The organism is Streptomyces bluensis, assembly GCF_014650715.1.
Classification (GTDB): domain Bacteria; phylum Actinomycetota; class Actinomycetes; order Streptomycetales; family Streptomycetaceae; genus Streptomyces; species Streptomyces bluensis.
The window spans coordinates 1-452,376 of the sequence record NZ_BMVM01000001.1 but is presented as its reverse complement, the minus strand read 5'-3'; the positions used below and the strand labels follow the sequence as shown (position 1 = coordinate 452,376).

The following is a 452,376-nucleotide window of genomic DNA, read 5'->3' as shown; positions in this document are numbered from 1 at the left end:
GTCGTCCGCGCAGTTGATCGCCATCAGCGCGGCCGGCAGGTTGTCGGCCGGGACGTCCTCCGCGTTGACGAGTCCACCGTCTCCGGTTTCGCTGGGGCGCGGCCCGTCCGGTGCCGCGATACCGCCGCCCGCGAGCTGCATGAGAGCCTGCGGGTCGCCGTCCTGGATCAGCGCGGTGAGGGCCTGGGTGAGCACGGGCCACATCTGTTCGGTGTACAGCGCCTGCCCGATGGCGCCCGCGAGGTCCTGGCCGGTGAACTTGTGGCCGAAGGCCGTCATGGGGCGTTCGTCGAGCGTGTCGACCAGTTCGACGACCTGCTCCCTGGCCGAGCGCCGGTCCTGGCCGAACGGGCACGTCCACTGCTTCGTGCAGGCGTCGAGGTAGCCCTCCAGCGCGGTCTGCTGGCCCTCGGCGCCCACCATGCCCTGCTCGGCGAGGGGTTCCGTGAGCGTGTCCACGCCGTCGAACGCCATCCGCCCGACCTTGTCGGGGAACTGGGCCGCGTACACGGCGCCCAACCGGGTTCCGTAGGAGAAACCGAGGTAGTTGAGCTTCTTGTCGCCGAGCGCCGCGCGCATGACGTCCATGTCCTTGGCGGCGTTGACCGTGCCGATGTGCGGCAGCACAGGTCCGGAGTGCCTGGTGCACGTGTCGGCGGCCCGCTTCAACTGCCTGAGCGCGGCACCCGGGTTGTTCGCCTGGTCCGACTCGTTCGCCGCCTCGATGGCCTTGTCGGCGCCCTCGCCGCAGCTGACGGGTGAGGAGCGGCCGACGCCGCGCGGGTCGAAGGTCACCACGTCGTAGGCGTTCGTGAGACCCATGAAGTCCTTGCCGCCGTAGGCGAGTGCGGGAACGCCCGCGCCACCGGGCCCACCGAAGTTCAGCAGGACGGAACCGCGTTTCTCCCTGCCCGTGGCCTGGTAACGCGCCATCGCCAGTTCGAGCGTCCCGGCCCCGGGCCGCTCGTAGTCCAGCGGAACGGTCACCTTCCCGCACCGCAGGTCCTTCGGCATCTCCATGCCCTCGCACGTGGACCATGTGATCCGCTGCTTGTAGAAACGGGACAGGTCGGGCTTGTCGGCCTTCACCGACGCCACCGACGCGACCGACGGAAGGCAGGCCCCGTGCAGGACCAGTGCCACGGCCGCGGCTCCGGTAGCGCAGCATCTGTGCGTCAAACGCATGCATGCCTCCAGGGACGCCCGGCCGTGGGCCGGGGGATACCCCCTCGATCACGATAAGCGGGCACGTCCCGCCGCGCCTCTGGGCGAGCGGGACCGCCGAACGTGCCGTACCCTGCCGCCTCCCGCCGCATTACCTTCGGACGCATGGCTGACGAAGAGTTCACCCATCCAAGCCTCGCCGCGATCTACGACCCGCTCGATCCCGACCGCAGCGACCTGGACGCCTACGTCGGCCTCGCCGAGCGGTTCGGTGCCCGACGGGTGCTGGACATCGGCTGCGGTACGGGCGTGTTCGCACTGCGGCTGGCCCAGCGCGGTATCGAGGTCGTCGGTGTGGACCCCGCGCGGGCGTCCGTCGACGTCGCCCGGGCCAAACCGGGCGCCGACCGGGTGCGCTGGATCTGTGGCGACGCCACGGCCCTCCCGCCGCTGCGGGTCGACCTCGTCACGATGACGGCCAACGTCGCCCAGCAGATCGTCGACCCGAACGCCTGGCGGCAGACGCTTCTGGGCGCCTTCGCGGCACTCCGGCCGGGCGGGCGGCTGGTGTTCGAGACCCGCGATCCGGCCGGACGGGCCTGGGAGACCTGGAATCGCGAGACGTCCCACGGCGTCACGGAGATCCCGGGCGTCGGTGCCGTCGAGACCTGGGTGGACCTGACCGACGTCACCGGACCGCTCGTGACCTTCCGCTGGACGTACGTCTTCGCCGCGGACGGCCAGGTGCTGACCTCCGAGTCCACACTGAGCTTCCGCGAGCGGGAAGAAGTCGAAGCGGACCTCAGCGCCTACGGCTACCTCGTGGAAGAGGTGCGCGACGCGCCCGACCGCCCGGGGAAGGAGTTCGTCTTCGTCGCACTCCGGCCCGAAGAGACGGCTGCCGCGAGCAGCCGCCCGTGACAGCAACCTCCTACCGCGCACTGGACAGTTGAGGGCCGCTTCCACACCCTCGAAAGGCAGGGCACACATCCGTCCGCACCACGGACCCGTCCCTCAACGGAAGGTGTCACCGGTGAAGTTCAGCTACGCCATGCTCCCCGACTACCCCCTCCAGGAATCGCTCGCCTCGATCAGACTCGCCGACGAACTCGGCTTCCACGCCTGCTACGCCGCCGACGAGACCTGGCACAAGGACCTGTGGCTGCTGTTCGCCGCGGCCGCCGGCCAGACCAGCCGGATCAGGCTGGGACCCAGCGTCTCCCCGGTCACGCTGCGGGAGCCCACTCTGATCGCCCAGGCGCTGGCCACGCTCGACGAACTGTCCGGCGGGCGCGCGGAGGGCGTGCTGTCCAGCGGGAACTTCGGGCTCCTGGCCCAGTACGGGATCGACTGGGCCCGCACGCGCCCGCTGTCCCGGGTCAAGGAGGCGCTCCATGTGGTGCGCACCCTGCTCGACGAGGGAGCCATCTCCTACGACGGGGAGTTCTTCTCCTACCAGGGGCTGTTCACCTTCGCCCGGCCGGTCCAGGAACGCCTCCCGCTGAAACTGGGGGCGATGCGCGGCCCCAAGTCCTTCGAGGCGGCAGGGGAGTTGTCGGACGGCTGCCACCACGCACTGAGCTACACCCGCGAGGCGTACGACTACGCGGTGCGGCACATCCGGGCCGGAGCCGAGCGGGCGGGCAAGGACTGGCGATCGCTCGACATCGGTGCCTGGGTCGTCTTCGCCACGGGACCCGACTCCGCGGCCGCCAAGGACGCCGCCCGCAGCATGGTCGGCATCTACGCCTCCTCGATGCCCGAGGAACAACTGCGCCGCAACGGAGTGGACCCCGGCGAACTCAAACCGGTCATCGACGCCATCGCCGCCGGCGACCTCGCGCGCGGGATCGAGCTGACCACCCCTGAGATCGCCGAACGCCTCTCCATCGCCGGCACCCCCGAGGAGTGCCGGGACAAGATCCAGCGGGAGATCGCTCCGACCGGCGTCAACCACATGATCTGCGCCCTCACCGACCGCACCCTCGTCAAGGCCTTCACGGGCCGTGACCTCGCGGAGGTGGCCGATGTGAACACCCAGCTCCGCCTCATCCACGACACGGTCATGCCCGCCTTCAGCTGACGTCCCGCGACGGCGGGATCCAGCGGCGCGAACGGGTTTACGGCCGCCGCCCGCTCGTCACGGGCGGCGCCGTCGTCCCGCGCGCCTTGAGTGCCGGCGTCACGAGGACGGTTTCCGACGGGCGGTCCGGGGCGGTGATGCGGTCGAGGAGACACTGGGCGGCGCGGCGGCCGACGTCGTGGCTGGCGTTGTCCACGGTCGTGAGCCACAGGTGCCGCAGGCGTGAGAGGTACGTGTTGTCGTACCCGACGAGGGACAGGTCGCGCGGCACCTGGAGACCGAGTTCCTCGGCGGCCGACAGGGCGCCGACACCGGCGATGTCGTTGAAGGCGAAGACGGCCGTGGGGCGCCCGGCGGCGCCGAGGAGGCGGACCATGGCACGGTAGCCCCCCTCCTCGGTCAGGTCGCCCTGCTCCACGATCGCCGTGTCCGCCAGCCCGTGCTCGCGCATGACCGCCTCGAAGCCGCGGCGGCGCAGCTCGCCCACCACGCCCTGTCCGGCGATGTGGGCGACGCGCTGGTGGCCGAGGCCGATGAGGTGCTCGGTGGCCAGGCGCGCGCCGTGCTCGTCGTCGCCCGCGACGATGTCCATGCGCGGCAGGACGGGCTCGCGGGCGCCCGCGACCACGGTGGGGATCTGCCCGGCCGCCGTGCGCAGTGCCGGGGAGGGCGGGAGCGTACCGACGGCGATGAGGCCGTCGACCCGGAGTTCGGTGAAGGTGTGGGTGAGGTCCTCGCCGAGACGCCGGTTGAGGCGGCCGTCGGCGAGAAGCATGTGCAGACCGCTGTCGTGGAGGCGGGAGCCCAGGCCGTCGAGCAGTTCGACGAACCAGGGGTTGCGCATGTCGTTCAGCAGCACGCCCACCGTGCGGGTGCGGCGCTCGCTGAGGCTGCGCGCCGCGGCGTTCGGGCGGTAGCCGAGCTCCTCGACCGCGGCGAGGACGGCCTGACGCTTCTCGGGGCGCACCTGGTCGGAGCCGCGCAGCACGAGGGAGACCAGGGACTTCGACACGCCGGCCCGTTCGGCGACGTCGCGGATCGTCGGAGGTCTCATGGTGTGGACCGTTCCATAAGGTGAGAGGGGTTGTCAAAGGGCTTGACAGGTGCTGTTACTGAGCTCAGGGTGAGGTGGAAACGTTCTGGACCGGTCCAAAGAGGGGCAGTCATGGTGAGTACGCTCGGCGTCGCCGTCGTGGGGTTCGGCTGGATGGGGCGGGTGCACACCCAGGCGTACGCGCGGGTCCCGCACCACTTCCCGCACCTGGCTGTGCGGCCCGAGCTGGTGACCGTCGCCGAGGAGGTGCCGGGCCGGGCCGAGGAGGCCGCCGCGCAGTTCGGCTTCACCACGACGGCCCGCGACTGGCGCGAGGTGGCCGCCGACCCCCGCGTCCAGGCGGTCAGCATCACCGCCCCGAACTTCCTGCACCGCGAGATCGGCGTCGCGATGGCCGAGGCCGGCAAGCACATCTGGATCGAGAAGCCGGTCGGCCTCACCGCCGAGGACGCCCGCGCGGTGGCCGACGCCGTGTCCAAGGCCGGGGTCCAGGGCACCGTCGGCTTCAACTACCGCAACGCGCCCGCCGTCGCCGCCGCCCGCGAGCTCATCGCCTCCGGTGAGATCGGTGCCGTGACCCACGTGCGCATCCGCCTGTTCAGCGACTACGCGGCCCACCCCGAGGGCGCCCTGACCTGGCGGTACGAGCGGGAGCGCGGCGGCAGCGGAGTGCTGGGCGACCTGGCCTCGCACGGCGCGGACCTGGCCCGCTTCCTGCTGGGGGACATCACCGCGCTGACCGCCGACACCGCCGTCTTCATCCCCGAACGGGCCCGCCCCACCGGTGCCACCGCCGGCCACACCCGCGCCACGGGCGGCGAGCTGGGCCCGGTCGAGAACGAGGACTACGTGAACTGCCTGCTCCGCTTCGCCTCGGGCGCCCGAGGCGTCCTGGAGGCCTGCCGGGTCTCCGTCGGCGAGCAGAACAACTACGGCTTCGAGGTGCACGGCACCAAGGGCGCCGTCTTCTGGGACTTCCGCCGCATGGGCGAGCTCGGCGTCAGCCGCGGCACGGCCTACCAGGACCAGGCCGTCACCACGCTCTATGTCGGCCCGGGCCACGGCGAGTACGCCGCCTTCCAGCCCGGCTCGGCGAACAGCATGGGCTACGACGACCTCAAGGTCATCGAGGCGCACAACTTCCTGCGCTCCATCACCGAGGGCACACCGCACGGCGCGACCCTGGAGGACGCCGTGCACAGTGCGACGGCCCTGGACGCGATGAGCCGGTCGGTGGCGTCGGGGGCCTGGGTGAATCTCTGACCAGGGCGCCTGAGCCCCGCCTCAGCCCCGCACCAGCAACTGGAACTCGAAGGAGTACCGCGAGGCCCGGTAGATGTGGGTGCCGTACTCGACCGCGCGGCCGGTGGCGTCGTACGCCGTGCGCTGCATGGTGAGGAGTGCGGCGCCCTCCGGCTCGCCCAGGGCTTCGGCCTCCTCGGCGGTGGCGCGGCGGGCGCCCACGGACTGGCGGGCACTGTGCAGGGTGATGCCGGCGGCCCGCATCGTCCGGTAGAGGCCGGTGGCCTCCAGCGTCGCCGTGTCCAGGGTCAGCAGCCCCTCGGGCACATAGTTCGACAGGCGCGCCACCGGCTCGCCGTGCGCGCGACGGAGCCGCTGCACATGGTGCACCGCGGTGCCCTCGGCGATGCCCAGGGCAGCCGCGACCTCGGCGCAGGCGGGCTCGACCTCGTTGCCGAGCACCCGGGTCGTGGGGCTCTGGCCGGCCGCCTCCAGGTCGTCGTACAGGCTGCTGAGCTCCAGCGGGCGCTTGACCTGGCTGTGGACCACCTGCGTGCCCACGCCCCGGCGGCGTACGAGGAGGCCCTTGTCCACGAGGGACTGGATGGCCTGGCGCACCGTCGGGCGGGACAGGCCGAGCCGCCCGGCAAGCTCGATCTCGTTCCCGAGCAGGCTGCCGGGGCCCAGCTCGCCGTGCTCGATCGCGGACTCCAGCTGCCGGGCGAGCTGGTAGTACAGCGGCACGGGGCTGCTGCGGTCGACGGTGAGGTCGAGCTTCGCGGGAGCGGTACTGGTCACGGGCTGAGCGTATCCGTCCGTCCGGATGACAGGAATGCTTGTCATTGTGTTGTCGTGACAAAAGGCGGCCAGTGCGGGAGTTCCACCGGGTTTGTTTCGCCCCCGCCGCCCCTACCCGTCCCGTCCCTGGGGGGCCGCACCCCCGGACCCCCGCTTGTCGGCCTGAACGGCCTCGTCCTCAAACGCCGGAGGGGCTGGTGTTTCGGCCCCGGGCTGAGCGACCCCGGGGAAGTGCACCCGGACTTCCCCGGACCCGCTTCGCTCAGGAGTTGCTGGGGAAGCCCAGGTTGATGCCGCCGTCGGCCGGGTCGGGCCAGCGGGTGGTGATCACCTTGCCCTGGGTGTAGAACGCGACGCCGTCGTTGCCGTAGATGTGCAGGTCGCCGAAGAGCGAGTCCTTCCAGCCACCGAAGGAGTGGTAGCCCACGGGCACCGGAATCGGCACGTTGACACCGACCATGCCCGCCTGGACCTCCAGCTGGAAGCGCCGGGCGGCGCCGCCGTCACGGGTGAAGATCGCGGTGCCGTTGCCCCAGCGGGAGTCGTTGATCAGCTTGATGGCGTCCTCGTACGTCTCGGCGCGCACCACGCACAGCACGGGACCGAAGATCTCGTCCTGGTACGCGTCCGCCGTGACCGGCACCTTGTCCAGCAGGGAGACGCCCAGGAAGAAGCCCTCAGCGCATTCAGGGTGGTCCTCGACCGTGTAACCGGTGCCGTCCACCACGACCTCGGCGCCCTGCTCGGCGGCGCTCGCCACGTACGACGCCACCTTGTCGCGGTGCTCGCGGGTGATCAGCGGGCCCATCTCGGAGGCGGGGTCGTCGCCGGGCCCGATCCGCAGGTTCCTCGCCCGCTCGGCGATCCTGCCGACGAGCTCGTCGCCCGTGTCGCCGACCGCGACCACGACGGACACCGCCATGCAGCGCTCGCCCGCCGAGCCGTACGCGGCGTTGATCGCCTGGTCGGCGGCGAAGTCCAGGTCCGCGTCGGGGAGGACCAGCATGTGGTTCTTGGCGCCGCCCAGCGCCTGCACACGCTTGTCGTTCTCGACGGCCTTGAGCTGGATGTACTTGGCGATCGGCGTCGAGCCCACGAAGGAGACCGCGGCGACGTCCGGGTGCTCCAGCAGGCGGTCCACCGCCACCTTGTCACCCTGGACGATGTTGAACACGCCGTCCGGCAGACCGGCCTGAGCGAGCAGCTCCGCCAGGCGGTACGAGGCGGACGGGTCCTTCTCGCTCGGCTTGAGGACGAAGGTGTTGCCGCAGGCGATCGCGAGCGGGAACATCCACATCGGCACCATGGCGGGGAAGTTGAACGGCGTGATGCCCGCGACCACGCCGAGCGGCTGCCGGATCGAGGCGACGTCCACCCGGGTCGACACCTGCGTCGACAGCTCGCCCTTCAGCTGGGCGCTGATCCCGCAGGCCAGCTCCACGATCTCCATGCCGCGCGCGACCTCGCCGAGCGCGTCGGAGTGGACCTTGCCGTGCTCGGCGCTGATCAGCCCGGCGATCTCGTCGCGGTGCGCGTCGAGCAGCTCGCGGAACTTGAACAGGATCGCCGTGCGCTTGGCGAGCGAGGACTGGCCCCAGCTCTCGAAGGCGGACTTCGCGGCTCCGACGGCGGCGTCGACCTCGTCGACCGTGGCGAGCGCGAGCTGCTTCTCCTGGGCGCCGGTGGCCGGGTTGTAGACCGGGCTGAAACGCCCGGAGATGCCCTCGACGGGCTTGCCGCCGATCCAGTGGTTGATGGTCTTCATGCTGCGAGGGGCCTTTCCTGAGGGCTTTCCTGAGAGGGAGCAGGGGAGCGGGTGGCGGACGGCTCAGAGGTGGCGGCGCCGGCCGGCGGCGTGGCGGTCGTACCGCTCCCGCGCGGCCACGGCGGCCTCACGGGAGGCGACCTCGGCCACCGGTACGTCCCACCATGCCTCGGCCGGGGGAGCGGTGGGCGTCGGGTCGGTCTCGACGTACACGCACGTCGGCCGGTCCGAGGCACGCGCCGCGGCCAGGGCGTCACGAAGTTCGGCGACGGTCTTGGCGCGGATCACGTCCATGCCGAGGCTGGCGGCGTTGGCGGCGAGATCCACCGGCAGCGGCGCCCCCGTGAAGGTGCCGTCCGCGGCACGGTAGCGGTAGGCGGTGCCGAAGCGCTCACCGCCGGTCTCCTCGGACAGGCCGCCGATGGAGGCGTACCCGTGGTTCTGGATCAGCAGCAGATTGACCGGCAGGCCCTCCTGGACGGCCGTGACGATCTCCGTCGGCATCATCAGGTACGTACCGTCGCCGACCAGCGACCACACCGCGGTGCCGTGCGCGGCCTGCTGGACCCCGATGCCGGCCGGGATCTCGTAGCCCATGCAGGAGTAGCCGTACTCCAGGTGGTACTGGCGCGGGGAGCGGGCCCGCCACAGCTTGTGCAGGTCGCCGGGGAGCGAGCCGGCCGCGTTGATCACCACGTCGTCGTCGCCCACGACCGAGTCCAGGGCGCCCAGCACCTGCGTCTGGGTGGGCACGGCGTGCGCGTCGTCCGCGCGGTAGGCCGCGTCCACGACCTGCTCCCAGCGCTCCTTGCCCGCGCGGTACTCGGCCTCGTACGCCGCGCCGACCCGGTGCCCGGCGAGCTCGTCCGTGAGCGCCCCCAGGCCCGCCCGTGCGTCCGCGACCAGGGTGCGGGCGGCCAGTTTGTGGGCGTCGAAGGCGGTGATGTTGAGGTTGACGAACCGGACGTCCGGGTTCTGGAACAGGGTGTTGGAGGCGGTGGTGAAGTCGGAGTAGCGGGTTCCGACGCCGATGACCAGGTCCGCGGCGCGTGCGATGTCGTCGCAGACGGCGGTGCCGGTGTGGCCGATGCCGCCGAGGTCCGCCGGGTGGTCGTACCGCAGGGAGCCCTTGCCCGCCTGGGTGGAGGCGACCGGGATGCCGGTGGCGTCCGCGAAGCCCTTGAGTGCTTCCTCGGCCTCGCTGTGGTGAACGCCGCCGCCGGCGACGATCAGCGGCCGTTCGGCCGCACGGATGGCGCGTACGGCCTCGGCGAGCTCCAGCGGGTCGGGCGCGGGACGGCGTACGTGCCAGACGCGCTCGGCGAAGAACTCCTCCGGCCAGTCGAAGGCCTCCGCCTGCACGTCCTGCGGCAGGGCGAGAGTGACCGCGCCGGTCTCCGCCGGGTCGGTGAGGACCCGCATCGCGTTCAGCGCGGAGGGGATGAGCATCTCCGGGCGCGTGATCCGGTCGAAGTAGCGGGAGACCGGGCGCAGCGTGTCGTTGACCGACACATCGGCCTCCACCGGGTGCTCCAGCTGCTGGAGCAGCGGGTCGGCGGGGCGCGTCGCGAAGTAGTCGCCGGGCAGGAGCAGCACCGGCAGGCGGTTGACCGTGGCCAGGGCGGCGCCGGTGACCAGGTTGGTGGCGCCGGGGCCGATGGACGTGGTGACCGCCTGCGCGGAGAGCCGGTTCAGCTGGCGGGCGTAACCCACGGCGGCGTGCACCATGGCCTGCTCGTTGCGGCCCTGGTGGAACGGCATGGTGTCCTCGCCGGCCTCCAGCAGCGCCTGGCCGAGACCGGCGACGTTGCCGTGGCCGAAGATCCCCCACGTACCGGCGATCAGCCGTTGCCGTACGCCGTCGCGCTCGGTGTACTGCGCGGACAGGAACTGCACCAGTGCCTGGGCGACGGTCAGGCGGACCCTCGAAGGGCGTGACTGATTCGGCTGGCTCATCGGGACCTCACTGCTACGGGTTCTCTCGCGGGGGCCGCGGGAAACTTCACTGGGCGGGGGCGGTGTAGAGGGGCAGGCGCGGGTCGACCGGCTGCTCGGGCCATGTGCCGCGGATCCAGGTGTGGTCCGGGTGGTCGCAGATCAGCCAGGCGCGGTCGGGGTCCGGGCCCGCCATGACGTTGAGGTAGTACATGTGGTGGCCGGGCACGGCCATGGAGGGTCCGTGCCAGCCGTCCGGGATGAGGACGACGTCGCCGTCGCGCACCTCGGCCAGCACGTCCGTGCCCGCGCCGTGTCCGGAGGGGGAGACCCGCTGGTAGCCGAGGCCGGGGACGCCCTCGTGGTCGGCGAACTCGAAGTAGTAGATCTCCTCCAGCTCCGACTCCTCGCCGGGCCGGTGCTCGTCGTGCTTGTGCGGCGGGAAGGACGACCAGTTCCCGCCGGGCGTGATCACCTCGACGGCGATGAGCTTGTCGCATTCAAACACGTCGGCCGCGCCGAAGTTGTTGACCTGGCGCGAGCAGGAGCCGGTGCCCCGCAACTCGACCGGGACGGAGGACGCCGGGCCGTAGCGGGCGGGCAGCCGGCGCTCGCAGCGGGCGCCGGTCAGGGCGAAGCGCCCGCCGTCGCGGGAGGCGATCGAGGCCTGCGCGTCGCGCGGCACGTACGCGAAGTCGCTGACCCCGTTGAAGACGCTCTCGCGTCCGCGCAGCCGGAATGTCTCGTCGTCGACGGCGACCGTGCAGGAGCCCGCGAGCGGCAGCACGATCCACTCGCTGTCACCGCTGTCGAAGCTGTGCCAGCCGCCCGGCGGCAGCTCCAGCACCCGCAGGCTGGAGTAGCCCCAGCCGGCCGACTCGGGGGTGACGTTCACGGTGTAGGCGTCACCGGTGGCCTTGCCCGCCGGAAGGTGGTGCGTGGTGGTCATGATGTGATTCCTCGGCTCGTTCCAGGACGTACCTGGGTCGTGGGACGTACGCGGGGTCGGGACATACCAGGGTTTCCGGGACCTACCCGGAATCAGAGCAGTCCGACCGCGGTGTCCACCGCGGTCTCCACGCTGCCTTCGGCGGGGTAGAGCAGGGACCGGCCGACGACCATGCCCTGCACGGTGGGCAGCCGCAGGGCCTTGCGCCACTTCTCGTACGCGCCCTCCTGGTCCCGGCCGACCTCCCCGCCCAGCAGGACCACCGGCAGGGTGGACGCCTCCAGCGCCTGAGCCATGTCGTCGGGGTCCTCGGTGACGGGCAGCTTCAGCCAGGTGTACGCGGAGGTGCCGCCGAGGCCCGAGGCGATCGCGATGGACCGGGTGACGGCCTCGGCGCTCAGGTCGTTGCGGACCGCGCCGTCCACGCGGCGGGATATGAACGGCTCGACGAACAGCGGCAGCCGGCGCGCCGCCATGTCGTCGATGGTCCGGGCGGTGGTCTCCAAAGTCCGCAGGGAGCCGGCGTCGTCGTAGTCGATGCGCACCAGCAGCTTCCCCGCGTCGAAGCGGAGCCGCTCGATGTCCTCGGCGCGGTGGCCGGTGAAGCGGTCGTCCATCTCGAAGGACGCGCCGGCCAGTCCCCCGCGGTTCATGGAGCCCATGACCACCTTGTCGTCCAGGACGCCGAGGAGCAGCAGGTCCTCCAGGATGTCCGCGGTGGCGAGCACTCCGTCGACGCCCGGTCGCGACAGAGCGACGCACAGGCGCTCCAGCAGGTCGGCCCGGTTGGCCATGGCCAGGCGGTGACCGCCCACACCGAGGGCGCCGCGCGCCGGGTGGTCGGCGGCCACGATCATCAGGCGGCCGCTGTCGCCGATCAGTGGCCGGCGGACGCGGCGGGCGGCGGCTTCGGCGATGGCCTCAGGATGCCGGGCGCGCACCGTGACGAGGTCGGGGATGCTGATGCTCAAGACTTCGCTCCGTTCAGGGGGTGACGTCGGTCAGCCGCGCGCGAGGAGGTCGTCGACCTCGGACTCGGTGGGCATCGCGGAGGAGCAGGCGAGCCGGGAGGCGACGAGGGCGCCGGCCGCGTTGGCGTACCGCATGGTCTTCTCCAGCTCCCAGCCGCTGAGCAGGCCGTGGCAGAGCGAGCCGCCGAAGGCGTCCCCGGCACCCAGCCCGTTGACGACCTCCACGGGCACCGGCGGGACCTCCGCGGTGGTGCCGTCGCGGTGGACAGCCAGCACGCCCTTGGGGCCCTGCTTGACGACGGCCAGCTCCACCCCGGCGTCGAGCAGGGCCTGGGCGCAGGCTTTGGGTTCGCGGACGCCGGTGGCGATCTCGCACTCGTCGAGGTTGCCGACGGCCACGGTGGCGTGGGCGAGGGCCTCGGCGTAGTACGGGCGGGCGGAATCCGGGTCGTTCCAGAACATCGGGCGCCAGTCGAGGTCGAAGACCGTGATGCCCGACTTGTCGCGCGCCTTCAGAGCTGCGAGGGTGGCCGAACGGCTGGGCTCCTCACTCAGGCCGGTGCCGGTGACCCAGAAGATGCGGGCCGTGCGGATGGCGGAGAAGTCCAGCTCGTCGGCGTTGATCTCCAGGTCCGGAGCCTTGGGCCGACGGTAGAAGTACAGCGGGAAGTCGTCCGGAGGGAAGATCTCACAGAACGTGATCGGAGTCTGGTAGGCGTCGACCGGGGTGACAAAGCGGTCGTCGACACCGAACTCCCGTAGGGCGTCGTGGAGATACGAACCGAAGGGGTCGTTACCGGTCCGGGTGATCACAGCGGTAGCGTGACCCAGGCGCGCGGCGGCCACGGCCACGTTGGCCGCCGATCCCCCCAGGAACTTGCCGAAGGACTCGACTTGCGGAAGTGGCACACCGGTCTGCAAAGGGTACAGATCGACCCCGATGCGGCCCATGGTGATGAGGTCGAACGTTTCGGCGGACTCGGGCATGCGCGTCACTCCTCGTACGGGGATGCGGGCCGTGGAGGGCCCGGGGTGCGGGGGATGCGGGCACGCTGGCCCGGACGTACATCAGGTGTAGGTCCACGGGCGAGCCCATGTCAAGCGTTTGTACTGACATTCGGACCTGCAACTGAAATGATGTCTTAACAAAGTATTGACAGCTGGGTGGGACAGGCGTTTGTATCCCGTCCCAACGACACCGCCGCTCCACCGGCACAATGACCCAGGCTTTCAATGCCCGGGCCCGCGGCGGGCCTCTCGCCCGACGCCGTCCCGTTCCCTTTCCCCCCGAAAAGCACAGTGAGGTGCAAGGAAAGATGGACCGTTTTCACGCCCGCTCCCGCCGAGTCGCGCCCTTCGTCGCCCTGGCCGCGGCGTCCGCGCTGCTCATAGCGGGCTGCTCCAGCAGCTCGGGCGGCAAGAAGTCCGAGGAGGGCGGCGACAACGCCTCCGCGGGCAAGGCGAGCACTCCCAGAATGACGGTCGCGCTGGTCACTCACCAGGCGCCCGGCGACACGTTCTGGGACATCGTCCGCAAGGGCGCCGAGGCCGCCGCGGCCAAGGACAACATCAAGCTCATCTACTCGGCGGACCCGAACGCGGGCAACCAGGCCAACCTGGTCCAGAACGCGATCGACCAGAAGGTCGACGGCATCGCGATCACCCTCGCCAAGCCGGACGCCATGAAGGACGTCGTCGCCAAGGCGGAGAAGGCCGGTATCCCGGTCGTCGGCCTGAACTCGGGCCTCAGTGACTGGAAGTCGCTGAACCTGCTGGAGTTCTTCGGGCAGGACGAGACGGTGGCGGGCGAGGCGCTGGGCAAGAAGCTCAACGAGGAAGGCGCCAAGAAGGCCGTCTGCGTCATCCAGGAGCAGGGCAACGTCGGCCTGGAGCAGCGCTGCGCGGGCGTGAAGAAGACGTTCGAGGGCAAGACGGAGAACCTTAACGTCAACGGCACCGACATGCCGTCGGTGAAGTCGACGATCAACGCGAAGCTCAAGCAGGACTCCTCCATCGACTACGTCGTCGCTCTCGGCGCCCCGTTCGCACTGACCGCGGCGCAGTCGGTCGGCGAGGCGGGCAGCAAGGCGAAGGTCGCCACCTTCGACCTCAACAAGGAACTGACCGGCGCGATCAAGGACGGCGACATCGCGTTCGCCGTCGACCAGCAGCCCTACCTGCAGGGCTACCTGTCGATCGACTCGCTGTGGCTGTACAAGAACAACGGCAACTACATGGGCGGCGGCGAGGCTCCGGTGCTGACCGGTCCGGCTTTCGTGGACAAGTCCAACGTGGAGGCGGTCGCCAAGTTCGCCGCGAAGGGCACTCGGTGATGAGCATGACGCAACAGGCTGCGCCGGCGGTGGAGACACCGCCGGCCTCCGGCCCCCAGCAGACCGACGGGCGGACCGCGCAGCGCCCCCTGGCGCTGAAGCTGCTCGCCCGCCCCGAAGTGGGCGTCTTCCTCGGCGCGGTCGCGGTGTACATCTTCTTCCTGGCCGCTGCACCGCCGGTGCGCGAGGCCAGCGCGATGGCCAACATCCTCTACCAGTCGTCGACGATCGGGCTCATGGCCCTGCCCGTGGCCCTGTTGATGATCGGCGGGGAGTTCGACCTCTCCGCCGGTGTCGCGGTCATCACCTCGGCGCTGACCGCGAGCATGGTCAGCTACCAGCTGACGATGAACGTGTGGGTGGGCGTGATCGCGGCACTGGTGGTGTCGCTGGCGGTCGGGGCGTTCAACGGGTGGATGCTGGTCAAGACCGGCCTGCCGAGCTTCCTGGTCACCCTGGGTACGTTCCTGATCCTGCAAGGCGTCAACCTGGCGGTCACGAAACTGGTCACCGGGAACGTGGCCACGGACAACATCAGCGACATGGACGGCTTCGACCAGGCGAAGGCGATCTTCGCCTCGACGTTCCAGGTCGGCGGTGTCACCGTCAAGATCACCGTGGTGTACTGGCTGGTGTTCGCGGCGTTGGCCACGTGGGTGCTGCTGCGCACCAAGTACGGCAACTGGATCTTCGCGGTGGGCGGTAACCAGAACAGCGCCCGCGCGGTGGGCGTGCCGGTGACGTTCACGAAGATATCCCTGTTCATGCTGGTCGGGCTCGGCGCCTGGTTCGTGGGCATGCACAACCTGTTCTCCTTCAGCACCGTGCAGTCCGGTGAGGGCGTCGGGCAGGAGCTGATCTACATCGCCGCCGCGGTCATCGGTGGCTGTCTGCTGACCGGCGGCTACGGCTCGGCGATCGGTCCGGTCTTCGGCGCGTTCATGTTCGGCATGGTCAATCAGGGCATCGTCTACGCCGGCTGGAACCCCGACTGGTTCAAGGCCTTCCTCGGCGTGATGCTCCTCGGCGCCACCCTGATCAATCTGTGGGTCCGCCGTACGGCGACCCGGAGGTGAAGTGACCCATGGCTACCAACGAATCCCAGACCGCGGGAGCCGTCCTGCAGGACACCCCGCCCACGGACGGCGCCCCCACCGTCGAACTGCGCGGTGCGGGCAAGGCGTACGGCAACATCCGCGCCCTGCACGGCGTCGACCTCCAGGTGCACCCCAGCAAGGTCACATGTGTGCTGGGCGACAACGGCGCCGGCAAGTCCACCCTCATCAAGATCATCTCAGGGCTGCACCAGCACACCGAGGGCGAGTTCCTCGTCGACGGCGAACCGGTGCGCTTCTCCACCCCGCGAGAAGCACTCGACCGCGGCATCGCCACCGTGTACCAGGACCTGGCGACCGTGCCGCTGATGCCGGTGTGGCGCAACTTCTTCCTCGGCTCGGAGATGACCAAGGGCCCCTGGCCGATCCGCCGTCTCGACATCGAGAAGATGAAGAAGACCGCGGACGAAGAGCTGCGCAACATGGGCATCGTCCTCGACGACCTGGAGCAGCCGATCGGCACCCTGTCGGGCGGCCAGCGCCAGTGTGTGGCGATCGCCCGTGCCGTCTACTTCGGCGCCAGGGTGCTGATCCTGGACGAGCCGACCGCCGCCCTCGGTGTGAAGCAGTCCGGTGTGGTGCTCAAGTACATCGCCGCCGCCCGCGACCGCGGCCTGGGCGTCATCTTCATCACCCACAACCCGCACCACGCCTACATGGTCGGCGACCACTTCAGCGTGCTGCGCCTGGGCACCATGGAGCTCAGCGCTCCGCGCAGTGAGATCAGCCTCGAAGAGCTCACCAACCACATGGCGGGCGGTGCCGAACTCGCCGCGCTCAAGCACGAGTTGGCCCAAGTCAGCGGTGTCGACGTCGAGGAGCTCCCCGAGAAGGAGGACCTCACCGCATCCGTGGCGGCACCTTCGGAAGGAAAGTCCTGACATGACCTCTGCCCTGGACCGCATCCGGGTCGGCTCGGCCCCCGACTCCTGGGGCGTCTGGTTCCCCGACGACCCGCAGCAGGTGCCCTGGGAACGGTTCCTGGACGAGGTCGCCGAGGCCGGCTACTCCTGGATCGAGCTCGGACCGTACGGCTATCTGCCGACCGACCCGGCCCGGCTCACCGACGAGGTCACCCGGCGCGACCTCAAGGTGTCGGCGGGCACGGTCTTCACCTCGCTGCACCGCGGCCCGTCCGTCTGGGACGCCACCTGGGAGCACGTGGGCCAGGTCGCCGCGCTCACCCAGGCCATGGGCGCCAAGCACCTGGTGGTCATCCCGTCGTTCTGGCGGGACGACAAGACCGCCGAGATCATCGAGCCGGCCGAACTCACCACCGAGCAGTGGGGCCACCTCAGCACGGGCATGGAGCGGCTCGGGCGCGAGGTCAAGGAGACGTACGGCCTCGACATCGTGGTGCACCCGCACGCGGACACCCACATCGACACCGAGGAGCACGTCGAGCGCTTCCTCGACTCGACGGACTCGGGTCTCGTCAACCTCTGCCTGGACACCGGGCACTACGCCTACTGCGGCGGCGACAGCGTCAAGCTGATCGAGACGTACGGCGAGCGCATCGGCTATCTGCACCTCAAGCAGGTGGACCCGGAGATCCTGGCCGACGTGGTGCGCAACGGCGTTCCGTTCGGCCCCGCGGTCCAGCGCGGTGTGATGTGCGAACCCCCGGCGGGCGTACCGGAGCTGGAGCCGGTCCTGACGGCGGCCCAGGGGCTGGGCGTGGACCTGTTCGCGATCGTCGAGCAGGACATGTACCCCTGCGAGCCGGACAAGCCGCTGCCCATCGCGGTCCGCACCCGCAAGTTCCTCCGCTCCTGCGGCGCCTGACCCACTCGAAGGGACCACCACCCACCATGACTCAGCGTGGAACGCTCGGGGTCGCCGTCATCGGCACCGGCCGGATGGGGGCCGATCACGTACGCCGCATCGACGAGGTGATCAGCGGGGCGCGCGTGTCCGCCGTCGTGGACCTCGACCCCGAGCGGGCCAAGCGACTCGCCGACGGCATCGACGGCTGCACCGCGTACACCGACCCGGCCGCCGCCATGGCCGCGGGCGACGTCGACGCCGTGCTCATCGCCTCCCCGGGGCCCGCTCACGAGGCGGCCCTGCTGACGGCGTTCGAGCACGACCTGCCGGTGCTGTGCGAGAAGCCGCTGACCCCCGACGCGGCCTCGGCGCTGCGGGTGATGGAGGCCGAGCGGAAGCGGGGCCACCGCCTGGTCCAGGTGGGCTTCATGCGGCGCTACGACGCCGAGTACAGGAAGCTCAAGGCGCTCCTCGACAGCGGGCAGCTCGGCCGGCCGCTGATGCTCCACAACCGGCACCGCAACGCCGCCAGCCCGCCCGGCTTCACCACCGCGATGCTCATCAACGATTCGGTGGTGCACGAGATGGACGTGACCCGCTGGCTCCTCGACCAGGAGATCACGGCGGTCACCGTCCTGCGCCCGACGCCCTCCGAGAACGCGCCCGAGGGCTTGTCGGACCCACAGCTCGTCCTCTTCGAGACCGACGGCGGCGCGATCGTCGACGTCGAGATCAACGTCAACTGCGGCTTCGGCTACCAGGTGAAGGCCGAGGCGGTCTGCGAGCGCGGCACCGCCCGTATCGGCGAGGAGCAGTCGCTCGTCACCGACATGGCCGGTCGCTGGGGCGGCACCATCGCCCAGGACTTCGTGGAGCGGTTCGCCGGTGCCTACGACCGCCAGGTCCAGGCATGGGTGGACGCCACCCGGCGCGGCGAGGTCACCGGGCCCAGCGTGTGGGACGGCTACGCCACCGCTGCGGTCTGCGAGGCGGGCGTCCGCGCCCAGTCCGAGGGCGGCCGGGTCGAGGTCGAGCTGATCGAGCGGCCCGCGTTCTATCGCTGAGAACCCGTCGCGCCCCAGGAGGCCGTCAGCGCGCCCGCGCGGCCTCCCGGGGCGCACTCTCGTCCCTGGGCACGCTCGTGCCGGAGGAGCGGAACGCCCACTCCATCCGCGGCTCGACCACGCACCGGAACACCGCCCGCACCGGCGGCGAGCACAGCAGTGTGATCCCGCCGACCGCCAGCGCCGTCACCACGAGCTCACCGAGCGGGCTACGCACCCAGGCAGGGGAGTACCACTCCCAGAAGCGCGACGACTTGATGACGAAGCCGTGCAGCAGGTAGCCGTACATCGTCCCCGCGCCCAGCGCCGTGAACCACGTCTTCCGCTTCGGCACCCACGCCAGGAAACACGCCGTCAGCAGCAGCGCCAGACAGAACAGCGCCGGCGTACTGACCAGCCCCACCCAGCGCGACACGCCCTGACCCGTGACGGCACCCCGGTGGTAGAACCAGGACGCGCTGAACCAGGGCGCCACCCCGTACGCCGCCACCAGCGCGCCCACCCCCACGGGCAGTGCCCACAGCCGGACCCGCCGGGTGCGCAGCCGCTCGAAGTGCTCGGCCCGCAGCGTCAGTCCGAGCACGAAGAACGGCAGGAACTGCAGGGTCCGCTGGATCGAGATGTCACCGCCGAGGTCCGGTGACACGGAGGCCAGTACGGCGAGTCCGAGCGCGACCGGCAGTGGATACCGCAGCGCCAGCCAGACCGGAGTGGTGATCCGCCAGATGAACAGCGCCATCAGGAACCACATCACATACCAGGGATCCAGCAGGCTCAGCGGATACCCCCAGTCGTCCCGCGCCCAGCGGTAGAAGAGCGTGTACGCCGTCTCGAAGACGACATACGGCAGAACCACTCCCGTCAGCAGCCGCCGCAGCCGGCCCGGCGCCATGTCGAAGCTCCGCGAGAAGTACCCGGAGATCAGCGCGAACGCGGGCATGTGGAAGGCGTAGACGGTCAGATACAGGGCCGTGGCCGTCCGGCTGCCGTGGGTCAGCGGCTCCCAGGCGTGCCCGCACGCCACCAGCACGATCGTCAGGTACTTCGCGTTGTCGAAGTACGGGTCCCTGAACGAGGGCCTGCGGGCGGGCGGCGCTCCCCGGACAGGGGGCACCGTCAGGGGCGGGGCGTACTGCGTCACGTCTCCGGACATCCTCCGCATCTCGACGAACGGAACGCCGACCGCCTGCCCCGTCCCGCGGGTCTCATTCCTCCCCGTCACCCCTGGTGGAACCGGCGGTGCAGGGCGTACACCTCCTCCGCCAGCCCGGGTATCGGGCCCTCGACGGTCACACCGGGAGCGACCTCGGCGACCGGCAGGGTCCGTACCGGCGGTGCGGGTACCCCCAACTCGGCGAGCCAGGAGGAGAGTTGCTCGGAGGAGGCGACGTACACGATACGTCCGAGGCCCACCCACGCGTGGGCGGCCGCGCACATCGGGCAGTGCTCGCCCGACGTGTACACGGTCGCCGCGGCCCGCTCCTCGGGGGTGAGGTGCGCCGCCGACCAGCGAGCCAGCTCGAACTCCGGGTGACGGGTGCGGTCACCGGAGGCCACCCGGTTGTGGTCCTCCGCCAGCACCGTGCCGTCCGCGCCCACGAGCACCGAGCCGAAGGGCTCGTCACCGGCCTGAAGGGCCTCGGTCGCCAGCTCCACGCACCGCCGCAGGTACCGCAGCTCGGAGTCGTCCACCATCTCTACGCACCCTTCTCGTGACACCGTCCACGCGGTGCGGACGCGCCGGACCGCACCGCGATCTTCGTCACGCAGCCTAGGGCCTGCGTCGAAAGTGGCGCCTGCCGGACGACGCCCGGCAGGCGCCACTTTCGACACAGGCCCTACGTGCCCCGCCCTCCTCGGCGTGGGCCCGTCCCGTGCCACGGCCACCCATGGTGAACTGCTGATCACGGCGAGGTCCGGTGGTCCACGCCGGTGCGGAGCCACGGGTGGCGGAGGGCTGGGCATGCGCGGCTGGATCTGGGAGTACGAGGGCTACGACCCGGCGCAGGAGCGGCTGCGCGAGTCGCTGTGCACCCTCGGCAACGGCTACTTCGCGACCCGCGGAGCCGCCCCCGAGTGCACGGCCGACGCCGTGCACTACCCGGGCACGTACGCGGCGGGCTGCTACAACCGGCTCACCTCACAGATCGCGGGGCGCCGCGTCGAGAACGAGGACATGGTCAACCTGCCCAACTGGCTGCCCCTGCGTTTCCGTGTCGCCTCCGGTGACTGGCTCTCCCCGGACCTCCACACCGTCCTCGACCACCACCTGAGCCTGCGCCTGAGAGAGGGGACTCTGGAGCGCACCGTGCGCTACGAGGCCGCTGACGGCCGGTGCCTGGCCGTGCGGCAGCTCCGGCTCGTCCATATGGGAGACCCCCATCTGGCCCTGCTGCGCACCGAGTTGACCCCCCAGGGCTGGTCGGGGGAGATCGAAGTGGAGTCCGCGCTCGACGGGACGGTCACCAACTCCGGAGTCGAGCGGTACCGCGAGCTGTCCTCCCGGCACCTCACGCACGTCCACACCGGCACCTCGGCGCGCGGACCGGTCTGGCTGCGCTGCCGCACCAGGACCTCCGACATCCGCATCGGCCTCGCCGCACGGACCGTGGTGGACGCCCCGGCCGAGGCCGGCACCGTCAAGGGCGACGGGCGGATCGCCCGGACGTTCCGTGTGGCCGTGACCGACGGCCACACGGTGACCGTCGACAAGACCGTCGCCCTGCACACCTCCCGCGACCCCGCGATCAGCGACCCGCTGCACGCCGCCGTCGACCGGGTACGGCGCGCCGGTGACGTCGACGCCCTGCTGGCCTCCCACCGCACGGCCTGGCGGCAGTTGTGGCGCAACGCCGAGGCGGACGTCCCCGGCGGCGCGGGCGCGGTACTGCGCCTGCACCTCTTCCACGTGCTCCAGACGCTGTCCCCGCACACCGCCGAGCTCGACGTGGGCGTCCCCGCGCGGGGCCTGCACGGCGAGGCGTACCGCGGGCACGTCTTCTGGGACGAACTGTTCGTGCTGCCGTATCTGAACCTGCACTTCCCCGAGGTGTCCCGGGCCCTGCTGACCTACCGCCACCGGCGTCTGGAACGCGCCTGCTTCGCCGCCGCCGACGCCGGGCACCGCGGCGCGATGTACCCGTGGCAGAGCGGAAGCGACGGCCGCGAGGAGACCCAGTGGCTGCATCTCAACCCGCGCTCGGGGCGCTGGCTGCCCGATCACTCCCGGCTGGAGCACCATGTGGGCTCGGCGGTCGCGTACAACGTGTGGCGGTACTGCGAGGCGACCGGCGACACGGAGTTCCTGCACACCAAGGGCGCCGAGACGGTCATCCAGATCGCCCGCTTCTGGGCCGACGTCGCCGTGTACGACGAGACGCTGGACCGCTACCGGATCCGCGGGGTCGTCGGCCCCGACGAGTACCACGAGGCCTACCCCGGCGCGGCCGGTCCGGGCCTCGACGACAACGCGTACACCAACGTCACGGCCGCCTGGGTCCTGGCCCGCGCCCTCGACGTGGCGCGGACCCTGCCCGTGACGCGACGTCGTGACCTGTTCGAGCGCATCGGCCTGGACCGCGCCGAGACCGACGTCTGGGAAGACGTCTCCCGCAAGCTGTACATCCCCTTCCACGAGGGCGTCATCAGCCAGTTCGCGGGCTACGGCGACCTCGCGGAGCTCGACTGGGAGGGGTACCGGAAACGTTACGGCGACATCCGGCGCCTCGACCGGATCCTGGAGGCCGAGGACGACTCCGTCAACCGCTACCAGGCATCCAAACAGGCCGATGTCCTGATGCTCGGTTACCTCTTTCCTCCCGCCGAACTCAAGGAGCTGTTCGGGCAGTTGGGGTACGGCCTGGACGACGCGACGTGGCGGCGCACCGTGGATCACTACCTGGCCCGCACCAGCCACGGCTCCACCCTCAGCAGCGTGGTCCACGGCTGGGTACTGGCCCGGGCCAGGGGCGCGGGGGCCTGGGCGTTCGTGCAGGAGGCGCTGGCCGGTGATATCGCCGACGTACACGGCGGGACGACGGGCGAGGGCATCCACCTGGGTGCCATGGCCGGCACCGTCGATCTCGTCCAGCGGGGTCTGACCGGCCTGGAGGCCCGCGACGACAGGCTCTGCTTCGACCCCGTACCGCTGCCGGAGCTGTCGGAGTACGGCTTCTCGATCCGCTACCGCGGCCACTGGGGTGTGCGACTGCACCTGCGCCAGGGGGAGTTGCACATCACCGTGCCCGACTCCGACGAGGCCCCGATCACCGTGGCCGTCGCGGGCCGTACGGTGTCCGTGGCCCCGGGGGAGTCCTGCGCGCTCACCCTGCCCGGCTGAGGTGGGCCGCCCGAGGGTTCCAGGGTTCACGTGAGAGGCGAGTGAATTGCATTGCCTGGCGGGGCTGCGGGTGATGGAGTGGCCGTATGCGTCACGCTGGGGTGCTGGCCCTCTTCGACCGGGACATGCGGGAAGGGGCGCGCCCCGACGCGCCCGGTGCGCGGATCGAGCGCGCGGACGGTGTCGTGCGGCAGATCGGAGCCGAGCGCGGCTGGAGCGGGGTGCTCTGGTCGGACCTGGACGAGACGACCGCTGACGAGGCGATCGCCGCGCAGGTGCGGTACTTCGCCGGGCTCGGCCGCGAGTTCGAATGGAAGCTGTACGGACATGATCTCCCGTTCGACCTGGGCAGACGGCTTCGCGCCGCCGGGTTCACGCCCGAGCCCGAGGAGACCTTGATGATCGCCGAGTTCGGGCGGATGAACCTCGACGCCGAGGTGCCGGAGGGCGTACGGCTCCTCCCGGTGACCGACGCGGCGGGCGTCGACATGGTGGCGGACGTCCACGCGCAGGCCTTCGGCAGGGACAGCTCCCGTATGCGCGGGCAACTGCTCGCCCAGCTCGCCGCCGCCCCCGACACCGTCGTCGCGGTCGTGGCCCTCGCCGGGGACAGTCCGATCAGCGCCGCGCGCATGGAGATGCTGCCCGGCACCCGCTTCGCCGGTCTGTGGGGTGGCGGCACCGTGGAGGGCTGGCGTGGCCGCGGCGTCTACCGCGCCCTCGTGGCCCACCGCGCCCGCGTCGCCGCCGAGCACGGCTACCGCTACCTCCAGGTGGACGCCACCAGCCAGAGCCGCCCCATCCTGGAACGCCTGGGCTTCGAACCGCTGACCACGACCACGCCGTACGTGTCGCCGACGGTGCCCGCGGGGGTGTGAGGGCGTGAGGTGTGAGGGCGGCCCGCAGCCGCCCTCAGCACCGAGGGTCCCCCTGCATGATCACCGAGGAGGACGCCTTCGGCCTCTCAGCGGCGTGCCCGCATCCGGTCGAGCGCCAAGACGCCCAGCGCCGCCAGGCCGATCTGGATGAGCCACTCGATCCAGTCGGGACCGCTGGTGTTCGCCACGCCGGCCCCGGCGGCGATCGCGGACCCGATGAGCGCTGCGACGATACCGACGAGGATCGTCAGGAGGATGCCGATGCGCTGACGTCCTGGGACGACGAGCCGTCCCAGTGTGCCGATGATGATGCCGATAACAATGGCGCTGATAATGCCGGAGATCTCCATCTCCACCCCATTTCGTCGGGATGTCCCGTACCTATGGGTGTTCCCACAGGACGCGGGTGCACTCCGATCCACTTCTGCCCTCGCGGTGGCACCACGTCCGCAGCGTGACCGTGCGGTCCTTGTGCCTGCGCCGGACGGGTTCGTCGTCCGTGAGCTCGAACCCGGTCGATCTCGCGACGGCCTCGCTCGCCGCGTTCTCCGACTCGATGCACAGGACCACGCGACGCGGGCGCAGGTGCCGGGTGGCGTACGCGGTGACGAGGCGGACCGCCTTGGCGGCCAGGCCCCGGCCGCGGTGGGCGGGCCCGACGCCGTAGGCCAGTTCGGCGTCCCGGGGGTCGGTGGCGCTGCGGAACAACAGGACCTCGCCCAGGGGAAGCCGGCCGTCGGTCGTGATGGCCAGGTGGACGCCCCGTCCCTCGATCCGTTTCCGGCCGGCGGCGGCGAGGTACGCGCGGGCCGCCGCCGTGCCGAAGGGGGAGGGTACCGGCGTCCATCGGGCGATCTCGGGGTCGTCGTACAGGGCGACGAGGGCCGTCACGTCGTCGCCACTCCACTCGCGCAGCCGCAGGCCGAGGCCGTGCAGCCGGAGGGGTGACGGGAGGGGCAGAGGTTCCTGGGCGTCCATGAGGTGATCCCCTCGGGGTCCGGGTGAGCGGTCAAGGGCGCCCGTGGGGGCATGGGCGGGACCGCTCGGTCAGAGCACGTACAGCCTCTGGTTCCCCGCACGCCGTAGCGCCTCACAGATCACTGGCGCCGGATCACCCTCGTGGTACGGCCGACATGGCAGCGGCAGCGGCAGCGGCAACGGCGGCGGCAACGGCGGTGGCCGGTCCGCCGAGACGGGCCGGCCATCGGTTTCCCTCGCGGGCGTTCCTCACATCGGAGTCGCGCTCCTTGATGTGGCCCTGGCCGCCGTGGCCGCGCACAGCATCCCCAGTATCACGGCCAGACCGCCGATGACGACGTTGTTGATGATGACGCCGGCGTCCGGGCTCGTGCCGACGATCCACGGTGAGATGATCATCCAGACACCGATGGCGCACGTGGCCCAGCTCAGGCCGTACATCCTCTGCGGTGCGGCGGTGAAACCCAGGGCCAGCAGGCCGATGGCGACGCCGATGATCAGGTTGTGCGGGACCAGAGCGGGCTGGCTGGTCGTGAAGTGCAGTATCCACGGGGATACGGCGCAGTACAGACCGAGTAGGAACACTGGTCCGTCCATGAACACAACATCGCGACCGCCGAGCACGCGGGCGTACCTCTCCCGCATTTCGGTCACGTCGGGATGGCCGGTTATGTCACCCCTGTGTGAGACGTTGGCCATGACTCGTCTCCTTCGCTCTCAGCGGGACTGGCCGCGTCCGATGAGCTGCGGTAAGCACCGCGTAGCTCCATTCTGCGCTTATTTCATCCTTATGTGTAGTGGTGGGCAGGTTTACTGAGAGGGGAGAGTGGCCAAAGCATCTGATGTGGGAATGCGTGTTCTATTAGCGGGAGGGGTGCCTGGGGGAGCTGAGCGAGGAGAGGCCTCATGATGCGCGATTCCGCCGCGTCCTCCCGCGCCGACGATGGCCTCAAAGCTGTCGATCCTCGCGACCGAGCTGTCCTTGCGGAGCGACCGGGTGGCGTCAGCGTGCGAACTTTTCGATGGCCTCCGGGGAGACGGGGGTGAAGAAGTTGACGAGGGTGCCGTCGGGGTCGCGGAACAGCAGCGACCGGTTGCCCCAGGGCATCGTGGTGGGCTTGGTGACGAAGTCGGTGACGAAGCCGGTCAGGTTGTTGTAAACGCTGTCCACGTCGTCGACGAGGAACTCGATGATCACGCTGTGGTTGTCCGCCGGGCGGGCAGAGCCCGGAGCGAACAGCGGGACGGTGCGGGTGCTGCCGATCGCGAGCGTTGCGCCTGCGGTCCTGAGTTCGGCGAAGTCTTCGTTGGCCCACGTGGCCCGCGCCCCTGTGGCTCGCTCGTAGAAGTCGACGAGGCGCGCGACGTCGCTGGTGATGATGCGGATCGAGACGAAGTCCATGGGGATCTCCTTGGCTGTGCTGGGGGCGTGCACGTCGCAGGCTAGGACACATAGTGGACAGAATCGGTCCTGTATTCGCGTTAGCCTGCGGACATGCCTCGACCCACCGGCCGCGTGCTGACACTCCTGGAGCTGCTGCAGTCGGGCGGCACCCGGACTGTGGCCGAACTCGCCGACCGGCTCGGCGTCGACGGGCGCACCGTACGGCGGTACGTGGACCAGCTCATCGACCTCGACGTCCCCGTGGAATCGGTACGCGGCCGCTACGGCGGGTACCGGCTCGGCCCCGGATACCGCTTGCCCCCGCTCATGCTCAGCGACGACGAAGCGCTGGCCGTGCTGCTCGGCCTGGTCGCCGGCCGCCGAGCAGGGCTGACGACGACGCAGCACACGGCGAGCGAGACGGCATCGGCGAAGATCCGGCGGGTGCTGCCCAAGCACCTCGCCCGCCGGCTCGACACACTCCTGGAAGCTCTCGCCTTCACGGATCAGCCCGGCGAGTTCGACACTCCGGACGCCGGGGTCCTGCTCACCATCGCCGATGCGGTGCGCCACCGACGACCGGTCTCGATCCGCTACACCGACCGTGACGGACGGCGCAGCGAGCGCACGCTGCACACATACGGGATCGTCGCCCATGCGGGCCGGTGGTACGTCACGGGCAAGGACGCCCGGATCGGCGAGGACCGAACCTTCCGGCTCGATCGCATCGCAGACGCGCGGACCCTGCCCGGCTCATTCGAAGCGCCCGTGGGTCCCGGTCCGGCGCAGCGCGTGTTGTCAGCGTTCGCCACGGCCGAGTACCGGCATGAGGTGACCTTGCGGATCCACGGGACAGTCGAGCAGATCCGCGTCCGCCTTCCCGCCGGCGTCGCCAGCCTGAAGGAGTACGCGCCCGTGGCCGGCCAGGACCCGGCGGCCGAGCGCTGGCTGCGCGTCGAGCTGCGGGCGGAGCGGCTCGACTGGTTGCCTCCGGTACTCGCCTCACTCGACCTGCCGTTCGTCATCGAGCGCCCCGATGAACTCCGCGACCTCGTCACCGCGCTCGCCGATCGCCTCACGTCCTACGCCCGCCAAGCCTGACCGCGAGGAACCAATGTCATGAGGTGGCACCTCTTAAGGAGGATCCTCAGCCCGCGCTTCCTCGACAAACACGACACCTGGTGAGGCGCGGTGCGCCGTGCGCACCCACCGGGAGACGTGCGGTCACCCGGCCGTGGCCGCCGCCGCGGTCGGGGTCCCGGGCTCCGGCAGCAGGCGGTAGCGGCCCTGTTCACGCCGGACCAGGCCGGCGGTCGGGTGGGGGAAGTGGGTGCCGAGCAGCAGGTCGTCGGTGTCGGCCAGACGGTCGAGGAGGCGGTGGCGGCTGCTCACGGCCTGCTCGGGATCGATGTCGACGCAGCTGGTCAGGTAGGGGTGGGAGAGCTGCACGGGGTGGTGGATGCTGTCGCCGGTGATCAGGCCCGAGCGGTTGGTGCCGTGCAGTTCCACGGCGATCTGGCCGGGGGTGTGCCCGGCGGCCGGCACCAGGCGGATACCCGTCTGCACCTGGTGCCCTTCGGCGGGGATGTCGGCGAGGTCGAACTGCCCGTGGTCGTGGACGGGCAGGACGGAGTCGCGGAACATCTGGCGGCGGTTGGCGTCCAGGTCGGCGGCGGCCCAGTAGTCCCACTCCGTACGGCTGGTGAGGTAACGGGCGTTGGGAAAGGTCGGCACCCAGTGGTCGCCGTCCAGGCGGGTGTTCCATCCGACGTGGTCGGTGTGCAGGCGCGTGACGATCACCAGGTCCACCGACTCGGGCGCGAATCCCGCAGCTGTGAGGCGCCGCAGGTACTCGGTGTCAAGGCGGTTCCAGGCGGGGTTGGCGCGCTCCTTGCCGTTGCCGATGCCCGTGTCCACGAGGATCCGCAGGCCCCCGGCCGCGACGGCGAAGGTGTGACTGGCGAGGTACGGCACCTCGGCGCCGGCGAAGTGCGGGCGCAGCCACGGCGCCTGGTCGATGACCTCCTTGGTGGCCCCGGGGAGCAGCCAGGGGCCGGTCTGCGGCGGTAGGGCGATCTCGTCGATGCGGTGGACGGTGATCCCGCCGAAGTCCCAGGAGAGCGGGGTGTCGGTGGCGGCTGGGGTGGGCTGGGGCATCGTTCTGCCTTTCGGCACTGCGCAGTCCGGCGGGTACGGCGGAGTGCGGGGTCTGTGCGGGCGGGTTCAGCGGAGGCGATGCTTGCCGTGCTTGCCGGCAGTGACCTGGCGGCGAGCACCGCCGGCGCGCGGCGGCGACAGTCAGGGCGAAGAACACCAGGCCGCCGACGGCCCGGGGCGCGAGGGGAGCGATCGTACGGGCCAGGGAGGGGCCGAGCGAGGAGCAGAAGCCGCCGAGGGCCCAGGCAGCGATGACGCCGGGGGCGGTGAGCAGCGTCGTCCGGCGGGCGGAGGGGGCGATGGCGATGCCCGGCCGCCATGCCGCTCACCGGGGTGACGCTGTCGGCCAGTGCGGCCCGGCCCGGGCGATCGGGGTTCTCGAAGTCGAGCAGTGCGGCGCCGGCGGCTCCTGATGCGGCGCCGGTGGCCGGGCCCTGGACGATCCGGGCGGTGATGAGGTCGGCCGCCCCGTGCGCGGTGGCGAAGATCGCCATGGAGGCGGCCTCGGCAAGCAGCGCTCCCGCCAGCACCGGGCGTCGGCACAGGTGGTTGCGACGCAGCAGAGCACGGGGGTGGGGCAGGGTGCCGGTGGCATCGGACACGGACGCCTCCAGGTGCTCAGCAAGGCCGGACGGCAGGAGAGGAAGTCACGGCGGTGACCGTGTCCCAGGGCGAACCTGTGACCGCACGACGGGCAGCGCACCACGTGCTCGGTCTCCTTGCCGAGGATCAACCCCAGAACCGTTTGTCGCTGCGGGCCAGCAACGGCAGCGGCTTCGCACAGTGGTGGTGAGCGCAACCGCGCACCTTACCGGCCATCACATCACCGTACGCCGGTACAGCCGTGCCGGTCAGCCTCGCGCTCCCGGGGACCAGAGCCTGCGGCTCCGTCCGGATGAGACCGGACCGCAGCGCGCTGACCTGGGAAAAGGAACCAAGGTCGCCGAGCCAATTACCCGCACCCGGAGGGGGCCTACTGGTTCGGCGGGGGCGTCCTGCCCCGCCTGGCCGCCCCCGCCGCCCACGTGCCGTTCGTGAGCTGAAGAGAGGAACCCGGGGGATCCCACCTCACGGCTGTGCTTGCTTCGGCAAGGTGAGGATTTCGGCTCCGTCGTCGGTGATGGCGATCGTGTGCTCACTGTGTGCTGTCCGGCAGCCTGTCGCGCTTCGGAGTGTCCACCCGTCGGCATCGGTGACGAGTGTGGCGGTGTCCGCCATGACCCACGGCTCCAGTGCCAGCAGCAGCCCGGGGCGCAGTTTGTACCCGCGGCCAGGCCGTCCGGTGTTCGAAACGTGCGGGTCCTGGTGCATCGTTGATCCGATGCCGTGACCTCCGAACTCGGTGTTGATCGGGTACCCCGCCCCGCTGAGAACCGTGCCGATGGCATGGGAGATGTCGCCGATGCGAGCCCCGGGCCCGGCAGCGGCGATCCCCGCGGCCAGCGCGCGTTCGGTCGCGCTGATCAGCGCGACGCTCTCCGGGGGCTGCGCGTCGCCCACGATGAAGCTGATGGCGGAGTCGGCGGCGACTCCGCCTTGGGAGACGGCGAGGTCGAGTGTCAGCAGATCGCCGTCGGCAAGCGTGTAGTCGTACGGCCGTCCGTGGAGCACGGCGTCGTTGACGGCCGTGCAGATGTAGTGGCCGAACGGGCCGCGTCCGAAGGACGGCGCGTAGTCGACGTAACAGGACTGCGCTCCCGCCTCGACGATCATGGTCTTGGCCCACCGGTCGATGTCCAGAAGGTTCGTGCCGGTCGTGCTACGCCTCTTCAGCGTCTGCAGGATGTCAGCGACCAGGGCGCCTGTGTCTTTTGCTCGGGCCAACAGGGTGGGGTTCAGGATCTCGATCACGCGGCGCCCTTCTCACGCAGCCAATAACTATACCGGCCATACTATACCGGTACTACAATCGGCCCATGGTCAGGTTGCCGCTCACTCCCGCAGAGGTCGAACGCGGTCAGCGCCTCGGCGCCCTACTACGTCGGGCCAGGGGGGAACGCTCGATGCTCGATATCGCGCTCGACGCTCGTGTTTCACCGGAGACTCTCCGGAAGATCGAGTCGGGCCGCGTGGCCACCCCTGCCTTCCCGACCATCGCGGCGATCGCCGATGTCCTCGGCCTCTCCCTCGATGCGGTGTGGGCCGAGATCAGCCGGCCCGAACGCGGCGTTGGGTCGACCGGCTCTGGTCGCAGCGCACGTGAGCAGGTGACTTCGTAAGTCCCCGGTGCCGCGCACCCGGGCGTGGCGTGGGAAGTGTCCGCACTCGCCGCACCGAGTTCGATTTACTGGTCTACACCCTTGACTGGTACAGACCAAAGCGGTTGAGTGTGCCATCACAGCCCCCCACCACGGCCGCCCCCACGCCGCGACCGGTCCCCGGCGCGGGTGCACGAGGGCCTGCTCCAGCCTGTCCTGCGACGGGTGCGGCCGTGTCCCCCAAAGGAGTTGATCCCGTGTTGAGACGCCGCATCTCCTCGGTCCTGACCGCACTCGTCATCGCAGCCGCCACGCCGGTCCTCCTGCCCGCCCAGAGCGCGTCCGCCGCGCCCTGTTCGAGCTACCCGAGCTGGGTGGCCGGCAAGGCGTACGTCACCGGCGACATCGTCCGCTACACCGACGGCAAGGCGTACATCGCCGAGCACGACAACCCCGGGTACGACCCCACGATCAGCACCTGGTACTGGGAGCCGTACGCGTGTGACAGCGGTCCCGGGAACCCCGCGGCCTTCGTCGTCAGCGAGGCCCAGTTCAACCAGATGTTCCCGAACCGGAACTCCTTCTACACGTACAGCGGCCTCGTCACGGCCATGAGCGCCTACCCGGCCTTCGCCAACACCGGCAGCGACACCGTCAAGAGGCAGGAGGCGGCCGCCTTCCTTGCCAACGTCAGCCACGAGACGGGCGGCCTGGTGCACATCGTGGAGCAGAACACCTCCAACTACCCCACCTACTGCGACTGGAACCAGCCCTACGGCTGCCCGGCCGGCCAGGCCGCCTACTACGGGCGCGGCCCCATCCAGCTCAGCTGGAACTTCAACTACAAGGCCGCCGGTGACGCGCTCGGCCTCAACCTCCTGGGCAACCCGTGGCTGGTGCAGAACGACGCGGCCGTCGCCTGGAAGACCGCCCTCTGGTACTGGAACACGCAGACCGGACCCGGCACCATGACCGGCCACAACGCGATGGTGAACGGCGCGGGCTTCGGCCAGACGATCCGCAGCATCAACGGCTCCCTGGAGTGCGACGGAAAGAACCCCGCGCAGGTGCAGAGCCGTGTGGACAACTACCAGCGGTTCGTACAGATCCTCGGGACTTCACCCGGCGGCAACCTCTACTGCTGACGTCGCACGGCGGCCCATGATGTCATGCACCTGATCATCCACCGGCCGACCCGATGAAGGGCACCGAGATGCCAACCCCCCGCACCGCCCTGCTCACCACGACCGCCGCGCTCGCCGCGGCGGTCGTCGCCCCCTCACCCACCGCCTCCGCGGCGGTCCCGGCCCCCGGCGCCTACTACGTGCAGAGCGTCACCACCGGACTCAACGCCGCCCACAACGCCGGAGCGGTGGAGCAGCGCCGGCCCAAGGGCAACGAGGACCACCAGCAGTGGACGCTCAGGGCGAGCGGATCCTCGTACGTCCTGGAGAGCACCGACACCGCGGGCAGCTGCCTCGGCCGCTCCGGCGACCAGGCGCGCACCGTCGCCTGTACGAGCGGTGACGCCGCGTGGGACGTCACGGAACTCGGTGCCGACCAGTACCGGCTGAAGGTCCCCGGCGCCGAGCGCTACCTGACCGTCGGCGCGAAGCCGTCCGGCTCCAACTACCCCGCCCAGCTGGCCGTCGGCACGTCGAGCGGCCTCGCCGCCTGGTACCTCACTCCCGTCACCCCGGCGACCAGCCCCATGCCGCCCCAGAACCAGCGCACCCTGGACCAGGTCACGTTCCTCACCTCCCACAACGCCTACGCCAACGGCGTCGACGGCGGCTTCGCCCCGCCCTTCGTGAACCTGGCGCCGAACCAGTCCCGCGGCATCAACCAGCAACTGGCCGACGGTGTACGGGGGTTCATGCTCGACATCCACCAGACCTCCGACGGCGCCATCCTCTGCCACAACAGCTGCACCCTCGTCAGCAGCCCCGTCGCCCTGTGGGTCGACATCCAGCGCATTGTGGACTTCCTCAAGCAGAACCCCGACGAGTTCGTAGCCGTCCTCCTGGAGGACTACGTCGACCCGGGCGTGCTGCGCGGCGAACTCGCCCGCGTCAGCGGGCTCTCCGACGTCCTCTACCGGCCCGACCAGACCGGCGTACAGCAGAACGGCTGGCCGAAGATGGCCGACCTGATCGCGGCCAACGACCGGCTGCTGATCCTCAGCGACCACAGCCGCTCCGCCGACCAGTCCGCCGGACTCACCCGGGACACCTTCGGCGTCATGTACCAGCGCGAGTGGACGGTCGAGAACTACTGGTCCATGGGCTCGGGCGTCGGCTCCTCCGACTGGTCCTGCTACAGCCGCTGGTACGACGCGAACACGAACATCCCCCTGACCCGCACCGAGTCCCGCTTCCGCCCCCTGTTCGTCATGAACCACTTCCGTGACGTCGCGGTCACCTCCACGGCCTCCACGGACAACACCAAACTCGCCGACCGCGCCCAGCGGTTCTGTCAGCCGGCCGCCCGCAAGAAGCCCAACTTCCTGGCCGTCGACCACTACAACCTGGGCAACGCGGCGTCGGCGGTGGCCACCCTGAACACGTACGTGTATCCGTAAGAGGGACGAGTAGACGCTCGCGGCCCGTGCGCGACTCCGTCGCTGACCTCGCAGACGAGCCCCGCACGGGCCGCGTGGGCGTACGGCTCGCCGCTGGCCCTGTCGTACCCTGCATGTTACGTATAACGTCCGACCTTCACCCCTGCATGCACGCGAGAGGCCCATGAGACGCATCGCTTTGGTCACCCTCGTCGTCGACGACTACGACGAGGCGATCCGCTTCTACACGGAGGCGCTCGGGTTCCGGCTCGTCGAGGACGCGCCACGGCCCGACGGGTCGCGGTGGGTCGTCGTCGAGCCGGGCACCGAAGGGCACGGCAGCGCACTGCTGCTGGCCCGGGCCAAGGACGGGGCGCAGCGCGCCCGGGTCGGCGACCAGACCGGCGGACGCGTGGGCTTCTTCCTGCACACCGACGACTTCGCCCGCGACCACACGCGCATGCGCGCGGCGGGCGTGAGGTTCCTGGAGGAGCCTCGCCACGAGCCGTACGGCACCGTGGCCGTCTTCCAGGATCTGTACGGGAACAGCTGGGACCTGCTCCAGCCTTCCGAGTAGCTCCAGGGACGCCTGGTCTCGCCGTCTCCCAGTACCCGTCACCGGCACCCGAGCGATCCGATCACGTCCCCCAAGGCGGTGCTGCACGTCCATCTCGATGGCGGCCCCGCGGGAATGGCCCTGACGGCGTCGGCGGGCAGCCCGGTGCGCGTGCCGAGGACGGCTATCCGCCCGCCGACCACCTGGCGGCCTTCGAGTTCCCGCGCCGCGAGAGCGTCCCCTTCACTCCCTTCGGCGAGCGAGGCACCCTCACCCGGGACGTGGTACTGCCCGGCTACGAGTCCGCGCGCTGAAGCAGGCCTCGTACGTACGCGGCCTGCCCGACATGCTGGAGGTCGTCGGCCAGGACGCTGACCAGCCGGACGCCGAGGGTGACGGCGGGGGTCCAGCTCTCGTCCACGATCCGGTCCAGGTCCTTGACGTGGAGCCCGGCCACGAAGGCCAGCGTCCGCTCGTGCACCGCGTCGTGATAGCCCAGCAGCAGGTCGCCCGAGTCCACCCGCACCCGGGCGGCCTTCCTGGGAGTGTGCCCGTATCCCGTGTCGTGGGCGGGCAGTCCCAGACCGAAGCGGTCCGCCCAGCCATCCGCCAGCCACACCTGTTCCTGGCCGGCCACGCCCGCCACGTGGTCGTCCTGGACGCGCGTCAGGTGCCAGACCAGCCAGGAAACGGAATTGGCGCCGTCCTGGGGCGGGGTGTTGAGGTCGTCGGGGGAGAGGCCCTCGACGACGGCGTGGACCTCTTCGCTGATGCGGCCGAATGCGTCGGTGAGAACGTCTTTGGAGTGCATGGCATCCAGCCTCTCGCACGAGGGGAGGCTTCGCCTCCGAAGTCACGGATGCGTTTCTTTGTGGGCTGAATCGCTGATTCCGCCGGGTGGTCACCTATTCGCCGCTTTCAAATCCGAACTTACTTCAGGTAACTCGGCTTCGGCTTCATCGCATCCGACCTTGCCGCCATCGAATCTCCTTGAATTCTCCCCGTCTGTGGTCGCGTGAACAGGCAATGTGCTGACGGGACTTCGGACCTGGAAAAGCGGCGATCACCGGAGATCACTTGTTGCGGGACCACGCTCTGTGTAAAGGTGGCGCCCGTCGGTGCACAGAACAGCAGCGCCCGAGTGCTGTATGCACACAGCCCGGAGGACATCGGACGTGAATGACGCGACCCTTTCGAATTCCCCGGGTCCAGCTCGGCCGTTCGGTGTGATGGACGAAGAACTGGCAGCCGAACTGAAGAGGTGTGTCGGCGGGTGGTCCGCGCACCAACCCGTCGGAGAACTGATGGCCCGGCACCGGGCCGCGGTCTTCTCGTACGCGACCCAGTGCACCAGCGGCTCGCAACACGCGGAGACGCTCACCGCCGCGGCATTCACGAGAGTATTCGGCGAATCACTTCGGCGGTCGGGTCCGACCGCCGCATGGCGGCCGCATCTGCTGGTCACGGTGCGCCGTATCGCGGAAGAATGGGCCACCGGCAGCCGGCGGACGATGCTCCACCCGGGACTGGGATCCGATCCGGAGGCCACCGGCCGCGCCGCGGCACGCCTTCTCCCCGCACGGCTTCTCCCCGCGGACGACCGGAAACTCGTCTTCCGTGCCTTCCACGGGCTCCCGGAGCGCGCCCGCTGCATCCTGTGGCACGCCGAGGTCGAGGCGGAGGACCTCGCCGTACCGGCCGCCCTCCTCGGGATCACCCCTGAGGACGCCGCCGTGAAGGCGACGCAGGCACGGGCGCTGCTGCGTGACGCCTGCATACGGGCGCACCACGAGACCGCCCCCGGCGAGGAGTGCCGTCGCTTCAGCCGTCTGCTGGACGTGTCGCTCAGACGCGGCGACCTGGGACTGGACCCTGACCTGCGGCAGCACGTGGCGGGCTGCCAGCACTGCCGTTACGGCGCCGAGCAGTTGGACCACGGCGGCGACCGTCCGGCCGTCCTGCTGGCCGAGGCCGTGCTGGGCTGGGGCGCGCGGGCCTACCTCGACTCCCGTCCGGGGCGGGCGAGGGAAACCGCGAGAGCGGCAGGGGACGTGGACTCGTGGGTGGCCGAGGGCGGGGTGATGGCGTCGGGGGGTGCCCCTGACGGGCCCGCCGGGCCGGCCGGCGCGGCCGGTCATGTCCCGCATCCTCCGGCCGGACCGGTCGGCCTGGGCGACGGTTGCCCTCCGGCCGCGCGGACCGGGCGGGCCGCCCCGTCGACCGGTCCTCGTCACGCGGTGCGCACAGGGTCCCTCGGTGTCGTCCGCTCACTGATGGCTGACGTGGTGCGCGGTGTCGGGCCGCAGCGCCTGACACGACGTCAGCAGGTGGCGCTCACCGTCCTGGTGGTGACCGGATGCGTACTGGCCTCGCTGACCCTGACCTCGGCGGGCGGAAGTGAACCGGTGTCCCGTCCCCCTTCCGGCGTGGCCACGTCCACGGCGCGGACGCCGGGCACGCAGCCGTCCGGTATCGGGGCGGGTGTCCTGGTGAGCGGCCCGCTGGACGGCCGTCTGCGCAATGCCGACAACGGGCTCTGTGCCGGTGTCCACGGCATGAAGGCGGCGGCGGGCGCGCAGGTCGTGCTCACCCTGTGCACCTCGTCGGTGCGGCAGCAGTGGTCGTACGGCACCGGCGGGTTGCTGCGCAGTCTGGCGGACACCGAGCTGTGCCTCGACTCCCGTCCCGGTCCCTCCGCCCGGCTCGGCTCCTGCGGGGACCCCGCACTCCAGGGCCATGTCCGCTACGACCTCACCCTCGACGGCGGCCTGCTGCCCCGAGGCGGTCTGGGACTCACACTGACGCCGTCCTCGGCCGAGGAGGGAGCCGGCCTGGTCCTGAAGGAGTTCACGGACGACAACGCGTCACAGCAGTGGGTCATCGACAATTCGGTCGATTCCCTGCAGGTCGAGTCGGTGTCCCGGGTGACGGACGGCTCGACGGCGGCGCCGAAACCAGCCAGTCCGGCATCTCCCCCCACGCCGTCACCGACCCCGGAGTCCCGCCCTTCCGGGGCGTCCCCGGCCCCTGGCCCGACGCACTCCACGCCGTATCCGCCGTACCCGACCTCGAACCCGTGCAGGCCCTACTACTGCTGGCCCTATGGATACGGCTCCTACGGCTCGGGCTACGGGCAGGGAAGCGGAGGCTGGGGAGGCGGAGGCTGGGGAGGCGGCGGCTGACGAGCGGGCCCGGCGTCGCGACCGAGGAGTTCGGTCGCGTAACTTGACGCCCCGGCAAGGCCGTTGCCACACTCGCCGCCCGCCATAGAAATCGCTTGCTGTCTCTTCGTCGTACGTCCTGGCGCCCCGTCGAGCCGTGTTGCCGCAGGTCACGTACGCCGCCGTGTGAATCGATTCAGTCGAATCCGTTTCGACGGGACCGAGGGAACGCAGAAGGCAGCGGGCGTATCCCCCCTCACCCCCCATAGGAGAAGACGAGATGGGACGCAGAGCCGCAGCTCACCTCACTGACCCGAGCGCGACGGACCGACCCACCCGCACCAGGCGCGCCGCGGTCACCGCCGCCTGCGCCACCGCCCTGCTCACCGGCGCCGCCGTGCTGACGGCCCCCGCGAACGCGGCACCGGGAACAGCCCCCGTGACCACGGAACCGGTCGCCGCCACGGCCCCGCGGCAGGTGGCTGCCGCGTGCGGTGACGGCTCGTACCAGGCGGAGGCGGTGCTGAGCGGCAGCACCTGGACCGCCCGGCGCGGCAGCAGCGTCGTGTACACCGGCAGCGACATGCGCGCCGCGATGCAGGCGGCCGTGAACAGCCTGACATCGGGCCGGACTTCGAAGGAACGGGTCGTCGTCCGCGGCTCGGGCTCCATCGCCGCGGGCTCCCGGGTCTCCCTGCCCAGCTACACCGTGCTCGACGTGTGCGGCACGATCAACGTCACCGGATCGGGCTCCGGCGACCAGGCCCCGGTCTACGCACGCGGCGCCCGGGACATCGAGGTCCAGCACCTGAACCTCACCGGCACCCCGCTCTACGGCGTCTTCATGCGCAACGTCCAGAACGTGGTCCTCGGGCAGATCGACATGCGTCTGTCGGGGGGTCTCGGCGTCCGCATCGACAACCGTGGCGACACCAGCCAGTGGACGCGGAACGTCCGGATCGACAACGTGTATGTCTCCGGTGCGAGCAGTCACGCGGTCGAGACGTACGGCGTGGACGGCATCACCATCGGCACCGTCACCGCTCGCAACGTCGGCGAGTCCGGCCTCCTGCTCAACCAGACCATCAACGCCACCGTCACCAAGGTCGACGCGGACGGCGCGGGCGCCGGCACCGGGTACGCCGCCTTCCGCATGGCCAACCGCAACGGCCGGGTGGGCAGCGGCTATCCCACCAACGTTCGCGTGGGCGAGGTCGTCGCGCGCGGCGGCGGACGCGGTGTCTTCTGTGTCTCCGAGAGCGGTGGCGCCGTCATCGACCGCGTGACGCTCTCCGACACCGGCAACAACGCGATCCTCATCGAGAACTGCTACAACGTGAACATCGCCGCGCAGAGCGGCAGTGTGTCGGGCGGCGGGGAGATCCGGCTCGCGGCGCGGTCGGAGTTCCCGAACAACCGCGACATCACCATCCAGAACCTGACCGTGACCAACTCGGCCATCCGCGAGAGCCCCTGCGGCGAGAACACGACGTTCCGCAACAACCGGCTGGTCAACAGCAGCCAGAGCATCTGCTGAGAGGTGTCCGGTGTGCGTCCGGGGCTCCCAACTCCCCCGGACGCACGTCCGACCGGCTCGGGAGACCACAGCGCCCCAGAAGCCGGCACCCTGAGGAGTTGACCCTCCCCTTACGTCAGGCTCAAAGCTGTACGCCGACGAAAGGGCAGGTGCATGAACTACTCCGTGGGGCAGGTCGCGGCCTTCGCCGGGGTGACGGTGCGGACGTTGCACCACTACGACAGGGCGGGGCTGCTGTCGCCCAGTGGCCGCAGCCACTCCGGCTACCGGCTGTACTCCGAGGCCGATCTGACCCGCCTCCAGCAGATCCTCTTCTATCGCGAACTCGGCTTCTCCCTCGACGAGATCACCGCCATCCTCAGGGACCCGCAGGCGAACGCCCTGGAGCATCTCCGCTCCCGGCAGCGAGAGTTGACCGAGGAGATCGCTCGCCTCCAGCGGCTGGCCGAGGTGGCGCAGCGGGCCATCGAGGTCCAGCAGACCGGGGTGTCCCTCACGCCCCAGGAACGCTTCGACGTCTTCGGCGAGATCACCTTCGACCTCAGCTACGCCACCGAGGCGCAGCTGAAGTGGGCGGACTCGGCAGGACAGCGGGAGGCGATGGCGCGTGCGGCCGGCCACACCAAGGAGGACTGGCGGCAGCTCATGGCCGAGGCCGCCGCCTGGCGCGGAGAACTGCTGACGGCGTTCGACGCCGATGAGCCGAGCGACGGTGAGCGCGCCATGGATCTCGCCGAGGAGCACCGCCGGCACATCACACGGTGGTTCACCTCCTGCCCGCCCGACATGCACCGGCGGATCGCCGACGACTTCGCCGCCGACCCCCGGGCGTTCGCCCTCGTCGTACCGCCGTCGCAGCAACGGCCGGGCCTCGCCGCCTATCTGTGCAAGGCGGTCCACGCGAACGCCGACCGCCGAACCCACCCGGCCCCCGTGGAGGACCGATGAGAATCCTGATCGCCGCCGCCGGTTCGCGCGGCGACGTCGCCCCGTACACCGGACTCGGTGCCGAACTGCGGCGGGCCGGGCACGACGTCGCCGTCGCCACGACGGACGCCTTCGCGCCGCTCGTGCGGAACGCCGGTCTGGAGTTCCGGCACCTGCCGGCTCACCCAACTGCCCACGGCGAGGCGACCGACCGACGCGGCCTCATGCGCACCGCGGCCGCCTTCGTCACCGAGCTGGGCCAGGGTTTCGCCGACGCGGTGGCGCAGGGCGCGGATCTGCTCCTGCTGTCCACCACCACGGCTCCGCTCGGCTGGCACGTCAGCGAGGCCACCGGCATCCCCGGCCTCGGTGCGTATCTTCAACCCACCGCACCGACGGGCGACTTCCCGCCCGTCGTCATGGGCACCCGTTCACTGGGCCGTCTCGGCAACCGTACGGCCGGGCGCTTCGCGCTCCGTATGGCCGACCGGGTCTACGGGCGAGCTGTCGCCGACCTGCGCCGCCGCCTGGATCTGCCCTCCCTCACCGCCTCCGCGATGCGCCGGCGGCAGGAGCGGGCCGGATGGCCCGTCCTGCACGGCTTCAGCACCGCACTCGTGCCGCGTCCCTCCGACTGGCGTACCGGTCTCGACGTCGTGGGCACCTGGTGGCCGCGTCTGGACCCGGCCGCACGGCTCCCGGCGGATCTGGAGGGCTTCCTGCGGGCCGGGCCCCGGCCGGTGCTCATCGGCTTCGGCAGCATGGCGGGCGGCGAGGGCGAGCGGTTGAGCGACATCGCCGTACGGGCACTGCGGCGTGCCGGGCTGCGCGGCATCCTCCAGTCCGGCAGTGCGGGGCTCGCGGCCGTCGGCGACGACGTCCTCACCGTCGGCGACGTTCCGCACGAGCTGCTGTTTCCGAGACTGGCCGCCGTCGTCCACCACGCCGGGGCGGGCACCACCGCTGCGGCCCTGCGCGCCGGGGTGCCCGCGGTCGCGGTGCCGGTGACGGCCGACCAGCCGTTCTGGGCGGCACGCCTGGCCGCACTGGGCGCCGGGCCCGCCCCGATCCCCTTCGCATCCCTCACCGCCGAACGGCTCGCCGACGCCCTCGGCCACGTCACAGGGCGGCAGACCTACGCACGGGCCGCCGCGACGGTCGCCCAGCGCATGGCGACGGAGGACGGTGCGGGGGAGGCGCTCAAGGCCGTCCAGCACCTGACCGGCTGAGGTACCCCAGGTACCTCAGCGGGCCGGTCCGCCGGATGGACCACCTCGGGATCACACCTATCAAGTGACCTGGATACCTTGTCACTATATGTCCGCTTGCTGGGTGGAGATGGACGAAGGTGGACGATGGCCGACAGCCCGAACGCCACACTGGTAGGTACGGCACAACCCGGCCCGCCCGCGGTCGCCCGCGGGTCATGGCGTGCGCGTGGCGACGTCTGGCTCCTGGCGGTGGCGGCCGTCTTCACTCTGGCCCAGCTCGTCCTCGTACCCCTGGGGATGGGACTCGGCTGGGACGAGACGGTGTACGTCAGCCAGGTCAGCTCCCACGCCCCGGCGGCGTTCTTCAGCGCACCGCGCTCGCGGGGCGTCTCGCTGCTGGTCGCACCCATCGCCGCGTGGTCGTCGTCCACCGAGCTGCTGCGCATCTACCTGGCCCTGCTGTCGGGACTGGGCCTGTTCCTGGCGCTGCGCGCCTGGCGAGGAGTGTTCCCGGTTCGGGTGATCGCCTTCGGCGGCGCGCTCTTCGCCACACTGTGGGTGACGCTCTACTACGGCCCGCAGGCCATGCCCAACTACTGGGTGGCGGTCGGCGCCCTGGCCTGCGCCGGCTGTTTCGTACGCGCCCGGCGCGACCGCGCCGACCGGTGGGCGCCGTGGGGCATGGCCGCCAGCGCGGCACTGATCGCGTTGATGCGGCCCACCGACGCGGTCTGGGTGACCCTGCCGCTGCTGGCCCTCTCGGTGTGGCTGCGGCGCCCCCGGCTGTCGGCGGCCCTCCTGGCGGGGCTTGTCGCGGGCGCGGCGCCCTGGGTGATCGAGGCCTACGTCAGCTTCGGCGGACTCGGCCAGCGGCTGGCCGACGCCTCCAGGATCCAGGGCGGACTCGGCTGGAACATCGCCGTCGACGACCAGCTGCGCAGCCTGGACGGCCGCACCCTCTGCCGCCCGTGCACCGGACCGCCGGCCCACCTCGCGGTGGCCGCCTGGTGGTACGCCCTCCCGTTGTTCGCCGCACTCGGGACGCTGGTCGCGATCAGGGCGCGGCGCGCCGCACCCACGCTGGTCCTGGTGGCCTGCGCCACCACGGCAGCCGTCCCGTACCTGTTCATGATCGGCTATGCGGCACCACGCTTCCTGCTCCCGGCCTACGCGCTGCTCGCGATCCCGGTCGCCGACGGGCTCGTGCACCTGGTGGCGGCGTCGAGCGGGAGGTGGCGGCCGGTCGCCGTGGCACTGGTGGCGCTGGGCCTGGCCGGACATCTGGCGGCGCAGCTCGCGGTGCTGACCCACACCGCGAACCGCACCGACGCGGGCCGCCGCGACTGGGCGCACACCGCCGACGAACTGCACCGCCTCGGAGTGCGGCAGCCCTGCCTGGTGACCGGCCATCAGGCCCTCCCGATCGGCTTCTACGCCGGGTGCTCCTCCGCCTTCACCGAGGGCAACAACGCCAACATCACCCCGGCGGAGCTCCTGCGCACCGCCCGGCGCATCCCGTTCGCCGTGCTCACCCTGCCGGGGTCGGCCCCGCCCGGGTACGCCCGCACCTGGCCCGTCCACCGGTACGACCACATCGACCTGTATGTGGCACCGCCCCCGCGTTAGGCCCTCGACAGGCCCTGGCCGGACCCCACCGCCGGGTCGTCCAGCAGCCGCACCAGCGCCCGGGCCGCAGGGCTGGTGGCCTCCGGAGGCGGGAGCATCGCGACGGTGTCGTACGACGTCTCCCCGGCGCCCTTCAACGGGAGCGCGGCGAGGGCCGACGCCTCGCGTTTGTGGCTGAAGTGCCGGGGGACGACGGCGATACCGAGGCCCTCCTGAACGAGGTCGAGGAGGCTGTGCACATCGTTGACCTCAAGGGTGACCATCCGGTGCACTCCCGCGGCGGAGAAGGCGGCGTCGGTGGTGCGACGCGGACCCCAGTCGGGGTGGAAGTCGACGAAGGCCTCGCCGCCGAGGTCCTCCGGCGTGACCGCGCCCTCGCCCGCCAGCCGGTGCGCGGGGTGGCACAGCACGGTCATCGGCTCACTGGCCAGCGGGAGGCAGCGGAGTTGCGGGGTGTCGGCGCGGGTCGTGACAGCGAACGCCAGCGCCAGGCGCCCGGCGGCGACCTCCTCCGCCAGCGCCCCCGAGCCGGCCTGCCGCAGCCGGATCTCCACGTCCGGATGGCGCCGGCGGAACGCGGCCAGCAGCTTGGCCACGCACACTCCCGCGATGCACTGCTCGGTGCCCAGCGACAGCGTGCCGCGCACCACCCCACGCACCGCCGCGACGGCGTCATGGGCCGCTCCGACCTGCGCGAGGATGCGCTCCGCCTCGGTGAGCAGTGCCTTCCCGGCCTCGGTGAGCGTGACCCGGCGCGTGGTGCGCACGAAGAGCGGCGCCTGGAGCTCCCGTTCCAGCGCGCGGATCGAGGCGGACAGACCTGACTGCGACACCATCAGCCGCTCTGCCGCCCGGGTGAAGTGCTGCTCCTCGGCGACCGCGACGAAATGCTGGAGGTGGCGCAGTTCCATGATTGAGAAGCCTAGACGCTGAATCCGATCCGATTCTCCTGTTGGACCGGCACCCGGTGCGCAGGTGAGAGTGGAGACCCTCTGTTCCCGAGTTTCCAGGTTCCCAGGTCCCAGGCTTTTCCGGCTTTCCAGGAGTACGCGTTGTACACCGCACACCCCGACCGTTACGCGGACATGCCCTACCGGCGCACCGGACGCAGCGGCCTGAAGCTCCCCGCGCTGTCGCTCGGCCTGTGGCACAACTTCGGCCCCGACCGGCCGGTGCGCACCCAGCGCGCCATCCTGCGCCGGGCGTTCGATCTGGGCGTCACCCATGTCGACCTGGCCAACAACTACGGCCCGCCGCCCGGCGCCGCGGAGAGCGCCTTCGGCGAGGCCCTGAAGGCCGACCTCACGCCGTACCGCGACGAACTCGTCATCTCCACCAAGGCCGGCTACCTGATGTGGCCCGGCCCGTACGGCGAATGGGGCTCGCGCAAGTACCTGCTGTCCTCACTCGACCAGAGCCTGACCCGCATGGGCCTCGACTACGTCGACATCTTCTACTCGCACCGCCCCGACCCGGACACTCCGCTTGAGGAGACCATGGGCGCCCTGCACTCGGCGGTCCAGCAGGGCAAGGCGCTGTACGTCGGCGTCTCCAACTACTCGCCCGAGCAGACCCGCGAGGCCGCCCGCATCCTGGGCGAGCTGGGCACCCCGTTGCTGATCCACCAGCCCCGCTACTCGATGCTCGACCGCCGCCCCGAGGACGGCCTCCTCGACACACTCGACGAGCTCCAGGTCGGTTCCATCGCCTACTCGCCCCTCGAACAGGGCCTCCTGACCGGCCGTTACCTCAACGGCATCCCCGAGGGCTCCCGGGCCGCGAGCGACAGCCCGTTCCTCAGCGCGGACACGGTCACCGAGGAACTCGTACAGCAGTTGCGGGCTCTGGACGACATCGCCAAGTCCCGCGGTCAGTCCCTCGCCCAGCTCGCACTGGCCTGGGTCCTGCGCGGCGGCCGTGTCACCTCCGCCCTCATCGGCGCGAGCAGCCCCGAGCAGCTGGAGGACAGCGTGGCGGCCATCCGCAACCTTGACTTCGCGCCGGAGGAACTGGCCAGGATCGACGGGATCATCCGGGGCTGAGCCCTGCCAGGCCCGACGTGGAGCGGGGCGTAACCGCCGGTCACGGCTACGCCCCGCACCCTGATTGGTGCATTAGCGCGGAAACCGTAAGAATCGTGACAACGCAGACGGCACGCAGAGGGGAAAGGCGATGCGTGCTGCAGTGGTGACGGAGTTCGGCGGACCCGCAGCCGTGCGGATCGTGACCACGGAGATTCCGGAACCGGCCGCCGGTCAGGTGCGGATCAAGGTCGCGGCGGCGGCGCTCAACCCGGCCGACGCGATCGTCCGTTCCGGTGCGCTCGGTGCGCCGGGCACCTGTGGACGCCTCCGCGGTGGCGGCGGCGCCGGAGTCGGTGGACATGGCGCACGCGGCGACGCTGCCGCTGAACGCCTTGACCGCCGCCCAGGCCCTCGATCTGCTGGACCTCGGGGCGGGTCAGACCCTGCTGGTCACCGGAGCGGCGGGTGCCGTCGGCGGTTGTGCGGTGCGTTGGAGTGGGCGCGGGACGGGGGCGCGTACGCAGGCGTGAAGCCGCGGGCGGAGCCCGCTGGGGGATCCGGGCGGCGGCGGTCGCCGCGGACGGCGCGCAGCTCAGGGAACTGGTGGAGCTGGTCGACGCCGGGGTGCTCACGACCCGGGTCGCCGCGACGTATCCCTTGGAAGAGGCGGTGAAGGCCCATACCCGGCTGGCGGAGGGCGGGGTACGGGGACGGCTGGTGCTGCTGCCCTGAGCGCGACGGCCATTTCGTGACGCTCGGTGTTCGCGGGCACGGTCGACCGGCTCCGACCGTGCCCGGCGGTGGGGAGAGGCGTCGATTACGCCTCAGGTGAGGCCCGTCAGGGCACTCCGGACCGATATTCCACAGGGTTTCGGCCAACGCCTGTCACGTATATGCCAAGAGACTGGCTGGAATGAGATGGTGACAGAGCGTCAAGAGTCGCGATACTCGATTCCTAGGGGTGATTGCGTCATGAACATTCAGCGCCACTGTGCGCGATCGGTGCGTCGCCCGATGTGTACGACGAGCTAGGTGCAAGGCCTCGGTGCCGGACCGGGTAGTCAGCGGTGCGATGGGGGAGCGAACGTGCACGACGAATTCCTGTGCCATGTCACCGCATATGGCATATGCGGCGGACAACGCGTGGGCGTCCCCCTGGGAACCTACCGCGCGCCCACCCTGGCCCTGGCCCTGTGGTGGATGCGCGACCGCGCCTTATGGATCGCCGAACGGCTCGACCCGCACCCCGGCAACCCGGCCTACCCCCCGAACTCGATCGTACCGGTCGCCGACAGCGTCCCCGACGTGCCCGGCGTTCTCCGCGCCTGGACCGGCAACGCGGCCGAACAGGAGCTGGTGGCCGAGGAGTTGTCCGCCGGGAACCTGGTCCGCATCGCCACCAGTGACGACACCACCGAGTACGAGCTGCTCGCCGAGTCCGTCGACGCGCTCCGTATGCAGCGCACCGCCCGTGTGATCGCCACCCCCGCCGCGTGAACGTCCCGCGTCCGCATGATCGCGGAGTCAGTGGGCGCCGGCCTCCGTCGGCCGTCTCGCCGTGATCAGCTCGTGCAGGTAGCACTTGGTGACCCGGCCGCCGTGGCGTGTGTCGATCAGCTCACGGATGCAGCCCAACAGCCCTTCCCGGGCGGATGCTTCGAGCGCGCGGTGGCCGGAGTAGGTCAGGAGCACATCGATGTACTCCTGCGTCGAGTACGTGATCTCCTGTGTCCACCGGTACGTGCGGAGGCCGTCCCACTCCTTCAACTCGCCGGTGTCCGTGGCGATGTCCGACTCGTCCTGCAGCCGCAGGCCCGGCGGCGTGGCCGGGTCCCAGCGCTCGTAGCACTCCTGGGCGCGGGCGAAGAAGTCCACGGTGCCGCCCTTGACGTGTTCCGTGGTGACCAGTGCGAAGGTGCCGCCGGAGCGGAGGGCGTGGCCCACCTTGGGAACTCGCACGGCCGGGTCGAGCCAGTGGAACGCGGTGGCGCTCACCACGAGGTCGAACGGCTCGGCGGGGAGGGGCCACAGCTCGAAGTCGGCCACCTCCACGTGGACCCGCGGGAACGGGCGCAGATTGCCCCGGGCCACCTTCGCCAGCGCCGGGCCGAGCTCGACAGCCGTCAGGTCGCAGCCCGACTCCGCCAGCGGGACGGTGAGCTGGCCGGTTCCGGGGCCGATCTCCAGGACGCGGGTACCGGGCCCCAGCCCCGCCTGCCGGGCCAACTCCGCCACCAGGGCACGGGGATAGCGGGGGCGGGCCCGGTCGTACAGCTCGGCCGCCTCGTTGAACGTGTCGCGCAGCATGGCGGTAACCCTTCTCCCGGCCGGACCGCGATTCCACTGAGGGCGGAACGTTGATCCCTTCCCGTGGAGCGCTGGACTCCTAGTCTGAAGGAGTGAGGAATCAAGCGCCCGACGAAGCCCGCGTCATTCCCCTGCGCCCGGCGGCCACTCCGGCCCGCACGGACGCTCCTGCCGTCACACCGCGGCAGCAGCGTCCGGCTCTCGCCCCGCAGGTGCGTCCCGCCCGGGAACCCCGGGCACCGGCCCCCGCCAGAGAACCCCTCTGGCGCGACCTCGTCGGTGACGTGCTGCGGCGGGAACGGCTCGCCCAGGAGCGGACGCTGAAGGATGTCGCGGAGGCGGCGCGGATCTCGATGCCGTATCTCTCGGAGCTGGAGCGGGGCCGCAAGGAGGCCTCGTCGGAGGTCCTCGCGGCCGCCGCCCACGCCCTCGGCCTGGGCCTTGGCGACCTGCTGTCCCTGGCCCACGGCGAACTGACACGGCGCACCCGGACGACACGGGCGACGACGGCCACCAGGGCCACGCCCACCACGACCACGTCGCCCTACAACGGGCTCTGCCTCGCCGCCTGACGCCCAGCCAGTCCGGAGCCGGCGGCTCAGAGTCCTGTGACCCGCCGGCTCAGCACTTCGTCGGCGAGACCGTACGCCACGGATTCCTGCGCGGTGAAGACCTTGTCACGGTCCATGTCCGTGCGGAGCGTCGTGACGTCGTGGCGGGTGTGCCGGGCGAGGACCTCCTCGACCTGGGACCGGATCCGGACCATCTCCTTCGCCTGGAGGGTGAGGTCCGAGGCCGTTCCCTGGCGGCCGCCGCTCGCGGGCTGGCCGAGCAGCACCCGCGCGTGTTCGAGGACGAAGCGCCGTCCCGGGTCTCCGCCCGCCAGCAGCACCGCGGCCGTGGAGGCCGCCTGCCCCACGCAGAACGTCGAGATGGGCGCCTGCACGAACGTCATCGTGTCGTAGATCGCCATGAGCGAAGTGAACGAACCGCCGGGCGAGTTGATGTAGATCGCGATCTCGCTCTCAGGCGCCGACGACTCCAGATGGAGAAGCTGGGCGATGACGACGTTGGCGACCCCGTCGTCGATCTCCGTGCCGAGGAAGATGATCCGCTCGTTCAGCAGCCGGCTGAAGACGTCGTACGACCGCTCGCCCTGCGGGGTCCTCTCGACGACGTTCGGAATCGTGTACGTCCCCATGCCTACAGCCCCATCCTGCGTCGCGACGAGGCCGGCCGGATGTCGGCGAGTGACTCCATCACCTGGTCGACCATCCCGTACTCCTTCGCCTGCTCGGCCGTGAACCACCGGTCGCGGTCGCCGTCCCGGGAGATCGTCTCCGGGGTCTGGCCGGTGTGTTCCGCGGTGATGCGCTCGATGGTCCGCTTGGCGAACTCCAGGTTCTCCGCCTGGATCTCGATGTCGGCCGTGGTGCCGCCGATACCCCCTGACGGCTGGTGCATCATGATTCGCGCGTTCGGCAGCGCGAACCGCTTCCCGTGCGTGCCCACACTGAGCAGGAACTGGCCCATGCTCGCGGCGAAGCCCATCGCGAGCGTGGCCACGTCGTTCGGGATCAGCCGCATCGTGTCGTAGATCGCGAGGCCCGCGGTCACGGACCCGCCGGGGCTGTTGATGTAGAGGCTGATGTCGGTGCGCGGGTCCTCCGCGGACAGAATCAGCAGCTGGGAGCAGACCCGGTTGGCGGAGACCTCGTCGACCTGCGTGCCGAGGAACACGATCCGCTGCGCGAGCAGTTGCGCCGCCAGGTGGTCGTCGAACCGCGACGGAGGCGTGTCCCCCTCCTCGGCCCGTGGGGCGAGGGCCGGCTCCCAGCCGGTGATCAGTGACGTCATCGGTCCTCCTTGTCGTGAGCGTTGCGTGGCGGAGGCCCCGCCACCTCCACTCTCGCCAGGGAGCGCCTCTGACATGGGATTTCTCTGCCCGCGGCAGATTCGCTACGAGCAGAGGACGGCGTCAGGGAGTGAGGCCCTGCGCCGTCTCCCGCAGGTGCCGGAAGAACGCCCGCACATCGCCCACCAGCAGGTCCGGTACCTCCAGTGCCGCGAAGTGCCCGCCCCGGTCGAACTCCGTCCACCGCACGATGGTGTTCGTACGGTCGGCGATGTGCCGCAGCGGTACGAAGTTCTCCCGCGGGAAGACGGCCAGCGCCGTCGGTGTGGTGGAGGGGGCAGGTGGAGCGCCCCAGCCGTCCGTGTGGGCCCGCTCGTAGTAGATACGTGCCGAGGAGCCCGCGGTGCCGGTCAGCCAGTACAGCATCACATTGGTGAGCAGCAGGTCGCGGTCCACGGCGTCCTCGGGGCGGTCCCGCGAGTCCGTCCACTCCTTGAACTTCTCGCTGATCCAGGCGAGCTGGCCGACGGGTGAGTCGGTGAGCGCGTACGCCAGGGTCTGCGGCCGGGTGGACTGCAGGACGCCGTACCCCTGCCTCTCGCGCAGCCACTCCTGCATACGCTCCCACGAGGCCAGCGTGCGCTCGCGCTCCTGAGGGCTCAGCGAGGCCAGCTCCTCCTCGCCCGGTGGGGCCGTGGCGGCGGAGTCCGGGAGCAGGTTGAGGTGGACGCCGATCACGTGGTCCGGGCGGATCCGGCCCAGCTCACGGGAGATCGCCGCGCCCCAGTCCCCGCCCTGGGTGCCGTACCGCCGGTAGCCGAGCCGCTGCATCAGCTCGGCCCACGCGGCCGCGACGCGCCGGAACTCCCAGCCGGGCTCCCGCGTCGGCCCGGACAGACCGAACCCCGGGATGCTGGGGATCACCAGGTGGAAGGCGTCGGCGGGATCGCCGCCGTGCGCCCGCGGGTCGGTCAGCGGCCCCACCACGTTCGTGAACTCGACGATCGAGCCCGGCCAGCCGTGGGTGATCACCAGCGGGGTGGCGTCGGGCTCCGGTGACCGGATGTGGGCGAAGTGCACGGTCGCGCCGTCGATCTCCGTGGTGAACTGCGGCCACGCGTTCAGCCGCGCCTCGGCGGCCCGCCAGTCGTAGTCGTGCCGCCAGTACTGGACGAGGTCGCGCAGATAGTTCAGGGGAACGCCGTACGACCAGCCCATGCCGGGCAGCTCGTCCGGCCAGCGCGTGTGGTCGAGCCGGGCGTGCAGGTCGTCGAGGTCGGTCTGGGGGATGTCGATGCGAAACGGACGGACGAGGCCGGCACCGCCTCCGCCGTTCGTACCGTCGCCGGGGTCAGCGGTCTCAGTGCTTTTAGTGCCGTCTGTGCTGGAAGGGGTCATGTCGGGCGATGTTAGGCGAGCCCCGGGACGTTCCTGCCCGCGCCACCGATGAGTTCGCGGGTGAGGATCGGTCGAAACAGGTGACGACACACACTCTGCCGCCCGAGGAGGCAACCGATGCCCGCGAACGGATTTACCACCTGTCTGTGGTTCGACGGCCAGGCCGAGGAGGCCGCGCACTACTACGTCTCGGTCTTCAAGAACTCCAGCATCGGCCGGATCGCCCGCTACACCGAAGCCGGACCGGGCCCGGCCGGGTCCGTGGTGACCGTGGAGTTCGTGGCGAACGGCCAGCGGTTCGTCGCGCTGAACGGCGGTCCGCAGTTCACGTTCGACGAGGCGATCTCCTTCCAGATCGTCTGCGAGGACCAGGCCGAGATCGACCACTACTGGAACAGGCTCACGGAAGGCGGCGGCGAGGGCGGCCCCTGTGGCTGGCTCAAGGACAGGTACGGGGTGTCCTGGCAGGTCGTCCCCAGAACACTCATCGACATGATCACGGACCCGGACCCGGAGAAGGCGGCCCGCACGTCCGCGGCCCTGCTCTCGATGGGCAAGCTGGACCTCCCCGCCCTGGAGAAGGCGTACGCGGGCGAGTAGCGGCACGCCGCGGCGGCCGGTCGCCCTGTCGCACGGACACCGTGCGGCAGGGCGACCGACGCGTTTTCGTGCCCCCCGTGGCACACGTCACATTCACCGACCAGTGAGGCCCACCAGGGCTGCTGTGGCGGGAGTTGACGGCGTAGGCGCATCGCATGGGCCGTAACGGCTGCGTTTCCCGCGGTTAATTTCCCGGTACCAGGGGTTGGCGTGAAACCGCCCCCTCGTTATCGTTCACCAACTTCACTCAATCGTTCCGCTGAACGAATAGCGAGGAGGGGCGGTCGGACCATGCCCGACATCCACCATCCGGGGCGGCGGTCGATCCTCGCCGCGGGGGCCGCCGGCGCGGCGTCGCTCGGCGCGTCCTGGCTGCTCACCGGCTGTACGGGCGCCGCGTCCGCACCCGTACTGCCTGTCGCCGCACGGCAGGGCACGCCCGACCGGGGCGGCACCCTCCGTATCGCCCGGCCGCCCGCATCCGACGCCGAGACGCTCGATCCGGCCAGTGCGCTGTCCGCGTACGAATACCTGGGGGCCCTCTACAACCGGCTCGTGCGCATCGGCCGGGACGGCACCCTCGCTCCCGACCTCGCGGAGTCCTGGGAACCCGACGACCAGGCCCGCACCTGGACCTTCCGCCTCCGCAAGGGGGTCACCTTCCACGACGGGCGGCCGTTCAGCGCGGCCGACGCCGCCTACACGCTGCGCCACATCCTCGACAAGAAGACCGCCTCCCCGCAGGCCGCCGTCCTCGCCCCGCTCATCGCGACGGACCGGCTGCGCACCCCCGACGAGCACACCCTCGTCGTCCCGCTCAAGACCCCCAACGCCGAGTTCCCGAGCCTCCTCACGCACTACAACTGCTACGTCGTGCCCGACGGCAGCGCCCGCTCGATCGGCCGGACCGGCATCGGCACAGGTCCCTTCAAGCTGGAGTCCTTCGCGCCCGCCGGACCCGGCCGTGTCACCGCGTACACGGACCACTGGCAGGGCCGCCCCGTCCTCGACGCCATCACCTTCTACACCGTCGCCGACATGTCGGCCCGCTCGAACGCCCTGCTCGCCGGACAGGTCGACCTGCTGTCACAGACCAACCTCGACTTCGCCACCGCCCGTGTGATCGCCGCCTCCGACCGCGCCACCATCGCCCGCGTCGAGAACGCCCAGTGGTACGTGCTGCCGATGCTCACCACCGAGAAGCCGTTCACCGACGTGCGCGTCCGGCAGGCCATGAAACTCGCCTACGACCCCGAACACGTGGTGAAGGTCGCCCTCCAGGGCGCGGGTACCCCCGGCTGGGACAACCCCGTGCCGCCGAGCGACCCCGCCCACATCCCCGCGCACCCGGAACACGACCCGGAGAAGGCGCGTCATCTGCTGAAGAAGGCCGGCCACGAAGGGCTCGCCGTCGACCTCTACACGTCCTCGTACGACCCGGTGTTCACACCGATGGCGCTCGCCTACCAGGACTCGGCCCGGCGCGCCGGCATCCGCGTCCGGGTCAGGACGGCCGCCGCGGACTCGTACTACACGCAGATCTGGATGAAGAAACCGCTGATGGCCACGTACTGGTACACCGGCAGACCCGTCGACCAGCTCTTCACCCAGGTCTTCCGCGGCGGCTCCTCGTACAACGAGACCGCCTGGTCCGACAAGGACTTCGACGCCCTGCTCGACCGCGCCCGGCGCGAGACCGACGACAGACGGCGGCGCGAACTCTACGGCGAGGCACAGACCTTCGTCATCGACAAGGGCGGGGCCATCACCCCGATGTTCGCCGACCGGCTCGTCGGGATCTCCCGGAAGGTGCGCGGATACGCCGAGCACGGCTTCGAGTTCGACTACCTCGGCATCGGCCTGAAGGGAGCCTGAGCATGCTGTCCTTCGTCACCCGACGGATCGCCGCCGCGCTGGGCACCCTCCTCCTCGCCTCCGTCCTGGTCTTCCTCGCCGTCCAGGCCCTGCCCGGCGACGTCGCCACTCAGGTCCTCGGCAAGGACGCCACCCCGGACGCCGTCGCCGCCCTGCGCGGGCAACTCGGGCTCGACCGGCCTGCCTGGGAGCGGTACGCCGACTGGGTGGGCGGCGCCCTCCACGGGGACTTCGGCACCTCGCTCGTCTCCGGCAAGGCGGTCGGCGGCGAGGTGGCCGCGTACCTCGGCAACTCCGCGCTGATCGCCCTCGTCACCGTCCTGTTCGCCGTCACCGGCTCGATCGTCCTCGGCGTCCTCGCCGGCCTGTACCGCGACCGCTGGCCGGACCATCTGATCTCCACGGCCAGTCTCGTCGGCATGAGCGTCCCCGAGTTCGTCGTCGCCACCGTGCTGGTGCTCTGCTTCTCGGTCGCGCTGCCGTGGTTCCCCGCGGTCGTCCTGTACGGCCCGGAGGCGAGCGTCGGTCAGCTCCTGCCCGCCGTCTGGCTGCCCGCACTCTCCCTCGCCGTCGTCATGGCCGCCTACATCGTCCGCATGGCCCGCACCTCCGTCATCGACGTGATGGCGAGCGAGTACGTCACCACCGCCCGCCTCAAGGGCCTGTCGACCTGGCGGGTCGTCACCCGGCACGCCCTGCCGAGCGCCCTCCTGCCCACCCTGCACGTCATCGCGCTCAACGTGGCCTGGCTCGTGGGCGGCGTCGCCGTCGTCGAGAACGTCTTCAACTACCCGGGCGTCGGCAAGCTGCTGCTGTCCTCGGTGCAGAACCGGGACCTGCCCGTCATCCAGGCTGTCGCGCTCGTCAGCGCCGTCGTCTACGTCACCTGCAACCTCGCCGCCGACCTCGGCGCCATGGCCCTCAACCCCAAGCTCCGTACGCGCGGGAGGACCCGATGACCACGCTCGACACCGCACCGGTGGCCGTGCCCGCCCCGGCCCCCGCGCGCGCCGTGCGCGCCTGGCGCACCCTCCGCTCCTCGCGCGCCGCCGTGATCGGACTGTCCGTCGTCGCCGTCCATGTGCTGATCGCGCTCCTCGCACCGCTCCTCACCTCCTACGACCCCATCGCCAACAGCGCCGGCGAGGCCCTCCTCGGGCCGAGCGCCCAGCACTGGGCGGGCACCGACCAGTACGGCCGTGACGTCCTCGCCCGCGTGCTGTACGGCGGCCGGTACGCGCTCGGCGTCTCCCTCACCGCGACCCTGCTGACCGTCGCGCTCGGCACCGTCATCGGATGCGCGGCCGCCCTGCGCGGAGGCCGGTTCGACAACGTGCTGGGCCGGGTCCTGGACGCGGTGCTGTCCGTGCCGGCGATCCTGTCCCTGCTCGTCGTCGTGACCGCGCTCGGCACGGGACCCTCGGTCATCGTCCTCGCGATCGCCGTGGTGTACGTGCCCCAGGTCGTACGGGTCGTCCGGGGTGCCGCCCTGGCCGTCGTACCGCAGGACTACGTCACGGCGGCACGGGCGCGCGGCGAGGGCACCTGGGCGATCCTGCGCCGGGAGATCCTGCCGAACATCACCGACGTGGTGTGCGTGGAGTTCGCGATGCGGGCCTCCTGGGTCGTGCTGCTGATCTCCTCGCTGTCCTTCCTCGGCTTCGGCGCCGACCCGCCGACCCCCGACTGGGGACTGATGGTCGCCGAGAACCGCACCGCCATCACCGTCGTCCCGATGGCGAGCCTCGCGCCGATCATCGCCCTGGCCACGCTCGTGGTCGGGCTCAACCTCGCCGCCGACGGCCTGTCCAAGGCCTGGGGCGTGGACCGGATCAGGGAGGGCTCCTGATGACGCCGATCGTTTCCGTGAACTCCCTGTCCGTGGCGTACCGTTCGGGCGGCCGGGACGTGCCGGTCGTGCACGAGGTGTCGCTGGAGGTCACCAAGGGCCGGACACTCGCCCTCGTCGGCGAGTCCGGCAGCGGCAAGTCGACCGTGGCGGCCACCCTGCTGGGTCACCTGCGGTACGGATCCCGGATCACCGGCGGCTCGGTGCACATCAAGGGCAGCGACGTCTTCGCCCTGTCCGCACGGGAGCTGAGGCGGCTGCGCGGCGGGACCGTCGCCATGGTCACGCAGAACGCCGGGCACGCCCTCACCCCGTCCATGCGGATCGGACGGCAGATCGCGGAGGCGGGCGGCGACATCCCCGTCACGGACCTGCTGGAACAGGTACGGCTGCCGCGCCCCGCCGAACTCGCCCGCCGCTACCCGCACGAGCTCTCCGGCGGCCAGCAGCAGCGCGTCGCCATCGCCATGGCCATCGCGGCCCGCCCCGAGGTCCTCGTCCTCGACGAGCCGACGACCGGCCTCGACGTCGTCACCCAGCGCGGCGTCCTCGACCTGATCTCCGGCCTGCGCGACGAACTCGGCCTCGCCGCCGTCCTGGTGAGCCACGACCTCGGCGTCGTCGCGCACCTGGCCGACGAGGTCACCGTGCTGCGCTCCGGCCGGATCGTGGAGTCGGCGCCCACGCGCACACTCTTCGCGACGCCCCACGACCCGTACACCAGAAAGCTGCTGGCGAGCGTCCCGCGCCTCGACGACGCTGGGCTCGCGCTCGTCGGCGAGGCGGGGGAGCGGGAGGTACGCCCCAGGGCACAGGTGCCGGCCAACGCCCCGGTGGCCGTGTCCGCCCGGGACGTGACCATCGACTACGGCTCCTCGCGCGCCGTGCACGGTGTCTCCTTCGACGTCCGCAGAGGCGAGGTCCTCGCGCTCGTCGGCGAGTCCGGCAGCGGCAAGTCCACGCTCGCCTGGACCCTCGCGGGCCTGCGCACCCCCTCCGGCGGCACCCTGACCCACGAGTCGGGCGACCTGGCACGCCCCGCCGAACGGCGGCCCCTGTCGCTGCGGCGCAGGGTCCAGCTCGTCTTCCAGAACGCCGACACCTCCCTGAACCCGCGCCGCTCCGTGGGCGACGCCGTCCGCCGCCCGCTGCGGCTCTTCGGTACGGCGCAGAGCCCGGCCGAGGCCGAAGGGCGGGCCCGGAAACTCATCTCCGACGTGCGCCTGGACCCGGCTCTCGCCGACCGGCTGCCCGCCCAGCTCTCCGGCGGCCAGCGCCAGCGCATCGGCATCGCCCGGGCCCTGGCCGGAGAACCGGACGTGCTGATCGCCGACGAGATCACCACGGCCCTCGACGTCTCCGTGCAGGCCGAGGTGCTCCGCCTCCTCGACGACCTGCGCCGCGAACGCCACCTGGCCTGCCTGTTCATCAGCCATGACCTGGCCGTCGTCCGGGGCATCGCGGACCGTGTGGCCGTGCTGCGGCACGGCGTGGTCGTCGAGGAGGGCCCGACGGAAGCGGTGTTCGCCTCGCCCGGACACCCCTACACCCGGCAGCTGATGGCGGCCGCCCTCGAACCCGACCCCGACGCTCAGCCCCCCGGCGACGAGGCCACCGGCTGGGCCGACGCAGCCGAACCCGACGACCTGTGGACCAACCACGGCGACGGCCACCGGGTCCGCCGCTGGCGCCCCGCCCTCCTGGAAGGAAACCCGTGAAGTACCGCGAGCGGTTCGACCGGCCCGTCGTCCGCGAGGACATCTGGATCCCCACCCGTGACGGCGCCACCCGGCTGCACGCCCGCGTCTGGCGGCCCGCCGACGCCGAAACCGACCCCGTGCCCGCGCTCCTCGAATACCTGCCGTACCGCAAGAGCGACTGGACCGCGCCCCGCGACGCCCAGCGCCACCCCTGGTACGCCGGACACGGCTACGCCTCCGTGCGCGTCGACATCCGCGGCCACGGCGACAGCGAGGGAACCCCCGGCGACGAGTACGACGCGCAGGAACTCGCGGACGGCGTCGACGTCGTCAACTGGCTTGCCGCACAACCCTGGTGCACCGGCAAGGTCGGCATGTTCGGCATCTCCTGGGGCGGCTTCAACTCCCTCCAGATCGCCGCCCTCGCCCCCGAACCCCTGAAGGCGGTCGTCACGGTCTGCTCCACCGACGACCGCTACGACAACGACGTCCACTACACCGGAGGCGCCGTCCTCGGCATCGACATGCTCGCCTGGGCCGGCACCATGCTGGCCTTCGCCTCCCGCCCACCGGACCCGGCGAACGTCGGCGCCGGCCGCTGGCTGCCGATGTGGCGGCAGCGCCTCGACGCCCTCGAACCGTTCCTGCACACCTGGCTGGACCACCAGCAGCGCGACGCCTACTGGCGGCACGGCAGCGTCTGCGAGGACTACGGCGCCATCGACGCGGCCGTCCTCGCGGTGGGCGGCTGGAACGACCCGTACCGCGACACCGTGCTCCGGCTGGTGGAACACCTGCCGGGCGACCGCGTACGCGGCCTGATCGGCCCGTGGTCCCACCAGTACCCGGACCGCGGCCTGCCGCCCGGCCCCGCGATCGGCTTCCTCCAGGAGACCCTCCGCTGGTGGGACCAGCACCTGAAGGACCAGGACACCGGCATCATGGACGAGCCCCTGCTGCGCGCCTGGCTCACCGACCCGGTCCCACCCGCCACGACGTACGAGGCCCTGCCCGGCCGCTGGGTGGCCGAGCGCCACTGGCCCTCCCCGACGGTCACCTGGGACGAACGCGCCCTCGGCCCGGACACCACCCCCGGCACCCCTGTTCTCGTAAGGTCCCCTCAGCACACCGGCCTCGACGCCGGCCGTTTCTTCCCCTTCGGCAACGCGAGCGACCTGCCGCCCGACCAGCGCGAGGAGGACGGCCGGTCGGTCTGCTTCGACACCGCGCCCCTCACGGACCGGGTGGAGATCCTCGGCCGCCCGCGCCTGAGGCTCCGCCTCGACAGCACCACCCCGCGCGCCCACGTCATCGCCCGTCTCTGCGACGTCGCACCCGACGGCACCTCCACCCTCGTCACCCGGGGCGTCCTCAACCTGCTCTCGCGGCACGGCCGCGACCGGGCCGTGGAGTGGACCCCGGGCACGTACGAGACGGTCGAGTTCGAGCTGAGCGGCATCGGGTACGCCTTCCCGCCGGGCCACCGCATCCGGGTCGCGGTGTCCGACGCGTACTGGCCCTGGGTATGGCCGCACGGCGAACGCGGCGCGCTGAGCGTGGTCCCCGCCGACAGCGCCGTACTCCTGCCCGTACGGGAGAGCCTCGACGAGCAGGCGATCCACTTCGAGGAGCCCGAGCAGGCGGTGCCCCTGCCGGTGACGTACGACCGGCCCGCCGACCCGCGGCCCGAGCGGCTCGTGACACACGATGTGGCCAAGGGGGAGTGGCGGCTGGAGGTCGACCCCCACTACGGGGGATCGCGCACCTACCCGGACGGGCTGCGCTACGAGGAGAGCGCGCTGGAGACGTACACGATCCGCTCCGACGACCCGCTCTCCGCCTCGGCCGTCTCCACGTGGACGATCCGGCTGCGCCGCGAGGACGAGGGTGGGGACGCGTGGGACGCCGAGATCGTTACCCGGACGGAACTCCGGGCGACGCGCACGGACTTCATCATGGACAGCCGCATCGAAGCACGGTCGAACGGAGAGACAGTGGTCAAGCGCCAGTGGCACCGCACCACCCCGAGGACATCCGGATGACGGCCTCGGAGTCCCCCGCCGCGCGGACCCCGCGCCGTGCCGTCGCCGCCGCCGCCCGCACCCGCCAGCCCACCGAGGTGCGCCGCCGCCTCATCGCCGAGGCGGCCGTACCGCTGATCGCCGAGCGCGGCTACGCCTCGGTGGGGGTACGGGACGTCGCCGCCGCGGCCGGTGTGTCGGTGGGTACGGTCACCTACCACTTCGGCAGCGTCCAGGAGGTCCTGTCGGAGGCGATGGTGCTGCACATCGAGCGGTACTACGCCGCGCTCAGCGAGGCCGCGGAGCGGGCCTCCGGCTCGGCCGAGGCACTACGGCTGCTGGTCGACGCGCTGTTCACCGAGGACACCGACCGGCACTGGCGCATGTGGTTCGACTACTGGAACGCGGGCGACCAGGACCCGGACCAGGGCTTCGCCCGCGGCCAGGCCCAGCGGTACGAGGCCTGGCACGGCCAGATCCGGTCGCTCGCCGGGCGGGGAGTCGACGACGGTGAGTTCATCTGCGACGACCTCGACGGATTCGCCGCCCGCTTCGCCGCGCTCGCTGACGGCCTGGCCCTCCAGCGCCTGCGCCAGGCGCCGCCGCTCACCACGGAGGACGCCCGCCGGCACCTCAAGCGCTTCATCGAGACGGAACTCCGGCTGGCGGAGGTGCTCCCCGATCGTCCGAGTGATGTCCACGGCGGGTAGTCGTCGTGGACGTGCGGTGCGGTGCGGCCCTGACGCGGCTGCTGCCCACTCCGGCGACGAGGTCGCCGGAGGCCTCGGCCTGATTCCGGTAGAGGGCGTTGACACGCCGCGCCGGCCGGGGCTCACGGCAGCCGGAGGTCGTCCGGTCGTCCGGGGCGATGTTTGCGAGTTACAGCATTCGAGGACTACGGTGAAATGGCTGGGAGGATTACCCCGCCAGGCGCGCCGAGCGGCGGTGCGCGACGGGGTGCCTCCGGGCGAGGGAAGTGATCCCGTTGTCGGTCCCCTGGGACGACATCGGCGGGCTCGCCGATGCCCATGAGCGTTTTCTGGCCGGGGCGCGGGTCGACTCGGACGTCCGGGACTCGGTACTCGACTCCTGGAAGCGATGCCGTGCCGCGGGACTCGAACCGCACCACCTGCTGATCCCCTACTCGCCGGACCTCGACGTGGAGGCCCCGTTCCTCCGCGCGGCCGACCCGGTACTGGGACAACTCACCGCATCGTTCGCGGACGTGAGCATGACGGTCGTGCTCTGTGACGGGCAGGCCCGCATGGTACGGCGGCACGGTGGTGACCGTGAGCTGCGCGCCCGCCTCGACGAGGCGAACTTCGCCCCCGGCTTCCGCGCGTCCGAGGACGCCGCCGGCAACAACGGCGTCGGGACCGCGCTGGCCGAGCGGCAGCCCGTCTATGTCGTCGGCCGCGAGCACTTCGCCGACTGCCTGGCGCGGTTCGCGTGCGCCGGAGCCCCCGTGCGCAACCCGCTCAGCGGGCGGATCGAGGCGATCGTCGACCTCACCTGCCTGCGCGACGACGGCGACCCCGCCATGGTGCGGCTGGTGCGTGAGGCCGCCCACGCCATCGAGTCCCGGCTGCTGGAACAGGCGACGGAACGGGAGCGGGCGCTGCTCGCCGCCTACCGGACGGCCTCCTGGAGAAACGGTGGAGCCGGTGCCCGGCCGAGGCAGCCCGTTCCCCTGCCCGGGGAGCTGGGGAACGGCCACGACGGCGACGGTCTCGGCAAGCTCGACCTGGCGGTACTGCGCGAGAAGGCCGAGGAACTCATCGCCTCGCCGCACCGCACTCTCGACGAAGTGACCCTCTCCGGCGGCAGGGTGGCGACCCTGTCACGGCGCCCGATCATGGGCGCGGCGGGTGAGACGGGGGCGGTCGTCGAGGCCCGCGTCCAAGGCGGCCCGCGCCTGCGCCACGTCGAGCTCACCACCCCGACCGCGGCCGGGCGGACCACGCCATCCGCACCACCACCCGCAGCCGCCGTCCGAGCGGTCGCCCCACCACCCCCGCCCACCGTGGTCCTGCCGGAAGACGACCGCGGCGACCCCGGCGCCGAGGAATGGCTGCTGCTCCTGGGGGAGCCCGGGGTCGGCCGGCTGGCCGTGCTGGCCCGCAGGCGCCTGGAACTGCTCCACGACGCCAGCGTCCGCATCGGCACCACCCTGGACGTGCCCCGTACCGCCGAGGAACTGACGGAGGTGACCGTCCCGCGGTTCGCCGACGTCGCCGCCGTCGACCTGCCCGACTCCGTGCTGCACGGCGACGAGCCCGGGCCACTCGGCGCCGGCGCCATGCTCCGCAGGGTCGCGCTGGGCTCCCTCCACCCGAATTCCCATCTGTACGAGGTCGGCGACCTGTTCCGGTACGTCGCCTCCACGCCGCAGGCCCGCAGCTGGGAGACCGGGCAGTCGGTGCTCGAACCCGTACTGTCCGAGGCCGGCGGCTGGCTCGCCCAGGACCCGGCACGCCTCGAACGGGTGCTGGCGGCCGGTATCCACTCCCTGATCACGGTGCCGCTGCGGGCACGCGGCACGACCCTCGGCCTGGTGAGCTTCTACCGCTCCGAGAAGCCCGAACCCTTCGAGGACGACGACCTGTCCCTGGCCCAGGAACTGGTCGGCCGGGCCGCGATCAGCATCGACAACGCCCGCCGCTACACCCGCGAGCACAACACAGCGCTCGCCCTGCAACGCAGCATGCTGCCCCGTGGGCGGCCCGAGCAGAGCGCCGTCGAGGTCGCCTACCGGTATCTGCCCGCGCAGGCCGGGGTGGGCGGCGACTGGTTCGACGTCATCCCGCTGTCCGGCGCACGGGTGGCGCTGGTGGTCGGTGACGTCGTCGGCCACGGACTGCACGCCGCCGCCACCATGGGCCGCCTGCGCACGGCCGTGCACAACTTCTGCTCCCTGGACCTGCCGCCCGACGACCTCCTCACCCACCTCGACGACCTGGTCGGTCGGCTGGACCGGGGCGAGGGCTGGGCGGTGGAGAACGCCCACCTCGACTCCGGCATCGTCGGCGCCACCTGCCTGTACGCGGTCTACGACCCGGTGTCCCGGCAGTGCTCGCTCACGCGGGCAGGGCACCCGCTCCCCGCGATCGTCGGCCCCGACGGAACGGTGGACTTCGTCGACCTGCCGTCCGGCCCGCCCCTCGGCCTGGGCGGAATGCCCTTCGAAACCGTCGACATGGAACTGGCCGAGGGCAGCCAGATCGTCCTCTACACCGACGGCCTGATCGAGGACCGGCACCGGGACATCGACTCCGGACTGGACAAACTCCGCACCGTCCTGGCCCGCTCCGACCGGGCACCCGAGGACACCTGCGAGGCGGTCCTCGACGCCCTGCTCCCGGCCCGCCCCAGCGACGACGTGGCCCTGCTCGTCGCACGCACCCACGCCCTGGGCCCGGACCGCGTCGCCCAGTGGGACTTCCCCAGCGACCCCGCGATCGTCTCCCGCGCACGCGCGGCGGTCACCGGCCAACTGACCGCCTGGCACCTCGACGACCTCTCCTGCACGACCGAACTCGTCGCCAGCGAACTGGTCACCAACGCCATCCGCCACGCCACCGGCCCCGTCCAGCTCCGCCTCCTCCGCGACCGCACCCTCATCTGTGAGGTCTCCGACGGCAGCAGCACCTCGCCCCGCCTCCGCCGTGCCCGCACCGAGGACGAGGGCGGCCGCGGCCTCTTCCTGACCGCCCAGCTCACCGGCCGCTGGGGCACCCGCTACACCCCTGACGGAAAGATCATCTGGGCGGAGCAGCCACTGCCGTGAGCGGGCGCCGAGGCCGTACCGCCGGTCAGAGCCGCGCCGGAAGATCGTTGACCAGCACGGCCGCCCCGTCGAAGTGGCCCTCCTTGAGATCCCGCAGCGCCCGCTGCGCCTCGGACAGCGGGTAGGTGTGCGTCGTCGCCCGTACGCCGTACCGCGCCGCCAGCGCCAGGAACTGCCGCCCGTCGTCACGGGTGTTGGACGTGACGCTGCGCAGCTCCTTCTCGTAGAACAGCTCGCGCTCGTAGCGCAGCGGAGGCGTGTCGCTGAGGTGGATCCCGGCGACCGACAGCACTCCGCCCCTGTCCAGCGCGCGCAGCGCCACCGGCACGAGGTCGCCCACCGGGGCGAACAGGATCGCGCTGTCCAGCGGCTCGGGCGGCACGTCGTACGCGTCGCCCGCGGACGCGCACCCCAGCTCCAGAGCGAGCATCCGGGCGGCCGCACCCCGCGTCAGCACATGCACGGTCGCCCCCTGCGCCAGCGCCAGCTGCGCGCACAGATGCGCGCTCCCGCCGAACCCGTACAGCCCGAGCCGCCCGCCCGGCGGCAGCGCGGCCCGCCGCAGCGCCCGGTAGCCGATGATGCCCGCGCACAGCAGCGGCGCCAGCGTCACGTCGTCGACGTCCCCGGGCAGCCGGTACGCGAACGCGGCCGGAACCGTCGTGTACTCGGCGTAACCGCCGTCGGCGTCCCACCCGGTGTACTCGGAGGCCGGGCACAGGTTCTCGGAACCGCGCAGGCAGTACGCGCACGTGCCGTCGGTGCGCCGCAGCCAGGCCACCCCCGCGCGGTCGCCCAGCGCGAATTCGCGGACGTCGTCGCCGATGGCCGCCACCACGCCCACCACCTCGTGCCCCGGCGTCACCCCCGCTCGGCGCACGGGCAGATCGCCCTCGCTGATGTGCAGGTCCGTGCGGCACACCCCGCTCGCGCGGACGTGCACGAGCAGTTCGTCGGGTCGCGGCACCGGCACCGGCCTCTCGACGAACCGCAGCGGCCCGCCCTCGATCAGCCCTGGCCGGGCCACCTCCCACGCGTGCATCATCCCGTCCTCCCGTCGACGACGACCGGAGCCCGTGCCACCAGTCTGCCGCGCTCCGTCCTTCGGCGCGCGGCCCGGCCCGACGCTGACTAGCGTGAGACGAGGGAAACCATCCGTCGAACCGAAGAGAGCCGCAGCCATGGCAGCAACTCAAGAGGGAACGCCCTGCTGGGCCGACGCGATGTTCAGCGACGTCGAGGGCGCCAAGAGCTTCTACGGCGACGTACTCGGCTGGACCTTCGGCGAGGCGTCGCCGGAGTACGGCAACTACACGCAGGCGTACGTCGACGGCAAGTCGGTCGCCGCCGTCGTCCCGCCGATGCCCGGTGCGGAGGGGCAGTCCGCCTGGTGCGTGTACCTCGCCTCCACGGACGTCCAGGCCACCGCGGCCAGGGTTCGCGAGAACGGCGGCGAGGTACTGATGGAGCCGATGCAGGTCGGTGACTTCGGCTCGATGCTGCTGGCCCGTGACCCGAGCGGTGTCGTCTTCGGCGCCTGGCAGGCCGGCACCCACAAGGGCTTCGAGGTGACGGGCGTGCCCGGCGCCTACGCCTGGTGCGAGATCTTCACCCGCGAGCCCGAGAAGTCCGACGCCTTCTTCCCGGCCGTCTTCGGCTACAGCGCGAAGCAGCTAGAGGATCCCGAGGCCGACTTCCGCATCTTCGACGTCGGCGGGAACACGGTCATGGGCCGTATGAGGATGACGGAGGACTTCCCGCCCCAGGTGCCGCCGTACGTCAACATCTACTTCGCCGTCCGGGACTGCGACGCGACGGTCAAGAGCGCGATCGAGCGGGGCGGCGTTCTCCGCTTCGGCCCGCTGACCACACCGTTCGGCCGTTTCGCGGCCCTCAGCGACCCGCAGGGCGCGTCGTTCTCCGTCATCGACCCGAGCACCACCGAGGGCAAGATGCCGGGGACGAGTGACGTGACCTGAATCCTCCGGTGGCACCGGCGGCGGACTCCGGGCCGTGGGTGGGCCGGGCCCCCGTTCGTGGCATGATCGGACTCATGCTGGAACGTGTAGTGGCCGCCTGTGACGGGGCGTCGAAGGGGAACCCCGGACCGGCCGGATGGGCCTGGGTCGTCGCCGATGCCGAGGAGACCCCCACCCGCTGGGAGGCCGGCCCGCTGGGCAGGGCCACGAACAACATCGCCGAACTCACCGCCCTGGAGCGGCTGCTCACGGCCGTCGACCCGGACGTACCGCTTGAGGTCCGCATGGACTCGCAGTACGCGATGAAGGCGGTCACGACATGGCTGCCCGGCTGGAAGCGCAACGGCTGGCGGACCGCCGCCGGCAAGCCCGTCGCCAACCAGGAACTCGTCGTGCGCATCGACAAGCTGCTCGAAGGGCGCTCGGTCGACTTCCGCTACGTTCCCGCCCACCAGGTCGACGGCGACCGTCTCAACGACTTCGCCGACCGCGCCGCGAGCCAGGCGGCCACCGTCCAGGAGCCCGCCGGAAGCGAGCTGGGCTCCCCGGAGCCACCCCCCGCACCGGCCGGCGGCACCGCCTCGGCGAAGCCCAGGAAGACCGTGCGCCGGGCCACCTCGTCGCGTACGAGTTCCCGCACGATCAAGGCGAAGTTCTCCGGCCGCTGCGCGTGCGGCCGCCCGTACGCGGCGGGCGAGCCCATCGCGAAGAACGACCAGGGGTGGGGCCACCCGGAGTGCCGTACGACAGCATCGGCAGGCGCGTAACGGGGAACGCCTAGGCCGCCGCCTCCATACGGCCGACACATCGGTGACGCGTGCGTGGCAAGCGCCGTCAGAGCCCCCCGCACGCTGTTACGCTGCGCGTCCGAATGTGACTCGGTGTGATTCCGGGGGAGTGCGCGTGAAGATCGCATGCGTCGGCGGCGGCCCCGCAAATCTGTATTTCTCGATCCTGATGAAACGCCAGGACCCCTCCTGCGACATCACCGTCCATGAACGCAACCCGGCCGGCTCGACATACGGCTGGGGCGTGACCTACTGGGCCGAGCTGCTCGACACGCTCCGCGCGCACGATCCCGAGTCGGCGGCGGCCGTGGCCGCGCACTCGGTCCGCTGGAGCGACGGAGTCGCCCACGTCCGTGGCAGCCGGACGGTCCACCACGGCGACGAGGGTTTCGGCATCGGCCGGCGCCGCATGCTCGATCTGCTTGCCGGGCGCGCCGAATCCCTCGGGGTACGACTGGAGTTCGAGCACGAGGTCACCGCGGACCGCGTCCCGGACGCCGACCTGGTCGTGGCGGGCGACGGGGTCCACAGCGCCCTGCGCGAGCGGCACGCCGACCACTTCGGCACCGACGTCCGGCTCGGCCGCAACCGGTACATCTGGCTCGGCACCACCCAGGTCTTCGACACGTTCACCTTCTCCTTCCAGGAGACCGGCCACGGCTGGATCTGGTGCTACGCCTACGGATTCAGCGGGGAGCAGAGCACCTGCGTCGTGGAGTGCTCCCCGGAGACCTGGACCGGCCTCGGCCTCGACCACGCGAACGAGGCCGACGCACTGGCCCTCCTGGAGAAGCTCTTCGCGGGCATCCTCGACGGCCACCCGCTGATCGGCCGCGCCCAGCCCGGCGGCGCCGCGCAGTGGCTGAACTTCCGCACCCTGACCAACCGCACATGGTCCCGGGGCAACCTCGTCCTCATCGGCGACGCCGCCCACACCACGCACTACTCCATCGGCGCGGGCACCACCCTCGCCCTGGAGGACGCCATCTCCCTGGCCGGAGCCCTGCGCGACCGCACGGAACTCCGGCCCGCGCTCGCCCGGTACGAACAGCAGCGCAAGGCCGGACTTCTCCGGCAGCAGGGCGCGGCCCGCCTGAGCGCCCAGTGGTACGAGAACCTGCCACGCTATATCCATCTGCCGCCACGGCAGATGTTCGCCCTCCTCGGCCAGCGCCACTCCCCGCTGCTGCCGTACGTACCGCCGCGGCTGTACTACCGACTCGACCGCGCCGCCGGGCAGCTGGAGGTGCTGCGCCGCCTCAAGCGCTGGCTGGGCCCGCGTCTGGCCCGCAGGGCGCAGACGCGGGCACTGGCCGCGGGGAAGTAGACCGCGCGGGGCGGCGACCTGTCAGTTCACGCCCTGTGGCCGGAACTGGATGCTGATGCGCGGGCCCGCCGCGCGGTTCGTCTTGGGCACGGCGTGGTCCCAGGTGCGCTGGCAGGAGCCGCCCATCACGATCAGATCGCCGTGACCCAGCGGGAACCGCTGGGTGTGGCCGCCCTGGCGTGGACGCAGGGCCAGGTCGCGTGCCGTGCCCACCGACAGGATGGCCACCATCGTGTCCTGCCGGGCGCCCCGGCCGATGCGGTCACCGTGCCAGGCCACACTGTCCCGGCCGTCGCGGTAGTAGCAGAGACCGGCCGTGACGAACGGTTCGCCCAGCTCGTCGGCGTAGCGCGCGGTGAGCGCGTCACGGGCCTCGTCGAGCACGGGATGGGGCAGCGGATCGCCGTCCGCGTAGTACGCCAGCAGCCGGGGCACGTCGACGACCTGCTCGTACATCTGCCGTCGCTCGGCCCGCCAGGGCACCTCCTCGGCGAGGTGCGCGAAGAGTGCGTCGGCCCCGCTGAGCCAGCCGGGCAGCAGGTCGATCCAGGCCCCCGCGCCGAGCGTGACCCGGCGTGTCTGCTCCAGCGGGGCGAGCTGGACCGTGTCGGACTGGTCGAAGAGCGAGCCCTGGAGGTGCGAGCCCTGGAGGTGCATGGCCATACTCGCCAGCGTACCTCGCATTCGGATATATGTTCGATCAGACTCACGCCGGTGCTACTGAGGCTTGTGCGGGGTGGCCTCGCTCGGCCGTACGACCACGAAACCCTCGCCCTCCAGCTTCAGCTGGACGGCCTCCCCGGAGCCGCCGCGGATCATCGACCCGAAGGACTGCGACCGGTGCAGCGACGTGTGCAGCTGGGCCGACCAGCCCACCACGGCGTCGGTGTCGACGAACACGGGCTGCTGCTGCGACACCGGGATGACCAGCGGATTGCCCTCGCACATCAGCCCGAGCCTCCCCTGTCCGGTGAACACACTGTTGAACAGACCGCCGCCGGTGATGCCCGCACCCTTCACCGTCTTGATCTCGTACGCCAGGGTGGGGTCGAAACAGAGCACGTTGCGCCCGTTGACGGTGAGCGCGTCCCCCGGCTCGATGTCGACGATGAAGCAGTTCTGCGCCTCGTGCGCGAACCACGCCTCGCCCTGCCCGCGCACCGCCATCAGCGGCAGCCCCTCGCCGGTGACCGCGCGCTTGAGCATGCCGCCCATGCCCTGGCCCTTGCGTTCGAACTGCAGATTCCCCCGGTAGGCGATCATCGCCCCCTGTCGCGCGAGCATCTCCCCGTTGACGGCGTACTTGATGGTCTTCGCGTTCTGCACGCTCATCCCCGGCGCGTACGCCGGTTGCACCATGTGCTCGCTGGAAAAGAGATCACCCTTCATGCAGGCATGCTGTCCCGGAGCCACCGCCTCCGCCAAGCTCGCGGTACTCCTTCGTGTCAACCCGCCGTCGGGGCGGGAGGATTGCTGACTGCCCGTATCCACGCAGTGAGGGGAGCCGTGACCGTATGACCGTGCTCGGAGTCGACATCGGGACGTCCAGCAGCAAGGGAGTGCTCGTCGACCACGACGGCACGGTGCTGGCCACCGCCGTACGGCCGCACGCGGTCAGCCGGCCGCGCCCCGGCCACGTGGAGATGGACGCCCGCGTGTGGTGGGACGAATTCGCCTGCCTCGCCCGCGAGCTGCGTCCGGCGCGAGGGCCGGTCAGGGCGGTGGGCGTCAGCGGCATGGGCCCCTGTGTCGCCCTGACCGACGAGGCGGGCGTTCCGCTGCGTCCGGCGATCCTCTACGGCGTCGACACCCGGGCGACCGAGCAGATCGCGCGGCTGGAGGGCGAGCTGGGCCGGGAGACGGTGCTGGAGCGCTGTGGATCGGTGCTCTCCACCCAGGCCGTCGGCCCCAAGATCGCCTGGCTGGCGGAGCACGAGCCCGAGGTGGCAGCGCGCGCCCGGCGGCTTTACATGCCCAGCTCCTTCCTCGTCCACCGGCTGACCGGCGCCTACGTCCTCGACCACCACTCCGCCAGCCAGGCCGTGCCGCTCTACGACTCCCTCGCCCAGGGCTGGTACGCACCGTGGGCGCGGCACATCGCTCCGCACCTCGAACTCCCGCCGCTGCGCTGGCCCGGAGACATCGCCGGCCACCTCACCGCCGAAGCGGCCGCCGCCACCGGACTGCCGGCAGGAATCCCTGTGATCACCGGCACGATCGACGCCTGGTCGGAGGCGCTGAGCGTTGATGCCCAGCACACCGGTGACCTGATGCTCATGTATGGCAGCACCATGTTCCTGATCAACACCACCGACGAGCGCGTCCTCGTGCCCCACCTGTGGAGCACGGTCGGCGCGCTGCCCGGAACACGCAGCCTCGCGGGCGGCATGGCCACCTCCGGCATGGTCACCGACTGGCTGCGGGAACTGTTCGGCGCGCCCGACACCGCCACCCTCCTCGCGGAGGCCGAGCGGTCCGGGCCCGGTGCCCGGGGCCTGCTGATGCTCCCGTACTTCGCCGGGGAACGGACCCCGGTCGCCGACCCCGACGCACGGGGCCTGGTCGCCGGGCTGACGGTGGAGCACACCCGCGGCGACCTCTATCGCGCCGCTCTGGAGGCCACGGCCTTCGGTGTGCGGCACAACGTCGAGGCGATGCGCGCCGCCGGTGCGCGCATCGACCGCGTCGTCGCCGTCGGCGGCGGAACCCGCGGCGGACTGTGGACACGTGTCGTCTCCGACGTGACCGGCCTGGACCAGGAGATCAGGAGCGTCACCCTCGGAGCGAGCTACGGCGCCGCGTACCTGGCCGCGGGCGCGATCGGAGCGGCCGACATGGACACCTGGAACCCGGTGCGCGAAAGCGTCACACCCGATGCCCGACTCCGGTGCCGGTACGACGAGTTGTACGAGCTCTACCGCCGCCTGTATCCGGCGACACGCGACATCGCGCACACCCTGGCCCGCCACCAGCGCGACGCCTCCGCACCGCGGGCGACACGCGCCGAACCCACCCGCGGGGGGAACGCCTGACACCGGGCGGACCGGAATGGTAGAAGCGGTCATGACCAAGTTCAGCTGTACCTGCCCTGCGCGTCGTCACTGCTCGCACCCGGTTCACGGGGTTCCCCGCTCGCACCCGGCCCGCACCCGATGACCGCGGGCATCGACACCCCGGACCGCCGCGGCCGTACCGGACTCGACCGCGCCGGGCGGGACCTGACGGGCAACCCGCGCATCAAGGTGCGGGACGTGAAGCTGCTGTCCTGCCACTGGTACGTGGAACGCACCACCACCTTCGACTTCCAGCACGCCGACGGCACCTGGAGCACCCAGGAGCGCGAGACCCACGACCGGGGCAACGGCGCCACCATGCTGCTGTACGACGCCGACCGGCAGACCGTGCTGCTCACCCGGCAGTTCCGCTACCCCGTGTACGTCAACGGCCACCCCGACGGGATGCTGATCGAGACGCCGGGCGGGCTGCTCGACGAGGAGGACGAGCACCCCGAGGTCGCGGTGCGGCGCGAGGTCGTCGAGGAGACGGGCCACACCATCGGCGAGATCCGGCACGTCTTCGACGTCTACATGAGCCCCGGTTCCGTCACCGAGCGCGTGAGCTTCTACGCCGCCTCGTACGGCCCGTCGACCCGTACGCACGAGGGCGGGGGACTGGACGAGGAGGGCGAGGACATCGAGATCGTCGAGCTGCCCTTCCGCCGGGCCCTGGAGATGATCCGCACGGGCGAGATCGCCGACGCGAAGACCATCATGCTGCTCCAGTGGGCGGCACTGGAGGGCCCTTTCAGCGGCCCGTCCAGCGCCGGGGGCGGCGAAGCCTGACCCGTGCCCCGTCGCGGCCACGACGGCCTTCGCGACGGAGCCTTCCGCCACCCTCCTGCCGAGCCCGCCGCCGGGTGGGCGATAGTGATGCCCGTACCGAAAGATGTAGCGAGCAAGCAGGACGTCGGTGGACACGAGCGAGAACAGTACGGGCAGCGATACGGGACCGGGCGGCGACACAGCAGGGACAGCGGAGCCGGCCGGGTCCCGCACCCGCGGGTGGCGCCGCTGGGCCATGGACACGCGCCCGCTGCGCCGCCCCGCCTACCGCCGCCTGTGGTCCTCGACGATCGTCACCGCGGTCGGCAGCCAGCTGACCGCCGTCGCGGTGCCCAAGCAGATCTACGACATCACGGGTTCCTCCGCATGGGTCGGCTACGCGAGCCTCGCCGGGCTCCTGCCGCTGATGGTCTTCGCGCTGTGGGGCGGCGCGGTCGCCGACAGCATGGACCGCCGCACGCTCATGCTGATCACCAACGCGGGCATCGCGGTCACCTCCCTCCTCTTCTGGCTCCAGGCCGTCACCGGACTCGACTCGGTCCCGGCGCTGATGGTCCTGCTCGCCCTCCAGCAGGCGTTCTTCGGCCTGAACTCACCGGCCCGCAACGCCTCCATCGCCCGCCTCGTGCCCGGCGACGAACTCGCCGCGGCCAACGCGCTGGGCTCCACCGTGATGCAGACCGGCCTCGTGGTGGGCCCGCTCCTCGCCGGCGCGCTGATCCCGGTCGTGGGACTGGCGGAGCTGTACCTGATCGACGCGCTGGCGCTGTGCGTCACCGTCTGGGCGGTCGCACGGCTCCCCGCGCTCCCGCCCCTCACCGCTCCCGGTCCGGGGCGGCGGGCCGGCTGGCGCGAGGTGGCCGCGGGCTTCCGCTACATCTCGCTGCACAAGGTGCTGCTGCTGTCCTTCCTCGCCGACATCATCGCGATGGTCCTCGGCATGCCCCGCGCCCTCTTCCCCCAACTCGCCGCCGAGACCTACGCCCCCTACGGGGAGGGCCTCGCGCTCGGGCTGCTGTTCGCGGCGATACCCATCGGCGCCGTGCTCGGCGGGCTGTTCTCGGGCACGTTCTCCCGAGCGCGCCGGCACGGTCTCATGGTCGTCGCGGCCGTGGTGGCCTGGGGCGTGGCGATCACAGGGGCCGGGCTGAGCACGAGCCTCTGGCTCGCGGTGGCGTTCCTCGCTGTCGCCGGGGCCGCCGACATGGTCTCCATGGTCTTCCGCGGCGCCATCCTCCTCTCGGCCGCCACCGACGAGATGCGCGGCCGTATGCAGGGCGTCTTCACGGTCGTCGTCGCGGGGGGCCCGCGCCTCGCCGACGTCCTGCACGGCACCGCCGGTTCGGCCTTCGGCCCGCGCGTGGCCGTGGCGGGCGGCGGACTCCTGGTCGTCGCGGCGATGCTCCTCCTGGCCACGACGACACCGGCCCTGCGCCGGTACCGGGTCTGAGAGCCGTCGACCCGCCCCGCACGGCCCTCTCCGGCGCGCCGCCCCGAGCACTTCGTACGCTGCTCCTCAGGAGCAGAGCACCCCCGATGACAGGAGTGGCGACGATGCGGTACGTGAAGCTCGGTTCGACGGGTCTGGACGTGTCACGGATCTGTGTGGGCTGCATGAGTTTCGGGAGGTCCGACCGTGGTTCTCATGAATGGACGCTCGACGAGGAGGCGTCACGCCCGCTGATCCGGCAGGCGCTGGAGGCCGGGATCAACTTCTTCGACACCGCCAACGTCTACTCCGACGGCACCAGCGAGGAGATCGTCGGCCGGGCGCTCGCCGAGTACGCACGGCGCGAGGAGATCGTCCTCGCCACCAAGGTGTACGGCGCCATGCACGAGGGCCCCAACGCGCACGGCCTGTCCCGCAAGGCGATCATGACGGAGATCGACAGCAGCCTGCGCCGCCTGGGCACCGACTACGTGGACCTGTACCAGATCCACCGCTTCGACCCCGACACTCCCGTCGAGGAGACCATGGAGGCTCTGCATGATGTCGTCAAGGCGGGCAAGGCCCGCTACATCGGGGCGAGTTCCATGTACGCCTGGCAGTTCTCCAAGGCCCAGTACACCGCGCGGCTGAACGGCTGGACGCGGTTCGTGTCCATGCAGAACCACTACAACCTCCTCTACCGGGAGGAGGAACGCGAGATGCTGCCGCTGTGCGAGGACCAGGGCGTCGCCGTCCTGCCGTGGAGCCCGCTCGCCCGGGGCCGCCTCGCCCGCGAGTGGGACACCACCACGGAACGCAGCCGCACGGACCAGTTCGGCAGCACCCTCTACCAGGAGGGCGACCGTGACATCGTCGAGGCCGTCGGCCGCATCGCCACCGAACGCGGCGTCCCCCGTGCGCAGATCGCCCTCGCCTGGCTGCTGCGCCGGAGCACGGCCCCCATCGTGGGCGCCACCGGGCCCCGGCACCTTGAGGACGCGGTCGCCGCCCTCGACATCGACCTCACCGACGAGGAGACCGAAAACCTCGAACGGCCCTACACACCGCGGGCGATCAGCGGCCACTGAGGCGGACCCGCCGCCAGGCCACACCCCGTAAGATCACGTCGATGAACACGCGTACGGACAACGCGATGGTCGCTGTCCCGCCGGGACGAGTGACACTGTCGGACCGCCGGACGCAGCGGAGTTGGGCGGTGGACGTGGCACCCTACGAACTCTGCGCGTTCCCGGTCACCCAGGAGCGGTACGCACAGGTCACCGGCGAGCGGCCGAGCACCGCGGAAGGCGACCGGCTGCCCGTCGAGACCGTGTCGTGGTGGGACGCGGTCCGTTACTGCAACTCCCTCTCCCTGAGCGAGGGTTTGACGCCCGCGTACCGCCTCCTCGATGAGGAGGGCGCCGAGTGGGACAGGGGCGCCGACGGGTACCGGCTGCCGACCGAGGCGGAGTGGGAGCACGCCTGCCGGGCCGGTACCACCGGCCCGCGCTACGGCGCCCTCGACGAGATCGCCTGGCACCGGGGCAACTCGGACGAGCGCCTCCACGGCGTCGGCGGCAGACGTCCCAACCCGTGGGGCCTGTACGACATGCTGGGCAATGTCTGGGAGTGGTGCTGGGACGTCTACGACGCGGAGGTCTACGGCTCCTACCGGGTGCTCCGGGGCGGCGGCTGGTTCGACGAGCACTGGAGCTGCCGCGCCTCCGTACGCCGCCGCAGCCACCCGACCCTGCGGATCGACGACACCGGCTTCCGTGTCGCACGTTCGCTCCCGCACGACGGCACGCAGTGAGGGAGCCGAACTCGCCCGCTCGTGCCCGTCAAAGTTCCCCCGTGGCCCCCAGACCGCCCCGCAGCGCCCGCAGATGGTCTCCCAGCGGACCGAGTCCCACATCGCGGCGGCGCTCGTCGACGGTCCCCGGGTGCCGGATCGGGTACGGGTGGAGCGTGCGGGCGTTGATGCGCGTGCCGTAGAACTGCGGTTGGCCGAGTTCGACGGCGCAGTGGTCGGCGATGTAGGCGTGGTGCACGGCCGGGCAGGTGCCGTCCGCGACGGCCTCCGCGATCCTGTCGCGGCAGGCGAGCTGGAAGCCCAGGTCCGACGCGTGCAGCAGGATCATCAGCGCGGCCGTCGACGCGGGTTCGCCGACCATCTCGGAGGTGGGCCAGCCGTGGCGGGCGACCATCGCCCTGAGGGCCTCCGCGTTGTCCTCGCGGCACCGGGTGATGCGATGACGGCCGAGCGCGGCGGACACCGAGCGCGCCTCGCGGGCCAGCCGGTGCTCCTCCTCGACCCTGCGGACCAGTTCGGCGGCGAGTGCGTGCTCCCGTACGGAGGCCGACTGTTCGTGTCGCATGGACGGTGCGCCCCTCATGGCGTCCCCCGGACGGCGATCGAGAACCACACCTTCTTGCCGATGGCGCCGGGCGCGGGCGGGTCGGTGCCCCAGTCGTCGGCCAGTGCATCGACGATCGACAGTCCGCGACCCGTCTCGGCGCCCGCGTCCGGCGTGCGCGGACGGGGCGGCACGGGCGAGGAGTCGGCGAGGGTGACACGTACCTCGTCGCCGGAGTACTCCAGCGACAGGGCGATGGGGTCGGAGGGGCCGGTGCTCGCGTGCCGCACCGCGTTGGCGAACAGTTCGTCAGTCGCCAGCACGACATCGTCGATGAGGTGGGGGAGCCGCCACAGTCGGAGGTGGGCGGCGACCATGCGCCGTACTCCGCCGGCGTACGAGGGGTCCGCGGCCACGGCCACCTGGAACAGGCGCGGCGCCCTGCTGAGCGAGATCAAGGGAGCGTCACCCCGTCGGTGGACGACCCCGGTCCGCCCCCCTGTGCCGGGGCGGCGGCATACGCGACGCACGAGCGCCACCGGGTGCCGTGTGCTGGTGTGGCAGGGAACCGGCGGCGACGTACGCCGACACAGGCTGCCGTCATCGTGTGCCTCCTTACGTCTACGGCGCGCCCGGGCGGCGGCCGCCGGTGGCTGTTGTCGAAGACAACAGCACCGGACACGGCGGGGTCGAGGGGGTGAGGGGGTTGTGCGGCTGCGGGCACGTAGTGGTGTGACCTGTATGTTCGCCGCCTTGGTGACCGTGAACGAAGGCGTGGCCGCCCGGGAACGGCACGGCGGCGCCGGGTGGCCCGCGGCGCGGAACAAGCGGGTCGGAACCTGCGCCCGCACGGCGCCCTCCGCCCCCCGCTGTCCGACTGGCCGGACGGTTGCTGACAGCCCCTCGCGCGTGGTGTTCAGGCCGCCACCCCCAACACCGGCCGCGACTTCAGCTCGAACTCCCGCACGAGCGGCTCCTCGTGGCGGGACGCCAGCCGCCCGCGGAAGTCGCGCAGGGCCTGGATCGACCGTTCGCTGTGGACACCGCTCAGCGCGTCCAGCGCTTCGGTGGCCGTGGCGATGGCCTCGTCCAAACGGTTCTGCTGGAGGTGCGCCGTCGCCAGCACCGACCGGCTGATGGCCTGGCGCCGCCGCCGGTCGGCGTGCGCGCGCACGGACTCGCTCGCGGTCTGCTCGGCCTGCGCGGCGAGGCCCAGATCGCGGAAGCACAGGGCGGACTCGGCCTGCAGGTAGTGGTGGTCGAGGAAACGGACCCACGGCGACTCCTGCGCGGCCCCGCGGCTCACGTCGAGCTGCTTCTCGGCGGCGCGCAGCGCCTCGGAGGTCTCGCGCGGCCGGCCGAGCGCCGCGTGGCCGCGCGCGGACATGGCGTACAGGCGCATCAGCCCGAGCGGGCTGCCGGCGTCGCGCGCGGTGGCGATACCGGCCCTGGCCAGCGCCACCCCCTCGTCGGGCCGGCCCAGACCGGTCGCCAGGTGGGACAGGCCCGCCAGGATCTGCCCGCCCAGTACACGGTCGCAGCCCTCCGCGCACAGCCGCAGCGCCTGCGTCATATAGCGCTGGGCCAGGCCGTACTCCCCGGCGTCGTACGAACTCCAGCCCGCCATCGCCGCGAGCCGGGCCCCCGCGGCGAACAGCTGCCGCCGCTGCCGCTCGGTCGTGCCGCGCTGCTGCAGCATGGGGACGACCTCGGCCGACAGGTACTGCACGATGCTCGTGCGCACCCCGCCGCCGCCGTAGTGGTTGTCCATCTCGTCGAACAGGGCGATCATCGCGCGGACCTGCTCCACCGGCCCGCCGTCGGACACGGGCGCGAGCCGGGAGTCGGTCTCCCCGCTCTCCACCAGCCAGAGCAGCCAGGACCGTTGCGGGCTCAGCAGGGCGCCCGGCACGAAGGGCACCGCACCGAGGAGGGTGCGCCGGGAGATGTCGGTGGAACCGAGTTCGACCAGGGTGTGCAGTGTCTCCGCCATGTTGTCTCCGTACACCAGCGCCCGCCCCACGACCGGGCGCCCGCCGTCGGGCGGGAAACCGAGGTCCGCGGGTGTCAGCGGGCGGCCCAGCCGCTCGCCGAGGACCGCCGCGATGACCTCAGGGGTGTTGCCGCGGGGCTGCTGGCCCTGGAGCCAGCGTGTGACGGACGCCTTGTCGTAGTTGGTGTCCGCGCCCTGGCAGCGACCCAGTTCGTTGACCCGGAGCGCGAGCGAGGCGTAAGAACACCCGGCCTCCTTGAGCGCGGTCGCCAACGCCCTGTTGGGCCCACCAGAGTCCTTGGCACCCTTCCTCGCGTTTCTCGGTTGTCCGTTCGTCACGGCGGCCATCCAGTCTCGCTCCATGTCGGCCAGCGGCTTGACCCGTACCCGCCTCAGGCGCCAACTCCCGGGCAGGCCGGACGAGTTCGAGTGACGCTGTGGTGCGTGTGCGCCAGGTCACTCGATGACTATGGTGGCCTACAGACTCAGCTCGCAACCGGCGTTCTGATAATTTCAGAATGAACTGCACGGACCTGTCGGCGTCAGCGGATGGCATGGCACACTGCACGCTGTGAATCCCGTCCCGGGAGGCAGCACGTGAGTGAGACCCGCTCAGGAGGCGGCGCCCCGGCGGCCCCCACCGTCCTGCGCATGGTGCTCGGCAAGCGGCTCAGACAGCTGCGTGAACAGGCCGGAGTGTCCTTCGAGGAGGCGGCACGGGTCATCGAGGTCACCGCCCTGACGGTCCGACGCATGGAGAAGGCCGAGGTCGGACTCCGCATCCCCTACGTGAAGGAGTTGCTACGCACCTACGGGGTCTCCGCCACGGAGACAGAGGACTTCGTCTCCCTCGCCCGCGAGGCCAACCAGCCCGGCTGGTGGTACAAGTACCGCGACGTACTGCCGGAATGGTTCAGTGCCTACGTCAGCCTGGAGAGCGAAGCCGCGGTCATCCGGCTCTACGAACCCCAGTACGTCCCCGGCCTGTTGCAGACCCCGGACTACGCCGCCGCGCTCATGCGCGTCGGCTTCCCCAACGCGACCGAGGAGGACATAGCGCGCCGGGTCTCGCTGCGCCTGCGGCGCCAGGACCTGCTGGCCAAACCGGAGGCACCCGCCATCTGGGCCATCCTCGACGAGACGGTGCTGCGCCGGCCCGTCGGTGGCCCCGAGGTGATGCGGGCCCAGATCGACCGCCTGACCGAGATACTGGCGAGCCCGAGGGTCAGGATCCAGATCATGCGCTTCGCCGCAGGACCCCACCCGGGAGCCTTCGGCCCCTTCCACTACTTCCGGTTCGGTTTCTCCGAACTCCCGGACATCGTCTACACCGAAAGCCTCGCGGGCTCCCAGTACGTCGACCAGCCCGCCGATGTCGTCACCTACCTGGAAGTACTGGACCGGATGTCCGTGCAGGCGGAACCGGTCTCCCGTACCAGGGACATCCTGGCAGCACTGCGTAAGGAGCTGTGACATGGCAACCGACGGCCCCATCTACAACGGCATGCCCGCCCGCGACCTCGGCACGGAGGGCTGGCACAAGCCCTGGAGCGGCACCAACGGCGGCTCCTGCGTCGAGGCCAAGCGACTGCCCGACGGCAGCGTCGCCTTCCGGCAGTCCACGGACCCGACCGGCCCCGCCCTGGTCTACTCCCGGGACGAGATGGTCTCCTTCCTGGAAGGAGCGAAGGCGGGTCAGGCGGACTTCCTGATCGCCTGACCCGGCCCGGTGCGGGCGTCGACGGCCCTTGAAGCCACTACGCCCGCACAACCGGACAACCGGCTCACACACTCCCCTGGTGCGGAAGTGCCTCCCACACTGGGAGAGTTGCCCCCACCCCACATCACTCGAAGGAGTGGCATGCGGACGTCGCCCCGCGACCGGGGACGAGCAGTGCCGCCCGGCGGGCGCGTTCGTACCTCCGGCGTTCCCGAGGGGCGGGGATGACCCTGGCGTCCCTCCTCACCCGGTACCGGACCGTGGTCGTCGAGGGCCAGGAAGGCACCCGCAGGGACGACCTCGTCGCCGAACTCGCCCGCCTCGGCTTCCTGGTCCGCCGCATGCCGGCGACCCTGCACCATCTCGATCCGGCCCTGCCCTACCGTGAACTCCTCTCCGCTCCTGGCCGGCTCGTCGTCGACGGCAGCATCATCAGGGAACTCGTCTACGGACCGTTGCGCCGGGGACGTTCCCGGGTGACCTGGATCCAGGCGCTCGACTTCGCCGAGGCCGTGGCCGAGCGAGACGGAGCGATGCTCCACCTCACGGCGTCACCGCCCGCCGGGTGCGAGCAGCGGCACGGCGCGGAAGCGGCCGAGGCGAGGGCGGCGTACGCCCGCGTGTTCCTGGCCCTCGCCCAGCACGTGCCGGTGGTGACGCTGGACGTCGCAAGCGGCACCACCGGCCCGGTGGGCGCACCCCGACCGCGTCCGTCCCGCCCAGGATGACCAACCTCGGTGAGACGCACGGCAGTTGACGGTAAGTTGGCGACAACCGCGATGCGAGGCAGGAGATCCCCCATGACAGACGGCCGTCCCACCCCCGACCAGGAAGCCCTGTCGAAGATCGACACCACGGTGCCGCACTCGGCCCGCATCTGGAACTACTGGATGGGCGGCAAGGACAACTACGAGGTCGACCGCGTGGCGGGTGACGCCTACCGCGAGATCGCCCCCAACATCGAAACGATGGCCAAGGCCTCGCGCACCTATCTGATCCGCACGGTCACCTTCGTGGCCCGGGAGCGGGGCATCCGCCAGTTCCTCGACATCGGCACGGGACTGCCCACGTACGACAACACCCATGAGGTCGCCCAGAAGGTCGCTCCCGAGTCCCGCATCGTGTACGTCGACAACGACCCCCTCGTCCTGCGCCATGCCCAGGCCCTGCTCACCAGCACCCCCGAGGGCGTCACCGACTACGTCGACGCCGACCTGCGCGACCCGGAGTCCATCCTCGAATCGGCGGGCAGGATCCTGGACTTCGGCAAGCCCGTCGCCCTGATGCTCATGGGCATCCTCGGTCACATCCAGGACTACGAGAAGGCCAAGTCGATCGTCAGCCGCCTCCAGGCGGCGCTCCCCTCGGGCAGCTACTTCGTGCACTACGACAGCACGGACACCGACGAGGAACTGAAGCGTGCCCAGGACGGCTACGACGACACCGGCGCCGTCCCGTACGTCCTGCGCAGCCCGGCACAGCTCGCCGCGTACTACGAGGGCCTGGAACTCCTCGACCCCGGCATCGTCTCCTGCCCACTGTGGCGCCCGGAGCCCGGCACGAGCCCGGCGCCGACGGACGTGTACGGGGGAGTGGCCTACAAGCCCTGAACCATCCGCGAGGAAGGTCCACAGCGCACCGCCCCGGCGAACAGACTCGCCGGGGCTCGGCGCCCCGTGAGGGTACTCAGCTCAGCGGGTCGAGCGTGAGGTACGCCTCCCGCGGACTGCCGTCGTGCACGAGCGACTCGTGGTTGCCGACGTCGTCGAAGGCGAAGGCGTACGCCTTGCCGTCGGCCATCTGCGCGTGGATCGCGCGGGCGTAGTGGTTGGTCACCCCGTCCTTGTAGAAGTCGGCCGAGGTGGCGTCGGGCTGGTTGGGGTTGGTGAGGAGGGTGGACCGGTTGAAGCCCGCGCACAGGGTGCGGGAGATCGGGCCGCGCACCGCGTCGTTCGGGGCGTCGAGGCGCTTGTGGCAGCCGAAGACGCTGTCCGCGTCGGGCTTCTGGAAGCTGGTGACGACGGCTCCGGCGCCGTTGGTGAAGTTCATGACGTCGCCCGACACCCGGCCGTAGTACTTCGTGCCGGGCTGGTCGGTGAAGGGTGTGACCGTCAGTGTCGTCGTGGCGTACTTCTGCCAGACACGGTTGATGTAGTCGTCCATCACGGACCTCGGCAGGGCGCCGGTCTCCAGTCCGTAGAGCGGTGCGAGCGCACGCAGCACGGTGCCGTCGGAGCGGGTCTGGATCAGGTTGGCCCAGCCGCCCTGCTGGCTGCGCAGCGCGTTGAAGAAGGCGTTGTAGCCGCCCGGCTTGAGGTGGCCCGTGGTGGCCGTGCTGCCGTCGGCACGCTGCACGCCGACCGCGTAGGGCGCGGAGACCATGTCGACCTGGGTGCTGTTGAGCCAGAGCCCCGAGTCGTTGAGGGTGTACTCGGACCAGTTGAAGAGGATGTCGCGGTTCGGGTCGCTCGGGTTCTGCACGGCCGGCTGCACGAGTCCGCCGGTCGTCAGCCTGAAGTCGAGTTTCCGCCCGTACGAGAAATAGATCCGCCCCGAGAACTTGGGCACCTGGATCGTCGCCGACTGCCCCGCGGCCGGACCGGTGATGGAGGCGTCCGGCGCCGGCGTGGGCGGGTTGCCGCCGGCCGGCCACGCGTGGAACACCCCGTTCGCGTCGGCCCAGCCCTGCTTGCCGGTCGAGAGCTGGGTGCCGAGGTTGTAGACGTAGACCGGTTCGCTCCGGCCCGAATTGTTGGTGATCTTCAGGGGGATGGTGTCGGGGACGGCAGCATGCGCGGGCGGCGCCGTCTCGGGCATGCCGATCGTCAGTGTGAGGGCCATGCCGATCGCGGCGGTGATGGCCAGGGTTCGGTGCTTGAGTCGTCCTGTCAGCACGCTCCGCCTCCTGTACGAGAGCCGTAGTGGGGGGTTGGTCCGTACCTGTTGAGAGCGCTCTCAGACTGTCGTCGAGGTGCGTACATGTCAACGGTCTCGACATCATCACCGGTGACCGCCGCGATGTTGTGCTCAGTGGCGATCCGTGCGATCCACGCGGTCGGCGCCGTCCGGTGCGAGAACGAGCATCGTCGCGTCGTCCCGGATGACGCCGCAGTAGCGGACCAGATCGGCCCAGACGTGCTCGGTCAGCGTCGCCGGGTCGCCATCGTCGAGGGCGGTGATCCGGTCGGCCAGGGGATAGAAGGCGCCGCTCTCGTCCCTGGCCTCCAGCACGCCGTCGGAGGCCAGGAACAGACGGTCACCGGGCCGTAGTTCCACCGAGAGCTCCTCCGCCGGGGAGGCGTCTCCCAGGCCGAGCCCGAACGGCATGCCCGACGCGACCGCCAGCTCGGTGGCGTGTCCGTCGCGTATCAGCAGCGGGGGCGGGTGACCGCAGGCCACGATCCGTACCGCGCGGGCGTCGGCGGAGAATTCGAGCAGCATGCCCGTCGCGAACAGTTCGGCGTGCTCTACGGCCGCGGAGTCCACCACCAGCCTGCGATCCAGGCGTGACGCGACCGACTCCAGGTCCCGCTGGTCGAGGACCGACTCCCGGAACGCCCCCAGCAGTGACGCGACCGTGGCGACGGCCGACAGGCCGTGACCCTGAACGTCACCCATCACCGCCCGGACTCCGTACGGGCTCTCGCGCACATCGAAGAAGTCGCCGCCGACGAGTGTCCCGCGCTGCGCCGCCCGGTACAGGCCCGTACACCGCACCGGCCCCACCCGCTCCGGCAGCGGCGGCGCGACGGCCCGCTGGGCGGCCTCGGCGACCGTGCGCACGGTGACCAGTTGGGCGTCGCGGTGACTGCGCACGAAGGCCACGAACACGCTCAGTACGGCGACGAAGACCAGGGTCAGCAGATCGCTGTTGCCCGGGCGGTTCAGTTGCAGGGCGGGAACGTGAAACAGGCCGATCACCAGGCCGCCGAGGATCGCGGTGGCCGCGGGCCCGTACGACAGCACGGCCAAGGGCGGGATGGCGCCGAGCAGAAACCCGATGTCGAGCGGTTCGCTGCTCGCCAGCGTGGTCGCGCACACGACCCCCAGCAGGGCGACCGGCAGCACCCGCACCCATATCGGCGGCGGCGCGGCGCCGCGCAACCAGCTCCGCCGGTCCCGGTCCTGGTCCCGGCCCGGCCGCACGGTAGTCACCCGTCCCACACCACCACGCTCCTACGTCGGCCGGGGTCGCGCACGCCGGACGTCCGCGACGGGCGTTCCCCGTCCTCAGGCCGGACCTGCCCCGGGCCCACGAGGCGCGCGGTGCGGGCCCAAACCACGCAGGACATCGCCGAGTTGCGGCGCGGTGAGCGAGGGGGAGGGGAGAGGGGACGCGGCCGGTGAGGCGCGCAGACCGTCGAGGAGCAGGGTGAGGGGGCGGCGCCAGGCGTCCGGGGCGGCTGCCGAGGCGAGGGCCGGGACGGCCCGGCCGAGCGCGGCGAGGGAGAACAGGACGTCCTCCGTGGTGACGTCCGCGCGGACGGTCCCCTGGTCGCGGCCACGGCTCAGCAGCAGCTCGATCGTCTCCCGGTTGTGGGCGTGCACGGACTCCAGCGCGTCGACGCCCTCCAGATGCGTGGTCATCAGGTCGTTCGTGCCGCGGTCGGCGGCCAGGACCGCGAAGACGGCCTCCAGGTAGCCGGTCAGGCCCGCCCAGGCGTCCTCGACGGCCCGTGCTTCCTCGCCGACGGTCATGGTGTCCGTCAGTACGTCGCGGAACACGGCGTCGACGAGGGCCGGGCGGCTGGGGAAGTGCCGGTACAGGGTGGCGTTGCCGATCCCCGCCCGGCGGGCGATCACGTCCAGCGGTGCTTCGAGTCCCTGCTCGGAGAACACCTCGTGTGCCGCCTCGATCAGCAGCTCCCGGTTGCGTCGCGCGTCGCGCCGCCGCCCCGGCGTTCTTGCGGCGTTGGCCCTGCCGGCGCCGACCGTCATCCTCGCCCTCCGTCCTGCCGGGAAGCTCTCCCCGCCATCGGGGAGTGCTCCCCGGAAGAGATGCTATCGTCAGGACGCGAAACGGGGAGTACTCCCCGTTTGCGCGGAGGGAAGCCCTCGCCGCCGTCACAGCCTTCCGGCACCCCGCCGGCGCAGAGACCGGAACCGAAGGGAAGCAGCATGACCGCGCCCACCCTGCAGGACCTGGCCCCCGAGGGCCTCGACCTGGCCGTGGACCCGTACCCCGTGTACGCCGCCCTGCGCGCCAAAGGTCCCGTCCACCGCGTCCTCGTACCCGGAAGCGGTGAGTGCTGGCTGGTCGTCACGCGTGACGCGGCCCGCGCCGCACTGACCGACCCGCGCCTGCGCAACGACATCCGGCACTCCGCGTCCTGGCGCAGCGACGGCGGCCACGCCATCGGGCGCAACATGCTCCAGACCGACCCGCCGCAGCACACCCGACTGCGTCGTCTCGTCGCGGCGCACTTCACCGCCGGGCGGATCGCCGCGCTGCGCCCGCGAATCGAATCCGTGGCCCGTGAACTGCTCGACGCGCTTCCGGAACGCGGGCCGGTGGACCTGATGAGCCGGTACGCGCTGCCGCTGCCGGTCACCGTGATCTGCGACGTGCTGGGAGTCGCCGCCCCCGATCGCACCCGCTTCCACACCTGGTCCAACGAACTCGTCATGCCCACCTCGCCCGAGGCGGCGGCCTCGGCCGCGGCAGCCCTGACGGCCTACCTCACCGACCTCATCGAGGCCAAGCGCGACGCAGTCGCACATGACCCGGAAGCACCGGACGCCGACCTGCTCGGCGGTCTCGTCGCGGCTGCCGGAGAAAGCGCGGCCGACGCCGGCGACCGCGCGCCCCGCAACGGCGCGCTCCACGACGGCACCACCCGCCCGGCTCCCGCACACCTCACCGCCGAGGAACTGCTCGGCATGGCCTTCCTCATCCTCGTCGCCGGCCATGAGACGACGGTCAATCTGATCTCCTCAACCGTCCACGCCCTGCTGACCCACCCCGACCAGTTCGCCCTCCTCCGTGCCGATCCGGGCCTCACGGCGGCCACGGTCGAGGAGTCGCTGCGCTACAACTCACCCGTCCACGCGACCGCGTTCCGTTTCGCGGCCGAAGCACTGGACCTCGCGGGCACCCGCATACCGGCCGGCGAACCCGTGCTGATCTCGCTCGCCGCTGCCTCCCGCGACCCTCTGCACTTTCCCGAGCCCGACCGTTTCGACATACGGCGCGAGGGGCCGGCGCACCTCGGATTCGGGCACGGTCTGCACCACTGCCTCGGTGCGCCCCTGGCCCGCGTCGAAGCGGCCGTGGCCCTGCGCCTGCTGCTGTCCCACCGCCCCACCCTCACGCTCGCCACCGACCCGACGGCACTGACCTGGCGCACCAGCACGCTGCTCCGCGGCCTGACCGCACTACCGGTGCGCTTCGGCTGACGGCGGAAGACGGCGCAGAAGCCGAGAGGGTTGCCCGTCCACAGAGAACAAAACAGAGGGCAAAGCACGGCGAAAACAGGGCAAAAAAATAGGGCCCGGAGACACACCCTCTCCTTGCCACTCTCAACTTATAGCGCACTGGGGGGCTTGCCGCAAGGCCCCGGTCGTGCCGCAGAATCACCGGCCGAAGCCACGACTTACGGAAACGGGCGGTGCGAAGTGCGTGTGGTGCTGTCGACGTATGGGTCGCGCGGGGACGTCGAACCGCTGGCGGGACTCGCCGAGCGGTTGCGGGCACTCGGTGCGGAGGTGCGGGTGTGCGCGCCGCCGGACGAGGACTTCGCGCAGCGGTTGGCCGGTGTCGGCGTGCCGCTGGTGCCGGTCGGCCCGTCGGCACGCGCGCTGGCGACCGCGGCGCCGCCGCCGTCCTCCATGCCCCAGCGCGCGGCCGATCTGATCGCCCGCCAGTTCGAGGCGGTCACCGCAGCGGCCGAGGGATGCGATGTGCTGGTGGCGACCGGCATGATGCCGGCCGCGGCCGGCGCCCTGTCGGTGGCCGAGAAACTGGGCATCCCCTCCGTGTCCGTGGTCTTCCAGCAGCTCACCCTGCCGTCGCCGCACCACGCGCCACTGGCGTATCCGGGCCGGCCGTTCCCGCCGGAGGTGACCGACAACCGGGTGCTGTGGGACCTGGACGCCCGGAACATCAACGCGCTGTTCGGCGCGGCGCTCAACACGAACCGGGCGGCCAACGGCCTGCCACCGGTCGACAACGTCCGCGACCACGTCATCGGCGACCGGCCGTGGCTGGCGACGGACCCGGTCCTGGACCCGTGGCAGGAGACCCCGGACCTCGACGTCGTCCAGACCGGCGCGTGGCTCCTGCCCGACGTGTCGCCGCTCCCGGCAGAGTTGGTGGCGTTCCTGGACGCCGGTACACCACCGGTGTACGTGGGCTTCGGCAGCATGCCCATGCACACGTCGACGGATGTCGCCCGGGTCGCCATCGAGGCGGTCCGCGCGCAGGGCCGCCGCGCGGTCGTGGCCCGCGGCTGGGCCGACCTGGCCCTGATCGACGACCGGGACGACTGCTTCGTCGTCGGCGAGGTCAACCAGCAGGCACTGTTCAGCCGGGTGGCCACCGTCGTGCACCACGGCGGCGCGGGCACGACGACGACGGCCACCCGGGCCGGCGCGTCTCAGGTGGTGGTACCGCAGGGGGCGGACCAGCCGTACTGGGCCGGCCGGGTGGCCGACCTGGGCATCGGTGTGGCCCACGACGGTCCGACACCGTCCTTCGAGTCCCTGTCGGCCGCGCTCAGGACAGCCCTGGCCCCCGAGACCCGCGCACGAGCGACCGCCGTGGCCGGGTGGGTCCGCGCCGACGGGGCGACGGTGGCCGCGCAGTTGCTGTTCGAGATGAGCCGCGAACGGCCGCCCGTGTCCGCGTGAGCCACGCGGGGCCGCCGAGCCAGGCCCCGACCCGAAACCCCGGAAACCCCGGAACACGAGAACCCGTACACCCCGGCGAGCTGAACCGACAACGGCCAGGGGGCACATCGAGGCGGAGCGCCGCCCGCCGTGGCCCCCAGGCCCGTCACGCCGGTCCTCACGCCGTGCCGCACGCCACGGCCGCGAGCGGCCTCAGATCGGAACTGATGACATGGAACCCCTGACCACCAGCGCGTTCGACCTGCCCGATCGCCTCGCTCCCAAGGCCGACCCGAAGCTGATCGCCGACGACGAGCGGCACTTCGCGGCCATCGCGGAGTGTCTCGCGCAGACGATCGCCGAACTGTCCGACCGCCTCGACACCCAGCGCAGGGCACCCGGCGGCCTGGGCCAACAGGCGATGGACCGGGACCTGGAGATCCACCGGCTGACCGCTCGCCTGCGCACACTGCGTCGCTTCGGCCTGGACCTGTGCCTCGGCCACATGGTCGGCGCGGACGACGCCGAGCCCGTGTACGTCGGACGACTCGGCCTCATGGACAGCGTGGGGCGTCGGCTGCTGGTCGACTGGCGCTCCCCGGCGGCCGAGCCGTTCTTCGGAGCCACCCACGCCAACCCGATGGGGCTGGCAAGCCGCCGCAGGTATCGCTGGACCGGTGGCCGGGTCAGCGACTACTGGGACGAGGTGTTCACCTCGGACGGGTTCACCGGGCACGCCGCGCTGGACGACCAGTCCGCCTTCATCGCCAGCCTGGGCAGCGAGCGGTCGTCACGGATGCGGGACGTGCTCGGCACCATCCAGGCCGACCAGGACGCCATCATCCGCGCGGGATCCCGCGGCGCTCTCGTCGTCGACGGCGGTCCGGGTACGGGGAAGACCGTCGTCGCTCTGCACCGCTCCGCCTATCTCCTCCACTCCGACCCGCGTCTCGGTCACCGCCGGGGCGGCGTGCTGTTCGTCGGTCCGCACCGGCCCTACCTGGCCTACGTCTCCGATGTCCTCCCCAGCCTCGGAGAGGAGGGCGTGCAGACCTGCACGCTGCGGGACCTCGTCGCCGAGGGAGCCGAGGCGGCGGTCGAGGCCGACCCGGACGTGGCCCGCCTGAAGTCGTCCGCGGACCTGGTCAAGGCGATCGAGAAGGCCGTCAGGTTCTATGAGGAGCCGCCCACTGAAGGGATGACGATCACAACCCACTGGTCCGACATCCGGCTGAGCGCCGACGACTGGGCCGCCGCCTTCGAGGCGGCGGAACCCGGTACCCCGCACAACGAGGCACGCGACCAGATCTGGGAGGAACTGCTCACGATCCTGGTGGACCAGCACGACGATGCCTCGGCGATGGACGGCGACGTCCCGGCCGACCTGCTCCGCAGGTCGCTGACGCAGAACAGGGAGCTGCTCACGGCGTTCAACCGCGCGTGGCCGCTGCTCGAAGCCGCCGATCTCGTCGGCGACCTGTGGTCGGTCCCCGCCTACTTGCGGATGTGCGCTCCCTGGCTCAGCCGCGATGACGTTCAGCGGCTCCAGCGCGCGGACCCCCACGCCTGGACGGTGTCCGACCTGCCGCTCCTGGACGCGGCACGGCAGCGGCTCGGTGACCCGGAGGCGGCACGGCGCAAGCGTCGGCACGAGGCCGTCCTCGCCGCCCAGCGCACACGCATGGCGCAGGTCGTCGACAACCTCATCGAGGCCGCCGCCGACTCCGGCGCCGACGGAGACGAGGGCGAAGGCCTGGTCAGGATGCTGCGGGGCGAGGACGCCAAGGTCAGCCTGGTGGACGAGTCCGAACTGACCGTCCCCGCTCCGGACCTGCTCGCCGGTCCGTTCGCGCACATCGTCGTGGACGAGGCCCAGGAACTGACCGACGCGGAGTGGCAGATGCTGCTGCTGCGGTGCCCGTCCCGGAGCTTCACCATCGTCGGGGACCGGGCCCAGGCCAGGCACGGATTCACGGAGTCGTGGCAGGAACGGCTCGACCGGGTCGGGCTCGACCGGATCAGGCTGGCCTCCCTGAGCATCAACTACCGGACGCCGGAAGAAATCATGGCGGAAGCCGAACCGGTCATCCGGGCCGTGCTCCCGGACGCCAACGTGCCGACGTCCATCCGCAGCAGCCACGTCCCCGTCGTCCACGGATCCGCTTCGGAGCTGCGCTCGATCCTCGACGACTGGCTCGCCGAACACGCCGACGGGATCGCCTGCGTCATCGGCGATCCCGCGTTCCGGACGACCTCCCGCGTCCGGTCGCTGACCCCGGAGCTGTCGAAGGGGCTTGAGTTCGACCTGGTCGTCCTCGTCGACCCGGAGGAGTTCGGCGAGGGCATCGAAGGAGCGGTTGACCGCTATGTCGCGATGACCCGGGCCACCCGGCAACTCGTCATCCTCACGAGCTCCTGGCGGACCGTCCAGCACTGACTCCCCGTCAGACCTGGCCGAGCGCCACGGTCAGGCCACGGATCTCGTAACCCCCGATGTCGTCCTTGAAGGAGACACGTGGCCGTGCCGTCATCCGGACGCCGTCCAGAGCGAAGAGACGAGTGAGGAAGATGTCGGCCTCCTGGAGCGCGACGACCGCCCCGGGACAGCGGTGCGCGCCGTCACCGAAGGCCAGCCCCGCCGCGCCGGGGCCCTCCGCGAGGTCCCGGCCCGGCTGGACCAGCAACGGCCGGCAACCCACCACGTCCGCATCGGTGTTGGCGTCGTCGAGGAAGATGTCGACGAACTCGCCGGGCCGCACGAGAACGGGCCCGTCGGCCGTGGGCACCCGCAGTTCGGCCGTGGCCCGGCGGCGCAGCCGGCCGACCACGGGCTCCAGCCGCAGGAGTTCCTGGAGCACCGCCAGGCGCCCTGCCTCGTCCGCGGCCCGGTAACGGCCGAGCAGCTCGGCGTCGCTGAACAGGTGCCACGCGGCCACAGAGATGAACTCCCGCGTGGTGACCATTCCGGCGGCGGCGAAGGTGAGGCACTCGCCGAGGATCTCGGCGTCCGTGCAGCCCTCGTCGATCAGATGCGAGATCAGGTCGTCGTGCGCGCGGCGCCGGTGGGCGCGGATGGCGGGGCGTACGTCGGCGAGGTAGATACGGAGCCAGTTGGTGTTCTGCCGGAAGAACCAGTAGATGCCACGGGCACTGGTCAGACCCGGTGTGCCGAACTTCTCGGGGAAGAAGCGCTCCAGCCGTCGGCGGATGCCCGGCCTGCTGTACCGCAGGCCGATGATCTCGCTCACCACTCCGATGGCCATCCCGAAGCCCAGGTCGGCCAGTTGCGCCTCACCCTTCGTGCGCAGCGTCTCCAACTGCTGCTCCGCAATGCGCACCATGAGGTCGCGGTAGTGCTCGTCCACCCGGCGCGGAGTGAAGAAGCGCGCGGTCTGCCGCCGGTGTTCCCGGTGCTCGGGGCCGTCCCGGTACAGCACCGGTCGGCGGACGTTCGGCGGCAGTTTCTCCACGGTCTCGATGCCCAGCCCGGCCTGCACGGTCCCGGAACTGCGCAGCACCGACCGTGCGGCCGCGTAACCGTGCACCTGCCAGGGCCCGTCGGCCGCCCGGTGGACCGGACAGCTCGGCCGGGCGCGCCCCCTGTCGACCTTCCTCGCGTCCTCGGCATCGCTCATCGGACCGGATCCCCCACAGCCAGCACCGGGCAGTCTCCTTCGCCGTCGTGTGTGACAGGAACGAAGTGCGGCCCACAGCATCCGTCACCACGGTGCGTGCCGACCAGCCCTCGAAGCGGCCGAGTTGTGGCGGGGTGACGTGGAACGAGACGGGACGCGTGGTCAGCGCCGCCCGCCCGCACCGCCCAACTGTCCCTCGGCCTCGGCGAGTATCTCCGTCACCCGCAGGCCGAAGGCAGCGTCGCAGGGGTGCGGGCGGCCGGTCTCGACGGCGGCGAGGAGGGCGTCGGCGGCCCGCTTGAGCGCCTCCACCGCTCCCTCGGAGGCCGGGGGCAGAACCGTGATCCCGGCCTTGCCGCGCACCTCCACCGTGGCCCCGGCGGCCGGCGGCGGGGCCGTGAGGCTGAGGGTGAGAGTGCTCGACGCCCCGCCGACGTGTTCGAGGACCAGATGGACGGTGTCCTGCGGGCCGCGTGCGGCGGCCGCCACCCGCGTGACATCGCCGAGCACCGGCAGCAGCAGCGACAGGGCGTGCGGACCGACGTCCCACAGGCCCCCCTTCTCCCGGCGCCACGGCGACGCCCCGAACGGACTGTCGCTGGTGAACACCGAGCCGAGCCACTCCGCCCGCGCCGTGAACCAGCCGTCCACGGCGGCCTGTTCGGCGACCCAGGCCTCCGTCGCCGTCTGGAAACGGGCGGTGAAGAACACGACCGAGGAAACCCCGGTCTCGCGGGCCGCCTCGACGAGGGCCCGCCCCTCCTCGACGCTGGTCGCGACGGGCTTGTCCAGCAACAGATGGCACCGCGCCCGCGCGGCGCGTACGGCGAGCGGGGCCTGCACGGACGGAGGCAGCGCGAAAGCCACCGCGTCCACCTCGGCGAGCAGCGCGTCGACGTCCTCGTACGCTCGTGTGCCGTGCCGGTCGGCCAGCTCCTCGGCCGCCTCCGCGCGCCTGCCCCACACCCCCACGAAGTCCAGTCCGGGATGCCCGCTCAACGCCGGGGCATGGGCCATGTCGGCCCACGGTCCTGTACCGAGCAGTCCGATGCGCATGCCGCCGCCTCTCGTGTGCCGATCCCGTACGCCACCGGCCCCTGACGGTGACCGTGCGGGGCGAGCCTTTCACGCGGGCCCCGGCCGCCACCACCATCCGCCGGTGCCGACCCGTGCCGCGAGGAGGCGGACGCAGAATCGAGCCCCAAGGTTGATGTGATGACCTTCACCCTGATGTGGCGGAAAGTGATGAATTCCTTACGAGAGACGGACGTTAAGGAATGCGTATAGACATCGTTCGACCTGGGAGGTTCGCCTTGCGACCGTTCACCCTGAACTACGTCCGGCCCAGAGCCCTGCCGATCGTGGTGGAGCCCTACAGCTTCGACGCGTCGTTGCAGCTGAACGTGCTCGGCGACGGCCGTCCCGCCGTCACCGACCGGGACCTCCTGCTCGCGGTCGGCACCACGACGTCCACGGCGGGCTCCCAGACGCACTTCGACGACTGACAGCCGCCGCCCGTGACCGTACTGATCCTCACGTCGGAGCAGGACGTCACCGCCGACATGGTGGTGGCGGAGCTGGGCAGACTGGGCGCGCCGGTGATGCGCCTCGATCCGGCCGACATCCCGGGAAAGGCCGTGCTGTCGGCCGACTACGCACACGGCGACTTCGACGGCCATCTGTCGGTCAACGGGCACGTGCTGAGCATGGGCGGCCTGCGTTCCGTGTGGGTGCGCAGGCCGGGCGACCCCGCCGCCCACGCGGCCCAGCCGTCGGCATGGCTGACCGCGGAGACGCGGCAGGCGCTCTACGGCATGCTCTACTCGGCGTCGCCCGCGTGGATGAACCACCCGGGCAACGCCGACCAGGCGCGGCACAAACCCTGGCAGTTGAGGGTCGCCCACGTCAGCGGCTTCGCCGTCCCCCCGACCGTCTTCACCACGGCACCGAAGGTGGCCGAGCAGTTCGCCGAGCTGCACCGGGACGTGGTCGTGAAGTCGGCCTCGGGCCCGCCGCCCGACGAGCCCGCCGTCGCCCTGCCGACGACGCTGATCGGGCCCGACACCGACTTCGGCCCGGTGGCCGCCGGCCCCGCGCTGCTGCAGCGGTACATACCGAAGAGGGCCGACATCCGCCTGACCTGCGTCGGCGACCGCCTGTTCGCCGCCCGCAAGCGGGCCGCCCCCGGTCAGATCGACGGCCGCTACGGGGAGACCGGGTACGGCTGGGAGGCCGTCCCCGTGCCCGACCGCATCTCCACGTCGGCACTGGAGTACCTGTCCCTCGCCGGTCTCGCGTACGCCGCCTTCGACTTCGCCGAGGACGAGGACGGGGTGTGGTGGTTCCTGGAATGCAATCAGGGCGGGCAGTTCGGCTTCATCGAACTGGAGACGCAGCAGCCCATCGCGGAAGCGGTCGCCCTGTGGCTGTCGTGGCGCCGGCCGGACCCGCGGCCGCCCACCCCTCGCTGGTGACCGCGAGGGCGCCCTGGGGCCAGGCCCTAGGAGGAGGGCGGCGGAGCCGTGCTCTCCCGGACCACCAGTCGGGTCGGCACCAGGGTCGTGCCGCGCTCCGCGCCCTGGTGGCGCATCTTGCGCAGGACGTTTTCGACGCAGAGCCGCCCCACCTCGGCGAAGTCCTGGTGGAGGGTGGTGAGCGGGGGCAGGAAGGAGCCCGCCTCGGGGATGTCGTCGAATCCGATGACGCTGACGTCCTCGGGGACGCTCCGGCCGCGTTCGTTAAGGGCCCGCAGCAGGCCCAGCGCCATCTGGTCGTTGGCCGCGAAGACGGCGGTGCAGTCCTCGCGGTCGGCGAGGACGAGCCCGGCGCGGTAGCCGGACTCCGCCGACCAGTCGCCCCGGACCAGCGGCGGCGGGGTGCGGTCGGCCTCGATGAGAGCCGCGCGCCAGGCGTCCGCGCGGCGCTGGGCGGCGAAGGACCCGTCCGGGCCGCCCAGGTGCCACACCGTGGCGTGGCCCAGGTCGAGCAGGTGCCGCACGGCGGCGCGGCTGCCGCCGGCCTGGTCTGTGTCGACCACGGTGTAGCGGTCGCCGGCGTCGGAGTCGACGACCACGACCTGGACGTGCGGCGGCAGGGCGATGGTCGCCGCGTCGAGCAGATGGACCTCCATGATGACGATCACCGCGTCCACCGCGAGCTCCTCAAGACGGGAGAACGCGCCCCGGACCTCGTCCTGGGTGGGCACGGCGACCGGCAGCAGCGTCACCGCGTACCCCTCGTGGGCCGCCGAGTTGGCGATCGCCTCCAGGGTACGGACGTTGCCCGTGGTGGAGAGCGAGAAGGTGATGACGCCGATGGTGCGGAACTCGCCCCGCTTGAGGGCCCGGGCGGCGCTGTTGGGCCGGTAACCCAGTTCCTTCATGGCCGCCAGCACCTGCTGCCGGGTCTCCTCGGTCACCCCGGCGTAGCCGTTGGAGACGCGAGACACGGTCTGCGAGGAGACCCCCGCCAGCCGGGCGACGTCGGCCATGGAGGCGGTCTGGGACCTGGCCCCGGCTCGGGGCCGTCTGCGACCACCGCCGGAGACGTTCGCCGGCGTTCTGTCAGCCGTGTCCATCCCTCGGCCGCCTCCTCTTCTGCGCAGCTTGCGTCACGGTTTCGCCAAGGGTCCCTTGACCGTCGTGATCGGGGCGGTGTAGACATGCCGCCATTAGATGTTTACGTAAACATAACAGCGCACGCTCTCCTTTCGGAGGAGATGTTTACGTAAACATCGCGCGGTGCGGCCTCCTCGACATCGGGTGGCACCGCCGGTTCCGGGATGTGACGAGCGAGGAACGACATGACGACGCAACAACCTCCGGCGGCCGTGGAACCGCGACCGGCGCCGCCCCCGGCGAGACGTGACCGCCGTTCCTGGACCGGGTGGGGTTTCCTGGGGCCCTTCGTGGCCGTGTTCGCCCTCGTCTTCCTGGCGCCGATCGCGTATTCGATCTATCTCAGTCTCTTCCGCGACCAGCTGATCGGCGGCACCACCTTCGTCGGCCTCGACAACTACACACAGGCCCTGGAGGACGACCGGTTCTGGGCCTCCCTCGGGCGGGTCGCGCTCTTCCTCGTCGTCCAGGTACCGATCATGCTGGGCATCGCCCTGCTGATCGCCCTCGCCCTGGACAGCGGCCGCCTCTACGGCAGGGACTTCTTCCGCATCGCGATCTTCCTGCCGTACGCGGTACCCGCCGTGGTCGCCACCCTGATGTGGGGCTTCATGTACGGCACCCGCTACGGACTGATCGGGGACATCAACGAGGCCTTCGGTGTGACCCTGCCCGACCCGCTCTCTCCGGACCTGGTGCTGGCGTCGATCGGCAACATCGTCACCTGGGAGTTCGTCGGCTACAACATGCTGATCTTCTACTCCGCGCTGCGCGTCATCCCGCACTCCCTCTACGAGGCCGCGGAGATCGACGGCGCCGGACAGATCCGCGTCATCACCGCCATCAAGCTCCCCGCCATCCGCGGCGCCCTCGTCATCGCGACGATCTTCTCGATCATCGGCAGCTTCCAGCTGTTCAACGAGCCGAACATCCTCCGGCAGTTGGCGCGCAACGCCATCACGACCGACTTCACCCCGAACTTCTACACGTACTCGCTGTCCTTCAACGGCCAGCAGCAGAACTACTCCGCGACGGTCGCGATCATCATGGGACTGATCACCATGGTGATCGCCTACATCGTGCAGCTGCGCGGCATGCGCAAGGGAGCGTGACCGATGAGCAGCCCCGTCACCACCGCTTCCGAGGCCCTGCCCGCGCAGGCCGCCGGCGCGGGCAAGGGCGCCTCCCGCCTGCGTACGCCCCGTCGGCACGTTCCCGGGCGCCCCAAGCGCAGCGTTCTGCTGACCGTGCTCACCGGTCTGATGCTGCTCTACACCGTGGTGCCGCTGATATGGCTCGTCATCAGCGCCACCAAGACCCAGGAGGGGCTGGCCGATTCGGGCGGGCTGTGGTTCGCCGACGACTTCGCCCTCTGGGACAACATCAGGGACACGTTCACGTACAACGACGGCGTCTTCACACGCTGGCTGCTGAACACCCTGCTGTACGTCGTGGTCGGGGCAGGCGGGGCCACCTTCCTGGCGATCCTGGGCGGTTACGCGCTGGCGAAGTTCGACTTCCCCGGGAAGCGCGCCGTGTTCGCCGTGGTGATCGGTGCGGTCGCCGTCCCGGGTACGGCTCTCGCGGTGCCGACGTTCCTGATGTTCAGCAAGATGGGACTGACCGACACCCCGTGGGCGGTGATCATCCCCTCGCTCGTCTCGCCCTTCGGCCTGTACCTGATGTGGGTCTTCGCCACCGAGGCCATCCCCACCGAACTGCTGGAAGCCGCCCGCATGGACGGAGCGAGCGAGGCGCGCACCTTCTTCCAGGTCGCCCTGCCGCTGCTCGCCCCCGGCATCGTGACCGTGCTGCTGTTCACGACGGTCGCGACCTGGAACAACTACTTCCTGCCGCTGATCATGCTCAAGGACTCGGACTGGTACCCCCTGACCCTGGGTCTGAGTGTCTGGAACTCCCAGGCCGAGACGATCGGCGGTGACGTGATCTTCAATCTGGTGATCACCGGTTCACTGCTCACGATCCTGCCGCTGATCGCCGCGTTCCTGCTGCTGCAGAAGTACTGGCAGTCCGGGCTCGCCGCGGGAAGCGTCAAGGAGTAACCCTCCTCTTCCACACCACCCCCTCTTCCGCACCACCCCTTCTTCCGCACCACCCCTTCTTCCGCACCACCCCCTCAGTCGCACTTCCTTCAACCCTCACCTGTCCCACCCACGAAACCTGTCCCACCCACGAAGAAGTGGAAGCACCTCCATGCGCAGAACCACCAGCCGCCTGCTGCGCGGCATAGCCCTGTTCTCCGCCCTCGCCCTGGGCGCGACCGCCTGCGGCGGCTCCGACGACGGGGGCTCCGACCAGAAGCCGGTCTCCGCCGCGGACCTCAAGGCAGCCCTGGAGAAGGGCGGCTCGATCACGGTCTGGGCCTGGGAGCCCACCCTCAAGACGGTCGCCGCCGACTTCCAGAAGAAGTACCCCAAGGTCAAGATCGACCTCGTCGGCGAGCGGTCCGGCGACAAGCACTACACGGCCCTGTCGAACGCGATCGAAGCCCAGAAGGGCGTGCCCGACGTCGCGCAGATCGAGTACTTCGCGCTGGGCCAGTACGCCCTGACCAAGGGCCTGACCGACCTCGGCCCCTTCGGCGCGGACAAGCTGAAGGACAAGTACACCGCGGGTCCGTGGAACGCGGTGACCCAGGGAAGCGACGCCGTGTACGGCCTGCCGATGGACTCCGGCCCGATGGCGATGTTCTACAACAAGAAGATCTTCGACAAGTACAAGGTCGCGGTCCCCACCACCTGGGACGAGTACGTCGACGCGGCCCGCAAGCTGCACAAGGCCGACCCCAAGGTCTTCATCGCCGCCGACGCAGGCGACCCGGGCCTCACCACCAGCCTGCTCTGGCAGGCCGGTTCACGTCCCTACCAGGTCGACGGCACCAAGGTGAAGATCGACTTCTCCGACGCGGCGGCCAAGAAGTTCACCGACAACCGGCAGAAGCTCATCGACGAGAAGCTCGTCGCGCCCATCAACGGCTGGACCGACGACTGGTACAAGGGCCTGGGCGACGGCACCATCGCCACGCTGCCCAGCGGCGCCTGGATGCCCGCCAACTTCGTCACCGGTGTGCCGAACGCCTCCGGTGACTGGCGAGCTGCCCCGCTGCCCGCCTGGACCAAGGGCGACAAGGCGAGCGCCGAAAACGGCGGCAGTTCGCTCACCATCCCCGCGCTGGGCAAGAACAAGGAACTCGCCTACGCCTTCGTCGAGTACGCCAACTCCGGCGACGGTGTGCAGAGCCGCATCAAGGAGGGCGCCTTCCCGGCGACCACCGCGGACCTTCAGTCCACGGAATTCAAGAACAAGGAGTTCGAGTACTTCGGCGGGCAGAAGGCCAACGAGATCTTCGCCGAGTCGGCCGCGAACGTCGCCGACGACTGGTCGTACCTGCCCTTCCAGCAGTACGCCAACTCGATCTTCAACGACACCGTCGGCAAGGCCTACGTCTCCGGCACCAAGCTGGCCGACGGCCTGAAGGCCTGGCAGGACGCCTCGGTCAAGTACGGCAACGAGCAGGGCTTCACCGTCGAGAAGTAGGACCGCGTGCGAGGGGGCGGCACCACCGCGCCGCCCCCCCGTGCGACGCATCAAGAGATAGGACCACCATGACCTCCACCCGCCTGACCCGCCTGCTGAGCGGGCCGGACGGTGACTCCACCCCCCGTCTCGGCTACGGCGCCGACTACAACCCCGAGCAGTGGCCGCGCGAGGTGTGGGAGGAGGACGTCCGGCTGATGCGCGAGGCCGGCGTCACCGTCGTCTCCGTGGGGATCTTCTCCTGGGCCCGCATCCAGCCGGCCCCGGACGAGTGGGACTTCGCCTGGCTCGACGATGTCATGGACCTGTTGCACCAGGGCGGCATCGGCGTCGACCTGGCCACCGCCACCGCCTCCCCGCCCCCCTGGCTCACCAAGGCTCACCCGGAGATCCTCCCGGTGACCGCCACCGGGGAGACGCTGTGGCCGGGGGGACGACAGCACTGGCGGCCCACCTCACCGGTCTTCCGCGCACACGCCCTGCGTCTGGTGCGGACGATGGCCGAGCGCTACGCCGGTCATCCCGCCCTGGTGGCCTGGCATGTGTCCAACGAGCTGGGTTGCCACAACCTCTACGACTACTCCGACGACGCGGCCCGCGCCTTCCGTGACTGGCTGCGTGCCCGCTACACGACGCTCGACGCGCTCAACCACGCCTGGGGAACGGCGTTCTGGTCGCAGCGCTACAGTGACTGGGAGCAGATCCTGCCGCCCCGGCTGGCCGCCTCCTACCCCAACCCCACCCAGCAGCTGGACTTCAAGCGCTTCTCCTCGGACGCGCTGAAGGAATACCTGCGGGCGGAGCGGGACGTGCTGCGGGAGATCACCCCCGACGTGCCCGTCACCACGAACTTCATGGTCATGGGCAACACCAAGGGCATGAACTACCCGGACTGGGCCGACGAGATCGACTTCGTCTCCAACGACCACTACGTCCACCCCGGCCCCCAGGACCGCGACGAGCTGTCCTTCTCCGCCAACCTCACCAGCGGCATCGCCGGCGGCCGGCCCTGGTTCCTGATGGAGCACTCCACCAGCGCCGTCAACTGGCAGCCCGTCAACGTCGCCAAGCGGCCCGGCGACCTGGCCCGCGACTCCCTGCTCCACGTCGCGCACGGCGCCGACGCCGTCTGCTTCTTCCAGTGGCGGCAGTCGGCCGCGGGCGCCGAGAAGTACCACTCGGCGATGGTGCCCCACGCCGGGGAGGACAGCGACCTCTTCCGCGCGGTCGTGGCGCTCGGGGACACCCTCAGGACCCTGGCCCCCGTCGTCGGTTCGCAGCGTGAGGCGGCCCCGGTGGGCATCGTCTTCGACTGGGAGTCGTGGTGGGCGAGCGAGCAGGACTCCCACCCGACCTCCCTGCTCGACTACCGCCAGGAAGCGCTCGACTGGTACTCGGCGCTCCTCGCCCTCGGTGTCCGCGCCGACATCGTCACCACCCGTACCGACCTCGACCGCTACCGGGTGCTGATCACGCCCGTACTCCACGTCGTCCCCGCCGACCTCGCCAAGGAGCTCACACGGTACGCCGAAAACGGCGGCCACCTCGTCACCACGTACTTCTCCGGAATCGTCGACGAGAACGACCACATCTGGCTCGGCGGCTACCCGGGCGCCCTGCGCGACCTGCTCGGCATCCGCATCGAGGAGTTCGGCCCGCTGCTCGCCGGGGACACCGTCGAACTGGACGACGCCACCACCGGCAGCCTGTGGACCGACCGGATCACCCTCACCGATCCGCAGACGGACGTCCTGGCCGCCTACCGCACCGGCGTGCACGCCGGGCGCCCCGCCGTCACCCGCCGGTCCACGGGCAGCGGTTCGGCCGCGTACGTCTCCACCCGCCTCGGCACCGAAGGGCTCACCGCCCTGCTGCCGCGGCTGCTCGCCCCGGCGGGAGTCGACAGCGAGCTGCCCGCCCCCGCACGGGGGCTGGTCGAGCTGACCGTACGCAGCGGTCCCGGCGGCCGCTTCCTGTTCCTGGTCAACCGGACCGACGGGACGGTGCCGCTGCCCGGCCTGGCCGGAGAGGTCCTCGTCGGCCGGGCCGCCGCCGACGGCTCTCCCGTCCTGCACCCGAGGGACGTCGCCGTACTGCGACAGCCCACCGCCTGACTCCTCGAACGGCTCCGTACGCGTTCGAGGGCCATCCCCTCCCGCCCCGGACGGGCGGGAGGGTTCACCGCAGCGACCACACCTGAGTTGGGAGCACACGATGGCACGCCGTACCCGCAGCAGACGGCTCCTCGGAGCCGCGAGTCTCACCGCCCTGGCGGCCGGGGCCGCTCTGGTCACCGCCCCGCCGCTCCAGGCACAGACGCCGGAGGCGGCCGCCGCCTCCGTCACCGTCCAGCCCGACCCCTCGTACCAACAGGAAAAGTTCGAGGGCTGGGGCACGAGTCTCGTCTGGTTCGCCAACGCCACCGGCGACTACCCGAAGGAGATACGCGAGAAGCTCGCGAAGCTCCTCTTCGACGACGACGGCCTCGCCCTCAACATCGCCCGCTACAACATCGGCGGCGGCAACGCCCCCGACGTCAAGGACTACCTGCGGGCCGGCGGAGCCGTGGAGGGCTGGTGGAAGGCCCCCGAGGGCACCACCCGCGAGGACACCGACTGGTGGAGCCCCGACGACCCGGCCGACTGGAACGAGAACGCCGACCTCACCCAGCGCTGGTGGGTCGACCGCATCAAGGACGACATCGACCACTGGGAGACCTTCAGCAACTCCCCGCCGTGGTTCATGACGGTCAGCGGCTATGTGTCCGGCGGCTTCAACGCCACCGACGACCAGCTCAAGACCGAGTCCATCGACGACTTCGCCGCCTACATGGCCGGTGCGACCAGGCGACTGGAGCAGGCCGAGGGCATCAAGGTCGACACCGTCGACCCCTTCAACGAGCCCAACACCAACTACTGGAGCACCCGCCTCGGCCCCGACGGCGAACCCGTCGGCGGACGCCAGGAAGGGGCGCACATCGGCCCCGAGCTCCAGGACAAGGTGATCAAGGCCCTGGCGCCCGCCCTGAAGAAGGCGAAGACCAGGGCCGAGATCTCCTCGATGGACGAGACCAACCCGTCGATCTTCGCGCAGAACTGGAACACGTACTCGCCCGAGTCCCGTGACCTCGTCGACCAGATGAACGTCCACACCTACGGCACCGGCCAGCGCACCACCGTGCGCGACATCTCCAAGGCCGAGAACAAGCGCCTGTGGATGAGCGAGGTCGAGGGCGACTGGGGCGACGGCCAGAGCTTCACGGACATGCGGCCCGGCCTCGGTCTCGCCCAGCGCATCGTCGACGACCTGCGCGAACTGGAGCCGCGCGCCTGGGTGTTCTGGCAGCCCGTCGAGGACTACGACAACATGAAGCCCGGCGGCGAGTCCGCCAAGGGCGGCAACTGGGGCAGCATCCAGCTTCCGTTCAGCTGCACCTCCGAGGACACCCTCGACACCTGCCCCATCTACACGAACACCAAGTTCGACACCGCGCGGAACTTCACCCACTTCATCAAGCCCGGCGACCGGCTGATCAAGGTGAACGACACCTCCAGCGCGGCGGCGGTGGCGAAGAACGGCAAGGGCGCCTCGCTCGTCCACGTCAACAGCACCACCGAGGCCCGCACGGTCACCATCGACCTGTCGAAGTTCCGTGACGTCAGCCGGGGCGCGACCGTCACCCCGGTCGTCACCGACGCCGACGGCAAGCTGGAGAAGCACGACCCCATCAAGGTCAGCGACCGCGCGGCCACCTTCACCGTGCCCGCCCAGTCCGTGACGTCCTTCGTCATCAAGGGCGTGTCCGGCGTCGCCAAGGACGCCCCGCTGCTGCGCAAGGGCCACACCTACACCCTGACCGGCGTCCAGAGCGGCAAGGCCGTCACCGTCGCCGACAACGGCACCAACCTCGTCATCCGGTCGGGCGCCGAGGACACCGCCGCCCCCGGCCAGCAGTGGCAGCTGCGCTCGGTGCGCTCCGGCCCCGGGGTCCTCGACCGGTACGTCTTCACCAACCCTGTCGAGGGCAAGCGGCTGGCCGTCCGTGACGGCTCCCCGGTGGTGGAGCCCGACGAGGGCGAGCGCGACGAGGCCGCCCAGTGGCTCATGTCCAGCACGGGCGACGGCACCTGGACGCTCGTCAACGTCGCCACCCACCGGCTCCTGGAGGTCGGCGGCCAGGCGACCAACGAGGGCGCCGCCGTCACCACGTGGACCCCGAACTCCGGGGCCAACCAGCGGTGGAGGGTCGTCGACGTGACGAAGCAGGCGGGCGACACCACGCAGTAGTACCCGGCCGGCACCCCAGGTGCCGATGAGTACCCGTACTCATGCCCGGCGGTCGGGAGCGACCGGACGATGATGACCGCCCTGACACGAGGAGATCATCAACAGGTCCGCCCTCCCGACCGCCGTCCGCCCTCGGCGGAATCCCGGCCGTCCGCGCTCGACGCCCATGTGTCCCTGCCTGGGCCTAGAGTTACGTCGTTCGGTGCGCACCGGCATCGGACGTGCAAGGGGAGTTGACCGGCCCGGTGCGGCCGAGACGGGGGAAGGCGCCGGTGGGCAGCAGGGGGAAACCGAGGAGCACGCCGAGCGGGGGCCGGCCGACGCGGCTGACCAGGCGGGGCCGGATCGTCGCGTGGGCCGCCGGCGGAGTGGCCGTGTTCGTCCTCGGCGCCGGCGGGGTCGGTGCCTGGATGTACCAGGACCTGGACGACAACATCGGGTCCGCCGATCTCGACAACAAGCTCGGCGGGAACCGTCCCGTCAACCTCAGCCCCGGTTCGAAGAACATCCTGGTCGTCGGCTCGGACAGCCGTGACGGCGCCAACGCCGGGTACGGCAAGGGCCTGACCACCATGCAGTCGGACACGCTGATGGTGGTGCACATCCCGGCGAACCGGAAGTGGGCCACGGTGGTGTCGTTCCCCCGTGACTCGTGGGTGGAGATACCGGAGTGCGACAGGGGCGACGGCGCCACCTCCACCTCCCAACACTCCAAGATCAACGCGGCGTTCGCGGTCGGCGGCAGCAACGGCGAGGTCGCCGACGCCGCAGCCTGCAGCATCAGGACGATCGAGGCCAACACCGGCCTGCGCATCGACCACTTCATGTCCGTGGACTTCCAGGGTTTCAAGGGGATGGTCAACGCCCTGGACGGCATAGAGGTCTGCCCCGAGCAGGCCATCCACGACGAGAAGGCGCACCTGGATCTGGAGGCCGGCTGCCAGACCGTCAGGGACGAGAAGGCGCTCGGCTACGTACGCGCCCGCTACAGCGTCGGCGACGGCTCCGACCTCGGCCGCATCGGCCGCCAGCAGGAGTTCATGAAGGCATTGGCCGAGAAGGCGCAGTCCAAGCTGACGAGCCCGAACGCGCTGTACGGCTTCCTGGAATCCGCCACGAAGTCCCTGACCACGGACGCGGACCTGGCCGGCATCAAGCCGCTCTACGGCCTCGCCTCCGAGCTCAAGGGCATACCGAACGACCGGCTGACCTTCCTCACCGTGCCCAACTACCCGCGCGAGGCCGACGTGGCCACCGACAGGGCCAACGTCGTGTGGCAGTACCCGCAGGCCGCCGACCTGTTCACCTCCCTCGCCAAGGACAGGGAGGTCGACAAGAAGAAGCTGACGGCGGACGCGAAGAACCCGGTGTACGCCTCCTCGGTACGCATCCAGGTCCTCAACGGCACGGGCGTCACCGGGCGTGCCGCCGCCGTCGCCGAGAGGCTGCGTGAAGACGGACTCACCGTCGTCGGCACGGGCAACGCTCCCGAGACCACCCGGACCACCACGGTCACGTACCCGGAGGAGCTGCGCGAGCAGGCCGAGGTCCTGGCGTCCCGGCTGCCCGGCGCCGAGGCCACACAGGACGCGAGCGCCGCCGCGGGCGTGGTGACGCTCGTCGTCGGGACGGACCTCGATCTCGACGCCATACGGTGACATCACCGCGGCATCGGGCAGCTCCCCCCTGACCCGTTCGGATGGCCACCCGCGAGATACGCGTATCTACAGTGCTGTAAAAGTCTCTCCTGGAGCATGATCGCTCGACGGACCCGCCCACCACCCCGGTGGGCCGGGAATGTCGCGCTGCGCGAAGGAGCAGGTACAGCAGGATGACCGACCGTCACGACCGTACGGCCAAGGCATGGTGGGGTCCCCGCCGGGCGCTGGCACAGTGGGCACGCACCATCACGGAGGCCCGGTGGTTCGCCCTCACCGTCTTCGCCCTCATCCTCACCAATGGGGCCCTGCTGGGCGTGGAGACGTACAGCGCACTGGCCGAGGACTGGCGGTCGTGGTTACGCCTCGCCGAACACCTCTGCCTGGCCGCCTTCACCGTAGAGATACTCCTGCGAGCCTGCGCGCACGCCGACCGTCCGAGCGAGTTCTTCCGCGACCCCTGGAACCTGTTCGACCTGGCCGTGGTCGCTTCCGCGTTCCTGCCCGTCGTCCGTGAGAACAGCACGGTCCTGCGCCTGCTGCGCCTCGCCCGTGTCCTGCGCACCGCCCGTTTCCTGCCGCAGTTGCGGGTCTTCATGGTCGCCGTGGGCCGCAGTGTGCCCGGCACCTTCAGTTTCCTGGTCGTCGGCGCCGTGCTGCTGTACGTCTACGCCATGGTCGGCTGGGTCTTCTTCGCCGACGACAACCCCGAGCACTACGGCTCCCTCGGCCGCGCGGTGCTGACCCTCTTCCTCCTGATGACCCTGGACGGCCTGGGCGACGCGGTCCGTGCCGGTCTGGAGATCTCCCGCTGGAGCATCGTCTACTACGCCTCCTACGTCCTGTTCGCCTCCTTCGTCCTCGTGAACGTCCTCATCGGCGTGGTCATCAGTTCTCTGGAGGAGGCACGCGAACTGGAGCGGGAACAAGGCGGGAACCGGCGTCCGGGGGCGGCTCTCCCCGCGCCCGCCGGCCCACTGGCCGACGCCGAACGCGAACTGCGCGAGCGCATCACGGCCGCGCGCCAAGCCCTCGACGACCTGGAGGCGAGTCTTCAACGTGAGCCCGTACACCGTGGACCCGTGCATCAACGTTGAACGCCTTATGAGCGCTGCCCCCTGCCGAGGCGCTGCGCTTCCCGCGCGGTCTCGCGGGCCTCCCGTTCGGCGCGGGCGAGTGCCTCGGCGGAGGCCCGGAGCTGTTTCTCCGCCTGCCGCTGTTCCCGGACGGCCGGCTTGAGGGCCTCACGCGCCTGCTCCAACTGCTGTTCAGCGTCAACCACCCGCTGCTCGGCCCGGTTCTGGCGGTCGCGTGCCCGTTCCAGCGACGTTTCGGCAGCCGCGTGCTCCGTGCGCTGGTCGCGCAGCCGCCCCGCGGCCTCCTCGGCGGCCCTGCGGGCCTGGGTGAGTTTCTCCTCCCGCGCGCGCCGCCGCTCCGCGAGTTCGTCGGTCCGCTGCGCCCGGGGTGACGGAGGTGCGGTCGTCGGGCGCGCCGCCTTCGGCCGGGTGGCGGCCGCCTGAGCGGTGCCGGACGGGAAGGCCGCCGGTGGGGTGAGGGCGCTGTGCAGACGGCCGGTGGTCCACCGGTCGGCGGCGTCCGGGTCGGCGAGCACCGCGTTCAGGGTGGATTCGACCTCGTGCCGCACCGTGTCCGACAGCCGGTGGCCCGCGTCGAGGGCGAGCTGTACCGCCTGCCGGGACAAGGCGGTCACGACGCGCCGCCGCTGCGCCGACAGATCCTTGATCGCGCCGGGGTCCAGGGTGCGGTGGGCCTCGCGCAGTGCGCGCCCGAGCTCCAGGAACTGCCGGCTTTCCCGCGGCTGGGAGCGCAGGAGCAGGTTCGCGGCCCACGCCGCCAGTGTGGGGCGGCGGGCCGCGTGGATCCGGCGGGCGTCCTCGGCGCGGCCCGCCGTCCTCGCGGCGGCGGCCAGCTCCTCACGGAGCGGGACGAAGTGGGCCGGGGGAGTGGTGTAGAGCTCGTCGAGCACTGCCTCCACATCGTGCTCTCCGCCGCCGCCTCGGCGTGGACCCTTGAGCTCCATGCCCCTCAGACTCCACCGGCCGGGGTGTCGGCGCACGTTGGCCACGGAGGTGCGCGGGACGGAGCAGTCACCTACACGGCCACTCCGCTTGCCTAAGGCTTTTAGGTAATTGCATAATCGACAAGGTCCAGCGAGAGGATGGTTATGGCACGCGCAGGGCTGACCCGGGAACGCCTGGCCCGGGCGGGTGCGGAACTGGCCGACGAGGTCGGCTTCGACGAGGTGACCGTGTCGGCGCTCGCCCGGCGGTTCGACGTCAAGGTCGCGAGCCTGTACTCGCACGTGAAGAACTCCCACGACCTCAAGACCCTGATCTGCCTGCTCGCCCTGGAGGAGCTCGCCGACCGGGGTGCCGCCGCGCTGGCCGGGCGGGCCGGCAAGGACGCCCTGGCCGCCTTGGCGAACGTCTACCGCGACTACGCCCGGGAGCACCCCGGCCGCTACGCCGCAGCCCAGCTGAGGCTCGACCCGGAGGCGGCGGCCGCCAGCGCGGGGGTCAGACACGCCCAGATGACGCGGGCGATCCTGCGCGGCTACAACCTGACGGAGCCGGACCAGACGCACGCTGTCCGGCTCCTGGGCAGCGTCTTCCACGGCTACGTCAGCCTGGAACTGGGGGGAGGGTTCAGTCACAGCGCCCCCGACACACAGACCACCTGGACACGCGTCATCGACGCCCTCGATGCCCTGCTGCGGAACTGGCCCGCACCGTCCGGCCCTGGTCCCGCACATCGATCGACGAGTTGAGGCAGCACACCATGGACAACCACTGGATCACCACGCCCGTCACCGCGGACCTCCTGCGCGGCGCCCTGGATGTGGAGCGCACCGAGTACGGCGTCCTGCCGCACCGGCTGCCGGCCTGGGCCCGCGCCCAGTGCGCCGACCCGCAACTGGCCATGGCCGAGGCCCAGCCGTCGGGCGTGCGCCTGGTCTTCCGCACCCGGGCCACCGCGGTCGAACTGGACACGCTGCCCACCAAACGGGTCTACGTGGGTGCCCCGCCCCGCCCGGACGGCATGTACGACCTGATTGTGGACGGCCGTCCGGCCGGCCAGGGCAGCGTGAGCGGCGGCAACACCGTGACCATCGACATGTCCATCGGGACGGCCGAGCGGCACTCCGGCCCGCCCGGCACGCTCCGCTTCACCGGACTTCCCGACACCGTCAAGGACGTCGAGATCTGGCTGCCGCACAACGAGACCACCGAACTCGCCGCCCTGCGCACCGACGCACCCATCGAGGCCGCAGCGGATGCGGGCCGCAGGGTGTGGCTGCACCACGGCAGCTCCATCAGCCATGGCTCCGACGCCGTCGGCCCCACCACCACCTGGCCCGCACTCGCCGCCTCCCTCGGCGGTGTGGAACTGATCAACCTGGGCCTGGGCGGCAGCGCCCTGCTCGACCCGTTCACGGCCCGCACCATCCGCGACACCCCCGCCGACCTGATCAGCGTCAAGATCGGCATCAACCTGGTCAACACCGACCTCATGCGCCTGCGCGCCTTCACCCCCGCCGTCCACGGCTTCCTCGACACCATCCGCGAAGGCCACCCCACGACACCGCTGCTGGTCGTCTCGCCCATCCTGTGCCCCATCCACGAGGACACACCGGGCCCCAGCGCCCCGGACTTCAGCAACCTCCGCGTCGGCCGACTGCGGTTCGTCGCCCTGGGCGATCCGGCGGAACGCGCCCACGGGAAGCTGACCCTCGGCCTCATCCGGGACGAGCTGGCCCGCATCGTGGAACAGCGGGCGGCCGAGGACCCGAACCTCCACCACCTCGACGGCCGCGCCCTCTACGGCGAGGCCGACTTCGCCGAGCTGCCGCTGCCCGACGAGCTCCACCCCGACGCCGCCACCCACCGCCGCATCGGCGAACGCTTCGCCGAGCTGGCCTTCGACGCCCACGGCGCCTTCACGGACCGCAGCGGCTGAGACGGCGCCCGAAACGCACATCACCTACGTGGCGCGGACCGGGCGGTGCAGGTAGGTGCCGACGGGCTCGCCGACGACCTGGCCCGCCCGCAGGACGTGATGGCCCCTCACGAAGGTGTCGGTGACCCGCGCGGTCAGCTCGAAGCCCTCGAAGGGCGTGTACTCCTGCGTCGACTCCGACTCCGCGGCGCGCACGGTCCAGGTGCGGCCCGGGTCGACCAGGGCGATGTCGGCGTCGAAGCCGGGGGCGATGGCGCCCTTGGTGCGCAGCCCGTAGCGCCGGGCCGGGTTCCATGAGGTCAGCGCGGCGATCCGGCCCAGCGACAGGCCGCGCTTCGTCCCCTCGGTGATCACGCCCGCGAGGAGGTACTCGGCTCCGCCGAATCCGGACCTGGCGAGGAAGACAGCGTCCTTGGGGTTCTTGGGCTCCCCGAACTTCACCTCCTCGCGGCAGCACGCGTGGTCGCTGACGACCCAGTCGACGGTGCCGTCGAGTACGTACTCCCACAGCGCCTCGACGTCGTCCCGGGGGCGCAGCGGAGGGTTGACCTTGCCGCCGAGGCCGTGCGCGGTGGTGATGTCGGCGAGCAGATGCCCCACGGTGACCTCGCGGCGGAAGTCGATGTGCGGGAACGCCCGGCGCATCCGTACGGCCGCGTCGACCGCCTTGCGCGACGACAGGTGCAGCAGGTTGATGGTCGGCAGCTCCGTCTCGTGCGCCAGGTAGGAGGCGATGGAGACCGCGAGCCCCTCGGAGTGCTGCGGCCGGGAGGCACTGTACGCGGCGAGCCCGGTGAGGTCGCCCGCCTCCTCGACCAGCTTGGTGTAGGCGGTCATGATCTCGGCGGTCTCGCAGTGCAGGGAGAGCGAGATCTCGTCGGCGAGACCCGGGAACCGCTCGCGTGCGGCCTGCACCCCGCGCATGACGAACTCGAAGTGCGCGTAGTCGTACCGTTCGTCCTCCCCGAGCATGAGGAACGCGTTCTGGTCATCGGACCTGCCGTGCAGGCCGTGGCCGCCGTAGAACATGAAGACCTTGAACGAGCTGACGCCGAACCGCTCGATCAGGTCGGGGATCTCGGCGATGTGAGCGCGCGACATCGGCGCCAGGTGGAAGCCGTAGTCGATGTGGGCGCGGCCCCTGGCGGCGTCCAGTACCTCGGGGAAGAAGTCGGCATACGGGCCGCCCTTGTTGAGGTAGTACCGGCCGGTCCGTATGTAGGTCAGGGCGGTGGTCACCCCACCCTGCGCGCATGCGCGGCTCTCGGTGACCGCGTCCTCGGCCGGCGGGTTGTAGATTCCCCAGTGCTGGTGGGCGTCGACCACGCCGGGGAACGCCAGCCTGCCACCGGCGTCCACCACGCGTCGGGCGCCTTCCACGGCGATGCCGGGAGCCACGGCGGCGATGCGCCCACCGCTGACGGCGATGTCCGCGGTCCGGGCGTCGTCACGGTCGTGGGTGACCACGCGGGCGTCCTTCACCACCAGGTCATACTCTGTCAACTCGGCCACGTCGGCCTCCCGCCGCTGTTGTCCCGATGTCCTCATGCGCCGATCACCCGGTTCTCCTCGGCCCAGAAGACCAGGCGCCGCTGGGCGAACCGGATGATGAAGTGAGCGATCAGCCCCAGTACGGAGAGCACCACCAGCACGGCGAACATCCCGGCGATGTCGAAGTTGTAGTTGGTCTGCAGCAGGAGGTATCCCAGACCCTCCTTCGCACCGATGAACTCGCCGACGACGGCGCCGAGGATCGAGAAGACGATCCCGATGTCGAGACCGGCGAAGATGAACGGGAGCGCGCTCGGCAGCCGCACCATCCTGAAGACCTGGAACCTGCCGGCGCCGAACACCGTGAGCATCTGGATCCGGTCGGCGTCGGCCGAGCGCAGCCCCTCGATCACATTGACCAGCATCGGGAAGAACGAGATCACCGCCGCCATGACGACCTTGCTCGTCATGCCGAAGCCGAACCACACCACGAACAGCGGTGCGAGGGCCACCTTGGGGACCGTCTGGAAGGCGACGACGTACGGCATGAAGGTGCGCTCGATCAGCCGTACCTGGGAGATCGCGGTACCCAGCACCAGCGCCGCCCCCACGCCGAGCAGAAAGCCGTACAGCGACTCCAGCACCGTGACCTTCAGATGGCTCCAGAACAACGGGTCGCCCAGCTGCGTCCACAGGGCGCCGACGATCTGGGACGGGCGCGGCAGCACATAGTCGTCGACCCCGAAGGCGGGAACGGCGAACTCCCAGGCGAGCACGACGACCGCGAAGACGGCGGGGACGAGCAGCAGTTCGGGGCGCTCCCTCAGGTCGACACGGAAGCGCTTCATGAGTCGATCACCCAGGTGGCGTCGAAGTGCTTGCGGATCCGGCCCACATGGGCCCCGGCCCGGTCGGACGCCATGGCGCCGATCGAGCGCGGGCGTTCCAGCCCGATGTCGACGACCTCGGCGACCCGGCCGGGACGGGGACTGAGAACCACCACCCGGTCGGAGAGGAAGACCGCCTCGGGGATGGAGTGGGTGACGAACACGATCGTCTGACCGCTCTCCCGCCAGATCCGCAGCAGTTCGACGTTCATGTACTCGCGGGTCAAGGCGTCCAGCGCGCCGAAGGGCTCGTCCATCAGCAACACGGCCGGATCGTGCACCAGGGCCCGGCAGATTCCGGCGCGCTGCTGCATCCCGCCGCTCAGCTCATGCGGGTACTTCTCCTCGAAGCCGTCGAGGCCGACCAGCCCGAGCAGCCTCTCGGCCCGCTCCCGGTACACACGGGCGTCGAGCTTGCGCACCTGAACGGGCACCATCACGTTCTGCAGAATCGTGCGCCATGGCAGGAGGGTGGCTGACTGGAAGACCATGCCCACTTCGGGCAGCGGCCCCGTCACGTCGCGGCCCGCGACACGGACCGTCCCCTCGCTCCCGCGGACGATCCCGGCGAGGATCTTCAGCAACGTCGTCTTGCCGCAGCCCGATGGCCCGACGACCGAGATGAACTCACCTCGCCGGACAGTGAAGGTGATGTCCGAGAGTGCGTGGGTCGGCCGGGTCCTGCGCGGCCGGTAGATCTTGTGCAGCCCGTCGACTTCGATCCAGCGGTCTTCGTCCATAACGGCTCCTGATCTCCCTGCTGGTGGCGTCCGGGCGCTCGCTATTCGGCACCTTTCGCCTTCTCGATCACAGCCGCGTTGTCGAAGTCGTTCGCGCCCTGGAGCAGACTGTCGTCCCACAGCTCCCCGAGATCGACGTCCTGGGTGATCTGGCCGGACGCCTTGGTGTAGGCGACCGTCTTGTTCCACTCCGCTTCGCTGATCGCGCCCCAGTCCTCGAAGCTCTCGGGCTCACCGGCGGCGGGGACGGCGGTCCTGATCCACGCGTCGAGGCTTCGGCTGTCGTCACCGATGCGGTCGTCGGCCTTCTTGCCGGTCAGCAGCCGTGGGAAGACCTCGTAGCCGTCGCGCATGGCGGCCTCGGGGTTGACGGCGGAGAAGAGCAGTGCCTTGTACGAGGCGCGCAGATAGCGCGTCAACACGTCCTTCTTCTCCTTCAGGGTCCTCTCGGTCACCGCGAACGTCAGGGAGCGGATGCCCTCGAACGCATCGGAGTTGTCCAGGTAGCGGAACTCGGCCCCGGTGTTCTCGATCGTGGTGTACGCCTGCGTGAACAGCGCGAGCACGTCGACCTTGCCGTCCTCCAGCGCGGACAGGGCCTGCGCGCCCACACCGACCGGCAGTAACTCGACGTCCTTGGCCGCGTCCAGTCCGGCGTCGCCCGCGTAGGCCCGGGCGTAGATGGCCGAGCCGGAGGCGAGGCTGATGACCCCGACCTTCCTGCCCTTGAGGTCGGCAGGGGTCTTGATGTCGCTGTCCGGCCGGACGGCCATGCGCCACGGCCAGTTCCGCACCAGGCCGCCGATGGCCCTGACGGGGACGCCCTTCTCCCGCGCGGCGAGGATGGCTCCCGCGTCGGCCGGCGTGATGTCGGCGCTGCCCGAGGCGACGGCCTGGACCGCGGCCACCGAGCCGTCGGTGTTGATCACGTCGACCTTCAGCTTCTCCTCGGCGAAGTAGCCCTCGGCGTCGCCCACCGCGTACGTGGCGACCTCCTCCTTGGGGGCGACCACGGCCGAGGGGATGGCGAGGTTGAGCGTCGCCGGGGCTCCTGACGTGCCTCTGGATGACGACGAGGACGCTGAATCCCCGCCTCCGCAGGCGGAGAGCGCGGCGAGACCGGCAAGGACGGCGGCACTGACGCCGAGTCGCAGGGAACGCTTCATGTCCGGCACCTCTCTCGATCCGGTGTGCTGATGCGGTGTGCTGATGCGGTGGGTGACCCGGTGGGCCAGGGGCATCGCTCGGCAGGGGAACGATTCCAGGCTGCTGTCGGGGCGTTGTGGACGCGCTGTTCCGCGATGAGGCTGAGACCGTCGTGGATCACGTGGCTGTCGCGCTGTTCGCCGGGCCTCCAGAATGTCGGAGGCGAACACGGGGCGGTAGAACGACTCATGGGTGCGCCCGGAGTGCCCGTGGAGTGTGATTCAGCCGCGGCGCCCGATGGCACACTCCCGCACGGTCAGCGGCCGCGCGTCGCCGGCCACCCTGCTGCACACCACGCGAGACTTCGAGTCCCCGTCGGCGGTGCGCCAGACTTCCTCGATGACGATGCCGTGGCCCTCCCTGTCGCCGAAGAGCGGCGCGTCGGTGAAGTCGATCGTGCCCGTGGCCATGCCCTGGAGTGTGACGGTTCTGAGGTTCACCCAGGTCGCCGCCCGGCTCTGCGGAGCGCCGTCGAGGGTCGCCGCCCAGTACAGGGCCCGCGTCGCGTCGTGTGCCAAGGCCGTCTGGCCGCTGGCGAACGCGGGCGTGTCGTGGTCGACACGCTGCTCGGCGAGCCCCGGAAGGTACGCGCGGGCGTCCTTGTAGAAGTCCGTGTCCCGGGCCGCCTTGGCCAGTTCGGCGAGCGCGGCGTGGTACAGCGTGACGTTGGGGGCCACCCCGTCCTCGCCCCGCGAGAAGTTGGCCTTGGAGAGGTCGTCGCCCGTGATGATGGACATCTTCTTCCCCGCACAGCCCGGTTCCGTGCCGAGCTGGGTCATCAGCGGATCGACGTCCTCGACACGGCCCGCGAAGTAGATCACGGACGGCACGAGCTTGCCCCGGCAGAGCTCCTCGGTGTGCCGGCGGAACTCGGGCTTGCCGCCGCTCAGGGTGTAGCGGCGCTCGGGCAGCAGCGTGAAGCCGGACCTGTCGAGCATCCTCCCGCCGTAGCGCGCCTGCTCGGTGGTGTAGCGGTCGTCGGTCCTCTTGGTGTCGCGGGCCAGCACCAGGCCGTACTGCTCGCGGTCGGGTATGCGCAACTGCCTGGCGATCAGCCCGAGTTGGGCCGACTGCCACTCGTCGGTGGCCGCCAGGCTGAACCAGTTGGCGAAGTCGCGTGGCAGGTAGGTGGCGGAGTTCGTCCCGGACACGACGGGCAGCCCGGCGTTCCTGAGCTTGAGGGTCGTCTCCGCACTGGACTTGAGGTCACGTCCGGTGCCGACCACGCCCACCACCGTGGGATCCTTCGCCGCATAGGCCGCTATGGCGTCGGCCATGTCGGTCTGGTGGTGCAGATCCACGCCGCCGTTGGCCACCAGGACGCGCAGCTTCACGGGAAAGGTGTTGTTGATGACGGCCTGCGCCAGGTACACGCCCGCCAGTTCCTCCAGGCCCTTCACCGGTGAGGAGCCGCCGTCGGGGTCGGCGCTGAGCGGGCCCGCGTACACCAGGGTGACGTAACCTCGCTCGCCGTCGAGGACCTCGTCGTTCTGGCTGTCGATCCGCCGCTCCAGCTCGGCGAGAGTCCAGGGCGCCTGGTAGCCGTCGGGTTGTGACTTGGCGTCCGGTGCCCCGGCGTCGTCCGGCAGCCAGTCGGCGAAGCGTACGTCGCCCGTGGCGATCCCTATGCACTCCGTACCGCCGTCGGGCGCGGGTCTGCGTTCCGTGTCCCGGTTGGCGGACAGGACGGACGAGGAGCAGTAGGTGTCGGCGAGCCTCTCCGCGCGCCAGGCCGTGGTCGCGGCGGCCAGAACCAGGACCAGGACGAGGGTGTGCAGGGCCCACACCACGCGGGCGACGGAAGGTCGAGTGGGCGCCTTCACACAGTGCCGCTGTCTGTCCGGAAGGCGTCTCAGCTCGTCCTGGGGGAGCGGGATCTTCAACACCCACGGCAGAACGGCCCGTTCGCGGCTCGGCGACTGTTCCGCGCGCAGGTTCCTCGCCCACTCGTCGTACCAGCCCCGCAACCGGGCCTGGAACCCCTGCTGGTCCGGCGCGTCGGCGCGCGTCCCCTGGACGACGCTGCGCTCCAGACGCCGTACGTCCTCAGCGCCTACGGCCGCGACGAGGAGCAGCGGATCCAGTTCGCTCCTGCGGCTGCGCACGTCGCTGACGGCTTTGATCAGCTCGATGCCGCCGTTGTCCGTGCCGGCCTGCGGTACGAACAGCAGGGGCGGTCGCAGCCGTTTGAAACCGCGCAAGTCCCAGCTGCGCCGACGGTGGTTGTCCCGCAGGTCCTCGAACAGGGCCAGCACATAGAGCTGGAGCTGGAACTCGTGGCCCGCCTTCAGCGCCTCGGCCACGTCGTACGCGCGTGCCGCGATCGCCTTCCAGGAGCGGACCGGCCGCAGCAGTGAGACCTCGGTGGGACGGTCCTGGGCCGCTGCCCTGAGGAAGGTCGTGGTCATGAACCAGCGGCTTTCCCGGCGCAGCCACAGGAAGATCGGCGCGCGCCCCGGCAGTACGTAGTTGAGGACCGCGAGCAGCAACAGGAAGCCCACGCCTGACGCGACCGCCATGTACCAGTCGCTTCGGGCGAGGAGCGCGGCAAGTACCGTCACCAGGCTGGCCGGGAGTATGTGCGCCATGTCGAACATGGGCAGCCCGGAATGCCAGCGGGCGACCCCCTCGGGACGCCATCGCTGTTTGGCCAGCTGGTTCAGCAGGTCCTGCGCCGGATCGTGCCCGGCGTCCGGGGCCGCTGATCCGGTCGGCGGAGCGGGCCAGTCGGTGCCGAGTGCCCGGACGGCGTCCTCGATGGCGTGCACGAGTCGAACGCGCGGGAACGCGTACCGCCGGTAGATCGAGTGCCGGCTGCCCCATCGTTTCGGATCGCCGAGATCGCGTACGAGACGGGCGGCCCGCAGGACCTCCGTCGGGCCCTCCTGCGCCGGTGGTGCGACGGCGCAGCGTGTTCCGTGTGTGTCCTGCCCGTCGCGCAGTTCGCCGACGAGACGGGTGACCTGGGTGTCGTCGGCGGCCTCCTCGGCGTGCAGGACCACGACGGGCATGGGTGGCTCGCTGGTGCGGAAGTCCTTGATGAGCGTTTCCAGCTGCCGTTGAACCTCGATCCCGCCCTCGGTCGACATCCCGGGATGATTCGCCGAGCAGGTCGGCGGTCTGTCACGATCCCCGTTGCGCATGTCTGTTCCCCCCGTTCCCCTTCGCCCACCAACGAGGTCAATTGACTTCCTGTGGGACAGAAGTGGTTTCCCTCGTACCTACGTGCACTAAACGAACTCGGAGGCGGCGAAACGGCAACCTCGCGCAAGGGGCGGATCCGCTTGTGGAGGGCCGGTGCGGAGGGACCTATGCGGCGCCGTTCCAGTCGTACGGTCCGCCGCCGCGCCACTCGATCAGCTCGGGATCGTCGACGGCCCGGTCCTCGGAGGGCAGGCCGGCATCGCGCAGCAGGTCCAGCACGTCGAACAGGCTGTACGCGGTGCCCACGTCCTCGCCATGGATCGTCACCTGCCGCCCACCGTCCGGCGAGGGCGGCAGCACCACTACAGGCGCGTGGCTGTCCATGCCACCACCATGCACTGGAACCGGCCGCCACGCAGTTCCACAGCCCCAGGCGGGTGCGGACCGCGGTGAGACGGCAGCGAGTGGGATTGCAATCCTCCTCTGTGATGTAGTACTTCTTATACATGAGCGAGCAGGTGCACAACAGGTTGGCGATGGTGCGTGCCGAACGGAAGGTGTCGCGCCAGAGCCTGGCCGCGGCGGTGGGTGCGCACTACCAGACCATCGGCTACATCGAGCGGGGGCAGTACAACCCGAGCCTCGACCTGGCGCTGAAGATCGCGAAGTACTTCGAGCTGCCGGTGGAGGCGTTGTTCTCCCTCGAACCGTTCCGGCCGCTCACGGACGAGGTCTACGGGAGGAAACAGCCATGACGACGACGCGGACGACCGGCTACGACCGGAGCATGCTGAAGCTGATGAACGACCCCGCGGGGCGGCCGCTGTACGCCACGGCCGCGCGTCGGCGCGTGGTCGTGGCCGTACATGTCGCGCTCACCGTGGCGATCGAGGCGCTGATGGCCTACTTCACCCTGGCGAAGGCGGAGCCCCTGTGGCCAGCCATCGCGACAGCGGTGCTGCTGTTGCCCTGGATGGTCGCCACGGGGGCGATCAACGGCGCCACCCGTGGCCTGCTGGAACTGCGCGAACGCGCCTTGGACGAGCGCCAGTCGGCCGAACGCCGCCGGGTCCTGGCCGTTTCCCACAGGGTGATGACCCTGCTGCTGGCATCGGCCGCGGCCGTCCTGCTGATCGTCGGCGGGGCCGATGGCGACGCGCTGAGGGCGTACGTGGCACCCGTACTCATCGCCGTCCTCGTGACCCACTGGCTGATGCCGTTGTGGGTGGCCGGCCTCATGGCCCAGGACGAGCCGGCCGAGGACGAGGCACTCGCGGGTTAGCGACAGCCGGGCCCCGTGCCGGGCCGGCGGGCGCGGGCCACACAGGGCGGGTCAGAGAGCCGCGGTGGCGGCGTGGAGGTTCTTGGCTGCCAGGGCGAGCCCTTCGGCCCGGGAGTAGGCGGCGTCCTCGTGCTCGATGTTCACGGCCATGTCCGGGTCAATCTCGGCGAGGGCCCGCAGGAACCCGGTCCAGTAGGGGACGTCGTGACCGACGCCGACGGCGACGAACTTCCACGCCGGGTTCTCCGGCCAGGCGTTGCACCAGAACCCGTAGCCGGTGGGCACCTTGCCGGGCGCGTCGGCGGGCACGCGGGTGAACGACGTGTCGAGTACGCCACGGATGTCGGCGCCCGGGCAGAGCGTCGCGTCCTTCGCGGCGGCGTGGAACACCAGCGGGCCCAGCCACTTGATGCACGCGATCACGTCCATTCCCTGCCACATCAGGTGGGACGGGTCCATCTCGGCGCCGATGTTCGTCGTGCAGGCCTCGTCGACGAGCCGCTTCAGGGTGACCGGGGAGAACACCAGGTTGTGCGGGTGCATCTCGATGGCGACCCGGACGTCGTTCTCCCGGGCGAGGGCGTCGATCTCCTTCCAGAACGCGACGGCCACGCCCCACTGGTAGTCGAGGACGTCCATGTAGACGCCGTCCCAGGGGTTGACGACCCAGGAGGGGTACGTGGCGTCGGGGTCGGAGCCCGGGGTGCCGGACATGGTCACGACGTGCCGCACACCGAGCAGGCCCGCGAGGCGGATGGTGCGGCGCAGATCGTCGGCGTGCTTGGGGCCGACCGCCGGGAGCGGGTTGAGGGGGTTGCCGTTGCAGTTGAGGCCGGTCAGTTCCATGCCGCGGTCGGCGAAGGCCGCAAGGTACTCCTCGCGCGCGGCGGCCGAGGACAGCAGCAGGTCGACCGGGCAATGGGGGGAGGGGATGAATCCGCCCGTGTTGACCTCCACGGAGGTCAGACCGTTCTCCTTGAGGATGTCGAGGGCCTCGGTGAGGGTCCGGTCATGCAGGCAGGCGGTGTAGGCGCCGAGCTTGAGAGCCATGGGATCGCTCCTTGGATGGGGATGGTCAGACGGCGGGCGGAACGGGGGTGGCCGCGCCGCCGTGCAGGGAGGAGTCGACGACTGCCTGGATGATCTCCATGGTCCGCAGCGCGTCGGCGAAGGTGGCGCAGGCCGGCAGCGGATCGGCGACACCCGCGACCTGGTCGAGGAAGGCCCTGGCCTGGAAGGTGAACATCTCGGCGTTGCCGCCGCCCACACCCGGCGCCTCCATCGGGTAGCCGCCCGCGAAGTACGGCAGCCGCGGGCCGGCGATGATCTGGCGGGCGCCGCGCGTGCGGGCCTCCGGCTGGGCGTCGTCGAAGAGGTACTCGGCCGGCCGGTGCTGGTCGAACGCGGCCCGGCCGCCGAGGCCCAGGACGTCGAAGGAGAGCCCGTTGGGCAGGCCGAACGCGGTACGCGACACCGAGAAGGTGCCCACCAGGCCGGACTCGAAGCGAGCGGTGAAGGAGGCGGTGTCCTCGTTCTCGACCTCGCCGAACTCCTCGGAGACGGGAGCGGCGTTGTGCCCGACGACCGCGCCCAGCGGCAGGGGCCGCTTGGGGATCTGTGTCGACAGCGAGGCGCCGGAGACCGCGGCGACGGGACCCGCGATGTACTCGGCGGCGTCGATCACGTGCGCGCCGATGTCCCCGAGCGCGCCGGAACCGGGGCCTCCCTTGTACCGCCAGCTCAGCGGCACGTTCGGGTCGGTGGCGTAGTCGCACCAGTACCGGCCGCTGAACAGCGTGAGATCACCCAGTTCGCCCCGCTGGACATGCTCGCGGATCGCCGCGATGGCGGGGGAACGCCGAAAGGTGTACCCGACCGCGGTCACGACATCGCTGGAGCGTTCCAACTCGGCCATCGCACGGGCGTCTTCGAGTGATCCCGCCAGCGGCTTCTCGCACAGCACATGCTTGCCCGCCGCGACCAGCGCCTCCGCGATCGGGCGGTGCAACGCGTTGCCCACGACGATGCTGACGGCGTCGATCGTCGGATCCTCGACGACGGCCTCCCAGCTCGGCAGCGCCCTCTCGAACCCGTAGCGCCGGGCGGCGTCCTCCCCGAGTTCGAGGTGGGCGTCGGCGATCGCGGCCAGCCGGACCGGCGGTAGCCCGGCGCCGAAGACCGTGTTGACGTTGCGGTATCCGGCGGCGTGACTGCGGCCGGCCATACCGGCTCCGATCACCGCGACGGAAAGCGGTGTGGCGGATGTGGACATGGCGGTGCCTTCCAGAGAGATACGAATCGGGGCGTCAAAGGAGAAGGGAAGGTGCGATCAGGCGGCGAACCGCCGTCAGGACCAGGCAGCCACGTATGCGTCGATTTTCGTCCGCATGAACGCGGAGGATTCCTTGGCTCGTTCCTCCCAGGCGAAGACACAGGCGGTGAGGGTGCCGTCGAAGTCGTTCGCGCGGAGCTCGCGGAAGAGTTCGTCGAAGTCGACCTCGCCCTGGCCGATGTCGAGGTGCTGATGGATGCGGGCGGGGGTGCCGGGCGGGTTGAGGATGTAGCGGTTGCCGGAGGAGGCGGTGTGGTCGAAGGCGTCGGCCAGGTGCACATGGGTGAGCAGGTCACCGGCGTACCGGATGATGCCCGGGGCGTCGTTGCCGATGTGGAAGGTGTGCGGGGCGCAGTAGAGGAAGGTGACGTTGGGGTGGTTGATGCCGCGGATGAGGTTGACCGCGTCGTAGCCGTTCTCGATGAAGTCGTCCGGGTGGGGTTCCAGGGCGAGCTTGATGCCCTCGCGTTCGAAGAGCGGGAGCAGTTCGTCCATCGTGCGCCAGAACTGTGCCTCGCTGCGCTCGGCGGCCTCCGGCCGGCCGTTGAACTCGGAGATCATGCTGTCCACGCCGAGGTCGGAGCAGATCTGGATGGCCCTCTTCCAGTAGCGGACGGCCGCCTGCCGGTCGTCCTCGTCCGGCCCCGACCAGCGGAAGAGAGGCAGCAGTGACGAGATGCGGACGCCCGCCGCGTCCAGGGCCTTGCGGAAGGTGCGGACCGTGCCGTCGTCGACGCGGGGGTGACGGAAGAAGGGGATGAAGTCCTCTCGGGGGGAGAGCTCGATCCACTCGTAGCCCAACTCCGCGACCACAGCCGGGAGTTCGAGCAGCGGGACGTGCCGGATCATGTACGGGTCGAGTGCGATCTTCACAAGTGAGTGCCTTCCGGCGAGTCATGGGGGAGTGTGGGGAGAGCGATGGACAACGCGCCGTATCCGCCTGGCGGTTCGCTTGAGCCGGAGGCCGGCGGTGATTCCACGCCGACGCGGCCTGGCGGGGCGCGCTCGTCACCGAGTGCCCTTCGCGGCGAACTCGGCGACCGTCTCGACGTTGGACTTGTCCACGAAAGCCGGACCGGTCAGCACCGGAGCCTCGCCGCCGCCCATGTAGTTGCCGTTGTTCCTGTACAGCCACAGCGCGTCGACCGCGAGGTAACCCTGTAGGTAGGGCTGCTGGTCGACCGCGAACTCGATGTCGCCGTCCTTGATCGCGCCGACGAGGTCCTTGTTCAGGTCGAACGTGGCCACCTTGGCCTTGCTGCCCGCGTCGGACAGCGACTGCACGGCGGTCAGCGAGAACGGGGCACCCAGCGTGACCACCTGGTCGATGGACGAGTCCTGCTTGAGCTTCGCCGTGATCGTCGACTTCACCGAGGGCATGTCCGTGCCGTTGACGTAGAGGTTCTCCGTCCTGCCCTCGAACGTCTTCTTCACGCCCGCGCAGCGCTGCTCCAGGCCGACGTGTCCCTGGACCTGGACGACACAGATGGCGTGCTTGGCGCCCGTCTCGTTGAGTTTCTTGCCGAAGGCCTGGCCGGCGACGGACTCGTCCTGCCCGAAGAACTCCAGCATGCCCTGTTCCTTCCACTGGTCCATGCCGGAATTGAGGCCGACCACGGGGATGCCTGCCTTCTCCGCCTTGGCCACGGCGTTCTTCATGGCGTCCGGCTTGGCCAGGGTGACCGCAATGCCGTCGACCTTCTGATCGATCGCGTTCTGCACCAGGTTCGCCTGGTTGGCGGCGCTCTCGTCGCTGGAGTAGATGAGCTTGACGTTGTCCTTGGCCGCGGCCGCCTCGGCGCCCTTGCGGATGATGTCCCAGAAGGTGTCACCGGCCGGGGCGTGGGTGACCATCGCGATGGTCATCCGCGGAGTACTGGCCTTTCCGGCCGACGCCACGGTCCCGCCCTCTTCGGACTTCTTGCCGCCGGAGTTACTGGAACAGCCCACGAGGGTGAGCGCGGCTGCGGTGGCCACGGCCGTGACGGAGGCGATTCCGCGGGCGCGGAGCAGGGGTGTGTGGTTCATCGTTCGTGCACCTCACTGTGCAACTGAAAGGGGATGTGGCGGGAAGAGGGATCGGGGCGACGGGACGGTTTAAAGCGCTTTAAGTCCTGGTACTATCGGCTCGTTCCGGTGATCGTGTCAAGGGTGTTGCGCGGCCCGCGTCGGTACGAGAGGTTGTGGAGCGGCTCGCCGGGAGTCGTGGTCGCCGAGCGCACTGATGGCGCGTCCAGCGGGAAGCGGGACTCGACGGCGCCCGGGGCTTATGAGCTCCGGGCAGTGAAATGCCCGTGTCCGGTGGGGAGTTGTTCGCGTACCGCCTCTTGACTCCACACTTCGCGGCTGGATACTTGCCTGGAGCTCCGCACTGTCACGGAATCCGGAAAGCGCGCACCCTTTGTCCCTTACCGGTGCCGCACCCGTTCCATATCTCGAACAGTGCGTGCCGCACCACTCAAAGCTTTTCCGCTTCCACGGGCTACTCACGTTCCGAAACAGGTAAGTGGCGAAATGCGGTCCTGAATTCCCGCCAAGGCCCACCCCCCCACAGGAGGAACCCCTCAATGAGTCCACGACGGGCGCCGAACCCCACTGAGCGAAGGACCATACCCTGGCGCAACAGGGCGGTCGTGGCCGCGCTGGCAGCCGCCGTGCTGGCCGGGCCGGGCGTCGCACAGGCCACCCCGCAGACCGCACCGCCATCCCAGGAACAGGTGGCAGCGGCCACCATCACCTGGACGCTCGAACGGGCGAGCAACCCCACCCAGGACCAGCAGACGGCCTACAACCTCATCACGGCGGCCATGAACGCCGCGGTGGCCCGCTACAACAACCTCAGCGATCTGGGCAAAAGCATCACCGTCCGCTACGACCCGAGCGTTCCCACCGCTGACGGCAACATCAACGGAACCATCCGCTTCGGCAACCGCAGCTACATGACCGAGAGGACCGCTCTCCACGAGATCGCCCACACCATCGGCGTCGGCACGAGTTCGGGCTGGTCCCGTCTCGGCGGCAGCGGTACCTGGACCGGTCCGCAGGCCACGGCACTCGTCAAGCAGTACGACGGTTCGGGCGCCACGATCTCCACCGGCGGGGGACACTTCTGGCCCTACGGCCTGAACTACGACAACGAGTTTTCGAACACGGCGGCCGATCGCCACGTCCACATCGTCGCCGCCATGGTGCGTGACGGTTTGTGACCCCAAGGCTGTGCCCGGGGGCGGCATCCGCTCCCGGGCACGCCGACGGTTCTCCGCGCCTCACAGCGGCGATCCCGTCAGAGGGAACCACTCCGTCCCTCCGGCCGGCTTCCCGTGACCGCCGGTGTCCCCGCCAACGGGAAGTGACATGCCGCTGTGCGGGCCGGCGCCCCGGGCGGGGCTACGGGGACGGTGTCGGCGCACACGTCCCGCGCACGCCAGCAACGGGTCCGGAAGCGGCACCCGGACGGCGGGTCGGCCGGTGAGGGGATCTCGCCGGTGAGCACGATACGTTCCCGCTTCGGGGCGCCCCTGGCGGTCAGCGTGGGGGCCGCCGACAGGAGGGCGGCGGTGTACGGGTGGTCCGGCCGGTCGAAGACCTCCTCGGCCGGGCCCGACTCGACGATTCTGCCCAGGTACATCACGGCAACGCGGTCGGCCACGTGCCGCACCACGGACAGGTCGTGCGAGATGAACACGTACGACAGGCCCAGCTCGTCCCGCAGATCGCACAACAGATTGAGGACCTGGGCCTGCACGGACAGATCCAGCGCCGAGACGGGCTCGTCGCAGACGATGACCTCCGGCTCCAGCGCCAGGGCGCGGGCGATCCCGATGCGCTGCCGCTGCCCTCCGGAGAACTCCTGCGGATAGCGGTGCGCGTCGGAGGCGCGCAGCCCCACCATCTCCAGCAGTTCACGCACGCGCGTCGCCCGCTTCGGGGCGGGTACGAGTCCCCGGTGGGTGAGCCAGGGCTCGCTGATCAGATCCGCCGCACACAGCCGGGGGTTGAGCGAGCCGAACGGGTCCTGGAAGACCATCTGCACCTTGCGGCGCCACGCGAGCAGTTCCGCGCCCGACAAGGTGAACGGGTCGACCCCCTCGAAACGCATGGTGCCCTCGTCGGGACGTTCCAGCATCAGCAGCATCCTGGCCAGTGTGGACTTGCCGCAGCCGGACTCGCCGACCAGGCCGAGGGTCTCCCCGCGGCCCAGGCGCAGATCCACACCGTCCACCGCGCGCAGCCTGGTGCTGCCCTTCGCGGTGCGCGGTACCGCGAAGCTCTTGGCCAGGCCCGTGGCCTCCAGCAGTGTTCCGGGCTCAGGCATCGGCGAGCTCCTTCCCGAAGTGGCAGGCGGCCGCGCGGTCGGTCCCGGTTCCGGCCAGTGGCGGCCGGTGAGTGGCGCACACCTCGCGGGCCAACGGACAGCGCGTACGGAAGGCACAACCGGTGGGCACGGAGCGCGGGTCGGGCGGGCTTCCGGGGATGGAGTCGAGACGCGAGCCCTTGTGCTGCTCGGCCGGTACCGACCCCAACAACCCCCGGGTGTACGGGTGGTGGGGCCTGCTGAACACGTCGGCCACCGTTCCGGTCTCCACGACCGTACCCGCGTACATCACGGCGACCCGGTCCGCGTGCTCGGCGACCAGCCCGAGGTCGTGGGTGATGAGGACCAGAGCCATCCGCTGCTCGCTCCGCAGTTCGGCGAGGAGATCCATGATCTGGGCCTGCACGGTGACGTCCAGTGCCGTCGTGGGTTCGTCGGCGAGCAGCACCTTCGGCCGCAGCGCGACCGCCATCGCGATCAGCAGCCGCTGGCGCATACCCCCGGAGAACTGATGCGGGTAGGCGCCCGCGCGGGAGCGCGCCTCCGGAATGCCGACACGCTCCATCAGCTCGACCGCCTTCGCCCGCGCGGCACGCCTGGACATCCTCTCGTGGATACGGAACGGTTCCGCGAGCTGCGTCCCGACGGTGAGGACCGGGTTGAGCGCGCTGAGAGCGTCCTGGAACACGATGCTCAGGCCGGGCCCCGCGAGCCTGCGCCTGGCCCGCGGCCCGAGCGCGAGCACGTCCTCGCCGTCCAGCCACGCGCGCCCTGCGCCGACTTCGGCGGCCGGATCGAGCAGGCCCGCGACGGCATGAGCGGTCATGCTCTTCCCGCATCCGGACTCGCCCAGCAGGGCCAGGGTCTCACCCGAGCGCACGGCGAAACTCACGCCGCGTACGACGGCGACGGGCCCTGCCGGGGTACGGACGTCGACCGACAGTCCGTCCACGACCAGGGTGCCGGTCGGTGAGGAGGACGAGGCGGAGGAGGCGGAGGAGGCGGAGGACGAGGGGGACGAGGAGGACACGGCCGGGCTCGGCAGTGCCCGCCCGGCCCCGCTTCCCGCCGACCCCGGGTTCGGCTCGACGGCGGTCTGCGCCGTGGCTCCGGGGGACCGCCGGGGCGCCCGTCGAAGGCCCTGCCGCCACCGCTGCCCCGGGTCGGTCGAGAGCCGGGCCCAGGCAGCGAGAATCGTCGCCGACACGGTTGTGACGACGATGGCGAGCCCGGGGAAGACCGCGATCCACCACGCGCTCTGCAACTCCTGCCGCCCCTGAGCCACCATCAGGCCCCAGCTCACATCGGGCGGCTGGATGCCGATTCCCAGGAAACTCAGCGACGACTCCGTGAGCATCACGAAGCAGAAGTCGAGGGCGGCGACGGTGAGCAGGGTGGGCAGGACCGTTGGTGCGACATGGCGTCGGATGCTCGCCCAGCTGCTCGTGCCGAAGGTGCGGGCCGCGTCCATGAACAGCCGGCTGCGCAGTTCGGCGGACTCGGCCCGTGCGGTGCGCAGATACACCGGGATCCGGGCGATGGCGAGAACCAGGACGATGCCGACGGCGCTCGGCGAGAAGACGTACAGCACGACCACGGCCAGCAGGAGGGAGGGGAAGCTGAGGATCACGTCGGCGATCCGCAGGGACACGTTCTCGCGCCATCCGCCGTGGTAACCCGCCCACATGCCCCAGACCGAGCCGACCGCGAGTGAGCACAGCACTGCGGGCACCGCCACGGACAGAGTGGTACCGGCCGCCGCTATCAGCCGGGCGGCCACGGGACGGCCCAGGGAGTCACTGCCGAGGACGAAGGCCCAGCCGTGGTCCAGACTGAAGGGCGGACGGCCCGGATCACGCAGGTTCTGACGTGTGGCCAGGTCCCCGATGAGGAGAGGTCCCAGCACGGCGCACACCGCCACGGCGACCAGGACCAGGGCCGCCGCGAAGGCGAGCCGGTCCTGGAGGAGCAGAGCGGGCCACCTGCGCCGCGTGACCTTCTCGGAGGTGACCTTCTGGGACGTGGCTTTCACTGACATGTCGGTCTGGGGCATGTCACTTCCTTGACTCATGCAGCCGCCCGTTGCCGTACACGCGGGTCGAGGAGCGCGTGGCAGACGTCCACCAGGATGTTGAGCGCGAAGATCACGAGAGCGGTCAGCAGTACCGCGGCCTGCAGCACCGCGAAGTCCCGTTGCAGAACCGAGTCGATCATGAGCTTGCCGATGCCGGGCCAGCCGAAGATGGTCTCGACGACGACCGCCCCGTTGACCAGCCCGACGGCGAGGTCCCCCGCGACGGTCAGCGCCGGCGCGGCGGCGTTGCGCAGAGCGTGCCCGAAGACCACCCGCGACTCGCGGGCGCCCTTCGCGCGTGCCACCTTGACGTAGGGGGCGGAGAGCGCCGAGACCATGGCGCCGCGCACGACTTGGACCAGGACTCCGAACGGACGGATGAGGAGGGTGGCCACCGGCAGGACCCATGCGGCGGCGCCGCTCGTGCCGGAGGTGGGAAGCCAGCCCAGCGTCACCGCGAAGACCAGCACTCCCATGATGGCCAACCAGAAGTCGGGGACGCTGGCGGCCGTCGACGACAGGAAGCTCGCGACCCGGTCGGTCACCGAGTTGGGCCGGTACGCCGCCAGACTCCCGATCACCACGGCACCGACGATGGCCAGCAGCATCGTCCACCCCGCCAGTTGGAGGGTGGCGGGGAAGGCCCGCAGCACCGCCTCGCCGGCCGGCTGGGCGGTGCGCAGCGACTCGCCGAAGTCGAGGTGGGCGACCTGGGCGACGTAGTCGCCGAACTGGGTGATCAGCGGCTGGTCGAAGCCGTTGCGGGCGGCGAACTCGGCCCTCATCTCGGGTGTGGCGCTGAGCGGGAGATACAGGTTGGCGGGGTCTCCGGTGAGGCGGGCCAGGAAGAACACCCCGAGGACCACGACGAGCAGGGGAATGACGCTGGAGACCGCGCGGCGGCGCAGCATGCTGAACATCGGTCCGCTCCTCCCTCAGTCCGCGCGACGCATGTCGGCGAGCCGCATCTCGTCATTGGTCGCCGAGTCCGGCCGGTAACGGACGTTCGGGGAGAGAGCGAGGATGCCGGTCATGTTGGCCATCACGGCATCCCGTACGACCTCGTCGTTCTGCTGGGCGAAGGCGTCCGCGAACGCCTTCTGCCGTGCGTCGCCGGAGGCGAGTTGGGCCTTCGTGATCGACGCGTCGAGTTCGCGGGTGCCGTAACTGCTCTGTGCGCCCTCGCTGCCGTAGATCTGCCCCATCGTGAACGCGGCGTCTCCCGCCTGGTTGCCGTGTTGCGCCTGGAGGAGGGTGGGGCCCGTTCCCCGGGGGAAGGGGCGCAGCAGGTACTCCAGCCAGGCGTTGACGTCGAGCATCTTGATCCTGACGTTCAGCCCGGCCTTGAGCAGGCCGTCCTGCACCACTTCCATCGCCTCGGCGGCTTTGGGGTAGATGCCGTTGCGGCCGATGATGGTGATGGCGGTGTCGGTCGGGACCCCGTCGGCGCGGGCGGCGGCGACCAGCTTCCTGGCACGGTCGGGGTCGTACGGCCAGGGCCGGACACGCGGGTTGTACCCGGTGACGCCCTTCGACACGAGCTGCCCGCTCGGACGGCCCGCGAAGACGGCCGTGACCAGACCTTCCCTGTCGATGGCGTAGTTGATGGCGCGGCGGATACGGATGTCGTCGAGGGGTGCTTTGGTGGCGTCGATCCGGAGGTAGGAGATCTCGTTGGTGACGAACTCGACCGCCCGGTCGCCCGCTCCGTCCTCGGGTGCGAGCCCGATCGCGACATCCGCCTCGTTGTTGGTGACCATGGCCGCGCGCACGCTGCCCTCCGCCCGCCACACGTACTTGGCGGCGGCGAAGTCGGGGGCCTCACCCCAGTACCCGGAAAAGCGCTTCAGCCGCAGGAAGCGGCCCTGGCTCCACTCGTCGACCCGGTACGGCCCGGTACCGATCGGCTTGCGCACCCGGGCTCCCGGATCCGTACTCGTCGGCACGATCTCGACGAAGGACAGGCGCAGCGGGAGGATCGGGTCCGGCTTCCGCGTCGACACCTCAAGTGTCGTGTCGTTCAAGGCCTTTGCTGTGACTTCGGTGTCCGTGAAGATGTACCCGTCGACGTTGCACTCGATGTCGGAGTCCGTGGCTCGCTTGATCGAGAACGCGGCAGCCTCGGCTGTGAAGGGCGAACCGTCATGGAAGGTGACGCCCTTGCGGAGTGTGAAGGTCCAGGAAGTGGGCGAGGTGCGGGTCCACTGGGTGGCCAGCGCCTGTTCCAGTCGTCCTGTGGACGGATCGCGTTCGGTGAGGGCCTCCGTGATGTTGGCCCGTGTCACCCGTCCGGTCGCGGTGAGCGAGGCGTCACAGGGTTCCAGGGTCGGCGGCTCCTCGGGCAGCACGATGCGCAGGGTGTCGGGGCCTTCGCCGATGGGGTCGGCGCCGGCGACCGAGCATCCGGAGACGGCGAGAAGAACGACCACGAACGTGAACGCGCCCGCCGCCCGCCCTCTACGGCGGACGAACGCGTGAGTCTGCACCACACCTGAACCCGCCACTGGGCCTCCGCGCTGTTCGAGGTAACAAGCCCGACCAAGGGTCAAGTCCACAAGGAGAAACAGCGTTTAGATATGTGGACGCAGACTGTTGTAAGGCGGGGACGGTGAAGACGTCAAGATGTGCGCAGCGGAACCTGACCATCCGTTTGGCCGCCTCGCGAGGCACGCTTCAGTGCGTCACGAGGCGGCGTACGACCAAACCCCTACCGGCCGGACCCCTTCCCCGCGCGTGTGGTGAGGATCATGTACGGCGCGACACGAGTCTCCGCGGGCTCCGGGGTGCCGCTGCCGTGGCGCTGGGGCGCCAGCGGCAGATCGAGGTCCGGCGGGGCGAAACCGGCCTGTGCGAGGAGCGCTTCGTAGCGGGAAAGGGAGCGGTAGTGGCAGGCCGTGGTGACGGTCGTCCCGCTCAGCCGCCGCAGGGTGGTGGGGACGGTGTCCCCGTCGGCGTAGACGGTTCCCGGCTCGCCGTAGCGGAGGGTGGAGAAGGCCTCACCGGTCGCCTGGGGGTTGAGATCCGCGAGGACGTAAGGCGCGCCGGGGCGCAGGACCCGGTGGATCTCGCGGGTCAGGTCCGCGAGTCTGCGGTCGTCCGGGTCGGTGCAGTAGACCAGGCAGCACACGACGGCGTCGACGTCGTCGTCCGCGATCCAGTGCAGGGACCTGCCGTCGAAGAGCCGGTAGTCGACGCGGAGGTGGGGCCGGTCGGCGCGGGCGATGCCGAGCATCGCGGAGGACGGGTCGAGGCCGTGCACGGTGCAGCCGCGGGTCTCGGCCAGGTGTACGGCGAGGGCGCCCGTGCCGCAGCCGACGTCGAGGACGACCTGGCCGGTGCCCTCGGCGGGGCCGAGGCGCCGCAGTACCGTCGGGAAGATCAGCTCGCGGGCGAGTCTCATGTCACGGTCACGGTAGGCGTCGGCCGCCTGCGCGGTGTCCCAGGGGAGGGGCGGGTGGGATTCGCTCACGAGGAGTGCCCTCCCCCTCCCGCATTACGGACAAACTCGATCATTGCGCCAACTATGGTGCTTTCCCTTGCGTGTTCTCTGTCGTGCTGCATAAATTACTGATCGGTAATCCCAGGGGGGCGCACCTCCCTCACCGGAACATCGGGAACATCAGGAGGCGGCGCCCGCCATGGCCGACATGCCGATCGCTGACGCCCTGTCGTGGCGGTCGCGGTGGAAACCAACGACGACGCCCTCCAGCCGGCCCGCTCGGCCGCCGCGGTGTTCGCCCGCCGGCAGCAGGCTCTCGCCCTCGCGTTCCTTCGGCACGGTCTGACGGAGGGACGGAGCAGGCGGCTGGTCGCGTCCGTCATCGCCGCGCTCGAAGGCGCGGTGGTCATGCGCCGGGCCGAGCAGAGCACCGCCCCCTGGAGGCGGCCGCCACCGAGATCCACGACCTGCCGGTCCACGCCCCCGACACCACCAGTCCCGAAGGAGCCGCCGTGCCCACGCTCGACCGCCAGGACAGCGTCTTCGTCCTCGATCTCGGAGACGACGAGAACCGCTTCCACCCCGACTGGATCGCCGCCGTCAACGCCGCTCTCGACGAGGTGGAGAAGACGGACGGACCTCGTGCCCTGGTGACCGCCGCGCGAGGCAAGTTCTACTCCAATGGCCTCGACCTGGACTGGCTGTTCGCCCACGCCGACCAGCAGCAGGACTACGTCGCCTCCGTCCACGAACTCTTCGCGCGGCTGCTCTCCCTGCCGGTGATCACGGTGGCCGCGCTGCAGGGGCACACCTTCGCCGCGGGCGCGATGTTCTCCCTGGCGCACGACTTCCGCGTGATGCGCGCCGACCGTGGCTACTGGTGCCTGCCCGAGGCGGACATCGACATCCCCTTCACTCCGGGCATGTCCGCGCTGATCCAGTCCCGGCTCACCCCGCGGACCGCGCACGAGGCCATGCTCACCGCCCGCCGGTACGGTGGCCACGACGCTCTCGCGGCGGGCGTCGTCGACCTGGCCGTGGACGAGGACGCGGTGCGCACCACCGCCGTGGGGATCGCCTCGGGCCAGTTGCAGAAGGCGGGCGACACGCTGCGCACCATCAAGACCCGTATGTACGCGTCCGTTCTGGCCGCTCTGCGCGACAGGACCGCCCCGCTCGGTTGACGGCAGGGCGCGACCCGCTGCCGTCACGGTCCGGAGCGCACACGAGCCCGCCCGTATCGAGACACTCCTCGATCCCCCGCACCCCGGCACCCACACCACTCAGGAGAACGCCTGTGTCCACCACCGACCTCGCCGCCATGACAGGCCTCGAACTGATGCGCTGGGTCCAACGGGAGCGGCCCGCCGACATCCCGTCCATCGGGCGTCTGCTCGGCATGCGCTTCGACGAGGTCGACCACGGCCGCATCGTCATCTCACTGGACACCCGCCCGGACTTCGCCAACCCCCTCGGAACCGTCCACGGCGGCATCGCTGCCACCCTGCTCGACTCGGTCATGGCCTGCGCGGTTCACACCACCCTGCCGGCAGGAGTCAGCTACACCACCCTCGAACTCAAGGTCAATTACATCCGGGCCGCCCGCACCGACGGACAGACGCTCACCGCCGAAGGCACCGTCATCCACGTCGGCCGCCGCGCCGCGACAGCCGAAGGCAAGGTGCTGGACGAACAGGGGAAACTGATCGCCCACGCCACCACGACGTGCATCATCCTCCCGCCCACCGGCTGACCACGGACTTGCGGGAGGCGCCGCGTACCAGGGCCGCTCCACGGTGAGCGGCCCTGGTGTCCCTCATCAGGCGGTCAGACCACCCGTACAGGCGGCACCCGGTTCGGGCGTCTGCGCGCCCTGGACGTACTTGGACAGGAACTGCTCGACCCGGGGGTCGGACGCCTCGGTCACGCTGAGCTGCTTGCCCCAGGCCGACAGCACGATGGGGCCGGACTGGTCCTCGTCCGGGCTCATCAGCGTGTACGGCGTTTTGGAGACCTTGTCGCTCAACGCCTTGACGTCGTCCTCGGAGGCCTTGTCGTTGTACGTGATCCAGACCGCGCCGTGTTCGAGGGAGTGCACGGCGTTCTCCTTGCCTATGGCCTTGGTGTAGACGGTGCCGTCGCAGGTCATCCACGCCTGGTTGTGGTCACCGCCGACGGGCGGGTTCATCGGGTAGTCGACGGTGCCCTGGACATGGTTCTGGGTGAGCTCCTTCTTGGGCCAGGACTTCTCGCCGCGTACGGGTTTCTTCGCCGCGGCGGCCTGCTGCTCGTCCTTCTCGTTGGCGCGGTTCAGGGCGTACCCGCCCCAGCCGACGAGTCCGGCGACGATGACCGTGCTGAGGGTGATGGTGAGGATGCGGTTACGGCGCTCACGGGCCTTTTCGGCGCGGCGCATCTCCTCGATCTTGGCCCGCCGCGCGGCCGACGCCGCCTTCTTGCTGGTCTTGCTCATGACAGTGTGTTCCTCGTCTCCGCCGGGCGGTGTCGACACGCGGCGGTGGGTGCAGGCAGTGGTGGTGGAAGGACGCGAGCCGTCGGCCGCACGCGCGAGCGCACGGCGCTGTGACACGTCGTCTACGTCCGCTGCACCTGGAGGACGTGGAGGTCGGGGGAGCGGCCGGTCGGCGGCGGTTCGGCACACCGCGAGGAGATCCCCGGTGCGGGCGTGCTCGGCATGCTGGGCAGGACCACCGGTACGGGCTGGGCGGGAGCGGCGAGCACGGCCCGCACCCCGTCGGCGGCCGGGCCGCAGCACACATCGCCGTAGGGGCAGTCGGCCGAATGCGCGCCCGTGGTCCCGTGGTGACTCGTCGGGGCGCCCGCCGGTAGCGCGTCGACGGACGCGGGGGCCATCGGCCCCATCCAGGTCATCGTGGTGCCGGCCGGGCCGCTGTCGCCATGGGACACGGACCCCAGACAGATCACGAGCGTGGCGAGCAGTACCAGCAGGGCAGGACAGAGCGCCGCGATCCGCGTGGGCCACCACGCTTCGCGGGTTGTGTGCTCGGCCTGACTTCTCATCACCGCTGATCTTAGCCTCGCGCTTTCATGATTCGGACTGTCCGATAGGCGGCCAGAAAAGCAGAAAGCACCTGTGACCAGCAAGATTGAGGATTGACCAGGTCCTTGTACCTGCTGAAGCCAGAGGCACTTCCCAAGTGAGGCGTTCTATCGGGTCCTACCTCCGTGTCCGCGTCCAGGACGACGGCCGCCAAGGACGCCGACGGTCAGGTCGTTCCGCGGGCGGGACCCACGCGAACGCGGACGGCATGCGGATCACTCGCTGTGACCCATCGGCCCCGCTCCCGTGGGGTTCCCTGAATCCCTCCCTGGCAGCGTGCAGCCCCTGTTCCTCCTCCGGGCAGGGGCTGCACGCTGGTACGCGCTCGGCCACCCGAGCGACCGCATCCCGAATCCAGCCCTCGCCAGTGCTGGTCTCGTTCCGGGCCCAGATCCAGATGATGTCGTTAAGGTTTGAGTCCCGGCACGTCCGCATACTCCCCCCTGCCGTGTCACTGAGCCATGCTCAAGACCTGTGGAGCGAGTTCGGGGAGCACGCGAAGGGCGTACCTCCCCGAGTGATCGACTGATGGTCATCGAGTAGGCCGGTGTTCGCAGCGCCGGTCGGGAAGGCAGGCCCGTGCTCAGGGTAGTCAACGACGACGGCACCACCGCCAACGGTGTCCGCGCCGGAGTCCGCTTCGAAGGCGGCCGACTGATCGAACGGCCCACGGAGCGAGCGGCATGACGGCCATCGGCCTGCGGCCGGCCACCTCCGCGGACAACGAGTACTGCTTCAAGCTGCACAAAGCCGCCATGGGCGCCTACGTCACGGCCATTTGGGGCTGGGACGAGCAGATCCAACGCGACTTCCACGCCCGCGTGTTCAGCCCCGGCTACTGGCACATCATCACCGCCGACGGCACCGATGCGGGCATGCTCCACGTCGAGCATCGGCCGACGGAGATCTACCTGGCGCGGATCGAACTCCACCCCGACCACCAGGGATGCGGCATCGGCAGCCGGCTCATCCGCAGCCTCCTGCACCAGGCCCGCCAGCAGGCCCGGGACCTCACCCTGGACGTCCTCGTCGTCAACCAGCGGGCCCAGGCCCTCTACCGGCGACTGGGCCTGCACGAAGTCACGCGTCACGGCGAGAACGACATCAAGATCAGGATGTCCACCAAGCCGCCTCAGCCTGGCCCGATTCACAGATCCTGAAGGGCGGTGGTGAGGGGAGGCCGCCACCTTCAAACCGGGGTGCTCCGCCTCGGGCAGCATCCCGCAACGTGCCGTGGTCAACGTCCGGGATCGTGCCCACGAGACGTGGAAACCGCTGGTTCGGGGCCTGGAGGAGGCGTGCAGGTGACGTCCTCGGGTTCGGTTGTACCGCGCAGCAGACAGGCGTCGACCCGCTTGTTGACACAGCGGTAACACTGCCCTCCCATCGAGCACCGACGCGCTTGTGCGCTCCCCAGGGGCGGGAGGCGCCTGCAATTCACCCGAGGCGGTGACAGATCGCCTGGGTGCTCGGACCAGCCGGCCAGATCCGTAGCAGCACGGCCGCAGCCTACGGCTGCGAATCTCCGCGACCGTCCTATCCGCCCAGGACCTCAAGAACCACGGAGAACCCGACCAGCGCGCCGGGACTTCGCCATGCCCAGAAGACAGAACACGCCTCGAACGTCCTGCAGTCGATGTTCGGAGACATCTCAGGCGCCGGTCAGCCGGATCAGCCACTGCCGGGCAGGTTCACCCGTCCGCGTCACGTCCGGGGGCGGAGCGGATGTGGCTCCGCCCCCGGACACGGCAGGTGAGGGTCAGCTCTCCGATGCTGCGGCGCGCCGCTTCACCAGCCACCACGCACCGCCGCCGAGAACGGCCAGTGCCACGACGGCCCCACCGATGACCAGGCCCGCCGAGCCGCCCTCCTCGTCCTCGGCGGCCTTGGCGTCGGGCTTGGAGCCCGCTGCCTCGGCGCTCGGTTCGGCGGCCGACGGGGTCGGGCTGGGGGTCTCGCTCTGCGAAGGGCTGGAGCTGGGACCGGGGTCGGCCGGCTTCGCGCCCGGGGCCGCGGCCTTCAGTTCCAGGACCGGGGCGGGCTGTTCGGAATCCTCGCCGCCCGTGGGCAGTTCGATCCAGCGGGAGATCTTGCCGTCGCTGTACGTCTCGACGGTCTTGAACGCGATCTCCTTGGCGTCCGGCAACTGCCGGACCGTGACCTTGTGCTCGCCGTCGACGCCGGCCTTGAGAGCGGGTCCGCCGACGGTGTATCCGTCGTTGGTGGCCCTGAACTTCCAGCCCTTGGGCGCCTCGTCGAGCGTGACGTCCTCGGGAGCGATGCCTTCGGGCAGTACGACGCGCAGTTCGGTGAAGCCCGCCGAGTCGGACTCGGCCTCGGACAGGAAGGTGAGGGTGACGTCCTCGGCGAGGGCCTGGGGCGTGTCCGCCTCGACCTCCACGTGCGCGGCGGCCGGCGCGGCCAGGGCGAGCGTCGCCGTCAGCGCGCCGGCACCGGCGAGAGCGACTCGGCGGCCGGCCACGGCCAACGGGTGTGTGGACAGGGACACAGGGAAACTCCTTGCTGGTACGGGAAGGGCCGGTCCCGCAGTCGCCGGGACCGTGAAGAACCGGAAGGTCGCTCCCGCCGTGGTGGTCCCCTGCGCACCACCGCGTGCTCCAGTACTTCCTCCCTCGCCGGTACCGCCACCTCGAAGCGGGCGCCCGGACTCCGAGCGGGGAGCTTCGGGGACATCGGGCCTCTGCCGACGACCGGTCGTGGCAGCACCTGGCCCAGGGCGGCCACGACGGCCCGGGCCAGAGTCCGCAGTGTGCCGAGCGCCGCCGTCATCCGTGCGTCCGCCCGGTGCAGCAGCAGGGCCACGACCAGCGCGGCGACCACGTGGACCGTCGTCATCGCCGCTCCGGCGTGATGCCAGGCGTGTCCGTCCCCCGGCGCGACCGCGCCATGCCCGGCGTGCGTCGTGTGCCACGGCGTCACGGTCGGCGGGTCACCGTCCGCGGCGGACAGGGCGAGATGCAGCATGCCCTGCGTCGCCAGCGTGAACGCGACGGTCGCGACGAGCGTGTAGCGGCGCCGTGCGAGCGGCCAGACCGCCGCGAACTGCACCACCACCGCCGTGCCCGTCAGCCGCCAGGGCACCGTGCCTTCGGCGATGGCATGGTGGCCGAAGGCCGCGAGCACGGTGCCGAGCACGGAGAACAGCCCGGCCCGCGCGCACGTTCCCGCACGGCCGGCCGGGTCTGTCACGGCACACTCCCCGCGCCCGGTCACGGCCGCCGCACGATCAGTCGCGCACACTGATCGCTTCGGCGAGCCGGTCCGGCGTGCGGGTGGAGAGGTAGAGGTAGGGGGTGGGGTCGTCCGGGTCGAGCACCGCGACACGCACCGCGGTGGGGATGAAACCGCGCATCACGCTGAACGCCCGCAGATCGGCCTTGTACGTCCGCCAGGCCCTGGCCTCCTCGCCGTCGAGCACCTCCGCCTTCCCCAGCGCGGACAGCGGAATACGCGCGTTCGCCACGAACAGCGTGTCCGAGGTGACCCGGATCCGCGCCGAGCCCTGCCCGCTGACGTACATCCCGGCCAGGCAGGTGCCGATGGTCAGGGCGACGAGAGCCCCGATCAGCCCGTAGGGAAGGAAGACCAGGGCCATCGAGAGGCCGAACAGCGCGGAGATGCCCCACCAGGACCTGGGCGCGGTCAGGCGTTCGTCGTAGATGATCCGGCTGGTGGGGGTCACGGGCTTTCACCTTGTCGTATACGTGGGGTGGTGCGGGGCTGTTCACAGGGCCGGCCGTTGCATGCCTGGCCGAGCAGACGGTGTGTGCCGTCTCCGCTCACGGTCACTTGGACAGCCGGTCGTCGATGAGCGCCTTGAACACCTCGTAGGAGCCCGGAGTGGGGATCCTGGTTCCGTCGACGAAGAAGGTCGGGGTGCCCTGCACGCCCAGGCCGAGGCCGTCGCGCTGGTCGTCCTGGACGCGCCCGGCCACCTCCGGATCGGCGAGGTCGGCGTTGAACCGGTCCATGTCCAGGCCGAGTTCCTTCGCGTACCCACGGAAGACGGACTCCTTCCACTCCTGCGACTCGCCCCACTCCTTCTGGGTGGCGAAGAGCTGGGTGTACATGTCCTCGAACCTGCCCTGGCGCGCGGCGGCCTCGGCGGTACGCGCGGCGAGTTCGCCGTTGCGGTGGCCGGGCATCGGGAAGTAGCGGGCGACGAACGTGACCCGGTCGCCGTACTCCTCGCGGAGCCTCTCCACCATCGGGTACACCGCCCCGCACGCCTCGCACTCGAAGTCGAGGAACTCGACGATCGTCAGTTCGCTCTTCTTCGGGTCGGTGAGACGGTGGCTGGTGTCGCGGACGGGCAGTGCCTCGGCGGCGGGCTGGACGTTCACACCGCCGGCGTCGCGGTCGTCGGGGGAGAACAGCAGGAAGGCGCCGAGGGCGGCGGCGAAGCCGGCCACGATCACCGCGGCGACGACGAGGTGTTTCTTCAGCTTCTTCATGATTCCTCGGTGGACGTGGACGTGGACATCGTCTTGGTGTTGGTCGTGGTGGGGTGGGCGGCGCGCCGGTCGCGGGCGTGCAGGCTCGCCAGGTAGGCGTTGTAGGCGGCCAGCGGGTCACCGGCGTCACCGCGGTCGATCCGCCGGTCGATACGGCGGGCCTCGCGCTGGTCGGAGCGGACCCACTGGACGGCCAGGATGATCGTGGTGATCAGGACGGGGATGTCGCCGGTGGCCCAGGCGATGGCCCCTGCGTTGTACTGGTCGTCCATCGCGTCCGTGACCCAGGGCCGGTCGAGCAGCGACCACCAGCCCTCACCGATCAGGTCGCTGGAGCTCATCAGCGAAATGCTGAACCAGGAGTGGAACGGCATCGTGAGGATCAGCACGAACAGCCTGCCCAGATGCGGTGGGCGGCGCGGTCCGGGGTCGATGCCGATGACCACCCAGAAGAACAGCAGCCCCGCGACGAGGAAGTGCACCAGCATGACCATGTGCCCGAGGTGGCTGCGCATCAGCGTTTCGAAGAGCGAGCTGTAGTAGACGGCGAAGGCACTGCCGATGAACAGCGCGCTCGCGACGGCCGGATGCGAGACCACCTTGACGTAGCGGCTGTGGAGCAGCTTCAGCAGCATCTCCCGCGGGCCGTCCGGCTCCCCTCTCGGGGCGGCGGGCAGAGCCCGGAGCGCGAGCGTGGCGGGGGCGCCGAGGACGAGCAGGATCGGCACCGTCATCGCGAGGATCATGTGCTGGCCCATGTGCACGCTGAACAGCACCTTGCCGTAGACGGCGAGCCCGCTCATCGTGGCCAGCACGGTCACCGCCAGGCCCAGCAGCCACGAAACCGTGCGCCCGACCGGCCACTTGTCGCCCCGGGCACGCAACTTCCGTACGCCGGCCAGGTACAGCAGGCCGGCGGCCGCCGTACCGAACGCGAACAGCGGGTCGAAGTGCCACTGGGTGAACAGCGGCGTCCAGGGGAAGTCACCGAGCGGCGGCGGCATGGCGAAGCCCAGCAGCTCCTCGGTGGGCGACACCGAGACGTCACCGGCGCCCGGAGCAGGCGTGCGTGACAGGCCCACGGCGAGCCCGACGGCCGCCGCCATGAGCAGCAGTTCACCGACGGCGAGGCGGAGGAACCCCCGCCACTCGCCCTCCTTCAGAGCGGGAAGCGTACGGCGCCGGTGCCATCCGCCGATGCCACCCAGAGCGGCGAGCGCCAGCACCTTGGCGAGAACCATCAGCCCGTACCGGCTGGTGAAGACGTCCCCCGGGGAGGGGAGTCGGACCGCGACGTTCACGATGCCGCTCGCGGCGACCGCGAGCAGTGCCCAGGCGGCGAGTGGGCTGAAGCGCCGGACCGCGTCCACCGCCTGCTCCTCACGGCGCGCGGCCACGATCAGAACGAACACCAGCCCGCCGACCCACACCGCGACACCGAGCAGGTGCAGGGCGAGGCTGGTGACCGCGGCGTCATGGTTGCCCGCCGCGGAGGAGTGTCCGGTGAACGCGGGAGGCAGCAGCCCGGCAAGGGCGACGACGAGCGCCACGCGGGCCCAGCGGGCGGTGCCGATGCCCACGCCCAGCGTCGCGATCACGCCCGCGGCGCCCGCCATCAGCGCGTACGAGCGGCCTTGTGCGTCCGTGGTGACGAAGTCCGCCAGCACGGCGGGAGAGAGGACCTCGGCGACGGGCTGGGCGAACAGGTCCGAGAGCATGAACGCGAGCGTGGCGGCCGACGCCACCGCCCACAGCGCGGCAGCCGCGGCGGCCCAGGTGAGATAGCGCAGCTGGGCCGGGCCGAGCTTCTTGCCGCCCGGCAGCAACACGGCGACCAGCAGCAGCGCGCCCACGGTCGCCGTGGCGGCCGCGTCCGTGACGGTGCGGGCCACCGGCAGGCCCCAGGCGGTCAGCGCACCGGCATCCGGTATTCCGGGGATCGCGGTCGCGGTGCCGCCACCGGCCCCCACCGCGACCACGGCGACGGCGACGGCGAGGCCGACCGTTCCGGCCAGCACGAGCGGCAGCCGCGGCAGCCGCCCGGCCCTGGTGGTGGTCCTGGTCGTGGTCTCAGTCGCCATGACGGGCTCGCCTCCGTCGTACGGCGTACGCGCCCACGGCCGCCACGGCCGCCACGGCCGCCACGGCCGCCGCGGCAGGCGCGCCGACCGCGACGAGAACGGGGACAGTCCCTCCGAAGGACTCGCCGTCGACGCCGTCCTCGGCGGGCTTCTCGGCTGTCTCCTCGGCGGTCTTCTCGGCGGCGCGGGGAACCGCCGCGCCCTCGGACCCCGTCCCTCGCGCCGACGGAGCGGGACTGCCGGCCGCCGCCTCGACGGTGAAGGAGTACGAGCCCGAGACCGGATGACCGTCGGCGGAGACGACCCGGTAGCCCACCGTGTAGCGCCCGGCGGGCGAGGTGGGATCCAGCGCGAGGGTGACCTCATTTCCCGAGACCGCGGGCTCCTCCGTGGCAGCGGACTTCCCGTCCGGGGCGGTGACCGCGACCTTGGCGTACTTCTCGGTCATCGGGTCGCTGAAGGTCAGCGTGATGTGCGAGGGCAGTTCGGCGAGCGTGGCGTCGGCCGCGGGACGGGCGGTGTCGAGGTCGGTGTGGGCCGCGGCCCGCGGCGCGGCGGCGGCCAGGGCCGCCAGGGCGGCGGGCACAACGAGGACACGTGCCGCCGTACGGACGGCACGCCGGTCAGTGACGTACATGACGAGGGAAACTCTCTGGGACACCCGGCAGCACCAGCCGCCGGGACGAGGAGGACCGGCCCACCGGGCGGCCCTCGCGTCACCCCGTCAGGGCAGGTGGAGAGCGCCGGGCGATGTCGGCCGGAGCAGGACGAACGGACCGTGCCCTCGGTACGGCGGCGCCCTGCCCGCGTGCAGCCGCACCAGCAGCGCCGACATCAACGGCGAGGAACTCTCCGGGACCACGGCCTGCGGACCCGTCGCGTGCCGCCCACCGAACCACGGCCAGAAGAACAGCAGCAGACCTCGCACGACCACCAGCAGTGACGTGCTCTGCCACAACAGCCGCTCCGTGACGCCCAGCAGACGGGCGGCGAGCAGCAGGGAGACCAGATGACCGGCGAGCAGCACACCGGGCGGCGGCCCGGCGGTCGCGTCGTGCTCGATCAGCCGGAGCGGAAGGCCCACCGAGCCGTCCTGCCCCGTCACCGCGGCGCAGGCCCCCGGCAGCGAATAGACGACGTGGTACGTGAGCTGGGCGAGGACGAGCACGCCCAGCAGTTGGGTGTCCGTCAGCCGGTGCCGTGTCAGCAGCAGCGCACCGGGCAGCGCGACGGCCGCCATGGAGGCCACGACGAGCCACTGGGGCGCATGGCCCTGCGCCAGCACATGTCCGGCCAGCGGCAGCAGCACGCACAGCACGGCGAGCACCCCGGCCCGAAAGCCCCGCAGCGCACCGGACGTCGGCGAGCCGGGTCCTCGTAGGCGGTGCGTGGGCATCAGATCGGGGCTTTCGGGAGTCAGCCCGTCACGGCGACGGAGTCACGGCGACGGAAGGGAACGGCGGGGTCGGATACGCCGACCACGTGTCCGGCGCATCTGGAAGCCTACCGACCGGCCCACCCGTGGCTTCACGAGAGGGGGTGGGAGGGACCCGGGGCCACCACCCCGCGCGTCACCGCGCGTTCCGCCAGTCCCGGCGGACGACGTCAGGGTGCCGGATGCGCGCCGCGACCCGGCCCCGCGTGGTGGAGGACATACCACCGTACGGCAGCCGCCGACCGCAGTGGGCGGTACGCGTAGACGTCGGCCGGGTTCCAGCCGGTGTCGGTGGTGAACCCTTCCGTGGCCTCGGCGGCGGCTGCCGCGTTGAGGGCGGCCGGGCCGCCGTTGAGCCAGGAGCCGGTGTCGCGGAAACGCGTGCCCCCGTAGAGCGCGACCACCATCGAGGGGCGGACGCCGGGGCCCTCGTACAGGAAGACGTTCCGCTCGGAGACGATCGCGGACTCCACGCCGATGCCGAGTGCGTAGACGGTGTCGCGGGCCCGGCCGCGGTAGACGTTGTTGACGAGGTGGACCTGGCCGAAGCGGACGCGTGGGGCACGCTGGGCGATGTCGGTGAAGAGGTTCCGGGCGAAGGTCACTTTCAGGTGCCCGCGGTCCCGGTCGCCGCGCCCGTCGCCGGAGCCGATGAGGACCGCCTTGTCATGGTCGGTGAACCGGCTGTCCGAGACGGTGATGAAGTCCGAACCGTCCTCGATGTCCAGCAGCCCGTCGTGCCGTTGGACCCGCTCGCCGTGGAAGCCGGCCGGGGCCGTGCGGTCAGGGAAACGGCCGTCGGTGAACGTGCAGTGGTCGATCCAGATGTTCCGTCCGGTGATCACTGTCAGGGCGTCGAAGCGGGCGTTCCAGTTGCCCTGCTCACCGTCGTCCGGTGACCAGGTGGTGAAGTGGTCGACGGGTGCCTCAAGAAGAAGGTCACGGACGATGATGTTGGTGCCCGTGTTGACGGTCAGGAAGACTCCGAGCAGGCGTGCGTCGCCTCCCGTGCCCAGGAGCGTCGTGTTGCTCGGCACGGTCAGCTGGATCTGCTGCTTCTCCCTGTTCGAACCGGTCTGCCGCAGCGTCCGCTGCTGCTTGCAGTAGTCGTAACGGGTGTCGGACCATACGGCGCCGTCCTCGCCGAAGCACGACATGTACTTCGCCAGGTCGTAGCCGGGGGCGTAGTCCTGTTCGCCGAGCAGCGTGCCGTCGTCCGCCTCGTGGCCGTTGATGTCTCCTTCGACCCGGATGACCTTGGGCGCGTTCGGGTCACCGTGGTTGGCCAGCGCTTCCTTCAGCTCCGCCCGCGTCGAGACCGTCCACGTCGACTCCGGGGCCGCTCCCGCGCCTCCCGTGGTTCCGCCGTGGGCGGAGGCCCAGCCGACCGGGCCGGCCTCACCGGGACCGGAGCCGGAAACAGAGGAACTCGCCGGGCCCGCCGGCAGCAGCACACAGACCAGCAGGGCGGCCACGAGGAAAGCCCGGAGCAACTGGCCTCCGGACAACGCCCCGCGAACCAGGCTGCCGCATGAATGAGGGGGGACCGACTCAGGCACCGTCACCGGGGCAACGGTAGGAGCCGCGCCCCACCGGTTCAACACCCGTGACAGACACGGCGGTCCGCCAAGCGTGCGGTTCAGGACAGCGGCGCCGTGGACCCCCTGATCACCACCCGGCAGGGCAGGCTCTCGACTCCCGACCTCCGTGCTCCGCCGATCGCCGTGAACAGGGCGTGCGCCGCCGCGCGGCCCACCTGTTCGAGGTTCATGTCGACGCTGGTCAGCGGCGGGCGGGAGGCGGAGGTCAGCACCCGCCAGTTGTCGAAGCCCATGACCGCCACGTCCTCCGGCACCCGGTGGCCGCGCTCGCGCAGTACGTCGATGACGCCGCGGGCTATCTGATCGCTGCCGCACAGGACGGCGTCCACATCCGGGTGCTGGTCGAGCAGTATCGCGGTCGCCGCCCGTCCCCAGCCCTCCGACCACGCCCCGAACCGCGGCCGGCCGACCAGGGTGAGGCCGGCGTCCGCGAGCGCGGCCCCGGCCCCCTCGGCCCGCTCCCGCGCCGCGAGGTACCCGGGGTCGCCGGTGATGTGCGCGATCCGGGTACGGCCACAGGCCAGCAGATGGTCCACCGCGATCCGGCCGGCGCCGACGTTGTCAGGGACGATGGACAGGTCCTCCGTGTCGTCCGACGGCGCGTAGGCGTAGACGACGGGAACGGGCAACTCGCGTCCCAGCGAGGGGCGCGGGTCGGTCCGGCTGCCCACCACGATGAGGCCGTCGACGCGGCGGCCGAGCAACGCGCGGACGTGGTGCTGCTCCCGGATCGCGTCACCACGGGCGTCACAGAGGAACACCGCGACCTCGCCCGCTCCGAACGCGTCCTCGGCACCCATGAGGATCGGGATGCTGAACCGCCCCTCCAGGTCGCTGGTGAGCAGCCCTACGGTGCCCGTACGCCCGGCCAGCAGGCCCCGGGCCACCTGGTTGGGCCGGAACGACAGCCGCTCCGCCGCTTCGATCACCCGCTGTCTGGTCTCCGCGCGCACCTGACTGCGGCCGTTGAGGGCCTTGGACGCGGTGGCCACGGACACGCCGGCCAGCCGGGCGACGTCGCTGAGCGTGGCGGGATGCGAACGAGAGGGGCCGGTGGCCTGTGCCATGGTCTACTCCTGTCTCGCGTCGCGTGCCGACGCCGTCGAGCGCGGCACGCCGCGCGGAAAACAGTACCGGGAATCCTTTCGGTCGCGGCACGCCCACGGGTTCGAGCACTCGGCTTCAGGTGTTTCCCGCAAGGGGATTGACGGTTGATGAGCCGGGTCCTAGCGTCTCTGAAAGCCTTTTCGGTTCGTTTCCCTCGCTTCGCCGCTGTCGCCGGTGAGTTCGTTTCCGGGCTTCGTCACCGGGCTTTGTCACGGGGCTTCGTCGCGGGGTTCGTCACAGCCTGTTCGTCGCAGCTTGTTCGCCGCAGTGTTCAGTGCCACCACATCCATCGTCCCGACCGGCCGGCCTGCCCAGGGCCCGCCGTCCACGAGGGGGGATCGACCATGGGGAGCACGGCCGGACCGCTCGGACGCCTACGCCGCCTCGTCACCGCCGCCATCGCACTCCTCGCCGCCGCGAGTCTGGTCACGGCATGCGGATCGGGGGAGGACGGTTCGGGCGGCGGGGGAGGAAGCGGAGCCGCGAACGCCAAGGGTGTCGACGACGGCACCAAGTTGACGATGTGGACGCGTGCGGCGACCCGGCCGCAGAGCGAGGCCCTCGTCAAGGCGTACAACGCGAGCCACCAGAACAAGATCGAGCTGACCGTCATCCCCACCGACGACTACCAGGCCAAGGTCGGTGCCGCGGCCGGCTCCCGCGACCTCCCCGACCTGTTCGCCTCCGACGTGGTGTTCGTACCGAACTACACCTCCAGCGCGCTCTTCGCCGACATCACCGAACGCCTCGACGCCCTGCCGTTCGCCAAGCATCTGGCCCAGTCGCACATCAAGGCCGGTACGTACGAAGGCAGGAAGTACGTGGTGCCGCACACGCTGGATCTGTCGGTGCTCTTCTACAACAAGGAGCTCTACCGCCGGGCCCAGCTCGACCCGGAGAAGCCGCCCACCACCCTTCGCGAGTGGGACCGGCAGGCCCGCGCCGTGGACGCGCTGGGCTCGGGCGTCAACGGCACCTTCTTCGGCGGTAACTGCGGCGGCTGCGGCGTCTTCACCTGGTGGCCGTCCATCTGGGCCGCCGGCGAGGACGTGCTGAACAAGGACGGAACCGAGGCACGCCTCTCCTCCGACACCGCCAAGAAGGTCTACGAGACCTACCGCGGCTGGGTGCGGGACGACATCGTGGCCCCCGGCGCACGCGACGAGACGGGCACGACCTGGACCGGGGTCTTCCCCAAGGGCAAGGTCGGCGTGATGCCCATGCCGTCGACCACCCTGGGGCTGATGCCCAAGGACCTCGACCTCGGTGTCGCGCCCATCCCCGGACCCGACGGCGGCAGGTCCACCTTCGTCGGCGGTGACGCCATCGGCATCTCCGCCACCAGCAAGTCGGCCGACCAGGCCTGGAACTTCCTCGCCTGGTCCCTGGGCGACACGGCCCAGGTCGACGTGGTCGCCGCGAACAAGGACGTGGTGGCGCGCACCGATCTGGCGTCCAACAAGCACTCCAAGGCGGACCCGCGGCTGGTGACGATCAACCAACTCGTCGCGCACGGCCGCACCCCGTACGCGCTGAAGTTCGGCCAGACCTTCAACGACCCCAACGGACCCTGGCTGACCCTCATGCGCGACGCCGTCTTCGGCGACGAGGGGGCACTCGACAAGGACAACGCAGCGGTCAGTGCTTCGCTGGCCGACTGAACGGCCCCCGGGGGCCGGGCCCCAGGGGGTACGGCACCAGCCTGCCCCCAGCACCCCGCCGCACCGCCCCTCCCACGTCCCACGGCAGAGGAGACCCATGCAGGTGAAGGCGCCCCCTTGGTGGCGGTCCCGCACGGTCAAGGGCATGGGCTACGCGGCACCCACGGCCGTGTTCGTCGCGGTCTTCTTCGTGCTGCCCCTGCTCCTCGTCGGACAGATGTCGCTCAGCGACTGGCCGCTGCTCGCGGGCGACCGCGGGGTCAACGCGCCCGAGAACTACACCGACGTCACCCACAGCGCCCTCTTCTGGCCCGCGGTGCGCTTCACCCTCCTCTACACCGTGATCGTCACGGTCGTTCTCCTCGGGCTCGCGCTCCTCCTCGCCCTGCTGGTGCAGGAGTCCCGCCCGGGAGCGGGCTTCTTCCGTACGGTCTACTTCCTGCCCAGCGCCCTGGGACTGGCCTCCGCCTCCCTGCTGTTCTGGGGTCTCTACAGCCCCACCACCGGCCCGCTCAGCCGGGTCCTGGACACGCTCGGCCTCGTCGACGACCCCGTGTCGTTCCTCGGCTCGCCGACGTCCGCCCTGCTGTCGACCGTGTTCCTCATCGTCTGGAAGTTCGCGGGCTTCTACATGCTGATCCTGCTCGTGGGTCTCCAGCGCATCCCCCACGAGGTGTACGAGGCCGCCCGGATGGACGGCGCGAGCCGCGGCCAGATCTTCCGCTCCGTCACGCTGCCGCTGCTGCGGCCGTCCCTCGCCCTGACCCTGCTGCTGTGCGTGACCGGATCCCTGCTCGCCTTCGACCAGTTCTTCATCCTCACCAAAGGCGGACCGGACAACAGCACGGTGACCGTCGTCCAGTTGATCTACCGGGAGGCCTTCCAGCGGCTGAACCTCGGCACCGCGGCCGCCCTGTCGATCATCGTGCTGGGCGTGCTGCTCCTGCTCAACGCCCTTCAGTTCCGCGGTCTGCGCCGCGCCGACGAGTCATGACCCCCACATCGACACCCGCCTCATGAGAAGGGACACCACGGTGCTCACCCGCGCTCTGGGCCGGACGCCTCACTACGTTGTCGCCGGAGGTCTGGCCGTCATCTTCCTGTTCCCCCTGCTGTGGAACACCTTGGCCTCGGTCAGCGGACAGCCCGGCACCGCGCAGGAATCCGGTTACGGCCTCGGCAACTACAGGACGCTGCTGGACTACGACGCCGGACTGTGGCGGTACCTCCTCAACAGCACCGTCGTCTCGGCCCTGACCGTCGCCCTGACCCTCGGGGTGTCGCTGCTGGGCGGTTACGCCTTCGCCCGCTTCGACTTCCCCGGCAGGAACCTGCTGTTCCTGCTCACCCTGGCCATCCTCATGGTCCCGTACGCCACGCTCCTCATCCCGCTCTACGTGCTGCTCGGCAGGCTCCATCTGCAGAACTCGCTGATCGGGCTGAGCCTCGTACTGGCCATGTTCCAGCTGCCGTTCGCCACCTTCATGATGCGGATCTCCTTCGAGGCGGTGCCACGCGAACTGGAGGAGTCGGCACTCGTCGACGGCTGCGGCACGGCGGGCGCACTGCGCCGGGTCCTCCTCCCGGCGGTGCGACCGGGACTGATCACCGTGGGACTCTTCGCCTTCCTCGCGGCCTGGAACGACTTCATCGCGCCCCTGATCCTCATCTCCGACAGCGAGAAGGCACCGCTGCCCCTGGCCGTCGCGAACCTGCGGCAGCAGAGCATGGGCGCCGTCGACTATGGCGCCACCGAGGCGGGCGTGGTGGTACTCGCCGTCCCCTGCCTCCTGCTCTTCCTGCTGCTGCAACGGCACTACATACGCGGCTTCATGTCCGGCGCGCTCAAGGGATGAGGACCGAAGCAGGCGCACACCGACCACCAGGCACCGCACGACCACCACGCATCGACCACCGCGGACCCACGACCGAAGGGACCAACCAAAGGCATGAACTGGTGAGGGAGAACACGACGCGGCCGCCCGTGCTGCCGGTGGCGCCCACCCGGGGACGGCTGCGGCCGCTGGGCCTGGACGAGGTCAGGATCACCGGGGGCTTCTGGGCCCGGCGCAGGCACACCAACGCGACCGCCACACTCGGCCACTGCCGTGACTGGATGGAACGCGTCGGCTGGACCGGCAACTTCCGGGCCGCGGCCGAGGGCCGGGTCCACCGCGACCGAAAGGGCCGGGAGTTCGCGGACTCCGAGATCTACAAGCTCCTCGAAGCCATGGCCTGGGAGGCCGGGAGCGGCGGAGCGGCCACCACGCTCGACGCGGAGGCGGCCGCGCTCACCGAGGCCGTCGCACCCGCGCAGGAACCGGACGGCTACCTGAACACCGCCTTCGGCCGCCCCGGACAGCAGCCCCGCTACAGCGACCTCGAATGGGGCCACGAGCTCTACTGCTTCGGGCATCTCATCCAGGCCGGTGTGGCCCAGGCCAGAGCACGGGGCGAGGGTGAGCTGACGAAGATCGCCCGGCGAGCCGCCGACCACATCTGCGCCACGTTCGGCCGGGGCGGCATCGAGGGCGTCTGCGGGCATCCGGGGATCGAGACCGCCCTGGTGGAACTCGCCAGGCTGACGGGGGAGCAGCGCTACCTCGACCAGGCGGCCCTCTTCGTCGGCCGCCGCGGACACCACACGCTCGCCGACATCGAGTTCGGCCGCGCCTACTACCAGGACGACGTGCCCGTGCGGGACGCCACCGTGCTGCGCGGACACGCCGTACGTGCCCTCTACCTCGCGGCCGGCGCCGTCGACGTCGCCGTCGAGACCGGGGACGACGCCCTGTTCGCCGCGGTCGTACGGCAGTGGGAGGCGGCGGTCGCACGGCGGACCTATCTGACGGGCGGTATGGGCTCGCACCACCGTGACGAGTCCTTCGGCGACGACTTCGTGCTGCCGCCGGACCGCGCCTACTCGGAGACCTGCGCCGCGGTCGCCTCCGTGATGCTCAGCTGGCGGCTGCTGCTGGCCACGGGAGAGCCGCGCTTCGCGGACCTGGCCGAGCGGACCCTGTTCAACGTGGTCGCGGCCTCCCCGTCCGAGGACGGCCGGGCCTTCTTCTACGCCAACACCCTGCACCGGCGCACCCGAGGCACCGTCCCCGCCACGGACGCCGACAGCCCACGCGCCGAGTCGAGCCTGCGCGCCCCCTGGTTCGCGGTGTCCTGCTGCCCGACCAACGTGGCGCGGACTCTTGCCCAACTGCCCGCCTACCTGGCGACGGCGGACGACCACGGCCTGCAACTGCACCAGTACGCGGACGCGGAGATCGCCACGTCCCTCGCCGGCGGCCACGGTGTCGCCCTCCGGGTCCGCACCGACTACCCGTCCGGAGGGACCGTGACCGTGCGGGTCGTCAGGTCCCCGGACCATCCCTGGACCCTGTCGCTGCGCGTCCCCGCATGGACGGCGGGCACCACCGCGTCGCTGGTCGGCCCGGACGGGACACGCCGCGCCGTCCCGCCGGGCACCGCCGAGGTCACCCGGGTCTTCCGCCCCGGTGACGAAGTACGTCTGGAACTGGCCGTGACACCGCGCTGGGTGCGGGCCGATCCGCGCGTCGACGCGGTACGCGGCACGGTGGCCGTCCAACGGGGACCGCTGGTGTACTGCGCCGAGTCCGTGGACCTGCCGCACGGGCGGGACGTCGACGCGGTGCGGGTGCATCCGTCCGTGGAACCGGAGGACGGTCCGGGCGGCACGGCCGGCACCGTCGTCGCGGCCGGAGAGGTCGACGTCCACGCCGAACGAAGCGATGCGGCCTGGCCGTACGAACCGCTCGACCGTCCCGCGGCGAGGGACGCCGACCGCACGGGCATCGTTCTGGTGCCCTACCACGCCTGGGCCAACCGTGGGCCCTCGACGATGCGCGTCTGGCTGCCTACGGCCGAGCCGCGGACGACGGAACCGTAGACAACGCTCACCTGGAGGCAGTCGTGCACGGACCGCGAAGACGGCACCGTCGCAGAATCCTGGCCGGGGCGCTGGCTCTCGGGCTGCTGGCCTCGCTCGCCGCCACCGCCCAGGCCGAGGCGGACAACTCGGCGATCGGCTACCCGGTCTACTCCGGATCGGCCGAGCCCGTGCCGGAGTTGCCCGCGGGCTTCACCGTCCGCCGCACCCTGCGCGCCCAGTACGAGGCCGACCGGAAGGCGGGGAACGGCACCGACTTCTGGATGGACCGGATGCTGGCCCGCAAGGGCCAGGACCCGGCAGGCGACTGGCTGTTCACGCGGGGCCGGGCGGTGTTCATGAAGGAGCACGACCCGTCCCGGCTCGGGTTCGGCGGCAGGGTCGCCTACTGGGAGAGCATCGACAACCGTTCCGCGTACACCATCACCCTGTCCATGGACGGCGAGAACCTCACCCTGCGCGAGGACACCGGCGCCAGGACGCAGACCCCCAGCCACTGGCGCAGCGAGTTCACCCACGAGGCCGGCGGGCTGAAGGTGACGCAGACCAAGTTCATCACCGACGCGAACGTCGCCGTGACGAACCTGACCGTCACCAACACGGGTTCCGCCCGCCGCGAGCTCACGCTACGCGCCTCGTCCCCGTACACCACGACCGCCGAAGGCCGTGAACTGACCGGCGCGACGGCCGCGAAGAACAACCTCACCGCCGTCTTCCCGCGACTCAGCGGCGACGGCATGGCCCCCGCACCGGACGGCGAGGCCCTCACACGATCCCTCGCTCTGCCCGCCGGCGGCAGGGTCACCACCAAGGTCCAACTCGGGTTCGTCACCGAGGAGATCGCCCGCTCCCGGACCGAGTACGACTCGGTGCGCACCGCCACCCCGCCCGCCGCCTTCCGTACCCACGTGCAGACGTACAACCGCTGGTGGGCCGAGAACCTGCCGTACCTCGACGTCCCGGACGACAACATCGAGAAGACGCTGTACTACCGCTGGTGGCTGCTGCGGTACAACTACCTCGACGCCGACATCCCGGGCAGCGACTACCAGTTCCCCACCTCGACGGAGGGCGCCCTCGGCTACAACAACGCCATCGCGCTGACCGTCGGCATGTTCGTCGACGACCTCAAGTACCTGCGCGACCCGAGCTACGCGTACGGCCCCTGGGTGTCGGCCGGAGAGGTCTCGAAGAACGGCAAGTACACCGACAACCCGGGTGACCCGGAGAACTGGTCGAACAGCTACACCCAGTACATCTCCGAGGCGGCTTGGCGCTCCTACCAGGTGCACGGCGGACCCGACGGCATCGTGCGCAATCTGGCGCGGTACGCGGAGAAGGACGTCAAGGGCCAGCTGGAGAACTACGACCACGACGGCAACGGGCTGATCGAGTACGACTGGGGAGCCATGACCGGCAACGATGCCGACGCGGTGTCGTTCGACTGGAGGCCGGGGAACCTGGACCGCGCCGAGTCGGCCTATGTCTTCAGCAACGCCACGGCGGCGGCCCGCGCCTACGACCTGCTCGGCGAGAAAGCCAAGGCCGACGAGATGCGCGGCGTCGCGCAACGGGTGAAGGACGCGGTCCTGAAGTACCTGTGGGACCCGAAGGACAAGCTGCTCAAGCACCGGCACGTGGCCAGCGACACCCTGGTGCCCTGGAAGGAGATCAACAACTACTACCCGTACAGCGTCGGCCTGATGCCCACGCCGGACGAGGACCCGCAGTACCTCGAAGCGCTGCGGCTGTGGGCGGACGCCGAGCAGTACCCCGTCTTCCCGTTCTTCACGGCCAACCAGGCCGACAAGGCGGAAGCGGCGGAGCAGGGACACCCGGGGAGCAACAACTTCTCCGTCATCAACTCCACCGTCACCTTCCGCTTCCTCTCCTCGGTGCTGCGGACGTACCCGAGCAAGTACATCGACCGCACCTGGTACAAGAAGCTGCTGTCCTGGAACGCCTGGGCCCACTACATCGACGGCGACAACCGGTGGCCCGACCAGAACGAGTTCTGGGCCGACGGCAGCGCCGACCCGCAGAAGATCGGCTACCGGTCCTGGATCCACCACACCATCCTGGGCACCACCAACTGGACGGTGATCGAGGACGCGATGGGCTTCCGGCCCCGCGACGACCGGAAGATCGAGCTGTGGCCGATCGACATCGACTGGCCCCACTTCGCCGTCACCGACATCAACTACCGCGGCACCGACGTGGCCGTGCTGTGGGACGAACCGGGCGACGGGAAACGGCCGTACGGCCGCCAGGTCCCCGAGGGCTACTCCGTCTATCTCGACGGAGAACTCGCCTTCACCGCCGACCGCCTCACCCACCTCGTCTACGACCCCGCCACCCGCACGGTGACGTTCCCCGACGGCGGAGACGGCAAGGCGCGCGTCACCGGACTCCGTACCGGTGTGCCCGAGCCAAGGGACGTCGAGTACGGCCGGAAGGACCGCGTCACCGACCTGTTCGCCAAGGCCGGCCGCGACCTGACGGGCGCGGCGAAGGAGAACCTCGCCACCGGCGCCACGGCCCGCGCCTCCCACGAGGCCGAGGGGCGGGGTGTGTCCGGGGCCGTCGACGGCTTCACCATCAACGAGCCGTACTGGGGCGCCCGAGGATCGGGCAACACCGAGGACTGGTACGAGATCGACTTCGGGCGAAAGCGTGCGGTGGACGACGTCAGGCTCTACTTCTCCAGCGACAAACGGCCGGGCGGATACGCCGAACCCGCCCTCTACACCGTGCAGTACCAGGACGGCGACAACCAGTGGAAGGACGTGGCCCGCCCCGCCAAGACGCCCGTCAACCCGAGAGCCAACCTCAACCAGGTGCGCTTCGAGCAGGTGACGACCCGGAAGCTGCGGGTGCTCATGCGCCACCGGGACGGACACACCAGCGGTCTGAAGGAGATCCAGGCGTTCGCCACCGGCGTCCGTCCCCCGGCGTTCCGGAACCACGCCCCGTACGTCGAGGCGTGGCGGGACACCACGTACAGCCGTCCGGGCCAGGTCCGGCTGACGGGGATCGTCGAGGACGACGGGCTCCCGGAGCGGAAGCTCTCCGCCTCGTGGAAGGCGACGGACGGACCCGAAGGCGGCACCGTCATCTTCGACGACCCGCGCGCCCCGACGACCGTCGCACGGTTCACGGAGGCGGGCACCTACACCCTCGAACTCACCGCCACCGACGGCGCGTCGCAGTCGTCGAAGAAGGTCGTGGTCAAGGCGGAGAAGCTCGCGGACGGGCAGGTGAACGTGGCACCCTTCGCCACACCCACCGCGTCCTACACCTCCGGCTGGGAATCCGTCGCGGCGATCAACGACGGCCGGGAACCCGCCTCGTCGGCCGACGCCCCGCGCTGGGGCAGCTGGCCCCAGAAGGGCACCCAGTGGGTCCAGTACACCTGGGACGACCCGGTCCGCGTGGACGGCTCCGACCTGTACTTCTTCCGCGACGCGCAGCCGGGCGCCGACGACGGTGTCGGAGTGCCGGAGGCCTGGGTCATCGAGTACCGCGACGGCGACACCTGGCGCGAGGTCGCCTCCCCCAGCGGCTACGGCACCGCCGCGGACCGCTACAACAAGACCACCTTCACTCCCGTCACGACGACGGCCCTGCGCGCCCGGCTGACCGGCCATCCGAATCTGGCCCTCGGCGTGCAGGAGTGGAAGGTGTACGCCGAGACACCGGAGTCCGTGCGCGACGTCCATGTCCCCACCCCACGCGGCACGATCCCCGAGCTGCCCGGACAGGTGACGCTGGTCTACGCCGACGGCTCCACAGCGCGCTCGCCCGTCGCCTGGCCCGCCCTCACCGAGGAGCAGGTCGCGGAGGGCGGCACGAGCGTACGGATCACCGGTCTCGCCGACCGGGCCGCGCAGCCCGTGACCGCGACCGTGTGGGTGCGGCAGAGCGACGCGGTGGAGATCACGAGCATCGCCGAGGAGCACGTCACCACCCGGGCCGGCACGGCGCCCGCGCTCCCGGCCACCGTGGTGGCCACCTACAACGACGGCTCCAAGGACAGCCGGGTCGCCGTCACCTGGGACCCGGTGGAGCCGGAACAGTACGCCGAGCCGGGCACCTTCGAAGTGAAGGGCACCGTGGCGGCAACCACCTATCGCGCCACGGCCACAGTCACTGTGACGGGTTCGCCATGACCGCCCTCACCGCTCCACCGCGCCCATGCCCACCGAGGACCGACGATCGGAGTCCCCGAGCATGTCCCATCCCCCCACCCGCCGTCGTCTGCTGAGTCTCGCCGCCGGGGCCGCGGCTGCCGCCCCGCTCGTTCAGGCCACCTCGGCCGCGCACGCGGCAGCCGGCCAGCCCTTGTCCGGAACGCCCGGCCAGGCCCTGTCCGGAGTACCCGCCCAGGCCCCCGCCGCCCCGCTGCCCGTCCCGGCTGCCTGGTCGGTGCGCCCTTTCCCGCTGGACCAGGTCACCCTCGGGAACGGCGTCTTCCGGGCCAAACGCGACCTGATGCTCGACTACGCTCGGTCCTACCCGGCGGACCGCATCCTGGTCGTCTTCCGCGCCAACGCCGGACTCGACACCCGGGGCGCCCGGCCGCCCGGCGGCTGGGAGACCGCAGACGGCAACCTGCGCGGCCACTTCGGAGGCCACTTCCTCACCCTCGTCGCCCAGGCGTACGCCGACACCCGGGAGACCGCCCTCAAGACCAAGCTGGACTACCTGGTCGGCGGGCTCGGCGAGTGCCAGAAGGCACTGGCCGAGAACGGCTCGCCGAAGCCCAGCCACCCCGGCTACCTGGCGGCGTACCCGGAGACGCAGTTCATCCTGCTGGAGAGCTACACGACCTATCCGACGATCTGGGCGCCCTACTACACCTGCCACAAGATCATGCGCGGGCTCCTCGACGCACACACCCTGGCAGGCAACGAGCAGGCGCTGACCATCGCCTCGAAGATGGGCGACTGGGTGCACAGCCGACTCGGCCGGCTGCCGAAGGCCCAGCTGGAGCGCATGTGGTCGATCTACATCGCCGGTGAGTACGGCGGCATGAACGAGGTGATGACGGACCTGTACGCCCTCACCCGCCGTGAGGAGCACCTGGCGGCCGCGCGCTGCTTCGACAACACGGCGCTGCTGGACGCCTGCGCCGAGGACCGGGACATCCTCGACGGCCGGCACGCCAACCAGCACATCCCGCAGTTCACCGGCTATCTGCGGCTGTTCGACCACACCGGGCAGGAGGACTACGCCGCCGCGGCCCGCAACTTCTGGGGCATGGTCGCGGGCCCCCGCATGTACAGCCTGGGCGGCACGGGCCAGGGCGAGATGTTCCGCGCCCGGGGCGCCATCGCGGCGACCCTGGACGACAAGAACGCCGAGACCTGCGCGACGTACAACATGCTCAAGCTCACCCGGCAGCTGTTCTTCCACGAGCCGGACCCCGCCTACATGGACTACTACGAGCGGGGCCTGACCAACCACATCCTCGCCTCCCGCAAGGACGCCCCCAGCACGACCAGCCCCGAGGTCACCTACTTCGTGGGCATGGGCCCGGGAGTCGTGCGCGAGTACGACAACACGGGCACCTGCTGCGGCGGCACCGGCATGGAGAACCACACCAAGTACCAGGACTCGGTGTACTTCCGCTCGGCCGACGGCAGCGCCCTGTACGTCAACCTCTCCCTCGCCTCGACGCTGCGCTGGCCGGAACGGGGCTTCGTCGTCGAGCAGACCAGCGACTATCCCGCCGAGGGCGTGCGCACCCTGACGTTCCGTGAGAGCGGCGGCAGGCTCGACCTGAAGCTCAGGGTTCCGTCCTGGGCCACGGGGGGCTTCACCGTCACCGTCAACGGAGTCCGGCAACGGGCCGCGGCCGAGCCCGGCAGCTACCTCACCCTGAGCCGGACCTGGCAGCGCGGCGACCAGGTCCGCGTCCTGGCCCCGTACCGTCTGCGCATCGAAAGGGCGTTGGACGACCCCACCGTCCAGTCGGTCTTCCACGGTCCGGTGCTGCTGGTCGCCCAGAGCCCGGAAAGGGACTTCCGCACGTTCTCCTTCTACAAGGACTTCACGCTCCGGGGCGACCTCGCCGCCGCGATCCGGCCCGAGGGCCGGCCGATGCACTTCACCACGCACGGCCTGACCCTCGCGCCGTTCTTCGTCGCGGACAACACCCGCTACCACGCCTACTTCCGGCGCTCCGAACCCGTCGTCGCGTTCGGCACGGCCGACTCGGGCGTCCCCAACCGGGCCCGCGGTGACGGTCTGACCTTCCTCGACGTGCTCTGGGAGCAGGCGCCCTTCGCGAGCTCCGGCAGCTTCGTCCAGGCGGTGCGTACCCTCGCGGACCGATGGCTGTCCGAGGCGCTCTTCACACGCGCCGAGCGGGACCGTGTCATCGCGGCCGCGCTGGAGGCGGACCTGAGGCGCTGAGTCAGGGGAGCCCGGCAGCCCCTCCGGCGCTCCCGCATCCGGTGAGAAAGGACCCCCCCATGCAGACCTCCCCCCACCAGGCCAGACCTCGCACACCCGGACGCGGACCACTGGCCGTCCTCACCGCCGTCCTGACGACCGTTCTCGTCGCCGGCGTCCTGTCCCTGGCCGGCGTGGGCCAGGCGCACGCCGCTCCCGGGGACGGCTCGGTCTCCGACCCCAACATCGGCTACGTCGGACGCTGGGACACCAGCTCGGGCACCACGGCCGTGGCCAACTGGACCGGCGCGTACGTGCAGACGTCGTTCACCGGCACCACGGTCAAGGTGAGGGCCAGAGACGCCGTCAACCTCTACGTCAGCATCGACGGCGGACCCGACGTCTTCCACGCGGGTGTGCGCGGCACGGTGAACCTCACCCCACAGCCGTTGCCGACGGGCACCCACACCCTGCGGATCGCCTACCGCTCCGGCGACACCGTCTTCCAGGGACTGGTCATGGACTCCGGCGCCCGCACGGTCGCTCCCACCACCCGGCCCGGCCTGATCGAGTTCGTCGGCGACTCCATCACCGCAGGAGCCCTCACCGACCGGCTGGCGCTCGACTCGTACGCCTGGAAGACCGGCGAGCGACTGGGGATGCGGCACACGCAGATCGCCCGCGCCGGCTACTGCCTAGTCGGCCAGTCCGGATGCACCGGCCTGAGCAGCCAGTTCTTCAAAACGGCCAGCACAGGTGGCACCGACTGGGACTTCTCCCGCTACCGGGCGGACGCGGTCGTCATCAACCTCGGCACCAACGACATCGGGCACGGCGTGTCCGGCACGGCGTTCCAGTCGGCGTACACCACGTTCCTGCGCGACATCCGCGCCAGGTACCCGGACGCGGTCCTCTTCGCGGTGCAGACCCTGAAGAAGCGGTACGTCACCGAGACCAGGGCCGCCGTCACCGCCCGCAACGCCGCCGGTGACACCAGGGTTCGCTACGTCGACACGACGGGCTGGCTCACCGACGGCACCGACTACGAGGACGGCGACGGACACCCCAACGAGGCGGGCCACACCAAGTTCGCGGACCGCCTGGCCCCCGTCATCAGCGCCGCGTCGATCGGCGGTACGACCCGCTCCGTGAAGGCCGCGGCGCCCGGCCAGCCCGGTGACCCGAACATCAAGTTCGTCGGACGCTGGGACACCACGAGCTCCACCACCGCCTACACCCCCTACTGGGCGGGCGCGTACTACCGCGTCGGCTTCACCGGCAGGACCGTCCAGCTGAAGCAGCGGGGCACGATCGACTTCTGGGCGCGGATCGACGACGGGCCCGTGACGTTCTACGACGACGTCAAGGGAACGGTGAACCTGACCCCGGCCGCGCTGCCGGCCGGCCGCCACACCCTCCAGGTCAACTACCAGGTGGTCGCGGGCTCCTACCGTGGTGACGCCGTCTTCCAGGGACTCGTCCTCGACAGCGGCGCCACGACCTATCCGCCGCCCGCTCCCGAGAAGCTGATCGAGTTCGTCGGCGACTCGATCACCGTGGGCACGACGACCTCGCAGAACGCACGCACCGCCTACGGCTGGCTGATCGGGGAACGCCTCGGCGCCGAACACACGCAGATCGCCCAGGGCGGCGCCTGCCTCGTCGCCACGGCGGACGGATGCGTGGGCCTGGAGCGGCAGTTCACCCAGCTCAACCCGAACGCCCCGACACCGGGCTGGGACTTCTCCCGCTACCGGGCGGACGCGGTCGTCATCAACCTCGGCACCAACGACGTCGGGCACGGGGTGAGTTCGGCGCAGTTCCAGGAGGCGTACAGCAGTCTGCTGCGCAAGGTCCGCGCGGCCTATCCGCAGGCCTGGATCTTCGCGTTGGAGACCTTCCGCGGGCGGTTCGTTCCGCAGACCGAGGCAGCCGTCAGGGCAGCCGTCGACGGCGGCGACTCGCGGGTCTCCTTCGTCGACACGACGGGCTGGCTCGGCTCGGGCGACCTCACGGACTCGGTCCACCCCAACGACCAGGGGCACCGCGTCATCGCGGACCGCCTCGCGCCCGTCATCGCGGCCAGGATCGGCGCCTGACGCGTTCGGGGCGTGGCCGTGGTCAGCGCTTTCGGGCCAGGCCCCCGGACACCGGCGCGGAGCCGAGACCGCTGTCGCCGTCCTGGTGGCGCAGTACCCAGTCGTCGAGGTCGAGCGCCGCTTCCAGGGGCTCCCGGGCCATGTAGGCCCGCCACCAGCTCAGCTCGCCCAGCGAGCCGGCCGGCCCGGTCGGCCCCGTGGGCCCGGTGGCCTCGGCGGGGGAGAGCGGTCCCCTCCGGAAGCGGTCCTCGGCCGTCGTGAAGCGTGCCCGCGCGCTGTGCGCGGGCACACCCAGGACATCGCCGACGCGTTCCCAGTCCGCACCACCCACGCGCTCGAACACAGCGGCGGCCTCGAAGAACCGCTGGGCGGCCCGGAGCACCCGGGCGGCATCGGCCAGTACCGAGCCCGGGGAACGCACGGTGCCGTCGGGGTGCAGTTCGTGCTCGCCGATCGGAACGGCGGCGCGGGCGAGTTCGGCCAGTTCGCAGGCCTCATAAGCCGCCACCAGCCGCGCTCGTGCCGCGTCCGTGTACGGCCCGGCGGCTGTTCCCTTGTCACCCTCGGTCATGTCAACGGGCGCGCAGGAAATAGAGGACGGTCATGGTCACGGCGGTGGTCAGGATGACGCCCCGCAGCAGCCGTGCGGGAAGGCGGCGTGCGAGATGGGCCCCGGCGAATCCGCCGACCACCGCACCGGCCAGCATGCCGACGAGGAGAACCGGAGCGCTCAGCGCCTCCGAGGCGACGAGGAACAGCGCGGTCGCGCTGAGATAGACGGCCGCGACCTGGGTGACCCGCATCGGATTGCCGGCGGCGGTGTCGAGGCCGAGGCCGACGCTCCACAGCGCCAGCATCAGGATGCCTACGGCACCGCCGAAGTATCCGCCGTACACGGCCAGAAAGAACTGGCCGATCAGGACGGCCCGCGCACTCATGCCGACCGGGCGGCCCATCGCGGTGCTCACCGCACGCGAGAGATACCGCCCGAAGATGAGGACCACCGTGGCGAACGCGAGAAGCCACGGCACCGCGGCGTCGAACGCCGCCGCCGGCAGCGCCAGCAGCAGGCCGGCGCCGAGTCCGCCCCCGACGACACTGACCGTGGTCAGTGCCGTCGTGGACGCCGACCCGACCGGGGCGACCTCACGTCGGTAGACCCAGGCGCTGGCCACCGACCCCGGGACGAGGGCGATACTCGACGCCGCGTTCGCCGTCACCGGGGGCAGACCGACCGCGACGAGAGCGGGCAGCGCCACGAACGTGCCGCCACCACCGACGGCGTTCAGCGCTCCGGCGGCGGTACCGGCCAGCAGGACGAGCAAGGTCTCGGACACCCGACGAGCATCACTCAGTGACCCGATGTTCCACAATGCGTCATCGGCATATTCAGCCTAAGGCTGAGGCATAGGCTGAGAGCCGTGCGCTACGACCTGGACGATCTCCGGCTCTTCCTTGACATCGTCGCGGAGGGGTCGATCACGGCCGGCGCCCGCCGGATGCACCTCAGCCTTCCCTCGGCCAGTGCCAGGGTGCGCTCGCTGGAGCACCAGGCCGGCGTGGCTCTCCTGATCCGCGGCCGCCGGGGCGTGCGGCCCACCCCGGCGGGGACGACCCTGGCACGGCACGCCCGCGAAGTCCTCGACCGGACAGCACGGCTGGAGAGCGCCGTCGCGAGCTACACCCGGTCACCGACCGCTCCGCTGACCCTGCTGGGCGGTGGCTCCGCGATGCACCGACTCGTCCCGCGGGCCCTGGTGTCGTTCCTGCGGGCGCACCCGGACGTCGACGTCACGGTGTCCGAGCGCCGCACCCCCGAGACCGTGCGCATGCTCACCGACGGCGAGGCGGACCTGGGGGTCGTCGTCGACGACGAGGCCCGCGACTGCGGCCTGCGTATGGAACCCCTCGGCGACGACTCCCTCGTGGTGATCGGCCAGGCCGACGGGATCCTCGCCGGCCGGACCGCCCTGACCTACAGCGAGGTGGCCGAACACCCTCTCGTCGGGCTCGACCGAGCCTCCTCGCTGCGACGCTGGATCGAAAAACACGTGGGCCCGCACGCCCCGGCCGTGCGGTACCGCACCACGGTCGCCGACCTCGGCGTCCTCGTCGCCCTGGCGGCCGCGGGCGTCGGGCTCGCCCTCGTACCGCGCCGCGCTGTCGACCCCGGCCGCCTGCTCGACGTGTGCGAACTCGCGGACCCCTGGGCCCGCCGCCACCATCTGCTCGCCTGGGGCGTCAAGGACCGAACCTCGTCGACGGCCACCGCGGCGCTCGCCGAACACCTGCGGCGGGCGGCACTGTCGGAGCCGGCCTCACCCGGCGGACACGGGGACTGAGGGAACACCGATCCGGCACACCATGGAAAATGGGGGTAAACCGGTTTATATGGGTCCAAGGGAATCATTCGGGGGATCATGAAGCACCGGGGCCTTCCGGAGCAGGCACAACGAGGAGGGAGAGCCCTGATGACGCGTTCGGTCGGTATCGACCTCGGCACCACGAACTCGGTGGTCTCGGTCCTCGAAGGCGGCGAGCCCACCGTCATCACCAACACGGAGGGGGCCAGGACCACACCGTCCGTCGTGGCCTTCGCCAAGAACGGTGAGGTGCTCGTCGGGGAGGTCGCCAAGCGGCAGGCCGTGACGAACGTGGAGCGCACCGCGCGCTCCGTCAAACGGCACATGGGGGACAAGGCCTGGCGGTTCCCGGACAGCGGGAGCATCGACGGCAGGCAGTACACCGCGCAGGAGATCTCCGCCCGGGTGCTGCAGAAGCTGAAGCGGGACGCGGAGACCTATCTCGGAGAGGACGTCACGGACGCGGTGATCACCGTACCGGCGTACTTCGACGACACCCAGAGGCAGGCCACCAAGGAGGCCGGTGAGATCGCGGGCCTGAACGTCCTGCGGATCATCAACGAGCCGACGGCCGCGGCCCTCGCGTACGGCCTGGACAAGGAGAACGACCAGACGGTCCTCGTCTTCGACCTCGGCGGCGGCACCTTCGACGTGTCGCTGCTGGAGATGGGTGAGGGCGTCATCGAGGTGAAGGCCACCAACGGCGACACCCACCTCGGCGGCGACGACTGGGACCAGCGCATCGTCGACCACCTGGTGAAGCAGTTCAAGAACGCGTACGGCGTCGACCTGTCCAAGGACAAGATGGCCGTGCAGCGGCTGCGCGAGGCCGCCGAGAGGGCCAAGATCGAGCTGTCCAGTTCGTCGGAGACGAACATCAACCTGCCCTACATCACGGCCTCCGCCGAGGGCCCCCTGCACCTCGACGAGAAGCTGACCCGCGCCCAGTTCCAGCAGCTGACCGCCGATCTGCTGGAGCGCTGCACGGGGCCCTTCCACCGGGCCGTCAAGGACGCCGGGATCAAGCTGTCCGACGTCAACCACGTGATCCTGGTGGGCGGTTCGACCCGTATGCCCGCCGTCACGGACCTCGTGAAAGAGCTCACGGGCAAGGAGCCGCACAAGGGCGTCAACCCGGACGAGGTCGTGGCCGTGGGTGCCTCGCTCCAGGCCGGTGTGCTCAAGGGCGAGGTCAAGGACGTTCTCCTCCTCGACGTGACACCGCTGTCGCTCGGCATCGAGACCAAGGGCGGCATCATGACCCGGCTCATCGAGCGGAACACGACGATCCCGACGAAGCGGTCGGAGATCTTCACCACCGCCGAGGACAACCAGCCCTCCGTGCAGATCCAGGTCTACCAGGGCGAGCGCGAGATCGCCGCCTACAACAAGAGGCTCGGCATGTTCGAGCTGACGGGTCTGCCGCCGGCCCCGCGCGGCGTGCCGCAGATCGAGGTCGCCTTCGACATCGACGCCAACGGCATCATGCACGTCACCGCCCGGGACCTGGGCACCGGCAGGGAACAGAGGATGACCGTCACCGGCGGCTCGGCCCTCCCGAAGAACGACATCGACCGCATGGTCCACGAGGCCGAGCAGCACGCCGAGGAGGACCGCCGGCGGCGCGAGGGCGCCGAGACCCGCAACCGGGCCGAACAACTCGTCTACCAGACCGAGAAACTCATCAGGGACAACCCGGAGAGGATCCCGGCCGACGCCAGGAGCGAGACCGAGGCCGCGCTGGCCGAGCTGAAGGAGAAGCTCAAGAGCAGCCAGGAAGGGGCCGAGGACGCCGCCGGCATCCAGCAGGCCATGGACAGGGCGGCCGCCGCCGCGCAGAAGATCGGCACCGCGCTGTACGAGCAGTCGCGGACCGAGGGCGCGACGAGCGCCGGCGCGTCCGGCGCCGCCGGTGCTTCGTCCGGACCGGACACCTCCGGTCCGGAGGACGAGGTGGTGGACGCCGAGATCGTCGACGACGACAAGGCCGGCAAGGGCGACAGGCCGGAGGCGGGCTGACGATGGATTTCGTCCGGCCGCCGGGCGCGGAGGCGCAGCGCCTGTCGCAGGAGCTTCGGGAACGGACCGCGGACCTGCAGCGGGTGAAGGCCGACTACGACAACTACCGCAAGCGGGTCCGGCGCGACCGTATGGCCGTGCGCGAGATCGCGGTGGTCAACGTCCTGGGCGCTTTCCTGCCCGTGCTGGACGCCGTGCACCGCGCGTGCGAGCACGAACCGATGACACCGGGGCTCAAGGAGATCGCCGCCACGTTGGAGAGCCAGGCAGGCTCGCTGGGGCTGCGCGCGTTCGGCCAGGAGGGCGATCCCTTCGACCCGACGTGCCACCACGCCCTGGTCCACCGCGTCTCCCCGCACCTGGACCGTCTGACCTGCACGACGATCCTCCGCCCCGGCTACCGGCTCGGCGCCCGGCTCCTGCGCCCGGCCCATGTGGAGGTCACCGGGCCGCCCGTGCCAGGCGCGAGCCGGGAGGCCCGGTGCCGCTTGACCGGCATCAGCCGTGACGACAGGCTGTCACTCGAACCGTGAGACGTCCCCCGCGCCCCGGCGTACGATCTCGGCCTCTCCGCCGGAGAAGTCGATCACCGTTGTCGGTTCCGTGCCGCAGTCGCCGGAGTCGACCACCGCGTCGACCACATGGTCGAGGCGCTCCTTGATCTCCCAGCCCTGGGTCAGCGGCTCCTCCTCGTCGGGCAGGAGCAGTGTGCTGGAGACGAGCGGTTCGCCGAGTTCCGCCAGCAGCGCCCGGACCACGGCATGGTCCGGGATACGCACGCCGACGGTCCGCTTCTTCGGGTGCATCAGCTTGCGTGGCACCTCCCTCGTGGCGGGGAGGATGAAGGTGTAACTCCCGGGTGTGGACGCCTTGACGGCACGGAACACGTCGTTGTCGACGTGCACGAACTGGCCCAGCTGCGCGAAGTTCTCGCAGACGAGGGTGAAGTGGTGGCGGTCGTCGAGATTCCGGATCGAGCGGATCCGCTCGATGCCGTCACGACTGCCCAGCTGGCACCCCAGGGCGAAACAGGAGTCCGTCGGATACGCGATGAGGGCACCCTGGCGGATGCTGTCGGCCACCTGACTGATGGCACGGGGCTGCGGGTTGTCGGGGTGCACGTCGAAGTACTTGGCCATCTCCCGAGCTTATGCCGTGCCGAGGGAGCGCCTTGGAAGGGGCGCAGCCCTGAAAGGGGCGCGGGGAACTGCGCGCCCAGCCACGGACGACCCGCAGCTTGAAACGGCCCGCAGTACCCCGCACATCGGTCTCTTGGCGGAGCCCTACGCCCCGCTCTCCCTGAGCATGTCCTCACGCTCCACGATCTTCACACGCTCACGGCCCTGGGGCTCGCCCAGCGCCTTCTCGGCGGCGTCCAGGCGGTACCAGCCCTCCCATGTCGTGAAGCGGACGTTCCGCTCGGCGAGGAACGCGTCCACGGACTCCGGTGCGGGCGACGCGGGCTCGTGCAGGCGGCCGCCGGCGAAGTCGTCGAGCAGATTCGCGACCGTCTCGTTGGCATCGCCCTTGGTGTGGCCGATGAGGCCCACGGGACCGCGCCGGACCCAGCCGGTGACGTACGTCGACCGCAGGTGCGCACCGGTCTCCTCGATCACCCGGCCGCCCTCGTCCGGGACGGTGCCCGAGTCCACGTCCCAGGGCAGCTTGGGGAGTTTGTCGGACAGGTAGCCCACGGCGCGGTAGACGGCGGTGACGTCCCAGTCCTTGAACGTGCCGGTGCCCTTGACGTTGCCGGTGCCGTCGAGTTCGGTGCGCTCGGTGCGCAGGCCGACGACCCTGCCGTCCTCGCCGAGGATCTCTGCCGGAGACTCGAAGAAGTGCAGGAACAGCTTGTGCGGCCGGTCGCCGACGTCGCGGATGGCCCAGTTCTCCAGGGTCTTGGCGACCATGTCGGCCTGCTTGTTGCCGCGCCGGGTGGCGATGGAGCCGTCGTCGTAGTCGATGTCCTCGGGGTCGACGATGACCTCGATGGTGGGGGAGTGGTCCAGCTCGCGCAGCTCCATCGGGCTGAACTTCGCCTGTGCCGGGCCGCGTCGGCCGAACACGTGGATCTCCAGGGCCTTGTTGGCCTTCAGGCCGTCGTACACGTTCGGCGGGATCTCGGTCGGCAGCAGTTCGTCGGCCGTCTTGGCCAGGATGCGCGCCACGTCGAGCGCGACGTTGCCCACGCCGAGGACGGCGACCTTCTCCGCCTGGAGCGGCCAGGTGCGTGGAACGTCCGGGTGACCGTCGTACCAGGACACGAAGTCCGCCGCGCCGTAGGAGCCGTCGAGGTGGAGGCCGGGTATGTCGAGCGCCCGGTCGGCCATCGCCCCGGTGGAGAAGATCACCGCGTCGTAGAAGGCGCGCAGGTCGTCCAGGTTGATGTCGCGCGGGTAGTCGACGTTGCCGAAGAGACGGATCTGCGGCTTGTCGAGCACCTGGTGCAGGGCCGTGATGATGCCCTTGATGCGGGGGTGGTCGGGGGCGACGCCGTAGCGGATCAGTCCGAACGGCGCGGGCATCCGCTCGAAGAGGTCGATGGACACACCGGGGTCGGCGGCCGCGTCGGACTTCAGCAGCGCGTCGGCGGCGTAGATTCCGGCAGGTCCGGCTCCGACAATGGCTACCCGCAGGGGGCGGGGCATGATCAGGTTCCCTTCGAGCGATGACAGGCGACTCGACGGCAACCCTAAACTGAGGCAAGCCTTACTTGGTACGCGGGTCCGGTTGATGGGCCCATAAAGCGATCTTATGACGTGCGTGCCGCTGTCGCGCCGCGGACCCCGGTCACGCGGAGTCACGCCCCGGAGACCCGGGCTCGGAGCCGGAGCCGGAGCCGGAGGGGCCGTCGTCCTCCGTGCCCGGGGAGGCCGTGTCGTGAGCGGGGGCGTCGGTGTGCGCGGGGCGGAGCAGCTTCGCCCCGCCTCCCACACGCTCCAGCGGTTTCGTCAGCGCGCGCAGGGAGAAGCGCTCGCGCTTGCGGGGCTCCTCCCCCCGCGCCGACGGGACCGCCGGCGCGGCGGAAGAGTCCCGGAAGGCGGCCAGCGCCTCATGGGCGCGTTCGGCGGCCTCACGGTACAGGTCGCGCGACTTGGTCATGGCCTTCAGGGCTTCGGAGTACTGGGCCACCAGGGCCCGCGCCTCGTCGACGGTGAACAGGTGCCATTCGTCCCGCAGTTCGGCCACGGCCCGCTCGGCCCAAGGGGCCAGCGGCCTGGGCAGAGCGGCGTAGCGCACCACGGTGTCGATGAGGTCCTTGGGCTGCGAGCCGTCGAGGAAGACACTGCGTACGGTGAAGTCGTGGTCCTCGTAACCGGGCCGGGCAGGTGTCCCGGGCAGCACCACGGCGCCCCCGCGCGGCACCCGCACCCCCAGGTCGTACAGCGCCCAGTTGACGATGCGGTACTGGTCCGGAGCGGCCCGGTGTTCCACGATGCGGTGGCGCAAGCTGGCGGGCATCAGCGGTGCCAGGGGGCGCCGGCCGAGCTGGTCCGGTGTCATGGCCTCGTGGACGACGATGTGGATGCTCTCGGTGTGGCGGCCGCAGTCCTTCAGCAGGCGTTTGAGGTCCTTGTCCTCCGCGGGCAGCGGATTGGACTCTCGCAGGCGGAGCCCCGGAACCATGTCGTGGTCCCACGAGGCGTCCTCGGGCCAGAACATGGCGGTGGGCGACGGCCAGTCGAGATCCCAGGGCCGGTCCGCCTCCGCGACCAGCGTCCACTCCCGCGAGTGGACCGCGTCACTCGGCGGCCCGATGGTCAGACGCGCCCGCACCACGACGTCGCCGGCGACCCGCCAACGCGCCTCGAAGGCACGCCGTTCCACCTCGTCGCGCCGGGCGTCGTACTCCAGGTGGTCGTCGATCTCTCCATCGTCCATCAGTCCCGTCAGCCGTCGTCGGACGGATTCCTCGGCTTCCTCGGCGCCGGAGCCGACGTGGCGTCCGCGGGACAGCCAGACCGTGTCGGGAGCCGTGGCGGGGACGGTGGGGGACTTGGCCATGGATCACTCTGCGCAGGTGAGGGGTCGACGGACACAAGCCAGTATGGTCCGTGCACGTCAGCCACCGGAAATTCACACACCGGAGAGGAGATCCCCTTGGAACCCTCCGGCCACGGACTGTTCGGCCCAGATGACCTTGCCCTCGGCGGTGTACCGGGTGCCCCAGCGCTCGGTGAGCTGGGCGATCAGGAACAGGCCGCGGCCCCCCTCGTCCGTGGTGGCGGCATAGCGCAGGTGGGGTGAGGTGCTGCTGGTGTCGGAGACCTCACAGATCAGCGTGCGGTCGTACAGCAGGCGCACCCGGATGGGACCGCTGCCGTACCGGATGGCGTTGGTGACCAGCTCACTGAGGATCAGCTCCGTCGTGAACTCCAGCTCCTGAAGCCCCCACGCGGACAACTGCCGGGACACCGAGGCACGCACCTCGCCCACAGCCGCCGCCTCGGAGGGCACCTCCCAGTCGGCGACGCGGCCCGGGTCGAGGGCCCGGGTGCGGGCGACGATCAGGGCGATGTCATCGCTCGCCCGGCCCGGCGGCAGAGCGTCCAGAACCGCCTGACAGGTGCTGTCCGGAGGGGCGTCGGGGCCCGACTGGCGCAACGCGGTACGCAGCAGGTCGAGGCCGGAGCCGATGTCCCGTTCCCGGTCCTCGACGAGTCCGTCCGTGTACAGCACCAGGCGGCTGCCCTCCGGCAGTTCCAGGTCGGCCGTCTCGAACGGAAGACCGCCCACCCCGAGCGGCGGACCGGCCGGCACCTCGGGGAACTCGACGCTGCCGTCCGGGCGGACCACCGCCGGCGGCGGATGGCCGGCCCGCGCCACGGCGCAGTGCCGCGAGACCGGGTCGTATATCGCGTACAGGCAGGTGGCGCCGGTGACCGCGGCACCACTGCCCTCCTCCGCCTCGTCCTGGTCGATGCGGCTCACCAGTTCGTCGAGGTGGCCCAGGAGCTCGTCGGGCGGCAGATCCAGCGCGGAGAAGTTGTGGACCGCGGTCCGCAGCCTTCCCATCGTGGCCGCGGCGTGCAGCCCGTGGCCGACGACGTCACCGACGACGACCGCGACCCGTGCGCCGGACAGCGGCAGCACGTCGAACCAGTCGCCGCCCACCCCCGCCTGCGCGGGCAGATACCGGTAGGCGAGGTCGAGGGCGCTCTGCTCGGGCAGGCTCCGCGGCAGCAGGCTGCGCTGCAGCGTCACCGCCATGGCGTGCTCGCGTGCGTAGCGCCGTGCGTTGTCGATCGCGACGGCCGCCCGGGCGACGAGTTCCTCGGCGAGAGCCACCTCCTCCGGGTCGAAGGGCTCGGGCTTCTCGGAGCGCCAGAAGTTGACCACGCCCATCACCAGGGGGCCCGCCCGCAGCGGGACGGTGATCAGCGAGTGGATGCCGTAGCCCACGACCTGCGCGGACCGCTCCAGATCCTGCTCCATCCAGCCGGGCGCCCGGCTGAGGTCGGGCTCCAGATGGGCCTGGCCGGTGCTGAGACTGCGCGCCTGCGGGGAGGAGGGAACGAAGACGATCTCCTCGCCCACCGGGTACAAAGGGGCGTCCTTGCGTATCCCGCCGTACGCCGTACGACGCAGCGTGGTGCCCGCCCCGGGCTCCTCGCCGGCCAGCACGGCCTGGGACAGGTCCACGGTGACGAAGTCCGCGAACCGGGGGACGGCCACCTCGGACAGTTCCTCGGCGGTACGGGTCACGTCCAGGGTCGTACCGAGGCCCACTCCCGCGTCGTAGAGCAGCTTGAGGCGCTCCCGCGCCACCTCGGCCCGGCCGGACAGCGCGCGCAGCTCGGTCGAGTCGCGGAGCGTGGCGACGCTGCCCGACGGGGCGCCCCGGAGGTCCGTGGGACGCTGGTTGATCGCCAGCAGCCGGTCGTCCACCAGGTGCACCTCGTCCGTGGCGACGCGCCCCGAGGCCAGCAACTCGGCGGTGCCCGCGTCGAGGCCGAGGGCATGGACGTGCCGCCCCTCGGCGTCGCCGGGCAGACCGAGCAGGCGGTGCGCCTCGTCGTTGGCGAGCAGCAGCCGCCCCCCGCCGTCGATGATGATCACACCCTCCCGGACGGCGTGCAGCACCGCGTCATGGTGCTCGTACATCCGCGTCATCTCGGAGGGGCCCAGACCATGGGTCTGGCGCAGCAGCCGCCCGCTGACGAGCGCGGTGCCCGCCGTGGCCAGCATGAGCGCCACGGCCCCCGAACCCAGCAGAAGCGGCAGCTGCTGCTCCGCGGCACCGCCCACCTTCTCGGTCGTGATGCCGGCCGACACGAGGCCCACCACCGAACCGTCGGGCGCCTCGACCGGTACCACGGCCTGGACCAGCCGCCCTATCGTGCCCGTGATCTCCTCGGTGACGGCGCGGCCCCGCAGCGCGGGACCGATGTTCCCGACGAACTTCCGTCCGATACGGTCCGGCCTCGGGTGGGTGTAGCGGATCCCGTCGGTGTTCATCACCACGACGAAGTCCACCTTCGACCGCTCGCGGGCGGCCTCGGCCCGCGGCTGCAGCACGGCGGTGGGATCGGGGCCGGCCAGCGCCTCCCGGATGCCCGGGGCGCTGGCGAACGTCTCCGCGACGGCGAGCGACCGGTCTCGGGCCTCCTGGGTGCCGTCGTGCCGCACCTGCAGCACCAGAGCCACCACGGCCGACACGATCAGCAGCAGCACGATCACGACCTGGAGCAGGAACACCTGGCCGGCGAGACTGCGCCCGGCCAGAGCCGCCCGCAGCCCCGCGACCGGCTGCCATCCGCGCCGCCCGTTCTGCCGCCGCCGATCGACCTGTTCGCCTGGCGCGTCGAGTGCCCCCCGCTGCTCGTGCACCCGCCGGGCCCTCTCGCTCCGGCGCCCTCCCTGCGGACCACCGGGCCGACGGGCCGCCTGACCTCGTGCTCGACCCCAAAGTCGGATCATGTGCCCATGTCTACACTGCGCCGGGCCAGGAGGCGAGAGGCGTAACGCGTCGTGACAGTCAGTTGTCGCGCACGCGTCCGGACATCACTTCTCGCGGTCGCGGAGCGCGGCCAGGGCGCGGTCGGCGTGGGCGCTCATCCGCAGTTCGCTGCGCACCACCTCCAGGACGGTCCGGTCCTCCGCGATCACGAAGGTGACCCGCTTGGTCGGCGCCAGGGAGAAGCCGCGCCTGACCCCGAACCGCTCACGAACCGTCCCGTCGACGTCGGACAGCAACGGGAAACCGAGCGTGTGGCGTCCGGCGAACTCCTGCTGACGGTCGACCGCGTCCCCGCTGATCCCCACCGGCCGCGCACCGGCGGCGGCGAACTCGGCGGCCAGGTCACGGAAGTGGCACGCCTCGGCGGTGCACCCGGGGCTGAGGGCGGCCGGGTAGAAGAACAGCACCACCGGCCCCTCGCTGAGCAGCTCCGACAGCCGGCGCCCCGCTCCGGTCTCGTCCGGCAGTTCGAAGTCGTCGACCTTGTCGCCGATGTCCACACCACGTGTCATGACCGGTCTCCTGACCCTTGAGCTGCCACACGGCACCCCGGCATCCCTGGAGCACTCGGGCACGTCCGGAGCACCCCAACGCCCCTAGACTAGACGGCTGTTGATCGCTTCATCCGGCCGGGCCAGCCCCTGCCCGCGCGGTGACCCGGTGCCGGTCAGGGCGCCAGTCGGGGGCCTGTCCCGCAGGACAAGCCCCCGACCCGTACGTCAGCGCGTGTGCCGAGTGCTCAGAAGGTGAGTTTCCAGCTGTCGATGTAGCCGGTGTCCAGGCCGGCGGTGTCCTGCACCCGCAGCTTCCACACACCCGCGGCCCTCTTCGGCGAGGCGTCCACGCTGTACGTCGCGATCACGTTGTCGGCGGAGTCGCTCGCGGCGGCGTCCTTCAGCCGGTACGCCGTACCGTCCGGCGCGACCAGGTCGATCACCAGGTCACCCCGCCAGGTGTGGATGATCCGCACGTCCACGCCGAGGGCGCTGGACGCGGCGCCCGACCGGTTCACGTTGACCGGGGACTCGACGGTGCCGTTGTCGGGGATCGGGTAGTCCGAGGTGTTCTCGAAGACCGTGCCGTCGCCTTCCACGTCCACGGTCCAGGTGAAGCTCGCCGTACCCGATTCCCCGGCCTCGTCCGTCACCGTGATCGTCGGCGTGAAGCCGCCGGCCGCGGTCGGCGTACCCGAGACACGGCCCGTGGAGGCGTCGATCGACAGTCCGTCGGGCAGGCCCGTGGCCGCGTAGGACAGAGCGCCCGCGTTGGTCGACGACGCCTGCACGTCGAGGCCGACCTCCTGGCCCACGAGGGAGTACTGGCTGCCCGGGGGCATCACCGTCACACCGTCCAGGATCCGGGAGCCCACGTTGATCGCGGCCCAGGCGTTGGCGGTGTTGTTGTACGTCTCCGATCCCAGCCCGAACAGATCGGCGGCGGCCTGGAGGGTGGCGGTGCGGGCGCCCGCGTAGTTCGTGGTGGACGTCATGTACGTGGTCAGCGCCCGGAACCAGATCTTCTCGGCGTTGGCCCGGCCTATCGGCGTCACCGGGAGACCGTCGTAGGTGGGGGAGTCGTAGTCGACGCCGTTGACGGTCTTCGCGCCGCTGCCCTCCGAGGCCAGGTAGAACCAGTGGTTGGCCGGACCGGAGGAGTAGTGGACGTCGATCGAACCGAGCGAGGAGGACCAGTTGTCGCGTGAGGCGCCGTCCTTGCTGGGCTTGTCCATGTAACGCAGCGGCGTGCCGTCGCCGTTGATGTCGATCTTCTCGCCCACCAGGTAGTCGCCGGCGTCCTCGGGGTTGTCGGCGGCGAACTCGACGGCCGCGGCGAAGATGTCGGAGGTCGCCTCGTTCAGACCGCCGGACTCGCCGCTGTAGTTGAGGCCGGCGGTGACCGAGGTGAGACCGTGCGTCATCTCGTGCGCGGCCACGTCGATCGAGGTGAGCGGGTTGGCGTTGCCCGAGCCGTCGCCGTAGGTCATGCAGAAGCAGGAGTCCTGCCAGAAGGCGTTGACGTAGTTGTTGCCGTAGTGGACCCGGCTGTACGGTGCCACGCCGTCGCCCCGCAGGCCGTTGCGGCCGTGCACGTCCTTGTAGTAGTCCCAGGTCAGCGCCGCCCCGTAGTGCGCGTCCGCGCCCGCGGTCTCCGGGTCGGCCGTGGTGCCGTCGCCCCACACGTCGTCGGCCCCGCTGAACAGGGTGCCCGTGCCGGAGCTGCCGCGGTTCAGGTTGTACGTGCGGTGGTTGCCGCGGTCCGCGTCGGTGAGCGTGTACGTCGACCCCGACTGGCTGGTGCCGAGCGGAACCGTGCCGCTGTAGCGCGTGTTGCCGGTACCGGTGTGCACGCCCTCGTACTGGTACAGCGTGTCGCCGGACCGCGCGTCGGTGATGACGTGCAGCTCGCTGGGCGTGCCGTCGTCCTGGACGCCGCTCACCACGGTCTCGTACGCCGGCGTCGGGGTGCCCTTGGCGGCCCAGACGACCTTGCGGGTGCTGTCCGCCTTGGTCCGGGTGGAGCCCTCGGCCCGCGCCGCCCTGACGGCCTGCCGCTCGACCGCGGCCCGGCTCACCTCGGCACTGAGGTCCGCCACCTTCAGCTGGGGCTTGTAGCTCCGGGTCACGCTGTCGACGGCCCCGGACTTCGACGCGTGGACGACGAGGTCGCCACCGAGCACGGGGAGACCGGCGTAAGTGCGCTCGTAGCGGGTGTGGACGGTCCCGTCGGCGTCCTTGACGACGTCGCGTACCTTCAACTTCTCCTCGGCGCCCAGGCCGAGGCGGTCTCCGGTGGCGCCGGCGTCCTTCTCGGCCCGGCGGATGAGGGTCTCGCGCTGACCGGGGGTGAGCTGCGCGGGCAGCGCCCCGGGGTCGGGCTTGGCGGAGGCCACGGTGCGCGAGGCGTCGGCGGCGGCGTCGCTCCGGGCGCTCGCCGGGGCGCCCGGGACCGCGACCGCCAGGGCGGTGGCCGCCGCGACGAGCGAGGCCGTGGTCACGGATCGGCTGCGGGTGGACCTGAAGACCGATCTGCGGGTCGGTCTGTGGGGGGTCGAACTCACGCGTACTCCTTGTGCTACGGCCGTCGTCGGACGAACGGCCGAACGAGAGCCCGGCACCCGGATGGGGGCGCGGGTCGTGCAGGGAGAACTGCGATGCGGGTGCGGCAACGCGATGCGGGTGCGTGGGCACCGCTGGTGAGCGGAGTGGGCACAGAGTGTCAGATGTGAAGGTGTTGTGTCAGGGGCACATCAAGCGAATGGCTGGAAAGCGTTCGTTTTTCGACGGAGCTCATCCGCTTTCCGGACAACTGCCGAGACTCCTGGGGAACCTGCTCACGCCGGACGGTGGGTACACCTCGCTCCGCCACGGAATCAGGAGAGGCCCCCCGCCGTCCCAGCGCGTGCCGCCGGCTGGTGGCAAGGTGGGGAGGACCGGGCTCCAGCCGGGCGGCGTCCGAGGGCGGCCCGCCCCGTGAGAAGGGAACTCTCGATGGTCGAGCAGGACGAGCGCTTCGACGTCGTCGTACTCGGTGCGGGTCCCGGCGGCTACGTGGCCGCCATCCGGGCCGCCCAGCTGGGCAAACGGGTCGCCGTCGTCGAGGAGAAGTACTGGGGCGGCGTCTGCCTGAACGTGGGCTGCATCCCCACCAAGGCCCTGCTGCGCAACGCCGAACTGGCGCACATCGTCACCCGGGAGGCGAAGACTTTCGGCATCAGGATCGACGGGCAGGTCTCCTTCGACTACGGCGAGGCCTTCCGCCGCAGCCGCCGGGCCGCTGACGGCCGGGTCAAGGGCGTCCACTACCTGATGAAGAAGAACAAGATCACGGAGATCGACGGCCGCGGCACGTTCCTCGACCCCCACACCCTCCAGGTGGCCGGATACGACGGCGACACCCGCACCATCGGCTTCGACCACTGCGTCATCGCCACCGGCGCCACACCGAAGCTGCTGCCCGGCACCCGCCGTACGGCGCGCGTGGTGACGTACGAGGAGCAGATCCTCGCCGACGACCTGCCGCAGTCGATCATCATCGCGGGCGCCGGAGCCATCGGCGTCGAATTCGCGTACATCCTGCACAACTACGGTGTGAAGATCACCCTCGTGGAGTTCCTGGACCGGGTCGCGCCGCTGGAGGACGCCGATGTCTCCACCGAACTGGCCCGCCAGTACCGCAAGTTGGGCATCGATGTCCTCCCCTCCACCCGGGTCGACTCCATCGACGAGTCCGGCCGCCAGGTCCGTGTCACCGTCACCGGAAAGGACGGCACTCAGCGGGTCCTGGAGGCTGACAAGGTGCTCCAGGCGATCGGCTTCGCGCCCAACGTCACCGGCTACGGCCTGGAGAACACCGGCGTGACCGTCACCGAGCGTGGCGCGATCGACGTCGACGGCCGCTGCCGCACCTCCGTGCCGCACATCTACGCCATCGGCGACGCCACCGCCAAGCTCATGCTCGCGCACGCCGCCGAGGCGATGGGCGTGGTCGCCGCCGAGACCATCGCGGGCGCGGAGACGATGGAACTCGACTACGTGATGATCGCGCGCGCCACCTTCTGCCAGCCGCAGATCGCCAGCTTCGGCTACACCGAGGCCCAGGCGCGGGAGCGGGGCTTCGACGTCAAGGTGGCGAAGTTCCCGTTCAGCGCGAACGGCAAGGCGCACGGCCTCGGCGACACCACTGGCTTCGTGAAGCTGATCAGCGACGCGACCTACGGCGAGATCGTCGGCGCCCACCTCATCGGCCCCGACGTCACCGAACTGCTGCCCGAGCTGACCCTGGCCCAGCAGTGGGACCTCACCGTCCACGAGGTCGCCCGCAACGTGCACGCCCACCCGACCCTGAGCGAGGCGGTCAAGGAGGCGGTGCACGGACTGGCCGGGCACATGATCAACATGTGAGGCCGTACGGGCGCCCCGGCGGTGGCGGGCGGAGCGGGGGCCGTCACAACCTGTCGAGTTCCTTCGTGGACCGCCCGAGAAAGGTGGTGTGCCCGGAGTCCGGTACCTCGATCCCATGGAAGCCCAGGCGGCCGTAGAAGGCCCTGGCCGGAGTGTTGGCCGTCGCCATGGCCAGATGCACGGCCGGTACACCGCGGTCCTGAAGGGCCTGCAGAAACGTCCGCATCAACGCACGGCCGTGGCCGCGGCCCTGCCACTCGGGAAGCAGATCGATGTGCAGATGGGCCGGATACGCGGCGACCTCGGGCACGACCATCCGCTCGGGGCGGTGCAACAGCTGGACGATCGCCTCGTCGGGGGTGCTCGGCGCCCCGACGGGCTCCGGATAGCGATCCGCGACCAGGGGCAGCCACTTCGTGCGGAAGTCCTCCGCGAAGCGGGGAGTGTCCGCCGTGCCGAGGATGTAGCCGACCGCCTGCCCGTGTCCGCCGTCCAGTACGAAGGCCAGCTCAGGCTCCAGATGCACGTACGGAGCCGCGAAGACCACCGGAAAGATCCCGGGATCGGCGTAGGCCGGGCGGCTGTCCCGCCCGCTGTGCGCGGTGCGGATACAGATGTCGTCGAGGGCTTCTCGGTCGTCGGAGCGGTACGGGCGAATGGCGGGAGACGAGGTCATCGCAGCATCCTCCCGGTTCGGCGGCGCGCCGAGAAGAGCCGAAGAGCCGGTGCGGCGAGCCGGCCGTGCGATGCGGGCGGCGCGCATCATGAGTGTCCACTCACGACACAGCGTGGCCCTGGATCGCCCCCGATACCCCACATCGACGCACTTGAGCGTTTCGGTACGGCGTGGCACGATCGCGCAGGTGAGCAGCAGATCCACCGGAGAGCAGCGCCTGAGCGACCTCGCGCGGCTGCGCCGCGTTCGCGACCGGATCGACCGGGAGTACGCGCAGCCGCTCGACGTCGAGGCACTCGCCCGCGGCGTGAACATGTCGGCAGGGCACCTCAGTCGCCAGTTCCGGCTCGCCTACGGAGAGTCACCGTACGGCTATCTCATGACACGGCGCATCGAGCGTGCGATGGCGCTGCTGCGCCGTGGTGACCTCAGCGTCACCGAGGTGTGTTTCGCGGTCGGCTGCTCGTCGCTGGGCACCTTCAGCAGCCGCTTCACCGAACTGGTCGGGATGCCGCCCAGCGTCTATCGGCGCCAGGCGGCCCGCTCGACGGCAGGGATGCCGTCCTGCGTGGCGAAACAGGTGACCAGACCGATCAGGAATCGAGAAGCGCCGCCTTCCGAACCGCACGTAGCGTGAGGGCCATGGACATCACCATTCACGCAAGCTTCCTCCCGCACAACGACCCGGATGCCGCCCTGGCCTTCTACCGCGACACCCTCGGCTTCGAGGTCCGCAACGACGTCGGATACGGCGGCATGCGCTGGATCACCGTCGGCCCGGCCGACCAGCCCGGCACATCCATCGTCCTGACGCCTCCGGCCGTCGACCCCGGTGTCACCGACGACGAGCGCCGCACCGTCGTCGAGATGATGGCCAAGGGCACCTACGCCGCCATCCTCCTGGCCACCGGCGACCTCGACGGCACCTTCGAGCGGGTGCAGGCCAGCGGCGCCGAGGTCGTCCAGGAGCCGACAGAGCAGCCGTACGGCATTCGCGACTGCGCCTTCCGCGATCCCGCGGGCAACATGGTCCGCATCCAGGAACTGCGCTGAGCCACCCGGCGACCCCAGCCACGACGGCTTCGGCCCGCGCCCTGCGGCCGCGTCCTCCCGCGTCGCCTCCAGCTCTGGCGCGGGGCGAGCGCGACGCTGCGCCCAGCAGACGACAGCCCGCCCAACAGACGACAGATGGAGACACGATGAGCAAGGCCACGAGGACGGGCACACCGTCGCCTGCGCCGCACGCTGCCGACAGCCACGATCTGATCCGCGTGCACGGCGCGCGGGAGAACAACCTCAAGGACGTCAGCATCGAGATCCCCAAGCGCCGTCTGACGGTGTTCACCGGGGTCTCCGGCTCGGGCAAGAGCTCACTCGTGTTCGACACGATCGCCGCGGAGTCGCAGCGGCTGATCAACGAGACCTACAGCGCCTTCGTGCAGGGCTTCATGCCGACGCCGTCGCGGCCCGAGGTCGACGTCCTCGACGGGCTGACGACCGTGATCAGCGTCGACCAGCAGCGCATGGGTGGCGACCCCCGCTCCACCGTCGGCACCGCCACCGACGCCAACGCGATGCTGCGCATCCTGTTCAGCCGGCTCGGCGAGCCGCACATCGGCCCGCCCAGCGCCTACTCCTTCAACACCGCCTCGGTCCGGGCGAGCGGCGCGATCACGGTCGAGCGCGGTGCCAAGAAGGCGGTCAAAGCGACCTACTCCCGTACGGGCGGCATGTGTACGGGCTGCGAGGGCCGGGGCACGGTCTCCGACATCGACCTCACCCAGCTCTACGACGACTCCAAGTCGCTCGCCGAAGGCGCGTTCACCATCCCCGGCTGGAAGTCGGACAGCTTCTTCACCGTGCGGGTCTACGCCGAGTCGGGCCTCCTCGACCCGCACAAGCCGATCCGCGAGTTCACCAAGAAGGAGATGCGGGACTTCCTCCACCACGAGCCGACCAAGGTCAAGGTGGAGGGCGTCAACCTCACCTACGAGGGGCTGATCCCCAAGATCCAGAAGTCGTTCCTGTCCAAGGACAAGGAGGCGATGCAGCCGCACATACGGGCGTTCGTGGAGCGGGCGGTCACCTTCACCACCTGCCCCGACTGCGACGGCACCCGGCTCAGCGAGGGGGCCAGGTCGTCGAAGATCAACAAGGTCAGCATCGCCGACGCCTGCGCGATGGAGATCCGTGACCTGGCCGCATGGGTCCGCGACCTCGACGAGCCGTCGGTGACGCCCCTGCTCACCGCGCTGCAGCACACCCTCGACTCGTTCGTGGAGATCGGCCTCGGCTACCTCTCGCTCGACCGGCCGTCGGGCACGCTCTCCGGCGGTGAGGCGCAGCGCGTCAAGATGATCCGCCACCTCGGCTCCTCACTCACCGACGTCACCTACGTATTCGACGAGCCCACCACCGGCCTGCACCCCCATGACATCCAGCGGATGAACGACCTGCTGCTGCGGCTGCGGGACAAGGGCAACACGGTGCTCGTCGTGGAGCACAAGCCGGAGGTGATCGCGATCGCCGACCACGTCGTCGACCTCGGCCCCGGTGCCGGTACGGCGGGCGGCACCGTCTGCTTCGAGGGCACCGTCGAGGGCCTGCGGGCCGGGGACACCGTCACCGGCCGTCATCTCGACGACCGCGTCACCCTCAAGGAGACGGTGCGGACGCCGACCGGCCGGCTTCCGATCCGAGGCGCGACGACACACAACCTGCAAGGCGTCGACGTCGACATCCCGCTCGGGGTGCTTGCCGTCGTCACCGGCGTCGCCGGTTCCGGCAAGAGCTCGCTCGTCCACGGGTCGATCTCCGCCGACGCGGGCGTGGTGTCCGTCGACCAGGGCGCGATCCGCGGCTCGCGACGGAGCAACCCGGCGACGTACACCGGACTCCTCGACCCGATCCGCAAGGCGTTCGCTAAAGCCAACGGCGTGAAGCCGGCGCTGTTCAGCGCCAACTCCGAGGGCGCCTGCCCCACCTGCAACGGTGCGGGCGTCATCTACACCGACCTCGCGATGATGGCCGGCGTCGCGACCACCTGCGAGGACTGCGAGGGCAAGCGGTACCAGCCGTCCGTGCTGGAGTACCACCTCGGCGGCCGCGACATCAGCGAGGTGCTGGCGATGTCCGTGACCGAGGCCGCCGAGTTCTTCGGCGACGGTGAGGCGGCCACCCCGGCCGCGCACCGCATCCTGACCCGGCTCGCCGACGTCGGGCTCGGTTACCTCAGCCTCGGCCAGCCGCTCACCACGCTGTCCGGCGGCGAGCGACAGCGGCTCAAGCTGGCCACACACATGGCCGAGAAGGGCGGCGTCTACGTCCTCGACGAACCGACCGCCGGCCTGCATCTCGCGGACGTCGAGCAGTTGCTCGGACTGCTCGACCGGCTCGTCGACTCCGGCAAGTCGGTCATCGTCGTCGAGCACCACCAGGCGGTCATGGCGCACGCCGACTGGATCATCGACCTCGGCCCCGGCGCCGGCCACGACGGCGGCCGGATCGTCTTCGAAGGCACGCCCGCCGACCTCGTCGCCGCCCGCTCCACCCTCACCGGCGAGCACCTCGCGGCCTACGTCGGCACCTGACGATGGGCAACCGGTTGATCACCTATGGGGCCTGGGATAGCAATGACGCGTGATACGAGGAGAAAAGGTCGGGCTGCGGACTCGACGTGACAGTGATCTTCCGGTCCTCCAGGCCGAGTTGTACGAGGACGTGGTGGTGCGGTCACGTGCCGACTCCGTCCCGTGGCGGCCCGTGCCCGCCGATGCGGCGGATTCTCCCGCCGCCGCGGCAGTGCCCTCGCACGAGAAGGCGTACTTCTCGGTGGTGGAACTGGAGTCCCAGGAACTCGTCGGCGAGGCCCTGCTGTGGGACATCGACCTGCACAACAGGACGGCCCACCTGGGGATCTCACTGCTGCCTGCCTTCCGGGGACGCGGGCTGGCCGTCGACGTCGTCCGGGTGCTGTGCGAGTACGGTTTCGCCGTACGCGGCCTGCAACGGCTGCAGGTCGAGACCCTCGCCGACAACCACGCGATGATCGCGGCCGCGACCCGGGTCGGGTTCTCCGTCGAGGGCACACTGCGGCGCTCCGCCTGGGTGTACGGCGCCTTCGTCGACACGGTTGTCCTCGGCCTGCTCGCCGAGGAATGGGCACAGTAGGACGGAACTGCGGGGGTACGGCCGTCGCACGTGAAGGAGTGCGACGGCCGTACCCCCGCAGCGCCTGCCCGCGGAGTTCGCGTGCTGCTCAGCGCGGTCGGTACACCGACACGCGGAAAGAAGCGGTCACCGGGAGAGGCGCCTTGAGAGGGGCAGTGCGTCGGCGAAGTTCGTCACGGGGGACGTGATGAGCGGTGGGGCCCATGCCGGCGAGGCTGTCGATGTCCTCGGCGGCGAGGGTGACGGCGTATTCCAGGGCCTGGGCGTGGTCGAGACGGAAGTACGGGTCCAACGTGCGCTGAAGGCGCGCCTCCTTGGCCGGATCGACCGACAACAGCCCCAGGTGCTGCCGGAGTTCGCCGAGGTGCTGTGGCGCGGGGGTGACGGTCAGCAGGGTGCCGGACCGTCGGAGGACCCGCTGGAACTCAGGGCCGTTGCGGGGTGCGAAGACGTTGAGGAGGAGATCGACGCAGTGGGTTCGCACGGGCAGCGGCTGCCAGACGTCCCAGGCGGCGGCTTTCGCCCGTATGTGCGCGCGGGCCGCCCGCCGGAGGGCGTATGTGGAGGTGTCCAGTCCGAGACCGACGGCGGCGGGGAGGGCGTCCAGGACGGCGGCGAGGTAGTAGCCGGTCCCGGCACCGGCGTCCAGGACTGTGCTGTCGGACGGGCAGAACGTCGTGACGAGGCCGGCGAGGACACGTGCCAGTGGTGCGTAGTGGCCGCCCTGTAGGAAGGCCGCGCGGGCCTGGACCATGGGGGCGGTGTCCGCACTGGCGGGCCTCTTGGCGCCGTTCAGAAGGCTGACGTATCCGTGCCGGGCGACATCGAAAGTGTGCCGGCGGTGGCACCTCAACGCCCGGTCGGCGGGCCCGAGGCTGTCACCGCACAGCGGGCAGACCAGAACATCGAGGAGCCTGTGCTGGGGCTCAGGGCGGGCATGGGACGGGTTGGGCATGGCGTTCCTCGGCAGCCGAGGCTGCGGGGTCGACGGTCGGGGGAGAGAGCCGTCGGCGTGCTCGGCGGACTGCGCCAGACCCCTGGCCGCGCGCAGAGGGCGGCATCCCCCTGGCCGCTACCGCGGCGAAGAACCGCGGTGGTGTGAGGGGACAGGGCAGGGAGGGGATGAAGCGTCAGAAGTCGACACCGGCAAGCCGAAACAGCGGCGTCGCGAGATCCTCCCGGCCGGGGCCGGAGGTCAACGCCGCTGCGGTGACCGCCGCGTCAGAGGAAAACGTGCGGGACGCCCTTGTATGCCATGGGGCGAGGGTACAGGACTTGTCCGACTCCGGGGCCCGTGTGGCGGACGGTGGCGCACCGGCACGGGAACCGGAGGGGGAGCGGCAGACGTCTCCCAAGTGATCGAGCTTGAGGAGCATGCGGCGTGCGGATCTACATCAGCGCGGACATGGAAGGCGTCACAGGACTCGTGGAGGCCGACGATGTCCAGCCCGGCGGCCGGGACTACGAACGGGGACGGCTGATGATGGCGGAGGACGTCAACGCCGCCGTCCGGGGCGCCGTCGCGGCCGGCGCCACCGAGATCACCGTCAACGACGCACACGGCCCCATGCGCAACCTCCTGCCCGAGTCCCTGCACCCGGCGGCCCGCCTCATTCGCGGCAAACCCAAGCAGATGGGCATGCTCGAAGGACTCACCCCCGAGCACGACGCCGTGATCTGCGTCGGCTACCACGCGCGCGCCGGCGCACTCGGTGTGCTGAGCCACAGCTTCATGGGGCATGAGATCGAGGACATCTGGCTGGACGGCCGGCCTGTGGGCGAGATCGGCCTGGCCCATGCCACCGCCGCCGCCCTGGGCGTTCCGGTGGCGGCCCTCACCGGTGACGACCGAGCCTGCTCGGAGATGACGGAGTGGGACGGCTCCGTCACGACCGTGGCCGTGAAGTACGCACGCGATCGTTTCGCGGCAGACCTCCGCCCGGCGGGCGAGGCACGCACCGCCATCGAGGAAGCCGTCACCGCCCGTCTCGCCGCACCACTGACGGCCCCGCCGACGGTCCCTGACCCCTCCACCCTCACCGTCCGCTGGCAGTCGGCCTCGGTGGCCTCCACCCTCCTGGGCATACCAGGGGTCACCTCGACGGACAGCCGAACCGTACGGGCCCAGGGTGCGCTGCCCAGCCTGTACCGGCTCTTCGGCGTGTGGATGCGGGTCGCGGCATCTCTGACCAACCAGCCGCCGTACTGCTGATCGGCGCGCCGCCCCATGAAGGTCTTCGCGGGCCGGACTCCAAGACCCGCCCTCCGCAGGGGGCCGCTACAGCGCAGGGGACTGGTTCACGAGGGCCGGGGCCCGGGCAGCGAGCGCCGAGAGGGGCTCACCGCTGAGCCTGCACACCGTCCACTCCTCCAGGAATTCCGCGCCGAGCGACTTGTAGACGCCGATCGCCGGCTCGTTCCAGTCCAGAACCCACCATTCGAAGCGCTCGTAGCCGTGTTGCTCGCAGATCGCGGCAAGGGCGGCCAGCAGGGCCTTCCCGTGTCCGGCGCCGCGGGCCTGCGGGCGTACGTAAAGGTCCTCCAGGTGCATCCCGCGGGTGCCGGTCCAGGTCGAAAACCGCGGGAACCACAGGGCGAAGCCCACGATGACGCCCGTGTCGTCGTCCTCGGCGATCAGAGCGAACGCGGCGGGGTGCGCACCGAACAGCGCCTGACGGAGCTGTTCCTCGGTGGCCCGGGCCTGCTCGACGGCCCGTTCGTACGCGGCAAGTTCGCGGATCATCGCGCGGATCTCCGCGACATCGTTCACAGTGGCGGCCCGGATCATCCAGTGATCATGCGTCACCGCGCCGGGTCGTGTCCATCCACGTCTGAGGCCGGTGAGACCGGTGCACGCTGATTGCCGATGTCCCTACCATGAGCGGAAGCACCAGGCGGGAGACAGGGGAGGCAGCAGTGGAGCGCCCTGACATGTCGCGTCGCGCACGACTCGCCGCGCACAGCACGGTGTCCACTGCCCTGGCCATGTGCGGCGACGACACCTTGCGCGACCTGGTGGGCGCGGCGGTGCCGCTGGGGTCGGGGATCGGGGGTCGGTCGGCACTGCTGGACGTCGACGGAACCCCGGTCTTCGTCAAACAGGTACCCCTGACCGACAGGGAGAGGCTGCCGGAGCACGTGCGGTCGACCGCGAACATCTTCGGTCTCCCCGCCTTCTGCCAGTACGGAATAGGCGCCATAGGCGGACCCGGCTACGGCGCCTGGCGCGAGCTGGCCGTCCACACCATGACCACGAACTGGGTGCTCGCCGACGAGGACCAGCAGTTTCCCCTGATGCACCATTGGCGCGTACTGCCGGACACCGCGCACCCTCTGCCGGAAGAGCTGGCGGACGTGGAACGCGCCGTGACCTATTGGGGAGGCAGTCCAGAGGTGCGCCGCCGGATCGAGGCACTCGAACAGGCTTCAGCGAGCCTGACCCTCTTTCTGGAGTACATCCCCCGGAACCTCCACGAATGGCTCGGCGAGGAGATCAAGGCGGGGGACGAGGCGGCGAACCGGGCCTGTTCCTGGGTGGAGAGGGCGCTGCACGCGGGCACGTCCTTCATGAACGCCCGTGCTCTGCTCCACTTCGACGCTCACTTCGAGAACATCCTGACCGACGGCCGGCGCCTGTACTTCACCGACTACGGCCTGGCCCTCTCCTCACGCTTCGACCTCTCCCCGGAGTACGCCCGTTTCTTCGAACGGCACCAGACCTATGACCGTTGCTACACGGTGTGGTATCTCGTGAACTGGCTGGTCACAGCCTTCTGCGGGTACGGTCCCGACGATCGCGAAGCATTCGTGCGTGAATGCGCCCGCGGGGCGCGTCCCACCGAACTCCCCACTGTGGCCCAGGCGATCGTGACGCGTTACGCACCCCTCACCGTGGTGATCTCCGACTTCATCCGCAAACTCCGGCACGAGTCCCGGCACACCCCGTATCCGCTGGAAGACATCGGGCGGATCGGTTGAACGACTGTCACAGGCTCCTGCGAGGATGGCTCTGACCGGAAAGGACCAACTGCATGATCATTTTTGGTACCAAGGGATACCTGTACCAGCTCGCGATACTGACGCTGGTGTGCGGCCACTGCGGCAACCCCTCCGCGCACACGCTCAGGAAGCGGGTCACGAAGTTCACGCTGTTCTTCGTGCCGCTGTTCCCGTTCTCGACGAAGTACGCGACGCAGTGCACCTTCTGTGGCGCGGAACAGAAGGTGACCAGCGAACAGGCTGAGCAACTGCAGGCGCAGGCCGCGAGCGGCCACGGCGGTCAGTCGTACGGGCACCCGCAGCAGCAGCCGTACCAGTCCTGACCGGGGACGGGTCTGCTGCGCCGGTCACAGGCCACCACCGTCGATCGTGCCGGGAAGCGCGGACGGTTCGACGGAGGGCGGCCGCGGCGCCGACGGCGCGCGGGTGGAAGCGGCAGGACTTGGCGTGGCGCCGGGGCCGGTGGCCGGCGACCGCTCGGAAGGGTAAGGGCTGGCGGGAGCGAGGGACGTTGACGGGGCGGGCTCGGCCGGCGGACTGCTCGCGGGCGGCGGGGCGAGCGGCACCGACGGCGGCGCGGGCGCCTCGTGTGCCGCAAAGCGCAGTGGCAGCGCGACGAGCGCGGCGACGGCGCACGACACGCCGACTCCGGCCGCGGCACGCAGCAGCCGACGGCGCGCCGCCGCCCGGCGGATCGCGCGATAACGGCCGGGAGGCGGGCCGAGGTGGTCGGACGGCGGTCGCAGGATGACCGCGAGGGGGTCGTCGGGCTCGAAGTCCGGGCCCTCGTCAGAGTGTGTGATCAAGGCTTCTCCTCAGGTGGGCGCGGAGCAGCTCGCGGGCCGCGTGGAGGTCGGCCTTGATGGTTCCTTCCTTGCGCCCGGTCAGCACGGACACCTCCCGGATCGGCATGTCAGCGTAGTAGTGCAGCAGCACCGGGACGCGCAGCCGTTCCGGCAGCGACTGCACGAGCAGGCGGACCGAGGGATCGGCCTGTTCGGTCTGCGGGCGGACGGCGGCCTCCACGGTGGCCCGGTGCATGGCTCGGCGCTCGCGCTCACGCTTGCGCCAGTGGTCCCGGACGAGGTTGGCCGCGGTGACGTAGAGGAACCCTTGGGGCTCCGCGACAGATGTCCAACGGGCCCAGAGCCGGGTGAACGCCTCCGAGGCGATCTCGTGGGCCGTCTCGTCGTCGTCGACCAGCCGGCGGCACCAGCCGGCGAGGCGCGGGTAGAGGGCGGCGAACAACTCGGACGCTGCCTTCTCGCGGGACCGTTTCAACGCTCTCCATGGTCGTGACGTCGTGGTGGCACTCGTGGGGGAAGAGCCCGGGCCGGTGGAGTACGTTCCATCGGCCCGGGATGTGGGTGGCCCGGATCCCGGGCAGCGGGTCAGGGGCTCGCGGGCGTCAGCGCCGCGAAGACGATCACGTTGTCGCGGTAACTGTCACCGGTGCGGGGGCCGCCGCACGTGATGAGCCGCAACTCGGGGCGGTCCACGTCCCCGTAGACCGCGTCCACCGGGAACTCGGCCTTGGCGACCGTCCGTACGGAGCTGACGGCGAACACCGCCGCCGCGCCGTTCTCCAGGCGCGCCACGATCCGCTCGCCCCGCCGCAGCCGGGCGAGATGACGGAACACCCCGTCCCCGTAGGCGCCGACCGTGGCATGGCCGAGGATCACCGACGGACCCACCTGACCCGGCGTCGGCGAATGCCGGTACCAGCCGGCCCGGTCGTCCGCGGTGATCGGGGGCACCTGCACACTGCCGTCCGAGGCCAGCCCCAGCCGGATGACCGGGGTGTCGACCTCGATGGCCGGGATCTGCAACCTCACCGGCACCGAACGGCCAAGGGCGTGGGCCGTGTTCGCGGAAGACCGCGAGGACCGCGAGGGCCGTGGCGTGCTCGCGGGGTTCGCCGTGCTGCCCTGGCTCTCGCCACGGGGACCGCCGCAGCTCACGAGCAGCGAAGCCATCGCCGCGGTGGCGAAGGCGCGCCTGGAGAGCGACGTCATGCCCTGGTCGCCTGCCGGCGACGCACGAGAAGGACCGCCGCGCCGCCGGCGGCGAGTACCGCGGCAGCACTCCCGCCGACCACCAGCCCGGTCTCGTTCCCGGACTCCGCCGAGGCCGGCGCCACACCGGTGTCCGGTGCGCCGCTGGGCACGACGGAGACCTGGCCCGGCGCGGGCTCCTCGGCCGGAGCCTCGGTCGGTGCGACGCTCGCAACCGGAGTCGGATCGGTCGTGGCCTCCGGCTTCGAGGGCTCGGCGCTGGCGGCCGGAGCCTGCCCCGGGGCCTTGGTGGCCTCACGGACCGTGGGGACCGGGGTCGCCTCGTCGGCGAGCGCGGGTGCCGCGCCCGCCAGCACAGCGGTGCCCGCGAGTGCCATGGCACTCAGGATGCTTCGGCGCATGAACTGCTCTCTTTCGTCGGTCCGCCCGCCCGGTGGCGCGGCGGGTCGCGTTACGGATCGAGCGGAGAGACGAGGCAGCGACGGAGCGGGTTGTAAAGAGAAGGCAAAGTCGCCCGGAGGTCGCTGACGTGCCGCTGACTGTCCGCACGCCGAGTTTGCGTTCCGGAACCTGATCACCGCTTCCTGCGTCGTATCAGGCACGTCCCGCTCACGGAGGTGGGGCGCGGGTCGGGTCGGGGGCAGATGGGTGGGACCGGGTGGAGCGGGCAGACGGCGCGGTGGGCTCCGGGGCGAAGACGGCCGCGCTCCGGTGGCGGCTTCCCCATATCGACTGGTGGTATCGGGGCAGGGGTACGCGACACCGGTCGCCCTGGGCGCGCGGGCGTGTTCTCGCGTCGCTTGCCGTGCTGACCGCCGGCCTGCTGGCGTTCCACTCCGCCGTGCCCAACGCCGTGGGCCGTCTCGGCAGCCTGCTGGAGACGTTCCTGCCCTGGCTCGGCCTGGCCGTTCCGTTGCTGCTCGTGGCGGCACTGTGGCGTCGCTCGGCCCTCGCGCTGGTGGCCCTGCTGCTGCCCGCAGCCGTCTGGGCGCACCTCTTCGGCGGGCTGCTGCCGGCCGGGGACCGAGGAGCACACGACATCATGGCGGTCCAGCACAACGTCAGTGACGAGAACGCCGACCCGGCGGGCACCGCGACTGCCCTGATCGGGGCCGCGCCGGACTTCGTGGCCCTTCAAGAGCTGACGCCCTCCGCGTTGCCGGTCTACGAGAAGGCCCTGGCGTCGGACTACCCCTTCCAGGCGGTCGTGGGAACCGTGGGGCTCTGGTCCCGATATCCGCTGTCCGACGTCCGGCCGTTGGACATCAAACCTGAGGGCATCCGGGAGGACTGGAACCGTGGTGTGCGGTCCACGGCACGTACGCCATGGGGCGATATCGCCGTGTACGTCGCCCACTTGCCCTCGGTCCGTATCCGAGCGAGCGGCTTCAGCACGGGGTGGCGGGACGAGAGCGCCCTACTGCTGGGTGAGGCCATCGCCGCCGAGAAACTGGACAGAATGATCCTGTTGGGTGACCTCAACAGCACGGTCGACGACCGGGGGCTGGCCCCGGTCACCTCGCGGATGGACTCGGCGGGGCGGGCCTTCGCCTTCAGTTGGCCCGCCGCCTTCCCCGTATCCCGGATCGACCACGTCATGGCCCGCTCGGCCGCCGTCACCCGTGCCCGGACCCTGCCTGCCACCGGCAGCGACCACCTGCCGATCGCCGCCGGCATCAGGCTTGAACGCTGATCCGCCCGCACGGTCGGCAGCGGCCGGCGCACCCGACGACGAAAATCGTCGGCCCCACCGGCCACTACGCCACGGGATCCAGGTGACCTTCGAGGATGGTGCGGGTGATCGGGGGGCGGCCCCAGAGAGCGAGGAGTTCGTTGGCCAGAGCCACGATCGGGAGGGGGTGCCGAGCCCCCTGCACCCCGATGGCGGCAGCCGACAGACCACGCGGGACGGCTCCGGCATCGAGGAGGACCCGCCAGTCGTCCGGCCCGAGTTCCAGGAACTCCAGTCCGGTCAGTTTGGCGATCTCCAGCGGGTCGGCGAGCGTACCGGGGTAGGCGGTGAGGGTCCGCAGGCGGGCAAGCCCGGTGACGGGCGCGAGGCTGAGAGGCTCGCCGTCCCACACGCCGATGGACAAAACCTCAAGGCCGGGGTGGGCGGCGGCCTGGACACTGCTCAGGCTCCGGATATTGACCCTGGCCACGGCCGGCGGATCGTCCCTGTGAGGGCCGCGGTGCCCTGGGCCGGGCCCGTCCAGCACGAGGCTGGTCAGGGAGTCGGCGAGGCGGCCGGCGCCGATGTTGTCCTCGTGGTTGAGCATGATGATCTGCCCGGTGTGTCCGCGGGGGCCCGGAGTCAGGTCGACGGCGATCCGGTCGCCGCCGCCGTTGTCGCCGAAGGCGATCCAGCCGGGTGAGCCGACCAGCCCCTGAACCGCCGCGTCGGCCCCGGTGACGACCGCCTCCATCGCCGCGAACCGCCACGGACACGGACGGGACGCCGCGTCGGCGATGTACAGGTCGTCCAGGGGGAAGAGCTCGCAGCCGACCGCGGTGAAGACACGCTCCGCCACCACGTAGTCCTCGCCCCAGTCCTCCCACCGGGCCCGCGTCACCCGGTAGAGCACCTTGAGCTCGTCCGGCAACGCGATGCCGAGGCGCGCCTCCGTGGCGGCGATCTCCGCGTCGGTCGCGCCTATGGCGCCGGGGATCCGCTCACGCAGCGTCCGCTCCAGCAACGCCAGATCCACCGACGGGGCCGGCCCCGCCCCGGGCACCGGCTCGGGTAGACGGCGCCAGGGCTCGGGGACGGAGTCCTCGACGAGGACGAGGGAACCCGGATGCGGCCCCCCGATGCCGGGCTCCACCGCGGGGCCGGGACTGATCAGATGCAGCACCGCCCTCCCCGCCGGGGAGATCTCCGCCATGAACGAGATGCTGTCGGCGCCGCTGTCCGCGAGCGCGCCCTGCACCCGCTGCACCGCGTCGAACTCGTCCTGCATGTCCTCGGCCCGGGCTGCCTGTCCGGGCCGTGGGATCCGTCGCTGCAGAGGAAGACTCCACCCGTAGTGGCTGATCTGCCCTGCCACGTGGCCGCCCGGGGCGGCAAGGCTCCTCGCGTTGTCGGCCCGCAGGAGCCGCAGGATCGGCTCCCACGTCGCGAACTCATGGAGCGATGACAACGGTGGCCTCCGGGCGTTGCGGTGAACGTGGCGAAGCCGATTATCAGGTGTGCGTCCGCACCGCGGCCAACATGGGAGGCCGCCCCGCATCTCGGGCCGACGGCCCGCACCCACGCCGAAACAACGTGACCTGTCCGCGGCCTTCCACAACGACGAACACTCGGCGCGGGGCGATTGTCAGTGGGGCCTCCTATGGTTCTGGGCACTGGGACCTGCCGGAAAAGGCCGCAGGTCCACCCTGGGGAGGGGTCTGTCTGTCATGTCTGCCGGGTCCATGGTGTCGACGACGTATCTGGAGCTGTCGCAGGAAGGGGGCGGCGCGCACAAGTTCTACGAGGTGGGCGTCGACGGTCTGGTGGTGACGGTGCGCTACGGGCGGATCGGCGCCGCCGGGCAGGTGCAGACGACGACGTTTCCCACGGCGGAGAAGGCGCGGGCCGCCGCGGCGAAAAAGGTGGGGGAGAAGGTCCGCAAGGGATACGCCCCGGCTGTGCCCGGGCAGCGCGCCCCGCGGGCGGTGACCCGGCGTCAGGTGGCGTCCGCCGCGTCCACCGCGCGCGCCGTGGCGCCCGTGCTGTGGCGATTCCGCACGGGTTCGTCGGCGTTCGGCATCCATGTCGATGACGAGCACTGCTGGGTCGGCAACCAGGCAGGCGACGTCTACACCCTGGACCACGATGGTGCGGTCCTCGCCCGCTTCAGCCTCCCGGACGGTGTGAAGTGCCTGGTCGCCGACGACTTCTGGATCTACGCGGGCTGTGACGACGGCAAGGTCTACGACCTGTCCTCGAAGCTGCCGTTCGCGGCGTACGACATCGCCGCGGACGTCGACATCTTCTGGCTGGACATCCACGAGGGCATCCTGAACGTCTCGGACCGCGCCGGCCGGCTCACCGTCATCGACCACGAGGACGAGCACCAGTGGGCCCGCCGCAGCCAGGGCGAGCACGCCTGGATGGTCCGCGCCGACGACCGGGCCGTGTACCACGGTCACCACCGGGGCGTGACCGCCTACGCGCCCGACGGCGGAGGCGAGTTGTGGCACACGGCCACCCGGGGCGGCGTGCTGTTCGGCTGGCAGGAGGACGACGCGGTGTACGCGGCGACCGCGCACCGCCTGGTGCAGCGGCTGTCGAAGACGACCGGCAAGGTCGAGGCCACCTACACCTGCGACAGTGCGGTGTACTCGTGCGCCACCTCACCCAGCGGGCGGTTCGTCTTCGCCGGCGACGCGGCGTCGTCCGTCTACTGCTTCGACCGCGACGGCACCCGCCTGTGGAAGCTCGGCACGGGCAGCGGCTCGGCACTGTCGATGCAGTACCGCGACGAGCGGCTGTACCTGGTGACCACGGACGGCTCGCTGGTGTGCGTGGACGCGAGCGAGGCGGCCATCGCCGCGGCCCAGCAGGGCACGGTGCCGGTGGCGCGGGACGTCAAGCTCGCCGCGGCCCTGCCGACCTACGCGCCGGCCACAGCCGCGGCCGCGATGCCGAGCGTCGACCGGGCTCCCGCCGGGACGGTCGTCGTCGAGTGCGTCCGGGAGGGCGGCCGCCTGCGCGTGCACGTGGTGTCCGAGGGCTACGACCCGTCCGTGAACGTCCAGTTCCCGCGCGCGATACGCGAGCCCGGTGCGCGCTACGTCGTGGACGCCCTGCACACCGCTGCCGGCGGCTTCTACCGGGTCCGCGGCGACATCCGGCGGCTGATGTGACCCGGACGGGCGAAGCTTGGACGGGCCCCCGACGAGGTCAAGAGCGCGTTGTCGAGTTCCTGCAGGCCGACGCACCTGCCATGCCGCCCCCGAACGCATGAGCCCCGTACACGTCGGCGCCTCGGCGGAACGGGCCGTCGTTCGCGAAGGCGTGCGTGGCGAAGCGCTTGCCCATGCGGCGGTATGCGGCGGTATGCGGCGTCGGTGGGGTGAAGACCGTCGGGCGCATCGGCCGGATCACCCGGAGCCGTGATCTTCCCGCCCGGCCCCACCGCCGTCGGGCCGGGGCGCCAGTACTTCACCGTCAGCGCTCAGTGCCACCCGTTCCGTCGGGGTCTGCTGCGGCAGCCACAGCGCGACGTTCTTCATGCCGGCCCGCAGCCCGGAACCGGTACGGTCCCGGGCTCGTTCGGGAGGAGCCGCTGCACGGCTCCGGGCCGCCGGCCGCAGTACGCCGTGAGGTGCCCCACCGCAGCCCCTCAGGCCCGCTGGGCCGAGTCGAGGTGGGCGAACACCACCACGTTCTCCTCGTATTCCCGGGTGCTCCGGTTGTAGGCGCCGCCGCAGGTGATCAGGCGAAGCTCCGGCGAGGAGGCGTCGGCGTAGACCCGTTTGTTCGGGAAGTCGGCCTTGCTGAAGGCATCGACCGAGTCGACCTTGAATCTCGCGACGATGCCGTCCGCACGCATGATGCGCACCGTGCTTCCGGGCCGGAGCGCCTCAAGCCGGGAGAACACGGCTGGGCCTGTCTTGGTGTCGACGTGGCCCACCACGATCGATGTACCCCGTTCGCCGGGCGAGGCCCCGCCCCGGAACCACCCGACGAGATTGGTGTCATCGGCAGGGGGCGGGTTGAGCTGCCCGGATGCACCGATGGACAGATCGGTGAACGGCGCGTTCACGCCGATTTGCGGGATCGAGAGCCGCTCCGGCGCAGAACGGGGCAGCGCCGGATCAGCGGCAGGTGCAGTCGCCCTGGGGGCTGCGGGGGCTGCGGGGGCTGCGGGGGCGCTCACCGCGGGCGGAGTCTGAGGCTTGAGATCTGCCCTGCTCTCCAGCGAGTTGTGGATGAGCAGAGCACCCAGCCCCGCTGCCACCAAGGGCCAGCGCAGAGCGCGGGAGTGGGAACGGGACGCGGGCTTGGTCTGAGGCTGCTGTGACGGACATGACTGACGTGACTGCGGCTGGTGTGACTGTCGTGGCTGCGGGGCTGCCATGGGGCGTTGCCCTTTCGTGATGGGGACGGCGGTGAGGCGTGCGGCGCCGGTGAAACGCCGCGGCCGCGGCCGTCGCACTCCGAAGGTGACGACGGCCGCGACAGCGCAGCAACTGCGAGGGGAACGGGATCAGGCCGCGGCGTCCGCGTTGCGGCGCCGCAGCATGTACGCGCCGGCCCCGAGGCCACCGAGCAGCAGCACGGAACCTGCGGCCATGCTGCCTCCGGACGTTGCCAGGCCGCCGCCACCGGCGTGGATGCCGCCCTTCGGCTTCTCCTTGCCGAAGTGCTCCTTGCGGAACTCCTCCTTGCCGTGCTCCTCCCGGTCCTCCTTGCCGTGGTCTTCCTTGAATCCGTCGTGCTCTTCGTTGTCGCGACCGCCGTCGTTCGCGAGGCTCATGGCCAGGCCGCCGCTGCCGGCGTGGATGCCGCCCTTGGGCTTTTCCTTGCCGAAGTGCTCCTTGCCGTGCTCTTCGCGCTCTTCCTTGCCGCGCTCTTCCTTGCCCTGCTCTTCCTTGCCGTGGTCTTCGTTCTTGAACTTGTCGTGCTCTTCGTTGTCGCGACCGCCGTCGTTCGCGAGGCTCATGGCCAGGCCGCCGCTGCCGGCGTGGATGCCGCCCTTGGGCTTTTCCTTGCCGAAGTGCTCCTTGCCGTGCTCTTCGCGCTCTTCCTTGCCGCGCTCCTCCTTGCCCTGCTCCTCCTTGCCGTGGTCTTCGTTCTTGAACTTGTCGTGCTCTTCGTTGCCGTAGGAAGTGCTGCCGACCGACGCCCAGGGCTCGGCTGCCGTCACGGCACCTGCCGCGGGAGCGGAGATCGCGACAGCCGCAGTTATCGCGGCGGAGACGAACACTGTCCGGGCAATGCGCATGGGAATTCCCCTTTCGCCGCGACTGCGCAGCCGACACGGCGCCGGCTCGAACGAATCGCAGTAGCGACGTGATCACCCTCGGTGGGCTCACGGCCCCTCGCCACCGGAGAAGTCGGCATTCGAGGTACTTCATGGTCCTTTTGAGTGGGTCGAGCTCGAAGAATGACCCGCTTGGCGGCACCCGGTTCCCACACTGGGACGCCGCCATGAGGTATAGCGCAGAGATCCCCCGTGACTGCCGCCGGCGTGGCGTGCCGACGCGCAGGAGATAGTCGGGTTCGCCGAACAACCGCTGGGCCTGGTGTACCTCGCCCGGCTGACAGGCCCTTTCCGTCCCACTCGATACCCTCACGAAGGAGAACAGGTACGTGGAAGACCAGGTGAACCCGGAGCAGGCGAGCCCCGCGGTCCGCAAGCGGGTCCAGGACAGTTTCGACCGGCAGGGCCTGATGGCCCACCTCGGCGCACAGATCACGACGATTGCACCGGGTCGCGTTCACATCGTGCTTCCGGCCCGTGCCGAGGTGACGCAGCAGCACGGATACTTCCACGCCGGCGCCACCAGCGCGGTCGCGGACAGTGCCGGCGGCTACGCGGCGCTCACGCTGTTCCCCGAGGACTGCCGGGTCCTCACCGTCGAGTACAAAATCAACCTTCTTGCGCCCGCCGCCGGGAACCGCATCGAGGCGGTCGGGACCGTCCTGAAGTCCGGCCGGACCCTGACCGTGTGCCAGCTGGAGGTGTACGGCGTCCGGGACGATGGTGAACGCACGCTCGTGGCGAGTGGACAGCAGACGCTGATCCGCGTGAACACACCCACGCAGTGACCCATCCGTTCGAGAAAGGCGGCATCAGGTGAGTTCCACCCGCACGGACTTCGGCGAAGAGGCCGGTGAGATCCGCCGCTTCTGGCGCGGGCTCGGTCTTCCCGGGCTGATCGACGTCCACACCCACTTCATGCCCGAGCGTGTCCTGCACAAGGTCTGGGACTACTTCGACGCCAACGGACCCCTGATCGCAGGGCTGCAGTGGCCGATCACCTACCGGAAGCAGGAGGCGGAACGGACAGGTCTGCTGCGGGAGTTCGGGGTCCGGGCCTTCACCTCGATGCTCTACCCCCACAAGCCCGGCATGGCCAGGTGGCTGAACGGATGGGCGGCCGACTTCGCCCGCCGCACCCCCGACTGCCTGCACACCGCCACCCTCTACCCCGAGCCCGACGCGGACACGTACGTCCGCGAGGCCGTCGAAGCCGGAGCGCGCGTGTTCAAGGCTCATGTCCAGGTGGGGGCGTACGACCCGGCCGACGAACAGCTTGAGCAGACATGGGGCCTGCTGGCGGAGGCCGGTATTCCCGTGGTGGTGCACTGCGGCTCCGGGCCCGCGCCCGGCAAGCACACCGGCCCCGAGCCGATCGCGCGGGTGCTGGCGCGGCACCCGAAACTGCGGCTGATCGTCGCGCACATGGGCATGCCGGAGTATGAGGAGTTCCTCGACCTCGCCGAGCGGTACGACCAGGTGCGGCTGGACACGACGATGACGTTCACCGACTTCGCCGAAGGCTTCATGCCGTTCCCTGACCGGGCCCTGCCGCGGCTCGCCGCGATGGGCGACCGCATCCTGCTCGGCTCCGACTTCCCCAACATCCCCTACCCCTACCTGCACCAACTCCACGCCCTGGAGCGGCTGGGACTCGGACGGGACTGGCTGCGGGCCGTATGCCACGACAACGCGGTCAACCTGTTCGGCCTGTGACACCGTCGAGCCGACCAGAACCTGGTGGAGGCTGGTGTGGCATCCCGCCACGGCCATCGCGCCCAAGGCCTTGTGGTCAAGAAACGCGCAGGCCAGGCGATCTCATCGACGTGGTCCTCGATCCATGTCGGTAGTCGTGCCGGCGGCTGGGCCACGCTGCGTCCCGGCTTCTCGGTCCGGAGCCGTCGGTCTACGCCGGCGGAGGAGCGGTCGTCCGCCGCGGCACCAGAGTGGGTGAGAGCTTGACCTGTACCGATGTCTTCTCGCGGTCGGCGATCCGCTCAAGGAGAAGGCGCGCTGCGTTCCCGCCGATCTCGTGGCCCGCCTGGTCGACACTCGTGAGGGAGATCGGACCGAAGGAGGCGAAGGTCGTGTTGTCGTAACCGGCTACCGAGATATCACGGGGAACGGACAGCCCGGCTTCGGTGAACGCCTCCAGCACCCCCATGGCAACGATGTCCGCACCGGCGAAGACAGCCGTGGGCCGGCGAGGACGCGTGAGCAGGTCCTTCGCACCCTCGTACCCGCCCTGCTGGGTGTAGCTGGTGGAGACGATGTCGATCTCCTCGGCAAGCCCGAGGGCCCGCATGGCACGTCGATAGCCGTCCGCGCGCTGGGCGTTGGGCATCTCCGCGATGCGCGTCGGGTCGGTCTCGTGGTGCTCGATATGGGCGATTCGGCGGTGCCCGAGGTCGGCGAGGTGACCGACGACCAAGGACGCTCCAGTCACGTCATCGTCCGTCACGGTGTCGTACACCGGAGAGTGCCCGTGGCGGCCCACGACGACGGTCGGTACGGCGGAGGCGATGTGCTGGAGATGGGCGCGCGGTGAGACCGGCGCGATCAGGATGATGCCGTCCATCCCGCGGTCGAGCATGGCCTCCGTGACGCGCTTCTCCTCCTTCTCCCCGTTGCCGCCGGGGCCCAGGAAGACCTGGTAGTCGGTGTCCGCGAGCCGGCCGGTGATCCCGTCGAGGATCTCGGGGAAGAAGGGATTGCGGATGTCGGGCAGCATCACGCCGATGGTGTAGGTCTGGCCGCGCAGGCCCCGAGCGGCCGCGAGCGGACGGTAGCCCAGCTCGTCGATCGCCCGGCGCACCTTCGCGCGCATCTCGGGACTGGCTCCGTAGGCGTTGCGCAGCACCTTGGAGACCGCGGTCGTGGACACCTGGGCATGACGCGCCACGTCGACGATCGTGACACGGCGAGGCTGTGCTGGCGGCTCCATCCCGGTGGCCTCCGGCGAAGTGGGGAACGTTTCCGCAGAGTGTACGGACGCCAGCCGCAGCTCAGTAAGGCGGCGTCACATCCCCAGGAGGCAGTCGTCGCTGGCCGAGCCGGCGTCGTCGCCGTAACAGGCGCGCAGCGTGCGCGGCATCTTGACGTCATGCGGGACGCTCTCTAGGGTCTGGCAGCACCCTTTGGGAAACGTTACCCACACACAGAAGCCGGAGCGCCCGCACCCGGTACCGAACAGATCCCGAAGACGAAGAAACCGGCTGGCCGCCTCGCGGTGGCGAGCCTTCCAAAGCTCTGACATCACCACGATTGCGCCACCGTTTGAAACGTTTCAAGGAAGAGATCCGCCTGTGACCCTCGCCCCGCACGAGCACCTTGAGGACCACGACCGAATACCCGGCACCGCGCCGGTGGACAAGGCACGCACACGCCGCCCCCGCAACACCCCACCCTGGTGGTTCGCGCTGCCCGCACTGCTGCTGTTCGGTTTCGTCGTCCTGGTGCCGAGCGCTCGCGGTGTGTACTACGCCTTCACCGACTGGGACGGCCTCGATCCCCACTTCTCCTTCGTCGGACTGGGCAACTTCGCCGACATGTTCAGCGACGCCGACGCCAAGCAGGCCATCTGGCACACCCTGCTCATCGCCGTGTCGATCACGGTCGTACAGAACGCGCTGGGTCTGGCGCTGGCCCTCGGGGTCAACACGGCCATCAAGTCCCGCAACGTGCTCCGGGTGTTCCTGTTCGCCCCCGCCGTGATCACCCCGATCGTGACCGCCTATCTCTGGCGCAACCTGCTCGGCCCGGAGGGCGCCGTCAACAGTCTGCTGGGTGCCGTGGGGCTCGACGGCTGGCGGCAGGACTGGCTGGGCAGTCCGCGTCTCGCACTCTGGGCCGTGGTCGGGGTGATCGTGTGGCAGTTCGCGGGCTACTCCATGGTCATCTTTCTCGCCGGGCTGCAGTCGGTGCCGAAGGAGATCCATGAGGCAGCGGCGATGGACGGGGCCGGTCCCGCGCGGCGCTTCTGGTCGGTGACCCGGCCGCTGCTGGCGCCGGCGTTCACCATCAACCTGATGCTGTCGATCATCGGCGGGATAAAACTCTTCGACCAGGTGTACGCGCTGACCGGCGGCGGACCGGGGCACGCGACCGACACCATCTCGACGCTGATCTACAAAGACGCCTTCACGCTGGGCGAGTTCGGCTACAGCATCGCCCTCGCGGTGGTCCTGACGATCATCGTGGCGGTCGCGTCCACCGGGCAGTACCTCGTGCTGGCCCGTAACGAGAGGGCAGCGTCATGAACCGCTACCGTCGACGCACTCTCGCTCTGGAACTGGCGATGATCGCCGCCGCCCTGTTCGTGGGCTTCCCGGTGTACGTCCTGGTCAACCTCGCGGTACGGCCGACGTCGGACACCTCCTCACCCATAGCGCCGACCGCCTCGCCGACCCTGGACAACTTCACGCAGGCCTGGCAGCAGGGCGCGCTGGGTGGCGCGCTGGCGAACAGCGTGCTGGTCACGGCCTGCAGTGTCGCCATCGTGCTGGCCGTTTCGTCCTTCGCCGCGTATCCGCTGGCCCGCGTCACGGCACGCTGGTCCCGCGGAGCGTATCTGCTGGTCCTCCTCGGCCTGGTGCTGCCCTTCCAACTCGCCTCGCTGCCGCTCTACCAGACCATGCGTGACCTCGGCCTGCTCGGCACCCCGTGGGCCCTCGTCCTCTTCTACTCCGGTCTGCAGGTGCCGTTCACCGTCTTCCTCTATGCCGGCTTCCTGCGCGCTCTGCCTCGCGATTTCGAGGACGCCGCGCTGATCGACGGCTGCACACCGCTGCAGGGTTTCCGGTACGTGGTGCTGCCGATGCTCAAGCCCGTCAGCGTCACGGCTCTGGTGCTCAACGCGGTCGCCGTGTGGAACGACTTCTTCACCCCGCTGCTCTACCTCAGCGGCAGCGCCCAGCAGACCATGCCGGTCGCGATCGCCGGCTTCGTCGGTCAGTACGTCACCGACTGGAACCTCATCTTCGCCGCCCTGGTGATCAGCATCCTGCCCGTCCTGATCGTCTACTTCCTGCTGCAGCGCAGCATCATCAACGGCTTCGCGGGTGGGCTGCGGGGATGACACGCGGCACCCACGACGCACGCACGGCCGCGGCCTCTTCTCCGAGGGAGACACCATGAAGACACGCAAACCAGCGGCCCTGCTGGCCGCGGTGACAGCCACTGCCCTCCTGGCCGCCTGCGGCGGCGGCACCAAGGCGGGCGGCTCCGCCGGCGAATCCACGACGTTGACGCTCGCTTCGATCGACCAGGGCTCCGTCGAGGATGTCGTCAAGGCATTCGAGAAGGCCAACCCGGGCGTCACGGTCCGCTACACCACCAGCAGCGCCGACCAGTACCAGCAGCAGATCCGGACCCAGCTCTCCTCGGGCACCGCACCGGACGTGATGTCGGTCTGGCCGGGCAACGGCAATCCCGGCGCCACCTACGTCCTTGCCAAGCCCGGGTACCTGCGTGACCTCTCGGACCAGCCCTGGGCCGCCAAGCTGCCCGACGCGATGAAAACCGTCGCCCAGTACGAGGGGAAGACCTACAACGCGGTCTTCGGGCAGAACGGCATCGGCGCCGTCTACCACCAGCAAGCCATGGAAAAGGCAGGACTCACCCCACCCGACACCTGGACCGGGCTCCTGGAGTTCTGCCGGGCCGCGAAGGCCAAGGGAACCCCCGCCTTCGCGCTGGGCAACCAGGACAACTGGGTGACCCAACTCGTCCTGTACGCGCTGGTCGCCACGACCGTCTACGGAGACGACCGCGACTTCGACAAGAAGATGCGGGCGGGACAGGCCACGTTCGCGGGGTCCCCCTGGGCCACGGCCCTGGACAAGTACCTGACGATGGAAAAGTCCGGCTGCTTCCAGAAGAACCCTCTCGGCACCACCTACGAAGCCAGCCAGCAACTCGCGGCCACGGGCAGGACACTCGGCATCATCCAGGGGAACTGGGTCATCGCCCTCCTGAAGCAGAAGAACCCCAAGGCCACGTTCACACTCAAGGCGCTGCCCGCCACCGACGACCCGTCCGGGACGATCATCCCCGCCGCGGCGGGTGCCGGTTATGCAGTCAACGCCAAGGCGAAGAACGAAAAGCTGGCGCTGAAGTTCGTGAACTTCGTGATGTCGCCCCAGGGCATGAACCTGTTCGTCAAGAAGCAGGGCGGCCTGCCCTCGCTTGCCGACACGGGCTATGCGGTCGACCCGTCCCTGACCGAATTCTCCACGTTCATCAAGACGGACCGCACCGTGCCGTTCATGGACCAGCTGTGGCCCAACGCCAAGGTCCAGCAGACCATGCTCAGCGGGCTCCAGGAGATCTTCAGCGGCCAGTCCACGCCCGACAAGCTCCTCAAGGACATGGACGCCGACTACCAGGCCGGAAGCTGACCATCGCGCCGCCGGCCGCCCGATGGTGGCCGACGGCACCCCGGAATACCGAAAGGAAGACGGTGTGAACCATGAAACACACAGGGCGGACGGTTCCGACCGCGGTGCCAAGGAGGGAACCCGTCCTCCCGCGGACCGTGCGGGAGTCCGTCGTCGAACCGTGCTTGCCGCGACGGTCGGCGCCGTGTCGGTAGGGAATGCCGCCATGGGAGGTGGCACGGCTGCCGCGGCGGCGCCCCGTCGTGCGGAGGACGGCGCGGTATCGGGGCTGACCGTCGAACACCGCACTGACCCCCTCGGCGTGGATGCCGCCAGACCACGCTTCGGGTGGCGCATGTGGTCCCCTGCCCGGGGGCGGAGCCAGGGTGCCTGCCAGATCCTCGTCGCGAGTTCTCCGGACAAGCTGACCGCTGCCCGCGCCGACGTCTGGAACAGCGGTCGTGTCGCGTCGTCCGACTCGGTGGCCGTCCGCTACGCCGGCAGGCCCCTCCATCCCTCGACCCGCTACCACTGGACCGTCACCGTCTGGGACACGGAGGGCCGTGTGGTGGGTACCGCCCCCGCGGCCTTCTTCGAGACCGGCCTCATGAGCACCGACGGCGTCACCGGCTGGGACGGGGCGCAGTGGATCGGAATGAAGGGAAAGGCGCCCAACTCACCCGGCGCACCCATGCTGCGCGCCGAGGTACCCCTGCAGACGAAGGACAGCGGCAGGGCTCGGGTCCGTGAGGCGCGGCTCTACGTCTCCGCCCTCGGGGTGTACGACGCGTACGTCAACGGGCACCAGGTCACCGTTCCGCAGGACGGCGGCACCACCATCGAACTGCTGCCCCCGGGCTGGACGAACTACGACGTACGCGTCAACTACATGACCTACGACGTCACGGACCTGGTGGCGCGCGAACAGACAGTGACCCTGGCCGCCGTCCTGGGCAACGGCTGGTACAACGGCCGCGTCTCCAACGGCAGCACGTACTACGCGAAGGGCGGCAACCCCCTGGCACTCAAGGCCAGGTTGCTGATCCAGTACGCCGACGGCACGTCACAGTCCATCGTCACGGACCCGGACAACGGCTGGAAGGCCACCGACACGGGCCCCTACCGGACCGACGACATCTACGACGGCCAGACCTACGACGCCCGCAAGGAACTGCCGGGCTGGACGTCGTCAGGCTTCGACGACACCGCGTGGCCGGGAGTGGAGCGAGTTTCCTTCGCCACCAAGTACCCGGACGCACAACTGCTCGCCTGTCCAGCCGAGTCGGCACGCCTGATGCCCCGCTGGGACCGCCGGCCGCAGTCCATCACCGTCGCCACCGGAGTCACCGGCGAGGACAGCAGCCCCCACGGCCGGGGCCGCATCGTCGTCGACCCGGCCCGGACGGTGACCGACCCCACGAGGGCGGCCTCCGCCTCGGTCACGATCGGCACCGGCGACACCGCCATCTTCGACCTGGGCCAGAACATGGTCGGCGTGGCCCGCTACACCCTGCGCGGCCCGGCCGGAACCCAGGTCGAGTTCAGGTTCGGCGAGATACTCAACGACGACAGCGCCGGCGCCGACGGCCCCGAGGGCTCCGTCTACCGTGCCAACCTCCGCAGCGCCAAGGCCACCAGCACGTACATCCTCAAGGGCGACCGGCAGGGCGAGACCCACCAGGACTCCCTGACCTTCTACGGCTTCCGCTATGTGTCCGTAACGGCGACGGACACGGTCACGATCACCGCCCTGACCGGAAAGGTCGCCACGTCCGCGATCCGCGAGACCGGCACCGTCACCACCAACGATCCCGACATCAACCAACTGGCGAACAACATACGGTGGGGTCAGCGCGGCAACTACCTCTGGGTGCCCACCGACTGCCCGCAACGCGACGAACGCGTCGGCTGGACCGGCGACACCCAGATCTTCTCCGCGACGGGCCTGTACAACGCGGACGCGGGTGCCTTTCTCAGCCACTTCCAGGACACGCTCGTCGACTCCCAGACCATCTACGGGGCGGACAAGGCACAGTTCACCGGGGTCGCCCCGGGCGGACGCTACAACATCCAGGGGGGAACCAGCGGTTGGGCGGACTGCGGTGTCATCCTGCCGTGGACCGTATGGCAGATGACCGGCGACGTGACCGTCGTCAGGGACAGCTGGCCGGCCATGGTCCGCTACCTGGACTGGATCCGGCAGCAGACCGGTGACACCTACGCCGGACAGGGAAGCCTCTTCGGTGACTGGCTTGCGCCGCAGAAGACCAGTGCTCAGCTCACGAGCGATGTCTACTACGGCTACGTCGCACGGCTGATGGCGCAGATGGCCCACGCCATCGGCAGGCCGTCGGAGGCAGACGCCTACAAGGAACTCTTCGCACGCATCAGGCAGGCGTTCATCACCAAGTACCTCAGCACCGAGGACGGCCGGGTCTCCGTCAAGTCCAGCCTCGGCGACGCCTCCCCGATCGAACCGGGCGCCGACCCGAACCAGAAGACGGAGGACAACAGCCAGACGGCGCTGCTGTGGGTACTCAAGCTCGGCTTCTACGAAACGGAGGCGCAGCGCCGTACTCTCGTCGGGCTGCTGGCGGACAACATCGGCAACGACGCGGCCTACAAGGCGGCGCACCCGAACAGCAGCCGGGTCAGGTACGCCGAGAACACGCTGTCCGTCGGCTTCCTCGGCGTCAACGTCCTCGCCCCCGTCCTCAGCGACGAGGGCCGTACCGACCTGGCTTACAAGCTGCTCCACCAGGACGCGCTGCCGTCCTGGCTCTTCTCGGTGAAGAACGGTGCCACCACCGTCTGGGAGCGCTGGAACTCCTACTCCCAGGACGACGGATTCGGCCCGGTCAGCATGAACTCCTTCAACCACTACGCCTACGGCGCGATCATGGAGTGGATGTACGCGTACATGGCGGGTATCGCCCGGGACCCGGACCACCCCGGGTTCAAGCGGTTCCTGTTGCAACCCCACATCGATCCCACGGGCCGGGTCACACAGGTGTCGAGCGCGTACGAGTCGCCGTACGGCGAGATCCGCAGCGAGTGGACGGTCGACGACGCAGGCAGGACCCTGACGTACGAAGCGGCAGTGCCCTCGAACAGTGAGGCGACGCTGCACCTTCCGTCCGCCTCGGCCGACTCCGTCCGCGAAGGCCGAACGCCGTTGTCCCGAGTGGACGGTGTGCGCTTCCTCGGCCACACGGACGGCGTGTCCTCCTACCGTTTGCCCTCCGGGCGGTACCGAATGACCGCCCACCTGCGCTGATCGGTGGGTGGGAGAGCGTCTGCGGTGCCACGTGGGTACCGCGGACGCGGGCATCCGTCGGCGGCAGGCGGGACTTTGGCAACAGGCCCAAGGGGGCGTGTGCCGCAACGGTCGGCGGGTACGACGGAGCGCGGGCTCATCGCGGGGACGAGGACGCCTTGCCGCGCGCTGGGGCCGTCCCGCCCGCTGACCGTGCGGCAGGGCGTGGCCGTGATGGCCCACAGGCTCCGGCAGGGGGAACTGCTCACTCGGCTTGAGGTCCTGGTGCCGGTCGAGGAGCCGACGGCACGGCGGAGCGCCCGCTGAGGATCAGGTCGACGCCGTAGGCGAAGCGGTCGTCGAAGCTGTCCGCCATGAGATGCGCGATCGTCTTCGCGAGCGAGGGGAAGGCCGTGGGGTCGGCTTCCGCGGCCTCGGCGCACAAGGTGCGGTTCGGCGGTGTCTGTTCTTCCTTGACCAGGCCGAGGGTGAAGTACATCAGCGTCCAGGCGGTCCAGGCCGCCTCTTGGGGGCTGCGGCCGGTGGCGTGCAGGGCGGCGTTGAACGCCTCGGCGAACGCGCGTTGGTGGGGCCGGGCCAGCGAAGAGCCCTCCTGGGCCAGGCGGGCTCCGTCCCGGTGGGACAGCAGCGCCGTGCGTAGTGACGTGAGCAGTGCGCGAACCCGTTCTTCCGGATCGGGGGGCAGGTGGGCGGGCACGCAGTTGGCCACTATGGCGTCGGCCACGGCCTCAAGCAGACCGGTCTTGTCCTTCAGATGCCAGGCGACCGCGTTGACCCGTACCCCCAGCCGGGCGGCGACGCCCCGCAGGGACAGCTTGTCGAGACCGTCGCTCTCCAGTACCTCCATCGCGGCGGCGGTGATCTGCTCGTCGGTGAGGCCGACAGGGGCGCGGGAGGCGGTGGCACGAGGCCCCGCCGGACTTGACGACTTGGACACTGCACAAGCATACTGGCTTCCCAGCTTGGACGCCGTCCAAGTCACTGAGGTTCGCCCGTGAGGCTGCCAGGTCGCCGACGGCGTCCCGTGCTCTGGGACCCGGAAAGGACACCGTCGTGGGGAAGCTCAACGGCAGGACCGCTCTTGTCACCGGCTCCAGTCGAGGGATCGGCCGTGCCATAGCCGTCGGCCTGGCCCGTGAGGGAGTACTGGTCGCGGTGCACTACGCCCATAACGAGGGGGCCGCTCAGGAGACCGTCGAACTCGTCGAGAAGGACGGCGGCCAAGCCTTCACCGTCCAGGCGCCGCTGGGTGTACCGGGCGATGTCGACCAGTTGTTCCAGGGGTTGGAGGACGGGCTGAAAGAGCACGCCGGGAAGATCACCCTGGACATCCTGGTGAACAACGCCGGCGAAACCCTGCCCGGCGGGAGCGCCCCGGAGGAGGTGACCGCCGAGCAGTTCGACCAGTTGTTCGCGGTCAACGCCAAGGCCCCCTTCTTCATCACTCAGCGCGCTCTCGGGCTGATGCCTGACCGGGGGCGCGTCATCAACATCTCCTCCGGCACGACCCGTGTCGCCATCCCGTCACAGGCCCCCTACGCCATGACCAAGGGCGCCCTTGAACAGCTCTCGCGGCACTTCGCGCGGCATCTCGCTCCCCGTGAGATCACTGTCAACACAGTGGCCCCCGGCATCACGGACAACGGAAGCGAGATCTTCAAGATCCCCGAGGTCGTGCAGCAGATGTCCCAGCTCTCGGCGTTCAAGCGCATCGGCGAGCCGAAAGAGGTGGCGGACGTGGTGGTCTTCCTCGCCACCGACGAAGCGCGCTGGATCACCGGCGCGTTCATCGACGCCACCGGTGGCAGCCTCCTCGGCTGAATGAGCAGCGTAGACTGCTCGGCCATCTCGCCCGGCCCGAGGGGGGAAGGCCCCTGGCCCGGTGTCGTGGTCGTCCACGAGGCCCTGGCGGTGGACGACGTGATGCTGCGGCAGACCGAACGGCTCGCGCAGGCCGGTCATCTGACGCTGATGCCGGACCTGTTCGCCGAGGGTGGCGTCCGCCGCTGCCTGGTGCCGACGATGCGCGCGGCCACATCGGGCCGCGGCCGCGCCTGGGCCGACCTGGAAGCCGCACGGCAGACACTGGCCGGGCACCCCGACCGCGCCGGACGGGTCGGCGTCATCGGCTTCTGCATGGGCGGCAGAGTCGCGCTGGTCGCCGCGGGACGTTCGACGCGGCATCCGTCAACTACGGCCTCCTGCCCAAGGACGCCGAGCACGCCCTCGCCGAGTCCTGCCCGACTCAAAATCCGCCGCCGACTCCTGGCGCCGGATCGAGGCGTTCTTCGACGAGTACTTGGCGGACTCGTGACAACCGGCACGCACCATCCGTCCGGAAGCCCTCCCGGACAACGCCTCCTTCCGCCCTTCCTCGCCCATGGGCTCCCAGGCCCCGCCGACTGATGCCTGCCCTCAATGCCCCCACCTTGAAGGAGAAGACGTGATGACCACCACGACCACTGATCCGTCCTACGTCGATCCGGCGCTGGTCAACCCCCGCGCGGTCCGCCTGGTCGAGGCGTTCAGGGACGCCTTGGCCCGTCTGCGTGACGAGGAGGGACTGACCTTCGACGACCTCAACGCCGTCACCGATCTGCTGCAGCAGATGCAGACGGCCACCGGTGCCCCCCTGGCGCTGGTCGCCATGCCTCTGTACAGCGAGCTCTTCCAGGGTGGCCGCGACGGATACACCCCCTCCGATGAGGTCAACAGCCCCACCTTCATTGCCGGCTCCCGGCGCATTGACAACCCCGGCACCCTGCCGATGCGCCCCGACGAACCCGGCACCCCGCTCGTCGCCTCCGGCCGCGTCCTGGACGGCAACGGCAAGCCGCGCGCGGGCGCCAGGCTGGAGATCTACCACGCCGCCAACAACGGCGACTACTCCGGCCTTTACGACGACGGAGTACCCAAGGGCAACCTGCGCGGTCACTTGTTCACCGGCGACGACGGCCGCTACACCTTCACCACCATCACCCCCGTCGCCTACGCCGACGCCCACGTCACCGCGATCAAGAAGGCCGTCGAGGCCACCGCGGCCCTCGGGCGCAGCCTCTTTCGCCCGGCCCACATCCACTACGAGGTCCACCACCCCGACCTGATCACCCCCTGGCGCGGCGAGATCTACTTCAAGGGAGATCCGGTCATCCCTGTCGACTTCGTCGGCGCGAAGCTGGCCCACCCCGCCCTACAGGCCGACACCGTGCTGCACGAGGATCCTGAGGACATGGCCGACGCCGGCTTCCCAGGCCCCTACCGCACCATGGAGTTCGACTTCCTCCTCAAGACCCGCACCAGCCCCGACACCCTCCCCTCGAAGACGGCGACGGCATGAGGGAGCGATGCGGCACGGCACCACCATGGACGTCGAAGCCAACTACACCGATTCGCATGGCCAGTCGGAAATCGGGTTCGGCATCACGCGGCTCCTGGACTTCGACCTGCTGCCGCGCATCAAGCGGATCAACAAGGTCAAGCTGTACCGCCCAGTGGCCGGCGAACCGGACGCCTACCCGCAGCTCGCCCCGGCACTGACCCGCCCGATCCGCTGGGAACTCATCGCCCAGCAGTACGACCGGATGATCAAGTACGCGACCGCGATCCGGACCCGCACCGCGTCCACCGAGGCGATCCTGCGCCGCTTCACCCGCAATGCCTCCCGCCCATCTACGTGGCGATGCTGGAGGTCGGCCGCGCCCAGAAGACCATCTTCGTGGCCCGCTACCTGCGGCTTCGCGACCTTCAGCGGGAGATCGAGGAGGGCCTGAACGTGATGGAGTCCTCCAACGGCGCCAACTCCGTGATGGCCTACGGCAAGGGCGGGGAGATCGCCTCGAACCGGCGCGACGAGCAGGAAATGTTCGTCCTGTGCCTGCGCATCTTGCAGTCGGCCCTGGTCTTCGTGAACACCCTGATGCTCCAGGACATCCTGGGCGAACCGGAGTGGGCCGACCTCCTCACACCCTCCGACCGGCGCGGCCTGACCCCGTTGTTCTGGTCCCATGTCCGCCCGTACGAGGAGGTCAACCTCGACATGGATGCCCGTCTCAGCCTCGCTGCGGCCACCGTGCCCGGCCCTCGGGCCTCGCTGGATGGCCAGCCGGCCCCGCCCCGGGACCGGGAGAGGGCAGAGTCTTCGCAGGTGCAGGCAAAGCAGTAGCGGGGCGGTTGCGGACCCTGCCACCTGTGCCGGTCTGCGGCGGGGATGGCGGGTTTCAACACGAGTGGGGAACTGATGGTTGTGCAAAGGCGCCCTGTGCTAACAGTTAAAGGCCATCTGTACTGCTGAGGGCGCGCGTTCGTCGGCTACGGGGAGGGGGCGGGTGTGTCGCGACGTAGGAAGATCACGGTCATGGTGGCGGCGGTCATGTTGACCGTGTCGACGCCGTTCTTCTGGCTGCTGGACAGCCCGGATACCGGCCAGTTGGTTGCCGCCTCAGTTCAGGGCGCCACTGGTATTGCCGCCCTGGTCTGGGCACTGATGCAGTCCTCAGCCACCCCACAGCCCGGGGTTGTGGTGGTCGATACCGGGAAGGCCAAGGCCACCGGTGGAGGCCGGGCGTCTACCGGCGTGCGACGCCCGCAAGATGCCGGGAGCGGGGCGATTCGGGCGGAGCGAACCGGGGACGCCACTGCGGACGGGCCTGACAGCAACGCAAGCACGGGTGTCGACTTCAGCTGACCGGGCCGGAACGGCCAGAGCGCGTGGGGGAGGTTTCCGTCCGATGGCACGATGGCCCAACCGCCACCCCGACCCGGACGGTGACCCCAACACTGATTCTGAGGTCGCGGACGCAAAACACGAGCCGTCGGTCACCGCCGCGGACACCGGCACCGCCACCGCCCGCGATGGAGCCACGGCGGTGACCGGTTACACCGGACCGGACCCAGGCACCGCCAGCCCGGTGCACGTGAGCCTTACGGGGGACGCCACCGCCAGCGAGGGCGGCCTGGCCAACACCGGGTACCTGGCGATCGACCGCTTCACCCTGGTACAGCAGGCCGCGCCGCGCACAACCGCCACCTGGCCGCACCAAGTCGGCGTACTCCCACCCCGCGCCCAGTCCTTCCAGCACAGGGCCGAAGCCGACCAGCTGCGCGCGGTGGTCGACAACGAGGGCACCGCGGTGCTCACCCAGGTACTGACCGGGACCGGCGGGGTGGGCAAGACCCAACTGGCCGCTGACTACGCCCGCACCGCCTGGGACAACGGCGAGGTCGACGTACTCGTGTGGATCAGCGCGAGCAGCCGCTCAGCGATCACGGCCGGGTACGCGCAGGCCGGCGTAGAGATCCTTGCCGCCGATGCCAGCGCCCCGGAGCGGGCCGCGGGGGCGTTCCTGGCCTGGCTGGAACCCAAAACCGACCAGAAGCCGTGCCAGTGGCTGGTCGTACTCGACGATGTCGCGGATCCTGCCGAAATGCGCGGCTGGTGGCCGCCCACCAGCCCCTACGGCCGCACCCTGGTCACTACGCGTCGGCGAGAGGCCGCCCTGACCGGAGCAGGCCGGCACCGGGTAACCGTGGGCTTGTTCACCCCTCAGGAAGCCGTCGCCTACTTCACCGCCGTACTGGCCGCGCACGACCGCCACGAGCCAACCGATCAGATCAACAGTCTGGCCGCCGACCTTGGATACCTGCCCCTCGCCCTGGCCCAGGCCGCCGCCCACATCATCGACGCGGACCTGACCTGCGCCTCCTACCGGGAACTGCTGGCCGACCGGATCAGGAAACTGGCCGACCTGCTGCCGGAGCCCGGTGCACTGCCCGACGACCAGACCGCCACCGTGGCCGCCACCTGGTCCCTGTCCATCGAATGCGCCGACCAACTCCGCCCCGCGGGCCTGGCCCGCCCCATGCTCCAGCTCACCGCATTCCTCAACCCCAACGGCATCCCCGCCACGGTCCTCACCAGCCAGCCGGTCCGCGCGCACCTCAGCGAGCACCGCCCCCCAGCCGGCACAGCCAGCAACCAGCCGGCCCAGGTGTCGGCCGAGGACGCCGTGCTCGCGCTGCGGGCCCTCCACCGGCTCAGCCTGATCGACCACACTCCCGACATCCCCCACCAACCCGTCCGCGTCCACCAGCTCGTTCAGCGTGCCACCCGTGACACCCTCACCCCCGACCAGCACGACCGGCTCGCCCGCACCTCCGCTGACGCCCTTACTGCCGCCTGGCCCGACATCGAACGCGACACCACCCTTGCCCAGACCCTGCGTGCGAACGCCTTCTCTCTCGCCCGCACCGCCAAGGACGCCCTGTACCAGCCCGCTTCCCACAAGGTGCTCTTCCGCACTGGCAAGAGCCTCGGCGAGAGCGGCCAGGCCGCTACCGCTCGCGACCACTTCCACCACGTGGCCATCACCACCCGTTACCACCTGGGCCCGAACCACTCCGACACCCTGGCCGCCCGGCACGACCTCGCGTACTGGCGGGGAGAGGCGGGGGATGCGGCGGGTGCCGTCGCGGCATTTGCCGGACTGCTGGCCGATCGGACGCGTGTGCTGGGCCCTGATCATCCCGCCACCCTCTCGACGCGGCACGACCTCGCCTACTGGTGGGGGGTTGCGGGGGATGTGGCGGGTGCCGTCGCGGCGTTCACCGAACTGCTGGCCGATCAGACGCGCGCTCTGGGTCCCGACCACTCCGACACCCTGGCCGCTCAGCACAGCCTCGCGTACTGGCGAGGGAAAGTGGGGGATGTGGCGGGTGCCGTCGCGGCGTTCACCGAACTGCTGGCCGATCAGACGCGTGTACTGGGTCCCGACCACCCCGACACCCTCATCACGCGACACAACCTCGCTTATTGGCGGGGGGCGGCGGGGGATGTGGCAGGTGCCGTCGCGGCATTTGCCGGACTGCTGGCTGATCGGACGCGTGTGCTGGGCCCTGATCACGTGCGAACCGGACCGACACGGAAACGGAGAACGTGGTGACCCATCCCGGTAGGGGGCTGTACGGCCAGGCGGTGGAGGAGCTGGGCCGACGCATCATCCGCGGCGACTACCCCCCGGGCACCGTCGTGGACCCGGCCAACTTCGAAGCGGAGCTCGGCGTCAGCAAGACCGTGGTGCGCGAGGCACTGCGCGTGCTGGCGGCCAAGGGCCTCCTGGAGTCGAAGCAGAAACGCGGTACCACCATCCGGCCCCGCGCCGACTGGAACCTGCTCGACAGCGACCTGCTGCGCTGGCAGGGCAGCAGCGCGCCCACCGACGGCTTCCTCGGGGACCTCGCCGAGGTCCGCGCGATAGTCGAGCCCGCCGGAGCCCGGCTCGCCGCCGTCCGCCGTACCCCTGCCGACCTGGACGCGATGCGGCAGGCGCTGGGGGCGATGGCGGCGGCGGACAAGGACGCGGAAGCGATGGTCGAGGCGGATCTGGCTTTCCACCGTGCCTTGCTGGACGCCGCGCACAACGAACTGCTCAGCCGCATGGAGGTCGTCATCGAGGCCGGTCTGCGGGTGCGCGACCGGATCGTGCACGGCGCGCGGCACTTCTCCGACTCCATCCCCGTGCACCAGGAGCTGCTGGACGCGGTCGAGGCGGGCGATCCGGACGCCGCTGTGGCCGCCGTCGAATCCCTCCTGGCCCAGGCGTCCGGCGATCTCGCGGCCGTACGCGCGGACCAGGACGCGGCCGGCGCCGACCGGCTTCCGAAGGAAGTGCCTTGAAAATAACCGCACTTGAGACGTTCCTGGTGGCTCCGCGCTGGCTGTTCCTGCGCGTCGCCACCGATGAGGGCATCACCGGCTGGGGCGAGCCCGTGATCGAGGGCCGCGCGGAAACCGTGCGTGCCGCGGTCCACGAACTGGCCGACCACCTTGTCGGCCGGGACCCGCTGCGCATCGAGGACCACTGGCAGGTGCTCACCAAGGGTGGCTTCTACCAGGGCGGCCCCATCCTCTCCAGCGCGGTCGCCGGAATCGACCAGGCCCTGTGGGACATCGCCGGCAAGACGTACGGAGTCCCCGTCCACCGCCTCCTCGGCGGCCCGGTGCGCGACCGCGTCCGCATGTACGCCTGGATCGGCGGCGACCGCCCCAGCGATGTCGCCGAACTCGCCGAGGCGCAGATGAAGGCGGGCTTCACCGCCGTCAAGATGAACGCCTCGGCCGAACTCGCCCCGATCGACACCCCGGCCCGCACCGCCGAGGTCGTCGAACGCGTCGCGGCCGTCCGTGACATGCTGGGCGACGAGCGGGACATCGCCGTCGACTTCCACGGCCGGGCCTCCACCGCCATGTCCCGCCGGCTGCTTCCCCAACTGGAGCCGATGCACCCGCTGTTCGCCGAGGAGCCCGTACGGCCGGAGCACTCCGGCAACCTGCGCAGCCTGGTGGAGTCCACGAGCATCCCGCTCGCCACCGGCGAACGCCTGTACTCGCGCTGGGACTTCCGCGAGGTCATGGCCAGCGGCATCGCCGTCGCCCAGCCCGACCTCTCGCACGCCGGCGGCATCTCCGAAGTCCGCCGCATCGCCGCCATGGCCGAGACGTACGACGTCGCCCTGGCCCCGCACTGCCCCCTCGGCCCGATCGCCCTGGCCGCGAGCCTCCAGATCGCCTTCTCGGTGCCGAACTTCCTGATCCAGGAGCAGAGCATGGGCATCCACTACAACCAGCAGTGCGACCTGCTGGAGTATGTGATGGACCCCGAACCCTTCCGGTTCCACGACGGATACGCCGTCGCGGGCTCCCGTCCGGGGCTGGGCGTCCAGATCGACGAGAAGGCCGTTCGCCGGGCCGCCGAGACCGGACACCGTTGGCGCAATCCCGTGTGGCGCGGCCCCGACGGCGCGTTCACCGAATGGTGACCGCCGCGCAGCCGCCGCCCCTGAACCGAACCCGCAAGGAGAGCCCGCTCCCATGAACCTGGTGGAATCCCTCCGACGCCACCGCCTGTTGGCGATCGTACGGGGCAAGGACCCCGTCGCCGCCCTGCGCACCGTGCACACCCTCGTAGAAGAGGGCATCGCCGTCGTCGAGATATCGCTGACCACCGCCGACGCCCTGACCGTGATCAGGCAGGCCCGCGCCGCGCTCGGCCCCGACGCCCTCCTCGGCGCCGGCACGGTGCGCTCCGCGGCGGACGCGGCCCGCGCGATCGATGCCGGGGCGTCGTACCTTGTCACCCCGGCACTGGTCGACGAACTGGCGCCGTACGGCGTGCCCCTGCTGATGGGCGCCCTGACACCGAGCGAGATCGAAGCCGCCCTCGCACGCGGCGCCGACGCGGTCAAACTCTTCCCCGGCTCCGTCGGAGGCCCCGGCTACCTGCGGGCCCTGCGCGACCCCTTCCCCGAGGTGCCCTTCGTGCCCGTCGGGGGAGTGGACGCGCCGGCCGCCCGCGACTACCTGGCCCGGGGCGCCCTCGCTGTCGGCGTCGGCTCACCGCTCGTCGGCGACGCGGCCGACGGCGGCGACCTGGACCAGCTGCGCGTCCGGGCGGCCGAGTTCCGCACGGTGGCCGCCGGAGACACGCCGTGAGCGCGGACCGCCAGGGGCCGCCCGAGGTGGTGACCTTCGGCGAGACGATGGCGGCGCTGCGTGCCCACGGCGCCCTGCGGATGGGCGGCAGTCTCGGCCTCTCCGTGGCGGGAGCCGAGTCCAACGTCGCCATCGGCCTCGCCCGGCTCGGGCACCGGGTGCGCTGGGCGGGCCGGGTCGGCGCCGACGAACTCGGTGCCCTGGTACTGCGCACCCTGCGCGCCGAGGGGATCGACATCAGCCACGCGGCCACCGACGACGCCGGACGGCCCACGGGACTGCTGCTGACCGAACCCCGCCTGGGCACACTGACCCGCGTCAGTTACTGCCGCGCCGGTTCGGCGGGTTCGGCCGTCACACCGGCCGACGTACTGCCCGCGCTGGCCTCCGGATCCCGCGTCCTGCACCTGACCGGCATCACCCCGGCGCTCGGTCCGTCGGCGGCCGAGACCGTCCTGGCCGCCGCCACGGCCGCCCGCGACGCCGGCATCACCGTATGCCTCGACATCAACTACCGCTCCAGACTGTGGGCAGCCGATCGCGCCCGCGCCGCCCTCCGGCCGCTGCTGGCCCACACCCACCTGCTCGTCGCCTCCGAGGACGAGTTGCCCCTGGTGCTGCAACGGCCCGAGGCAGGTGAATCGGAGGCCGTGAAGAGCCTGTTGGACGCGGGCATCCAAGAGGTGATCGTCAAACGCGGTGCACACGGCGCGACGGTCGTCACCGCCGGCGGAACAGCCGACCGCGCCGCGCGGCAGGTCGACGCCGTCGACCTGGTCGGCGCGGGTGACGCCTTCGTGGCCGGATACCTGTCCGGACTCCTCGACGGCGCGGACGTCCCGGCCCGTCTGCACCGGGCCGTGACCACCGCGGCCTTCGCGGTCGCCACCCGGGGCGACTGGGAAGGGCTCCCCACGCGCGACGAACTCGGACTGCTCGACGAACCCGACGGCACGACCGTCCGCTGACCGAGGAGAGGCGACTCATGACATTCACGACAGCGCCCGTCACGGTCGTTGTGGACGGAGGGTACGAACTTGCCGAGGGCGGCCGCTGGGCCGACGGCCGGTATGTGTACGTCGGCATCCTCGCCGGCCGGTTCTACGAACTGCGCGACGGCACCGGTCCCTCGGCCCCGCGCCGACTGGCCCGGCTCGACGTTCCGTTGGGCGCCGTCGCCCCGGTGAGCGACGAACCGGACGTGTGGATCGCCGCCGCGGGCACCGGCGTCGCGTTGCTCACCGCCGACGGCGCGCTGGAGTGGCTGGACCGCCCCGAGGACCACACCCCCGTCCCCAGCCGGATGAACGACGGCGTCGCCGACCCGGCCGGCCGCTTCTGGGCGGGCAGCATGGCCTACGACGGCACCCGGGGCGCGGGCTCGCTCTACCGAACCGACCCCGACGGCACGGTCGTACGCGTCCTCGACGGGCTGACGATCGCCAACGGGCCCGCCTTCAGCGCCGACGGCACGACCATGTACCTCGCCGACTCGGCCGCCGGCACCATCCTCCGCTGCTGTGTCGATCCGGTCTCGGGCGACCTGTCCGGCGGCCCGGAGAGCTTCGTCCGCCTGGGCGGCGACGAAGGGAGCCCCGACGGAATGACCGTCGACGAGGAGGGCTGCCTGTGGGTCGCGATGTGGGGCGCCGCCGCGATACGCCGTTACCACCCCGACGGCCACCTGCTCCACACCCTGAGCGTCCCCGCCCCGCACCCCACGTCGGTGTGCCTGCACCCCACCGACACCCGCCTCTACGTCACCACGGCCCGCCACGGGGTGCCCGACCCGACCGCGGCCTCCGGTGCCGTGCTCACCATCCCCGAACCGGTCAGGGGAACGGCCGCCTGCTCCTGGCGGGGCCGGTACTGACACATCCCCGACGCCGTGCCGTGACGGCGACGGTCGTGGTTATTTCTCGATGCCTCCGTGCAGGACGCCGGGGTAGAGGGCGAGTTCGGTGGGGACGTCGGCGTGGGCGAGGCGCTGGGCGTAGTCGATGTCCTCGTCGCGGAACGCGTCGTACTGGCAGGCGATGACGAACGCGGGCGGCAGCCCGGACAGGTCCTGGACGCGGGAGGGTGCGGCGTAGGGGGAGACGTCGGTGGTGCCCCGACGGCCCTCGCCGAGGTAGCAGTCCCAACTGACCTCGGTGGCACGGCTGTTCCACAGCGGGACGTCGTCGTAGTCCCGCATCGACGGTGTCTGGAGACGGTCGTCGAGTTCGGCGACCCCCAGGTACTGGAAGCAGAGCGCGGGTCCGCCGCGGTCGCGCGCGAGGAGGGTCACCGCGGCGGCGAGGCCGCCCCCCCGCGCTCTCCCCGGCGATGCCGAGTCGGTCGGGGTCGATGCCCAGTTCGCTCGCCGACTTCGCGGTCCCACGTCAGGGCCGCGTAGCAGTCCTCCAGCCCGGCGGGGAAGGGGTTCTCCGGGGCGAGGCGGTACTCGACGGAGACCACGACCGTGCCCGGCGGGCGCGTAGACGCGGACCATGACGTCGGGTGCGCCCTCGGGCCCGGGGACGGTGACGTCGCGGGTGCTGATCGCGACGTCCGGCTCGTAGGACGGCAGTCCGTTGCGGACGGCTGCCTCACCTATGGCGCGCCGTTCACGGACATCCGCGAACGGTCCGTTCGGGAGCATTTCGAGCCAGGGGGTGATCTCGGCGTCGTACGCGTAGGTCATGAAATCCTCCTCAACAGGGGGCGAGGACGGAGGGAGCCGCCGCGGTGGTCGATCGCGGCGGCGCGCTCCGGCTTCGACCAAGCAGGGCGGGGCCGGCTGCTCTAGAGGCTGAAGACGATTTCGGCCCGGTCGCGCTTGGTGGTGTGCAGATCCCAGTAGATGGGGGAGATCTCCTCGGGCTGGGTCGTCGGGAAACCGGGAACGGCCGGGATACCGATCGAGACGTCGATGCCGACGTGGGCGGCCTGGATCCCGGTGCCGTCCAGCTCCTTGTGCAGGTTGATCACCCAGTTGCGGAGCGCCGCGGCGGCGGCGTTGACGTTGCCGACCTGCGGCACGGGGTCGATGGAGCCGGCGCCGGTGGTGTAGAGCAGGGTGCCCGAGCCGGCCTGCCGCATCGCGGGCAGCACTGCCCGGGTGGCGGTGATGGCCCCGTAGAGCTGGAATTCGATCTCATGTTGGACATGAGCCGGTTCGGTCTCGGCGGGAGTGGTCAGAACGGTGGTGCCGAGCGTCCCGACCGGGGAGTACTCCAGGACGTCGATGCCGCCGAACTTCGCGGCGGCGTCCTGGAGTGCCTTGCTGAGGGCGTCACGGTCGAGGACGTCCGCGGGGAAGGCGGTGGCGTCGATGCCCTCCGCGGCGAGTTTGCCCACGAGGGTGTCGAGCTTCTCGCGGTTGCGGGAGATCAGGGCGACATCGAAGCCCTGGGAGCCGAAGGTGCGAGCGATGGCCAGGCCGAGCTGAGGGCCGGCCCCGATGATGGCGATGCTGGTCACAGTGATCCTTTTCGTAAGGCGGACAAGAAGACGGGAGCATCCGGAAAGGCCTATCCAATTCAAGATCCGGATAGGGCATTCCGCTTCGCTGCGCCCAACCGTACCACCAAAACTGGATAGGGCAATCCGGTTGCTAGACTGGCCGGTATGACCCCTGGCGACCAGCATCCCGACGCCCCTGCCGCTCAACCCTTGCGCAGTGACGCCGAGCGCAACCGGGAACGGATCGTCGCCGCCGCGCGCACGGTCTTCGCACGGGACGGCCTCAATGCCTCCATGGCGTCCGTGGCCCGCGAGGCAGGGGTGGGGATCGCCACCATGTTCCGGCGCTTCCCCAGCAAGGCGGAGTTGGTCGACGCCGTCTTCATCGACCGCATGACCGCCTACGCCGACGCGGTCACCGCCGCCCTCGACGATCCCGACCCCTGGCACGGCTTCGTCGGCTACGTCGAGACCGCCTGCGCGATGCAGGCCGCCGACTACGGCTTCGCCGACGTGCTGACCACGACGTTCCCCGCTGCCAAGGCCCTGGAGCACTGTCGCAACGAAGCGTACGAGGGCATGGTCGAGCTCATCGGCCGCGCCAAGGCAACCGGCCGCCTGCGTGAGGACTTCGACCCTTCGGACCTGGTGCTGGTGCACATGGCCAACGCCGGCGTCGTCAACGCCACCGGCGGCGCCGCACCCGACGCCTGGCGGCGCGTCGTCGCCCTGCTGATCCAGTCCTTCGAGACCCCGACCCGCGGCCCCCTGCCCGCCTCACCCGAGCATGAGGCCCTCTACCAGGCCATGCTCCGTCCCGGTCCGCCGGGCGTCGCGGCGCCCGAGTCGGGCGATTGACTCAGAGGAAACGTCGGTCCACAGGGTGACGTGATGTGTCCTGTCGTCGAACATTGCCTGCTGCACGATGAACCCGCCCAGCACCACCACAGCCGCGCGTGACTCGCCCCAGGATGCGCGAGACTCCGGCGGTCCTCGGGGAGCGGCGTCTCACCCTGCGCCGGTACCGATAGGCCCGGCCTATACAGGGCATCGATTTTTGGTCGTGGACCCGTGACGTGTGGCCCGGTTCACTGTGGCGCAAGCTGGCGCGCACCGATCGGGCTCGGTGGCGCGCGATCAGGGAGGCTGCAATGACGCATACCCCAGGCGGCGGACGAGCCGAGCGGGCCGCGCGTATCGGGGCGACGCCGTGGTACCGGCAGTTGTACGTCCAGGTGCTGGTGGCGATCGTGATCGGCATCGTGCTGGGCTGGCGCCGGCCGGATCTCGCGACCGACATGGAGCCGATCGGCACGACGTTCATCACCGCGATGAAGATGCTGATCGGCCCGATCGTCTTCCTGACGATCATCGGCGGCATCGCCGGAGTCGCGGACCTGAAGAAGGTCGGCCGCACCGGCGTCAAGGCGCTCGCCTACTTCCAGGTCGGCACGCTGGTCGCTCTGCTGTCCGGGCTGGTCGCGGTCAACATCTTCCGCCTCGGCGACGGTGTGCACGCCGACCCGGCGGCCCTCAAGACGTCCGGGGACGCCACTCAGTACATATCTCAGGGAGAGCACCAGCACTGGTGGGAGTTCCTGACGGGGATCGTGCCGAACAGTTTCTTCGGCCCGTTCGTCGAGGGGAACATCCTTCAGGTCATCTTCCTGGCGGTGGTCTTCGGCATCGCGATCAAGATGGTCGGGAAGACTGGCGAGCCGATCATCGCCGCCGTCGGACGCCTGACCGAGGTCGTCTTCAAGGTCCTGTCCTTCATCATGAAGGCCGCACCTCTGGGCGCCTTCGGCGCGATGTCGTACGCCATCGGGAAGTTCGGCCTGTCCACGCTCACCAGCCTCGGCTCGCTGATCGTCCTCTTCTACGTCACCTCCGCGCTGTTCGTGGTGGTAGTGCTCGGCGGTGTGCTCGGCCTGTACGTGCGGCTGAACGTCTTCCAGCTCTTCCGCTACTTCAAGGAGGAGTTCTGGCTGATCCTGGGCACGTCCACGGCCGAGCCCGCGCTGCCCGGCCTCATGCGCAAGCTGCAGTTCATGGGCGCGGAGCGCTCCACCGTCGGCCTGGTCGTGCCGACCGGCTACAGCTTCAACCTCGACGGGGCGGCCATCTACCTCTCCCTGGCCACCCTCTACATCGCCCAGGCCACCGATACATCGCTGTCTCTGGGCCAGCAACTCGGGCTGCTGGCCGTCATGTTGCTGACGTCGAAGGGAGCGGCGGGCGTCGCCGGCGGTGGCTTCATCGCGCTCACCGCGACGCTGTCGACGGTCGGTTCGGTTCCGGCCGCGGGCATCATGCTCATCTTCGGCATCGACAAGTTCATGTCGGAGTGCCGGGCGCTGGTGAATTTCTACGGCAACGCGGTGGCCACCCTGGTCGTGGCGAAGTGGGAGAACGGCCTGGACCTGGCGAGGGCCCGCGAGGTACTGGCCGGCACGGCGGGCGAGCCGCCCCTGGCAACGGATGCGGAAGACGTCCGGCCGGTCGCCGCCTCCGGCCCCCCGCACACCGCCGAGGTGACGCCCTGATGGTGTCCGTGCTCATCGCCCCGGACAAGTTCAAGGGCTCGCTCAGCGCTGACGAGGTGGCACGCGCGCTGGAACGCGGGCTGCTGGAAGCCGCCCCCCGGACCAGGGTCGACCGCCTCGCGCTGGCGGACGGGGGAGAGGGGAGCGTGGCCGCGGCCTGCGCGGGCCGGTTCAGCCCCGAGAAGCTCACGGTGACCGGGCCGACCGGTCGGCCCGTGACGGCGGAGGTCGCGGTGCACGGCCGTACCGTCCTCATCGAGGCGGCGGCCGTCTGCGGACTCGGCATCTTGCAGGGCGGTCACAAGGCGCCGCTCACGGCCACCAGCCGGGGCATCGGACAGGCCGTCCGGTACGCACTCGCAGGCGGGGCGGACACGATCGTCCTCGCGCTCGGCGGGGTCGCCACCACCGACGGAGGCGCCGGGATGCTCCAGTCCCTCGGCGCGCTGCTGACCCGGGAGGACGGCTCACCGATCGGTCCAGGCGGCGGAGGACTGGCCGACCTCCGCATGGCCGATCTCGCCGAGGCCCGCGCTGCTCTGACGGGAGTCGATCTCGTCCTCGCCACCGATGTGGACAATCCGCTGCTCGGGCCGACGGGCACGGCCGCCGTCTACGGCCCCCAGAAGGGGGCGACCGAAAGCGAGGTGAGGGAACTGGACGACGCCCTCGCCGGGTTCGTACGGCGACTGGAGGCGGGGGGAGTCACGGAGGCGGCACGCTGTGCCGACGCCCCCGGTGCGGGGGCAGCCGGCGGCTTGGGGTACGCCGGGATGCTGCTCGGCGGGCGCGTGTGCTCGGGCGCCGACTACTTCCTCGCCCTGCTCGGAGCTGATGACCTGCTGGCCGCGAGCGACTTCGTCGTGACCGGCGAAGGCAGCCTCGACGAGCAGTCCCTGTCGGGCAAACTGCCGGTCGCACTCGCCCGGCGGGCCCGTCGACTGGGCGTGGCGGTGCACGCGGTGGCCGGCCGCTGCACCCTGCCCGAGGACCGAACCGCCGCCCACTTCCGTTCCGTCCAAGCCCTGACGGACCTGACCGACCAGGACTGTGCGCGGGACAGCGCCCTGTCCGCACACCTGCTCGCCCAGTGCGGGCGGACCCTCGCCGACCGCTGGATCGAACGCGGAGGAACGGAAACCAGCAGGTAGGCTCGCTGCGCCTGTCGTACCAGCACACAGCGGGGAGGTGCCGTGGACGCCCGGCAACTGGAGTACTTCCTGGCCATCGTCGACCACGGCGGCTTCAGCAGGGCCGCCGCCGCCCTTCACGTGGCCCAGCCCTCGCTGTCCCAGGCCATGGCGAACCTGGAGGCGGATCTCGGGGTGGCCCTCTTCCACCGGGTGGGCCGGGGTGTCGTCCTGAGCGAGGCGGGCCAGGAACTGCTGGAGCCGAGCCGGCGCGTACTGCGCGACCTGGCCGCCGTACGCGACACCGCCGCTGCCCTCGCGGGACTCCACGGCGGCACGGTCGAGGTCGCCACCATGCCCTCGCCCGGCATCGAACCCCTCACCACCCTCATCCACCGCTTCGCCGCGCTGCACCCGTCCGTGACCGTCAGCACGCACGCCGCCTTCACCCCCGACGAGGTGATCTCCCTGGTCCGCAGCGGTGCCTGCGAACTGGGCCTGCTCGGCAGCGCAACTCCTGTCCATCCGAACGCCCTTGACGTCCTGCACGTCGAGGACCAGCCCTTCGTGGTCGTCGCCGCGCCCGGCGGGACGATCGAGGACGACGTCACCGTCCGGCCCGAGGACCTGGCCGGACAGAAACTCATCGCGTCGCGCACCGGCAGCCTGATGCGCCAGATCGTCGACGACATCACCGCGGGGGGCACCGGCACGGAGATCGTGACGATCGTCGACCACCGCACGTCGATCCTGCCGCTGGTCCTGACCGGTGTCGGGGTCGCCGTCCTCCCGTCGTCCTGGACCCGGCTGGCCCGCCGCTGCGGAGCGGTGGTGGCCCCGATCGAGCCGACCGCTCACCTCCACGTGGCGATGGTCAGCCTGCCCGCTCACCTCACGCCGGGTGCACGGGCGTTCCTCTCTCTCACCAGATCGCTGGCAGAGCGGCGGGCCCCCGGCGCCTGACGCAGGACCGATCGGCCACGCCTATACGTCGTATCGAAAGCAGGTCTTGGACGCGCCACCGAGCCGGTGTGTTGACTCGAACCGACCGCACGACAGCGAGCCGGAGGCATCCATGACAGCCGCACCCCGCACGTTCCGTATCGCCGCCATCCCCGCCGACGGCGTGGGTAGGGAAGTCGTCGCCGCCGGGCGCGCCGTCCTGGACGCCCTGGCCGAGACCTCCAAGCCGACTGCCGCTCCCTTCGCCTTCGCCTGGGAGGAGTTCCCCTGGGGCTGCGACTTCTACGAGCGAACCGGCAAGATGATCGACGACGACGGCCTGGAGCGGCTCAAGGACTTCGACGCGATCTACTTCGGCGCGGTCGGCTGGCCCACCGTCCCCGACCACATCAGCCTGTGGGGCCTCCGCCTGAAGATCTGCCAGAACTTCGACCAGTGGGCCAACGTCCGCCCCGTGCACTTCCTGCCTGGCGTGCACAGTCCTCTGCGTAAGGCCGACGACACGGACCTCGACTGGGTCGTCGTCCGCGAGAACAGCGAGGGCGAGTACGCGGGCCTCGGCGGCCGCAACCTCGGCGGACGCGGGCCCGGCGGCGAAGTCGCCGTCCAGTCCGCCCTGTTCACCGAGGTGGGCTGTGAACGGATCATGCGCTTCGCCTTCGACCTGGCCCGCACCCGGGACCGCAAGAAGGTCTCCTCCGTGACCAAGAGCAATGCTCAGCAGTACGGCATGGTCCTGTGGGACGACGTCTTCAAGCGCGTCTCCGCCGACTACCCGGACGTGGAGACCGAGAGCGTGCTGGTGGACGCGATGTCCGCGAAGTTCGTCCTGCACCCCGAGGACCTCTCGGTCGTCGTGGCCTCCAACCTCAACGCCGACATCCTTTCCGACCTCGGCAGCGCCCTCGCCGGCAGCCTGGGCCTGGCCGCCAGCGCCAACCTCAACCCCGAGCGCCGCTTCCCCAGCATGTTCGAGCCCGTGCACGGCTCCGCCCCGGACATCGCGGGGCAGGGACTGGCCAACCCGATCGGTGCGGTCGGCAGTGCCGCGCTGATGCTGGAGCACTTCGGCCTGCCGGAGCAGGCGGCCCGCCTGAACAAGGCGATCGAGGCCACGACCGCGGCGGGTATCCTCACTCGCGACGTCGGCGGCACGTCCACGACGGAGGACGTGACCAAGGCCCTGATCGACGCTCTCAAGGCCTGAGCGGCCCGATCGATCGTCCGGAGCGACTCAGTGCGCGACTCGTTCTCCTTCGCCCGCTGTTCCGGCGCGCACCTGCCCTGCGCGAGAGGCAGTGACCGGCGCACGCACGTAGGCCCGTGATGTGACGGTTGGCCGGGGCCCGCCTCGGGCCCTGGCCAGCCGGGACGCGCAGAACATGACGACCCGCGCTGGGGGGGTCAGCCCTCGGCATCCCCGATCGGCAGCACGGCGAGAGCCTGTTCGACCGCTGCCAGGACTTCCACAGGCGCCTTGTCCAGCGGCTCGCGGAGTGCGCGTCCGGCCTTCCACCGTGTCGTCCGGCGGAAGGTGTCAGCGCGTGCCACGTCGAGGCCCGCTATCGCACCGAGCACCGCATGGTATGCCTGCTGATCGTCGATGATCGTGGCCAGGCTGCTGCTGAGAGTCAGCGGGCTTCGCGATGGAGTGGGCTTCGGATGGTCTTCGACCCACCTGTGGGTACCGCTTCCGACCATGAACCTGTCCCCGGAGGGGAGCTCGACGACAGCACTGGTGTTGGGCGGTACCTGTGCGTGAAAGTGCACCTGGTCACCTTCCCGACGCCAGCCCGCGCCTGCACGTCCATACGGTGTCTCGTGCCACGCCGAAGCGTCGTCCAGGTCGTTCAGCACGGTGGGCGCGATCCGGATCACGCGGTAGGCCGGTTCCAGGGGAGAGAGACCGGCGACATGCGTGTGGAGCCAGTCGGCCACGGCGCCCAGGGCGTAGTGGTTGAACGAGGTCATCTGCCCAGGGTTGATCGATCCGTCTTCGAGCATCGAGTCCCAGCGCTCCCACACGGTGGTGGCACCCATCATCACCGGGTACAGCCACGACGGGCACTCCGTCTGGGCCAGCAGCCTTGAGGCGGCGGCCGCGTGCCCCGTGGAAGAGAGTGCCTCACAGATGATCGGGGTGCCGACGAAGCCGGTGGAGATGCGGTAACCGGCGGCGCGGACGAGGTCACGCAGGCGGTCGCCGAGCGCTTGACGTCGCGCACCGTCCACCAGACCGAAGACGATGCTGAGGGCGTAGGCGGTCGGCGCGTCGGACATCATGCGGCCGCGCGGGGTGACGTAGGCGTCGCGGAATGCCTGCCCGATGCGTGCGGCCAGATCTGCGTAGCGACGGGCGTCGTCGTCCCGGCCGAGCAGGGCGGCCGCCTTGGCGGTCAGATCCGCCGACCGGAAGAAGTAGGCCGTGGCCACGATGCCGGCGTCGGTCTTGGCGTCGCCGGGCTTCTCGGGTGGTGCGTCGGGGTCGAGCCAGTCGCCGAACTGCAGCCCCTCCTCCCACAACAGGGCGCCCTTCGTCCTGGACCTGACGACATCGACCCATGCCGCCATCCAGGGGAAGCACCGCTGAAGGATGTCACGGTCCGCGAAGCGCTCCCACAGGACGGACGGTACGACCGTGATGGCGTCCCCCCAGGCCGCGACCGGTTGGAAGAGGCCGGGCACCTGCGGGATCACCGCGGGCACGACCATGGGCACGACTCCGTTCGCCGCCTGCTGCTCAAGCATCACGTCGTCCAGCCAGGACCGCAGGAAGGCGCCGCAGTCGTACAGGAAGGTGGCGGTCGGGGCGAAGACCTGGAGGTCGCCGGTCCAGCCGAGGCGCTCGTCGCGTTGCGGGCAGTCCGTCGGGACGGAGAGGAAGTTGCCCCGCATGCCCCATACGACGTTGTCGTGAAACCGCTGCAGGAGTGTGTGCGAGGTGGTGAAGCCACCGGTTCTCGGCATGTCGGTGTGCAGGACGGCGGCCGACACCTGGTCCGGTGTGAGTGTGTCGGGCCAGTTGTCGACCTGCACATAGCGGAAGCCGTGGAAGGTCCACCTGGGTTCCCAGGTCTCCTCTCCCTCTCCGCTGAGAACGTAGCGGTCCGTCGCGGCGGCGTTGCGCAAGGGCCGGGTGCCGAGTTCCCCGTGTTCCAGCACCTCCGCGTGGCGCAGGGTGATGGCATGTCCTCGCTCTCCGCTGACGCGGATGCGGAGGCGACCGACGAGGTTCTGTCCGAAGTCGAGGACGGTCTTGCCGCTCGGCGTGGTCAGGACCCGTTCGACGGGGCGGTGCTCGACGACACGGACCGGCGGCAGGGCGCGCGGGGTCGGAATGACCTCCGGAACGGCGACCGTGCGCACCGGCGCCCAGGCCGAGTCGTCGAACGACGGACCCGACCACCCCGGCATGTGCCGTCGGGCGTCGTAGTTCTCGCCCTGGTAGAGGCTCGCCGACACGACCGGCCCCGGTGACCAGCGCCACCGCTCGTCCGTGAGGACCGTCTCCACGGTCCCGTCCTCGTATTCGAGCGTGAGCTGCGCGGCCGCGGCCGGAGCACCTTGGTAGAAGCGGCGCGCGGCGTCCCGGAAGCCGAAACGCTCCGTGTACCAGCCGCCGGTGAGGACGATACCGAGGGCGTTGCGGCCGGGACGGATATGAGTGGTGACGTCCGCCACGTCGAGATGGACACGCCACTGGTAGCTGGTCCAGCCGGGTTTCAGTTCGGCGTCGTCGACCGCGGCTCCGTTGACCTGAATGTCGTAGGCGCCGAACGCGGTGGAGTGCAGCAGGGCTCGCCGCACGGTGCCCCGTACGTCGAAGTCGGCCCGCAGGAGGTGGGGCGTCTCGGAACCGGAGCCGATGAAGCGGGCCTGCCAGCCGTCGGGGGGCAGGAAACCTGCTGTGATCTCCGTGTCCGCGCTCCACGGGGAACTCGATCCGTCCTGCCCGTGGACCCGGACCCGGACCCGGGCCGTCTCGCGGGGTTCGAGCGGCGGGAAGGGCCAGGGGACGTGGACAGCGTCAGGTCCGACGACCCGAACAGTCGTGGTCACGCCCTGGCGTGTGACGGCGACCTCGGCCGCGGACTGCATCCACGAGGGCAGCGCGGTGGTGGTCTTCCAGGAGAGCGGGGGACAGGGGACAGGTGTGAAGGTGTCGTCGGTCCAGCCGATGCGGACGGCGTGGACGCGCACCTCGTGTTCCGTGGTCGTCACCGGGCGTCTCCGGCAACCGGGGCGTCCAGGGTGCGCGGCGCCGCCAAGGACGCTGAGGCGGCACGGTCGCGGCGGATGATCAGCATGCCGATGAATCCCGAGACCAGCGCGAAGAAGGTCAGCAGGTAATAGAGGCCGGACGGGCTCCAGTCGATCAGCGCCGGTGTGACGAGCGCGAACGCCGACGCGATGAAGCGGGCGATGGCCATGGTGGCGCCCTGGACCGTTGCCCGGGCGTTGACCGGGAACGACTCCTGCGTCCAGATCTTGTACAGCGCCTCACCGACGAACGGGAAGCCGATGTTGTAGAGGACGAGGGCGGCGATCATCGCGGGCAGGATGACTCCGCCGGTGACGGCGATGAGCAACTGGCAGGAGGCGAACACCGCGACGCCCGCGGCGAAGAACCGGCTGCGCCACCTCGTGTCGGCGATACGGGTGAACACGATGGTCCCGGCGAGGCCGATGAGCGTGGTCACGAAGGACAGTGCGGTGGCGACGGTCTGGGAGGTGTCGCCGACCTCGACGAGGAAGTAGGTCTTGAACGAGCCGAAGGTGTTCGCGACGAGGGTGAAGAACAGATAGAACAGAGCGGTCAGGAGGATCATGACGCGGAACGTCCGGTCGCGGAACAGCGTGCGCAGCGGAAGCGCCCGGAGGGGGTCGACCCCCGAGGAGGTGTGCCGGGCGTCGGACTCCGCCTCCAGCTGCCGGAACGGTGTGTAGAAGGAACGGAACGCGAAGGTCGCCACGGCGAGTGCCGCGAGCGTCGCGAAGATCAACCTGATGCCGAACGTGCCGAGCGTGGACACGGCGAACCCCAGAGAGGTCGCGAACACCACACCGGCGGTCCACATCACATGGGTGAACGCCACGAGCCGGCCCTGAGCACCGGCCGGGGCCCTCTCCGACAGCACGGCGATCGAGGTCGGCAGGTCCGCTCCGGCCGCCATCCCGATCAGGATGACGCCGACGACGAGAACAGTGGAGTTGGGTGCGAGGGCCACCGCGACGGCAGCCACGGCGTACAGCAGGATGGTCAGGGAGAAAACCCGCCCACGGCCGAAGAGATCGGCGACGCGACCTCCGGTCAGGGCGCCGACCGCGATGAACAGCGTCAGGGTCGATCCCAGTACGCCCACGGTCCAGACATCGAGTCCGAAGCTCTCCTTCCACAGAGCCAGCCCGAGACCGACCGAGATGATGGCTCCCGAGTCGAGGAATGAGGCCATGCCGGCGGCCACGGCCAGCATCCAGTGTCTGCGGTCGAGCTGTGGCGAGCCCGCGTTCGTCTCCGCCATGAGGTGCTCCATCCTTCACCGGCGGTCTTCCGCCCAGCCAGTGGTAATACGTTTCAACGGTGTTGCGGGCAATGAGAACGGCGGAGTGACAGCGCCGTCAAGAGGCCAGCAAGGAAAGAGGTGAAACGATTTACTAGCGCTGTGCGGGGCGTCACGCACAGTGACGCAGGGAGGGGTCAGGTGCCGATGGTGGAGGCACGTACCACCAGTTCGGGCGTGAACTCGATCTGGTGGGCGACGCGTTCCTCGCCCACGGCTTCGGAGCCACGCAGGAACGCGATCTCGTCGAACAGCAGGTCCGCCGCGGCTGCCCCCAACTGGGCATGCGGTGTGCGCACCGTGCTCAAGGGGACGATGGTGGACTGGGCGAACTCGATGTCGTCGTAGCCCATGACCGCGATGTCCTCCGGTACGCGAACGCTCCCGCCCGTCACGAAGGAGCTGACGATCCCGATGGCCAGCAGGTCGTTGACACAGAAGAGGGCGTCGGGGCGGTCGGCGGGCCTGCGACGGGCGAGCCGGTCGGCGCACGCGATGCCGGCCTCCACGGTGCGCTCGGGCACGGAAATGATCTCAAAAGCGGCGTCGGCCACTGTTTCGATCACGGACAGCGCTCCCCGCTGCCGGTCCGCGACCTGTTGCAGGTCCAGCGAGGACGCGACGAACCCGATCCTGCGACGGCCCAGTTCGATGAGGTGCTGGACGGCGAGCCGAGCGCCTGCCACATGGTCCGTCGAAACCGACGCCTGGCCGGGGGAGACCGCGCGTCGTGCGCTGAGCACACTCGCGATGCCGCGCCGCCGCAAACGCGCCAGTTCGGCTTCCACGTCACCCACCGGCGAGATGATGACACCGGCCACGCGCTGCTGCTCGAAGAGCTTCAGATACTCGCGCTCGCGCATACGGGAGCCGGTGTCGTTGGCCATGAGCAGATACATGTCCTGGGCGGAGACGCGCCGCTCGATCGCGGCGGCGATCTCCGGAGTTGTCGCGCTGGCCAACTCGAACGCCACGTACCCGATCACCGGGCTGACACCGGTCCGCAGCGTGCGGGCCGCGTCGTTGGGCACGAAACCCAGCGTCTCCACCGCCTGCCGGATCCGCTCCCGAGTCGCATCCGAAAGTTTGCGGGGTTTGTGGAAGTAGTTCGAGACCGTGGCCTGGGACACCTGGGCGAACTCGGCGACGTCCCGAATCGTGACCTTGTTCAGAAATCCTCCCCAGCCCTGGCCTTGCCCGTGTGGCCTGCCAGGATTCATCGTAGTCCCGGCGCCCACAGCGACCGGGCCCATGGTCCGGACGGAGCCGGTGGGTGCCCCACGCCCACCCGTGTCGGGGGACCCCGCCCGGAGCGCTGTCGCACCGGGCGGTCGGAAGGAGTCCCTCGTACCGCGGGCGCGCGGCCGGCGCGGTCAGGATGGATTCGCCTCCGATGCGATGGCCCGGCCGCGGTTCCGGGCGCGCTGGACCAGCAGGCCGGTGACGCCGAGCGCGAGCACGAGGTAGAGGACGATCGTGATCGGACTCGACACCAGCACCGACGGGTCGCCTTCGCTGACCGCCATCGCGCGGCGGAACTCGGTCTCGGCGAGCGGGCCGAGGATGACCGCGATGAGGACGGGGGCGACGGGCAACCCGTAGCGGCGCATGGCGAAGCCGAGGAGGCCGATGGCCAGCACGAGGACGAGGTCGAGGATCTTGCTGCTGGTCGCGTAGACACCCAGCATGGCGAACACGGTGATCCCGCTGTAGAGGTAGTGCCGGGGCACCTTGAGCAGCTTCGCCCACAGCGGCGCGAACGGCAGGTTGAGCACGAGCAGGACGGCCATGGCCACGAAGAAGCTGGCCAGCAGCGCCCACACCAGCTCACTCGCCCGCTCGAAGAGCAGAGGTCCGGGCTGGAGGCCGTACTGGCGGAACGCGGCGAGCATGACGGCGGCCGTCGCCGACGTCGGCAGGCCCAGCGCGAGCAGGGCCCCCATCGCGGTGCCCGCGGTGGCGTTGCCCGCCGCCTCAGGACCGGCCACGCCCTGGATGGCGCCCTTGCCGAACAGGGAGTCCGCGCGACGCGACCCGAGCCTGCGCTCGGTGCCGTAGGACAGGAACGTGGGCACCTCGGATCCGCCGACGGGGATGATGCCGAACGGTACGCCGATCGCGGTGCCGCGGAGCCACGCGGGTATCGCCAGCCGGATCTCCGCACGCGACAGCCACAGCCGGCCGGTGGACGGCATGACGCGCAGGTCCTCCTTGGTCCCGCGTCGTGCGGCGACGGCGATGACCTCGCCGAGGGCGAGCAGGCCGACGGTGATCACCACGATGCTGATGCCGTCGAACAACTCCGGCATCCCTCCGGTGAAGCGTGCGGTGCCGGACATGCCGTCGACACCGACCAGCGCGATCGCGAGGCCGATCACCAGGGCGGCCAGACCCCGGAGCACCGACTCGCTCACCACGGCCGAGATCGCGACGAACGCGAACACCGAGAGCGCCAGGTACTCGGCGGGGCCGAAGAGCGTGGCGAGTTCGGCCAGCGAGGGGGCGAAGAACACCACGAGCACGGAGGACAGGATGCCGCCGACGAACGCGCCGATGGCGGCGGTCGCGAGCGCCTGGGCCGCCCGCCCGGACCGCGCCATCCGGTGGCCCTCGATGGACCCGGCGATCGCGGTGCTGTTCCCGGGGGTGTTCATCAGGATTCCGGCGGTCGAGTCACCGAACAGCCCGCCGAACAGCACGCCGGCGAACATGATGAACGCGCCGACCGGGTCGAGCGAGAAGGTCACGGGCAGCAGCAGCGCCACCGCCATCGCCGAACCGAGACCGGGCAGCACGCCGACGGCCGTGCCCAGCAGGGCGCCGACGAGCACCCACAGCATGTTCATGGGCGTCAGGATCGTGAGGAAACCGTCACCGAGGTTGCCTAGTGATGACATCAGAACACTCCTGCCAGGACCCCTGGGGGAAGGTTGAGGCCCAGTCCCGCGGAGAAGGCCAGCTGAACGATGGACGAGATGGCGATCGACAGGAAGATGTCGAACACCGGCCGTCGGCTGCCGAGCGCCCGCGCGACGCCCCAGAACAGCAGCGCGCCGGACAGCAGCCAGCCGAGCGGGACGAGCAGGGCGATGAACGCCACGATCGTGCCGACGAGTCCGGCCACCGCCCCCCGATTGCTGCGGACCCGCGTCGCACCGGCGCCGGCGGTATCGTCGGCCGCGCCCTCGGAGACGTCCACAGGGGCGTCCGTGGAGGCGCTGGAGGCGGTGACGTCGGCTGCCTCGGCGGTCCGTGCGGCGGTGCCGGCGTCCGTGGCCGGGTCCCCGTCCGCCGGGCCGGCGACCCGCTCGGGTTCGGGGCGGCGCAGTACGTCGATGCCCAGGAGGACGGCGAACACGACGCACGCGACGGCGACCACCGTGGGGAACAACTGCGGTCCCGGCGAGGCGACGTTGGGCGGCACCTCCATGGTGAGCGTTCCGGCACCCAGCACGATGCCGGTGACGAGCAGCAACAGCGGAACGATCAGGCCGGTGCGGCGGCGTAGGCAGGCGGCCGGGCCCGACTCCGGCGCGGGGTGGGTGGTCACAGCCCCAGCTCCTTGATGATGGCGTTCACCCTCGCCTGGTCCTGGCGGATGAACTCGGCGAACTCGTCACCGGTCAGGAGGCTCTCCACCCACTTGTTACGGGTGAGGGCGTCCTCCCACTGGGGAGTGCGGGTCGCCTCGGTGACGATGTCGGTCAGTTCCTGTCGCTGCTCGTCGCTGATGCCCGGCGGGGCGACCAGGCCGCGCCAGTTGGGCAGCGACACGTCGACGCCCTGCTCGATGAAGGTCGGGGTGTCGATGCCCGGCACCGGCTCGTCGGCCGAGACCGCCAGGGCGCGCAGGTTGCCCTCCTCGATCTGGTCGCGGAAGTCGTTGTAGCTGCTGACCCCGATCTCGACGGTGTCCGACAGCAGTGCTTTGAGTACGTCGCCACCGCCCGCGAAGGAGATGTAGTTGACCTCCTTGGGATCGATGCCGGCCTCCTTCGCGGTGAGTCCGGCGAGCAGGTGGTCGGTGCCGCCGAGCCCGCCGCCGCCGACGGCGTGGCTGTGCGGATTCTTCCGCCATGCCGCGATGAAGTCCTGGAGCGTCCGGTACGGGGAGTCGGCGGGGACGATGAAGACCTCGTAGTCCTCGGCGAGCCGGGCGATCGGCGTGGTGTCCTCCAGGTCCACGCGCGACTTGTTGACCGTGATGGCGCCTTCCATGACGGTGCCCGTCATCATCATCCGCGTCGGGTCGGCGCCGAGCTCGACGAACTGTCCGAGCCCGATGGTGCCGCCGGCGCCGGGCACGTTGACGACCTGGACGTTGCCGACGATCGAGTCGGCCCGCAGTGCCTGCTGGAGCTCGCGTGACGCGAGGTCCCAGCCACCGCCGGGCGCGGCGGGGGCCGTGATGGTCAGTTTCGACCTCGGAGTGGCGCCCGAGGTGGAGTCGCTGGCGTCCACGGCGGCGGCGCCCGCGAGCACCAAGGTGCCCACGGCGCCGAGGACGCCGAGCAAGAAACGTTTCCTCTGCACGATCACTCCCTTGTGATCTCCTACGGAGCTGATCCGGCGGTGGCTGGTTTCCCCAGTGTGTCCACCTGATGGATATTCATGACCGCCAGATGGTAAACAGTCCCTCAGGGGAGAGGCAATGGAACCGACACGATCAAGGAGGGAACCGATGTCCCCGACGACCGACGGTGGCGGCGGGATCCGGGCGGTGAGCCGGGCGTGGCAGGTGCTGCGCGCGTTCACCCCGGAGCGCATGTCACTGACGCTGAGCGACCTGGTCCGTGAGACCGGCCTGCCGAGGACCACCGTCCTGCGGCTGGTGGAGACGCTGGCCGGGGAAGGGCTGGTGGAGTCGGGAGCGGACGGGCGGGTCCGGGTCGGCACCAGCCTGATCGCCTTCGCCGCCTTCGCCGACACGGCCTGGACGGTCCCGCCCGCCTCACTGGCACGGATGCGAGCACTCGCGGCCGAGACAGGCGAGACCGTGAGCCTGTACGTACGGGAGGGCACGCGTCGGGTCGTGGTCGGCCAGGCCCCCAGCCCCAGCACCCTGCGCCATGTGGTCGAGCCGGGCGACGTCCTGACGATGTCCGCGGGATCCGCCGCCTACGTGCTGCTCAGCCTCGAACCGCCCGAGGCACGAGGCCGGCTCATCGAGCGCATCGTCGCGGAGTCGGGCGGCGACGCCGAGGCGATCCGCGCCGGAACGCAGACCGCGGTGGAGCGGGGCTGGTGCGTCACCCACGGAGAGCGCGAACCCGGCAACAGCGGTCTGGCGGTACCCGTCCCGTTTCCCGCGGGCGCCGCACCCGCCCGTCCGCCGGTGCTCGCCGTCGGCGGGCCCACCGTGCGGTTCACCGAGGACAAGATCCCCGGCTTCGTGCACGCCGTCCGCCGCTGCGCGGAGGACATCGCCCGGACCGGTCTGCCGCCCGCACTGTACTGACCAACCGCCAACCGCCAACCGCCAACCGCAAGCGGCCATCCGCCATCCGCCAGCCGAAGGAGAACCGTGCACGACTATCCGCCCCCCGGAGTGCTCCCCGTCGCCACCGTGTCCGACGCCATGGACCGGTTCGGCGTCGCCGACGGCATCCGCCCGATGTGGCCCGGCGCGGTCCTGTCCGGCCCCGCGTTCACCGTGTGGACGAGGCCCGGCGACAACAAGGGCCTCCACGCCGCGTTCGAGACGATCCGGCGCGGGGAGGTGCTCGTCGTCAACGGCGGCGGGGACGCGACCCGGGCGCTGATCGGTGAGCTGGTGGCGCAGAAGGCGAAGGCGCTGGAGGTCGGCGGCATCGTCCTCGACGGCGCCGTCCGGGACGTCGTCGAGCTGGCGCGGCTGGGTGTCCCGGTGTTCGCCCGCGCCGTCACGCCCGCGGGACCGTGGAAGACCGGTCCGTACCGAGTGGCCGGCCCGATCGCCGTCGGCGGCGTGCCGGTCACCCCCGGGGACTGGGTGCTCGGTGACGACGACGGGGTGGCGATCGTCCCGGCGGGGCAGGTCGACGTCGTCGTCGCGGACTCGCGCCGGCTCATCGAGGGCGAGGCCGAGCGCCGGGCGGCCAACCAGCGGCTGGTGCCCCGTGACTGAACGCCCGCTCGTCTGGATTCCCCGGCCGGTTCACGAGGACGCCCTGGCCCGCCTGCGCCCGCACGCCGACGTGCGCCCGGGGTACGGCCCCGAGGGCGTCCCGTTCGACGAGGTCAGCGACCGGGTCACCGCCATCCTGCTGCGTACCGAACGCGTCGACGGCGCCATGATGCGCCGCGCGCCCCACCTGCGCATCGTGGCCCGGCACGGCGTCGGCCTCGACACCGTGGACGTGGACACCGCGCGGGAGTTGGGGATCACCGTCACCACCACCCCGACGGCCAACAGCCGGTCCGTCGCCGAACACGCCGTGGCACTGCTGCTCGCCGTACGCCGGGGCATCGGCATCGCGGTCCGAGGCGAGGGAGACACGCGGGCGGCGATCCGCGGCCGCGAACTCTCCGGCACGACACTGGGACTCATCGGCTTCGGCCGTATCGCCCGCGAGGTCGCCGCGATCGCCGGCCGGGGCTTCGGCATGCGTGTCCTGGCGCACGACCCGATGGTGCCCGCGTCCGTCATGACGAGCGCCGGCGCCGAACCCGCCGACCTCCCGACGCTGTTGTCCCGGGCCGAGCACCTCAGCCTGCACGTCCCGCTGGCCGAGGGGACCCGGAACCTCATCGGCCTGCCGGAACTCCTCGCACTGCCCGAGGGTGCGGTGGTGGTCAACACCTCGCGCGGGGGCGTCCTCGACGAGTCCGCCCTGCTCGACGTCGTCCGGCGGGGACACCTGGCGGGCGCCGGTCTCGACGTCACGGCCGTCGAACCACTTCCGTTCGACCATCCGCTGCGCGACGAGCCGTCGATCGTCATCACCCCGCACACCGGCGCGCAGACCGCCGAGGCGCTGCGCCGCATGGCGACCGAGGCCGCCGACCACATCATCGCCCACATCACCTGAGCCGGCACCGCCCAGTACCACCAGATGGTTCGCTTGTACCGCTGAATGGTTGCGTGGTGTGATGAGCGGGCCTGCTCACCGGCGAGGGCCCGCCTCGCCGCGTGCCGGGACACGACGAGACACAAGGAGACGGCATGCCCGAATCCGACGCCGGCGGCGTCCGCAGTGTGCAGCGCGCGGTGGACCTGCTCGCCCTCTTCGACGCCGAGCATCCCAGCCGGTCCGTGCGCGAACTGGTCGACGCCACCGGACTGCCGAAGACCACCGTGGTGCGGCTGGTCCACACCCTGGAGCAGTGCGGTCTGCTCTGGAGCCGGGGCGACGGCCACCTCGTCCCCGGCACCGGCCTCCTGCGGTGGGCGGAACTGGCCGGCCGCACCTGGCGGTTGCCGGAGGAGGCGCTGCGCCGACTGGCCGAGCTGAGCGAGGCGAGCGGAGGCGAGACGGTGTCGGTCTACGTCCGCCAGCGGAACACCCGCGTCTGCGTCGCCCGCCACGAAGGCACCCGCATACTGCGCCACGTCGTGCGCGTCGGAGCGGAGATGCCGCTGTGGTCGGGGGCCGCGAGCCACGTACTCCTCTCGCGCTCGGACCACGCCGACGTCGCGGCGGTGGCGTCCCGAGCACCGGGCGACGAGTGGGCGGAGCGGCTCTGGGAGCACACCCGCAAGGCCGCCGCCGACGGCATCGCCGTCAGCCACGGCGAGCGCGAGCCCGGCGTCTCCGGTGTCGCGGCGCCAGTGTTCGCCGCATCGGGCAGCCTGACCGCGGCGGTCGCGCTGGGCGGCCCGACCGCCCGCTTCACCGACGACGCCGTCGCCGGTTTCACCCCCGCCCTGCTGGACACCGCACGAGCCCTCACCACACTCGACTGCATCGGAGGCACCGCCTGATGACGACCCCTCTCCTGGAGGGCGTACGGATCCTCGATCTGACCAACGTCCTCGCCGGCCCCTTCGCCGGCTACCAACTCGCCCTGCACGGCGCCGACGTCATCAAGGTCGAGATGCCCGGATCCGGTGACCTCGCACGGCAGTTGGGCGCCGACCGTGCTCTCGGCGAGGAACTGCTGGGCGCCTCCTTCCTGGCCCAGAACGCGGGCAAACGCTCCCTCACCCTCAACCTGAAGCACCCCGACGGGCGGGAGGCACTCCTGCGCGCGGTCCGCGAGGCGGACGTGCTGCTGGAGAACTTCCGCCCCGGTGTGATGGACCGGCTCGGCGTCGGCTGGAAGACACTGCGCGGCGAGAACCCCCGGCTCGTCTACTGTGCGATCTCCGGTTTCGGACAGACCGGCCCCCTGCGGGACCGCCCGGCGTACGACCAGATCATCCAGGGCCTCAGCGGCATGATGAGCGTCACCGGCACTCCCCGGACGGCACCGCTGCGGGCAGGGTTCCCCGTCGCCGACACGCTCGGCGGCATGGCGGCCGCCTACGCGGTGGCGGCCGCACTCGTGCGCCGCGGACGCACCGGTGAGGGCGCCTTCGTCGACGTCTCCATGCTGGAGTCCGCGCTCACCGCCATGGGCTGGGTCACGTCCAACTACCTGATCAGCGGACGCGTACCCCACCCCATGGGCAACGAGAACTTCACCGCCGCCCCGTCCGGCACCTTCCGCACCGCCGACGGCCACCTGAACATCGCCGCCAACCGGCAGCAGCAGTTCACGACCCTGTGCCGGCTCATCGGGCGCGAGGACCTGACGACCGACCCGCGCTTCACCCACCCCGCCGACCGCAAAACGCACCGCGACGCCCTGCGCGACGAGGTGGAATCGGGCCTGGCCGCGCGAACGGCGGCGGAGTGGGAGGAGATCCTGTCCGACGCCGGTGTACCGGCCGCACGCGTGCTGTCCGTACAGGACGCCCTGGGCCTGGACCACCTGGCCGCGCGCGGCTTCGTCCACGACCTCCCTTTCCCCGACGGACGCGAGCGTCCCTTGCCGGTCCTGGGCAGCCCGGTGCGCGTGGACGGCGAACCGGCCGCGGCCCCCGCTCCGCCGCCACTGCTGGGCGAACACACCGACGACGTGCTGAGGGAACTCGGTTACGCCCCGGCGGAGATCACCACGCTGCGCGAAGGCGGTGCGATATGAGCGGGACGACCGTACCGGCGGCCGGTGACGGACCGGAGGGGGACACCGCGGACGGGGATCAGAGGATGATCGCCGAGCGCTCCGTGACCGACTGGTGGTCCACCGCGGTGAGCGAGATCCACCCCGGCGTGATCCGGCTGCGCGGCTACCCCGTCGAGGAGCTCATCGGCCGGGTCACCTTCGCCGAACAGATCTGGCTGATGCTCCGCGGCGAACTGCCCACGCCCGGCCAGGGCCGCCTTCTGGAGGCCGCGCTGGTCGCCGCCGTCGACCACGGCCCGCAGGCCCCGTCGATCGCCGCGGCCCGCATGGCGGCCACCTGCGGTGTGGGACTGAACAGCGCCGTCGCGACCGGCGCGGGCCTGCTGGGGGACGTCCACGGCGGAGCGGGCCAGCAGTGCATGGAGGTACTGCAACGGGTGGTCGACGGCGAGGAGGCCGCCGCGATCGTCGCCGAGTACCGCCGTCGCCGCGCCTACGTCCCGGGATTCGGCCACCGCTTCCATCCCCGCGACCCCCGGCGGGACCCCCTGCTCGCGCTCGTCCGGGAGGCGGCCCACGCGGGCGAGGTCCCCGGCCGCGCCCTGGAGGCCGGACTCGCGCTGGAGGCCGCGCTCGCCGAGGGCCGGGTCCGTCCGGTACCCATGAACATCGACGGGGCCACCGCGATCATCTACGCGGAACTCGGCTTCCCGTCCGAGCTCGGCCGGGGCCTGTTCGTCCTCTCCCGCAGCGTGGGCATCCTCGCCCACGCCTGGGAGGAGACCCAGAGCGGGGCACGCATCAAGGGACCGCTGCCCCGGCCGCTGCTCGCGGGCTACCACGGCGTCCCGAAACGCCACCCGGACCGGACGCAGTCCGGTCCCGTGAGAGGTGAGGGGTGAGGGGCGAGCGCTCCCGGAGGGCCAGGGACCGTTGACAGCGCCGCCGCCTGACGTCGTAGAACCAGCGCACAACCAATCAAGTCTCCCGCCAGTCGGTTCTGGCATGACACGTCTTCGCATATCCCCACGTGCCCGGGCCGCACTCGCGTCCTCGCTCACCGCCTCCGCACTGCTGACTGTGGGCGCGGCAGGGCCCGCGTCCGCCGGCAGCGACCAGCTCTGGACGTACTCCGAGCCGTATGAGCTGGTCCTGCCCGGCGCATACGAGGACGCGCCCGGACCCGAGCGGACCGTCGCACTCAAGGTCACGCACGACAACACCAACAACCAGGTCGGCGCCGGACGGATCAGCGTGGACGCCGGCGACCTGGCCGCGTTCGCGAAGGTCACCTGGCCCGCCAACTGCACTCCCGAGACCGACGCCACCGCCGTATGCGACGTCCCGGCGCTCACCGGGACCGACGCGGTGACGGCCGCCGTGCTCAAGGTCAGCGCGTTGGCACACGCCCCTGAGGGCGGGGAAGGCAATCTGCGCTACACCGCTGTCGCGGGCGCCCTGACGTCCCCTCAGGGCGAGACCCGGGTGACCGTCGGCAACGGCCCCGACCTGGCTCTCAGCGAGTCGCCGCGACAGGACGGCGTCACGCCCGGCTCCAGGATCACCGTCCCCGTCACCCTCGGCAACAACGGCAACCGCACCGCGGACGGCGCCCTGCTGCGCCTGTTCGCCTCCCGCGGCCTCACCTTTGCCGAGCGGCCCGCGAACTGCGAGTACCGGGACACGGAAGTGGGGACCGAAGCACTGTGTGTGCTTGATGAGCCGATCGCCCCCGGCCAGTCGTCGACCCTCACCAGTCCGCTGAAGGTCGGCGAAAACGCCTTGTACGAGCGGTACGACTACTCGGTCGAGCCCTACTCCGACGAGGCCCTGGAAGCGGCCCGAGCCGGAAGGACGTACACGCGGGGTACCGGAGCCGAGCTGGAGGCACAGCCCGCACGGGCCATCGATACGGCCGCCGCCGGGACCCCCGTCCCCGATCTGGACCCCCAGGACAACTACCGGACCGTGATCATCCACGCGACGAACACCGCCGACCTCAAGCTGATCGGCAGCCGTATCGACGGCACGGTCGGCGACACCGTACGGGCCGACGTCACGGTCAGGAACCGCGGCCCGGCCTGGATCGCCTCGCTCGGGGCGGGTGAGCCCGCCGCCACCGTCGACGTCCGGATCCCCTCGGGCACGACCGTCACCGCCAAGCCCGAGGAGTGCTACGCGCGGACCGACGACGGCGAGTGGCTGGAGGAGCAACTCGGCGCACCCCGCTACTTCTGCGCCACGCCGATCTACCTGAACGAGCGTGCGACCCACACCTTCTCCTTCGACCTGCGCGTCGACCGTGACGGCACGTTCCGGTCCACGGTGGCCATCGACAACGACCAGTACGAGCCGCCCATCCGTTCCTTCGATCCCGACCTGGCCAACAACTCCGCCGCCCTCGTCGTCAGGGGCCTGACACCGAACGGTGAGGCCGGCTGAGAAAAGCCTCCGCCGACGGACACCTTTGTGGTGAAGCCGCCGTTCTGACATCCAGGCGGGCCGGGGCATAACAGGTCGTCACTTTCGTCCAAGCGCCGACGATCTTTGTCCATGGACGGGCCCGCGGCCAGGGCCGAGGGTGGGGCCATGAGCGAATTCGGGGAACGACGGATGCCCAGCGGACTTGTCGCGCTGGCATTCGGCGGTTTCGGCATCGGGTTGACCGAGTTCCTGATCGCCGGGCTCCTGCCGCAGGTGGCGTCGAGTTTCGCGGTGTCCGAGGCGGCGGCGGGCTGGCTGATCTCCGGGTACGCGCTCAGCGTCGCGGTCGGCGCCATCGCGCTGACCGCGGCGACGGCACGGCTGTCCCACAAGGAAGTCCTGGTCGGCCTGGTGGCGTTGTTCGTCATCGGCAACCTGTTGTCCGCTGTCGCGCCGAGCTATCCCGTGATGCTGCTCGGGCGGATCGTCGCGGCGTTGTGCCACGGCTCGTTCTTCGGTATCGGCTCGCTGGTCGCGCGCAGCCTGGTCGCGCCGGAGAAGAAGTCCCGCGCGGTGGCGGTCATGTTCGCCGGGCTGACGCTCGCCAACGTGCTGGGCGTGCCGTTCGGCGCGCTGGTCGGGGAGCGTTGGGGCTGGAGGGCGGCCTTCTGGGCGGTCACCGGGATCGGCGTGGTGGCCCTGGCGGGAATCGCCGCCCTCGTCCCCGGCTGGGCGGGCCAGGCGCGGCCGTCGGCAGTGACGGGCCACTCAGGCCCGGTACCGCCCAGTGGCCTGCGGGCCCAGTTCCGTGCCTTCCGGTCCTGGCAGGTCTGGCTCACGCTGACGGCCACCGCGCTCGGCTACGGCGGGATGTTCGGTGCGTTCAGCTATATCGCCTACACGTTCACCGAGGTCAGCGGCTTCTCCCCAGCGGACGTCGCCTGGTTGCTGATGGTGTACGGCGTCGGACTGGTCGTCGGGAACCTGATCGGCGGCCGGGCCGCCGATCATGACCGTGACCGCACCCTCATCGTCGCCCTGCTCGCACTCACCATCACCCTGGCCATGTTCGGTCTGCTGGCAGGCAGCGCCATCGCGTCGGTGGTCCTGGTGTTTCTGATGGGGGTGTCCGGGTTCGCCGGCGTGCCCGGCATGATCACGCGCGTCACCGACTTCGCCCACGGGGCGGCACTGGCGGCCAGCGCCAATGTGTCCGCGTCCAACATCGGCAACGCCCTTGGCGCCTGGCTCGGGGGTCTGGCCATCACCGCGGGCCTCGGCTACACGGCGCCGCTCCACGTCGGCGCCGGTATCACCCTGGTCTCCGTCATCGTCATGGCCGTCGCCGCACACCACGCCAGGTCATCTGCGCGGCACGCTGACCACAGCAGGTGAATCGAGTCGTTGTACGCGAAGTTCCGGAGCGGCCGGCCCCGTTCCCGCGTGCCGTCCAGCCGGGCCGGAAATCAACGCATGGCCGAGAACCCACGCCCCGCGCCCCTTTCGCGGGGCGTTCCGCCGGGGTTGATACGCGCCAATATCGTCCGGCCGCACCACCGGACCGTACAGCGTCACCGGCCCCACTCAACGGCCCGTCACAACTTCGCTACCGTGCGTTGATGCGAACCCTTCGCGCCCTCATGGGTTCGACACGCCGCCTTCACGCAACGCACACTTCCGGCCGACCGGTGACGGGCCGCGTGCCCCGTGGGGGAGACGGTGCGCTCGCCGCATGCCTAGCCTCCCGGGTCATGCGATCACCACTGATGAGACGTCTCGGCCTCAGCGCCGTCCTCGCCCTCCTCCTCGCCGTGTTCGGTCTGGCCCCCGGCGCGAGCGCCGCCAACCCGGTGCCGGCCGAGCTGACGTTCGCCACCGACAGCGCCAGCACCACGCCGGGCGGCACCGTGAACCTGTCGATGACGATCACCAACAACAAGACCTACGACGTCTGGTTCGTGTACCAGACCATCGAGCCGACGTGGCTGACCACCCAGCGCCCCGACCTGAAGTACGGCTTCACCGGTTGCAGCCTGGCCACCGCCACCGGCTCCACCCCCTGTTCCGGGACCGGCCCCGCCGACCTCGGCACCAACTACGGCGCCACCATCCCGCCCGGCCAGAGCCGTACCGTCACGCTGACCCTCCAGGTCGCCGCCGACTCTGGCTGCAACGGCAACATCGGCTTCTACTCGTACTTCTACGCCGAGTTCAGCGACAGCACGAACGCCAGCGGCGGCCCGGTCTACACGCCCGAGACGCGGGTGCTGTGCGCCTGACGGCCGGTCGGCGGCAAGGGTGGCCGGGGCGGGAGTGACCTGAAACGGCCCATGATCGGGCACACGTCCCGGTATGGGCCACTCACACCCGGCCTGGCGGGGCCCGACCGGCCCGCCGCCGCGCCGCGCAGGGCCCGGACCAGCACACCGAGCCCCTCGCGGCCGGCGCGGGCCGCGCTCCCCGGCGACGGGGAACAGCCTCATTCGGTTCCAGATCGGCCCTGTTGGACACGTGCACTTTTCCGTCATGTTTCGCGACAGGGCCACGAAAGCTACACACAGGCATCACTATGTGACGCGACGGATGCGTCGATGACCGGCTTCTGAGGGGGTGCCGGCGTCACGCGAGGGGGGTGCGTCCGCTCCATGGGAGCCGTGCTCACCCCTGCCCGGGGAGGGGACTTCACCGCATGAAGCGGACCTTACGCACCAGCCTGCTCACAGTGGGCGCGCTCATCGCCGCGCTGGGACTGCCGGCCGGCACCGCCCACGCCGACACCGCGCCCCGCGTCGACCTGCGGGTGCTGGTGGTGAGCGACGGCGGCCCGGCCACCGACGCGATCGCCGCTGAACTGACCGCGGCCGGCACGCCGTACACCGAGATCGACCTCACCCGGTCCGGTCGGCCCGTGATCGACGCCGGCTTCCTCGCGGACACCGTCGACGGGCGGCCACGCGCCAGGTTCCAGGCCGTCGTGCTGCCCAACGACAACCCGTTCCCGGCAGGTTCCGCCGAGATGGCCGCGCTCACGGCGTACGAGCAGACGTACGACGTTCCCCAGGTCGACGCCTACACCTACGCGCGTCCGGAGGCCGGTCTGCAGTACCCGACCCAGGGCGGCTACTCCGGGAACATCGACGGAGCGCGGGCCGAGGTGACCGCCGCCGGGAAGGCGGGCCCCTTCGGCTACCTCGACGGGGCGGTGCCCTTCGAGGACAACGACCCCGCCGTGGGCGAGAGTTACGCCTACCTGTCCACGCCCGTGGCGGGCGCCGACTTCACCCCCTACGTCGAGGCGGCGATCCCCGGCCGGTCGACACGAGGCACGCTGGTGGGGGAGTACCGGCACGACGGGCGGCGTGAACTCGTCGTCACGTTCGTCTACAACCAGCACCAGCAGCAGTTCAGGCTGCTGGCCCGCGGCATCGTCGCGTGGATGACCGGCGGCGTGCACCTGGGCGCCGCGCGGAACTACTTCGCCGTGCACGTGGACGACATGCTCGCCGCCGACGACCGCTGGAACACCGAGCTCAACTGCACACCCGGCGACGTCGACTGCACGGACCCGGGCGCCACCCCCGACCCGATCCGTATGACGCCCGCCGACGTCGACCACGCGATCGCCTGGCAGAAGAGCAAGGACTTCACGCTCGACTTCGCCTACAACGGCGCCGGCAGTGTCGACCACCGCGAGGACAACAACGGCGTCGACGCACTCGCCGACAAACTCATCGCGGACCGCGACGAGTTCCGCTGGATCAACCACACCTACAGCCACGCCTTCCTCGGCTGTGTGCAGGACACCACGGTGGTGCCCTGGCGGTGCGCCACCAACGCCAACGGCAGCACCCGGTGGGTGAGCCGGAACGACATCGCCGACGAGATCGCCGCCAACCGCGTCTGGGGCGAGAGGGCCGAACTCCCGCTGGAGAACGGCGAGCTGGTCACCGGCGAGCACTCCGGCATGAAGGTGCTGCCGCAGCAGACCGAGGACAACCCCAACCTGGCACCCGCCCTGGACGACACCGACATCACCTGGCTCGCGTCGGACAACTCCCGCGAGTCCGCCCAGCGCCGGATCGGCCCGGCCACGACCGTCCCCCGCTACCCGATGAACATCTTCTACAACGCGGGGCGCGTGGCCGAGCAGGTCGACGAGTACAACTGGATCTACACCAGCCGCGCCCAGGGCGGCAGCGGCATCTGCGAGGACAACCCGGCCACCACCACGTGCCTGCCGGCACAGCTGGACACCGCCACGGGTTACACCGACGTCATCGTGCCGCTGGAGAAGCGGATCGCCCTCGGACACGTCCTGGCCAACGACCCGAAGCCGCACTTCATCCATCAGTCGAACCTGGCCGAGGACCGCATCGCCTACCCGGTGCTGAACGGCGTCCTCGACGGCTACGAGGCGCTGTTCGCCGACAACACCCCTCTGGTCAACCTGCGGATGAAGGACATCGGCGCCGAACTCCAGCGCAGAGCCGCCTGGCAGGCCGCCCTCCAGGACGGCGACGTCACCGCGTACCGCATCGGCGGCACCGTGACCGTCGAGGCACCGGCCGGACTGTCCGTCACCGCGACCCTGCCCACCGGGACCACGCTGGGCGGCGCCCCGTTCGGTGAGGCGTACGCGGGCGCGGTGTCCGGCTGGACCCCGTCCACGGGCGCACCCCTCAGCCTGACCCTGCCGGCGTCCGCCGAGGGACCGGCCGCCGGCTCCGCCGAGCAGCCCGCCCCGGCCACGGACCCCGCTCCCGAGGTCCGCGTCCCCGCGGGCGTGACCGAGCGGGTCCCTTACACCCCGGACCACTAGAACGGTGCACCGACCCGAGGACCGGCCCAGGCACCCACCGATGGACCGGTCCCGGGAACCGACCGAAGGTCCCGGCCGCTCACCGGCGGCCCGGACCGGCACGAACCACCACACCCCGGCCGTGGAGCACATCGATGCCCGTTCCCCACGGCGTGCGACGCCCCGGCGCGACGCGCGTCACCCTGCTCACCGAAGGCACCTACCCGCACAGTCACGGCGGCGTGAGCGTCTGGTGCGACCAGCTCGTCCAGGGCATGCCCGACCTCGACTTCGACATCATCGCCGTCACCGGCACCGGACGCGAACCCGTCGTATGGGACCTGCCCGCGCACGTCTCACGTGTGCTGTCCGTCCCGATGTGGGGCGATCCGCCCGAGGGCCGCCCGCCCCGGGGCCGCGCCCGGGTCCAACTCGCCGCCGCCTACGAGCAGTTCCTGACCGCCCTGCTCGATCCGCACGCCGAGTCCGGATTCGCCCCGGCCCTCTACGCGATGGCGCGGGCCGCGGCGGACGGGACGCTGAGCCCCTTCCTGCGCTCGGACCGGGCGATCACCCTGCTGACCGCCGTGTGGAACCGGCCCGGACTCGCCGTACGCGAGGCCCGGCCCACCCTGCACGACGCGCTCACCGCGACCGCCCTGCTGGAACACGCCCTGCGCCCGCTGGCCGTACCGCCGCCCGAGAACGGCGTCGCGCACGCCGTCAGCGGCGGTGTCGCCGTACTGCCGGGCCTCGCCGCCCTCGAACGGCACGGTGTCCCCCTGCTGTTGACCGAGCACGGTGTCTATCTGCGCGAGCGTTACCTCGGCTACCGCACCGCGCCCTACCGCTGGCCCGTGAAAGCCGTCGTCCTCGGCTTCTTCCGGCTGCTGGCGGAGGAGAGCTACCGCCGGGCCGCCCTGATCACGCCGGGCAACCGCTACAACCGGCTGTGGGAGGAACAGGGCGGAGCCGCCCCGGAGTCGATCCGTACGGTCTACAACGGCGTGGACCCCGCCGCCTTCCCGCCGGCCGGACCCGAACCGGACGCGCTCACCCTCAGCTGGGCGGGCCGCGTCGACCCCATCAAGGACCTGGAGACCCTCATACGGGCCCTCGCCCTCGTCAGGGAGCGGCTCCCCGACGTGCGGCTGCGGTTGTTCGGCGGGACACCACGCGGCGGAGAGGCCTACCGGGAGCGATGCGAGGCCCTGGCCGCCGAGCTCGGCCACGCGGACGCCGTGACGTTCGAGGGCCGCGTCGACGACATCAAGGACGCCTACGCGGCCGGCAACGTCGTGATGCTCTCCAGCATCAGCGAAGGCTTCCCCTTCACCCTGATCGAGGCCATGTCCTGCGGGCGGGCGACCGTGTCCACCGACGTGGGCGGCGTCAGGGAAGCCGTCGGCGACACGGGACTCGTGGTGCCGCCGCGCGACCCGGAAGCGATGGCCGTGGCCGCGCTGGAACTTCTGGGCGATCCCGCGCGGCGGCGGTCCATGGGCGAGGCGGCACGCCTCAGGGTGATCGAACAGTTCACCCTGCGGCAGACCATCGACACCTTCCGGTCCATCTATCACGAACTGCCCGCACTCGACCGGCGGTCCGGGACGACACCGGCCTCCCCGCGGACGCTCACACCGGTGGGCACGGGAACCAGGAGCCTGGCCGGATGAGCGGGCCGATATCACTCGAACCCGGCGGCACCGAACAGGACACGCTGGCACTCCGGCTGGCCGACACACGCCGGCCACGCAGGGCGCGCCGCCGCCCCCGCTGGGCACTCGACGACGACACCACGCTCACCATCCGGTTGCCACGGCAGGGCCCCGACGAGGAGGCGGTCAGCGAGCTCGCCGCCGAACTCGCCGACCGCGTCGGTCCGGCCGTCCACCCCTACGAAGTGGCCGCACTGCTGGAAGCGGAGGGCCTGTCCGCCTCCGTGATCAAGGAACGGTACGGTCACCCGAACCTGTTCTCCCTCGCCACGGCCCTCTACGAGCGGGTGCCGCGAACCTTCCCCGAACCCCCGACCGCGGCCGATCCCTGGCGCCCGGACACCGTGCGCTGTCTGCTGCGCGGTGTGCTGTTCGCCCTGCCGGGGCTCGCCTACCTGCTGACCGCCCCCCTGTGGAACCCCGGCCGGCACGCCCCGGCCCTGTTCGTGGCGGGACTCGTCTCCTGGGCCTGGGGGCAGGCACTCGGTCATCGGGCACACCTGCGGCTGGCGACGGGGCGGCGGGAGGCGGGCCGGACGCTCCTGACCGGTGCATCCCTGGGCGCGACGGTGGCCACGGCGGCCGCGGTGCTGCCCGCGGGCGGCGGCCCGGTGACCCTGGTGGCCGCCGCGCAGTCGGCGTACCTGGCGGCGGCGGGCGTGCTGCTGGTGCTCGCCAGGGAGCGGCTGCTGCTGGCCGCGCTCAGCCCGCTGGCCGCCGGCAGCGCCGTCCTGCCGTGGTGGGAACCCGGCCCGTGGCTGCGGGCCGGGCTGCCGTCGCTGGCCCTGCTCGCCACGCTCGCCGTCACCGGCCGGGTCCTGTGGGCCGCCCTCGCCGTCCCGGCCGTGTCCGGCGCCGCCCGCCCGCGCGCACTGTGGTCCCTGCCGTACGGGCTGTTCGGGCTGGCCGCGGGAGTACTGGTGCTGCTGGAGGCGCAGCGGGAGCCGTACGCGGTGATCGTACTGACCGTCAGCATGGGGCCGGCCGAATGGCTGCTGTACCGCTACCGCGGGCTGTCGGTCGCCGCGCTGCGCGCCACCGCGACACCGGCCGCCTTCCTGCTGCGCTCGGCCGGCATCCTCGGCCTCTGCCTGCTCGCCTACCTCCTGCCGCTGCTGCCCGTGGCCCTGCTCATCGGCGCCGATCCGACCACTCTGCTGCTGCTCGCGGCCGCCCTGTGGACCGCGCTGCTGCTCCAGGCGTTCGGGGCGGCCTGGTCGTCGGCCGTGATCTGCCTCGCGGCCGCGGCCGGTGCCGCGACGGTCGCAGTGCTGCGCCTCCCACCGGGCCCCGTGGCGCTGCCCCTGGCCTGTGGTGCGGCGGCGCTGTGTCTGTCGGCGTGCGCGCTGTGGCTCCTCGGACGCCCCGCCCCGCACGCCTGAGCCCCGCGACCACCCCACGAACACTGATCACCCCACGACCAACTGACCGGAAAGGAACACCAGTTGACCCCCGCACCGCTCGCCGCCGTCACCGGAGCCGAGGGTTTCATCGGCTCCCACCTCACCGAGGCGCTGGTCGCCTCCGGACACCGGGTCAGAGCCATGGCCCAGTACAACTCCTTCTCCTCCTACGGCTGGCTGGAGACCCTGCACCCGGACGTTCTCGACCACGTGGACATCGTCCTCGGCGACGTCCGCGACCCGGGCTCGGTCCGCGGCCTGCTCGAAGGCGCCGACACCGCCTACCACCTGGCCGCCCTGATCGCGATCCCCTACTCCTACCGGGCTCCCCACAGCTACGTGGACACCAACGTCACCGGCACGCTCAACGTGCTCGAAGCGGTACGCGCCCTCGGCACGCCCCGACTGGTGCACACCTCCACCAGCGAGACGTACGGCACCGCGCAGACCGTGCCGATCAGCGAGGACCACCCGATCAACACCCAGTCGCCGTACGCCGCTTCCAAGGCGGGCGGGGACCGGCTGGCCGACAGCTACCACGCGAGTTTCGACACCCCGGTGGTGACCCTGCGGCCGTTCAACACCTTCGGGCCACGCCAGTCGATGCGCGCGGTGATCCCCACCGTCATCGGCCAGGTGGCCGCGGGGGAGCGCACCATCACCCTCGGCGACCTGCGCCCCACACGGGACTTCACCTTCGTCAAGGACACCGCTCAGGCGTTCCTCGCCGTCGGCACCGCGCCCGCCGAGCGGGTCGTCGGCCGCACCTTCAACGCCGGTACCGGCGGGGAGATCTCGGTCGGCGACCTGGTCGCACTGATCGGCAAGGTGATGGACACCGCGCTCGACGTACGCGAGGACACCGCGCGCATCCGGCCCGCGGGCTCCGAAGTGATGCGGCTGGTGGCGGACGCGAGCCGGCTCGCCGAGGCCACCGGCTGGCAGCCCGCCCACACCCTGGAGCAGGGCCTCGCCCACACCGCGGAGTTCTTCCGCGACCCCGCCAACCTGGCCCGCTACAAGACCGGCATCTACAACATCTGACCCCGCCCGGCTCGACCCCCACGTCCACGACGGAGGAGCTCCATGCACGCAGTGATCCTGGCGGGAGGCAAGGGCGTCCGCCTGCGGCCCTACACCACCGCACTGCCCAAACCGCTCGTGCCCATCGGCGACCAGCACGCCATCCTGGAGATCGTGCTGCGCCAGCTCTCCACGGCCGGCTTCACCCATTGCACCATCGCCATCGGCCACCTGGGCGAGATCATCCGCGCCTACGTCGGCGACGGCTCCCAGTGGGGCATGACCGTCGACTACGCCACCGAGGAGAGCCCCCTGGGCACCATGGGCCCGCTGCTCAAGCTGCGCGACAGCCTGCCCGAGACGTTCCTGGTGATGAACGGCGACGTCCTCACCGACCTCGACTACGCCGACGTCCTGCACCGGCACAGAGCCTCGGGCGCGCCGCTGACCATCGCGACGTACGCCCGAAAAGTGCACATCGACTTCGGTGTACTGACCACCGCCGCCAGCAAGGTCGTCGCGTTCACCGAGAAACCGAGCATGGACTACCGCGTCTCCATGGGCGTCTACGGTCTGTCCCGCTCGACGCTGGAGGGCTACACCCCCGGACTGCCCCTGGGCTTCGACGAGCTGGTCCTGGACCTGCTGGCCGCTCAGAACCAGCCGCACGCCTACGAGTTCGACGGCTACTGGCTGGACATCGGCCGCCCCGACGACTACGACCGGGCCAATGCCGAGTTCACCACCCGTAAATCGCTTCTGCTCAAAGGAGCCTGAGCACCGCATGCGCATTCTCGTCCTGGGCTTCACCGGCTACCTCGGCACCCACGTCGTCCAGCGGCTGCGTGTCCTGCCGGGCGCGCAGGTCCTCGGCGGCGGCCGCTCGCCCGCCGCCGAGTACGGCATCGACCTCGCGTCCGCCCGGCCGGAGCAGCTCGCGAAGACCCTCGCGTCGGCCGCGCCCGACACCGTGATCAACTGTGCGGGCGCGACCGGCGGCGACGCCGTGACCCTCGCCGAGGTCAACGCCCGAGGCCCCGCGGTCCTGTGCGCCGCACTGCGCGAGGCGGCCCCCGCCGCACGCCTGGTGCACCTGGGCTCGGCCGCCGAGTACGGCCCCGGTACCCCGGACAGCCGGGTGCCGGAGTCGGCGGCCACCCGCCCGGTCGGCCCGTACGGCGCGACCAAGCTCGCGGGCACGGTCGCGGTGACCGCGTCCGGCCTGGACGCCGTGGTCCTGCGGGTGGGCAACCCGGTGGGGCCGGGGGCGCCGCCGGGCGGGCTGCCCGGCCGGATCGCCGGACTGCTGCGGGCGGCCGGCCCGGACCCGGGTGCGGTGCTGCGGCTCGGCGACCTGTCCGCGTACCGCGACTTCGTCGACGTACGCGACGTGGCACGGGCGGTGGCCCGCGCCGTCACGGCACCGGGCCCGCTCCCACCCGTCCTCAACATCAGCGGCGGCCGGGCCGTCCCCGTGCGGGAACTGGTGCGGCGCATCGCCGACATGGCGGGCTTCCGGGGCAGAATCGAGGAGAACGCCGCCGGCGCCCACGGCTCGGCCCGCTCGGCGGAGGTGTCCTGGCAGTGTTCCGACATCACCGCCGCCGAGCAGGCCCTGGGCTGGCGACCGGCCCACACTCTCGACGACGCGCTGTCCGCGCTGTGGGAAGGCGGCGGTGCGCCGTGAGTCTGCTGATTCCGCTGTACGTCCACCCGGCCGAGGACCCGGGTGCCTGGCACCGTCTGATCACGGCCGCGACCCGCACCTACGGCGTCGTCCTCAACCCCGCCAACGGTCCGGGCGACGGCCCCGACCCCGCGTTCACCGCGGCGGCCGGGGCCCTGCGCGCGGCCGGGGCACGGCTCCTCGGCTACGTCGACACCGACTACGGCGTACGCGACAGGGCCGAGATCGCCGACGACGTACGCCGGCACCTGGCCTGGTACGCGGCCGACGGCTGCTTCCTGGACCGTGTGACAGCGACCGAGGAGGGCCTGGCCTCCTGCCGCCGGCTGGTACGGACCGTACGCCGGCTGGGTGCCGGGACCGTCGTACTCAACCCAGGGGTCCATCCGGCGCCCGGATACGCCCGCCTCGCCGACCTGACCGTCACCTTCGAGGGGCACTGGTCGACCTACGTGTCGGCGTTCAGCCGACCCGCCTGGACCGCGCGGCATCCGCCCGCGCGACTGTGCCACCTCGTCTACGGAGTACCCGAGGCCCTCGTACCGCTCGCCGTGCGCACGGCACACGAACGCGGTGCGGGGGTCTGCGGTCCGGTGACCGGAGAACCCCCCAATCCCTGGGCCGGCTTGACGCCCGCACTGACCGGGACGGAGCGATGAGGAACACGGCACTGGCACACACGGCCCTGCTGGGCGCCCTGGCGGCCGCGGCGCTGACGGGCTGTTCCGCTGACCCGGGGCGCCCCACCGACGCGCACGCGACGTCGGCAAGCCCCGAGGCCCGGTGGAAACCCAGGCCGGGCCTGCCCTGGCAGTGGCAACTGGACGGAAAGGTCGACCCCTCGGCCGACGTACCCGTCTACGACATCGACGGCTTCGAGAACTCCGCGGCCGACGTGGCCCGACTGCACCGGGACGGCCGCAAGGTCATCTGCTACGTCAACGTCGGCGCCTGGGAGGACTTCCGGCCCGACAAGGACGCCTTCCCCCGCTCGGTCCTCGGCGAGCCCAACGGCTGGGCGGGTGAACGGTGGCTGGACATCCGGCAGATCGCCGTCCTGCGGCCCCTCATGGAACGGCGCTTCGACATGTGCCGCGACAAGGGCTTCGACGCGGTGGAGCCCGATCTGGTGGAGGGCTACGGCAACGACACCGGCTTCCCGCTCACCGCACGGGACCAGCTCAGGTACAACCGCATGATCGCGGACATCGCCCACGAGCGCGGGCTGTCGGTGGGGCTGAAGAACGACCTCCCCCAGATCCCCCAACTCCTGGCGGACTTCGACTTCGCGGTCAACGAGGAGTGCGCACAGTATGACGAGTGTGCGCGGCTCAGCCCGTTCATCGCGGCCGGCAAGGCGGTGTTCCACGTGGAGTACACCGAGCCGAGGAGCGGCTTCTGCCCCGTCTCCCGCCGACTGGGACTGTCGTCGATGGTGAAACAGCCGGAACTCGGGGTATGGCGGAAGCCCTGCTGACGGCCTCCGCAGCCCGGGTCCTGTAGGGATTCCGAGCCTCGTCACAGGTGACGCTTGGCCTGTCTGTGAATATGCTCGATCCTCTCACCGAGGGCAGAATAATCATGATCGATCGTTTCCTTCATGTGCCAGAATTGATCCCCGTCAAGGTCGCCGGAATGCGCAAATTTCATCCTTGCCCACATCCCGGATATGAACTGCCTCGCCTCGCTTGCGGGAACCGATACGCTGTCAGGCCCCTCCAGGCGGACACCGGTTTCCAGGCCCCTGAGGCGAGATGCGCCACGCGCAACCTCTTCCAATCCAGCCCTGATCTCCTCCGCATCCGCTTCGTCCGGCGGACCGTAGAACATGAGGTCCTGTAAATTCTGGATTCTGGCTTGGACTTCGGACAGCTCATAAAGAAACGCGTGGTAAACCCCGCGACGGGCCTGCTTCTTCTGTTCTCTCTTGGCGTACACACCAGACACGTACGCCCCTCCTCCGCTGGCCAATGCGCCGACAAAGGCCCCCAATACGGCAGCTAACCCCTGATCCATCAGACCTCGCTCACCGAGCATCTCAAGTGGTCCTCGACTCTAGGGGGGTGTCCCATGCCTGGCCCAGTGCCGAAGCGGTCTGATCAGCGCCGGTACTGTCGCAGGGCACCCGAGAGAGAGGTCGTCCCACCTGTGAATCCGGGCATTGTCGGGCAGGCGACAGGCCTGTTCGCCGTCACCAACATCGACGACATCCTGATCCTGTCCTTGTTCTTCGCTCAGGGCGCCGGACACCGCGGCTCGGCCCGCCGGGTCGTGCTCGGCCAGTACCTCGGTTTCGCCGCCATCCTCGCCGTCGCCGTGGCCGCGGCGTTCGGCGCGACCTTCCTGCCCGAGGCCGCCATCCCCTACCTCGGCCTGCTGCCACTTGCTCTTGGTCTCAAGGCGGCCTGGCAGGCCTGGCAGCGGAAGGGCGACGACAACGATGAGCAGGAGGTGACCGAGGACGGCCCGACGATACTGGAGGTCGCCGCGGTGACCTTCGCCAACGGCGGCGACAACATCGGCGTCTACGTTCCCGTGTTCGCGACCGCCGGGGTCGGCGGGATGAGCGTGTACGCCGTGGTCTTCCTGATCCTGGTGGCCGTGTGGTGCTGCGCGGGCAGGTTCTTCGCCACCCGCCCGGTCGTCGCCAAGGCACTCAGCCGGTGGGGGCACATCCTGCTTCCGCTCGTGCTGATCGCCATCGGCCTGCTCATCCTCGTCGAGGGCGGCGCCTTCGGCTTGTAGGTCACGCGCCGCCTGCTCGACTGAGGCGGACGGCACGACCGTCGTCCCACGAAACACCGGCGCCCCCCGGTCCGAAGCTGCGGACCGAGAGGTGCTGGTGTCCTGCCCGCGTCAGCGGAAGCTGAGCCCGGTGGCGGTGGCGACGTCCCGCAGGTCCACGTACTTGTAGTTGGTGCCGTCGCGCGGCTCACCGTCGTCGCCGGTCACCGTGGGGGTGTCCGTCTCGTCCTGGATCACGGCGAGCCCTTGCGGGTACGCCGAACCGAACGACTGGTTGACGATCTCCAGGCTGTCGGTGCCCTCGGCGCCGTCGATCGCGCCCTCACCCTGGCCCGCGACGACCCGGAAGCTCTTCACGTACGCGTTGCCCTTGGCCGGATCACGGTCGTACATCGCGAAGGTGCTGTCGCCCTGGCTGGAGACGACGACATGGCCACCGCCGCCCGGCCGGTCGATCAGCGTGATTCCCTCGACGTCAGCGGTGAGGTGGGTTCCGCCGAAGCCGGGGTCCTCGCCGGGGACGCACTCCTCGCTGTCGGGATCCCAGGTGGCGGGGACACCGTAGTCCCTGACCTTGTCGATCAAGGTGGGCTCGCCGGTGAGGTCGGCGCGCATGCGCCAGAGTCCCACGTCTTCCTGGCCGGCGTAGAGCATGCCGTTCGCGGCGTCGACGCGCATGCCCTCAAGGTAGGGCTGCTCGCCCGGCTCCTCGCAGGGGGTCCAGGTCGTGCCGTTCGGCAGGGTGAAGGTGGAGGGGAAGCTGATGGTGCGGATCTTGCGGTAGCCGTAGGTGCCGTTCGCTTCCCTCGTCAGTTCCAGCAGCGCGACCTGGTTGTTCAGCTCCTGGGTGACGACGGCGTAGATGCGGCCGGTCTTCCGGTCCTTCCAGGAGGCCAGTCCGTACGCGGTGGCCTGCTCGTTCACCTCGTCCTGGTCGGCCGAGAAGATGTACGGGGCGGCGTTCTGGGCGGTGACGTCCTTGACGGGGCCCTCCGCGCGGTCGCGGTCGATGCTGTAGATGACCAGCTTGTCGCGGCCGCGGTCGGTGGCGATGGCGAGGTTGGCGCCGTCGATGACATCCACGTTGTTGATGCGGCCAGGCTCGTCCTCGGCGCTGGGCGCCTTCGGAGCGGGGAGCGACTGGACCTCGTGTGCCGCGAGGTCGTACACCCGCAGGCCGCCGACCTTCGCGGTGCCGAGTACCAGGCTCTTGTCCGGGTCGTTGGAGTCGCGCCAGATCGCCGGGTCGTCCGCGGTGGCCTCACCGCCTGCCGCGTCATCGAACAGGGTGGGTGTTTCGGCCTTGGCGGTGACCTCGGCGACCGTGGTGTCCGCCTGAGCGGGCGCGGCCACGACGGCCGTCACGACCGCGGCCGCCGCGATCGTCAGGCAGCGCATTCGGAATGCCTTGCGTACGTGAGACATGGATGCCTTTCCGGGGGATGGCTATCGAGCATGCTGAAGCCAGCAAGTGACAAGTACATGCGGATAGATGGCCACACCGTGGGGACATCGTGAACGCTGGGGCGGAATGGCGAGGGAGACCGCCCCTTCGTTTGCGGGAGCGAGCGCCCGTGCCCCTGTCGGTCAGTCAACTCCCCTACACTGCCCTGGTCCTCAGATTGATCGGAGCACGACATGAAACGCCTCCTCCTTGCGGTAACCGCCGTCCTGGCAGTCGCCGGGTGCGCGCAGAACTTCGACCAGGGCCCCGAAGGGCAAGTCACCGACAAGGTCAAGAGCGGGAAGAAGTTCTACCTGGTTGTCAAACCGGCCAAGGGCGGCGACGAGAAGAAGTTCCGGGTGAGCAAGTACGACTATCACGACTGCAATCGGGGGTCGAAGTACCCCAAGTGTGTCGACGATTAAGCCGGCACCAGCGCTTCAATGAGCCGTGCGCGACCTCAGTGATCTGGCTGCCTGTCATATCGACAACCGGGGCGGCCGGCCGCTGCACCGCCGCTATGCCGGCCTCACGGCGCTGTGGGCGGGTGCCTCCCCAGCGGTGAGAATCGGGTCCTCACGGACGACGCGTCCAGGGGCGGGCGCGTGGACCACTGTCCCGTCACCGGTGAACAGGCCCACGTGGCGGGCATCGGCGTGGAAGAAGACCAGGTCACCCGGCAGGAGACTGGTCAGCGACACCGGTCTCCCGGCAAGCGCTTGATCCCGTGCCGCGCGCGGGAGATCGACGCCGACGGTTTTCCACGCCGCCTGGGTAAGGCTGGAGCAGTCGTACGATTCGGGGCCGGTCGCACCCCAGACGCAAGGCTTTCCGGTCTGCGCGCGGGCGAAGGCGACCGCCGCCAGGCCCCTGCCGCCGACGGCAGGGACAGACTCCGGGAGCGGGCTCTCGACCGGCGCCTCTTCGCTGACGGGCGCGTTGACGGCCGGCAGTGCGGTCAGTGGTGCTGCCGGAAGTGTCGCCCCGCCGACGGCCTGCGGTGACGGCGACTCAGTCGGCGCGGGAGGGAGGAGCTGCGGTTTCTCAGGCGGCGCCACCACCGCCGCTGTCGGCGTCGCTGGTGCAGTTGCGGCCGGCGCGGCATCGAGGGCGAGAGCCGGCCGTGCGGGGGTCCCTGCCGGGGCCAGGGGAGGCCGAGGCGCGGGTGCGGCCGGCAGCTCCGGTACGGCCGTCCGGTCGGGCGGCAGGACGGCAGGAACGGTCGGGCCCAGTAACGTGCGGCTGACGTCGAACCACCTCTGGGTGATGGCGTTGACGCCGAGGTCGGAATTCCGGCGCGTCTCCCTGCCCGCTGGGACGATGCGGTCGAATGACCTCACGCTCCTGGCGCGGGTCGCGTTGAAGGTCTCGGTGGCTGCCTCGGCGTGGTCATAGAGGCTGTTGACCCGCTGCCTGACCTCGTCACGGCTGGGTTCGCTGCCCGCCAGTCCCATGTTCCGCTCCGGCGCCATCGAAACGTTCTCCTCCGCACTCGGCTGTCGGTGCCGCTGCTACTGATACTGCGGTGGGGCAGGCGTATGCCGGCCCCACCGGAAGTGTGTGTGGACTGTGAAAGTTTAATGGAGCAGTAGCCTTGCTCGCTTCGGCCGACGTCACCACGGCCCCAGCCGGATCTCCTGGCCCTGCCAGCGTTTCCTCAGCCACCGGTCGTGGCTGGCCACGACGATCGCGCCGGGGCCGGCCCCGAGGGCCTCCTCCAACTCGTCGCACAGCCGGGGCGAGAGATGATTGGTGGGCTCGTCGAGCAGCAGGAGCGCGGGCGGCTGTGCGACCAGCAGCGCCAGGGCGAGGCGGCGCCGCTGACCGACGGACAGGTGACCGACCGCCTTGTCCAGGTCCGCCTCGTGCATCAGGCCCAGCGAGTCCAACGGGACGGCCTCCGCCCGCTCGGCGCCGAGCGAGAGTTCGTAGGTGTCCCGGACCGTACGCTCCGGCCGGTCGAACACGGTGTCCTGGGCCAGCCACCCCACCGTCAGCCCGCGCCGCCGCCGCACCTCGCCCTGTGCGGAGATCCGCCCGGCGAGCACGGCCAGCAGCGTGGATTTCCCCGCCCCGTTGCCCCCAGTGACCAGCAGCCGCTCCGTCGCCGACACATCGAGACGCCCGACGGCCAGGCGGCCCGGGACCCGTGCGTCGCGCAGCGCCACCAGGGTGCCGTCCGCCGACTCCTTCGCGAGCGCGGCGCGTTGGAAGCGCAGCGGCACCGGTGGGGCACCGACCTGAGTGCGCTCCAGTTCCTCCAGCCTGCGGGTGGCGTTGCGCACCCGGCGTGAGATCTGGTTCTGTACGCGGCCGCCGCGGTGGCCGTACCCCATCTTCTCGTTGTCCCTCCGCTCACGGTTCGGGGCGACGACATGGGCGGTGACCGCGGCCGCGTACCGCAGCGCCGCGAGCTCCTCCTGCTCTTCGGCGTAGCGCCGCTCCCAGCGTTCCCGTTCGGCGTGCTTCTCCGCCAGGTAGGCGCTGTAGTTGCCGCCATGGCGGACCGGGCCGTCCACGGCCGGGTCGAGGTCGATCAGGTCGGTACAGACGGCGTCGAGGAAGGCCCGGTCATGGCTGGCCAGCACCACGACGCCGGGCAGACCGCGCACCTGCTCCTCCAGGAAGGCGGCGGCATCGTCGTCGAGGTGGTTGGTCGGCTCGTCCAGCAGCAGCGCCGAGGGCCGCCGGACCAGCAGCGCGGCCAGCGCGAGCCGGCCGCGCTGGCCGCCGGAGAGCGACCCGAGCGTGCGGTCGTGCGCGACCGTGCCGAGCCCGAGCCCGTCGAGGACGAGCGCGGCCCGCCGGTCGGCGTCCCACGCCTCGCGCTCCTCGGCCTGCTCCAGCCGCCCGCCGTATGCCTCCAGCAACGCCGCGTAGGCGGGGGAGTCGTGCGGGGTGCGGGCGAGTTCCTCGGAGAGGCGTTCCAGCTCGACGAGGTCCTCGCGTGCCTCGCGCAGGGCGTCGTCCAGGACGTCGGCGATGGCGGCCTCGGCGTCGAACGGCATCTCCTGATGGAGGAAGCCCAGGTCGGCCGGGCGCTCGACCCGCCCGGCGTCGGGTTCGTCCGTCCCGGCGAGCAGACGGAGCAGCGTCGACTTGCCGACGCCGTTCTCCCCGATCAGCCCGATGCGGTGCCCGGGGGAGGCGACGAGGGACACGCCGTCGAGCACTCGCCTGCTGCCGAGGGTGCGGACGAGGTCATGGGCGAGCAGGGGTGGTTGCGGCACGGTGATCCGTCCCAGGGAATCGGTGCTCGGCCCGCCGGGTGACACACCTCGGCGCGGGCCCGGTCGAACCTGTCGGCCCTTCACCGCTGAGGTGCTCCCGTCTCGGTGAGCTCGCCGTCGGCCAGCCGCAGCCACCGGCCGACACCGATCTCCGTCAGGAACCGCTCGTCATGGCTCACCACCACGAAAGCCCCCCGGTAGGACCCCAGGGCACTCTCCAACTGCCCCGCGCTCACCAGGTCCAGGTTGTTCGTCGGCTCGTCCAGGAGCAGCAACTGGGGAGCCGGTTCGGCACACAGCACACAGGCAAGGGAGGCCCGGAGCCGCTCGCCACCGGAGAGGACCCCGACCGGCAGATGCGCCCGCGCACCGCGGAAGAGGAAGCGGGCGAGCAGGTTCATCCGCTCGGCCTCCGGCCGCTGGGGGGCGAAGGCGGCGAAGTTCTCCGCGACCGTACGGTTCAGGTCCAGTACGTCCAGCCGCTGCGAAAGGTAGGCGATCCGCCCGTCCGCGCGCTTGATGTCTCCGCTGTCCCTCACCAGGTCGCCGTTGATCAGCCGCAGCAGGGTGCTCTTGCCCGCTCCGTTGGCTCCGGTGAGCGCGATGCGTTCCGGCCCCCGGATCGTCAGGTCGACACCCTGGCCGGCGAACACGGCCCGTCCGCCGTGCCGGACCTGCATGGCCTCGCCGAGGAAGAGGGTGCGCCCGGCGGGCACGTCGGTGTCCGGGAGGTCCAGGGTGATGCGCTGTTCGTCGCGCAGCGCACGCGCCGCCTCGTCCAGCCGGGCCTTGGCCTCGCCTACCCGGGAGGCGTGCATCTGCCCCGCCCGCCCCGCGGACTCCTGGGCGCCGCGCTTCATGTTGCCGGCGAAGATACGCGGCAGTCCGGCGTTCTTGAGGTTGCGGGCGGCGTTCCCGGCACGGCGCTCGGCGCGTTCACGGGCCTGCTGCATCTCCCGCTTCTCCCGCTTCAGCTCCTGCTCCGCGCTGCGGACGTTCTTCTCGGCAACCTCCTGTTCGGCCCGCACCGCCTCCTCGTACTCGGTGAAGTTGCCGCCGTAGAAACGCAGTTCACTGCCGCCGAGTTCGGCGATGCGCTCCATACGGTCGAGCAGGGCCCGGTCATGGCTGACGACCAGCAGACAGCCGTTGAAGTCCTCCAGTACGTCGTAGAGCTTGTGGCGCGCGTCGAGATCGAGGTTGTTGGTGGGCTCGTCGAGCAGCAGCACGTCGGGCCGCTTCAGCAGTTGGGCCGCGAGTCCGAGGGAGACGACCTGACCGCCGCTGAGTGTGCTCAGGCCGCGGTCCAGGGTGAGGTCGGTCAGGCCGAGGCGGTCGAGCTGGGCACGGGTGCGTTCCTCGATGTCCCAGTCGTCGCCGATGGTCGTGAAGTGTTTCTCGTCGACGTCGCCGGACTCGACGGCGTCGATGGCGCGGATCACCGCGGCGACGCCCAGCACCTCGGCCACCGTGAGTTCACCGGTGAGGGGGAGGGTCTGGGGGAGATGGCCGAGGGTGCCGACGACCGACACGGACCCGGCGCCGGGCCGTAGCTCGCCGGCGATCAGCTTGAGCAGGGTGCTCTTGCCGGAGCCGTTCGGAGCCACCAGTCCCGTACGACCGGTGCTCACGGTCAACGACAGGTCCTGGAAGACCGGTGTGTCGTCGGGCCAGCTGAAGGAGACGTTCGAGCAGACAATGGCAGCATCGGACATGGGGTGACCTCGTGTGATGGGAGGGGGCAGGAAGAGACGTCTGCCCCGGGCAGAGGGGGAAAGGGAACGACGGCGAGGCCACTTCGGCAGTGCTCTTCTGCACCTGCCGGTGGCCGCTCACATCCGGGTATCACCCGCAGATGTCGTCGTCACCCACCATGTCTGCCACTCCTCGGTACACGATTACGTCCGCCGTAGCCTAGCAGCAGGTCCGTGGCGGTGGCCGATCAGCTGAAGTCCTGCCGCACCCGTGCCCGGTGCCCTTCCACCGCGTCGGCGTAGGCCTGGGCTTGAGGCACCTGCCAGTAGGGCCCGCCGTTGTAGCGGGACGCGAGCTCTGCTTTCTGCGCATCGGTCATCTGCTCAGGGGGAACGTCGGCGAACGAACTCTGAGCCTTGAGGTCCGCCATGTGCTTCGCGGAAATCAGCAGGTTCTGGGTGGGGTCCTCAAGCGCTCCGCGGATCTCGTCGCGCTGGTCGGTGGTGAGGTTGGCGGGCTCGTAGCCAAGCGTCTCGGCCGCGCGACGGATCTGGACCGCCATGGGCCCGTAGGAGGTGTTGTCACGGTCTCCGCCCAGAGGACCGGGCAGGTTCTCCGGAACGAGGGGGCTGAGGACGTTCTCCGCCACGGCGCGGGACATTTCCACCTGCCGGTCGATGGCGTAGGGCGTGCCCCCTACCTCCTGCAGCGCGATCGCCGCTACCACGTCCGGCGGCAGACCGTACACCTTGGCCGTCTCCTTGATGGCCGCCCGGTTCTCCAGCACCCACTCCCTCTTGTCACCGATCGCGTCCGTGAGCCACTGACTCTTCACCTCTGGCATGCCCTTGGCGTGGGTGCGCAGATCCTGGAGCAGGGCGGAGACCGTGGCATCCGGCCCCGTCAACGTGCTGCCCTTACCCCATGGACTGCCCGGAAGCCTGGTGAGCGGGTTGTCCGCGGCTTCCGCGCGCTCCGCCGACAGGGCTTTCACCTTGAACAGCAGCGCCGCCGCGTCCTTGTGCGTGGTGCGGAAATCGGGTATGAGCGCCGTCGCCGCCTTCAGCGCCGCCACACAAGCCTCACGCGCCGGCCGTTCGGTGTTCAGGGCCCGGGCGAAGGCGGCCTCGGCCTGCTCGTAATAGCGCTCGGCCTCCTCCCTGATCGCGTCACGATCAACCCCCAGTTCACTGATCCAGTCCAGAAGGCCGGTGGTGTGCCGCATGTCTTCCCAGCGCCGCATCGGCTCCGCGGACTGCTGGGCGCGGGTGAGCGCAAAGCCCTCACCGCTCAGCACTCCGTCCAGCCGCTCCTGCGCCTCCTTGCCGTCGCGCAGGTGTGGCTTGGCGTCCGCCACCGCGTCCGCGTACTTCAACAGCGCCGACTGCGCCGCGTCGTAGCCGTCGTAGAGACCCCGGGCCAGGCCCCGCACATCGCGCAGACGGGCCTCGTACGACGTACGGGCCACGCTCTCCCACTGCACCTGCTCCGCCTTGCGCACGGAGGGCTCGACGGAGTCGAGCAGATCGCGCATCCGCCGGTACTCCTTGGCGTTGCGCTCGATGAGGACCGGATCGCAGTCCTCCAGGAACTTCACGTCCGCGTAGTACACCACCAGGCTCAACCTCGCTTTCCGGGCACGTAGGTGGACGAGTCCACGAAACTCCTGAGTTCGGCGGCTGTGGCCGCCTCCGTGGACGTGTACGCGTTGCCCGTGCTCTTGAGCAGGGTGGAAAGAGCGGTCAGCAGGGCCGCCAGGTCGGTCCCCTGATCCGCAGCGAATGTGGCGAAGTCGTGGACCGCTTCCGACACGTCCTGATGCGAACGCGGTGCCCGGGCGATCGTGCCGGCGTCCCCGTCGAGACGGCCCTGCTCCAGCAGGCCGGCGATCTCCAGCAGGATGTGCGCGCTGCCGTCAATCGAATCGGGCGCAGCTCTGTAGCCGCCGAACGTCATGGTTTCAGCTCCCCCTGTACTGCCCCATGGCGGTACGGCTCGGTTGAATGTACGCCACCGAAACCTCAGTGCCATCGCAGGATAAGAGCAGTTGGGGAGCACAAGGACGGGTTCGCAGGGCGTGCGCTGCAGTCCCCCACGACTCCCACAAGCGGGGCGAGAGGTTCCCCGCGCTCTGTCCTGGTAGGACTCGTTTGGCTTGTTTCGATCTTTGGGTCCCCGGCACCCGGCGGGCGTACCACGGCGAACGTCGCCCTCCTCGACCACGTTTCCCTTCACCTTCCGCAGGACGGCCGCCGGATGCTGCCCGTCCTGGCTGCCCTGACGGCGGCGGCCGTCGCACGCGCGTACGTGGGGGTACGTCCATCAGAACGCCAGAGATGGCCGCTTCGCCCCCATATGGCCCGGCGTGCCGTAAGTGAACGTTGGGTTCCCCCGTCACCCCTTCCTCTACGTTCGTATACCGCCCCGTAGGCGCCAGGGTCCGGAGCCGGACGGCCGCCCGTCCTGCGGTCGTTGGCGTGCCCGGGTGCCGCACGGCGTGTCCCTGAGCACCCCGCCGACAGGGCGGACAGCGGGATTACTCCTGGCGAACGGTTGGGAAACGGTTGCCGGATGGAACGCTCAACGTCTTGCTGTGGGTGTGTCTACGCGCGTATCTTTCCAGCCAGCTTCCGGGTTGCCCCACTCCTCCCACATATCGGCCACACCTCTTTTACAACTCCTTCTGCAAGAAAGAGCTCCACGTGTCCTCACGCATACCCCCGGCCCTGCGTGGCAGAAGCGCCAAGGCTGTCCTCATCGCGCTTCCCGTCGGCCTCACCGGTTCGCTCATCGCCCTCCCCTTCGCCGCCGAGGCGGCCCCTTCCTCCGACGCCGTGATCTCCGAGGTCTACGGCGGCGGTGGCAACTCCGGTGCGTCCCTCACCCATGACTTCATCGAGCTGGGCAATGCCGGGACCGCGTCGTTCGACCTCAGTGGCTGGTCCGTGCAGTACCTCAGCGGCTCGCCCACCTCCACCTCCAAGTGGCAGGTCACCCCGCTCTCCGGTGCCGTCCCCGCGGGCGGCAAGTACCTGATCCAGGAGTCCAAGGGCACCGGCGGCGACACCGCCCTGCCGACCCCCGACGCCACCGGCACCATCGCCATGTCGGGCACCAGCGGCACCGTGGCGCTGGTCCACTCGACCACCGCGCTCACCTGCCTGACCGCCGCCGACTGCGCGGCCGACGGCACCGTCAAGGACCTGGTCGGCTTCGGCACCGCCGTGGTCCGCGAGGGCAGCCCCGCCACCGGCGCCGGCAACACCACCTCCGTCTCCCGCGACGCCAAGTTCACGGACACCGACGACAACGCGGCGGACTTCACCGGCTCCGCTCCGAGCCCCGGCAACAGCACGGGTGAGAGCGGTGGCGGCGACCCGTCGCCCACGCCCACCCCGACGCCCACCGACACCACCCCGGGCCCGCTGCGCATCCACGACATCCAGGGCGCCACCCGGCTCTCCCCGGAGAACGGCCAGACCGTCACCAACGTCCCCGGCGTGGTGACCGCCGTACGCGCCACCGGCTCGAAGGGCTACTGGATCCAGGACCCCGACGCCGACAACAACCCCGCCACCAGCGAGGCCATCTTCGTCTTCACCGGCTCCGCCACCCCCCTGGTCAAGGTCGGCGACTCGGTCGTCGTCTCCGGCAAGATCAGCGAGTACTACCCCGGCGGCAAGACCAGCGGGACGCAGTCCGTCACCGAGCTGACCGCCCCGACGGCGAGCGTGCTGTCCTCGGGCAACAAGCTGCCGGCGGCCGAGGTCATCGACGCGGCCACGATCCCCGACGCCTACGCGCCGAAGGTCGACGGCGGCAACATCGAGTCCCAGCAACTGGAGCCAGGCACCTACGCGCTGGACTGGCTGGAGGCTCACGAGGGCATGCTGGTGCAGATCAGCGACACTCGCGTGGTCGGCGCGTCCAACCAGTACAACGAGACCTGGATCACCACCAAGCCCAAGCAGAACCCGACGCCGCGCGGCGGCACGGTCATGACCGGCTACGACGACCCCAACTCGGGCCGCCTGCTGATCGCCTCACTCACCGGTGACCAGCTCGATGCCAATGTGGGCGACACCCTCACCGGCACCACCGAGGGCCCGCTGGACTACGCCAACTACGGCGGCTACAACGTCCAGGCGACCACGCTCGGCACCGTCAAGTCCGGTGGGCTCAAGCCGGAGGTGGCGCAGAAGGGCAAGTCGGACGAGCTCTCCGTCGCGACGTACAACGTCGAGAACCTCGACCCGACCGACCCGCAGAGCAAGTTCGACCGCCTGGCCGAGGGCGTCGTCAAGAACCTCGCCGCGCCGGACATCATCAGCCTGGAGGAGATCCAGGACAACAACGGCGCCAAGGACGACGGCACGGTCGCCGCCGACAAGACGATGGCCCAGTTCATCGACGCCATCAAGGCGGCCGGCGGCCCCGCGTACGACTGGCGTTCCGTCGACCCGGTCAACGACCAGGACGGTGGCGAGCCGGGCGGCAACATCCGGAACGTCCTCCTCTTCAACCCCCAGCGCGTCACCTTCGTCGACCGGCCGGGCGGCGACTCCACCACCGCCGCGCAGGCCGTCAGCGACGGCAAGAAGGGTGTGAAGCTCTCGGTCTCGCCGGGGAGGATCAACCCCACCTCCGACGCCTGGAAGAGCAGCCGCAAGCCGCTCGTCGGTGAGTTCGTCTTCCGCGGCGAGCAGGTCTTCGTCGTCGGCAACCACTTCAACTCCAAGGGTGGCGACAAGCCGCTGCACGGCGCCGTCCAGCCGCCGGTGCTCGGCTCCGAGACCCAGCGCCTGGCCCAGGCCAAGGAAGTCAACTCCTTCGTGTCCAGCGTCCTGGCCAAGAACTCGAAGGCCAAGGTGGTCGTCCTCGGCGACATGAACGACTACCAGTTCTCCAAGCCGCTTCAGACGCTGACCGCGGGCGGTGTCCTCACCGACCTGATCAACACCCTGCCGGTGGGCGAGCGGTACAGCTACGTGTACGACGGCAACTCGCAGACGCTGGACCACATCCTGGTCTCGCCCGCCATCAAGAAGCCGGCGTACGACGTCGTCCACATCAACTCGGAGTTCTCCGACCAGACGAGCGACCACGACCCGCAGGTCGTCCGCATCAAGTGAGCGCATCCGCCCACTGACCGACGCATTGGGCGTGCACGTGACCACGTGCACGCCCCACGCGCTTTCGTGCGGCTGTCCGTCCGGGGAGAGGGATCAGGCGGCGTTGCGTCCGGCGCCCCTTGCGCCGGTGAAAAGGAGGTCGTTCGGGTCGATCGCGTCGGCCATTGCCTTCAGCCCGGCGTCGTTGAAGTGCAGGTGGTCGCCCGGGTCGTAGGCGGGCAGGATGCGGTGAGGGTCGGCGGGGTCGCGGACCACGGCGTCGAAGTCCACGACGGCGTCGAAGAGGCCGCCGGTCCGGATGAACGCGTTGACCGACTGGCGTACGGCCTCACGAGCCTCCGTGTAACCGCCGTTGCCGCCGTACGGGGTGATGGTGGCGCCGATGACGCGGATACCGCGAGCGTGGGCGCGCCGCACGATCTGGCGGTAGGCATCCTCGAAGGCGGCCGGGTCGGTCTGGTTGGGGTTGCCCTTGATGTCGTTGATGCCCTCCATGAGGATCATCGTGCGTACGCCGGTGCGGGACAGAACGTCGGCGTCGAGCCGGGACAGGGCGCTGGGGCCGGTGCCGTCGAGCAGGAGGCGGTTGCCGGCGATCCCGGCGTTCAGGACACCGAGCCGACGGTGTGGCGGCAGCGCGCGCAGCCGTTCGGCGAGCCGGTCCGGCCAGCGGCGGTTGGCGCTGGACGTTGATCCTGATCCGTCGGTGATGGAGTCGCCGAGTGCGACGACGCTGCCGGCGGTGCGCGGGCCGAGCACGTCCACACCGGTCACGTAGTACCAGGAGCCCGTGGTCCCGGTGCAGGCGGATCCGTCCTCGTCCGCGGCGTGGTTGCCGGAAGGGGCGAGGAAACTGGTCTGCAGGGCCGAACGGTGGTACGTGGCCGGCCCGGTGTCGACCGGTGTGTACACGGTGATCAGGAGGTTGGCGCCGTCGGGCACCCTGAGCGACACGGGGTCGGTGACCGTGTCCTCGCCGGCCGGGACGGTCACCGAGGCGGCGCCGCGGAAGGTGGCGGCGCGCATCGTTCCCGCGACGGCGTTCGGACTCGTCGGCGCACCCTTCTCCTGCAGCGCCACGGTCACGGAGCCGAGTTCGAGGGGGGAGGCGCCGAGCCGGTTGGAGATGCGGACGCGCGCGGCGCGGCCGCCGACGCTGACATGGACGACATTGCGGATGGAGGTGCCGGGCAGAGCCGGTACGGTGCCGGAGGCCGCCGCCTCCCAGGTGCCCGTCCAACCGCGGCGGGTGGCGGAGGCAGGCCCCGCGTCGGCTCTGGCGGGCAGGGCGCCGGCGTCCCGAGCAGGGCGATCGCCAGTGCCGCCACCAGGGTGGCGAGAAGGCGCCGGTGCGTGGTGGTCACGCGGGGTCCGCCTTTCCAGCGAAGGCAACCAATGGATACATCGGAGGTGTCAACGGGCTTGCGCCTTGGCTGTATATGCGACCACGCCCATAAGGTCAGGCTCCAAAGCCAATTACGGACAGCCTTCTGTAGGGCCTGACCGAGGGCGGGTGAGGGTGAACCTCAATTCGACAAATAGATCCGATCTATGGAGTCAAGTCGTGCTCTCGGTGGGCCGGATGGCACCCCGCACCCACCAGGCGCAGGCATAAAGGACGAGAGCGCAGGCCAGCGCGCCGCCGCCGCCCGTCGCCCAGTCCGAGAGAACCGCCTCCCCCCTCTGTTGCACGGTTGTCTGTTCGGCTGTCGCAGGTCCGCCCCGGTAGTACTCCAGGGTGTGCGTGTTGGCCGCGGCACCGGTGAGGGTGGCGACGGCCAGCGCCGCTACGACGCTCCAGCGGGCCGCTGCCGATGGTTTGGCCTGGCCGGCGTGGCCCGCCGGAACCCGGCGCAGACGGCGCCACACGTGCACCGCGACCGCTGTCAGGCCCCCGGCCGTGCTGATGTGCTGGAGCAGCCGCGCCGCAGTCAGATCCCCCGTGATGTGGGACCGCAGGACGCCCAGGTGAGCGACGGTGTAACCGTCGGCGTGCGTGAAGGAGTCCCACACCAGATGGGTCAGGATGCCGATCAGGGCGGACAGCAGCACCCAGCCCGCCCGGCGCAGGCCCTTGCCGTCGCGGTCGGCCGCACCGGCCGGGGAGAACCGGCCGGGCAGCAGAGCGGCGGTCGGGCGGCGCACGAGCCCGTACAGCGCCAGGAGTGCCAGAGCGGACGGCCCCGACACGGTGAGGCCGGACAGTGTGTGGGACACGGTGGCGTTGAGGAACGGCTCGTACCACGACTGGGCGCTCACCGGTATGCGCGCGGCGGCGAGGAAGTACGGCGCGTCCGGAGCCATGGCTCCGCAGACCAGGGCGGCCGACGAGAAGGGGTGGCGCAGCAGCGGCAGAACGGCCGCGGGATGGGACAGCGTGAACGGCATCGAGGAGTCTCTTCCGTGTCGGCGCGGGCCATGGTGACGGCCGCCGGGTGCGGTGGGGGCACGGGGCGGCGCCTGGATCCCGACGAGTCAGGCGGCTGAATACGTTCTCCGGGATCATATGTCGGCAACCTGACTATGCCGCGCGCTCCGCGTGCTTCCTTGCTGCGCCAGACAGCAAAAAGCCGCCCCCGCGGCACGGAGGGCGGCTGGGTGAAGGGTGCGTCAGCGCGGGCTGGAGCGTCCGCGAAGACGAAGCGCGTGCGCGCCGGCGGCCAACGCGCCGGCGAGCGGTACGACGGCCGCGGTCCCCAGCGCCGGAAGCAACAGATCCCAGGCTCCCGTGGTGTAGGCGTAGGCAAGGAACAGCGGGCAGGCCGCGGCCGTCGCAGCCGTCTCGGCCCTCCCCGGGGACATCGACCGCACGGACTGCGCGAGTCCGGTGGCCGCGAGAACGAGAAGGGGCCACAGGCCGTAGTCGGTGCTGACCGGCAGTGCGCCGGCGTACATCGCGGTGACGGGAAGCCACGCGGCGGCGGCCATCACGCCGGCCGCGGCACACGCCCCGGGCCCCGGTCGCAGATCGGGCGGACAGGCCAGTACGACCAAGGCGGTGAGGAGCGCCATGGTGGGCGTGACGATCGGATCGCCGAACGCGGGGCCGCTGACAACAGCCGCGACGGCCAGCCCCGCCAGTCCGATGGTGAGCGTGGCCACACCCACATGCCACCGCGCCGTCAGCGCCGTGACAGCCCCGACGAAGACCAGTGCCGAGGCAAGCAGGAGCGCGCTCCACGCGTCGGCGGTGAGATACACGGGGCCCGGCGAGGCGACCACCCCGGCGTACCAGCGGCTCAGATGCACACCGCCATAGGCCGCCACCGCACCGACCGCCAACGGTGCCGCGCGGGCCAGAAGCCGTCCGGCGGCCGTCGAGGAGTTCACACCGAGTCTCATCCGCACCGCGTGAGCGGCGATATCCGCAGCCTCCCGAAACCTGCCCATGGAAGAGACTTCCGCCGCCGTCTGCTGATAGACGGCAAGGATCTCCTCGCCGCACTCCCTGCGGTACCGCCGCGGATACAGGCGCAGAACCAGCCCGATCACGCCTGCGTCACCGTCGCCCCGGAGATGCCCAGCCGCCGGTTGGCCTCACGGGCCGTCGCCGCCATCCGCTCCGCCGCTGCCGCCAGTCTCTCCCGCCCCAGCGGCGCCAAAGCGTAGACCTTGCGGGCCCGCCCGTCGACGACCTCCTCACGGTGCACCTCGATCAGGCCGTCCTTCAACAGCCGATCGAGGGCGCCGTAGAGGGTACCGGTGCGCAGGACCACCCGGGTGCCGGAGAGCGACTTGACCTCCTGGGCGATGGCGTAACCATGCCGTGGCTCATCCGCCAAAGCCGTCAGGATCAAAAGGGTCGGCTCCTGCAACACGCGCTCACTCATCCAGCCAACATATGTCGTCCAATGGCCTATGGACAATGCCGGAGCGGAGCTTCAGGGCGCGGCGTTGAGCAGGTCGAGGGCGCTCTGCTGCCGTGCCGCGTCCACCGTGTCGACCGGTCCCGACCAGCGCAGTCCGTATTGGTCAAGGGCGTTCCGGTCGCTCGTATGCGCACGGTCCGCCTGGCGCCGCAGGTAGGCGGTGTAGGGCTGGTCCGGCAGCGCGGCGTTGAGCTTGCCCAGACCGCGCACGTGCGCGCCTTTGAACGACGGTCCGTCGCCGCCGCAGTCGCCGCCCTCGCACGGGTCGCGCAGGATGCCCTCGGCGGTGTGGAGCGAGGAGGCCGTGGTCGCGGCGTCGGCGATCTGCCGTGCGCGGACGAGCAGCGCGCCGTCGCCCGTGGCCTTGTGCAACTCGGTCAGCGCACCGAGCAGGACACCCTGGTTGTACGACCAGACGGGCTGGCCGTTGTTGCGGCAGGTGGACAGGTCGACGCCGTCGTTGACCAGGTTCGAACCGTTGATCATGCCGGTGCCCTGGAACCAGGACCAACCGGCGCGTGCCCGGTCCAGGTACGCCGTGTCGCCCGCGATGCGGTTGTGCAGCGCGGCGTTGAGCTGGATGTAGAGGGAGTTGGCGATGGCGTTCTTGTACGTCCGCGCGGTGCTCCACCACACCCCGCCACCGCAGGTGCCGTCCCAGTACGCCGCCATGTGGTCGGCGTCGGCGCGGGCGGTGTCCAGGTAGCGGCGGTCGCCGGTCAGGTCGTACGCGGCGATCCAGGCGAGTCCCCACCAGCCGGTGTCGTCGATGTAGTCGTTGCGGAACTGCCCGTCCCGTGCGTTCACGTTCAGGTCGTACGTGCGGGAGATCGCATACGAGTAACTGCCCATGCCCGAAACCCGGATGTTGTCGACGACGGAGTTCAGGGCGTTCGCCGAGTTCCACCAGCCGGTGGTGTCGAACAGGCCGGTTCCGTAGTTGTAGAAGGTCATCAGCCCGGTGGCCGCGGCGGTGCGCCGGTCTCCGGCGTTCCATGTGGCGCGAGCCCACGGGGTGCACGCGATCTCGGCGCGATCCCCGGCCTTGCCACAGGCGCGCAGGGCACCGACGCCGTGGTTGTTCCAGTCGTCCACGTTGTACATGAGCGTGCGCCAGCCGCGCCGGTCCGCGGGGATGGCGGTGTTGCCGAGCCTGCTGCCGGAGCCCCAGGAACGGCCGCCGTCGAAGGAACGGTCGAGCCACACCTCGTCACCCGGGCTGCCGTTGTCGATGGACGCCCAGCCCATCGCGTCGGCGTCGTCGAAGTGGAGGGCGATCGACCGCCCGTGGACGGTCGCCGTCACCGGAGTCCGGTCGCCCGGGGAGAGAGCGGGGTCACGGGCGTCGCAGTACCTGTTGCAGACGGTCGCCGCCGCGCTGGTTCCGGCGGCGGACGCCGACTGCGGGACCAAGGCGGCGAACAGTGCCACGGCGAGCGCCGGGGCCGACCGCCTGAGGATGCGGAGTCTTCGTACGGGAGCCATGGGGCCTCCCTGTCAGGGCGACGCCCCGAGCCTCGCCGTGGGACCGCTGTCGCCGTTTCGAAGGAAGACACCGGTGGTGACGACGGCCGGGGACGTGCTGCGGATACGGGAATGAGAGCGCTCTCGGAAGGTAGTGATGGGCAGACGGAGCGTCAACGGGGCGGACGCGTACGTCGGCGGCCCCCTGCCAGGAGACCTGATGGGAGCATTGATGGGAGCGTTCCGGATCGCCTTGCGAACCGGCAGCGACGTGTCATCTTGCTGCTAAGGGCCCGGTGCGACGCTGGGAGGCGTACGGGGCCCGTTGCCGGCGTGATGGAACGAACCTAGGAGAGTGGGCGTCATGCGCGTAGCGGTGCTGGGAGCTACCGGTGGTCAGGGGAGTGCCGTGGTAGGCAGTCTGCTTGATGACGGACACCACGTTCGTGCCGTGGTCCGCAACCCGGGCGGAACGCGCGCCCATGCCCTTGAACAGCTGGGTGTGGAGGTGGTCCACGGCGACCTGCGCGATGTCTCCTCGCTGGTTGCCGCGCTTGACGGCATGGACGCCGCATTCGCCGTCACTACGCCGTTTGAGGAAGGCCCGCAGGCCGAGATCGAGCAGGGGCTCACCATCATCGCGGCGACCCGGCAGGTGGAGCTGCCGCACCTGGTGCTCTCCTCGGTGGCTTCCGCCGACAGGTCGACCGGGGTTCCCCACTTCGACAGCAAGTACCGGATCGAGCAGGCCCTGCGGCAGGAGAGTGACAACTGGACCATCGTCGCCCCGACGTACTTCTACGACAACATGCTTGGCGACGCGGAGAATCTGCGGGCCGGGCGGCTGGTCCTGCCGCTTCCCGTCGACCGCCCGCTTCAGCAGGTGGCCCGGCAAGACCTCGCAGCCGTTGTGGCCGCAGCGGTCAACAGCCCTGCCGGGCACCTGAGACGGCGAATCGAGGTTGCCTCCGACGCACCCTCTCCCGCCCACATGGCCGCAGTCCTCACCCGCTCGCTGGGGTCGCCGGTCGAGGCAGTGCGAACTCCACTCGACCTACGGCGACGGTCCAGCGACGACATGGTTGCCATGTGGGCCTTTCTCAACGAAGAGGGCTATGCAGTCGACATCGCGGCACTGCACGAGGCGTACCCTGAGATCTCCTGGACCACGTTCGACGACTGGGCTCAGCAGCTCAGCTGAGCCGCGCACCCGTATAAGAGCCTTGGTCGCCTTCCCTGAGCGCGTCGAGTGATCGGCCTCGATCCAGTGTCGACTGCCCCGTGCACTTCAAGTCGTCATGGCGCGCATTCTGCCCGACTGCGGCCGACGGCGCGGTCGTGTGCTGTGCCGTCACACGATGTCTTGTTCCTCCGGGACGACGACTTGGTCGATCATTCGCTGAATCTGTTCGGACGGTAGGGCGACTGCCATGGCCCAGTAGTAGATGGCGAGGCTGAAGGCGGCGGTGATGCCCATGTCCCACCACAGAGGGAACCACGGGTGCTTGAGAGGCCCGAAGTCGCTGAGGTAGACGATCAGGCCCATTCCGACGAGATAGACCGGCAGCCACTGCGCGGCACGCAGGTCGAGCTGAGGCGTGATGGGGTTCATTTTGAACACCCGGTTGGCGACCAGGATGGCGTAGCCGATGAGGATGGCGACGCCGAGCTTCCAGTCGGTGGTCCACCCGGACCACAGGATCAGCAGGTTGGCGACGATGAAGGCCAGCGGCGACATCCAGCTGCCTCCGGGCAGCCGGAAGGGACGGTGGGCGTCGGGCAGCCGATTGCGGAACACACCGAAGGACAGTGGGGCGCCCGCGTACATGAGCACGCTGGCGCTGGTGATCAGCCCGACGAGGGAGCGCCAGCTGGGGAAGGGCAGGAAGCAGACACAGCCGATCACGAAGGCGGTGATGAGGCCGACCCACGGGACGCCGCGACGGTCGGTGGTCTCGAACACGGAGGGCACGTAGCCGTTGCGGCTGAGGCCGTACGAGACCCGGGAGGAACCGGTGATGTAGATCAGGCCGGTGCCTGCGGGGGAGACCACGGCGTCGAGGTAGAGGATCGCCGCCAGCCAGCCCAGGCTGACGAGCGTAGCGACCTGGGCGAACGGTCCGGTCAGAGCGTTGAACGCGGAGGTGGCCCAGTGGCTGCCGATCTGGGAGGCGGGCAGCGCGGCCAGGAAGGCGACCTGAAGGAGGATGTAGATGGCGATGCCGATGACGATCGACCCGATCACCGCCCGCGGAATGTCACGCTTGGGGTTGGCGCTCTCGCCGGCGAGCTGGTCGGCCTGCTCGAAACCGAGCAACGCGAAGATGATGCCGCTGGTGGAGACGGCGGACAGGATGCCCTTGGCCCCGTAGGGGTTGAATCCATCGGCCGCGGTGAAGTTGCTGCTGTGGAACTGGGCGATGGCCAACACGAAGATCGTCAGCAGGGGGACACCGACCTTCCACCAGGTCGCCGCGCTGTTGGTGCGGGCCAGCAGGCGGATGCTGAGGAAGTTGACGGCCGTGATGACCGCCATCAGTCCGACCGCGACGGCGATGCCGGGACCGGTCAGGATGTGCTCGCCGCCCTCGGTCTTCTCCCAGCCGCTCGCCCAGGAGTAGTGCTGGGCGTACGTGATCATCGCCAGCACCTCGATGGGTGCCACCGTGGCCGCCTGCAGCCAGGAGAACCAGCCGAAGGACGCGCCGGCGGCCCCACCGTACGCGTAGTGGGGGAACCGGGCGGTGCCGCCGGAGACCGGATACATTCCGCCGAGCTCGGCGTGCACCAGCGCAAGGATCAGGATCGCGAGGCCACCGATGGCCCAGGAGATGATCGCCGCGGGCCCGGCCGCTGCCAGGGCCCCCTGGGCACCGAACAGCCACCCGGAACCGATGATCGACCCCTCTGACGCCCAGATGAGCCCGATGAAGCCGATCTCACGTCTCAGTCCCGGCCGGTGGGTTCCTGAGGCAGCTGCCTTGTCCGATGTGGCCATGCCCCACACCCCCTCAGCAGGGTGATGCTCATGACTATCGTGCCACGGCGACGCGGCCCCGGCCGTTGACAGCGGCGTGTACGAGTCCGGCGCGGCGTGTGTGGGTGATGACGGCGTTCGCCGGCTCCGTCGTCCGGGTTCGCCCGTGTGCCCGGCAACATCACTCGTGTCACGGACCTCGCCCACGGGGCGGTACCGGCGGCGTCCTGTTCCAGCGACGCACGAACCTCCCTGGGGGCTGCCGCCCCCAGACGCAGCGCCAACAGGCACCTGGCCGCTGTCAGTCCGTCACTGGCCAGTTGAGCTCGGTACGCAGGTCATGCGGGTCCATGTCCGGGGAAGGCCGTGTCACGTAGGTCTCCCACCTGTCTTCTCCGGCGGAAAGTCCCCGTGCCCGCATCCAGGAGCGCAGCCGTTCCCAGGAGGATCCGAGACCGTCGAACGACCCGCGGTGCGTCAGCCGTGCCACCCGGCCTCCGGGCAGCGAACCGACCACGACCCCTGCCTCCGGCTGCACCGCCCGGTCAGTGACGAACCCGACCTCCAGGTCCAGGGTCTCTCCCGGCGACCCGTGGTAGAGGCCGAAGGCGGGGCTCAGCACGGTGATCCGCTGCGCCTCGATCGTCCGGGCCAGAGCGCCGAAGGAAGCGTCGAAGAAGTCCCGCAGGTCGGCCATCGGGACGACGCCGCGGACGACCGCTGTCGTCGCCGGGTCCAGATTCACAAGCTCCGGCTCCGAGGCACTGGCTTCACTGTCAGATCCACGATTGCTCATGTCGCTCCCGTCCACGTTCCACGCCGATTCAGGATCTGCAGACCTGGCGTGCGTCGAGAACTCATCGGTTGAAGGGCACATCCGCCCCCCACCTTCACCCCCTGCGGATGCCGGCTCACCACGCCGGCATGCGTCATGCGGCAGGAAAGGGGAAGAGGTCAGAGCTGTTCGTCGGGGAGGTGAGGCGCGGCGTTGACGACGGCGTGCACGACTCCGGCGACGAGCTCCCGGTTCAGGGGGGCGGCGTCGAAGCGGCCGTGCATGGGCCAGCCCTCGATCAGGGCATCGAGGGCTCGGGCCACTCCGGGAGTGAAGTGCAGGGCGAGGCTCTCCCGGCTGCGTGCGAGCCAGGAGCGGGTGGTTGCGGCTACCGCGGTGTTGTGGTTGGCGTAGGCGTACATCTCGAAGATGAGTGTCATGTCGCGGTCAGTGGCGTAGGCCGGCCCGCAGATCAGCTCGACCACGGCCGCCTCGGCCTCGGCGGTCGACCCGGCGCTGTGCAGGGTGCGGCGGTAGAGCTGGGACATCGTGTCGGCGAGGCGGGCGAACGCCAGCGCCAGTAGATCGTCCATGCCGTCGAAGTAGTACGTGAGCGAGCCCAGAGGGACGCCGGCCCGTGAAGCGATCTTGCGATGGGTCGTCCTGTGAACGCCGCCCTCGGCGATGACGTCGAGGGCCGCATCGAGAATCCGGTCCCTGCGTCCGGGGTCGTTCGGGATCTCGCGCCGTGTGCCGCTCACGCACCCCAATGTGTCACAGGGCGACTCCACCCAAGTGTGTACGCTTGTACAGACTTCTGTGCTCGGTCACCTACTGGAGGCGTTCCCCGTGACTGTCACCCTCGGCCGGCGTCGGATCGCCGCGTTCGCCCTGTTCTTCCTGCCCGGCCTCGCCATGGCCTCCTGGGTGACGCGTACCCCCGACGTGCGCGACCTGCTCGGAGCCTCGACCGGACGCATGGGCCTCGTCCTGTTCGGGCTCTCGGTCGGGTCCATGGCGGGCATCCTGTGCTCAGGGCCGCTCGTGGCCCGCTGGGGCGCCCGGCCCGTCATCGCGGCCGGAACGCTGGCGACCGCCGCGGGGTCCGGCGTCATCGGCCTGGGGGCCGCGGCGGGCACGGATGCGGTCGTGGCCCTCGGGCTCGGACTCATCGGCCTCGGGATGGGCGGCGGCGAGGTGGCCCTCAACGTCGAAGGGGCGGAGGTGGAACGGCTGCTCGGCCGATCCACCCTCCCCGCGATGCACGGCTTCTACAGTCTCGGCACAGTGGTCGGTGCGGTCGGCGGCATGATTCTGACCGCTGTCTCGTTCCCCGTCCTGTGGCATCTCGCCGTCGTCACCGCCGTGGTACTGGCCGTACTGGTGCCGATGATCCGATACGTTCCTGCCGGGGTGGGCCGACAAACCGGCAACGGCAGCGGCGCGCACACGCAGCCCTCCGCGCGCCCCGCGGTGTGGAGGGAACCGAGACTGCTGCTCATCGGCGGCATCATCCTCGCCCTCGCCATGGCCGAGGGAACGGCCAACGACTGGCTGCCGCTGGTCATGGTTGACGGCCATGGCTTCGACCCCGCGCTCGGATCGGCCGTGTACGCGGCCTTCGCCGCCTCGATGACCGTCGGCCGCTTCGCGGGCGGCCGGTTCATCGACCGCTACGGACGCGCGGCCGCCCTGTGCGCCAGCGCGGTCATCGGCGCCGTCGGCATCGCACTCGTGATCCTGGTCGACAACCAGGCCGTCGCGGCGGCAGCCGCAGTCCTGTGGGGCATCGGCGCCTCCCTCGGCTTCCCCGTCGCGCTCTCCGCGGCCGGCGACTCCGGCGACAACCCTGCCGCGAGGGTCTCCCTCGCCGCCACCGTCGGCTACGTCGCCTTCCTCGTGGGACCGCCCTCACTCGGCCATCTCGGCGAGCAGTTCGGACTCCGCAACGCACTGTTCCTGGTGCTCATACTCGTGGTGGCCGCATCCTTCGCCACGCCTGCCGCTCGCACAGCCCGCCCTGCACACACCCCGTGAGCAGCGTCGGTGAATGGGCGGCAACATGTCCCGTCCGAGCGCGCGGCCCCAGGGGCGCGTTGTGAAGTGCGTGCGGAGAGCCGGGAGTTCTCTGGCCTGCTCGGCTTTGAAGAAGTCATGAACCTCGGCTGGACGGCGAGGCAAGCGTCATGCGGCAACCAGCAGGCGTAGCGTGACCGCCTCGACCCCTCACCGACGCTCACGCTCGGACTTGCCGCCCACCCACCTCCGCGGCGGCGGAGGGCCTGGGCACACCGCGGCACCAGGCCCGTCCTGCAAGCAGCGTGAACAAGAGCCGCTGCTTGATCGAAAAGGCGTTCATGCGCTTGGCCCCGGTGGCGTCGTCGGTTGGATGGCCGGTGGCGTCTGGCCAGCCGTCGGCAACTGGTACGGCCCTTGCTGCTCCGAGAGGATCAGCGCGCTTGAGGGCACTGTGGCGCGCAGTTCGTGCAGGACGAGAAGGACGGTGTGCAGTCGTTCCGGGCCTTCATAGGCGTCGTACGCGAGGACGAGGCGGGCGCGGGTCTCCAGGTTCTGCCAGGCGTAGCGGCGGCGGAGGTTGGTCATGTGGCGGGCGTCGGAGCGGAGGAAAGTGGAACCGGCGGAGAAGCCCGCCGACAGCAGGGCGAGGATGGCGGCGGGGACGCGAGCACCCGCGGAAGCCAGGCCGGCGGCGCCCGAGATGCCGGCCAGGACGGCGGCCGGGAAACCTAAGCTGAGATACATGGCGTGCCAGAGCTTGGCCCGGCGCTGCGCCCGGCGGGCGCCTATCTGCGCTTCGGCGATGATCTTCTCGACCTCGGCGCGCAGTGCGAGCAGCCGCGGTTCGCCTCCCGCACCGGCGCCGGGCGCGGCTCCGGCGTTGCCCTCGATCACAAGTACCCCTGTCGAGCACGGGAGTTGGACGTATCCGGACCGGATTGTATGAGCGCGGGCCGGGTCCGCGACAGGGGGCAGGACGGTCCGCGCCTGTCCCATTCGCGCACACCGACCCGTACGCCTGCGCGGTGCGGCAGGCGCTGGGGACTGGCGGCAGAGCAACGGGCGAATTGATCGAGGAGGCACGACCCTCTCGGCACCTGAGTCCGCCTCCGCTCTCAGGCCGTTTCTGCACCATGCCGACGGGCGTTCCGGGGCCACCGCTCGGTTACGGCGGGCATCTGGGCAGTACGGTGCTCAACTGGTCCAGCCTGTTGGGATCGACGCGGATCCCGGGGAGCCATAGGCGCTGCCCATTGCGCGCGACCTGGATCCAGATGCTGCTGTGTTTCTCGTTTTCGTCGGTGACGGTGACGCCGTCGGCGATCCGGCAGCGGGCGTGCAGCAGATCATGGTGCCAGACACGGTCGGCCGAGTTGGCCGTCGTGTAGGGACGGTAGGGGTCCCAGGCCAGGTGCAGTGCGCACTTGTGCGTACGGGGCTTCTGGCAGTCTTCCTCGGCGTTGTGGACGAGCACGCCGGCATCCCCGTAGCCGGTCCCGTTGTCCTTCGCCCCGGCGGCGCCCCGTGCGGGAGGCGGGGCGGGTGACTGCTGCAGGCCGAACAGCGTCAGCCCGGCCGCAAGGCCGATGGCCGTGCCGGCCGCGGCGAAGCCCCATCGGCCGGACAGGTGCTTGCGCAGACGACGACGCCGGGTGAGGGCGGGTTTGGGCGGCGGGGCGGCAGGGGCTGGTTCGTCGGGCCGACTGCGGTCGGTGGCCTCCCACAAGGCCCGGTACTCGCTGGGGTCTGCTCCCAGCGCCCGGCACAGGTCCCGGACGACGGGCCACGGCGGCACGGTTTCGCCGCGGAAGTAGCGGGAGAGGGACGAGTCGCTGATGCGAACCTGGGCTTCCAGGGCGCGAAGCGTGCGGCCCGAGCGTCGCTGCAGTTCTCGCAGCTCCTCTCCCAGCCTCCGTGCTGCCGCTGCGTGCTCCGGACGTTGGCCACTCATCGACAAGGTCTCCCTGCAGGTGCCGCAACGGTGTCCCGCCGACTGCTTCATGTCCCGGGACGGATGCGTCCCAGCAGGTCAGGAATGTATTGATCCCGACATCAGTGAAGCAAACGGGACCCGCTGGTGAAGGGCGATCCATCACCGCAAACTCGGCATACCGGCTGCGCAGATCACCCCCGAGGGTGAGTGGGCCGGTGGCCCTGGCCGTGCCGGCACCAGCCGCATGAGCCGACTGTGAACCCCGCACCGAAAGGAAGCTTCACCATGCGTGTACGCATCATGTTCTCCGCCCTCGCGGCGATCGCTGTGGCTGGGCTCGGCCTGAGCGCAGCGGCGCCCGCCGTCGCGGCGCCTGCCGCAGCCTCCTCGCACGTGATGGCCGGCCAGGCAGCCGACGGCCTCAACGTCCACCGGGGCAAGTACCTCACCCTGAGCGGCTGCCAGACGGCCGGCCAGCAGGGCATCGATCGCGGACACTGGGACGCCTACCAGTGCGCCGATGGCACCTGGCCCTGGCGGTGGAACCTGTGGACCAACCGCTGAGAACGTAGCGCCGCCGGCGGCCCTCTGAACTCAGGGGGGCCGCCGACAGCCGCGGGCCGCCCGGCTGCTGGCGGCCCGGCAAAACCGGGGGTTCGACCTTGCCGAGATGTGCGGCTTCGGTGGACAGCGCCCCTGGGACGACGTCTCCACCACGTTGACACCGCTTCTCCATCACCCGGACGACGACGGCCCGGACCTCACTCCGGCCCCATGCGCCGTACTCCTGCCCCGTTTGAAGGAGATCGCCAACCAGTGGCCAGACGGAAGCAGCGATCCAGTCCTCCAGCGGCACAGAGATCTGCGAGAGCATCGGGGGCGTGGGTTGGCCGGCCTCGAAGACCGGCCAACCAAACCCTGGAACTCAGGGCAGTGGCTCTATCCGAATGTTGCGGAATCTGACCTTGTTGCCGTGGTCCTGGAGGCGGATCGCTCCGGCGGCAGGGGTCTCGGCTCTGCCTGATGCGGTGGGTCCGTCGAGGGCCACGTCGTCGTGGACCTTCTTTCCGTTCCACACCACGGTGACCCGCGCGTCCGCGACCTTGCGGCCGTCCTCGTAGCGAGCCGCGCGGAAGACGATGTCGTAGGTCTGCCAGGTCTCGGGCGCCGTCGCCTCGTTCGTGTCGGGTGCCCGTTTCAGATAGATCGCCCCCGCCTCGTTGGTGGCCGGCGAGGTGTCACCGTAGGAGTCCAGGATCTGCAGCTCGTAGCGGTCCTGGAGGAAGATTCCGCTGTTCCCGCGGTCCTGCCCGGTGACGTCGTCCGGGAGGAGCGGCACCCGGAACTCCACGTGCAGCCGGAAGTCGCGGTAGGCGTCCTTGGTGCGGATGTCGCCGCAGCACACCTCCATCGACTTCTCGTCCGTGAGGGGCCACTTCAGGCGTCTGCCGTCCGTGTGCTGCCACTGGGCCTGCGAGGCCGCCGTGCCGTCGAAGAGGTCGACCTCGGTTCCGTGCGGATGGACGGTGATCAGGTCGAGGTTGACATGGCCGGTGTCGCCGGAGCCGAACCGGTAGGAGATGGTGTTGTGCCCGGCGCGCAGGTCCAGGCTCTCGGTCTGCGTCGACCAGGTGTCCCAGTCGCCGGTGGAGGCGAGCTTCGTCTGCCGGTCCTTGGCCCCATTGACGTACAGGGAAAGCGACTTGGTTCCCTGGAACGGGTGCGGCCCGTTGGAGTAGCGCAGGTTGACGTCGTAGGTGCCGGCCTTCGGGACCGTCACGTCGAAGGTCGTGGCCGCCTTGTCCTCGGTGGAGTAGCGGTCGACGAAGCCGCTGCCGGAGTAGGCCGCGTGGTCGGTGCCGATGCCCGCCGTGCCGGTGAGTCGTGCCTCCTCGGCCTCGTACCGGGTGGCGGGAGGCGGCTGCTTTCCGGGGATCCGGTTGAGCGTGTACCAGGCCTCGGTGCTCCACAACTGTTCACCGGAGGCCGAGGCGAAGGGGCGAGGGGAGCGGACGTGCACCACGCGGCCCGGTTTCAGATCGTCCAGCCGGAGCCTGACGGTCCGGCCGTCCTCCGAGAGCGTGGCCGACCGCACGGGAAGGCTTTCCTCGGCGATCTTCGGGCCGCCGTAGTCCGCGGTCGGCGTGTAGCGCCACTGCTCGGCGCGGTAGTGCTTGGCCAGTTCTTCGGCGGTGGTGGCGGACACCGGCTGGGTGTACGTCAGGTCGAAGCCGCCGGGCACGGCGCGCATGGTCTGTATGTCGAAGGTGTTCTTGCCGTTCGGGGTCAGCTTCTGAAGGCCGAACTTGAGCTTGCCCTCCTGGCCCCAGTTGCCGTCGGCGCCCAGTCCGCCGGCGTAGATCGCTCCGTCCGGACCCATGGTGATGCGGTTGACGCCGGCTTCGAGACCTTGGGTGTAACGGAAGACGGCTCCCTGGTACTGGCCCTTCACCTTCTCCAGGTAGGCGCGCTGGAGGCCGCCGTAGGTGACGTCGCCGAAGAGCATCTGGCCGGCGAACCTGCCCTTCTTCAGGAGCAGCGGAGTGGAGGGCGAGTTGGCGATCTCGTTCTGCGGCAGCCACAGCACCGGCTCGGTGACGGGGGAGTCGTCGAAGGGGCCCGAGGGCTCGGTGTAGTGGTTGAAGAAGCGGTCCTGCTTGATCTGGACGAGCTTCGACGAGGGAAGCCATCCGCCCTGATTGTCGGTGGCGAAGATGTCGCCGTCGGGTCCCCAGCCGATGCCGTTGGGAGTGCGCAGACCGCCCGCGACGGGACTGATCCGACCCGTCTTCTTGCTGACCTTGTACGTCACTCCGCGGCCGGGCGCGGGCTGCGGAACCGTGGTGGCACCGCCCAGGTCGATGGAGACGGAAAGGTTCACGTAGAAGTGGCCGTCCCGGTAGAGCAGACCGAAGGCGAACTCGTGGAAGTTCTTGCCGTACGGCCAGGTGGCGACCGTGCGGTATTCGTCGGTCACATCGTCGTCGTCCTTGTCGACAAGCCGGGTCAGCTCGTGCTTCTGCGACACGTAGAGCGAACCGTCGACGTACTTGATACCCATGGGTTCACGGAGGCCGCTCGCCACCTTCTTGACGGTGACCTCGTCCCGGCTGGTCCGGCCGGTGACGTTGTCCAGCAGGTAGACCTCACCGGCAACGTTGTCGCTGCCGCCCCACGTGGTGATCGCGAGACGTCCGTCGGGTAGCCAGTCCATGCCGCTGACCTGCGGTTCGAAGCCGTCCGGGCGCAGGTCGGTGAGCGTCAGGTCGGGTCGTACGGAGGTGAGGGGCAGACCGTCGCCGGGGGAGTCGCCGCTCGCCTCGCACTCCTTGCGGCCGGGAGCGGTGACCCGGACGACACCGGCGTCGGTGCTCAGCGCTTCACGCGGTACGACCGCGAAGTCGTCCTGGCCGGGCGGCTTCCAGGCCAGCCGCAGTTGCTGCTCGCCGTCGCGCTCGAAGTGGTCGATGCGCAGGGGGTGCAGGCCGGCGGAGAGGTGGACCGTGCCGTCCTTGGGCTCCGCACCGTGGAGCCCGTCGTGGTCGATCACCGTCTCGTCGTCGATGGCCAGCCGTGAGCCGTCGTCGCTGGTGAGGCGGAACGTGTAGCTGCCGTCGCGGGGCACGTCCAGATATCCGGACGCCTCACTGACGAAGTTGTCGCTGAGTCCGCCGAAGTCGGCGGCCGAGGACCAGTCGATCGTCGGCATGAGCTTGTCGTGATTGGGGGTCTGACCGGGTTTCAGGGTGCACAGCTTGCTCAGAGGTGTCTGAACGTCGAACACGCGCAGGGTTATGCCGGGTTCCTGGGGCGGGATGTCCGAGGGAGCGGCGGAAGCCGTCGGCGCGGCCCCGAGGCCGCCGCCCACCAGGATGCCTCCGGCCACGAGGGGGATGAGGTGTCTTCGGGCACGCTGGAACAGACGTGGGCGCAATGGTCCTCCATCAGGCGGGGACCGGACCGTGCCGGATATCGCTCCGGTCTGCTGCGGGTGCGCGGAACTTGTGCCGACAAGGTAAGGACTTTCGTTTGGCATGTCCACACTTTGTCATCGGGGAGTTCAAAGTGCCGAGGAGCCACCCGCGGCCGCCGACGCACACCGCAGGTGGAAGCTCCTCGGCACCCGGTAGCCGGCACCGGTACCCGGCATCGTGGCAGCGCTCCGCGAGCACATCACCGATCTTGAGGGGCGCCACCATGACTGCTGTGCAGGGAATCGATGACCCGTCGCGTGATCGCCCCCGGCCATCGGTGACTTGTCGTGCGCTACGGGCTGACCGGGGCGACCTGGAAGGTGTGGGAGCACACCTTCCAGGAGGCCGGCACCAGGACCGCGGTGCGGGAGGCCGGCGGATAGACACGCAGATAGGTTCCGGTGGCCTGACAGGGCCCGCCGATGGGGCCGTTGGTGGTGCGGATGACCGCGGACACCGAGTGGGCGGGGGCCAGCGTCACGGTCGACACGGCCTCTCCGTTGCGAGTGGCGGCCGCGCCCATCTGGTGATGGGTGGCGTCGAGGACGCTGACGCCCGGGTAGCCGCGCAGGGCACAGCCGGTGGTGCTGGTGTTGGTGAACCGGATCGGCCAGTACAGCGAGCCCGCGGCGCCCTCCTTGCGTCCCATGGACACATACAGGTCGCTCACCGTGCAGGTACGCGGACCGGCCGACGCCGATGCCGGAGCTGTGGCCCAGGCGGCACCGGCCGCCGCGCCGCCCGTGAGAAGGGCGGTCGCCGAAGCGATGGCGACGCGCCGGGAGAAGTGTCGGGAGTGAAGAAACATGCCATACCACCCCTGTCGGGTGATTGGGTGAATGGTGTCACTTTCTTGGATGCGCGTAGTGGGCGGAAAGTTGCACGGCTTGGCGGTTCAACCACAAGAACTCGCGGCCCGCGCCGAAGCCGGCGCACGTCCCGTTCCGACGCGTCGCCGAGGGCCGGCCGGTGGCTGCCCGCTCAGCACAGCACGGCGAGGTCGCGGGGCCGCACTCTGGCCGTGACGGGAAGGGTGGCCTCGACCTCTCCGTCGGCGCCGTAGGGGATGGGCCGGTCGGCCTCGATACGGATCTCCCGGCCGCGCAGCACCCACACCTCGGGCCGGTTGACGTGGGCGCCGGTCGACAGTTCGTTCATGAGGGCGAAGAAGAGCCGACGCGGGGCCTCGCGGATCATGACGACGTCGAGCAGTCCGTCGTCCACCCGCGCGGCGGGGGCGATGGCCCGACCGGAGCCGTAGTAGGCGGAGTTGGCGGCCACCACGGTGTAGCCGCGGTGGGTGTGGTGCTGCCCGTCCACGGTGACCCGGTAGGCCGCCGGCCGCCAGGTGGTCACCGCGCGTAGTCCGCCGGCGTAGTAGGAGGCGGCGCCGCGCAGCAGCCGCGCCTTGTTGGCGTGGCGGTTGGCGAGCGCGTCGACGCCCGCGTACACACTGCCCAGCACCACGGTGCCGCGGTGGACGGCCGACTCCATCTCGATGGTGTCGACGAGGCGCGGGGCGTTGTGGAGCAGCACCCCGGCCAGCGCGGCAGGGTCGGCGGGCAGGCCCAGGGCGCGGGCGAAGTCGTTGCCGCGGCCCGCGGGGACCAGGCCGAGCACGGCGCCGGTCCCGCTGAGGGCGCCGCCGACGCACCCGGCGATGCCGTCGCCGCCCACCGCGAGTACCACTCGGCCGCGCTCGCCGGCCCGACGGGCGAGGCCCTGGGCGTGGGCCAGACCGCGGCTGTGCTCGATCTCCAACTCCGCCCCGGCTTCGCGCAGCAGCCGGCCCACGTGCAGCAGCGCCGTCGCTGCGGTGGAGCCGCCCGCGGTGGGGTTGACGACGGCCGTGAACTGTCGCATCGGTGAGCCTCCGGACGGTTGCGGGTGGTGCGGGACGACGGGCCGGGCCGGTCGGCCGCCGGGTCGACAGCGGTGGATCGGGCGCGTGCCGAGGACCGGGCCGCCGAGAAGGCCGGCGGCGGCTGCACCTATGGGCACGGGACGGTGTCCGATGGCGCAGGCCGGGGATGATCCGCGTTGCGCAACGGCGCCCCGTAGCGGCCGCGCGCCCGCCCCGCCTCGGCGCCCAGCGACGTGCGTACGACGCCCCGACGTCGGGGCGTCCGGCTGTCGTGCCAGGTCAGGTGGGCGGACGAGCGTTGGACGGCGCCCCGCGGCGCACTGTCTCGCGGTACCAGCGGCCCCACTTGTCCAGCTGCTCCGTGATGGAGTCCAGGCTGTGGCCGATGTCGGTGAGGGTGTACTCGACGCGCGGCGGCACCTCGCGGTACACGGTCCGCGTCACCAAGCCGTCGGCCTCCAGCTCCCGCAACTGGCGGGTCAGCATGCGTTGGGTGATGCCCGGCAGCGCGCGCCTCAGTTCACCGAACCGGTGGGTGCCCGCGACCAGCTGCTTGAGAATGGCCAGTTTCCAACGGCCCCCGAGCATCTCCATCGCGAACTCGATCGCGCAGTGATCCGGGGCTTCTTCGACGTGGGAACGCACGACTGACCTCCGTTGGTATACAGCGTGGCACCAAGGGACACAAAAGACCGTACTTGTGGCCCGTGTTGATACGTCCTGAAACTGAGAACGTGTCACACAAGGAGGCACCCGCGCCGGTGCGAGCAAGCGAAGAGACAGAGCATACGGCCACCCCGCCGAGCCGGCGGTGGCTCGTCCTGGCCGTGGTGTCGGGCAGCCTCCTGCTGTGCGGAATCGACCTCACCGTGCTGCATGTCGCCGTGCCCACCATGAGCCGGGAGCTCAAGCCCTCTCCCGCAGGGCTGCTGTGGATCGTCGACGTCTACTCACTCACGCTCGCGGCCCTGCTCGTGACCTGCGGCACGCTCGGCGACCGGATCGGCCGGCGCCGCATGGTGCTCAGCGGCTTCGTCACCTTCGGCGTCGCCTCGGCGGCGGCCGCCTTCTCGACGTCGACGGCGCAACTCGTCGCAGCACGCGCCGCGCTCGGAGTCGGCGCGGCGATGATCATGGCGTCCACGGTGGCGATCATCAGGGTCGTCTTCACCGATGACCACGAGCGTGCCATCGCCATCGGCGTCTGGACGTCCGCCCACAGCGTCGGCGCCACGATCGGTCCGCTGGTCGGCGGTCTGGTCACCGCGACGTGGGGCTGGGGCGCGGTCTTCCTGATCAACGTCCCCGTCATCGTCGTCATCCTGGCCGTCGGCGCCCGCGTCGTCCCCGAGTCCCAGAACCCCGATCCCCGCCGCTGGGACCTGGCCAGTGTGGCGCTGTCCGTCACCGGCCTGGCCGGCGTGGTCTACGCACTGAAGCAGGCCGGCGAGCACGCCGGGGTGAATGGCGTCATCGTCACCACGGCCGTCGCCGGAAGCGTCCTGCTCTCCACCTTCGTACGCCGTCAAAGACGCATCGCCGAACCGCTGCTGGACTTTTCTCTCTTCCACGAACGCCGCTTCACCACCGCCACCTTGTGCGTCATCGGCTGCTTCGGCTCTTACGTCGCCCTGCTGTTCTTCCTCACCCAGTGGCTCCAGCAGGTGGGCGAGTACTCGCCGCTGCGCGCCGGACTCGCCCTGATGCCACTGGCCGGCGCCAACGCCGTCGGCGCGGTCACGGCGCCCTGGACCGCGAACCGGTGGGGCAACCGGTGGGCACTCACCGGGGCGCTCACCCTCTTCGCCACCGCCCTCGCCGCCATGGCCGTCGTCGGCGACACCGCCCACCACGGGGCGCTGCTCGTGCCGTTGCTGGGCGCGGGATACGGAGCCGGCATCGTGATGACCCTGGGCGCCGACTCCATCATGAGCGCCGCGCGGCCGGAACGCTCCGGGGAGGCGGCCGCTGTCCAGGAGACCTCCTTCGAACTCGGCGCGGGCCTCGGCGTCGCTGTCCTCGGCAGTGTCCTGACCGCCGTGTACCGAACCGGTCTGCCCCAGGTACCGGGACTCGGCCCGGACCAACGGGCGACAGCCGAGGAGTCGTTCGCGGACGCCGAGGACCTCGCGGCCGGCCTTCCGTCCGGAACCGCGCAGGCACTGCTGCGTGCGGCGCAGCAGGCCTACGACCACGGCTTCACCACCGTGCTGACCCTCGCCGCCATCGTTCTGGTCGTCACCGCCGCAATGGCCGCCGTCCTGCTGCGCCCGCCGAAGAGGAGCTGACAAGCACGCGTCCTTTCCCGGCGCCGAAGGCGCAGCACCTCATGGGCCGTGCTGCTCAGCGGACTGTCCGGGCTGCGCCTCCAGCCGGTAGCCATGGCCGCGCAGCGTGGTGATCCGCGGTACGTGCGCGGGACGGGGTGAGGACTGTGCCGCGGCGGTGAGGTGGCGTCGCAGGCTTGCCATGGTGACGTCGAGGGTCTTGGTGGAGCCGAACCAGTTCTCGTCCCAGACCTGCGCCATGAGTGTCTCGCGGGAGACGGCCTCGCCGGCGTGCCGGCCGAGCAGGGCGAGAAGCTCGAACTCCTTGGGCCGCAGGGGAACGTCGGCGCCGTGGAGGGTGCAGCGGCGGGCCGTCTCGTCGAGGACGAGGTCACCGAGGGTGACGGGTTCCCGTGGCGGGGAGGCGGTGGTCCGGCGGCGCAGGTGGGCGCGGAGCCGGGCGAGGAGGACGGTCAGGCTGAAGGGTTTGACGAGGTAGTCGTCGGCTCCGGCGTCCAGGCCGGCGATGACGTCGATGTCGTCGGTGCGGGCGGTGAGGATGATGATCAGCAGGTCGGGAAACCGGGCGCGCAGGGTGCGGGCGACGTCGAGGCCGTCCATGTCGGGCAGGCCGAGGTCCAGGAGCAGCGCGTCGTACGACCCCTGGGACGCCTCGGCGAGTGCTCCCGCGCCGGTGCGGCTCCAGGTGGGCGCGTAGCCGTTGCTGCGCAGCCCGGTTTCGAGGTGGTGGCCGATCGTGTTGTCGTCCTCCACGACGAGGACGCCGAAGCGGCCCCGGTCCGGTGCTGCGGGTGTGCGCATGCTGGGCAGCGTACGGGCTGTGGGGCCGTTCGGTGTGCTCACAGGTCGCGCAGTTCCTCGACGGCGGGGCGCCTGGCCCTGCGCACGCCGTTGAGGGCGGCGGCCAGTACGGCGGCCACGGCTGCGACCGCGGTGAGCGTCAGGTAGCCGCCCGGGACGGCGAGTGCGGCCGGTGGTGGGTCGAAGACGCCGGTGAGGACCTTGACCAGCATCTCGGACAGTGCCCAGCCGATGAGTGCGCCGCCCGCCAGGCCACCGGCTGCCAGCACGATCGCCTCCGTGAGGACCATGCCGCGCAGATGGCGGCGGGTGGCACCCAGCACGGTGGTGATGGCGAAGGTGCGGCGGCGCTCGGCGAGCCCGAGGGCGAGGACCAGGCCCCCGGCCCCGGCGGCGAGCAGCACCGCGAAGGCCAGCTCGATCCGGGTCAGGCCGGCCAGATCGACCGAGGTCAGACTGGTTCCGACGGCGCCCCGCGTCTGGGTGAGGTCGGTGACGGTGGCGCTCGTGCCCAGCCGCCCACGCAACTGTGCTGCTACGGCCTTCTGATTGCTGCCGCCGGTGTCGACGAGGAACGCGCCCACCGCGTTGCTGCCGGTGGCCTTCGCCACGTAGGAGGCGTTGGCGACGAAGAAGCTGTCCTTGGGCGCGGTCGGGAACTCCTTGACGATTCCGGCGTAGTGGAAGGGAACCGTGCGCAGGACCTTGGTTGTGGCGTCCTGCACGCGGAGGTTGACGGTGTCGCCGGGGGAGAGCTGGAAGTCATGCACGGTCTCGGCGCTGACCAGGAGGTTGTCGGGGCGCTGGGCGAGCCGCCGCATGAGCTGCTGCGCACGGCCGCCGGAGAAGTACGCGTCCTGCAGGGAGGTCGCGGAGGCGATCGTGTCCGGGCGTACGCCGTAGAGGTCCTGGAGGTCGGAGCCGACATAGGCGAACCGGTGCTGGAGCGGCTCGACGCGGCGGACGCCGGAGACCTTCAGCGCGGCGGCCGCGCCCGGCGGGGTCTGCGAGCCGGGCGGCTCGGTGACCGTGACGTCGGCGCCGTTGGTGAGGCGGGCGTCCACCTCGGCCTGCTGCTTGTACGTGGCGTTGAAGACGGACGTGGACGCGGCGAACGACACCGCGAGAGCCAGCAGGACCATGGAGCGGGCCAGGGTGCGGCGGCGCCGGGCGAGGACGGCCGCTGTCGTCCCGGCCAGCGTCGACGTCAGCGGGCGTGCGAGCCGGGCCAGGAGGGGGCGGCCGCGGGTGAGCGCCAGGAGGGTGAGGCGCCACAGCAGCAGGGCGGCACCGATCCACAGCAGCGCGGGTCCCAGGAAGGCCCAGTACGACACGGAGATGCTGGGTACGCCCTCGGGGGCGAGGACGAGCGCGTACTGGTTGCCGGACGAGGCGCGGAAGACGAGCCAGGAGCCGATCAGCAGCAGGAAGTCCAGGCCCATGCGCATCCACCAGGGGGAACGGGTGCGGCGCGCGGTCCTGCGGGTGTCGGCGACCGTCACCGTCCGCAGATCGCGCACGGCGGGCACGAGCACGGCGCCCGCGGCGACCGCCGCGCCGACGACGAACGCGACGGCGTACCAGACGATCCAGCCGACGGCGCCGAAGGACGCCGTCCCGAAGGCGAGCCGCCCGGTCAGCGCCGCGATGCCGAGACCGGCGAGCCCGCCGCCGACGCCGATGAGTGCCGCCTCCAGGCCCGCCAGGGACATGATCCGGCGGGGCGCGAGGCCGCGCAGCCGCAGCAGCGCCTGCTCCTGGCGGCGCCGTTCACCGCCGGCGCCCGCGACCGCGGCGGTCAGCGAGGCGGCGAGGACCGCGCCGGGCACGCCGAGGAAGAGGAAGAGGATCTGCGCGTACAGGGCGTCCTGGCGGGCCGAGTCGAGCGCGGCGCCCAGGTTGTCACCGACGAGCACCGAACCGGTGCCCTTGGCTTCCAGGTTGTGGGCGGCGCGGGTCACCGAGGTGAACGCGGCGGCCGGGTCATGGGGCAGTGCCGCGTCGCGGGCGACGTGGATCTGCGTGGTGACGTCCGTGGCGCGGTGGGTCAGGGAGGCGAACTGCGCGGCGGGCACCAGGACCACGTTGTCGGGCGGGGCGGTGGGCTGGGACTGGGTGGGCGCGCCGACCTTCTGGAACAGTGAGTCGGCCTGCGGGAGGTCGACGACCCCGTCCACGCGGACCTGGCGCACGCCCGCCCCGGGCAGCCGGATGCCGACCGTCGAGCCGGGGGCCGCGTGCAGGTTCGAGGCCGTCTGCTGGGCCAGGAGCACGCCGGTGGGGCGGCCGGTCAGCGAGCGGCCCTCGCCGGGGAAGAGAGTCCGGTAGCCGTCGGGGAGCCCGAGGAGCATGCCGGGCCCGGTGGTCTGGGTGCTGCCCTGGACGGTGGCGGTGAAGGCGCTGGTGTGCGCGAAGCCGACCGGGACGGCGGACCGGACGCCGGGGGCCGTGCGCACCAGCGACAGTGCCGCGTTCGGGTCGGCGCCGGGCTGCACCTCCACCTGCCAGTCCACGGCGACCGAGCGCACCGCCCGCTGCGTCATGGTCGCCTTGGACGCGGTCAGGAACGAGCCGAGCGCGGCGACGAGGGCCACGGCGAGCGCGACCCCGGCCATGGCCGCGAGGAGCCCCCCGGTGCGGCGGCGGGCGAGTCCGCTCGCCCATGAGCTGATCATGACGTCTCTCCAAGGCTGTGGCCGGCGTTCGCCTCCACGCTGTCGGCGGATGTCAGCCGCCCGTCGCGCATGGTGCACCGCGCGGTGAGGCGGGCGGCGACCGCCGGGTCGTGGGTGGTGAGGACGAGAGCCGCACCCGTCTCGTCGGCCGCGGTCAGCAGCGCGTCCAGGACGCGGCCGCCGGTGGCGTGGTCGAGGCGGCCCGTCGGCTCGTCGGCGAGGATCACGCGGGGGGTCTGCGCCAGCACCCTGGCCGCGGCGACGCGCTGCGCCTGGCCGCCGGAGATCTCCTCCGGCAGCCGGTCGGCCAGGTCGGCCGTGCCGACCAGGGCGAGCGCGCTCAGGGCGGCCTCGCGCGCCCGGTCGTCAGACATCCCGGTGAGCACCAGCGGCAGCGCGGTGTTCTCGACGATGTCGAGCGCCGGGACGAGGCTGTCGCCCTGGAAGACCAGCCCGATGTCCCGCAGCCCGGCCAGTCCGGGCCAGGTCACGCTGCCGCTGGTCGGCTGTTCGAGCCCGGCGAGCAGATGCAGCAGCGACGACTTGCCCGACCCCGAGGGCCCGACGATCGCCAGCCGGTCCCCGGCGTGGACCCGCAGCGCGGCCCCGTGCACGGCCACCACCGCGTTCGGGCCGCGGCCGAATGTGAGGGCGGCGTCCTGACAGTCGATCAACACATCAGCCGGAGCCATGGCGCACCTCCCGAACGTCCGGGTCGGCGGTGCGGGCACCCGTCCCGCCGGTCTCCGTGGCCCGACCGTCGTCGAGCCGGATCACCCGGTCGGCGATCAGCACCGCCTCCGGACTGTGCGTGACGAGTAGGACAGCGCAACCGTCCTCCGCGCGGTCCCGCAGCATCCGCAGGACCAGCCGCTCGGTGCCGCCGTCGAGTTCGCCGGTCGGCTCGTCCGCGAGCAGCACGGCGGGCGAGTTGGCCAGCGCGACGGCCAGCCCGGCGCGGGCCGTCTCCCCGCCTGACAGTTGCCGGGGCAGCGCGTGCCGGCGTTCCCCCAGCCCCACCTGGTCCAGCAGCACCTCCGCGGCCGCGGCGGGCCGGCCGCGTACCGCCCCCTGCGCGAGGCGCACGTTGTCGCGCACGCTCAGATGCGGCAGCAGGTTGCGGGTCTGCAGCAGGACGCCGATGTGCCGGGCCCGCAGCCGGGCCCGCTCGGTCTCGGGCCGGTGGCTGATGCGGACACCGTCCACGTGCACCTCGCCGCCCGACGGTTCGTCGAGCCCGGCCAGACAGGACAGCAGCGTGGACTTGCCTGCCCCGGACGGGCCGACCACGGCTACCGTCTCACCACGAGCCACCCGCAGGGACACCCCGCGCAGCGCGAGCGTCTCCTCCTCGCCGGCCCGGAAGAAGCGGTACAGGTCCCGGGCGATCAGGGCATCGTCGTACGACCGCGCAGCCATGCCGCTCACCGCCAGCCGAAGGAGTCGCTGACGATGCGCCACGGGTCCACGTTGTCGGCGTTCACCGGACCGGACAGGGTGAGGTTCACCTCGTGGCCCTGCCGGTAGAAGGCATACCGCTCGAACGCGTCCCGCACGACCTTGCCCGTGACGGGGTCCGGGGCGGAGTCCCCCCGATAGGTCAGCAGCACGGCAGTGCCCGCCTTCCGCTGGACGACGGTCACCTTGGGGCTCGCGAACTTCGGTACCTGGGTGCGCAGTTGGGGCACGACGGTGTTGGTCACCGAACCGACGGTCGGCGCTGCGGAGACGGCCGCGGGGGAGATCTGGACACGGTTGAGCTTGTCCGTGAAGACCGTCGTGGAGCCCTTCGTCGTACGGGCCCAGCCCTCGGGCACCTTCACCGTGAAGCCGGCGAAGCCACTGGACGGCCGGAACGCCACGTACGCCTGGTTGTCGGGGATGTCGCCGGGCGGGTTGCTCTCCGTGGGCGCCGCGTTCGGCGCGGACCCGGTCGACGACCTCGGCGTGGAGGATGCCGTGCTCGATCCGGACCGCGAGCCCGAACCCGATGCGGCGCCGGAGCACCCGGCGGTCACCGCCGAGGCGAGCAGCAGCCCGGCCGCCACGGCGGCGGACTTCCGTGGATATGTCATAGCCCTTGCCCTCCAGAGAATGCCCGGGACCGGACGGTCACGTCCCAGACGCTAGGAGGGAGCCGGTTAACGGCCCGCGCGCCGATGGTTAGACGACGGCAAAAGTCCGCGCCGGGGCCCGTACGGCCTGGTGAGCGGCCCGCAAGATGAGGTCATGAGACAGCGTGTGGTGCGGGTGGCCCTGACCGCCGTCCTGGTCGCCCTGATCCTCCTGGCCGTGCCCCTGGGCCTCGCCACCAGGTACTCCCTGTACGCCGGCCAGCGGGACGCGCTGGAACGGGCGGCCCTGGCCGCCGCCGTCCGGGTGAACCCGGACTACACGACCGGCGACCCGGCGGAACTGCCCCCGGCCGCGTCCGGGCAGCACCTGGGCCTGTACGACCCGCGGCTGCGGCTGCGCGCCGGAAACGGACCCCGGAACGGCGACGACGCCGTCCGCCGCGCCCTGGCCGGCCGGGTGACCCGGTCCTCGTCGGACGGTGAGCTGGTCGCCGCCGTGCCTGTCCCGCACGCCGAGCGGGTGATCGGCGTGGTCCGCGCCTCTTCCCCCGTCGCGGACGTACAAGGCCGTGTCTTCGCCGGCTGGGCCGCCCTGGCGGGCACGGCCGTCGTCGCGCTCACCGTCGCCGTCCTCGTCGCCCGCCGGCAGGCTCGGGCGCTCGCCGCACCACTGGAGGATCTCTCACGCCACTGCCGGGCGGTGACCGAGGGCGATCTGACCGCGCGGGCCGCGCCCAGCGCCGTCGCCGAGATCGACCAGGTCGCGCGCACCCACAACGACATGCTGCACAGCCTGTCCGAACTCCTGCGTCACGAGCGGGACTTCACAGCCAACGCCTCCCACCAACTGCGCACCCCGCTCACCGGACTCCAGCTCACCCTGGAGGCCGGACTCGCCCAGGACGACGCCCGGCCGGCGCTTCAGCAGGCCCTGGCCGACACCCGCCGACTGCACGAGACCGTGGAAGAGGTGCTGCGGCTGTCGCGCTCCGCCGGGCCACCCCGGGCCCTGGCCCCGGACCGGCCGGTGGGGGAGTTGCTGGCACAGACCGGGGAACGGTGGCACGGACTCCTCGCCCACGACGGCAGACGTCTGGTGCTCGCCCTCCAGGACGCGCCGGACGATGTACGCGTCCCGGGCGGGCCCATCACCGAGATCCTGGGCGTGCTGCTGGACAACGCGCGCGTCCACGGACGCGGCACCGTGCGCGCCACCGTCCGGGACCTGGAAGACGCCCTCGCCTTGGACATCGCTGACGAGGGCACCGTGGAAGGCGACGGCGTGCGGCTCTTCGAGCGGGGCCACTCCGGAGGCGGACCCGGCACGGGCATCGGCCTCGCCCTCGCCCGCGACCTCGCCGTCACCCTCGGCGGACGGCTGTCGCTGGCGTGTGCCGCGCCCACCACGTTCACGCTGCTGCTGCCCGTACGCCGGGAGAGAAGTGCCGCCGAGAACGACCTCGGGCAGGGCGGGCGCTGAGGGGGCGGCAATACCGGCGGCCTCGGCGTTTGCCGCGGCGCTCGGGGCTCACCCGCTTGGGTGAGTGCCGGCGACGCGGGCTAGGTTCTCGACATGAACGACGCGGAGCTCGCCTCACTCTTGGCCGGATGTGCTCGCTGCCCCTACCCCGGGGCATGGCAGGACCTCCCTTTTACAGAACGCACGGTCGACGGTGCGCGGTACGCCCTGGTCGCGGTCGACCCGGGGCTGAGCGCGCTCGGCGTGCGGCGTGACGACGGCTCGCTGTGGTGCCTGTCGGAGGACGGCGTTCCCCACCTGCTGAACTCCAGCGTTGAGGCGTTCATCGCCTTCAACCGCGCCTATGAGGAGGCCGCCGCTGAGGCTGACGCATATGAGGGGCCCGGCGACGGTCTGGGCGACGCCGAGGCCGTGGACCTGGCCGAGCAAGCCGCCGAGGCGCTCACTGAGGCGTTGCTGGAACGATTCGGGGCGCTTGACGCCGAGGCCGTTGCCGACGAGAACTCCTTCTGGCACGTCGGAGCCGAGGAACTGGGCTACGGCATGAGTGTGTGACCACCCGGAACATCGGGGCAGGCCGCTCACTTCGGCCGGCCGAAGGCCGGGAACTGCCGGAAGGCGGAGTTCGGGTGTACGTCGGCGACCGTTCGCCTGTACTGCCCCTCTCGTACACCGAGCCCGACTGGGATACGGGGAGCGGGCGGCAGCAGTTCACTGCGGTGAACGCGTGACCCGTCCGGTGATCCCGGGCTTGGGGTGGCCGCCCCGAACAGGAGTACCGACCCATGACCAGCCTGTACGTGCGGGAGATCACGCGCAAGGACCATCTGGCCCACCTCCGGCTGTCTCCCGACGCGAGTCATCTCCAGATCCCCGAGTGGGGCGACGTGAAGCCTGACTGGCTTCCCGAGAGCGTCGGCTGGTTCGAGGGCGAGGCGATGGTCGCGGCGGCGCTCGTCCTGTACCGGCCGCTGCCCGGGATACGGCGCTTCCTCGCGTACCTTCCCGATGGACCCGCGATCGACTGGCGGGCCCCTCGCCTGGAGAGATGGCTGGACCCGCTCGTCGCCCATCTGAAGCGGATCGGGGCGTTCTCGGTGAGGATCGGGCCACCCCTGGTCGTACGTCACTGGGACGCGGCCACCGTGGCGGCGGGCATCGCCGCCCCCGACGTACGTCATCTGCACGATCTGCCCGCGGCCGGCATCGACGGATTCGCGCTCGACGCCGCGGAGCGGCTGCGACGGCTCGGGTGGCGGCCGTGCGAGGAGGACGACGGCAGCGGTTTCGGCCTCGGCCAGCCGCGCTACGGCTGCCACATCCCGTTGGCGGGGCGCTCGGTGGACGACCTGCGCGGTGCCCTCGCACCGCATTGGGAACAGTCCTTGCGTACGGCCGAGACGGCAGGCGTCCGCATCTCGCGGGGCTCGGCCTCCGACCTGCCCGAGTTCCACCGCCTGTACACCGCGACCGCTGCCCACGACGGCTTCAAGGCCCGCCCGTTGGACTACTTCCGGCGCATGTGGAAGGCCCTGAACGCCGAGGACGACGACCGGCTCCGCCTCTACCTCGCCCACGACGACGGCGAGGTGCTCTCCGCGGCCCTCATGCTCAGCGTCGGCTCCCGAGCCTGGCACTCGTACGCCGCGTCCGGCCGCCGAGGGCGCCAACTACGGCCCAGCAGCCTGCTGTTGTGGCGCATGCTGTGTGACGCGCGGGCGGCGGGCGCCGACATGTACGACCTGCGCTCCATCACCCCCGCCCTCACGGCGGACCGCCTGCTCGGCCGACTCCTGTTCAAGACGGGGACCGGCGGCCGGGCCGTGGAGTACCTCGGGGAGTGGGAACTGCCGGTGGGCACCCAGGGCAAGGTGCTGCAGCAGGCGTTGGGGATCTACCTCGGGCGCAGGTGAAAGGGGAGGCGCCCACCTGGGGAGCCTCCCCTTTGCCATGTCGAGGGCGAGGAGAGCGACGGAACTAGCGTCAGATAGAGAGTCTGTAGAAGGAAGCCCCGTTCATGGCCTCGCCATGGCCAACCGTAGCAGTCAGTCCGGGATCAGGTCGCGCAGATTTTCCGGGGTGATGACGCGGGACTCCGGGTGCAGACCGTCGGGGCGTTGCAGACCGATGTAGGTGACGGGCTCGTCCGGGACCGTCGTGCCGTCCCACAGGGTCATGCCGGTGGCGTCGTCGGTCATCAGGCCGGTGAGGTACCGCACCGTGAGCTGGTCGCGCTCGACGATGCCGCGCAGCAGCCGCGCGACGGACACCTGGTTGCCCTCGACGCGGTTGGCCGTCGGGGCGCCCTTGAGGTAGAGGTGCAGCCATTTGGCGCGCCACCGGCCGTCAGGTCCGCGCAGGAACACCAGCGGCAGCGCGACCTTGCCCGGACCACGCAGCTCCGACTTCATGCGCACGGTACGCGGTTCGAACGGGCGGCCCTGCTGCTCGGCCTCGCGCAGCATGAACCCGAAGAACGACTCCTCGACCTCCTCGAACCCCTCTCCGGAGAAGATGTTGACCTGGGGCACGATGAACCTCCCGCGCACGGCCCCCAGACGCAGGTTGATGAACTCCGAGGCACCGTCGGGCGCGTCCGTGATGTCGCCGGAGTGTTCGCCCTCGACCTCGGTGAGCGACGTGTACGACAGCCAGCAGACGGTCTTGTAGCGGGCGTCCAGCATGAGCGCCGACAGGTCGTAGTCGGTGCGGTGGCGGCTCTGTTTCCAGTACACGAAGAAGCGCAGCAGCTCGCCGTCGACCGGCGACACTGAGCCGCGCGGCAGCACGCCCAGCCCGGACGCGGTCGCTTTGCCGCTGAGCGGGAGAGCGACGTCGAGCACGTTCGGATCGATGAGCAGATGCCCGGCAGCGGGCAGACGACGGCGTATCTCGGCGTCGAGTACGGCCAGGACCCGCTGACGCTCGGCGGGCGGCACCGGCGGGCGGTCATCGGACGTGACCCAAGCACGACCGAGGCGGTTGACGAAGACCCGGCGTTCACCGGCGTCTTCGCCCTGGCTGGATTCGCTCCGGTTGTGTTCGCCGCGGTTGTGGAAGTGCTCGCGGACCGACAGCACGACCCGCCCGGAGACCTGGTGCACGACCTCTTCGACGGCGGCGACGACCGCCTCCCGCTCGCCGTCGGTGGCCGCCGAGCGCAGCAGATGGTCCAAGGAGCGCAGCAGCTTGCCAGGAGCGGATTTCAGCAGCGTCGCCGTGCCGGTGACGTCGTTGGTGCCGAGCAGTTCCTCGGCCCGGCCGTCGAAGGACTGCGCCCGCTTCTCGCCCCGTGCGACCACGAACACGTCGGCGGCGTACGGCCACCGCGGGTACTCGTGCGGGTGGAGCCGCTCGCCGAGGCGCTTCCATGCCTCGCGGTGGGGACGGACATCGGCGAGCCTGGCGGGCGCCGCGGCGACGACGGCGTCGAGGCCTGCGAGCAGGGCGCGGCGGACCCGGCGGGACAGCGCCCCGAACCGCGTCGGCTCCCGCAGGGACACATCGCCGCCCGACAGCGCGCAGGCCAGGCGCAGCACATCGGTGACGGTGTCCAGCAGCGGCTGTGCGCCGACGCTCACACGGGCCTGGTTGACGATCGCGCGGTTCTCCCGGATGGGGATCGCCTCCGGCTGAGGACCGTGCACGCAAGCCCTGGCGAGAGCCGTGAGGTCGCCGAGGTCGTCCTGGCTCAAAGGTGTGCTGCTGCCGGCCAGGGCGAGATACAGGGCGGTGACCTCGGAGTCCAGGTCATCACCCAGGTGCAGCACCGTCATGCGGTCGCCCGCCGCGGCGATCAGCTCGCTGTGGTGGGCGAGCATCTCGGCGTAGGTGTGCTGGTAGGCGCCGTACGACGGCAGCGTCAGCAGGTCCACCACACCGGTACGGAGCTGGTCGAGCGTTCCGGCCCGGGCCGTGTCGTCGGTGAGGGCCTCGGCGATGCACCGCATCCAGAAGTCGAACGTATCGGGAACGTTCGCCGGGAAGTCGACGAAGTAGGCGTTGTGCTGGACGTGGTCGCCGACCATCTCGCGGACCGTGGCCAGCGTGGTGACGGCGGTGTCGACGACCGTGCTCTCGGACAGCCCGGACAGGTGCTCCAGCAGATCCGCCGACAGCTTGAAGCCCACGGACATCAGCGCGGCGTCCAACTGCCGTGCCGCTACGTCGCCCGCTCCGGCGGCTCCCGCGAGGGAAGGCAGACGGTGTGTGTGCCGGATGACCAGCGGTTCGAGACTCTGACCCATGCCCGGATGGTCCCAGAGGTGTGCGTACCGCTGCATGCGAGTTTCCACGTGGTGACGGCAGCGACATGGACGCCACCGACCGGGCAACGCTTCCCACCGCTCCAGCGAGAGCGTGGACCGAGTGCGGCGACTCCGTGCCCGAGCCGACGTTTCTCGCCGTCCCAGCGCACCTGCTCTCGCCGAGCCCTCGGGTGCGGCGCTGGCCGCGGCCGCGGCAGTCGCCTTGCCTCTGAGGGAACGGTGTGAGGGCCGCTGGCTGGCCGACGGCGACCTACTGACTCGGATCCGGTGCGCCGAAGCCGCGGTGAGGACTCCGGCCGCGGCCGGAACCGTTGACCTCGTCCGTGCCCTGCCGTCCAGTGGCACCGCGATGATGCGTGCAGAGGCGGTGCACGGCCGAGGGCAACCGTGACCACGGCGGCTCGCTTCGAGTATCTGTTCCCCGGAGTCGAGTCAATACGGGATCATGAAGCATGCGCCTGGATGCCTGGCACCTCACCGAAGACATCGACGACTTCCTCGCCCGCGCCGGAGACTTCCTCCGCTCGCGCCCCGCGTTGCACAACACTCCGCTCACCGTGATCGAGAAATGGAGGACCCGCCCAGACGCGTTCGACCCCGGAACCGTGCTCTTCGGCCGACTGGAGTCGGACGGCGAGGTCCAGGCGATCTTCTACCTTCCACCGACCCGTCGGCTGACCCTCACCCTGCTGTCCCCCGAGCGGGCCGACGCGCTCGCCGCTCATCTGACTGGTCTCGGCCACGCCCTCTCCGGCGTGACTGCGGACCACGACACCGCCACCGCGTTCGCCGAGGCATGGCAGCGGCACACTGGCGCCACGCCCACGCTGCGCGTCCGGATGCACCTGTACCGCCTCAGCACCCTCACCCCGCCGACTCCGCCCCCGGACGGCAGGAGCCGACTCGTGGGCGAGCAGGACCGCGAGCACCTCATGCGCTGGTGCCGTGAACTCGCCGCAGACCTCGGGGAGACCGTCACCATCAACGCCGACTCCTGGAACAGCACCCGCTTCGCCGAGAAGCACTACACCTTCTGGGAGAACCCCGACGGCACCCCCGTCTCCATGGCGGGTGCGAACCCGATGGTCGCCGGCATGGTCCGGGTGGATCCCGTCTACACCCCGGCCCACCTCCGTGGCCGCGGCTACGCGGCCGCCGTGACGGCCGAGGTGAGCCGGGCCGCGCTCGCCGCGGGCGCCACGGAGGTCGTGCTGTTCACGGACGCGGGCAACCCCACCAGCAATGCCCTCTACGAGCGGCTCGGGTACCGCCGGGTCGCGGACTGGGCCCCGTACGACTTCACCTCCGCCGAACCGAAAGCCGGCCGCGTCACCAGCCTGCCCGAACAACACACCTAGTGCCGAGAGAGGGCCTCAGCAGCTGCCATTGGATTCTTGAAGTCCTTTGTTGGCACCCGCTGTCCGGCTCACGATGTTGGGCACGCAGCCGGTCCCGTCGAGGCTGTAGGCGTAGGGGATGCTCACGGTGGTGTTGGACTTCGGGTCGGGCCCGGCGGGATTGTTCTCACTGCTGGGGCTGGACCAGGTGACGTTGTCGAAGGTGTTGCCGCTGACCTGCCAGTACCCGGCGGCGTCGGTGTAGAAGGTGCCCAGGACGTCCTTGGAGTTCTTGAAGTAGTTGTTGTCGACCTTGGCGCGGGCCCCGGCTCGGGAGTTGATGCCCGATTCGTTGAGCTTCACGTAGTAGTTGTTGTAGATGTGGGCTGTGCCGCCGCGCAGCAGGGGCGCGCGGGAGTCGATGTTCTCGTACAGGTTGTGGTGGTACGTGACGAAGCCGTTCGAGAGATCGCTCTCACTGGAGCCGATGAGGCCGCCGCGACCCGAGTTGCGCAGGATGCTGTAGGACAGGGTCACGTACTGGGTGTTGTCCTTCATGTCGAAGAGGCCGTCGAACCCTTCCGCCTCCCCGCCCGATGCCTCAAGGGTGGCGTGATCGACCCAGACGTTGCGGACGTTCCTCTCCATGCCGATGGCGTCGCCACCGTTGGACGTGGGCGAGCCTGACTTCTTGACATTCCGGACTGTCACGTTCCGGATGATGATGTTGCTGGCTTCGCGAATGTGGATACCCAACTGGTCGAAGACGGCTCCGCTGCCGACGCCGATGATGGTGACGTTGCTGATCTGCTTGAGCTCGATCACGCCTGCGGCGGTGTTGCAGCTGTCGCCCGACACCTTGCTAGTGTTGCCGTGGTTGATGGTCCCCTCGACCTCGATGGTGATCGGGGTGCTGCTGCTGGCCCGGCCGCACAGTGCCGCATGGATCGCGGTTCCCGTGGTGGCCCGTACGGTCTGCCCGCCCGCGCCGCCGGTGGTGCCACCGTTCTGGGTCGCGTAACCCGTGGCACTGCCGGCGGCCGCCGATGCCGCGGGCGTCGGCAGAACCGCGCCGGTCGCGGCCGCCAGGGCCACCGTCGCCAGTGCCGCATAGAGTCGCCGTCCGACTGCTCGTGTCATCCTCGCCTCACTTTTCGTCCGTCGGATGCTGATCGTCAGTTCTCCATGCCGTAGTCGTCCGACGGGCCACCAAGGTTGCCGCCCAGCGCCTGTGTTCCCGTCGCTGGATTCCTGCGCGGTGGCCATCGGCTTGGCCGTCGTGGCGAACAGCACGCGCAACGGCTTCCGCCATGACCGGTAAGGGCTGCCTCGCGGGCGGGCAGGGATGCCTGCCGATGGCTGCGAGCAGGCGGCCGAGCCGACGCGACAAAGCCCGCGGCGCCGGCCTCCGCTCTCGCGTGATCCGCCATCACGTAACGCTCTGATTACGAAGCCGAACAGCAACCTTCCCAGGTTCAGGATCCCGGCCTAGGTTTCGAGCGAAAACCAACCGTCTGGTAAGGGTTGGTGTTCATCGGCCCGAGCAGCACAGGTCAGGCCGTCATGACCGACTCTCAGGAAGGCAGTCGACGATGACCGAACTCGCTCCCGGATTCCTCTGGGGCGCCTCCACCGCACCGCACCAGATCGAGGGCAACAACCTGGGCAGCGACTTCTGGGCGAGCGAGGGACGCATGCCGGGTATGGAGCGCAGCGGCGACGCGTGCGACAGCTACCACCGGTACCGCGAGGACATGCAACTGCTCGCCGACGCCGGCCTGGGCGCCTACCGCTTCGGCGTCGAATGGGCCCGGATCGAGCCTGTCCCCGGAATGGTCTCGCGGGCGGAGCTCGCCCACTACCGGCGGATGATCGACACGGCCTTCGAGCTCGGCCTCACGCCGGTCGTGACCCTGCACCACTTCACCAGCCCGCTCTGGTTCGCCCAGGAAGGAGGCTGGGTCGGCGACCGCGCCGTCGAGCGGTTCCGGGCGTACGCCGCGGCGGTGTCCCCGATCCTCGACGGAGTCGAGTGGGTCGTCACCATGAACGAGCCGAACATGCTGGCCATCATGGTCGGCATGGCCCAGGCCATGCAGAACCAGGCCATGCAGAACCAGGCCATGCAGAACCAGGCCACGCAGAACGAGACCATGCAGAACCAGGCCGGGGAGAACCAGCAGGCGGCCGGGGAGTGGCAGAGCCCCACCGTCGACACGGAGGGCCCGCGGCCCCAGCTGCCGGCCCCCGACGTGAAGATCGGTGAGCGGCTGGTCGAGGCGCACCACGCCGCCCGGGAGGTGCTGCGCGAGCGTACCGGTGCCAAGGTCGGCTGGACGGTCGCCAACCGTGCCTTCGTCGCACGCCCGGGGGCCGAGGAGAAGAAGCGGGAACTGGAGTACATCTGGGAGGACCTTTACCTGGAGGGGGCGCGCGGCGACGACTTCGTGGGCGTGCAGTCGTACTCCAGTCAGTGGGTCGGTCCGGACGGCATCGAGCCCCATCCGCAGCATCCGGACAACACGCTGGTGGGCACCGCCTACCGGCCGGACGCCCTGGGCATCGCCGTGCGGCACACTGCCGAGGTCACCGGCGGCATGCCGATCCTGGTCACCGAGAACGGCATCGCCACCCGGGACGACACTCGCCGGATCGCCTACACCGGCGAGGCCCTGAGGCACCTGGAGGCGGCGATCGCCGATGGCGCGGACGTCCGCGGCTACCTGCACTGGAGCCTGCTGGACAACTACGAGTGGGGCCACTGGGAGCCGACGTTCGGCCTGGTCGAGGTCGATCGCGAGACCTTCGAGCGCCGCCCCAAACCCAGCCTCGCCTGGCTGGGACAGGCCGCCCGTGTGCGCAACTGACCGCACCGCCACCGGAAGGACACACCGTGCAGGTATCCGTACGCGACGTCTCGTCCCGGCCCCTGGCCGAACTCATCTCGCTGTCCGGACGGCGCGCCGTCGTCACCGGTGCGGGCCGCGGGCTGGGCCGGGCCATCGCCGACCGCATGGCCGAAGCGGGAGCGGACGTGCTCGTCACCGATGTCGAGCGCGGGCTCGCCGCCGCCGTCGCCGAGGACCTGAACGCCCGCCGCCCGGGCCGTGCGCTGGCCGCCCACGTGGACGTCACCGACGCCGGGAGCGTGACCGCTGCCGCCGACCTCGCGGTCCGGGAACTCGGCGGCGTCGACATCTGGGTCAACAACGCCGGGATCTTCCCCAGCGTTCCCGCGCTGGAGATGTCCGAGGAGACCTGGGACGGGGTGTTCGCCGTGAACGCGCGCGGTGTCTTCCTCGGCTCCCGGGAGGCAGCGCGCCGGATGCGGGAATCCGGAAGCGGGGGCGTCATCGTCAACGCGGTCTCCACGGCCGGGTTCCGGGGGACGGCTCCCGGGCTCGCCGCCTACGTCGGCTCCAAGCACGCGGCGCGCGGCATCACCAGGCAACTCGCCCTTGAATTCGCCCCGTTCGGCATCCGCGTTCTGGGCGTCGCACCGACGTTCGTGCCGACCGAGGGAACCATGGCGGCAGCCGCTGAGGCCGGGGTCCCTCTGGACGCCGAGTCCCTCAAGTCCGTGATGAGGCCGGGCCCGCTCGGCCGGCTCGGCGTGCCCGACGACATCGCCCGCGTGGTGCTGTTCTGCGCGAGCGACCTCGCGGCCTTCATGACGGGGAGCACACTCCTCGCCGACGCCGGCGAAACGATCTGAGTCCACGCATCCGCGACACCGCACACAACCGCCCGTCCGCCCCGGACGGCTACCCCGCGAACGACGCGTAGGAGCCGCATGCTCTCGCCCCGCACCAGCCCCACCCGCGACATCGTCAGCCTCGACGGCCTGTGGCGATTCGCCCTCGACACCCGCGCCGACGCCACCCCGTGGACGTCGCGGCTCACCTCACCCCTCGAAGCCCCCGTCCCCGCCAGCTACAACGACCTGTTCACCGACGCGGCGATACGCGACCACGTCGGCCTCGTCTGGTACCAGCGCGATGTACGGGTGCCGCGCGGCTGGGCGGGGCAGCGGGTGGTCCTGCGCTTCGGCTCCGTCACCCACGCCGCCCAGGTCTACGTGGACGACCTGCTCGTGGCCGAACACACCGGCGGCTACACCCCGTTCGAGGCGGACCTGACCGGCATCGTCCGCCCCGGCGCCGAGTTCCGCCTGACGGTCGGCGTCGACAACCGGCTGACGAACGAGACGATCCCGCCGGGCACCCTCACCACCGGCCCCGACGGCCGCCAACGCCAGTCGTACCTGCACGACTTCTACAACTACGCGGGCATCGCCCGCCCGGTCCGCCTGTGCAGCACACCCACGACCTTCGTCGAGGACGTCACTGTCGTCACCGGACGGGACGGCGCGGCCGGCATCGTCGACTACCGCGTGGAGACCGCCGGCCAGGCCGCCGAGGTGCCCGACGTCCGGGTGCGCGCGCTCGACGAGGCGGGTCGGACCGTGGCGGAGGCACACGGCCCCGAGGGCACTCTCCGCATCGAGGACGCCACCCTTTGGCAGCCCGGCGCCGGCTACCTCTACGACCTCGTCGTGGAGCTGATCGCCGCCGACGAGACAGGCAAGGGAGAACCGGTCGACAGCTACACCCAGCCCTTCGGCGTCCGTACCGTCGAAGTGCGGGGCACCGAGTTCCTCATCAACGGCGAACCGTTCTACTTCACCGGGTTCGGCAAGCACGAGGACACCCCCGTCCGGGGCAAGGGCCACGATGACGCCTACCTCGTCCACGACTTCCAGCTCCTTCAGTGGACCGGCGCCAACTCCTTCCGCACCTCGCACTACCCGTACGCCGAGGAGGTCCTCGACTTCGCCGACCGGCAGGGCATCGTCGTCATCGACGAGACCGCCGCCGTCGGCCTGAACCTGGGCGTCATGGGCGGCCTCACCGGCCAGGCACCGACCCCGACCTTCGCGCCGGAGAACTTCGGCGGCACCACCCGCGACGTCCACGCCCAGCACCTGCGGGAGCTGATCGAACGGGACAAGAACCATCCGAGCGTGGTGATGTGGTCCCTCGCCAACGAGCCGGCCTCCAACGAGGACGGCGCCCGCGAGTACTTCGAGCCACTGGTCGAACTGACCCGCAAGCTCGACCCGACCCGCCCCCTCACCTACTCCGCGGTCATGTTCGCGACGCCGCGGAACGACCGGATCGGCGACCTGTTCGACGTGCTGAGCATCAACCGCTACTACGGCTGGTACGTCTTCACCGGTGACCTCGCGACCGCCGAGCAGTACCTGGAGCAGGACCTCCGCGGCTGGGTCCAGCGCTTCGGCAAGCCGGTGATGATGTCCGAGTACGGCGCCGACACCCAGCCCGGTCTGCACTCCGTGTGGGACACCCCGTGGAGCGAGGAGTACCAGAGCGACTACCTCGCCATGTACCACCGCGTCTTCGACCGCGTCCCCGATTTCGTCGGCGAACACGTCTGGAACTTCGCCGACTTCCAGACCTCCGCCGGCATCCACCGCGTCGACGGCAACAAGAAGGGCGTGTTCACCCGCGACCGCAAGCCGAAGACGGCGGCGTTCGCCCTCCGCCGCCGATGGCACGGCCTGGGCGGGCGCAAGCCGGGTCCGGCCGCGAACGACTGACACGGACTGGGCGACTGAAACGTTCCAATTCCCCAGCGTCCCCAACCCTTCCAAGAGACCGACCAGGTGGCGACCGGCACCCCGAGCCCGACCACCGCCTGCAGTCGGTCGTCGAGCGGTCCTGGTCACGTGTCGCTCCGCACCCACGCCCCCTACGCCACCAGCGCATCCACCAACGCGCGTGTGCCGTCCCCCACCAGGTGCCGCGCCGCCTGGCAGTTCATGAGACGAAGGAGTACTCATGCCGCACAACGATCGCGACCTCGGCGTGGCCGGGCCCCCGCCGACCGAGCCGGTGAAGGGGGACGGGGAGAAGCCGGCAGGGCCGGCGAGGGCCGACGGCGGCGAGGCGAGCCGGACCTCGGCCCCCGAGATCGAGGCCCCGGCGCTGCAGAAGGTCGCCACGGGCTACATCACCTGGATGATGATCGCCAGCTTCGGGGCCTCGCTGGCCCTGATGGTTCCCCTGTCCTACTCGCTGGCACTGCGGATCTCCGATCTCGCCCCCGGACGCGAGGAACTGCTTGGATACGTCACCGGGTCCGCCCAGTTCGTCTACCTGGTCCTCAGCCCTCTGATCGGCTTCTGGAGCGACCGGACGCGCTCCCGCCTCGGCCGCAGGACACCGTTCATGATCGCCGGGGCCGTCCTCGGTGTCGTCGCGCTCTTCGGGATCGCCGCCGCACCGACCGTCTTCCTGGTGGGCCTGGTGTGGGTCGTCGGCATGATCGGCTGGTCCACGGCCGGGCAGGCCATCCAGAACGTCCAGGCCGACCGCGTGCCCGAGGAACAACGCGGCCGCATCTCGGCCCTGACCAGCGTCATGAACCAGATCGCACCCGTGATCGGCATCGGCATCGCGTACGCGGTGGCCTCCAGCACGCTCCTGGTGTTCCTGGTCCCGGGCGTCCTCGGAGCGGCCATGCTGCTGCTGTTCCCCGTTTTCAAGCCGGAAGGGGACTCCCGTGCTCTCGTCCACACCAGCGATGTGACCCTCAAGGGCCTGATCGCCAGCTACGGCTTCAACCCCCGCAAGTACCCCGACTTCGGCTGGAACTGGCTCGGCCGCTTCGTCTTCTTCATGGGCCTGTACTTCAACACCACCTTCGGCACCTTCTTCTACGCCCAGCGGCTCGACCTGCCCATCAAGGACGTCGCCGGCGTCGTGGCGACCGTCGGGGCCATCGGGGTGCTGGCGGCAGCCGTCGGCGCCATCGGGGGCGGCTTCCTCTCCGACAAGCTCGGCCGGCGCAAGCTGTTCACCTTGATCGGTGCCGTGCTCTTCGTCGTCGGGGCCGTCACCGAGGCGTTCGCCTACTCGCTGCCCCAACTCGTCCTCGGCGCGGTGCTGATGCAACTCGCCATCGCGGCGTTCAGCGCCGTCGACCAGGCGATTGTGTTCGCCGTCCTCCCGGACCGGGCACAGGCCGGCCGCTACCTCGCGGTCGTCGCGTTCGCGCAGAAGATCCCCAGCGCCGTCGCCCCGCTGATCGCCCCCCTCGTCATCACCATCGGCGTCACGGCCGGCGGCGAGAAGAACTACACGCAGCTCTACCTGAGCGGCGCGGTTCTCGCCCTGGTCGGTGGGTTGATCATCAAGTTCAAGGTCAAGTCGGTCCGGTAGCGGGAGACGTCGGCGGTCAACGGCGCCGGCCAGGGACCGGGTCCATTCCCACACCCGTCGGCCAACTCCCGGCCCCGCCCGCGCCGATGTGATCCGCTGCCGAACACCTCGCCGCCCGCGCGGTGCGGCAGCCCGCCGACTTCGACAAGGAAGACCATAGACAAGGACCACCATGAACAACGCACCGTACGACCTGCGGATCGACAGCGGCGGCGACGAGTTCGCCGTGTCGGGCCCCGCACCGCGCCTGTCATGGCGGCCGCCGTCGGACGCGGGACGCCCGGCGGAATACGAGCTGGAGTGCACCGTCGGCGGCGTGCCGCAGCCGGCGGTGACGACCGCGCCCGGCCGGCACCGGTTTCTCCCCTGGCCGTGGGCGGCGCTCGGCAGCGGGCAGCGCGTGGCCTGGCGGGTCCGGGCCGCGGATACCGAAGGCTCCTCGCCGTGGTCGAGGTGGAACACCTTTGAGGCGGGGCTCCTCGATGAGGACTGGCAGGCGCGCTGGATCTCCCCGGCCGAATCCGGCGACGACCCCGGCTACGGCAAGCGCCCGGCCTATACCCTGACGACCCGGTTCCAGGCACGGTCCGGGGTGCGCTCGGCACGGCTGTACGCGACGGCACTCGGCGTGTACGAGGCGTACGTGAACGGCGAGCGCGCCGGCTCCGCCGAACTGTCACCCGGCTCCACCTCGTACGACCGCACGCTCTACGCCCAGGCATCGGACGTCACGGCCGCCGTCAGGGCGGGCGGCAACCGGATCGAGATCATCGTCTCCGACGGCTGGTACCGGGGCCGGGTCGGCGCGTTCCGTCTGCCGGCCGGGTGGGGGACGGTGCTCGCCGCACGTGCCGAGCTGCACATCACCTACGAGGACGGCTCGCACCAGGTCGTGCGCAGCGACGAGACCTGGACGAGCACGCGGTCGGCCATCACCCGTGCCGACCTCATGGACGGCCAGAGCACCGACTTCCGCGCTGAACCGGGAGCAGAACAGCCAGTCCTGGTCGACCAGGTCCAGGCGCCCGCGATCGACTGGTCGCCCGGGCCGCCCGTACACGTGGTCGCCGCACGCCCGGCGGAGTCGGTCAAGCAGCTCGAAGAGGCGCTCTGGATCGCGGACTTCGGGCAGAACGCCTCCGGCTGGATCACCCTGAGCGACCTCGGCCCGGCCGGCACCCGCACCGTCATCGACTACGGGGAACATCTGGGCCCCGACGGAGACCTGGCGACCGCCCACCTGGACTCCGTACGCCCCGGCGAGGAACCGATTCCCTTCGTCCAGCGCGACGAAGTCGTCTCAGGGGGCCGGGGTGAGAGGTTCGAGCCACGCCACACCGTGCACGGCTTCCGGTACGCGCGCATCCGCCGCGACGGCGCCCCGCTCGACCCCGCGAGCCTCACGATGCGCGTCGTCCACTCCGACCTGCGCCGCACCGGTACCTTCGTGTGCGGTAACGGCGACCTCAACCGCCTTCACGAGATCGCCGCGTGGAGCTTCCGCGGCAACGCCGTCGACGTTCCCACGGACTGCCCGACCCGCGAGCGCCTCGCCTGGACCGGCGACTACCAGGTTTTCGCCCCGACCGCCACGCGCCTGTACGACGTCCTCGGCTTCAGCCGCAAATGGCTCCGCTCCGTCCGCGACGACCAACTGCCCGACGGCCGGATCGCCAACTTCTCGCCCGACGGCCGCCGTATCAAGCACCACCTCGACGACCAGTTCGCCATGATGACCGGCTCAGCCGGCTGGGGCGACGCGATCGTCTCCGTGCCCTGGGAGCTGTACGAGTCCTACGGCGACCGGGAGGTCCTCGCGGAGAACTGGAAGGCGATGGTCCGGTGGGTCGAGCGGGCGCTGGTGACCGCTCGTACCGCCCGCCACCAGTCCCGGATCGAGCGCTCGGCCGATCCGCTCCCGCACGAGCAGTACCTCTGGGACGGCTCCTTCCACTGGGGCGAGTGGACGGAGCCGAAGGCGAAGGCCGCCGACGGCACCCGCATCGACCCGATCAAGGCGGACCCCGTCGCCTGGTTCATGGCCGACAAGGGCGAGATCGGCACGGCGTTTCTGTACCGCTCGACGTCGATGCTTGCCCGTGTCGCGCAGGTCCTCGGCCGTACCGACGACGCAGCGCGCTACGCCGAGGTCGCCGAGCGCGTCCGCGACGCCTGGCGCACCGAGTTCCTGACCCCGGACGGACGTACCACCGGCGACACCCAGGCTGCCTATGTACGGGCGCTGGCGTTCGGGCTCGTCCCCGACGAGCTGCGCGGGGCCTCCGCCGCACGCCTCGTCGACCTGATCCGCGCCGCCGGCACCCGCCTCGGTACCGGATTCCTCGCCACCGGCCACCTGCTCCCGGTCCTGGCCGACACCGGCCACGCCGACGTCGCCCACGAACTGCTCCTCCAGCGCACCGCACCGTCCTGGCTGTACATGGTCGACCGCGGCGCGACCACGATCTGGGAGGACTGGGAGGGCGTCGACGAGAACGGCGACGCTCACGACTCCCTCAACCACTACAGCAAGGGCGCCGTGATCCGCTTCCTGCACACGCACACACTCGGTCTGCGGCAGGCGCCGGGATCGGTCGCCTGGGAGTCCTTCGAGGTCGCGCCCGTCCCGCACCCGTCCCTGACGTGGGTCCGGGGCACACACGAGTCCCCGCAGGGCACGATCACCGTCGAGTGGCAGACGACCGGCGAGGAACTGACCCTCACCGTCGACGTGCCATCGGCCACCACCGCACGGGTCGTCTTCCCCGACGGCACCACCGAGACCGCCACGACGGGCACCTTCCGTGCCACCCGCCCCCTGGCGAAAGGGGCGTTGAGAGGGCGCACTTGAACTGCACGACGAGACAAATGCCAACCTTGTGGTAGTTTTTGACCGTCAGCTGCTGCGCACGACCTGTCCGAACCGCTTTCGTTGGGGGAACACACGTGGGTGAGGCCAAAGCGCGCGGGCCGTACGCCAAGACACCGGCCCGAAGAGCGGAGATCGTACGGGCGGCACGCGACAGCTTCGCCGAGAAGGGCTACACCAAAGCCTCCCTGCGCGACATCGCCGAGCGGGCCGGAATCACCCACGCCGGGCTCCTGCATCACTTCCGCAACAAGGACGAACTCCTCGCCGAAGTCCTCGCGAAGCGGGACTCCGAGGAGTGGCAGCAGGGCCTGGCACAGGTCGACAGCCTTGACGAGCTCTCGCCCTACCTCGGCGAACTCATTCGCCACCACCAGAAAGCCCCCGAGCTGATGCGGCTGTGGATCGAGCTCGCCGCCGCGGCCTCACGCTCGGATCACCCGGCCCACACGTACTTCGTCGAGCGATACGAGCGTGGGCGCACGCAGTTCGCCGAGGGTTTCCGCGACAAGGCGGCCCGCGGCCGACTGCGCGAGGGCGTCACCCCCGAGAGCGCCGCGGTTCTCTTCCATGCCGTGCTCAACGGCCTCCAACTGCAGTGGGTGCTCGACCAGGAGCTCGACATCATCGGACCGGTCAACGACTTCCTGCGCCTGCTTCTGGAGCGGGACAACAGCTGAGCTGAGCGTCACCAGTACCTCTTGTCCGGCCTCTGCGACGCCCGCACTCACTGGTCTGCGGGGACCCGCGCAGGCGTACCGACTCCGTCCGGCGGATGCCGGCCCAGCCTGCGAGACACGACCGGATCGGAGGCGCGACGACCTCGCGGCCGGCGGCAACGGGATGCACCGCACCACCGTGACCGGTGGGTAAGGGAGTTCGAAAGCTGCCCGATTCCTGAGCGCGGTGACCGTCGCCTGCAGACCCCGATCGCGGCGTCGCGGGCGCCGATCGCCCGGATCAGCAGCGCGCCCGGATGGACCTGGCCCACTGTCGAAGCAGCTGGCACGACCTGGAGTGTACGTTCGTACATTCTGTTGGATAGCATGCCCGCATGCCGACGAACTACTTCGCCCAGGACCCGCGCAGCAACCTGGAACGTATGCAGGCGGGCGACTTCTACATCGCCGACGACCCCGAGATCGCCCGGCTCCTGCAGCGGGCCGTGAGCCTGGCTGCCCGTTACCAGACCGCCTTCGCCGAGGACGCCGAAGCCGCGCAGCCGCTGCTGCAGGAGCTGCTGGGCTCCCTGGGGGAACAGGCGCACATACGTCCCCCGCTGTACGTCGACTACGGCAGCAACATCACGATCGGTGCGCGGACCTTCGTCAACTACAACCTCACGGCCCTGGACGTCGCGCCCATCACGATCGGCGAGGACTGCCAGATCGGCCCGAATGTCCAGCTGCTGACCCCGACTCATCCGCTGGAACCGCAGCCGCGGCGCGACAAGCTGGAGGCGGCCCGGCCCATCGTCATCGGTGACAACGTGTGGATCGGCGGCGGGGCCATCATCCTGCCCGGCGTCACCATCGGCGACAACTCCGTCATCGGCGCCGGCGCGGTCGTCACCAAGGACGTACCCGCGAACGTCGTCGCCATCGGCAACCCCGCCCGCGTGGTGCGGAGTCTGTGAGCCGCACTCATGGCCACCGGACACACCGACCCCCAGCGCCGGGCACGCATCCTCGACGCCGCACTCGACCTCATCGCCGAGGAAGGAATCGGCCACCTCTCCCACCGGAAGATCGCCGCACGCGCCGGTGTCCCGCTCGGCTCGATGACCTACCACTTCAGCGGTATGGATGACGTGCTGCGCGCGGCCTTCGGCCGGTTCACCGACCACATCGTCACCGTCTTCGACGCCCATCTGTCAGCCCCGGCCGATCCCGGCCAGGCCCGGCAAGCGGTCGCCGATCTCGTCCATGCGCTTTCCAAGGGTGACGCCCGTGACCTGGTGCTCGCGCAGGAGCTGTACACCCTCGCGGCCCGCCGGCCCGACTACCGGGAACTCACACACGAGTGGATGCGCCGCAGCCGCGTTCACCTGGAGAAGCATTTCGACCCCGTCACCGCCCGCCAGCTCGACGCGCTCATCGAGGGGCTGACACTGCATCAGGCTCTGTCGTGTGAGCCCCACGACCGTTCCCTGACGCTCGAAGCGATCACCCGCATCACCGCCCCCGGCGAACGGTCCCGATGACAGCCCGAGCAGCATGGCGGCGCCGCGCGGCGCCCCAGGCCGGGCCACGTGTGCACCACCGTGTGCCATGGCCCGCTCTACGCCTGTCGGCAGCCGGGAGTCGGCTGTGCCTGACGTGCCGGTCCAGTTGCCGGCGAGCATCGGCCCGAGGCCGCCGGCGCATCACATCACCCTGGCCGTGCTGGCCCCGGCATTCCTGGCCGCCCTCACCGCCGACGCGACAACGGCCAGGACAGCCACTACCGGCGACGACTTGCCGTCGCCGCGACCGGATAGATCACGATGTCGCACTGGAGTGCTAACAGGTGGGTACATTCGGCAGTTTGTTGTCCGGAGAGCGGACGTAGATGTTGGTGATGTAGCCCCCGTACAGAGGAAGGTACGCCCACCAGTCGTTCCTGTACGGCGGCACCTCCACTTCCTGGCCGCGCTCCTGACAGCTGATCAGCACCTCTACGCCCGCGGGGAGTTGGGTGAGCACGGTCGATGTGGTGGTCGTGCCGGCCCGGACCCGGACCCCAGAACCCCAGGTGCCGAACCACGTACCGGCCGGATGGACTCCTCCTGGCACGTTCAGCGAACGCACCAGCCGGTTCAGGTTGGTGTACGCAGCGCCGAATGAAGTGCTCTGCGGTTGCAGAGTGAAGACGGCGACGATCGAGCGGTCGCCGGTCCCGACCGTGCCGGTGGAGTGCAGGGCCCGCTGCGTGAGGTCCACGTCGGCTGCGGTTGTCCTGGCCGCGGTCGTGTTTGAGCAGTCGCCCGAGCTGCCGAACCCGGACCAGCCCTGCTTCACCGCCCACGGCCGCTCGAACGACGCCGGGATGCCGAAGCGCTGGTCGAAGCCGTCCGTGCCGCACCGCGTGGACTGCCGCAGGTTGTCCATGACGAGGTCGCGGACAGAGGCCGGGGCGCTGTCCAGGATGTACCGGTAGATCCGTACGGTGTCGGCCGCCGACAGCGCCGTGTATCCCCAGTACCCGGGGTAGCCTGCCGGAGGTCCCGCGGTGTCGGTCAGGCCAAGACGGGAGACCATGCGGCCCACGATCGCGCTCCCGCCGTTCTGCGACCAGTAGTGAGAGGCCGCAGCGTCGTCGCTGCTGCGCAGCATCGCGTCGAGCCGGGAGCGATCGTCCGCAGGCAGGTTGTAGTCCGGGCCTCGGTTCCACACGTGGTCGAGCGCGATGAGGAGCTTGACGACCGAGGCCGCGCGGAACTGCAGGTGAGGATTGAGCTGCTCGCTGAAGGTGCCGGTCTGCCGGTCGTAGACCGCGATGCCCGCAGTCACGCCGGGCGGTACGTCGCTCGACGCGGTCTGTGGCACCGCGGCGCGCACGGGAGCGGCGGCCGTGCCGAGAAGGGCCGCCACCAGGACGAACCACCCGATGACGGCCGCGAGTCTGCTGCGCACTGACATGTGCATACGATCCCCCGATCCTCGTGTGACAGCGAAGTGTAGTGGTGGCGGCAGGCCCTTTCGCCCTCTGGAACGCTGCTGCTGACCCCGACGGTCGGCCCCGATCGTGCTGATCGGGGCCGCCGTGAGATCCAGCCGCGCTCAGCAGTTGCGGATGTACCAGACAGGCGTCCAGTCCTGGGCTACTTCGACCGTTCCGGCAGGGGCGGTTCCCAGGACGCTGCCGTTCTGGCGGTAGAAGGTGGCGGAGGCTCCGCCGGTCTGGGCGTTGGTGTAATCACCCATGCCGTTCCAGTTGGCCAGCGCGTACCTATTGCAGTAGTAGAGGAAGAAAACCTTCCACTTGGACACCACGGGATCCCAGACCTCGCCGCAGAAGTTCCCCGAGTCGCAGGTGTAGGGCTCGCCGGTGGCCACGTGAATGAACCTGGTGGCCGGCGAGATCGTCGGAGAGACCGCAGCTATGCCCTGGGCCGACACCGACTGGGCGCTGTCCGGCGCCGACGGTGCGATCCGAACGTTGCCACCTGCGCCGTTGTTCGAGGGCTCGGCCGCCTGAGCCGATCCGGTGGTGAAAACCGCTGTCAGCATCCAGGCCAGGACGCCGACCAAGCCGAGAATCGAGCGTTTGACGCGCATTCTTCTGTTACCCCCTGGTCACGCGAGTCCGATGTCCGCTGGTGGCGTCGGCTGCGATGCCGCCGCTGCCTGCGCCGCCGCCCCTGATGCTTGCTGATGCGCAGCTGCCAGAAGAAGCTTTTCGACCGTGCTCGAAAAGCGCCCTGGCTGGATCAGCGGCAAGGAACCTGCCGTTGTCGGTCTCAGGCTTGGTTCACCACGGGTGCGGTGCCGAGTGGCCACGCATCAGCCGGATCCCCAGGGGGGTGATGGTGTGCTGGACGCTGATGCCCGCGCGCCGTGTGTCGATGAGTCCCGCCTCGCGGAGCACCGTGGTGTGGTGGGAGACGGTGGCCGGGGACAGCCCAGTGCGCCGGACGAGATGGGTGCTGGTGCTCTGATCCGCGGAGAGTGCCTCCAGCACTGCGGCACGGCCGTGACCCAGGAGTGCGGAGAGCCTGGTACGACGAGTGTCTTCGGCGTACTCGGAGGTTGAGGCGGGGTTCCACGTGCTGTCGTGGGTGACCGGGTAGATCACCACGGGGGGCAGGTCCGGATCGAGGTTGATCGCGGGTTCCTGGCCGATGAAGTAGGAGGGGGTCAGCAACAGGCCGCGGCCGCCGAGGTGGATGTCCCAGTCGTGATCCGGACAGGCCAGCTCCAGGACGGGAGGTGTCCAGCGGATCGTGGGATGCAGCCTGGACAGCATGCTGTCGAGGCCTTCCGTCAGCAGCGAGCGTGCCGCCGATAATCGGGCCACCTCAAAGCGGGCGTGCAGGTGATGCCACATGGGGGCGACCGCCGCCTGATGCCAATCGCGTACGGCCCCACTCACGGCTTCCAGGGCGCGCGGGGCACCGTCGGCGAGCGGGGCCACCCACAGGGGGAGTGGCGTGCCGGACATGCGGACGTACGCCTCCATGTCCTTGCGCAGAAATGACTTCGGTGTGTGCAGCAACTCCTCCAGCCCCGCATCGAGGTCCGTGGCGCCGGTCGGAGTCAGGAAGTCTGGACAGAACCCGTGAGGTGACGGCACCAGGGTTCGCAGCAAGTGAACGGAGCGGGGGAATCGGGAGTGTGACCAGCGCCGCCACGGCGCGAAGACGGTGCCGGGATCCCGTAGTCGCAGAAGCCGCAGGCTGAAGATCGTCTCGCTCAGTGGATTGGGCTCTTGTGCGAGCGACACACGAAGAAGATCGTCGCTCGTGAAATGGATGCGGAATGCCATCCTGCCTCTCCTCATGGACGTCAGGTGGTGTATCGAGCCTCACGACAGCCCGACGTCATCCCCCATACCCGCCGCAAAGGCCACCACAGACGGTCAGTTCCGGACCGGTGCGTGACCGGCCACGGGAGCACGGCCCCGACGGATCGTCCCATCTGAGAGCGTGGTCCCATGAGCACCGACCGCGCAGAGTGCAGCTGAAGGCGACGACTCGAACCATCCCGGCCGTACCGTTCGGGCAGGTCCCGGGAGCCGTATGCCGCAACAGCGGCTCCAGCACCCGCCCACCAGTCGGTTGGCCACGGCGGTGATCACTCGAAGGGGCAGCCGGGATTGGGCGCGTCCTGGGAGAACGGGGCGCCGTGCGGGAGGACGTAGAGCACGTTCAGGACGAGCGGGGTGTCGCCCAGGTTGCGGCCGATGTGGACGTACTCCGCCCCGGCCGGTTCCTGGATGGTGTTGCCCGTGCGGTAGACGCCGTCGGAGGCGCAACTTGAGTCGAAGTGGCTGAGCGTGCCCTGCTTGACGACGCCGTACAGCGGCCCGTCGTGGTAGTGCCAGCCGGTGGTCTGGCCGGGCGGGATGGTGATCTCCCGCAGGGTGTAGTCGGTGCCGTTCACGGTGGTCTGACCGATCACCCGGGCCGTGACCCCCGGTCCCTGAGGCGTGGCCTGGGCGGTGCCACCCACCAGGACGGTCGCGGCGGTCACGGCCCCGGTTATGACGGTGCCGAGCGTGTGGCGCATACGGGCCTCCTGCGAGTACGGGGTTGCATACCGCCGTGAACATAAGGCGCCGCAGAGGCTGTTGGGACGCGAACGCCCACATCGGTCCCCGAAAGATGCCGGAGCATCACGCCGCCTGGACCACTGGGGAACGAGGCCTGCGGCGGCAACCTGACCGCACCGCCGACTGCGACGAGAGAGCAAGCTGGGCCCGGCTCGCATCGCTCCGATCGTGGGCCTGCCCGTTTGGACCGTCCACCGGGTCCTGGCCCGGCACTGCCTGAACCGCCTTGGCTTCCTCGACCGGCCCACCGGACGGATCATCCGCCGCTACGAACGCAGCCGGCCCGGCACACCTGTCCACGTGGACGTCAAGAAACTCGGCCGCATCCCCGACGGCTGAGGGTGGCGGGTCCACGCCCGTGCCGCCTGCCCCGACTGCCGCCGCACCACCGGCTTCGACTACATCCACTCCGCGGTCGACGACTACAGCCGCCTCGCTTACAGCGAAGTCCACCCGGACGAGAAGGCCGCCACCTGCGCGGCCTTCCTCCAACGAGCCGCGGCCTTCTTCGCCAACTGCGGCGCGGCCGGCAAGCTCACCCGCGCCTACCGGCCGCAGACCAACGGCAAGGTCGAACGCTTCAACCGCACCCTGCTCGACGAGTGGGCCTGCCCGCGGCCCTGCACCAGCAACAACGAACGCACCCGCCGCCCTGACAGACATCCTGCACACCTACAACCGCCACCGCTGTCTTGACGCACTATCCAAGCCGAGCCAGCCATCCACGCGGAGCACGAGCGCCAGGCGAGCACGTCGACGCCATAGCCGGTGCCATCCGACAGCGTGAGGAGACGAACCGCATGGAGTTCCCCGCATTCACCGAGAGGGCGCCGTTGACAGCGCTCGGGATCGAGGTCAGTGACGGGCCGGACGCTTGAAATGTCCCAAACTCGGCGGTAATCACGCCCAACCATCTTGCTGCGCCTTTTGTCTGACAGGGCATGGATGCATGACATGCAAAGAAGGAAGGGGCTGCTCACCGATGAGACGCTGGACAACGGTGCTGGCAACGCTGGCGCTGGTACTGACAGGGGCAGGCGCCGTGCCGACTGCCGCTGCCGCGCCGCAGACCGCCGCTTGCGAGACGGGCTGGGGGAGTCAGGCGAAGTCGGAACCGGGATCACTTGAGATGGCCGGCGCTCTGGCGGACGTCCGGACCGGCCGCCACCCCTGCTATGACCGGATGGTCTTCGACATCCCAGGCATGACCACTGCCGACCCCGCCCTGTACTGGGTGCAGTATGTGCCCAGTTTCGCCCACATCCCGTCCCAGACCGGGATCCCCGTCGAGGGCGGGGCAGTCATCGAGATCGAGTTCACCGCTCCGGTCAACCACTCGCAGTATCCGGTCGGGCTCGCGGATCCGCTGCCGGGGCTGGACTTCAGCGGCTACCAGACCTTCCGGGACGCGAAGTTCGGCGGCTACTACGACTCAGCCACCCATATCGGACTCGGTGTTCGGGCCCGGCTGCCGTTCCGGGTGCTGGTACTGCCCGAACGGCTGGTGGTGGACGTGGCGCACCGCTGGTAGCCGCGTCCCGGCCACTCGGCGTCGACGCCAGCCGGTACATCGCATGACGTCTCCTCAGGTTGTCGCAGGGAGGACCCGCGCTGTTGGCGTCGTCAGTGAGGGCGTTCCGGCGACCATGAGATGACCGGCAACTCCAGTGCCTCTGGTGGGTGACGGACAGGGGCCTCGGGCCATGGCCGAGAGCTCGCAGGAACCGGCCCTCACCCCCCTGCGGTTACGGGACAGCAGATGGACGGCGTCGTCTTGCGCGAGACGTGCCGGCATTCACTTGCCGGCATGGCGCTGGTCGTAGTGGCAGCGGGCAGCTTCGACCGCGTCGAGGTGATGGGCGGCCCATTCCAGCACGGCGTACACAGGCCGCTTGCTGCCCGTCCTGCTCCGTCCTGCCCCGGTCGACGGGGCTTCGTCCGGTCTTGAGAGTCCCCTTTAACGCCCGGATGCGGGAACCGTCGACCGCCGCACGGGAGAAGTCCAAGGCGTTCGCACCCCGGAGCTTGGCCAGGAGGACCTCGTGCAGCCGGGGCCGCACTCCGGCTCGGACCACTCGGCCAGGCGGCGCCAGCAGGTCATGCCCGAGCCGAAGCCGACTTCTTGAGGGAGGTATTCCCAGGCGATCCCGGTGTGCAGCACGAACAGGATGCCCTGGAACTCCTGCCGCGGCTGGAGAATCTCGTGGCCGGCCGGGACTTCGACCCCTCCGCCGCCATCGGGATCGTGCGCGTCGTCTGCACCGACTACGCCGCCTCCACCCTGGGACCGCACCTGCTGCCCCGGCTGCTTCGAGCCGCGCCCAAGCTGGAAGTCCGCTTCGAGCCGAGGGGAGATGACAGTTACACGGACCTCGAACAGGACCGGGCCGACATTGTCCTGTCCGTCCTCCGCCCGGCCGCCCCACTACGGTGGGAGCGCCTGTTCACCGACGACGTGATCTGCGTGGTGGACCACGACCACCCTGTGCGGGACCGCTTCTCGCTGGCCGAATACGTAGCGGCCCGCCACCTGGTCATCGCGTTGATACAGCAGGAGCAGCCGTTGATCGAGCGGTGGTTACAGGCCCTCGGCCACAGCCGGACAGCCGCGGTGCGGGTGGCGCACTTCAGCTCGGCCTTCGCCGTCCTGCCCGGTACGCCTCTGGTGGCAACGATTCCGCGAAGACTGGCGGAGCAGCGGGCGGCCACGAATCCGCGCATGCGGCTGGTCGAGGCCCCGGAAGAGTTCGACGCGTTTCCCTATGGGATGGCCTGGCACACACGTCTGGACACCGATCCGATGCACTCCTGGTTACGCCACATGCTCCGTGCGGCGGCGACGGACCTGACCTCACGTCGGCCGAAGCCGGCCGGCTAGATGATCCATTCCAAGGGATCAGTGATCGTACGAGGTGAGCGAGCGGTGGATGCCTTGTCTGGCGTGGTGGCTTGAACAGCGCCCCGCCGGGCCGCTGCCGTTCGCCCTTGCGCGTCGGACGCAGCAACTGAATGCCTAGCTGGGCAAGTTCCTGTGCGAAGGTGCGGCCGAAAATAGTTCTTGTCGCCGATCAGTGTCTGGCCGGGCCGGGCAGCGACAAGGTGCGGCTCGGCCGCGAGCAGGTCCAGTAGCAGGCCCCAGAAGAAGCGGCTGTGGCTGTCGCAGTAGCCGTACCCGGCCCATCCGACCAGGTCAGAGCGCTTCACGGTCTCTCCCGAGCGGCCACATTCCACAGGTGTGGAGTCCACGATCCACACGTCGTCGGTCGTCGCATAGAGTGCTGCCGCGAGGGTGTCCGGGTTGTTCGTCACAAAATATCATGGTCGCCCTCGCCTCATCACCGCATCGACCACGCTCTTTCGAGTACCGGGGACAACTCCCCTCAGCGGTGCGGCTTCGCCCGCCGTGACTCGGCCGGCCGAGCGACGGCGTTGAGGCACGGTATCCACAACTGAGGGGGTCGTTCACGATGGCTACGTATGTGTTGATTCCCGGTGCCGCGTCCAGCCCGTGGTACTGGCATCTGCTGGAGGCTGAGCTGCGCGGGCGAGGCCATGACGTGGTGGCGGTGGACCTGCCGTGCGACGACGACTCGGCCGGGCTGGCCGAGTACGCCGACAGCGTGGTCGACGCCATCGGTGATCGCACCAGCCTGATCCTGGTGGCCCACTCCTTCGGCGGGTTCACCGCCCCGCTGGTGTGCGACCGCGTGCCGGTGGATTTGCTGGTGATGCTGCAGGCGCAGATCCCGGCACCGGGTGAGGCCCCAGGTCAGTGGTGGGCCAACACCGGCTACGAACAAGCCAGGCGTGAACAAGACGAACGCGACGGCAGGGACCCCGACGACGACACCGCCCTGTTCCACCACGACACCCCGCCGGAACTGGCCGCCGAGGCCGAGAAGCACACGCGTACGCAGTCGGCAACCCCGTTCATGGAGCCATGGCCGCTGGCCGCGTGGCCAGACGTGCCCACGAAGTTCTTGCTGTCCCGCGACGACCGCTTCTTCCCCGCCGAGTACATGCGCCGCATCGTGCGGGAGCGCCTGGGCATTACCCCCGACGAACTGCCCGGTGACCACTGCCCCATGCTCGGCCACCCCACAGAACTGGCCGACCACCTGGAGGCATACCGAACCGGGGCATAACAGTCGCACGGCCCCACGCCCCCTCTTCCGCGTCCGCACTGGGCCACTGACCGACATCCACCGACTCGATCTCGACGTAGGGCCCGCGCCGAGACGTCCAGGTCGTTCGCCACACCATGATCACGGCTGCCCGCATGACGAGTTGGTGAGCCGGTCGGGTCAGCGCAGGAAGTCCAGCAGCCGCTTCGTCAGCTCCTGAGGAACTTCTTCGGGCAGGAAGTGACCGGCTCCGGGGATGACCAGTTCGGTGACGTCGGTGGCCACCAGGCGCATCGTCTCCGCAGGCATGGTGCCGGTGCTGTACTGGCCGCCGATGGCCAGGACCGGGATGGTCAGCGGTCCCTGCTCGCGCCAGCGCTGGATGTGCTCGGCGGTGGTGTCGAGGGTGCGGTAGTACTCGAAGCTGGCACGCCGGGCGGCCGGGTCGCGCAGGTGGTCGACGTACAGGTCCACGGCGTACGGCGGGATGGCGCCAGGGATGGCGGTCTTGGTCGCGAACTGGTGGCCGAAGTAGATCTCCTCGCGGCCGGCGATCAGGCGTTCGTTGAGGTCCGCGAGGCGGTTGATGACGAAGTGCGACATCACCTCGTTGGTGGTCGGGTCCGTCAGCATCGGCGGGAACGGAGTGACGCCGGGGAGGATCGACTCGGCGCCGACGAAGCGGGTGACGCGGTCGCGGTGGCTCGCGGCCAGGGCGTAGGCGACCAGCATGCCCAGGTCGTAGCCGACGACGGCGAAGCGTTCGTGACTCAGGGCGGTCATCAGCTCGGCCATGTCGCCGGCGAGGGTGTCGGCGTCATAGCCGGTGGCGGGCTTGTCGCTGGCGCCCATGCCGCGCAGGTCGGGGGCGATGACGGTGAAGTGCTCGGCGAGGGCGGGCATGGCCAGGCGCCAGCTGCACCAGAACTGGGGCCAGCCGGGCAGGAGCAGCAGCGGCGGGCCGTCGCCGCCGACGACGGCGTGCAGGGTCACCTCGGCGGTGGTCACGGTGCGGCTGGTGAAGGTATCGGTGAAGCCGGCGGGCAGGCCCGGGACGTCGGTGACGGTGAATGTCATGGTGGTTTCTCCTCGGGGCCGCGAAGGCGCCACATCGAAACGGATGAACTATCCACTTCAACGTAACGCGAACCGGATGACTCATCCACTTATGCTGTGGGCATGACCCCTCCATCGATGCGCAAGGACGCCGCCCGCAACCGGCAGTGCATCCTCGATGTGGCCCGCCGGCTCATCGACGAAGGCACCCCCTTGCAGCTCAACGACATCGCCCGTCTTGCCGGCGTGGGGGTGGCCACGACCTACCGGCACTTCCCGACGCCCGAGGCGTTGATGGAGACCGTGGCGACCCCGGGCCTGGAGGCTCTGATCACCCGCGCGGAGCAGGCCCTGACCGAGGAGGACCCTTGGGGCGCCCTGACCGGCTTCCTCGGCACCACCCTCACGATGCAGCTGACCGACCCCTCCATCACCCTCGTCCGCGCCGCCCCCGAACATGTTCTGCCCCGCACCCGGGAGCTCACCGCCACGCTGGACGCGCTCGCCGGCCGCCTGCTCAAGCACGCACAGGCGGCGGGATCCGTTCAGGGCGTCGTCACCTGGGACGACCTGCTACCCCTCATGTGCGGAATCGCCTACGCCGCAGGCGTCCACGCCGACGGCCAAGAAGAGCGCCTTGACTCCGGTCGCCGCTATCTGGGGGTGATGCTGCGGGGGCTGCGCAGCTGATCCAGCGCGATCCGCGATCCGCGATCCGGGGTGGAGTGCTGCAATCTCGTCCAGCTCAGCCCGGTACCGCGGGAGCGCCCGGCGCAGCGCCTGGTGGAGGCGGAGAAACGCGGCGGCCTCCTGCTCGGTGTAGGGGCGGAGCCGTTCCGCCGTCAGCGCCCACGATGCCTGCCCGGCGCCGCCGGCCTCGTGGCGCAACAGGGCGTGGCCGCCCCGGCGGATCACGGTCACGGCCGCGATCTGCGGGTGCCGCTCAGCGACGGCGACGACGTCGGCGAGCGCGCGGAAGCATGTGTCGTGCCCCGCGAGTGGTGAACCAGCCGGTGCCGCCGCGTTGCATTGCCCGGGCGCAGCGCGGTGGCGAGTCGGCTGTCGGCTTCGCGTACGGCCAGGACCACGAGTTCGACCGGATGGCCGGTGGTCACAAACGGCAGCGCGCTGTCGAAGAACTCCTCCGCGCTGCCGGGGGCGCCCCCGATCAGGACATCGCCGCGCCTCAGGCGTACGTACTCTCAGCCTGGGTGAACCACGACTTGTAGTCGGCTCGGATCGCGGCCCCGGCGCTGCGGGGATCGTCGCGCAGCACCTGGTAGTAGTCGGGGGTGCGAGGCCTTGAAGTCGTTGCCGACCAGACGGGCCGTGCCAGGCCGCATGGCGCGGCAGACCATCCTGGCAGCCAGGAGTATGCCCGCTCCGGGCTGACCGAGGACGTACACGGCGTGTGGGTCGTCCCGGGGAGGTCGGCGGGCCCGAGGCTGTCACCGCAGCATGCGGTTCAGGTACGACGGGGCGATCAGCTCGTTGAAGATCCGGCGGTGTTCGCCGGGCGAGACCCGGTGGTAGTCGACGCCGGACGCGCGTCTGCCGGGCTGGGCGATGCGGCGGACCGGATAGGACCAGGTCGCCGCGCGCTCGGTGTCCCGCTGCACGGCCAGGCGCCGGTCCTCGCTGACGAGTTCCGCGTGTACGCGCCGGTCCGTATACGGGCCAGCTCGCGGCGGAAAGAGGCGGTCCCGGGCGCGGTCCACGGCCGCGACGCTCCTGCTGCACCACCCGCGCCGCAGCGGGCCGACGCCGCCAACCGCCTTCGGCGGTGAGTTCGTCGGCGTACAGAACGGTGCCGTCGCGCCGTACGACGGTGACGCGGTCGGCGAGCTGCTCGTCCTCGATGGCGGCCGGCGTGGCCAGCAGGTTCCTCGCGCACCTGTCATGGTTCTTCCAGGACACGCACTGGCCGCCTCCGGCAGCGTCTTCGGCGAGAAAGCGGTCCCCGTCAACTCGCCCCGGCAGGCCGTCACATCGCACCATCCGACCAGACCAGGCACCCGCCAGGGCGCACGACTTCGCAGTGAGCACGATGACAGCCGTCGAATGCGCGGTCTCACAACCGGGCGTCCGCCGCGCCCCGCCTGTGCAAGGCCCGTTTGCGGCAGGCGGGAGAGCAGTACGTTGTCGAGGCAGGAGGTTCGACCCCGACCGTCCACGACGCCCCGCACTCCGGGCAGCTGGACGGCACGCCGGACTGCACCGCCGGCCCTCGGCCCTCGCCCGAGCCCGCCGCATCGCCGCCAATGCCGCGACCGGCAGACGGACGAACAGACACCGCCGTCGTCTTCGACGACTGCGCCAGCGGACCACCGCACCCCCGGCACAACCGCGGACCTGTGTCGTCGTCCGCGACCGCGACAAGTCGTAGCCGGGACATACCGTCCTTGCCCATGTGGTCACCGTACGGACATGACATGGCCGCCGGGAGGCCCGATCCAATGGCGGCAGATCCGTTGCACCGGGCCGCCTTGCCGCTGTTCGCCGACATGATGCTCGACAACTACACACTGCGGTTCGGTGTGATCGTGCCGACGGAACCGGCCGCCGAGCCGTACCGCAGGGCCCGGCAGCGGGTCCTGGACGGCGACGTGCCGGTTCGACGAGCTGAGGGTGCGGCGGGGCCGCCGCCACTGAGGAACCCGGGGCGCCGGCCGCGGTCGGCGCCCCTCGATGGCCTTGAGTGTCCCGGGGCGTTTGACGGTCTTACCCCTGGTCTGGAGCGGGGGCTGGGCCCATAGGTGTCCACTACTGCCGCCAGCCGGGGCCGGGAAGGCCCGATGCCGCGGCTGCGGTCCCGCTCGCCCGCTCTGCCGTTCCTCAGCCCAGTGACAGGTCGCCCTGATCGTCCTTGATCTTCACCTTGACCCAGGCATGGCCGCTGCGGTTGCCGTCGCCGACACCGTTGACCTTGCACTCGAACTCCCGGCCCGTCTCGACGGGGATGGAAGCGGGGCAGGTGACATCGTCGATGGTCGGGGGCTTGGCGAAGTCGGCGGAGTTGACGTTGTTGAGCACCGCCCGCGCCAGCGCGTCCTGATCCAGGACACGCTGCGGCTGCACGGCGGGACTCCCGGACAGCAGCATGATGGTGAAAGTGAGTGCACAACAGGCGGTCACTGCCAGGGAGAGCGCGATGACGGTACGGGCGAAGCTGCGTTGATCAGTCACGCGGACAGTCCTATCCGGCTGTCCGTGCTCACACAACCCTCTGTGGTGACATGAAGCCGCCTCGCGGTTTCTGTGGAGTGCTCCGGCACCACAGCCTGCCCGGCCGGAGAGAAGCTTGTGCACCCCTGCAGGACGAGGGGTGAGGCGGCGCCGTTTCTGTTCGTTATCTTCTGGCATCGAATGGTGTCTCGACGTGGGTGGCTCACCTGGGGATTCGCCGGACGTGGGGGCGGCCTTCGTCTGATCCTGTGCTCCGACCAAGGTGCACGTGACCACGACGAGGGCCGTGAGGGCGAGTCTGTTGCCTGGTGCTGTCCAGAGGGAAGCATCGCGCTTTCGGGGTGAGTTCTATGAGTGTCTGGCCGCCCGGTGTGACGAATTGTTCGAGCTGGTGGACGCGGTGTTGTGAGCGGACGGGGCGGTGAAGTCCCCGGTGGGGACTTGACGCTGTTGCCCGAGCATCGTCGTGGGCACGGAGCGATGTACGGCGGCTTGAGCCACGGCCGGATTGACATCGGTCGGCGGCAAGTGCTGGCCGGGCTGTTGCTGCCGCGTTTCGACTGGGGCGCCTGGTCCTGGCGGTCGATGTGTCGCCGTGGCTTCGCTCGGGCGTGCCGTGCTCGGCGGAGCGACTGTTCTGCCATGTCTACGGCCGGGCAAAGACAGCCTCGCAGTTCATTCCGGGCTGGCCCTACTCCTTCGTAGCGGTGCTGGAGCCGGGTGCCACGTCCTGGACCGCGGTTCTGGACGCGGTGCGGCTCGGTCCTGCGGACGACGCGACGGCAATCACCGCCGTCCAGTTGAGGGGTGTCGTCGAGCGGCTCATCGCCGCAGGCCTGTGGCAGACCGGAGACCCGCATATCGTGATCGTCAGCGACGCCGGCTATGACGTCACCCGTCTGGCCTGGGTCTTGCGCGACCTGCCGGTCGAGCTGGTCGGCCGGGTCCGCTCCGACTGCGTGATGCGTCTGCTGAAACCACCCCTGGACGCAAGGCGTCACCGGTCGGCCGCCAAAGCACGGCGCGGAATTCCGCTTCACCAAGCCGGAGATCCGGCCCGAGCCCGCGATCACCACGGTCACGGACACACCAACTACGGCAAGGCCGAGACCCAGGCGTGGGACCGGGTCCACCCACGGCTCACCCACTGCTCTTCATGGCTCGACCACGGCGGTGAACTTCCTGTGGTCGAAGGGACGTTGATGGGCTTGAAGGTTGAGTATCTATTGAAAGAGCGGGATTCCCCGCCGGTGTGGTTGTGGTCCCTCAAGACCGGCGCCACCTCGGACGACGTGGACCGTTTCTGGCAGGCATTTCTCCGCCGCTTCGATCTGAGCACACCTTCCGTTTCGCGAAGCAGACCCTGGGCTGGACCACTCCGAAACTCCGTACTCCCGAGGCGGCGGACCGCTGTACCTGGCTCCTGATCGTCGCTCACACCCAACTCCAGCTCACTCGGCCGCTCGCCGCGGACTTCCACCGGTCCTGGGAAAGCCCCCGCCACTTCCGATCGGCTCACCCCCGCTCGTGTCCGCCGGGGGTTCAGGAACACCCGCGCCTACCTCGCCTGCCCGACGCGTGTGCTCAAACCCCGAGGCGCGGGCCCCGGACGGCCGCTCGGCTCCAAGAACAAACATCGGGCAGCCCGCTACGACGCCGGTAAGACCGTCAAACGCCCCGAGACACTCAAGGCCATCGGCAAACCCGGAAGATCTTGGTAGATAAAGAACAAGCTCAGTGACTGTCTTTGATCCCTGTCGGGAGGGGTGTCGTGGCTCGTAGCCGAGTTGGGTGCCTGGCGTCGGCGGTCGACAGCTCGGGCGGATCTGCCCGGCTTGCGGTGGCCGGCTGAAGCCGGATGCTCAGCCGGGCGCCGTGTACTGCCCCCTGACCACGACGACACCGGAGACACCTCATATGCCTCACGTACAGCATCAGCAGCAGTGCAGCGTCGACCGGAACCACACCGCCGTATAAGCCTCGGACCGGCATTGTTCGACCGAGTTCCTCACCACAGTCCTGGGCCTCGAAGTGGGCGCCTCGTTCGCACCGTTCCTGCCCGCCTACCTCGGCAACGGCGTCACGCTGCTTCTCCGGGATCGTGTGCGCGATCCGCCGACGACGCAGGTAGGAGCGGATCGCCCGGGACGAATATGCACGGTCGGCGATCACGCGTGACGGCCGGGTACGCGGGCGTCCGCTGTCGATGCGGGCGACGCGGATCCTTGCCATGAAGCGGTTGAACTGCGGTGCATCCCCACGCTGTCCGCTGGTGATTGTGACGGCCAGGACGTGACCAGAGGCGTCCACTGCCAGGTGGATCTTTGTCGTCAGGCCGCCGCGGGAGTGGCCGAGTCCGTGGTCATCCGGCTCGTCCGCCAGGCCGTGCGGACATGTCCGGCCCGGATCACCAGCCCCTTTTGGCGGGCCCCGGCAGCGTGCTGGTGGGCACGGCACACGGTCGAGTCAACGGACACCTCCCACTCGATCTCACCGGCGGCATCGGCTTTGACCTGGAGCCATTCGAGGATGCGAGCCCAGGTGCCTTCGAGCTGCCATCGCGGGGAGACCGAGTACACGGTCCCCCCACGGCCCGTACCGCTTGGCTAACATCCCGCCAGGGTGAGCCGGTTCTGGCCCGCCACCAGATCCCATCCGAAGGCCTGACGCCGGTTCCTCGGCGGACGCCCCACCTTCGGAATCGGCGGCAACAGCGGCTCCAGCCGCTTCCACTGTTCATCTGTCAGGTCCTCACGAGCCATACCAACATCTCCCCACTGGTCAGCCAGGATTCCGATATTTTTGCCGAGCGGGGGGCTCACTCCTGCGGCTCGGGGAACATGACCGTCATGACGCCAGCGGCTAGGGCCGCCACATCTGTGGCGGGGTCCACCGCCGCCCGTAGACCGAGGCTGCCGCCCAGCGCACCCAGCACCACGACAAGCTGCTCCAGCGGAATGGCGGGCTGGATGTGCAGGCGTCGGCAAGTGCCCTCCAGCAAGGCGACGATCTGCTCCTCATGGCGGCGCTGAGCAGCTACCGAGACGGCCGCGGCCTCGGGGTGACGCGTCACCGAGGCCATGAACTCCATGGCGGCGGTGCTCCACCTCGCCGCGTCCTGGTCGTCGGTGAAGGCGCTCGGGATCAGCGCGGCGATCAGCTCCTGCCGACTGGACACCCGGTCCAGGGTTTCGCCGAGCAGTTGCAGGTGCGCCTCGGTGTGGGCATCGACGGCGGCCTGCCACAAGCCCTCCTTGCCTCCGAAGTGCTTGTACACGGCGCCTCGCGTGTAGCCGGCCTCCTCGGCGATCTCGTCGACCGTTGCCGCCAAGAACCCCCGGCGCTGGAGCACCGAGCGGCCTGCCTCCAACAGTCGCTCGTGCGTGACCTGCTGCTGCTCAGCCCGTGTCAACCTGCGCACCTGATCTGCCTCACATTCAGTAACAGTGCGTTTCTGGAAACGCTACGTTACTATAGTGAGGGTCGCTTGGCGCTTCGGATAAGGCAGGAGTCCGCCCGGTAATGATCGAGGTGGTGGCCATCGTGGCGGGAGGCGTCGGTGCGCTGACGGTGCTCTGCTGGGCGATGGACCGTGCCCTGCTGTGGCTGGAGGCTCGCGGCTGGGTGTACTGGCGAAAGAGCAAAGGGCTGAAAGCCATGGGGGTGGATCTGATGCTGGAAGGTTCCCCTGCGGCGAAGGCGCTTGAGCGGGCGATACGGGACGAGCGGACACGCAAGAACGTACGGCCTGCCGAAGAGCCGCCCTTCGACGTCGACCTTGATGCCGGCACGGTGCGGATCCGCGGCGACATGAAGGGTGGCGAGGTCAAGATCATGGGCACGGCCGGCAAGGCGGTGACACATGAGTGAAGTCGTCCCCTACCTGGTGGTGTCCGGCTGCCTGATCGCGGTGATGGGGTTCTTCACCTGGCTGAAGCGCCTGGTGCTCCGCCGCGGACTGGCCGGGTCCGCTCTACGCGGCGCGCTGGCCTCCGAGGAGGAGGCCATGCGCATCACCTCCCACGAGTCCCAGATCGAGATCCGCGCCCAGGCCGACCGCCAGACACCGGTCGTCTCCGACGACCCACGGTGGACAAGCCGCACTTCAGAGGGCACGAGCGCGGCCCGGACGCGGCGGGCCCGCCGCCCTGGCGGGCGCCGCCTGCGCCGATGGTTGGGCCGCTAGCCACCTGAGCGGCAACTGCGCCGACGTGCTCCTGTTCGGCGGTCACCGCAGCCATAGGTGCACACTCTCCGGACGGGACATCTTGCCTCTGGTGACAGAGGCCACCCCAACAGTGTGGCTGGCGTACTTGGTGACTACTTCTCAAACGCTGCCTGGAAGACGGGCCCTCAGGGGCCGACGAACGACCGGCGTACCGCCGCCGACAGTGCCTGGCGGCGGCGGTCGTGCTCCTCGGGGCGGTCGTCCTGCGTCGCGGTGGTGTAGGGGCTCGCCGCGGACCAGGTCAGGGCCATGGAAGTGATCAGGGCGAGGATGTCCTGGGGGTCGAGCGAGGTGATGACCTTGCCGTCCCGTTGTGCCTCGGAGAGTGCCCGCAGTTTGGCGGCGACCGCCGGGTTTCCGGGCGCCAGGCTTCCGGTGTGAATCCCCTCCAGCTCCGCCCATGTCACCAGGCGGACCAGATCCGGGCGGGCGAGGAACGCGTCGTACAGCCGTACGGCGTAGGTGGCGAGGTCGGTGGCGGTGAACGGGACGATGTCGGCGACGGCGTCGGCGTGCAGGCGGAAGACCGCGTCGAACAGGCCGAGTTTGTCGCCGAAGTAGGCGTACAACTGGGCTTTGTTGACACCGGCGGCGGCCGCGATGCGGTCCACACGGGCGCCCGCGACGCCGTGGGCGGCGAAGTCCTCGGTGGCGGCGTCCAGCAGGCGACGGCGTGTGGCGTCGGCTTTCGCAGGAGACATGGCGCCAGATTACCAACTTGTTGGTTGCCCGCCGTGATCCTCTGCTCTATGCTGAAACTAACTAGTTGGTTTTTTGGAGGAGGTGGTAGCCCGTGGCCGTACGCGCGTACACGGTGGAGCAAGCCCGGGGTCCTGTACGGGTGCGGGAGTACGAGCCTGCACCCCTCGGCCCCTACGAAGTGGATGTCGCCGTCACCCACTGCGGTGTCTGCCACACCGATGTCGCCATGATCGACGACCTGCACGGCATCTCCCGCTTCCCGGTGGTCGCGGGGCACGAAGCGGTCGGCGTGGTCGAGGCGTTGGGCAGCGCGGTCGACCGCACCCGGCTGTCCGTCGGGCAGCGGGTCGGCGTCGGGGCGACCGCCGGAGCGTGCTTCGCCTGCGAGTGGTGTCTCGGCGGTCGGCAGCACCTCTGCCCGGACAAGGACGACCCCGTGCTCCGCGGCGACCGCGGCGCGTTCGCCACCCAGGTGCGCGCCAGTGACTGGCGGTATGTCCAGCCGATCCCCGACGCGCTCGCGTCCGAGCAGGCCGCGCCGCTCATGTGTGCCGGTTCGACGGTGTTCTCGGCGTTGGTACGGCACGAGGTGCGGCCCACCGACCGGGTCGCCGTGGTCGGCGTGGGCGGCCTGGGTCACCTCGCCCTCCAGTTCCTCGCGAAGTGGGGGTGCCATGTCACAGCCCTCTCCTCGACGGCCACGAAGGCGGACGACGCCCGGCGGTTCGGGGCGCACGAGTTCGTCGTGGCGGGCGTGGAGGGAGAGGGCCTCGCGGGTCTCTCCGGGGCGTTCGACTTCGTGCTGTCGACCGTCTCCGGCGACCTGCCGTGGGACGCGTACCTGGCGACGCTGCGGCCGCAGGGGACGCTGAGCGTCGTCGGGGTGCCCGAATCCGCGTTCACCGTTCAGCCGCTGAGTCTGCTGCTGGGCGAGAAGACCCTCGCCGGGGGCCTTGTGGGGACGCCCCTGGAGACGAGGCAGATGCTCGACTTCGCGGCCCGGCACGGCATCGGGCCGGAGGTCGAGACGTACCCGGTATCGCGCATGGAGGAGGCGCTCGACCGTGTGCGCGGCGCGCGGGCCCGCTACCGCGCGGTCCTGGAACTCTGATCGTCGGGCGCCCGGAGGGCAGGTCCCCGCCAGGCGCCCCGGGGCCGGGGCTACGGTGCCAGGATGTCCAGCTCGCGCAGGGCGCCCACGGTGATCTCCCGGGTGTAGCCCTCGGTGCGCTCCGGGGCGCGGGCGCGGACCGCTTCGGTAACCGGGACGTGGCCCGCCAGGATCACGCGGTGGAAGGCGACGTCGGCCGGTCTCGATGACGGCTCCCACCCGCCATGACGAAGCGCTGGGTCAGGGCGGCACGGACCCCGGTGAGCTGGGCTGTGGCGAGCTGTGCCCATTCGTCGTCGGGGGAGCGGGCCAGGTGCGGATCGAGCGTGCCCGTGAACACCCGGGTGACGGCCGAGGATCTACCGGAACTGCCGCTTGTCGTACTTGATCCAGTCCGCGGGGTCGTCGGAGAACCTGAACCCGTCCCGGCGGTTCAGGTGCTTGGCGTCAGGTTCTCCGCGGCGACGACGTCACGGACGTGCCTGATGCCCCGGCCGACCTGCGAGCGGGTCAGGCGGGTGGCGGCCATGAGCTGGTAGGTGTGCAGGCCCGCGGGCCTGGCTTCCATCAGGGCGACGCGGACCAGGTCGCCGTGTGATGGCAGCCTCCATCCGGTTGAGTGGGCAGGACCTTGCGCTGGACCGAACGGCCGCAATCCGGTGGCTGCCCCGCAGAGCGGCACATGTGCTGCTCGCCGGCGTGAGCGCGTTCGGGAAGCAACCTTCCTCGCCGCACGGCGTCCTACACAGTGTCACGCTCGGAAGTTCCCTTTGGGCGTGCGGCTACCAAAATCGTCAAGGGCGGTATTGTTTCGTGCTGAACCCCGACTTCTGTCTGGACGTCCCGGACGGCTTCGACGACTCGGAGGCAGAGACCGGGGTGCACCCGGTGGCCAGAAAACTCTTCCTCGGATCGAGCCCTGCTCAGGTCTTCTCAAAGGCACACACCTGGGTGAGCGAGCACGATGTTCACATCCAAGGTCTCTCCTGGGACTTCCTTGACGGCGAGGGCGAGCCTCACTGCCTGAGTATGTATTTCACGTTCGAACTGCGGCCTGCGGAAGGTTGAGAACGAGGCGACTCGGACTGAGCTGAACCAGATTTTGTAGCGGCCCTGGAGTCAGGCATGCCCGTCTCTGCAGATTCGCCGGCGGCGGCGAGGGTGTCGCCCGGTCGCGCGTACGTCAGCAATTCGCGGAACTCCGGCCGTTGGAGTGGGTGGAGGCGGCTGGAGGTGCCGGGGTCCTCCTCGAAGACGACCGGGTCCTCGATCCCGGCCTCGTTGCCTCGTCCAAGACGAGGTTCTGCCGGACGGTCGACTGCTGGTCGGTCTAGGCCCGCTTGTGGACCAGATTCGCCACCGAGAGCCCCTTCCGTGTGGAGGATGAGACCGCCAGAGCCACCCCCGGTGGCGAACAATTCCACCGGGGCTGGCCAACGGTGGGACCGCTGCTCAAGGCCGCCGCCGTCGAAGGAGGGTGATCTCCCGGGTTCCCTTTCCTCCACCAACAGCAGACCCCCGCCACCCTCCTCACGGCTGAGGCGAACTGCTCGACGGCCTCCCGAGGCACAGGCCTTTTTCCCGTTGAGAAACCCTTCCCGGGTTGACCGGCTGTAGTGCGTACGTGCCGCGAGCTTCGCGAATCTGAGCCCTGGCAACTCCTTCAGCCTGCGCATCTCCCCGGCTGTCAACTCGCTCATTCGTCGCCCTCCAGCACTCTGACTCCCATTGGTCATGTGGGTTCCTCACAGCCAGGAAACAGGCAGTGGGATACGGGGGACAGAGGTCTCACGGCCGATTTCGAGGCATCTCAAGATATTTGAAGGGGTCCACGGTGGTTTATCGCGATCTACAGGGATCACGCGGACGTCCGATGCGAAGGTGACTCAGGTCAGTGTCTTGGGGGTGGGGAGTGGCATGACGTCTTCCAGGGCCGGGCATTCCCGGACTCGGAGACCGGCGAGGCGATCAGCTGCCACGTCCGCTCATCCACGGTCCCCCGCGCACTCAACACGCCAGCGCGCGGCATGGGCACGGCAGTAGGCCAACCGGTCCGGTCCGGGCTCCCGAGCCCGCCGCTGCTCCGCATGGGCCGAAGCTGGGCAGCGGCCGGACTCGCGGGCTGCGGAGGAAGTCCTCCAAACGGGGGCCGGCTGGCCCGGTGCTGGCTGCGGTGAATCCGGACCGCGGTCAGCATCGTGTTGAACCGGCTCTTTCGTGTTGAACCGGCTCTTGCCCCTGACAGGCTCTGCCCCCCGGAGCGGCACCACCACCTTCTGTCCGCTCAGGGTGCCACCGCGCGGCCCGTCTGAGGGGAGATCGCGCCGGCGCACAGGCCGCGGGCGGCCAGCCCCTGTGCGATGCGTGGGATCGCGGCGAGCGTGTTGGCGGCCCAGTCATGCATCAGGATGATCTGACCGTTGGCGAGTCGCCCGGCGGCCTGCACGATCGCATCCGTGCCGGCGCCGTTCCAGTCCCCTGAGTCCACGTCCCAGATGATCTCGGTCAGGCCGTACTTGGCCGCCACCGTCCTGACCGTCGAGTTGGTCTCGCCGTACGGCGGCCGCAACAGTTTCGGCGTGCCGCCGCCCGCGACCGCGATGGCCTGCTGGGTGCGAGAGATCTCCGAGTCGATCTGCGACTGGCCGAGCTGCGGCAGATGCGGGTGCGTGTAGCTGTGGTTGCCGACCCACATGCCGGCCGCGACCTGGGCCTTGACCTGGGCCGGGTAGGCGTCGGCGTACCGCCCCTCGTTGAACATGGTCGCCCGCAGCCCGTTCCGTTGCAGCGCGCCCAGCAGAGCGGGCGTGTTCCCGGACGGACCGTCGTCGAAGGTGAGTCCGACGTATCCGTTGCAGGCGGCGGCCTGCGCCGGGGCCGTGTGGACGGTCAGGGTGCCGGTTACGGCCAGTGCCAGCGCGGCCAGGGTCGTCGTCAGGGGGCGTGCGGTCCGAGGCGGTCCGGTGGTTCTCATGCCGCCACCGTGATGTTGGAGCTCCCGCTGCTCTGGTAACCCTCGGTCGCGAGGATCATGTAGTAGCTGAAGTTGCCGAGGGCCATTCCCGCGCGGGCCCAGGCGTCGAAGTGGTTGCCGGTGGTGATGGTGCCACCCGTCCGCTTCGACTGCCGCACGCTCCAGTATTGGTTGAAGGTCTTGATGCCTTCGACGGACGGCGCGTTGTACCGCGTCGTCTGGTAGATGTCGTATGTGCCGCCGTCGCTGGTGACGGTGCCCTTGTACGTGCCGGTTGGCCGGTAGGTGCCCCAGTTGTCGACGACGTAGTACTCGACAAGAGGGTTCGACGTCCACCCGTAGAGGCACAGGTAGCCGTTCCCGGACGGGTTGAAGGTGCCCGAGTACCTCACGGTCCTGCGTGAGCCGTTGCTCCAGCCTTTGCCGGCGACGAAGTTCCCTGTGTTTCTCCAGTTCGTGCTGTAGTTGCCGCCGGAGTCCAGGGTCATGGAGACCGTTCCCTGCGAGTCGGTCCAGAACGAGTAGTAGAAGCCGTTGTTGGTGCCGGTCTGGTTCGTGGTGATGACGGTGGCGGCGCGGGCGGTACCGGGCAGGGCCAGCGTCGACGCGGCGCCCAGCAGCATGGCGCAGGCGGCCCTGCGGGACGTCGGGTGTGCGGGTACAGCGGTCATGTGCGAGTTCCTCCGCATCTGAGGCCGGTATATGGCCCGCAGTGTTGACCTGCCCGCGTCAAGCGTCAATAGTTTCGGCATGTGTTACGAAACATTTCGATGGCTTCAAGGGCGTAATGAATATGTTCTGGCCATCCGGAACGGGGAACTTTTCGGGAAGAATCTGGCGTCTGAGTTTCGAATGTTTCGAATACCGGACCGATCTAAGTCATGGCTGCAGCAGGGTGCGCGCTAGCGGCAACTCGACGGGGGGACCTGACCGGCAGGGCGACGAGCAGGAGGAGCAGGGGCCGCTCCGTCCGGTGCGTCGCGCGGGCGTAGGCCGCGAGGGCGGTCGGGGGAATGATCCGGCGGCCCGGCTCGTCGAGTTCGGCAGTCCGTTTCCCACCGTCGACCAGACGCCATCCTTGCCTGTCAAAGCGGCCGCGGAGGTTCCCCCGGTCATCCAGGGCGCGGCTTTGGCACGTTGGGAAGGCGCTCCGCTGCACGCACTTTCCGCCTGAGGCTGCCAGCCGCGTCGGCGGCTCCCCACGCGACCGGGAACCCCAGGCGTTCGAACGGGACGCATTCGTGACCGTCGTGGAATGCACGTCATCTCGCTGGCGTGGTCAGGCCGAGAACGTACTCGGCGAGGGCCTGGTGGTGGATGCAGCGCGAGTCGGTCAGCGCGCTCTGCGGGGCGCCGACCGCCGAGGGGCAGAGCTGACCAGCAGTACGGTCCAGTCACTGTCCCGCCCACCGGGAGGCTTCTGCTACCTCCTCAAGGACCGCATCGCCGACCTCGGTGAACTCACCGAAGCCATCAAGCGTGTCGCGGCGGGGGAGCCCTTCATCGACCGGAGATCGTCAGACGTCTACCGCCGGCGACGGACAGCCAGTGCCCTGGAGGCGCTTACCCGGCGGGAGTCGGAGGTGCTGGAGCTGATGGCTCGGGGTCGCTCCAACGAGTCGATCACCAGGGGCTGAGTGTCGGCGGCAAGGCCGTCGAGACGCATGTCCGGAGCATCTTCACGAAATTGGGCCTGGAATCCGATCCGGAAGGCCACCGGCGCGCGTTGGCCGTGCTCGCCTATCTCGAAGCCTGACGGACACGTGCCAGTTCCGTAAGACGGGACAACCGCCTTTCGTGAGGTCGGCCGTGTCATTCGCACCGTGCAACTGCCGCGCTACCTCGCCGACGCGCCGCAGCGTCGGCGGCCGCGGCGGCCAACACGGCGCACGGGATCTCGCGGCGGGGCTCACGAACAGGCTGAGAAAGTCCCGCTTCGCCCTCGGACATCTCGCGCGCAAGGAGGCGATCGAATAGCAGGACTCGGCAGCGTGGCTGAGCGCACCGGTTCGGCGAGGTGCGACCCTCTGCGGACGGAGTGGAGCGATGGCCGGGGCCGGTGCGGCCCCCGGCCGTCGCGCTGCTCATCCACGCCGGGGGAGTGCTCCGAGTCGTCAACTCACTGAGTGAGTCAGTCGTCGCAGGCGGAGGCTGCGATGAACGCGACTGCCGCCCGTAACGTCTGTATGCACTGGTGAGGCTCGCCGAAGCGAAGGGGCGCACCACGCTGATCCGCAAGCGGCAGGATCACGCTCTGCTGGCGCACCTCGATCGGCTTCCGGCAGCCCAGAAGCCCGAGGTGTTCCCGCCCCACGTGCTGAGTTCGGCGCAGAAGGGCTTCGGTGACCTCATCGCGCTGGCAGCTCAGGGCCAACAGCAGGTGCTCCTGCGAAACACCACACCAGTCGCCGTGCTGTTGCCCGCCGACGCCGGTGCACTCTCATCTGATCCGGCCGCAAACACGGGTGCGGCGTCCGCAGGAGGTGCGGCGAACAGCCGAGGCAATCAGGACCGCGGCAGCGCGCCGCGCAGGCTCGCCACGCTGGGCGACGCCATCGGATCGGTGCTCGCCTCCGGCCCCACCAGCGGCGCCACGTTCGGACTGCCCGGCCTGGCAAACAAAGGTGCTGGGTTCACAAAACCGCCAACGTCCTCGACTCCATGCCAAAGACCGCGCAGCCCGGCGCGAAAAGGTCATCCAGGACATCTACAACGCGGAGGACCGCGACCGCGCCGAGGCAGCGGTCAAGGCGTTTGCCAAGCTCTACAGTGCGAAGTTCCCCAAGGCCGTCAAGAAGATCACCGAGGACGAGCCCGAGCTGCTGGCGTTCTACGACTTCCCGGCCGAGCACTGGTCCACCTGGGCACCACGAACCTCATCGAGTCCACCTTCTCCACCGTCCGGCTGCGGACCAAGGTCACCCGCGGCGTCGGCTCCCGCACCGCCGCCCTGGCCATGGTCTTCAAACTCGTCGAGGCCGCCCAGCAGCGGTGGCGGGCCGTGAACGCACCGCACCTCGTCGCCCTCGTCCGCACGGGAGCCCGCTTCGAAGGGGGCCCCTTCGTCGAACGGCCCGACGATCGGCTCCAGGCCGAGGCTGCTTAAGGTGGCGTGACACCTGCAGCGGCAAGTCTCGATGAGAAAGCGAGCGGCATGAACATCGTCGTCGACGACCTCTCCGGTCGGCAGATCGCCGAGTTCCTCGAAGAGCACGTACAGGAGATGCGCTCCATCACACCGCTGGAGAGCAAGCATGCCCTCGGCCTCGATGAACTTCGCAGCCCCGAGGTCACTTTCTGGTCGGTCCTGGACGGTGACGCGCTGGTGGGTTGCGGCGCGATCAAGAAGCTGGACGCGGGTCACGCAGAGCTGAAGTCGATGCGCACCTCGTCGGCGCGCAAACGAAGCGGGATCGCATCCCAACTGCTGGAGCACATCCTCACCGAGGCCAAGCGCGTGGGCCTGACCCGGATCAGCCTGGAGACCGGCTCGGCCGAGTTCTTCCGGCCGGCCAGAAACCTGTACCAGAAGTTCGGGTTCGGCTACTGCGAGCCCTTTGGGGATTATCAACTCGATCCGAACAGCGTGTTCATGACGCGGACGCTCTAACAGATTCTCCCCCCCCGCTGGCGGTAGTGGTGGGCCGGGACTGCTTGAAAGGCCCGCAACCACGCCGGGCGAACGAACAGTCGGCACCGGTGCGCACCCTGCGCCCGGGCGCCCCTGCGGAGCTGAAGCGGTTCGCCAACCGGCTCATGGCCAAGGACCCCGCTCAGCGGCCAGCCGGCGGAGAGGTGTGGGCCACCCTCAAAGAGATCAACGACCGGTACTTCGGGTTCACACCGCCCAGCCGCGGCAAAGACATCGCCCACCACATCGACGTCACCCCGGCGGAAGCCGCCGCGCGATCATCCCCTGCGGATCACCGCCCACAAGCCCTGTCCCGCCTGCGCTACCAGGACAGACGACAAGGCGGCACGGACCTGCACGATCTGCAAGGGTGAGGGTCGGCTCATCCAAGAGCAGCACACCTACAAGGTCCGCATACCCGCGGCGGTGAGAGCTTCCAGGGCCCTCGCACCCGCGGCGCCGAAGCGGTCGCTGGAGGAGGTGTCGCGGCGCCCGCACCACAGCCCCCACCGGGTGGCGGCCGAGGTCGAAGCGGCGATATGCGAACTGCGGCGGACCTATCCGCTCTGGGCACCCGCAGAATCTCCTACGAACTCAGCATCCGCGGGGTCGAGCCGGTGCCTTCGAAGGCCACCGTGCACCGGGTACGTACTGCTCACCCCGTGCCGGTGGCCCGGCCGGGCTCAGTCGATCGTCTTGATCACCCGGGCAGGGACTCCCGCGACCAGGGTGCGGGCAGGAACATCACGACTGACCACCGCACCGGCAGCGACCACCGCACCAGCGCTGATGGTCACTCCCTGCAAGATCACGGCAGAGGTCCCGATCCAGACGTCGTCTTCGATGACGATCGGGGCGAAGGAGAGGTACTCGCGACGTTCGGCGAGCGGCAGAGGGTGCCCCCCGGTGATGAGGCTGACCTTCGGGGCGATCATGACGCCGTCGCCGATGCGGATCCCGCCCTTGTCCATGAACGTGCATCCCTGGTTGACGAAAACGTTCTCCCCGAACGTCGTGTTCAGCCCGTACTCGGTGAAGAACGGCGGGTAGATCGTCACCGACTCCGGGAGCGGACCACCAAACACAACAGAAAGTAGTTCAGCACGACCATTGCTGTCGCTGAACGGCAGCACGTTCAGTCGAGACGTCGCGTCGGTCACCTCTAGGATTCGCTCCGCATGGCGCGCGAACTCGGGCGTCTGGACATACATGACCTGCTCTGTGCGGGTAGACATACGACGATTCCACCACCCTGAAGAGCGCGTCATCAAACAACCGCACTACATACCAGGCACAACCAATCGTTGTGAAAGTAGGCTGAAGGTGTGGATGTTGAAGCTCTGCGGACGTTCGTGGCCGTCGCCGAGACCGGCCAGTTCCAGGCAGCAGCGGATGAGCTCGGGATCAGCCAGCAAGCGGCCTCCAAGCGGATCGCGACACTTGAGAGACACCTCAAGGTCACGCTCCTGGTGCGAACCTCACGAGGCTCCCGGCTGAGCCTGGACGGGCAGGTCTTCCTGCCTCACGCCAAGAGGGTCCTCACAGCCCTTGAGCAGGCCGAGCAGGCCGTGCGCCCCAGCAGCCGGCCCTTGCGCGTCGACGTCCTCAACCGGCGCATCGCACCGGCCCAGGCCGTATACCGCTTCTACCGCGCACACCCCGGGATGAACCTGGACACGGTCACACTGAGCAACGAGAACGCCGCCCAGGCAGCCCAGGCGGTGCTCGAAGGAACCGTCGACGCGTCGTTCCGCGCCCTGCCGGTGGACCAGGTCCCAGCCGGGATCAGCGCCGAACGACTCCTGGACGCACCCCTGGAGCTCCTGGTCGGGCCCGGCCACCCGTTGGCGAACGCACCTTGGGTCTCAGGCCTGCGGACCTGGCTGGCCACCGCATCTGGATCCCCGGGATCAGACCAGGCGCGGAGTGGGCAGCGTTCTACCAGGCGCTGTCCGAGGCATTTGGTCTGAGCATCGACGCGCTCGGCCCCAACTTCGGCGACGAAGCCCTCATGGACGCGCTGGCCGACTCCGCCTCGCTGGCCACCCTCGTCGGCAGTGGGGACCGGTACCTGTGGCCCCAGAGCCACGACCTGCGGCGCATCCCGTTGCGCGAACCGACCCCGGTGTACCCGCACGTGCTGTTGTCCCGCGCCGGAGACCAGCACCCCGTGCTGACCGCGCTACACGACCATCTGCGCACCTCAGGGCCGCTCACCCCGGACGACGTGTGGGTGCCAGACTGGATGGACTGCTGACCAGACGTCCGATTTGGCGGACACGCCGTAGTAGAACCCGACCGTGCCCGGCCCGGTTACGGCAGAGCATCTGGCCTCCATGCCCGGTACTACCGTCCTCGAACTGGATCTGGCTGCCGCCCCCTGGCCGTCGCGCGCCAGGAGACCTGGGCGGCCGCGCACAGCCAGTACGTGGCTCAGCCCACCCCGGACCGTCCCGACGGCGCGATCATCGCCACCGCCGCCCCACAACGGTGGGCAGGCGAGCCGGTCCGCGTACTGGACCTCACGCCCTAAAAGCAGCAGAAAACCCGACGCCCACTGGCGTCGCCGCCCATCTGCCGGAGCACGACCGGCGCCACAGCAAGAGCCGGACCGGCGACATACCGCTGCGCTCCGTTGTGTGCGGAGGCGGGGCGCGATGCGGTATGCGCGTACGCCCGCCGGGAGTGGCGGGCCCGCGAAGACCCCAAGCGCCGATGACGTTGAGGAGCGGGTACGCGTCGTCCTTGTCCGGAGCACAAGGACAACAAGGCGGTCCGCAACGTGTGTTTGGATCTGGCCCGGCACGGCCTGACGGTGTCGGAGGGCAGCGCCCGGGACGGGAACAAGCTGTGGGGGCTGACCCCGCTCGGGCTGGAGGCAGCGGCCGAAGCCTTGGGCCGGCCGGTGAGCGAGATGGACGGCACCGCGCGCGGCGCGGCCCGTTCCGGGGCCCCGCATGCGATGGCGGTCAACGAGGCCATCATTGCCATCACCCGCACCGCCCCCGAGCCCACCCGGCCCGTACGCGGCACCACAGCCGACGCCGCCCCCGCGCCGGAACCGGATGCAACTGCTCGCGACGGGGTTGGTGTCGGGGCCGGCGGGGATCGGGACGCTGGCGTCCTGGTCCACGGAGGTGGTGCACCATCTGCCCGCCAGCGGCCGCAACCGCTCCGCCGTCCAGGCCGACGCGGTCCTGCACGCTCCCAAGGCGGGTGCGCCGGTGCTGCTGATAGAGGTCGACAACTGCACCGAGACCGCCGATGTCCTGGCCGCGAAGTTCGAGCGCTACCGCCGCTTCTTCCGCCTGAAGACCAAAGACCACCAGGGCCTGGAGACCCCGGTGTGGCGCGGCCTCTACCCGCCCACCGGCGGGGAGGGACACCCGCCGGTCGCGCTGGTGTTCAACCCCGGCATCCGCGCCGGGGAACAGGCGCTGTAGAACCGGATGAACCGGGTGCTGGACCTAACCCGGGACATCTGGTCCGGCCAGTTCGAGCGTAGGGGCGGCCTCCTGGGCGAGCCTGACGACGGCTACCACACCTACGCCGACGCCGTCCCCGTTCTGTTCACCACACTGCCCTGCCTGCAACAGCACGGGCCACTCGCGGCCGTGTGGTGGCGCTGCGGCCACCGCCAGTGGGAAACCGTCGCCGATGCTCTGCCCAACCCTGACGACAACAACGCCTGGAACTGCCGCGACGAAGAACGCCGCCGCCAGCGCGAGCAACAACGGCAACGAGAACGCCAGCAGCACACCACACAGCAGCAGGACGAGCAGCGCCGCCGATCCCGACAGCCGCCGCCCCCGGGCCACCGCCCGCGCCGTGTGAACGCTGGGGCCTGCCCGTCAGGGGCGAGCCTGGCATGGTTTACCAAGACGCACCGCCGGGGACGGCCGCCACTGCCCCCAGTGCCGCCTCGACCTTGCCGATCAGCCACCAGGCCTGATCAAGGCACTCTTCAGCCACCGCGAGTGAGTCACCAGACCCGCCTCCGGCTGGCGCGTTCAGCCTTCCTCTGTCCGGCGTAGGCAGTACACGCACTTGGACTCCATCCCGACGAGCCCCATGCACCGTCGGCACTCACCGCGTTCGAGGACCGGCCCGCGGCCGTCCGCGCAGCCCGGGCACGTCATCACGGGCTGGGCAAAGCCAAAACTGATCACCCATCCGTCACCTTCGGCGGACTTGCGTGCCATCTGGGACACCTCGTCTGCAGAGCGCTCATCGCCATCATTGCCCGTCTCTACCGCCAGGTAGACGGCGAGACAGTCGTCGGTGTCGCACACGACCGCTACTCCGGTAGGCATCTGGTCCCCTCCTCAGGTACGTGCACCGAGTTGTAACCTGCCCCCCCGAGCATGACCATTCTGCGGAAGCGCCATGCCGCCGCGTTGAAGTTCAGGACGAGTCGGCGCAGCGCCAGGACCGGATCCGGCTACGACGCAGCCAAGCAGCGGCTCACCGAGGCCCACGAGGCGGCGAAGGCCGCCCATGACGAGTTCGTCGACGCGGCTGCCGCCCGCTTCGCCCGGACTGCCTGACATCCCGCCAGGGGGGTCCAGGGCTTGTCGGCGCAGCTGAGGCACACGAGGAACTCATCGCCAAAATCAACGTGCTCAGCCTCGGCCCGCCGCCTCACCCGGAGAAGCCGGAGCATGTGCAGGGAGACCTCTGCCAGCTCGCTCAGCAGGTCGTGCAGCGGCAAGCCCGCTGCGCGATCCGACAACTGGGGGCGGATATGCAGGGGCAGACCATCCGACAGGATTTTGCGCACAGGGCACAGGGCAGGGGAGGACAGATAGCCCAGCGGGGACAGGCGGACCTGGAGAAACAGGCAACGCCGCTCCTGATGGCGTGTGTTGTGCCCGCACAGGCGCGGCAAGCTGTCTGCGCCGTTCTGGTAGGTACCCCCGGCGGAGGCCCGGTGCCCGAATTTCAGTGCCGTTCGGCGATATCGCGGGCAGCCTCGCGGGGTGGGCGACCGACGGCGATCAGAAGTGGCGGAGGCGGTCCGGACCAGTCACCGTAGCCGAGCAGGTGCAGGCGCGGTTCTTCCACGGACCGGGTTCCCGCAGTGGCGACGTGACCGCGCCGGCCACGTAGACCCAGAGGCGCCAGGTGCTTGAGGGCCGGGCGAAAGCCGGTGCACCAGATGACCGCGTCGGCGGGTGCTCGGGTGCCGTCGGCCCGGTGGACGCCGTCGCGTTCGAGGCGTACGAGCATGGGCGATGCCTTGAGCAGTCACGTGTGACGGGCGTCGCGTACGGGCGGTACGGCGACGATGTCGCCGAGGGACGCGCCCCCTCCGGTGTCGGTGTGGCCCTCGTCGAGGGCGCGACGGCGGGGTGGTGGCCGCGTCGAACAGGGCACGCCCGTCGATGTCGTCGGCATGGAAGCGGGGTGAGTGCTGGGTGACCCACGTCAGGTCGGCGTCGTAGGCCAGGCGCCACCGGCGGCAGCGGGACGCTGCCGACAGCGAGGCAGTGTCGAACGCTGCTGCGACCAGCGTTAGGAGGGTCAGGGTCGTCCTCCACGGCTGTGCTCAGGGCCCGAGGTGGGGGGCAGGCCGGCCAAACGGCGGATGGCGGCGAGCCCGTCGTCGGTGCCGGGCCAGTGCCGAGCCAGAGCATCGGCTCCGGCGTGGCGGACGACCGAGCGCGGCGCCTCTCCGGAGCCCACCGCCACCAGAGCACCGACCACCACGGCCGCTCCCTCCTCCTCGGCCACCGACGGCGGTCTGAAGAACGGCACGTACCGCGGCCCCGCCGCTCGCAACGACTACGGCACTGTCCAGACGACGATCACCGTCTCCGGAGGCCGCATCACCGACGTCACCGCCGGCTTCCCGACCACCCCGGCACGGAGCGCGCAGATCAACAACGGGGCCGTTCCCGTACTGCGCCAGGAGGCACTGGCCGCCCAGAGCGCGAACATCGACGCGGTGTCCGGAGCGACCTTCACCAGCGCCTCCTACAAGCAGTCGCTGCAGGCAGCCATCGACGCGGCCAGGGCATGACATGAGCCGAGTGGGACGAGACAGGCGACATAGGCCCGCCGCGAGCTTTGTCGGAATATTGGCCGTCTCTTAACACTCTCCTGGCGGGCTCCTGGACCTCCCCTGCCTTCGCCGACCGTAAGGTCATTGCCGTTCCCCGGTGTTCGCCCCCGCGGCTCCACCTCCCCACGTGCCCCCGGGGGCTGATGCCTCCCCTTCAGCCCGCGAGGGAGAAGGCCATGTCGCCCGGATCCGACAGCACGCTCCCACCTCCGCGGCCGGAACACAGGACACCGTTACAGGTCCGGCCGTCCGTCCTCGTCGTCGCAGCCCTCGCCGTGGCCGCCATGGGAGGTTTCCTCTTCCTGACGTTGCTCTTCGGCGACAGCTCGGCGTCGTCGTCAGCCCCTCCCAGCCCCCGCGACAGAGCACTGACCATCCAGATGGGCACGTCGGCCGCCGCGCCCCCGGCCTCCCTCGCCGTCCTCAACGCCGGACAGGACACGACACCCGGCGACACCCCCGACCCCCAGCCCTACGCTGCCGAGAGCGGACCGCGGACCGCCCTGCTCCAGGCCTGTCGGCAGCGCGTCTGCGGATCTCGCGCGGGCAGCGCCCACAGCCGCGGTCTCCCGTCCCTCGTCCGCATAAGGTTCCTCACCGGCCCGAAGAACGCTGTCGGCCGCCACGCCCCGCGCACCGAGGGCCCTCGGGCAGCCCACCCCCGGACAGCCAGTGCCGCATCCCCCACCGCCCGCCGCGACACCAGCGGTGAACACAACAGAGACGACCACGAACACACCGATGACGACCGATAACGATCCCTCGTACAGGGCCGGGACGAGCAGGTCGTCCCGGCCGAACCGACCGACGCCAGGCCCCGAAGGCCCCGGCCGATCGGCGGAAGCGAAGAGCACGACACGCACACGGGACACGAGCCCGACGCCTTGCGGCTCCTGCTCGTCGAGGACGACGACCGGGTCGCCGCCCCCCTCATGGAAGGCCTGAACCGCTACGGCTTCACCGTGGCCCGGGTCAGGACCGGTGCCTCCGCCCTGTCGGCCTCCGCCGCCGACCTGGTCCTGCTGGACCTCGGCCTTCCCGACATGGATGGCATCGACGTCTGCCGGGCTCTGCGCGCCCGCTCCACCGTCCCCATCATCATGATCACGGCAAGGAACGAGGAGACCGACCGTGTCGTCGGCCTGGAGGTCGGGGCGGACGACTACCTGTCCAAGCCGTTCGGACTGCGGGAGTTGGTGGCCCGCATCCGAGCCGTCACCCGGCGTACCCACCCTGAAAGACACACACCACCGAGCACCACCGCTCCCAAGCCCGGCACGCCGCTGACCGGCGCCGGACACACCCGGCTTCCTGCGGAGCGGGGCGTGCAGCGCCTCGGCCCGCTGACCATCAACCGGCGTACCCGGGAGGTCACCCTCAACGGTCAGCCACTCGCCCTCACCCCGAAGGAATTCGATCTGCTGGCCCACTTGGCCGGCGATCCCGGCGCCGTCTGGTCCCGCCAGCAGATCCTCGACGCGGTGTGGGAGCCCGGCTACTTCGGCCCGACCCGAACACTCGACGTGCACGTGTCGGCGCTGCGCCGCAAGCTCAGCAGCCCCTCCTGGATCGCCACCGTCCGCGGTATCGGCTTCCGGCTCACAGTGCCCGGCAACGGCGCATACGACTGAACCCGACGGAGCCCAAGGGGCGGCGGTGCGTGCTGTGTCCATCACGCCCATTGGACAGGAACGGTGGCAACGGCACGACAGCTGACCACAGCAAGCCGTCCGGCCGACCCCGCGGGAAGCGGAATCGGCCGGACGGCAGAGGCGAGGCAGCAGCGGCGCCTCGAACCCGGGGAGTCAGTCCTCCTCGGCGCGGTCACCGTCCTCGCGTTCGGGATCCCTCCGGTCCTCGTCATGCCGATCCGGCGTTGCCGGTTGCGACGGCGCTGCCTGCGGCGGCACGGTCACGTTCGCGCCGGTCCCGCCGGATGCGGTGCCACCACTGGTTGGATCAGAAACAGGAGTGGAGGCGCCGGGGACAGAGGGTGGTGGGGTGGGCGTCCTCGGAGCAGAGACCTGGTCGGCACCGCCGGGAGCCGGATCGGAGGAGACAGTGTCACCGATCACCGACAGGCCCACACCGAGACCGCCCGCGACAATCAGGCTGGCGGCGACCGCGAGAAGGACGTTACGCCGCACTGCCACGAGCTGACCCAGAACCCCGCGGCCTGCCTTCGGCTGCTCCGCGGAACGCGGCTCAGAGGCCGACTCTTTGGCACGGTCCCTGCTCGCCGGCGGTTCCACCACCACAACGGGCCGCGCGGGCGCCGATGAGGGGTAGTCGAAGGAATCCTCCTCGTAGCGCCCCCCGTAGGCTGCTTCCATCTCTGGGTCCACCGGTGTGCGGCGGACAGGATCGGTCGCCATGCTGTCTCTCCCTTCCGACGGCCTGCCGGTCACCTACGCGTCATCAGCCCGTGGTCTCGTTCTCCTCGGTGCTCTCCTGCTTGGTGTCGGTGACGTTGAAGGACTTGTCGAGGTAGACCTCTACGGAGGAACCGTCCTCCTGCTGGACCTCCACCGCGTACATGCCGGGCTTCTCCGCGTGCACGCATGAGACGTCTCCAGAACGGTTGGGGACAGTGAGTACGAAGAGCCGCGGACGGGAACTCCGGGTGACACCAACGACTCTAGGAACATGCGCTCCAGAGGACGTCCAGCAAACAAACAGCGGAAATCAAGCAGTTGGTCAAGGTTTCGACACCGCTTCTGCAAAGGAACGGGAAAGCCAGGGGAGTCCGTGTCGGTCGGCAATCCACAGCGGGGACGCAGGGCAGCGCCACGCTTCGAGATCGCGCTCCGCCAGGTCGACGGCTTGACTCTCAGAAGTACCGGCCGCCGGTGGGGACGATCACCTGGAGCCGTACCAATTCGTCGATGTACGGGTTCGGTCGCAGTGCCGGGCCGTAGGCCCACTCCATGATGTCCATCCGCCAGGGAGCGTGGCGGTAGTCGATGATTCGTAGATCGGCGATGCGTTCGGCGATGCGGCTCGCCAAGCCTGCGGCTGAGCTTGTTCTTTAATCTTCGTCCGGCCCTGGTCCAGGGTGGCTGGCGGGTTCAGGCGCGAGCGGTCGAATCGGGATGCGCTGTTCTGCAAGGCAGTTGCATACTCACCGCATGGCCTTGTTCTCTGCTCGGTTCCGGGACCCGCACAGCACCGAGTACGACTTCATCAGCTTGATCATTGTGCGGTGCCCCGGTTGTGAGAAGGCCGCCCGTGTCGTTCCGGCGCCCGAAGACTCCGGTCCCGGGGGGCGGATTCTGTTCAGGCCGCGGCGCCTGGTCTGTCATGGCTGCGGACTGTCACGGGTGTGGAGCGGCCGTCCTGTCACGCTCTCTGCCGGCACAGCACAACCAGCGACGGATCCGTACTTCGGTATGCCGCTGTGGCTCCAGGTCGAGACCCGGCACGGGTGGCTGTGGGCGTACAACCTCGAACACCTCGACTTGATCCATCGTTTCGTCCAGGCGTCGCTGCGGGAACGAGCGCCCTGGTACGGCACCGGACAGAAGATGACCTTGGTGGCCCGCCTTCCGGCATGGATCAAGCGGGCGAAGAACCGAGGCGAGATCCTGCGTGCCGTCAGCCGGATCCACGCCACGCTGGTTGCCGCCTGACCTGCTGACCAGCGTCCGAACGGCACTCGAACTTGATCTCTGCTTCCGCTGTTCAGCGGACGTGCGGGCGGCCTCCGCACGATCATGTGCTCCGACCAAAGAGGCACTTGACCAGGATGAAGGCCGTGAGGGTGAGTCTGCTGCCTGATGCTGTCCCGCGGAGGCGTTCGCGCACGCCTCATGCTTTCGGGACGAGTTATTCGACTGCCTGACCGCGCGCGGGGACGAGCTGTTCGAGCTCACCGACGCGTTGCTGTGCGCGGACGGGCCGGTGAAGGCGCCGGTGGACCTGACGCTGGTGGCCGAGCACCGGCGCGGTCACGGCGCGATGTACGACGCGCTGAACAGCGGGGACGTCGACGTTCCCCCGCTGCCGCAGGTTCTGGCCGGCCTGCCCATGCCGCAGGCCGCCGACGGACGCATGGTCATGGCGGTCGACGTCAGCCACTGGCTGCGCCCCGACGTGCCGACCAGCCCTGACCGTCTCTTCTGCCACGTTTACGGCCGCAGCGGACGGTCCTCGGACCAGTTCGTGCCCGGCTGGCCGTACTCCTTCGTCGCCGCCCTCGAATCGGGCCGGACGTCCTGGTGCCAGCTCCTGGACGCCGTCCGTCTTGGCCCGGCCGACGACGTCGCTGAGGTGACTGCCGCCCAGCTCCGCCGCGTGGTCGAGGACCTGATCGAGATGGGCCGCTGGCGCTTGGGAGGCGACATCCTCATCGTCTTCGACGTCGGCTACGACGCCCCGCGCACGGCTCACCTCCTGCGAGGCCTGCCGGTCGAGGTCCTCAGCCGGATGCGCACGGACAGGGTGATGCGCAAGCCCGTCCCGGTGCCGTGGGTCTCCCCGCCTCAGGGCGGACGTCCCCCGAAGCACGGCAAGGAGTTCCGCTTCGCCAAGCCGGATACCTGGGGCGAGCCGGACGCGGCCACCGTCCAGGTCACCGACCGGTACGGCACCGCCCGCGCGAGGGCCTGGGACCGCATCCACCCCCGCCTGACCACCCGCTCCGCATGGATCGACCACACCGGCGAACTCCCGATCATCGAGGGGACGTTGATCGGCCTCCAGGTCGACCGCCTGCCCGGCGGCCATGATCCGCTGCCACTGTGGCTGTGGTCGTCGGCCACCGGCCTGAGCGGCGAGGACATCGACGTGCGCTGGCAGGCGTTCCTGCGGCGCTTCGACCTGGAGCACACCTTCCGCCCGATGAAACAGACCCTCGGATGGACCCGCCCGAAACTCCGCACGCCCGAGGCAGCGGACCGTGGACCTGGCTGATCGTCGCAGCCCACACGCAACTCCGCCTCACCCGGCCACTGGCCGCAGACCTTCGCCGCCCCTGGGAGAAGCCCGCCGAGCCCGGCCGGCTCACCCCCGCCCGAGTCCGCCGGGGGTTAGGAACCTCCGCCCGAACTTGCCCTGTCCGACCCGAGCACCAAATCCCAATCGGCCCGGCCCTGGCCGGCCGCCCGGCTCGAAGAACCGTCACCCCGCCACCCGTTACGCCGTGGGTAAGACAGTCAGGCGGCCCGAGACCATAGCCGAACGTGACCAGTTCAGACCATAAAGAACAAGTTCAGAGCCTGTTTGTTCCTGAAATGTCCATGCCATACCGCTGCTCTCCGGCGGGGGTTGAGGGCGGCATATAGCCCCGATTGACAGGCAGCCTAATGGCTGCATATCTTTTATGCAGCTGATTGGCTGCGTATCGGAGGGTCGAGATGGATGAGGTCTTCAAGGCATTGGCCGACCACAGCCGGCGGCAGCTGCTGGACAGCCTGAATGCCCGTAACGGGCAGACCCTGCGAGAGCTGTGTTCCGGGCTGGACATGGCCCGGCAGTCGGTCAGCAAACACCTGGCCGTGCTGGAAGCGGCCAACCTTGTGACGGCTGTGCGCCGAGGCCGGGAAAAGCTGCACTACCTCAATGCCGAGCCGATCAACGCCATCGCCGATCGCTGGATCAGTCACTACGACCGTGAGCGGGTGCGTGCACTCGCCGATCTGAAGCAAGCACTGGAGGCAAGCCCCGTGAACAGCGCGTTCGTCTACACGACCTACATCAACACCACGCCGGAGAAGCTCTGGCAGGGCCTGACCGACCCGGCCTTCACCCGCCGCTACTGGGGGGTGGAGTTCGAGGCGGACTGGAAGCCCGGATCAACCATGACCTGGGTAGAGCGAGGTACGAAGACCTCCCACCCCGACCAGGTCGTGCTCGAATCAGACCCCTACCGGCGCCTGTCCTACACCTGGCACACCTTCACGCCCGATTGGGCCAAGACCGCCGGCGTGAGCGAGGAGGCCCTTGCCGAACTGGCCGCCGAGCAGAGGTCGAAGGTGACCTTCGAGATCGAACCCGCCGGAGCGATGACCAAGCTCACCGTCGTACACGACGGCTTCGAACGTGAGAGCACCCTGCGAGAAATGATCCAGCACGGCTGGCCCGCCCTCCTCTCCAGCCTCAAGACCCTACTTGAAACCGGCGAGCCGCTTCCCGATCCTGACCACCAGGATTCTTGAGCACAGCCTCGGACACTGCCGCGTGTCCGTACGGTGACCGTAGGGGCAGGGACGGAGTGCCCCGGCTGCGGCTGGTCGTGGTCGCGGATGACGGCACCGGGCCGAGGTTGTGCAGTGGGTGCGGTGGTCCGCTGATGCCGTCGGCGAAGGCGGCGGCGGTGTTCTGCTCATCGGCGTGCCGGTCGCGGCACTGGCGGCGGATGCGGCGGGCGCAGGCGAGGACCGAGGCGGTGAACGTCGGCGCGACGGCCTGCTGCCCAGAGTGCGGGGCGTCGTGGACGATCGGGGTCGACCGTCTCGTCTCGGCAACGTACTGCTCTCCCCGCTGCCGCAAACGGTCCTGGCACAGGCGGCGCACACAGCCGGGCGGGGTGTGAGGCCGCGCACCCGGCGGTGACAGGGCCGCTTCGCGCGCCGGGGCCGGCGCGGATCATGCACTTGCGCGCGACCGCCCGCAAGCACTGCCGGGCCGACCACAGGGCTGTGAAGGCCGAGGCCAAGGACTCGTCGAAGGCCCGGCGGTAGCCCGGACTACCGGGAGCCCGCCACAGGGTGCGACTTGTAGAAGGACTCCTCCAGGTAGGCGGCCTCGTGCGGCTGGTAGGGCTCCTCCAAGTAGGCGGCCTCGTCTTCGTCGAGTTCGACGTCCACCGCGGCGACCGCGTCGGCCAGCTGGGCCGGCTTGGTGACCCCGACGATGGGCGAGGTCACCGCCGGGTTGCGCATGACCCAGGCCAGGGCGACCTGGGCCGGGGACAGACCCCGCTTGCCCGCGATCTCGTGGACGCGCTCGGCCACTGCCTGGTCCTCGTCGCGGTAGAGGATCTTGCCGCCCTCGTCGGTCTCGGCACGCGCCGTGGCGGTGTCCCGGGCCCGCGTCAGCCTGCCCCGCGCCAGCGGGCTCCACGGGATCACGCCGATGCCCTGGTCGGCGCAGAGCGGGAGCATCTCCCGCTCTGCTTCTCGGTGGATGAGGTTGTAGTGGTCCTGCATCGATACGAACCGGGTCCAGCCGTTCAGGTCAGCCAGGTACAGGGCCTTGGCGAACTGCCAGGCGTGCATGGAAGAGGCTCCGATGTAGCGGACCTTCCCGGACCTGACCGCGTCGTGCAGCGCCTCAAGGGTTTCCTCGATCGGGGTGTCGTAGTCCCAGCGATGGATCTGGTACAGGTCGATGTAGTCGGTCCCCAGTCGCTTCAGGGAGGCATCGAGCTCGGCGAAGATCGCCTTGCGGGACAGCCCGGCGCCGTTCGGGCCGGGGCGCATCCGCATCCAGACCTTGGTGGAGAGAACGACCTCCTCGCGCCGGGTGAAGTCCTTGACCGCCTGGCCGACGATCTCCTCGCTGCTTCCGGCGCTGTACCCATTGGCCGTGTCGAGGAAGTTGACGCCGCCATCGAGGGCCTGCTTGATGATGTCCCGGCTGGCGTCCGCGCCCAGCGACCAGGGCTCGCCGCCCCGGTCCGGCTCGCCGAAGCTCATGCAGCCGAGGGTGATGGCGGAGACTTCCAGCCCGGTCGTTCCGAGCTTGATGTATCGCATACTTCCGAACCTAGGAGCTGGAGTGCGCTCCAACGCAATACGTCTCGGTCCGGAATTCGGAGGCGTGGGGCATGTGCGCGCCCTGTCAGGTTTCCACCGTTTCGGCCAGACGTACCAGAGAACCCAGTGGTAGCGAGTAACAGGCTGTCAATTCTCGGCCGAGCGCGTGGGGCACTACTCAGCCCCCGACGGCAAACCGCCCTCGCGGGTCCGTCGCCACGACCGATCATCGCTCGATCACTAAGCGATTCCGCTGGTCCGGGCGGCGGTATCGCGGCGCTCGCGACGGCGCCCCTACCCGCGGGATCTCTTACCAAAGCTCCTGTCTCATTTGGAAACCTACCGGTTCACATGAGATTGAGAACGCACGCCCCGGTGCACCCGACACCCCCGCACACGCCCTGCCCAGGCCAGCTGCCACCGCATGCGCAGGCGTCACGCAGCCCTCACGGCCCTACCCCAGCGACCTGCCCGACGCCCGCTGGGAACTCATCCGCCCCCACCCTCGAAGCCTGGCGCCAGGCCCGCAACGGCATCCGCAAACCCACCCACGACCCGCGCGCCCTGATGAACGCCATCCTCTACGTCGACCGCACCGGCATCCCCTGGCGCTACCTCCCCCACGACTTCCCGCCCCACCAGACCGTCTACGGCTACTTCGCCCACTGGGAAGCCGACGGCATCTTCGACCAGCTCACCGGCCTGCTACGCGGCAAAGTCCGCCAGGCCGAAGGCCGCACCAGCGAGCCCAGCGCCTGCCTGATCGACAGCCAGAGCATCAAAACCTCCGCCACCGTCCCCCTGGCCAGCCAAGGCATCGACCCGGCCAAGAAGATCATCGGACGCAAGCGGCACATCGTCACCGACATGCTCGGCCCCCTGCTGGCCGTGGCCGTCACCGCCGCCAGCGTCCACGACTCCGCCGCCGGCCCCCCTCTTCGCCAACGTCTCCGCACGCCACCCCACCATCAGCAAAGCCTGGACCGACAACGGCTACAAGACCAAAGCCGTCGAACACGCAGCCCACCTCGGCATCGACCTCGAAATCGTCCAACGCGACCCCAGCACACGCGGCTTTCATGTCCAGCCCCGCCGCTGGGTCATGAGCCAAAGTCGACATGCTGACGACGGACGAGTCGTTGCTGCTTACGGCACATGTTCCTCATCCTGCGCACCCTCGGTGAACAACGCCCTGAGAGGTCGGCCGTCCACCGGAGACGTAGCCGTCTCAGCCTCGGTGGCGCGCAGGGCACGCAGGAGCGCGCGGGCGACCGCGTCGTTCTGGCGGAAGGCCGGTGCGTTGGTGCGGGGGCGGGCGAAGGCGGCGACGGCCCGGCTGTTGGTGGGGGCGCCGAGGGCGATGCGGCGGGGATGGGGGCTGTCGAGGGACGGGTCGATGACGTAGCCGTCCGCCGGGGAGACCGCGAGCAGGCCGGAGCGGTGGGTGTGGGTGGGGTCGGCGATGACCTCCTCGGCGAGTGCGCCTTCCTGATACAGGCCCCGCAGGAGTGGGTCCTCGGTGTGGGCAAGGGAGGGCCCCGGCAGGTACGCCTCGATCAGGGCCGTGGCGTGGGTGGTGTGGCCGGAGACGGTGGTGCTGGTCGCGGTGAAGGTGCCGCTCGTCTCGTCGGTGGCGATGCGGATACCCGCCCCCAGGAAGTGGACGATGCCGGCCTGGGACAGCGCGAGGAGTTGGCGCAGGCGGAAGCCGGGCGGACCGGAGGCGAGGAAGCTGAAGAAGCCGTGCCACCAGCCGTCGAGGTCGTCGGCGACCGAGCGGGCGGTGAGACGACCGGAGGCGACGAGGCGGGGCAGTTGGCCGTAGACGGAGAGCAGGGCGAGGAACGCGCCGAGGTCGGCGCTGAACTCCGGGTTCTCGCGGCGGGTGACGTCCTGAGCGATGTGGTCGCGCAGGTGGTCCTGGAAGGCGTCCGGTGTGGGGAAGGCGAGGCCGTCCAGCGGATGATCGAGGGCTTCGAAGTCGAGCCTGTCCGCCGGGTCGGGTACGGCCGTGGCGACGAGGGCGGCCATCTCGTCGTCGTACCAGCCCAGGCGGTCGTAGGCGGCGACGAAGTCCGTCCAAGGGAAGGCGGTGCGCTCCGGGTGGGCGTGGAACAGCTCGTGGTAGTGGCCGAAGCCGATCTCCTTCGCCATCAGCGGCCATACATCGCGCCGCAGGTCCAGCGGGCGGCCCTCGGCGAGCAGCCCGTCGACCGCCTCGGGGCCGAAGTGGCGCGGCAGCGGAGGCCGGGGGCCCTGGAGCCGGTAGCGGGTCTTGGAGTGATACGGCACTCCGCGCCGCGATCCGACGTGCAGGACGGGCTCGCGGCCGGACGGGAGGTAGGTGAGCGTGCCGTCGGCCCCGGTGCGGTAGGTGCCGCCGCGGCCCTCGGTGAGCAGGGCCATCAGGTCGATGAATGCCAGCCCGAAGCCGCGCAGGATGACGTGTTCGCCCGGTCGCAGTGCGGACAGGTCGGCGTCGGCGGAGAACTCGGGCGGGAGGTGGAAGCGGCCGTGCCGGCGGGCGAAGGCGGCGTGGTCACGGTACTCGGCGGCGGGAGTGGAGCCGAGGTGTCCCTGGGCGAGGACGACCAGGTCGGCGGTGAGCGCAGTGGCACGGTCGGCGAGGTGCACCTGCTGCGGGCCGTCCGGGGGGCCGGTGACGGCGGTCGCGGTGGTGGGGTGCCACTCGACCGTGACGGTGGGCGGCAGCTGGGCCAGCGCCCTGCGGAACACCCAGTCCAGGTAGGCGCTCTGGGCGCGGCGGGTGGGGAAGTCGGACCCGTCGAGCGTGCGCAGTTCGGCGAGCACCTCCGGGTCGGCGGGTTCGGCGTACGGGGCGTGGTGTGGGCCCCTGCCGGAGAACTGGGCGGCCCACTCGGCGAGCGAGGGGCCCGGCTGTACCGGGCCGTCGACGGTGGACGACTCGTCGGTGAACATGGTGACGTCCTCGGCCATGGAGTTCATCCGCAGCAGCGCGGGCTGCTCGTGGCGCCAGATGCGTCCCGGTCCGGGCGCGTGGGGATCCACCAAGTGGATGCACAACTGCCGTGAACCGTCCCACAGTTCGGGCGCGTTGGCGGCGATGCGCTCCAGCAGGCCCGTGGCGCGCGGTCCCGCGCCGACGACGACCAGGACGGCCGGCGAAGGGGTGCTGCTCACCGGTCACCGCCGATCGCCGGGCGGGCGTCGGCGGCCGTGGCCGCGCTCAGTCGGTGGCGCACGGCGGTCAGGTGGCCGCGCAGCCGTTGCAGCGGGGTCGGAGGCAGGGCGCGGGAGTCCCCGCGCGCGTAGTACCGCTCGACGTAGAACTGTCCCGCGCTCAGCACCGTGGTGACCGCGATGTACCACAGGGTGGCGACCATCAGCAGCGGGATGACCTGGTAGGTCTGGTTGTAGATCAGCTGCACCGAGTACAGCAGGTCGTGCACGGCCAGCACGCTGACGATGCTGGTGCCCTTGAGGGTGCCGATCAGCATGTTCCCGGACGTGGGCACGATGGAGCGCATCGCCTGGGGGACGACGATCCGGCGCAGGGTGCGGCGTCTGCTCAGCCCGAGTGCCTGGGCGGCCTCGGTCTGCCCGGAGTCCACGGAGAGGATGCCGCCGCGCACCACCTCGGCGGCGTAGGCGCTCTCGTGCAGGGTGAGGCCGATGACGGCGGTGAGGGTGGGCCCGAGCAGATTGACCGTCTGGACGGTGAGGAACTGCGGGCCGAAGGGGATGCCGAGGCCGAGCGTCGGATACAGGGCGCCGATGTTGAACCAGAACAGCAGCTGCACCAGCAGCGGCGTGGACCGGAAGATCCACACGTAGCCCCAACTCAGCGTGCGCAGCACAGGGTTGGCCGACAGCCGCATCACCGAGAGCACGGTGCCGAGCAGGAAGCCGAGCACCATCACCACAGCCGTCAGCCACAGGGACAGCAGCAGTCCGTCGAGCACGGCGGCAGTGGTGAAGTACCGGCCCACCACGCTCCATTGGAAGGCGTCGTTGCGGACGACGGAGTTGAGCACCATCGCGAACAGCAGCAGCGCGACGACAGCGGTCAGCCACCGGCCGACGTGCCGGCGCGGCACGATCCGCGGCACGTTGGGGCCAGGCGCGCTCGCCCGTTTCGGCGGTTTCGTCGCAGGGGCCGGCGTGACTTCGGAAGGCGTGACCATCGAGAGGCTCTCCGGGGGAAGGGATCGCAGGCGTGGGTGACCACCCGGTGGCACTCGCAGGGAGCGCAACGGCACAGGCGCTGCGTGCGTACGGTGCGGCCGGGGCTCGGCGTCGTCACATTCGCCACGTCCCTCAACGCGGCCGGAGCGGCTGCCGCGCAGGGCGGCCGATCCGCTGTCGATCGTATGTGCCCAGGGCAGCGATGTGTCAACAGCGCCCTGGGCAGGGCCGGTCCCGGCGGTCCGGCATCCGGGCGCTGCTTGACGAGCGCCACGATGTACTGCTCAATTAGTCGCATGAATGCCCAGCAGCGCTTGGTCTCGCGCGATCACATCGACTTCGGTCGGGTGTGGTCCGCCGCGTGTTGCGCCTGACTCGGCAGCGGGCCGTCTGACCGGCCCTTCCCTCCCTCGGTGACCCCGTCGCGGGCCGAGTTCTCTCCTCACGCGCGCTGCCGCAGCTCTGCTTCTCCTGACGCTCGACGTCGTCACGACTGCACCGACCCGTCTGCCTGACGTCCGTTCACTCATGCCTGCACGCAAGGCGGTTCAGCCATGCCTGCGTGCCGCCGCAATCCCTGAAAGGCCATGCCCATGCCCGTGGAGTTCCTCGGCATCGCCGCCACCAACGACGGCTCCGAAACCACCCCGCGCTCCGGCGCCGCGTTCGACAAGGAGTACACGCTCCGGCTCGCCCGGGCGCACGAGGAGCACGGCTGGGACCGGGTGCTGTTCGCCTACGGCTCCGGATCGCCGGACCCCGCACCGGCCGCCGCGTACATCGCCAGCAGGCTGGAGCGCCTGCAGATCCTGCTCGCCCACCGGCCCAACGTGTCCTACCCCACCTTCGCCGCGAAGACCTTCGCCACCCTCGACCGGATCAGCGAGGGCCGGCTGACCGTGCACTTCATCACCGGCGGCAACGACCACGAGCAGGGCCGCGAGGGCGACACCCTCACCAAGGACGAGCGCTACGCCCGCACCCTCGAGTACATCCGGATCGTCAAGAAGATCTGGACCACCCACGAGCCCTTCGACCATGAGGGTGAGCACTACCGCTTCCACGACTTCGTCAGCGACGTCTTCCCGGTCCAGCAGCCCCGCCCGAACGTGTCGTTCGGCGGCTCGTCCCCTGCCGCGTACGCCGCGGGCGGCGCCGAGGCCGACATCTACTGCCTGTGGGGCGAGCCCCTCGCCAGGACCGCCGAGCAGATCGAGAACGTGAAGGCCGCCGCGAAGGCCGCGGGCCGCACCGACGTGCCGCGCATCCAGGTCGCCTTCCGCCCGATCATCGCCCCGACCGAGGAACTGGCCTGGGAGAAGGCCCACCGCACGGTCGGTGCGATCAAGGCGCGCAAGGAGAGGGGCGAGGCGATCACCAAGCGCCACAACGGGCACCCGCAGCCGCAGAACACCGGCTCGCAGCGGCTGCTCGCCATCGCCGAGGCAGGGGAGCGCTACGACCGGGCCCTGTGGACGCCGACCGCCGCAGCGACCGGCGGCGCGGGCAACTCCAACGCCCTGGTCGGCACGCCCGAGACCGTGGCCCAGGCGCTACTTGACTACTACGACCTCGGCGTCGACATCCTCTCCGCCCGCGGCTACGACCTGCTGGGCGACGCCATCGACTTCGGCCGGTATGTGATCCCGATCGTCCGCGAGGAGGTCGCCAAGCGCGACGCCGAACGGGCGGCACGCGGGACGCAAACCCTTGCGGCGGTGGGCGAATGACCTCCGTAGCCCAACCATCGTCGTCAGCAGTGAATGTGACGGTGCTTCATGTCGCTGTCTCCGACCCGCGCGTGAGACCCCTGCTGCGCGAACTCGGCCACGAGTACTCCACGCGCTACGGCAAGGACGCCCACGCCGAGATCTCCCGCTACCCCGACGAGGAGTTCACCGAACCGTACGGCGGCCTGCTGCTCCTGCTGCTGGAGCGCGGCGAGCCCGTCGCAGGCGGCGCCTTCCGGCGGTACGACGCGACCACCGCCGAACTGAAGCGGATCTGGACCCACTCCGCCCACCGGCGGCGTGGCCTTGCCCGCCGTGTCATCGCCGAGCTGGAACGCGAGGCGGGCGCACGCGGCTACCGGCGGATCTACCTGACCACCGGGCCACGCCAGCCCGAGGCCCGCGGCCTGTACCTGGCCACCGGCTACACACCGCTGTTCGACACCGAGGCCGACCCGGAAACCGTCGGCCCGCTGCCCTTCGAGAAGCACCTCAACGTCCAGTCGCGCACATGAAAGGCCCCCGACCTGTGAACCTCCCCGGGATCAGAGCCGGCCTGCGCCTCGCCGCCCTCACGCTGCTACCGCTCCTGACACTGACCGCCTGTGGCTCCGGCGGCACCTCCGCCACCACACCGGCGGGCGCTCAGGCATCCCCCGTGCCGACCGACGACCCGGTCGCCGCCGTACGCAAGGTGGACTCCGTCGCCGCCCTGCTCCCCGCCGACGTCCGCAAGGCGGGCACGCTCCGCGTCGGCAGTTCGATCGGGTTCCCGCCCGGGGCGTACTTCCCGAACGGGCAGGACAAGCCGCCCGCGGGCCAGGACATCGACATCGCCGACGCGGTGGCCAAGGTCCTCGGCGTGAAGCTGGAGCGGCAGGACGCCTCCTTCGAGACGATCCTGCCCGCCCTGGGCAGCGGCAAGTACGACTTCGGGTCCGGCAACTTCGGCGTCACCACCGAACGCTTGAAGACCGTCGACTTCGTCACCTACATCAACGACGGCCAGGGCTTCGCGGTGAAGACGGGCAACACCGCCCTCGGCAAGAAGGTCACCGACCTCACCCAGCTGTGCGGGCTGACCATCGGCACCGGCGCCGGCACCACCTTCGAGGCCACCCTCACCGAGCAGAAGGGCGTGTGTGCCAAGGCGGGCGAGAAGCCGTACGACGTGAAGGTCTACTCGGAGAACGCGGCGACCCTCACCGCACTCCAGCAGGGCCGTATCGACGTGATCATGTCGACCATCAACGGCCTGCGCTACCAGGCGGCCCAGCCCGCCTCCCAGACCACCTTCCTCGGCGAGTTCCACCGCCTCGACGTCGGCTTCGCCTTCAAGAAGGGCTCCCCACTCACCAAGGCCTTCCAGGCCGCCGTCAACGAGCTGATCAAGGACGGCACGTACGCCCGGATCCTCACGAAGTGGGGCACCTCCGCCTCCGCGATCGACACGTCGCGGATCAACCCGCCCGAGCACACCTGAGAGTTGAGCAGGAACGTTCACGATGTCCACGCTGCCATCCACCACCGACACCGCGCCGCCCGGCGCGGCCACCCCGGGCACCGGCCCGGGGGCCCCGCCCGCCCCGGACGATCCGGCCTCCCTCAAGGTGGTACCCGCCCGCCACTACGCCCGTTGGGCCGCGGCCGTCGCCGTGATCGTGCTGGCTGCCCAGTTCGTGCACGGTCTGGCCACCAACCCGGTCTGGGAGTGGGGTGTCTTCAGCGACTACGTGCTGTCCGAGACGATCGTGCAGGCGGTGTGGGTGACCCTTCAGCTCACCGCCTACGCCACCGTACTGGGCTTCCTCCTGGGCACCGTCCTGGCCTTCATGCGGCTGTCACGCAGCCCGGTGCTGCAGACCGTCGCCTGGACCTACATCTGGATCTTCCGGTCCATACCGATGATCGTCCAGCTGGTGTTCTGGTTCAACCTGAGCGCGCTGTACGAGGAGTTGGGCTTCGGCATCCCCTTCGGCCCGGTGTTCTGGTCCGTCGACAGCAACAGCATCATCGGCACCATGGGCGCGGCCATCATCGGGCTGATGCTGCACCAGGCCGCCTATGCTGCCGAGATCGTGCGCGGTGGCGTCATCGCCGTCGACCACGGGCAGCTGGAGGCGGCCGCCGCGCTGGGCATTCCCCGGCTGCGGCAGATCCGCCGGATCGTGCTGCCGCAGGCCATGCGCGCCATCCTGCCCACGGCCGGCAACGAGATCATCGGCCTGCTCAAGGGCACCTCGGTGGTCTACGTGATGTCCATCGGCGAGCTGTTCTACCAGGTGCAGGTGATCTACGGCCGCAACGGCCGGGTGATCCCGCTGCTGCTGGTCGCCACCGCCTGGTACGTCGTCCTGACATCCCTGCTGTCGGTCGCCCAGTACTACGTGGAGCGCCGCTACGCGCGGGGCGCCAACCGCACCCCGCCGCCCACGCCGCTTCAGCGCGCCCGCCGCTTCGTCCGCACCCTGCGCGCGGCCGCCGCCCAGCGCAACCGGCCCGTCATACCCCTGAAGACCCCTGGACCCTTGGGAGACAGCCGATGAGCGACGTGACGGTGGCCGTCAAGGACGCGACGCCGACGGTCGGCGACGTGATGGTGGACGTCCACGGCGTCCACAAGAGCTTCGGCCCCCTGGAGGTGCTGCGTGGCGTCGACCTTCAGGTCCGGGCCGGCGAGGTCACCGTGATCCTCGGCCCGTCCGGCTCAGGGAAGTCCACGCTGCTGCGGACCATCAACCACCTGGAGAAGGTCAACCGCGGCTGGATCAGCATCGACGGCGAACTCATCGGCTACCGCCGCTCCGGGAGCAAGCTGCACGAACTGAAGGAGAAGGACGTTCTGAAGCAGCGCACCCACATCGGGTTCGTCTTCCAGAACTTCAACCTCTTCCCCCATCTGACCGTGCTGGAGAACCTGATCGAGGCCCCCGTCTCCGCACTGCGCCGCCCGCGGAGGGCAGCGGAGGAGACAGCCCGCCGGCTCCTCGACAGGGTCGGCCTCGCCGACAAGGCCGACGCCTACCCCCGGCAGCTCTCCGGCGGCCAGCAGCAGCGCGTGGCCATCGCCCGCGCACTCGCCCTCGAACCCAAGGTGCTGCTCTTCGACGAGCCCACCTCGGCGCTCGACCCGGAACTGGTCGGCGAAGTCCTCGACGTCATCAAGGACCTGGCCCGCACCGGAACCACCATGATCGTCGTGACCCACGAGATCGGCTTCGCCCGCGAGGTCGCCGACACCGTGGTGTTCATGGACGGCGGCGTCGTCGTGGAGCAGGGCCCGCCCGCGGCCGTCCTGGACAACCCGCAGCACGAGCGCACCCGCGCCTTCCTCTCCAAGGTCCTCTGACCGACCCTCACCCGTTTCCGCAAGCAAGGAGCACGACCATGTCCACCTCGATCACCCGCCGCACCGCCGCAGCCGCGCTCGGACTCGCCACCGCCCTCGTCCTCGCCGCGTGCAGCAACCCCGACGACGGCGGCACGACCGAGGTCGCGGCCACGTCGGGCAGCAAGACGAAGATCAACATCAGTCCCGACCAGAACCGCGTCACCACCGACAAGGTCGATTCCATAGCCGCCGAGGTCCCCGAGAAGATCCGCAAGAGAGGCACCCTGGAGATCGTCGACTCCTCCGGCTCCGCCGCGCCCCTGACCTTCTTCGCCACCGACAACAAGACCATCATCGGCGTCGAGCCCGACATCGCCTCACTGGTCGCCGACGTGCTCGGCCTCAAGCTGCACATCAACACGGTCTCCTGGGAGAACATCTTCGTCGGCCTCGACAGCGCCAAGTACGACGTCGGCTTCAGCAACATCACCGTCACCGAGGAGCGCAAGGAGAAGTACGACTTCGCCACCTACCGGGAGGACAACCTGGGTTTCGAGGCGAAGAAGGGCAGCGGACTGAAGATCACCGGGCCCGAGGACGTGGCGGGCAAGACGGTTGCCGTGGGCAGCGGCACCAACCAGGAGAAGCTGCTCATCGAGTGGAGCAAGGAGAACGAGAAGGCCGGCCGCAAGCCGGTGAACATCAAGTACTACCAGAACGACAGCGACACCTACCTCGCCCTCCAGTCCGGCCGCATCGACCTCTACCTCGGCCCCAACCCGACCGCCGCCTACCACGCGGCCACCACCGGCAAGACCGAGGTTGTCGGCACCTACTCCGGTGCCGGCGCCGCCCTCCAGGGCCTCATCGCGGCCACCACCAAGAAGGACAGCGGCCTGGTCAAGCCGCTCGCCGACGCCCTCAACCACGTCATCGAGAACGGCACGTACGCCACTGTGCTCAAGCGCTGGGGCCTGTCCGACGAGGCCGTGACCAAGTCCGAGATCAACCCGCCCGGCCTGCCCAAGACCAACAAGTAGCGACCCGGGGTGCACAGGCCGTACGACGCCTGCGCACCCCGCCTTCGTACAGGACACGAGGTCATGCCCCGCGAACTCCACCTCTCCCTCGCACTCGACGGGACCGGTCACCGCCCCGCAGAGTCCCTCGCAGCCGCCCATTGGACGGACCTGATCGGCCTCGCCGAGCAGGGCGCCCTGGACTTCGTCACTGTCGGCGACTCCCCCGCGCCACCGCACGACGACAGCGCCGGCCGGCTCGACCCGGTGGCCGTTCTCGCCCGCGCCGCGCCCCTGACCACCAGGATCGGCCTGGTCCCGGCGGTGAGCACCACCCACACCGAGCCCTTCCGCACCTCCACCGCCCTGGCCACCCTCGACCACGTCAGCGAGGGCCGGGCCGGCTGGCTGGTCGACGTCTCCAGCACCGAGGCCGAGGCCCCCGCCGTGGGCGGCCGCGGGGTCGCGCCCGCAGCCGAGTTGTGGGCCGAGGTGGCCGACGCCGCCGAGGGCGCCGTCCGGTTGTGGGAGAGCTGGGAGGGCGACGCGGAGACACGGGACGGCGCCACTGGCCGTTTCATCGACCGCGAACGACTGCACCACATCGACTTCGAGGGCCCGCACTTCTCCGTCCGCAGCCCGTCCAACGTCCCCCGCCCACCCCAGGGGCGGCCGCCCATCGCCGTCGCCCTCGACGTGCATGACTCGGACGGGCAGTGGGAGTTGGCAGCGAGCCACGCCGACGTCGTACTCCTGGACGCCGATCAGCCCTCCACGGCCTGGCTCGCCCGCGCGGCACTGCTGCGCCGGGCGGCGGAGGCCGGACGTGATCCGGAGGCGCTGCGGGTGCTGGTACGCGCCGCGGTCGATCTCGGGGGCGGCACCGGGCCCGGAGCCCTCCCGCCCGCCGAACTGCGCTTCACCGGCGCTGCCGCGGACCTCGCCGGTCTGCTCGCCGACTGGCACGAGACCACCGGCGTCGACGGCTTCCACCTCTTCCCGACCTCGGCCCCCGCCGATCTGCCCGCCGTGGTCCACGACCTCGTACCGGCGCTGCGCGAACGCAGCCTGTTCCGCGCCGACTACACCGGCCGCACCCTCCGCGACCACCTCGGCCTGCCCCGCCCCGCGGGCTGATACGACAGACTTCCAGGAAGGCCCCACGTGTCCTCAACGCCTCCTTCTTCCTTGCACCTTGCCGTCGCCCTGGACGGTGCCGGCTGGCATCCCGCCTCCTGGCGCGAGCCGGTGGCCCGCCCGCACGACCTGTTCACCGCCGGATACTGGGCCGATCTGGTCACCGAGGCCGAGCGCGGCCTGCTCGACTTCGTCACCATCGAGGACGGCCTCGGCCCGCAGTCCTCCCACTTCCTGGACCCGGACGAGCGCAGCGACCAGGTGCGCGGCCGCCTCGACGCCGTCCTCATCGCCTCCCGCGTCGCACCGCTGACCCGGCGCATAGGCCTGGTGCCGACGGTGGTGGCCACCCACACGGAGCCGTTCCACATCTCCAAGGCCATCGCCACCCTCGACTACGTCAGCGCCGGCCGCGCGGGCCTGCGCGTGCAGATCACCGCCCGCCCGAACGAGGCCGCGCACTTCGGCCGCCGCACCATCCCGCGCATCGAGGCCTACGACCACCCGGACACCGGGGGGTTGGTCGCCGGCCTCGTCGACGAGGCCGCTGATTACGTGGAAGTTGTGCGCCGCCTCTGGGACAGCTGGGAGGACGACGCCGAGATCCGGGACGCCGCCACCGGCCGCTTCATCGACCGCGACAAGCTGCACTACATCAACTTCGAGGGCCGGTTCTTCAGCGTCAGGGGCCCCTCCATCACCCCGCGCCCGCCGCAGGGTCAGCCGCTGGTCACCGCCCTGGCCCACCAGACCGTTCCGTACCGGCTCGTGGCCCGCCAGGCCGACATCGGCTACGTCACTCCGCACGACGCCGAGCAGGCCCGCCCGATCGTCGCCGAGATCCGCGCCGAGCAGGAGGCGGCCGGGCGAGCAGGCGAACCCCTGCATGTCTTCGGTGACGTGGTGGTCTTCCTGGACGACGACCAGGCCGCCGCGGAGAACCGGCGCGCGCGCCTCGACGCCCTCGCGGGGGAGCCGTACACCAGCGACGCCCGGATCTTCGCCGGTACGCCTGACCAACTCGCCGATCTGCTACAGGAGTTGCACACCGCTGGGCTGACCGGCTTCCGGCTGCGCCCCGCCGTCGCGGGCCATGACCTCCCGGCGATTACCCGGGGGCTGGTCCCCGAACTGCAACGCCGGGGCGCCTTCCGCCGCGCCTACGAGGCCGACACTCTGCGCGGCCTGCTGGGCCTGGCCCGCCCCGCCAACCGCTATGCCGCCGCGACCGCCTGAGCCGGAGGGACGACCACGACCATGAGCAAGCCGCTGAAGCAGATCCATCTGGCCGCCCACTTCCCCGGCGTCAACAACACCACCGTGTGGAGCGACCCGCGGGCCGGCAGCAACATCGAGTTCAGCTCCTTCGTGCACTTCGCGCAGACCGCCGAACGCGCCAAGTTCGACTTCCTGTTCCTCGCCGAGGGGCTCAGGCTCCGCGAACAGGGCGGACAGATCTACGACCTGGACGTCGTCGGCCGCCCCGACACGTTCACCGTCCTGGCCGCACTCGCCGCCGTCACCGAGCACCTCGGCCTGACCGGCACCATCAACTCCACCTTCAACGAGCCCTACGAGGTCGCCCGCCAGTTCGCCAGCCTCGACCACCTCTCCGGCGGGCGCTCCGCCTGGAACGTCGTCACCTCCTGGGACGCCTTCACCGGCGAGAACTTCCGCCGCGGCGGCTTCCTGCCGCAGGAGGAGCGCTACTCCCGCGCGAAGGAGTTCCTGGCCGCGGCGAACGAACTCTTCGACTCCTGGCACGGCGACGAGATCCTCGCCGACCAGGAGACCGGCACCTTCCTGCGGGACGCCAAGGCCGGCGCCTTCGTCCACACCGGACAGCACTTCGACATCCACGGACAGTTCAACGTGCCGCGCTCCCCGCAGGGCCGCCCGGTGATCTTCCAGGCCGGCGACTCCGAGGAGGGCCGCGAGTTCGCCGCCTCCGAAGCCGACGCGATCTTCAGCCGGCACGCCACCCTCGAAGCCGGCCAGGCCTTCTACACTGACGTCAAGAACCGCCTCGCCGGGTACGGCCGCCGCCACGACCAACTGCTGATCCTGCCCGCCGCCACCTTCACCCTCGCCGACACCGACGCCGAGGCGGAGGAGCTCGCCAGAGAGGTGCGCCGCCAGCAGGTCAGCGGCGCCACCGCCCTCAAACACCTGGAGTTCGTCTGGAACCGGGACCTGTCCTCCTATGACCCGGACGGCCCCCTCCCCGACATCGACCCGGACGTCAGCGACAACCACATCTCCAAGGGCCGCGCCCAGGTCCGCATGTACCGCGACCCGCTGGCCACCGCCCGTGAGTGGCGCGAGCTCGCCGCCGCAAACAACTGGTCCATCCGCGACCTGGTCATCGAGACCGGCAACCGGCAGAACTTCATCGGTTCGGCCGAGACGATCGCCCGCACCATCAACGAGTTCGTGCAGGCCGACGCAAGTGACGGCTTCATTCTCGTCCCGCACATCACCCCGACCGGCCTCCACGAGTTCGCCGACAAGGTCGTCCCGCTCCTGCAGGAACAGGGCGTGTTCCGCACGGAGTACGAGGGCCCGACCCTGCGCGACCACCTCGGCCTGGCCCACCCCGACGACGTCCGTGACGAGCGGGTGGCGTCGTGAAGTTCCTCGCCACCACCCTGATCGTGCACCGGTCGGATCCGATCACCGGGTGCACAAGCCGACCCATGACCGCTTCCGCGAGGTCCTCGACAACGCCCTGCTCGCCGAGGCACTCGGCTTCGACGGCTTCGGAGTGGGGGAGCGGCACGAGCGGCCCTTCATCTCCTCCTCGCCGGCCGTCGTCCTCAGCCACATCGCGGCACTGACCCGACGCATCCGGCTCCGGCTGTTCACCGCCGTGACCACGCTCAGCCTCCTGGACCCGGTGCGCGCCTACGAGGACTACGCCACCCTCGACCATCTCGCCGAGGGGCGGCTGGAGCTGATCATCGGCAGGGGAAACGGCGCCGCCCAGCGCGAGCTGTTCCATGTCACCCCCGAGGACCAGTGGGACCGCAACGCCGAGAGCTATGAGGTGTTCCGGCAGACCTGGCGGCAGGACAAGGTGACCGCGGCGACCGCTTCCGCCCGCCGCTGAAGGACGCCGAGGTGCGGCCGAGGCCCTACCAACGGCCCGTCCGGGTCTGGCACGGCAGTGCCACCAGCAAGGAGTCGGTGGATCTGGCCGCCCGCTACGGCGACCCTCTGTTCTCGGCGAACGTCACCAACCCCATCGAGCCGTACGCCGAGTTGATCAGGTACTACCGCGAGCGCGGCTCAAGGTGTACCGGCCGATCTTCAGTCGACGCTGGCGTTCCAGAAGCAGTTCGGCCTGCCGGTGCTCTTCGAGACCGTGGAGGACTTCGTTGAGCGCAGCTCCGCCCGCAGCAGATCATCGACAAGGTGCACCGCTACCACGAGCAGTTCGGGCACACGGTGCTCCATCTGCACGCGGACGCGAACGGGTTGCCCGATGCCCAGCACCGCGCCTCGCTCCAGCGCTTCCAGTCCGATGTCGCCCCGGTACTGCGCCGCGACATCCCGGACCCGCCCTTCGTCTGGAGACCGGTCCTGCCCGTCACCGAGGAGGAACCCGCCCATGCCTGACATCCCCCTCGGCGTCCTCGACCTGGTGCCGATACCGTCCGGCTCGACGGCCGCCGACGCCCTGCGCAACTCCATCGACCTGGCACAGCAGACCGAGCGCCTCGGGTACGCCCGGTACTGGTTCGCCGAGCACCACCTCAACCCGGGCGTCGCGGGTACGTCCCCCGGGGTCGTTCTCGCGCCGACCGCCTCCGCCACCTCCACGATCCGGCTCGGCTCCGGCGCCGTAGAACTCGGCCACCGCACCGCGCTCAGCACGGTCGAGTGGTTCGGCCTGTCGATGCCCTGCATCCCGGCCGCTCCGACCTCGGCCTGGGGCTCTCGAGCGGCCGCCCGCCGGGGCAACCGCCGACCGCAGCCCCTGCGACCGTTACCCGCGTCGTGGCCGGTCGGGCCCCGAACGGCCTCCTCATCCCGCCCCGCTTTTCCTGCGAACGTCCAGCACGGTGGCGGGGCTGACGTGGTAGTTCGCGGCGAACCGCAGCCCCCGCGCGCCCGCGGCCTTGGCGCTCTGGCCGCCACTGCTGCCCAGGATCCACACCTCGACGTCGGTGCCCTCGCCCGGCACGGCGTGCGCCTCGACGCCCTCCGGGGACCGGTGGGTCGGCCGTGGACGGCTACCGGTCCTTCGTCCAGCCCTCCGACTTCCTCGACAAGCCGTACGTCAGCGTCTCGGCCGACGTGGTCGTGGCGGAGGACGAGGAGACGGCCCACGAGCTCGCCACCGGCTACGCGGCCTGGGTCCGCAGCATCCGCACCGCTGAGGGCGCCATCGAGTACCCGACGCCGGAGCAGGCCCGGGCCTTCGAGTGGCGCGACGAGGACCGGGAACTGGTGCGGGACCGCGTGGACACGCAGTTCGTCGGCTCACCGGGGCAGGTGGCCGACCGCCTGCTGCAACTCCAAGGAGCCACCGGGGCTGACGAATTGCTCATCACGACCATCACGCACGACCACGCCGACCGGGTGAGGTCGTACGAACTGCTCGCGCAGGAGTGGAACTGGAGGTGAGCGGGAGCCCGGCATGCGGGAGACCGCCGCCGGGCTCCCGCGCGCAGGCCGGCGGGGAGCGGTCGCGGGACCGACCTGAGTGTCCCCACGCAACCTGGGCCGGCGGGCCTGCTCACCCGCGCCCATCTCCGCAGCCGGCAGGCGGGCGAGCGTGGTCTTTCCCGTGGTGGGCAGGCCGCCGATCACGACGAGCATGGGGTCATCCTGCCGCCCGCGACCGGGCGACGGTTCACTGTTCATACGAGCGCGATGCCGCGGCCTGGCCGATGCCGCCCCCGTCCGCTTACACGGAAGGCCCTCGGAAGGGTCAGGCGACCCAGGCCGGAATCCCCGCATTTTGGGCCTGGGAGCACGTCAGATCCGCTCGTTGGGGATCTTCTCACCGGCCTCGATCGCGACAGGGAGCCGGTTTTCGGCGGGCGGCAGCGGGCAGGTGGCGAAGTCGGTGTAGGCGCACGGCAGGTTGGTGGCGTGGTTGAAGTCCAGCACCACGGTGCCGTCGGGTCCGGGTGCGTCGATGTGCAGGGCGCGGTTGGCCGGATACGTGGTCACGCCCGATGTCGCGTCGGTGAACAGCACCATGAGGCTGCCCGGTGTGTGCCCGTTGAACGCGGTCAAACCCAGTGTGCGGCCTCCGATGCGGAAGCGGATCCGCCCGGGGGCGTCGTAGACGTGCTGCAGCCCCTCGACTGCGGCGCCCACGGTGGTCGGCCGCGGCTCGGGGAACGGGGTGTACGTGCCGGTGACCGCCCAGCGTGGGTCGGGCGCGTACGCGGGTGTCCCGGTGAACGCGGTGCGCAGCGGATGCTCCGGGTGCCGCGGCCGGATCAGATCGTGGCCGCCGCGCTTGGCGACCTCGATCACCGCATCGCCCCAGACGGCGTTGACGCCGCCGCGTTCCGGGATGATGCCGAAAAGGTGCCGTCCGCGCACTGCGGTGCCGTCGACGACGAGTTCCTCCCCCTCGCCGAGCACGACGGTGACGCCGTCGTCGCCCGTCGACCAGATGCCGGGCGCGTCGGGGAAGCGCTGGGGATCGGTGGCCAGCCAGTGCAGGCCGGTGACGGCGAGGAATCCGTGCTCATGGGCGAGGGCGGAATCCTTCCGCCGGTGCCACGTCTCCCATTCCGTGGCGAAGGTGCTGATGTCGGTGGAGGAATCCTGGACGGTCATGTGTACTCCTGCGGAATGCCGCGCTGATGGTCGGAGAAGGAGAGGGGACAAGGAGGCCAGTACCGTCCGGAACACCCAGCGACATGGGCAGCCGCTCGCGTGCGGCGAAGATCCGCTGGTACGGCAGCGGGCCGCCTTCAGCAGCGGTCAGCGCGATACGGTGGGAAAACGCTGGTCGGACGCCGGAGGACGGAGTCAACTCACGGCGGAACAACCCGTGGTGGTGACGCGCACGTAGTCGACGTGGCGGCGGGTCACGAGCACGGTCATAGAGCCAGGTAACCACACAGGGGCATGCGCGCACCAGCTCAATGGGGGTGTCTCACCGATCAGGACCCATAGTGGCCCGATCAAACCGAACCGCAGCACGTCGGTCGCGTCCCCGGCGAGCGGCCGTACGGTGATCGTGCCCCGCCGTTCCAGGGGATCGCCGATGACACTGAAGTCGGGCAGCACCTTGGCTCCCAGTCCCTCGGCGACCATGAGCTTGCCCATCTCGGCGCCGTCGGTGGCGGCCCCGCAGCAGTTCGGTGGTCTCGAAGCCGGGCTGCATGTCGTCACCTCCCAGGTAGTTGACCAGTCCCAGATCGAACGCGCCCTCCAGCAGCCCGCGATGGATCTCGGCCTGCTGTGCGCCGACCAACTCGACCTGCGTGACCGGGTGCGAAGCCCGGAATTCCCGCACCGTGGGTATCACCAGCGGGACGGTGGCCGTGTTGACTGTGCCGAGGCGGACCATTCGGCTGATGCGGTGCTGGTCGCCGGCCGCACCACGCAGCCGGTCGACCGCGTGCAGCACGGTCATGATGTGCGGCAGCGGCTCCCGGCCCTCGTCGCTGATCTTCGCCCCGGAACGCTTTCGCTCCAGCAGGCCCACGTCGAGTTCGCGCTCCGTGACGGCGGCGACGTATTCGAGCTGCTCGATACGCACAACAGGGAGGCTGCCGTTCACCGCACGCCGCGTTCAAGGGAATCCCTGTCACAACCTCGTGAATACCGACTCTCAGCATGTGGAATGACAACCGGGCATTCTTGACCGGCCGGACCCCCACTGCTTTGATCGAAGGCATGAAGCGACAGGATCTCACGCGGCGACGCCACGTCGACCTCGCGCGTGTCTCCAGCTCCTGCTGTCGCTGTCGGGTCTGAGCGCACCCGAGGGAAACCCTCGAACCCGCACCGATACTCCCTTCCTGGATTCCACTGTCGACCGTTTTCCGTGGTGATTTCGGCCGTCCCGGGAACGTCGTCCCCGCACGCCTGAATCCCGATCACTGAACACGTCTCCCTGTCACCGCACGCGCCTTTTCGCATGCGCATTCCCGCCAGGAGTTCCCCATGCCCGTACCGCCCCGACCCGACCCCGTCCGCTTCGCCTACTGGGTGCCGAACGTCAGCGGTGGCCTGGTCACCAGCACCATGGAACAGCGCACCGACTGGGGCTACGACTACAACCGCGAACTAGCCGTGCTGGCCGAGAACAACGGCTTCGACTATGCCCTGAGCCGGGTCCGCTACATGGCCAGTTACGGCGCCGAGTACCAACACGAGTCCACCAGCTTCAGCCTCGCCCTGCTGCTCGCCACCCAGCGTCTGAAGGTCATCGCCGCCGTCCACCCCGGCCTGTGGCACCCGGGCGTCCTCGCCAAACTCGGCGCCACCACCGACCACCTGTCGAACGGCCGCTTCGCCGTCAACGTCGTCAGCGGCTGGTTCAAGGGCGAGTTCACCGCCCTCGGCGAGCCCTGGCTGGAGCACGACGAGCGCTACCGCCGCTCGGAGGAGTTCATCCGCGCCCTGCGCCAGATCTGGACCGAGGACCACGCCGAACTCGCCGGTGACTTCTACCGGTTGCGCGACTTCTCCCTCAAGCCCAAGCCGCTGAACACCCCCGAGCGCCCGCACCCGGAGATCTTCCAGGGCGGCAACTCCACCGCCGCCCGCGCCATGGCGGGCCGGGTCTCCGACTGGTACTTCTCCAACGGCAAGGACTTCGACGGCGTCACCGAGCAGATCACCGACGTACGCGCCTCCGCCGCGCAAGCGGGCCGTACGCCGCCGAAGTTCGGTCTCAACGGCTTCCTCATCGCCCGCGACACCGAGGCCGAGGCCCGAGACACGCTCCGCGAGATCGTCGCCAAGGCCGACACCCAGGCCGTGCACGGCTTCCGCGACGCCGTCCAGCAGGCCGGGCAGTCCACCGCCGACGGCAAGGGCATGTGGCAGGACTCCACCTTTGAGGACCTCGTCCAGTACAACGACGGCTTCCGTACGGGCCTGATCGGCACCCCCGAGCAGATCGCCGAGCGGATCGTCGCCTACAAGCGGCTCGGCGTCGACCTCTTCCTCCTCGGCTTCCTGCACTACCTGGAGGAGGTCGAGTACTTCGGCAAGCGGGTGCTGCCCCTGGTGCGCGAACTGGAGGCCCAGGAAACCGAGTCCGAGCCCGTCACCGCCCACGCCTGACCGCCACCCGCCCACCACCGCAGCCCACACGGCACTCCTGAAAGGCCCCCGCATGGCTACTGTCCTGTCCGTCTCCGGAAGCCCCTCCGCCACGTCCCGCACCGCCCGGCTGCTGCGCCACCTGGACGACCGGCTCAGGGCCCAGGGGCACGAGGTGATCCCGTTCGACGTCCGTACGCTCCCGCCCGAGGCCCTGCTGCACGCCGACTTCGCCCACCCGGCGATCGTCGAGGCCACCGCCCTGTTCGAGCGCGCGGACGGGATCGTGATCGGCACCCCGGTCTACAAGGCCGCCTACTCCGGGCTGCTGAAGTCGCTGCTGGACCTGCTCCCGCAGTACGCCCTGGCCGGCAAGACCGTCCTCCCGCTGGCAACCGGCGGCACCACCGCCCACGTCCTGGCCATCGACTACGCCCTGCGCCCGGTCCTCGCCTCCATGGGCCCCGCCCACATCACACCCGGCTGGTTCACGCTCGACAAGGACATCACGGTGGCCGAGGACGGCACCCTGACCGTCGCGGCGGGCCCCGCCGAGGCCCTGGCCTAGGTCACCGACCAGTTCTCGCTCGCCCTCGGTGGCCGCCCGACCCTGCTGGCGGCCACCGGATGAGCGCCGCGACGGTGCTCGCCGACGACGCCGATGCCCTCGCCGTCGCCGTCGAACTGGCCGCCGACTTCCGCAAGGACGCCGCCGAGCGGGACGCGCTCCGCCGGCTGCCGCATGCCGAGTTGGAGCGGCTGTCCGCGTCCGGGCTGCTCGGGGTGACGGTGCCCGCCGAGTTCGGCGGCGCGGACGTCCGTACGGAGACACTCGCGGAGATCTTCCGGCTGCTGGCCTCCGCCGACGCCAGCCTCGCCCAGATCCCGCAGAGTCACTTCGTGTACGTCAATGTGCTGCGCCGGCAGGGGACGCGGGCGCAGCAGGAGTTCTTCTTCGGGGAGGTGCTGGCCGGGAAGCGGTTCGGCAACGCCCAGTCCGAGGCGGGCACACAGCACGTGCAGGACATCCGCACCCGGCTCGTGCGGCGCCCCGACGGGTCGTACCTCCTCGGTGGCGTGAAGCACTACTCCACCGGTGCCCTGTTCGCCCACTGGATCCCCGTCGTCGCCCGCGCCGACGAGGACAACCTGCACGTGGCGTACGTACCGCGCGACGCGCCCGGCCTCACGGTCGTGGACGACTGGGACGGCATGGGGCAGCGCACCACCGCCAGCGGAACCGTCCGCCTGGAGTCGGTGCCCGTGCCCGCCGACCGGGTGGTGCCGCACCACCTCACCTTCCAGGGACCCCAACTGCACGGTGCCATCGCCCAGTTGCTGCACTCCGCCATCGATGCAGGGATCGCCGCCGGGGCACTGGCCGAGGCCGTGGAATTCGTCCGCACCAAGAGCCGCCCTTGGTTCGAGAGCGTCGCCGAGGGACACGAGACCGCTGCCGATGACCTGCTGCTGATCCAGCGGTTCGGCGAACTGGCGATCCGGGCACGGGCCGCCGACGCGTTGCTTGCCTCGGCGGCGAGGTCCGTGGACGCCGCCCGTGCCGACCTGACCGACGGCTCGGCCGCTGAGGCGTCGATCGCGGTGGCTGCCGCCAAGGTGACGGCGGCGGAGGCGGCCCTGGAGATCGGCAGCGCCCTCTTCGAGGTGTCCGGCACACGATCGGCGCTCGGCTCCCTGGGCCTGCACCGCCATTGGCGTGACGCCCGCACCCACACCCTGCACGACCCGGCCCGCTGGAAGGTCCAGCACATCGGCCGCTACGTGCTGCACGGCACCCAGCCACCGCGGCACGGCCTGCTGTAACGCTTGATCCCGATCGGAGACCCACGTGTCCCTCACCTTTCACTGGTTCCTGCCCACCAACGGCGACAGCCGCCACGTCGTCGGCGGCGGCCACGGCACCCCCGCCACGCAGTCCGGCCGCGACCGACCGCCGACGGTCGCCTACCTGAGCCAGATCGCCCGCGCCGCCGAGGATCTCGGCTTCGTCGGCGCCCTCACTCCCACCGGCGCCTGGTGCGAGGACGCATGGCTGACGACCGCGATGGTCAGCCAGAACACGGAGCGTCTGAAGTTCCTGGTCGCCTTCCGTCCCGGCTTCGTCTCGCCGACGCTCGCCGCGCAGATGGCGTCCACCTTCCAGCGGCAGACCGGCGGGCGGCTTCTTCTCAACGTCGTCACGGGCGGCGAGAGCCACGAGCAGCGTGCCTACGGCGACTTCCTCGACAAGGACGACCGTTACCGCCGTACAGGTGAATTCCTCCAGATCGTAAGGGGGTTGTGGGAGGGCCGGACCGTCGACCTGGTCGGTGAGCACCTCCAGGTCGAGGACGCGAAGCTGGCCCGGGTTCCCGACCCGGTCCCCGAGGTGTACTTCGGCGGCTCCTCGCCGATCGCCGGGGAGATTGCCGCCCGGCATGTCGATGTCTACCTCACCTGGGGCGAGCCGCCGGCCGCCGTCGCCGAGAAGATCGCCTGGATCCGGGCGTTGGCCGAGAAGGAGGGCCGCGGCGTCCGCTTCGGCATCCGTCTGCACGTCATCACCCGGGACACGAGCGAGCAGGCGTGGGCGGAGGCCCGGCGGCTGCTGGACAGCTTCGACACGGAGACCGTACGGGCCGTCCAGGCCGGGCTCGCCCGCAGCGAGTCCGAGGGGCAGCAGCGGATGCTCGCCCTGCACGGCGGCAGCAGCGACGACCTGGAGATCTACCCGAACCTCTGGGCCGGCATCGGGCTGGTACGGGGCGGCGCGGGCACGGCGCTGGTCGGCAGCCACACCGAGGTGGCCGAGCGGATCGCCGAGTACCACCGGCTCGGCATCGACGAGTTCATGCTCTCCGGCTACCCGCATCTGGAGGAGGCGTACTGGTTCGGCGAGGGCGTCCTGCCGAAGCTCACGGCACAGGGACTGTGGACCCACCCCTTCCGCACCGTGGCGGATGTGGGGCCCACCGCCCATGTCCCCTTCGTCGGCGCCGGGAGCCCACGACGATCCGCGTGATCGCTGACGACGCCGAGACGGTGACCGGTGCCTGGGGCGTCACCGGCACAGCAGTGCCGTCACAGTGCCCGGGCAGCGTAGGCCCTGACGTCCGCGTCCGGGTCCGTCGTCGCCGTGGCCAGGGCCGCTCGGGCGTCCTCGGTGGCACGGCGTCGGGTCAGTGCCGCCACGGCGGCCTTGCGGACGTCGGCGTTCGGGTCGGCGAGGGCGGGGTCCGCGAGGGACAGAGCGGTGGCGGCGCCGACCTGGGTGAAGCAGACCGGCACCTGCCAGGCCAGTGTTGGAGAGGAGGCATGCCGACTGGCAGCGGCGCAGGCGCCTGTTGGCCCAGGGGCTGCACGACTGGCAGCCGGATGTCATCGCCCTGCAGGAGGTCGTCCGCTGCGAGGACTACGACGGCGTGAGGGAACTGCTGGGGGAGGGCTGGCATGTGGCCGCACATCCGCGCTGGTCCGAGGACGGGGCGGGGGCAGCCGTCGCCGGCCGATGGCCCAGTACGGACGGATACGTTCGACGGTGTCGGACGGGAGGCGATGGCAGAGTGGTGTGAGGTGACGGTCGCGGAGGTGCAGGCGCCCAGTCCGTTCGGGACGATGATGGTGGTGCACCACGAACCGAGCTGGGAGCGCGGCCAGGAGCGGCAGCGGGAGGCGCAGGCCGTCGCTGTCGCCCGTCTCGTAGTGGCCATGGTGGGAGCGGGGCATGTCGTGCTGCTCGGGACTTCGATGCCGTGCCTGACAGCGCGAGTGTGCGGTTCTGGACGGGCCGGCAGTCGTTGAGCGGCCTGAGTGTGTGCTACCGCGACGCATGGGCGACGGCTCATCCGGGCGAGCCGGGTCATACCTTCTCCCCTGTCAACCCTCTCGTAAGACAGGGCGAGATGCCTGAGGAGGAAGGGCGGCGCGTCGACTACATCATGGTCCGGTGCGACGACTACGGGCCGACCCTGCGTGTCGGTCTGTGCGGGCAGGTCTTCTCCGAGCCGGTCGAGGGCGTATGGGCGAGCGACCATTACGGTCTCGTCGCCGACCTGCTGCTCCCCGGCCATCAACCTGGCTCGTGGGTTTCGGACTGCGGGACGTTGCCCCGACGTGCTGAGGTCACGTCCCGCCAAGTGGTGTAACTCGTCGGTCTCCGCGGCTTCGCAGGTCGCGGCCGTTCGGCCCGAAACCCCGGTGCCGGGAGGCCCGCGCCGCCCTGACCGGCTCGCGCAGCGGCGCGGAGCTTCGGCCGGGCCGGCCGATCACAGGCCATCCGGACCGGCGCGGTCCGGATGGCTACACCATTTGGCGGGACACCACCCCACCCACCGCAGAAGCGGGATGGTCGCACGCGGGGAGGTTCGCTGATACAGGGGTTGGCGCAGGGGTCGGCGAAGTCGCGTGACGTCCGTTTCGCGATCATGTGAGCCCGAGGAGGGGCGAGGGGTCGGTCCGCGTCGCGGACGTTGCGACGAAGGGCGGCGGCGATGTTGGTCACGCCGGCCAGCGGAGGGCTCCGATGGCGAGGTTGCGCCAGCTGGCCATTGCCCGTGGTGCGTTGCGGTGCGCAACTGCGAGGCATCCTCGGCGAACGTGGTGTCGCGGACGTGGTGCAGGGCCTCGATCTGCCAGTGGTCACGGATCGAAGTCGCGAGCTGGGCGGGGCTGGCCTGCTCGGTGGTGAGGCTGGTGACGGCGCAGACGGTCTTGGTGGTGGTCTTTCCGGTCTTTCGGTCAGTGCGGCGGCGCTTGGTCTGGATGGTCTGCCTGGCCCCCGGGAACAGCAGGTTGCTGACCGTGGCCACCTTGATCCACCTGATTTCCGAGCGTCCGTGGCCGGAGTTCTCCGTACGGCCCTGGAGCGGGATCTCCCGCCATGGAAGGGCTTTGAGCTGCTTACGGAGCTTCTTCTGGTTGCGCTTGACGATCAGAATGTAGTGGGCTTCGCGGCTCAGGAGGTAGTCGGCGTGCTCGCGCTGGGTGTGCAGGGCATCGCTGGTGACGACGACTCCGGCCAGATCGGCCACGGTGGCCAGCAGCGGTGGGAAGCACGTGATTTCGTTCGTCTTGTCCTGCACGTCCAGCTGGGCCAAGACCAGGCCGGTGGTGTGGTCCAGGGCGGCGAGCAGGTGGATCTTGTGCCTTTTCGCCCTGGCGGCCCCGCGAAGGCTCTTCCGGTCGATCGCCAGGCCCCGCAGCCGTCCCTTGGTCCGGCTGCGGCGGTCGGCGAGCCGGTGGCCGACCGCGAGGTCCAATGCGTCGCCGTCGATCCGGCCCAGTAACCTGCGAACCGTCGTTTCCGCAGGCACGGGCCGCTTCGGGAACAAGGGGTCCAGCCGCACGCCGACACGTTGCAGCACCTGGGATGGGGCGCGGTGATCCAGTCGCCGACCGCCAGCAGCGACGTCGCCCCGGCCAGCACCGCGCAGGCGGCCAGAGGGAGGACGACGTTCAGCGGGTGGCGCACTCCACGGGGGTCACGCGGATCGGGCACCTGGGCGAGTCGTTCCAACAGCCCGGCCACCTCTTGCGGTGCGATCTCGGGATGCTCGCAGAGCTGGTCAGGAGCAGGCGCGATCAGCGATGATGCGTCGGCAGGCACGGTCATCCAAGCAGGTCACGGGGCGTAGGGAACTCCATGATCTTGGAAGCCGTGCCTGTGCCGCTTCCTCCCGGCCGGATCAACCTGTCAGGCCGTCACGAACCGGGAAGTGGGCGGCATCTGGCACTGAACCGGGAGCTGGTCCTCGTTGAAGAAGCCCTACTGGCAGCCATATTTAGGGGGATGTCGTACCGCGCGGACGGTGCGTCGCAGTGGAGTCCGATGGGCCCCGAGCCGATCAGTCAGGTCCCGGACGGTGCACTGGTGAACGCATCGCTTGAAGCGTGGGCCCACGCGCTGCTGGCAGAGGTGCCCCACGAGCTCGACGACCTCCGTGGCGAGCTGCTTCTTGAGTGTTACGAGGAGCCCGCCCCGGCCGTCCACACCCGGCCCGTTTACTCGTGCCAGCTCCGGCTACCGGGGCCTGCCCTCCGCTCGGAGGCCGACAGGAGGCGACGCACCTGAACACCACCTCCGTCCCCGCTCGGCCAGACCGACCATGCGCAGCCGATGCGATACCCCACCGAGACGCTCCAGGCCTTGCCAGTCGGCTCGGCGCAGGCGCGCGCCCGTACCAGACCTCCCCACCGCGGTCTTCTGCGCCGGCATCACCGCACGTTTCGATCACAACCTCGCCGATGTCGAGGAACCCGATGACGCCCCGGGCACGCTCCTTGATCCGGCGGATCTCAGACCGACGGTCCCTGCCCCGGGCACATCAGGCCCGCCCGGCTCAAGCACCGCATCGACCGCACGAGCGGCAACCCCGAAGCTCGCCGGGCCACGAACCCCGCGGTCGGCCTCCGCGGCAACGCTCGTGACACACGGCCACCGCTCGCGCACCTCCCTCACATGATCACCAAACGGACGTCACGCGACTACGCCGAAGCCCTGCGAAGCCGACCCCTGCGGAGGGGGGGCGATGACGACGTTGTCGCCGTCGAAGCGCGCCACCCGGTCGCTCACGGCCGGGTGCGTCGCCCTCCTCATCACCGCCATGCTCGGCCTTGCAGCGGCGGGCATCCTGGTCAGCCTCGCCATCCAGGGATTCTTCGACCGCCCCGAAACATCTCCCGGCGAGGCCCTCTCAGGCAAAGCAGGAGTCACCCGATACCGGCTCGAAGCAGGCCGTCAGAGACGGCTCCCTTTCCGCGAAGGAGATCGACTACGCCACTCGCGGCGCACGATGGAACCGAGCCGGTGACGACACCGCCGTCCTCATCACTGTCTCCTACCCGGCCGACAACGGATCAGCCGCTGGCTGCTACCAGTTCTCCCTGCCCAAGCCCCTGAGCAGCAGCGCCGCCGTCAGCCAGAGCAAGCTCAACACATGCCCGGGCTGATCCAGGCTGCTGGCTCCTGGCGGCCCCAGGGGAACTCGATCTCGACAGCACCGTCCCACAGGAGCATTGCCTCGTTCCCGCGCTGTCGTTGAAGCGTTCCTTTCGAGTGGACGGAGGTGACCTCGGTCTGGTCGATGGCAGGACGTGAAGATCAGCCGCAGCTGTTGCGGTTGATCTTCAGCGAGCGGGTCTGGTCGTTGAGGTTGTAGGAGCGCAGGTCGTGGATAGAGCCTGTCCCGCGTGAAAACCCGAATTCGGCCCCCAGATAAGGACTCCGCTGTGGGGACACCGCAGAGTGCAGGGGAGAGCTGGCCCGGTTGGGCATCACGGTCTGCAACAGCCGCCGGCAGAACGCGGTATCCACATGGAAGAAGTCGCAGGCCAGCAGTCCGGAAGCCTGAGCGCGCGGGAAGGAGGCCCAGGCGTCGTGAGCCCGCTGGGGCGCGGGCGGGATGTTGCCCTGCCGCAGTACTGACCGGACGGTGGCGGCGTTACGCTGCGGGACGGTGGTAGACCGGGGCATGATCGAGATCCATGCGGTGGTCCTGGATCTATGTGCTGACGCGTAGGTCGCTGGAGCTGGTGGGCCTGCGGCTGCTGGGCAACACTGCCAAGGACGTCGAACTGCTGGTGCTGCGGCACCAGCACGCTGTGCTCCAACGCCTGCTCGGCAGACCGAAGGTGTAACCGGCCGACCGGGTTCTGCTGGCGGCCTTGTCGCGTCTGCTGCCCAGACAGAGCTGGAGTAGCTTCTTCGTCACCCCGGCAACGCTGCTGCGCTGGCACCGAGAGCTGATCGCCGGCAAGTGGACCTACCCCCACAAGAGCCCTGGTCGGCCGCCGATATCAGAGGAGACGCGGGAGCTGATCCTGCGTCTCGCGCGGGAGAATCCGCTGTGGGGACACCGCAGAGTGCAGGGAGAGCTGGCCCGGTTGGGCATCACGGTCTGCGCCGCCACCGTCCGGTCAGTACTGCGGCAGGGCAACATCCCGCCCGCGCCCCAGCGGGCTCACGACGCCTGGGCCTCCTTCCCGCGCGCTCAGGCTTCCGGACTGCTGGCCTGCGACTTCTTCCATGTGGATACCGCGTTCTGCCGGCGGCTGTACGTGCTGTTCGTCATGGAAGTCGCAACGCGCCGAGTGCACGTCCTCGGCATCAGCGCGCACCCGAACCGGGACTGGGTGACCCAGCAGGTGAGGAACTTGATGATGGATCTCGAAGACCGGTTGGACCGGTTCCGGTTCTTCCTACGCGACCGGGACGGCAAATTCTCCGACGCCTTCGACGCCGTGCTCGCCGACGCGTGCGTGCAGGTGCTACTTACCCCGCCGAGATCGCCGAAGGCAAACGCCTCCGCGGAACGCTGGGTCGGCACCGTCCGCCGCGAGTGCACCGACCGCCTACTCATCATGAACGAACGGCACCTGCGCACCGTCATGAACACCTACACCGACCACTACAACCGGCACCGCCCCCACCAATCCCTCCACCAACGATCTCCCCAAGCCTCGGAGACCGGCCAGACGACACCTGTCACCCCCTTCGGAGGCCGCGTCCGCCGCACTCAACTACTCGGCGGCCTCACCAACGAGTACCAGGAAGCAGCCTGACGGCAGGCAGACAAACGGCCTGATCAGCAGCCCGAACCAGGGTTTTCACGCGGGACAGGTGACAGCCGCGGCCAGGGCGTAGCGCATACGTATGAGGAATCCCCCCTCAGTGGTGCCAATGGAGCAGCAGGAGCATACATAAAATGTGATCAGGCGGTTGCGTCCTGTTGAAGGATGGAAGGCGCTTCGCGACGGGAAGCGCCTTTGACGTGGCTTGGCTCCCAGGCTTCCTGGCCGCTACGCCTCGACCACGAGGGTGCTCGCCGGACGGGCTGGGCAGTACGACTTGGCTCTCAGGGCTCCAGGCCCCAGCGTCGCGCGATCGACTCAAGGCGTTCCAACTCGCGTCGGGCTGCGGTCGGGTGGGCGAGGTCGAGGGCCATCCCGGCGCGGGCGGTGATGTAGAGGACGTCCTGGCGGGTGGCTTCGTCGAGGCCGGGGGCGGCCTCGAGGCGGCGGCCTGTGACGCGCAGCGAGACCGCGACGTGGTCGAGACGGGTCCGTATGCCCAGGGGGAGCACCTCCGGCAGTGCGTCCTTGGCGTAGTCGCGTATCTGCCGGTCCGCCTCGCAGGGGCGAGGCTGCGAAGGTGCCCAAGTAAGGGCCGCTTCCCGAGCCTCGTCATACATGTCCGCCACCAAGGCGCGTGCGGTGGCGCAGTCGTCTTCATCGGCGGCCGTGCGGGCCGACTCCAGGATTGAGCGAAGCCGGGCACGGACCTGGGGGTGCTCACCCGTCCGGGCGTCCAGATAGCCGGACCACACGTCGAACGCCCTGCTCAACTCGGCATCCACCATGATCTTGTACGCGTCCGGCACTCCGTTGCCTTTCCAATCGTGCCGTCCCGGCCTGGACGGCAGCGGTACACGATAGGGCGGGAGCTGGGCATACTGCCCGCGAATTACTTGGGGTAGGGCACGGGGCGTGCTGCGCGAGTGCGCTCGCTCGAATGAGTGGATCGAGGGCGGATAGGGGCCGGTCCCGGGGGCCGGAACCTAGGCTCAGCGCGTGAGTGCTGCCCAGGCCGGATCTGCTGACGGAAAGTCCCTGCGAACGGGCGCTGCACAGCTGGCCGAAGTGCCTTCGGTGATGCTGATGCAGCCGACGACGCTGTGCAATCTCAACTGCACCTATTGCTATTTGCCGGACCGGAACGTCGCGCGGCGAATGAGCACAGAGGTCGCGCAGAGAGTGGCGGCAGGCGTTCGGGAGTGGTCCAGGCAACGCCCGGTGGCGGTGGTGTGGCACGGCGGGGAACCCCTCGCGGTGGGCCCGGCCTACTTTCGGGCCCTCGTGGAGCCGTTCGGGCCAGGTGAAACACATCCGGTGATTCAGGCTGTGCAGACCAACGCCACACTCATCGACGAGGCGTGGTGCGAGGTGTTCGCCACCGTTCCCGTCCGTGTCACCGTGAGCCTGGACGGCCCGCAGGAGGCGAACGCCGCACGAGTGGACTGGGCGGGAGGCCCGAGCACCCAGCGGGCCATGAGCGGCATCGCCATGCTGCGCCAGGCCGGCATCCGCTTCGGCATGATCGCGGTAGTGGCCGACGCGTCCCCGGGAGCTGCCGCCGATCTGTACCGGTTCGCCTGTGAGCTGGGCTGCGACAACCTCGGAGTAAACCTCGCCGAGAAAAAGGGCGTGTACGCGGGCGGGCAAGATCCCGAGTACTCAGTCGTGGCGTTCTGGCAGGAACTGGCGGCGTGCTGGCACGCCGATCCACGCATCCAGGTCAGAGAACTCGACCACGCCTACACTTACATCCGCGAGGAACTGTCCGGCACAGCGGCGCAGCGCGCCGACCGCCCTGTCATGCCACTTCCCTTGGTGATGTGGGACGGTGACTTCCTCCCGGTCGGTGCTGAGCTGGCGGGCTTCCGCTCAGCCCAGCATGGCCCCTTCACCGCGGGAAACGTCCTTGACACGCCCCTGACCGTCCTGACGGCCCGCGCCACAGAGGTGCCCTGGGTCGCTGAGGCCCTGGCAGGCGTGACCAACTGCCGCAAGCACTGCGATTACTTCGCCTACTGCCGTGGCGGCCAGGTGGCCAACAAGTACTTCGAGACCGGCCGACTGGACAGCACCGAGACCACCTACTGCCGAGCCAGCAAAATCAGTCTCATGGAAGGAATCCTGCGCCATGCCGAACGTTCACGTCCCTGAAAAGGCCACGCCGACCACCACCCCGCTCACCCAGCGGATCACAGCCCGCCGGGACCAGCTCACCCGGTCGGCCTGGCAGGCTGGCGAACTTCACGACACCGCCAGCATCTTCGGCTGGGCAAGTCTGTGGCGACGGTTCTGACCTCATCGCCCGGGCAGACACGGGCAGCTTGAGTCTGCAGACACGAGCCCGTCCGTTCCCGCCTTCACACCTCGGGGTGAAGGCGGCATGCGGGCCAGAGAGCGGCGCGAACGCGTGCCGGACGGTCAGGTCCATCAGATCGATTGACCGCATCGTATCCACTGGTAGCCGCCCGGGCCCGTCTTCGTCAGTTCCAGTCCAGCCGCCCGCGCACCGCGTCCGCGGCCTGCCGATCCGAGAGGCCTTCGGCGAACAGCCCGCACCCGACGACGAAGACTGGCAGGAGATCGTCGAGATCTCCGCACACTCCGCCTCCGGCGAGTTCATGGTCCGCGCCATGATGGACGACCTTGACGAAGAACTCCCCGCCCTGTCCTTCGACGGCCCCGGCGACTACCGGCTGCGCGTCCACGCCCGCGGCCGCGACACCGCTGTCGACCTGGCACCGGATGAGCTCACCGAGTGGTACCTCATCCAGGCCTGGCCGGCCCCCGCCCGGGACGTTGCCGTGCTGCGCCAGAGGACACCTACGAAGCGTCAGTCCGCGCGCTGACCACGGTTGAAAGAGGGCTGCCCGCCCATCGCCTGACGGTGGGCGGGCAACCAACGGATATCGCTGACCTTGGACGATGCCGCCCGGAGCGCGGGTGTCATCCGGGGAGCTACCGGACGTCTCCCTTCAGAGGTTCCGACGCCGTGATCACACCAGTCACACAGAGATTCAGTTGCCGCCGCCCTTCTTTGAGGCTGATCCTGGGTACTTGGTGGTCGAGGAGGATGCGGTGGGGCTCGTTCTGTTCCCAGCGGACGGAGACATCACCAGCCCGGACGTCTCCTGGTCCTACACCGGCTTCGGCGTTTTCCGGCGGTGGCTTGCGCAGGCTGAAGGGTTCGACCTTTCCGAGATGTGCGGCTTTGGGGGACAGCGCCCCTGGAACGGGGTCTCCACCATGCTGGCACCGCTCCTCAATCACCCGGATGACGACGGCCCGGACCTCACGCCTGCACAATGCGCCTTGTGCTTAATCGGTCAGTGACCAGCCGTGGAGTGCTACGTCGGGGCGGGTTCGGTTGTATGGCTGTGCACGCGGGAGTTGGAGTGGTTGCAACGTGACTTCGGGAGTCATTGCGGCCCTCCTCGTGGGCCGAGTGCGGCCGCCTGCCCGTCGCTCCTCCGCCCTATTGGCGTGACGCATAGTGGTCGTACCAGACGCGGGTAATTCCCAAGTGAAGGAATGGAGCGGGTGACTGTGGCGGCGCCTCTTACAGGCCTGCTTCCCGAAATTGACGCCATGGAGCCGTCAGTTACAACCGAGTGGATCCTTGCACTTCGCGCAGGGATTCCATGCGATCAAGAAGGCGAGAGAGCAGCTCACCCCGCAGCTCTTCCAAGCGGGTTACGGTCCAACGAAGCTCCTCCGCGGCCTCTGGACTCAGCGACTGCGGCTCGCCGCCGTTGTACCCCCCCAGCGCACTGACGAGACCGTTGCCTACCTCTCTGAGTGTGATCGCAAATTGCAGCTGCGCCCGAGGTGGGGCAGGCTGGCGGCGTAGGACTGCTCTCTGGACCAGCTCCTGTCCGCTACCGGGCGATAACGCGAACTCCAACCCATCCATTGTTGCGCTCTCCGCTGCCTCTTCCACCGCATTGAGCGCCACTTGGCGAGCCGCGACAAACTCTTCGATGGTGGGTGGCCGCCCGGCAATCAATGCCTCCACCGTTTCCGACACGTGGGCGACCGCCATGCGTGTGCTCTTCCGGAGGTCAAGAAGTCGGCCCATCTCGGCCTCTGCACGAGAGAGACGACGGGCACGCTCCGCCGCCCTGATCTGGAGGAACGGTGCCATGACGGCGGCACCAGCCCCTAGTAAAGCCCCGCTCACTGCCCCTATCAGTCCGTAGAGTGCCGCGCTGTCTGCCATAGCGGCATCATCGCGGGTGGAGGATCAGATGGCCAAGTACTCGACCGAGCTCATGAGTGACGTCGTTGTGCGGGCGCGGCAGCGTGTGCTCGCGGAGGAGTGTGATGTGCAAGGCCGCAGTCGGCGCCCTCCGCGGCACTCAGGCGAAGTGACGGGACCACAGTCCCCGACATCGCACAGGAGATCGCCGCCTTCCGGTCAGCACCGCGCTGGACGAGGCCGCACGGCCGGTGCCGCAGTTTGTCGGTCAGGGTCCGCAGGACCGTCCGTATCCCGGCCGGCCCGGCGCTGTCGGAGCTGCTGAACAGGCACAGCGCCAGAACGATGTAGACCACCGCGCGGGCCGGCAGAAGCCGCCGGCGGCGCTCGACCTTTCCGGTCAACTCCAGCACTACGTCAACCACTTCGGGGGTGATCTCTTCAGTGAGTACGCCGAGCCGGATCCGGTCGCCGAACCGCGGCTCCAGCCCTCTTCGGGGGCTTCGAGGGGACGCTGGCCGGACCGCCGTTGTGACGGTTGAGGCAGCAGAGAGAGCAGACTGAGCGCCCAACGGGGCTCCCTCGCAGACAGTCGGATCTTGGCCGATCTCCTGTCCTACTGGGAACCCCGTTGCCCTGGTCTTGAGATCATTTGGCGTGTCATCAGATCGTGGTGGATCTCCCTATGCACCCCAGGGGCCGACTCACCCAAAAGAGCCATCATCGAGCGCTCTACCTGCACTGATGCGCTAAATCACCGACATTGCCGGGCAGAGGCACTTTCTGCTTTCCTGACCGCCTACCGGACAGCCCACTCATGAAAGCACGAGGTTAGTGATCTCAGGCTGTAGGCATCTGCCTGGTCATCACTTCGCGCCCAGTAGTTCGAGGACCTTGTTGATGGCCTCGACGACCGGCACTCCGACCGCGCCGACGGTCGCGGCGATACCCGCGACGGCGAGCAGCGCGCGGTGTCGCTCCTGCGGTTGGACGTTCGCCTCGGCGCGGAGGACGGGCAGCGAGTCCTCAAGGGTGTCGGCGCTGGCCGGCGGCACCTGGGTGCGCAGCTCCTGGACCAGGGTGAGGAGCTCGCGGAGGGCATCCTGAACGGCCGGGGGTAGTTCGTGGGCCGGGGTGATGCGCTTGTCGATGCCGACGTTGCCCGAGCCACCGTGCATGGTGACGTGGTCGCCGCTGCCAAAGTAGTAGTGCTGGTCTCCGCCGCTCATCAGCTCGCCATCCCTACGTTGCCGGTGCCGCCGTACATGTTGACGTTGTCTCCGAAGTAGTAGTGCTTGGGGCTGATCTTGATGGTGTCCACCCGTACCTGGAACTCCGCCTCCCGGTTCTCGATCGTGTGGGCGATCTGGTGGGCCAGTCGTCGCAGCTGGTCCGGGTTGGGGCCGGTCACCAGAGCCGTGGAGGGGCCGGAAGTCTCGACGGCGAGGACGAAGTGCGAGGGCGCGCTGAGCACTTTCATCATCTCCACGAAGGAGTAGATCAGCGCTGCGCCCGCGATGAGCATGACGAATACGGTGAGCCCGGGAGATCCGCCGCTGTCGCCGCCGCCGAAGCTGCTTGACTGGGACGCGTCGATCGCGGCGGCGAACAGCCCGAGCAGTGTCGTCACCGCTCCGATGATCAGCAGCCGCTTTATGAAGAGCAGGACGGCTTCCTTGCGCCGGGGGTGGATGGTGAGCGTGTACACCCGGGCAATGTTCTGGAGCGGGTAGTAGGCCTCACCGACCCAGAGCAGCCGTTTGCTGACCCGTAGGTCGACGCCGATGATCGGCCCTGCCGAGGCCGCCGATGGCACATCGGGGTACGGATCGGCGGAGGGAGGGCCGGCCGGTTGCGGCGGCAGTTCGGGTACCGGTGGGGCGCCTGGCGGTGTGTACGGAGCACCTGCTGGTGCGGGCGGTGCGTTTGACGGCTGCTTCGCACGGTCTGCTGACGTCATGCGTGTCCCCCTTGGTAAACCTTGCTGAGTGAAGCCCATTCACTTCGTTGCGTCTCACTGATGGAAGCACGTGGCTTCATCAGAAGTGTTAGCACAAAAAGGAGTTGATGCCTGTGGGCATGAGGAAGGGGCGGGGCTTCCGAGGGTGCTCGTCTACCGTGAAGGCACCCGTCGGGCCGTTGCCTGGAAGAACGTCAGGGCCGTCGGCGGGAAGCTCCGGCTGAAGCACCCGTCCGCCGCCGGCTACGTCTCCCTGACCGACTCGATGGGCGGCACGACCAAGCAGACGATCTACCGGGCGTACCGGATCGTGATATAGACCCGCGAGAAACCACCCTTGGCCCCCCCGCCCGGCGCCCGCGGACCCCCCTTCCTCAGGCGCCGATGTTGTCAGTGGTGCCAGCCGCCGCCGTCCGGGAACCGCTCGGCCGCGAGCCACGGCAGCGGCACCCGGGCGGGCCGGGACCACGGGCCCCGGCGCGCACTGGCCCTTGTAGTGGCCGATGGCGAAGTCGCCGCCCTTGGGGGCCGTGCCGCGGTTGTCATTGCGGTCGAACCACACCGTGCGGGCAACCCCTCCCGGTGAGCGCGCCGGAGGGGGCCGCCGCGCACAGGGCCGCGGAGACGGCGGCGCCGCGGACGCTGTAGCTGGTGAGGAACTGCCCAGCCGGGCACTGGAGTTTGGAGTAACCGGAGGCCCAGTCGGCGCCCTGGACGACGTACCGCTCGTCCGTGACGACGGTCTGTCCGCCCGCCGGGTCCCACAGCCGGTCGCGGGTCACGTCGGTGCACAGCCCGCGGTTGCCGGTGTGGCTGAGGCCGAGCAGGCGCTGCCCGTCGGGGCAGACGGCCTTGCGGGCGCCGGAGTCCCAGTCGGGCAGGGCGGCCGGTATTCGCTGTCGCGCTCAGTGAAGACCAGCCCGAGGCGGTCACTGACGAGCCGGACGATGCCCAGGCCCCGGGCCGCGGTGACCCGCGAGTCCAAGGTCCACTCCGACCGCCCTGACTCGTCCGCAGCCCACATCTCGTTCGATGGCTGCACCTCGAGTCGGCCGGGTGCGGTCTGCTTGACCAGGCCGATGATCCTGGAGCGTTCGGCTTCGGTGATCCTTCGCTTGCGGGCCCTGCCCGCCCAAATCCTCCAGGCCCTCCAGCCCCAAGCGGTTGAAGCGGTGCAGCCAGCGGCGCACCGTCTTCTGACTGCACCGCAGCTCGTCGGCGATCTGCGGGACCAGCGACCCGTCCCAGCTGGGCTCCACCATCCGGCACCGCTCCACCACATCCTTCGGCGCCTTTCTGGCCGACGCCAGGCGGTGGACCACTGCTTGCTCGCCCTCGTCACGGCCTGGCCGTGCCCTCAGCACCATGACCCAGCACCCGCCCCGGAGTACCCGCAACGCCCCGCTACCAGCGGCTATACCCACCGAAAGCGGAATCCAGCACTAGGGTCCGTCTTCAAAGTTCATCTCGGGATGGATCATGGTGGGTGTGATACGCCGCCATGAACTCATCGACCGGGAGCGGGAGTTACTCGCTCCACTGATACCGCGAGCCGTGACGGGCCGACCTCGCGTCGAGGACCGGAAGATCATCAACGGCATGGTCTACAAGATCCGCACCGGGATCTCCTGGCGCGACCTGCCGGACCGTTACGGCCCGTGGAAGACGGTGTACACCCGCTTCCGCCGCTACGCCCTGGACGATGTGTTCACCCAAGCCCTGCAGCAGATCCAGGCCCAGGCCGACGCAGCCGGCGACATCGACTGGCTGGTCCAGATCGACTCCACCGTCGTCCGCGCCCACCAGCACGCCGCCGCCACCGGCCGAAAAGGGGGCAGCAGCGTGCGGACGAACCGGACGATCACGCCCTCGGCCGATCCCGAGGAGGACTGACCACCAAAATCCACCTCGCCTGCGACGGCAAAGGACGCCCGCTCGCCATCCTCCTGACACCGGGCCAACGTCACGACAGCATCTGCGCACGACCTCTGCTGGAACGGATCCGCGTCCCTCGCATCGGCCTGGGCCGACCGCGCTGCAAGCCCGACCGGGTCGTCGCAGACAAGGCCTACAGCTCCCGCGGCTTCCGCGCCTACCTGCGTAAACGTGGCATCGCGCACGTCATCCCCGAGAAGACCGGCCAGCGACGGCACCGACACAACCGCGGCCGCCACGGCGGCAGGCCGTCAGGACTCGACCGGGAAACCTACCGCCGACGCAACATGATTGAGCGCTGTTTCAACCGACTCAAAGGCTTCCGCGGCATTGCCACCAGATACGAGAAGACCGCCACCTCCTACGAAGCGGCGGTCATCCTCGCGTCGTTCCTGCTGTGGGCAAGATCCGTTTGAAGACGGACCCTAGTTCTCCCGACCTCTGTCGAGTCCCAACCATTAGCCAGGGGGTTCGCGGACGGTGTTCGCCTTGCAGAGTCGGCCGTTCCACGGTGTTGCGGGCTTGGTCAGCGACGTCTTGACACGGCAGCTGTAGTTCGTGAGACGTAAGGCAACGCTGCTGGTCAGCTGGTGGATGGGGCGCCTGCGGGCAGAGGTGCGGCCACCTGCAGCGGAGCGCGTGCGCGGCAGCCGACTGCCACCGTCGCTGGAACAACGTCACGGCAGTGGCCATCGCATGACAGGAACCTCACGTCTCACGACCTACAACTGCCGGGACAGCGACCTGGCTTTGGTGACTCAGAGCCTCTCCCGACGCCGAAGCGGGAGAGGCCCCTCGCTGGGAAAGAGCGCTCACTAGCACCTCTTCAGTGAGCTGATGTCGTTCGCATGACCGTACTGCGAGCTGTTGCCGCGCCAGTTGCCGACGGCCCAATTGGGGCCGCCCCATTCCTTGTCGACATACAGGCACCAGCGGTCGCCGGTGCGGTTCCAGACGGAGCGGACCTTGTCGTTGAAGACGAAGCCCTCGATCGGGTTCGCCAAGTTCTCCGAGCCGTAGTAGAAGCGCGCCCAATGGCCCCCGACCGCTCCGACGTTGGCGTTCCCGTACTCCCAGATGCAGAAGTAGTACTCGGGGCACTGCTCCCATGAGCTGATGGATTTCGTGGAAGTCACCCGCGTGTCGTCCAGAGGTGCTGCCTGGGCCGTGGTGGGCACCGTGACCGCAAGCGCGGCGGCGAGCCCCAGGGCCGTATTCATACCTTTCAGCCAACCCACAATATTCACTGCCTTCCGTCGATCCATCCGCACCGGTCGTCCTGGCTTCCCCTCGTCTCCCATGTGGGCCGAGGTGCGAGCAACGGTGTAGCGCGGATGGGTTGTCCGGCGCCGGACGTGGGAGAGTTTCGGCGAATTTCCGGTGTTATATGGCCGAAAAGTGGTAGCGGCTACTGAACGTGAATGGGTGACGTCGGTCAGCCGTCCGTGATCAGGTCTGTGCTGGTGAGGCAGCCGTCGACGAGGTGGGGGCGGTACTGGATCTGCTTGAGTCTGAGTTTGACTGCTCGGGTGCTGGGCCAGGTTGGCGGCAGCGATGTGAGCTTGTTCCGCTTTGGCGGACACCGTTGATGTGGGGGTCAGGCTGCGAGCGCGGTCTCGTAGTGCAAGGTGTACCAGCCCTCGATGGAGTCGAAGCTGGGTTTCACCTTCCTTGCCGCCGATCCATAGCCGCCAGATCCTGCTCCTCAAGGGCTGCGGCACGTGCCGCGCAGTCTGCGAATCTCGCCGTATGCGGTCTCAAGGCGTCTGGTGAGGTCACTGTTCTCCGCGCGCAGTTGCTTGATGCGCGAGAGCGCAGCCTCCAAACGCCTTTGCAGGGACGCGACTGATGCCGGCTGAGGTCCAGTGCGCTCGTTCGTAGGCTGCCGATCCTGCAGCCTACGAATGGCAGCGACGAGGTCGTGCTGGGTGTAGAGCCACGAACGCGAGACACCGGCCGCCTTTGCGATCGCTGCGAAGCTGGTGCGGCTGCCGGAGCGTTGCGCTGCCGAGATGACCTTCTCGGCGTCGCTGCGTGCGCGCTGGCTGCGGCGGCGGGTGGCCTCGGCCAGTGCGGCGGTGTTGTCAGCTGGCGGCATCGACGTCCTCCACCTGGCCGCCGACGACGATCTGGTTCTCAGCGGTCCCTTCGAGGACGCTGATGATCTTGTCGAGCTTGCCAAGGGTGCGGCGGTTCTTCTCCGCGACCCGAGCGAGCCCGGCCTGCTCGGCCTGAGCGATGAGGTCGCTGGTCTCCTGCCGCTGCTGGCGGTGCTGCTGGAGGAAGTCACCGGTGGTGATGAAGAACCGGCAGTCCAAGCACGGGTTGGCGTACTCGCAGTCGGTCTGTACCGGGGCGCCGCAGTAGCCGTTGGGCAGCGTCACCTTCGAGCGGACCAGGCTCATCTTCGCCCAGGCCGCCCCGGCGAGCGGGTGGTCGGCGGTGATCTCGGCCTTCTGCCCGTTGTGGTTGACCTTGAGGGCGTTCTCCCAGTGTCGCCGGAGCGTCTTGTCGTGGAGCTTGGCGTAGACGGCGGTCATGGCGGGAGACATGTGATCGAGCAGGGTCTGGATCACGGGCTGAGGAACGCCGGCGTTGATCATCCTGGTGGCCAGGGTGTGCCTGAACTGGTGGAAGGTCACCTTCACCGGTCGGCCGTGTTCGTCGGTGAGGCTGAGCCCCTCTAGCCAGATCGCCAGGTGGTCGCGCATACGTCGCCAACCCTGACATCGTTCCGCTGCGAAGGGCCGTCGAACTGCACCAGGCTCTGCGGGCTGACCGTCCGCTCGACCTCCAGCTCCGCCGGGAAGGGCCGCACCGGGATGTCCAACAAGGCTTCAGCAGCGGCGAGTTCGCCGACCATGGTGGCCACTCCGTCGATGCGGCGCCGCTCGTCCATCCGGACGGCGAGTTTGTCGACGCCGGACTGGGCCTGGACGACGGTCAGCCCGTCGGGAACCGTGCGCCGCCAGCGTTGCGCCGCGGAGTGGTTGGCCTTCTCCACCACGCCCTTGCGGTTGCCGTGGCGGGGCGGGCAGATGTCCACTCCGGCCCCGTAGTACTTCGCGACCGCGGCGAACGCGGCGGTCACCTGCCCGCTGGAGGAGTGCCAGACCGTTGCCATCCGATCGAACTGCCATCGCGGCGCGGTCCCGCCCAGTCTGCGTATCACCTCGTCCAGAGCCTGGACCAGGTGCGGGAAGTCCTCCGACTCCGACAGCACCGCACGCCACCGGCCCGAATGCGCGAGCGCTCCGACCAAGAGATGTGCGTGCTCACCCACTCCCCACCCCTCCGGAGGGTCTGGCAGTTTCCAGCCAGTCGAACTGGATCTCCTCGCCCGGCGGATGCGCGATCACCGCGACGTTGCGGCCGGTGGAGGCGTGACAGGGTTCGCAGTGAGGGCGGACCTGATAGCGGCGAAGGGCCCGGGTGAACGTCGAGTACGCACCTTGATAGCCGAGCGTGGTCACCTCGTCGAACAACGTGGAGGCCCACAAGTGGGGGTCATCCGCGAGTCGTTGGCGGCAATAGGGCAGGAACGGCACGAAGGCGTCCGGTGCCTGCCGCCGCTGCCCGGGGTTCGCTCACCGCTCAGATAGGCGCGGATCGTCTTGCGGTCGCGGCCCAGATGCCGTGCGATCGCCGAGATCGTCCATCCCTGGCGACGCAGAGCTTCGACCCTGACCTGATGGGTGCGCTGCCTGACGCGCGTGTCCCGGATGCCTCACTCGAGGACTGGCAGGAACTCCTCGAACTCGTCGCTGAACGCGGCTGGAAGTACCAGTACTCCGAGGGCGAGACCGTGCTGCCACTGCCTCCAGCGCAGACAGTGCTCTCCCGTCAAGCCGACGCCGAGTGCCCCGAGCTGCGGGTCTGGCCGTCAACCGAGATGCTGGCGATCTTCCGTTTCCTTGCAGCCGAGGAGATCGACTTCGATGTGGACCTGCGAGAGCTTCAGGGCCAGGAGCGACTCGACGTCTTCTGCCGTTTCCTGCGCGACATCGGTCGACGGCTGGGCAAGCCGGTACTGCTGGATCCAGAGGGCGATTACCGCCATCCAGTGCTCAAATTCGACGTTGAAGCCGATCGCGTCGTACTCCTGGCCGCACCGCCCGTTATATGACCGCCTGCGCACTGGATCCGGGAGGCTGCAGCCACGCACGCAACGCTCTGCTACGTGGGGAAGTAAAACGAGCAGGTCTGGCGAACGCCTGAGCACAGGATGGGGAGATTCAGGGTTCTGTCAGCGATCTCGTGAACTTCGAGGTCAAGCGGCTGCATCGCTGGGAATCCCCTGGTCATGGGGGATGTGTACTTATCGGCCGAGGACGTGTTCTTTGCTGGGACTGCCGGTGTGAGGGTGGAGCGTGTAGAGGCGCTCGTGGACGGGACGATGGTCCAGCTGTCCAGCACACGATCGTCGAGATCGTGTCCAGACTGCGGTGTCTCATCCCGTCGGGTCCACAGCCGCTATGGTCGACAGTGGGACGACCGCCCCGTTGCCGGCAGGCCTGTGCGGGTCCAGCTGACCGTGCGCCGGTTTTTCTGCGATACCCGAACCTGCCCGCGTCGGACGTTCGTTGAGCAGATCGACGGTGTCCGTGCTGCGTTCCGTCGCGGCCGAACTGGGTGGACGGCCTGAAGCTCGACTGTGCCGGAAACTCTCAGTTCCAGCAGGTCGGATGCGGCTTCTTGGGCACCTGCCCGCTCCGGCCACGCCGGACCGGGCCCCACGTGTGCTCGGCGTGGACGAGTTCGCCTTCCGCCGCGGCTGCCGCTTCGGAACGATCCTCGTCGATATCGAAACCCACCAACCCGTCGACGTTCTGCCAGATCGGAGGGCCGAGACGCTGGCCGCGTGGCTTCGCGGCCATGCCGGTGCCGAGGTCGTGTGCCGCGATCGGGCCAGCACCTACTCCCGCGCCGTCAGGGAGGCCGCCCCTGACGCCGTTGAGGCAGCTGACCGCTGGCACCTGCTGCGCAACCTGTCGCTCGCCGTCGAAGGAGTCTGCCATGAGCACCGTGCCTGCCTGCGTAAATACGCTGAACACCGGCAGCGGTCCCAGCCACGGCAGCCCACCTTGGAACTCCTGCCGACCACGCTGATCGTGGATCGGGTACGGCGCCGGCACGAGGTGATCAACCGCATGGTCGAGACCGGCTACCCGGTCAGCGAGATCGCTCGCCGTCTCGGTCTCGACCGCAAGACCGTCCGCCGCTACCGCTACCGCTACCGCTACCGCGACACCGACTTCGACGTCCTCCTCGCCTCAGCCCGCGACCGCAGGAACGTGTCCCTCGATCGCTTCAAGCCCTACCTCCAGTCCGAGTTCGCCGCTGGCCACACCAGCGCCAAAGAGTTGTACGACCAGATCTGCGAACGCGGCTTCTCCGGCGACTACTCGACGCTCTCCCGCTACGTGCGAACCTTGCGCGACGGCACCGCCGTCCCAGCCCCCGCACCGGTCCCGAGCCCCCGCACCGTCAGCGGATGGATCATGCGCCCGCGCGAGAAGGCCAACGTCTCGTCAAACCGCTGAGCTGGAACGCGTCCGGCTGGCTTGCCCGGACATCACCGAAGCGTGCAACCTCGCCCGTGCCTTTACCGACTTGGCCGAAACCGTCGAGGCCACCTCCTCACCGAGTGGACCCGGCAGGCCGAACGATGCGGCCAGCCGTCGATCCGGTCCTTCGCCAGCTTCCTGTGTCAGGACCTCGACGCCGTCACCGCCGGACTCACCCTTGCCCACAGTTCCGGGGTGGTCGAAGGGCATGTCTGCAGAGTCAAGCTCCTCAAGAGGAGCAGGTACGGCCGGGCATCCTTCGAGCTTCTGCGAGCCCGCATCCTCACACCGCGTTGATCAGGTCGTGCGTGAGGTGGTGCAGACGCAGTGCGCTGGCCTGGTCAAACGCAGGGCCTTTCAAGGGCAGCTGGTGCGTGGCGCGGTGGGCGGTGAAGCGTTCGCCTGGTGGTTCGTCCAGGAGACAGGCCATCGGCGTGACAGCCTTCGTCACCGAAGCGGCGAACAGGGTGAAGGACGCCTTGGTGAGAGCGCGGAGCGGTTGTGGAAGGTGGCCGGGCATGCCGGTCGACACCACCCCCGGGTTGTAGCCCACATAGCGAATCGGGGTGTCGGCATACAGGACGGCAAAGGCCACGCCGAGCAGGTCGTTGGCACGGAAGGACTGCAGCGTGGCCTTGAAGCCGCCATAGCGGCGCGCCAGTTGCAGATCGTCCCAGTGGATCCGGCCCAAGGGGACTCCGGGAGTTGCCACGTTCATAATGACCGGCTGTGACGCGGACTCCAGCACCTTGCGCAGGCCATGGCTGAGGATGTAGCGGCTGAGGTAGGCGAGGGCGAAACTATGCTCGAAACCCTCGCGGGTAACAGTGCGGGAGCCGAAGAGCCGGTACCGCTGGGCGCACAAAACGAGTTTGTCCACCGAGGGACAGGTGCTCTCGATCGTGGCGACCAGATCCCTGGCTGCCGCGACCGACGTCAGATCGGCTTGCAGGAAGACCGCGCGGCCAACGGCTGAGATCGTTGCCGCCTGGGCCAAAAGGGCCTCACCCTTGGCGGGCGTGCTGCCCACGGCGATCACGCGCGCTCCTTGGCGCAGGTAGTGCAGTGCGAGCCCCTTTCCAAGCCCGTCGGTTCCTCCGGTGATGACCACAGTCTCCATCCCTGGCTCTCCTTCCCTCTGAGCTGTGCGACGACGGGCGGCGCGCCACCCCGAAGAACTATCCGGATAACTGATATCCGGTTCCGTCAGGACCGTAGCATGAAGCGGATATGATGTATCCAGTTACGGATCGGTCACGTCGCCGGAAGGGCAGCCCATGGGCAGGCAGAGAGGGGAAGAGGAACCCGCTGCGGCGGGGACACGTCCGCTGAGGCGGGATGCCGAACTCAATCGCCAACGCATCATCCAAGCCGGGCGCGAGGTCTTCGCCGCACGCGGACTGCAGGCCACGCTCAACGATGTCGCACACCACGCCGGGCTCGGAGTGGGCACCGTCTACCGGAAATTCCCCGACAAGCAGGCGCTCGCGGAGGCCATCTTCACCGAAGAGCTCGACGAGATCGCGGCAATGGCACAGAAAGCCCGGGCCGAGGGCGACGCCTTCACCGCTCTTGCTGGCTTCCTTGAGGGAGCCCTGGGGCGGGCCGCGCATAACCGCGGGCTGCGCGAGTTGATGCGTCACGGCGCCGTCGAGGGCACCGGCCTCGCCCGAGCGCGGCGGGAGATTACATCGCACTGCGAGGCTCTCGTGGCACGGGCCCGCACTCAAGGTGCGCTGCGCGATGGGGTCACCGAGGCCGACATCGCACCGATCGCCGCAATGATCGACGCCATCATGGCCCTGCCCGGGGAACATCCCTCCGAGCTGTGGCGACGCTATCTGGCGATCATTCTCGACGGGCTCCGCGCCCAGCCGCGCCAGACACCGCTGCCCGGTCCTGGCAGCGTCGGCTGACTTCGGCGTTCACGAGATCGCTGACAGAACCAGTTTCACGGCCCGGCCCCGTATGCGTGCCGGGTAGTACGGTGCCGATCACTGTCCGTGCTACCAGGGGGGCCTCTATGTTCTGCGTCAAGCGGGTGCGAGTGGGCAGCTTCGGCACGTGGGCATGAGACTGTCTGGTCATGGCAGGGATGATGAGTGGTTTGGAGGCGGCCTTGTCTGAGGCGTTGTCTCCTTCGTGGGAGCAGCGTGTTCGCGCCGGGCGTGACCTTGCTTCCTTCGCTGATGTTCCTGAGGCTGCCGAAGTGCTGGTGGGGCTGCTGCTGGACGCCGAGGACACGGCGGTGACTCGACGGACGGCGGAGGCCCTGGCCCGGGTGGGAACGGTGGCTGCCATAAGGCTCATAGCTCTCGCGGTTGCCGAGGCCGACGACAATCAGGCGAACTGGCTGCAGACCGGGGTGCATGACGCGCTCGTGGGACCGGACGGTGTGCCGGACCTCGCAGCGGCCTGTGGGGAGCTCGCCCGGGACCCGGAAGAAGCCGTTCGTCGGGGTGTGGCGGAGCTCTCGGCGTGGACGGACGACGCAAGGTGTTGATCTGCTTCCCCAGTGAGCACGACTTCGCCAGCTACACGGGCACGGTGCCCCTGGACGCCTCCAGTGGGAAGAACACCCGCCGCCGCCTCAACACCGGAGGCAACCGGGCCCTGAATTCGGTACTGCACATCATCGTCGTCTGTCAGATCCGCGACGGCGGCCGCGGACCGAGTGGCAATCCGCCGTTGCCGTCTGGGACCGCCTCTACACCGCTCGCGACCTGGCCGAACTGCGTGCATTGGAGCGGTCGCCGTTCCAGCACTACGAGGAAGCCGTACAGTTCCCAGGGACAAGAGTCTGCGTGCGTTCGACTTCGAGGCCAACCCCAGCGTCGACCCGGCCACCGTCAACACCCTCGCCACCTGCGAATGGGTCAAGAAGGGAGAGCCGCTCTGCCTGATTGGCGACTCCGGCACCGGCAAGTCCCACCTGCTGATCGCCCTGGGCACCGAGGCCGCGATGCACGGCTACCGCGTCCGCTACGTGCTGGCCACCAAACTCGTCAACGAGCTCGTCGAAGCCGCCGACGAGAAGCAGCTGTCCAAGACGATCGCCCGCTACGGCCGTGTCGATCTTTTATGCATTGATGAACTCGGCTACATGGAGCTTGACCGCAGGGGCGCTGAGCTGCTGTTTCAGGTTCTGACTGAGCGTGAGGAGAAGAACAGCGTCGCCATTGCTTCGAACGAAAGTTTCAGCGGGTGGACGAAGACGTTCACCGATCCGCGGCTCTGCGCGGCCATCGTCGACCGCCTGACCTTCAACGGCGCCATCATCCAGACCGGCACCGAGTCCTACCGCCTCGCCCACACCAAAGCCCTGGCCGAACAAGCCCAGGCCAGCTGACCGGGCGGCCCCGTCAGAGTTCCGGTAAAGTTGCTGGTCACGCTGTCAGGAGCAGGTTGTGCGACGCGAGACGGGCGTGCTCATAAGAGCTGGGATACGAGACGATGGCATGACGCGGGCCCCGCGTGACTGCACCGAAGCCCCAGGGTGGTAGCCGACGACGAACGCCGTGAGCGCCCGGGTCAGGCAAAGCGCTCACGGTGTTGACTAGTCCGTCAGCTCGTCCGGCCCCGTGTCAGAGGGTCAGGTCCCAGACGCGTACGACGCCATCCCGACCCGTGGTCAAAGCGACCGCGCGATCCTGCATCGTGGTCACCACCACAGCTTCAACGCTCCCACTGTGGCCGGTCAGCGGCGGCCCGACCTGTCGACCGCCGGCAAGGTCCCAGATCCGCACGGTCCCATCCTCGCCACCGGTCACCGCGACCGCACGGTCGCCGACCATAGCGACGTCCAAGGCGTTGATGCGGCCCTCATGACCGGCAGACGGTTCGTGGATCGGATCGCCGTCCTCATCCCCGGACAGGTCGAATACGTACACCCTTCCGGAGTCAGTACCCGCCACGAACACCGGACGGCCGTCGAGCTGGGAGAACGCGACGGCATAGGCCGTCTCCCCGTCATCGACATAGAACGACGCGACCTGCTCGCCATTTGCCGCATCCCATACCTCCACCCCTTCATCCCCGCCCCCAACGACCAGCGAGCGGCCGTCGACGCTTGCGGTGGCCAGACCCCAGATGGAGCCGGCGTCCATCTCCACCAAAGGCTCCTCGCCGGACAGCCCCCACACCCGGACTCCGTCCCAGTGGCTCCCGCTGCTTGCCACGAACAGTGGCGGTCCCTCACCTTTCACCGTGGCGATGGACGAGACGTAGAGCTCGTCGGTCGGCCCGCGGAGCAACTCGCCGCTGTCCAGGTCCCAGATGGCCGCCGCCTGCTCGTCGCCGCCGGCGGCCACGACCACGCGCCCATCAAAAACGGCCACGGCCACCGAGTCGATATCGTTCTCGGCATCCGGGTACTCGGCGGCACGTGGGTCCTCGGCGAAGGCGTACGCCAACGGTCTCTCCTGCCACTCGTCCTGCAACGGGGCCCAGCTCCACAGGGTGTAGAAGCCGGTACACACCACCAAAGGCGCCCCATCCACCTCCACCACAGCAAGGCCGTCGATCCGGGGATTGCCAGGCGCCGCGCTGCTCAGAATCAAACGTTCGTCAGACATGTGGGCAAGATAACCGGCGCGTCTGACAACCCGAAAAGTAGCGACTCCCGGACCGCCACCAGGCGACCGAGGGCTACGGACGAATGGTGCCACCAACATCACCACCCCCACCCGCCATCACACCCGAAATCCGACGCGTCTACTCGACCCACTGGGCATCACCTGACGACTTTGCCGGGGCCCTGGCGGCCCCGCAGCCCACGAGTGACATCAAAAGTCACTGACATTGATCATGAAGCCCGCCGCGAAATGACTCCCGAAGTCATCGCGAAACGACTCCCGAAGAAACCGACACAGCCACGCCGAGGTGAACCGGCTGCTGCTGTTCTCGTCCCAGCGCCGCGAGCACGTGTACGAGATGTGCGTGACGGCCCTGGAAAGGCTCGTCGCGGAAGGCGTCCTAGGCCGGGACGAGGACACCGTCGTGGTCTTCGCGGTCTCCGACCACATGGACCCGCAGCGCGAGACGGAGTGGATTCGCCGCCTCAACACGCCTTTCCAGGCGCGGCGCCACGCCCAGTGGATCCGCACTGTCCCGACCCAGACCTGACTTGCCCTGCCCTGACCACCGGGAACCGGTTTATGACACTGTCGATCTCCGTCGCGCTGCTGCACGACCAGGCTCGCAACGACCCCGAAGGCCACGACCGTCACCGCCGTGCCTTCGCCCGGCTCAGCCGGGCGCTGCGCGCCGACAACATCCGGTGGGAGGAGCCGGACACCACCGCCCTCGCCGTCGCCCACACCTTCTCCGGCGGCATCCCGTACGGTTATCTGACCTGCCTGCGCCGCGCATTCGTCCTCGTCGGCCGGGGCGGCCCCGTCAGCCCCGCCCCGCGCCCCGACACCGAGGCATGGCACCGTGGCCTCGCGGCGATCGACGACGAGACCTCGCTGCTCGCCTCCCACCTGCTGTGCCACGCCGACGACGCGGGCTACTACATCCCGGTGGACTTCCCCGACCCGCTCTTCCTCCCGCCGGAGGCGGAGGTCGCCGGCGCGGGCATGGTCGGCTCCAGCCAGCGGCTCCTGGCCGAACTTTCCTCCATGGCACCATGGTTGGGAACCCCAGCCTCCGCCGAATCCCCCGGCGACGACCCGGTCGCCCCGGAGAGATCGGCCTGGCACCAGCTCCGGCAGGCGTGCCGGGCGAGCATCCTCGGCGGTCACGCGATCGTGTTCCACTGAGTAGGTGTTTTCTTCCTTCCGGCGTTGTTGATCTTTGTTCCGGAACGGGGGGTGCTGCCGGGACTTGATGAACTGGGTGGATGAAGGTCTTGTCGCTTCGTGTCCTTCGGGCCCTTGAACGGTTCAATGCCGCCTATCCCTGGGACCACAACGCTCACTACCACCGCTGGATTCTGAGGCAGCTACCGAGACGGTCTGACCGTGCTCTGGATGTCGGCTCCGGCAGCGGTGACCTCGCAAGGCTCCTGGCTCGACGTGCCGCAACAGTGACAGCAGTCGATTCTGGCGGGGCGGCTTCGGAGGTGCCGCTGCTGCTGCCACTGAGGCGATCGAAGTGGACGCCTTCCGGCACGAGCATGCGGGGGACACCTTCTGGTGTGGGCTTCTGCTGGGCGGCTGTGGCGGGCAGTTGACGACGAAGCTGTACACCGATCCTTCTCTGAACTAAGACCGTCTCCACATGTGATGGAAGCGTGCGGTCAGTTCACGGATAGCCGGCTCGTCAGCAGCCCTGTCAGACACGTGGATGCCTCCCTCGCCACGGGATCGAGCCTGAGCTTGAGGCGCTGCCGGGCTCCAAGGCCGTGGGCGGCGCCGTCAGGCGCCGCCCACACCGCGTTGTTCACCGGGGGTACGTCGGCGCTCGGCCGGCAGGTGCGGCGTGGCCGCTCCGGGTCACTGTTTCCAGAAGCCCTCGAGGACGTACGGGTCCTTCACCTCGTCGAAGCCGATGGGGCGGAGTACGTAGTCGCAGGTGAGGGTCCGGTACGGGCCGGTCAGACCGCGCGCTTCCCACGCGGCGGCGTCGTCGTGGAGCTCGGTCTTGTGGATCAGCTCCCGGGCGATCGCACCCTCGCTGACCGTGTCGACGAGCGGATCGCCGTCGAAGTGGATCTGGTGGGTGAGCATGTGATGGTCGTCGTGGGTGATGTGCGCGTGGATGTGCCTCGCGCGCGAGTTGGCCCGTCCCAGCATGTGCAGGAGGCCGTCGAACAGGCTGCCCGGCACCGCTGCGGACTCCACGCCCGGCACGACGGTCCGGTACTCGTAGCGGCCCTCGGCATCCGTGACGATCTTGCCGCGGAGGTGGTATTTCGGCAGGTCGAAGTCGACGACGTCGAGGCCTTCCAGGGGCCCTGCCTGCTCGGGTGTCAGCCCCGTATACCGGCCGTCGGCGGTGGTCTGCCAGAGATCGATGACCGTGCCGGGCAGCGGCTTGCCCGAGGTGGAGCGTACGGTGCCGGAGACGAGCAGGGTTTCGCCGGGCTCGTCGGGCGCCATCGGCAGCACGCCGGGGTTGTCGATCTCCGGTGCCCCGGGCACGTAGGCGGGCCCGGTTCCGATCCAGGTGGAGGCGCCGTCCTTCTCCGGGTGGGCGTAGGCCCTGCCGTAACTGACCTCGATCGTGCGGTTGGCGAGGAGCGAGGTCGTCGCCAGCATGAACTCCCCTGACTCGACGAGCTTCTGCACGTAGGTGATGGCCTGGCCCAGCTCCTCGTGCGTGATGCCGTGCCTGAGCGCCACGTCCCCGAACGCCTTCTGAAGATCGTCGAACACGACGCGCAGGCGCTGGTTGAACGCGATGTCGGTGCGGGGGGGGTGTCAGTTGTTGTCACGTCACTCCAGTCCGGCGTCGCCGTCGACGGACGGCGCGCCTAAGGTCGGAAAGCTGTTGTGCATGAGGTGGGTGTGGATCATGGGGTGGGTCATCCTCGTGTGTTCCAGACGAGGGGGGCTTTGCGGATCCAGGTGTCGTCCTCGATCGTCTGGACGAGGAACTGGGCGAGGTCGGCGCGGTTGATCCGTGCGCCGGGCTTTTCGGTGCCGGTCTCGGCGGCCCGCACGGGACCACTCAGGGGCTTGTCGGTGAGGGCGACGGCGCGGGCCAGGGTCCAGTCGATGCCGGACGAGGCGCGGACGACCTGGTCGAGGCCGGTGTGGTCCTCGAAGCCTGCCTTGATGTTCGACAGGTTGATGAACGCCTTGACCAGCGGGTTGAGCCGGGCCCAGTCGTCGCCGGCGCCCTGCGTGGACGTCAGCACGATGCGGGGTATGCCCTGTTCGCCCATGACGGTGAGCGTGTTGCGGGCGGCGTCGGTCATGAACATCGGCGGGCTGACCGGCTTGGCCCACGGGTTGTCGGAGGCGCGGGCGTTGGCCAGCGCGCTGATCACCGCCTCGGTGCCTTCGGCGGCCCGGCGGATGTCGTCGATGTTCGCGGGGGTGCCCTGGATCAGCTCGACGCCGGCCGGTGCCTGCACCTTGTCGGGGTTGCGGACGAGGGCGCGGACGTGGTGGCCGCGCTGGGCGGCGTGCTTCAGAACGTGGGCGCCGGTGCGGCCGCTGCCGCCGAGGACCAGGAGGTTACTCATGGTGATCAAACGCCTTTCGGGCAGTTCAGGGGCGGATCAGGCGGCTGGCTGGCTGGCCGGTCAGGACAGAGCCCAGGCGGCGGGCCTCGTCGTGCGCCTTGGTCATGGACGCCTCGTGCATCGGCAGCAGCGGAGCCATCATCGGCACGTACGGGGCCATGGTCAGTTCGGGCAGGACCGTCGTCAGGTCGAGGCCGAGGTTGGTCGGGTGGCCCAGGACGGTTTCCAGCGTCGGGACCAGGTGGTCCATGCCGTGCTTGGGGGCGCCGGGGCCGTAGCCGCCGCCGCGTGCGGAGATCACCGTGGCGGGGCGGCCGAGGGTGGGAGGGGGTCCGTCGAAGCTCAGGGTGCGGCCGTTGACCATGATCTGGTCCAGCCATGCCTTGAACACGGACGGCATCGTGAGGTTGTACATCGGCACGGTGAACAGGTAGGCGTCGGCGCCGAGGAACTCCTCGATCAGCTCGTCCTGGACCGCCAGGGCCTTCGCCTGCTCAGGGGTGTGCCCGGCGGGGTCGGTGGTGCGGGCGGTGATGCCCGCCGCGCTGAGGTGCGGCGCGGGCGAGACGGCCAGGTCACGGTGGACGACCGCGCCCTGCCACTCGTCACGGAAGGACTGGGCGACCTGACGGGAGACGGATGCCTCGCCGAGCGAGGACGCGTCGATGTGCAGCAGGTAGGACATGACAGCCTTTCAAAATGATCAAGGGGGTGTCCGGGAGCGAAGGGTGAGGTCAGCTGTGGGCCGGGACGGCGCAGCCGTCGGGGCCGCAGACCGGAGCGTCGCCGTCGGCGGCCAGGGTGAGCGGGTGGGATGCGTCCCAGGCCGTGCGCAGCACGTCGAGAAGGCCGTCGCTGTCCTGGGCCCCGGGGACGCCGTACGTGCCGTCGACGACGATGAAGGGTGCGCCGGTGGCGCCCAGGCGCTGGGCGCGGGCGGCATCGTCGCGGACCTGCCGCTGGTAGCGGTGCTCGGTGAGCGCCTGGCGCGTGCCCTCGCGGTCCAGAGCGATCTCCTGCGCCAGGTCGAGCAGGTCGTCCATGCTGAAGACGGGGCGGGCCTGGCCGAAGTAGGCGCGGAAGATCGTGTTCCAGGCTTCGCGGTTCTTGCCCTCGGCGGAGGCGTGGGCGAGGAACTCGTGCGCCAGGTCGGTGTTGCCGACCAGGTTGTCCAGCACCTTGTAGGGGCGGAGTCCCTCGGACTCGGCCAGCGCCTCGATCCGGCGGGTGGACGCCTCGGCCTGGGAGCCGCTCATGCCGTGCCGGCGCAGCAGCGCGTCACGGACGCTGAAGGTCTGGTCCATGGGGAAGGAGCTGCTCAGCGGGAACGAGTGGTGGACGACCTCCACCTCGTCGCCGTGCTCGAACCGCTCCACGGCCCGGTCCAGACGGTGGCTGCCCAGTCCGCACCAGGGGCAGGTGACCTCGGCCCAGATCTCGATCTTCATGACGCGCCTCCCATGCCTGCGCTTGACTCCTACGTTTTGTTCGTAGCGCCATGATGGGCCAGTATGGAAGTCGATACAAAAGGCACATTGCTGTTCGTGCCGGAGAGGAATGTGCGTCATGGAGGTCACCAGCAGTTCGGGCGGCGCGGCGGCGGTGGGGCCCTGTGCCCGCATCCCCGCCGAGCACATGGAGTTCATCCGGCAGGTCCTCGACCGCGTCGGCGACAAGTGGAGCCTGCTGCTCATCGCGGTGGTGGAGGCCGGCCCGCTGCGCTACACCGACCTGCAACGCCAGGTCCCCGGAATCTCCCAGCGGATGCTCACCCTCACGCTCCGCCAGCTCCACGAGGACGGTCTGATCACCCGCACCGCATACGCGGAGGTTCCACCGCGCGTCGAGTACTCCCTCACCCCGTTGGGGCGCGGCCTCCACGAGATCGTGACATCCCTGATCGGCTGGGCCACCGACCACCATGACGAGATCCGCGCGCACCGGGCCCGCGCTGCGGCACCAGCAGCCCGGTCCTGACCGCAGGATCAGAGATCGGCTGTCGGCGCCGGGTGCAGCGCGGATGCCCGACGCATCGTCGAGGAGACATCAGGCAAGGCGGCAGAGCTTGCGCGGCGTGTCGGTGTGACGCCTTGCCTGGCAACGGTGCTGGTGGATGGAGATCCGGCTTCGGTGACGTACGTACGGATGAAGCGGGCGCGTTGCGCGAAGGCGGGCATCGAGTCTCGGCTTGTCAGCCTGCCGGCCACCACTACAACGGCTGAGCTGGTGGAGACCCTCCAGTCCCTCTCACGGAACGCCGAAGTGCACGGCATCTTGCTTCAGCACCCCGTAGGCCCTCACATCGATGAGCGGGCAGCGTTCGAGGCCATCGCGCCGGAAAAGGACGTCGACGAAGTCACGATGAGCTCCTTCGGGGCGATGAGCTTCGGGCTGCCTGGTTTCGCATCGTGCACCCCGGGCGGGATCATGCGGCTCCTGGACGAGTACGACGTCGATCTTGCAGGTCAGCATGCCGTTGTCGTGGGTCCAAGCGCGGTCCTCGGCAACCCGCCGGAATGCTCCTGCTCACCCGGGACGCCACGGTCACTTACTGCCACTCCCGTACGACTGATCTGGCCGCGACCGTGCGGGGAGCGGACGTTGTTGTGGCGGCCGTGGGACGGCCTCGGCTTATTCGCGGCGAAGACGTCAAGCCGGGGGCCGTCGTGATCGACGCCGGATACAACCCCGGCAACGTCGGCGACGTCGACTTCGACACGGCCCGCACCCGCGCCCGCTTGATCACACCGGTCCCCGGCGGGGTCGGGCCCATGACCATCGCAGTCCTGCTGGCTCAGACGGTCGACGCGGCATCCATCCGGCTCGGCCTGGCCAGCCACTGAGTGAGGACGCCGTTGAGTTTGGCATGCACGATGAGCGGCTAACCTGCTTGCCCGACCCTTTTGGTCCATTCGGTTCGGGGACTTTTGCGGGTGAGGCGCCGGGTCATCATGGTGATGAGTGCCCAGTTCAGGTGTGCTTCGGAGTGCTGGGGCAGTCGTTCGTAGTCGCGTGCGTTGCGGCGAGCGTTCATGCACCAGCCAATCGTGCGCTCGACTTTCCAACGGCGAGGCAGGACGACGAAGCCCTTGGTGCCCTTGGGCCGGGAGACGATGCGCAGGCTCAGCCAGAGCCGGTCGCGGGCCCAGTCCACGAGGTCGCCGGCGTAACCGCGGTCGGCCCAGACCTGGGTGATCTGCGGCTGGGCGAGACGCAGGCGCCAGAATATGTCGCGTGCGGCGTCGCGGTCCTGGATGTCGGCGGGCGTCACCGTGATCATCACGGGCAGGCCGAGCATGTCCACGGTGATATGTCGCTTGCGCCCGTTGATTTTCTTCGCGGCGTCGTAGCCACGACCGTTGCGGCCGACGGTGGAGGCGCCCTTGACCGACTGGGAGTCGACGATCAGCGTCACCGGGTGCGGGCAGCGGCCCTTGCCGGTACGGATCCTGCGGTGCAGCTGGTCGCGGATGTAGGTGACGACCCCGGCGCGGTTCCACCTCCAGAAAAACCCGTAAACCGTCTCCCAGGGTGGGAAGTCCGCAGGCAGAGCCCGCCACTTCGCGCCGTTGTCGACGATGTAACGGATGCCGTCGACGATCTCCCGCCGGGGCCACTTCTCCGGGTGCCCGCGGGTCTTGGTCCGGCAGGCCGGGACCGGCAGCAAGGGTTCCAGGAGGGCCCATTCGGCGACGGAGGTGTCGGACGGGTAGCGGCGGCGACGGGCGGCAGCGGGCATGACGGGCTCGGCAGGGTGATCGGTGGTGAACGGGGGCTATTTGGAGAGCTGGGCGAGGGTGGCACGGACGCCGGTGAGCTGGGCGGTGGCGAGCTGGGCCCATTCGTCGTCGGGATAGCGGGCCAGGTGCGGATCGAGCGTGCCCGTGATCACCCGGGTGATCCGGCCGAGGATCTGCCGGAACTGCCGCTTGTCGTACTCGATCCAGTCCGCAGGGTCGTCGGTGAACATGAACCCGTCCCGCCGTGTCCACGTGATCGGTGTCAGGTTCTCCGCGGCGACGACGTCGCGGACGTGCCGGATGCCCCGGCCGACCTGCGAGCGGGTCAGGCGGGTGGCGGCCATGAGCTGGTAGGTGTGCAAGCCGGCGGGGCGTGCCTCCATGAGGGCGACGCGGACCAGGTCGCCGTAGTGCTCGGCCAGCGGCCGGGCCTCCCGGCGCCGCGGCATGGCCTACTCGCCCTTGAGCAGCTGGACCAGCTGCTCGTCCAGGGTGAACTCGCCGTTGTCGAACGCTCCTTCGAGCCAGTCCGCCGCCGCACGGACCCGGCCCATCTGCCGGCGCACGGTCTCACGCTCGTCCTCGGTGAACTTCTGCCCGCGCAGCTACGGGACCAGGCGGCCGAGCGTGGCCACGAAGCCGTGGCAGGAGCCGACCAGGTCGAGGTACTCGACGGTGTGCTCGATCGCGCGGACAGCCGGAGTGCGCTCCCGGATCCGGTCCCGGGTCTCGTTCGAGTTGTCGAACTGGGCGCGGTTGACGAGCATCCGGGTGGTGTCGTCCCGCATCGTCTTGCGGGCGACGGCCGGGCGGCGCAGCAGGTCGGTGCACCTGCTGAGCGACCGTGTCGTCCCTGGTCAGCTCCGTGACGACCCTGACCCTTTCGGCCGGGGTGACGTGCTCGGTGACCGCCGGCCGCTTCAGCAGGTCGGTGGCGACGTGGGCTGCGACCTCGTCGTCCCGGGTTAGGTCGGCCACGGCCTGGACCTTCTCATCCACCGTCACCGGCCGGTCGACGCGCTGGCCTACGACCCGCTTCGCACCGTCCGGCGTCCACTGCCTCGCCCCGGTGCGCGGGTTGAACGGCGCGTCCTCGATCGCCGCCCACCGCTCGTCCGCGTCCGCGACCGACGCGAGGATGCGGTGGACGGTGAACGACACGCCCACCTTGCGGCGCCCCTCGGGCCAGCGGTTGGCGGTGTAGCGCCAGTCCTCCACCGTCCGCCGTTCGACGCCTATGTCGTCCGCGAACAGCTGCAACGACTCCGTCACGGTGAACAGGTCGTCCGTGCCGTTCGGCATCGAACCGCCCACCGACCTCATCGGCTCGATCTCCAACGCCATGTCACCCAGAGCGAACTGCGAGCGGGCGATCTGCGCGATCAGTTCCTTCGCCTGAGTGACGAGCTGTTCGTAACGCTGCCGGGTGACGTTTCCGATCCGGTCGCCCACGTCGGTCATGAAGACCACCGCCCTCGCCCGGGTCCGGCCCGGCCCGGCCCGGCCACCAGGACGCGACCGGTCAAAGGGGCGCCGGCCCCGGTCACCGTCCACCGTGACGCGCGCGCGACACGCCGGGGCAGAGCGTGAACCAGGGGCGCTCGAAGCGCTCCGGAATCGCTCCCAACTACTCTGCAAAACCAGAGTTGTTGAAGGCGTGCGCGAGGCGTTCGGCTATGGCGTTTCCGTAACGCCGTTCCGCGACGCCCGCCGCTGGCGACAGGCCCGTACCCGGCAACGGTCCGAGCAGTACACCGCCGCCCTGGACCGCTCCACTCCCACCGTCCATGACCGCCCGCACACTGGGCACTCCGCCTGCTCTCCCCGCTGCATCGCGGCCACCCGCTGCCGGGTCCGCTGAAGCCTCCGCCACTGCCGTGACCTGCACCGACCCGAGCAGAACACCGCCTCCGCCGCCATCGTCTGCGGCAGCGGATCACCACACTCCCGGCAGTACCGCCGAGCCGTCCCGCCAGCCCCCACACCCCAGAATCATCCATGTATGCGCAGCTCACGGCCAGGGATCAAAAACACCTACTGACCGGCCGTACGGCGGTCTCAGCGGCGGAGGCACTGGCGCGGACCGGCACTCTTGCGACCACCCTCAGCGATGGCGGGCAGAGCGGTATCACGGGGCACCCGCGCGCCTAACCGGCTGCCGTGACCTGTGACGTGGACCAGAACGGACAGCCTCACAGTGACATCCAGCAGTAAAGCAGTTCGCCGGCGTCCTGAGCCCTCCTGGCAAGCAGGATGAGTTCTTCGGCCAGTGGCTGCATGTCCTCGACGCGTGCGCCTCGAAGTTCCTCCGCCCGTACCCATCTGGCGACGATGGCCGGCACTTCGGTGTCGCGTACTCCTGCCAGCGTGTCCCGTGCCGGGGATGGAGTTCCGATACCCACGGTCCCGTCACCCACGGGTCGTCCTTGTCCGCGGGGCTGATCGGGCCAACAGGAGCCGGGGATGACGGCCACACGGTCGTCTCCTTCACCAGGTCCGCTCGCCACTCGACCTGACGGATGGCGGCGATCAGCTGCGCCAGGACGACGGACGGATCCACACCCTTGGCTTCGACGCCGTCGAACACAGCGGGTTCCGCGAAGAGCGGTGACCCGCCGTCTGTCTGCTCCAGCACTCGCACAACCGATGCGGAATCCGCCGCGCGGAAGTAATCGGTCAGGACACCCATCGCTCTTCTCCAGTCCCGGGTTCGTCTGTGGTGCTGTGACCGAGAAGATTAACCGGGTTGGCGCCGATGGGGTCGCAGGGTCGGACGCCGCTGAGCCGGGTGAAGGGGGTGAGGCGGGTGAAGACGTGACGTCGCCGCCGAAGAGGAGGTGGCCGAACGCGCCCGTCTCGCCGATATTCCGTTGGTGACGCTCCGTCGGATCAGTACGGTCGCGGACATGGCAATCCCGATCGGGCTCGACATGGAGACCGGCGACCCCGACGACGTCTTCACCCTGTGTGGCCTCGCGACCCATCCGTGGGCGCGGCTGGTGGCCGTGACGGTCATGCCCGGATCGGATGAGCAGGTCGGCATCGTCAAGCACCTCCTCGGGCGCCTCGGGGTGACCGCGCCGGTCGGCGCGTACCGGCCCGGCGTTGACGTGAAGCCGGTGTCGGGCTTCCATCGCCGATGGCTTGGGAAAGTTCCGCCTCGCGAACCCGACGCCGAGGCATGGCAGCTGCTCCGGGACGTCTTCGTCAGTGGGGACGCGACGCTGCTCACGGGGGCGCCGCTGAAGAATCCTGGCATGCTCCTGGAGCGGAAACCGGACGTGCGCATCGCCCGCTGGGCCGCGCAGGGCGGCTTCGCCGGCGACTCCGTCGTCCCGCCCGGACACCGTCTCCCCAAGTTCGAGGGACGCGAGACCTGCCCGACGTTCAACTTCAACGGCGCTCCGGAGGCCGCGTTGAAGCTGCTGGAGTCGCCCCACGCCGGTGAGCGGGTGCTCGTCTCGAAGAACGTCTGCCACGGCGTTATCTACGACAGCGCGATGCACGCCGCCCTGTCGGCGCGGCGGCTCACACCCGGGATGGCGCTCGTCCGGGAGGGCATGGGGGTCTACCTGGCCAAGCGCCGCGCCGGCAAGGCCTTCCATGACCCGCTCGCGGCGGCCGTGGCGCTCGACGAATCCGTCTGCGCGTTCCGCGAGGTCGAGGTGTACCGCGAGCGCGGCGCCTGGGGTGCGCGTCCGGCGGCCAGCACCCGGACGCGGATCTCGGTCTCGGTCGACCACGCGCGATTCCTGGACGTCCTCACGGCTACCGGGTGACGCCCTTCGCTCTGAGCGAGCTGAAGGAGCCTCTGCCCAGTACACGTGCGTCTGGTGGAGCCGTTCGGTGGAGGACGCGGAAGCGGCGCTCGACTCCCAGTTCGATACTCTCGGGATCGGCCGCGAGGCACTGGCATTCCGTGGCTGTCCGGAGTCCGGCTTTGAGTATTGCAACGGCTGGCGAGGGCGGAAGCTGCGGTTCGCCCGCCGCTCACGCGGCTTCGGGCAGTGGCCGCCCTCCCCATCGGAGGCCCTTCTCGCTGTGGACGCGGGCGCGTTCGCGCCGTTGGGCGGCCAGGACGTCGGGGTGGCAGGCGTTGGCGTTGCGCCAGCGCAGGTAGGGGTGCAGGGCTCGGAGCTGGACCCTGCGGTTCGGATGGTTCGACTTGGCGGGCGTGAGTTGCTGCGGCGGTCCGAAGTGCGCCTCAATCGGGTTGGCCCAGAAGACGTTGGCTGAGGTGAAGCAGAGGTGGACGTTGTTATTCTTCGCCCAGCGCAGGATCTGCTTGCCGCTGTGGGCGGAGAGGTTGTGCAGCCTGTGCCGCTCCCTCCGGGCCAGATCAACCTGTCAGTCCGTCACGAACCGGAAGAGGACGGCAGCCGGCACGGAATCGGGAGCTGGTCCGCGTTGAAGAAGCCCTACTGGCAGCCGTATTGGTGGCGGATGTCGTACCGCGCGGACGGTGCGTCGAAGAGGACCGACCGTGCGCTCGCCTGGCTCCAGGTCACCTGCACTGCACCAGCCTTGGCACTCAAGCCAAGCCAGCGAGCGTCCGCATTCCGCGATAAAACACCGGGAGAAAACGACCTCTTAACGTCGGTGGACATGGCTGCGATCGCCGCCTATGCCCAGCTCCGGCTCGCACGTCAGCGAGGACCGGATCCCCGGCCGGTGCACCGATACCGTCCCGCCCCCGGCCTGGCCTACCGCCGGGCCCGAAGAACCGTCGCCTGGCCACCCGTCACGACGTGAGCAGAGTCCTCGTGACCGGCGAGCCAAACAGCCGACCCGCACACCACAAGGTCGGCATCCCCACGTCCACTGCCGTCGCACAAATGAGTCAAGTGAGTTCTGCAGGGGGCACGGGGTCGTCCGGATCTCCCGACGACCGCTCGGATGTCCGTCCTCACTGCCGCACCCGCAACTCGGTCAACGCCCGAAGCGGAAGCACTGTCCGGTGACCGGGCGGCAGCTCTGGTGCCAAAGTCAGACTTGGCATCCTGGCGGCGATGCCCTGTGTCGCGATCTCCAGTTCCAGGCGGGCGAATCCGGCTCCGAGGCAGAAGTGAATGCCGTGCCCGAACGCGAGATGCGTGGCAGACCGACTGCCTGGACTGAACCTGGCCGGACATGTGTGGGAGCGACTGTTCCGGCCGGCCGCTCCGTACAGCAGAAGTAGCCGGCTTTCCGCGACCAGTGGACATCGCCGACCACTACGTCACGGACCGCGGTCCGGTACATGCCCGCCAGCGGACTGTCGAACCGCAACCCCTTCCAAGCGCCCCGGCACAGGCCATATGTCCCGCGAAGATCAGTGTGGGGACCTGGACAGAAAACTCGTCGGAGGTCAGCGTGCGGCCCGCCTTGCCGTCGTAGAGCAGCTCACTGATCAGGTCGTCCTGCGGTGCGGCCAGCCGCTCCTGCACGAGTGAACGGGCGAACGCTCCGAAGTCCATCAGCCCGCGGGCGTATTCACTCAGCCGGGTGAGCGACGGCAGGTGCATGGTCATCGTGCGAGCCTCCGTCAACAGGGCCCGGACGACCGCTTCGGGCGCCATCCGTGGCCACAGGGAATCCACCGCGCGGTCAACGTGGTCGTCGCCCACGAGGCTTGCACGGAGGGCGTCCGCGTCGAATACCTCGGCAGGGTCCGCGGCCGGCGCGTAGTCGATATTGAAGCCGAGGGCACGCAGGTCGGCCTCGGCCGCGGCATCGAGGTCCAGGCCGGTGCTCTCGGCGTCGATGTGCTTGAGGGCCTTGGCGAGCCCTGGAGTTCGAGCTGTAGCTGCCCCGTCGTGAAGAGCCCGCGAGCCCCTGACCGGAAGGGCCCGGGGCTCGCTTGCGTACTGCGGACGACGTCACACCTGGAACGTCGTGTCCGGCGCCGGGCGGCGGGGGCCGGTACGACGGCGCCAGCCCGGGCATCGCGAGGCCGGTCTGTGCGTCCCTGTTCACTCACGCGTGGCCTCAAGTTCCGGCAGTCACGACCTACATCCAGGGGGCGGGACGGGATACTCCCTCCGACCGCCAACCGGTCCAGCACGCCTACTCCGAAAGGTCTCTTGTCGATGAAACTCAGTCTGCGTGCGCTCGCGGGAGCAGCGGCCGCCGCCATCGCGCTGGCAGCGATCAGCTCGCCCCCCGCCGCGCACGCCGCCAGCACGGTCCCGTCGCAGGGATCACCGACGCAGCTCGACGTCGGCAACTGGAACGTCGAGTGGTTCGGCGCGCCGGACTTCGGCCCGACCGACGAGGCGCTGCAGCAGCAGAACGTCCGCGACGTCATGGCGGGCGCCGACATGGACGTGTGGGGCCTCTCCGAAGTTGTCAGCACCTCGGCGTTCGACTCGCTCGTCGCCGGTATGCCCGGTTACACCGGTGTTGTGGCGAACGATCCGATCGTGACGAACGGGGCGCAGTACTACTCCGACTTCAGCAACACCGAGCAGAAGGTCGCGCTCGTCTGGCGCAGCAGCATGGCCACCCTCGTGAGCGCGAAGGTCATCCTGCCCGAGCAGAACAGCAACTTCGCCGGCCGCCCGCCCGTGGAGTTCAAGCTGCGCGGCACCTTCGACGGCGTGACCCGTGACCTCGTCTTCATCGTCCTGCACGCGAAGGCCGGGTCCACCCAGGACGCCTGGAACCAGCGCAACCCCGCGTCGCAGGCTCTCAAGTCCTATCTCGACACGACCTACCCGACGCAGGACGTCTTCGTCATCGGCGACTGGAACGACGACGTCGACACGTCCATCACGCCCGGGAACGCGTCGCCGTACGCGAACTTCGTGAACGACACGGCGCGCTACGGCTTCCCGACGCGCGCACTGTCGCTGGCCGGGGTCTCGTCGACGGCGAGCTACCCGGACTTCATAGACCACCAGCTCAACACCAATGAGGTCACGGCGAAGTACGTCGCGGGCTCGGCCAAGGCTTTCCAGCCGCAGGCATACGTGCCGAACTACACCTCTACCACCAGCGATCACTACCCGGTCCTGGCCCGCTACGACTTCGTCACCGGCGGCGCGGGCGGCGGGAACCAGTCGCCCACGGCGGCGTTCACGTACTCATGCACTGGCCTCACGTGCAGCTTCACCGACGGCAGCAGCGACGCCGACGGCACGATCGCGAGTCGCAGCTGGAACTTCGGCAACGGCCAGACCTCGACCGCGACCAACCCGACCGTCAGCTACGCATCGGCGGGCACGTACGCGGTGTCGCTCACCGTGACCGACAGCGGCGGTGCCACCCACACCACCACCCGCAACGTCACCGTCACAACGGGCGGCGGAGGCGGTCCCGCCAACGTCATCATCAACGAGGTGCTGGCAAACGAGCCGGGCAGCGACACCGCCGGCGAGGCCGTCGAGATCGTGAACACCGGCGGCACCGCGATCAGCATCGCGGGCTGGACGGTCCGCGACGGTTCGGGAGTGCGGCACACCTTCGCGGCCGGGACAACGTTGGAGCCCGGCAAGGCGATCACCGTGTTCGGCGGAGCCTCCAGCATCACCGGCGGCATCGTGGCGGTGGCGGCAAGCACCGGTGGCCTCAACCTGTCCAACAGCGGTGACTCGGTGAGCCTGCGGGATTCGGCTGGGGCGACGATTCAGTCGATGAGCTACTCCTCAAGCCTGTCGAACTCGGACGGCGTGTCCGCCAATCGCAGCCCCGACCTCAACGCAACTGGAGCCTGGGTCAAGCACAACACGATCAGTTCACTGTCCCGGTCGCTCGGCCAGCGCGCCGACGGAACGGTGTACTGACGGCGTCGAGCGTTGACCACGCCGGGGATCGTTGGCGCTGCCTCGCGTCGCGGTCCCCGGCGCAGCCGACGCCGGCAGCCGTCGTCGGTCGCAGCAAGCCTCTCGTGCTGGCGCTGCTCGGGTTGTGTCCCTCCCCTCGTAGCGTGGGGTCCGTGATTGCATCCGTGATTGCAGGGAAAGTGGGGATTCAGGGGTCCAGGAAACAGCCGTACGACGCCAAGTCGCGGATGCACTTGTTCTTCCCGCTCATCTCCCGCCGCAGACGCTCCAGCTCGGCACGCTCGGCCTCGCGCACACGCCCGCCGGCCGCGGACTGCGCGGGCCGGTCCACAATGCCGTCCCGTTGCGGCGCCAGCGCGAGACCCAGCTGTGCAGCGTGCCGGGGTTGAGGCCGAGTTCCTCGGCAACCTCCGGGACCGGTTTTCCGGTCTCGATCACGATGCGTACAGCGCCCTCACGGTAGCCTGCGCGGTCACTTCATCCAGAGGACCATGCATCGCTTGAGGACATCACGCTCCATCTCCAGCTCCCGCCCCCTGCTCGGCTACGCGATGGGGGAGCGCCACGACGCCGTGATCGACCGCACGATGTCGTACGCCCGCCTGGTCGCCAAGCTGGAGCGCTACGACGCCTACGGCAACGCACCGGCGACGGGACGCGGCAACGCCGCCCGCACCCCGCGCCCCCACTGGCAGGAGACCTACAGCGGTTCGCATGCGTACAAGCTGATGTGCACGACACGGCGGCAGTGCCATGCAGATGCATCGGGCTCTGGCTGCGCACTGCCCACCGTCCTCGTGTGAGCGGCGACGGTGAAGCAACGGGGACTGACAGCCGACGCGGATCCAGACCGGCCCCGTTGCCCGTTCTAGGCATCTAGAACTTCGTTTGTGACGAAAGCAAGCCCAGGGGACCGTGGGAGTGAGGACGCCGGAGAAGTCGTCTCCGTGGACGAGACGAGCGTGGTGCGCGAACGGCTGGTGGAACGCACCTGCGAGTGGTGCGGCGCGCCGGCGAAGTACTCGGGCAGAGGCCGACCGCCGCGCTATTGCCGCCCTGCGCACCACCGGCGTGCCGGGGAGGTGCGCACCGCGCAGGAGCGAGCGGACCGCCCGGTGACCGAGGGCGGGCAGGACCAGAGGCCGGTGCGTGAGGTCGTGGAGCGCACCGAGACCGTCGTACGCACCGTTGTCCGGCAGGGCCCAGTGCAGATCTGGCGGGTGCCCGGCCCGTCGAAGCGGATGAGCGGGCAGCCCTACACCCTGCCCGAGGCCGCCCTCGAACGGATGCAGGCCCTGGCGCACCTGCGGCGTGCGATGAACGATTCGAAGATCGTCGCGTTCCGGGAGCAGATTGCCCGGGCCTGTGAGAGGACCGCCCGGGCCCTGCGCGACGGTGGCCCCGACGCACCCCCGCCGGATCCGCTGTCGCGGGCGCCCTGACCCTGGGTACGTCGCTGCCGTGTGGGGCTCGATGGAATGAACCGGGGCTCCCTAACGTGGGACGCCATCAGGCCGACTCCGAGGTTTGTTACACAAACCGGCAGGCGTCTGTCGAGGGTGCCGATGCCGTCACGTCACTGACCACGACACGGTGGTCCTCATTGCGGGTGTTACGCAGATAGCAGGCCCGTGAGTTGATGCCCTGGTGCAGCAGGTAGTCGTACTTCTTGCCCGAGCCTTCCTGGGTGCCGTTGCACCACCGATGCCAGCTCTTGCCGCAGTAGGGGTCAACGTCCCGATAGGCCGGACGCTCTTTCCACATCGGACCCATGGAGCCGTCCCAGGGCTGGGCGTTGAAGTCACCGCCCAGCAGTGTGCGCTGGTAGGGACGCGCCGCAGCGATCAGATCAGTTATTTGCTCGGGCCGAGTCGCGGCGCCGCTAGCACTGTTCAGGTGTGTGTTGAAGACCTGCACGGTGCGCCCGGCAAGCTTCGTCGTGAACTTGCTGTAACCCCGCTTCTCGCCGTCTTGCTTGCTGTACCGGACGGTCTTGTAGTTGCTGAGAGGTGTTCCCTTGGCGACGAGAACAGCCTGGCCGTTGTCTCCCCCGCACAACAAGTGATAGTTGGCCATTCCGGGCATGTACTGGTAGTCCAGGCCGTAACCTTTCAGCTGCCTCACGGCCTGCCTGACCTCGCCCAGGCACGATTCCTGGAGCAGTACGATCTGAGGCCTGAACTTGCGGATCTGTTCCCTCAGCAAGCCCGGTCCGCTAAAGAGGTCTTGTCCGTGGGAGTTCCAGGTCATGACCCGGTCCTTGATTACCGCAGCCTGAGCAGCCGGTTCGGGGGCAGGATCAGCGCCCGGCCCGGTGCCCTGCGCGTAAACGGGGGTCACCAGTCCTGCCGTCATCAGCAGTGCCAGTGCCGCCTTTGCGGCCAGAGCACCACGCGTTGAACTCTTCACCTTGTCTCCTCTAGTCAGTGCTGATGGCTGAGCTGCCCAAGAGCGCCTTTGGAGATCTCATCTGTGGCGGCGGGCGGCTTGTGACGGAAGCGCTGTGACCTCGCCGCGAAAGGCTGGATCATGCGACTCCTCCTGGTCATTCCTGGAAGGGGGATGTTGGCCCAACGGCAAACGAGCTGTCCTCTACCCCTCTTCCGTGGTGGAACGACCATGCATGACCGGGTTTGCGGAAACCTGCAATAAACCTTGAATCCGCTGATGGCAGCCCCTGCGCTCACGATCGGACCAGGCCTCGGAGCAGCACTGCCGCATACGCAGTCCGCCGCTGCCAAGCGGCCTGAACGCATGCCTTCTCGGCATCAAAAACAGGCATGCGGTCGCCGCTCTGGCGTCCTTTCTGCTGACCGTTCCGGCGTTGTCTTCCGCTCGAAGGACACATCCCCAGGTCAGGACCGGTCCGAGCCGTCTGCCGCCGATGCCGACTGTTCCCTGTCGACCCATCTGCCGGTCTGCCCAAGGAGATCCTTGGCGCCCAGGTGCTGGGTGTGCCCGCCTCGGTCGGCGTGGCCACACTGCCCAGCCAGCTCAAACCGTGAGCCGGGACATGGAGGCGACGGCGGCATCGCCGCGTAGTCGGGGGAGGGGTGCGCCGGGTCGGCGGGCGGCTGGTTCAGATCACCAGCCACGATGCCGTACGGCCCGTACCGCAGGGCACGGATCGCCATGAGCTTCGCCTCGTCAGGCGAGGCGATTCGTCGTCGGCCGGGCTTGAGGGATGGTTGAAGCCGCCCTAACCTCTGTGCGAGGAGGGCCAGTTGGAAGAGGACGACAGAGCAGAAGTACGCAACTCCGTGTACGGCGACCTCCACGACAGCACAGTGATTCAGGCCCAGCAGGTCAATGTCCACCGCAACGAGGCCATGCCGCGACGCTGGATCACCTGGGCGGAAGAGCTCGCGCGGCAGGTGCGGGACGTCGAGGAGGCGGCGTGGCGGCGCTTGCTCGGTGACGATCACCCACGGATCGACCTGCGGTACCGCCTCGTCGAGGAGGCCGGGCGCCCGGCCCGGAACGCCCGCGAGGCGGGCCGCATGCTTGCCTTCGAGTCCGCCCGGCCCTCGGGGCTCCCGGAGCCGCAGGCGTCCGGGCTGCCGGACATCTGGATGTACTTCACATCCCTCAGGCCGCGCCGTCTCGTCATCACCGGACCCGCCGGTTCCGGCAAGACCGTGCTCGCGCTGGAGTTGCTGCTCGCGCTGATCGAGAAGCGGAGGCCCGGCAGTCCGGTTCCCGTACGGATTCCACTGGCCGACTGGGACACGCGCACGTCACTCGACGAGCTGTTGATCGACCACTTGCACCGGGTGTACGACTGGCGGCGCCGCCGCGCTCGGCAGATGGTCGAGCACCGTCTCGTGTTGCCTGTACTCGACGGCCTCGACGAGATGGATGAACCGTTGCCCACTGGCCGCCCGGACCCGAACGCCTCACGGGCCCGGTACGTCCTTGAGGAGCTCAACCGCCATCAGCACGGCAGGGAGCCCGGCGCGCTCGTCCTGACCGTCCGGGACGACGGGTACGCGGCCCTGGCTCGGGGCGAACAGCCCGACCAGAAAAGGCGATTGCTTGACGCCGCGCGCGTCGCCGTCGAGCCGGTGCTTGCGCCCGACGCCCTCGCCTACCTCACCGACCGCGCCACCGACCGCGCCCGCTGGCAGCCCCTGCTCGACCACCTCGCCGCCCGCCCGGACGGGCCGCTGGCTCAGCGGCTGTCCACGCCGTGGCGGCTGTGCCTGGTCGCCACGGTGTACGCGGCCGACGGCAACCCGGGCGAACTGCTCAGGCAGCGCCGGCCGCGGAAGCTGGACGAGTTCTTGCTGTCGCGGTACATCCGGGCGGTCACGACGCTGCACCCCGGCGGCCACGATCACACAGACGTCCACCGGTGGCTGCACCCCCTCGCCCGGCACGCCCGCGGTGACGGGGACGCGGACGACGGGCCGCACGCGGTGCTGGCCTTGCACGAGCTGTGGCGGATGGAGGGTGCCAGGAAGATCTTCGGCACCCGAATCACGGCGTCCCTCATCGCGTACATGCTTCTGCCCTGGGTGTCGACGGCCTTCGGTCTGACGCCGAACGCCGTGGGCTTCACCGGCGCGCTGATCCTCGGTGGGGTCCTCGCCTGGAAGGAATACCCGCAGGACATGGACCCGCGCACCCTGCGCTATCTCGTGCCGTGGCGATATCCGGGCCCGGCCGCCGCGCTGCTCGTAGTCACGGCGGCCGTCGGGGGTGCCACCTGGCTGGCCCTGGACTTCAGGTGGGCGGTGTCCGTCGCTGTCGGGATGGTGCTCCCTGCGGCGTTCGCGACTGTGCTGCGCAGGCCCTCCGACGTCGCGGCCTCCCGGCAGATCATGCGGCAGGAATTCACGACGATCGCAGTGAGTGCACTCCTCGTGAGCGTGGGCGGGGTGGCCATCCTGAGTCACTGGTACATCCTCGGGGACAGCCTGATCATCGCGATACCCGTCACCCTGTACTCAGCCGTCTTCAGTTTCGGCGGCGCCGGCTCCCGCTACCTCGCCTTCCGCTACCGCACCCGTGGCAGGTTTCCCCTGCGCCTCGGCGCCTTCCTTGACTGGGCGGCGGAAGCGGGACTGTTGCGGCGTAGCGGTTCGGGGTTCGAGTTCCGTCACCGGGAGTTGAGGGACTGGCTGGCGGACCACGCGACGGCCGGCAGGGCCGGGGAGAGGGGATGATGGCCACCCAGGCCATCACCGACCCCCCTACAGCCCCGCCGGGGTCTGTGGGGAGTGTGGTTCGTCCGAGCCTTGGTCCAGCTCGTGGCCTGCCCCGGGCCCGTGGCCGACCGCTTGGCCGTCGAACCGCCACCTGAGGACAGACACCGCCGGCATGGACAGAGCTGGTGGGAACGACAGGCCTGTTGCCGTCTACGGCACGAGTGAGGAGCCTGCTGGCGGCCTGCCGCGACGATGCCGTGTGCAGGCCACCCGAAGGTCCAGCTTGTTCTTCGACCGCAGATCGGCAGCACCGCATGCTGCTCCCACACGCCCGCCTCGTTCCACGCGGCCAGGCGCCGCCAGCAGGTCATTCCCGAGCCGAAGCCGAGCTCCTTGCACCTGACCCTCCGGGAGCAGCCGTCAGGCGGAACGCGTCAGGCATCACACGATGACCGCGGGCATTGCGCGGCAGGCGTGACGGACTTCGCCGAGACCCCGCCACGGCCAGGGGTACAGGCCGTTCACCTCTGGATAGAACTTCCTTGAGCGCCCACGCTGCGCTGCTGGGCTTCCGCCCTCCAGAGCCGCAAAGAGCGGCGCCGTTCTGCATCCCGGCGAGCACCGAGCGCGGAGCGCTTCAGCTGGCGAGTGAGCACGCGAGTTGGCGTTGGATATCGCTGCCCCGCTCCGAGCCTGGGCGCACCGTGTTGCTCCGGTCCGCGTCGGACACCGCAGCCCGCAGTAGGCATCGATTGTCTGCACGTTCTGACACTGGCTCCAGCCTGCGAGTGGCTTTATCGAGCAGTAGTGACGTCGCTTGTCGATGAGTTTGGGAGGCGCCCCATTCCACGGACGGGTGGTGGTGACGAGTTCGGGAGGCACCGGGTCTCCTGCCAGGGCAGCATCGACATGCTCCTGGTGAAAGGTGCTGGTCATGCCGCAGATGTCGAAGGTCGAGCTGTACGCGGCGATCCGGCGTGACCATCGCGACGGCATGTCAATGCGGACCACCTGGCCTTCCACGTGGAGGCAGTCCGAGTCAGCCCCGAGCCGTTCCGCACCGAGGACCAGTTCACGCCGCTGGCACTCGAACTCAGCCGACAGGCGGCTGCGAACGTGATCGCGCTAAGGGAGAAGTTCCCGGCTCTGCCAGACGTCGCCCGATACCTGACTTCCAGGCCGGTGCGGTGGGGATCCCTCTGGGACTGCTTCGACGCCGGGATCTCGGCCGCCCTGGTCGGGGATCGGGACACGGCCCGCGATCACTTCGAGCGAGTCCTTCGAGAGGACCCGCTGGCCCCGTGGATGGTCGAAGCTCAGGAGAAGGCACGTGAGCTTCACGTGATCGCACCAGATCGCGACGCCGTGACTGCCTGGGTCGCCCGGGGCGTCGACTCGTGCCGGAGCAAGCTGGGCCTGGATCCTGTGTTGCTCGCGATCAGCTGAATAGACCGGCTCGTTGAGCAACAGAGCTGCGGTCAGGCCAGCAGGACTCGCTTCCGCGGCAGGTCGAAGCCGGCCCGGCCGTACATCTGGCGCTTGATCATTTTGATCTGGTTGACGTGGCCTTCGACGACGCCGGAGCTCCACGGCAGTGTCAGGCCGGCGGTGACGGCGGCGAGATCTCGTTCGAGGCCGTTGACGAAGGTGTGGAGGCTGGGCAGGTCGTCGGCGCGGACCGCCTTGATCCAGTGCGGGAGCTGGTCGCCCTGGAGCTGGGTGAGTATCTTCCCGAACGCACGGACGTGCCCGGTGAGGGCCTCCAGTTCGGTGCAGTCGGCGAGGACGGATTTGAGCTTCAGGCGCTCGTTCCCAGGCAGGGTGTCGGGGTGAGTCAGGATCCAGCCGGTGACCGTGCGCGGGGACGGTGGCCGGGCTGCCGGTGCGGTCGGGGATGTGCGGAACGGCTGGCGGTAGGCGCGGACGGCTTCGTAGCCGCCGGTGTAGCCGTGCGTCTTGATCTCTTCCCAGAGGGTCCAGGCGTTCGTGCAGCCTTCGGCCCGTCGCTCGTGCAGGTAGGACTTGAAGTCGTCGAGCTTGGTCCTGCGGTTCTGCCACTGCCCCTGGAACAGGTCTTCCGGCCTCGCGGCGTCGGCCAGCCGTTGGACGGTGCGATAGGGCATGCCGAGCTGTCGCTGGATCGAGCGTCGGCTGTGGCCGGCGGCCAGCAGCGCGTGGACGGTGGCGTGCTTGGCGCGGGTGCGGTCGGCGAACCGGTGCCCGGTGGGCCACGGTGACCCGCTCTTGGCCGGTGCCAGAGCTGGAGCCTTCTCCGATTCCGATGCGGCGAAGGCCGCGCGGAGGCACGGACGGTGGCGGAAGAGGCACCGCTCGGCCGCTTCGCCGGGTTGCGCCAGAGGTGGAACCGGTCGGCGACCTGGACCGCGGCGGGTGCCCCGATTCTGGCGCCCTCGGCGAAGAACGGGGCACGGTCACGGCAGACAAAGAGACGTGCGGGGCATGGGACTTGAGGGTGGTCAGGCGGAGACTTCGATGCGGATGCGCTCCGCTGTGGCGAGCCGGTCGATGTCGCCGGGTTCGGTGAGGCGGCCGAGGACGACCAGGCCCGGGGAGTGATCGCCGTCGTGGTAGAAGAAGGCCAGGTTGCCCCAGGGCGCGTAGTAGGCGAGGTCGCCCGCTTTCGGGTTCGAGGCCGCGGGGGCGCCCGTGGTGTCCAGTTCGCGGGGCGGGTAGGAGATCCGCTCGGTCCGGTGGAAGTCCTCCATGTCCAGGGTGAGCGGCAGGAGTTCGGCCAGGTCACGGGCAGCGGCGCTGTCGTTGAGGATGGCATCGACCTGGTGGCCGTTGACCGTCAGGCGGAGGTTCATGGGGGTGCTCCTGTCGGATGGTTCGGACGTTGCCTCACTGGCCGGTGCCCGGTGGCGCGCGGTGGAGGCGGGCGGAGTGGAGGGCTCGGACTGCGTCGCGGGCCGGCTCGTGGTGCACGCGGACGCGGCCAAGACCAGGGCCAGTGCGGGGGCCATGCGGGCGACGGCGCGGAGCACGGTCTGTCTCCTTGGGACGGTGGAGTGGGCGGTCACGGCGGGTACTGCGGATGCCGCTTCATCCAGGGAACCGGCCCGGCGCGGAGAGAACGAGTCACGGATGAGGGGTGTACTGGCAGTGCATCCCTGACGCGCCGGCACGGCCGTAGCGTCGGGCTCATGGGAAGCGCTGAACGCGTGTTCCTGACGTCGACGTGGAGGACGGTGCGGTCATGAGACGGATCCTGGTGACGGGTTCCGCCGACGGGCTCGGACGTACGGCAGCAGATGCCCTGCTGTCCCGCGGCCACCAGGTGGTGGTGCACGCCCGCAACCCTCAACGGGCAGAAGAACTAGACGGCTTGGTGGCCCGCGGGGCTGAGCTGGTGGTGGCGGACTTCACCGACCGCGACGCCGTACGGCGCATGGCCGCCGAACTCAGCGAGGCCGCACCGCTCGATGCGGTCATCCACAATGCCGGCGTGTGGAGCGGGCCGGCCGTCATGCCCGTCAACGTCATCGCCCCGTACCTGCTCACGGCCCTGATGCCCACGCCCGGTCGGCTGGTGTACCTGAGCAGCAGTTCGCACTTCAGCGGACGGCCTGTCCTCGACGGAGTCGACTGGCAGGGGCGCAGCCCGGGCTCATACGCGGACAGCAAGCTGTTCGTGACCGCCCTTGCGGCCGCGGTGGCGCGGCTGCGGCCCAGCACGCCGAGCAATGCCGTGGACCCGGGCTGGGTACCGACGAAGATGGGCGGCCCGAGCGCGCCGGACGATCTGGAACTCGGTCATCAGACCCAGGAATGGCTCGCGGCCGGCGATGACGTGGAGGCCCTGACGACGGGTGGCTACTGGTATCACCGCCAGCGTCAGCAGCCCCATGCGGCCGTGCACGACGAGGCGTTCCAGGACCGCCTCCTGCAAGTGCTCGCCGAGGAAACCGGCGCCGCGATCAGCTGAACCGGGCCGGCGCGCAGGCTGACACGCGACAGCCGTTCCCGCCGGCCTGCGGATCAGTGGGAACGGCTGTCCGCGCGGTCTACCAGGCGTACGCCTCGGGGGCTTCGCCGCCGGGGCCGGGCCAGATCTCGTCGAGCCGCTTCAGCACGTCGTCCGACAGGCGCACGTCGAGGGCCTTCTGGCCCGCGGTGAGCTGTTCGGGGCTGCGCGGGCCGGTGATCACGGACGTGAGGACCGGGTTGTTCAGCAGCCAGGCCAGCGCCACATCGGCGGGCTGTTCGCCGATCTCCGCGCACAGCTTCTCGTACGCCTCCAGCTGGGGCCGGTGGCGCTCGATGGTCTGCTGCATCTGCGCGGAGGCCCTGCGTCCGCTCGCGGTCTTCTTCAGGACGCCGCCGAGCAGTCCGCCGCCCAGCGGGCTCCAGGGGATGAGCCCGATACCGTAGTGGCGCAGGGCGGGGATGACCTCGAGTTCGATGGTGCGGGCGGTCAGGTTGTACAGGGACTGCTCACTGACCAGGCCCATGAAGTGGCGGGCGCGGGCCTCGCTCTGGGCGGTGGCGATCTGCCAGCCGGCGAAGTTGCTGCTGCCCACATAGGTGATCTTGCCCTCGCGGACGAGCTGCTCCATCCCCTGCCAGATCTCCTCCCACGGAGTCGACCGGTCGATGTGGTGCATCTGGTACAGGTCGATGTGGTCGGTCTGCAGGCGCCGCAGGCTGTCCTCGGCGGCGCGGCGGATCTTGTACGCGGACAGGTACTTGTCGTTCGGCCCGAGTCCCATCGGCTGGTACAGCTTCGTGGCGAGCACGATCTTGTCGCGGCGTCCGCCGCCCTGGGCGAGCCAGCGGCCGATGACTTCCTCGGACAGGCCGTAGCCCTGCTCCATGTCGGGGCTCTGTGGGCCGCCGTAGACGTCTGCGGTGTCGAACAGGTTGATGCCTGCGTCCACCGCGGCGTCCATGATCGTGAAGCTGGTGGCTGCGTCGGTCGCGTCGCCGAAGTTCATGGTGCCGAGGGCCAGGCGGCCGACCTTCAGACCGCTGCGGCCGAGATGTGTGTACTGCATGGTGGGTCCCTTCTATGGCGACGCGGGACGAGCAGGTGCCTGTGCTGTGAACGGTGGAAGGCAGGTGGCGCCTGTTCGCCCGGCCGCCTTGCGGCAACGGCTGCTCCGCCGTCGAAAGCGGTCAGGCGAAGGTGGCTGCGATCAGTCGGTGGCGGGGGTGGCCGCGTACTCCTCGTCGGTGACCGGGGTCAGCCAGTGCACGACGTCGTGGTCGGCGTCCGCCTCGTTGATGGCCAGGTGGACCATGAGCCGGTTCGGCGCGGCGCCGTGCCAGTGCTCCTCGTCGGCTTCGAACAGGACGCGGTCACCGGGCCGGATGACCTCGATCGGACCGCCGCGGCGCTGGCACAGGCCGACGCCCTCGGTGACGAAGACGGTCTGGCTCAGCGGGTGGCGGTGCCAGTGCGTCCGGGCGCCGGGCATGAAGTGCACGAGGTTGGCGCTGACGCGGGAGGGATCCGGGGCCGCGGCGACGGCGTCGATGTAGACGTCGCCGGTGAACCAGTCCGCGGGGCCCTTGACGGTGTTGACCGAGCTTCGGGTGATCTGCATGGTCAGTGTCTCTTCCGTATGAATGTGAGAGGTCAGGGCTTGAGGAGCGTCTTGATCGCGCGGCGCTCGTCCATCGCCTTGTAGCCCTCGGCCACCTCGGACAGTGGCAGGGTGAGGTCGAAGACCTGGCCGGGGTCGATCGCACCGGTCAGGACACGGTCGATGAGGTCGGGCAGGTAACGGCGCACCGGGGCGGGGCCGCCGCGCAGTCCGACGTGGGAGAAGAACAGTTCCTGACCGTCGACGGCGACCTCGTGCGGGACACCGACGAAGCCGACGTTGCCGCCAGGGCGCGCCGAGTGCAGCGCCTGGCTCATGGCCTGCGCCGTGCCGACGCACTCCAACACGCTGTCCGCGCCGATCCCGCCGGTCAGCTCCTTGACCCGGGCCACGCCCTCCTCGCCACGCTCCGTGACGATGTCGGTTGCGCCGAACTCCAGGGCCAGCTTCTGCCGGGACTCGTGCCGGGACATGGCGATGATCCGCTCGGCGCCCATCTCCTTCGCCGCGATCACGGCGCACAGACCGACGGCTCCGTCACCGACAACGACGGCGGTCGAGCCGGGCCTCACTTCGGCGGCGTCCGCCGCCCACCAGCCCGTACCCATGACGTCGGACACGGCCAGCAGACCGGGCCAGAACTTCTCGTCCGGCACCCCGTCCGTGGCGACGAGGGTGCCCTGGGCGTTGGGGATGCGGACGTACTCGGCCTGGCAGGTCGACATGAACTCACGGTTCAGACAGTTCGACGGGAAGCCGTTGCGGCAGTTCGCGCAGGTGTTGTCCGAGGTCGCGAACGAGCCGACGACGAACTGCCCCGGCTCGACCGCCGTGACCTCGGATCCGACCTCCTCGACGAAGCCGACGTACTCGTGACCCATCGGGTGGGCGTGCTCGGTCGGCTCGGCGCCACGGTAGGGCCACAGGTCCGAGCCGCACACACAGGTCACGGCGGTACGGATGATCGCATCGGTGTGCTGGATGATCTTCGGGGCATCGAGGGTCTCGAAACGGATATCGCCGGGGGCGTGGATTACTGCTCCGCGCATCACAGTGGGTCCTTACATGTCGTACTCACAGGGGCGTGGTCCGGGCTGCATCGGTCGCCGCGGGCCAGGTCAGGCGGCCGCCAGGGCCGAGGCGCAAGCGCGCTGCTGCGGCTGTCGGGCGGTGCGGCCACACGGGCTCATCCGCCGCTCAGGGGGTGCCTGCTTCTCCAGGAAACCGCTCTTTTGCGTGCGCAGCGAGGCACCAGTGAGGGGTGTACTGGCAGTGCATCCCTTTCACGCCGGGTCGGGCCGTACCGTCGAAGACATGGACAACCGTGAGGAGGTCCGCGAGTTCCTCACCTCGCGGCGAGCAAAGATCAGTCCCGAGCAGGCAGGACTGCCCTCGGGGTCCCGTCGGCGCGTGCCCGGGCTGCGCCGCAGCGAGGTCGCGGCCCTGGCCGACATGAGCGTCGAGTACTACGCCAAACTCGAGCGCGGCAATCTCGCCGGCGTCTCCCCAGCCGTCCTCGAAGCCGTCGCCCGCGTCCTGCAGCTCGACGACGCCGAGCGCGCCCACCTTCTGAACCTGGCGCAGGCCGCCGACGGCACGGACGTCCTCACCCGGCCCCGGCGCCGCCACACCAAGGGCCGGCAGCAGATCCACCGCAGCCTGCAGTGGACGCTGGACGCGATCACCGCAGGGCCCGCCGTCGTGTGCAACGGCCGGATGGACATCCTCGCCTCGAACCCTCTGGCCCGCGCCTTCTACACGGATCTGTTCGCGAACGCGGCCAACCAGCGGAACCTGGCGTACTTCCAGTTCCTCGACCCCGCCTCGCGCCGCTTCTACCCGGACTGGGACCTGTTCGCCGACATGGCCGTCGCCATGCTGCACGCGCAGGCCGGCCGCAACCCGCACGACAAAGACCTGCACGACCTCGTCGGTGAACTGTCCACCCGTAGTGAGGAGTTCCGCACCCGCTGGGGCGCGCACAACGTCCGTCGGCACGGCACCGGGACCAAGCGGTTCCAGCACCCGGCCGTCGGTGAACTCACCCTCGCCTACGAATCCCTCGACCTGGCCGCCGACCCCGGCCTGCACATGACCGTCTACGCCGCCGAACCCGGTTCCCCCTCCGAAGAGGGATTGCGCCTGCTCGCCTCCCTCTCCGCCACCGAGGAGAGCGTCCCGGCCGTGCAGCACTCCACCGATTGAGAGGTCACTCAGAAAACATCGTCGACGGGTCCGCGACCAGCAGCCGGTCCATCCGTCCCCGTCCCGACGGTCGTCATGACGACGTTCCGGCGAGTGCGGCCAGGCGCTCCATCTCGTCCACGCCGTTGTTGCAGCACTGCCCGCACACCGGCCGCCGCCTCTTGGGCTGGTCAGGCAGGCGGACGTCGTAGGGCAGGCGGGTCTCGTCCTCGGGGTCGCGCAGGTCGTAGTCGCACTCCGCGCAGACCAGCCGCGCGGCGCGGGTCTGCTTCTTCGACCAGGCGGGCCACTCCGTCGGCAGCACCAGCTTGGCGAGGGCCATGCCCTCGGCGCGGGGCTGGAACAGGATGAAGTCCCAGCCGGGGGCGTCCTCGGGGATGTCGGTGACGGTCTGTTCGAGCGACGGCATCCACGGCACCAGGTGGGGCAGGTCCCTGCGCAGGATGCGGACCTCCTCGCCCTCGCGCATGGCCTTGCTGTAGGAGGAGGCGAGCGGGAAGCGGAAGGCCGTGACGATCGTGTGCGGGACCTGGAGCAGGTCCAGGTCCCGGCTGATGTCGGCGGCGGTGGCCTTCCACTCGCCGCAGTTGGCCTCCCGCCACAGGGCGAGCCCGTCGCCGTTCAGCTTGCCTGACGCGTTGATGGTGCTGACGATCCGCCGCTGCGCGGCCCGTACCTCCGGGGCGACCGCTCCGGTCATCTCCGTCTCCCTCATCGTCGCCGGCGCCTACTCGTCGTCGGCGGAGGCGTTCTTGTCCCGCAGGGGCCGCAGGCCGCCGGGCAGGTCCGGGAGCTGGAAGGAGACCGACCGAGCATGTTGACGTGGTGCCGCACGAACGGGGAGTGCCGGGCGATGTCGTCGTCCGGACCTCGTTGCCGTCGGCACGGAGTTGGGCGACGGCGGCGTCCACGTACCGGGTGTTGAACAGGACCAGGGCGTTGAGGACGAGTCCGAGGGTGCCGATCTGGTCCTCCATGCCGTCCTGGTAGCGCTGGTAGAGCTGCCCGGCGCGGCCGTGGAAGATCTTCCGGCGAGCGCGTGCCGGCCTTCCTGGAGGTTGGCCTGCACCTTGATCTGACGGCGGTAGCCGGGCTCGTCGGCCAGGCGCAGGATGTGCAGGGTCTTCGCGATCCGCCCGTAGTGCGCGATCGCGTCGCCGAGCGGGGTGGGGCGGCCGTCGCGGGAGAGCATCCGGATCACGTCGTAGGCGCGGACGGTGCCGGTACGTCCCTGCTGTCCGGCTCAGTAGGTGACGGCGATCCGGCGTGCGGGGCCATCCACCCGGATTCGTCCTCCGATGGGAACCACGAGTTGCGGGTCGGTGTGGCCGAAATCGACGTCGAAGACGGCCATGGTGTCGGGGGCGTACTCGTGAAGAGCCCGTAGGACGGCCTCTCTCTGTTGCTGGCGGAAGTGTGCTTTCTCCTGGGGGCTGAGTTGGTTTTCGAACGACCAGCTCTTGGCCCTGCCCATGAGCAGCGCGGGGAACTGTTGCAGCAGCCCGCGTTCGCCGATGTTCCGAAGGATCCAGTAGACCTCCTGGGCGCGCGGCATGTCCTCCGAGGTTTCCAGCAAGAGCACGTTGCCGGCGTAGGCGTCGGCCCGTTGCACTGCGCGGTCGGCCATCAGCAGCCAGGAGATGATCTCCAGATTGCCGCCCCAGCCGGCCCCTTCGACTATCCGGTCGCTGTTGTGCCAGGACCAGCCGTCGGCGGGTTCCATGTCCGGTTCGGAGTCGAAGGTATGCGGATCCTGCCAGGGGCGGTTGACGTCCCCGTAGGTGCTTGAGGGAGTGAGCTCGTACTCGCCCGACGTGAATAACGCTGCCCGCAGGGAGTCCGCGGTCAGCGGATGCATCGCGCCGGGGCGTCCGAACTCGGTCATCACGGTGCCGCCGTGGTAGCTGACGATGCCCAGGTTGCGCAGGAACAGCAGCAGGTTCGTGTTGTCGCTGTAGCCGAAGAACGGCTTGGGGTTGGCGCGGAGCAGAGCGCCGTCGAGGTGGGGGAGGACGGTGATCTGGTCGTCGCCGCCGATGCTGGCGATCACTGCCTTGATGTCGGGGTCTGTGAAGGCCGCGTGGATGTCCGCGGCCCGTTCCTTGGGCGAGGCTCCCATCTTCCGGGTGGCCGGGTATTCCACTGCCTTCAGTCCGAAGTCGTCCTGCAGTCTGCGCAGCCCCAGCTCGTAGGGCAGGGGGAAGAGGCCGGGCAGGCCGGATGAGGGGGACAGCACTGCGACCCGGTCTCCGGGGCGGGGCTTGGCGGGGTAGAGAAGATCCGTCATCTGATGATCGTAGGAGTCGGCGGACCTGGTTCGGCAGTGATTTATTCGGGGACCCGTCGATGGCGTGGCCGGCCAGTGGGCGCGCTCGCCAGCGGATTGGCGGGCCGGGCAGCCGGCGAGCTGGTTCCGGACGTGGGCGTTCAGCGGATCTGGGGACTGGCGCGACGAAAGCCTCCTGCTCGTCAAAGCCGGATGCAGTCTCACGGTCGTTCTGGCAGCCCCGCCGTGGTGTGATCAAGTACTGGAGTGGTCTTCCGCCGCTTCGGTATGGGCGGTTGGCCGAGGTCAGCCAGAAGCCTGTCGATGCGTTCGCTGGTGCAGCGGTGTCGTTCAACCTCACGGTCCCAGCCGCGTTCGCCCGCGAACAGTCCGTGCCTGCCAATAGCGGTCGCCCTCCTGGACCAGCTCAGCGCGGGCTCGGTGGTCGTCAGGGCTACGCGTGCCGAGGGTTGGACGGGCCCGACCTGCTAGAGGAAGGGCCGGTGCTTGCGGATGCAGTCCTCCAGCCGTACCCACAGCCTGCGGGCACGGGGTCGAGCTCCTGCGCACGGGCCGGCAGAGCAGATCCAGGACAGTTGCGGCTGACAACAAGTCAGCGCGCCCGCTGCGGCTCAGCCTCGACGGGCGGCCGCGTCGTGGAGCCGGTGCAGCAGGCGGAAACGGGCACGGCGGTCGGCGTCACCGGCCATGGCCATGCCGAGTCGGCCGAACTGATCGCCGTCGCCGACGACATAGTCCGTCAGCACCCAGAACACGATCGCCTGCTGGAAAGCTACCTGTGAGGTGCGCTCGTCGTCCGCTTCCGTCCCAGCCTGCGACTCGCGGGCTCGCAGTTCGTGGGACCGAGCCAGAGCTGCCTGATGCGCGGCCTCCAGGTCGGCCCGTAGCCGGTCACGACCGTCGGCCGGACCGTCGACGCCGACGGACAGGGCGGCAACGGCCAGCGGATCCCCTGCGAGGCCTGCCTGGGTCACGGCGAGCGTCATGGCGTACTGCTGCATCTCCGGGAGCAGGTGCGGGCCGAGCCTGGCCAGATAGCGGTCGAACGGCGCCTGCGCCAGCAGTGGCGAGTCTTCAAGGCCCTGCGGCAGCACGGCCTGGGGCACCGGTTCAATCTCGAGGACGAGGTGCGGGCCGGCCGCCCACCTTGCGTCGAGCCTTGCAGCGGTCGCCCGTTCGAGGGCGGCAAGGCCAGAGCCCCAGGTGCTCCCGGGTCCGGAGCCCAGCCCGTCGAGGTACGGCCGTCATGCGTGCGGAGCGGCGCCGTGCGGCTGGTCCGGGCGGTACAGATCGAAGGCGGACTGCACCAGACCGTCCTCGGCCAGGCTGAGTCGCGAATTGGCGTTGACGTTCCAGAAGGCGCTCGCGGCCCGGCCGAGCCGGGACAGCGGGCGCAGCACTTCCTCACGCGAGCCCTGGAACTGGTTGTCCTCCACGACCACCACGGTGGTGCCGCTGCGCGAGATCGCGATGCGCGGCTTCTCGCCGTCCCAGCCACCCGTGGTGTCCGACAAGGTGCCGGGGCGGGCCTGGGCGGGATCGCCGCCGAAGCAGCGGATCACGTTATCCTCGTCGGCCGTGCAGATGGCCGTGAAGGTCGCAGCGGTGGACAGGCGGAGGTCGGCGAGGAGGCGGTCACAGTGCGCGGCGGAGTTCATGCCGCCCACTATGACCGTCGGCACTGACACGCCGAGTAAGCCCCGGGCGCCTGCCGCCACGAGACCTCCGGCGGCGAACGCTGCGCGGTTGAGCTTCTTTCGAGAAACCGGCTCAGCGACGGCCCGACGCATGCAGCAACATCAGCGAGTACGGGGGCGATCATGTGCGGGGGCTCAGTCGACTCAGCGTCCACGGGGCGTCAATTGGTGCGACCCTCGGCCGCACCGAGCCGAGTTCAAGGCTGAAGGAGAAAGGCTGGCTCCTGGAACACCGCGACGGCCTGGTCCTGGGCAGCTTGGCGACGTACTGGCTCGGAGAGCTCGCCGCGACCATCGACGACCGTGACGCCCTGGCCAAACGCGCACGGTTCACCAGCTGGTTGGAAAGCCTCGTCCGAGGTATTCACGGTCATACCCGGGAACACAACCACCCCTCCACCACGACAGACGAAGCCCGCCGCGCCCTAATCTAAGGCTCGTCCGGCGGATCATGGGCGGAGCCAGAGCCGGATCGAGGCGAGGGTGACGGTCCCGTGGAAGACGTAGGCGCGTTTGTCGAATCGTGTGGCCACGGCCGGGAGGTTCTTCACGCGTTGATCGTCCGCTCCACTTCGTTCCTGCGTTAGTAGATCGTCTTGTCGAAGCCGGCGAGCCGTCCGCCCCTGCTGCCGCGTCTTTTGCGGTGGGTCCGCTGATCTCGGGGCTCGGGAATGGTGTGCTTGATCTGGCGACGTCGCATGTAGCGGCGGTTGCGCCGGGAGGAATACGCCTTATCGCCGCCCAGGTGGTCGGGCCGGGTGCGCGGATGCCCGCCACCCGGGCGGTGGACACGGATGCGTTCCATGACCGGAATGAGCTGCGGGGCGTCGCCCCACTAGCCCGGCGTGATCAGCAGCGCCAGTGGGCGGCGTCCGCCTTCACCGGCCAGGTGGATCTTGCAGGTCAGGCCGCCCCGGGATCGTCCGAGTCCTCGTCTGGGGGTGTTCACGAGTGGGGTTGACCAGCGTCGAAGCTGAAGGTTGAAGATCGGTCCCCTTTCCTTAAGTGATCGTTCCCCACCCTGGCCGCGGCTGTGGATGATGATGCCGTGACGGACATCAGGGACGACCATGTGAAGGTCCATTTCCGGTTGGAGGTGGACGAGGACGGCTGGCCGCCGGCGAGTGTGGAGAGCTTGTGGGCGGTGGACCTCGGCGACGGGACCGTGCGTGTGGACAACACGCCCTGGTTCGTACGGGGGGTTGCCAGTGACGACATCATCCGGGTCGAGGTCGACGAGGAAGGCGCGCGCTGGGCCGGTGAGACGGTGCGGGCGTCGGAGAACTGCACCATCCGTCTGATCGTCCTGAGGGACGGTGGCTCGGCCGCCGCCCGGCAGACCGTGCTGGGGACGTTCCATCGCCTGGGCACGACCGGTGAGGGGATCGAGCAGTTCCGGATGATCGCTCTCGATGTTCCCCCGGATGCGGACCTTCCCCGGATCCTCAGGCTCTTGGAGCATGGCGAGGCCAAGGGGTGGTGGCATTGGGAAGAAGGGTGTGTCACCGCAGCGTGGCGGGCCACGCAAGCGATGTGACGGCCGTGGCTGCTCATGTCTCACGACGAGAAGGCAGTGAGGAGGCAACAGGATGACCATCGCTGCGACAGCTGTGGGCATCTGCTGACGAGCGAGGTGGAGCCCGGGGAGCCGCTGTGGCCCCGGGTTCTGGCCTGGGCTATGGTGGATCTTGAGCTGGTCGCCGCAACTCCGGTCGGTTGGCGCTGCGTTGGTGGTCCAAGGAAAGACGCCCCGCTTCCTGCGGGGAAATGCAGGTGCAAGGCCTGCCCGGCGCTCGATCACGAGGCCCGTCTGCACGCTTTCGGAAATGCTCGCAGTACAGTCGCCGCACCGTCAGCTCGATCGACACCGGCTGATCCCCAACCGGCATATCGGCAAGGCATCTTCGGTACGTGCTGTGCACTCGATCGGACGCCACCGTACACGCTGGGCAGGCCACCTTGGCCTCCCGAGTCCTCGCCACCAGGCGAATCACTCCGCAGTCGAAAAGCACACGATCGACCTGTAACGCGCTGAGGTGGGGAAACAGGTCACCGACGAGCTCATCACACCGCACCACGGCCCCAGATGACGCCACGTCACCGATACCAAACCCCAGTGATCGTCCTCACGGAATTTGTGCCTGATCCCCGTTCTCGCGGACAGAGCCAGTGATCGTTATGGACCGCTCGGGGGGCTGCTACTCGTGATCGCCCATGGTTCTAGGGACCACGGATCACCTGTGGACGAGACCAGCGAGTTGATCGGCTGGCCCGACCCCGACCCGGAACACGTATTGCCGCTGGGAACGTAACAGCGGACGTGCGGCGGGCCGGGGCACACCCAGTGGGCGTCCCGGGCGGGCTGGGGTGACTGCTGGTCCTGGTGCGCGGCTTTTGGACGGTGAGTCGTCAGTACACCTCGGTGCATCCCAGCGACGCGAGCGATGAGGTGCGGCCGCAGGCGTTCGCTACGTATCCGGCGTCGTTCACCATGCGGGTGTGTGCGTCGCTGCCGGAGTCGACGCGGGCCGTGTAGTAATCGCTGGGTGCCTTGCTGTTCGCGACATCGACCCTGTCTCCGACGGACGCGCCGATGATCTTGCCCCAGGCCGCTCGGCAGGACGGGCTGTACCGCAGGATGATGGTGCGCCCCTGGGACGTCGTGGTCCGTACGTTGCGCGCGTCGTTGGCACATGTCGTGCCGTTGGGTTCCAGCCCAGTGCAGGTGGGGCCGTAGCAGGTGCCCGCGGCGGCAGCCGGGGCCGCGGTCGCGGGAACCCCCCACGCCACCGCGCCCAAGGACAGCAGCGTCGCGGCGATGACGGTACGTGCTTTCATGGATCCTCCCGAAGGCGTGGCAGAACGTGGTCCGCTTGGCGTTCATCTGGTGATTGGTGCAGGTCTCCTCGTCACACTGGGCAGTGTGCCTGCGCCGCCGGTACCCATGCGCCCTGGTGTGCCCGGATCCGAGTTGGCCGGCTGGTGCCCCGCTGCACCGATTCCAGCGCCCGCCCGGTTGTTCAGAAAGCAGCTCCCCCACCCTGAACAAAAGCGCGGGGCTGGTGGTCCGATGGGTACAGCGGTGGCGACGCCGGTGCGGCTGAGTGTCCGGCGTGGTGATGAGGCCGTGGTGGAGGAGGAGCGATCAACAAAACCTTTCCAGACCAGGTCGCTAGCCAGCCCCCGGCTTCAAAGTGCAGAGGGAAGCCGACCGGGGGGTGCCCCTCCTGCCACCATGCTGAGATGGCCCACGACATAGTGTTCTTCCTCGCTCCGGATGACGAGAGTGCCGCTGCGACGCACCGACGGGGACCTGGTCAGGCGTTTGAGTCTGTGACCTGCCGTTTCCTAGAGCCGGACAGTGCCATCGCGGAGTGGGACATGTACTTCGAGGAGCCCTCTGTCGAGATTCCGCCGATCGAGCAGCTCCTTGGTTGGTCGTGGCCGGAGTGGGTCGTTGCCCCCTTGAACGATGGCGTTGAGGTGTTCGCCCTGCCGTCGCGGTTGATCCGGGCGTTGGCCGACGCTACTTCCACTGAGCTGGAGGAACTGGCAGATCGCTGGACCGCGAGGCTCAGGTCTGCCGACGGAGACGAAATGACCGACGATGATCTGCTGGCGGTCCTGCAGGGAGTGTCCCGGCTTGCGGCGTCTGCGGTTAGCACGGGCGGCGGCGTCTACAGCTGGAGCTTCTGACGGTCCGGCGAACCTCTTCTTGGGCAGCGGCGTCGCCGTTTCGGCCGGGCGAGCCAGGAAGATGACACGGTGTGAGAAGCCCGAGAACCGCCGAGGACCGCCGCATCGTCTGGGCCGACTCAAACGGGGGGACGGAGGCGGGGGCGATCCCGGCGAAGGTGTCGGTGAACGCGGCCGATGGTCACCGCCGGGTTGGCGAAGGAGGTGGAGGAGGTGAACCATTACGCCGCCCCGACGTAGGAGGCGACCGCGACCGGTGCCAGGTGCGCGCGGCCGGCGCGGGCCAGGCCGAAGATGAGCCAGACCAGCCCGGCGGTGGCGAAACCGGCTGCAGCGCGCTGCCATGCAGATGATTCGCCGAGGAAGAGGAGGAGCGGCCGCTGCCGACCAAGCCGCGATCACGACCGCGGTGATGGCACCGCGGACGTCCTCGGTGCCTTTCGGAGCCGACGGGGTGCTGTGCCGTCGCCGGGCACGACACCTCTTCGGCGAAAAGGCTGATCATGCGGTGGCTGGGCCAGTGCCAACCACAGGGAGCGAAGCCGGGAAAAGCGGTTGTTCAACTCGTATGGACGCGGGAGAGAGGCACGCGTTCGTGCGCCCGGATTTCACCAGGGATGAGGAAAGTTGGCGTAATTACGTCACGTTCGATGCACCATTGAGTCCAATGTACTGGCAATTGTGGGGCTGTTGTGGGAGGCTCATGTTTCTTAGTGTGACGGTCAGATAGCAGTAACCAGCTTGACCAGCCGCTGCTACGTGAGCTCCTTCGGGCCGTAGAGGGCTGCCACGGATCCCGTCTCCATGGCCCAGTAAAGGTGATTCGCGGCCCTGGCCAAGTACGGCAAGGTCACAGCGGCGCAGGCCGAACAGTGCTGATCGTCGATACCGGCCTCCTCCGGGTGGAAGGCCAGCTGCGGTGGACTGCCGCGGCGCGGAACTGCTGTTCCAGGTTCTGACCGAGCGGGAGGAGAAAGCCTCTGTGGCCATCGCCTCGAACGAATCGTTTGGTGGCTGGACGAAGACCTTCACCGACCCCCGGCTCTGCGCAGCGATCGTGGACCGGCTCACCTTCGGCTGCAACATCATCGAGACCGGCACCGATTCTTACCGCCTCGCCCACACCAAAAACCAGCAGGGCAGCAGCTGACCACACACGGGAACCCGGGCTACCGGCCCGGGCCCGCACCGACGCGGGCCAGCACGTCGTCGGCCAGCTCCCGCGGGCTCAGCTCACCGTCCAGGAACACCGTGTCACTGGGCAGCGTGTCCACTGCGGCCATACACGATTCGATCTTGGACTTGCACCACTTGCGCACCCTCTCGTCCTGCGCGGGATCATCCGGTGTGAAGCTCCGGCCGTCGATCCGATTCACCAGCACGCCCTCGGAGACCTTGAGGAAGAAGTGGTGAGCAGCGATCCCCGCGTCCTTCAGCGCACCGAAGATCTCCTCGACATAGCCCGGGTTGACCAGCGTCATGGGCACCAGGACGGGCCGCTGATACTCCTCGACGAGTCTCAGGGCCAGGTCCGCGACCTGCCGCCTCCACAGCCGCAGATCCTGGAAATCGCCGGTCGGGACCTCCACGATCTCGCGCAGCACATAGCCGACCATCTCCGGGTCATAGACCAGCGCCTCGGGCCAGCGCGGACGTAGTTCATCCACCAGCGTGCTCTTCCCGCTGCCGAGCGCCGTTCACCCAGACGATCACAGACATCTCCCCGTCGATGGAATACCCCACTGGGCACAGCCGTCCTCTAAACCACACACCGCGACGCGTGGGTGGGGCCAAAACACAGTGACAGATCATGCCCGAACGGTCGCCGAGTGGGGCCGAAACCCACTGACAAGCGGGGCCAGCTCACGCTGTCGAAGCCACCCGCTCAAGCACGCCAATCTCAACTGCCTGGGCCGCTACAGCTTCCACGCCTCCACCTGCGCCGGCTTCCTCCAGCGAGTGTCGGCGTACGCCTGAACGTGCTCAACCCCGTACCGGTGAACGTGCTCAGTTGATGATGCGCTGACCACGGGTTCCCGTCAGTCCGCAATGGACCGTCGACGGCGTCAGGCGGCCGGGCACTTCTCATGCCACCTTGATGACAACCTTGCCCGAGGTGTGACCGTTCTCGACGGTGGCGAGGGCGGCCGGGGCGTCGGAAAGCGGATGGACTGCGGTGATTACGGGTGCGAGGACTCCGTCGAGGGCCAGCCGGGCAGACCGCTCCAGGTTCTCGCGGTCGAGGTGACGCTCGACGAAACGCCCACCGAGATCGGGCACAGACATATCACCCACAGCGATGACGTTGCGGGGATCCCGGGCCAGCGGAGCGACCGTCCGCAGCGAGGTGCCACCGACCAGGTCGACGATCCCGTCGAAGCCGTCCGGAACCAGCTCGCGTGCCGCGGAGACGACGTCCCCGGCCGTGTAATCGATGAACCGCACCCCGATGGCTTCTGCGTGCTCGCGTTTGGCGGTACTCCCGGTGCCGATCACACGCAGCTTGCGCCCGATAGCCAGCCGGGCGACGGCGAGGCCGACCCCGCCCCCGACCCCGTTGACCAGGACCGCGGCACCGGCCGGGAGGCCGAGCTGGTCGAGCACGTCCACCGCGGTCGTTCCGGCCACTGGCAGCGTTGCCGCCACGGTCGCGGACAGACCCTCCGGGATGCGCGCGGTGTTCGGTGCGGACAGCACCGTCGTCTCGGCGTAGGTGCCGCCACCGGTGAGTGCGAAGCCGAAGACCGCGTCACCCACCTCGAGCCCGTCGACGTCCTCGCCCCGCGCGAGAACCGTTCCTGCTGCCTCCATGCCCAGCACGCGGGGAAACGGACGCCCGCCGTCGAGCCCGTCGACCAGACCCGAACGCAGAAGGTGGTCGAGGGGATTCACGCCGGCGACGTTGACTCGGATCAGCACCTCGCCGCGACCGGGGACGGGATCGGGACGATCGAAGAACTCCTGCACCTCAGGCCCGCCATACCTGCCGAAACCCCACGCCTGCCCCATCTTCCGCCGCCTCTCGTATGACCGACCCGGTGATTCCGGGCGTTGTCGCCATCCTCACCTCTGACATTGATGTAAGGGGCAAGCGACTATGGTGCAGATCACAGCATCAGGCCGACTGCGCCACCGGTTCCGGGGCCGTGGACAGCTCCGCCCGGTGCCGGCGATTGGCCCTGATCAGCACGTCGAGTGCATCCCGGGTCTCGATCAGGTGCGCGATGTCGGCGTCGATCCGGTCGCGCTCGCGCATCATCGCCGCGAATGTCTCCTCGGCGACGCCCAGGTCACCCGGGACGTCCACGCACGGCAGCACAGTCGCGATCACCCGGCTGGACATACCCGCGTCGAACAGCTGTCGGATGAGCGACACGCGCTGGACCGCAGCATCGGAATAGTGACGCTGCCCCGCGTCGGAGCGTGAGCTGGTCAGCAGGCCCTGCTCTTCGTAGTACCGCAGTGAGCGCGGACTCACGCCCGTGCGCTTGGACAACTCGCCTATCCGCATCCCTGAGAGCCTACGCCCGCGTACTCCAAGTCCAGACCGCCGGCGAGTCATGGACGCTCGCGGACACCCCCGCGGCCGCAAGGTCGTCGTCCCGGTCCCACGACTGAGCACGTTCGCCTGGCGAGTCCGATCAGCTGACGGATAGCGTCCTTTCATGTGCGACTCAGCCGAAGCCATCAGCAAGCGCAATGCCGAGGTCGTCCGCCGCTACCTTCGGGTCTTCGAAACGAAGCAGGTCGCTGAGCTTGAAGAACTCGTCGCCGAGGATGTCCTCGTCCACGGCGCGGGCTTTCACGGCCAGGGGCGGCACTACCCCGAGGAAGCAGTGCTGACTCCGGGGCTGTCCAACTGTCGCGTTCGGGTGGAGGATCTCTTCGCCGCCGGCGACCGGGTCACCGCGGCTTTCACCCTCACTTACACCCATGACCGCAGCGGCCGGGACCTCACAATGACCGGCATCAAGTCCTACCGACTCCGAGGCGGACGGATCGTCGAGTTCTGGGGCGAGACCGACCTATATGGCCTCCTCCGCCAGGCTGGACTCGTACCCGAGCAGGTACCGCCCCTCTAGCCGGACGGCATTCAGAGCCAATCACTCACGACCAAGTCAGTCACGGGACAGGGGTGGGGTGGGGAAGTCGCCAACCGCACGGGCGAGGCGGGCGAGACTGCGGCAGGCGGCCGGGGCTGTCGGGGGCGGCTCCACACCGGGCTGGCCCGGCCCACCGGATTGACCGTGTCGCTCTGCATCTATGTCGGGTGGTGAGTTAGCCTCGCGCCTTCACGAGGCAGGGTGTCCGGTGGGGGATCGGAAACGCGGAGAGTGCTCCTGACCTGCAACGATGGGACTTGTCTAGGGTCCAGGTCGTCGCATGAAAGCAGCACTCTCCAGGTGAAGAAGCGTATCGGGTCGTACCCGCGTGTCCGCGTCGAGGGCGGTGACCGCGGGGTGGTGTCCCAGGCCGGTGGTGTGCTGCTGGTGGAAACGATCCGCAAGTCCGGTCTGGACCAGGCGATGTCGGCGGCGCTGGCACCGTGGCGCAGGCCGCGGGCGGTGCATGATCCGGGCAAGGTCCTGCTGGACGTGGCACTCGCGGTCGCTCTGGGCGGGGACTGCCTGGCAGACGTGGGCATGCTGCGGGCCGAACCGCCGGTGTTCGGGCCGGTGGCCTCCGATCCGACGGTGTCCCGGCTGATCGACACGCTGGCAGCGGGCGGGAAGTGCTCACGTCCGTGAATACGTGTGGACGTTGGCCGGGGAGGCGGCGCCGGACGCGGCCGGGCAGGTGGTCGTGGACCTGGACGGGGTGCTGGTGATCGCGCATTCCGAGAAGCAGGATGCGGCCGCGACCTGGAAGAAGACCTTCGGCCACCATCCGCTGATGGGGTTCGTCGACCACGGCAGGGGCGGGTCCGGGGAACCGGTGGCCGGGCTCCTCAGACCCGGGAATGCGGGCAGCAACACCGCGGCCGACCATATCGAAACCGCCCGGATCGCCCTGAAGCAGCTGCCGAAGAAGTACCGAAGAGGACGACAGACGCTGATCCGCACCGACTCGGGCGGGGGCACCCACGCGTTCGTCGACTGGCTGTCCGCCCGCGGCAGGTGGCTGTCCTACTCGGTCGGCATGACCATCACCGATGCCGTCCACGAGGCCGTCGGGAAGGTCCCGGCATCGGCCTGGACGCCGGCCGTCGAGCCCGACGGCGAGATCCGCGACGGCGCCTGGGTCGCCGAACTCGACGGCGACTGCCTGACCGGCTGGCCCAAGGAGATGCGGCTGATCGTCCGCAGGGAACGACCGCACCCCGGCGCCCAGTTACGCTTCACCGATGCCGACGGCATGCGGCTGACCTGCTTCGCCACCAACACCAGGAACGTCCCATCGCCGCGCTCGAACTGCGCCACCGCCAGCGCGCGAGGACCGAGGACCGTATCCGCGCCGCCCGCGCCACCGGCCTGCGCAACCTCCCCCTGCACGACGCCGCACAGAACCAGATCTGGCTGGAGATCGTCCAGATCGCCCTCGACTTGCTCGCCTGGATGCCCATGCTCGCTCTGGCCGGCCCCGCCCGGCTGTGGGAGCCCAAACGCCTGCGCCTGCGGCTGTTCTCCATCGCTGCCCAGTTGGTCACCACCGGCCGCCGCCGCATCCTCCGCCTCGCCGGGCACTGGCCCTGGACCGACCTGATCACCAACGGCCTGGCGCGACTCGAAGCCCTCCCCAGCCCCGGCTGACCAGCACTCTCTCGTCCCTGCGAGCAGCACCACCCCACCGGAGCAGTGGAACCCGGCGCCCACCCGACGCGACTGCCGGGCCGATGTCATGCCCCAAACCCGCAGTACATACAGAAACAGCCGGCCAGATGAACCGGCGAGCTGTCATGAAAGCCCGAGGTTAGCGTCGGACATCAACGTGATCTCCGTGCTGGCCTGGCACTCCCACGTCCACCGCGGGGAGCCACAGCTGCTGGACGTTCTGATCAACAATCTCCGTGAAGGCGGCCATGGACGACGGGATGTCGCACCCATGCTCCTGGCCTACCCCCTCGTCCTCGGCCTGGACACCGCGACGGTGCGACGCGCGCTGCACAGCGAATTGGACACCCGCCGCAGCGGCTACCCACCGCCCTCGTCCGGCGCGTTCCTGCGCCGCCCTGCTGGCGGCGGCTGCTGGGCCGGGACGCGGCTGTTTCGTGGGCCGGAGTGCTGGGGCGCTGTGCTGCGCTTTCGGCTCGTGCTGCGCTGCGGGCCTGTGCTGCGCGGGCTCGTGTGCTGGGTGCCGGCCTTGCGCTGAGGCGTTGGAGGCGCCACGTCAGGGCCCGTGCGGCGGAGTCGGCGTCGTCCAGGGCGCGCTGGTCGGCGGCCTGCTGGAGGAGCCGTTCGGGGTCGTGGCCTGCGGTCTCGGCTTCGGCGAGGGTAGCGGTGAGGGCGTCGAAGGCGGGATCTTCGATTATCTGCCCGGCGTGTTCGGGCACGGCCTGGCGCAGGTGGCGGATGTGCTGTTCCACGGCCTGTTGGGGCGGCCGGCGCTGGGCGAGGGCGGCCAGAGGTGCGGCTGCAGCCTGCTCGTACGCGGCCTGGAGATGAATCACGGTCTGCTGGGCGGCAGCGACCTGCTGGTCGTGGTGGCGGAGCTGATGCCAGCGGGCGGCGGCGATGACGACGAGGATCGCGGCGTCAAGGAACATCGCCAGGTCGGCGCCGTCCCTGGGGGCGGGCTCGCGCAGCATCGCCCGCACGGCGCCACGCAGAGCGCGGGTGTGGTGGTGTTCGGCGCGGATGCGGGAGCGGGTGGCGCGCTCGAACGCGGTCGCGGCTACTCAGAGTTGGGGTCGAAGGGTTTGGGGTGCGAGGAGGGGGAGGGCATCGAGGGCTTCGCCGAAAGCGGGTGAGGTGGGCCTGGGAGGCTTGATCGTCGGCTTGGTCGAGGTGGTGAGGGATGCGCTCGGTAGCGGCCGTGGCCTGGTGCCAGGCGTTGGGCCTGCGCCGGCCAGGCTGGTTGGTCGGCCGCGGGTCGATGCTTTCCAAGCGTTCCCGGATCTTGGGGAAGGACAGGTCCGGAGCGAGTTTGGAGCCCGAGTACCATATGGGGCCGTTGGCGTCGTCTTCGAGGGCGACCTTGTATCCGCGCACGTCGCCGGAGGGGAAGTACACGATCTCGACGAGCACGCCGCCGAGGTGGCTGAGTAGATCGACGAACTCGTCCATGCTGGAGGCGGCGGCCACGGCCGTGCGCAAGGTGGCGCGCAGCCGCTCACGGGCGGTGTTCTCGTGACCGGAGCGGCGGGCCTTCTCCTGCTCGGCACGGGTGGGTCGCTTGGCGGCCGTGCGGTACCTGCGTACGAATTCGAACAAGCCATATTCCTTCTCGACGGAGGCCAGTTCGCCGTCGGCGGTTAGGTAGTCGTTCCAGTGGCGGGCGGTGCGCAGATCCGCCCGGACCTTGGTGGCGGCGATATGGATGTGGTCGGGGGCGTGGCGGACGGCGACCCACCGACATCCATCCGGGTCGCCGTCGGGTGCGATGCCGGTGGCCGCCGCGACGCGGCGGGCGATGTCGGCCCACTCCTGGTCGCTGAGGATGCGGTCTTCGGGCGCGGCGCGGATGGAGCAGTGCCACACGTGCTTCTCGGGGGCGCGGCCGAGCCGCCGGGCCTGCTTGACGTGCAGGTCGAGGTCGGCCACGAGTAGCTTCCTGGTGGCGTCGAAGTCGTCGGTGCGGCCGGGGTCGGGGGCGAAGCCGTCCCAGGAGGCGACCAGGTGCGGGTCGATGTGGTCCTTGGCCTTCTTCGTGTCGAACAGGTACTGGATCAGACCCGCGGTCTTCTTGCCGCTGCTGATCTTCGCGATCACCGGGCCGCCTTCTTGGAGACAGCCTCGTTCGCCCCGCTCCACCTCCGGTCATGGGGTGGAGCGGTCCGACAATTGCGCGCGACGGATCCGCGACCCCGGATATATGCAATCCGGGGTCGCGGCACTCGGCGACCGGGCTGCCCGGCCGGACGAGCTTGCCCATGGCTATGGGGAACCACGGGATGAACGCGATGCCCTGGGCGGTGGCGTAGTCCAGGACGTCCTGCGACTGGCGGGTCACGAAGGTTGCAGAGGTTCTGGACGCTGGCGATCTCGGTGATGTTCCGGGCCTCCTTCAGCTGGTCCACCGTCACCTCGGAGAGGCCGATGTGGCGCACACCTGAGGTGGGCGGGACGGCCGGCCGGCACGAACACGCCCGGGGCAGGACGTGCGTTCCCGACCTTGGTCGCGACGACCACGCCGTCGGGGTAGGGGTGGAGCGCGTCGGTGATGGCCGCGCCGAACACGGGGAACCCGACGACGGGTACGAGGCAATGCGGACGCTGTTGCGCCGACGGACCCTGACTCGGGGATCATCTGCATGAACGACCGGCTGGTCCTCGGCGCGTACCAGGCACTTGCCGAGGCAGGCCCAGGCGTCCCAGACGACGTCTCGGTCGTCTCGTTCGACGACGACCCCATTGCGGGCTGGCTGCGCCCGGGCCTGACAACGGCCGCCCTGCCCCACGAGCCATGCCGCTGCGTGCGCGGGCGTCCGTTGCCGCGCCCCGTGACTGAGATACGGCTCGGGACCGCGCGGCTCACGAATCCGCATTGCCGCCCCTCACGCCCAGGGGCTTGATAAAACGATTTAGCCTGTTAGTTTTCCTGCATCATCTGTGAAAGCGAGTCAATCGATGCTGCGCTTGCCCGATCACTGGGTGTGGGACAGCTGGTATGCCAGGGACGACGACGGGCGCCACCACGTCTTCTTCCTGCGGGCGTCCCGCGCGTTGCTGGACCCGGACCGACGCCACCGGCGAGCCTCCGTAGGCCACGCGGTATCGGACGACCTGCGCATATGGCAGCTGTCCGCCGACGCGCTCGTCGCCGCCGACGGACCGGCCTGGGACGATGTAGCCACCTGGACGGGATCCGTGCTCCGTGGCCCCGACGGCCGGTGGTACATGTTCTACACCGGGGTCAGCCGTGCGGAGAACGGCCTCGTCCAGCGGATAGGCCTGGCGCTCTCGGACGACCTGTACACCTGGCACCGTTACGGCACCAAGCCTCTGGTCGAGGCCGACCCGGTCTGGTACGAGCGCCTCGACATCGCGGCTCCGTCGGCCGAGGCCTGGGCCGAGGAGGCCTGGCGTGATCCGTGGGTCTTCCCTGATCCGGCGGGGGAGGGGTGGCACATGCTGGTCACCGCCCGCGTCGGCCACGGTCCGGTGGGCCGCCGCGGCGTCATCGGGCACGCCCGTTCGGACGACCTGGTCAACTGGGAGGTCGGGCCGCCCGTCACCGAGCCCGCCGGTTTCGGGCACCTGGAGGTGCCTCAGACGGCGGTCGTGGACGGACAGCCCCTCCTGTTGTTCTGCACCAACGCGTCCGACGATCCCGACACGGGCGCCGAGCACCAGGTGTGGGCAGTTCCCGGACTCTCGCCGACGGGGTCCTGGGACATGACCGCGGCGAAGCGAGTGATCTGCCCGGGACTCTACGCGCCGCGTCTCGTCCAGGCGCGTGACGACACCTGGCACCTCATGGGGTTCGTCAACGAGCGCGAGGGCGTCTTCGTCGGTGAGCTCGCGGATCCCCTGCCGGTGCGCTACACCCCGCACGAAGGACTGCAACCGGTCCTGTGAACGGTCCTGTGCGTGCTTCGTGCGGGTCGCCGGGCCCGTGCCGGGAAGGACGTCGTCACGCGCGTCGCCCGTCCGCGGCGGGTGGCTGTCCTTCTCGCGTCAGGTTCCGGGGCGCGCTGCCGGGTCCGGCGGTGCGGTGGCCGCCGTGTGCGAGGCACGGAGCATCACCGGCATGGGGATGCGGTGGACGACCGGGTCGGGCTCGCCGTCGAGCAGGACCTCCACCGCGGTCCGGCCCAGACGGTAGTGGGGCAGAGCGACGCTGGTGAGGCGGGGGCGGAGCCAGGTCGCCAGGTCTGAGTCGTCGAACGAGACGACGCACACGTCGTCCGGCACACGCAGGCCCTCTTCCTGGAGCGCTTGGTAGGCGCCAAGGGAGACACGGTCGTTGAGGCAGATCAACGCACGGGGCACGGTCTTGGCGGCCAGGAGCCGCCGCACCTCGCGGTGCCCGTCCTCGGGCTGCCAGTCGCACTCCACCACGCCGTCGAGACGGACGTCGGCCTCCGCCATGACCTCCTCGATGCCGCGCATCCGCTCCAACCCGGCCCACACTCCCTCAGGAGTCCCGTTCGTCATATGGCGGCCGCCGATCACATGGATGCCCTCCCGGTGCCCGGCGGCCAGCACGACCGCAGCGGCGTCGCGGCCCGCGTTGACCTCGTCCGGCAGCACGCAGGGCACTCGCGCCTCCTCCGTATAGCAGTTGAGAAGGACCACACGAGCGTCGCGCAGTGCCGCGGGCAGGCGCACTTCACGGCTGTACATGGTGGCGTAGACGAAACCATCGACCTGACGGTCCAGCATGCCCTCGACGAGCCGGGTCTCGACGTTCGGGTCCCCCTCGGTCTCCGCGATCAAGAGAACGTGGTCGCGGGCTCCGGCCGCGTCGAGCGCGCCGTGGATCACCTCGCCCGCGAACTGGGTCGTCGCGATGATGTCGGAGACCAGGGCGATGGTTCTGGTCACCGAAGTGCGCAGCCCCCGGGCCGTCAGGTTGGGGCGGTATCCAAGTTCGCGCGCGGCCCGGCGGACCCGCTCCTCGGCCTCCCCGGAGATACGCATGTCCCGGCGGCCGGCCAGCACGAACGACGCCGTGGTCCGTGACACCCCCGCCCGGCGGGCCACATCGGTCATGGTGACGCGTCGCCCGCTCATCGCACTCCTCTGGCCTGTCGAAACGACGTGGTGGCTGCGCGCACGGTTTCGGATGAGCACGCCCCCTCGTACGGGTCGGTGCGGCGAGGCCGGGTGGTGAACCCCTGTTGCCCGGGTGTTACCTCCACGACGCTTGACAGGGTTCGGGGCAGGTCCCATGCTCGCTGCTAAATCTATTTAGCACCGGTAGAACCCGCCTTGGCAACACACTCTCTCCCATCCCTCGTCGTCCCGACGTCCCTTGAAGCCGACGACGGGGCGGTCACCGGATCCGGCTGTCACGACCTCCCGACGGGCACTGACGGAGCGGCCGAGAAAGGTGTCCTGCACCGGTACCCCCGACCGAGGACAACGGATGGGTCACGCCGATCCGCCACCCGTGACACGCAAGGAGTGCTCTATGTATGAAGGCATGACCGGGCGCACGACTCCGCCGCCCTGCCGGGGTTTCCGGCGGGCACGGGTCATACCGGCCGTAGCGGTCCCGCTGGCGCTCCTGGCCGCCGCGTGCAGTGCCCCGGGGTCCGGTGACACGGACTCCGCCTCCGGTGACAGCGCGGTCAGCACGTCGCTGGGCAAGGGCAAGGTCACGCTGCGGATGTACGCCGAAACCGGGTTCCCGCTGGCCAAGGCCCTGGCCGACGAGTTCACCAGGCAGCACCCGAACGTGACGTTCAAGGTGCGGGAGGACCAGTTCACCGTCCTGGTCGAGAACGCGCCGCGCGTCCTGGCCGGGGACAACGCGCCGGACGTCATCCGCCTGCCCACCATGGTCGACCTGGTCAAGGACGGCCTGCTGAAGAACCTCGACCCGTACGTCAAGGCCTATGGCTGGGACAAGTTCCCCGCCTCCCAACTGGCGCAGCTGCGTGTCGACAAGAACGGTCAGCGGGGCTCGGGTCCCTTGTATGGCACCGGCCTCGGCTACAGCGTCACGGGGGTCTTCTTCAACAAGGACCTTGCCAAGAAGGTCGGTATGACCCGGCCGCCCACCACGGTCGCCGAGTTCGAGGGACTGCTGGCCAAGGCGAAGAAGGACGGCGTCCAGCCAATCGTGCAGTTCAACAAGAACACGGCCGGCATCAACTTCCCCTACCAGGCGTTGCAGAACCAGTTCGCCGATCCCGCCCGCGTCAACGACTGGGTCTTCCAGAAGCCGGGCGCGACCTTCGACACTCCCGCCTCGGTGAAGGCCGCGCAGACCATCGAGAAGTGGGCGAAGGCCGGCTACTTCACCAAGGACGCGAACGCCATGGACTACACCACCATGGTGGGTGACTTCACCAAGGGCCGGGGCCTGTTCATGTTCAACGGGGACTGGGAGTCCGCGAACCTGGACACGAAGATGCCCGGCAACGTCGGCTTCTTCCTCTTCCCGGCCGAGACCGCCACGGGCCGTCTCGTGGCCATGTCCTCCCCTAACACTTTCGGTATCGGCGCGCGGGCGAAGCACCCGAACGAGGCCGCCTTCTTCCTCAACTGGCTCCACACCGACCCCAAGGCCCGCAAGATCCTTGTCGATGTGGGCGGTTCCAGCCCCGGCGGTCCGGCCGGCCTCGCGGTGCCCGAGGCCAAGGAGGGCTCGGTTCTCGCCTCGACCCTCAGGGCGTCGCAGCAACTGGCCGCCGAGAACGGCGCCGTGGACTTCACGGCCAACGCGACGGGTTCGATCTTCGCCTCCGCCATCACCCCGGAGCTGCAGAAGCTGGTCGTCGGCCAGCAGACACCCGAAGGCTACGTGAAGGCCGTGCAGAAGGAGTACGAGAAGGAGCTGTCGCAATGACCCAGGCCGCTCAGGGTACGACGCGCGGACGGCCGGCGAAGACCTCCTCGCGGCGCACCGCAGGGCCCGCGCAGGTCTGGGCCGGCCGGGTCCCCCGCGTTCTGCGGGGGACCAGCCGGGCCCGATGGAGCGGCTGGCTCTTCGTCCTTCCGGCGCTGGCGATGTACGGGTTCTTCGTCCTCAAGCCCCTGCTGACGACCTTTCAGTACACGCTCTACCGGTGGGACGGCATCGGCCCCTCACAGTGGGCGGGTCTCGACAACTACCGCACCGTGCTCACCGATCCGGACCTCCTGGAAATCATCCTCCATGCCTTCGTCCTGATCGTCTTCTTCAGCTTCGTCCCGGTCGCCCTCGGCCTGCTCGTGGCGAGCCTCATCCACCGGGTGACGAGGGGGCCGCTCGGGACCGCCGCCCGCACGGTCCTCTTCCTTCCTCAAGTCATCCCCCTGGTGGCCGCTGGCATCGCGTGGAGTTGGGTCCTCAGCACGACCGGCATGGTCAACCAGGTCCTGAACGCCGTCGGCCTCGGCCGCTACTCCCGCGCCTGGCTGGGCGAGTTCGACACCGCCCTGCCGGCGGTCGGTGTGATCGGCGCGTGGGTGCTGCTCGGTCTGTGCACCATCCTGCTGGTGACCGGCATCAGCAAGATCGACCCAGCGCTGTACGAGGCGGCGCGTATCGACGGAGCGGGCTCGGTGCGCGAATTCTTCGCCGTCACCCTTCCGAGCCTGCGCAGGGAGATCGGCATCTGCCTCACTGTGACCGTCATCGCCGCCCTGGCCAGCTTCGACATCGTCTACATCTCCACCAGCGGCGGCCCGGGAACGGCCACGACCGTGCCGGGACTGGAGATCTACCGGCTGGCGTTCGCGCAACGGCAGGTCGGCCTGGCCTCGGCCCTCGCTGTGGTGCTCATGCTTCTCGTCCTGGTCTGTGTGCTGCCGATCCAGCGGCTTTCCCGAGAGGGCAAGTGAATGAACATCAGCCGACGCGAGGCGATCACCGGCAGGGCTTTCCTCATCCTGCTGATGGTCGTCACCCTCCTGCCGTTCGTGAGCATGCTGTCCGCCGCCCTGCAGCCCAGGGGGACGGTGCCTTCCGGTCTGGAATGGCCCTCGGACCCGCACTGGGGCAACTTCGTCGACGCCTTCGATGTCGCCAACATGGGCGCGCTGCTGAGGTCCAGCCTCCTCATCGTGCTGGGAGTGGTTCCGGCGGCCGTCGTCATAGCGACGATGGCCGGCTTCGGCCTGGGACATCTGCGGGTGCGCGGCGGCGGCATCGCCCTCGCGGTACTACTGCTCGGACTGACCATGCCTTTCGAGGCGGTCATCACCCCGATCTACTACCAGATCATGGATCTGGGCCTGCTCAACACCCGCTGGGCCATCATCCTTCCGCTGATCGGGCTCTACATGCCGTTCTCCGTCTACTGGATGCGCGCCCACTTCCTCAACGTGCCGAAGGAGCTGTCGGAGGCGGCACGGGTCGACGGCGCGTCGACCTGGCAGCTCTTCTGGCGAGTTCACATTCCGCTGGCCCGGCCCGCCATCTCGTCCCTGACGATCCTGATGTTCCTATGGACCTGGAACCAGTTCCTGCTGTCCATCGTGATGGTCGACGACCCCGCCAAGCGAACCATGGCCGGAGCGCTGGGCGCGTTCCAGGGGCAGTGGGGCACGGACCTGGTTCTGTTGTGCGCGGGCTCCCTTCTCATCCTCACTCCGACACTCGTCGTGTTCCTCGTCTTCCAGAGGCAGTTCATCGCTGCGCTGCTGCAGGGATCCGTCAAGGGTTGAGACGACAGGGCCGCGCTCGTGGGGCGAGCCGGGGTCGGTCCGGTTGCCGGCGCTCCGTTCATGGGGTACTTCATTTCTTTGTCAGGGGCACGCTGCGCTGCCCGCGCGCGTGGCCGTGGAGAGGGGTCCGCCCTTCGGCCGCCGGCGCTCCCTCTGTGCGGACAACGCCGGGGCCGCACGGCCCAGCGGTGCGCAACTTTCCGGGTCGCCGCCCTGTGTGCCGGCGGTAGGAGATCCGGGTGACGAGCCGGCGGCTGCCGCGGCTTCAGACGTACTCGCACACCCCGATGGTGACCGGGCGGGCGCGGCGGTCAGCGCCATCGTCGGTGCCGAGCCGAACTGGAGAGCCACGGCCGCGCGTGTGGCGCGCAAACGCGCTTCGCAGCGTGCGACAGGCACGGATGCCGCAGGGGTGTAGTCCGAGGGGCTGACCACACGGCGACGCACGGTACATCGGACGTCTCGCGTTCTGGGTCGCCTGGGCGCAGCCTCACCGGAACGGGATGAAGTGGTGCGTGACAGTGGTGTGTCGGCCTGCGGGATGGGCATCGAGCGATCCACCTGCGACGACAGTCGTTCGGCATATCGAACGACTGTCGACTGTCAGACAAGCATGGACGACAGGCAGAGTGCGGGCGGCGTCAACACCTCCGACAAGGTTCGATTGTCAGTGCCGAAAGCGAGCGGTGCTCTCACGGATGACGAGCTCTGTGGCGAGCTCTTCACGTCCGCGCTCAAGCGGTCGGCCCTGGGCGAGGGTGATCACCATGTCGGCGGCGGTGGCGGCCATCTCGGCGAGCGGTTGGCGCACGGTGGTGAGTGGCGGGGTGAGCCACTGGCTTGGGAAGAGGTCGTCGAATCCGACGACACTCAGGTCCTCGGGAACGCGTACGCCCGCTTCGACCGCCGCGCGGTAGACGCCGAGTGCCTGGCCGTCGTTGCCGGCGAAGACGGCGGTCGGCGGCTCCGGGAGACGTAGCAGGTCCCGGGTGTGCTTGAGCCCGTCCAGGATCTGGAAGTCGCCGACGCGGACGAGGGTGGGGTCGATCGCAATGCCGGCCATGTCGAGGGCGGTCCGGTAGCCGTCCAGCCTGGCCCGGCCGGCCAGGGCGTGCTCCGGACCCGTGATGACGGCGATGCGCCGGTGCCCGAGCTCCAGGAGGTGTCGGGTCGCCGACAGTCCACCGCTCCAGTTGCTGGCGCTCACCGACGGGACATTGTGGTCGGGATACCCGGTCGGGTCGACGAGCGCGAACGGTATGCCCCGGGCGCGTAGTTGTTCGGCCTGCTCGTCGCTGGGTCCTGAGAACACCGAGATGACACCGGTCGGGCGGCGGGCCAGCACGCCCGCGACCCAGCCTTGCTCCGGGGTGTGTCTGCCCCGCAACTCGGAAACCACCACGGCCAGTTGGTGTTCCACGGCCACTCGCTGGACGCCGCGGAGGATCTCGGTCGGGTAGGGGCCGCGTACCTCGTGGAAGACCAGTTCGAGCAGGGCGGCGGGCCCCGTCGCCTTCTGCCGCCGGTATCCGTGCCGGCGGATGATGTCCTCGATCAGTGACCGGGTCGCCGGGGCCACGTCGGCCCGCCCGTTGACGACCTTGGAGACCGTGGCCACGGAGACCCCTGCGCGCTTCGCGATCTGCGCGAGGGTCAGCGGTTCGCCCTGGCGGCCGTCGTCTGAGGACATAAGGGGCAGTGTACTGGCCCGTTTCCGATCCTTTCGAAGAGAGTACTCCCCTCACCCGACGAGGCCCTCGCGAGGGCTTGACGGCGCAAGGGTGTACTTCTACGGTCCTCTCACCGCCATAACGATCGGTAGAACTCCCCTTAATCATTCGCTCAGGAGCTTGCGGTAGAGAGGGATCTTTCTGTGCGCACCGTAATGGGAGCGCTCCCATATCTTCCCTGGGTGCCGGCCTCGTCCTCCATCAATCCGACGAGGTCCACGAGGCATGACGAGCACGCCCCTTCGAGTTCGACGTACGGGACGCCCGAAGTGAACGCCCGATGGAGACGGTCCAGGCGCTCGGAGCAGCAACTGTGCACCACGCCGCGCCCCCGGCCTTCCAACCCCCCACGCCGAGAAGAGTGATCCCCATGTCCGCATCCGCACAGCCCCACTTCCCCAGTCGCCGGGGGATGCTGACCACCGCCACCGGACTGGTCGCGGGATTCGCGATGCCATTGGGCAACGCGCGGTCGGCACACGCCGCGTTACCTCGTGCGGCGACCCAGGAGCCTCCAGTGGCCGCCGCCTCGTTCACGAATCCAGTGATCTGGCAGGACTTCGCCGACATCGACATCATCCGGGTCGGTGACACGTACTACTACTCGGCCTCGACGATGCACTACTCGCCTGGTGCGCCGATCCTGCGCTCCTACGACCTGGTCAACTGGGAGTTCGCCGGCCACTCGGTGCCACGTCTGGACTTCGGGGCCAAGTACGACCTGAACGGCGGGCGTGGCTACGTGAGGGGCGTCTGGGCGTCGTCGCTGGCCTACCGGCCGGGCAACCGCACGTTCTACTGGCTGGGCCAGATCGACTTCGCCCGGACCTACATCTACACCGCGACGTCGGTCGAGGGTCCCTGGGCCCGGCACGCCGACCTGCCGAACGTCTATTACGACGCCGGGTTGCTCGTCGACACCGACAACACCCTGTACGTGGCCTACGGCAACTCCCAGATCAGCGTCGCCCAACTCTCTCCGGACGCCCGCAGCGAGGTCCGCTCCCAGCAGGTGTTCTCCACTCCGGCGAGTATCGGAACCCTGGAGGGTTCCCGCTTCTACAAGATCAACGGGAACTACTACATCTTCCTCACCCGCCCGGCCAACGGGCAGTACATTCTCAAGTCGACCTCGGGTCCCTTCGGCCCCTACACCCTGCGTCAGGTCCTCCTCAACCTGCCAGGGCCGATCCCCGGTGGCGGTGTCCCGCACCAGGGCGGACTCGTCCAGACCCAGAACGGCCAGTGGTACTACATGGCCTTCGTCGACGCCTACCCCGGCGGACGCGTCCCCGCCCTCGCCCCCGTCACCTGGACATCCGACGGCTGGCCCCAACTGCAACTCGTGAACGGCACCTGGGGTACCACCTACACCACCCCCAACCTCCCCCCGCCACCCCGTCAGGTCGAACCCCTCACCGGCGTCGACACGTTCCAGGGGACCACCCTCAAACCCGCCTGGGAGTGGAACCACAACCCCGACAACGGCCGATGGTCCGTCAACAACGGCCTACGCCTGACCACCGCCACCGTCACCAACGACCTCTACGCCGCCCGCAACACCCTCACCCACCGCATCCAGGGCCCCACCTCCACCGCCACCATCACCCTCGACCACGCCCAGATGCGCGACGGCGACCGAGCAGGCCTCGCCATGCTCCGCGACTCCTCCGCCTGGATCGGCCTCAAACGCGACAACGGCACCACCCGCCTGGTCATGGTCGACGGCCTGACCATGGACGGCAACTGGAACACCACCGGCACCGGCACCGAACGCGCCACCACAGCCATCACCGGCACCCGCGTCTGGCTGCGCGCCGCCGCCGACATCCGCCCCGGCACCGGCCGCCAAGCCCGCTTCTCCTACAGCACCAACGGCACCACCTACACCACCCTCGGCCCCGCCTTCACTCTCAACAACGCCTGGCAGTTCTTCATGGGCTACCGCTACGCCATCTTCAACCACGCCACCCAGGCACTCGGCGGCACCGTGACCGTCAGCCGTTTCGAACTGACCACGCCCTGAACGCGGTCGTCCCCCGGTGGTCCCGCCGGACGTTCGCATGACCGAGGGCAGCGAGCACAGACGTCTGACGGCGCCTTCGCCCCGAGGAAAGGATGAGGTACATGTCCATGTCCATCCCCCCCCCACACCACACGGAGTCACGCCGTGTCGCTGCGTAAGCTCTTAGTACTCCAGTTAGAAATCGTGTCCTGAGCTGGTTCTTCTTCGGTAGTGGCAGCGGCGGGCGATGGTTTGGTGGTGTCTGCGCCAGTGGGACCAGTTTAGTGCGTGGAGTCGTCGGTCCTGGTGGGGTCTGGGGTGGGGCAGGAGAGTGTCCAGTAGGCGCCGGATGTCTGCCACGGTGAGGGGGATGAGGCTGGTGGTGTCGTTTCTGCTGCCCCCTTTGCGGTGTCCTGGGTCTGGGCTGCGAGGACGCCAAGGAAGGCGTGGACGAGCATGGCCAGGGTGATGTGGCGGTACCAGCCCACGTAGCGTCGGACTTCGTATTCGTCCAGGCCGCACTGGTTCTTGGCGGCCTGGAAGCACTCCTCGACGGCCCAGCGTGAGCCGGCGATGCGGGCCAGATCGGCGATCTCGACGCCGACGGGTGCGTGGGCGAGGTAGTAAGCGAGCTCGCTGGGGTTGGACAGGCTGCGGCGGGCCATCACCCAGCGGTGATGGGTGGGCGGTCCGGGTCGGCGATGTTGGCGGGCAGTTTGGCCGCGGCCCAGTCGTAGACGCGTGGGCCCTTGGCCCCGTCGCCGCAGGACAGGGTCTGCCAGGCGTCCTCGGGTGCTTCGGCGATGAGCTGGTCGATGCGCCAGATGCCGGCCAGGGACTTGATCTGCTGGGACTTCGGCACCGCCACGACATAGCCGAGGTCGAGCTGTTCGAGCAGGCGGCGGAAGGAAGAGTCCTGTCCGTAGGCTTCGTCGGCGGTCACCTAGGTGGCGGGCAGGCCGGCGGCCAGGCAGCGACGGACGATGTCCCTGGCCAGCTCGCCTTTGGTCGCGAAGGTGCGCTCGTCGGGGATCTTCGCTTCCCGGCACCGCTCTCGGTCCTTGGTCCAGCACTTGGGCAGGTAGAGCTCGCGGTCGACCAGGGCCCGTCCCTGGACAGTGCTGTAGGCGGCGAAGGGCAGAGCGTTGGTGGACCGGGAGCTGTATCTGCCGCAGTCGTGGACCTCGGATGCGGACCGCTGCCGGGCGGCGAAGGTCCCTGACAGTCGCGTCTTTGCGACCAAGGGCGAGCTGGCCCGCGCGATGATCCTGCGGGCGCTGGCCTCACCCCTGCCGATCGCCTGGGTGACGGGCGACTGTGTCTACGGACAGGAATGGCGCATGCGCCGCACCCTGGAAGAAGCCGCGACGCCAGCGAAGGCCAGCTTCGGCGGCGGAGCGGGCCGCTGGCGGAGCCAATGGGCCTCATCCAGCGCCTGCATCCAGCGGTGTTCTCGAAACCTGCGCCTGTCCATCCCAGGCCACGATACGTCGACAGCGCGGCAGGAAGGTGACTTCATATCAGCTTCGTTGCCAAATCAATCAGTCGGCCTAATCTAGAGACCGGTCCGCTTGTGAGGCTCTAGACGCTGCGAGGTAGGCATGGCCGACGGGATCGATGTCCTACTTGAGCTCTGGAGAGAGCAGCGCGACGCAGATCGCCAGACAGAGAACCAGCGGGCGACGCTGACCATCATCATCGTCGTTGTGGCAGCAGGGTTGGGCTTCATCGCTCGGACCGGCCTCCGCCCATCCATGCTCGTTGTGACGCTTCCGATGATGGTGCTCGGCTTCTACGGGGCGTTCGCCTGCCTCAAGTTCCATGAACGCTGCGCGTTTCACGTCGGACAGGCGCGAGGACTGCGCAAAAAGATCGCTGAACAGTTCCCAGATCTGAACATCGAGGCCACCCTGAAGGCGAGTTCCGCAAGGCAGCGAGAACGCTTCCCCCGATTGAGGGGCATCCGGTCGTACGCAGCCCTCTCTGTATGGATCATCGTTTCCTGATCAGCCGACGAGGGTGGCCCGCGCCGCATCGCCGTCGTGAAGCTCACCTTCGCCGACGACACCGTGAGCCACGCGCAGCAGCTCCGTGCACCACAGTTGTTGCATCCGCTACAGCGCTCAGGACAGCTTCTGAGATGCGGAAACTCAATCTCGCACACTTGGGAAGCCCCGGAGAAATGTCGGCGACTACGACCCGAGCGGCGAGCACCTGTTCAACGCGCCCGCCGAGGACGTGAGCGCCTTCGCGGATGCCGCAGGCGCCGAGGTGGAGTTCGAGCGGGTCGCCGTCACCCCCGAACAGGTCGCCGCCTACAACCTGCCGACGGCCCCGCCGAAGGCGACCGACCGGCGCTCGTTCTCCGGCACCGCCACCACCCAGGCCGAGGCCCTGCCGCCGGACATCCTGGCCGCGATCGTGCGCGAGGCGAACGAGGCGCACCGCGACCCGCTCGTGCACCGGCGGATGCTGGAGCGTGAGGAAGTCGAGCGGCGGGCCATCCGCGAGCGCCTGGGCCGCGGTCCTGAGTAGGCCTGGCCGAGTGGTTGCGCGCGCGGGTCAGCTTCCGCAGGCGCACCCGGCGGCGGCCTTGGCCTCGGCGGGGCTCTGAGAGGGGTCGATGGCCTGTTCGTCCGGGGTGCAGCATGCGGTGGTCCCGCAGCAGGCGCCCGGCGCGCTGTCGGCCTTGTCGAGGGTGTCGTCCTCGCCCTTGACGACGTAGACCTCCCACGGCTCGTTGCCGGGGCCGGTCACCCACGTCTTGTCCTGGAGCGCGTAGCAGCAGGAGGTGTCGTTCTCCTCGAAGGTCGCCAGCCCGGCTTCCTGCAGGCGGGCGGTCGCGGCGGTGACCTCCTCGGTGGTGGCGACTTCGACGCCGAGGTGGTCCAGGCGGGTGTCCTCGCCGGACTCGCCCTCGATGAGGACGAGCTTGAGCGGGGGCTCGGCGATGGCGAAGTTCGCGTATCCCGGCCGGCGCTTGGCCGGCTCGGTGCCGAACAGCCTGGAGTAGAAGACGATCGAGCCTTCCAGGTCGGCGACGCGAAGAGCGAGCTGAACACGGGACATGATGGACCTCCCAGATCCAGACTCTGAATCGATGACCATCGATATAGCCCGAGCTTGCCACTCGATTAGATAGGCGTCAACATAGACGCATGTCGAAATCAGAACTGGTGGTGCTCGGCCAGGACGACGCGGTGGCGTGCTGCTCACCGATGGTCCGCGAGCCGCTGGGCGAAGAGGCCGCGGTCGACCTGGCGCGGATGTTCAAGGCCCTGTCGGACCCGGTCCGGCTGCGCCTGCTGTCACTGATCGCCTCACACGAGGGCGGCGAGGCCTGCGTCTGCGACCTGACCGGCCCCTTCGACGTTTCCCAGCCGACCATCTCCCACCACCTGAAGGTGCTGCGTGAGGCCGGCCTGGTCGGATCCGAACGGCGCGGGACCTGGGTCTACTACTGGGTGCTGCCCGCCGCCCTGGCCAAGCTCTCCTCGCTGCTCCAGACCCCGGCCGGCGCGCTCCCATCGACCGCTGAGGCCACGGCATGACCGAGATAGCTCCACTTGGCCGCCGCTCGGCGGTCGAGTTCGTCGGGACCGGCGCGCTGGTCGCCGTCGTGGTCGGCTCCGGCATCCAGGCCACCAAGCTCTCCCAGGACGTCGGCGTGCAGCTGCTGGCCAACTCCCTGTCCACCGTCTTCGGCCTCGGCGTGCTGATCGCCCTGCTCGGCCCGGTCTCCGGCGCCCACTTCAATCCCGCCGTCACGCTGGCCGCCTGGTGGACCGGCCGCCGCGGAGGCGACGGGCCGACCCCGCGCGAGGTCGCGGCCTACCTGCCCGCGCAGATCGCCGGGGCGATCGGCGGCGCCGTGCTGGCCAACGCGATGTTCGCCGAACCACTGGTGCGCTGGTCCAGCCACGACCGCTCGGCCCCGCACCTGTGGCTGGGCGAGGTCGTGGCCACCGCCGGCCTGATCCTGCTGATCTTCGGCCTGGCCCGCACCGAGCGCGCGCGCTTCGCCCCCGTCGCGGTCGCCTCCTACATCGGCGCCGCCTACTGGTTCACATCGAGTACGTCGTTCGCCAACCCGGCGGTGACCGTCGGGCGGGCCTTCACCGACACTTTCGCCGGCATCGCCCCCGGCTCGGTCCCAGCGTTCATCGCCGCCCAGCTCGTCGGCCTGGCCGTCGGCCTCGCCCTGGTCGCCGTCTTGTTCGGCCGCCCCACACCCGTCGCGGAGGACGTCGTCGTCCCGCACGGTGAGCACCGCTCCGCCGCCTCCGCCCCTGCCCAGCAACTGCCCCTCCCCGTCGAAGGAACCCGATCGTGAGCACTCCCGCCGTCCCGTCCGTACTGTTCGTCTGCGTCCACAACGCCGGACGGTCGCAGATGGCCGCTGCCTTCCTCACTCACCTCGGCGGCGACCGCGTCCAGGTCCGCTCGGCCGGCTCCGCCCCCGCGGACACCGTGAACCCGGCCGTGGTCGAGGCCATGAACGAGGTCGGGATCGACATCTCCGCCGAGACACCGAAGGTGCTCACCACCGAAGCCGTGCAGGCCTCCGACGTGGTCATCACCATGGGCTGCGGCGACGCCTGCCCCTACTTCCCCGGCAAGCGCTACCTCGACTGGAAGCTGGACGACCCGGCCGGCCAGGGCGTCGCCGCCGTACGCCCGATCCGCGACCAGATCGAGCAACTGATCCGCGGCCTGCTCACCGAGCTTGGCGTCGAGGCCGCCGCGTGACCGGCGCCCGGCCGCGCATCGCCGCGATGGTCCCCGAGCACGCCAAGCAGGTGCTGGACATCTACCAGCTCGGCATCGACAGCGGCGACGCCACCTTCGAGACCACCGCGCCCACTTGGGAGGCGTTCGACGCCTCCCGGCTGCCAGAGCACCGCCTGGTCGCCCTCGATGACGGCGACCGGGTCGTGGGCTGGGCCGCCGTCGTGCCGGTCTCCGGCCGGCGCGCGTACGCGGGCGTGGTCGAGCACTCGGTCTACGTCCATCCTGACGCCCGCGGCCGCGGCATCGGCCTCGCCCTTCTGCAGGCGCTGCTGGCGTCCACCGACGCAGCCGGGATCTGGACGGTCCAGTCCGGCATCTTCCCTGAGAACACCGCCAGCCTCGCCCTCCACGCCAAAGCCGGCTTCCGCATCGTCGGCACCCGCGAACGCCTCGGCAAACACCTCGGCACCTGGCGCGACGTCGTCTTCATCGAACGCCGCAGCCCCGCCGTCCTCTGAGTAGCCGACGAATCCGAACCAGCGGTCCGTCCGCAGAGTGAATCGGCCACGACATCCGTGCACCACATCTGTTGCACCCGCTATGGTCGTCCCGACCGCTTCTGCGCTGCGTTAACTCGAACCGCACGCTTGCGGCCCCCCGGAGAAATGTCGGCGATTTCGACTGTTCGGGTGAGGATGTCGAGCGGGACTGGGTGGAACGCACCGGCTGCTCCGAGTAATAGTCAAGACCTGTGGATCGTTGACGTTATCGTCTGATGCTCCGGTGCCATCGGATTTCTCCTTCGTGCCATTCGTCGGTGGGTGTGAGCCCGGCGGCAGGGGCGACGGCGGCGGATGCCCGATGTTCGGGGTGGGTATGGGCGATGACGGTGTGCACTGGCTGCTGGCCGAGCCAAGCGACGAGTCCCCGGGCTGCTTCGGTGGCGATGCCTCTTCCCTGCCATGGAGTCCCACCACCCAGGCGATCTCGGCGATGGGCCGTGGCCGGAGGGGCTGACCGTCGCCTGAACGGTGCCCGTCAGGCAGGACTCGTGACGAAGCTGGATCACCCAGTTCAGCCAGGACACGGCCGGCTCGGGAGAGCCCGCGATCATGCGCCGGTAGCGGGCGCGCAGGGCTTGCGGTGCGTCCGGAGTTCCGCCGATGAAGGTATGCAGGGCCGGATCGGACAGCACCGCGGCCATCTCCTCGGCGTGTTCGAGATGCAGCGGCAGCAGGTCCAGCCTGCTGGTGCTGATGGCCTGGGCCGCGAGGGTGCTCACGCTGCGACCGCCTCGGGGCGTTCGACGAGCTGGCCGCATTCGAAGCGGGCGCCGGCCCGGACGAGGGCGACGAGGCGGGGCGCGTTCACGGCCCGCCACCGCTGCTGGGCGGACTCGACGAGTTTGAAGACCATCTTCCTCGGATGCTGGGGCGCGGCGGGCGGAGTGTCGTCGTAGTGCTGGAGCGGTCTACGCGGAGGCGCTCTTGCGCGCCTTCTGCTGCTGGCGCGCGCGGTCGATCTGTTCACGGATCAGGCCGGTGAACACCGCGTCCGGGGCGTTCGGTCCGGCGATGTGGCTGGCGAGTCTGGCTACCTGGGTGGCCAGGACTGTCACCAGGTCAGCGCTTCCTGTAGGCCCACGGGCGAGGACCAGAGCATGCGCCGCGTCATCGAGCCGGTCGAGTGTGGACTCGTCGGCGAGGGCGAAGCCGAGCCGTGCAGCCAGGACGTGGCGGACGATCGCCGCGGCGTCGCCCAAGGGCTGGTCGATGTTGAACTGCTGGCGCGCGGTGAAGCTGCCCTTGAAGATCTCCGGGAGCTCCTGGATCAACCCTTCCTCCCACCACTGCAGATAGGGGGGTGATCCTGCGGCGTCACGGCGCGCACGGTGGTGGTCGGTGGGGTTGCCGGCGGCGGTGCGGCAGGCGCGGCCGATGGGCGCGTCACAGTTCGGACAGGCCACGTTCCGATACCAGGCCCGGACACGCAGTCCCAGTTCGTCGGAGCGGAGCCGCGGGCGCTGCTGCTCCCACTGGTCAGCCTGATTCACGACGCCTCCGGTAACTGCGTGACGGGCAGGGCCCGTTCAAGGATTTTCATGCGCTCCTCCAGGCGGCAGAGGGACGGGTAGGAGATCACCCTAGGGCCTGTCTGATGGGTCATGCGGCCAAGTCGAACGGGTCTGGCCCGGCTGCTGCTGCCCCAGCCGGGAGTGGAAAATGCCGCCCGTGAATCGCTTCACGGGCACAGGGCGTCCTTCCCTTACGCACCCGTAGGTAGCTACGCACTTTTTTGTGCGTACTTGTGAGACGTCAGTGCCGCGCCGAAGGTGAACGGAAGGCAGCATCTGATCACGCGAGCACACCATCGGGAGCACTTGTGGACAACACAGCAGCCCGCTGACACTCGTCTGTCTGCTGGACTATGACGTCAGAGACGCGATCCTTCGGCGCGCCGCCGACGCTCTGCGCGGCCGGACTCTGGTCAACCTCACCAACGGCACGCCGACCCAGGCGCGCGAGACGGAGGCCTGGGCAGTGGGCCATGGTGCGGCCTACCTGGACGGCGGGATCATGGCGATTCCGTCGACGGTCGCAACGTCCCAGGCGTTCGTCCTCTACCGCGGTCAGAAGGCGCACTTCGACGCGCACAAGCAGCAACGGTGACGGTGCCGTGAAAGACGTACGCCCGCTTGTCAAAGCGCGAAGCCCAACTCGTCACCGACCTATCGGACACGGCCCAGGGCCAAATAGCCGGACGTGGCCGCTGTTGTCACGCTGCGGCGGTCTCCTCTGCGTGGTTGAAGGGGTTGGGGTAGGCGGCCATCTCCTCCAGCCGCCGGATGACGGCACGTGTATCGCCCAGTGCCCGGTGTCCGCCGCCTAGCTTCTGCCAGGTGTAGCTGCCGAAGTAGTCGTGCCAGTCGCCGTAGAAGGCGGCGTACTGCTCCATCGCGCACTCCTCCCACGTCTGCGGGTCCAGCCAGGCCTGCGCGGCCGGGTGCAGCCGGGTGCCGTAGCGGTTGCTTGGCCAGGTCGACCGGGCCATGGGCGAGGTGGTGCAGGTGGAGCACCCACAGCAGCCGTCCGGTGTCGTACTCCCGGTTGTAGATCACGATCCGGCGCCCGGCCAGGGCCTCGGTGAGGCGGGGGAGGACCTCGGAGAAGGTGGGTGCGCCTTCTTATCCGAACCTGCCGATGTTGCGGTCAAACGGTCCGCACCGGGACCCCTGCCTGCGTCATCAGCTCCAGCAGTGTCAGTCCATCATCGCTCGCCTTCCATGCAGCGACTTCCGCCGCCGTCGTGGTGAACTGGACCGACCCTCCGAACACGTCTGTCACTGTGACCCGGTATTCCTCGACGTCCGCCTCGTCCGCCAGGTTGGGAACGAGGTAGTAGAGAAATCCCATGAGGGGCGCCCCATGGTGCACTGGACGCGGCGGCCAGTCGATCAGGTGGTCGTAGGTCATGGTGGCCACGTGATTGTCGAAGCTGAGCTCAGGCAGGGTGGCCTGCCAGTTCTGCAGACGCTTGCCGGGAAGCCACCCAGCCACCGTCCGAACCTCCAGCCGGAACTCCATCGGGTGGACTGGGTGCGAGGATGCGTTGGTCAGGACGACGTGGAGGCCAACAGCTGACCCTGAAGGCACTCCAGGGACCGACGAGGTGACACCCACGCCCCATGTCGTAGTGATCGACCCCGAGAGCTTGGGCTTGGGCCGAGTGGCCCTCCAAGCTGCGTAGGCCGAGGCCACGGAGATGAGTGCGGCAATGATCGCCACGACCAGGCTGGCAATTTCCACGTTAGCTTCCCCTGTCCTCGCTCCAACAACCAACTCTGCAGGGCAACTTACTGGATCGTCGCGATTGCCCAGGATCAGATCTCCCGACCGATTGAGGGGCCGAAACTGGGCATGCCGACCGCCGTGATGGTGGGCACCGAAGAAACCCGGCTGGTCGTGCTGCGCGGCAACAGCGCCTCGGGGAAGTCGTCCGTCGCGGCCGGCCTGCGCGAGAGGTTCGGCCGCGGCCTTGCCGTGGTCGGCCAGGACAACCTCCGCCGCATCATGCTCCGCGAACGCGACCGGCCGGGAGCGGCGAACATCGGCCTGATCGACCTGACCGCCCGCTACGCCCTTAACGCTGGATTCCACGTCGTCGTCGAAGGCATCCTCTACGCCGACCGCTACTGCGACATGCTTACCGAACTGTGCGCCGACCACCGCGGCCCGACCCACGGCTACTACCTGGACGTCCCGTTCGGCGAAACCCTCGCCCGGCACGCCACCAAGCCGATCGCCGACGACGTCAGCGAGACGCAGCTGCGCGACTGGTACCGGCCGCGCGATGTGCTGCCTGGCGGCACCGAGACTGTCATCGGCGCCGACAGCGCACTGCACGAGACCGTCGACCGCATCCTGCTCGACACCGGCCTGGCTCACCTGCCCGCCGTGGACCGCTGACTGGAGCACTGCTGCAACACGTCGGCCCCGCCCCGACCATGAAGCCGACCACGGGTACGGCCATGCCATGCCCAGCCCCGACCATGGCTGGTCAGCGCACTGCCGACGCTTTCCCCGCGGCGGCGGCGCTTCATGTCTGCCGATGCCCGGAGCTCCAGGGGACTCGCTGGTCGGGGTGTGGGCGGGGCACCACACGGGTGCGGAGCGGCCGTGGTGGAGCAGGTCGGCCAGCGGCGCCGAGAGGACAGGGACGTCGTACGGGAAGCGGGCCAGCAGCCCGGCGCCCGCCCGCAGGGCGCGGATCCGGTTCTCGACACCGGCGGGTCCGGTGCCGTCCAGGACGAACAGGACGCGAGGGAGCGGGTAGCGCCGTCGCCACTCCTCCACCGCCGGTTCCTGGAGAGTCGGGCGGCGCCCCGGCATCACGGGCACGTAGCGGTGGAGGCGTTCGTACGCGGTGAGCTTGGCGGCGAGGCGTTCGGGGCCCATGGTGGCCCAGTCGACCTCGACGAACGCCCGCAGCATCGACCAGTTGTCGCCGTCGGCGGTGCCGCGCCGGTAGTACAGGAGGGCGTCGGGGATGACGGCTTCGCCGCTCCCGACCGGGTGGTGGACCTCGGGATCCAGTCCAGCGGCCGGCACAGATCGGACACCGTCCTCGAAGGCCGGCGCCCGCGCAGCTCGGGCCACTCGGAGGCGAGCTGCATGTCGTACGGGGTGGGGAACCACACCCGGGACCGTCCGGCCTAGGTGTTCTGTCCACGGAGGTTGGGGACGGGTGACGGCGATCACTGACGTGTGA

Annotated in this window: 403 protein-coding genes and 42 pseudogenes (1 of these 445 only partly in view); 237 read left to right on the top strand and 208 right to left on the bottom strand. The window is 69.9% G+C overall.

Going from position 1 to position 452,376, the window contains the following annotated elements; translation table 11 throughout:
• A protein-coding gene (locus IE262_RS02145) for an alpha/beta hydrolase (RefSeq protein ID WP_134042074.1) crosses the window boundary here: on the bottom strand, positions 1-1,185 show its 5' portion. 402 nt of this gene lie to the left of the window's left edge; only the first 1,185 of its 1,587 coding nucleotides appear in the window; the start codon lies at positions 1,183-1,185; the stop codon falls past the left edge of the window.
• Positions 1,186-1,329: 144 nt separating this feature from the next.
• Here IE262_RS02145 and IE262_RS02140 point away from each other — a divergent pair, with 144 nt between their 5' ends.
• Positions 1,330-2,085 carry a class I SAM-dependent methyltransferase gene (locus tag IE262_RS02140; protein ID WP_189870829.1) on the top strand — a complete coding sequence of 252 codons (756 nt, stop codon included), beginning with the start codon at positions 1,330-1,332 and terminating at the stop codon, positions 2,083-2,085.
• Positions 2,086-2,197: 112 nt separating this feature from the next.
• Entirely contained in the window at positions 2,198-3,247 is a 1,050-nt protein-coding gene (locus IE262_RS02135; RefSeq protein ID WP_189870827.1) for an LLM class flavin-dependent oxidoreductase, read from the top strand.
• A 37-nt stretch (positions 3,248-3,284) separates the two neighbouring features.
• Here the strand turns inward: IE262_RS02135 and IE262_RS02130 are convergent, their stop codons facing one another.
• Complete coding sequence (locus IE262_RS02130; protein ID WP_189870825.1) at positions 3,285-4,301, bottom strand: LacI family DNA-binding transcriptional regulator; 1,017 nt, start codon at positions 4,299-4,301, stop codon at positions 3,285-3,287.
• A gap of 111 nt (positions 4,302-4,412) precedes the next feature.
• Between IE262_RS02130 and IE262_RS02125 the strand changes: the two genes are divergently transcribed.
• A complete protein-coding gene (locus IE262_RS02125; protein WP_189870822.1) occupies positions 4,413-5,564 on the top strand; it encodes a Gfo/Idh/MocA family protein in 1,152 nt (383 codons plus the stop codon).
• A 21-nt stretch (positions 5,565-5,585) separates the two neighbouring features.
• Here IE262_RS02125 and IE262_RS02120 read toward each other — a convergent pair whose 3' ends face one another.
• The 6 genes from IE262_RS02120 to iolC form a co-directional block, all read right to left on the bottom strand.
• Positions 5,586-6,386: a GntR family transcriptional regulator gene (locus IE262_RS02120; RefSeq protein WP_189870820.1), complete on the bottom strand. Its 801-nt coding sequence runs from the start codon at positions 6,384-6,386 to the stop codon at positions 5,586-5,588.
• 217 nt (positions 6,387-6,603) lie between these two features.
• The gene (locus IE262_RS02115; RefSeq protein WP_189870818.1) at positions 6,604-8,106 is read right to left on the bottom strand and encodes a CoA-acylating methylmalonate-semialdehyde dehydrogenase; all 1,503 of its coding nucleotides are present in this window, start codon (positions 8,104-8,106) and stop codon (positions 6,604-6,606) included.
• A 63-nt stretch (positions 8,107-8,169) separates the two neighbouring features.
• Complete coding sequence (iolD, locus tag IE262_RS02110) at positions 8,170-10,062, bottom strand: 3D-(3,5/4)-trihydroxycyclohexane-1,2-dione acylhydrolase (decyclizing) (RefSeq protein WP_189870816.1); 1,893 nt, start codon at positions 10,060-10,062, stop codon at positions 8,170-8,172.
• A 46-nt stretch (positions 10,063-10,108) separates the two neighbouring features.
• The gene (iolB, locus tag IE262_RS02105; protein ID WP_189870814.1) at positions 10,109-10,990 is read right to left on the bottom strand and encodes a 5-deoxy-glucuronate isomerase; all 882 of its coding nucleotides are present in this window, start codon (positions 10,988-10,990) and stop codon (positions 10,109-10,111) included.
• Between the two features lie 92 nt (positions 10,991-11,082).
• A complete protein-coding gene (locus tag IE262_RS02100; protein ID WP_189870812.1) occupies positions 11,083-11,961 on the bottom strand; it encodes a Cgl0159 family (beta/alpha)8-fold protein in 879 nt (292 codons plus the stop codon).
• 30 nt (positions 11,962-11,991) lie between these two features.
• On the bottom strand, positions 11,992-12,948 hold the full coding sequence (gene iolC, locus IE262_RS02095) for a 5-dehydro-2-deoxygluconokinase (protein ID WP_189870810.1): 957 nt from the start codon (positions 12,946-12,948) through the stop codon (positions 11,992-11,994).
• Positions 12,949-13,277: 329 nt separating this feature from the next.
• Here iolC and IE262_RS02090 point away from each other — a divergent pair, with 329 nt between their 5' ends.
• The 5 genes from IE262_RS02090 to IE262_RS02070 are packed head-to-tail and all read left to right on the top strand — an operon-like array spanning position 13,278 to position 18,240.
• Positions 13,278-14,294, top strand: a complete 1,017-nt coding sequence (locus tag IE262_RS02090; RefSeq protein ID WP_189870807.1) for a sugar ABC transporter substrate-binding protein — start codon at positions 13,278-13,280, stop codon at positions 14,292-14,294.
• Positions 14,294-15,370: an ABC transporter permease gene (locus IE262_RS02085; protein ID WP_189870805.1), complete on the top strand. Its 1,077-nt coding sequence runs from the start codon at positions 14,294-14,296 to the stop codon at positions 15,368-15,370. The genes IE262_RS02090 and IE262_RS02085 overlap by 1 nt, the downstream gene beginning before the upstream one ends.
• A gap of 8 nt (positions 15,371-15,378) precedes the next feature.
• A complete protein-coding gene (locus IE262_RS02080) occupies positions 15,379-16,290 on the top strand; it encodes an ATP-binding cassette domain-containing protein (RefSeq protein ID WP_189870804.1) in 912 nt (303 codons plus the stop codon).
• Position 16,291: 1 nt separating this feature from the next.
• Positions 16,292-17,194, top strand: a complete 903-nt coding sequence (locus tag IE262_RS02075; protein WP_189870802.1) for a sugar phosphate isomerase/epimerase family protein — start codon at positions 16,292-16,294, stop codon at positions 17,192-17,194.
• Positions 17,195-17,220: 26 nt separating this feature from the next.
• Entirely contained in the window at positions 17,221-18,240 is a 1,020-nt protein-coding gene (locus IE262_RS02070) for a Gfo/Idh/MocA family protein (RefSeq protein ID WP_189870800.1), read from the top strand.
• Positions 18,241-18,265: 25 nt separating this feature from the next.
• Here IE262_RS02070 and IE262_RS02065 read toward each other — a convergent pair whose 3' ends face one another.
• Both IE262_RS02065 and IE262_RS02060 read right to left on the bottom strand, forming a co-directional pair.
• The gene (locus IE262_RS02065; protein WP_189870798.1) at positions 18,266-19,393 is read right to left on the bottom strand and encodes an acyltransferase family protein; all 1,128 of its coding nucleotides are present in this window, start codon (positions 19,391-19,393) and stop codon (positions 18,266-18,268) included.
• Between the two features lie 65 nt (positions 19,394-19,458).
• Positions 19,459-19,935, bottom strand: a complete 477-nt coding sequence (locus IE262_RS02060) for a nucleoside deaminase (protein ID WP_189870796.1) — start codon at positions 19,933-19,935, stop codon at positions 19,459-19,461.
• A gap of 268 nt (positions 19,936-20,203) precedes the next feature.
• Here IE262_RS02060 and IE262_RS02055 point away from each other — a divergent pair, with 268 nt between their 5' ends.
• Complete coding sequence (locus IE262_RS02055) at positions 20,204-22,579, top strand: glycoside hydrolase family 65 protein (protein WP_189870794.1); 2,376 nt, start codon at positions 20,204-20,206, stop codon at positions 22,577-22,579.
• Positions 22,580-22,665: 86 nt separating this feature from the next.
• Positions 22,666-23,457 carry a GNAT family N-acetyltransferase gene (locus tag IE262_RS02050; RefSeq protein ID WP_134039261.1) on the top strand — a complete coding sequence of 264 codons (792 nt, stop codon included), beginning with the start codon at positions 22,666-22,668 and terminating at the stop codon, positions 23,455-23,457.
• Between the two features lie 86 nt (positions 23,458-23,543).
• On the opposite strand, the gene IE262_RS02045 is transcribed toward IE262_RS02050, so the two are convergent.
• The 4 genes from IE262_RS02045 to IE262_RS02030 form a co-directional block, all read right to left on the bottom strand.
• Complete coding sequence (locus IE262_RS02045) at positions 23,544-23,807, bottom strand: GlsB/YeaQ/YmgE family stress response membrane protein (RefSeq protein WP_189870792.1); 264 nt, start codon at positions 23,805-23,807, stop codon at positions 23,544-23,546.
• A gap of 31 nt (positions 23,808-23,838) precedes the next feature.
• Positions 23,839-24,435 (bottom strand): GNAT family N-acetyltransferase, encoded by a 597-nt coding sequence (locus tag IE262_RS02040; RefSeq protein ID WP_189870790.1) that lies wholly within the window; start codon positions 24,433-24,435, stop codon positions 23,839-23,841.
• A 249-nt stretch (positions 24,436-24,684) separates the two neighbouring features.
• A complete protein-coding gene (locus IE262_RS02035) occupies positions 24,685-25,134 on the bottom strand; it encodes an SPW repeat protein (protein ID WP_134039264.1) in 450 nt (149 codons plus the stop codon).
• Positions 25,135-25,438: 304 nt separating this feature from the next.
• Positions 25,439-25,837 carry a VOC family protein gene (locus IE262_RS02030; protein ID WP_189870788.1) on the bottom strand — a complete coding sequence of 133 codons (399 nt, stop codon included), beginning with the start codon at positions 25,835-25,837 and terminating at the stop codon, positions 25,439-25,441.
• A 93-nt stretch (positions 25,838-25,930) separates the two neighbouring features.
• On the opposite strand from IE262_RS02030, the gene IE262_RS02025 reads away from it, so the two are divergent.
• Entirely contained in the window at positions 25,931-26,920 is a 990-nt protein-coding gene (locus tag IE262_RS02025; protein WP_134039266.1) for a helix-turn-helix transcriptional regulator, read from the top strand.
• Between the two features lie 123 nt (positions 26,921-27,043).
• Here IE262_RS02025 and IE262_RS02020 read toward each other — a convergent pair whose 3' ends face one another.
• Positions 27,044-27,976 (bottom strand): MBL fold metallo-hydrolase, encoded by a 933-nt coding sequence (locus IE262_RS02020; protein WP_189870786.1) that lies wholly within the window; start codon positions 27,974-27,976, stop codon positions 27,044-27,046.
• 266 nt (positions 27,977-28,242) lie between these two features.
• Here IE262_RS02020 and IE262_RS02015 point away from each other — a divergent pair, with 266 nt between their 5' ends.
• Positions 28,243-28,389, top strand: a complete 147-nt coding sequence (locus tag IE262_RS02015) for a hypothetical protein (protein WP_189870784.1) — start codon at positions 28,243-28,245, stop codon at positions 28,387-28,389.
• 655 nt (positions 28,390-29,044) lie between these two features.
• Here IE262_RS02015 and map read toward each other — a convergent pair.
• Positions 29,045-29,827: a type I methionyl aminopeptidase gene (gene map, locus IE262_RS02010; protein ID WP_189870782.1), complete on the bottom strand. Its 783-nt coding sequence runs from the start codon at positions 29,825-29,827 to the stop codon at positions 29,045-29,047.
• A 65-nt stretch (positions 29,828-29,892) separates the two neighbouring features.
• Here map and IE262_RS02005 point away from each other — a divergent pair, with 65 nt between their 5' ends.
• The 4 genes from IE262_RS02005 to IE262_RS01990 all read left to right on the top strand — a co-directional run bounded on the left by IE262_RS02005 (position 29,893) and on the right by IE262_RS01990 (position 33,311).
• Positions 29,893-30,195, top strand: coding sequence for a helix-turn-helix domain-containing protein (locus IE262_RS02005; protein ID WP_134039269.1), 303 nt, complete (start codon positions 29,893-29,895; stop codon positions 30,193-30,195).
• A 236-nt stretch (positions 30,196-30,431) separates the two neighbouring features.
• Positions 30,432-31,319 carry a glycoside hydrolase family 19 protein gene (locus IE262_RS02000; protein WP_134039270.1) on the top strand — a complete coding sequence of 296 codons (888 nt, stop codon included), beginning with the start codon at positions 30,432-30,434 and terminating at the stop codon, positions 31,317-31,319.
• Positions 31,320-31,387: 68 nt separating this feature from the next.
• Entirely contained in the window at positions 31,388-32,755 is a 1,368-nt protein-coding gene (locus IE262_RS01995; RefSeq protein ID WP_189870779.1) for a PI-PLC domain-containing protein, read from the top strand.
• A 163-nt stretch (positions 32,756-32,918) separates the two neighbouring features.
• Entirely contained in the window at positions 32,919-33,311 is a 393-nt protein-coding gene (locus tag IE262_RS01990; protein WP_189870777.1) for a VOC family protein, read from the top strand.
• A gap of 274 nt (positions 33,312-33,585) precedes the next feature.
• Here the strand turns inward: IE262_RS01990 and IE262_RS01985 are convergent, their stop codons facing one another.
• Complete coding sequence (locus IE262_RS01985) at positions 33,586-34,101, bottom strand: mycothiol transferase (RefSeq protein ID WP_134039273.1); 516 nt, start codon at positions 34,099-34,101, stop codon at positions 33,586-33,588.
• Positions 34,102-34,594: 493 nt separating this feature from the next.
• Between IE262_RS01985 and IE262_RS01980 the strand changes: the two genes are divergently transcribed.
• From IE262_RS01980 to IE262_RS01960, 5 genes are all read left to right on the top strand, one after another.
• Complete coding sequence (locus IE262_RS01980; protein ID WP_229877052.1) at positions 34,595-36,472, top strand: ricin-type beta-trefoil lectin domain protein; 1,878 nt, start codon at positions 34,595-34,597, stop codon at positions 36,470-36,472.
• Between the two features lie 259 nt (positions 36,473-36,731).
• Complete coding sequence (locus IE262_RS01975) at positions 36,732-37,988, top strand: hypothetical protein (protein ID WP_189870773.1); 1,257 nt, start codon at positions 36,732-36,734, stop codon at positions 37,986-37,988.
• Between the two features lie 153 nt (positions 37,989-38,141).
• Positions 38,142-38,936, top strand: a complete 795-nt coding sequence (locus IE262_RS01970; protein WP_189870771.1) for a MerR family transcriptional regulator — start codon at positions 38,142-38,144, stop codon at positions 38,934-38,936.
• Positions 38,933-40,144 carry a glycosyltransferase gene (locus tag IE262_RS01965; protein ID WP_189870769.1) on the top strand — a complete coding sequence of 404 codons (1,212 nt, stop codon included), beginning with the start codon at positions 38,933-38,935 and terminating at the stop codon, positions 40,142-40,144. Before IE262_RS01970 ends, IE262_RS01965 begins: the two co-directional genes overlap by 4 nt.
• 126 nt (positions 40,145-40,270) lie before the next feature.
• Positions 40,271-41,752 carry a hypothetical protein gene (locus tag IE262_RS01960; RefSeq protein WP_189870768.1) on the top strand — a complete coding sequence of 494 codons (1,482 nt, stop codon included), beginning with the start codon at positions 40,271-40,273 and terminating at the stop codon, positions 41,750-41,752.
• On the opposite strand, the gene IE262_RS01955 is transcribed toward IE262_RS01960, so the two are convergent.
• Positions 41,749-42,663, bottom strand: a complete 915-nt coding sequence (locus IE262_RS01955) for a LysR family transcriptional regulator (protein WP_134039279.1) — start codon at positions 42,661-42,663, stop codon at positions 41,749-41,751. The genes IE262_RS01960 and IE262_RS01955 overlap by 4 nt on opposite strands.
• 141 nt (positions 42,664-42,804) lie before the next feature.
• On the opposite strand from IE262_RS01955, the gene mgrA reads away from it, so the two are divergent.
• The 3 genes and pseudogenes from mgrA to IE262_RS01940 all read left to right on the top strand — a co-directional run bounded on the left by mgrA (position 42,805) and on the right by IE262_RS01940 (position 45,273).
• Entirely contained in the window at positions 42,805-43,794 is a 990-nt protein-coding gene (mgrA, locus tag IE262_RS01950) for an L-glyceraldehyde 3-phosphate reductase (protein WP_189870766.1), read from the top strand.
• A gap of 130 nt (positions 43,795-43,924) precedes the next feature.
• A pseudogene (locus tag IE262_RS01945) lies at positions 43,925-44,508 on the top strand (zinc-binding dehydrogenase).
• 354 nt (positions 44,509-44,862) lie between these two features.
• On the top strand, positions 44,863-45,273 hold the full coding sequence (locus tag IE262_RS01940; RefSeq protein ID WP_134039281.1) for a hypothetical protein: 411 nt from the start codon (positions 44,863-44,865) through the stop codon (positions 45,271-45,273).
• A gap of 27 nt (positions 45,274-45,300) precedes the next feature.
• On the opposite strand, the gene IE262_RS01935 is transcribed toward IE262_RS01940, so the two are convergent.
• Positions 45,301-46,083: a class I SAM-dependent methyltransferase gene (locus IE262_RS01935; RefSeq protein WP_134039282.1), complete on the bottom strand. Its 783-nt coding sequence runs from the start codon at positions 46,081-46,083 to the stop codon at positions 45,301-45,303.
• Positions 46,084-46,175: 92 nt separating this feature from the next.
• Between IE262_RS01935 and IE262_RS40130 the strand changes: the two genes are divergently transcribed.
• Entirely contained in the window at positions 46,176-46,655 is a 480-nt protein-coding gene (locus IE262_RS40130; RefSeq protein ID WP_189870764.1) for a helix-turn-helix domain-containing protein, read from the top strand.
• Positions 46,656-46,681: 26 nt separating this feature from the next.
• On the opposite strand, the gene IE262_RS01925 is transcribed toward IE262_RS40130, so the two are convergent.
• The 3 genes from IE262_RS01925 to IE262_RS01915 form a co-directional block, all read right to left on the bottom strand.
• The gene (locus IE262_RS01925) at positions 46,682-47,284 is read right to left on the bottom strand and encodes a ClpP family protease (protein ID WP_189870762.1); all 603 of its coding nucleotides are present in this window, start codon (positions 47,282-47,284) and stop codon (positions 46,682-46,684) included.
• Between the two features lie 2 nt (positions 47,285-47,286).
• On the bottom strand, positions 47,287-47,940 hold the full coding sequence (locus IE262_RS01920) for an ATP-dependent Clp protease proteolytic subunit (protein WP_189870760.1): 654 nt from the start codon (positions 47,938-47,940) through the stop codon (positions 47,287-47,289).
• Between the two features lie 121 nt (positions 47,941-48,061).
• Positions 48,062-49,336, bottom strand: a complete 1,275-nt coding sequence (locus IE262_RS01915; protein ID WP_189870758.1) for an epoxide hydrolase family protein — start codon at positions 49,334-49,336, stop codon at positions 48,062-48,064.
• A gap of 117 nt (positions 49,337-49,453) precedes the next feature.
• Here IE262_RS01915 and IE262_RS01910 point away from each other — a divergent pair, with 117 nt between their 5' ends.
• The 8 genes from IE262_RS01910 to IE262_RS01875 all read left to right on the top strand — a co-directional run bounded on the left by IE262_RS01910 (position 49,454) and on the right by IE262_RS01875 (position 61,168).
• Entirely contained in the window at positions 49,454-49,936 is a 483-nt protein-coding gene (locus tag IE262_RS01910; protein ID WP_134039287.1) for a VOC family protein, read from the top strand.
• Positions 49,937-50,227: 291 nt separating this feature from the next.
• The gene (locus IE262_RS01905) at positions 50,228-51,811 is read left to right on the top strand and encodes an ABC transporter substrate-binding protein (RefSeq protein ID WP_189870756.1); all 1,584 of its coding nucleotides are present in this window, start codon (positions 50,228-50,230) and stop codon (positions 51,809-51,811) included.
• Positions 51,812-51,813: 2 nt separating this feature from the next.
• Positions 51,814-52,770 (top strand): ABC transporter permease, encoded by a 957-nt coding sequence (locus tag IE262_RS01900; RefSeq protein ID WP_134039289.1) that lies wholly within the window; start codon positions 51,814-51,816, stop codon positions 52,768-52,770.
• Positions 52,767-53,660, top strand: coding sequence for an ABC transporter permease (locus tag IE262_RS01895; RefSeq protein ID WP_134039290.1), 894 nt, complete (start codon positions 52,767-52,769; stop codon positions 53,658-53,660). The genes IE262_RS01900 and IE262_RS01895 overlap by 4 nt, the downstream gene beginning before the upstream one ends.
• Positions 53,660-55,378 (top strand): dipeptide ABC transporter ATP-binding protein, encoded by a 1,719-nt coding sequence (locus tag IE262_RS01890; RefSeq protein ID WP_189870754.1) that lies wholly within the window; start codon positions 53,660-53,662, stop codon positions 55,376-55,378. Before IE262_RS01895 ends, IE262_RS01890 begins: the two co-directional genes overlap by 1 nt.
• Entirely contained in the window at positions 55,375-57,402 is a 2,028-nt protein-coding gene (locus IE262_RS01885) for a CocE/NonD family hydrolase (RefSeq protein ID WP_189870752.1), read from the top strand. Before IE262_RS01890 ends, IE262_RS01885 begins: the two co-directional genes overlap by 4 nt.
• Complete coding sequence (locus IE262_RS01880) at positions 57,399-58,091, top strand: TetR/AcrR family transcriptional regulator (protein ID WP_229877051.1); 693 nt, start codon at positions 57,399-57,401, stop codon at positions 58,089-58,091. Before IE262_RS01885 ends, IE262_RS01880 begins: the two co-directional genes overlap by 4 nt.
• Positions 58,092-58,357: 266 nt before the next feature.
• Entirely contained in the window at positions 58,358-61,168 is a 2,811-nt protein-coding gene (locus IE262_RS01875) for a SpoIIE family protein phosphatase (RefSeq protein WP_189870749.1), read from the top strand.
• 25 nt (positions 61,169-61,193) lie between these two features.
• On the opposite strand, the gene IE262_RS01870 is transcribed toward IE262_RS01875, so the two are convergent.
• Positions 61,194-62,210, bottom strand: coding sequence for a zinc-binding alcohol dehydrogenase family protein (locus IE262_RS01870; protein WP_189871603.1), 1,017 nt, complete (start codon positions 62,208-62,210; stop codon positions 61,194-61,196).
• Positions 62,211-62,349: 139 nt separating this feature from the next.
• On the opposite strand from IE262_RS01870, the gene IE262_RS01865 reads away from it, so the two are divergent.
• From IE262_RS01865 to IE262_RS01855, 3 genes are all read left to right on the top strand, one after another.
• On the top strand, positions 62,350-63,147 hold the full coding sequence (locus tag IE262_RS01865; RefSeq protein ID WP_189870747.1) for a VOC family protein: 798 nt from the start codon (positions 62,350-62,352) through the stop codon (positions 63,145-63,147).
• A 62-nt stretch (positions 63,148-63,209) separates the two neighbouring features.
• Positions 63,210-63,914 (top strand): ribonuclease H family protein, encoded by a 705-nt coding sequence (locus IE262_RS01860; protein WP_134039296.1) that lies wholly within the window; start codon positions 63,210-63,212, stop codon positions 63,912-63,914.
• A 136-nt stretch (positions 63,915-64,050) separates the two neighbouring features.
• Positions 64,051-65,262, top strand: a complete 1,212-nt coding sequence (locus tag IE262_RS01855) for an FAD-dependent monooxygenase (RefSeq protein ID WP_189870745.1) — start codon at positions 64,051-64,053, stop codon at positions 65,260-65,262.
• Positions 65,263-65,283: 21 nt separating this feature from the next.
• Here IE262_RS01855 and IE262_RS01850 read toward each other — a convergent pair whose 3' ends face one another.
• Positions 65,284-65,919, bottom strand: a complete 636-nt coding sequence (locus IE262_RS01850) for an alpha-ketoglutarate-dependent dioxygenase AlkB (RefSeq protein WP_373304970.1) — start codon at positions 65,917-65,919, stop codon at positions 65,284-65,286.
• A gap of 60 nt (positions 65,920-65,979) precedes the next feature.
• Complete coding sequence (locus tag IE262_RS01845; protein WP_189870743.1) at positions 65,980-66,651, bottom strand: AIM24 family protein; 672 nt, start codon at positions 66,649-66,651, stop codon at positions 65,980-65,982.
• 125 nt (positions 66,652-66,776) lie between these two features.
• Between IE262_RS01845 and IE262_RS01840 the strand changes: the two genes are divergently transcribed.
• The 5 genes from IE262_RS01840 (at position 66,777) to IE262_RS01820 (ending at position 72,346) form a co-directional block, all read left to right on the top strand.
• On the top strand, positions 66,777-68,294 hold the full coding sequence (locus IE262_RS01840; protein ID WP_189870741.1) for an FGGY-family carbohydrate kinase: 1,518 nt from the start codon (positions 66,777-66,779) through the stop codon (positions 68,292-68,294).
• 120 nt (positions 68,295-68,414) lie between these two features.
• Positions 68,415-69,104 (top strand): NUDIX domain-containing protein, encoded by a 690-nt coding sequence (locus IE262_RS01835; protein WP_189870739.1) that lies wholly within the window; start codon positions 68,415-68,417, stop codon positions 69,102-69,104.
• Positions 69,105-69,231: 127 nt separating this feature from the next.
• Positions 69,232-70,554 carry an MFS transporter gene (locus IE262_RS01830; protein WP_134039302.1) on the top strand — a complete coding sequence of 441 codons (1,323 nt, stop codon included), beginning with the start codon at positions 69,232-69,234 and terminating at the stop codon, positions 70,552-70,554.
• Positions 70,555-70,658: 104 nt separating this feature from the next.
• Positions 70,659-71,621, top strand: coding sequence for an aldo/keto reductase (locus IE262_RS01825; protein WP_134039484.1), 963 nt, complete (start codon positions 70,659-70,661; stop codon positions 71,619-71,621).
• A 41-nt stretch (positions 71,622-71,662) separates the two neighbouring features.
• Positions 71,663-72,346 carry a formylglycine-generating enzyme family protein gene (locus IE262_RS01820; RefSeq protein ID WP_189870737.1) on the top strand — a complete coding sequence of 228 codons (684 nt, stop codon included), beginning with the start codon at positions 71,663-71,665 and terminating at the stop codon, positions 72,344-72,346.
• Positions 72,347-72,374: 28 nt separating this feature from the next.
• Here IE262_RS01820 and IE262_RS01815 read toward each other — a convergent pair whose 3' ends face one another.
• The 3 genes from IE262_RS01815 to IE262_RS01805 form a co-directional block, all read right to left on the bottom strand.
• Entirely contained in the window at positions 72,375-72,911 is a 537-nt protein-coding gene (locus tag IE262_RS01815; protein WP_134039304.1) for a DUF6624 domain-containing protein, read from the bottom strand.
• 14 nt (positions 72,912-72,925) lie between these two features.
• Positions 72,926-73,348 carry an ATP-binding protein gene (locus IE262_RS01810; RefSeq protein ID WP_189870729.1) on the bottom strand — a complete coding sequence of 141 codons (423 nt, stop codon included), beginning with the start codon at positions 73,346-73,348 and terminating at the stop codon, positions 72,926-72,928.
• A gap of 458 nt (positions 73,349-73,806) precedes the next feature.
• A complete protein-coding gene (locus IE262_RS01805) occupies positions 73,807-75,231 on the bottom strand; it encodes an NsdA family TPR-like regulatory protein (RefSeq protein WP_189870728.1) in 1,425 nt (474 codons plus the stop codon).
• Positions 75,232-75,534: 303 nt separating this feature from the next.
• On the opposite strand from IE262_RS01805, the gene IE262_RS01800 reads away from it, so the two are divergent.
• The 4 genes from IE262_RS01800 to IE262_RS01785 all read left to right on the top strand — a co-directional run bounded on the left by IE262_RS01800 (position 75,535) and on the right by IE262_RS01785 (position 78,213).
• Positions 75,535-76,356, top strand: a complete 822-nt coding sequence (locus IE262_RS01800) for a Sco1979 family transcriptional regulator (protein WP_134039485.1) — start codon at positions 75,535-75,537, stop codon at positions 76,354-76,356.
• Between the two features lies 1 nt (position 76,357).
• The gene (locus IE262_RS01795) at positions 76,358-76,603 is read left to right on the top strand and encodes a DUF397 domain-containing protein (protein WP_134039307.1); all 246 of its coding nucleotides are present in this window, start codon (positions 76,358-76,360) and stop codon (positions 76,601-76,603) included.
• A gap of 224 nt (positions 76,604-76,827) precedes the next feature.
• A complete protein-coding gene (locus IE262_RS01790) occupies positions 76,828-77,331 on the top strand; it encodes a hypothetical protein (protein WP_189870726.1) in 504 nt (167 codons plus the stop codon).
• Positions 77,332-77,403: 72 nt separating this feature from the next.
• Positions 77,404-78,213 (top strand): SAM-dependent methyltransferase, encoded by an 810-nt coding sequence (locus tag IE262_RS01785; protein ID WP_134039308.1) that lies wholly within the window; start codon positions 77,404-77,406, stop codon positions 78,211-78,213.
• A 76-nt stretch (positions 78,214-78,289) separates the two neighbouring features.
• On the opposite strand, the gene IE262_RS01780 is transcribed toward IE262_RS01785, so the two are convergent.
• From IE262_RS01780 to IE262_RS01770, 3 genes are all read right to left on the bottom strand, one after another.
• Positions 78,290-79,444, bottom strand: coding sequence for a glycoside hydrolase family 64 protein (locus tag IE262_RS01780; RefSeq protein ID WP_134039486.1), 1,155 nt, complete (start codon positions 79,442-79,444; stop codon positions 78,290-78,292).
• Positions 79,445-79,630: 186 nt separating this feature from the next.
• Positions 79,631-80,767: a PP2C family protein-serine/threonine phosphatase gene (locus tag IE262_RS01775; RefSeq protein WP_189870724.1), complete on the bottom strand. Its 1,137-nt coding sequence runs from the start codon at positions 80,765-80,767 to the stop codon at positions 79,631-79,633.
• Between the two features lie 66 nt (positions 80,768-80,833).
• The gene (locus IE262_RS01770; protein WP_189870722.1) at positions 80,834-81,541 is read right to left on the bottom strand and encodes a TetR/AcrR family transcriptional regulator; all 708 of its coding nucleotides are present in this window, start codon (positions 81,539-81,541) and stop codon (positions 80,834-80,836) included.
• A gap of 180 nt (positions 81,542-81,721) precedes the next feature.
• Between IE262_RS01770 and IE262_RS01765 the strand changes: the two genes are divergently transcribed.
• From IE262_RS01765 to helR, 3 genes are all read left to right on the top strand, one after another.
• A complete protein-coding gene (locus IE262_RS01765) occupies positions 81,722-82,999 on the top strand; it encodes a cytochrome P450 family protein (RefSeq protein ID WP_189870720.1) in 1,278 nt (425 codons plus the stop codon).
• Between the two features lie 219 nt (positions 83,000-83,218).
• Entirely contained in the window at positions 83,219-84,451 is a 1,233-nt protein-coding gene (locus IE262_RS01760; RefSeq protein ID WP_189870718.1) for a glycosyltransferase, read from the top strand.
• 211 nt (positions 84,452-84,662) lie between these two features.
• Positions 84,663-86,867, top strand: coding sequence for an RNA polymerase recycling motor ATPase HelR (helR, locus tag IE262_RS01755; protein ID WP_189870716.1), 2,205 nt, complete (start codon positions 84,663-84,665; stop codon positions 86,865-86,867).
• A gap of 7 nt (positions 86,868-86,874) precedes the next feature.
• Here the strand turns inward: helR and IE262_RS01750 are convergent, their stop codons facing one another.
• Positions 86,875-88,065 (bottom strand): cytochrome P450, encoded by a 1,191-nt coding sequence (locus tag IE262_RS01750; RefSeq protein ID WP_134039314.1) that lies wholly within the window; start codon positions 88,063-88,065, stop codon positions 86,875-86,877.
• A gap of 162 nt (positions 88,066-88,227) precedes the next feature.
• Complete coding sequence (locus IE262_RS01745) at positions 88,228-89,121, bottom strand: Gfo/Idh/MocA family protein (protein WP_189870714.1); 894 nt, start codon at positions 89,119-89,121, stop codon at positions 88,228-88,230.
• Positions 89,122-89,378: 257 nt separating this feature from the next.
• Here IE262_RS01745 and tgmA point away from each other — a divergent pair, with 257 nt between their 5' ends.
• Both tgmA and IE262_RS01735 read left to right on the top strand, forming a co-directional pair.
• A complete protein-coding gene (tgmA, locus tag IE262_RS01740; RefSeq protein ID WP_134039316.1) occupies positions 89,379-89,570 on the top strand; it encodes a putative ATP-grasp-modified RiPP in 192 nt (63 codons plus the stop codon).
• Between the two features lie 12 nt (positions 89,571-89,582).
• Positions 89,583-90,539: an MvdC/MvdD family ATP grasp protein gene (locus tag IE262_RS01735; RefSeq protein ID WP_189870712.1), complete on the top strand. Its 957-nt coding sequence runs from the start codon at positions 89,583-89,585 to the stop codon at positions 90,537-90,539.
• Between the two features lie 26 nt (positions 90,540-90,565).
• On the opposite strand, the gene IE262_RS01730 is transcribed toward IE262_RS01735, so the two are convergent.
• On the bottom strand, positions 90,566-91,642 hold the full coding sequence (locus IE262_RS01730; RefSeq protein ID WP_373304959.1) for a LacI family DNA-binding transcriptional regulator: 1,077 nt from the start codon (positions 91,640-91,642) through the stop codon (positions 90,566-90,568).
• A gap of 225 nt (positions 91,643-91,867) precedes the next feature.
• On the opposite strand from IE262_RS01730, the gene IE262_RS01725 reads away from it, so the two are divergent.
• From IE262_RS01725 to IE262_RS01695, 7 genes are all read left to right on the top strand, one after another.
• Complete coding sequence (locus IE262_RS01725) at positions 91,868-92,794, top strand: carbohydrate ABC transporter permease (RefSeq protein ID WP_189870710.1); 927 nt, start codon at positions 91,868-91,870, stop codon at positions 92,792-92,794.
• 3 nt (positions 92,795-92,797) lie between these two features.
• Positions 92,798-93,745, top strand: a complete 948-nt coding sequence (locus tag IE262_RS01720; protein WP_189870708.1) for a carbohydrate ABC transporter permease — start codon at positions 92,798-92,800, stop codon at positions 93,743-93,745.
• A 151-nt stretch (positions 93,746-93,896) separates the two neighbouring features.
• On the top strand, positions 93,897-95,240 hold the full coding sequence (locus tag IE262_RS01715; protein WP_134039320.1) for an ABC transporter substrate-binding protein: 1,344 nt from the start codon (positions 93,897-93,899) through the stop codon (positions 95,238-95,240).
• A gap of 68 nt (positions 95,241-95,308) precedes the next feature.
• A complete protein-coding gene (locus IE262_RS01710; protein ID WP_134039321.1) occupies positions 95,309-97,354 on the top strand; it encodes a beta-galactosidase in 2,046 nt (681 codons plus the stop codon).
• 100 nt (positions 97,355-97,454) lie between these two features.
• Positions 97,455-99,527 carry an RICIN domain-containing protein gene (locus IE262_RS01705; RefSeq protein ID WP_189870705.1) on the top strand — a complete coding sequence of 691 codons (2,073 nt, stop codon included), beginning with the start codon at positions 97,455-97,457 and terminating at the stop codon, positions 99,525-99,527.
• 272 nt (positions 99,528-99,799) lie between these two features.
• Positions 99,800-101,185, top strand: coding sequence for an LCP family protein (locus IE262_RS01700; RefSeq protein ID WP_308432705.1), 1,386 nt, complete (start codon positions 99,800-99,802; stop codon positions 101,183-101,185).
• Positions 101,186-101,358: 173 nt separating this feature from the next.
• On the top strand, positions 101,359-102,282 hold the full coding sequence (locus IE262_RS01695; RefSeq protein ID WP_189870703.1) for an ion transporter: 924 nt from the start codon (positions 101,359-101,361) through the stop codon (positions 102,280-102,282).
• Between the two features lie 5 nt (positions 102,283-102,287).
• Here the strand turns inward: IE262_RS01695 and IE262_RS01690 are convergent, their stop codons facing one another.
• The gene (locus tag IE262_RS01690) at positions 102,288-103,226 is read right to left on the bottom strand and encodes a hypothetical protein (protein ID WP_189870701.1); all 939 of its coding nucleotides are present in this window, start codon (positions 103,224-103,226) and stop codon (positions 102,288-102,290) included.
• 144 nt (positions 103,227-103,370) lie between these two features.
• On the opposite strand from IE262_RS01690, the gene IE262_RS01685 reads away from it, so the two are divergent.
• Together IE262_RS01685 and IE262_RS01680 are read left to right on the top strand one after the other, a co-directional pair.
• Positions 103,371-103,973 (top strand): TetR/AcrR family transcriptional regulator, encoded by a 603-nt coding sequence (locus IE262_RS01685; protein ID WP_189870699.1) that lies wholly within the window; start codon positions 103,371-103,373, stop codon positions 103,971-103,973.
• Between the two features lie 11 nt (positions 103,974-103,984).
• Positions 103,985-105,163: a GDSL-type esterase/lipase family protein gene (locus IE262_RS01680; protein ID WP_189870697.1), complete on the top strand. Its 1,179-nt coding sequence runs from the start codon at positions 103,985-103,987 to the stop codon at positions 105,161-105,163.
• A 24-nt stretch (positions 105,164-105,187) separates the two neighbouring features.
• Here the strand turns inward: IE262_RS01680 and IE262_RS01675 are convergent, their stop codons facing one another.
• The 6 genes from IE262_RS01675 to IE262_RS01650 form a co-directional block, all read right to left on the bottom strand.
• Positions 105,188-106,666: a dihydroorotase gene (locus tag IE262_RS01675; protein WP_189871599.1), complete on the bottom strand. Its 1,479-nt coding sequence runs from the start codon at positions 106,664-106,666 to the stop codon at positions 105,188-105,190.
• A 41-nt stretch (positions 106,667-106,707) separates the two neighbouring features.
• A complete protein-coding gene (locus IE262_RS01670) occupies positions 106,708-107,502 on the bottom strand; it encodes an ABC transporter permease (protein ID WP_189870695.1) in 795 nt (264 codons plus the stop codon).
• On the bottom strand, positions 107,499-108,281 hold the full coding sequence (locus IE262_RS01665; protein WP_189870693.1) for an ABC transporter ATP-binding protein: 783 nt from the start codon (positions 108,279-108,281) through the stop codon (positions 107,499-107,501). Before IE262_RS01665 ends, IE262_RS01670 begins: the two co-directional genes overlap by 4 nt.
• 41 nt (positions 108,282-108,322) lie before the next feature.
• On the bottom strand, positions 108,323-109,447 hold the full coding sequence (locus IE262_RS01660) for an ABC transporter substrate-binding protein (protein ID WP_134039329.1): 1,125 nt from the start codon (positions 109,445-109,447) through the stop codon (positions 108,323-108,325).
• A gap of 261 nt (positions 109,448-109,708) precedes the next feature.
• Entirely contained in the window at positions 109,709-112,576 is a 2,868-nt protein-coding gene (locus tag IE262_RS01655) for a type 1 periplasmic-binding domain-containing protein (RefSeq protein WP_189870691.1), read from the bottom strand.
• A 220-nt stretch (positions 112,577-112,796) separates the two neighbouring features.
• On the bottom strand, positions 112,797-113,015 hold the full coding sequence (locus IE262_RS01650) for a hypothetical protein (RefSeq protein ID WP_134039331.1): 219 nt from the start codon (positions 113,013-113,015) through the stop codon (positions 112,797-112,799).
• Between the two features lie 122 nt (positions 113,016-113,137).
• On the opposite strand from IE262_RS01650, the gene IE262_RS01645 reads away from it, so the two are divergent.
• Positions 113,138-113,386, top strand: a complete 249-nt coding sequence (locus tag IE262_RS01645; protein ID WP_134039332.1) for a helix-turn-helix transcriptional regulator — start codon at positions 113,138-113,140, stop codon at positions 113,384-113,386.
• Positions 113,383-113,913 (top strand): hypothetical protein, encoded by a 531-nt coding sequence (locus IE262_RS01640; protein WP_189870689.1) that lies wholly within the window; start codon positions 113,383-113,385, stop codon positions 113,911-113,913. The genes IE262_RS01645 and IE262_RS01640 overlap by 4 nt, the downstream gene beginning before the upstream one ends.
• 51 nt (positions 113,914-113,964) lie before the next feature.
• Here IE262_RS01640 and IE262_RS01635 read toward each other — a convergent pair whose 3' ends face one another.
• From IE262_RS01635 to IE262_RS01620, 4 genes are all read right to left on the bottom strand, one after another.
• A complete protein-coding gene (locus IE262_RS01635) occupies positions 113,965-114,963 on the bottom strand; it encodes a sugar phosphate isomerase/epimerase family protein (RefSeq protein ID WP_189870686.1) in 999 nt (332 codons plus the stop codon).
• Between the two features lie 25 nt (positions 114,964-114,988).
• Positions 114,989-116,185 carry a Gfo/Idh/MocA family protein gene (locus IE262_RS01630; protein ID WP_189870684.1) on the bottom strand — a complete coding sequence of 399 codons (1,197 nt, stop codon included), beginning with the start codon at positions 116,183-116,185 and terminating at the stop codon, positions 114,989-114,991.
• Positions 116,186-116,260: 75 nt separating this feature from the next.
• Positions 116,261-117,118, bottom strand: coding sequence for a sugar phosphate isomerase/epimerase family protein (locus IE262_RS01625; protein ID WP_134039336.1), 858 nt, complete (start codon positions 117,116-117,118; stop codon positions 116,261-116,263).
• Positions 117,119-117,253: 135 nt separating this feature from the next.
• A complete protein-coding gene (locus IE262_RS01620; protein ID WP_189870682.1) occupies positions 117,254-118,273 on the bottom strand; it encodes a sugar ABC transporter substrate-binding protein in 1,020 nt (339 codons plus the stop codon).
• Positions 118,274-118,812: 539 nt separating this feature from the next.
• Between IE262_RS01620 and IE262_RS01615 the strand changes: the two genes are divergently transcribed.
• The gene (locus IE262_RS01615) at positions 118,813-119,451 is read left to right on the top strand and encodes a hypothetical protein (protein WP_189870680.1); all 639 of its coding nucleotides are present in this window, start codon (positions 118,813-118,815) and stop codon (positions 119,449-119,451) included.
• A 77-nt stretch (positions 119,452-119,528) separates the two neighbouring features.
• Here IE262_RS01615 and IE262_RS01610 read toward each other — a convergent pair whose 3' ends face one another.
• The 5 genes from IE262_RS01610 to IE262_RS01590 all read right to left on the bottom strand — a co-directional run bounded on the left by IE262_RS01610 (position 119,529) and on the right by IE262_RS01590 (position 126,103).
• Positions 119,529-120,560, bottom strand: a complete 1,032-nt coding sequence (locus IE262_RS01610; protein ID WP_189870678.1) for an ABC transporter ATP-binding protein — start codon at positions 120,558-120,560, stop codon at positions 119,529-119,531.
• The gene (locus IE262_RS39270) at positions 120,553-122,613 is read right to left on the bottom strand and encodes a dipeptide/oligopeptide/nickel ABC transporter permease/ATP-binding protein (RefSeq protein ID WP_229877050.1); all 2,061 of its coding nucleotides are present in this window, start codon (positions 122,611-122,613) and stop codon (positions 120,553-120,555) included. Before IE262_RS39270 ends, IE262_RS01610 begins: the two co-directional genes overlap by 8 nt.
• Positions 122,614-122,627: 14 nt before the next feature.
• A complete protein-coding gene (locus IE262_RS01600) occupies positions 122,628-123,554 on the bottom strand; it encodes an ABC transporter permease (protein WP_134039340.1) in 927 nt (308 codons plus the stop codon).
• Between the two features lie 15 nt (positions 123,555-123,569).
• A complete protein-coding gene (locus IE262_RS01595) occupies positions 123,570-125,120 on the bottom strand; it encodes an ABC transporter substrate-binding protein (protein WP_189870675.1) in 1,551 nt (516 codons plus the stop codon).
• A gap of 221 nt (positions 125,121-125,341) precedes the next feature.
• Positions 125,342-126,103: a class I SAM-dependent methyltransferase gene (locus IE262_RS01590; protein ID WP_189870673.1), complete on the bottom strand. Its 762-nt coding sequence runs from the start codon at positions 126,101-126,103 to the stop codon at positions 125,342-125,344.
• A 201-nt stretch (positions 126,104-126,304) separates the two neighbouring features.
• Here IE262_RS01590 and IE262_RS40465 point away from each other — a divergent pair.
• From IE262_RS40465 to IE262_RS01575, 3 genes and pseudogenes are all read left to right on the top strand, one after another.
• Positions 126,305-126,457: pseudogene (locus IE262_RS40465) on the top strand (hypothetical protein); the annotation flags it as partial.
• 128 nt (positions 126,458-126,585) lie between these two features.
• Positions 126,586-127,257 (top strand): enoyl-CoA hydratase-related protein, encoded by a 672-nt coding sequence (locus tag IE262_RS01580; RefSeq protein WP_134039491.1) that lies wholly within the window; start codon positions 126,586-126,588, stop codon positions 127,255-127,257.
• A gap of 113 nt (positions 127,258-127,370) precedes the next feature.
• A complete protein-coding gene (locus IE262_RS01575) occupies positions 127,371-127,826 on the top strand; it encodes a PaaI family thioesterase (RefSeq protein WP_134039343.1) in 456 nt (151 codons plus the stop codon).
• Between the two features lie 66 nt (positions 127,827-127,892).
• On the opposite strand, the gene IE262_RS01570 is transcribed toward IE262_RS01575, so the two are convergent.
• Positions 127,893-128,546, bottom strand: coding sequence for a thioredoxin-like domain-containing protein (locus IE262_RS01570; protein ID WP_189870669.1), 654 nt, complete (start codon positions 128,544-128,546; stop codon positions 127,893-127,895).
• 122 nt (positions 128,547-128,668) lie between these two features.
• A complete protein-coding gene (locus IE262_RS01565) occupies positions 128,669-129,115 on the bottom strand; it encodes a hypothetical protein (protein WP_189870667.1) in 447 nt (148 codons plus the stop codon).
• A gap of 723 nt (positions 129,116-129,838) precedes the next feature.
• Between IE262_RS01565 and IE262_RS01560 the strand changes: the two genes are divergently transcribed.
• Entirely contained in the window at positions 129,839-130,315 is a 477-nt protein-coding gene (locus IE262_RS01560) for a GNAT family N-acetyltransferase (protein WP_189870665.1), read from the top strand.
• A gap of 599 nt (positions 130,316-130,914) precedes the next feature.
• Here IE262_RS01560 and IE262_RS01555 read toward each other — a convergent pair.
• The 9 genes from IE262_RS01555 to IE262_RS01515 all read right to left on the bottom strand — a co-directional run bounded on the left by IE262_RS01555 (position 130,915) and on the right by IE262_RS01515 (position 139,814).
• A complete protein-coding gene (locus IE262_RS01555) occupies positions 130,915-131,658 on the bottom strand; it encodes a DUF1775 domain-containing protein (RefSeq protein ID WP_189871595.1) in 744 nt (247 codons plus the stop codon).
• Positions 131,595-132,365: a hypothetical protein gene (locus IE262_RS01550; RefSeq protein ID WP_189870663.1), complete on the bottom strand. Its 771-nt coding sequence runs from the start codon at positions 132,363-132,365 to the stop codon at positions 131,595-131,597. Before IE262_RS01550 ends, IE262_RS01555 begins: the two co-directional genes overlap by 64 nt.
• A 37-nt stretch (positions 132,366-132,402) precedes the next feature.
• Positions 132,403-132,858, bottom strand: a complete 456-nt coding sequence (locus tag IE262_RS01545) for a DUF3093 domain-containing protein (RefSeq protein ID WP_189870661.1) — start codon at positions 132,856-132,858, stop codon at positions 132,403-132,405.
• A gap of 103 nt (positions 132,859-132,961) precedes the next feature.
• Positions 132,962-133,630 (bottom strand): DsbA family protein, encoded by a 669-nt coding sequence (locus IE262_RS01540; protein WP_189870659.1) that lies wholly within the window; start codon positions 133,628-133,630, stop codon positions 132,962-132,964.
• Positions 133,627-135,711 carry a bifunctional copper resistance protein CopD/cytochrome c oxidase assembly protein gene (locus IE262_RS01535; protein WP_189870657.1) on the bottom strand — a complete coding sequence of 695 codons (2,085 nt, stop codon included), beginning with the start codon at positions 135,709-135,711 and terminating at the stop codon, positions 133,627-133,629. Before IE262_RS01535 ends, IE262_RS01540 begins: the two co-directional genes overlap by 4 nt.
• Positions 135,701-136,348, bottom strand: a complete 648-nt coding sequence (locus IE262_RS01530; RefSeq protein WP_189870656.1) for a copper resistance CopC family protein — start codon at positions 136,346-136,348, stop codon at positions 135,701-135,703. Before IE262_RS01530 ends, IE262_RS01535 begins: the two co-directional genes overlap by 11 nt.
• An 87-nt stretch (positions 136,349-136,435) precedes the next feature.
• On the bottom strand, positions 136,436-137,107 hold the full coding sequence (locus tag IE262_RS01525) for a hypothetical protein (protein WP_189870654.1): 672 nt from the start codon (positions 137,105-137,107) through the stop codon (positions 136,436-136,438).
• A gap of 209 nt (positions 137,108-137,316) precedes the next feature.
• The gene (locus IE262_RS01520) at positions 137,317-138,639 is read right to left on the bottom strand and encodes a pectate lyase family protein (protein WP_229877049.1); all 1,323 of its coding nucleotides are present in this window, start codon (positions 138,637-138,639) and stop codon (positions 137,317-137,319) included.
• Between the two features lie 146 nt (positions 138,640-138,785).
• Positions 138,786-139,814 carry a LacI family DNA-binding transcriptional regulator gene (locus tag IE262_RS01515; RefSeq protein ID WP_134039353.1) on the bottom strand — a complete coding sequence of 343 codons (1,029 nt, stop codon included), beginning with the start codon at positions 139,812-139,814 and terminating at the stop codon, positions 138,786-138,788.
• Between the two features lie 384 nt (positions 139,815-140,198).
• Here IE262_RS01515 and IE262_RS01510 point away from each other — a divergent pair, with 384 nt between their 5' ends.
• From IE262_RS01510 to IE262_RS01480, 7 genes are all read left to right on the top strand, one after another.
• Positions 140,199-141,515, top strand: coding sequence for an ABC transporter substrate-binding protein (locus IE262_RS01510; protein ID WP_189870652.1), 1,317 nt, complete (start codon positions 140,199-140,201; stop codon positions 141,513-141,515).
• A gap of 97 nt (positions 141,516-141,612) precedes the next feature.
• Entirely contained in the window at positions 141,613-142,509 is an 897-nt protein-coding gene (locus IE262_RS01505; protein WP_189870650.1) for a carbohydrate ABC transporter permease, read from the top strand.
• Positions 142,510-142,549: 40 nt separating this feature from the next.
• Positions 142,550-143,371 carry a carbohydrate ABC transporter permease gene (locus IE262_RS01500; RefSeq protein ID WP_189871592.1) on the top strand — a complete coding sequence of 274 codons (822 nt, stop codon included), beginning with the start codon at positions 142,550-142,552 and terminating at the stop codon, positions 143,369-143,371.
• A 101-nt stretch (positions 143,372-143,472) separates the two neighbouring features.
• Positions 143,473-145,437 carry a glycoside hydrolase family 127 protein gene (locus IE262_RS01495; protein WP_229877046.1) on the top strand — a complete coding sequence of 655 codons (1,965 nt, stop codon included), beginning with the start codon at positions 143,473-143,475 and terminating at the stop codon, positions 145,435-145,437.
• A gap of 23 nt (positions 145,438-145,460) precedes the next feature.
• Positions 145,461-149,606 carry an Ig-like domain-containing protein gene (locus tag IE262_RS01490; RefSeq protein WP_189870646.1) on the top strand — a complete coding sequence of 1,382 codons (4,146 nt, stop codon included), beginning with the start codon at positions 145,461-145,463 and terminating at the stop codon, positions 149,604-149,606.
• Between the two features lie 61 nt (positions 149,607-149,667).
• Positions 149,668-151,854, top strand: a complete 2,187-nt coding sequence (locus IE262_RS01485) for a glycoside hydrolase family 127 protein (protein WP_189870644.1) — start codon at positions 149,668-149,670, stop codon at positions 151,852-151,854.
• Positions 151,855-151,913: 59 nt separating this feature from the next.
• Positions 151,914-153,932 (top strand): GDSL-type esterase/lipase family protein, encoded by a 2,019-nt coding sequence (locus IE262_RS01480; protein ID WP_189870642.1) that lies wholly within the window; start codon positions 151,914-151,916, stop codon positions 153,930-153,932.
• Positions 153,933-153,954: 22 nt separating this feature from the next.
• Here the strand turns inward: IE262_RS01480 and IE262_RS01475 are convergent, their stop codons facing one another.
• Both IE262_RS01475 and IE262_RS01470 read right to left on the bottom strand, forming a co-directional pair.
• Positions 153,955-154,503, bottom strand: a complete 549-nt coding sequence (locus IE262_RS01475; RefSeq protein ID WP_189870640.1) for a hypothetical protein — start codon at positions 154,501-154,503, stop codon at positions 153,955-153,957.
• A gap of 1 nt (position 154,504) precedes the next feature.
• Positions 154,505-155,269, bottom strand: coding sequence for a sulfite exporter TauE/SafE family protein (locus IE262_RS01470; protein WP_134039360.1), 765 nt, complete (start codon positions 155,267-155,269; stop codon positions 154,505-154,507).
• A gap of 84 nt (positions 155,270-155,353) precedes the next feature.
• On the opposite strand from IE262_RS01470, the gene IE262_RS01465 reads away from it, so the two are divergent.
• The 3 genes from IE262_RS01465 (at position 155,354) to grpE (ending at position 158,847) form a co-directional block, all read left to right on the top strand.
• Positions 155,354-156,274 (top strand): LysR family transcriptional regulator, encoded by a 921-nt coding sequence (locus IE262_RS01465; RefSeq protein WP_134039361.1) that lies wholly within the window; start codon positions 155,354-155,356, stop codon positions 156,272-156,274.
• A 129-nt stretch (positions 156,275-156,403) separates the two neighbouring features.
• Positions 156,404-158,314, top strand: a complete 1,911-nt coding sequence (gene dnaK, locus IE262_RS01460; protein ID WP_189870638.1) for a molecular chaperone DnaK — start codon at positions 156,404-156,406, stop codon at positions 158,312-158,314.
• A 2-nt stretch (positions 158,315-158,316) separates the two neighbouring features.
• On the top strand, positions 158,317-158,847 hold the full coding sequence (gene grpE / locus IE262_RS01455; RefSeq protein ID WP_189870636.1) for a nucleotide exchange factor GrpE: 531 nt from the start codon (positions 158,317-158,319) through the stop codon (positions 158,845-158,847).
• Here the strand turns inward: grpE and IE262_RS01450 are convergent.
• The 6 genes from IE262_RS01450 to IE262_RS01425 all read right to left on the bottom strand — a co-directional run bounded on the left by IE262_RS01450 (position 158,833) and on the right by IE262_RS01425 (position 168,333).
• Positions 158,833-159,453 (bottom strand): L-threonylcarbamoyladenylate synthase, encoded by a 621-nt coding sequence (locus IE262_RS01450; protein ID WP_166681708.1) that lies wholly within the window; start codon positions 159,451-159,453, stop codon positions 158,833-158,835. The two genes, grpE and IE262_RS01450, sit on opposite strands and share 15 nt — an antisense overlap.
• Before the next feature lie 144 nt (positions 159,454-159,597).
• On the bottom strand, positions 159,598-160,962 hold the full coding sequence (locus IE262_RS01445; RefSeq protein ID WP_134039364.1) for an FAD-dependent oxidoreductase: 1,365 nt from the start codon (positions 160,960-160,962) through the stop codon (positions 159,598-159,600).
• A 142-nt stretch (positions 160,963-161,104) separates the two neighbouring features.
• Positions 161,105-162,319: a hypothetical protein gene (locus IE262_RS01440; RefSeq protein ID WP_189870634.1), complete on the bottom strand. Its 1,215-nt coding sequence runs from the start codon at positions 162,317-162,319 to the stop codon at positions 161,105-161,107.
• 72 nt (positions 162,320-162,391) lie between these two features.
• On the bottom strand, positions 162,392-165,235 hold the full coding sequence (locus IE262_RS01435; protein WP_189870632.1) for a SpoIIE family protein phosphatase: 2,844 nt from the start codon (positions 165,233-165,235) through the stop codon (positions 162,392-162,394).
• Between the two features lie 84 nt (positions 165,236-165,319).
• Positions 165,320-165,787, bottom strand: coding sequence for a peroxiredoxin (locus IE262_RS01430; RefSeq protein ID WP_308432703.1), 468 nt, complete (start codon positions 165,785-165,787; stop codon positions 165,320-165,322).
• 227 nt (positions 165,788-166,014) lie between these two features.
• Positions 166,015-168,333 carry a M4 family metallopeptidase gene (locus IE262_RS01425; RefSeq protein WP_373304958.1) on the bottom strand — a complete coding sequence of 773 codons (2,319 nt, stop codon included), beginning with the start codon at positions 168,331-168,333 and terminating at the stop codon, positions 166,015-166,017.
• Positions 168,334-168,763: 430 nt separating this feature from the next.
• On the opposite strand from IE262_RS01425, the gene lpdA reads away from it, so the two are divergent.
• Entirely contained in the window at positions 168,764-170,176 is a 1,413-nt protein-coding gene (lpdA, locus tag IE262_RS01420; RefSeq protein ID WP_134039367.1) for a dihydrolipoyl dehydrogenase, read from the top strand.
• 43 nt (positions 170,177-170,219) lie between these two features.
• Here lpdA and IE262_RS01415 read toward each other — a convergent pair whose 3' ends face one another.
• The gene (locus IE262_RS01415; RefSeq protein WP_189870630.1) at positions 170,220-170,852 is read right to left on the bottom strand and encodes a GNAT family N-acetyltransferase; all 633 of its coding nucleotides are present in this window, start codon (positions 170,850-170,852) and stop codon (positions 170,220-170,222) included.
• 187 nt (positions 170,853-171,039) lie between these two features.
• On the opposite strand from IE262_RS01415, the gene IE262_RS01410 reads away from it, so the two are divergent.
• The 4 genes from IE262_RS01410 (at position 171,040) to IE262_RS01395 (ending at position 175,022) form a co-directional block, all read left to right on the top strand.
• Positions 171,040-171,489: a helix-turn-helix transcriptional regulator gene (locus tag IE262_RS01410; RefSeq protein WP_189870628.1), complete on the top strand. Its 450-nt coding sequence runs from the start codon at positions 171,040-171,042 to the stop codon at positions 171,487-171,489.
• A 5-nt stretch (positions 171,490-171,494) separates the two neighbouring features.
• The gene (locus tag IE262_RS01405) at positions 171,495-171,905 is read left to right on the top strand and encodes a VOC family protein (RefSeq protein ID WP_134039370.1); all 411 of its coding nucleotides are present in this window, start codon (positions 171,495-171,497) and stop codon (positions 171,903-171,905) included.
• Positions 171,906-172,051: 146 nt separating this feature from the next.
• Complete coding sequence (locus IE262_RS01400) at positions 172,052-174,442, top strand: ATP-binding cassette domain-containing protein (protein ID WP_189870626.1); 2,391 nt, start codon at positions 172,052-172,054, stop codon at positions 174,440-174,442.
• 49 nt (positions 174,443-174,491) lie between these two features.
• The gene (locus IE262_RS01395) at positions 174,492-175,022 is read left to right on the top strand and encodes a GNAT family N-acetyltransferase (RefSeq protein ID WP_189870624.1); all 531 of its coding nucleotides are present in this window, start codon (positions 174,492-174,494) and stop codon (positions 175,020-175,022) included.
• Positions 175,023-175,110: 88 nt separating this feature from the next.
• On the opposite strand, the gene IE262_RS01390 is transcribed toward IE262_RS01395, so the two are convergent.
• On the bottom strand, positions 175,111-175,977 hold the full coding sequence (locus tag IE262_RS01390) for a putative RNA methyltransferase (protein WP_189870622.1): 867 nt from the start codon (positions 175,975-175,977) through the stop codon (positions 175,111-175,113).
• Between the two features lie 426 nt (positions 175,978-176,403).
• Between IE262_RS01390 and IE262_RS01385 the strand changes: the two genes are divergently transcribed.
• The gene (locus IE262_RS01385; protein ID WP_189870620.1) at positions 176,404-177,234 is read left to right on the top strand and encodes a M55 family metallopeptidase; all 831 of its coding nucleotides are present in this window, start codon (positions 176,404-176,406) and stop codon (positions 177,232-177,234) included.
• Between the two features lie 66 nt (positions 177,235-177,300).
• On the opposite strand, the gene IE262_RS01380 is transcribed toward IE262_RS01385, so the two are convergent.
• Positions 177,301-177,810, bottom strand: a complete 510-nt coding sequence (locus tag IE262_RS01380; RefSeq protein WP_189870618.1) for a GNAT family N-acetyltransferase — start codon at positions 177,808-177,810, stop codon at positions 177,301-177,303.
• A gap of 143 nt (positions 177,811-177,953) precedes the next feature.
• Here IE262_RS01380 and IE262_RS01375 point away from each other — a divergent pair, with 143 nt between their 5' ends.
• Both IE262_RS01375 and IE262_RS01370 read left to right on the top strand, forming a co-directional pair.
• Positions 177,954-179,000 carry a serine/threonine protein kinase gene (locus IE262_RS01375; RefSeq protein WP_189870616.1) on the top strand — a complete coding sequence of 349 codons (1,047 nt, stop codon included), beginning with the start codon at positions 177,954-177,956 and terminating at the stop codon, positions 178,998-179,000.
• 53 nt (positions 179,001-179,053) lie between these two features.
• Positions 179,054-179,344, top strand: a complete 291-nt coding sequence (locus tag IE262_RS01370) for a zinc-ribbon domain-containing protein (RefSeq protein WP_134039377.1) — start codon at positions 179,054-179,056, stop codon at positions 179,342-179,344.
• 24 nt (positions 179,345-179,368) lie between these two features.
• Here IE262_RS01370 and IE262_RS01365 read toward each other — a convergent pair whose 3' ends face one another.
• The 4 genes from IE262_RS01365 to IE262_RS01350 all read right to left on the bottom strand — a co-directional run bounded on the left by IE262_RS01365 (position 179,369) and on the right by IE262_RS01350 (position 181,437).
• Complete coding sequence (locus IE262_RS01365) at positions 179,369-179,827, bottom strand: hypothetical protein (protein WP_189870614.1); 459 nt, start codon at positions 179,825-179,827, stop codon at positions 179,369-179,371.
• Positions 179,811-180,302: an RNA polymerase sigma factor gene (locus IE262_RS01360; protein ID WP_134039378.1), complete on the bottom strand. Its 492-nt coding sequence runs from the start codon at positions 180,300-180,302 to the stop codon at positions 179,811-179,813. Before IE262_RS01360 ends, IE262_RS01365 begins: the two co-directional genes overlap by 17 nt.
• A gap of 110 nt (positions 180,303-180,412) precedes the next feature.
• Positions 180,413-181,036: a class F sortase gene (locus IE262_RS01355; protein WP_189870612.1), complete on the bottom strand. Its 624-nt coding sequence runs from the start codon at positions 181,034-181,036 to the stop codon at positions 180,413-180,415.
• A complete protein-coding gene (locus tag IE262_RS01350; protein WP_189870610.1) occupies positions 181,033-181,437 on the bottom strand; it encodes a Tat pathway signal sequence domain protein in 405 nt (134 codons plus the stop codon). Before IE262_RS01350 ends, IE262_RS01355 begins: the two co-directional genes overlap by 4 nt.
• Positions 181,438-181,763: 326 nt before the next feature.
• Between IE262_RS01350 and IE262_RS01345 the strand changes: the two genes are divergently transcribed.
• Positions 181,764-182,729 (top strand): endonuclease/exonuclease/phosphatase family protein, encoded by a 966-nt coding sequence (locus IE262_RS01345; protein ID WP_373304969.1) that lies wholly within the window; start codon positions 181,764-181,766, stop codon positions 182,727-182,729.
• A gap of 64 nt (positions 182,730-182,793) precedes the next feature.
• On the opposite strand, the gene IE262_RS01340 is transcribed toward IE262_RS01345, so the two are convergent.
• The gene (locus tag IE262_RS01340; protein WP_134039381.1) at positions 182,794-184,176 is read right to left on the bottom strand and encodes an SMI1/KNR4 family protein; all 1,383 of its coding nucleotides are present in this window, start codon (positions 184,174-184,176) and stop codon (positions 182,794-182,796) included.
• Between the two features lie 259 nt (positions 184,177-184,435).
• On the opposite strand from IE262_RS01340, the gene IE262_RS01335 reads away from it, so the two are divergent.
• Positions 184,436-185,887 carry a WGR domain-containing protein gene (locus IE262_RS01335; protein ID WP_189870608.1) on the top strand — a complete coding sequence of 484 codons (1,452 nt, stop codon included), beginning with the start codon at positions 184,436-184,438 and terminating at the stop codon, positions 185,885-185,887.
• 479 nt (positions 185,888-186,366) lie between these two features.
• Here the strand turns inward: IE262_RS01335 and IE262_RS01330 are convergent, their stop codons facing one another.
• Entirely contained in the window at positions 186,367-187,104 is a 738-nt protein-coding gene (locus tag IE262_RS01330) for a class F sortase (RefSeq protein WP_189870606.1), read from the bottom strand.
• A 129-nt stretch (positions 187,105-187,233) separates the two neighbouring features.
• Positions 187,234-187,971 carry a hypothetical protein gene (locus IE262_RS01325; protein ID WP_189870605.1) on the bottom strand — a complete coding sequence of 246 codons (738 nt, stop codon included), beginning with the start codon at positions 187,969-187,971 and terminating at the stop codon, positions 187,234-187,236.
• Positions 187,972-188,339: 368 nt separating this feature from the next.
• Between IE262_RS01325 and IE262_RS01320 the strand changes: the two genes are divergently transcribed.
• Both IE262_RS01320 and IE262_RS01315 read left to right on the top strand, forming a co-directional pair.
• Positions 188,340-188,798 (top strand): PaaI family thioesterase, encoded by a 459-nt coding sequence (locus tag IE262_RS01320; protein WP_134039385.1) that lies wholly within the window; start codon positions 188,340-188,342, stop codon positions 188,796-188,798.
• Between the two features lie 28 nt (positions 188,799-188,826).
• Positions 188,827-189,726, top strand: a complete 900-nt coding sequence (locus tag IE262_RS01315; RefSeq protein ID WP_134039386.1) for an amidohydrolase family protein — start codon at positions 188,827-188,829, stop codon at positions 189,724-189,726.
• Between the two features lie 190 nt (positions 189,727-189,916).
• Here the strand turns inward: IE262_RS01315 and IE262_RS01310 are convergent, their stop codons facing one another.
• A complete protein-coding gene (locus tag IE262_RS01310) occupies positions 189,917-190,954 on the bottom strand; it encodes a LacI family DNA-binding transcriptional regulator (protein WP_189870603.1) in 1,038 nt (345 codons plus the stop codon).
• Positions 190,955-191,315: 361 nt separating this feature from the next.
• Here IE262_RS01310 and IE262_RS01305 point away from each other — a divergent pair, with 361 nt between their 5' ends.
• From IE262_RS01305 to IE262_RS01290, 4 genes are all read left to right on the top strand, one after another.
• Positions 191,316-192,269, top strand: a complete 954-nt coding sequence (locus IE262_RS01305) for a carbohydrate ABC transporter permease (protein ID WP_189870600.1) — start codon at positions 191,316-191,318, stop codon at positions 192,267-192,269.
• Positions 192,266-193,087, top strand: a complete 822-nt coding sequence (locus IE262_RS01300) for a carbohydrate ABC transporter permease (protein WP_189870598.1) — start codon at positions 192,266-192,268, stop codon at positions 193,085-193,087. Before IE262_RS01305 ends, IE262_RS01300 begins: the two co-directional genes overlap by 4 nt.
• Before the next feature lie 55 nt (positions 193,088-193,142).
• Positions 193,143-194,408 carry an ABC transporter substrate-binding protein gene (locus IE262_RS01295; RefSeq protein WP_189870596.1) on the top strand — a complete coding sequence of 422 codons (1,266 nt, stop codon included), beginning with the start codon at positions 193,143-193,145 and terminating at the stop codon, positions 194,406-194,408.
• A 205-nt stretch (positions 194,409-194,613) separates the two neighbouring features.
• A complete protein-coding gene (locus IE262_RS01290) occupies positions 194,614-197,664 on the top strand; it encodes an alpha-L-rhamnosidase (RefSeq protein WP_189870594.1) in 3,051 nt (1,016 codons plus the stop codon).
• A gap of 244 nt (positions 197,665-197,908) precedes the next feature.
• Here IE262_RS01290 and IE262_RS01285 read toward each other — a convergent pair whose 3' ends face one another.
• A complete protein-coding gene (locus tag IE262_RS01285; protein ID WP_189870593.1) occupies positions 197,909-198,601 on the bottom strand; it encodes a TetR/AcrR family transcriptional regulator C-terminal domain-containing protein in 693 nt (230 codons plus the stop codon).
• 116 nt (positions 198,602-198,717) lie between these two features.
• On the opposite strand from IE262_RS01285, the gene IE262_RS01280 reads away from it, so the two are divergent.
• The 11 genes and pseudogenes from IE262_RS01280 to IE262_RS01230 all read left to right on the top strand — a co-directional run bounded on the left by IE262_RS01280 (position 198,718) and on the right by IE262_RS01230 (position 209,024).
• Entirely contained in the window at positions 198,718-199,485 is a 768-nt protein-coding gene (locus tag IE262_RS01280; RefSeq protein ID WP_229877044.1) for an SDR family NAD(P)-dependent oxidoreductase, read from the top strand.
• Complete coding sequence (locus IE262_RS01275) at positions 199,486-200,070, top strand: dienelactone hydrolase family protein (RefSeq protein WP_229877043.1); 585 nt, start codon at positions 199,486-199,488, stop codon at positions 200,068-200,070.
• A 40-nt stretch (positions 200,071-200,110) separates the two neighbouring features.
• Positions 200,111-201,001 (top strand): dioxygenase family protein, encoded by an 891-nt coding sequence (locus IE262_RS01270; RefSeq protein ID WP_189870591.1) that lies wholly within the window; start codon positions 200,111-200,113, stop codon positions 200,999-201,001.
• A gap of 7 nt (positions 201,002-201,008) precedes the next feature.
• Positions 201,009-201,826: pseudogene (locus IE262_RS40460) on the top strand (Tn3 family transposase).
• A 192-nt stretch (positions 201,827-202,018) separates the two neighbouring features.
• On the top strand, positions 202,019-202,348 hold the full coding sequence (locus tag IE262_RS01260; protein WP_229877040.1) for a hypothetical protein: 330 nt from the start codon (positions 202,019-202,021) through the stop codon (positions 202,346-202,348).
• Positions 202,349-202,391: 43 nt separating this feature from the next.
• A complete protein-coding gene (locus tag IE262_RS01255; RefSeq protein WP_189870587.1) occupies positions 202,392-204,602 on the top strand; it encodes a tetratricopeptide repeat protein in 2,211 nt (736 codons plus the stop codon).
• Entirely contained in the window at positions 204,596-205,336 is a 741-nt protein-coding gene (locus IE262_RS01250; protein WP_134039397.1) for a FadR/GntR family transcriptional regulator, read from the top strand. Before IE262_RS01255 ends, IE262_RS01250 begins: the two co-directional genes overlap by 7 nt.
• The gene (gene dgoD / locus IE262_RS01245) at positions 205,333-206,478 is read left to right on the top strand and encodes a galactonate dehydratase (RefSeq protein ID WP_189870585.1); all 1,146 of its coding nucleotides are present in this window, start codon (positions 205,333-205,335) and stop codon (positions 206,476-206,478) included. Before IE262_RS01250 ends, dgoD begins: the two co-directional genes overlap by 4 nt.
• Positions 206,479-206,530: 52 nt before the next feature.
• A complete protein-coding gene (locus IE262_RS01240) occupies positions 206,531-207,151 on the top strand; it encodes a bifunctional 4-hydroxy-2-oxoglutarate aldolase/2-dehydro-3-deoxy-phosphogluconate aldolase (RefSeq protein WP_189870583.1) in 621 nt (206 codons plus the stop codon).
• A 47-nt stretch (positions 207,152-207,198) separates the two neighbouring features.
• Positions 207,199-208,119, top strand: a complete 921-nt coding sequence (locus tag IE262_RS01235; protein ID WP_229877100.1) for a sugar kinase — start codon at positions 207,199-207,201, stop codon at positions 208,117-208,119.
• A gap of 17 nt (positions 208,120-208,136) precedes the next feature.
• The gene (locus IE262_RS01230) at positions 208,137-209,024 is read left to right on the top strand and encodes an SMP-30/gluconolactonase/LRE family protein (protein WP_189870581.1); all 888 of its coding nucleotides are present in this window, start codon (positions 208,137-208,139) and stop codon (positions 209,022-209,024) included.
• 39 nt (positions 209,025-209,063) lie between these two features.
• Here the strand turns inward: IE262_RS01230 and IE262_RS40125 are convergent.
• Positions 209,064-209,614 (bottom strand): annotated as a pseudogene (locus tag IE262_RS40125) (alpha/beta hydrolase); the annotation flags it as partial.
• A 324-nt stretch (positions 209,615-209,938) separates the two neighbouring features.
• Entirely contained in the window at positions 209,939-210,616 is a 678-nt protein-coding gene (locus IE262_RS01220; RefSeq protein WP_189870579.1) for an SDR family NAD(P)-dependent oxidoreductase, read from the bottom strand.
• Positions 210,617-210,763: 147 nt separating this feature from the next.
• Between IE262_RS01220 and IE262_RS01215 the strand changes: the two genes are divergently transcribed.
• From IE262_RS01215 to IE262_RS01195, 5 genes are all read left to right on the top strand, one after another.
• On the top strand, positions 210,764-211,456 hold the full coding sequence (locus IE262_RS01215; protein WP_189870577.1) for a TetR/AcrR family transcriptional regulator: 693 nt from the start codon (positions 210,764-210,766) through the stop codon (positions 211,454-211,456).
• 293 nt (positions 211,457-211,749) lie between these two features.
• Entirely contained in the window at positions 211,750-213,144 is a 1,395-nt protein-coding gene (gene dctA / locus IE262_RS01210) for a C4-dicarboxylate transporter DctA (RefSeq protein WP_189870575.1), read from the top strand.
• Positions 213,144-214,295 (top strand): glycerate kinase, encoded by a 1,152-nt coding sequence (locus IE262_RS01205; protein WP_189870572.1) that lies wholly within the window; start codon positions 213,144-213,146, stop codon positions 214,293-214,295. The genes dctA and IE262_RS01205 overlap by 1 nt, the downstream gene beginning before the upstream one ends.
• A 42-nt stretch (positions 214,296-214,337) precedes the next feature.
• Positions 214,338-215,237, top strand: coding sequence for a LysR family transcriptional regulator (locus IE262_RS01200; protein ID WP_189870570.1), 900 nt, complete (start codon positions 214,338-214,340; stop codon positions 215,235-215,237).
• A 112-nt stretch (positions 215,238-215,349) separates the two neighbouring features.
• Entirely contained in the window at positions 215,350-216,444 is a 1,095-nt protein-coding gene (locus IE262_RS01195; RefSeq protein ID WP_134039402.1) for a tartrate dehydrogenase, read from the top strand.
• A 197-nt stretch (positions 216,445-216,641) separates the two neighbouring features.
• On the opposite strand, the gene IE262_RS01190 is transcribed toward IE262_RS01195, so the two are convergent.
• The 6 genes from IE262_RS01190 to IE262_RS01165 all read right to left on the bottom strand — a co-directional run bounded on the left by IE262_RS01190 (position 216,642) and on the right by IE262_RS01165 (position 225,331).
• Positions 216,642-219,458, bottom strand: coding sequence for a family 78 glycoside hydrolase catalytic domain (locus IE262_RS01190; protein WP_189870568.1), 2,817 nt, complete (start codon positions 219,456-219,458; stop codon positions 216,642-216,644).
• Positions 219,455-220,759 (bottom strand): MFS transporter, encoded by a 1,305-nt coding sequence (locus IE262_RS01185; RefSeq protein WP_189870566.1) that lies wholly within the window; start codon positions 220,757-220,759, stop codon positions 219,455-219,457. Before IE262_RS01185 ends, IE262_RS01190 begins: the two co-directional genes overlap by 4 nt.
• Positions 220,760-220,935: 176 nt before the next feature.
• Positions 220,936-222,018, bottom strand: coding sequence for a LacI family DNA-binding transcriptional regulator (locus tag IE262_RS01180; protein WP_134039405.1), 1,083 nt, complete (start codon positions 222,016-222,018; stop codon positions 220,936-220,938).
• A 153-nt stretch (positions 222,019-222,171) separates the two neighbouring features.
• Complete coding sequence (locus IE262_RS01175) at positions 222,172-223,695, bottom strand: tripartite tricarboxylate transporter permease (RefSeq protein ID WP_189870564.1); 1,524 nt, start codon at positions 223,693-223,695, stop codon at positions 222,172-222,174.
• Positions 223,695-224,348 (bottom strand): tripartite tricarboxylate transporter TctB family protein, encoded by a 654-nt coding sequence (locus tag IE262_RS01170; protein ID WP_229877038.1) that lies wholly within the window; start codon positions 224,346-224,348, stop codon positions 223,695-223,697. The genes IE262_RS01175 and IE262_RS01170 overlap by 1 nt, the downstream gene beginning before the upstream one ends.
• Positions 224,345-225,331: a Bug family tripartite tricarboxylate transporter substrate binding protein gene (locus IE262_RS01165; protein WP_189870562.1), complete on the bottom strand. Its 987-nt coding sequence runs from the start codon at positions 225,329-225,331 to the stop codon at positions 224,345-224,347. The genes IE262_RS01170 and IE262_RS01165 overlap by 4 nt, the downstream gene beginning before the upstream one ends.
• A gap of 148 nt (positions 225,332-225,479) precedes the next feature.
• Between IE262_RS01165 and IE262_RS01160 the strand changes: the two genes are divergently transcribed.
• The 17 genes from IE262_RS01160 (at position 225,480) to IE262_RS01080 (ending at position 244,418) form a co-directional block, all read left to right on the top strand.
• The gene (locus tag IE262_RS01160) at positions 225,480-226,256 is read left to right on the top strand and encodes an IclR family transcriptional regulator (RefSeq protein ID WP_189870559.1); all 777 of its coding nucleotides are present in this window, start codon (positions 225,480-225,482) and stop codon (positions 226,254-226,256) included.
• Positions 226,257-226,322: 66 nt separating this feature from the next.
• On the top strand, positions 226,323-226,904 hold the full coding sequence (locus IE262_RS01155; protein ID WP_189870558.1) for an RraA family protein: 582 nt from the start codon (positions 226,323-226,325) through the stop codon (positions 226,902-226,904).
• Positions 226,897-227,808: a hydroxyacid dehydrogenase gene (locus tag IE262_RS01150; protein WP_189870556.1), complete on the top strand. Its 912-nt coding sequence runs from the start codon at positions 226,897-226,899 to the stop codon at positions 227,806-227,808. Before IE262_RS01155 ends, IE262_RS01150 begins: the two co-directional genes overlap by 8 nt.
• Positions 227,809-227,942: 134 nt before the next feature.
• Positions 227,943-228,701, top strand: a complete 759-nt coding sequence (locus IE262_RS01145) for an IclR family transcriptional regulator (protein ID WP_189870554.1) — start codon at positions 227,943-227,945, stop codon at positions 228,699-228,701.
• Positions 228,701-229,906: a CaiB/BaiF CoA transferase family protein gene (locus IE262_RS01140; RefSeq protein WP_189870552.1), complete on the top strand. Its 1,206-nt coding sequence runs from the start codon at positions 228,701-228,703 to the stop codon at positions 229,904-229,906. Before IE262_RS01145 ends, IE262_RS01140 begins: the two co-directional genes overlap by 1 nt.
• Positions 229,903-230,790 (top strand): citryl-CoA lyase, encoded by an 888-nt coding sequence (locus tag IE262_RS01135; protein ID WP_229877037.1) that lies wholly within the window; start codon positions 229,903-229,905, stop codon positions 230,788-230,790. The genes IE262_RS01140 and IE262_RS01135 overlap by 4 nt, the downstream gene beginning before the upstream one ends.
• A 103-nt stretch (positions 230,791-230,893) precedes the next feature.
• Positions 230,894-232,330 carry a COG1361 family protein gene (locus IE262_RS01130; RefSeq protein ID WP_229877036.1) on the top strand — a complete coding sequence of 479 codons (1,437 nt, stop codon included), beginning with the start codon at positions 230,894-230,896 and terminating at the stop codon, positions 232,328-232,330.
• A 171-nt stretch (positions 232,331-232,501) separates the two neighbouring features.
• Positions 232,502-233,707 carry an MFS transporter gene (locus IE262_RS01125; RefSeq protein WP_189871574.1) on the top strand — a complete coding sequence of 402 codons (1,206 nt, stop codon included), beginning with the start codon at positions 232,502-232,504 and terminating at the stop codon, positions 233,705-233,707.
• A 356-nt stretch (positions 233,708-234,063) separates the two neighbouring features.
• Positions 234,064-234,591: a COG1361 family protein gene (locus IE262_RS01120; protein ID WP_189870550.1), complete on the top strand. Its 528-nt coding sequence runs from the start codon at positions 234,064-234,066 to the stop codon at positions 234,589-234,591.
• Positions 234,592-235,001: 410 nt separating this feature from the next.
• The gene (locus IE262_RS01115) at positions 235,002-237,131 is read left to right on the top strand and encodes a hypothetical protein (protein ID WP_189870548.1); all 2,130 of its coding nucleotides are present in this window, start codon (positions 235,002-235,004) and stop codon (positions 237,129-237,131) included.
• 134 nt (positions 237,132-237,265) lie between these two features.
• Positions 237,266-238,786: a GT4 family glycosyltransferase PelF gene (gene pelF / locus IE262_RS01110; RefSeq protein ID WP_189870546.1), complete on the top strand. Its 1,521-nt coding sequence runs from the start codon at positions 237,266-237,268 to the stop codon at positions 238,784-238,786.
• Complete coding sequence (locus tag IE262_RS01105) at positions 238,783-240,210, top strand: hypothetical protein (protein ID WP_189870544.1); 1,428 nt, start codon at positions 238,783-238,785, stop codon at positions 240,208-240,210. The genes pelF and IE262_RS01105 overlap by 4 nt, the downstream gene beginning before the upstream one ends.
• 63 nt (positions 240,211-240,273) lie before the next feature.
• Entirely contained in the window at positions 240,274-241,275 is a 1,002-nt protein-coding gene (locus IE262_RS01100; RefSeq protein WP_189870542.1) for a GDP-mannose 4,6-dehydratase, read from the top strand.
• Positions 241,276-241,317: 42 nt separating this feature from the next.
• Complete coding sequence (locus IE262_RS01095) at positions 241,318-242,031, top strand: nucleotidyltransferase family protein (RefSeq protein WP_134039418.1); 714 nt, start codon at positions 241,318-241,320, stop codon at positions 242,029-242,031.
• A 7-nt stretch (positions 242,032-242,038) separates the two neighbouring features.
• A complete protein-coding gene (locus IE262_RS01090) occupies positions 242,039-242,941 on the top strand; it encodes an NAD-dependent epimerase/dehydratase family protein (protein ID WP_189870540.1) in 903 nt (300 codons plus the stop codon).
• Positions 242,938-243,600 carry a spherulation-specific family 4 protein gene (locus IE262_RS01085; RefSeq protein ID WP_134039420.1) on the top strand — a complete coding sequence of 221 codons (663 nt, stop codon included), beginning with the start codon at positions 242,938-242,940 and terminating at the stop codon, positions 243,598-243,600. The genes IE262_RS01090 and IE262_RS01085 overlap by 4 nt, the downstream gene beginning before the upstream one ends.
• Positions 243,597-244,418 carry an endo alpha-1,4 polygalactosaminidase gene (locus tag IE262_RS01080; RefSeq protein WP_189870539.1) on the top strand — a complete coding sequence of 274 codons (822 nt, stop codon included), beginning with the start codon at positions 243,597-243,599 and terminating at the stop codon, positions 244,416-244,418. The genes IE262_RS01085 and IE262_RS01080 overlap by 4 nt, the downstream gene beginning before the upstream one ends.
• Before the next feature lie 41 nt (positions 244,419-244,459).
• Here the strand turns inward: IE262_RS01080 and IE262_RS01075 are convergent, their stop codons facing one another.
• Positions 244,460-244,978, bottom strand: a complete 519-nt coding sequence (locus IE262_RS01075) for a hypothetical protein (protein WP_189870537.1) — start codon at positions 244,976-244,978, stop codon at positions 244,460-244,462.
• 111 nt (positions 244,979-245,089) lie between these two features.
• Between IE262_RS01075 and IE262_RS01070 the strand changes: the two genes are divergently transcribed.
• Entirely contained in the window at positions 245,090-245,686 is a 597-nt protein-coding gene (locus tag IE262_RS01070) for a cadmium resistance transporter (protein WP_189870535.1), read from the top strand.
• A 111-nt stretch (positions 245,687-245,797) separates the two neighbouring features.
• Here IE262_RS01070 and IE262_RS01065 read toward each other — a convergent pair whose 3' ends face one another.
• On the bottom strand, positions 245,798-247,084 hold the full coding sequence (locus tag IE262_RS01065; RefSeq protein WP_229877035.1) for a phytase: 1,287 nt from the start codon (positions 247,082-247,084) through the stop codon (positions 245,798-245,800).
• 240 nt (positions 247,085-247,324) lie between these two features.
• Here IE262_RS01065 and IE262_RS01060 point away from each other — a divergent pair, with 240 nt between their 5' ends.
• Complete coding sequence (locus IE262_RS01060; protein WP_189870531.1) at positions 247,325-247,555, top strand: membrane lipoprotein lipid attachment site-containing protein; 231 nt, start codon at positions 247,325-247,327, stop codon at positions 247,553-247,555.
• 93 nt (positions 247,556-247,648) lie between these two features.
• Here IE262_RS01060 and IE262_RS01055 read toward each other — a convergent pair whose 3' ends face one another.
• From IE262_RS01055 to IE262_RS01035, 5 genes are all read right to left on the bottom strand, one after another.
• Positions 247,649-248,602: a C40 family peptidase gene (locus IE262_RS01055; RefSeq protein WP_229877034.1), complete on the bottom strand. Its 954-nt coding sequence runs from the start codon at positions 248,600-248,602 to the stop codon at positions 247,649-247,651.
• 141 nt (positions 248,603-248,743) lie between these two features.
• Positions 248,744-250,360 (bottom strand): ABC-F family ATP-binding cassette domain-containing protein, encoded by a 1,617-nt coding sequence (locus IE262_RS01050; RefSeq protein WP_189870529.1) that lies wholly within the window; start codon positions 250,358-250,360, stop codon positions 248,744-248,746.
• 80 nt (positions 250,361-250,440) lie between these two features.
• Positions 250,441-252,075, bottom strand: coding sequence for a ribosomal protection-like ABC-F family protein (gene abc-f / locus IE262_RS01045; RefSeq protein ID WP_189870526.1), 1,635 nt, complete (start codon positions 252,073-252,075; stop codon positions 250,441-250,443).
• A 227-nt stretch (positions 252,076-252,302) separates the two neighbouring features.
• Positions 252,303-253,670: a hypothetical protein gene (locus IE262_RS01040; RefSeq protein ID WP_189871566.1), complete on the bottom strand. Its 1,368-nt coding sequence runs from the start codon at positions 253,668-253,670 to the stop codon at positions 252,303-252,305.
• A gap of 5 nt (positions 253,671-253,675) precedes the next feature.
• Complete coding sequence (locus IE262_RS01035; protein WP_134039428.1) at positions 253,676-254,011, bottom strand: hypothetical protein; 336 nt, start codon at positions 254,009-254,011, stop codon at positions 253,676-253,678.
• A gap of 746 nt (positions 254,012-254,757) precedes the next feature.
• Between IE262_RS01035 and IE262_RS01030 the strand changes: the two genes are divergently transcribed.
• Positions 254,758-257,187, top strand: coding sequence for a DUF8508 domain-containing protein (locus IE262_RS01030; protein ID WP_229877033.1), 2,430 nt, complete (start codon positions 254,758-254,760; stop codon positions 257,185-257,187).
• Positions 257,188-257,280: 93 nt separating this feature from the next.
• Here the strand turns inward: IE262_RS01030 and IE262_RS01025 are convergent, their stop codons facing one another.
• From IE262_RS01025 to IE262_RS01005, 5 genes are all read right to left on the bottom strand, one after another.
• A complete protein-coding gene (locus tag IE262_RS01025; RefSeq protein WP_229877032.1) occupies positions 257,281-258,579 on the bottom strand; it encodes an SGNH/GDSL hydrolase family protein in 1,299 nt (432 codons plus the stop codon).
• A gap of 165 nt (positions 258,580-258,744) precedes the next feature.
• Positions 258,745-259,575, bottom strand: a complete 831-nt coding sequence (locus IE262_RS01020; RefSeq protein WP_189870524.1) for a DUF4184 family protein — start codon at positions 259,573-259,575, stop codon at positions 258,745-258,747.
• A gap of 222 nt (positions 259,576-259,797) precedes the next feature.
• Positions 259,798-260,679 carry a hypothetical protein gene (locus tag IE262_RS01015; protein WP_189870523.1) on the bottom strand — a complete coding sequence of 294 codons (882 nt, stop codon included), beginning with the start codon at positions 260,677-260,679 and terminating at the stop codon, positions 259,798-259,800.
• Positions 260,676-261,017 carry a PadR family transcriptional regulator gene (locus tag IE262_RS01010; RefSeq protein ID WP_134039432.1) on the bottom strand — a complete coding sequence of 114 codons (342 nt, stop codon included), beginning with the start codon at positions 261,015-261,017 and terminating at the stop codon, positions 260,676-260,678. The genes IE262_RS01015 and IE262_RS01010 overlap by 4 nt, the downstream gene beginning before the upstream one ends.
• Before the next feature lie 51 nt (positions 261,018-261,068).
• Positions 261,069-262,541 carry a glycoside hydrolase family 76 protein gene (locus IE262_RS01005; protein WP_189870520.1) on the bottom strand — a complete coding sequence of 491 codons (1,473 nt, stop codon included), beginning with the start codon at positions 262,539-262,541 and terminating at the stop codon, positions 261,069-261,071.
• Between the two features lie 343 nt (positions 262,542-262,884).
• On the opposite strand from IE262_RS01005, the gene IE262_RS01000 reads away from it, so the two are divergent.
• The gene (locus IE262_RS01000) at positions 262,885-263,721 is read left to right on the top strand and encodes an NmrA/HSCARG family protein (protein ID WP_189870518.1); all 837 of its coding nucleotides are present in this window, start codon (positions 262,885-262,887) and stop codon (positions 263,719-263,721) included.
• Positions 263,722-263,871: 150 nt separating this feature from the next.
• On the opposite strand, the gene IE262_RS00995 is transcribed toward IE262_RS01000, so the two are convergent.
• The 3 genes from IE262_RS00995 to IE262_RS00985 form a co-directional block, all read right to left on the bottom strand.
• Positions 263,872-265,518, bottom strand: coding sequence for an APC family permease (locus IE262_RS00995; RefSeq protein ID WP_189870516.1), 1,647 nt, complete (start codon positions 265,516-265,518; stop codon positions 263,872-263,874).
• 280 nt (positions 265,519-265,798) lie between these two features.
• Positions 265,799-266,242 carry a GyrI-like domain-containing protein gene (locus IE262_RS00990; protein ID WP_189870514.1) on the bottom strand — a complete coding sequence of 148 codons (444 nt, stop codon included), beginning with the start codon at positions 266,240-266,242 and terminating at the stop codon, positions 265,799-265,801.
• A gap of 209 nt (positions 266,243-266,451) precedes the next feature.
• Complete coding sequence (locus IE262_RS00985) at positions 266,452-267,033, bottom strand: TetR/AcrR family transcriptional regulator (protein WP_134039437.1); 582 nt, start codon at positions 267,031-267,033, stop codon at positions 266,452-266,454.
• A gap of 88 nt (positions 267,034-267,121) precedes the next feature.
• Here IE262_RS00985 and IE262_RS00980 point away from each other — a divergent pair, with 88 nt between their 5' ends.
• Entirely contained in the window at positions 267,122-268,309 is a 1,188-nt protein-coding gene (locus IE262_RS00980; protein WP_189870512.1) for an MFS transporter, read from the top strand.
• A 318-nt stretch (positions 268,310-268,627) separates the two neighbouring features.
• Here IE262_RS00980 and IE262_RS00975 read toward each other — a convergent pair whose 3' ends face one another.
• Both IE262_RS00975 and IE262_RS00970 read right to left on the bottom strand, forming a co-directional pair.
• Positions 268,628-269,185, bottom strand: a complete 558-nt coding sequence (locus IE262_RS00975) for a hypothetical protein (RefSeq protein WP_189870510.1) — start codon at positions 269,183-269,185, stop codon at positions 268,628-268,630.
• A gap of 271 nt (positions 269,186-269,456) precedes the next feature.
• Positions 269,457-270,242 carry a helix-turn-helix domain-containing protein gene (locus IE262_RS00970; protein WP_189870509.1) on the bottom strand — a complete coding sequence of 262 codons (786 nt, stop codon included), beginning with the start codon at positions 270,240-270,242 and terminating at the stop codon, positions 269,457-269,459.
• Between the two features lie 267 nt (positions 270,243-270,509).
• Here IE262_RS00970 and IE262_RS00965 point away from each other — a divergent pair, with 267 nt between their 5' ends.
• Positions 270,510-270,788 (top strand): hypothetical protein, encoded by a 279-nt coding sequence (locus IE262_RS00965; protein WP_134039441.1) that lies wholly within the window; start codon positions 270,510-270,512, stop codon positions 270,786-270,788.
• 361 nt (positions 270,789-271,149) lie between these two features.
• On the opposite strand, the gene IE262_RS00960 is transcribed toward IE262_RS00965, so the two are convergent.
• The 4 genes from IE262_RS00960 to IE262_RS00945 form a co-directional block, all read right to left on the bottom strand.
• Positions 271,150-274,158, bottom strand: coding sequence for a 3-keto-alpha-glucoside-1,2-lyase-like domain-containing protein (locus IE262_RS00960; protein WP_189870507.1), 3,009 nt, complete (start codon positions 274,156-274,158; stop codon positions 271,150-271,152).
• A gap of 332 nt (positions 274,159-274,490) precedes the next feature.
• On the bottom strand, positions 274,491-275,006 hold the full coding sequence (locus IE262_RS00955) for a DUF4232 domain-containing protein (RefSeq protein ID WP_134039443.1): 516 nt from the start codon (positions 275,004-275,006) through the stop codon (positions 274,491-274,493).
• A 173-nt stretch (positions 275,007-275,179) separates the two neighbouring features.
• A complete protein-coding gene (locus IE262_RS00950) occupies positions 275,180-276,061 on the bottom strand; it encodes a diacylglycerol/lipid kinase family protein (RefSeq protein WP_134039444.1) in 882 nt (293 codons plus the stop codon).
• Positions 276,062-276,341: 280 nt separating this feature from the next.
• On the bottom strand, positions 276,342-276,707 hold the full coding sequence (locus tag IE262_RS00945; RefSeq protein ID WP_189870505.1) for a winged helix-turn-helix transcriptional regulator: 366 nt from the start codon (positions 276,705-276,707) through the stop codon (positions 276,342-276,344).
• Between the two features lie 116 nt (positions 276,708-276,823).
• Here IE262_RS00945 and IE262_RS00940 point away from each other — a divergent pair, with 116 nt between their 5' ends.
• On the top strand, positions 276,824-278,350 hold the full coding sequence (locus tag IE262_RS00940; protein ID WP_229877031.1) for an MFS transporter: 1,527 nt from the start codon (positions 276,824-276,826) through the stop codon (positions 278,348-278,350).
• 39 nt (positions 278,351-278,389) lie between these two features.
• On the opposite strand, the gene IE262_RS00935 is transcribed toward IE262_RS00940, so the two are convergent.
• The 5 genes from IE262_RS00935 to IE262_RS00915 are packed head-to-tail and all read right to left on the bottom strand — an operon-like array spanning position 278,390 to position 283,901.
• Entirely contained in the window at positions 278,390-279,151 is a 762-nt protein-coding gene (locus IE262_RS00935; protein WP_189870503.1) for a response regulator transcription factor, read from the bottom strand.
• Positions 279,152-279,189: 38 nt separating this feature from the next.
• Positions 279,190-281,826: an ABC transporter permease gene (locus IE262_RS00930; protein ID WP_189870501.1), complete on the bottom strand. Its 2,637-nt coding sequence runs from the start codon at positions 281,824-281,826 to the stop codon at positions 279,190-279,192.
• Positions 281,823-282,518 carry an ABC transporter ATP-binding protein gene (locus IE262_RS00925; protein ID WP_189870499.1) on the bottom strand — a complete coding sequence of 232 codons (696 nt, stop codon included), beginning with the start codon at positions 282,516-282,518 and terminating at the stop codon, positions 281,823-281,825. The genes IE262_RS00930 and IE262_RS00925 overlap by 4 nt, the downstream gene beginning before the upstream one ends.
• The gene (locus tag IE262_RS00920) at positions 282,505-283,245 is read right to left on the bottom strand and encodes an ABC transporter ATP-binding protein (RefSeq protein WP_189870497.1); all 741 of its coding nucleotides are present in this window, start codon (positions 283,243-283,245) and stop codon (positions 282,505-282,507) included. Before IE262_RS00920 ends, IE262_RS00925 begins: the two co-directional genes overlap by 14 nt.
• Before the next feature lie 5 nt (positions 283,246-283,250).
• Entirely contained in the window at positions 283,251-283,901 is a 651-nt protein-coding gene (locus IE262_RS00915; RefSeq protein ID WP_189870495.1) for a hypothetical protein, read from the bottom strand.
• A gap of 154 nt (positions 283,902-284,055) precedes the next feature.
• On the opposite strand from IE262_RS00915, the gene IE262_RS00910 reads away from it, so the two are divergent.
• From IE262_RS00910 to IE262_RS00900, 3 genes are all read left to right on the top strand, one after another.
• A complete protein-coding gene (locus IE262_RS00910; protein WP_189870493.1) occupies positions 284,056-285,381 on the top strand; it encodes a HAMP domain-containing sensor histidine kinase in 1,326 nt (441 codons plus the stop codon).
• Positions 285,382-285,474: 93 nt separating this feature from the next.
• Positions 285,475-285,936, top strand: coding sequence for an SUKH-4 family immunity protein (locus IE262_RS00905; protein WP_189870491.1), 462 nt, complete (start codon positions 285,475-285,477; stop codon positions 285,934-285,936).
• A 230-nt stretch (positions 285,937-286,166) separates the two neighbouring features.
• On the top strand, positions 286,167-287,294 hold the full coding sequence (locus tag IE262_RS00900) for a lipid II:glycine glycyltransferase FemX (RefSeq protein ID WP_189870490.1): 1,128 nt from the start codon (positions 286,167-286,169) through the stop codon (positions 287,292-287,294).
• A gap of 132 nt (positions 287,295-287,426) precedes the next feature.
• Here the strand turns inward: IE262_RS00900 and IE262_RS00895 are convergent, their stop codons facing one another.
• Positions 287,427-289,628: a hypothetical protein gene (locus tag IE262_RS00895; protein ID WP_189870488.1), complete on the bottom strand. Its 2,202-nt coding sequence runs from the start codon at positions 289,626-289,628 to the stop codon at positions 287,427-287,429.
• Positions 289,629-290,101: 473 nt separating this feature from the next.
• Between IE262_RS00895 and IE262_RS00890 the strand changes: the two genes are divergently transcribed.
• Positions 290,102-291,007 carry a GNAT family N-acetyltransferase gene (locus tag IE262_RS00890; RefSeq protein ID WP_189870486.1) on the top strand — a complete coding sequence of 302 codons (906 nt, stop codon included), beginning with the start codon at positions 290,102-290,104 and terminating at the stop codon, positions 291,005-291,007.
• A gap of 18 nt (positions 291,008-291,025) precedes the next feature.
• Here IE262_RS00890 and IE262_RS00885 read toward each other — a convergent pair.
• A pseudogene (locus IE262_RS00885) lies at positions 291,026-292,126 on the bottom strand (pectate lyase family protein); the annotation flags it as partial.
• Positions 292,127-292,578: 452 nt separating this feature from the next.
• Here IE262_RS00885 and IE262_RS00880 point away from each other — a divergent pair.
• From IE262_RS00880 to IE262_RS00845, 8 genes are all read left to right on the top strand, one after another.
• Positions 292,579-293,853: a family 1 glycosylhydrolase gene (locus IE262_RS00880; RefSeq protein WP_189870484.1), complete on the top strand. Its 1,275-nt coding sequence runs from the start codon at positions 292,579-292,581 to the stop codon at positions 293,851-293,853.
• Between the two features lie 26 nt (positions 293,854-293,879).
• On the top strand, positions 293,880-294,701 hold the full coding sequence (locus IE262_RS00875; protein WP_189870482.1) for an SDR family NAD(P)-dependent oxidoreductase: 822 nt from the start codon (positions 293,880-293,882) through the stop codon (positions 294,699-294,701).
• 78 nt (positions 294,702-294,779) lie between these two features.
• Entirely contained in the window at positions 294,780-296,606 is a 1,827-nt protein-coding gene (uidA, locus tag IE262_RS00870) for a beta-glucuronidase (protein WP_189870480.1), read from the top strand.
• Between the two features lie 241 nt (positions 296,607-296,847).
• Positions 296,848-298,230: an MFS transporter gene (locus tag IE262_RS00865; protein ID WP_189870478.1), complete on the top strand. Its 1,383-nt coding sequence runs from the start codon at positions 296,848-296,850 to the stop codon at positions 298,228-298,230.
• A 172-nt stretch (positions 298,231-298,402) separates the two neighbouring features.
• Entirely contained in the window at positions 298,403-301,081 is a 2,679-nt protein-coding gene (locus IE262_RS00860; RefSeq protein ID WP_189870476.1) for a family 78 glycoside hydrolase catalytic domain, read from the top strand.
• 95 nt (positions 301,082-301,176) lie between these two features.
• Positions 301,177-301,779 (top strand): TetR/AcrR family transcriptional regulator, encoded by a 603-nt coding sequence (locus IE262_RS00855; protein WP_189870474.1) that lies wholly within the window; start codon positions 301,177-301,179, stop codon positions 301,777-301,779.
• A gap of 374 nt (positions 301,780-302,153) precedes the next feature.
• Positions 302,154-302,735 (top strand): sugar O-acetyltransferase, encoded by a 582-nt coding sequence (locus IE262_RS00850; protein ID WP_134039462.1) that lies wholly within the window; start codon positions 302,154-302,156, stop codon positions 302,733-302,735.
• 9 nt (positions 302,736-302,744) lie between these two features.
• Complete coding sequence (locus tag IE262_RS00845) at positions 302,745-303,302, top strand: TetR/AcrR family transcriptional regulator (protein WP_189870472.1); 558 nt, start codon at positions 302,745-302,747, stop codon at positions 303,300-303,302.
• Positions 303,303-303,600: 298 nt separating this feature from the next.
• Here the strand turns inward: IE262_RS00845 and IE262_RS00840 are convergent, their stop codons facing one another.
• The 4 genes from IE262_RS00840 to IE262_RS00825 form a co-directional block, all read right to left on the bottom strand.
• The gene (locus tag IE262_RS00840) at positions 303,601-304,725 is read right to left on the bottom strand and encodes a D-alanyl-D-alanine carboxypeptidase family protein (protein ID WP_373304957.1); all 1,125 of its coding nucleotides are present in this window, start codon (positions 304,723-304,725) and stop codon (positions 303,601-303,603) included.
• Positions 304,726-304,860: 135 nt separating this feature from the next.
• On the bottom strand, positions 304,861-305,358 hold the full coding sequence (locus tag IE262_RS00835) for a hypothetical protein (RefSeq protein ID WP_189870467.1): 498 nt from the start codon (positions 305,356-305,358) through the stop codon (positions 304,861-304,863).
• A gap of 193 nt (positions 305,359-305,551) precedes the next feature.
• On the bottom strand, positions 305,552-306,565 hold the full coding sequence (locus tag IE262_RS00830) for an ArsR/SmtB family transcription factor (RefSeq protein WP_189870465.1): 1,014 nt from the start codon (positions 306,563-306,565) through the stop codon (positions 305,552-305,554).
• 308 nt (positions 306,566-306,873) lie between these two features.
• The gene (locus IE262_RS00825; protein ID WP_134039467.1) at positions 306,874-307,308 is read right to left on the bottom strand and encodes a cupin domain-containing protein; all 435 of its coding nucleotides are present in this window, start codon (positions 307,306-307,308) and stop codon (positions 306,874-306,876) included.
• 166 nt (positions 307,309-307,474) lie between these two features.
• Between IE262_RS00825 and IE262_RS00820 the strand changes: the two are divergent.
• A pseudogene (locus IE262_RS00820) lies at positions 307,475-308,138 on the top strand (integrase core domain-containing protein); the annotation flags it as partial.
• 195 nt (positions 308,139-308,333) lie between these two features.
• Positions 308,334-308,882 carry an AMIN-like domain-containing (lipo)protein gene (locus IE262_RS00815; RefSeq protein ID WP_189870463.1) on the top strand — a complete coding sequence of 183 codons (549 nt, stop codon included), beginning with the start codon at positions 308,334-308,336 and terminating at the stop codon, positions 308,880-308,882.
• A gap of 382 nt (positions 308,883-309,264) precedes the next feature.
• Here the strand turns inward: IE262_RS00815 and IE262_RS00810 are convergent.
• Positions 309,265-309,539: pseudogene (locus tag IE262_RS00810) on the bottom strand (transposase); the annotation flags it as partial.
• Here IE262_RS00810 and IE262_RS00805 point away from each other — a divergent pair.
• Positions 309,504-310,229, top strand: coding sequence for a LysR substrate-binding domain-containing protein (locus IE262_RS00805; protein ID WP_189870459.1), 726 nt, complete (start codon positions 309,504-309,506; stop codon positions 310,227-310,229). The pseudogene IE262_RS00810 and the gene IE262_RS00805 sit on opposite strands and share 36 nt — an antisense overlap.
• Positions 310,230-310,287: 58 nt before the next feature.
• On the opposite strand, the pseudogene IE262_RS40455 reads toward IE262_RS00805, so the two are convergent.
• Positions 310,288-310,639: pseudogene (locus IE262_RS40455) on the bottom strand (transposase family protein); the annotation flags it as partial.
• Between the two features lie 179 nt (positions 310,640-310,818).
• Between IE262_RS40455 and IE262_RS00800 the strand changes: the two are divergent.
• A complete protein-coding gene (locus tag IE262_RS00800; RefSeq protein ID WP_189870457.1) occupies positions 310,819-311,496 on the top strand; it encodes an alpha/beta hydrolase in 678 nt (225 codons plus the stop codon).
• A gap of 159 nt (positions 311,497-311,655) precedes the next feature.
• Here IE262_RS00800 and IE262_RS00795 read toward each other — a convergent pair whose 3' ends face one another.
• A complete protein-coding gene (locus IE262_RS00795; protein WP_189870455.1) occupies positions 311,656-312,552 on the bottom strand; it encodes an alpha/beta fold hydrolase in 897 nt (298 codons plus the stop codon).
• Positions 312,553-312,654: 102 nt separating this feature from the next.
• On the opposite strand from IE262_RS00795, the gene IE262_RS00790 reads away from it, so the two are divergent.
• The gene (locus IE262_RS00790) at positions 312,655-313,221 is read left to right on the top strand and encodes a TetR/AcrR family transcriptional regulator (RefSeq protein WP_189870453.1); all 567 of its coding nucleotides are present in this window, start codon (positions 312,655-312,657) and stop codon (positions 313,219-313,221) included.
• Between the two features lie 30 nt (positions 313,222-313,251).
• Positions 313,252-313,536: a hypothetical protein gene (locus IE262_RS39250; protein WP_229877029.1), complete on the top strand. Its 285-nt coding sequence runs from the start codon at positions 313,252-313,254 to the stop codon at positions 313,534-313,536.
• A gap of 443 nt (positions 313,537-313,979) precedes the next feature.
• Here the strand turns inward: IE262_RS39250 and IE262_RS39245 are convergent, their stop codons facing one another.
• The 3 genes and pseudogenes from IE262_RS39245 to IE262_RS00780 all read right to left on the bottom strand — a co-directional run bounded on the left by IE262_RS39245 (position 313,980) and on the right by IE262_RS00780 (position 315,717).
• Positions 313,980-314,249 (bottom strand): hypothetical protein, encoded by a 270-nt coding sequence (locus IE262_RS39245; RefSeq protein WP_229877028.1) that lies wholly within the window; start codon positions 314,247-314,249, stop codon positions 313,980-313,982.
• An 82-nt stretch (positions 314,250-314,331) separates the two neighbouring features.
• A pseudogene (locus IE262_RS40450) lies at positions 314,332-314,529 on the bottom strand (zeta toxin family protein); the annotation flags it as partial.
• An 837-nt stretch (positions 314,530-315,366) separates the two neighbouring features.
• The gene (locus tag IE262_RS00780; RefSeq protein ID WP_189870451.1) at positions 315,367-315,717 is read right to left on the bottom strand and encodes a DUF4333 domain-containing protein; all 351 of its coding nucleotides are present in this window, start codon (positions 315,715-315,717) and stop codon (positions 315,367-315,369) included.
• A 587-nt stretch (positions 315,718-316,304) separates the two neighbouring features.
• Between IE262_RS00780 and IE262_RS00775 the strand changes: the two genes are divergently transcribed.
• A complete protein-coding gene (locus tag IE262_RS00775; RefSeq protein WP_229877027.1) occupies positions 316,305-317,144 on the top strand; it encodes a transposase in 840 nt (279 codons plus the stop codon).
• 307 nt (positions 317,145-317,451) lie between these two features.
• Here IE262_RS00775 and IE262_RS40445 read toward each other — a convergent pair whose 3' ends face one another.
• The 3 genes from IE262_RS40445 to IE262_RS40115 all read right to left on the bottom strand — a co-directional run bounded on the left by IE262_RS40445 (position 317,452) and on the right by IE262_RS40115 (position 319,129).
• A complete protein-coding gene (locus tag IE262_RS40445) occupies positions 317,452-318,027 on the bottom strand; it encodes a transposase (protein ID WP_373304956.1) in 576 nt (191 codons plus the stop codon).
• Between the two features lie 20 nt (positions 318,028-318,047).
• The gene (locus IE262_RS39235; protein ID WP_134039475.1) at positions 318,048-318,296 is read right to left on the bottom strand and encodes a hypothetical protein; all 249 of its coding nucleotides are present in this window, start codon (positions 318,294-318,296) and stop codon (positions 318,048-318,050) included.
• A gap of 239 nt (positions 318,297-318,535) precedes the next feature.
• Positions 318,536-319,129, bottom strand: coding sequence for a TetR/AcrR family transcriptional regulator (locus IE262_RS40115; RefSeq protein WP_308432700.1), 594 nt, complete (start codon positions 319,127-319,129; stop codon positions 318,536-318,538).
• 110 nt (positions 319,130-319,239) lie between these two features.
• Between IE262_RS40115 and IE262_RS00760 the strand changes: the two genes are divergently transcribed.
• Together IE262_RS00760 and IE262_RS00755 are read left to right on the top strand one after the other, a co-directional pair.
• Entirely contained in the window at positions 319,240-319,587 is a 348-nt protein-coding gene (locus tag IE262_RS00760; protein WP_189870445.1) for a hypothetical protein, read from the top strand.
• Positions 319,580-319,903, top strand: coding sequence for a hypothetical protein (locus IE262_RS00755; protein ID WP_189870443.1), 324 nt, complete (start codon positions 319,580-319,582; stop codon positions 319,901-319,903). The genes IE262_RS00760 and IE262_RS00755 overlap by 8 nt, the downstream gene beginning before the upstream one ends.
• A gap of 167 nt (positions 319,904-320,070) precedes the next feature.
• On the opposite strand, the gene IE262_RS00750 is transcribed toward IE262_RS00755, so the two are convergent.
• Positions 320,071-320,646, bottom strand: a complete 576-nt coding sequence (locus tag IE262_RS00750; RefSeq protein ID WP_189870441.1) for a TetR/AcrR family transcriptional regulator — start codon at positions 320,644-320,646, stop codon at positions 320,071-320,073.
• 92 nt (positions 320,647-320,738) lie between these two features.
• Between IE262_RS00750 and IE262_RS00745 the strand changes: the two genes are divergently transcribed.
• On the top strand, positions 320,739-321,758 hold the full coding sequence (locus tag IE262_RS00745; protein WP_189870439.1) for an NAD(P)-dependent alcohol dehydrogenase: 1,020 nt from the start codon (positions 320,739-320,741) through the stop codon (positions 321,756-321,758).
• Between the two features lie 50 nt (positions 321,759-321,808).
• Here IE262_RS00745 and IE262_RS00740 read toward each other — a convergent pair.
• From IE262_RS00740 to IE262_RS40110, 3 genes and pseudogenes are all read right to left on the bottom strand, one after another.
• Positions 321,809-321,919: pseudogene (locus IE262_RS00740) on the bottom strand (GntR family transcriptional regulator); the annotation flags it as partial.
• 11 nt (positions 321,920-321,930) lie between these two features.
• Positions 321,931-322,098 (bottom strand): hypothetical protein, encoded by a 168-nt coding sequence (locus IE262_RS39225; protein ID WP_229877026.1) that lies wholly within the window; start codon positions 322,096-322,098, stop codon positions 321,931-321,933.
• Positions 322,099-322,191: 93 nt separating this feature from the next.
• Positions 322,192-322,326: a hypothetical protein gene (locus IE262_RS40110; protein ID WP_268249553.1), complete on the bottom strand. Its 135-nt coding sequence runs from the start codon at positions 322,324-322,326 to the stop codon at positions 322,192-322,194.
• Positions 322,327-322,571: 245 nt separating this feature from the next.
• Between IE262_RS40110 and IE262_RS00730 the strand changes: the two genes are divergently transcribed.
• A complete protein-coding gene (locus IE262_RS00730) occupies positions 322,572-322,826 on the top strand; it encodes a hypothetical protein (RefSeq protein ID WP_229877098.1) in 255 nt (84 codons plus the stop codon).
• Between the two features lie 1,216 nt (positions 322,827-324,042).
• Here IE262_RS00730 and IE262_RS00725 read toward each other — a convergent pair.
• The gene (locus IE262_RS00725) at positions 324,043-324,732 is read right to left on the bottom strand and encodes a polysaccharide deacetylase family protein (protein WP_189870437.1); all 690 of its coding nucleotides are present in this window, start codon (positions 324,730-324,732) and stop codon (positions 324,043-324,045) included.
• Positions 324,729-325,403, bottom strand: a complete 675-nt coding sequence (gene xynA / locus IE262_RS00720; RefSeq protein ID WP_229877025.1) for an endo-1,4-beta-xylanase XynA — start codon at positions 325,401-325,403, stop codon at positions 324,729-324,731. Before xynA ends, IE262_RS00725 begins: the two co-directional genes overlap by 4 nt.
• Before the next feature lie 570 nt (positions 325,404-325,973).
• Between xynA and IE262_RS00715 the strand changes: the two genes are divergently transcribed.
• The 4 genes and pseudogenes from IE262_RS00715 to IE262_RS00700 all read left to right on the top strand — a co-directional run bounded on the left by IE262_RS00715 (position 325,974) and on the right by IE262_RS00700 (position 328,737).
• The gene (locus IE262_RS00715; protein WP_189870435.1) at positions 325,974-326,369 is read left to right on the top strand and encodes a transcriptional regulator; all 396 of its coding nucleotides are present in this window, start codon (positions 325,974-325,976) and stop codon (positions 326,367-326,369) included.
• Between the two features lie 979 nt (positions 326,370-327,348).
• Positions 327,349-327,838 (top strand): annotated as a pseudogene (locus tag IE262_RS00710) (transposase); the annotation flags it as partial.
• Between the two features lie 48 nt (positions 327,839-327,886).
• Positions 327,887-328,342 carry a GNAT family N-acetyltransferase gene (locus tag IE262_RS00705; protein ID WP_134043473.1) on the top strand — a complete coding sequence of 152 codons (456 nt, stop codon included), beginning with the start codon at positions 327,887-327,889 and terminating at the stop codon, positions 328,340-328,342.
• 89 nt (positions 328,343-328,431) lie between these two features.
• Positions 328,432-328,737, top strand: coding sequence for a hypothetical protein (locus IE262_RS00700; RefSeq protein WP_189870433.1), 306 nt, complete (start codon positions 328,432-328,434; stop codon positions 328,735-328,737).
• Between the two features lie 309 nt (positions 328,738-329,046).
• Here the strand turns inward: IE262_RS00700 and IE262_RS00695 are convergent, their stop codons facing one another.
• Entirely contained in the window at positions 329,047-329,574 is a 528-nt protein-coding gene (locus IE262_RS00695; protein WP_189871554.1) for a sugar O-acetyltransferase, read from the bottom strand.
• 114 nt (positions 329,575-329,688) lie between these two features.
• Between IE262_RS00695 and IE262_RS00690 the strand changes: the two are divergent.
• The 3 genes and pseudogenes from IE262_RS00690 to IE262_RS00680 all read left to right on the top strand — a co-directional run bounded on the left by IE262_RS00690 (position 329,689) and on the right by IE262_RS00680 (position 331,806).
• Positions 329,689-330,620: pseudogene (locus IE262_RS00690) on the top strand (LysR family transcriptional regulator).
• Between the two features lie 24 nt (positions 330,621-330,644).
• A pseudogene (locus IE262_RS00685) lies at positions 330,645-330,896 on the top strand (hypothetical protein); the annotation flags it as partial.
• A 532-nt stretch (positions 330,897-331,428) separates the two neighbouring features.
• Entirely contained in the window at positions 331,429-331,806 is a 378-nt protein-coding gene (locus IE262_RS00680; protein WP_189870431.1) for a replication-relaxation family protein, read from the top strand.
• Positions 331,807-331,830: 24 nt separating this feature from the next.
• Here the strand turns inward: IE262_RS00680 and IE262_RS00675 are convergent, their stop codons facing one another.
• Positions 331,831-332,181, bottom strand: coding sequence for a hypothetical protein (locus IE262_RS00675; protein ID WP_189870429.1), 351 nt, complete (start codon positions 332,179-332,181; stop codon positions 331,831-331,833).
• A gap of 546 nt (positions 332,182-332,727) precedes the next feature.
• Between IE262_RS00675 and IE262_RS00670 the strand changes: the two genes are divergently transcribed.
• Complete coding sequence (locus tag IE262_RS00670) at positions 332,728-332,910, top strand: hypothetical protein (protein WP_189870427.1); 183 nt, start codon at positions 332,728-332,730, stop codon at positions 332,908-332,910.
• Positions 332,911-333,304: 394 nt separating this feature from the next.
• On the opposite strand, the pseudogene IE262_RS00665 reads toward IE262_RS00670, so the two are convergent.
• Positions 333,305-333,812, bottom strand: a pseudogene (locus IE262_RS00665) (pyridine nucleotide-disulfide oxidoreductase); the annotation flags it as partial.
• A 138-nt stretch (positions 333,813-333,950) separates the two neighbouring features.
• Between IE262_RS00665 and IE262_RS00660 the strand changes: the two are divergent.
• The 3 genes from IE262_RS00660 to IE262_RS00650 all read left to right on the top strand — a co-directional run bounded on the left by IE262_RS00660 (position 333,951) and on the right by IE262_RS00650 (position 336,058).
• Positions 333,951-334,385: an FMN-binding protein gene (locus tag IE262_RS00660; protein WP_189870425.1), complete on the top strand. Its 435-nt coding sequence runs from the start codon at positions 333,951-333,953 to the stop codon at positions 334,383-334,385.
• Positions 334,386-334,603: 218 nt separating this feature from the next.
• Positions 334,604-335,182: a hypothetical protein gene (locus IE262_RS00655; RefSeq protein WP_189870423.1), complete on the top strand. Its 579-nt coding sequence runs from the start codon at positions 334,604-334,606 to the stop codon at positions 335,180-335,182.
• A gap of 129 nt (positions 335,183-335,311) precedes the next feature.
• Positions 335,312-336,058, top strand: coding sequence for a response regulator transcription factor (locus IE262_RS00650; protein ID WP_189870421.1), 747 nt, complete (start codon positions 335,312-335,314; stop codon positions 336,056-336,058).
• Between the two features lie 174 nt (positions 336,059-336,232).
• Here the strand turns inward: IE262_RS00650 and IE262_RS00645 are convergent, their stop codons facing one another.
• From IE262_RS00645 to IE262_RS00635, 3 genes are all read right to left on the bottom strand, one after another.
• Positions 336,233-336,802, bottom strand: a complete 570-nt coding sequence (locus IE262_RS00645) for a hypothetical protein (protein ID WP_189870419.1) — start codon at positions 336,800-336,802, stop codon at positions 336,233-336,235.
• Between the two features lie 43 nt (positions 336,803-336,845).
• A complete protein-coding gene (locus IE262_RS00640; protein WP_189870417.1) occupies positions 336,846-336,986 on the bottom strand; it encodes a hypothetical protein in 141 nt (46 codons plus the stop codon).
• Positions 336,987-337,257: 271 nt separating this feature from the next.
• Positions 337,258-337,434 (bottom strand): hypothetical protein, encoded by a 177-nt coding sequence (locus tag IE262_RS00635; RefSeq protein ID WP_189870415.1) that lies wholly within the window; start codon positions 337,432-337,434, stop codon positions 337,258-337,260.
• A 121-nt stretch (positions 337,435-337,555) separates the two neighbouring features.
• Between IE262_RS00635 and IE262_RS00630 the strand changes: the two genes are divergently transcribed.
• The 3 genes and pseudogenes from IE262_RS00630 (at position 337,556) to IE262_RS00620 (ending at position 340,582) form a co-directional block, all read left to right on the top strand.
• The gene (locus tag IE262_RS00630) at positions 337,556-338,056 is read left to right on the top strand and encodes a hypothetical protein (RefSeq protein ID WP_189870413.1); all 501 of its coding nucleotides are present in this window, start codon (positions 337,556-337,558) and stop codon (positions 338,054-338,056) included.
• 208 nt (positions 338,057-338,264) lie between these two features.
• A pseudogene (locus IE262_RS00625) lies at positions 338,265-339,627 on the top strand (NF041680 family putative transposase).
• Positions 339,628-339,781: 154 nt separating this feature from the next.
• Positions 339,782-340,582, top strand: coding sequence for an ArsR/SmtB family transcription factor (locus tag IE262_RS00620; protein WP_189870411.1), 801 nt, complete (start codon positions 339,782-339,784; stop codon positions 340,580-340,582).
• A 531-nt stretch (positions 340,583-341,113) separates the two neighbouring features.
• Here IE262_RS00620 and IE262_RS00615 read toward each other — a convergent pair.
• Positions 341,114-342,124 carry an aldo/keto reductase gene (locus tag IE262_RS00615; RefSeq protein WP_189870409.1) on the bottom strand — a complete coding sequence of 337 codons (1,011 nt, stop codon included), beginning with the start codon at positions 342,122-342,124 and terminating at the stop codon, positions 341,114-341,116.
• Between the two features lie 401 nt (positions 342,125-342,525).
• On the opposite strand from IE262_RS00615, the pseudogene IE262_RS00610 reads away from it, so the two are divergent.
• A pseudogene (locus IE262_RS00610) lies at positions 342,526-343,238 on the top strand (IS5 family transposase); the annotation flags it as partial.
• A gap of 32 nt (positions 343,239-343,270) precedes the next feature.
• Here IE262_RS00610 and IE262_RS00605 read toward each other — a convergent pair.
• Entirely contained in the window at positions 343,271-345,286 is a 2,016-nt protein-coding gene (locus IE262_RS00605; protein WP_189870407.1) for an FAD/NAD(P)-binding protein, read from the bottom strand.
• Positions 345,283-346,290: an amino acid ABC transporter permease gene (locus IE262_RS00600; RefSeq protein ID WP_189870405.1), complete on the bottom strand. Its 1,008-nt coding sequence runs from the start codon at positions 346,288-346,290 to the stop codon at positions 345,283-345,285. Before IE262_RS00600 ends, IE262_RS00605 begins: the two co-directional genes overlap by 4 nt.
• A gap of 594 nt (positions 346,291-346,884) precedes the next feature.
• Between IE262_RS00600 and IE262_RS00595 the strand changes: the two genes are divergently transcribed.
• From IE262_RS00595 to IE262_RS40440, 11 genes and pseudogenes are all read left to right on the top strand, one after another.
• Positions 346,885-348,021 carry an LLM class flavin-dependent oxidoreductase gene (locus IE262_RS00595; RefSeq protein WP_189870403.1) on the top strand — a complete coding sequence of 379 codons (1,137 nt, stop codon included), beginning with the start codon at positions 346,885-346,887 and terminating at the stop codon, positions 348,019-348,021.
• Positions 348,018-348,536 (top strand): GNAT family N-acetyltransferase, encoded by a 519-nt coding sequence (locus IE262_RS00590; protein WP_189870401.1) that lies wholly within the window; start codon positions 348,018-348,020, stop codon positions 348,534-348,536. The genes IE262_RS00595 and IE262_RS00590 overlap by 4 nt, the downstream gene beginning before the upstream one ends.
• On the top strand, positions 348,533-349,504 hold the full coding sequence (locus IE262_RS00585) for an ABC transporter substrate-binding protein (protein ID WP_189870399.1): 972 nt from the start codon (positions 348,533-348,535) through the stop codon (positions 349,502-349,504). Before IE262_RS00590 ends, IE262_RS00585 begins: the two co-directional genes overlap by 4 nt.
• Before the next feature lie 31 nt (positions 349,505-349,535).
• On the top strand, positions 349,536-350,567 hold the full coding sequence (locus IE262_RS00580) for an amino acid ABC transporter permease (protein WP_189871552.1): 1,032 nt from the start codon (positions 349,536-349,538) through the stop codon (positions 350,565-350,567).
• On the top strand, positions 350,564-351,370 hold the full coding sequence (locus IE262_RS00575; RefSeq protein WP_308432698.1) for an amino acid ABC transporter ATP-binding protein: 807 nt from the start codon (positions 350,564-350,566) through the stop codon (positions 351,368-351,370). Before IE262_RS00580 ends, IE262_RS00575 begins: the two co-directional genes overlap by 4 nt.
• 38 nt (positions 351,371-351,408) lie before the next feature.
• Positions 351,409-352,392, top strand: a complete 984-nt coding sequence (locus tag IE262_RS00570) for an ABC transporter substrate-binding protein (protein WP_189870397.1) — start codon at positions 351,409-351,411, stop codon at positions 352,390-352,392.
• 63 nt (positions 352,393-352,455) lie between these two features.
• Positions 352,456-353,508: an LLM class flavin-dependent oxidoreductase gene (locus tag IE262_RS00565; protein ID WP_189870395.1), complete on the top strand. Its 1,053-nt coding sequence runs from the start codon at positions 352,456-352,458 to the stop codon at positions 353,506-353,508.
• 27 nt (positions 353,509-353,535) lie between these two features.
• A complete protein-coding gene (locus tag IE262_RS00560) occupies positions 353,536-354,744 on the top strand; it encodes an LLM class flavin-dependent oxidoreductase (protein ID WP_189870393.1) in 1,209 nt (402 codons plus the stop codon).
• A gap of 21 nt (positions 354,745-354,765) precedes the next feature.
• Complete coding sequence (locus IE262_RS00555) at positions 354,766-356,139, top strand: NtaA/DmoA family FMN-dependent monooxygenase (protein ID WP_189870391.1); 1,374 nt, start codon at positions 354,766-354,768, stop codon at positions 356,137-356,139.
• Positions 356,136-357,126, top strand: a pseudogene (locus IE262_RS00550) (LLM class flavin-dependent oxidoreductase). Before IE262_RS00555 ends, IE262_RS00550 begins: the two are co-directional and overlap by 4 nt.
• Positions 357,119-358,137: pseudogene (locus IE262_RS40440) on the top strand (LLM class flavin-dependent oxidoreductase). The pseudogenes IE262_RS00550 and IE262_RS40440 overlap by 8 nt, the downstream one beginning before the upstream one ends.
• 354 nt (positions 358,138-358,491) lie before the next feature.
• Here IE262_RS40440 and IE262_RS00540 read toward each other — a convergent pair.
• Positions 358,492-359,310 (bottom strand): DUF1684 domain-containing protein, encoded by an 819-nt coding sequence (locus IE262_RS00540; protein ID WP_134043499.1) that lies wholly within the window; start codon positions 359,308-359,310, stop codon positions 358,492-358,494.
• 363 nt (positions 359,311-359,673) lie between these two features.
• A pseudogene (locus IE262_RS00535) lies at positions 359,674-360,241 on the bottom strand (LysR substrate-binding domain-containing protein); the annotation flags it as partial.
• 77 nt (positions 360,242-360,318) lie between these two features.
• Here IE262_RS00535 and IE262_RS40435 point away from each other — a divergent pair.
• From IE262_RS40435 to IE262_RS00515, 5 genes and pseudogenes are all read left to right on the top strand, one after another.
• Positions 360,319-360,459 carry a putative leader peptide gene (locus IE262_RS40435; protein WP_373304955.1) on the top strand — a complete coding sequence of 47 codons (141 nt, stop codon included), beginning with the start codon at positions 360,319-360,321 and terminating at the stop codon, positions 360,457-360,459.
• 189 nt (positions 360,460-360,648) lie between these two features.
• Positions 360,649-361,776, top strand: a complete 1,128-nt coding sequence (gene sfnG, locus IE262_RS00530) for a dimethylsulfone monooxygenase SfnG (protein WP_189870389.1) — start codon at positions 360,649-360,651, stop codon at positions 361,774-361,776.
• A gap of 52 nt (positions 361,777-361,828) precedes the next feature.
• Positions 361,829-362,386 (top strand): annotated as a pseudogene (ssuE, locus tag IE262_RS00525) (NADPH-dependent FMN reductase).
• Positions 362,383-363,579, top strand: a complete 1,197-nt coding sequence (locus tag IE262_RS00520) for an SfnB family sulfur acquisition oxidoreductase (RefSeq protein WP_189870385.1) — start codon at positions 362,383-362,385, stop codon at positions 363,577-363,579. Before ssuE ends, IE262_RS00520 begins: the two are co-directional and overlap by 4 nt.
• Before the next feature lie 25 nt (positions 363,580-363,604).
• A complete protein-coding gene (locus IE262_RS00515) occupies positions 363,605-364,777 on the top strand; it encodes an LLM class flavin-dependent oxidoreductase (RefSeq protein ID WP_189870383.1) in 1,173 nt (390 codons plus the stop codon).
• Positions 364,778-364,836: 59 nt separating this feature from the next.
• Here the strand turns inward: IE262_RS00515 and IE262_RS40430 are convergent.
• Positions 364,837-365,127: pseudogene (locus IE262_RS40430) on the bottom strand (HEAT repeat domain-containing protein); the annotation flags it as partial.
• A 183-nt stretch (positions 365,128-365,310) separates the two neighbouring features.
• On the opposite strand from IE262_RS40430, the gene IE262_RS00505 reads away from it, so the two are divergent.
• Positions 365,311-365,556: a hypothetical protein gene (locus tag IE262_RS00505; RefSeq protein ID WP_189870380.1), complete on the top strand. Its 246-nt coding sequence runs from the start codon at positions 365,311-365,313 to the stop codon at positions 365,554-365,556.
• 101 nt (positions 365,557-365,657) lie between these two features.
• On the top strand, positions 365,658-365,900 hold the full coding sequence (locus IE262_RS00500; protein ID WP_189871678.1) for a hypothetical protein: 243 nt from the start codon (positions 365,658-365,660) through the stop codon (positions 365,898-365,900).
• A gap of 120 nt (positions 365,901-366,020) precedes the next feature.
• Here the strand turns inward: IE262_RS00500 and IE262_RS00495 are convergent, their stop codons facing one another.
• The 3 genes and pseudogenes from IE262_RS00495 to IE262_RS00490 form a co-directional block, all read right to left on the bottom strand.
• Positions 366,021-367,100 (bottom strand): ISAs1 family transposase, encoded by a 1,080-nt coding sequence (locus tag IE262_RS00495; RefSeq protein WP_229877024.1) that lies wholly within the window; start codon positions 367,098-367,100, stop codon positions 366,021-366,023.
• A gap of 83 nt (positions 367,101-367,183) precedes the next feature.
• Positions 367,184-367,366, bottom strand: a pseudogene (locus IE262_RS39200) (transposase family protein); the annotation flags it as partial.
• Positions 367,367-368,854: 1,488 nt separating this feature from the next.
• Entirely contained in the window at positions 368,855-369,226 is a 372-nt protein-coding gene (locus IE262_RS00490; protein ID WP_189871676.1) for a hypothetical protein, read from the bottom strand.
• Between the two features lie 11 nt (positions 369,227-369,237).
• Here IE262_RS00490 and IE262_RS39195 point away from each other — a divergent pair, with 11 nt between their 5' ends.
• A complete protein-coding gene (locus tag IE262_RS39195) occupies positions 369,238-369,390 on the top strand; it encodes a hypothetical protein (protein WP_229877023.1) in 153 nt (50 codons plus the stop codon).
• Positions 369,391-369,417: 27 nt separating this feature from the next.
• On the top strand, positions 369,418-370,314 hold the full coding sequence (locus IE262_RS00485) for an integrase core domain-containing protein (protein ID WP_229877022.1): 897 nt from the start codon (positions 369,418-369,420) through the stop codon (positions 370,312-370,314).
• Between the two features lie 293 nt (positions 370,315-370,607).
• On the opposite strand, the gene IE262_RS00480 is transcribed toward IE262_RS00485, so the two are convergent.
• Positions 370,608-371,132, bottom strand: a complete 525-nt coding sequence (locus tag IE262_RS00480) for a hypothetical protein (protein WP_189870378.1) — start codon at positions 371,130-371,132, stop codon at positions 370,608-370,610.
• A gap of 190 nt (positions 371,133-371,322) precedes the next feature.
• Between IE262_RS00480 and amcB the strand changes: the two genes are divergently transcribed.
• The 3 genes from amcB to IE262_RS00465 all read left to right on the top strand — a co-directional run bounded on the left by amcB (position 371,323) and on the right by IE262_RS00465 (position 373,656).
• The gene (gene amcB / locus IE262_RS00475; RefSeq protein WP_229877021.1) at positions 371,323-372,477 is read left to right on the top strand and encodes a cyclophane-forming radical SAM peptide maturase AmcB; all 1,155 of its coding nucleotides are present in this window, start codon (positions 371,323-371,325) and stop codon (positions 372,475-372,477) included.
• A gap of 479 nt (positions 372,478-372,956) precedes the next feature.
• Entirely contained in the window at positions 372,957-373,172 is a 216-nt protein-coding gene (locus IE262_RS00470; protein ID WP_229877020.1) for a hypothetical protein, read from the top strand.
• 208 nt (positions 373,173-373,380) lie between these two features.
• Positions 373,381-373,656 (top strand): hypothetical protein, encoded by a 276-nt coding sequence (locus IE262_RS00465; RefSeq protein WP_308432695.1) that lies wholly within the window; start codon positions 373,381-373,383, stop codon positions 373,654-373,656.
• A gap of 268 nt (positions 373,657-373,924) precedes the next feature.
• Here the strand turns inward: IE262_RS00465 and IE262_RS00460 are convergent, their stop codons facing one another.
• The 4 genes from IE262_RS00460 to IE262_RS00445 form a co-directional block, all read right to left on the bottom strand.
• Positions 373,925-374,365 (bottom strand): hypothetical protein, encoded by a 441-nt coding sequence (locus IE262_RS00460; protein WP_189870376.1) that lies wholly within the window; start codon positions 374,363-374,365, stop codon positions 373,925-373,927.
• Positions 374,366-374,592: 227 nt separating this feature from the next.
• Positions 374,593-375,093 carry a transposase domain-containing protein gene (locus tag IE262_RS00455; RefSeq protein ID WP_268249552.1) on the bottom strand — a complete coding sequence of 167 codons (501 nt, stop codon included), beginning with the start codon at positions 375,091-375,093 and terminating at the stop codon, positions 374,593-374,595.
• Between the two features lie 294 nt (positions 375,094-375,387).
• Positions 375,388-375,750, bottom strand: a complete 363-nt coding sequence (locus IE262_RS00450) for a hypothetical protein (RefSeq protein ID WP_134041329.1) — start codon at positions 375,748-375,750, stop codon at positions 375,388-375,390.
• Positions 375,750-376,337, bottom strand: coding sequence for a DUF6232 family protein (locus IE262_RS00445; protein ID WP_189870372.1), 588 nt, complete (start codon positions 376,335-376,337; stop codon positions 375,750-375,752). Before IE262_RS00445 ends, IE262_RS00450 begins: the two co-directional genes overlap by 1 nt.
• Positions 376,338-376,626: 289 nt before the next feature.
• Between IE262_RS00445 and IE262_RS00440 the strand changes: the two genes are divergently transcribed.
• Positions 376,627-376,800 carry a hypothetical protein gene (locus IE262_RS00440; protein WP_189870370.1) on the top strand — a complete coding sequence of 58 codons (174 nt, stop codon included), beginning with the start codon at positions 376,627-376,629 and terminating at the stop codon, positions 376,798-376,800.
• 159 nt (positions 376,801-376,959) lie between these two features.
• Here the strand turns inward: IE262_RS00440 and IE262_RS00435 are convergent.
• Positions 376,960-377,507, bottom strand: a pseudogene (locus IE262_RS00435) (glycoside hydrolase); the annotation flags it as partial.
• Positions 377,411-377,743: a helix-turn-helix domain-containing protein gene (locus IE262_RS00430; RefSeq protein WP_229877096.1), complete on the bottom strand. Its 333-nt coding sequence runs from the start codon at positions 377,741-377,743 to the stop codon at positions 377,411-377,413. The gene IE262_RS00430 and the pseudogene IE262_RS00435, both read right to left, overlap by 97 nt.
• 229 nt (positions 377,744-377,972) lie before the next feature.
• Here IE262_RS00430 and IE262_RS00425 point away from each other — a divergent pair.
• Positions 377,973-378,832, top strand: a protein-coding gene (locus IE262_RS00425; RefSeq protein WP_373304968.1) for an IS5 family transposase whose coding sequence is annotated in 2 segments (ribosomal slippage) — positions 377,973-378,339 and positions 378,339-378,832 — 861 coding nt in all. Because the reading frame shifts where the segments join, the coding sequence is not laid out codon by codon here.
• Between the two features lie 399 nt (positions 378,833-379,231).
• Here IE262_RS00425 and IE262_RS00420 read toward each other — a convergent pair.
• From IE262_RS00420 to IE262_RS39180, 6 genes are all read right to left on the bottom strand, one after another.
• Positions 379,232-379,636, bottom strand: a complete 405-nt coding sequence (locus IE262_RS00420) for a peptidase inhibitor family I36 protein (protein WP_166681784.1) — start codon at positions 379,634-379,636, stop codon at positions 379,232-379,234.
• Positions 379,637-380,121: 485 nt separating this feature from the next.
• Positions 380,122-380,514 carry a DUF6262 family protein gene (locus IE262_RS00415; RefSeq protein WP_189870368.1) on the bottom strand — a complete coding sequence of 131 codons (393 nt, stop codon included), beginning with the start codon at positions 380,512-380,514 and terminating at the stop codon, positions 380,122-380,124.
• Positions 380,501-381,127, bottom strand: coding sequence for a tyrosine-type recombinase/integrase (locus IE262_RS00410; RefSeq protein ID WP_229877017.1), 627 nt, complete (start codon positions 381,125-381,127; stop codon positions 380,501-380,503). The genes IE262_RS00415 and IE262_RS00410 overlap by 14 nt, the downstream gene beginning before the upstream one ends.
• A complete protein-coding gene (locus IE262_RS39190) occupies positions 381,100-381,699 on the bottom strand; it encodes a hypothetical protein (RefSeq protein ID WP_229877016.1) in 600 nt (199 codons plus the stop codon). Before IE262_RS39190 ends, IE262_RS00410 begins: the two co-directional genes overlap by 28 nt.
• Positions 381,692-381,964, bottom strand: a complete 273-nt coding sequence (locus tag IE262_RS39185) for a hypothetical protein (RefSeq protein ID WP_229877015.1) — start codon at positions 381,962-381,964, stop codon at positions 381,692-381,694. Before IE262_RS39185 ends, IE262_RS39190 begins: the two co-directional genes overlap by 8 nt.
• Positions 381,886-382,059: a hypothetical protein gene (locus IE262_RS39180; protein ID WP_373304967.1), complete on the bottom strand. Its 174-nt coding sequence runs from the start codon at positions 382,057-382,059 to the stop codon at positions 381,886-381,888. The genes IE262_RS39185 and IE262_RS39180 overlap by 79 nt, the downstream gene beginning before the upstream one ends.
• Here IE262_RS39180 and IE262_RS00400 point away from each other — a divergent pair.
• The 4 genes from IE262_RS00400 (at position 382,048) to IE262_RS40420 (ending at position 384,280) form a co-directional block, all read left to right on the top strand.
• On the top strand, positions 382,048-382,542 hold the full coding sequence (locus tag IE262_RS00400; RefSeq protein ID WP_189871546.1) for a hypothetical protein: 495 nt from the start codon (positions 382,048-382,050) through the stop codon (positions 382,540-382,542). The two genes, IE262_RS39180 and IE262_RS00400, sit on opposite strands and share 12 nt — an antisense overlap.
• A 177-nt stretch (positions 382,543-382,719) precedes the next feature.
• Positions 382,720-383,061, top strand: coding sequence for a transposase family protein (locus IE262_RS40425; RefSeq protein WP_189870366.1), 342 nt, complete (start codon positions 382,720-382,722; stop codon positions 383,059-383,061).
• Between the two features lie 103 nt (positions 383,062-383,164).
• Positions 383,165-383,959 carry a transposase gene (locus IE262_RS00390; protein ID WP_189870364.1) on the top strand — a complete coding sequence of 265 codons (795 nt, stop codon included), beginning with the start codon at positions 383,165-383,167 and terminating at the stop codon, positions 383,957-383,959.
• Between the two features lie 42 nt (positions 383,960-384,001).
• A complete protein-coding gene (locus IE262_RS40420; protein ID WP_189870362.1) occupies positions 384,002-384,280 on the top strand; it encodes a transposase in 279 nt (92 codons plus the stop codon).
• On the opposite strand, the gene IE262_RS00380 is transcribed toward IE262_RS40420, so the two are convergent.
• A complete protein-coding gene (locus IE262_RS00380) occupies positions 384,267-385,103 on the bottom strand; it encodes an SDR family NAD(P)-dependent oxidoreductase (protein ID WP_189870360.1) in 837 nt (278 codons plus the stop codon). The two genes, IE262_RS40420 and IE262_RS00380, sit on opposite strands and share 14 nt — an antisense overlap.
• Before the next feature lie 157 nt (positions 385,104-385,260).
• On the opposite strand from IE262_RS00380, the gene IE262_RS00375 reads away from it, so the two are divergent.
• The 4 genes and pseudogenes from IE262_RS00375 to istB all read left to right on the top strand — a co-directional run.
• Positions 385,261-385,899 carry a TetR/AcrR family transcriptional regulator gene (locus IE262_RS00375; RefSeq protein WP_134041348.1) on the top strand — a complete coding sequence of 213 codons (639 nt, stop codon included), beginning with the start codon at positions 385,261-385,263 and terminating at the stop codon, positions 385,897-385,899.
• Between the two features lie 170 nt (positions 385,900-386,069).
• Positions 386,070-386,486 (top strand): HEAT repeat domain-containing protein, encoded by a 417-nt coding sequence (locus tag IE262_RS00370; RefSeq protein ID WP_229877014.1) that lies wholly within the window; start codon positions 386,070-386,072, stop codon positions 386,484-386,486.
• A pseudogene (locus IE262_RS40105) lies at positions 386,462-386,626 on the top strand (transposase); the annotation flags it as partial. The gene IE262_RS00370 and the pseudogene IE262_RS40105, both read left to right, overlap by 25 nt.
• Before the next feature lie 142 nt (positions 386,627-386,768).
• Positions 386,769-387,332 (top strand): annotated as a pseudogene (istB, locus tag IE262_RS00360) (IS21-like element helper ATPase IstB); the annotation flags it as partial.
• Between the two features lie 235 nt (positions 387,333-387,567).
• Here istB and IE262_RS00355 read toward each other — a convergent pair.
• Positions 387,568-388,557 carry a WD40 repeat domain-containing protein gene (locus IE262_RS00355; protein ID WP_166681787.1) on the bottom strand — a complete coding sequence of 330 codons (990 nt, stop codon included), beginning with the start codon at positions 388,555-388,557 and terminating at the stop codon, positions 387,568-387,570.
• A gap of 307 nt (positions 388,558-388,864) precedes the next feature.
• On the opposite strand from IE262_RS00355, the gene IE262_RS00350 reads away from it, so the two are divergent.
• From IE262_RS00350 to IE262_RS39170, 3 genes and pseudogenes are all read left to right on the top strand, one after another.
• A complete protein-coding gene (locus IE262_RS00350; protein WP_189870358.1) occupies positions 388,865-389,107 on the top strand; it encodes a DUF4303 domain-containing protein in 243 nt (80 codons plus the stop codon).
• Positions 389,108-389,139: 32 nt separating this feature from the next.
• Entirely contained in the window at positions 389,140-389,745 is a 606-nt protein-coding gene (locus IE262_RS00345; RefSeq protein ID WP_189870356.1) for a putative DNA-mimic protein, read from the top strand.
• Positions 389,746-389,825: 80 nt separating this feature from the next.
• Positions 389,826-390,038: pseudogene (locus tag IE262_RS39170) on the top strand (class I SAM-dependent methyltransferase); the annotation flags it as partial.
• 382 nt (positions 390,039-390,420) lie between these two features.
• Here IE262_RS39170 and IE262_RS00340 read toward each other — a convergent pair.
• The 4 genes from IE262_RS00340 to IE262_RS00325 form a co-directional block, all read right to left on the bottom strand.
• The gene (locus IE262_RS00340; RefSeq protein ID WP_189870354.1) at positions 390,421-391,302 is read right to left on the bottom strand and encodes a dioxygenase family protein; all 882 of its coding nucleotides are present in this window, start codon (positions 391,300-391,302) and stop codon (positions 390,421-390,423) included.
• A 149-nt stretch (positions 391,303-391,451) separates the two neighbouring features.
• On the bottom strand, positions 391,452-392,117 hold the full coding sequence (locus IE262_RS00335; protein ID WP_189870352.1) for an NAD(P)-dependent oxidoreductase: 666 nt from the start codon (positions 392,115-392,117) through the stop codon (positions 391,452-391,454).
• 25 nt (positions 392,118-392,142) lie between these two features.
• Positions 392,143-392,802, bottom strand: coding sequence for an FMN-dependent NADH-azoreductase (locus IE262_RS00330; RefSeq protein WP_189870350.1), 660 nt, complete (start codon positions 392,800-392,802; stop codon positions 392,143-392,145).
• Between the two features lie 49 nt (positions 392,803-392,851).
• Positions 392,852-393,565, bottom strand: coding sequence for a DsbA family oxidoreductase (locus tag IE262_RS00325; protein WP_189870348.1), 714 nt, complete (start codon positions 393,563-393,565; stop codon positions 392,852-392,854).
• A gap of 118 nt (positions 393,566-393,683) precedes the next feature.
• On the opposite strand from IE262_RS00325, the gene IE262_RS00320 reads away from it, so the two are divergent.
• A complete protein-coding gene (locus tag IE262_RS00320; protein WP_189870346.1) occupies positions 393,684-394,094 on the top strand; it encodes a winged helix-turn-helix transcriptional regulator in 411 nt (136 codons plus the stop codon).
• A 54-nt stretch (positions 394,095-394,148) separates the two neighbouring features.
• Positions 394,149-394,960, top strand: a pseudogene (locus IE262_RS00315) (bifunctional 5,10-methylenetetrahydrofolate dehydrogenase/5,10-methenyltetrahydrofolate cyclohydrolase).
• 38 nt (positions 394,961-394,998) lie between these two features.
• On the opposite strand, the gene IE262_RS00310 reads toward IE262_RS00315, so the two are convergent.
• The 3 genes and pseudogenes from IE262_RS00310 to IE262_RS00300 form a co-directional block, all read right to left on the bottom strand.
• Positions 394,999-395,856 carry an IS5 family transposase gene (locus tag IE262_RS00310; RefSeq protein WP_189870344.1) on the bottom strand — a complete coding sequence of 286 codons (858 nt, stop codon included), beginning with the start codon at positions 395,854-395,856 and terminating at the stop codon, positions 394,999-395,001.
• Between the two features lie 36 nt (positions 395,857-395,892).
• Entirely contained in the window at positions 395,893-396,306 is a 414-nt protein-coding gene (locus tag IE262_RS39165) for a hypothetical protein (RefSeq protein ID WP_229877013.1), read from the bottom strand.
• Between the two features lie 3 nt (positions 396,307-396,309).
• Positions 396,310-397,159, bottom strand: a pseudogene (locus IE262_RS00300) (DUF6192 family protein).
• On the opposite strand from IE262_RS00300, the gene IE262_RS39160 reads away from it, so the two are divergent.
• A complete protein-coding gene (locus IE262_RS39160; protein WP_229877113.1) occupies positions 397,095-397,256 on the top strand; it encodes a hypothetical protein in 162 nt (53 codons plus the stop codon). The pseudogene IE262_RS00300 and the gene IE262_RS39160 overlap by 65 nt on opposite strands.
• 793 nt (positions 397,257-398,049) lie before the next feature.
• On the opposite strand, the gene IE262_RS39155 is transcribed toward IE262_RS39160, so the two are convergent.
• Positions 398,050-398,274: a hypothetical protein gene (locus IE262_RS39155; RefSeq protein ID WP_229877012.1), complete on the bottom strand. Its 225-nt coding sequence runs from the start codon at positions 398,272-398,274 to the stop codon at positions 398,050-398,052.
• A gap of 489 nt (positions 398,275-398,763) precedes the next feature.
• Between IE262_RS39155 and IE262_RS00290 the strand changes: the two genes are divergently transcribed.
• Positions 398,764-399,636, top strand: a complete 873-nt coding sequence (locus tag IE262_RS00290) for a nucleoside hydrolase (protein WP_229877011.1) — start codon at positions 398,764-398,766, stop codon at positions 399,634-399,636.
• 211 nt (positions 399,637-399,847) lie between these two features.
• On the opposite strand, the pseudogene IE262_RS39150 reads toward IE262_RS00290, so the two are convergent.
• The 3 genes and pseudogenes from IE262_RS39150 to IE262_RS39140 form a co-directional block, all read right to left on the bottom strand.
• A pseudogene (locus IE262_RS39150) lies at positions 399,848-400,171 on the bottom strand (IS630 family transposase); the annotation flags it as partial.
• Positions 400,172-400,763: 592 nt separating this feature from the next.
• On the bottom strand, positions 400,764-401,027 hold the full coding sequence (locus IE262_RS40330; RefSeq protein WP_308432721.1) for a cytochrome P450: 264 nt from the start codon (positions 401,025-401,027) through the stop codon (positions 400,764-400,766).
• A 43-nt stretch (positions 401,028-401,070) separates the two neighbouring features.
• Positions 401,071-401,367: a cytochrome P450 gene (locus tag IE262_RS39140; RefSeq protein ID WP_229877010.1), complete on the bottom strand. Its 297-nt coding sequence runs from the start codon at positions 401,365-401,367 to the stop codon at positions 401,071-401,073.
• 558 nt (positions 401,368-401,925) lie between these two features.
• On the opposite strand from IE262_RS39140, the gene IE262_RS40325 reads away from it, so the two are divergent.
• Positions 401,926-403,620, top strand: a complete 1,695-nt coding sequence (locus IE262_RS40325; protein ID WP_189870342.1) for a lamin tail domain-containing protein — start codon at positions 401,926-401,928, stop codon at positions 403,618-403,620.
• A 187-nt stretch (positions 403,621-403,807) separates the two neighbouring features.
• Here the strand turns inward: IE262_RS40325 and IE262_RS39125 are convergent, their stop codons facing one another.
• A complete protein-coding gene (locus IE262_RS39125; RefSeq protein ID WP_229877112.1) occupies positions 403,808-403,951 on the bottom strand; it encodes a hypothetical protein in 144 nt (47 codons plus the stop codon).
• 35 nt (positions 403,952-403,986) lie between these two features.
• A pseudogene (locus IE262_RS39120) lies at positions 403,987-404,058 on the bottom strand (transposase); the annotation flags it as partial.
• A gap of 62 nt (positions 404,059-404,120) precedes the next feature.
• On the opposite strand from IE262_RS39120, the gene IE262_RS00270 reads away from it, so the two are divergent.
• On the top strand, positions 404,121-404,423 hold the full coding sequence (locus IE262_RS00270) for a hypothetical protein (RefSeq protein ID WP_189871674.1): 303 nt from the start codon (positions 404,121-404,123) through the stop codon (positions 404,421-404,423).
• 144 nt (positions 404,424-404,567) lie between these two features.
• Positions 404,568-405,062: a hypothetical protein gene (locus IE262_RS00265; protein ID WP_189870340.1), complete on the top strand. Its 495-nt coding sequence runs from the start codon at positions 404,568-404,570 to the stop codon at positions 405,060-405,062.
• Positions 405,063-405,150: 88 nt separating this feature from the next.
• Here the strand turns inward: IE262_RS00265 and IE262_RS00260 are convergent, their stop codons facing one another.
• On the bottom strand, positions 405,151-406,029 hold the full coding sequence (locus tag IE262_RS00260) for an endonuclease/exonuclease/phosphatase family protein (protein ID WP_189870338.1): 879 nt from the start codon (positions 406,027-406,029) through the stop codon (positions 405,151-405,153).
• An 815-nt stretch (positions 406,030-406,844) separates the two neighbouring features.
• On the opposite strand from IE262_RS00260, the gene IE262_RS00255 reads away from it, so the two are divergent.
• Together IE262_RS00255 and IE262_RS00250 are read left to right on the top strand one after the other, a co-directional pair.
• Positions 406,845-408,788, top strand: coding sequence for an NACHT domain-containing protein (locus tag IE262_RS00255; RefSeq protein ID WP_189870336.1), 1,944 nt, complete (start codon positions 406,845-406,847; stop codon positions 408,786-408,788).
• A 1,005-nt stretch (positions 408,789-409,793) separates the two neighbouring features.
• Positions 409,794-410,216: a hypothetical protein gene (locus tag IE262_RS00250; protein WP_189870334.1), complete on the top strand. Its 423-nt coding sequence runs from the start codon at positions 409,794-409,796 to the stop codon at positions 410,214-410,216.
• Between the two features lie 32 nt (positions 410,217-410,248).
• Here IE262_RS00250 and IE262_RS00245 read toward each other — a convergent pair whose 3' ends face one another.
• Positions 410,249-410,893, bottom strand: coding sequence for a transposase (locus IE262_RS00245; protein ID WP_189870332.1), 645 nt, complete (start codon positions 410,891-410,893; stop codon positions 410,249-410,251).
• A 354-nt stretch (positions 410,894-411,247) separates the two neighbouring features.
• The gene (locus tag IE262_RS00240) at positions 411,248-411,598 is read right to left on the bottom strand and encodes a cyclophilin-like fold protein (RefSeq protein WP_308432693.1); all 351 of its coding nucleotides are present in this window, start codon (positions 411,596-411,598) and stop codon (positions 411,248-411,250) included.
• A gap of 389 nt (positions 411,599-411,987) precedes the next feature.
• Between IE262_RS00240 and IE262_RS00235 the strand changes: the two genes are divergently transcribed.
• Positions 411,988-412,716 (top strand): SDR family NAD(P)-dependent oxidoreductase, encoded by a 729-nt coding sequence (locus IE262_RS00235; RefSeq protein ID WP_134041391.1) that lies wholly within the window; start codon positions 411,988-411,990, stop codon positions 412,714-412,716.
• Positions 412,717-412,795: 79 nt separating this feature from the next.
• Here the strand turns inward: IE262_RS00235 and IE262_RS00230 are convergent, their stop codons facing one another.
• The 3 genes from IE262_RS00230 to IE262_RS00220 all read right to left on the bottom strand — a co-directional run bounded on the left by IE262_RS00230 (position 412,796) and on the right by IE262_RS00220 (position 415,386).
• Complete coding sequence (locus IE262_RS00230) at positions 412,796-413,785, bottom strand: aldo/keto reductase (RefSeq protein ID WP_189870330.1); 990 nt, start codon at positions 413,783-413,785, stop codon at positions 412,796-412,798.
• Positions 413,786-413,926: 141 nt separating this feature from the next.
• Positions 413,927-414,337, bottom strand: a complete 411-nt coding sequence (locus IE262_RS00225; protein ID WP_134041395.1) for a (R)-mandelonitrile lyase — start codon at positions 414,335-414,337, stop codon at positions 413,927-413,929.
• A 32-nt stretch (positions 414,338-414,369) separates the two neighbouring features.
• Complete coding sequence (locus IE262_RS00220) at positions 414,370-415,386, bottom strand: zinc-dependent alcohol dehydrogenase family protein (RefSeq protein WP_189870327.1); 1,017 nt, start codon at positions 415,384-415,386, stop codon at positions 414,370-414,372.
• A 265-nt stretch (positions 415,387-415,651) separates the two neighbouring features.
• Between IE262_RS00220 and IE262_RS00215 the strand changes: the two genes are divergently transcribed.
• A complete protein-coding gene (locus tag IE262_RS00215) occupies positions 415,652-416,542 on the top strand; it encodes a helix-turn-helix transcriptional regulator (RefSeq protein WP_189870325.1) in 891 nt (296 codons plus the stop codon).
• A 73-nt stretch (positions 416,543-416,615) separates the two neighbouring features.
• On the opposite strand, the gene IE262_RS00210 is transcribed toward IE262_RS00215, so the two are convergent.
• From IE262_RS00210 to IE262_RS39110, 6 genes and pseudogenes are all read right to left on the bottom strand, one after another.
• Positions 416,616-417,242, bottom strand: coding sequence for a hypothetical protein (locus IE262_RS00210; protein WP_189870324.1), 627 nt, complete (start codon positions 417,240-417,242; stop codon positions 416,616-416,618).
• A gap of 27 nt (positions 417,243-417,269) precedes the next feature.
• A pseudogene (locus tag IE262_RS00205) lies at positions 417,270-417,767 on the bottom strand (Tn3 family transposase); the annotation flags it as partial.
• An 18-nt stretch (positions 417,768-417,785) separates the two neighbouring features.
• Positions 417,786-418,829 (bottom strand): S66 family peptidase, encoded by a 1,044-nt coding sequence (locus IE262_RS00200; RefSeq protein ID WP_189870322.1) that lies wholly within the window; start codon positions 418,827-418,829, stop codon positions 417,786-417,788.
• A 611-nt stretch (positions 418,830-419,440) separates the two neighbouring features.
• Complete coding sequence (locus IE262_RS00195) at positions 419,441-419,935, bottom strand: hypothetical protein (RefSeq protein ID WP_189870320.1); 495 nt, start codon at positions 419,933-419,935, stop codon at positions 419,441-419,443.
• A 138-nt stretch (positions 419,936-420,073) separates the two neighbouring features.
• Positions 420,074-420,487: a DUF6461 domain-containing protein gene (locus IE262_RS00190; protein ID WP_189870318.1), complete on the bottom strand. Its 414-nt coding sequence runs from the start codon at positions 420,485-420,487 to the stop codon at positions 420,074-420,076.
• 488 nt (positions 420,488-420,975) lie between these two features.
• Positions 420,976-421,460, bottom strand: a pseudogene (locus tag IE262_RS39110) (IS5 family transposase); the annotation flags it as partial.
• A 114-nt stretch (positions 421,461-421,574) separates the two neighbouring features.
• Between IE262_RS39110 and IE262_RS00180 the strand changes: the two are divergent.
• Entirely contained in the window at positions 421,575-422,063 is a 489-nt protein-coding gene (locus IE262_RS00180; protein WP_189870314.1) for a DUF4265 domain-containing protein, read from the top strand.
• A gap of 139 nt (positions 422,064-422,202) precedes the next feature.
• Here the strand turns inward: IE262_RS00180 and IE262_RS40415 are convergent, their stop codons facing one another.
• Together IE262_RS40415 and IE262_RS00170 are read right to left on the bottom strand one after the other, a co-directional pair.
• On the bottom strand, positions 422,203-422,484 hold the full coding sequence (locus IE262_RS40415; protein WP_373304966.1) for a transposase family protein: 282 nt from the start codon (positions 422,482-422,484) through the stop codon (positions 422,203-422,205).
• Between the two features lie 451 nt (positions 422,485-422,935).
• Complete coding sequence (locus tag IE262_RS00170; RefSeq protein ID WP_189870309.1) at positions 422,936-423,364, bottom strand: DUF2690 domain-containing protein; 429 nt, start codon at positions 423,362-423,364, stop codon at positions 422,936-422,938.
• Positions 423,365-423,769: 405 nt separating this feature from the next.
• Here IE262_RS00170 and IE262_RS00165 point away from each other — a divergent pair, with 405 nt between their 5' ends.
• Positions 423,770-424,222, top strand: coding sequence for a hypothetical protein (locus tag IE262_RS00165; protein WP_189870307.1), 453 nt, complete (start codon positions 423,770-423,772; stop codon positions 424,220-424,222).
• Here IE262_RS00165 and IE262_RS39105 read toward each other — a convergent pair.
• Positions 424,185-424,542 (bottom strand): annotated as a pseudogene (locus IE262_RS39105) (hypothetical protein); the annotation flags it as partial. The gene IE262_RS00165 and the pseudogene IE262_RS39105 overlap by 38 nt on opposite strands.
• A gap of 599 nt (positions 424,543-425,141) precedes the next feature.
• Here IE262_RS39105 and IE262_RS00160 point away from each other — a divergent pair.
• Positions 425,142-425,372 (top strand): annotated as a pseudogene (locus IE262_RS00160) (ATP-binding protein); the annotation flags it as partial.
• Between the two features lie 19 nt (positions 425,373-425,391).
• Here IE262_RS00160 and IE262_RS00155 read toward each other — a convergent pair.
• The 3 genes and pseudogenes from IE262_RS00155 to IE262_RS00145 form a co-directional block, all read right to left on the bottom strand.
• Positions 425,392-425,935, bottom strand: a pseudogene (locus IE262_RS00155) (AAA family ATPase).
• A gap of 372 nt (positions 425,936-426,307) precedes the next feature.
• On the bottom strand, positions 426,308-427,231 hold the full coding sequence (locus IE262_RS00150; protein WP_189870305.1) for an NADP-dependent oxidoreductase: 924 nt from the start codon (positions 427,229-427,231) through the stop codon (positions 426,308-426,310).
• 106 nt (positions 427,232-427,337) lie between these two features.
• Entirely contained in the window at positions 427,338-427,733 is a 396-nt protein-coding gene (locus IE262_RS00145; protein ID WP_189870303.1) for a MerR family transcriptional regulator, read from the bottom strand.
• A gap of 154 nt (positions 427,734-427,887) precedes the next feature.
• Between IE262_RS00145 and IE262_RS00140 the strand changes: the two genes are divergently transcribed.
• Together IE262_RS00140 and IE262_RS00135 are read left to right on the top strand one after the other, a co-directional pair.
• Positions 427,888-428,304 (top strand): ester cyclase, encoded by a 417-nt coding sequence (locus IE262_RS00140; protein ID WP_189870301.1) that lies wholly within the window; start codon positions 427,888-427,890, stop codon positions 428,302-428,304.
• Positions 428,305-428,625: 321 nt separating this feature from the next.
• Positions 428,626-429,972, top strand: a pseudogene (locus IE262_RS00135) (IS1380 family transposase).
• A gap of 428 nt (positions 429,973-430,400) precedes the next feature.
• On the opposite strand, the pseudogene IE262_RS00125 reads toward IE262_RS00135, so the two are convergent.
• A pseudogene (locus IE262_RS00125) lies at positions 430,401-432,090 on the bottom strand (relaxase/mobilization nuclease domain-containing protein); the annotation flags it as partial.
• A 542-nt stretch (positions 432,091-432,632) separates the two neighbouring features.
• Here IE262_RS00125 and IE262_RS40410 point away from each other — a divergent pair.
• Both IE262_RS40410 and IE262_RS00115 read left to right on the top strand, forming a co-directional pair.
• Positions 432,633-432,893, top strand: coding sequence for a substrate-binding domain-containing protein (locus IE262_RS40410; protein ID WP_373304954.1), 261 nt, complete (start codon positions 432,633-432,635; stop codon positions 432,891-432,893).
• 55 nt (positions 432,894-432,948) lie between these two features.
• Positions 432,949-433,899, top strand: coding sequence for a glycoside hydrolase family protein (locus tag IE262_RS00115; protein WP_189870299.1), 951 nt, complete (start codon positions 432,949-432,951; stop codon positions 433,897-433,899).
• A gap of 99 nt (positions 433,900-433,998) precedes the next feature.
• Here the strand turns inward: IE262_RS00115 and IE262_RS00110 are convergent, their stop codons facing one another.
• Positions 433,999-435,057 (bottom strand): LacI family DNA-binding transcriptional regulator, encoded by a 1,059-nt coding sequence (locus IE262_RS00110; protein WP_229877008.1) that lies wholly within the window; start codon positions 435,055-435,057, stop codon positions 433,999-434,001.
• Between the two features lie 400 nt (positions 435,058-435,457).
• Here IE262_RS00110 and IE262_RS00105 point away from each other — a divergent pair, with 400 nt between their 5' ends.
• From IE262_RS00105 to IE262_RS00095, 3 genes are read left to right on the top strand one after another with little or no spacing between them, the layout of a single operon-like run.
• On the top strand, positions 435,458-436,840 hold the full coding sequence (locus IE262_RS00105) for an ABC transporter substrate-binding protein (RefSeq protein WP_229877007.1): 1,383 nt from the start codon (positions 435,458-435,460) through the stop codon (positions 436,838-436,840).
• Positions 436,837-437,817: a carbohydrate ABC transporter permease gene (locus IE262_RS00100; RefSeq protein WP_229877006.1), complete on the top strand. Its 981-nt coding sequence runs from the start codon at positions 436,837-436,839 to the stop codon at positions 437,815-437,817. Before IE262_RS00105 ends, IE262_RS00100 begins: the two co-directional genes overlap by 4 nt.
• The gene (locus tag IE262_RS00095) at positions 437,818-438,642 is read left to right on the top strand and encodes a carbohydrate ABC transporter permease (RefSeq protein ID WP_189870297.1); all 825 of its coding nucleotides are present in this window, start codon (positions 437,818-437,820) and stop codon (positions 438,640-438,642) included.
• 667 nt (positions 438,643-439,309) lie between these two features.
• On the opposite strand, the gene IE262_RS00090 is transcribed toward IE262_RS00095, so the two are convergent.
• A complete protein-coding gene (locus tag IE262_RS00090; RefSeq protein ID WP_189870295.1) occupies positions 439,310-440,332 on the bottom strand; it encodes a LacI family DNA-binding transcriptional regulator in 1,023 nt (340 codons plus the stop codon).
• Positions 440,333-440,742: 410 nt separating this feature from the next.
• Between IE262_RS00090 and IE262_RS00085 the strand changes: the two genes are divergently transcribed.
• A complete protein-coding gene (locus IE262_RS00085; protein ID WP_189870293.1) occupies positions 440,743-442,398 on the top strand; it encodes a glycoside hydrolase family 43 protein in 1,656 nt (551 codons plus the stop codon).
• 260 nt (positions 442,399-442,658) lie between these two features.
• Here the strand turns inward: IE262_RS00085 and IE262_RS40690 are convergent.
• Positions 442,659-443,620, bottom strand: a pseudogene (locus IE262_RS40690) (IS701 family transposase).
• Here IE262_RS40690 and IE262_RS40685 point away from each other — a divergent pair.
• From IE262_RS40685 to IE262_RS00065, 3 genes and pseudogenes are all read left to right on the top strand, one after another.
• A pseudogene (locus IE262_RS40685) lies at positions 443,508-443,741 on the top strand (transposase); the annotation flags it as partial. The pseudogenes IE262_RS40690 and IE262_RS40685 overlap by 113 nt on opposite strands.
• Positions 443,742-443,978: 237 nt before the next feature.
• Positions 443,979-444,383, top strand: a complete 405-nt coding sequence (locus IE262_RS00070; protein WP_189870291.1) for a hypothetical protein — start codon at positions 443,979-443,981, stop codon at positions 444,381-444,383.
• Positions 444,384-444,615: 232 nt separating this feature from the next.
• Positions 444,616-444,912, top strand: coding sequence for a hypothetical protein (locus IE262_RS00065; RefSeq protein ID WP_189870289.1), 297 nt, complete (start codon positions 444,616-444,618; stop codon positions 444,910-444,912).
• Between the two features lie 27 nt (positions 444,913-444,939).
• Here the strand turns inward: IE262_RS00065 and IE262_RS00060 are convergent, their stop codons facing one another.
• A complete protein-coding gene (locus IE262_RS00060) occupies positions 444,940-445,446 on the bottom strand; it encodes an ArsI/CadI family heavy metal resistance metalloenzyme (protein WP_189870287.1) in 507 nt (168 codons plus the stop codon).
• An 89-nt stretch (positions 445,447-445,535) separates the two neighbouring features.
• Here IE262_RS00060 and IE262_RS00055 point away from each other — a divergent pair, with 89 nt between their 5' ends.
• From IE262_RS00055 to IE262_RS00040, 4 genes are read left to right on the top strand one after another with little or no spacing between them, the layout of a single operon-like run.
• Positions 445,536-445,928: an ArsR/SmtB family transcription factor gene (locus IE262_RS00055; protein WP_189870285.1), complete on the top strand. Its 393-nt coding sequence runs from the start codon at positions 445,536-445,538 to the stop codon at positions 445,926-445,928.
• Positions 445,925-446,710 carry an aquaporin gene (locus tag IE262_RS00050; RefSeq protein WP_189870283.1) on the top strand — a complete coding sequence of 262 codons (786 nt, stop codon included), beginning with the start codon at positions 445,925-445,927 and terminating at the stop codon, positions 446,708-446,710. The genes IE262_RS00055 and IE262_RS00050 overlap by 4 nt, the downstream gene beginning before the upstream one ends.
• Positions 446,707-447,126 (top strand): arsenate reductase ArsC, encoded by a 420-nt coding sequence (locus tag IE262_RS00045; RefSeq protein WP_189870281.1) that lies wholly within the window; start codon positions 446,707-446,709, stop codon positions 447,124-447,126. The genes IE262_RS00050 and IE262_RS00045 overlap by 4 nt, the downstream gene beginning before the upstream one ends.
• 26 nt (positions 447,127-447,152) lie before the next feature.
• Positions 447,153-447,626 (top strand): GNAT family N-acetyltransferase, encoded by a 474-nt coding sequence (locus IE262_RS00040; RefSeq protein ID WP_189871529.1) that lies wholly within the window; start codon positions 447,153-447,155, stop codon positions 447,624-447,626.
• 247 nt (positions 447,627-447,873) lie between these two features.
• Here the strand turns inward: IE262_RS00040 and IE262_RS00035 are convergent.
• From IE262_RS00035 to IE262_RS00025, 3 genes and pseudogenes are all read right to left on the bottom strand, one after another.
• Positions 447,874-448,390 (bottom strand): annotated as a pseudogene (locus IE262_RS00035) (GNAT family N-acetyltransferase).
• Positions 448,387-448,524: pseudogene (locus IE262_RS00030) on the bottom strand (IS256 family transposase); the annotation flags it as partial. The pseudogenes IE262_RS00035 and IE262_RS00030, both read right to left, overlap by 4 nt.
• 55 nt (positions 448,525-448,579) lie before the next feature.
• Positions 448,580-449,161 carry a zinc finger domain-containing protein gene (locus IE262_RS00025; RefSeq protein WP_189870278.1) on the bottom strand — a complete coding sequence of 194 codons (582 nt, stop codon included), beginning with the start codon at positions 449,159-449,161 and terminating at the stop codon, positions 448,580-448,582.
• 487 nt (positions 449,162-449,648) lie between these two features.
• On the opposite strand from IE262_RS00025, the gene IE262_RS40095 reads away from it, so the two are divergent.
• A complete protein-coding gene (locus IE262_RS40095) occupies positions 449,649-449,777 on the top strand; it encodes a hypothetical protein (protein ID WP_268249551.1) in 129 nt (42 codons plus the stop codon).
• 106 nt (positions 449,778-449,883) lie between these two features.
• Here the strand turns inward: IE262_RS40095 and IE262_RS00020 are convergent, their stop codons facing one another.
• Together IE262_RS00020 and IE262_RS00015 are read right to left on the bottom strand one after the other, a co-directional pair.
• The gene (locus IE262_RS00020; protein ID WP_189870276.1) at positions 449,884-450,159 is read right to left on the bottom strand and encodes a hypothetical protein; all 276 of its coding nucleotides are present in this window, start codon (positions 450,157-450,159) and stop codon (positions 449,884-449,886) included.
• A gap of 158 nt (positions 450,160-450,317) precedes the next feature.
• Entirely contained in the window at positions 450,318-450,692 is a 375-nt protein-coding gene (locus IE262_RS00015; RefSeq protein WP_189870274.1) for a hypothetical protein, read from the bottom strand.
• Positions 450,693-451,040: 348 nt separating this feature from the next.
• Here IE262_RS00015 and IE262_RS00010 point away from each other — a divergent pair, with 348 nt between their 5' ends.
• Positions 451,041-451,574 carry an AAA family ATPase gene (locus IE262_RS00010; RefSeq protein ID WP_189871527.1) on the top strand — a complete coding sequence of 178 codons (534 nt, stop codon included), beginning with the start codon at positions 451,041-451,043 and terminating at the stop codon, positions 451,572-451,574.
• A 495-nt stretch (positions 451,575-452,069) separates the two neighbouring features.
• On the opposite strand, the pseudogene IE262_RS39070 reads toward IE262_RS00010, so the two are convergent.
• Positions 452,070-452,216, bottom strand: a pseudogene (locus IE262_RS39070) (hypothetical protein); the annotation flags it as partial.
• Between the last annotated feature and the right edge of the window lie 160 nt (positions 452,217-452,376).

What these genes read in the sequence shown, in the direction of transcription:
- IE262_RS02140 (WP_189870829.1), top strand. Translation starts at nt 1,330, where the DNA reads ATGGCTGACGAAGAGTTCACCCATCCAAGCCTCGCCGCGATCTACGAC.
- IE262_RS02130 (WP_189870825.1), bottom strand. Translation starts at nt 4,301, where the DNA reads ATGAGACCTCCGACGATCCGCGACGTCGCCGAACGGGCCGGCGTGTCG.
- IE262_RS02125 (WP_189870822.1), top strand. Translation starts at nt 4,413, where the DNA reads ATGGTGAGTACGCTCGGCGTCGCCGTCGTGGGGTTCGGCTGGATGGGG.
- IE262_RS02120 (WP_189870820.1), bottom strand. Translation starts at nt 6,386, where the DNA reads ATGACAAGCATTCCTGTCATCCGGACGGACGGATACGCTCAGCCCGTG.
- IE262_RS02115 (WP_189870818.1), bottom strand. Translation starts at nt 8,106, where the DNA reads ATGAAGACCATCAACCACTGGATCGGCGGCAAGCCCGTCGAGGGCATC.
- iolD (WP_189870816.1), bottom strand. Translation starts at nt 10,062, where the DNA reads ATGAGCCAGCCGAATCAGTCACGCCCTTCGAGGGTCCGCCTGACCGTC.
- iolB (WP_189870814.1), bottom strand. Translation starts at nt 10,990, where the DNA reads ATGACCACCACGCACCACCTTCCGGCGGGCAAGGCCACCGGTGACGCC.
- iolC (WP_189870810.1), bottom strand. Translation starts at nt 12,948, where the DNA reads ATGCCCGAGTCCGCCGAAACGTTCGACCTCATCACCATGGGCCGCATC.
- IE262_RS02090 (WP_189870807.1), top strand. Translation starts at nt 13,278, where the DNA reads ATGGACCGTTTTCACGCCCGCTCCCGCCGAGTCGCGCCCTTCGTCGCC.
- IE262_RS02085 (WP_189870805.1), top strand. Translation starts at nt 14,294, where the DNA reads ATGAGCATGACGCAACAGGCTGCGCCGGCGGTGGAGACACCGCCGGCC.
- IE262_RS02080 (WP_189870804.1), top strand. Translation starts at nt 15,379, where the DNA reads ATGGCTACCAACGAATCCCAGACCGCGGGAGCCGTCCTGCAGGACACC.
- IE262_RS02075 (WP_189870802.1), top strand. Translation starts at nt 16,292, where the DNA reads ATGACCTCTGCCCTGGACCGCATCCGGGTCGGCTCGGCCCCCGACTCC.
- IE262_RS02070 (WP_189870800.1), top strand. Translation starts at nt 17,221, where the DNA reads ATGACTCAGCGTGGAACGCTCGGGGTCGCCGTCATCGGCACCGGCCGG.
- IE262_RS02065 (WP_189870798.1), bottom strand. Translation starts at nt 19,393, where the DNA reads ATGTCCGGAGACGTGACGCAGTACGCCCCGCCCCTGACGGTGCCCCCT.
- IE262_RS02060 (WP_189870796.1), bottom strand. Translation starts at nt 19,935, where the DNA reads ATGGTGGACGACTCCGAGCTGCGGTACCTGCGGCGGTGCGTGGAGCTG.
- IE262_RS02055 (WP_189870794.1), top strand. Translation starts at nt 20,204, where the DNA reads ATGCGCGGCTGGATCTGGGAGTACGAGGGCTACGACCCGGCGCAGGAG.
- IE262_RS02050 (WP_134039261.1), top strand. Translation starts at nt 22,666, where the DNA reads ATGCGTCACGCTGGGGTGCTGGCCCTCTTCGACCGGGACATGCGGGAA.
- IE262_RS02045 (WP_189870792.1), bottom strand. Translation starts at nt 23,807, where the DNA reads ATGGAGATCTCCGGCATTATCAGCGCCATTGTTATCGGCATCATCATC.
- IE262_RS02040 (WP_189870790.1), bottom strand. Translation starts at nt 24,435, where the DNA reads ATGGACGCCCAGGAACCTCTGCCCCTCCCGTCACCCCTCCGGCTGCAC.
- IE262_RS02035 (WP_134039264.1), bottom strand. Translation starts at nt 25,134, where the DNA reads ATGGCCAACGTCTCACACAGGGGTGACATAACCGGCCATCCCGACGTG.
- IE262_RS02030 (WP_189870788.1), bottom strand. Translation starts at nt 25,837, where the DNA reads ATGGACTTCGTCTCGATCCGCATCATCACCAGCGACGTCGCGCGCCTC.
- IE262_RS02025 (WP_134039266.1), top strand. Translation starts at nt 25,931, where the DNA reads ATGCCTCGACCCACCGGCCGCGTGCTGACACTCCTGGAGCTGCTGCAG.
- IE262_RS02020 (WP_189870786.1), bottom strand. Translation starts at nt 27,976, where the DNA reads ATGCCCCAGCCCACCCCAGCCGCCACCGACACCCCGCTCTCCTGGGAC.
- IE262_RS02005 (WP_134039269.1), top strand. Translation starts at nt 29,893, where the DNA reads ATGGTCAGGTTGCCGCTCACTCCCGCAGAGGTCGAACGCGGTCAGCGC.
- IE262_RS01995 (WP_189870779.1), top strand. Translation starts at nt 31,388, where the DNA reads ATGCCAACCCCCCGCACCGCCCTGCTCACCACGACCGCCGCGCTCGCC.
- IE262_RS01990 (WP_189870777.1), top strand. Translation starts at nt 32,919, where the DNA reads ATGAGACGCATCGCTTTGGTCACCCTCGTCGTCGACGACTACGACGAG.
- IE262_RS01985 (WP_134039273.1), bottom strand. Translation starts at nt 34,101, where the DNA reads ATGCACTCCAAAGACGTTCTCACCGACGCATTCGGCCGCATCAGCGAA.
- IE262_RS01980 (WP_229877052.1), top strand. Translation starts at nt 34,595, where the DNA reads ATGGCCCGGCACCGGGCCGCGGTCTTCTCGTACGCGACCCAGTGCACC.
- IE262_RS01975 (WP_189870773.1), top strand. Translation starts at nt 36,732, where the DNA reads ATGGGACGCAGAGCCGCAGCTCACCTCACTGACCCGAGCGCGACGGAC.
- IE262_RS01970 (WP_189870771.1), top strand. Translation starts at nt 38,142, where the DNA reads ATGAACTACTCCGTGGGGCAGGTCGCGGCCTTCGCCGGGGTGACGGTG.
- IE262_RS01965 (WP_189870769.1), top strand. Translation starts at nt 38,933, where the DNA reads ATGAGAATCCTGATCGCCGCCGCCGGTTCGCGCGGCGACGTCGCCCCG.
- IE262_RS01960 (WP_189870768.1), top strand. Translation starts at nt 40,271, where the DNA reads ATGGCCGACAGCCCGAACGCCACACTGGTAGGTACGGCACAACCCGGC.
- IE262_RS01955 (WP_134039279.1), bottom strand. Translation starts at nt 42,663, where the DNA reads ATGGAACTGCGCCACCTCCAGCATTTCGTCGCGGTCGCCGAGGAGCAG.
- IE262_RS01935 (WP_134039282.1), bottom strand. Translation starts at nt 46,083, where the DNA reads ATGCTGCGCGACACGTTCAACGAGGCGGCCGAGCTGTACGACCGGGCC.
- IE262_RS01925 (WP_189870762.1), bottom strand. Translation starts at nt 47,284, where the DNA reads ATGGGGACGTACACGATTCCGAACGTCGTCGAGAGGACCCCGCAGGGC.
- IE262_RS01920 (WP_189870760.1), bottom strand. Translation starts at nt 47,940, where the DNA reads ATGACGTCACTGATCACCGGCTGGGAGCCGGCCCTCGCCCCACGGGCC.
- IE262_RS01915 (WP_189870758.1), bottom strand. Translation starts at nt 49,336, where the DNA reads ATGACCCCTTCCAGCACAGACGGCACTAAAAGCACTGAGACCGCTGAC.
- IE262_RS01910 (WP_134039287.1), top strand. Translation starts at nt 49,454, where the DNA reads ATGCCCGCGAACGGATTTACCACCTGTCTGTGGTTCGACGGCCAGGCC.
- IE262_RS01905 (WP_189870756.1), top strand. Translation starts at nt 50,228, where the DNA reads ATGCCCGACATCCACCATCCGGGGCGGCGGTCGATCCTCGCCGCGGGG.
- IE262_RS01900 (WP_134039289.1), top strand. Translation starts at nt 51,814, where the DNA reads ATGCTGTCCTTCGTCACCCGACGGATCGCCGCCGCGCTGGGCACCCTC.
- IE262_RS01895 (WP_134039290.1), top strand. Translation starts at nt 52,767, where the DNA reads ATGACCACGCTCGACACCGCACCGGTGGCCGTGCCCGCCCCGGCCCCC.
- IE262_RS01890 (WP_189870754.1), top strand. Translation starts at nt 53,660, where the DNA reads ATGACGCCGATCGTTTCCGTGAACTCCCTGTCCGTGGCGTACCGTTCG.
- IE262_RS01880 (WP_229877051.1), top strand. Translation starts at nt 57,399, where the DNA reads ATGACGGCCTCGGAGTCCCCCGCCGCGCGGACCCCGCGCCGTGCCGTC.
- IE262_RS01870 (WP_189871603.1), bottom strand. Translation starts at nt 62,210, where the DNA reads ATGCACGCGTGGGAGGTGGCCCGGCCAGGGCTGATCGAGGGCGGGCCG.
- IE262_RS01865 (WP_189870747.1), top strand. Translation starts at nt 62,350, where the DNA reads ATGGCAGCAACTCAAGAGGGAACGCCCTGCTGGGCCGACGCGATGTTC.
- IE262_RS01860 (WP_134039296.1), top strand. Translation starts at nt 63,210, where the DNA reads ATGATCGGACTCATGCTGGAACGTGTAGTGGCCGCCTGTGACGGGGCG.
- IE262_RS01850 (WP_373304970.1), bottom strand. Translation starts at nt 65,919, where the DNA reads ATGCACCTCCAGGGCTCGCACCTCCAGGGCTCGCTCTTCGACCAGTCC.
- IE262_RS01845 (WP_189870743.1), bottom strand. Translation starts at nt 66,651, where the DNA reads ATGAAGGGTGATCTCTTTTCCAGCGAGCACATGGTGCAACCGGCGTAC.
- IE262_RS01840 (WP_189870741.1), top strand. Translation starts at nt 66,777, where the DNA reads ATGACCGTGCTCGGAGTCGACATCGGGACGTCCAGCAGCAAGGGAGTG.
- IE262_RS01835 (WP_189870739.1), top strand. Translation starts at nt 68,415, where the DNA reads ATGACCGCGGGCATCGACACCCCGGACCGCCGCGGCCGTACCGGACTC.
- IE262_RS01825 (WP_134039484.1), top strand. Translation starts at nt 70,659, where the DNA reads ATGCGGTACGTGAAGCTCGGTTCGACGGGTCTGGACGTGTCACGGATC.
- IE262_RS01820 (WP_189870737.1), top strand. Translation starts at nt 71,663, where the DNA reads ATGAACACGCGTACGGACAACGCGATGGTCGCTGTCCCGCCGGGACGA.
- IE262_RS01815 (WP_134039304.1), bottom strand. Translation starts at nt 72,911, where the DNA reads ATGCGACACGAACAGTCGGCCTCCGTACGGGAGCACGCACTCGCCGCC.
- IE262_RS01805 (WP_189870728.1), bottom strand. Translation starts at nt 75,231, where the DNA reads ATGGCCGCCGTGACGAACGGACAACCGAGAAACGCGAGGAAGGGTGCC.
- IE262_RS01800 (WP_134039485.1), top strand. Translation starts at nt 75,535, where the DNA reads ATGGTGCTCGGCAAGCGGCTCAGACAGCTGCGTGAACAGGCCGGAGTG.
- IE262_RS01795 (WP_134039307.1), top strand. Translation starts at nt 76,358, where the DNA reads ATGGCAACCGACGGCCCCATCTACAACGGCATGCCCGCCCGCGACCTC.
- IE262_RS01790 (WP_189870726.1), top strand. Translation starts at nt 76,828, where the DNA reads ATGACCCTGGCGTCCCTCCTCACCCGGTACCGGACCGTGGTCGTCGAG.
- IE262_RS01785 (WP_134039308.1), top strand. Translation starts at nt 77,404, where the DNA reads ATGACAGACGGCCGTCCCACCCCCGACCAGGAAGCCCTGTCGAAGATC.
- IE262_RS01780 (WP_134039486.1), bottom strand. Translation starts at nt 79,444, where the DNA reads ATGGCCCTCACACTGACGATCGGCATGCCCGAGACGGCGCCGCCCGCG.
- IE262_RS01770 (WP_189870722.1), bottom strand. Translation starts at nt 81,541, where the DNA reads ATGACGGTCGGCGCCGGCAGGGCCAACGCCGCAAGAACGCCGGGGCGG.
- IE262_RS01765 (WP_189870720.1), top strand. Translation starts at nt 81,722, where the DNA reads ATGACCGCGCCCACCCTGCAGGACCTGGCCCCCGAGGGCCTCGACCTG.
- helR (WP_189870716.1), top strand. Translation starts at nt 84,663, where the DNA reads ATGGAACCCCTGACCACCAGCGCGTTCGACCTGCCCGATCGCCTCGCT.
- IE262_RS01750 (WP_134039314.1), bottom strand. Translation starts at nt 88,065, where the DNA reads ATGAGCGATGCCGAGGACGCGAGGAAGGTCGACAGGGGGCGCGCCCGG.
- IE262_RS01745 (WP_189870714.1), bottom strand. Translation starts at nt 89,121, where the DNA reads ATGCGCATCGGACTGCTCGGTACAGGACCGTGGGCCGACATGGCCCAT.
- IE262_RS01730 (WP_373304959.1), bottom strand. Translation starts at nt 91,642, where the DNA reads ATGGACACGGCTGACAGAACGCCGGCGAACGTCTCCGGCGGTGGTCGC.
- IE262_RS01725 (WP_189870710.1), top strand. Translation starts at nt 91,868, where the DNA reads ATGACGACGCAACAACCTCCGGCGGCCGTGGAACCGCGACCGGCGCCG.
- IE262_RS01720 (WP_189870708.1), top strand. Translation starts at nt 92,798, where the DNA reads ATGAGCAGCCCCGTCACCACCGCTTCCGAGGCCCTGCCCGCGCAGGCC.
- IE262_RS01715 (WP_134039320.1), top strand. Translation starts at nt 93,897, where the DNA reads ATGCGCAGAACCACCAGCCGCCTGCTGCGCGGCATAGCCCTGTTCTCC.
- IE262_RS01710 (WP_134039321.1), top strand. Translation starts at nt 95,309, where the DNA reads ATGACCTCCACCCGCCTGACCCGCCTGCTGAGCGGGCCGGACGGTGAC.
- IE262_RS01705 (WP_189870705.1), top strand. Translation starts at nt 97,455, where the DNA reads ATGGCACGCCGTACCCGCAGCAGACGGCTCCTCGGAGCCGCGAGTCTC.
- IE262_RS01695 (WP_189870703.1), top strand. Translation starts at nt 101,359, where the DNA reads ATGACCGACCGTCACGACCGTACGGCCAAGGCATGGTGGGGTCCCCGC.
- IE262_RS01690 (WP_189870701.1), bottom strand. Translation starts at nt 103,226, where the DNA reads ATGGAGCTCAAGGGTCCACGCCGAGGCGGCGGCGGAGAGCACGATGTG.
- IE262_RS01685 (WP_189870699.1), top strand. Translation starts at nt 103,371, where the DNA reads ATGGCACGCGCAGGGCTGACCCGGGAACGCCTGGCCCGGGCGGGTGCG.
- IE262_RS01680 (WP_189870697.1), top strand. Translation starts at nt 103,985, where the DNA reads ATGGACAACCACTGGATCACCACGCCCGTCACCGCGGACCTCCTGCGC.
- IE262_RS01670 (WP_189870695.1), bottom strand. Translation starts at nt 107,502, where the DNA reads ATGAAGCGCTTCCGTGTCGACCTGAGGGAGCGCCCCGAACTGCTGCTC.
- IE262_RS01665 (WP_189870693.1), bottom strand. Translation starts at nt 108,281, where the DNA reads ATGGACGAAGACCGCTGGATCGAAGTCGACGGGCTGCACAAGATCTAC.
- IE262_RS01660 (WP_134039329.1), bottom strand. Translation starts at nt 109,447, where the DNA reads ATGAAGCGTTCCCTGCGACTCGGCGTCAGTGCCGCCGTCCTTGCCGGT.
- IE262_RS01655 (WP_189870691.1), bottom strand. Translation starts at nt 112,576, where the DNA reads ATGTCGACCGAGGGCGGGATCGAGGTTCAACGGCAGCTGGAAACGCTC.
- IE262_RS01650 (WP_134039331.1), bottom strand. Translation starts at nt 113,015, where the DNA reads ATGGACAGCCACGCGCCTGTAGTGGTGCTGCCGCCCTCGCCGGACGGT.
- IE262_RS01645 (WP_134039332.1), top strand. Translation starts at nt 113,138, where the DNA reads ATGAGCGAGCAGGTGCACAACAGGTTGGCGATGGTGCGTGCCGAACGG.
- IE262_RS01640 (WP_189870689.1), top strand. Translation starts at nt 113,383, where the DNA reads ATGACGACGACGCGGACGACCGGCTACGACCGGAGCATGCTGAAGCTG.
- IE262_RS01635 (WP_189870686.1), bottom strand. Translation starts at nt 114,963, where the DNA reads ATGGCTCTCAAGCTCGGCGCCTACACCGCCTGCCTGCATGACCGGACC.
- IE262_RS01630 (WP_189870684.1), bottom strand. Translation starts at nt 116,185, where the DNA reads ATGTCCACATCCGCCACACCGCTTTCCGTCGCGGTGATCGGAGCCGGT.
- IE262_RS01620 (WP_189870682.1), bottom strand. Translation starts at nt 118,273, where the DNA reads ATGAACCACACACCCCTGCTCCGCGCCCGCGGAATCGCCTCCGTCACG.
- IE262_RS01615 (WP_189870680.1), top strand. Translation starts at nt 118,813, where the DNA reads ATGAGTCCACGACGGGCGCCGAACCCCACTGAGCGAAGGACCATACCC.
- IE262_RS01610 (WP_189870678.1), bottom strand. Translation starts at nt 120,560, where the DNA reads ATGCCTGAGCCCGGAACACTGCTGGAGGCCACGGGCCTGGCCAAGAGC.
- IE262_RS39270 (WP_229877050.1), bottom strand. Translation starts at nt 122,613, where the DNA reads ATGCCCCAGACCGACATGTCAGTGAAAGCCACGTCCCAGAAGGTCACC.
- IE262_RS01600 (WP_134039340.1), bottom strand. Translation starts at nt 123,554, where the DNA reads ATGTTCAGCATGCTGCGCCGCCGCGCGGTCTCCAGCGTCATTCCCCTG.
- IE262_RS01570 (WP_189870669.1), bottom strand. Translation starts at nt 128,546, where the DNA reads ATGAGCAAGACCAGCAAGAAGGCGGCGTCGGCCGCGCGGCGGGCCAAG.
- IE262_RS01565 (WP_189870667.1), bottom strand. Translation starts at nt 129,115, where the DNA reads ATGAGAAGTCAGGCCGAGCACACAACCCGCGAAGCGTGGTGGCCCACG.
- IE262_RS01560 (WP_189870665.1), top strand. Translation starts at nt 129,839, where the DNA reads ATGACGGCCATCGGCCTGCGGCCGGCCACCTCCGCGGACAACGAGTAC.
- IE262_RS01540 (WP_189870659.1), bottom strand. Translation starts at nt 133,630, where the DNA reads ATGAAGAAGCTGAAGAAACACCTCGTCGTCGCCGCGGTGATCGTGGCC.
- IE262_RS01535 (WP_189870657.1), bottom strand. Translation starts at nt 135,711, where the DNA reads ATGGCGACTGAGACCACGACCAGGACCACCACCAGGGCCGGGCGGCTG.
- IE262_RS01530 (WP_189870656.1), bottom strand. Translation starts at nt 136,348, where the DNA reads ATGTACGTCACTGACCGGCGTGCCGTCCGTACGGCGGCACGTGTCCTC.
- IE262_RS01525 (WP_189870654.1), bottom strand. Translation starts at nt 137,107, where the DNA reads ATGCCCACGCACCGCCTACGAGGACCCGGCTCGCCGACGTCCGGTGCG.
- IE262_RS01515 (WP_134039353.1), bottom strand. Translation starts at nt 139,814, where the DNA reads ATGGCACAGGCCACCGGCCCCTCTCGTTCGCATCCCGCCACGCTCAGC.
- IE262_RS01510 (WP_189870652.1), top strand. Translation starts at nt 140,199, where the DNA reads ATGGGGAGCACGGCCGGACCGCTCGGACGCCTACGCCGCCTCGTCACC.
- IE262_RS01505 (WP_189870650.1), top strand. Translation starts at nt 141,613, where the DNA reads ATGCAGGTGAAGGCGCCCCCTTGGTGGCGGTCCCGCACGGTCAAGGGC.
- IE262_RS01485 (WP_189870644.1), top strand. Translation starts at nt 149,668, where the DNA reads ATGTCCCATCCCCCCACCCGCCGTCGTCTGCTGAGTCTCGCCGCCGGG.
- IE262_RS01480 (WP_189870642.1), top strand. Translation starts at nt 151,914, where the DNA reads ATGCAGACCTCCCCCCACCAGGCCAGACCTCGCACACCCGGACGCGGA.
- IE262_RS01475 (WP_189870640.1), bottom strand. Translation starts at nt 154,503, where the DNA reads ATGACCGAGGGTGACAAGGGAACAGCCGCCGGGCCGTACACGGACGCG.
- dnaK (WP_189870638.1), top strand. Translation starts at nt 156,404, where the DNA reads ATGACGCGTTCGGTCGGTATCGACCTCGGCACCACGAACTCGGTGGTC.
- grpE (WP_189870636.1), top strand. Translation starts at nt 158,317, where the DNA reads ATGGATTTCGTCCGGCCGCCGGGCGCGGAGGCGCAGCGCCTGTCGCAG.
- IE262_RS01450 (WP_166681708.1), bottom strand. Translation starts at nt 159,453, where the DNA reads ATGGCCAAGTACTTCGACGTGCACCCCGACAACCCGCAGCCCCGTGCC.
- IE262_RS01445 (WP_134039364.1), bottom strand. Translation starts at nt 160,962, where the DNA reads ATGCCCCGCCCCCTGCGGGTAGCCATTGTCGGAGCCGGACCTGCCGGA.
- IE262_RS01440 (WP_189870634.1), bottom strand. Translation starts at nt 162,319, where the DNA reads ATGGCCAAGTCCCCCACCGTCCCCGCCACGGCTCCCGACACGGTCTGG.
- IE262_RS01435 (WP_189870632.1), bottom strand. Translation starts at nt 165,235, where the DNA reads ATGATCCGACTTTGGGGTCGAGCACGAGGTCAGGCGGCCCGTCGGCCC.
- IE262_RS01430 (WP_308432703.1), bottom strand. Translation starts at nt 165,787, where the DNA reads ATGACACGTGGTGTGGACATCGGCGACAAGGTCGACGACTTCGAACTG.
- lpdA (WP_134039367.1), top strand. Translation starts at nt 168,764, where the DNA reads ATGGTCGAGCAGGACGAGCGCTTCGACGTCGTCGTACTCGGTGCGGGT.
- IE262_RS01415 (WP_189870630.1), bottom strand. Translation starts at nt 170,852, where the DNA reads ATGACCTCGTCTCCCGCCATTCGCCCGTACCGCTCCGACGACCGAGAA.
- IE262_RS01405 (WP_134039370.1), top strand. Translation starts at nt 171,495, where the DNA reads ATGGACATCACCATTCACGCAAGCTTCCTCCCGCACAACGACCCGGAT.
- IE262_RS01400 (WP_189870626.1), top strand. Translation starts at nt 172,052, where the DNA reads ATGAGCAAGGCCACGAGGACGGGCACACCGTCGCCTGCGCCGCACGCT.
- IE262_RS01390 (WP_189870622.1), bottom strand. Translation starts at nt 175,977, where the DNA reads ATGCCCAACCCGTCCCATGCCCGCCCTGAGCCCCAGCACAGGCTCCTC.
- IE262_RS01380 (WP_189870618.1), bottom strand. Translation starts at nt 177,810, where the DNA reads ATGATCCGGGCCGCCACTGTGAACGATGTCGCGGAGATCCGCGCGATG.
- IE262_RS01375 (WP_189870616.1), top strand. Translation starts at nt 177,954, where the DNA reads ATGTCGCGTCGCGCACGACTCGCCGCGCACAGCACGGTGTCCACTGCC.
- IE262_RS01370 (WP_134039377.1), top strand. Translation starts at nt 179,054, where the DNA reads ATGATCATTTTTGGTACCAAGGGATACCTGTACCAGCTCGCGATACTG.
- IE262_RS01355 (WP_189870612.1), bottom strand. Translation starts at nt 181,036, where the DNA reads ATGACGTCGCTCTCCAGGCGCGCCTTCGCCACCGCGGCGATGGCTTCG.
- IE262_RS01350 (WP_189870610.1), bottom strand. Translation starts at nt 181,437, where the DNA reads ATGCGCCGAAGCATCCTGAGTGCCATGGCACTCGCGGGCACCGCTGTG.
- IE262_RS01335 (WP_189870608.1), top strand. Translation starts at nt 184,436, where the DNA reads ATGTCTGCCGGGTCCATGGTGTCGACGACGTATCTGGAGCTGTCGCAG.
- IE262_RS01330 (WP_189870606.1), bottom strand. Translation starts at nt 187,104, where the DNA reads ATGGCAGCCCCGCAGCCACGACAGTCACACCAGCCGCAGTCACGTCAG.
- IE262_RS01325 (WP_189870605.1), bottom strand. Translation starts at nt 187,971, where the DNA reads ATGCGCATTGCCCGGACAGTGTTCGTCTCCGCCGCGATAACTGCGGCT.
- IE262_RS01310 (WP_189870603.1), bottom strand. Translation starts at nt 190,954, where the DNA reads ATGGAGCCGCCAGCACAGCCTCGCCGTGTCACGATCGTCGACGTGGCG.
- IE262_RS01300 (WP_189870598.1), top strand. Translation starts at nt 192,266, where the DNA reads ATGAACCGCTACCGTCGACGCACTCTCGCTCTGGAACTGGCGATGATC.
- IE262_RS01295 (WP_189870596.1), top strand. Translation starts at nt 193,143, where the DNA reads ATGAAGACACGCAAACCAGCGGCCCTGCTGGCCGCGGTGACAGCCACT.
- IE262_RS01290 (WP_189870594.1), top strand. Translation starts at nt 194,614, where the DNA reads ATGGGAGGTGGCACGGCTGCCGCGGCGGCGCCCCGTCGTGCGGAGGAC.
- IE262_RS01275 (WP_229877043.1), top strand. Translation starts at nt 199,486, where the DNA reads ATGAGCAGCGTAGACTGCTCGGCCATCTCGCCCGGCCCGAGGGGGGAA.
- IE262_RS01270 (WP_189870591.1), top strand. Translation starts at nt 200,111, where the DNA reads ATGACCACCACGACCACTGATCCGTCCTACGTCGATCCGGCGCTGGTC.
- IE262_RS01260 (WP_229877040.1), top strand. Translation starts at nt 202,019, where the DNA reads ATGGTGGCGGCGGTCATGTTGACCGTGTCGACGCCGTTCTTCTGGCTG.
- IE262_RS01255 (WP_189870587.1), top strand. Translation starts at nt 202,392, where the DNA reads ATGGCACGATGGCCCAACCGCCACCCCGACCCGGACGGTGACCCCAAC.
- IE262_RS01240 (WP_189870583.1), top strand. Translation starts at nt 206,531, where the DNA reads ATGAACCTGGTGGAATCCCTCCGACGCCACCGCCTGTTGGCGATCGTA.
- IE262_RS01235 (WP_229877100.1), top strand. Translation starts at nt 207,199, where the DNA reads ATGGCGGCGCTGCGTGCCCACGGCGCCCTGCGGATGGGCGGCAGTCTC.
- IE262_RS01230 (WP_189870581.1), top strand. Translation starts at nt 208,137, where the DNA reads ATGACATTCACGACAGCGCCCGTCACGGTCGTTGTGGACGGAGGGTAC.
- IE262_RS01215 (WP_189870577.1), top strand. Translation starts at nt 210,764, where the DNA reads ATGACCCCTGGCGACCAGCATCCCGACGCCCCTGCCGCTCAACCCTTG.
- dctA (WP_189870575.1), top strand. Translation starts at nt 211,750, where the DNA reads ATGACGCATACCCCAGGCGGCGGACGAGCCGAGCGGGCCGCGCGTATC.
- IE262_RS01205 (WP_189870572.1), top strand. Translation starts at nt 213,144, where the DNA reads ATGGTGTCCGTGCTCATCGCCCCGGACAAGTTCAAGGGCTCGCTCAGC.
- IE262_RS01195 (WP_134039402.1), top strand. Translation starts at nt 215,350, where the DNA reads ATGACAGCCGCACCCCGCACGTTCCGTATCGCCGCCATCCCCGCCGAC.
- IE262_RS01185 (WP_189870566.1), bottom strand. Translation starts at nt 220,759, where the DNA reads ATGGCGGAGACGAACGCGGGCTCGCCACAGCTCGACCGCAGACACTGG.
- IE262_RS01180 (WP_134039405.1), bottom strand. Translation starts at nt 222,018, where the DNA reads ATGAATCCTGGCAGGCCACACGGGCAAGGCCAGGGCTGGGGAGGATTT.
- IE262_RS01175 (WP_189870564.1), bottom strand. Translation starts at nt 223,695, where the DNA reads ATGTCATCACTAGGCAACCTCGGTGACGGTTTCCTCACGATCCTGACG.
- IE262_RS01160 (WP_189870559.1), top strand. Translation starts at nt 225,480, where the DNA reads ATGTCCCCGACGACCGACGGTGGCGGCGGGATCCGGGCGGTGAGCCGG.
- IE262_RS01145 (WP_189870554.1), top strand. Translation starts at nt 227,943, where the DNA reads ATGCCCGAATCCGACGCCGGCGGCGTCCGCAGTGTGCAGCGCGCGGTG.
- IE262_RS01140 (WP_189870552.1), top strand. Translation starts at nt 228,701, where the DNA reads ATGACGACCCCTCTCCTGGAGGGCGTACGGATCCTCGATCTGACCAAC.
- IE262_RS01135 (WP_229877037.1), top strand. Translation starts at nt 229,903, where the DNA reads ATGAGCGGGACGACCGTACCGGCGGCCGGTGACGGACCGGAGGGGGAC.
- IE262_RS01130 (WP_229877036.1), top strand. Translation starts at nt 230,894, where the DNA reads ATGACACGTCTTCGCATATCCCCACGTGCCCGGGCCGCACTCGCGTCC.
- IE262_RS01125 (WP_189871574.1), top strand. Translation starts at nt 232,502, where the DNA reads ATGCCCAGCGGACTTGTCGCGCTGGCATTCGGCGGTTTCGGCATCGGG.
- IE262_RS01120 (WP_189870550.1), top strand. Translation starts at nt 234,064, where the DNA reads ATGCGATCACCACTGATGAGACGTCTCGGCCTCAGCGCCGTCCTCGCC.
- IE262_RS01115 (WP_189870548.1), top strand. Translation starts at nt 235,002, where the DNA reads ATGAAGCGGACCTTACGCACCAGCCTGCTCACAGTGGGCGCGCTCATC.
- pelF (WP_189870546.1), top strand. Translation starts at nt 237,266, where the DNA reads ATGCCCGTTCCCCACGGCGTGCGACGCCCCGGCGCGACGCGCGTCACC.
- IE262_RS01105 (WP_189870544.1), top strand. Translation starts at nt 238,783, where the DNA reads ATGAGCGGGCCGATATCACTCGAACCCGGCGGCACCGAACAGGACACG.
- IE262_RS01095 (WP_134039418.1), top strand. Translation starts at nt 241,318, where the DNA reads ATGCACGCAGTGATCCTGGCGGGAGGCAAGGGCGTCCGCCTGCGGCCC.
- IE262_RS01090 (WP_189870540.1), top strand. Translation starts at nt 242,039, where the DNA reads ATGCGCATTCTCGTCCTGGGCTTCACCGGCTACCTCGGCACCCACGTC.
- IE262_RS01080 (WP_189870539.1), top strand. Translation starts at nt 243,597, where the DNA reads ATGAGGAACACGGCACTGGCACACACGGCCCTGCTGGGCGCCCTGGCG.
- IE262_RS01075 (WP_189870537.1), bottom strand. Translation starts at nt 244,978, where the DNA reads ATGCTCGGTGAGCGAGGTCTGATGGATCAGGGGTTAGCTGCCGTATTG.
- IE262_RS01065 (WP_229877035.1), bottom strand. Translation starts at nt 247,084, where the DNA reads ATGCGCTGCCTGACGATCGCGGCGGCCGCGGTCGTGACGGCCGTCGTG.
- IE262_RS01060 (WP_189870531.1), top strand. Translation starts at nt 247,325, where the DNA reads ATGAAACGCCTCCTCCTTGCGGTAACCGCCGTCCTGGCAGTCGCCGGG.
- IE262_RS01055 (WP_229877034.1), bottom strand. Translation starts at nt 248,602, where the DNA reads ATGGCGCCGGAGCGGAACATGGGACTGGCGGGCAGCGAACCCAGCCGT.
- abc-f (WP_189870526.1), bottom strand. Translation starts at nt 252,075, where the DNA reads ATGTCCGATGCTGCCATTGTCTGCTCGAACGTCTCCTTCAGCTGGCCC.
- IE262_RS01035 (WP_134039428.1), bottom strand. Translation starts at nt 254,011, where the DNA reads ATGACGTTCGGCGGCTACAGAGCTGCGCCCGATTCGATTGACGGCAGC.
- IE262_RS01020 (WP_189870524.1), bottom strand. Translation starts at nt 259,575, where the DNA reads ATGCCGTTCACGCTGTCCCATCCCGCGGCCGTTCTGCCGCTGCTGCGC.
- IE262_RS01010 (WP_134039432.1), bottom strand. Translation starts at nt 261,017, where the DNA reads ATGAGTGAGCGCGTGTTGCAGGAGCCGACCCTTTTGATCCTGACGGCT.
- IE262_RS01005 (WP_189870520.1), bottom strand. Translation starts at nt 262,541, where the DNA reads ATGGCTCCCGTACGAAGACTCCGCATCCTCAGGCGGTCGGCCCCGGCG.
- IE262_RS01000 (WP_189870518.1), top strand. Translation starts at nt 262,885, where the DNA reads ATGCGCGTAGCGGTGCTGGGAGCTACCGGTGGTCAGGGGAGTGCCGTG.
- IE262_RS00995 (WP_189870516.1), bottom strand. Translation starts at nt 265,518, where the DNA reads ATGGCCACATCGGACAAGGCAGCTGCCTCAGGAACCCACCGGCCGGGA.
- IE262_RS00970 (WP_189870509.1), bottom strand. Translation starts at nt 270,242, where the DNA reads ATGAGTGGCCAACGTCCGGAGCACGCAGCGGCAGCACGGAGGCTGGGA.
- IE262_RS00965 (WP_134039441.1), top strand. Translation starts at nt 270,510, where the DNA reads ATGCGTGTACGCATCATGTTCTCCGCCCTCGCGGCGATCGCTGTGGCT.
- IE262_RS00955 (WP_134039443.1), bottom strand. Translation starts at nt 275,006, where the DNA reads ATGTTTCTTCACTCCCGACACTTCTCCCGGCGCGTCGCCATCGCTTCG.
- IE262_RS00950 (WP_134039444.1), bottom strand. Translation starts at nt 276,061, where the DNA reads ATGCGACAGTTCACGGCCGTCGTCAACCCCACCGCGGGCGGCTCCACC.
- IE262_RS00935 (WP_189870503.1), bottom strand. Translation starts at nt 279,151, where the DNA reads ATGCGCACACCCGCAGCACCGGACCGGGGCCGCTTCGGCGTCCTCGTC.
- IE262_RS00930 (WP_189870501.1), bottom strand. Translation starts at nt 281,826, where the DNA reads ATGATCAGCTCATGGGCGAGCGGACTCGCCCGCCGCCGCACCGGGGGG.
- IE262_RS00925 (WP_189870499.1), bottom strand. Translation starts at nt 282,518, where the DNA reads ATGGCTCCGGCTGATGTGTTGATCGACTGTCAGGACGCCGCCCTCACA.
- IE262_RS00920 (WP_189870497.1), bottom strand. Translation starts at nt 283,245, where the DNA reads ATGGCTGCGCGGTCGTACGACGATGCCCTGATCGCCCGGGACCTGTAC.
- IE262_RS00915 (WP_189870495.1), bottom strand. Translation starts at nt 283,901, where the DNA reads ATGACATATCCACGGAAGTCCGCCGCCGTGGCGGCCGGGCTGCTGCTC.
- IE262_RS00910 (WP_189870493.1), top strand. Translation starts at nt 284,056, where the DNA reads ATGAGACAGCGTGTGGTGCGGGTGGCCCTGACCGCCGTCCTGGTCGCC.
- IE262_RS00905 (WP_189870491.1), top strand. Translation starts at nt 285,475, where the DNA reads ATGAACGACGCGGAGCTCGCCTCACTCTTGGCCGGATGTGCTCGCTGC.
- IE262_RS00900 (WP_189870490.1), top strand. Translation starts at nt 286,167, where the DNA reads ATGACCAGCCTGTACGTGCGGGAGATCACGCGCAAGGACCATCTGGCC.
- IE262_RS00895 (WP_189870488.1), bottom strand. Translation starts at nt 289,628, where the DNA reads ATGGGTCAGAGTCTCGAACCGCTGGTCATCCGGCACACACACCGTCTG.
- IE262_RS00890 (WP_189870486.1), top strand. Translation starts at nt 290,102, where the DNA reads ATGCGCCTGGATGCCTGGCACCTCACCGAAGACATCGACGACTTCCTC.
- IE262_RS00880 (WP_189870484.1), top strand. Translation starts at nt 292,579, where the DNA reads ATGACCGAACTCGCTCCCGGATTCCTCTGGGGCGCCTCCACCGCACCG.
- uidA (WP_189870480.1), top strand. Translation starts at nt 294,780, where the DNA reads ATGCTCTCGCCCCGCACCAGCCCCACCCGCGACATCGTCAGCCTCGAC.
- IE262_RS00865 (WP_189870478.1), top strand. Translation starts at nt 296,848, where the DNA reads ATGCCGCACAACGATCGCGACCTCGGCGTGGCCGGGCCCCCGCCGACC.
- IE262_RS00860 (WP_189870476.1), top strand. Translation starts at nt 298,403, where the DNA reads ATGAACAACGCACCGTACGACCTGCGGATCGACAGCGGCGGCGACGAG.
- IE262_RS00850 (WP_134039462.1), top strand. Translation starts at nt 302,154, where the DNA reads ATGCCGACGAACTACTTCGCCCAGGACCCGCGCAGCAACCTGGAACGT.
- IE262_RS00845 (WP_189870472.1), top strand. Translation starts at nt 302,745, where the DNA reads ATGGCCACCGGACACACCGACCCCCAGCGCCGGGCACGCATCCTCGAC.
- IE262_RS00840 (WP_373304957.1), bottom strand. Translation starts at nt 304,725, where the DNA reads ATGCACATGTCAGTGCGCAGCAGACTCGCGGCCGTCATCGGGTGGTTC.
- IE262_RS00835 (WP_189870467.1), bottom strand. Translation starts at nt 305,358, where the DNA reads ATGCGCGTCAAACGCTCGATTCTCGGCTTGGTCGGCGTCCTGGCCTGG.
- IE262_RS00830 (WP_189870465.1), bottom strand. Translation starts at nt 306,565, where the DNA reads ATGGCATTCCGCATCCATTTCACGAGCGACGATCTTCTTCGTGTGTCG.
- IE262_RS00825 (WP_134039467.1), bottom strand. Translation starts at nt 307,308, where the DNA reads ATGCGCCACACGCTCGGCACCGTCATAACCGGGGCCGTGACCGCCGCG.
- IE262_RS00815 (WP_189870463.1), top strand. Translation starts at nt 308,334, where the DNA reads ATGAGACGCTGGACAACGGTGCTGGCAACGCTGGCGCTGGTACTGACA.
- IE262_RS00800 (WP_189870457.1), top strand. Translation starts at nt 310,819, where the DNA reads ATGGCTACGTATGTGTTGATTCCCGGTGCCGCGTCCAGCCCGTGGTAC.
- IE262_RS00795 (WP_189870455.1), bottom strand. Translation starts at nt 312,552, where the DNA reads ATGACATTCACCGTCACCGACGTCCCGGGCCTGCCCGCCGGCTTCACC.
- IE262_RS00790 (WP_189870453.1), top strand. Translation starts at nt 312,655, where the DNA reads ATGACCCCTCCATCGATGCGCAAGGACGCCGCCCGCAACCGGCAGTGC.
- IE262_RS00760 (WP_189870445.1), top strand. Translation starts at nt 319,240, where the DNA reads ATGATCGAGGTGGTGGCCATCGTGGCGGGAGGCGTCGGTGCGCTGACG.
- IE262_RS00755 (WP_189870443.1), top strand. Translation starts at nt 319,580, where the DNA reads ATGAGTGAAGTCGTCCCCTACCTGGTGGTGTCCGGCTGCCTGATCGCG.
- IE262_RS00750 (WP_189870441.1), bottom strand. Translation starts at nt 320,646, where the DNA reads ATGTCTCCTGCGAAAGCCGACGCCACACGCCGTCGCCTGCTGGACGCC.
- IE262_RS40110 (WP_268249553.1), bottom strand. Translation starts at nt 322,326, where the DNA reads ATGGAAGCCAGGCCCGCGGGCCTGCACACCTACCAGCTCATGGCCGCC.
- IE262_RS00725 (WP_189870437.1), bottom strand. Translation starts at nt 324,732, where the DNA reads ATGAGAACCACCGGACCGCCTCGGACCGCACGCCCCCTGACGACGACC.
- xynA (WP_229877025.1), bottom strand. Translation starts at nt 325,403, where the DNA reads ATGACCGCTGTACCCGCACACCCGACGTCCCGCAGGGCCGCCTGCGCC.
- IE262_RS00705 (WP_134043473.1), top strand. Translation starts at nt 327,887, where the DNA reads ATGAACATCGTCGTCGACGACCTCTCCGGTCGGCAGATCGCCGAGTTC.
- IE262_RS00695 (WP_189871554.1), bottom strand. Translation starts at nt 329,574, where the DNA reads ATGTATGTCCAGACGCCCGAGTTCGCGCGCCATGCGGAGCGAATCCTA.
- IE262_RS00680 (WP_189870431.1), top strand. Translation starts at nt 331,429, where the DNA reads ATGCAACTGCTCGCGACGGGGTTGGTGTCGGGGCCGGCGGGGATCGGG.
- IE262_RS00670 (WP_189870427.1), top strand. Translation starts at nt 332,728, where the DNA reads ATGACCATTCTGCGGAAGCGCCATGCCGCCGCGTTGAAGTTCAGGACG.
- IE262_RS00660 (WP_189870425.1), top strand. Translation starts at nt 333,951, where the DNA reads ATGGCGGCGAGCCCGTCGTCGGTGCCGGGCCAGTGCCGAGCCAGAGCA.
- IE262_RS00655 (WP_189870423.1), top strand. Translation starts at nt 334,604, where the DNA reads ATGTCGCCCGGATCCGACAGCACGCTCCCACCTCCGCGGCCGGAACAC.
- IE262_RS00645 (WP_189870419.1), bottom strand. Translation starts at nt 336,802, where the DNA reads ATGGCGACCGATCCTGTCCGCCGCACACCGGTGGACCCAGAGATGGAA.
- IE262_RS00630 (WP_189870413.1), top strand. Translation starts at nt 337,556, where the DNA reads ATGGCCTTGTTCTCTGCTCGGTTCCGGGACCCGCACAGCACCGAGTAC.
- IE262_RS00620 (WP_189870411.1), top strand. Translation starts at nt 339,782, where the DNA reads ATGGATGAGGTCTTCAAGGCATTGGCCGACCACAGCCGGCGGCAGCTG.
- IE262_RS00615 (WP_189870409.1), bottom strand. Translation starts at nt 342,124, where the DNA reads ATGCGATACATCAAGCTCGGAACGACCGGGCTGGAAGTCTCCGCCATC.
- IE262_RS00600 (WP_189870405.1), bottom strand. Translation starts at nt 346,290, where the DNA reads ATGGTCACGCCTTCCGAAGTCACGCCGGCCCCTGCGACGAAACCGCCG.
- IE262_RS00595 (WP_189870403.1), top strand. Translation starts at nt 346,885, where the DNA reads ATGCCCGTGGAGTTCCTCGGCATCGCCGCCACCAACGACGGCTCCGAA.
- IE262_RS00590 (WP_189870401.1), top strand. Translation starts at nt 348,018, where the DNA reads ATGACCTCCGTAGCCCAACCATCGTCGTCAGCAGTGAATGTGACGGTG.
- IE262_RS00585 (WP_189870399.1), top strand. Translation starts at nt 348,533, where the DNA reads ATGAAAGGCCCCCGACCTGTGAACCTCCCCGGGATCAGAGCCGGCCTG.
- IE262_RS00575 (WP_308432698.1), top strand. Translation starts at nt 350,564, where the DNA reads ATGAGCGACGTGACGGTGGCCGTCAAGGACGCGACGCCGACGGTCGGC.
- IE262_RS00570 (WP_189870397.1), top strand. Translation starts at nt 351,409, where the DNA reads ATGTCCACCTCGATCACCCGCCGCACCGCCGCAGCCGCGCTCGGACTC.
- IE262_RS00565 (WP_189870395.1), top strand. Translation starts at nt 352,456, where the DNA reads ATGCCCCGCGAACTCCACCTCTCCCTCGCACTCGACGGGACCGGTCAC.
- IE262_RS00555 (WP_189870391.1), top strand. Translation starts at nt 354,766, where the DNA reads ATGAGCAAGCCGCTGAAGCAGATCCATCTGGCCGCCCACTTCCCCGGC.
- IE262_RS00540 (WP_134043499.1), bottom strand. Translation starts at nt 359,310, where the DNA reads ATGACCGTCCAGGATTCCTCCACCGACATCAGCACCTTCGCCACGGAA.
- IE262_RS40435 (WP_373304955.1), top strand. Translation starts at nt 360,319, where the DNA reads ATGTGGAATGACAACCGGGCATTCTTGACCGGCCGGACCCCCACTGCT.
- sfnG (WP_189870389.1), top strand. Translation starts at nt 360,649, where the DNA reads ATGCCCGTACCGCCCCGACCCGACCCCGTCCGCTTCGCCTACTGGGTG.
- IE262_RS00520 (WP_189870385.1), top strand. Translation starts at nt 362,383, where the DNA reads ATGAGCGCCGCGACGGTGCTCGCCGACGACGCCGATGCCCTCGCCGTC.
- IE262_RS00505 (WP_189870380.1), top strand. Translation starts at nt 365,311, where the DNA reads ATGGCAGAGTGGTGTGAGGTGACGGTCGCGGAGGTGCAGGCGCCCAGT.
- IE262_RS00500 (WP_189871678.1), top strand. Translation starts at nt 365,658, where the DNA reads ATGCCTGAGGAGGAAGGGCGGCGCGTCGACTACATCATGGTCCGGTGC.
- IE262_RS00490 (WP_189871676.1), bottom strand. Translation starts at nt 369,226, where the DNA reads ATGCCCCGGTCTACCACCGTCCCGCAGCGTAACGCCGCCACCGTCCGG.
- IE262_RS39195 (WP_229877023.1), top strand. Translation starts at nt 369,238, where the DNA reads ATGCGGTGGTCCTGGATCTATGTGCTGACGCGTAGGTCGCTGGAGCTG.
- IE262_RS00470 (WP_229877020.1), top strand. Translation starts at nt 372,957, where the DNA reads ATGATGGACGACCTTGACGAAGAACTCCCCGCCCTGTCCTTCGACGGC.
- IE262_RS00460 (WP_189870376.1), bottom strand. Translation starts at nt 374,365, where the DNA reads ATGGCGGTCGCCCACGTGTCGGAAACGGTGGAGGCATTGATTGCCGGG.
- IE262_RS00450 (WP_134041329.1), bottom strand. Translation starts at nt 375,750, where the DNA reads ATGAGCGGCGGAGACCAGCACTACTACTTTGGCAGCGGCGACCACGTC.
- IE262_RS00430 (WP_229877096.1), bottom strand. Translation starts at nt 377,743, where the DNA reads ATGGTGGAGCCCAGCTGGGACGGGTCGCTGGTCCCGCAGATCGCCGAC.
- IE262_RS00420 (WP_166681784.1), bottom strand. Translation starts at nt 379,636, where the DNA reads ATGAATACGGCCCTGGGGCTCGCCGCCGCGCTTGCGGTCACGGTGCCC.
- IE262_RS00415 (WP_189870368.1), bottom strand. Translation starts at nt 380,514, where the DNA reads ATGCCGCCAGCTGACAACACCGCCGCACTGGCCGAGGCCACCCGCCGC.
- IE262_RS00410 (WP_229877017.1), bottom strand. Translation starts at nt 381,127, where the DNA reads ATGCGCGACCACCTGGCGATCTGGCTAGAGGGGCTCAGCCTCACCGAC.
- IE262_RS00400 (WP_189871546.1), top strand. Translation starts at nt 382,048, where the DNA reads ATGCCGTGCGATCGCCGAGATCGTCCATCCCTGGCGACGCAGAGCTTC.
- IE262_RS40425 (WP_189870366.1), top strand. Translation starts at nt 382,720, where the DNA reads ATGGGGGATGTGTACTTATCGGCCGAGGACGTGTTCTTTGCTGGGACT.
- IE262_RS00380 (WP_189870360.1), bottom strand. Translation starts at nt 385,103, where the DNA reads ATGGAGACTGTGGTCATCACCGGAGGAACCGACGGGCTTGGAAAGGGG.
- IE262_RS00375 (WP_134041348.1), top strand. Translation starts at nt 385,261, where the DNA reads ATGGGCAGGCAGAGAGGGGAAGAGGAACCCGCTGCGGCGGGGACACGT.
- IE262_RS00370 (WP_229877014.1), top strand. Translation starts at nt 386,070, where the DNA reads ATGGCAGGGATGATGAGTGGTTTGGAGGCGGCCTTGTCTGAGGCGTTG.
- IE262_RS00355 (WP_166681787.1), bottom strand. Translation starts at nt 388,557, where the DNA reads ATGTCTGACGAACGTTTGATTCTGAGCAGCGCGGCGCCTGGCAATCCC.
- IE262_RS00345 (WP_189870356.1), top strand. Translation starts at nt 389,140, where the DNA reads ATGACACTGTCGATCTCCGTCGCGCTGCTGCACGACCAGGCTCGCAAC.
- IE262_RS00335 (WP_189870352.1), bottom strand. Translation starts at nt 392,117, where the DNA reads ATGAGTAACCTCCTGGTCCTCGGCGGCAGCGGCCGCACCGGCGCCCAC.
- IE262_RS00330 (WP_189870350.1), bottom strand. Translation starts at nt 392,802, where the DNA reads ATGTCCTACCTGCTGCACATCGACGCGTCCTCGCTCGGCGAGGCATCC.
- IE262_RS00325 (WP_189870348.1), bottom strand. Translation starts at nt 393,565, where the DNA reads ATGAAGATCGAGATCTGGGCCGAGGTCACCTGCCCCTGGTGCGGACTG.
- IE262_RS00320 (WP_189870346.1), top strand. Translation starts at nt 393,684, where the DNA reads ATGGAGGTCACCAGCAGTTCGGGCGGCGCGGCGGCGGTGGGGCCCTGT.
- IE262_RS00310 (WP_189870344.1), bottom strand. Translation starts at nt 395,856, where the DNA reads ATGCCCGCTGCCGCCCGTCGCCGCCGCTACCCGTCCGACACCTCCGTC.
- IE262_RS39165 (WP_229877013.1), bottom strand. Translation starts at nt 396,306, where the DNA reads ATGCCGCGGCGCCGGGAGGCCCGGCCGCTGGCCGAGCACTACGGCGAC.
- IE262_RS39160 (WP_229877113.1), top strand. Translation starts at nt 397,095, where the DNA reads ATGTCGTCCGCGAACAGCTGCAACGACTCCGTCACGGTGAACAGGTCG.
- IE262_RS00290 (WP_229877011.1), top strand. Translation starts at nt 398,764, where the DNA reads ATGGCAATCCCGATCGGGCTCGACATGGAGACCGGCGACCCCGACGAC.
- IE262_RS39140 (WP_229877010.1), bottom strand. Translation starts at nt 401,367, where the DNA reads ATGACCATGCACCTGCCGTCGCTCACCCGGCTGAGTGAATACGCCCGC.
- IE262_RS40325 (WP_189870342.1), top strand. Translation starts at nt 401,926, where the DNA reads ATGAAACTCAGTCTGCGTGCGCTCGCGGGAGCAGCGGCCGCCGCCATC.
- IE262_RS00245 (WP_189870332.1), bottom strand. Translation starts at nt 410,893, where the DNA reads ATGCCCTATCGCACCGTCCAACGGCTGGCCGACGCCGCGAGGCCGGAA.
- IE262_RS00240 (WP_308432693.1), bottom strand. Translation starts at nt 411,598, where the DNA reads ATGAACCTCCGCCTGACGGTCAACGGCCACCAGGTCGATGCCATCCTC.
- IE262_RS00235 (WP_134041391.1), top strand. Translation starts at nt 411,988, where the DNA reads ATGAGACGGATCCTGGTGACGGGTTCCGCCGACGGGCTCGGACGTACG.
- IE262_RS00230 (WP_189870330.1), bottom strand. Translation starts at nt 413,785, where the DNA reads ATGCAGTACACACATCTCGGCCGCAGCGGTCTGAAGGTCGGCCGCCTG.
- IE262_RS00225 (WP_134041395.1), bottom strand. Translation starts at nt 414,337, where the DNA reads ATGCAGATCACCCGAAGCTCGGTCAACACCGTCAAGGGCCCCGCGGAC.
- IE262_RS00220 (WP_189870327.1), bottom strand. Translation starts at nt 415,386, where the DNA reads ATGCGCGGAGCAGTAATCCACGCCCCCGGCGATATCCGTTTCGAGACC.
- IE262_RS00215 (WP_189870325.1), top strand. Translation starts at nt 415,652, where the DNA reads ATGGACAACCGTGAGGAGGTCCGCGAGTTCCTCACCTCGCGGCGAGCA.
- IE262_RS00210 (WP_189870324.1), bottom strand. Translation starts at nt 417,242, where the DNA reads ATGACCGGAGCGGTCGCCCCGGAGGTACGGGCCGCGCAGCGGCGGATC.
- IE262_RS00200 (WP_189870322.1), bottom strand. Translation starts at nt 418,829, where the DNA reads ATGACGGATCTTCTCTACCCCGCCAAGCCCCGCCCCGGAGACCGGGTC.
- IE262_RS00190 (WP_189870318.1), bottom strand. Translation starts at nt 420,487, where the DNA reads ATGAACTCCGCCGCGCACTGTGACCGCCTCCTCGCCGACCTCCGCCTG.
- IE262_RS00170 (WP_189870309.1), bottom strand. Translation starts at nt 423,364, where the DNA reads ATGAAAGCACGTACCGTCATCGCCGCGACGCTGCTGTCCTTGGGCGCG.
- IE262_RS00165 (WP_189870307.1), top strand. Translation starts at nt 423,770, where the DNA reads ATGGCCCACGACATAGTGTTCTTCCTCGCTCCGGATGACGAGAGTGCC.
- IE262_RS00150 (WP_189870305.1), bottom strand. Translation starts at nt 427,231, where the DNA reads ATGGGGCAGGCGTGGGGTTTCGGCAGGTATGGCGGGCCTGAGGTGCAG.
- IE262_RS00145 (WP_189870303.1), bottom strand. Translation starts at nt 427,733, where the DNA reads ATGCGGATAGGCGAGTTGTCCAAGCGCACGGGCGTGAGTCCGCGCTCA.
- IE262_RS00140 (WP_189870301.1), top strand. Translation starts at nt 427,888, where the DNA reads ATGTGCGACTCAGCCGAAGCCATCAGCAAGCGCAATGCCGAGGTCGTC.
- IE262_RS40410 (WP_373304954.1), top strand. Translation starts at nt 432,633, where the DNA reads ATGAACGACCGGCTGGTCCTCGGCGCGTACCAGGCACTTGCCGAGGCA.
- IE262_RS00115 (WP_189870299.1), top strand. Translation starts at nt 432,949, where the DNA reads ATGCTGCGCTTGCCCGATCACTGGGTGTGGGACAGCTGGTATGCCAGG.
- IE262_RS00110 (WP_229877008.1), bottom strand. Translation starts at nt 435,057, where the DNA reads ATGAGCGGGCGACGCGTCACCATGACCGATGTGGCCCGCCGGGCGGGG.
- IE262_RS00105 (WP_229877007.1), top strand. Translation starts at nt 435,458, where the DNA reads ATGTATGAAGGCATGACCGGGCGCACGACTCCGCCGCCCTGCCGGGGT.
- IE262_RS00100 (WP_229877006.1), top strand. Translation starts at nt 436,837, where the DNA reads ATGACCCAGGCCGCTCAGGGTACGACGCGCGGACGGCCGGCGAAGACC.
- IE262_RS00095 (WP_189870297.1), top strand. Translation starts at nt 437,818, where the DNA reads ATGAACATCAGCCGACGCGAGGCGATCACCGGCAGGGCTTTCCTCATC.
- IE262_RS00090 (WP_189870295.1), bottom strand. Translation starts at nt 440,332, where the DNA reads ATGTCCTCAGACGACGGCCGCCAGGGCGAACCGCTGACCCTCGCGCAG.
- IE262_RS00085 (WP_189870293.1), top strand. Translation starts at nt 440,743, where the DNA reads ATGTCCGCATCCGCACAGCCCCACTTCCCCAGTCGCCGGGGGATGCTG.
- IE262_RS00070 (WP_189870291.1), top strand. Translation starts at nt 443,979, where the DNA reads ATGGCCGACGGGATCGATGTCCTACTTGAGCTCTGGAGAGAGCAGCGC.
- IE262_RS00060 (WP_189870287.1), bottom strand. Translation starts at nt 445,446, where the DNA reads ATGTCCCGTGTTCAGCTCGCTCTTCGCGTCGCCGACCTGGAAGGCTCG.
- IE262_RS00055 (WP_189870285.1), top strand. Translation starts at nt 445,536, where the DNA reads ATGTCGAAATCAGAACTGGTGGTGCTCGGCCAGGACGACGCGGTGGCG.
- IE262_RS00050 (WP_189870283.1), top strand. Translation starts at nt 445,925, where the DNA reads ATGACCGAGATAGCTCCACTTGGCCGCCGCTCGGCGGTCGAGTTCGTC.
- IE262_RS00040 (WP_189871529.1), top strand. Translation starts at nt 447,153, where the DNA reads ATGGTCCCCGAGCACGCCAAGCAGGTGCTGGACATCTACCAGCTCGGC.
- IE262_RS00020 (WP_189870276.1), bottom strand. Translation starts at nt 450,159, where the DNA reads ATGGCCCGGTCGACCTGGCCAAGCAACCGCTACGGCACCCGGCTGCAC.
- IE262_RS00015 (WP_189870274.1), bottom strand. Translation starts at nt 450,692, where the DNA reads ATGGAGTTCCGGCTGGAGGTTCGGACGGTGGCTGGGTGGCTTCCCGGC.
- IE262_RS00010 (WP_189871527.1), top strand. Translation starts at nt 451,041, where the DNA reads ATGGTGGGCACCGAAGAAACCCGGCTGGTCGTGCTGCGCGGCAACAGC.